Here is a 461,373-nt window from a genome sequence, read left to right as displayed (position 1 = left end):
CGGTGACCACGGCCCGGCAACCGCTGGCTTCCGGGTCGCTGGGGACGATACTGGCCAGTTGCAACTGTTCGGGGCGCAGCATGATCTGCGCGGACTTGTTGTTGCGGTGATTGTTGACCGGGATCCGCCCCAGGTCGCAGTGGGCCCAACCGGCCTCGATGCGTGCGGGCATGACCACGGCATCCCCCAGGAACAGGGCGGTCTGTTCGTCTTCGGGGTAGCGATACAGGTCCAGTGGATGGCCTGACTGGACCAGCCGGCCATGGCGCATCACCGCCAACTGGTCGGCGAACGACAGGGCTTCACTCTGGTCATGGGTGACCAGAATGGTGGTGACGCCCGCGTCTTCCAGCAGCCGCGCAACCATCTTGCGCATTGCGGCGCGCAAGCCGGTGTCGAGCGCCGAGAACGGCTCGTCGAGCAGCATCAGCCGTGGCTGTTGCGCCAACGCCCGGGCCAGGGCCACTCGCTGTTGCTGGCCGCCGGACAATTCGTGAGGCCAGCGCTCGGCCATCTTCGCGTCCAGCGCCACGCTGTCCATCAGCTCAGCGACCCGCTGTTGTTTTTCATTGCCCTTGATGGACAAACCGAAGCCGATGTTCGCCGCCACGGTCATGTGCGGGAACAGTGCGCCGTCCTGTGGCACGTAGCCGATCAGGCGTTGATGCGCCGGCACTTCGTGGGTGCCGTCGACCAGGGTCTGGCCATTGAGCGAAAGACGTCCGGAGTCGGGGAATTCGAAGCCGGCAATCATTCGCAGCAATGTGGTTTTACCGGAGCCGGACGGGCCGACGATGACCGTGCGGCTGCCGCTTGGTACCGACAGGCTGACGTTGTCCAGAGCGCAATGGGCGCCATAGGACTTGTAGAGGGCATTCAATTCAAGAGTGTTCATCGGCCAGCCGTTTTTTTCGATTGGTGATAAAGAAGTCCGGTCAATGGTAGCGACAGCACAACCATCAATAAGGCGTAGGGCGCAGCAGCGGCATAATCGATTTCGCTGGTCATGGCCCAGAATCCGGTTGCCAGCGTGCGCGTGCCGTTAGGGGCCAGGAGCAGGGTGGCGGTCAGTTCGTTGGTGATTGCCAGGAACACCAGCGCCGCGCCGGCGGCAGCCCCCGGTGCGGCCAGGCGCAAGGTGATCAGCCACAGGGCCCGCGCTGGCGAGCGGCCAAGGCTGCGGGCGATGTTTTCCAGTTCCACCGGGGCCTGGGCGATGCCTGCGCGCAGGCTTACCAGGGCGCGGGGCAAGAACATCAACAGGTACGCCAGCAGCACGGTGAAAGTGGTCTGGTAAATCGGTCGGGCAAAATGGATCGTGACAGTCACCAGCGCCAGCGCCACGATAATTCCGGGCAAGGAGCTGGTGATGTAGTTGCAGCTTTCCAGCACCCGCTGCATTCGGCCGGGGTAGCGGATCGATAGCCAGGCAATCGGGATCGCCGCGCAGGTGGTCAGTGCCGCGCCGGCAACGCCCAATAGCAGGGTTTGCTCCAGGGCGGGCAACAACTCGGCCATGTCCCAGACTTCCGCACCGCCGGCGATCAGCCATTTGCCCAGGGTGATCAGAGGAACACCCAGGGCCAGGGCGCAGGTCACGATTTGCAGGGCCAATGACAGCAGCATTGAAGTGGTTTTCAGGGTGACGACCCGTTGCTCCCGGGCGCTTCCCGAACCGACGCGCGCGTAACGTGCGGAACCCCGGGCGGCGGACTCGGCCGTCAACATTGCCAGGCAACACAGTGCCAGTACGCTGGCCAGCATGTGCGCCGCTGCGCCGTTGAAGGTCGACTTGAACTGATCGAAGATCGCGGTGGTAAAGGTGTCGAAGCGGATCATGGCGTACAGGCCATATTCGGCCAGCAGGTGCAGCCCGACCAGCAAAGCGCCGCCGCAGATGGCCAGGCGCAATTGCGGCAACACCACGCGGAAAAACACTTTCCAGGGTTTGAGCCCCATGGATTCGGCGACGTCTTCGATGGCCGGGTCAAGTCGGCGCAAGGTGGCCGCCACCGGCAAGTACAAGAACGGGAAGTAAGCGATGACCGAGACCAGGACACCGGCAAACAGGCCGTGAATAGGTGGCACCAGGCTGACCCAGGCGTAGCTGTGAACGAACGCAGGCACCGCCAGTGGCGCGGTGGCCAGCAACGACCACCAGCGCCGCCCCGGCAAATTCGTGCGTTCCGTGAGCCACGCCAGCGTCACCCCCAGCGCCACGCACAAGGGAATCGTCAGCAGCACCAGCAACACGGTGTTGACCAGCAGTTCACCGACACGAGGGCGGAACACCAGGGTCACCACGGTTGACCAGCCTGTCTGCAGGGACACGCCAATAACGTAAGCGATCGGTAGCAGTGCCAGTAAGGAAACCAGCACCGACAAACCAATCACCCATACACCGCCACGTCCCGCAAAGACTCCGCGGGATCGTCGGCGCAATGGTGTGGGTGTCGCCTCGGCGACACCCACAGGCAGGGTTTCAGGCATCAATTTAGAGCAGTCCGGCCTGTGTCATCAGCTCCACGGCTTTTTTGCTGTCGAGTTTTGAAGCATCGACAGTCGGCGCATCGAGTTGCTGCAAAGGCACCAGTTTAGGGTTGGATTCAGCGTTCTTGCCCACCGCGTACTCGAACGACTTGCCGTTTTTCAGCACGGCCTGGCCATCCTTGCCGGTAATGTATTTGAGAAACGCCTGGGCTTGTTCTTTGTGTTTGCTGGAAGCGAGGACGCCGCCGCCGGAGATGCTAACAAAAGCGCCCGGATCTTTGTGCTTGAAATAGTGCAGGGCGGTGTTCTTGCTGTTTTCGCCAGTCTTGGACTGATCCACCAGGCTGTAATAGTGGTAGATCACGCCGCTCTCGATCTGCCCGGCGTTCACCGCCTTGAGTACGGAGCTGTTGCCACGGTAGTTGCTGTAGTTGGTTTTCATCGCTTTGAGCCAGTCCAGGGTGGCGGCTTCGCCCTTTTGTTCGAGGATGGCGGCGACGATGGCCTGGAAGTCGGCACCGCCTGGCGATGCGGCCCAGCGACCTTTCCAGCTCGGATCGGCCAGGTCCATGATCGATTTCGGCAGATTGGCCGCAGGCAGTTTGCTCGGGTTGTACACGAATACCGTGGAGCGCGCGGCAATTCCGACCCATTTGCCGTGGGCTGGACGGTAGGCGGAGTCAATCTGCTCCAGCGTGGCTTTGTCGACAGGCGTAAACAGCCCGGCGTTGTCGACCAGGACCATGGCCGGGGAGTTTTCGGTCAGGAACACGTCCGCCGGAGAAGCCGCGCCTTCCTGCACGATCTGGTTACCCATCTCGGTGTCGTCGCCGTTGCGCAAGGTGACAGGAATACCGGTCTCCTGGGTAAAACCCTCGACCCAGGCCTTGGTCAGGCCTTCGTGTTGCGCGTTGTACACCACGATGCCGACGGAGTCAGCTGCGTAGACCTGGCCTGCGCTCAGCAAAGCGGTGGCCAGCAGGGCCTTTTTCAAGAACGAGGGGATGTTGGGAATCATTCTGCGGGCTGCTCCTGGTGCATTTTTTTGAAAAGTCATGGACAACGAAACGCTTGTAAACCAATGCGAATCATTTGCATATTTTGAGTTGCAGGGAATCTAGAGATCCAAATGAGAAAATAACGTCAAAAAAACCGTTAATACATGTAATTTTCATTCAGATTAGCAGCACTGGTCCCATTGTGGCTCGAATCATCGATCAAACGATGTCGCCGATCTGGATATGGCGCTGTCCCCGGCTGCATTTTGCCGTGCCCTCGGCGATGATCAATACCTGATCGGCAAAGCGTAGTGCCTGATTCAGGTCATGGATGGCGCTGTTCACGACTCTCGAGTCTTGCAGGGTGACCCGCTCCGGCCAGACCACTGTGCGCAACAGCCGGCCCCTGAAGATCGGCTCGAGGGCACCCGGCACAAATGAAAAAACCCGAGGGGCCGGTTTGGCCACTCGGGTTTTTTTTCGTCCCGGCTATCAGGGCTGGGTTTGCGCAAAGATCAGGACTTGCAGGTTGCCGCGCTGATAACGCTTGCCGTCGGTGGGCAACGCTTCGACTTCCTGGACTTCATCGACGCTGTTGACCCTCATCACCACCCCGACCGAGCCTTTTTTACGTGCCTCGGTCATCCATTGCCCGACATCTTCGCTGGTCACTTTGCGCGAGGCCGCGGCCGGATCCGAGAGGCCGTACTTGAGCTCGCCGACGACATTAAAGAGCGCCACCTCCGGTCGCCTGGTCAGCCACGACAGGGCCGAGGCCGCACCCAGGTCGTTGCTCAGCAGCGAGCTGGTCTGGCTCAGGCTGTCCAGGTGTTCGGCGATAAACCGGTCGGGCATCTTGCTGTCGACAATCCGGCCCGGCATGGCGGCGGGAAGCAGCGCCACCAGCAGCCAGATGCCGAGGGCCGGCATCGCCCATAAGGTCATTGGCCGCAGGATTTGCAGGGCGTTGGCGATGATCCAGCCCAGCAGCACGATGAACGCCAGGGACAGGCTGAACATCTCGGTATTTTCGAAAATCTCTTTTCTCAGTTGCAGGTACAACAAGGCAACCAGGGCCACCGTGGCAATGACGACGTTGAGCCAGCCGTTGACGCGAATCGTCCGTCCCCGAGCCTGTTGCAGCAGGCCGGTCAGCGCATTGCCCATCAACAGCGCCAGCGGCAACAGGCACGGCATGATGTAGGTCGGCAACTTGCCGCTGCTCATGCTGAAGATCGCCAATGGCAACAACAGCCAGAGCAGGAGAAAACCGCTGACAGGCTGACGCTTGTCATTCCAGGCCTGGATGAACGTTGTCGGCAACAACGCGGTCCAGGGCAGGACGGAAACGACCAGCATCGGCAGGTAGAACCACCACGGACGGGCGTGTTGTGCATTGTCGGCGGCGAAGCGGCGTACGTGCTCGTTCCAGAAGAAGAAGTTCCAGAAATCCGGTTCCTGATGGTGAATGGCCAATACCCAGGGCAAGCAGACGGCCGCGGCGATCACAACAGCCAGTGGCCCGTAACGCAACAGCTCGCCGATGCGGCGCTGCCAGAGCATGTAGGGCAGGGCGATCACCGCCGGCAGCAGCCAGGCCAGAAAACCCTTGGTCATGAAGCCCATGCCGCAGGCGATACCCAGGACCGTCCAGGATCCCAGGCGGGCGCGAGTGGACCGGCTGTCGATGGCAAACCACAGGGAAACCAGGCTCAGGTTGACCCAGAGGGTGAACTGCGGGTCGAGGTTGGCGTATCCGGCCTGGCCGGCAATCAGCCCGAAGCTCATGTACAGCAGTGCGCAGGCAAAGCTTTTGCGCGGATCGGCCCAGAAGCGGCGGGCAATCAGCCAGGTCAGCCACACGCTCAACCCGGTACTCAGTGCTGACGCGATGCGCACCCCGAACAGATTGTCGCCAAACACCGCCTGACCGATGGCAATCATCCAGTACCCGGCAATCGGCTTCTCGAAATAACGCAGGCCCATGAAGTGCGGCGAGATCCAGTTCCCGCCCTGGAGCATTTCCTGGCTGATCTGGGCGTAACGGGTTTCATCGGGAATCCACAGGCCGTGGCTCATCAGCGGCAGCAAGTAGAACGCGATGAACGCCAATAGCAACGCTAAGAGCATCCAGCGTTCATTGGCAGGTGCCGTTGGGGTGTGCAGGTGGGTAGTATGGCCAGCAAAATCTGGCAGTGGCTGATTTGACGTCATGTCTCGACCTTGGTGCTTAGATGGCTGGTTGAAATGTGATGTGCAACTTGCAAGAGAGAAAATCGGAATGATATTGAACGGCGAGAAGTTCAATCACACTTCTCGCTATTGTGTTCAGGTTTCATTCAGTCCGGCTTGAAACAACTTAGTGCCAAAATTTTCGATCTGTAATGAATTCAGTTTTTTTCTTGTAACAGAGTGTTCCAGTCTTCGGCATTCACAATGCCGAGCACTTGCAGCTGGCCAGTGCCATCGATGCGGACAAACAGCGAACTGGTGTACTCGGCGTCCTTGGCCGTGTGCCTCAGGCCGGTCTGCTTTTCAAAGTCAGCGATGCAACCGCTGTGCGTCACCAGCACCAGGTTGCGATGGGCCACCTTGTGCGCCACGACGTCGTTTCGCAGGGTCGTGCCACAGGTGGCCAGCCATTCCTGGGTTCGTGGGTCGTTATTGAACATGTAATGCGCGGTCTGCACCGTGCGCGTGACCGGGCTGGTCAGGATATCGGTCTGCGACAGACCCAGGCGCGCCAGGCCCTGGCCGACACCAGTGGCCGCTTCACTGCCGATGCGGGTAATGCCGTCAGCCGGGCCCAGGCAAGGGTTGCTGGAACGGTCGCAGCGCTCGGCATGACGCACCAGCACCGCGATCTCGCCGGCTTTCCATTGTTGCAGCAATTGGGCCCGGGCTTGCGCGCTCTCCTGGGCCAGGTTGGCCGGTGATTTGGGCCACAGGACAAAACCGGTGGCCAGCACGGCAACGATCAGTGCACCCATGGCCACGACCGGTCTAGACAGGCGCGAAGAAGTTTTACGCGATACGGAGTTGACCAAGTTTGTCCACCAATTGGAGCGCCGGGGAAGTGCTGTTAAACAAAACCTGAAACAGCGCGAAAAATGATCGCCGAGACCAGGTTCAGCGAATTAATTGCAGCCCACGTTAAATCTGCACAGCTGTCAAAACGGTGAAAGGAATGTGAAAAATTTGCAGAGAGGATTCCAGCCGCTAATTAATTTGTTACTGGGAATTGTTATCTATTGTTCTAGCGTGGAATGAAAGCGGGAAAAGAGAGGCGTATGGGATGGAACTAACGGCGAACCTGTCGCCGTTAGTCCGGGATGCGTGAAAAGGCTGTTCAGGGCGAAGGGCAGTTGGCCTGAGGTCGGCTGGCAGCCTGGCTGATCAGCGCGGCCAGGCGTTTGACGTTGTTTTGCTGGGCAAGCACCAGGTCGTCGATGCTTGCGCCTGATGGCGTTTGCAAGGTGCTGCGGCAAATCACCCGTTCAGTGTCGCCTGTGCCGGCACTGCGCAGACGCCATTTTACATCCATCAACGCGTATTGACCGGGGACCGAGTCAAAACGCTGCACATCGACCCGCACTGAATATTTGCCTTGTACCGGACTGTTGCTCAGTTGATCGGTCAGCGCACTGCGCAATTCGTCCACGAGGTTCGCGCCCCACCATTGGGTTTCCAGGATCGCCAGGCCACTGTTGCCCTGGCGGATGACGATCTGCGCACGATCGACCTGGGGCGGCACACTGATCGTTTCGATTTGAATCACCCCGACGGCGGTCCTCGAATGATCGCCGGCCTGGGCCGGGGTCAGGGTGTGGAATTGAATCGGGTCACTGCGGCAAGCGGCGAGCAGCAACATTGCGGTGACCAGGGTGAACTTCAGCGGAAAAGCCATGGGTGATGCTCCTGTGTTCAATTGCGCGGTGGCCCTTGCAGGTCCACGGGTGCGGCATTGTTCGGACGGCCGCGAACCAGCGATTCCGGATGCCGTCCCAGGTAATCCGAAAGATCACGCAAGGATCTCGACGTACGTCCCAGTTCTTCCAGGGTCTGCCCCAGTTTTTCCCGTTGCGGCGAGTCCTCGGCCAAGGTCGAACTGGCCGATTGCAGGGTCGAATTGGCTGTTTGCAGGGTCTTGCTGACATCCGACAAGGTGGATTGCACGCCAGGCAGGATCTTGCCGTTGAATTGCATCATGCCTTTGCGCAGTTCGACGAGATTGCCATCCAGGTTGCCGGCGATACGCTCGATCGGCAGTTTGTTGATCTTGTCGACCATGGACTCGAGTTTTTCCTGCAACTGTTCGAGGCTGCCCGGAATGGTCGGAATGACGACCGGGCGTGCGTTTGCATCGAAAGCGACTTTTTCTGCCTTGGGGTAGAAATCCAGGGAGATGTACAACTGGCCGGTCAGGAGGTTGCCGGTGCGGGCCTGGGCCCGCAGGCCGTTGTCGATGAAGGTGCCCATCAGACGCACACCCCCGGCTTCGTCATTGGGGTCATGATTGAGCGCCTTGATCATCTTGACGTGAGCCTGGCCCAGGCGTTGCGGGTAAATCACGATGCCGACGTTGACCGGAAAGGAACGTTTTTTCTCGTCGTAATCCAGATTGACCGCCACCACCTTGCCGATTTCCACACCGAGGAACTCCACCGGAGCATCGACCTTGAGCCCGCGCATTGCCTGGTCGAATCGCATGCTCAGGTACTGCGGCTTGCCGTTTGGCGGGGCGAGGGCGGTCTGTTGGTCGTCGAACAGCTCGTAGGCATACTCTGCCGCCGCAGGTTTATCGTTGGGGCTGTAGTCTGGCGCGCGGAAGGCAATGCCGCCGACCAGCAAGGAAGACAGCGATTCGGTCTTGACCGCAAAACCGTTGGCGCCGACGTTCACGTCAATACCGCTGGCATTCCAGAAACGAGTGTTTTCGGTGACGTACTTGTCATTGGGTGCGTGGATGAACAGTTCTATGTTCACACCCTTGCCGTCCGGATCCAGTGCATAGGCCACCACCTGACCCACCGGGATCTTGCGGTAGTAGACCGGAGAGCCGATATCCAGCGACCCCAGGTCCTGCGTGAACAGGGTGAAGCGCTTGCCTGGTTCGCCGTAAGTGATGGGTGGCGGGTTTTCCAGGCCCTTGAAGTTTTTTGCCCGGCCGTTGGCCTGGCCGATATCGGCACCGATGTAATCGCCCGACAGCAGCGTATCGATACCGGATACACCGCCAGCGCCGATGCGCGGGCGTACGACCCAGAACTGTGAGTCTTCGCGGGTAAAGCTTTCGGCCTGCTTGGACAGTTTGATGGTGGCGTTGACACTCTTCTGGTCATTGCTCAACTCCACATCGGAGACATGACCGATCACCACATTACGGTATTTGACCTCGGTTTTATTCGCGGTCAGGCCGTCCCCGGTCTTGAACGTGACAACGATGGTCGGGCCTTCCTGCAGCATGCTGTGAACCACCAGCGAAAGACCCACCAGCACCGCAACGATCGGGACGATCCAGACCAGCGAAACGCTGAAGCGGCGGGTCTTGATCGGCGCCTGCCCGGGGGCTTGCGGCCCGTCAGTGGCTTGTGACTTCATCCGTGACCTCCTCATTGTGTGGGTTTTCCCGTTCTTTATCCCAGATCATGCGTGGATCGAAACTCATCGCCGACAACATGGTGAACACCACAACCAGACCAAAAAACAGAATGCCCGGACGCGGTTCGATGTCGGCCAGGGCCTGGAATTTCACCAGCGAGGCCACCAGGGCGACCACGATCACATCGAGCATCGACCAGTAGCCGATGACCTCGACGAACCGGTACAGCTTCGATCGCTCTACGCGTGCCCACTCGCTGTCGCGGTGCACGGTGACCAGCAGCAAGGTGATGGCGACGAACTTGACGCCCGGCACCGCGATACTGGCAATGAAAATGATCAGGGCAATGTCCCAGGCCCCGGCTTCCCAGAACTCCAGCACGCCGCTCATGATCGTGCTGTCGGAACCGTTGCCGACCATTTCGGTGTTCATCACCGGCAGCAGATTGGCGGGGATGTAGAACACCAGGGCCGCGATCATGTAGGCCCAGGTCCGGGCCAGCGAGTTGGTTTTGCGTCGGTGCAAAGGTGCGCCGCAGCGTTCGCATTCGTGAGGGTCGCCAGTCATGTCACAGGCCAGTCCGCAGCTGTGGCACAGGCACAGGTTGAGCTCGTCGGCATACGGAGGCGTGCTCATAAAATGTCCCATAAGTCGCGGATATCGCGCCCGGCGATGCGGATCATCATCAGGCTCAGCACAGCCAGGGCAAACAACCCTATGCCGGGCAGTACATCAAGCAGTCCGGCGAGCTTGATCACGGCAACCATGGCGCCCAGCAGGCAGACTTCGAGCATGCTCCAGGGCCGCAAGGCTTCCAGCCAGCGCATGCAGAACCTGAATCCGGGGGAGCGTTGCCGGGCGAGGGCGAAGCCCAACACCCAGATCAGCAGCATCAACTGGAAGATCGGCGCGATGATCATGGAGATCGCCGCCACCATGGCAATGAACGTGATGGGCCCCAGGCTCAGGGCCAGCACCGAGTCCCACAGGGTCGCACTGTTTTTCATGCCTTTGAGGCTGATGCTCATCACCGGATAGAAGTTGGTGAACAGCCATAGCATCAACGCCGTGAAGGTCAACGCAAGACGCTGTTCGACCGTGAGGCCGTTATAGCGTTGAAGCACGCCGCCGCAGCGCGTACACAGGGTTTTCTGATGTTTTGCGAGCGTTACTTTCTGGTACACGCTGTCGCAGTGCTCGCAGATGATCAGTTGATCAGTAGTTGCCATGGGCCAGGCTCAACAGAAGGCGGGAAATTCAGAGCACCCCCTCAATATAGAAGTGCCTTGCAATTGAGCAAATCGAAAGTCGAAACGTAGACGCTGTCCGCAGCCTTGCGGGTGATTCGATCCACGGTACTTCATGCAGCGAAGCAAGCGACGAACGACTTTGAATTCCACGCCTGCGTTGTGCGCAATGAACATAACCGTACTAGGCTGTCTCGGGCGCCTTGAGTAGCAACGGGAGTCCTGTTGTCTGGTCGGTTGAACTCCTGGAACTAGGCAAGGGGCACGGTTTTGGGGGCAACTCACCAAGGTCCGGTCGTGGATTACTTTGCAATAAGTAGCCGGCCACTAGGACCTGTCCCGAAATAGGATGGTCGCCATGAAACGACTCTCGCCTCGCTCAAGGCTCTACGTTGCTTGTTCATTGCTGATAGCGCTTAACGGTATGGCCCAGGCTGCCCAATCAGAAAAGCCCAATATCCTGTTCATCGTTTCCGATGACACCGGCTACGGTGATCTGGGCCCGTATGGTGGCGGTGTCGGCCGTGGCATGCCGACACCCAGCATCGACCAACTGGCCGCTGAAGGTACAACCTTTTACTCGTTCTACGCACAACCAAGTTGCACACCCGGTCGCGCTGCCATGCAAACCGGGCGTATCCCGAATCGCAGCGGCATGACCACCGTGGCGTTCCAGGGCCAGGGCGGCGGTTTGCCAGCCGCGGAATGGACGCTGGCCTCAGTGCTCAAGACCGGCGGTTACGAGACCTACTTCACTGGCAAGTGGCATCTGGGTGAAGCCGACTATGCACTGCCCAATGCCCAGGGTTATGACGTGATGAAGTACGTTGGCCTCTATCACCTCAATGCCTACACCTACGCAGACCCCACCTGGTTCCCCGACATGGACCCGGAAACCCGTGCGATGTTTACCCAGGTCACCAAGGGGGCACTCTCGGGCAAGGCCGGGGAGAAGGCGGTCGAAGAATTCAAGATCAATGGCCAGTATGTCGATACGCCCGTTGTCGACGGCAAACCTGGCGTGGTCGGGGTTCCTTTCTTCGACAGCTATGTCGAAAAGGCCGCGCTGGAGTTCCTCGACACCGCCGCCAAATCCGACAAGCCGTTCTTCATCAACGTCAACTTCATGAAGGTGCACCAACCGAACATGCCGGCACCGGAGTTCGTGCACAAGTCGATATCCAAGTCCAAGTACGCCGACTCGGTGGTCGAACTGGATACGCGAATCGGTCATATCATGGACAAGCTCAAGGCGCTGGGCCTGGATAAGAACACACTGGTGGTCTACACCACCGACAACGGCGCCTGGCAGGACGTTTACCCGGATGCCGGCTACACGCCTTTCCGTGGCACCAAGGGCACCGTGCGCGAGGGCGGTAACCGGGTCCCGGCGATCATGGCCTGGCCCGGAAAGATCAAGCCGAACGCCAAGAACCACGACATTCTCGGCGGCCTTGATTTGATGGCGACATTCGCCTCGGTGGCCGGTATCAAGTTGCCGGAGAAGGATCGCGAAGGTCAGCCGATCCTCTTCGACAGCTACGACATGACCCCCGTAATCACCGGCACGGGTCCCGACCCACGAAAAGAGTGGTTCTACTTCACCGAAAACGAGTTGTCGCCGGGGGCGGCCCGTGTTGGCAACTACAAGGCCGTGTTCAACCTGCGCGGTGACGATGGTGCCCAGACCGGTGGTTTGGCCGTGGATGCGAACCTGGGCTGGAAAGGCGCGACAAAGTACGTAGCGACCGTGCCGCAGGTTTTTGACTTGCTGCAAGATCCACAGGAACGCTATGACATTTTCATGAGCAACTTTACTGAACATACCTGGACGATGGTGCCGATCAGTCAGGCAATCAACAAGCTCATGCAGACCTACATCAAATACCCGCCCCGCAAGATGCAAAGCATGACCTATGACGGGCCGATCGAATTGTCCAAGTATCAGAAGTTCCAGTCGGTACGGGAGGATTTGCAGAAAGAGGGCGTAACCATTCCGATGCCTCAATAGGTGTGCCACAGCGGTCTCTTGAAGTCGCTGCAACCCCATCTGGCGTGCCGGGATGCCTGAGGCGAGGGCCAACCCTCGCCTCAGGCGCTCGGTGGTCAGCCGAGCATTTCCCGCAGCCGATACCAGAGCATGCCCAGGGCCAACAGTGGCGAGCGCAGGGCGCGTCCGCCGGGGAAGGTCATGTGCGGTACGGCACAGAACACGTCGAAGCCTTTGCTGTGGCCGGCATGGATCGCTTCGCCCAATAGCCTGGCGCACCAGTGAGTGACGTTCAGGCCATGGCCGGAGTAACCCTGGGCGTAGTACACGTTCGGGTGCTGGCTCAAGCGCCCGACCTGCGGGAAGCGGTTGGCCGAGATGCCGATCATGCCGCCCCACTGAAAGTCGATGCGCGCACTGGCCAGTTGCGGGAACACCTTGAGCATCTGCGGGCGCATGTAGGCAGCGATGTCCGAAGGATCGCGCCCGGAGTAATGACAGGCACCGCCGAACAACAAACGCCGATCCGCCGAGAGCCGGTAGTAATCCAGGCCGACTTTCTGGTCACACAAAGCGACGTTGTGAGGGATCAGTTGCCTGGCGGCGTATTCTGACAGGGGTTCGGTGGCGATGATATAGCTGCCCGCAGGGAGCACTTTGCCACTGAGCCTTGGTTCAAGCTCTTCCAGATGGGCATTGCAAGCCAGCACCAACGTGCCTGCCCGTACAGTGCCACCGCCGCAGCGCACTTGCACGGTGCTGCCGTGGATCAACTCCAGTACCGGGCTCTGCTCGAAGATCCGCACGCCAAGGGACTCGGCGACTTGCGCTTCGCCGAGTGCCAGGTTCAGCGGATGCAGGTGGCCCGAGCCCATGTCGACCAGGCCGCCGGCGTAAACGCCGGAGTTCACCACGTGCTCGCGGATCTGGCCAGGTTCGATCAAGCGGGTTTCATGGGCGTAGCCGGACTCAAGCAGTTCGGCGTGCTCGGCCTTCAACCCGGCAAAGTGAGCCGGGGTGTTGGCCAGTTCGCAGAAGCCCCAGCGCAGGTCGCAATCAATGCCGTGCTCGCCGATGCGATTGGCCACCACTTGCACCGACTCGACTCCGGCATGTTCCAGGTACTGCACCCCTTCGGCGCCCACATGCCGGGCAAAGCCGCTGACGTCATGACCAATGCCGCGAATCAACTGGCCGCCGTTGCGCCCGCTGGCGCCCCAGCCAATCCGCCGGGCCTCCAGCAGGACCACCGAGAGCCCGCGCTGGGCCAGTTCGATGGCGGTGTTGATGCCGGTGAAACCCGCGCCGACCACGCAGACATCGGCCACAAGGTCCGAGGCCAGCGCTGGACGCTGCTTCATGCCCTTGGCGGACGCCGCGTAATAGGAGAGGGCGTGTTCCTTGGTGTACTGATTCATTTGTTGGACTTCACTTTGCTCCACGAGCGGGTCATCAGACGCATGATCGACTGCGGCGGCGTGGTGGAGATGTAGAGTTTGTCGAGGACTGCCTGGGACGGATAAACCTCGGGATTGCTGACCAGCTCAGGGTCCATGTACTGCTTGGCGGCCGGGTTCGGGTTGGCATAACCGACCGACGCGCTGACCTTGGCGATCACTTGCGGGTCCAGCAGGTAGTCGATGAAGGCGTGGGCTTGTTTCGGATTGCTGGCGTCGGCGGGGATGGCCAGCAGGTCGAACCACAGGTTGGCGCCCTCCTTGGGAATGGCGTAGGCGATGTTCACGCCATTCTTGGCTTCCTTGGCGCGGTTGGCGGCCTGGAACACGTCACCCGAGTAACCGAACGCCACGCAGATGTCGCCGTTGGCCAGGTCAGAGACGTATTTGGAAGAGTGGAAGTAAGTGATGTAGGGGCGGATCTGCAGCAGCTTGGCTTCAGCCTTTTTGAAATCCTCGGGGGTTTCGCTGCGCGGGTCCATGCCCATGTAATTGAGGATCGCCGGGAACACTTCGTCCGCCGAGTCCATCATCGACACGCCGCAGGCGCTCAGCTTCTTGATGTTTTCCGGTTCGAACAGCACGGCCCAGGAATCGATGTGATCGATGCCCAGCACCTGCTTGACCTTGTCGACGTTATAACCGATGCCGTTGGTACCCCACAGGTACGGCACCGAGTGCGCGTTGGCCGGATCGTTTTTCTCCAGCAGCGTCAGCAGCTTCGGGTCGAGATTCTTGAAATTCGGCAGTTGCTCGCGGTCCAGTTTGAGAAACGCACCGGCCTTGACCTGGCGGGCGAGGAAGTGGTTCGACGGTACCACCACGTCATACCCGGTACGGCCGGCAAGCAGTTTGCCTTCCAGGGTTTCGTTGGAATCGAAGACGTCGTAGATCACCTTGATCCCGGTTTTGGCCTGGAAGTCGGCGAGGGTGGTTTCGCCGATGTAGTCGGTCCAGTTGTAGTTTTCTAGACACCCACCCTCCGATGTCAAAACCCACAAGGTTTTAACTGCTCTTGCTCTTGCCGCTGCTTCGCTCTGAGTCAAAGCCCAAAAGGTTTTGATGCTTTTGATTGGAGGAGCAAAGCTCAGTGCGGTTTGAAGGGGAGTGAACCTGAACATATCTCAATCCTGACCGAATGGCTCAGAGCTGCCCGAGCCTAGCTGTCGCCGCTTATATCCTCAGCAATCGATTGTGCATTGCCAGGTTGAGACCAGAACCGTATCCAGCTTCTTCACGGCTCCAGCACCCAGGTAGGCTGATTGATCTTGAGTTGTCGTCTGGAGATGGGCATCCCAAGCTCCAACGAATCCTGCTCATCCAGAGGCGCCTGGAGGGCTTCCCTGCCTGATCGAAGCCAGCCATTTGCAGGTCGGAGAGATTGCGCATCTCAGCCCTTTATTTCGTTTGCCTGCGCACCCGGATAGCCCAGTCGTCACGATATCCCGCACCGTGTGAGTTACCTTAACTCGTAGCTTCCGGGTGAACAGGCATGAGCTTGTCAACAGCGACACCCCACGCCCATCCATATGCTGCGGGCTGGTCACTTTCACGCTAGATGCATCGCACCATAATGGTGCAGTAATCTTGTCGGAAACTGGATAGATCGGCGGGTGATGCACGGCGCAAGATGTACCTTAGCGTGAGGTTGGGAAATGACATCTCCTAGGTGCATTACAAAAAAACGACAGTTGAGGTATGTATGAACGCCCCCTTCGATCAGTTCTTTTTTTGGCTGAAAGATCATCACTTCAATGAATTGGAATGTGTCGTTAGCGACTTGACGGGTATCGCCCGCGTCAAGATTGCCCCAACCGCGAATTTTCTTAACGAGGGCGGTATGCGTCTGCCAGAGAGCGCGCTGCCTCAGATCGTCACCGGCGACATTGATTACGACGTTTACTACAGCCTCCTCGATCCTGCTGACACCGACATGATCTGCAATTCTGATTCCTCGGCTGTATGTCAGATTCCTTGGTCGATCGAACCGGCCGCTACTGTTATTTACGACAAATTCGATAAGCAGGGAAGCCCAGTTGCGCTTAGGTACGCAATTTGTTGACGGCTATATCGAATTCAAGCCTGGCGAACACAAATTATAAGAGAGTCATTAGCGCTAAGGGCGCGAATTCTTGCTGCTCTGCGTCTGAGAAATAAAAGCTGCTGAAAAGATAAAAAACTAAAAAGGGGTTGTTATGCGTAGATTCAGCTTTCTGATTTCATCCACGCTTGCGTTAGCATTCAGTGCCGGTGTACAGGCCAAACCTTCTGTGAGTATCTATAACTGGACTGACTATATCGGCGGAACGACACTTGCAGATTTCCAAGCCGCTACTGGTATTAAGCCTGTATACGATGTCTTTGACTCCAACGAAACGCTTGAGGGCAAACTGCTGGCTGGGCGCACAGGGTATGACGTTGTGGTTCCGTCTAATCATTTCTTGGCACGCCAGGCTCAAGCAGGCGCGTTTCTTGAGTTGGATAGAGGAAAAATTCCTAACTGGAAACACATTGATCCGAAGCTGTTAGCGCGGCTTGAGGAGAACGATCCAGGTAACAAATACGCCGTTCCTTATCTATGGGGTACCAACGGGATCGGCTACAATGTCGAAAAAGTAAAAGCCGTTTTGGGTGTGGATAAGATCGACTCATGGGCCGTAATTTTTGAGCCGAAAAACCTTGAGAAGCTTAAGCAATGCGGCGTAGCTTTCATGGATTCGCCAGATGAATTGTTTCCTGCGGTACTCAATTATTTAGGCATGAGTCCACGCAGCGAAAATGCAGCAGACTACGCGAAGGCTGAGGCGCGCTTGCTGGAGCTGCGCCCTAGCGTGACTTACTTCCATTCCTCTAAGTACATCTCCGACCTGGCTAACGGTAATATTTGCGTCGCATTCGGGTACTCTGGCGATGTCTTCCAAGCTGCTGCGAGGGCAAAGGAAGCAAAAAATGGTGTGAAGATTGCCTACTCAATTCCAAAGGAAGGGGCGAACATTTGGTTTGATTTGCTCGCAATTCCTAGGGATTCTACTAATGCTGATCAGGCCTACACTTTCATTAACTACCTGATGGATCCGCAAGTTATTTCGAAAGTTAGCGATGATGTTGGGTACGCCAACGGAAACATTGATGCCAAGCAGTACATGGACAAGTCTGTAGCTGACAATGAAGAGATCTATCCACCTCAGACCGTCCTCGACAAGCTTTATATCTCTTCCACTCCAAGCCCAAAAATCATGCGCGTCATGACTCGTTCGTGGACAAAAATCAAGTCTAATCGGTAGGCAGCAATATGTTTGAAAATAACGAACACGCACCATCGTACTATGCTGCCAGCGCGCGAAAGCAAGCCCGCTATCCGATATTGGATGGTAACCATTCGGTCAATGTCTGTGTAATCGGAGGCGGCTTAACGGGAGTGAACGCTGCTCTTGAGCTAGCTGAGCGTGGCCTTTCTGTCATCTTGATAGAGGGCAGACAAATTGGATGGGGGGCGAGCGGTCGAAACGGGGGGCAGCTGATTCGGGGTATCGGCCACGATGTTTCCGGATTCTCCCGCTACGTCGGGGAGGAGGGGGTTCGATACCTCAAGCACGCTGGGGTTGATTCTGTAGCGCTTGTGGCCGAGCGAATCAAAAAATACTCTATTGAATGTGATCTACGATGGGGCTTTTGCGACCTCGCCAATACCAAAGCACAGTTCGAAGCCTTCGAGGCTGAGCGTGAGGACTTACTGGCGCTCGGGTACACCCATGAAACTCGCATCGTCCCCCCGCATCTTATGCGCGATGAGGTAGTCGCGAGTGATATATACGCCGGTGGATTAGTGGATATGGGGTCGGGTCATCTTCATCCGCTAGATCTCGTCCAGGCCGAGGCGTGCGCTGCTAGTAGCCTTGGGGCTAGAATTTTTGAGCACAGCCCGGTGTTGAAGATTGAGCATGGGAGCACCATTACCATCAAGACCTCCCGGGGCCAGGTGAAGGCCAACTCACTTGTCTTGGGCTGTAATGCTCATCTCGACGAGCTTGAGCCGCAGCTAAGTGGGAAGGTGCTTCCAGCTGGTAGCTACGTGATCGCAACCGAACCTTTAGGCGGAAAGATGGCGCGAAGCCTCATTCCACAAAATATGTCGATGTGCGATCAAAAGGTTGGCTTGGACTACTACCGCCTGACTGCAGACAACCGTTTACTGTTCGGAGGGGCTTGTCATTACACTGGTCGCGATCCAAAAGATATCAAGAGCTATATGCGTCCAAAAATGTTGAAGGTCTTCCCGCAGTTGGAGCGTGTGCGTCTGGATTATGACTGGGGCGGCATGATTGGAATTACGTCAAATCGTTTTCCTCAGGTGGGTAGTCTCAAAAAACATCCTAATGTTTTTTATGCTCAGGGGTACTCTGGGCATGGGTTGAACGTGACGCATTGGACGGCCAAATTGCTTGCCGAAGTAATTTCAAATGACACTACAAAGGGTTTTGATATCTTCAGGGCTGTTCCGCATACCACCTTTCCAGGAGGGAAGGCTCTACGCTCGCCTTTGCTAGCGTTAGGTATGCTCTGGCACAGGCTCCGTGAGGTGATTAGCTAGAATAAACGGGTTGATGTGCTAGCTCTGGTTCAAGTTACGTCATGATTGATATGAGAGTGCCATGGCACTTTCAGCGTGATGATTACTAGGGATTTATTTTAATAAGTGTTTTAGTCTTGCAAGCCGAAATTGTTGCACAAGGGCGGTGAGGTGGTGCACTGTTGCTGAACGCACATCGTTTGCCTCCATCCGCAAGTTGATCGCCTCTAAGACGGAAGCGATCCGCAACCTAGTGACACCACCACTCTCCATTGCTTTCCTGTCTCGTAAATGTTTTTGTTCGGAGGTTTAATAAAATTATATCTAGCTATGTGTAATTAGAAGCGCAGTGATGTACGATCCCACTATTTGCTATCAAGGAAACCCTGTAGTAAATGGTGCGCTTAGACTTCCATAAATTATGCAGGCCTAAAATCCAATCTTTCGATTCCTGAAAGTCTAGGCTCTGCTCCCAACTTAATCGTTAAGGTTGTTCAGGTTCATCTAATCTTGATCCTTAAATCCGCCCTTTGGAGATAGAGGTGCTTAGAATTAACAGAAGTAGCAACGACAACCTCCTAAGCTAATTTGATAGTAAAGTCACATGCCGGGAGAATTTCACAGTAGCACAAGGTTTAAGATAAAATGGATGTGCACTAGAACTGCTAGTCGTCGAATTTGTCTTTATCAGAAAAGTCAAATGCTGACTGGCCATCATTCATTTCCGGCTCAGCCTGCTGGCTACTTGCGATGTCCTCCATGATCTGATTCCATTCCTCTCTGAATAGGAAGTGATCTAGGCTAATGTCCTTAATTCCTAGGTTTTCCGCTGCAAGGATACTTTGAGCGTATTCGCGAAGCTTACGGCCCTCTGTGAAGGGCTGAATATCCTGCTCGCACAGGATGCGTAACTCCCAGCTATCACAGATGACATTGGTCGCGATGCACCTCCAGAACTCCTCAAATTGCCCAGTGATTTGACAGAATGAAGGATCCACTAGAAGTGTCAGCAGGCCTTTTGAGTGATGAATCAATTGGACGGGAGCCAGCACGTCGCACGCTATGGCTTCTTCAATGACGTTGAATAGCCGCGTATCTGTGCCGTCAGATTCCCAAAGCACGGCAAAAGTCTGAATGCCCACGCTCAAGCGATAATGTGCGTTGGCATCCATGTGTTGATGGGTAGAGTAAATCGAGCACACCAAACGTCCGTCTTTGCGATCAAGCAGGTCATGCTCTGCAAAAAAGAATCGTGAGCACCGAGCAATCTGGGGTTCTCTGCGCTGCAGGGTGACCGATTCTATCTGTGACATGATTGATGCTCGCGAGTAGATGTTTTGTGCGAGGATAATAGGTCGCCCCATATTTGCAAGCGCTGCCCAAGCGTATCCTTAGGCAAGATAAGTAGGTGCGAAAGGGTCGAGTGAAAAACTTGATGTAGGGTGTGGGGTTACCAATTTTTTACTATTTAAGCGTATATTGATAGTTGTAAACGGATCGGACGAGTGGTTGTTGCAAGGTGTCAGCATCACTTGGGCGTCCGCTGTGCAGGGGGCAAGCGCTCAGTCAGTTTTAGTGATCTATAGACGGACTTCCAGGAAAGGACTAAAGACCCTGTCTCGGAGTAAGTCGTCATCCGTTTTCTGGTCATATCTCCGATTTTCCTAGCACTGCCAATGAAGGTGTAAGCATTGTAAATTTGGCAAGCCTTTAGCATAGTCGTGAGCTCTGGTAAAGCACATCAAAAAGTTCAACATGGCTCCTGTAAAAATATAGAATTTGTATTTGTTTCGGAATGCGGAATAATATGAATGGGATTGCGCTATGCCTGGTTTTAAAGTTGTCATCAAGGTTTTTATGGGCTTCCAACTTAATGGTCAGTCGATACTCTTGGGTATCCTATTTTCGATTCACCAGTCATACATCTAGTGATCCGAGCGGTTAATCAATTAACTTATTCTTGATCACACTCAGCTTTGCTTTATGCGCCGAACTGATGATGGCCTCAGCCGTTTTGTTCCATTTAAAGGGTTTGGCTGAGTGCTCGTTATGAGCTTCGATAAATTGACGGACAGCCTTTTTCAAATCGGCCACGCTGGTGAAGGCGCCCCCGTACAGGGCTCGCCACTCCAGTTGAGCGAAGCAGCCCTCCACGGCGTTCAGCCAAGATCCGCTGGTCGGGGTGAAGTGCAATTTGAAGCGTGGATGCTTTTCCAGCCTTGCTTGATGGCGGCAGTTTTGTGGGTTGAGCTGTTATCCAGAATTACATGCAAATCCAGTCCGGTTGGAGTGTTGCGATCGATTTGTTGTAGAAAGGCCAGAAACTCCTCGGCGCGATGGCGCTGAGTAATCCGCCCGATGACTTGGCCGGTCATTATGTCGAATGCCGCGTACAAGCTCGCTGTTCCATGGCGTTTATAGTCGTGCGTGCGGCGTTCGATCTGACCTGGGCGCAGTGGCAACATCGGTTGAGTTCGATCCAAAGCCTGGATCTGAGTTTTCTCGTCAACCGACAGCACCAGCGCGTTATCCGGCGGGTTCCGATAGAGCCCAACCACGTCGACCACCTTGTTGGCGAAATGGGGATCATTGCTGATCTTGAAGGTGTTCAGGCGATGGGGTTTGAGGTCGGAAGCCGCCCAGAGCTGTCGAACCTGCCACGTGGTGACCCGAGCATATTTGGCCATCAAGCGAACGCTCCAGTGAGTGGCCTCTTTGGGGACGCGCTGGGTCGTCAGCGTGAGAATTTCGTTGATTTTTTCCGGCCCAAGGGGCTGACCGCTGCGTGGCAGATCTTTCAGCACTTCAATTCCAGCTCCCAGATAGCGCTTTCGCCACTTGAATACCGTCGGTCGTGTGACCTGCAACTGGTCGCTGACGGCCTTGGGTGTCATTCCATCAGCCAACAGAAGCAGGATGCGAGCCCGCTCAACAAGGGTCTGTCCCAGCGTACTCATCCTCATCCAACCTTGCAGGGTAATGAGATCAGAAGGCGATAAAGCGAAGGGAGAAGCCGGCCGAGGCATGCGTATAACCGACCCATGACATTGGGCGCATAGCATATCGCCGCCTGTAGGAAAATGAATTAACCGCTCAGGCCACTAGCGCGCCTAAATCGGCTTGCCTGGAGTAGGGAAGGGAGGCCGCGTAGGAGTAACTGTGGGAATGCCGCTCTTGGCTCACACCAAGAAGATTTTCACGAAGACGCTTAACGGCGCCACCAAGCGTCAGTTTCCCCTGGGCGACCTCATCGGCCACTGCTTGAATGTAGGCCTTACGCTCTTCTAGGGTCATCTCTTTCATATCATCCCCATTCCTTCAGGCGAGTATCCAGATTGTTGAGCGGAATGCTCTTCGCGTTGCGAACGCTAGGCGTCTTGCCAGGTGCCATCAGCGAACACTTGGACGGTGAGTTCTTTGGTCAAAATAAAACCAGTTAACAGCGCATTATGATGCACTAATACATGCTGAATGAGGGATGACAGCGCATTAAAATGCGCTGATCGAGTGCGCATCATCTTCTCCGCGCTTTTTCAAAATCCAACGAAAAGCCCCGGCACTGATGACTGGGGTTTTCAACACCTCAAGCGAACGGCTTTTGCGAGACTGGTTTTATGCTTGAGTCAGGAAATACCTATGCGTTGCAGCGGCTGTCGATTCGTGTCCTTAAGCAGCTAGCCAGGCTCTTCTAGCTCTTCTAATGCTCCATTTCGTCTCTCGTTGCGACCTGCGACGAAAGGATGCGCCTAACCAAGCTATGCCTATGAATTTCAACCTGTGTGACGTGCGCCGATGGCTACCACAATCGACGTGTTTGTCTGGAGCAAAGCGTAGGGCAGGGCAGCTGACGAAATACTTAAGCAAGCCTAAGCCTAGGGAGCACGATTAACTCTGACGATGCCAATGACGCCTAACCGTAGATTCGGCCATGCCAAGTATTCGTGCAATTTCAGCTTGCGAATGACCTTCTTCTTTCAGTGCTTGGACTGACTCACGCGCTTGCGCCGCTGCAGCAACGCGAGGGTGCGGCTTTTCCTCCGATACCAGTGGAATGGCAACCTTGAGTAGCGAGATTGACTGAAGATCTTTTTTGGCAAGCTCGAGGACTTCGCTAGCCGTCAGATCATCCTGCGCCGCACACACGAGAGTCATCAGCGCGACAGGGTGCAGATTGAGTGCGCTACTTAGCTCGATGATGGCTTCGAGGCTGGGCGAGGTTTTTCCATTTTCGATTTGGCTCACGTGCGACTGGGTGACGTTTCCACTCAATGCATGCTGGGTGAGGCCTCGCTTTGTCCTTAAGGTCTTCAGCGCTGCGGCGAATGCTATGCGCACAGACATTTTTCCGTTCCGTTAAAACAGAGTTGTATGCCCGGTTTGCTATCCGCCATTCAAATCTATATATTAATAAATGTGGCGGTTATGGTTCGGTGTGCCCAATTGCATGGCTAGCGAAATCCACGCCTATCCCGTGTCCTCCCTATCAATTTAGCTGTAAATCGAGATCAGGCCGTTGATCAAGCTTCATGTGCTTTCAGATCTGCACAACGAATTTTCTCCGTTCGATCCTGTGCCCGGGGACTACGACTTGGTCGTGCTGGCGGGTGATATTGATGTCAAAGCGAGAGGGGTGAGGTGGGCTAATGAGGTCTTTGCGCGCCCGGTGATCTACATATGCGGTAACCACGAATTTTATGGTGGGCACATCGATTACACGCTGCGAAAAATGAAGGAGCAAGCTCTGCAGCACGTCCATGTTTTAGAGAACGAAACCTTTGTTGGGAATCAAACACGGTTTCTTTGCGCAACCGGCTGGACTGATTTTTCGTCCAGCGGGAACGTCGTTGCCGCCACCCAAACCGCATGGGATTGGATGAATGATTTTCGAGTCATTCGGACTGGAGAAAACTATCGCCGGCTGCGCCCGGCTGATGTCGTCAGTCGAAACTATGCGTCATTAGCCTGGTTGACCAAGGAGCTTGATGAGCCCTTCGATGGCAAAACCGTCGTCTTGACGCATCACGCGCCCGTTCCTGAAGTTATGGGTGACAAACATGATGGGCATTTGAGTGCTGCTTACTCAAATAGCTGGCAAGAACTTCTGGGTAAAGCGGATCTTTGGATCTTCGGGCATACCCACCGGGCAGTTGACGTGACGCTGGGGCGATGCCGATTGATCTCCAATCCTAGAGGTTATCCAGGTGAGCAGACGAGCTTCGATCCCGGGCTCGTTGTCAGCATTTCTTGAATGGGCTCTGTTGGATGCTGACAGAGAGTGGCTTCGTTCAGCGGCGAGTTTGGTGAGCGTCGACTTACGTTCATGCCCGTGCAGAAATTGGGCTTATCGGTGCTTGATTTAGGAGAGTGGAGAGACTGAGTGATGCATGAAGAAAACAATGTAGTCCATGCCTCGACTATGCCGACGCATCTGAAAGGCGCGATGCGGGATGACTGAGCAAAGCCATGCCATTCCGAAAGCGGTCGCGGTTGCTATGGGAGAGGATTTCGGTATGCCCATCACGGCGTTTTTGTTCTCTGCCGTCGACAGCCCTCCAATACTGATGGGGACGGTCTATGGCGATACAACGGGGCGTTTTCGCGAAGGCGCAAGCATACGGACGTCCAGGATTATGAACGTGCTCTTCGTCAATGGTTATTCCTTGTTTCAAACCGTGGCAGGTAGTCGGTACCTGGTGGTTAGTTGGGCTCCTGGCGGAAGCAATATTTACATGAACCGGATTTATCACTGAGCGATCCGCAAATGCGGATACGCGGTAAAAACTTCCGGGTTATCCAGGTGACGACGGGATCAAGAAAATGATTCTTAGCTTGGTGATCGCGGAGGAGAGCAGGTTAGCGGAATGACGAGAATGAGTGTTACAGACGACGAGTTGCTGGGAGATTTACTGTATGGGCCAGCACACCCCCTAGGGGGCTCAAAACTTGGCGATGATGCGTTGGTCGAGCTAGCCGCTGATACCTTTAAAGACAAACCGTTCTGCGTCGTCCGACACTGGCTGGTTTTGGATGTCATGCTTCCGGAATCTATTGAGCAGGCAATCAAAGCAGAGGGCCTTGATGCGAGTGTCTTGTATGCCCAAGCGGCAGTGTTCGACAGCCAGAACAGACATTCGCCTGGTGACAGCATCCTGAGCGGTTACCAAAGTGACTTCGACGGCTGCATTTTTGAAAGCAAAACCACGATTTTCATCTTGGCCGGCCGAGGCGCGCGCAAACACGTGAGCTTGCCCGCTGTTCAGATACTCGCACTGCAGAGCACTAAAATCCTTTGACTGACGATCTGTTTCCGACCTTGCGTGATCGCTATCCGGAATTCTTTTCCAATGCGCCGCTTCGCGAAATTGCGTGTTTGCCAGGGTGGTTGGATCTAATAGATGAGCTGTGTGGCACGCTGAAAACCTATCTAAAAGCTCACCCTGAAGTGCCTCAAGTGCGGGCGCGTCAGGTGAAGGAAAAATTCGGGGGGTTGCGGTTTTATTACTCAGGTGGTGATGCGACGTGCCGTGAGTTGGTCGCTCGCGCAGAAGAAAGGTCGTTGTCGATCTGCGAGGTCTGTGGCCGGGCCGGGATGCTAGGAGGGGAGGACTGGCTCCGCGTACGATGCCTCGATCATGTTAATGGGTCACCCTCAGGTGACTGCGCATGAACACGCGGACAACTCCCTGCTGTACCCATGAGTACCGACATTTGGGTCATTGTGAATAGGCCTTCTCCAGGCATTGAACTTCACGATGTCGTTCGGCGGCGTATGCCTTTTTCCTCATTCCAATCTCAAGTCGGGATGTTGGGTATGGATGAAGGGATGCTGGGTAAGCGCATGGGGATTTCATCCGAAATCTTGTCGAACGCTACGACTGTAGGTTTTTCTATGTGCGAGAGCAGGCGACTGTATGGATTGATTGTGGCTCTACAGGCGTCCTGCGAACTGTTCGAAGGCGATGTCCAGGGAGCCAAGGCGTTCTTACGCTCGCCACTGCGCTGTTTTAACTCGAAGACTCCTTTGGAAATGCTCATTACGGAGGAGGGGTCGAGCGCCGTGATTGATCTAATCGGTCGACTTGAGCACGGAATCCCCACGTGAATGGTTTCCTTTTTTCGGGGGAAGGAACACGGCATTGGAAGGGGGGAACCCTTGAAAGAAGATAGTGTGGTAGTCCAGATGCTGGATTTCTTGACGGCTGACATTTTGCACCGGCCCGAACGGTTGCAGCCGTTGAGCTGGGAGTTGATCCCCGCATCACCTCGCTCGTCGGTGATGTAGACGTTGATCTGAACGCACCGCTCGTACTCGATGACGAATGATGCATACGAGCCTTTGGTCTTCGCCAAACTAGAGCTAGCTGGCTCGTAGTGAAGTCGAGGTCGCAATGCAACTGGGCGCTCCAACCATCGCTTACAAGACTAAGCTTTAGTCAATTCCCGTGCCCACCGTCGCCCTTGTCTGCAAACAGCGTGTCTTGATGACCCATTAGGAAATTGACATGGGATCTGATGCCCACCATTTGTCCACAATTGAAGTAATCATGGCACAGCGACTCGATACTGATCAGCGCTTCAACGGGTGTCTTGATAGAAATATACCCAATTAAAACGGCTTTGCCTGGATCCGATGGGTGAGTGTTCAAATGATAAATCTTGTAGAAATCTTCATGTTCCTCATCATCGCAGAGCTCAACTTCCCAGTGGGTATCTTTGCCCAGCTCCTCATTGTATTGCTTGATATATTCTGCTGATTTGTAATTCATGATCATCTCCTTTTTTGTTATGAGATAATTGTAAAATTGGAGCAAGCAGGGTTGCAACTATCTTGTTCGTGGTTTTTTAGTAAATGTTGGCCGGCCGTGAAGAGCGAACAGTGCTAATTGCCCTTTTGACAATGTCAAGAAGTGGGGCGTACTAGAACTAATAAGAATGCAGTATTTTCAAACTATGGGCGGGAAACGTAGTAGTGTCTCACTGGTGTCCTCACACAAATGAAGAAGGCACCTGATTTTTCTTCATGAGCGCGGTAACTCTTTCTCAGTCAAAGCCTACGAGGGCATTGATGGACGTTCTCTCGTTGAATCTGCACCGAGCTGTAATTCAACTTTGTGGTTAGGCGCAGAACGCTAAAGCACGCAGGCGTGTAGCTAGGGTTGATTGGCCCACTCGACTTCACGTATCCGAAGTCGGATTGATGGATGCTCAGGCGAGCGGTTTGAACGGGCCTAATGAGACGTTTCCAGACTTATCTGATGGCCATGAGGCTTTCCCACGCAAGCCGGTGGCTAGCGCGCCTAAGTCGGCTTGCTTGGAGAAGGGAAGGGAGGCCGCGTTGTAGTAGCTGTGGCAATGCCAAAGCCAACCTTGCTTTTCCTGGCCGCTGCTTCGTTGAGTTCTACCGGATTAAGGTGAGTGAGGCTTATCTGAAGGCCGAATTTCTTGAATACAGCTTCCAGGGTCGCGAGAGTCGGATTGCCGCTATCGACCTCCAGCTGCGACAGAGCCCGCTTTGAAATTTTGCTGGCCAGCGCGAACCGCTCTTGGCTCACACCCAGAAGATTTTCACGAAGACGCTTAACGGCGCCACCAAGCGTCAGTTTCCCTTGGGCGACCTCATCGGCCACTGCTTGAATGTAGGCCTTACGCTCTTCTAAGGTCATCTCCTTCATATCCACCCTCATTCCTTCAAGCGAGTATCCAGATTGTTGATAGGATTGCTCTTCGCGTTGGGAACTATAAATATCTTGCCAAGTGCCATCAACGAACACTTGGACGGTACATAACAAATCAAAGCGCAGCGCATTATAATGCACTAATACATGATCAATGATTGGTGGCGGCGCATTAAAATGCGCTGACTGAGTGCACATCGCCTTCTCAGCGCTTTGTAAAAATACAACGAAAAGCCCCGGCACTGATGGCTGGGACACTTCAACACCTCAACCAAACGGCTTGTGCCAGGCTGGGGTTTTGGCTTGAGTCAGAAACTAACTATGCGCCACAGCGGCTGTTCATTCGTGCCTTTAAGCAACTAGCTCGGCTCTTCAAGCTCTTCAAATGTCCAATTTCGCCTATCGTTGCGATCAGCGAAGACAGGACTCGTCTCACGGCGCGATGCCTCCGAATTTCAACCTGTTTGGCGTGTACCGGTAGCTACCACAACCGACGCGTTTGCCTAGCGTAAAGCAATAGGGGCAGAGCATCTGACGAAATACTTAAGCAAGCATAGCCGCCATCGCGAACCAGGAGGATGGTCATGAGAGACGGTGAGCCTCCAGATGCTCCATGTCTCGAATCCAAACCCTCAAAAATCGGCGCCAATCATGCGCATAACTTCCTTCCGAAAAACGTTCGGAGAGTGCATTGGCTGCTTCGAATCTCGTTCGCCAAACTTCAGGTATGTGCTGGTCTAGAACGATCACGAAATGGTGGCCATCGCAGCTTTCGTACGGCGTTTCTGGCACAGAATCTCTCAACTCCTCAATCGTCATAAACTGAGCCGCCCCAAAAGGTTGTTCGAGATCTTGCCGATCGATTTCATCAAGAATGTTCAGGTGAGGTTTTGCGCGTTCATCACCAGGCCGCAAGCCCTCCAGACCCCACAAAGCCGCGCGCCTTGCGCGCTCGCGCTGCCACAGCCCTTTCAAGTCGACCGCCATCAGTGCTTCCTTAATACCTTCAGATTCCGCGCTAACGCTTATCGGCAGGATTGGACTCAAGTTCATCCACCAATTTCCTGGACGACCTAGGCGTTTCCAGCAGCGTACGCAATTGTACGTTGTTGGATGTTTACATCTGAATGCGCTCACTGCTCATTCTTCAAGAAAAACGAATAGGGGGTAGTCGTGAATTACAGTTGGACTGTGTCAAGAAAAATATTTTTCAGAAGGCCCCTTGAAAAATTTTTTCAGCAGCGGATCTTTATATTTGAGAGCAACAAAAAAGCATCGATCTCGGAACCCCACTTACCGCCGATCCTGCTGAGTAAACGGCGTTGGTTTCTGCTTTTTGCAGTGCTTCTGCTCTTGGCCTTTTCTTGTAATTTATCCTGCGGACGCCGAGGTATGACTGCCATATGGGCATAGCAAAATCGCCTCTGTGCGGCGTAAGCCGCTGCTTTCAGGTTTGATTTCAAACAACTAGCGTTTTTTTGAAAAAAATACCCATGCCGGACAACATCTGGATGGGCGCTCCTAGTGGGCGAAGAGGAGGTGTGAGGTGTGAATGCACAGCGAACTCGAATCTAAAGTGTGGCTATCGGTTCAGCAAACATGCGATGCCAAAACGTTTGAAGCATTAATTCTGCGAATCGTGAATAGCTTCAAGAGGCACCCGGGATTTGATCCTCTAGTGCGATTGCATGCTACCGACATTGGCCCGCTTGGTGTTCAGGTACTGCGTGCAGTGCTGCGGCAACGAGGGCTTCATCCTGAATCCAGTATCGATGTTCCTGGTTACCTTGAACTGAGGTCACGACTCAAAGACCACCTACGCTGTCAGCTACAGTGGTATCTGGTGAAGGGTGGGCATGCAACTGAGGAGATCCAAGAAGACCAGCTCCACAGAGATTTGGGGCTGTAAAACGATCTATTATGTGTCCCTACGCTATGCGTTATCAAAATTGAAGGAAATCACCGATGTCTCGTCTGGCTGAATACCGCAAACTTGAACAACAACTGGCCGCCCAGCTGGCGGAGCTTGAGTCGATGAAAACCGATTCTGGCCTGAAGAAGGAAATGGAGTTTGAAAGCAAGCTGCGTGCTCTGCTGGCTGAATACAGATTCAGCCTGAGAGACGTGATCAACCTGCTTGACCCGCAAACTGGCCTCCGTGCATCGGTGAACGAATCGAAAGCGACGTCCCGCAAGTCGCGCCAGGTGAAGGTTTACAAAAATCCAGAATCTGGCGAAGTCGTCGAAACCAAAGGTGGTAACCACAAAACTTTAAAAGAATGGAAAGCGAAGTATGGCTCCGACAAAGTCGAGTCTTGGCTGACCAAGTGATTTTGGTTTGAGTACAATGGCCCTCCGAGGGCCTCCTTGTATCTCATTTGAGAGAGGCGATTGTTCTTCACGGCGTGGTTGGCGTTCGCTTGAACCTGATGGGGAAAGCCTTGCCTGACTTTCGCGATGCTGCTTGGAAAGACTTCTTTGGCCACATCGCTGAACTGGACTGGCATGTCGAGTTGCATCGCCACGTGGAGGATTTGCCGGCACTGATTAATCAATTGATGCCGTTCGGCATCAAGCTGGTTATTGACCATTTCGGCCGCCCAGATGCCAGGTTGGGAGTCGACCAGCCGGGCTTTTCCGAGTTGCTGGAACTGGAGCTGAGTGGGCAGGTATGGATGAAGATTTCCGGTATCTATCGGCTTGCAAGTACGCCGCAACAGAACCTGAAGTTTGCTCGAGTGGCATTACCACTACTGGTACAGAGTTTCGGTCTTCGCCGTTTGGTGTGGGGCAGTGATTGGCCGCATACCCAGCATGAAGAGAGCATTAGCTTCAGTACAGTAGTAGAGCAGCTTGAAGAGTTGGAGTGTCCGACTCAGATTATGCGGTCGTTGCTAGTGGAAGCGCCTAGAGAGTTATTCGGATTTCATCTGGCTGTGAGCTGTTGATTCCAGTCGATAAAGTAAAGGGCTGCCAAGTTCCGCACAATGGCGAAGTCGTCGAAGCCAAAGGCGGCAATCACAAAACGCTGAAGGAATAGAGAGCTGAGTACAGCTCGTCGTTATCCTGCGACTAATCTAACCCTATGGGTTATGGCTCTGCTTAGGTCGACTTCGTATTTGTTTATGAAATCCCCAAAAAATTATAAGGTGTAGGATGGTCTCCAAGCTTTTGAAAGGCCAGCCAGCCATCATTAATTTGTTTTGATATGATTTTGGAGTCGTCAGGGGGTGTAGCAAAGTCTGCAAGGCGTTTGCTTATAAAAATTATTCTGTCCGTTAGATTGCTACATTCCACGAGGCTATTAAACTCCTCTTCAGAGAAATCGGAAACATAGAGCCTTATGGCGTTGAGAAGAATGTCTGTTTTTTTAAGTGAGTGTCCAGGCCTATTGGCGGTGGCGATTGATTTTCCTAAAGCTCCTAAAATCCAACCAATGCCTAGAGCCGGCTTCAGACTTAGCATTTGGTCAGTTGAGGAGTCTCTCAGTTGGCATGATATAAGAGCGAGGTTGTTATTTTTCACTTTGTTTATGTAAAGCATTTTGTCACCATTTTTTGTATGTGGAGTTCGGCTAATATTGAGGAAGCTATTGCTAGCTTAGCAAGAGTTTTTCGTATGAGTAAACATTTTTCAGTGTTTGATTTTTACTTTTTTTTAGAATGCGAATGTTGTCCGGCATCGACCTATCTTTTTTTTGAGTCTGTAGTGTTATTCGGAAGCTCGCCGGAAAATTTATCTAAGATGCCTTATATTTGTTGTAAGGAAATATAATTTTTGGAATTCGCCTTGTCGGTTGGGCATGAGCTTAATGGTGAGTTAACACTTTCGTGCCCATCTTGTCGTGTACTGGAAAGGTATACCTGCACACCACCATTCAGCGTTGTTCAGCACCATCCTAGCGAAGGTCCTCGATCAGGGCCTTTCCAAGAGCCTCCGTAGCCTCCAGTAAACGCTTCTTTTCACTCGCGTAGCTTCCTTGGGTCAAGCGTGTTGATAGCGCGGATGCGGCTTCAAACCTCATCCTTCATGGCTGCGGGATGTGCTGATCAAGTACGATCACGAAAGGCTAGCCATCGCTTCCTTCAAACTTCGTTTCTGGAGCAGCATCGCGCAGCTCGTCGATAGTTATTTCGTAAGCATCCCTGGGGAAACTCCGATCAACTCGCGCTGAGCGTGCTGTTAGTCGAAACGAAAACGACTTTCAGCGTTGCTTAGCGCAGAAAGCCCCGCCCGCACAGCGTCGTCGGGCTTTTCAGCCCCGTTCTCCGCGTTACACGCGCAGCTCGCCCATACCCATCAGCTGTTTTCGAGCCATCCAAAGGTTCGATAGAGCAAACAGGGTGGTCAGTTGTGCAGTATTTTTCATCAGCCCACGAAAGCGCACTTTCACATAACCAAACTGGCGCTTGATCACCCGAAATGGATGTTCGACCTTGGCTCGCGTCTGGGCTTTGCAGTACTCGATTTTGCGTTTGGCCTTGTAGAGCCGACTGCGTTTATTCAGTCGTGAATAAGTGCTACGTCGCGCCGCGATCTGCCAGATCACTTCACGATTTACGTGCTCATCACGCTTCTCGACGCCGGTGTAACCGGCGTCTGCATAGAACGCGTTTTCATCGCCATGCAACAGTTCGGCAACCTGCGTGACATCGGCCACATTCGCGGCTGTGCCGTGGACGTGGTGAACCAGCCCTGACTCCACATCGGCGCCGATATGGGCCTTCATTCCAAAGTAGTATTGTTTACCTTTTTTGGTCTGATGCATCTCAGGATCACGCTTGCCTTTCTCGTTCTTGGTTGAACTGGGAGCATGAATAATTGTCGCATCGACGATGGTGCCCTGGCGCAGGGACAGACCTTTTTCCTGCAAATAACCGTTGATGACAGCCAGGATCGCAGGCGCCAATTTATGCTTCTCCAGCAAGTGCAGGAAGTTCATGATCGTGGTGTCTTCAGGGATCGGCGCGCTTAATGTAAGACGGGCGAACTGACGCATGGGCGTGATTTCATAAAGCGCTTCTTCCATGGCCGGGTCGCTCAGCGAGAACCAGTTTTGCAGCAGATGGATGCGCAACATGGTCTCCAGCGGATACGGTTTACGGCCACCACCCGCCTTCGGGTAATACGGCTCGATCAACCCCAGCAAACCACTCCAGGGCACCACCTGATCCATTTCGGCAAGGAAGCGTTCACGACGGGTTTGCTTGCGCTTGCCGGCGTATTCAAAGTCGGAAAAGCTCATCTGGCTCATGCGTGGCTCGGGTCGGGTGATGAAGCTGTATTTCAGCACATCTGAGGACTTGTTCGGGGTTTCCCTAATTGTCGCTAGGGTAAAAATTTAGCCGTCAGGCAGAGCGTGGTAAGGCGCCAGCTAAGTCCGAGAAAAAACTTAATGTCGTGTCCGGGACTAGTTGACCACTATAGTTTTGCTCCATCACGGCAAACAATGGATGGATTTCAGAGAACTTTCTCCGCCGTTTTAGGGAAGCGCTTGGATGGATTGATAGGTGCCGTCGGTGCTGCTTGCACGTACCAAGGAATGGAGTATCGAGACGCAGCGTTCTGGAAGCTGTTCGACGACTATAGGGTGTTAGCAGTTTTTGATGAAATCCATCACTGCGCCGGCCATGACTTGCTGTTAAGCAATGCATGGGGTCAACAGATTGTTCAAAGGATTCAAGATCGCGCCACTTTCACTCTTGCCCTCTCGGGGACACCTTGGAGGTCTGACCAGAAAGCCATCGCGCTTGCTCGATATTCTCAGCCAGATGGGGTGTTGATCTGTGATTACCGATATGGCTTGCAGGAGGCAATCGCTGACGGCGTATGTCCGTCGCCGCGCATAGTCGTGTTGGATAACAACATGGTGAGGTTAACTGAAACGCTATCCACAGAAGGCACCGTCACGACGTATCCGAGTATTGCCAAGCTTCTTTCTGAGTCACCTGTGTCTTATGAAGATCTGCTGTTTCATGACGATATCTTGCGGCAGATTCTGTTGTTAGGGTGTACAAAACTCCGCGATATCCGTGAGCGACATCCGGAAGCCGGCGGCCTGGTGGTTGCGACAAACATTGAGCACGCTCATCGCATAGCTGGCCTTATGCGTGCCCAGGGAGAGGTTTGTCAGGTCGTGACCAATAAGACGCCAAACGCGCAGCATTCATCGATGATTTTCGACGTGGTGGCTGCACCTGGATTATTGCGGTTGGCATGATCAGCGAGGGGACGGACATACCCAGGCTGCAGGTTTGTTGTCATCTAAGTCGTATACGCACCGAACTGCACTATCGCCAGGTGTTGGGCAGAATCCTCAGGCGCTCAAGTGATGCGGATGAAAAAGCTTGGCTATATGTTCTCGCGGAACCAGCGCTCCAGCAGTACTCGGAGCGCTTGGCCGATGATCTGCCCGATGATCATGCCGTATTGAGTGTCGTGCGAGCTTCGGAGTTTGAGTGCGACGACGAGATTGACGACGGTCCTGAAGATCCTAGCGCCATTGAAATCGCCATTTTAGGAAGTTCAAAGGGCGGCGCCTTTTCTCGAATGGGGAGCGATCACGCAATATCGATTCTCGGCTCATCTGAGCCCGCATTGTATGAACTCAACTTATCGCAGCACTACCGAACTCAGCTTCTGAGTGTGTATTGAGCGCATGGGTGCATCAACGAAGCTGTGCTTGGAAAAGCTCGGCTTCGGCTTCCCTGTGAATTGACCAAGCGGGCGACAACGCCGGTCTCCAAAAGCTCGTTTATGAAATAGATGCGACACTTTGTAAACCGCTGCAACAAAAAAGCCTTCAACTATTCATCAGGTCCCAATCAAGGCCAGGGTGTGCGAGAGGCCAATCTGTTCTGCTTTTGGTTGGTTGCTGTAGCAGACTGTTCCACGCAAATTGCGTATTGCGAACCAGTCAATCGTTCAAAACTAGCCTTCCATTTTTGCGCAGCTTTCTCGCATTCCTCTTGGTTTGCGAAGCTAGGTATGTGGTCCACTGCGACCCCAACAGAATTCACTCCGATGAGCGTCAAAATCAGTACCCAAGTGTGCATGCAACTCTCACTAAGGTCGGCTGACGTTTTCGGCCAGAAGCGAATAGTAAACGTGCGCGGTGCCAAATGCTTTGGACAGAAACAACGAAAGCGTTTGCGCGATAACTATTGCTGGCCAAATGGTTTCGCCATATAAGAATTGGTAGGCTGATTTCCATTCGGTAAAGAAGTTTGCGAAAAAGATAGCCATGTGGAATATGAGAAGTGTCTGAGTTACGCGATAGGCTATGAGCCAATTTGTGTAGGCTTTCTCTAAATTTTCCCTCGGTGATCGCATTGGTTTTTTTCCTTGATTCTGTTGGTGATGGGACCAGGCTCTCGGGTGTCGACACATGGGGGGAGTGAAGCAACTTTGGCGCTGGGGACCCGGCATGAGGCCGAGTCAGTGGCCGTCAGAGAAGGTTTTGCCCAGAGAAACCGTGAGTCGTTGAGAGTTCCTGAGCCAATGATGTGCCAATCGCGCTTTGCGAATAGGTCGATGGGGGCGTCCATAGTCGAGAAGTCCACAACCTTATTTGTGTCTACGACCTCGCGTGCAGCATGATCGGTGCCTCCTCAGGGATGTATAAAGGATGAATACAGGGCGGCGAGCGGCACTAAGCACCCCACTGGTGAAGAAGGAATCGTTCACCAAGTACCGTTGAGCGCTAGCCTTTTTCCGTGCGCACCACTGATACAGCTTTCCAAGGTTGAGGGGGTATTTGCAGTCTTGGAATTTGTCTGTTTCAACCACGCGAGCAATTGTTCTCCTCCCAAAGGTCGAGAAAACAGGTAGCCTTGCCCACGCGTGCAGCCCATGCTACGCAACAGTTCCAGTTGCTCAACGGTTTCAATGCCTTCGGCCACGACACTCAAGTTGAGTGTGTCGGCGAAGGCCAGGGTGCTGGCTACTGCCGCGCGGTATTGCGGACTCTTAAGCATTGACCGAATGAAGCTGGCATCAAGCTTGAGTTCGGTGCAAGGCATCTCGCACAGACGCTTTAGTGAAGAGTATCCAGTACCGAAGTCATCCACCGAAACGCTGCAGCCCATCAAGCGCATCCGTATCAGGTTTTCCAGGCTGGTGGCTGGGACGCGCAAAATATTGCTTTCAGTGACTTCAATGGTCAGATCCGAGCCGGGTAGTTGATGGCGTTTGAGAAGCTTGGCTAACTTCGTGCAGAGTTTTGGGTCGCTGAGTTGTTCTGTATCCAGGTTAAAGGCCAAGGGCAAAGGCCGTCCGTTCGCGCGCAATCGACCGGCCAAGGTCAGGCCTTGGTCCAGCAACTGTTCGAATAGCTGGTCAAGCATTCCAAAGCCTTGTACTGCAGGCAAGAAATGCTGCGGTCCGAGCAAACCCCGCTGTGAGTGGCGCCAGCGGACGAGTACCTCGGCGCCAACCGGGAGTTCGCTAATCAGATCCAGTTTAGGTTGGTAGTGCGCCTCAAATTGCCCGTCTGCCAGTGCTTGTTGCACTGCTTGCTGTGTGGGTTGTTCGAACGGCTCGATTACAGCGTTGGCGGACTGCTGGTCGTGGCCGTTACACTTGTCTAGGAGGGCCGCCAGTTTGAAACGGTTAAGTGGCTTATCCAGGTCACCCAAAAGCTGCAGGTTGAGCAAGCCAACCATCTGCGCCACTGAGTGTCGTAGTTCAGGGGAAATATCACTGCAGATGATTACTGACCGGGCCAAGCGACGTTCACTGACGGCATGAAGAAAGCCTAGGCCGTCCATTCCAGGCATTCGAATATCGCACATCAGAACATCCACAGCACCGTGTACAGCGAGTTGCTCCAGCGCTTGTTTACCCTCTGAAGCTTGTAGAACGGGGCCGTTCACAATCCCCTGTAATAGTTGCGCAGCTAGCGTGCGCTGGACGGGATGATCTTCGAGTATCAAAACGCTAACAGGGTACATCGCGTTCTCCAAATGAGCGCTAAATGTTATGCGCTTTTAGTAAGGGCAGAAGAATTTGGCCACCGCTGCACGCAGTTCATGCCCTCCTAGGAACTTTCTTTCTGTTCAATGCCAATAACCGGATCAAATTTGACAGTTTCCGATTTCGGGGCCAGAAAGTGTCGAGATATCAGCTGCTTGAGCTTTCCTCCATCGATGGGTTTGCTCAAACATGCCAGTACTGACGGCACCCTGATTTTGGTTTCATTTCTGAGGGTTGCCAGTTCGGCCTCAGTAACGCCACTGAACAGTACGGCAGCTGATGCCTTGCCGTTGTTGCAGGCCCATTCGATTAGGTTTATTCCGGGCATATCGGGGAGATTTTGATTGCATAGCAGCAGATCGAATGCAGCGGGCGAGTCCATCATGGTTTGTAACGCAGTCTTGGCGTCCAGCGCCTCGGCTAGGTGGTAATAACCCAGCTGATTCAGCAATATCTGTATCGCAACCAGCTGGAAAGGGTGGTCTTCCACCACCAAGATTCGTACAGAGTTGAGCATATGACTGGTTTCCAAATATCCCCCTTACTCCTGCTGAAGCGCAGCACAATCCACCGGGCCGTTGTCGAGGTGATTGAGGCTGCACCTTTGGGAAAGGTCAATGCGACATAGTCTGAGCTCGGGGCAACAGGTTGGATGTAGGACGCTGCCTTTTTGCGCGTAGGAATGGTCTGTTTATAGAGGTGGCTCGCCACGCGTCATTGATGAGGCCAGTCAATAAAGCCATGGCGGTGCATACATTCGCGCGCTATCCAGGGGTAGCAGGCGCTGTTGCAGTTTAGATTCGAGTGCACTCCAGAATGGCCTGACGAATTCTTCTGAATCCTGTCAGCGGATGCCGATTAAAAGGCGTTTTTGTTGATTTATGATTGGAGTTTTTTTCTATTAATAGCGGATTAGTCTATTGACAGAGATTTCTTCGGTGCGTGCCGCCCAATGCACACTTTGTGAACGGAGGTCTAATATTGTGGCTTTGTAGGAACGGTCCTAATGTTATGTAGGAACGGTCTTATTCGTTTGATTGCTAGTCACGGAGAGTGTGTCGGAATTTTCTGACAGGTTATCTTCGATTTCCTTTAGCCGGAAGGAGAACCAACTGTGAGCAAGCGGCTGAACGAGAATGACACGATGCTGATGCAAAAAAGGGTGTGATCGCATGAAAAAGGTTTTGATCGTTGACGATCACCCGATGATACGCTTGGCCGTACGCATGATGTTGGAACGTGGGAATTATCAGGTAGTGGGCGAGACGGGCAATGGTGTGGACGCAATCGCGCTTGTCCGTGAGCAGCAGCCAGATCTGGTGATCTTGGATATAGGTATCCCTAGGCTCGATGGGCTGGAGGTGATCACGCGTCTGCATAGCCTACCCACTGCGCTCAAGGTACTGGTACTGACCGGTCAGAGCTCAGAGCGGTATGCTGTTCGCTGCATGCAAGCTGGAGCGGCCGGCTTTGTATGTAAGGAAGGCGATCTGTCCGAACTATTGGCGGCTGCGCATGCCGTACTCTCGGGGTATAACTATTTTCCCAACCAAGTGCTGCTTCATTCAACCCGGCGACCAACGGTCATCCCTGGCGAGGCTGAACTGATCGATACCTTGAGCGATCGCGAACTGGCGGTTTTGCAGGGTCTGGCGAACGGTTATACCAACATCGAGATTGCCGAGCAGTTGCTGATCAGCAACAAAACTGTAAGCACCTACAAAGCTCGCCTCCAACTCAAGCTCAATGTGCATTCATTGATGGAGCTTTGCGAACTCGCAAAGCGCAATGCACTGGTGTGAGGCGGATGATGCATGCGTTTGCTGCCTTGGTAGGTCTGATCCTGTTGCTTTTGCAGTTGGGCGCTACTGCTCAGGTCTCTCAAGAAACCCCCATGGAACTGCTCGCACGGTCAAATATCGAGCCCTTACCAGTGCACTTGTCCAGCGATGACAGGGATTGGCTGCGCGACAAGCATGAACTTAAAATCGGCACCTCGGAACCGGACTACCCGCCGTTCAATATCTCCGCCGGCGGCCGTGATTACGAAGGGTTGACCGCAGATTATTTGGGTATTATTGCCCGCACCTTGGGCCTAGGGGTCCGTGTTACTCGTTACACCGATCGTGAAAGTGCTTTGCAGGCTCTACGCAGTGGCAGCATCGATGTGTTGGGCAGTGGGTTCAATTATGATGCCAGCAAATCGGGCGTCACGTTATCCAAACCCTACGCACTTAATCAGCCTGTGTTGGTAACTCGCGTGACCCAGGGCCGCCCGCCCAGTGAGGACTTGAATGGCTTGCGCTTGGCCATGTCCGGGGGCTACCTCACAGAAGAGGACGTGCACCGACTCTTCCCTAACGCGCAATTGCACACCTTCAATTCAGTGCGACTGGCCTTGCAATCAGTGGCCTTCAGTCAAACCGATATGTTTATCGGTGATGCGATGAGTGCCCACTACCTCATCAATCAAGGTTATCTCGTCAATCTGCTTATGAGTAAATTCAGCCGCATCGAAGGGCTGGGGAGCAGTTTTGTCTTCCGCGCCGACGATCTGCGCCTGAAGCGAATCTTTGAAACTGTCCTGGAAGCTATTCCCGAAACTGAGCGTACTGGCATTCTGGTTCGTTGGAAGAGCGCAGACCGTCTTTCACTGGCAGACGTGCTTACCGAGCACGAGCAGAAGTGGCTGATGCATCACGGTCCGGCAAGGATGGTGGTGGATGAAACGTTAGCCCCTCTGACCTTCTTTGACTCTGAGAAGCATTTTCGTGGGGTAGTGGCGGACTTGCTGGAATTGGTGCGAATTAAGACCGGCCTTGAAGTCGAGGTAGTTCCGAGCCGTTCAGTGGCGGAAATGCTCGAGTGGTTACAGAGCGGCGAAGTGGATATGGCGGCGACCCTGGTTTCTACGCCTGAACGAGCCGAATTTCTGAGCTTTACCCGGCCCTTTTACAGCGGTAGCGATGTGGTGGTAACACGCAAAACAAACCATAAAATCTATGATCTCAAGGATTTGGCTGGACTCAGGCTGGCTATTCCCAAAGAGCATTCGCAGACCGATTTCTTGCGCGAGCAGTATCCGCAGATTCACCTGGTGTTCGTTGACAGTGGCATTGACGGGCTGTCCATGGTGGCGGATGGGCGGGTGGATGCTGCCGTGCATGCTATGGCTTCGGCCAGTTTTCTGATCAATCGTTACTACCAGAATAACCTGCGCATTGCAGCGACCGTAGGCCAGGATCCGACACTTTATGTGTTTTCGGTGCTGCGTGATCAGCCAGAACTCCGGAGTATTCTCGACAAGGCGCTATTGTCCATTTCCCCGAATGACATCGGCACTATAGTCGATCGCTGGCACACCAATTCCGAGGGGGCCGAGAGCACTTGGTCGGGCTATGAGAACCGTGATAGAAAACTGAAAATTGCAGGTCTGCTGTTACTTGGCATCTTCGTTGTCTGGATCTTGTACCTGCTGCAGAAGGAACATCGACGGCGACAGGCTGAACGAGCCTTGAATGATCAATTAAATTTCATGCGTACCCTGATTGACGGGATTCCCAATGCGATCAGCGTACGCGATCTGCAAGGTCGACTACTAACGTGCAACCGTAGCTATCTTGACGAGATACACCTTACCCGCGAGCAGGTTGTAGGCCAGCGACTCATCGACAGCGACTGGCTCGAACCGGAGCAGGCGAAGGCGCTTCATCAGGATTATCTGCGCATCGTTGAGGATGGCAAGCCGGTCTTTGTCGAGAGGCAGGTCCGTTTGGGTTTCAGAACGTTTGATATTTACCACTGGGCCGCTCCCTTCAAAAAACCAAAAGGGGAGCTTGACGGTCTAATTTGTGGCTGGATTGACATCACTGAGCATCGTCGATTGCTAGTCGCATTGCAGGAAGCCAAAGAACAGGCTGATCAAGCCAATCGGGCAAAAAGTGACTTCCTCGCCACCATGAGCCATGAAATTCGAACTCCAATGAACGCCGTCATTGGCATGTTGGAACTTGCGCTGAGGAAGGCTGATCGGGTGGAGTGGGATCGCAAACCGATCGAAGTGGCGTTCGAGTCGGCGCATGCGCTGTTAGCCTTGATTGGCGATATCCTTGACGTCGCCAAGATTGAGTCAGGAAAGCTATCACTGGTGCCGAAGCGGGCCAACTTGGGCGAACTGATGGATTCGGTGATACAGGTGTTCGACGGCCTTGCTCGGCAGAAGCAGCTATCGCTGGTACTTGAGATAGACAAGTGCGCAACGGTGGATGTGTTGATTGACCCGCTGCGCTTTAAGCAGATTCTTTTCAATCTGCTCGGCAATGCGATCAAGTTCACTGATCGAGGTCAGGTAACGGTGCGGCTGACGACAATGTCACGCAGTGATGGATGCCTGGCACTTCAACTGGTGATAGAGGACAGTGGCGTTGGCATTGCCGAGTCCGATCAGCTCACGCTATTTGAGCCCTTCACCCAAGTCCAGAGCATCACGCCTCAACAGCGGGGCGGGACCGGACTAGGGCTGACCATCTGCCGTCATTTGTCGGATTTGATGGGGGGAGAGTTGAGTCTACGCAGCCGACTTGGCGAGGGTACCACGGTCACATTGCGGTTCAGAGTACCGAGTTTGCCAGCGCTGGAGCAACACTCGATTGTTGAGCCACAGGTCGAAGCTCAGTTGTTGCAAGTACTGCGTGTCCTGGTGGTAGACGATCACCCAGCCAACCGATTGCTACTGTCGGAACAGCTAATCTTCCTTGGCCACCAGGTAGATGAGGCGGTAGATGGGCTGCAGGCATTGGAAAAGTGGCGCAGCGGCACTTTCGACCTAGTGATTACTGACTGCAACATGCCTGTAATGAATGGCTACGACCTAGCTGTTCGAATCCGCCAAGTCGAGCGGGACGAGGGCGCGCAGCCCAGTTTGATCCTCGGTGTAACCGCCAATGCTCAGGTAGAGGAGCGTGTACGTTGCCTCGACGTTGGCATGAACGGCTGTATGTTCAAGCCCGTTGGCTTGGAAGACTTGCGCCACTATTTGCAGGATTTATCTTTCGCTGAACGACAGTTGGAGCCCGTAGTGCCTGCCTTGGTAAAGGAGGTGGTATTCGATCTGGCAGCATTGGATGTTGTGACTGGTGGCATTCCTGAGCTGAACAAGCGACTTCTTGATGAGCTGTATCGGTCCAATGTAGCGGATGCCATGCAACTCGCCGAATTAACTGATGAAAAAGACTGGGCGGAGTTGGACAAGCTGGCCCACCGGCTCAATGGCGCCGGGCAGTTGATCGCGGCCCAACCGTTGCTCGCTGCTAGTCAGGCGTTCCGAGAGCAATATCAAAGCGCCGCGCCCAGTCAGGAATTGCAGGCACTGGCGCAGGCCTTGAGGTTGGCGCTTGATGATCTGCAGGTAATGCTTGCCACACAATTGGTTGACTGAGTTAGGAGAGTGGATGGTATGGCTAGCGTCACGGCACCGAGCAAGATCGCTCAATAGCAGCGTCTCAGTAACGCTAGACACCTGCGCTTTCGGTTCAGCGGGAATAGTCCAAACATTTCGCTCATTTTGTGATGCTTGCCTTGTTGATCCCTCTGTATAACGACTGCTTTGCCGAGATTCAGCATCAGATTGCTAGGCTGCAATACCCAAGTCGGCTTGCTTAAATAGAGGTGCGCGCATTTTCGGAGCTATCGCTGATCTTTTCGATCTTCACAACTCAGTGGTTGAGCGCCTCCGCCAAGCTCGGCCTCGGGAAGTCTTCTTTAGGGAGTCACCCTGACGACCTGTCTCCAATCCCCCCAGATCCTTATGCGTCGTTGTCGCTATGCCGATTGCTATCAGCAATGAGGTATCGCTCCAGAACAGGCAGAATCAGACTGTTCCTACGCAAGGAAAAGACGCGTCCTACATCCCGCTCACCAGTTTTGCTTCAAAGTATGGTTCGTAGATGCAGGGTGCGCCCCAAAAAATTAGGCTGGCATGCTAGGGCAAACCCATCGAAAGGGGCAAACCCAAGTAGATGATATCTCAAGACATTATCACCGCGAAAAGCGGTAACTTACTTTTGTAAGGTATTCTCATTTAGCACTTGGATTAAATTATGTTCAAAACTCTGCTTGCCGCTTCCTTCACCGCGGGGGGCATTGCAATATTCGCTCTACCTGCTCAGGCGTCAGATGGCACCATCAATTTCGTTGGCGCGATCAGCGACGTTACCTGTACGGTTACAGCCGCCGGTACCAGCGGTATTTCGACCGTCACTTTGCCGACCATTGACAAAAGCTCGCTGAACTCTGTCGGCGCAACCGCAGGCGACACCAACTTCAATATCGAGCTTACAAACTGTTCGGGTGGTGTTGGAGGTACCGGTGTTTCAGTTTACTTCGAGCCCGGCGCAAACGTGAACTCCAACGGTCGATTGACCAACACTGGCGCGGCCACCGGTGTAGATCTGGCCATATACCAAGAGAAGGATGTAAGCCCGTTGAATCTGGGTGTGGCACCAACTACCGCCTACAAACCATTAACCGGAAGCAGTCCGAACGCTTCTGCCACTATGCCTTACACTGTTAAGTATTACGCTACCAGCGCTACGCCGGGCGCAGGCACTGTAACTTCGAGTGTTGTTTATTCGGTCGTATACTTCTAAAAAATATGCTGGCGGGTCGTTTTGGTGAGCCGCGAGCCCATCGACAACTGCCATCCAGGACAGACACCATGAAACCTTTCTTCTTCCAGCGCCTGCTTTCTGCGTTGATCCTGGCTGGCAGTCTGTTCGTTTTGCCAGCACATGCTGCAATTGTGATCAATGGCACCCGGGTGATCTACCCATCAGATCAAAAAGAAATCAGCGTCAAGCTGGATAACAACGGCGAGGTACCCTTGCTCGTCCAGTCCTGGATCGACGAAGGTGATCCTCGTTCCACACCCGATAACTCTCGGGCTCCCTTTGTTCTGACACCACCGATTGCCCGAATTGATAAGCACGAGGGACAAACCTTAAGAGTGCGCTTCACCGGTCAGAAGAGTCTCCCGCAGGACAAAGAATCGATTTTCTGGCTGAACGTACTGGAAGTGCCACCCTCCACCGATGCTGGCGAGAATAAACTCAAGATAGCCTTCCGTAGCCGAGTCAAATTATTTTATCGCCCGACAGCATTAAAACTCGATACCTTGCAGGTCGCCAAGAAAATGCAATGGCGTCTGATTAAAAATGCAGGATCATGGGTGCTTGATGGCACTAATCCTACTCCGTATTACTTAAATTTGAGTGCGGTAAAAGTTGGCGACACCAGTGTAGAGTTGGATCTGATTAACAGTATGTTTGCACCTGGTGAACATAAGATGTTGCCACTGAAGGGTGTTACGGTTACGTCGGGATTCGAGCAGGTTGAGTTTTCTGCAATCAATGACTATGGTGGAGTCCAAACAGTAGTGCAGCCCCTGAAACCATAATCGGGAAGATCACTATTAGAAGTTTCTGCAGGGGGGGCAGAGTATATTGCGCATTTTTAAATTTAGATTTCCAATCTGGAAGTAATTCGAGGGTGTTTAGAGTAAAAAACGCTCATTGAGATTTTAATAATCTATCACAGCGATCAACATCGTTTCATACCGTTAAGAACAAGCACGTTGTTCTATCGAGCTACTCCATTCAGATCACGAACTTAGCCACTCTCGGGACGGGCTCCGACAGCCAAAAAACAGTACCGGAAACTCCGGCGCAGATATTTAGTCTTGTATGCAGAACTTAGAAACATGATCAAGCATCGTCAATACGCTTTCACTGTCATTAGCGCTATGTCTCATGCTTGCTTTTGCCTGAAGCCAATCTCCGTTGCCATCATGTTTTCCTGCGCTGGCCTGGCGACTACCGTAAATGCCGTGGAGAATCACAACTCCTCGAAGGAGCTCGCCAGTTTTGACAAAAGCATGCTTTGGGGCGTAGGCGCCCAGTCACTCGATGTCGATCGTTATAGCGAAGGTAACCCGGTTGAGCCCGGCACTTACAGCGTTGACGTCAGTGTTAATGGCACCCCTGCCGGTCGCTACGATGTCACCTTCGTTCCAAGTGCAGCTGTTGACCATGCCAAGCCGGAGCTGCCGATCGAAATGCTGGAAAAAATAGGTGTCGATACTGATAAATTGCAAGGCAGTGTCGACACCAGCGCACCGGCTCATGACTTGCTTAGCCTCATTCCAGATGCCACATACCGCTACGACAGTGCCGTTCAACTGCTAGAACTGAGTATCCCGCAGGTAGCGTTGCTCAATCGTCCGCGTGGCTATGTCAGTCCTACGCGTTGGGACCGAGGCGTCGACGCAGCGTTCGTCGACTACAACGTCAACGCCTACCAGAACATAAGCCAAGGCATTCGGAACAACACCGTCTACGCGAGTCTCAACGCAGGCGTAAACTTGGGTGACTGGCGCCTGCGCCAGCGTTCGACATTGAACTGGGATAATCAAGCCGGCAAGGCTTACCAAGCTGTCGACAGCTATGGCCAGCGGGACATTGATGCTTTGAGTTCACAGATGACCTTGGGTGATAGTTTTACGGATGGCGAGCTATTCGACACCGTAGCGATCCGAGGTGTGCGCATGGCAACTGATGATCGAATGCTACCAGATTCGCAACGCGGTTATGCTCCGGTCATACGAGGTGTAGCCTCGACTAACGCCCGCGTAACCGTCCGCCAGAACGGCTTCATCATTCAGGAAACTACTGTCGCACCGGGTGCATTCGCAATCACCGACCTCAACCCCGCAAGCACCAGTGGCGACCTAGAGGTAACAGTGACTGAGGCTGATGGCCAGGAAAAAAATTTTACCGTGCCGTTTTCGTCGGTAAGCCGCTCACTGCGCGAAGGCACCTCTCGCTATACCGCGACAGTCGGCCAAGCTCGCGAATTGCCTTATGGAAGCAGGCCAATGGTTGTACAAGGTACTTATCAGCATGGTCTGACCAACCTCGTCACCGGATACACGGGCTTTTCCGCCGCTGAAGGGTACAACTCGGCTATCCTCGGCGGTGTCCTGAACAGTGAATATGGTGCGTTCGGTGCCGACATCACTGCGTCGAAAACCGATTTAGAAGGCAGGACCTTCACCGGTCAATCAGCCCGTGTGACCTACAACAAGATTCTGCAGAGTACCGGCACCAACTTCACTGTGGCCGCTTACCGTTACTCCACCCAAGACTATTTCGGCATTAACGATGCGTTGAAAGCCCGTGATCAGTTGGACGCATTCGGCGACAGCAAGAGTGGTATAGATTCACTCCGACACGCCCGCAGCAAGGCGCAACTCAACGTCAGCCAGAACTTCGGCGGCCGTTCTTACCTGTACATCAACAGTTCTGTACAGAGTTACTGGAACAGTGGGGGCACCGACAAGCAGTATCAGGCCGGTATCAGCCGGAACTTCAGTTGGGGCAACGCCGGTGTCAGTGCTTCGCGCACCCAGAACTTGTCGGGTATCGACACCACCCAATACTTGGTCAATGTGTCTATTCCCTTGGGCTCCTCCAGTTCCCACAGTCGACCTTTCTTGAGTGCCAGCGCCACCTCCAGCAGCGATGGCAGCGCCAACCTGCAAACCACCCTCAGCGGCACCAGCGGTGACGACCAGTCACTCAGCTACGGGCTTACCGCCAGCCACAGTCGTCCAGGCAACGATGACACCGCCACTAGCGTTAGCGGAAACGGGCAATATCGTACGTCTAAGGCCAACCTCAGCGCCTCCATCAGTAAGGGTACTGATTTCCAGCAAGCATCCATGGGGGCGAGCGGTTCGCTGGTAGTCCATCCGGCCGGTATCACCTTTGGCCAGCCACTGGGTGACTCCATCGCTATTGTTGTTGCTCCTGATGCAGCTGGTGCAGCGCTTACCAATGCAACGGGTGTAAAACTCGACCGTGATGGTCAGGCTGTGGTGCCTTACCTGACCCCCTACCAGGTCAACACCCTGGAACTGGACCCTAAAGGTATTTCCGATGACGTCGAACTGCAGAGCACCAGCCAAGAAGTAGTACCGCGCAGTGGCTCGGTGATCATGGCTAGATTCAGCACCGTCTCTGGCCGGGCCCTGCTGATCAATGCCCATCAAATCGACGGCAAGCCGTTGCCTTTCGGTGCCAGTGTCTACGATGAACAGGGGAAGGAAGTTGGGGTGGTTGGCCAAGGTGGACAGATCTTTGCCCGGGTAAATGGTGATCAGGGTACGTTGCGCATAAGTGCTGGCAAGGACTTTGGCCAATGCAGCCTAGCCTACCAACTGGCTCCGAAAACGAAGGGCGAGGCTGCATCGACTCTGGAAACGATCGATCTGACTTGTAAGCAACACTACGGGTAACTTCTTTGACTACGCAGGCATGTTCTATCGCCAGCAGATGGAGCAACGGCGATACCGCCAATATTTAGAGGATCAACAATGGATGGCTACCTAAACCTGTTGCGCTGCCGTAGACGAGTGTTCCCACTTTTTGCGTTATTGTTGGGTTCCGTGCTCCCACTTGTGGCACAGGCAGCCTCGACCACCTGCAACTATCCGAGTAATGCAGTCACTACTACCTTTCAGTTCCCAGGTCCTGTCACCACTGCTGGCAGCAGGGCGCTTAATACCGTGTTGCAGTCTAGCTCTTTGAATCCGGGCTTGTTTACCACTTCAAGCGCGGACAACATCATACAAACGGTAACGGTCAATGGCACACCAGCTCCAGGGTTTACCAACGTCTACAAAACTAACCTAGATGGTATAGGCATCCAGTTCGAGGCCACTACAGGTTGGGCTGGGGGCTACAGCGTCGCTCCATTCACGACGACCTTCAGCAGTGGGAGCGGTGGTGGCAGTAACAATTATGTCAATGCTCGGTTGGTTGTCATTGGCCCCATCCAGTCGGGCATTTTGATGTCCTTGCCCTCGATGACCGTCAGTTACTCGGGAGATTGCAGCAATGCTCCCAGCGTTACTTGGACAGTGGCAGACGGTACCGTAATCAATGCATTGACCTGTGCCGTCAGCGCCGCCTCAAAAAACCTATCCGTTAGACTCGGCAGAGTCAGCCAAAACGATTTTGCCGGAGTAGGCTCGACTGCCGGCAACGCCCCTTTTACCATTGAACTGCAAAATTGCAGTGCTGGAGTAAATCTGTTCGTTACCTTCACCGATGGTATTGATCCCGGTAACACTTCAAACGTGCTTACGCTGGACGGCGGCAGTCAATCAGCCAACGGTATAGGAATAAGCATTCGTACAGGCAGCGGCGCTATTGTGAGTTATGGGCCTGACTCCTATCTGCCCGGCACCCTTAACCAAATAGCATTGGGGCAGTCGACATCGGGCACCGTAATCCTCCCCTTTACAGCAAGCTATGTACAAACGAGCAAGAACATCAAGAGTGGTATTGCCACTGGGATCGCCACCTTCACGCTTTCATATCAATGAGTGATGCTACTGCGCTCCAGAGATTCAGCCTGTGCAGAGGTGACACCATGCCGACCCAATGGAGCTTCGAGATGTCAAATTCCAATATGACCTACCACGAAATGAAACAGGCAAACCTGCAGGGACTGCTGCATTCCGGCTGGAGGGCCGTGGATGAGATCAGCATGAATCACACTTCTGCTGTGGCAAAGAAGTTGTTTCAAACTGCGGTGGGTGAGGAACTGCTTTGGCCTACTTTACAGACACGCCGAATGCTGGAAACTGAGCGAGGAATACGCGAGTGAGGGCAACAACGTCCTCAGTACAACAGGGTTATTTGTCTGGGACAGCCTCAATCCACGGAGCAAGGTGACGGCAGAATATCTCATCGCCGGCGCCATCGAGCTCTCAAAAAATGCTGAGGTACGCATCTCCGATACGATGCCGATGCGATTGTTGCGTCAGTGTCCAGCTGAATAGCTCCCAAGACCTGATTTTTGATTCATCCATGTGTCTAGGTTCTCAGTTTACATACCCGTTAAAATAGTGAGGAGGCAAGCAATATTAGATTATTGTGTCCGATCAGGAATCATGATTGGCGAATAAACCTATAAAATTGATTTTATGCACAATTATGTAAAAACTCATAATTTGCATCGATGCATATCTCGGGCGACGAAAGGCCAAGTGTGCAGGGCGCTGGGGAAACAAGGGTGGGTATGAATATCCCCATGGTATCTTGGTCCGTCAAAAGGGTTCTAGCCCGAGGATAGTAGCCTCTCTGCCGAAAGCACTGTTTCAGTTACAGGCTTCAGCAATTCGACACAACTCATAGGATTGTCTGAAGAGCGTCCTTGAACTGGTCAAGTAATTCTGGATACCAGTTAATAAGGGTTCACGCCGCCAGGTTCTCCATAGCTACCGGTGACCGGTACAAGCGTAGCAGCTCTAACCTCCGGCGCAGTGAGCCAACCCAGCCCGATCAATCCGCTGGCGATAGTCGGGGCAATAGCGGCGGCGAGACTTCGCGGCACCGCTGTTAGACTCGCGGCAGCCGCTCGCTCCGCCGGCGTTACGACGGCCATGACGTAGGCGCTGCGCGTGGGCTCGTCGAGCTGCGACAGCGCGCTGCGGAGCAACAGCATGAGCAATGCGAGCGGCAATGTCGGCATGAAGGCCGCTGCGATCAAGCACAAGCTTGATGGGATGTGCGTGAAGTCCATCGTGTTCAGCAGGCCAATCCTGCGCGCAAGTGGCGCCGCTGCCAGTTGAGATCCTGCGCTCAGCAAGTCCCGTGCAGAAAAAGTACTGTCCGGCAGCGCCGATTGAGAGGTCGAACCGCGCCATGAGCCAAAGCGTCAGCAACGCGTTGACGACCAGTCCGCCAGCGAATGCATCAATGCTGAAGAGCAGCGCGAGCCGAGCGACAATCCACCGCGACGGCCCGAGCGACGCGCGAGCCATGGTCGACGCGGGCTGATGCGTAGGCATTCTCCGGTATAGCGCCAAGATCACCAGCCCCGACAGTGCATACAGGGCGAACATGCCACGCATGGCCGCGACGCCGAGATGAGCAGCGATCCAATCGGGTGCTCCGGCCAGCAAAGCACCCAGAGCACCCGAGAGTGCTCCGACGAGGCTGTAGCGTGCAAAAAGTGACGTGCGTGCCTGCGCTTCAGACGCTTCGGCCAGGTACGCGTGTTCGATAGGGAGGAACATGCTGACATCGCCCGCACTGGGGGTCATCGTGCCGAGGAACGCCACTACGAGCAGGGGCCATAGTGTCGAGAAGCTGGAAAAACCAATGCCCGTTGCCGTCATCACCAAGGCAGCGATCAGCAGCAGTGACCGGCGTGAAAAGCGATTGCCCAGCATTCCGACCAGCATCGTGGCGATCGCGGAACCGAGCAGCGTTGACGTGCTGATCAGCCCGACGGATAGGGTCGACATGCCAAGTGCCAGAAGATAGGCCGGAAGCAGCACCGCAATGTAACCATCGCAAAAGCCTCGCAGGCTCCTCGCCACAAGCAGCCGCCACACGCCAGCCTCGACACCCACTAGAGCGAGTGCGGATGAGAGGCGTGTGGGGAAGGGAGTCATCGCCAAACCTCCAATGTGCATTCGTGACTTGAATACTGGTTACGGCCCGCCTGAATAGATATTATAGTAGAGCTAGCAACAAAATACGTTGAGAGCTCTACATGAATATATGGCTACTTCTGGTGCTCGGCCTCCCAACCGCCAACGCGACCGAGCGTATGCGCGCCTGGAGAGCACTCAAGTCTTGCGGGGCGGCAGTGCTACGCGACGGTATCTATCTGTTGCCCGAGCAGGTCGCTGGCCGGGAAGCCCTCGAAATGATCGAACGAGAGGTGCTCGCCATCAATGGCACGGCCTACCTGTTTTCGATCAGCGAGCCCGGCGAGCGATTCATTCCGCTATTCGACCGGAGCGAGGAATACGGCAAACTACGGGACGATATCGCCAGTTGCCTTGGCGAGCTGACTGGCGAGAACGCCCTGCAAACCGCACGTCAAGTCCGCAAGCTGCGCAAGGCATTCGCCCAGCTGAGCGCCATCGACTTTTTCCCAAACGAGCAGAAACGGCAGGCCGACTCAGCGCTGCAGACGCTGGAAACGGCCATCAGCAGCGCGCTCTCATCGGACGAACCCGGCAGCCATGCAGAGCCCATCGCGATGCTTGCCCCGGGGGATTTCCAGGGGCGCGTCTGGGCTACACGCAAACGTCCGTGGGTCGACCGTCTTGCCAGCGCCTGGTTGATCCACCGCTTCATCGATCCGGCGGCGCGCATCCTCTGGCTGGACACCCCACATGACTGCCCAACCGATGCACTGGGGTTCGACTTCGACGGGGCCACCTTCAGCCACGTCGGAAAGCGCGTCACCTTCGAAACCCTGCTGGCCAGTTTCCAGCTCGAAAGCCCGGCCCTGAATCGCATCGCCGCCGTCGTGCACTACCTGGACGTCGGTGGCAGTCAGCCCACGGAGGCATCGGGTATCGAACGCGTCCTCGCCGGGCTGCGAGAAAGCATCACGGATGACGACCAGCTTCTTCAGGCCGCCAGCAGCATCTTCAATGGCCTGCTGATCGCTTTCGCAAACGACGAGAAAAACCATGACTGAATCCATTGTGCGTGCCACCGAGAAGGTTACCTCCGCTAGAGCTCCCATCGGCCTGTTCGAGGCGTTCCTGTTCTGGCTGAAGCTGGGCTTCATCAGTTTCGGCGGCCCGGCGGGACAGATTTCGATCATGCATCAGGAACTGGTCGAACGCCGGCGGTGGATCAGCGAGCGGCGGTTCCTCCATGCCCTGAACTACTGCATGTTGCTGCCGGGGCCGGAAGCTCAGCAGCTGGCCACCTATATAGGCTGGCTGATGCATCGCACCTGGGGCGGTGTGATCGCCGGCGTCCTGTTCGTGCTGCCGTCGCTCTTTATCCTGATCGGCCTGTCGTGGATCTACATCGCCTTTGGCGAAGTGCCGGTAGTGGCTGGCATCTTCTACGGCATCAAGCCTGCGGTGACCGCCATCGTCGTCCATGCGGCCCACCGGATCGGCTCACGGGCCCTGAAGAATGCCTGGCTATGGGCCATGGCCGCGGCCTCCTTCGTTGCCATCTTCGCGCTCAACGTACCCTTCCCGATCATCGTGCTGGTGGCTGCGATCGTGGGCTATATCGGCGGACGGCTACTGCCGAGCAAGTTTGTCATTGGCGGTGGACATGGGGCAGTGAAGGCCAGCTACGGCCCGGCACTGATCGACGACGACACCCCAACTCCCGAGCATGCGCGCTTTCGCTGGGGGCATCTGCTGCGCCTGGCCGTGATCGGGGCCGCCCTCTGGCTGCTGCCGATGGGGCTGCTGACAGCCTCGTTCGGTTGGCACGGAACACTGACGCAAATGGGCTGGTTCTTCACCAAAGCAGCCTTGCTCACCTTCGGCGGCGCCTATGCAGTGCTGCCCTACGTCTATCAAGGGGCGGTCGGCCACTACGGCTGGTTGTCCCCCTCTCAGATGATTGATGGCCTGGCTCTGGGCGAAACCACGCCGGGGCCGTTGATCATGGTGGTGGCGTTCGTGGGGTTCGTCGGTGGCTACGTCCAGCCGATGTTTGGCGCCGACCACCCCTTCCTCGCCGGGGCGATAGCTGCGACCTTGGTCACCTGGTTCACCTTCCTACCGTCCTTCCTGTTCATCCTCGCCGGCGGCCCGCTGGTGGAGTCGACGCACAACGAACTGAAATTCACCGCGCCACTGACCGGCATCTCCGCTGCCGTTGTGGGTGTGATCCTGAACCTGGCCCTGTTCTTCGGCTATCACGTGCTCTGGCCGAACGGCTTCAGTGGTGCCTTCGATTGGCCGTCGGCGCTGATCGCCATCGCGGCGGCGGTGGCCCTGTTCCGCTTCAAGCGCGGCGTGATCCAGGTTCTGCTGGCCTGCGCCCTGGCAGGTCTGGCGGTACATTTGCTGCGCGGTTAACAGCAGCTGCCGGCCAGTCCGACTGGTCGGCTCACCCATGATCTATCGCTTCGTGCGGGAGCTGTGCAATGAAATGGGCTGGTCGCCCGCTACTCGGCGGCTCAGAGGTATTTGGTGATCTGCTTGAACTCATCCAGCGGCGCTCGCTCGCCGCTAGCAAGCATTCCAAGGGTGTCTTCGAGGCAATGGTCAATGTGATCCTGGATCAGCGTGCGCTTGGCCTGGCAGATGGCCTTCTCTACCGCGTGGAGTTGCTGGGCGATATCCACGCAGGCGCGCCCATCCTCGATCATGGTGATGATGCTGCGCAAGTGACCCTCGGCGCGCTTCAGTCGCTTGATAATGGCACTGTGCGATAGGTGTGTGCTCATGCGGGGGCTCGATCCTGGTCATGTTTGAATCCCATATGGCTAGACAAGGGGCACAATCCCCTCGAAGGGATACCCCTCATGTGATCACGAGTCGCGTTTTACTCAAAGCAGCTCAATACCGAATCGCCGCACGAACAGGGCGAACAGCCCGAAACTCATCATCGTGATGACGATGCAGCCGATCAAGGTCGGCCAGAACCCCAGCCGGGGAAGTAGCAGCGGAAACGCCAGGAACATGGGAAGTGTCGGCACCACGTACCAGAAGGTGTACCAGGCATGGTTCGCGATCTTTTCCTGGCTCTGATGTTCGACGTAGAGCCAGATCAGTGTCAGCACAGTGACCAGCGGAAGGGCCGCCACAAGGCCGCCCAACTTGTCGCTGCGTTTCGCCAGCTCGGACACCAGAACCACGATTCCAGCGGTAACGAAGTACTTGGTGATGACCCAAGCCATGTCAGCTCCCAATCGAAACTTGAGACGGTTAATTCGCTTCGAAGACTTCGAAAATCATATCCCCCCAGGGGGGATATGAACAAGCAACAATAGCTGTCCTGTCAGGCATTGCCAGTCTGCGCGTTTTCCTGTGTGCACGTGGCACACTCTGCCCCGGCAATTCACCAGAATGAGTACGGCACTTGGCGAGTGGCTCAAAGAGGCAAGGCGAAAGATTGAGCTAGGCCAAAAGATTGATATGGCAGCCCATCTGCCACCGAGCGTAATTCCAGCCCGACTATTCAAGCCCGTGCCTTAATAAGATCCCTGATGATCTCGTACGGCCAATTCCCCGTCCCGCTGGAAGTATCTATGATGGGTAAAGGCGAATAGCCACTTCCGCTGCGCTCCAGAGAGCGAATCGGAGCGCAATCAACGGATTTGTAACTAGTTCGTTAAAGCTACAACTCTAAGGCCAGCAAGTCCGACAATGGCTGCGGGCGTCTAATCAATCTTGCTTGTCCTTGCTCGATCAAAACTTCCGGCAGCAGGGGTCGGCTGTTGTAATTGGACGACATAGAGGCGCCATATGCGCCCGTATCGTGCATGATCAGAAAGTCGCCAACCTGCGCCTCGGGCAGCAAACGGGGCGTCACACCTTCTTCGTCCTGCGTAAAGATATCGCCAGACTCACACAGAGGGCCGCCCACCACGTAGTCGTGTTCAACGCGATTGACAGGGGTACCCTCGGCGTCCAGCAAGGTCATGTGGTGATAGGCGCCATACAGGGCTGGGCGCATCAAGTCATTGAAGCCGGCGTTCACCAAGATGAAATTTCGGCGGCCAACTTTTTTGACCATGCGAACTTCCGTCACCAGACAACCTGACTCGGCAACCAAAAACCGGCCGGGTTCGATTTCCATTCGTACCGGATGACCGAGAAACGCCTCGATGTCCTGCCTGGCTTGATGCCATGCATCTGCATAACGCTGGATGTCCACCGGCTCATCACCTTCGCGGTAGGGTGTGGAAAGCCCCCCACCGATGGAAAACGCTTCGAGATCGTGGTCGAGCGTTTTCACGGCCGAGACCATTGCACTGCCCACCTGCTCCAGATGTTGGTAATCCACGCCCGAACCAATGTGCATGTGCAATCCCACCAGCTTCAGCCCGAATTGCCGAATGACGTCGAGTGCTTCGTGAACCTGGTCATGCCAGATGCCATGCTTGCTGTTTTCACCACCAGTATTGGTCTTGCGACTGTGACCGTGGCCGAATCCCGGGTTGATCCGCAACCAGACGCGATGGCCTGCAGAGCGTTCGCCCAATTGACGGAGCATGTCGATCGAACCGGTATTGACCTCGATATTCAGCTCGACCACACGGCGCAATGTCACCTCGTCGAACAGATCACAGGTAAAGACGATGCCTGCTGGTGTGCCGGTCGGACTGAAGCCTGCCAGCAGTGCCCGTTCGATTTCACCCAGCGAGACGGCATCGACCCGAACGCCTTGCTCCCTTATCAAGCGCAGGATGTGCAGGTTGGAACAGGCTTTTTGTGCGAATCGAACGGTGTCGAAGCACGCCAGTTGGTCAATACGCGCCTTGATGGTCTGGGCGTCATAACACCAGAACGGGGTGCCATGTTCTGTGGCAATCGCGGCCAATTGCTGAAATGGGGGCTGGTTGGGCATGGATATAGTCGATCTGAGCTAAAGAGTGGAGGCCATCATGCCGATTGCTGGGTATTCAATAAAATATCTTCTTTTTGTTTATCAATTCGGTTTTGATATGGGCTTCAAGCGATCAACGAAGGTTGAGTATGAAAGTCTCGTTGCGACATATCGAAGTTTTCCGAGCGATCATGCAAGCAGGCAGCGTCACGGGAGCGGCGCGCTTATTGCTGACCTCCCAACCGACGCTCAGCCGGGAACTGGCACGGCTTGAAAGCCTTTCGGGTTTGCGTCTGTTTGATCGGGAGGGTGGAAGGCTGGTACCAACGGCTCAGGCAATGATGTTGCTCGAAGAGGTCGAACGCTCCTATATCGGGCTGGAACGAATCAATAGCGTTGCGCAATCGATCCGTCGTTTCGAACATGGGCAACTCAGCATCACGTGCCTGCCGCTGTTCTCGCAGACGCTATTGCCCAATGTTTGCAAGCAGTTTCACCAGCAGCATACGGGCATAGGCCTGAGTATCAGTGCGCAGGAATCGCCCCTGCTCGAGGAGTCACTCAGCGCCCAGCGTCACGACCTTGGTCTGACTGAAAGTGAGCATGTGCCACGGGGTACCCGAGGGGATTTGCTCTTTTGTGCCGACATGGTCTGCATACTGCCAGAAGTGCACCCTTTGTTAATCAAGCCGCTGTTGGCATTGGAGGACTTTCGCGGTGTTGATTTCATCAACCTCTCGGGCCTGGATATTTATCGTCAGAAACTCGATGAGCGCTTTCGTCACGCGGGTGTCGATCGACATACCGTGATTGAAACCACCAATGCTGCTTCGGTTTGTGCCATGGTCAGACAACAATTGGGCGTGGCGATTATCAATCCGTTGACCGCGGTGCAAGAGTCAGGCAAAGGATTGGCCATTCGGCCAATCAATGTGTCCATTCCCTATCGCGTCATGTTGATCCGGCCTGACTATCGACCGTCCTCGATTTTCGTCGACACCTTTTGCAAGGCGTTGGGCGATGAGGCATTGAGTCTTGCTAACGTCCTGGGCAAGACAGTGGAGAGGCCCATTTAGATAGATGTCAGGCTGTGTCGTAGGCCAATCTCCTGGTGATTCAGTTCGCAGTGTGTCGCCAATAGATCGCTCTATCAGAGACAGAAACTGTCGGTCTACGCCAAAGCTTTCTCTTGCATGCGTTCTACAGCCAGGTTTTGAGCATTAGGTAGCCAGCAACCACAATGCACACAGCGGAAAAGCCCATTTGTATCGATTTGGCGGTAATTTTGGGTGAGATGATTCTTCCCAACAGCATCCCGCTGACGCTCGCACCGATAAAAACCCCACCTGTGACTGTTATATGGGCGCCTGCATGAATAGCGCCTGTCACCGCGATAGCCGAAATCAGGGCGATGGTCATGAGTGAGGTCGCGACGATGCCATGCATGCGGATGTCTGAAAGTTGCTGAAATGCAGGCACGATCAAGAACCCGCCACCCACACCAAGCATCCCGGTCAGTAGCCCTGAAAGTGAGCCAACTACGGCAAGACTCACTGAACACTTCGGCGTCCACCGCAGTCGGCCGGTCTGAGGGTTGAGCATGCAATTTTTTTCTTGCCAGCACTTCTCGTTGTCTGTGGCTTTAGCCGAGCTGCCGCTAACCTGTCGAATCATGCGTATCGCCACAATGACCATGACCATGCTGAACAGGGAGGTCAGTACGGCGTTGGGCAGGAGATGGGCAAAATGCACACCCAAGCGCGAAAACACAGCCCCCAACAACGCCATCATCAGGGCTGCGCGATAACGTACCTGGCCTTTCCTCAGACCATCTACAGCCCCAACAGCGGCCGCAGCGCTGACAGCGAACAGCGCAACGGGGGCCGACTCAGTCATTGACCACCCTAGGCCGATCACTAGCGCTGGCACGGCCAGAATTCCACCCCCAGCACCGGTAAGGCCAAGAATGATGCCGATGGCGATCCCGAACATTCCACTGAGTAGCATGCTCGCCCCTTACTCGGCCTTGGAGAGGTTGGTCAGCCACTCACGCCCCTTGAGCATGCCGTTCCAGTAAAACCAGGGCAGCAGCCGGGCTTTCAGGAACCATGCGCTCTTTCGGGCGACTGTTGGGTCTAGGGGGAATGTGGGCAGCAGTTTGCCGCCGTAGCCGAACTCTGCCAGCACGACTTTTCCTTTTTCGACGGTCAACGGGCATGAGCCATAACCGTCGTATCGCAGCGGCATGGGCCGATCGCCGCGTAATGCCAGGAGATTCTCGGCCACGACGACGATTTGCTTGCGGGCGGCGGCAGCGGTTTTGGCGTTGCTGGTGGAGCAAACATCGCCTAGCGCAAAAACCTCAGGATAGCAGCTGTGTTGCAGCGTCCCCGGATCCACCTCACACCAACCGGCGGCGTCCGCCAGAGGGCTTGTGCGAATGAAGTCGGGGGCGACCTGTGCAGGGACTACGTGGAGCATGTCGAAGGTCTTGGAGTGCCGAACGACCGTGCCGTGTTCGTCCTTGCTTTCAAACCAGGCGGTCCGAGCCGGGCCGTCGACCTTGACCAGATTCGAGCCGAATACCAACTGTGCCCGATACTTCTCGATGTACTTCATCAGGGGCGGGACGAAGGCTGCCACGCCGAACAGGGCCGCGCCCGCGAGATTGAACTCGACACTGATGTCCTGCAGGGCACCGGACTTCTGCCAATGATCGCAGGAAAGGTACAGGGCCTTTTGCGGAGCACCAGCACATTTGATCGGCATGCCGGGCTGAGAGAAGAGAGCCTTGCCTTTGCGCAGTCCCTGCACGAGCTGCCAAGTGTAGGCGCAAAGGTCATAGCGGTAGTTGGACGTCACCCCATGCTTGCCCAGGGTTTCTTCCAGCCCTTCGATTTTCTCCCAGGCCAGCCGCAGCCCCGGACAAACGATGAGGTTTTGGTAAGCGACGCTTTTACCGTTGCTCAGCAACAGACGCTGTGTGTCCGGCAGGGCCTGGACCACCGCAGCCTTGATCCAGGTCGCCCCTCGCGGGACGACGTCCGACATGGGTTTGACGGTTTTGCGCACGTCATACGCGCCCCCGCCGACCAGGGTCCAGGCCGGTTGGTAGTAGTGCTGGTCATTGGGTTCGATGAGCGTGATCTGCAGATCGGGCGCACGCTTGAGCAAGCTTGCCACGACCCCGATGCCTGCCGATCCACCACCGATGACTACAACGTCTGCGGTGATGGTGAAATCGGGGAATCTTGTGACGATTTCGCTCCGAGCGGCACACTCCGACGCTTTTTGGTACAGCTTGGTAGCGCGATTACCTGTACGGCAAAAAGCCAATACCGGTGCAGGCAAGTTGTCGAGCAGGCAAACAAAATGCTGTATGTCAATGTCGCTGACGGTATCGGGCTGAACCGGGAAATAAGCAAACTCCAAGTCCAGCCGATTGGCTTCGGCTCGAATGGCTTCACTGGCAGGTTGATCCACCCCACCTTCACGATCCGGTCGGTTACAGATGATTGAGCGAAACCCTAGTTTGGCGGCTTCACCCACATCGTCTGGTGTCATTTGACCGGTTGTTGCAAAGTGATTGGTGTGGGTGGTGATTTGCATGCCATTTAAACTCGTAAAGAGGTTATCCATTTCGCTCTGCCTGAACTCGATCAAGATCTTCAGAACACATTGAGCGGTATCTTCAGATAGCTGATGCCATTGGCCTTCGCCGCGGGGGGCTCGCCGGCGCGCATGTTGATCTGCACTGACGGTAGTAGCAGCCTGGGTTGATTCAGGGTCTTGTCGCGCGCTGTGCGCAGCGCGACGAAATCAGCCTCGGAGCTGCCTTGGCCGATGTGGATGTTGTGCGTGCGCTCCTCGTCTACCGTTGTTTGGTGACGGTAAACGTCGCGACCGGGCGCTTTGTAGTCGTGACACATGAACAGGCGCGTGCTGCCTGGCAACTTGAATAACCGGCCTATCGAGTGGTAGAGCTGGTGGGCGTCACCGCCAGGAAAATCGCAGCGGGCAGTGCCGCAATCAGGCATGAACAACGTGTCACCGACGAACGCGGCATCTTCGATCAAGTACGTCACGCAGGCCGGCGTATGGCCGGGCGTATGCAGCACGTTGACGGGCAGGGCGCCGATATGGAAGGTTTCGTTGTCGGCGAACAAACGGTCGAACTGGCTGCCGTCCAGATACAAATCATCCTCGGCGTCGAACAGCGTGGCAAAAGTATTCTGTACATGAGGAATGCGGTCGCCAATGCCGATCTTTCCCCCCAGCTGGTGCTTGAGGTAGCGGGCAGCGGAGAGGTGATCGGCATGCACGTGGGTCTCCAGAATCCATTCCAGAGTTAATGATTTGGCGCGCACGTGTTCGATCAGGCGCTCGGCACTCGAATACGAGATACGCGCAGGGGCGGTATCGTAGTCGAGGACCGGATCGATGATCGCGCAGTGCCGGGTCATCGGGTCACTGACCAGGTAACTGTAAGTGCAGCTGTCAGCGTCGAAGAAAGCTTCGACATGAAATTGCATGGTTATTGCCTCCATTTTCAGGGGGACGGCGATCGAGCCGACCCCCTGCACGCCTTTCAACAAGCTTGCGGCATACCACTCTCGCCCCAGGGCGAGCGGATATCGGACAGGAATCGCTGTGCGCGAGGGTGTTCAGGGCGCAGGAAGAAAGACTCGGGTGTCGCCCGTTCAAGCACCTTGCCTTGATCCATGAAGATCACGCGATCGGCCACCTCGCGCGCGAAACCCATCTCGTGGGTGACGCACACCATGGTCATGCCTTCCTTGGCCAGGCTTTTCATCGCTTGAAGCACTTCACCGACCATCTCTGGGTCCAACGCCGAAGTGGGTTCATCGAACAGCATCACTGGTGGGTTCATTGCCAATGCCCGGGCGATGGCTACGCGCTGCTGCTGGCCACCCGATAACTCGCAAGGGTAGGCGCACGACTTGTGCGCAAGACCTACCCGATCCAGCAAGCTCATGGCCAAATCGTCTGCTTCCTTGGCGCCTAACTTGCGCAGGCGACGCGGTGCCAGCGTGCAATTCTCAAGGACAGTAAGGTGCGGAAACAGATTGAATTGCTGGAATACAAAGCCGATACGGCTGCGTAACGTGTTCACACTCACTGAGCGATCGTAGATATCCACGCCGTCGATGAAGATGTTGCCACCCTGGATGGCTTCCAACCGATTGAGGGTACGAATCATCGTCGACTTGCCTGAGCCCGACGGACCACAGACCACCACCACCTCTCCTTTGGCGACGGTTTCGTTGATGTCAGCCAGTGCATGGTAGCCGCCGTACCACTTGTTAACGTCTTTGAGTTGGATCATGGGATTAGACCTTTACAGTACGGACAGCGAGACGTCGTTCCAGCCAGAAGGCGAAGCGCGACAAGCTGAAACACATGACGAAGTAGGTAAGGCCAAGCATGGAATACACCTGGACTGGCTTGGTCAGCAGTTGAGCGCTGATCTGCGAGGCGACGAATGACACTTCCGAGAGGCTGATGATGTAACCCAGCGAGGTCTCCTTGATGGTGGAGACAAACTGATTCACCAGCGAGGGCAGCATGTTGCGAAAGGCCTGTGGCATTATCACCAGGCGCATCGTGGCCAAGTACGAGAAGCCGAGTGAACGGGAGCTTTCCATTTGCCCGCGAGGCAATCCGAGAATCCCGGCGCGAATGATTTCGGCGAGGTAGACCCCATCAAAAATCACCAGGGCGGCAAGCATGGTGCCGAATTGGTCAGTGCGTTGACCGGTAAGGGTCGGCAGAAGGAAATAGGCCCAGAAAATCACCATCAGCAATGGCGTTCCGCGCAGTACGTACACAAGTCCCGTGACCGGTAGACGCAATAGTCGGTAAGGGCTGATGCGGCAGAGTGCAAGCAGTACCCCGATAGGGAAGGCCATTACCAAGGCCAGTGCTGCCAGGATCAGCGTCATCACCAAGCCGCCCAAGGGGCCGTTCGGGTATTGGCCGATCAGGTAGAAAAGCCCGTAGTTTTGGATGATATCGAGCATCGTCAGGCACTCCGTAAGGGATAGCGTTGCTGGTACCAACTGGACAACAGCGTGATGACGATCGAGACGCCGACATAACCAGCCGTGGTGACGGCGTACGATTCGAACCCCCGGAATGTGGAGCTTTCCACCTGCTGGGCCTGATACATCATTTCAGCGACGCCGATCACCATGGCGATGCTGGTGTTCTTCCATAAGTTAAGGGTCTGACTAATCAGCGGTGGCACTGTCACCCGCAATGACTGCGGGAGGATGACCAGGCGCATGGTGCTGAGGAAGCCAAAGCCCAGGGTCCGGCCCGCCTCCATTTGCTCCCTGGGAATGGAGCGCAAGCCGCTGCGGATGTCTTCGGACATATAAGCGGCGGTGTACAACACCAGAGCGATAACCGCACTGACCGCTTCGATATTGTGTTCGTATATCCATGTCTTGATGGGGGCTGGCAGCAACTCCGGTGCCCCGAAATACCAGAACAGCATGTGTGCCAGCAGCGGGACGTTGCGTATCGCTTCCACATAGGTGATCGCGATTCCCCTAAGCGCAGCGTAAGGGGCCAAGCGCAATACAGCGATGACGATTGCCAGCGGCAGGGCGATGACCAGCGAGATCAACGCGAGTTGGATCGATAGCAGGAAGCCACTAATGAGCCAATCGTGATACTGCCCGGAGAGCACGACCGATAAATCAAACGTATTCATAACTAGGCCCGTGGCCCGACCCTAAGGTCGTGCCCTCAATGAAGTTAGTTGATTTGGTCGGTTTCGATCTTGAATGAGCGACTGGCAAATTTCATGTTGGTCTCGGGACCAAACCATTTGGTGAAGAGCGTCTCAGCCTTGCCAGACGACTCCAGATCGCGCAGCGTCTTGTTCACCTGCTCCTGGAAGGCGGGTTCTTCTTTTCTCAGGCCCAGCGCAATGTGCTCGGTGGACAGGGGGGTGGGGAGAATCACAAAATCTTTTGCCGCATCACCCAGCTTGGCGAAGTTGCCGGCCAATGAAGTCTCATCGTTGGCATAACCCAAGCCTTTGCCTTGTTGCAGGGCGAGCAGAGCTTGAGGGTTGCTGTCGAACGATACGATCTGGGCGTCAGCGATCTTCGCGCGGATGCTTTGCTCCATGGTGGAGCCTTTGATCGTCAAGATTTTCTTGCCGGTCAGTTGGTCGAGTTGATTGATGCCACTGTCAGCCTTGACCATGACTTTCTGACCCGTGATAAAGGTCGACAGGGAGAAGTTGATCAATGCTTCCCGTTCTTTGTTATGGGTCAAGGAGGCAGCCAGAAGATCGACACGGCCCTGTTGTAATTCAGGAATACGTGCGGCGACCGTCAATTGCTTGAGTACCGGTTTGACCCCAATGGTCGCGGCAATGGCATTGCACATGTCGACGTCGTAACCGACGATCTCGCGAGACGCTGGGTCCTTGATGTAGCTGAACGGTTCGTCGGTGCCGAGCACACCACAGACCAGTTCACCCTTGGCTTTGATATCGCTGAGTTGATCAGCTGCAGCAGAGAAGCTGGTTGCCAGCGTCAGTGCCAGTACTGCGGTTTTCCAGTGTTTTTTGAGCATGCGGTTCGTTTGCATTTTATAGACCTTATTGTTAGATAAACGGAACGCCAGTTTTTTGAATCGTCGGTGCAGTGGACTTCGAGAGCCTCTTGTAGGGGGAGTGGGATTTTTTTATTCGACGTTGGTCGTACGTAGCCGATCAAAGCCCGCATTCAAGTCGGTGATCAGATCGTCGACATGTTCCAGGCCGATGGAGAGTCGGATCAGGTTCTCGCCGATGCCCAGGCTGATTTTCTGTTCATGGCTCAACGAGTTGTGCGACATGCTGTAGGAGTGGTTGATCATGCTCTCCACCCCGCCCAGGGAATCGGCCAGCACAAAGATCGACAGTTGCTCTATGAACGCTGCCATCGCTTTGCGGTCGGCCTTGAGCTTCAGTGAAACCACCGCGCCACCAGAACGCATCTGGCGTTTGCACAGTTCGTGCTGCGGATGGCTTTCCAGCCCTGGGTAGTACACGGTCTCGACCTGGGGGTGCTGGCTGAGATAGCGGGCGATCTGTAGTGCATTGCTGCACTGGCGCTCCATGCGTACGTCAAGGGTCTTGAGCCCGCGCAGGGCGAGGTAGCAGTCGAACGGCCCCTGGACTGCTCCAATGGCCATGCTGATCCCGCGCAAGCGTGTGAACAGTTGCTCATCGGCGGCGACCACGACACCCCCGATCAGGTCGGAATGCCCGCCAATGTATTTACTCGCCGAGTGCATCACCAGGTCGACGCCGTGCTCGATCGGACGCTGGTTCCAGGGTGAGCAGAAGGTGTTGTCGACGCAGGTCAGGATGCCGTAGTCGCGGGCGAAGGCTGTCACACGCGGGATGTCCACCAGTTGCAGCAGCGGGTTGGTCGGTGTCTCGATCCAGATCAACCGGGTGTTGTCGCGGCGACTGGCGGCCAGTGCCTCAAGGTCATTGAGGTCGACGTAGGTGGTGGTGAGCCCGGACGTCTTGCTTCGGTAGTCTTCCATCAGGCGGAAGGTGCCCCCATAGACGCCCGCCATCACAATCACATGGGAGTCCTTGGGCAATAGCTCAAGCACGGTGGCGGTCGCAGCCAGGCCAGAGGCGCAGGCCACGGCTCCAAAGCCATGCTCCAATTGCGCGATGCAGCTCTCATAGGCATGTCGGGTTGGGTTGCCCACTCGCCCGTAGGCGTAGTCCGGGATGTCGTCAAGGCTGCGCTTGACGAACGAACTGGAGGTGACGATCGCCGGGAAAATTGTGTTGTCGGCATAGGTCGACTGTTCGCCAGCGTGGATCACTTGGGTGGAAAAATTGCTCTTGTTCTGGCTCATAGACAGTTGTGACTCGCGTGTATTAAAGGTAGCGATCGAGTTGGTTCGCATAGGGTGTGATGTCGCCGATGTGGCGAGCGACCCAGTCGCGGTCGTAATAGGTGTCCAGATAGCGGTCGCCGCTATCGCACATCAGAGTCACGATCGAACCCTGCAAGCCTTGCTCCTGCATCTTCGATGCGACTTTCAGGGCGCCCCACATGTTGGTACCGGTGGACCCCCCGGGTTTTTTACCGAGCACTTTCTCCAGCCAGTAAAGGGTGGCGATGCTGGCCCCGTCGGGGATCTTGAGCATGTCGTCGATGACGTCTGGCAGGAACGACGGCTCGACCTGGGGACGACCGATGCCTTCTATGCGACTGCCTTTGCTACCGGTAAGACTTGAGTCGCCTCTTCGATAGCTGTCATAGAAAACCGAGTGCTCTGGGTCCACGACAACCAACTGAGTAGCGTGACCCTTGTAGCGGATGTAGCGGCCGATGGTGGCGGTGGTGCCGCCAGTCCCAGCGCTCATGACAACCGCGTGGGGAATGGGGTGCGCCTCGCCGGTCATCTGCTGGAAGATACTGTCGGCAATATTGTTGTTGCCACGCCAATCCGTTGCCCGTTCGGCATAGGTAAATTGATCCATGTAGTGTCCTTCGCTTTCGCGTGCCAGGCGCTGCGCCTGGGCATAGACCTCTGACGAATGATCAACGAAGTAACAGTGCCCGCCGAGCATCTCGACCTGCTCAATTTTTTTGCTCGCGGTATTGCGCGGCATGACGGCTGTGAAGCGCAGTCCAAGCAGTTTGGCGAAGTAGGCTTCGGAAACGGCAGTGCTGCCCGAAGAGGCCTCGACCACGTGGGTTCCCTCATGGACCTTGCCACTGCAGATAGCGTGCAGAAAGAGCGAGCGCGCCAGTCGATGCTTGAGGCTGCCGGTTGGATGTGTGCTCTCGTCCTTGAGGTAAATGTCGATGCCCTTCAACCCTGGAATTTCCAGCTTGTGGATGTGGGTGTCGGCGGAGCGCAGCAGATCGCAAGAGATACGGCTGATGGCTGTACGGATCCATTCGTTCATAGAGTTCCCCTCGCCTTAGCAGGTAGCCACGGCGATCGCGCCCACTTTCACCAGCGCAGCATGCGGCAGGCTATTCACGCCTGTTGCTGCTCGCGCCAGATAGGGTGTTGGCGCGGTGGGGGTTGCGATGATTTTCTTCATTTTTGAGGGGCTCTGGGCACGTTTTGTATGGTGTAAATCCTACTGCCGCCCACTCGAAAATTAATTTCCATTTCTTCAGCTGTTAGGTTATTTATTAGAAAAATTTTCTACGTAAAACAAAAAAAGAATAAAAAAATGGATAGTTTTGATCGCCACATCCTTTCCATCCTGCAACGCGATGCTGACATGCCTCTAAAAGATCTGGCCGAGGCCGTCAACCTTTCAACGACTCCCTGCTGGAAGCGGATCAAGAAGCTCGAGAAAGAGGGCTATATCAAGGCCAAAGTAGCCCTGCTGGACCCGGTTCTGCTGGGCCTGGGGCTATCGGTGCTGGTGCAGGTCAAGACACAGCGTCATGACAAGGTCTGGCTGGATACATTCGCCAAGACCGTGTCTCAGTTTGAGGAAGTCATGGCGTTCTATCGAATGTCAGGGGATTGGGACTATATGTTGCGCGTTGTGGTCAGCGACATTGCCGCCTATGACACTTTCTACAAGAAGCTGATCACCAGTATCGACGGACTTTCCAACATCACATCAAGCTTTGCCATGGAGCAGATCAAGTACACAACGGCACTGCCTTTGCCTCGATAATCTGCGCTTCGTGGCAGGTGTATCTGCCACGAAGCGATCTCTGACGGGACTGAAATGCGCCTGTTGCAGGTTCGCGCTTTGCCCATCCATTCTGCTGTTACCGCTCAGGGAGCGGGTTGATTACTGAAAGAGCACACGCTCCGACAACTTTGTATTGTCAAGCGTCCATCGCCCAGAGGAATCCTTAATACCTTCGGAGCTATTCCATCCAAATACGCTTTCGCATATCGGAACTTAACGAAATCGACCGTTTTGGAGAATGATATTTCCCATTCCACGAAAAACCTGACGAATTTTGAAAAATTCATATTCTCCCTTCCGAATAAACTCTTTCCAACACAAACAGGCTCAGAAACGATGCCAGCGAGGTGGGTGCGTTTATGAGCGATGAGTCTTGATCGCAAACTCGGAAAGGTGCGGCTTATGTCTTATTCCAACTATCATAAAAAAACCATCGGAAGTCATGTGTTGCACCCTGAGACACTGATGATGTCTTATGGCTACGACCCATTCCTCTCGGAAGGCGCAGTCAAACCACCGGTTTTCCTGACCTCTACCTTTGCGTTTCGCACGGCGGAGGAGGGCGCAGAGTTCTTCGATGTCGTGTCGGGTCGTAAACCTATTCCGCAGGATTCATCAGCCGGCCTCGTCTACAGTCGCTTCAATCATCCCAACCTTGAAATCGTCGAAGACCGCCTTGCGCTGCTGGATGGCTCAGAAGCCGCCGCAATTACATCCAGTGGAATGTCCGCCATCAGTGCTGTTCTGTTTGCGTTCCTGCGCCCAGGCGATCAACTGGTGCAATCGGCGCCGCTGTATGGTGGTACTGAAACCCTGATCACCAAAATTCTCTCGGAATGGGGAATCGGCGCACATGGAATTGACGACGGCCTGTCCATGCAATCCATTGCCGACGCACTGGAAGCCGCTGCGGGCAAGGGACCGCTAAGAATCTGCTATATCGAGACGCCTGCTAACCCGACCAATGCACTGATCGACCTGAAAGGGTTACGTAAGGAAATCGACGCTTTCGAAATGCGCCATGGCTACCGGCCAATCATTGTCTGTGATAACACCCTGCTCGGGCCGATTTTCCAGAAGCCGGTTGAACACGGAGTTGACCTGTGCGTGTATTCACTGACCAAGTATGTGGGCGGGCACAGTGACCTGGTTGCCGGCGGCATCACGGGCAATAAGGCGCTGATCGGCAAAGTACGCAGTATTCGCAGCTTGTTCGGCTCGCAACTCGACCCACATTCCTCATGGATGATCTCTCGCTCGATGGAAACACTTGTCCTGCGTATGAAAGCGGCCGCAAGAACCGGCACGGTGATCGCTCGCTGGCTGGCCAGCAACCCCCACCAGAAAATCGTCGTTCTGCATCCAGAGCTTATTGAGGATGGAAGCTATCAGGAAGTCTACCGTCGGCAATGCACGGGTCCTGGCTCAACCTTCTCGTTCGTACTGGACGGCGGTCGCGAACGGGCTTTCCGCTTTATCAACGCCCTGCATCTTTTCAAGTCGGCTGTCAGTCTCGGCGGCACTGAGTCCCTGGTCTGCCATCCTGCGTCGACCACACAATCGGGTGTACCGCAGGCGCTGCGCAGTAAAGCAGGAGTGTCCGAGGGATTGATCCGGATCTCGATTGGCCTCGAACACGAGGAAGATCTGATCGCTGATCTGGATAATGCTCTGCGTCATTGCTGAGTAACTGAGGAGAATAATGAGAAGCTGAAACATTAGGCTGATGGGGACTGAGCCTGCACAGCAAATGGTAGATATCAGTCCCCTGAAGTGCTGAGAGCGCTTCAGGTGTGTGATATATGTACCGAAAACTCGCACAATTGAGCGAGGGGAAAATGTCGGTTATTGGCCGCTTTCTGCCTATCGCCACCGTCAGCTACGAGGCCTAGGACTGGTGATCAGTTAGGCAATGAGATTTTGAATGGAGTGATAGTGTTAGAGTCAGTCCGCGATACTACTACCGTACTCTGAGGTTTGAGGCCTCAATCGACACGACCGCTCAGTCGAGTGACCCACGGTAACCGAAGGTGGTTCAATGCCAAGTGAGAGTGCCAACTTACATCGACTTGACCGACACAACTTCCACAAACCTGAATTTTTTTCTGGCTTTCTTAGTAGCTTCTTGCTCCGCAACTAGGGAACTCAGCGTATCGGCCTCATGTACCAACTCGTGCGTCTCGCCTTCAAATTCATTACCCACACGCAACGTTACTCTCAGCCTAGGCGTGAAGCTTTTTGAGACTTTCTTTTTCTTCTCTGCCTTTACCGGTTGCACGATCACGACTTCCGGAGCGGTGTCTTGCACGTGTGAGTTAATTGCCGGCGCATGGGACTCAGAACCACCGAATAGTGCCCGGCGCATCTCTTCTTCCGTCAATTCTGCATTCATACCATTTCTCAGTAGGATGTTATGTATAACGTGAGCGATTCTATCAGCATGGCCGGACTCTGTAGTAACGCGTCGCAAAGTCAGACCTGACGAGATAGATGCCTGTTAGACAGCTGATGATAGTGATGCCGGCAGACAAGATGGGGAGCTTGAAAATTGTGGCTCCGCATGTACCAGTGTCCTATCACCAGCAAGCAGGGCGAGCTGGCTTGCCAGCGATAGGGCCCGCCAGAACACTGTAAAATATTCCTGCCCCCGCGGAGGAATCCCCCATGCCAACCCCCACCTACGAACTCCTGGATGTCCCCGGCGGCAAGCCGATCAAGCTCTGGACCCACGGCGTGCCTGTCGAACCCGAGGCCAGGGCCCAACTGATCGCCACCGCGAAGATGCCCTTCATCTTCAAGCACTTGGCCGTGATGCCCGACGTGCACCTTGGCAAGGGCTCGACCATCGGCAGCGTGGTCCCGACTGTCGGCGCCATCATCCCGGCCGCTGTGGGAGTGGACATCGGTTGCGGCATGATCGCCGCGTGCACCTCACTGACCGCCGCCGACCTGCCGGATAACCTGGGCCGCCTGCGCAGCGCCATCGAGAAAGCCGTACCCCACGGACGCAGCTTCGGCCGAAACAAGCGCGATACGGGAGCCTGGGACAACGTACCCGGCTCGGCGGAGCATGCCTGGAGAGCGCTGGCCGGGCGCTTCAAGGCGATCACCGACAAGTACCCGCGGCTGGAAAAGACCAACAATCGCCAGCATCTGGGTACCCTGGGTACCGGCAACCATTTCATCGAAGTCTGCCTGGATGAAGCCAACCGTGTCTGGTTCATGTTGCACAGCGGTTCACGCGGGGTCGGCAACGCCATCGGCTGCCTGTTCATCGAACTGGCCCAGGCCGACATGCGCCAGCACATCGCCAACCTGCCCCATCGCGACCTGGCCTATTTTGAGGAAGGCAGCCGGCACTTCGCCGATTATGTGGAAGCCGTAGGCTGGGCCCAGGATTTCGCCCGGCAGAACCGCGCCTTGATGATGCACGCGGTCATCGGCGCGGCGCGCCAGGTCATTGCCAAGCCCTTTGACGCAGAACTGGAGGCAGTGAACTGCCACCACAATTACGTGCAAAAGGAGTGGCACTTCGGCAGGGAGGTATTGGTCACCCGCAAGGGCGCGGTGTCGGCGCAAAAGGGTGAACTGGGGATCATCCCGGGCTCCATGGGCGTCAAGAGCTTCATCGTTCGCGGGCTGGGCAACGAGGAGTCGTTCTGCTCCTGCAGCCACGGCGCGGGCCGCGTCATGAGCCGGACCCAGGCGAAAAAGCTGTTCACCGTCGCCGACCAGATCCGTGCCACCGCGCATGTCGAGTGTCGCAAAGACGCTGACGTGATCGACGAAATCCCGATGGCTTACAAGGACATCGACCGCGTCATGGAAGCCCAGCGCGAGATGGTGGAAGTCGTGCACACCCTGCGCCAGGTGGTGTGTGTAAAGGGATAGTTGAGCGCTGTCTCAGGCGTCCTTCGCAGCAGACAACCGTTACACCTTCCGCACAGGCCCCGGGTACTGCGCGACCATCGCCTGCGCCACCAGGATGCGGTCAAACGGATCCTGGTGTATGGGCGGCAGACCATCAATGGCGACAGCATGCTCGCTGGCGATCGGCAATTCGCTATAGCCGTTATCCAGCAGACCCCGACGTAGAACACGTGGAGGGTAGGCCGGGATTCGCGCTAAATTCGCCAAAGTTAAGTTAACTTTTTGATTAATAGCTGAAATTTAGTTTTCGAGCCGACTCACATGTTCTCCTACGTCAACGCCTTAGTCTACGTTTATCACAGTTGGTACTAGAGGCCTGATGGAGTCATTCGGTAACTGATTGCGTCAATGTATTTGTCCGGGAGAGCATGCAATCGCGCCTTCTCGGGCAATGACCAATGGATATCCCTGTCAAAATGATGTCCATTTTGGGTCCAGGCTGTGTGAAAACGTTTTAGAGCAAGTTTTACAGTCAGAATAGGAACGAAAACCGCCTTCCTACGTAAATTTCAGGGCGGGCTGACTAACCAAACGCGGGCAGATTTTACATAGCAACGCAGACTACAAAACAGCGCATGGATTTTCACCCAGCCTGTGTCTGAAGCAGTCCTTAGGCGAACGCCCGCTTTTGGCTGTGCTGACTGTTGCGAAAGGCTTCAAACGACTGTGGATTCAACCGGTCGACGCAACACAACTAAATTCTGTGTAAGCAGAAGGAGTGTTTCCTCTCTTCGGCATAGTCATCATGATGCAGGTAGTGGCGTCTCGCCCGGGTGCCGGCCAGCACATGGTTTTGGCAGCGGTCAATGACGTCCAGGCTGACAGCCAAAGCCTGCATCATGTTCGCGCCCGTGCGGCGCAGGTCATGCGGCGTCCAGTCGCCGTTCTGGCCGTCGGCAAGGACCTGGGTGTCGTCGTGACGCCGTCTTGAGAGTGCCTTGCGGTTTTTGAATCGGGCCTGGCGATCACCGACCTGCGTGCTCGCCACTTTCATGTCCACATCCCACCAGTGCTGTGATGCCCATGGCCAGCGCACCCCAGAAGGTCACCTGATGCGCCAGATTAGGTGACACGCCGCGATGCATGTAGATGTTCTCTAGCTCAAGGTGTTCGGCATTTGGGGCGCTTGCCAATTCTGCCCGTTCCCGGGTCAGGTCGGCCCGCTCGGTATCGGCCAAGGAGTGAAAGGAAATGTACTCGCCTGCCGCCATGGACATCGCACCGGCCATCAGCCCTGCCATTCCCGTGACCAGCAAGGTGGCGTGGCTGGCGCGACGCCGATTAGCAGACTGGCGGTAGAGACAATCCCATCGTTGGCCTCAAGGACGGCGGCGCGCAGCCAGCCAATACGATCGCTTCGGTGTGTCTCGGTGTGCCTGTGCATGAATTTCATTGTTCAACGGGACTCACTGTCATTAGGCGGTTCAAATCGGACGGGGTCCGATCGGTCCGGCAATCGGCGTCAGCGGGTTTCAATCTGCGCCTGCAGCTGGCCGCCGACAATGCATATTTCGTTGAACTGGTCACCCTCGCGCAATATGAACAGCGCGTCCATCCCGCGCTCCTGAGCCAGGCGTGGGCCTTCGGTTTCGCCCAGCACCATCAGCGCCGTGGCCCAGGCATCGGCAAGCATGCACGTGGCGGCTACCACAGTGACGGCGGCCAGTCGGTTGCACAGCGGTGCGCCGGTGGCCGGGTTCATGGTATGAGCATAGGATCGACCAGCCACGTCGACCCAGTGTCGATAGTCCCCAGAGGTCGCGATAGCGGCATCGCTAAGTTCCATCACGCCCATGACTTCGCGCACGCCCCGGTTGGGCTTTTCCAGGGCCACGGCCCAGCACTGGTCGTCAGGTTTGACGCCCCGGGCGCGCATCTCGCCATCGATGCCGACCAGGTAGCGGGTGATGCCCAAACCCTCCAGGCAACGAGCCAGTTCATCCACGCCAAAGCCTTTGGCGATCCCACTCAAATCAAGGTTCAGCGGCACGCGCTTGCGCACCTGATTGCGTTGCGGGTCAACCACCAACGCGGAGCTGGCTAACAGCCGGACGCGCTGCGGCATCGTGCCGAACGCCTGCTCTGTGACCGTCTGTTCCCCGGGGCCGAACCCCCAGGCGTTAACCAGATCACCGACAGCGATGTCGAAGGCTCCGCCGGATTGCTGACTGACATGCAGTGCAGCAGACAGCACCGTGGCCAGTTCCTTGGGTACTGACACCCATTCTTGCTCGGGGGCGGTGTTGAGGCGGTTGAGGTCCGAGTCGGGTTTCCAGGTGGACATTTGCTGGTCCACCCGGGCCACCGCGCGCGCCAGGCGATGGCCAACATCGTCGGTATCGATCCCGGCCCCGGCATAAAACAGGGCGGTATAGCGAGTGCCCATGGTGTCGCCGTTCAGGCTGTAGCGCTGCAACTCAGTAGACGTCTTCACGGTAGCGTCCTTGTGCCTTGAGGGTCAGCACATTCAGGTTGAGAGGCGCCAACACTTCATCGAGGGCATGTATCACGCCCTTGGCCATCTCGCGACTGCCACACACCAGAACCTGGGCACCTTTTTCAATCAGTCGGCGCAAGGCCAGGGCATCGCTGATCAGCCGGTCTTGCACGTAGCTGCAGTCCTGAACCTGAGAGAAGGTGGCGCGCAATGCCGTGAGGCGTCGGTCTGACAAGTATTGGTTGAGCTCCGGTTCATAGAGAAAATCCGAGGCCGGGTTGCGCCCGCCCCAATACAAGTGCATCGGGTGTCGGGCCTTGTTGTTACGAATAAAACCGGCCAGAGGACCGATGCCGGTACCGGCGCCGATCAGAATTACCGGATGCGTGCCCGATGCCGGGCGAAATTGCGGGTTGGGCTGGATAAAGGCTTCGATCTGCGCGCCGATGTTCAGGCCATGAAGGAATTCCGAGCACATGCCACCGTTGTGTTTACGCACACAGATCTCCAGAACGCCGTCCTGCGAACCGCTGGCCAGCGAATAGAAGCGCGGGATCGGGCTGCCCGGGGGCAGAATTCCGACAAGATCACCGGCCAGAAAGCCCGGCAACTCGCCGGAGGCTTTGAAGCGCAGCACGTGGGTCGGCGCATTCACCTGTTCGCCATAGGCAATCCGCTCTGTCAGCTCCAATTGATGGGTACGCGGCTGCTGCGGGGTGTGAACCAGCGCCAGCTCCTGCCCCAACACGTCGCCTAACGCGTGGCCCCAGCGGGCAAACTCCTGAGGGGACTGACGGTTGACGGTTTCTAGCCCCAGCAATGGCGAGCCACCGGCCTGCAACATTGCGTCCTGCACTTGATGGGCGTACTGACAGAACTGCGCAAACTGGCGGTCGCCAAGGCCCAGCACCGCAAAGGGCAGGCCGGGCTTGAGGCCGGTTTTGGCCAGCCGCGTCAGGAACTGCGAAGCCGAGGCCGGCGCATCGCCGTCACCGTGGGTCGCGGTGAGGATGAACACCCGTTGGGCATTGCGGTAATCGCCGACCCATTCATTCATCGCCGCGCTGTGTACCTGATGGCCACTCTGGTGCAAGGCGTCGTGCAAGGTTTTGGCAAAACCCCAGGTGCTGTTGTTTTCGCTGCCCACCAGAATCACGCTGTCGGCGGAGTGGGCAGGGCTGTTGTGGCGGATGTTCGGGCGAGCCTTGCGGCGGCGCCACCACAGCAGGATGCCGGTCACGCTCATCAACGGCACGCAGAGGGCGCAGAGCCCAAGCGGCAGGCCCAGCCACCAGAGGCCTTCGCCAGTGTGCAGCTGATAGATCCATTCGTAGAGGTTGTGCATCGAGTCGTGGGCTTGATAGGACAAAAGGGCGCCGCTGGCCTGATCCACGTAGCCGTCGCCCTGGGCCGTGCGCAGGGAAAACACATCGCGCGGGTTGCCGGGGGTCGGGTAGACCAGGTCGCGCAGGTCGTTCAGGTCGGTGGTCTGCAAGGCTTGCAGGTTCGCCACCGGCAAGGCTGGGTCGGCGCTGACGTGGGCGGGGAAGGCGGGTTCACTCTGACTGCCGTCGGCGATGAAACCAAAGGTGGTGGCGCACATGTAGAGCCCACTCAATGCCGAGAGCAGCAGCCCGGGCAATACCAATCGCCCGACTTCGGCATGCCAGCGCTGGCTGAAGGTGCCCCGCAGTGGCCGCAGCAGGTTGCGCCAGCCACCCAGGCGCCGGGCCAGCAACAGCGCGCCGGACACCGACAGCATCAGAATGAACAGCGCGCCAACCCCCGACGCCCAATGGCCTGGCGAGCCAAGGAATAGCGAGCGGTGCAGCTCTTTCACCCAACGTGAGAACGCCGATGGCTCGTAGGGAGCCTGGCCTTGGCCGGTCAGTGGGTCGACCTTTTCAGCCTCGGCTTGGCCGTTGTGGTTGTAGTAGACGATAACCGTACCGGACGCAGTGCGCTGGATCTGCTCCACGCCCTGGAAGTGGCTGGCAACGCGTCCGGCCAGTTGGCCGACGTTGAGTTGTCCTGGTGTGGTGGGCGTACTGTACAGGCGTTCCAGGGCCGGGTCGACGGACAGCACCGCGCCGCTGATGGCCAACAGCATGACCAACAGGGCGGCGATCAAACCGGGCAGGGAATGGAGCTGGCGAAGCATGTTCAGCCTCCAGAAAGGGCAGGTGCTACAGATCGTAAGTAAAGGACTCGACGTAGGTGTTGCCGGCCACCGGCTTGCCTACGCCCTTGGATGTCAGGGGCACGCTGACATCGGCGCGGGCATCACGTTTATCCTCGACGGCGCTGTCGATGTGGATCTGATACCCGGCATCGATCAGCGTATCTGCCAGTTCGACGCTGACTTTGAGCGTACGCCCACTGCCGACACTGGCACCGCTGACCCCATCGAACTCGCTCGGGTTCATTCCGCTACCACGAGCCCAGTCGCCCAGGTGTTTGTAATATTTTGCCTTCTTGCCGGCCACCCAGAGGGTTTTATGGTATTGGCCAGAGGCGTCGGTGACGTAGATCGCCAGGTACGCATCATTACCGCTGTAATCCTTGAGCTGTGTGGTCAGAGTCACTTCACGGGCCTGGGCCAGCCCCGGCAGGGCAATGGCGCCGGCGAGGCAGGTTGCTGCTATGATCTTTTTCATGAATGTGTCCTTTTGATCGTTAGGTCGAGAGCCTGGACCTGCTTGCTGACAGCAACCTGTAGCGCAGGAAAAACTCATCGGCAGGTGAGTCGTCATTCGGTGAGCGGGCTGCCGAGGTAGTCCCTGGCATCGCCGTCGTCGCGGAAATGGATCTCGAGTGTGTGCAGGCGCAGCGAGGCCGGTGAGTAGCTGGCTTCGATGGCATTGCCTTTGCGGTCCAGGCCCTTGAGCTCGTAACAACCGTCGTCGACCTTGATGCGCTGCACGCTCCAGCCGTATTGCCGTTCTACCTGCTGACGCAAGGTTTCGCGCGGTTGCCAGTCGCTCACCGGGTCGCTGCAGTCGTCACCGGCCAGGGCGTAACCGCTGAGCAGCAGGCTCAACAGCGCGGCATTGGCAATAAAACCTGATTTCATGATCTGTCTCCTGCCGAGGTCGGCGTCTGTGGCATACCCTAAGGTGCATTCCTGACAACCAGCTGAATCTTCAGATTCACGTCAGGTAAGGCGATTAAGGTGCTGCACGACAACCATCACAGGAGGTGCCAGATGCGGGTTCTATTGGTCGAGGACGCTCCAGGCTTGGGGGAATCGGTGCGCGAGCAGATCGCCGATGACGGCCACGCAGTCGATTGGGTGCAGCGCCTGGACCACGCGCGCAACAGCGTACGCACCACGCCTTACGACCTGATCCTGCTCGACCTGATGCTCCCGGACGGTCGCGGGCTGGATTTTTTGCGTCAGCAACGTTCGGCAGGGGACGTGACCCCGGTGATTATCCTGACCGCCCAGGATCAGATTTCCGATCGTATCGCTGGCCTCAACGCGGGCGCCGACGACTACCTGGTCAAACCGTTCGACCTGTTCGAGCTCTCGGCCCGTGTGGCGGCGGTGGCCCGGCGCTATAGCGGCAACCCAAACCCACAGATCAGACTCGGCGACTTGCAGGTCGACATGAGTGCCCGCACGGTGTTGCGGGCCGGTGCGACGGTGGACCTGACAGCGCGGGAGTGGGCGCTGTTCGAAGCGTTTGTGCAGCGCCCCAGCGCGCTGCTGTCCAAGTCGCAGCTAGAAGAGCGGCTGTATGCCTTCGGTGCCGAAATCGAGAGCAACACCATCGAGGTCTACATCAGTCGGCTGCGTAAAAAACTCGGGCGCGACCTGATTGAAACCGTGCGGGGCATGGGTTACCGGTTGATGTCCGCATGAAGTCGTCGTCAAGCCTGCAAAAACGTCTCGGCCTGGGGCTGACGTTGGGCACGACCTTACTGTGGCTGGCGGCGACCGTCGGCACCTGGCTGGTGGTGCAGCACGAATTGAACGAGGCGTTCGACAGTGCGTTGGAAGAGACCGCGCAGCGCATCCTGCCTCTGGCTGTGCTGGAAATCAGCAATCGCGAGAGTCCTCATGAGGCCCAACACGTCGCCACCCTGAAAATGCACAAGGAATACCTGACGTATCTGGTGCGCGATGCCAAGGGCGAGATCCTGATGCAGTCCCACGACGCCAACCCGAAGATCTTTCGCCCACAACCTGTCGAAGGTTTTTCAACCACTGAAAAATACCGTTTGTATGGCGCCAGTGCGCTACGTGGGACGGTGTTCATTGACGTCGCCGAACCTCTGGAGCATCGTCGTGAAGCCGCGCGGGAAGCTTTGTTTGCCTTGCTGTTGCCGTTATTGGCACTGATCCCCATCAGTCTTTTCGGCACCTGGATGCTTGTGCGTGTCAGCCTGCGCAGCGTGTTGGCTTACCGCCGTGCTGTTGCGGCGCGTGGTGTGGGTGATCTGTCACCGATCAAGGTGGAGCGCCTGCCGGCAGAATTCGACCCGTTGGCCGAGGCGGTCAATCATCTGTTAGAGCGCTTGCGCAAGGCCTTGGAGGCCGAACGCAGCTTTACTGCCAACAGCGCCCATGAACTGCGCACGCCACTGGCCGCGACCCTGGCGCAAATCCAGCGTTTGCGTCAAGAAGCGCCCGAAGGTCCGTTGCGGTTACGTGCGACTAAAATCGAAAACTCGTTGCGCGAGCTGACGCGGCTCTCGGAAAAACTCATGCAGCTGGCCAAGGCCGAGGGCGGTGGGTTGTTGTCCGAAACGCCTCAGGACCTCATTCCGTTGCTGGCCCACGTGGTTGATGAGTGGAACAACAGCAGTGGGCACCGGATCAAGTTGCAGCTGCCAAACCAGGCCTGCGTGTACTCGACCATTGATCCGGACGCCTTTGGCATCCTGTTGCGCAACCTGATCGAAAATGCGCTGAAGTACGGCGCAGCGGATCAACCGATCGAAGTCAGCCTCACCGAACAGGCACAGCTACGGGTGGTCAATAGCGGCCCGGCGGTGCCGCAGTCGGTATTGCAGCACCTGACAGAGCGTTTTGTGCGCGGTCACAGTGAAATCAGTGGTTCAGGGCTGGGGTTGGCGATTACTAAAACCATCGTGCAGGGGGTCAACGCGAGAATGAAATTGCTTTCCCCTGCAACAGGTCGACAGGAGGGATTCGAAGTGTTCGTCTGGTTACCGCTTGCCTAGTTCCAACCAGGTCGCCAGGCCCCACTTGGCTCTTTCTCAGTGTCGAGAGTAACGAATGAAAGTTAAGTTCGGCGCGTCCATAGGCAGCAGATTAGTCACGGATTGCTGGAGCGTTGACGTCTGGCCTCCAGCGCAGCGAATGACAACATGCCAGCCAGCATGGCCAACATGAACACGATCGCTTGCCAGCGTCCTGTCAGCAGAATTGCCACTGCTGGGCCAGGACAGATGCCCGCTATTCCCCAGCCGATGCCGAACAATAGGCTCCCGCCAATCAAGCGAGGGTTCAACTCACGTTTGATCGGTAGCTGCATTGGCCTTCCCAGCAGCGAACTGGATTGTTGGCGCGCCCAGGTTAGCGGGCCAACGGCTATGCCAATAGCCCCGACCATGACCAACGCCAAGGAAGGGTCCCAAGCACCGGTTAAATCCAGGAAAGCCACTACTTTTCCCGGGTTGGCCATGCCTGCCAAAAGAAGGCCGAAGCCGAACAGCAAGCCTGCAATGAATGCACTCAGTTTGATCATGTTCACCCCCTCAGCAGATGACGCAAGACAAACACCGTGGCGAAACCACTGAACATGAAACACGCCGTGGCAACCATCGATCGCGGCGAAAAGCGCGATATGCCGCAAACTCCATGTCCACTTGTGCAACCCGAGCCGTAACGGGTGCCGATGCCCACCAATAAGCCGGCAGCAGTAAGTCCGAGCCAGCCACTCTGGAACTCAATTTGGGGCAGGGTGGCAAACAGTCCCCATAACAGCGGCGCGATGAGCAGGCCCAAAAGAAACAGCGCTTTTTCAATTGCTCCTTCGCTGCGGCGCTGTAAAAGACTGCCAATCAGACCGCTGATGCCTGCGATACGCCCGTTGGCGACGACGAATAGACTGGCAGCCAGGCCAATCAATGCGCCCCCCGCAAGGGATGACCAGGGAGTGAAGTTGAGCCAGTCGACATTCATGATGCTTCTCCGGAGCAAAATTGTTGATTCAACGTCTGGATTACCACCAATGCTGCGGGGCTGCTGATGCGATAGAAAACCTGCTTTCCGTCGCAGCGGGTTTCGACCAGTCCTTCGCGGCGCTAAACCAATCGTGCCATGCCGTGGTGGATGGCAATTACGTCGGTGTTGTTGTCACCCGCGTAGGCGGAAATCTGAAGCAAGCGGGTATTAATGAGGAAAACCGCGGCCGGCTTTTCGAGCGATGGTGCAGTCGAGGAAATGACCAAGGCGCGGAAATCGGGATTGACCATCGCTCAGAACATTGCAGCTTGTTTTGGCGCACAGATCAAACTGGAAAACCTAGCCCAGTAGGGTTGCGCGCCACATTGGACATCGGTCGTTCAGGGCGCTGCCATTTTCATGTTCAGGTGCCGATCGAACCGGATTGTTATCTATCGCGACGGACTGCAATCGATTCATCGGTCGATATGCGCTGAGACTCTTCTCAGCGCACACAGAAATGCTGGCTGCCACCATCAAGGCAGAGCATAGAGTTTGAACAGCATCCGCGATGAGTTGCTGACACCCTCTAAATGTTTGTCGTATGCCTGCTCAATCTCACCCGAGCGATACATTTCGCTGAGCGCAGTATCGACGACCAACCGGAAGTTTTCATCGTCTCGATCAACCATCAATGAGGTCGCTGAATACTCAAATATACGATCGAGCAGTACAAGGTTTCCGGTGGAAAATTTGTCGGCCAGGTCATGCTTGAGCATCGTGCGTTCGGCAAAGAAAACATCCGCCTTGCCATCGGCAACACGCTTGAGACCTGCACTGGCGTCTGCCACCGTGACGAGTGTGGCGACCACGTCCAGGGTGCGCATTTGTTCATTGATCCACTGCTCGGTGACCCCGCCAGCGATCGTGGCATAGGTCATGTTGGCCAGTGCGCGGTTGATATCTGTGCGCCAGGTCGGGCCGGTTTTAGCAACGTCACCTTTGAGAACCCTGAGTAACGCATTGGGTGCATTTTTGCTGACAACGGCTGATAGGCCGGCAGTGTAGACAGGAATCGAGTAGCTGACTGTTTTACGGCGTTCCAGTGTGACGGGCGTCGGTGTGCAGAGAATGTCGACTTTTCCCGTACTGACGGCGATGGTTTCTTCGCCCAATTGAACGGGTTGGTAGCGCACTTGCAATGAAGGCAGGTTCAGCTCGGCCTTTATTGTGTTGACGATGTTCAAGCAGAGATCAATCGCATAACCGTTGGCTTTGTCACCCTGCTGAATACTGAAAGGGGCGAAGTCAGGTACATACCCCAGAACGACTGACTGATTGTTCCGTACCCGTTCAAGGGTCTCGGCGCCGGCGATCGCTGGCACGAATGCCAGCAGGCACACAAGAAACCGATGGGTAGCTTTGGTCAATTGAGCGTTCATTCCTCATTCTCCCGTTACCTGTTTTGTTGAAACGCGCTTTATCCATCGTTCAGATTTTTTCTGGGGAAACCACCCACATGCTGCAAGGTAACTTGTACAGCAGATGTTCCACCGTACTGCCAACCAACCGCTCCATGCCGCGGTGTCCAACGCGTCCCATGACAATCACATCGGTGTCATAGGCCTCCGCGTAGCTGGAAAGCACCTTGGCCGGATTGCCCATGATCATGTGCTGGTGTTCCGGCGGGATGCCGTTGCGTTCAGAAAGGTCGCGAAATGCATCAGCCTGCGCATCGAATACTGTCTTGGCTTTTCCCGAGGAGAAAAATGCCGAGCCATTACTGAAACCGAATTCATCCGCACTGATACTGGAAAGGTCATGGGCGTAGATCACGTCCAGTTTTGCGTTACAGGTGCTCGCCAGTTTGGAGGCCTCACGCAGAATTCTGTCGTTGAAGCCTTCGTATCGGTCATCAGAATGAAAAGGGTCAACGGCGGCGACGATCTTGCGCGGCAAAGCGTTGTGCAAATGACTGACAAAATGCAGGGGCACCGGGCATTCACGTAGCAGGTGGATATCCAGTGGCGTAAACATCAGGCGTGACAGCAGCGATTCGTGTTCCAGCGCCTTGATCAGTACGGCCATCGGCTGTTCTTTGAGATGAATGAGGATCTCCTGCAAGGGCCTTTCGACCCAGATGACTTCCGTGGTGACGTGCACTCCGATCTTGCGCAAGGGGCGGGCCTGGTCTTCCAGCCACTGACGATGGCGCTCGACATAGCCCAGTCGCATCTGTTCCAGCGCCTGTTCGTTGACCATTCCGGCAGTCGCCAGCCCTTCAAGGTAGTCGAACGCCACGATGTGCAGGGCAGCACCTGAAGCCTTGGCCAACGCAGCGGCCCGGTCGAAGGCGGGGCTGTTTTCCATCAACGGCGAGACCACCAGCATGAAGCGTAATTGATCAGACATGACAGATCTCCGGTAGGTAATCGCGCAATCGCATTGCCCCAATGCTGCGACGTTATTGGGCAGTAAAGCCTTGCTCTTAGCCTGCCGCTGTTTAGGGCGCCGGGTTTGATCTTTGTCAAAGGGAAGGGAATGGATGGTGTTGCCCGACGTGCGGTTGTCCGGGCTTTGTCCAGTGACGAAATTGTTGACCATTATCAATCTTTCGCTTGGCTCCCCGGTGCAGTCTTTGGGCTCGTGCTGAACGTTGGCTTACGCACTTGAAGAAGGGATCATCGTGGCAACCATGAGAGCGGCTGTTTTCGTTGAAAAGAACCGGATCGTGCTGGAAGACAAACCCGTCCCTGAAGTCGGACCGCTGGATGCATTGATCCGTATCACCACCACGACCATTTGCGGCACCGACGTGCACATCCTGCGCGGCGAATATCCGGTGGCCAAAGGGCTGACCGTGGGCCACGAGCCAGTGGGCGTCATTGAGCGACTGGGGTCGCAGGTGCGCGGTTTTTTCGAAGGACAGCGGGTTATTGCCGGCGCCATCACGCCCAGCGGACAAAGTTACGCTTGCCTGTGCGGCTGCGGTTCCCAGGATGGACCAGATACCCGCCATGGCTTTCGTGCTACCGGCGGCTGGAAGTTCTGCAACAGCATTGACGGTTGCCAGGCCGAGTACGTGCTGGTACCGGACGCACTTGCCAATTTATGCCCGATTCCCGACGGACTCAGCGACGAGCAGGTATTGATGTGTCCGGACATCATGTCCACCGGTTTTTCCGGTGCAGAGCGGGGCGAGGTGAATATCGGCGATACCGTTGCCGTGTTTGCCCTGGGTCCCATCGGCCTGTGCGCGGTGGCGGGAGCACGGCTCAAAGGCGCGACGACCATCATTGGCGTGGATGCCGTGGCCGAGCGGATGAGCGTCGCGCGACGGTTGGGTGCGACCCATGTCGTCAACTTCAAGGACGGCAATGTGGTCGAGCAGATCATGGCGCTGACCGATGGCCGTGGTGTTGATGTATCCATCGAGGCATTGGGTACCCAGGGCACTTTCGAATCCGCGTTACGCGTGCTACGCCCGGGTGGTCGACTATCCAGCCTTGGCGTTTACTCCAGCGATCTTCGCATTCCCCAGGATGCCTTTGCCGCAGGATTGGGCGACTACAGCATTGTCACCACCCTGTGCCCGGGTGGGAAAGAGCGCATGCGCCGCTTGATGGCCGTGGTGCACAGTGGTGGTGTGGACCTGTCGCCGCTGGTGACCCACCGCTTCAAACTCGATGATATTGAAGCGGCCTATGAATTGTTTGCCCACCAACGGGACGGTGTGATGAAGGTCGCAATCACCCCTTGAGGATGTCCGCGCTTACTCGAAGCAGTACGGAGGTATCTATGATCATTGATATCACGCAGAAGCCGGCAAGCCATTGCAGGGTCGTGTGCATGGACGCCTTGAAAGTGAACTTCTACAGCCTGGGAGAAGCACAGGCGTTTGTTGGCCTGCTCAAGGCACGTATCGAGGCGCCCCATGTCTGGCCAGGTGGTGCTCGCCTGGCAGACGACACAAGACGGATGTCTGACTGTCAAATGGCTTTCCCCAATGGCAAACGGGTTTGCGCCGACCGCATGGAGTAACAACGTGGACCAGTGCGGGGCGCAGTTCAAGCAGATGACGATCCAATGAACGGAGCCATTGGGCTGACAGGAGCAGCCGCAGCGCTGGGGATCGGCATGCTCATCGGTCTTGAACGCGAACGGCATAAGGATCAGGGCGAGACCCGCGCTTGTGCCGGTTTACGGACGTTCGCCATTACGGCGTTGCTGGGTTATGTGGCGATACAGGTCGGTGGCGGTTTGCTGGTGGGCATCGTGGCCATCGCTCTGGGATTGCTCGTCACTGTGGCTTATTGGCGAAGCCTGAGCGACGACCCCGGGGTGACCAGCGAAGTAGCCTTATTTACGGTGCTGGTATTGGGGGCGTTGTGTGGCATGAACCCTGAGCTGGCGATTGCTATCGGCGTGGTGATGGCAGGGCTACTGACTTATCGAGAGAAGCTGCACCACTTTGCCCGCAGCCAATTGACTGATGCGGAATTAGGCGATGGCCTTATCCTTATAACGGCTGCTCTTGTCGTGCTGCCCTTGGCGCCGGACCGCTTTATCGGTCCCTACGCTGCCATCAATTTACGCACCATTTGCAGCCTGACCGTATTGCTGATGGCGGTGGGGGCGATTGGACATATTGCCGTTCGGACCCTGGGGACCCGGTACGGATATGCGATCAGCGCGATTGCCTCCGGTTTCGCTTCCAGCACCGTGACGATCGCTGCCATGGGCCATCTTGTTGCCCGGCAGCCCGACAATATCAAGGTCCTGAGTGCGGCAGCGATCCTGTCCAATATGGCCACCGTTACGCAGGTCGGCCTGATTCTGGGGGCGGTCGACCCCGGTTTGCTGCGCCATATGTGGGGGCCATTGATGTCCGGAGCAGCCGCCGCGGCGTTGTATGGGGTATGCCTGATGTTTCCCAAGTCAGCGACCGAGGTCAACCAGCCGATCAAAGTCGGTGGGGCGTTCAACCTCAAGCTGGCCCTGATCGTCACACTGACCATGACCGGCATTACCTTTGTTTCGTCTGTGATGCTCAGCCATTTCGGCCAGATGGGGGTGATGTTGACGGCCACATTCAGCGGTTTTGCTGATGCGCATGCTTCCACGGCGTCGATTGCCACGCTGGCCAAGTCCGGTCAGTTGCCCTTCGATGCCATTGTCGGGCCTGTGCTGATTGCGATCAGCAGCAACGCCGTCAGCAAATGCGTGGTGGCGTGGGTAAGCGGCGGGCGACGCTTCGCCGCTTACGTGATCCCGGGCCAGGTGTTGCTGACCCTGGCGTTGTGGGTGGGGATGGGGCTGCTCTGAAGGATATCGCGCGCGCAACTGATAAAAATCAAGTGGTCGGAACAAGGAGCAGTCAATCTGTGGTTCTACTCCTGGATTGAAATGGCCGTGTGCCGAGGTGCCCTATGTCGCAATCTCAGCGTTTACTCTTGATCGCGCCTTCAGCCATGACTCGGACACCGGCATTCGACCGGGCTGCTGCGCTTGCGCTTGCGATGCAATTGCCGTTACACATCGTGGCGTTCGACTATTCACAGGCCCTGGCGGTGGCCGGGCTGTTCGCCCCGGAACAATTCAGTCTAGCTCGGGACGGCTATCTGCAAACCCATCGCCAATGGCTCGTGGAGCAGGCCGGACTGATGAGCAAGCACGGCGTCGAGGTCACCAGCGAAGTGGTATGGGTACAGCATCCTTATGAGGAGATTCTGAACTTCATCGATGAGATGCCGCTGATGCTGATCATCAAGGACGCACAGGAAGAATCGGCGCTCAAGCGCGTGTTTTTTACACCGCTGGATTGGCAGCTGCTGCGCGATTGTCCTGTGCCGGTGCATCTGGTGACTACTCCGCTGAATGCCCGACCACGCAACGTGCTGGCCATCATTGATGTGTTGCGCGATGAGGATCAGGACCGTGTGTTCAACGACCAGATTATCGACGCTGCGGCGAAACTGGCCGCGGTCTGTGATGCCAGTCTTGACTTGCTGCATGTGTATGACTGGACGGCTGTATACGTCCAGGACATGGGCTTTGCCGCATTGCCGTTGGCCACCGGAATTTATGAAGTGTTGGGAGCGGTTCAGCGTGAAGCATTTGCGGCCATCGCTGAACGCCACGGCGTGTCACCGGAGCGTCGTCACTTCATAGAGGGGGCACCCGTGCCGAGTATTTGTGAGTTTGTCTGCGAGTACCGCAGCGATCTCATTGTCATGGGCACGGTGCAGCACAAGGGCTTGAGCAAACTACTCGGAACCACGGCCGAGCAACTCCTGCATCGGGCGCCGTGCAGTGTGCTGGCGATCAAGCCAGGAAGAATACTTCAATCCTGAGGGGTTGATCGCCCCGCGATGAGCCGTTGGCCGGAACATCGCGGAGGCGATTTTCTACAGGTAAAGACGATGAATCACCTGACGGCTGTCGTCGGGATCATTGTGCGTCTCCAATCCGAGCGCCTTGGCCAGGTCGCGCATGGGAGCATTGCTGGAGGCGTCCACCGAATACATCTGGCGAAATCCGTTTTTGCGGGCCGCCTTGATCAGATGTTCCATCAGCAATGTGCCCATACCCAGGTACTGCCATTCATCGGTGACCGTTACGGCTCATTCACACTCATGCTCGCGAGTGGCCGCGTAACGGCTGATGCCGATCTCGACCAGATGCCCGTTCTCATGGACCTGGGCGATATAGGCCACACGCTGGTTAGTATCCGTGTCCATAACTGATTGAGCATCGCAGCACCGGGTTCGTTGATCTGCGCGAGAAAACGCATGTGGCGGGTCTCGGGAGACAGCCGTTTGATGAATGCGTATTCACGGTCGCGATCCTTCTCTGCACCGCTGTCGATGCTTGAATCTGATCTGGAACAGACAGCTGTGCCGGCGGCACTGGTTTGCGTGTGCTTGATGTAAATCAAACCGCACGAGGTGATAGAGCGCAGTCTTGAAAGCATGCCGGCACTGTATGACCGGAGTCGAACGGAGGTGTGTGATGGGTCAATATCTACGTTTTCTGCTGATCGCTGACCAAACTCTGCATCAGTCTCCCGCCCAGTTGCGTGCTGTCGCATTGGCTAAGGCAGCCGGCGCCGTACTGGATGTGCGGGCCTTTGTCGAACCGGCGCCGGTGGTTCATTTATGGCAAGAAAAAGTCGACGACGCAGAGCAACAGCGGTACTTGCGTCACTACCGCCGCTGGGAGGCCGAAGAGCTCGATCGACTCAGCGACCTGGGGCTGGACGTGACGGTCAAAGCCGTCTTCACCACCCATCCGCTGCTGGATATTTTGAAGACGGTCGGAGATCTCAAGCCCGACCTGTTGATCAAGGATGTAACCTTTGAACCTGTGCTCAAGCGGGTGTTCATTACTCCGCTTGATTGTCACTTATTGCGTGAATGCCCAATCCCCGTGCATCTGGTCAACCACGTCCGGTACAGCTTGCCGCACCGAATCGTGGCGGCAGTGGATCCGTTCGATCCGTCGACACAAATCAGCGGATTGAACGACACCATCATTCAGACCGCCAACGCCCTGGCCCTGCAATGCGATGTGCCGTTACACCTGCTTTACGCCTATGATTTATCGCCCGCTTTCAACAGCGACGCACCATTGGCCGGGGGCGGTTGGGGCGTGGATCTCAGCGAAGAACTGCGTCAATCCTTGCACCAGGCGTTTGTTGCACTGGCGGAGCGCTACGGGGTGCCACCGGAGCGACGGCATTTCGTCATGGGACTGCCGGTGCCGGTGATCAGTGAGTTTGTCGAGCAATACCTGGCCGATGTAGTGGTGATGGGCACTGCGCATCGGGTGGGGCTCGACCGGTTGATCGGTAGCAACACAGAGCGAGCGCTGTACTCTGTGGTGGGCAGTATTTTGGTGGTCAGGTCGCGTGTCAGGGAATGAGCACTATTGCGCCGTTGAACTGACCTGTGCGCAACAGCGCCAGCCAGAGCCATGGCACGCATGAAGATTCTCCAGTCAGCAGGTGTCAGCGGAGGTTGCGATTGCAGCCCATGATCAGTTGCTTAAGCCCGTCCATGTTCAGGATGTTGACGTCGCGTCCGTTTATTTCCACCATTCCCTGGTCACGCAGGTGCGCAATGCCCCGACAGATGGTTTCAAGGCGCAGGCCCAGGTAAGAGCCAATTTCCTCCCGACGCATTTTCAGCACAAAGCAACTGGACGAATAACCGCGGGTATTCAAGCGCTGTGACCAATTCAGGAGAAAAGCGGCCAGGCGTTCATCCGAGTTCATGTTACCCAGCATCATCAGCATGTCGTGATCGCGAACGATTTCCCTGCTGAGGATTTTGTTCAGGTTGTGCTGCAATGACGGTAGTTCTCGAGCAAGTTTTTCCAGGTGAGAAAAATGGACTGGGCAGACCTCGCTATCTTCCAAGGCAACTGCATTACATGCATGCAGATCGGTGCTGATGGCATCTAGACCAAGCATTTCGCCGGAGATCTGGAACCCTGTGACTTGCTCGCGACCATCGACCGAAAGCACGCTGGTCTTGAACGAACCGATTCGCACCGCATACAGCGAACGCAAAGGGTCGCCTGCGCGGTAAAGCGCCGCGCCCTTTTTGACCTTCAATCGTTGCACGATCAGTGTGTCCAAGCGTTCGATTTCCAGACCGGTCAGGCCAAGCGGCAGGCACAGTTCCAGGACGCTGCAGTTGGAACATGCAGACTTGAGGTTTTGACTTTGAAACGGCCTAGCTTCAGACATGACCTAAATGCCCCAATATGGATGGGATAAGCATAGGTGCTACCTGCCCAAACCACCTTTTGTTCCAAACTATTGTGGGCGTAACAGACAAGCGGGTACAAAACCGTTCCGTCGGCTGGCTCCCATGCGCAATTCAGTTCATATGCAGTCTTTGAGACTTGATGCAAATCAAGTCATGAGCGCTTCAGACTCTCAGAATCGAGGAAAAACCTGCTGGTTCCCTGATCCTCTGGCGGAGAAGTTCATGAGCGATTATCTAAGTGCCGAGCAACTGTAGGGACATGAAGCCTAGGCTGAGCCGGCAATGGACATTGATGGCCAATCGCTGACGTCTACACAGAGTCGGCCTGCGTCGAATATCCACCCCACGGGAGATTTATCATGAGCCAGTATCAAAGCCTGTTACTGATCATCAACCCGGCCTTGCGCCATTCTCCAGCCATGAATCGTGCAGCGGCGCTGGCCAAGGCTAGCGGTGCAAGTTTGCATATCGCGGCGCTTATCCCCTCGTTCAAATGGTTATCGCTGCTTGAAGAGGGCGATCGAGAATCGGCTCGGGAGCGATACCTGCAGGACCATCGCGGCTGGCTTAAGGCTCAGGCCGAAAATTTGCGTGACAGGGGGATAGAGGTGACCTCCGAGGTGGCCTGGGTTGAAGACATGAAGCAAGACATCATTGATCACGTCACGGACATGCAGCCCGACTTGTTGATCAAGGAGGTTCAGCATGAGTCCGTGCTCAAGCGAGCCTTCTTCACCCCGTTGGATTGGCACTTGTTGCGTCACTGTTTGGTGCCGGTCTATCTGGTGGGCGGGAGCAGCTTCGTTTTGCCCCGCAAGGTTGTAGCAGCGGTCGAGGTATCGGATATCGAGTCAACTGACAATGAACTGAACGACCGAATCATCAAACAAGCTTGCAGCCTTGCGATGCAGTGCAGCGCCGAGCTGCATTTGCTGTACGCCTGCGATATCTCGGCCGCGTTTCTGGTGGACATGGGCGGCCTGACACTTGCTGACCTGACCAAAGCGCTTCGCAGAGACCTGGAAAAGTCTTTCCTGGGGTTGGCAGGTCGGTTCGGAGTGCCCTCCGATCGTCGACATTTGATTGAGGGAAATCCGGTCACGGTGTTGAGTGAGTTTGCTAATGAACACAACGTGGATGTGATCGTGATGGGCAGAGTCCAGTCCCATGGTGTGGACAAGCTTCTGGGGAGCACGACCGAGCATATTCTGTATCAGGTGCCATGCTGCGTTCTGGCGGTCTAGATCGAGTCTGTCCCAGGCTTTATGGCGCACCGTCAGTTCGACAGTTGAGTCTGATACGAGTCAGAAAGAGGATTATTTGCGCTTCCAGTACTTCTGCATTTCCAGAAACAGGAAGGATGCGGTCCATGTAATGAGCACCAGCCCGGTAAGGGCTTGCAGACCGGTCAAGTATTTGAGGTTACCCACAGGCGAAATATCGCCGAAGCCGATCGTCGTGTACGTCGTAAAGGAAAAGTAAACGCAGTCCATCAGCGAACCGTCGAAGTTGCCCGTCAGGCTGCCCCATTTCCCTGAGTGCACCATCAGGTAGTAGACCAGCGCAAAGCACCAGACCTCTATTGCGTGGGCCAGGAGGGCGCCGAATACTCCGACTACGATTCTGAAGCGGCTCCACAGCTTGAGCCGGGGTAGCCAATCATTCAGGCGTAACAGGCATTCATAGTGGATCACTACGGTGATGATGACCACCAGCGTATTGATCAGCATGACTGCCAGCATGGCAAATCTCCAGTGAAAGGGGAGGCGGTGAATCAGAGTATTTCTACGCCAAGAAGCCGGAAAATCGTTGAGCTGAATCAACAAGGGTTTTAGTAATCGAGAGCCAGTCGTTCCGTTAACGATAGCTGCTGATTAGTTGATAAAAATCAGGTCCCCCACGGCATAACGCCAAATAATCGAACTACCGCTTTCCACTCGCGACAAGTCGACGGGACAATTATGAAAACGTAATTGTTCGCTGTATTGCGGGATATTTTGCTGGCTGCAGTCACGAGTTCGCTCGAAGTAATAAGCGTTTGACTCGAGGCCCCGACAGCCAGGCGGTTTTACACTCAGGCAGGTTTCAGGGCGAGATATGTGATGCTCAAACTCAAACGCATTCTATTGATAGCCCCCAGCGAAATGACCCTGACCCCGGCTTTTGAGCGTGCACATGCCTTGGCTGGTGCAACCGGTGCCTTATTGCACATTGTCGCGTTCGATTATGTCCAGGCTCTGGCGGTAGCCGGTCTGCTTGACCATGACGCTATGGCTCAGGCTCGAGAAGGCTATCTGCAGGTGCACCGTCATTGGCTGGAGCAGCAGGCCCGGTTTCAACGATGTGGCGGCATACAGGTGACCACCGAAGTGGTCTGGGCCAAGTCGAGCCTGACAAACCTGCTTGAGTACGTGAACGACTTTCATCCGGACCTGGTAATCAAGGACACCCATTATGTGCCGGCACTTGACCGTGCCTTTCACCGGCCTGTCGACTGGCGACTGCTACGCGAGTGTCCGACTCACCTGCACCTGGTTACCAGCGCCAAAAATCCTAAACCCTTGAAAATTCTCGCGGCGATCGATTTATCCCATCTGGAAGAGCTGACTCGGGGATTAAATGATCGAATACTCGACCTGGCATCTACACTGGCGGCCAGTTGTGGTGCCCAGTTGCACTTACTTAATGTCAGTCGTTGGTCAGAGATAAGCGATGTGCCGATGAGTGTGCCGACAGGCAGTCTTGATAACAGTTTGAGGGACGCAATTGAAGATGCCCAACAAGAGGCTTTCGATGTGCTTGCCGAGCGCTATTGCATCAGCAATACACGCCGACACTCACTGACAGGCGTCCCCCACAAGATCATCGGACTTTTCGCTCAACAGAATGCCTTTGACATGGTGGTGCTGGGCACGGTTTATCACCGTGGGCGTGACCGGTTTATCGGCGATACTGCCGAGAGCGTGTTAAACCGGGCACCGTGCAGTTTGATGATCGTCAAGCCATTAGCCTTGCCCGATTGAAAGGAACGCCGTCGAGCTTGCAGTTGATAAAAATCAACTGTCCTTGAGCCAAAAGAAGCGATCAATAGCTTTCCCCTGAATGCGCAAGGAAAACGGCCATGCGAATCACATTTCTAGGTGCCGCGGGCACGGTAACGGGCAGCAAGTATTTGCTGGAGCATCGCAACCAACATGTGCTGATCGATTGCGGTCTGTTCCAGGGCTACAAACAACTGCGATTACACAATAGGGATCCGTTCCAGCTCCCGGTCAGCGATCTCGACGCCATTGTCCTCACCCATGCCCATCTTGACCACAGCGGCTATTTACCGGTACTGGTGCGCAATGGTTATCGCGGCCCGGTCTACGCCACGCCCGCTACCTGCGAGCTGGTGAAAATTCTGCTGCTGGACAGTGGTCGCCTACAGGAAGAAGAGGCTGAGTTTGCCAATCGGCATGGCTTCTCAAAGCACAGCCCTGCGTTGCCGCTTTACACTGAGCAAGATGCGGAGCAAGCACTAAAACTGCTGCGGCCGGTGGAGTTGCACCACAAGGTGGAAATTGCCACGGATATGACGATCCAGCTTCGTTGCGCCGGGCATATCCTGGGTGCAGCGACGGTGGAGGTGGTTGCTGGCAGCCAGGCCTTGGTGTTTTCAGGGGATTTGGGGCGGCCTGACGATCCTTTAATGATCGCACCGGAAACTGTCGAGCGGGCGGATTACCTGCTGGTGGAGTCTACCTACGGTGATCGTCAACATCCGGTCGAGTCGCCACAGGTGCAATTGGCCGAGGTCATCACCCGCACGGCGTTACGCCGAGGGATTACCCTCGTGCCATCGTTCGCGGTTGGGCGTGCTCAACTGCTGATGTATCACCTGTATCAGTTGAAGCGGAAACGGGCGGTTCCAGATATTCCAATCTACCTCAACAGTCCGATGGCCACCGATGTCACGCTTTTGTACCAGCGTTTTCGGAGCGAGCATAGATTATCTCTGGATGAGTGCGAAGGCATATGCCATGTGGCGCAATTCGTACGCACCGTCCAGGATTCGAGAGAACTGGATCAGCAAAGTACCCCGGCGGTGATTATTGCCGCCAGCGGCATGGCGACAGGAGGACGGGTTGTCCACCACCTCAAGGCACTCGCTCCCAATCCGATTAACACGCTGTTGATGCCTGGCTTCCAAGCTGGTGGCACCCGTGGCGCGCAAATTGTTGCGGGAGCGCCTTCGGTTCGTATCCACGGCAAAGACGTGCCGATCCGCGCCGAGGTGGTACCCATGCAAACATTGTCCGCACATGCTGACGCCGATGAAATCATGCAGTGGCTGCGTGGGTTCAAGCGACCTCCAAAACATACCTTTGTCGTCCATGGGGAGCTTAACGCTTCGGATATGCTGCGCCGGCGCATCAGCCTGGAGTTGGGGTGGTCGGTGTCAGTGCCGGAGTATCGCGATAGCATCGAACTCTCCAGTATCGATCTTTCTGCAAGTATATCAACGTGACAAAAAGAAGCCCCGGCCGTTTAACCGGCAGGGGGCAGGTTCGCCTGCGATCAGTCGGCCTTGATAGGTACGACCTTGCCCGCGTTCATTCATCGCGTTTTGCATCTGCTGGTGCGATCCTACGCTACAACCTCGACACTGGCGTCTTCCAGGGGGCATGGGTTCCGTCTACAGATAAGAATGCTCCATTTGCACCGTTTGGCATCGTCCGTGAGGCCTTCCCGCAAGAGGTGCTTTACGTCGGGAGCAGTGTGTCCAGCCACGGAGGCTCGCCGGGGAAGCTCTTGACCTACAGCTCAACTGGCGCATTTCTAGCCAGCTTTTGGAGTGCGTCATCACACGGTGACTTCCATCCTCGGGGCATTGTGTTTGGCCCTGACTGTCTGCTCTACGTTTCGGTGCAGAGCCTGAAGAATGATGGCTTGGGTGGGCAAGTCATGCGTTTTGCTGCTGACGGCAAGTTCCTCGGCATCTTCATCTCCGATAAAGGTGGGGTGGGCCAGCTGAATCGGCCGGAGGGCTTGGTCTTCGGCCCAGACGGTCGGCTGTATGTCACCAGCTTTAGGGCCAATTCTAACGATACGGACTCGATCCGCATCTACGATCAAGCCGGCAAATTCGTCGACAAGATCAATCTTTATGAGCCTGGTAAGGATCGCGCTTTCGCCCAGGCGCTGTTGTTTGGGCCGGGAGGCAAACTGTTCGTGCCCATCACCAACACTGGAGAGGTTCGTCGCTACGACGTGGCGAGCAAGCAGTACCTATTGTTTGTCTCCCCAGCCAAGAGCGGTGGCCAGCTGCGTGAGCCTTGGTATTTGACCTTTGGCGCTACCGACGCGAAAACGTTGAATTACCAAGAGGTTGTTGCGGGCGGGCCTAACCTGCTGCGGTGCTTCTGCCAGGATGGCACGATCGTTGAGGCTTGCGCAGCGTTGGACTGCTTTTCCAGTGCCGAACAAGATGCGATCTGTGCACCGGCCTGCGCAGCTCGGGGCGGTGAAGCGGCGACGGGGTGCTTTCAAAACGACCCCAATGCGCAACCCAACAGCAGACACCTGCGGGCGCCTTGGGAACAAGGCAACCCGTTGGCCCGCTCGGGCGTTAAGTTGGCGGATGGACGCAGAACCGGACATCAGTCGCGCCCCGAGCACAGTGGATCACGCAGTGCCTGCGCGACTGACCTTCGCACTCCGGGGCAAGGGATTTTTTCCGTAGTGTGAAGGGGGGGTGAACCTAGGAACCTGAGGTCGTCGTGCATTCGCTGAGGGCATTCCAGAGATACCCGTCGGCAAGAGGTGATTGCCGTTCGCTTACGTTAAAAACTTGGAAGTCGTTTGATTAGGCGAGCTAATGCTGCGAGTCGTGCGGTCGTATTCGCGGCAACCAATAACGGTGACAGTGATGCAAAAATGCAAAGCCCTGAAGGTTCGCGTCTTCGGGGCTTTTATTTTCGCCTTCATCCCTTAATGATTGGCGAGCGTGGCTGCGAGAATACCAGCGATGTATCGTTGATTCACTACTGCGATAGGGAGATTGTGTTCGGTCGGCAGGACGTCGTGGAGGGGGCTAAAAGTTGTGCGTAACTTTCTCACGCACTTATAAGCTTTTATGGGCAGTCGGTTGCAGCGAGCGCCAGTGTTAATGGCCAATACAAAGGGTCTTGTATGGGCACTGCGTGCATAGGGGGCTAGATAATTTTTGGTTACTTTCAATCAGTCACAAAAGGCTGCTAACGGTAAGCGTCCGGTAAACCCACATTGACGCCCACACGGCAGGCACGTAGTGCTGTGCTACGGTCGCAAAGACAAGTTACGGGACTTGGCTAATCGACAAAGGACTCGTTGACACATTGATGAAAGAGTTCCTCGCAGCATACGCCACACGATGTCTCTCTATTGCTGCAACCCAACCGGTTTAGTTGCGCAACACGGGATGCCCGGACGCATCCGAATATTTAGCAGGCGGTTACGTGGGGTTTCGCGTAGCGCTTGGCGCCCCCTCCCAGCGCGGATGACGCCACCGCTAGCTTTAACTGGGCGTGAATGGTAAGTCGCTCAATATGTTCCTTAGGTCTCCCCAAGGACTAGTACACTCTTTGGCATTAGAACATCCAGCGTTATGCTGGAAAGGCGTATCTGCATGCCGAATTGTCTGGATGGACTTGCACTTGCTACAAGCCACAAAGTCTTCCGATAACGTCCACGCGTTCGTCCAGTCGAGCAACCTTCCGCTGGGGGTGCTATTTTTATGTGAGTTCATTCTGAACATTATTTTCAAGCCTCGGCTGTGAGTTGTATCCATATGCTGTCCAGCTTTTACCTCTTTGAGCGCCGATTGTGTCCGATGGATGTCGGCGTCAGTTTCAATCGCTAGGCCTGCGTTATCACAAGAGTGGCCTACGTGATTAACTTTATAATTCCGGCCATTTTTAGCCGTCACCAGATAAAAATGGTGCCACGCAGGGTATGCCAATCCAATAATTACATTCGCCCCTGCGCGAATGAACAATCTGCGCAATTTCAAACTACTGAAAATAACGTCATTCTGCTTGGCCTATCCACTGCATTGCTCACCTGATAGCCACCCTGCCAGAGCCGCTGTGAAGAAACCGTTGTCGGGAGCTTTGGGGCGTTGAAGATGGTGTTAACGGGTTCTTGACGGTGCTAAATGCAGACTGAGTTCCTCGAGTTTTAGAGGACACCGATATGGCTTGTTCAATTGAAAAATGGCTTGTAGCAGGCGTTCTTGGACTGTTACTGGCACAACCCGTTTTCTCTGCGTCGGAGACTAAAATCCCGGCGAAGGTATTTGGATGGGTTGAGGAGGGAGTGTTGGAGCCTGAGAACATTTCGGTGAAGATCAAGCTCGACACGGGAGCGTTGACCTCCTCTCTGGATGCCAAGGATCTTGAGCTATTTGAGAAAGATGGTGAAAAGTGGGTTCGATTCAACGTCGAGGTTAAGGACTCCGAGACTGGAAAACAGGTCAGTACGCCGTTTGAACGTAAGGTTGAGCGCCGAATCAAGGTTCGAGGTGCGGGTGGGGCGGAGCACAGGCCGGTTGTGTTGATGAGTATCTGTATTGGCGATCATGTCTATAACGAGCAATTCTCACTCAAAAATCGAGGCAAGATGAATTGTCCCGTGCTGATTGGGCGGCGTACGCTGGAAAACCTAGGCGCTGTGGATGCTTCACGTACCTTTACGATGGAACCTAAATGTAGAAGCCAATCTGCTTCTAAGTGAGTGGTCGTAGCAGTATTTATCAGCTGTGACAGGGAACTGCTCCGCGTATGAAGCTGTACGAGACATTCAGTCTGAATTAGATAAAAAGGCCATGCCATGCGAATTTTGATTATTGAAGACAATCCAGACATCGTGGCCAACCTGTATGAGTATTTTGAACCTCTTGGGCATGAGCTAGATAACGCCCGCACTGGGCACGGCGGGCTGGCTCGCATAGCGGAGCAACGTTTTGATGTGATCGTGCTGGATGGCAGGCTTCCGGAGCTTGATGGCTTGGAAGTATGTCGACGTTTACGAGAAGATATTCGTTGTGACACTCCCGTGTTGATGCTCACCGCGCGCGATACGGTTCATGACAAAGTGGATGGGCTGCAGGCAGGGGCTGATGACTATCTGGTCAAGCCTTACTCTCTGATTGAACTGGAAGCACGTCTTCATGCCCTGGTCAGACGAGCTGGTACGTCATCTACCGGCCAGATACTGCGTTTTGGTGAATTGGAGTTCGACACGGGGCTCTTCGAAGCACGCCGTGCCGGTCAACGGTTGGAGCTGACACCCTTTGGTTACAAAATGCTGACGGCATTGCTTCGGGCCGCCCCAAACTTGGTCACTCGGGAAGAGTTGGAGCAGGAGCTTTGGAAGGACGATCCGCCGCTCAGTGATGCTTTACGAAGCCACATTCATGCTCTGAGGCAGGCCATCGATAAATCCTTCCCACTTTCTCCACCGATGCTTCTTACTGTGCCGGGAGTCGGCTATCGCCTGGTTGACCATCATGTTCCACAGTGACTCGTTACGTGGTCGAATGGTTGCCGCCTATGTACTGCTTGCAGTGATCATCGTGGGTTTTTTTACTGGTGCCGCATTTTTTGTCGTCGCGAATATTGAAAAGGAGCTCATTGATAAACGATTAGCCCATGCAGCGGAATTATGGGCGGCAGACTCCTATAGTGTCGTCCAGTCACAAACCCTGGATCTCAGCTTTTTCAAAGGGGCTCTTATCCCCGAGCCCCTCCAGAAAATGGCGAATGGGACTCATGAGCTGAAGTTGAACGGTAGAGCACTGCATGTTTTGTTGGGAGAGGCCAATGGTGAGCGTTATGCGGTGGTTGATGACCAGAGCGACTTCGAATCCATTGAGTCATCCTCCTACATCACTTTAGGTATCGCATTTCTGGGAGGGATCGGTTTAGCCATCCTGATTGGTAGGGTTAGCGCTAACCGAGTCATTTTGCCACTGACCAAGTTAGCCAGCGCAGTACAAAGCGCGCGCAGAGATGGATCATTGCCAGGTCTTGAGGCCACCGATGAAATTGGTGTGTTAGCGAGGGCCATTGACGACAGAACGACCCAGTTGAGTCTTGCGCTTCAACGCGAGCGCTGGTTTACCGCTGATGTCAGTCATGAGCTGCGCACGCCGCTGACGATCATGCTGGGGGCTGCTGAGATTCTCACCAGCCGTCTACAAGATCGTCCAGATCTTCTCGTCATGACTGAGCGTATTAGGCGTAATGCGGCAGATACGGCACAGCAAGTCGGGGCGTTGTTGCAGTTAGCTCGAGCTCCGGAAAACACAGACTGCGTTCCCATCGATTTGAGGCCGCTTGTTGAGCATGAGCTGGAGCGTTGTCAGCCCCTGCTGAGAGGCAAGAGTCTAGAGTTTAAACTTGTTGCGGTTGAGAAGGTGACGGTCAACGCCATCCCCGAACTGGTCACTATCGCACTCAGCAATCTACTGCGAAATGCTTGTCAGCATACGGAGCGGGGCATAATCACCCTTTACCTTAACTCATCGCATATTGTTGTGGAGGACAGCGGTGCGGGGTTACCTGATGCGGTACAAGCGCGCCTGTTTGATCGATTTGTCAGGGGGGATGATGATTTCACCGATGGTTCGGGCCTGGGCTTATCAATTGTCAAACGCGTTGCAGATCACCTTGGGTGGGGGGTTAAACATGAGCCCAATCCAAATGGCGGGAGCCGTTTTACATTGCGGTTTACCGATGTGTAGCGTTGTTCCAACGACCATAGAATTGAGGCGGCGCATGCACACGGGCTGATTCGTGAGATCGATTCGAGCGCCCCTCCATAAGCAAGAGCACCGAATGAAAGATATCCTCGAACACTTGCGTCGCTGGGCCAAGAATCTCAAGCGTCAAACCATGGTTCTCTGGTTTTGTTATCAGCATCCACAAATGCCATGGCTGCCCAAGTGGATTGCAGTTTTTGTCGTGGCCTATGCGTTGAGCCCAATCGACCTGATTCCCGATTTCATTCCGGTACTGGGGTATCTAGACGACGTCATCATATTGCCGCTTGGCATTCTGCTCGCAATCCGACTGATGCCACCGCATGTGCTTGAGGCGAGCCAACTAAAGGCAAGTGAGTGGGAAAAAAATCATGTCAAGCGTCCAGTGAATAAAGTGGCTGCTTTGGTCATTGTTCTGGTTTGGGGAGCAGTCCTGGCGGGTGCTTGGTTCGCCTACAAACGCTACTAAGTAGACGAGTTCTGCCTTTCACAGTCGTTCCTCGGTGCCGATGAGTAAAGGATGAAAAAATGAGTAGCGAAAGCCCACAAGCCAACGCTGAGCGTCTTCGTATTCCGCGCACGATATGGGCGTTGGGCTTTGTCAGCCTATTCATGGATCTATCGTCTGAGCTGGTACACAGCTTACTACCCGTATTTTTGGTCACGACATTGGGTGCGAGTGCATTGACCGTTGGGGTGATCGAGGGGGTTGCTGAGTCGACTGCCATGCTCGTCAAAATATTCTCAGGCGCCATCAGCGACTTTATCGGCCGACGCAAAGGACTGTTGCTGCTCGGATATGGTTTAGCCGCTCTGACCAGGCCACTTTTCCCCATGGCTCACTCGGTTGAAGTGGTCTTTACTGCACGCTTTCTGGATCGCATTGGCAAAGGTATTCGCGGAGCGCCACGAGATGCCCTGGTCGCCGATGTGTCGCCACCAGAGATCCGTGGCGCCTGCTTTGGAATGCGCCAATCGATGGATACCCTAGGGGCTGTTTTTGGCCCCGTTCTGGCCATCTTGTTGATGTTGTTGCTCGCCGATATACAGCTTGTGCTGTGGTTTGCAGTGATTCCAGCAACAATAGCGGTGGCTCTGATTGTCGCAGGAGTAAAAGAGCCCGTACACGCTGGCGGCGAACACAAATTTCGCTCTCCGATTCATTGGCGTGTCCTTCACGATTTCTCCTCCGGGTACTGGTGGGTTGTCGTCGTTGGTGGGGTGTTTACACTTGCCCGGTTCAGTGAAGCGTTTCTTGTTTTACGGGCGCAGCAGATGGGCTTGTCGGTCACCTGGATTCCCCTGGTGATGGTGGTAATGGCACTTTTTTATACGCTGTCCGCATACCCCGCAGGTTGGCTATCGGATCGTATCAGTCGCACCAGGCTGCTCTGTGTGGGCATGGGCTTACTCGTCCTTGCGGATCTGGTGCTTGCTCAGTCCAGCTCCGTTTTTACGATGATGCTGGGCGTTGCATTGTGGGGGCTTCATATGGGATTCAGCCAAGGCATTCTTGCCTCGCTGGTAGCCGATAAAGCGCCTGGAAAACTCAAGGGCACCGCCTTCGGTATCTTCAATCTGGTCAGTGGTGTTTGCATGCTGATCGCTAGCGTTCTTGCGGGCTGGCTATGGCAAAGCATTGGATCGGACAGCACGTTCCTCATGGGGGCATTGCTTGCCGCCACAGCTCTGCTCTTGCTGTTACTTAAGAAGCAATAATTTCTCAGGCAAAGAGCGGAAGAATTTCGATCTGATCGAGCAACTCACTGGTTGAACAGAGCGTGTCAGTAGTGGGTAGGCTCAGCATGGCGAGCTAACAGGACTTTGCCATCCCAATCCACATCTGCCGTTCCTTCGGTTCGAGTTAGCTGCCGCGCACCGTCAAAAGCGGATGCTAGCGTGCTCCGTGGTGCGTTCACATCTGGCTGTGTCGACGTCAACGTGATGAGGGATAGGGGATGATAGAAACGCTCCTCCACAACCGAGCCCGTCCACAGCGATGAAGTACGCCCGTTCGTGAGCTCGAAATCGACGACCCACATTCGAAGCACGAGGCGCGAGCTGGTAAGTGCGCCATCACTATTCGGTCGAACGAGGGGCAGGCTGGGGAGTACAGGGCGCAAATGGCCGACCACACTATTGGTAATAACCCCCGGCTTTTGTTGCCGGAAATAGCGATTTCCAGATTGATCGAGAGTCTTTTTAAACTATTCCTCGCGCCTCCCGCCTTCAACCTCAAAAGCTGGCTATACACTCCATTGAAAATGAGTATTGAGGTACTGCCCGGATGCGTACAGAGACGAAAGCCCAATCACATTCTGAGACCCTGGTCAAAGAAACGGATCAGACCTTGGTCGAATCAGAGGCTGGCCAAACGTTCAGTGACGCAGTGCCCGGGAGACAGGGAACCCTTGCGAAATTGCGCCATTTAAGCCGCTCAACCCAGTTCGTGATCTGCGCCACAATCATTCTGGGGTTGACCATGACGCTCGTTGGAAATCTCGTCAGCCAGAGTATCGAGGATGCAACGGTTCAAACGGCGGCAGAGACGGGCGCGCGTTATATGGAGAACTTTCTCGAACCTTTCGTCCAGGAATTAACCACTGCCAGGGAACTCCCCGATGGAACTATTCAGACCATTGATAACCTGCTGTCCAGCACCTCGTTGAGTACACATGTTATCTCGGTGAAGATCTGGCTCCCAGACGGCACGATTGTCTACAGCACCGACAAATCCGCGGTTCAAAAAAAATTTCCGACAGAGGAGATCTCACAGGCGCTCACCGGCATGATCTATACAGAACTGGACAATGATCTTGAGGATGATACTGCGGATGATGTTGAGGATGCTTTTGAGCGAAGCCTGAATATTCCGCTCTATGAAATTTTTGCTCCACTGCGCGAAGCGGGTACTGGAAAGATTATTGCGGTTGGTGAGTTCTACGAAACCGCGGAAGCGTTACAGCGAGAAATCAATAGCGTTCGCAAGAAAGTATGGGCGATTGTTGGTACAGCAACGATGGCCATGATTTTGCTTTTGTTTTTTATCGTTCGGCGTGGCGACAAGATAATCAAGCAGCAGGAAACAGCTCTTGAATGGCGAATGGATGAGCAAGCCAGGTTGCACTCGAATAATGCCGCCCTTCAGCACAAAGTCACTACCGCCAATCGCGAATTTTCCAGAATCAATGAACTCACTCTTCGCCGGATCGGGGCAGATCTTCATGATGGCCCTGCTCAGCTGTTGGCACTTATTCTCCTTCGCCTTGAAGAGCTCGAAAATTCGGAAGGCGCCTCAGATGGGGAAGCCGTCGAAATGATCAGGCGTGCCGGCGAGGATGCTTTAAACGAAGTGCGGGAAATATCACTCGGCCTGGCACTTCCGGAAGTCAATGATCTGACCCTGCACGATGCGCTGGTATTGCTGGTTCAGCGGCACGAAGAGCGAACCGAGACGCGAGTTAATCTGCAGCTTGATACGCTTCCAGACGACGTACCGATAGCACATAAAATCTGTATTTACCGCTTCGCCCAGGAAGCATTGAACAATGCCTATATTCACGCCGGTGGAAAAGGCCAAAAACTCAGCGCCTCTCACTCCGAAGGCCTGCTGGAAGTGCAGGTCGAGGATGCGGGAGTGGGTATTTCAACCGAGAAACCGAGTGTGCCAGGTCGAGGCAGAACTCATCTGGGTCTTGTCGGCATGCGCTATCGCGTCGAGTCCCTCGGCGGAATATTCACCATTGAATCGGCGCCCCATGCCGGAACCAAAGCCAGGGCGCAGTTCAAAATCTGATCACCCGTGCCAAAATCATCATTGCACTCAAGTCACCGCAAGCGCTTATGACTCGTTATCTGGCTACCCGTTGTCATTCAAGTCGCGGCGTTGAAGAGCGCCACACAAGCCAGGTATATGGTCACTCTCCCAATGCCGTCTCACTGCTGCGACTGCCTGCGTCCGGTTACGAACGCGTAGCTTGTACATGACATTTGTCATGTAGTGCTTGATGGTCTTCTCGCAGAGCTCAAGCTTGATCGCAACCTCGCGGTTGGTCAGGCCCTTCGATACCTCCCGGATAACTTGTTCTTCGCGATGAGTCAGCTCGACCTTTTGCTTGTCACCCGCGTGTTTTCTGAAATTGCTTAACAGCTTGCTGGCAAGTTTAGGTGTAATGAAGGTTTCACCAGCGGCAACGTTTCTGATGATCTGTACAAGCTCACGACCGCTTATGCCTTTCAATGCATACCCCTGTGCGCCTGCTTCGAGAGCGGAATAGGCGTCCTCGATGGACTCGGATACCGTCAGCATCAACACTTTAACGGTCGGCGAAGAAGCCGAGATCGCTCGCACGGCAGCAAAGCTGTCGCCCGGCATGTTTACATCCATCAGCAACACATTCGGCGCAAAACGAGCGGCAATTGCCAGGGCATCATCGGCAGACCCGCCCTGCTCGAGCACCTGAAAGTCAGCTATTTTCTTCAGCGCCATTGTGATCCCATCCCTTAACAGCGGGTGATCATCAACGATGCCAATCCTGATCATGGAACTCATAAGAAGCTCCTGATTGGAGGCGATGGAGCTGCATGCTGGTGTCGTGCTTTTCATTTTTCACCCCTCGCGTCATGCCGAACCTGGCAAGCCCCGTTGTCTTCATGATGTGCGGGACGACAGCTATTGCGGGTATTTGGGGGCTGCAACTAATGAGCCATTTCATCAGGGCGAAGAAAAAGCTCAAATCCATTAGCAGGATGTTCCGAGTGTTTCAGGCGAGAGGAAGGTGAGGCGGGGGAATATTCCTCACATCAGGTGGTAAACGCCCGGTGGGTGGGTGAAATGCCCCATTTATGGAAATAGTAGCGGCCCCGTTTCACCGACCGTTTTCGGTAGGGGCTGCTTGCCCTGAGGCGGCATGGATTTAACTAGTCGAGAAGGGCCGCTTCTGGCCGATTGTCACTGTGGCGGAAGGCGGCAGCTTGTAGTGTACTGTACAAAGCTCACGACTGAAGATGACCTATCAGGCCCGAGAAGAAGCCAAGGATGAGTGACGTCGACTTAACCGGGAGCGCCTTCAAAACGTACTTTCGGAGCGGGAATCCATGACTGCGCTGTAGGTATGAGCAGTCCTACAAATCATCCAACGCATGGTGTTCCGAAACAAGTGGATCAAAGGCTCAGGGACGTACGACCTATACCACATTGAGAGGATTGTCAGCCCTTGGTTGACCTTGGCTGCTCTGTATCTTCCATACCCGTCCCCTTTAGATCAGCTCCCGTACGCTGACACCTTTTGGCAGGGAATCTCTGTTGATAGTTACCTGGTAGTCACCGAAGCTGCGGGCGGGCGTATCGGTCTCACCAGGCACCCGAGCGACCTTCACTGTATCGAACAGCACATGGGCCGGCGCATTACCCATAGGATGTTCGTGCTTGAATACGATCAACTTGCGTGCCGCCATTTCACCACGGGTAGAGGATCGGTCATGTTCGAACATGTTGATCAGGCTGCGCCAGAGCAATTCGAGATCGTCTTCAGAGAAACCAGTCCGCTCGGCCAACTTGGCCGAGACAAAACCGTGGGCGCGGTACAGTCCATAGGGGATGATGTGTTTACGGCCCATTGTGCGATTGTCACCGCCTTGCTCCTCGGCTTCTTTCGCCGTGGTCACGGCCATGCGGGTGATGGCGATTTCAATGGGCACCACCGGATCGATGGAGGTGGCAAAGGCCATTTGAATCGGGCCTCGCACCTGACCGCAGTTAACGCCTGTGCTCATCACCGCGCCAAAAGTACGCACGTCGAAGAAGTTGACGCACATCCAGTCGGTCAGCTCCTTGGCCTTCGCCAAGTCCTTAGGCAACTTTTTGTAACCATCCTTGACATCAGGTGCGATATCCAAGGCCTTCCATGCCAATTCGTGCTGACTATTCAGTACAGATTTTTCCTGCATATAAATGGCGTAACCCGCACCGCTCTCTTTCTCCAGACTGACGTAGTTGCGGATCTTGCGCTTGAGGCAAACATCGGAGACTAACCCCCGGCTGGTCTCAGGGTCGAGGCGCGGAAGGTTGCCAGCATCCGGATCGCCATTCGGATTGCCATTAATGACATCGAACAAGAAGACAAACTCGTAACGGTTGGCGATGATACTCATTACTCTGTTCCTTGCTCTTTGTCGGGCGACTTATTGATGCTGGCTTCGCTGATAGGGCTAAAGCGTGCCTGGGATTGTTGGTAATAGCCGATGGCGAAACGCCCCTGATCCTCAAGTTTCAATCCGCGTGGGAATTGGGTACCGAAGCCATCGATGATTTCGCCTATCTCGCGCTCCAGATGATGGGCCAACCCCGGGCTTTCCTTACGCAGCTGGGCCAGCTGGTTTTGCATATTGCGCAACAGCATTGGAAAAATTGTGGCAGGGGTTGCTGACGCCACGCCGTAATAGCGATCACGGATGCTGATATTAGTGCCGAAGGCATAGCGCTCGGCGCTTTCCAATATTGCGAACAACCGTCCCAAGCGATAAGCGATGTTGCTGGCTTCCTTATCGAGGCTCACAGGCACCTCCTCGTTGATTCCCTTGATGCCAAGGCGCAGGTCGCGATTCAGGACTGCCTTACACAGCGCCACCCGCAGACCGGAGACATCTCCATCGGAACGCATACGCATGATCACGTTGGTTAGCAGGCTTCGCGGGTAGCGGCTACCGGTCAAAACGGCGCGGGTCACTTCACCGGCCAGTTGTGGCGCAACATCTTCGGCCTTAGCTTTGCCATCTCGGCTAGGGGCCGTAGCGTTGAGCACGCGCCAGATCGCCGGCTCGTTTTTCCAAGGCGCCGGCTCGATATGCAGATCCTGGTAATGCTCGGCCAGGCGTTGTGCAAAAAAACTCAAGCTGCCTGTCTGCCAGAAACGGACTGACAGGCGAGCAGCATTCGGTACCAGACCCAGCACGAACAACTGCGTGTTCTCTTCAAGTTGTAACCCCAGATCACGTAAGGAGCGGCCCTTACCTACAGCATCCAGTATGCAACGTAACTTGGCGGCTTCCCGGGCATCGTCGCTGGCTGGACTGAGCAGGTCAGCAATCATCAGTTCGGCATTACTAGCCTCCTCTGAGGTATCGGCTATGGCCCAGAACACGACGCTGGCATCACCAATTTGCATGCGCTGGCGGTTATGTACATCCCGTCGCAACAGATGGTTAAGCACCGTTGTGTAGGCGAAAGCCACGACCTCGGAGATAGGGGCGTTTGCGCCCTGACTTTTATCGTAGGAGCAAAAGGAGTCCAGGTTGAAGGAGACGATGGAAGCACCGGAACTCTGGGCACCATTAACCCCCTTTATAGCAGGGTGAAGACGCGCCAATGGCAGACACTGGCCAGTCACCAGGCATAAACCTTCATGACTTTTAGAATTCGTCAGCAGCTTGGCTCTGAGCAGTTGCGCGGCAGGTTGCTCGTGCAGGTAGCGTTGTTCACCCTCGATGCGGAACACAAAATTGGCATCGAGCATTTCTTCACTGAACGGTGGCGCTTGAAATCGATCAGGAGACCAGCTCTCAAGAAAAGCCAAAAGTGCTTGAAGGGAGGGATCAAGTTCATCAATTAGGCATTGCTGATGTAGAGTCTTGAAAGCCTGGTGTTCTTGGTTGGTGCGCCCGATTGCCTTAGCACTGACGCCCAATACATAACTGGACTTATCCCAAAGAAAATTGGGCTTGATTGCGAGCGTTCGTTTTTCTGATTGAGGAACAGTTAGGCGCTTAGGTTGCGGTTTCTTGCCGGAGTTGTCGCGCACATCCAGCACATCCACCAGATCGCCCTTGGCCGACAGTACTAACGCATAGCTGATGTTCTCCTTGCTGTAGCCAAACACAGGTATCTTGTCTTGCCCGGCCAGGCGCAGGTAATAGTCATTGAGCGCAGCGAGGATCATGCCTTGACCTTTGCCGTGATCAAGGGCGGCACTTCGATAAGGCCGTCAAGCATCTGCGCCCGGAAAAAATGTGGGGTTTTGCCATCAGCAAAATCGATGTCATGCAGCATCCAGCCCAGATCACGAGACCCGGCCAACGCTGCATCGGCAATCGGTTCGACTGTGCCGGGCTCAAGTAACTGGAAATTGGCGGGAAACTCGCGCACCCCCAAGCAGGGCGAATGGAAGTACTGCCCCTTGCGAACGCGACGATTAAAAATATCCAGGTGTTTTCCTATAGAATCGCTGTCATCGGCCTTTTCGGTCAGCACGAAGTGTGCCTCGATGACATAGGCGACATCCCTCAGGATGGTGGCCGCGCGCTGCTGGCGGTGTTCATTGACAAAGGTAATCAGACCGTCTGTGCGGTTGGCCTTCATGGCCTTATCAACACTGTCTGAGGATAGTTTTCCACCCACCTCGTTACGCCGCAGTGACTCGAATCGAATCGGTTTGAGAACCTGAATTCTATCCACCGACCAGCGAATTGCTGGTTTCCAATGTATGGCTTCGAGAATACCGCGCGCAGCAGAGGGCGTGATCACGTCATAAGAGACTCGCTCCACCTTCATTTCTGGCCGGGTAAAACAAGCGCGTTCGCCCCAGATCAGCAATCGAATTCCGTAGGCCATCTGGCCCTCCTTCTCGGTTTGCTTTCCACGCCAGCGAGACCGCGACCTCTGCTTACAAAACAACCTTTTGCTACTGATTAAGCTCGAATTAGGAGTCTCCCCCAGAAGGTATAGTCGCCTATAGGCTATCGCAGGTTGTCCTGGTGGAATTTAATCGCTGTTTCAGCGAAGAATAGGCTTTGATCGCGTGCCTGATGATTTTGGTTGAAGGCGAGCTTAAGCGTCACCTAGATGCGAAGCTCGGCCGCACTCCGATGGTCAAACGGGGCCGAAACTGCTTCAAGCGAGGTGCGGTAGCTGTTCAATGCGCGAAAACATGTCGGGTGCGACATCCGTCGGATAGTCGTCTTCCTCATGCCACGGGAAGCTTCACTCCACACGCCCGTGTGAGGAGTGACATAACAATCTGGGCATACAGGAGTGCCCTGGGAAGTTTCAATCCGCACGCCCATGTAGGGCGCGACACCACCTTTATCTTATAGTCCAATTATGGCTATAAAGAAAACTCTCCATTCTTCGCGCACTACAACGTATTACCACGATAGAGAAAGATAGGTGTGTTGAATCGGGACAAAGCTACCTGCTGCAAACGGCACCAAATGCGGATCGATTGATCGTCACCAATTGGATCAAAGCAACTCCAGGATAGCAATGGTAAACAACCAGCCGATGCTGAGGGTAATAGCCAGGTAGACAATCGCGAGCATCAGAGGGTGACTCCACATGGCACTAACCTCCCATAACCGTTGTTTTTAATTTGGTGCTTGGTAAATTGGGAGCTGTGAAAGTCATGAGCTCATATGAGCTGTAAGGCAATAATTAAGCCATTTGAGTGAAGGGCATTTGGATGCGCCTTTGGCCTGCAACGCTACGTTCAAGGCTACTTCTTTCAGATGGAAACTGTCCCTGAATCTACCCCCAAAAAGATGAGATTCCCCACATTTGGGGAACATTCGTCCGGATGCCAACCAGCGGGATTGAAGACCTAAGCTAACGCTTTGCTACAGGGAGGCACACGGCAAAACAAGGCAGATAGGAAACTGGGGACGACTTAGCAGACGGACAATGTTAAATGATGTTTTTGGCCGACTTCTGTCTGTTGCGAAGGGTAGAAAACGACCCATTGCAGCTACTCTCCCAACGACTGTGATTGGGATAAAGCTACCTGCTGCAAATGGTACCAAATGCGGACTGACCGAACGGCACCCATCGGATCAAAACCAATGCAGGAGCGCAATGGTATACAACCAGCCGATGCTGAGGGTGATAATCAGGTAGACCACCACGAGCATCAGAGCATGATTCCACATGACACTGACCTCCCATAAACACGGTTTGAGGCGCGTCAGGGGCGTCTGATAAACCGAATGAACTCAGGTCATTCCCGTACCACAGCATCCGTGCTGCTCCTGAATCGGCGGGCACTTCACCGTGCCAAACGAACAGAACACACAGCAGTCACCAGGATTCGGGCGTAGCAGGGTTTTGCAACTGCCACACTCGTAGAAGAACTGGCAGGCGTCCGTGGGCATGGCTTCCTGCTTGGCGAAACCGCAATGTGGACAGGTCAACACGGATTCGAGGATGACGGCGCTCATGGTTGCCTCGTTTGTGCACGGTGAAGGGATAATCCGCATTCGTCGTCGCCTTGGTTAACACCTCAGGATCCGCCGATCTGTTGGGCCATCGTTTTCTCCATTGAATCGATCTAACCTAGAGTCACTCTACACCCCGTACCCGGGTACAGAATCAAGGGGCGTGTGATGGCGACAGAGCTGAGTATCGGCAAGTTGGCGCAATCTGCCGGGGTGAACATCGAGACTATTCGCTATTACCAGCGACGCGGCTTGCTGGATGAGCCACCAAAGCCGCTCAGCGGTTGTCGGTGCTATCTACCGGAGCAGCTCAAACGGCTGCGCTTCATCAAGAGGGCGCAGGCGCTGGGATTCACGCTCGATGAGGTGGGCGCATTGCTGACGCTTGATACGGCGTGCACGTGTAGCCAGACTCGGGCGCTGGCCGTGCGCAAGCTGGCACTGATCGAGCAAAAGATCGCCGACCTTGACGCAATGCGGCAGGTGCTGGGCGCACTGGTGCAGAAATGCGACGCAGGCGTCGGTGGGGCCTCTTGCCCTATCATCGATGTGCTTAACAGGGAGTGATGTCTGGTTGCAGGGCATCATGCACAGGCATCAAGCCAGCACCGCGTACCGGGTAGACATAAGGCTGCTTGCTAGCGGTCAGAAATGACCGCCTCAGCCGACAGTTGTCCTTCGTGAGAGGCGCATCCAACCCTTAGCGGTCTTCCGAAAAAGCTATACGGGATAACGCGAGTCAGTGCTTTTTCCCCACAGGTCTGCGAGGGCGGCTGTGTGAAGACGAGGGTTAGGGCAATGCGCGGGCTCTTCTTTCCACAACCCTGAAACTCAAGCGCACTGATGTTCCCTGTTGTTCATGGTGGGTCAGGCTGGCTTCTCCGCCAAAACTTTCCATGATCTGCTTCACCATAATTAGCCCGATGCCCAGCTTGCCTTGCTTGGTGGTGTAGAAAGTTTTGGAAGCCATCATTTCTTCTTGCCGTGACGTTCCATTCCCGGTGTCATCAATGGTGAGATGCAGCCATTGATGGGTTTCATCAACATTGGCCTGGATGGTTAGTTTCCCCCCACCCTGCATTGCTTCTATCGCATTGGCGATGACACTATTCAGAATTTGAGAAAGCAACAGTGGATTACTGATGATCCGGGGGGTGGGTTCATTTTTGAACTCGACCTGGATTCTTGATTGAGCCAGTTGCGGGCTGAAACTGGCCAGCACGGCCTGTACCACCATCATCGGCTCCACCAGTTCCGCCTCTCCACGGATCGGTCGCAAGCACATCAACAACTCATGTACCCACTGCGACATGCGATCCACCTGGCTGACAATATCGTCGATGTTCTTCTTCGCGGGTTGGCCGTCCATGTCGTTTGCCAATTCTGCGCTGGAGCGGATGCAGGCCAAGGGATTACGCAGACTATGAGCGACTGCTGTAGACATCTCAACCAAGCCCACGTAGGTCTTGTTGGCGACGAGTTGCGCTTCCTGCGACGCCAGTTGAATCGATGCCCGTCGCACAAGCCAATACAGCCCGAAATAAAGCAGCAGACCGCCCATCGCAGTAGACAGCCAGATAATCCAGTGGCCACGATTGAGGCGTTCGCTTAGATCGGCTGGTTCCTTGTAAATTTCCACCACCGCCAGAGTATTCCCCAGATCATCTACCAGAGGGATGTAGCTCTCGATGAAAAACATTTTGGGAGCGAGCGAAAATTGCTGTTCGGGGCGGCGTTCATCAGCATTGCTGTATTTGGTGGAGACCCGGTCTTTCGAGCTGAATGCCGCTTCAAGTGACTCGTCGTTCAGAAATTTTTGCCCAATAAGCTGCGGATTAGTCGACCACATTACTGTCCGAAGAGGGGAGTAGATATTGATGAGGAGTGAATCCGGGAGATGCGAAAGGTGGTCGAGGAACTCGAAGCGCGCATGGTGCCTTTTCTTCGCCATTTCTTCCGACAGCATTCCATATTGGGTAGCTGCCAGAACGTCACCCATCCGCATCCCGGACAACCCGTGATGACGTAACTCACCCACGGCGATTGTCTGGATAAATTGTGCTGACAACAGGGCATCGCGTTCCAGACTTTCGTTGACCAAGAAACGCGTCGACACAAAACCCAGCCCAATAGCTATCGAACTGATGAGGATGAAGCTGATGATCGAAAACCAGCGCAGAAGGTGGGATGGTTTGGTCGGCGCAATTGAGTCGGCAGCTCCCCAGGGTTTGCGTCTGAATAAAGTTGATGATGGTTGCATGGGAGTGTCCTGTGCGTACTGCTTCGCCAGTTGTAGCCGCTTGAACCACTCAATGAATCGTATATGAATGCCCAGCATTCTTTATGCCAACAAATCAGGGCTTAGCCGCGTAGGCAACCCAACCAGTGTTTGACTGTATTGATGCTTGAGAGGAGGCAGATTGAATGTCTTGGCAGTGTCGTCAGCACCAAAGGCAAATGCAGACTTTGGGGAAATACAGCCAACTTTGGGTACATGGCCCCCGTGAAAGGTAGGGCTAGTGAGTCTAAAGAAACCGTTAGTGACTGTTGCGGAGTGGGAGGCTAGAGATTTGAAGCGCCAAGTGAATAAGCATGCTGCGGTGCTCATCGTACTGACGTGGTCAATTGCCGCTATTGGTGCGTGGCGAGCGTGGGTTGATTGACAAAGGATCGATGGAAGAGGGGGCTTTCGTCCAGCTCCATGAATGGTTGCAGCAGCACTTCTCTCGTCGGATCAAATCCAATGCAGGAGAGCACTGGGTATACAACCAGCCGATGCTGAGGGTGATAATCAGGTAGACCACCACGAGCATCAGAGCGCGATACCACATGACACTAACCTCCCATAAACACGGTTTGAGGCGCGTCAGGGGCGTCTGATAAACCGAATGAACTCAGGTCATTCCCGTACCACAGCATCCGTGCTGCTCCTGAATCGGCGGGCACTTCACCGTGCCAAACGAACAGAACACACAGCAGTCACCAGGATTGGGGCGTAGCAGGGTTTTGCAACTGCCACACTCGTAGAAGAACTGGCAGGCGTCCGTGGGCATGGCTTCCAGCTTGGCGAAACCGCAATGCGGGCAGGTCAATACGGATTCGAGGATGACGCCACTCATGGTTGCCTCACTTGTGCACGCTGGAGGGATAACCCGCCTGCGTCGTCGCCTTGATCAACGCTTCAGAGTTGGCTTTATCGGGGTCATAGGTGACGATGGCCATCTTCTCGGCGAGATCGACCTTGACGGCACTCACGCCGGGCAACTGCTCCAGCGATCTCTTGATCGTGATCGGACAGATCGGACAGGTCATGTTCTGAACGTCGAGCCTGATGGTTTGCGCTGGAGCCGCCAGTGCGACGAGGGCCTGGGTGGCGAGGACGGCAATTAGCAGTTGGCGCATGGCGAGACTCCCTCAATAGAACAACGGGGCCAGCCACGGAACGGCCAGCAGACCGAGTAGTAGCCCAGTGACGATCCAGAACACGATGCGCTGATGTGTAATCGTGCGCGGATTGGTGCAGTTCGTGTCCGCAGCGCAGACCTTTGGCGCCAGGTAAAGCTTGCGAAAGGCCAGCCCGAGAAACAGCAGCGTCAGGCCGATGAAGAATGGCCGGTATGCCTCCATCGCCGTCAGGCTACCGATCCATGTACCGCTGACGCCAAGCGCCAACAGTACCAGTGGCCCGACACAACATACCGACGCACTAATAGCGGCCAATGCGCCTGCGATCAGCGAGCCTTTGCCAATTTGCTGGGCCACCGTCTTCTCCATTGAACCGATCTAACCTAGGGTCACTTTACACTCCGTACCCGAGTACAGAATCAAGGGGGGGGGTGATGGCAACAGGGCTGAGTATCGGCAAGTTGGCGGCAGCTGCCGGGGTGAACATCGAGACTGTTCGTTATTACCGCGACGCGGCTTGCTAGATGAGGTGCCAAAGCCGCTCAGCGGTTATCGGCGCTATCTACCGGAGCAGGTCAAACGGCTGCGCTTCATCAAGAGGGCGCAGGCGCAGGGGTTCACGCTGGATGAGGTGGGCACACGGCTGACACTGGATGCGGCCTGCACTTGTCGCGAAACTCGGGCACTGGCCGTGCGCAAGCTGGCCCTGATCGAGCAAAAGATGGCCGACCTTGCCGCAATGCGGCAGGCACTGGGTGGACTGGTGCACAAATGCGATGCAGGCGACGGCGGGGCCGTTTGCCCGATCATCGATGTGCTGAACAGGGAGTGATGCCTGGTTGCCGGGCATCATTCATAGGCGTCAAGCCAGCACCGCGTGCTGTGTAGGCATAAGGCTGCTTGCTAGCGGTCAGAAATGACCGCTTCAGCCGACAGTTGCCCTTCGTAAGAGGCTGCATCCGACCCAGGCTGTGTGAAAACGCCTGCAATTGTCTAACCTTTTGATCGTCGAGATCGTGGCGGGGACGATCATGAAGCGATTCATCGAAGGTGAGGCTCGGGCGCAAGTCACCTTGCTGCCGGAGTGCCTGGACGATTACGTTGCCGAAGAAAATCCAGTGCGAGTGGTCGACGTTTTCGTCGATGAGCTCGATCTGGGTGCACTTGGGTTTGAAGGTGTTGACCCTGCTGCAACGGGGCGTCCGGCCTACCATCCCGCGATCTTGCTGAAGATCTATATCTACGGCTATCTCAATCGGATTCAGTCCAGTCGCCGGCTTCAACGTGAGGCCGAGCGCAACGTCGAGTTGATGTGGCTGACGGGGCGTTTGGCTCCTGACTTCAAAACCATCGCCGACTTTCGCAAAGACAACGGCAAAGCTATTCGCAGCGTCTGCCGGCAATTCGTGGTGCTTTGTCGCAACCTTAATCTCTTCTCTCAGTCGATCATCGCCATCGATGGCAGCAAGTTCAAAGCCGTCAACAATCGTGACCGTAACTTCACCCAAGGCAAAGTGAAGGCACGCATGCAGCAGATCGAACAGAGCATTGACCGTTATCTGTCGGCGATGGATTCGGCGGATCGGGCAACGCCCGAAGTGGCCGAGGCCAAGGCCGAGCGACTGAAAGAAAAAATCGAAACGCTGAAACAGCAGATGCAGAAACTCAAGGAAATCGAGGCGCAGCTCCACGACAGTCCAGACCAGCAGATTTCCCTTACCGACCCAGATGCGCGCTCAATGGCCACGAGCGGCCGAGGCACCGGAACGGTTGGCTATAACGTCCAAACAGCTGTCGACGACAAGCACCATTTGATCATTGCCCATGAGGTGACCAACGTTGGTAATGATCGTGGGCAACTGAGCAATATGGCGAACCAGGCGCGTGAAGAAATCGAGGCTGAATCGCTAACGGTGGTGGCCGACCGAGGCCATTACAAAAGTCTGGAAATCCTTGCCTGCGAGCAGGCTGGCATCACCACCTTCGTACCGAAACCCCTGACATCGGGCAGCAAAGCCGAAGGTCGATTTGGCAAGCAGGACTTCATCTACGTTGCTGCTTCGGACACGTATCGATGCCCTGCGGGACAGTTACTGACTCGGCGGCATTCTTCGGTAGAAGACGGCATGCTACTGCATTGTTACTACTTCTCCGGCTGCCAGTCCTGCGCGATGCACAAGCAATGTACGACGGGTAAGGAGCGCCGGGTAAAGCGCTGGGAACATGAAGCCGTAGTCGATGCGATGCAGGTACGACTGGAAAATGATCCAACGATGATGAGGCGTCGCCGACAGACCGTTGAGCATCCTTTTGGAACGCTCAAATACTGGATGGGAAGTACCCACTTCCTGACCAAAACCCTACCAAGGGTAACCAGGAGCGCCTTCAAGACGTACTTCGGAGCGGGAATCCACGACTGCGCTATAGACATGCAGCTGTCCTACAAAGTCATCCGGCGCTTGGAGTTCCGAAACGAATGGATCATAGGTTCAGGGACGTACGACTTACACCAATCTGACGTGGATGCTCGGTATTCAGATTCGAACAGACGGCGTCTGCTTCCCCCCTGATCTTGAACACACCGTGCTTGCTAGCAGAGCCTCCCTCGACGAGATCTACAACTCGATATTGCTTGATGCCATCATCCATTCTGGTTGTTTCGATGACCCTGAATCTTGAATGCATGGTGCGTTCCCTGCTGAAACTGGTGCCTTAGGAGTACCGGTATGACTCCATGATTTCAACGATTATGCAGAACTGAGCTGAGACAATTTATGACAGGGCGCAATGATTCTCTGCGTGAGGACAGAGACTTCGCGGGAGGTGGGAGGGGTAGGTTGTGTTCAAATCATTGTGTGTGTGCGAGTCATCGCTTGCCTATAGGCGGCGTTGCACAAGATCGTGTGCAACGGCCCATCAAAAACTCATGCATTTGCTGATTGAAGGTATTCGGCTTGCGGAAGCAGTTAGGGGAAGAGCTTGAATGCGCTACCATCATAGCGTTGCTCTGGAGTTAAGCTTCGGGTATCCAGCCCGTACGTACGTAGTAGCCAGCGCGAGTTGCCACCTGTTTCGCCGCCTACCATGCCACGGCCATGTAGACCGACGCGATTGTTTACGACCAGGAGATCCCCTGGCGAGATGACAACCGAGGTGGAGCATTCAGAGCAGGCCTGCTCGAACCGTGTGACGGCCTGGGTAGCCAATTCGGAATCATAATCAGTGTCCGCAGCGCTGTGGCTGTACCGGATCCAGTACCCATCGTCGCCTTCGAAAAGCAGCTGAATACCTGCCATCGCGTCCAGTAAGGGGCTGTCCTTGCCGAAGAGTTTGCGCAGTCCACGCTTGAAGGTTTTCTGCGGACGAATTACGTACTGAGGTTTTGTCAGCTCGTTGATCTCGTCATAGGTCAACTGCTGCAAAACAGCCGACAGGGGCATGACCGTTGTTGTGACCTCATCGGGATTGCGAAGGCCGCTCAGGCAAACGAAATCTGGCGACGGCGCAACGCGCTCGTCAAACTCATGCAATTGGCCGCGAATCGGGAATGTAACCCCGTCGGTATGGCCACGCATGTCGGCCTTGGACTTGTCCGCAAAATCATCATCGCCAGGCAGCACGACCAGATTTACAAACAGATGGCCCTCATTTTCGGAACCATAGGAGATGGTGTCCGAGTTAAGCGCAGCAAGGCAGGCCACTGCACAAGCCCGCGCTGTTACCGTGGTGGCTACGTCAGGTACAGGAATGAAGGCAGTTGGCGTTTCTGGCAGCTCATGGATATCGAACACTTCCTTCAAATGAATCAGGGGATTCATCCAGGCATGGCGTTGGATATCTGCCAGCGTCACGTCGACGTTGGCCAGCGCTGACTCGATCGCTGGCAACAGGCTTGCGCCAAGCTCCACAGGATTGTCGAGCGCAGAGAGGCAAAATTCGAGCGGATTATCGTGCATCCAACGGCTGACTGAGCCATGGATAGCCCTGGAAAAATGAGCGTCGATCAATTGTGTCCCTGCAAGCTCAAGTGATATAAAGATGATATACGAACGCCTAACGGCGTGTCATTGCTTCCTACACGATGGCCAAAGTCTACCATGAAACGTAATGTCAATTTGACGTCCTCCCCGCTCAGAGCATGGGCAGATTACCTTGCGTGGGTGTCTACAACGGGGGATTTTCAGGTAGTGGCAGGAGTTCATCAGTGCACGGTCGCATTGCCGGACGGCCATCTGCTTCAGGTGCAGGCGCCTTCCCCAGACCTGCTCGCCAGGAAGGTCATGGCGGAACTTTCGTCCAACCTCGTCGTTCCTCCACTCGTGGCTTCTGCGGCAGAACCATTGAGTGTTCCATCTGTCCAGGATGTGTCGCCAAAGGAGGTGTCTATGCGTAGTCATTACGAACCCGCTTTGCCTCGTGCATCGCAGGCTTCACGATCAGCGCCCGTGACCAGCATCAAGGGGGCTCTGCAGACGGTCGGCGTTTACGTACCTGTATCGATGCACGAAACGCTCAAGGAGCTCGCTGAGGGGCAGAACAAGAAGTTTTCGGTTCTCGTCCGCGAGTTGGTCGAAAGCGGCTATGACCGTTTTGAGGATGCCATCGAGGAACGTAGCGGGAGGAAGGTTCTCGACGGCTATGAGCAAAAAGTGGCGAGCTACAGCGGTGAGTTCTATCAATGGATGGCCAGGCTCGACCGTAAGCTCAGCCTTGAGCTCAAGTTGACCGCCAAAGAGTACGGGCGGTCGACTTCACAGATCGTTGGCGGCCTTTTAGCCGAGGAGCTCTCACATTGCTTGCAGGCCCAAGGTGCAGTTGTATGTGCAGAGGTGGAAGTTGAGCGCGCTCGCGTTGCAATTGCTGGGCTTGTAGGCCCGCAAGCTGGCGAGCTGGCCGACTATCTGGGGCTGCATGGCAAGCGTCGATTGGTCAACGAGGTGCTGGGAGGTCTTGTACTCGCGCCCGGCGCATTGCTTGGCAAGATCGCCGAGTACTTCGCGGTTTCAAGGGAGGCCGTGACCCAGGCGGTAGGCCTCAATTTCAGGCAGATGCCAAGGCCTTCGTATAAAGCACCAAACGGCCAGCCTCGTGTGCTCACGGAGCCTGTTCCATGGGAGGAGGCGGTAAAGGCTCTGAGGCTATCTCGTGATGAGGAAGCCAAGCTTTTGGCAATAGGGGACTGAGATGAATCCTTTCGACCGTGCACGAATCGAAGCAATGAATGCACGGGCGAAGCTCATCGCCGCGTGCGGCAATGACTACCCTACCAGCGAGCAGCTGCTTGCAGTAGCTGAAAGCACTCTGGGGCTGGCGATTGATTGGGTCGAGCCGGATGACTATGCGCTGGGAGGCGGGGACGCTCTCATCCAGCCATGGTTGAAGACGATCCTGATTCGTAACGATGTCCGGCTGGAGGAGCGGGCTTATCTGTTGGCCCATGAACTTGGCCATTGGTATCTCGATTCTCCAAAGCCACCGCCTGGATCCACCTCAACGTCATTTATCTCCAGCGACGCAGGACAGTCGCCCGGTTCTGCCGTGGTTGATGGGTATGGCGCGTGGGAGCGCCAAGAGCTTCAGGCCAATGTCTTTGCGCGGGAGCTGCTGTTGCCCAAGTCAGTGGCAAGGGCGTTGTGGTCAAACGGATGGCGTTCCCGGCAAATCGCCACGTACTTTCAGTTGCCTCTGGAGGTCGTGCGGCAGCAACTGGCTGATGCGTTGTTGCTCCCGGATGTTGCCCCGGTACTTCCCGCTCCGACGCACCCTCCCAGCGATGCTCAGCGCCTTGCCGCTCAGGCACCGGAAAAGTATGTCAATGTAGTAGCGGGGCCAGGCACGGGTAAGACCAGGACCCTGGTGCACCGCGTGGCCCACCTGATCGCTAGTGGCGTGCCTGCCAGCAAAATCCTGGTCATGACATTCACCAACCGTGCAGCGCAGGAGCTTGTCGAGCGACTGACAGCGGCCAATGTCCCGAATGCCTCTCATATCTGGGCTGGTACGTTCCACTCATTCGGATTAGAACTGCTTCGAAAGCATCATCTCTTCGAATTAACCCCTCAGATCAAGGTTGCGGATCTGCTCCAGCAGGTCAGGATGATGGTCGACGAGCTGCCCACTCTGGAGCTCAAATATTTCTTCAGGTTGCGCAATCCGTACGATTGGCTCCCTGACGTCCTGAAGATCATTCATCGGTTGAAGGAAGAGTTGGTCTTTCCTGAAGACTACGCAGCAATCCTTCAAACACTGCCAGCCGTCGACCCGGAGGTTGCGCTGGAGCGCGACGATATCGTCACCCTGTACAAGGCCTACGAGGCTGTCCTGCGCCGGGAGGGTTGGGTCGACTATCCAGACCTGTTGGTTCGCCCCACCCTCAGAGCGCGTGACGATCGCCCGTCTGTGGCCGCCTTCCTTGAGCAGTACGACCATGTCCTCGTGGACGAGTACCAGGACGTCAACCATGTCATGGTCGAATTCGTTAAAAAGATCGGGTCGCCCCAGCGCCATCTGTGGGTCGTCGGCGACATTCGCCAAGCTATTCACCACTGGCGCGGTGCGTCGATCCAGAGTCTGCTCAAGTTCGATGAAGCGTACGTCGCAAGGGGCCAGGCAGCGTCGATCAAACGGTACAGCCTGGACATCAACCGCCGTAGCTCGCCTGAAATTCTTCGCGCCGTCGAAAGGGCTGGCACCGACCACGTACTGCAGCCCCTCGTGCCCCTCGATCCTGTCTCACCTTCTCGCTCTGCGAGCGGGGTCATGCCGGCCTTGATCCACGCGGCGAAAGATGCTCAAAGCAGCACGATCGTTGCTCAGATCGAGCAATGCCGGGTGGCCGGCCACTCCTACGGCAGCCAAGGCATCATCAGCTCCACCAACGTCCAAGTGGACAAGTTGGCTCAAGACATCGAGCGGGCCGGGATCCCTGTACTGCACATCGGCGAGTTGAGCCAACGGGCTGAAGTCAAAGAGTTCATGTGCCTGATGCAACTCCTTACCCAGCGCACGCCTGGCGCGCTCCTGGGCTTGCTCCGGCACAGCGATCTCAGTATGCCGGCCTCGGACATCACCGTACTCACGAACCTCTCCAAGCTGGGCTTCGAGTACCAGCGTGGACGCTGGCTGAAGCAACCAGTGCCGGGGCTGTCGCCCAAGGGGCTGCAGGTCATCCAAGCGTTGAATGCGTTGCTGGACACGTCGACGCGCAGCTCCCGACCTTGGGCCTTCGTGTGCGATCTGATGTTTGAAAAGGGTTTCGGACTGGGCTCGCTGACTGACCAGTCTCCGGTTGCGCAGATTCAGCGCCTAGCCCTGTGGCAATTCCTCTACGGAGTGCGCAACAGTGATGGGGCCGGTAGCCAGGCAACGCTGTCCAAGTTTCTGGTCAGGGAAGATTTCCGACGCTATATCGGCCAACGTTCGGTAGAGCGCTCGTTGCCGCCCGAGGCCGCTGCGATTGACGCGGTCAGGCTCATGACGGTTCACGGGAGCAAGGGGCTCGAATTCGACGTGGTGCACATGGCCAACGTCGAGAAGTCCCGGTTTGGTGCCGATGCGCCGCCACGGTTTGATGATGATCACCAAGCCCTGTTGCTTCCCCCTGAGGCGCTCAACAGTACGCCCCAGATGCGGGCTGAGGGCGAGGCCATCGAGCGTAACAACCTGCTGTACGTAGGCGTTTCAAGGGCGAAAGACCGGCTCAATGTCTATTGCGGCATGGATGCATCGAAGATCCCCACCCCCCTGTGTGATCCATCGATCCTCATTCCGACTCGTGGAGCCGCCAATGTGTTGGTGGCCCCGCGGCCATTGGCTCGTGTTCCAATGGCCGCGCCCGCCACGATCAGTTTCTCGGCGCTCGACGGCTTCATGTCTTGCTCCCTCCAGTATCACTACGCGCACGAGCTGAGCCTTCCGGCAGAGCAGGAACTGGACGTCTCGATCCGGGCCCGGCGATCAGTGCTGGCAGGGCTTGAGTATGTCTACCGTGATGGAGTGAAGCCTCAGGATGCCTTCTTGCAGGCGTGGGGCGAGAAGCCGTTGCCGAGCCACGCGGAAGACAAGATGCTGTCGGAGCATGCTTGGATCGCCTTTGCTCGCGGCACCTCGTTGCAGCCCGGTATTGCACAGTACGTCCCCGAAACTACGGCCAGCGTGAATGGGCAGATCATTACCATGCCCTGGATGCTTCGCGACACTAGCGGAGATTTGGTCTGGCTGCGCACAGGCATTGGACTATCAGAGGTTTCCAGAAACGTACGCCCCATTCTGGAAAACCTCGGCGGCAGTCGCTGCAACAATATGTCCATCCACTCCCTCGTCACCGGGCGCTTTGAAAACGCGGTTCCCTCTGCCAGGGCGAGCGGTACGAGCGTGTTCAAAGCGATCACGGCGTTACGGGCGGGTGAGCGTGCCGCCAGTCGAGGGAAGCACTGCAATCGGTGCGCGTATTCGACCATTTGTGACCAGAGGCCATGAGGTCTTGGTCAATGGCTTCCAGTGGTTTTCTGCTTGCGTCGCAGTTATCTGAGTTTCCCGGGGCTTCCTCCTCGGGGGGGGGAGGGGGCATCTGGTGTTTACCTCGTTAAGGGTTAGTACAGGGAGTAAAGGCGGTAATGAAAGTCCTCGCTGAGATTCTTCGTAAGCTCTATGACCAGAAAATTGCGCTGCTGAACGGTCACCGATCAAAGCAATCAACGCTAACAGGTAGCATGTACGAAGGACTGACGATCGAGCTTTTGGAAAAGATCGACCTTTCCCGCTACGGGGTAAAAGTCGTTTCCGGCGTCATCACGTCGGGGGATGAGGAGTCGGAGCAGATTGACTGCATGGTGGTGGTCGGAGAGGGGACACCGTTTCCCTGCACCCCACATTTCTCCTATCCGAAGGAACAGGTGGTGGCCGTATTTGAAGTAAAGAAGACGCTATATAGCACGGCTTTTAACAAAGCATATGGGCAGCTTGAGGAAGTATTCCAGTTGTCCAAGCGGGATTATGAGCGTCGGGAGGCGCAAGGCACCTTGGAGTTCAGTACCCGCAGGCCTGCCCAGGAGTTTCTCTCCCTCTTCGGTAAATGGCCTTGTCACTATGAGGAAAATGCCAAGCTCCCGTACAATCAGCGCGTGGTTTACCACAGCCTGGTCAGGGACAGGCTGACCCCTTTAAGTATCGCCATTGGCTACAACGGCTACAAAACTGAGAAAGGTCTGCGCGACGCGCTATACAACCTGTATCGCGACAACGAAGAAGTCAAAGGCTATGGCGTCATCAATATGCCAAACCTGATGATCAGTGAAGGGTATTCTGTCATCAAGCTCAATGGCATGCCTTACAAAGGAATCTGGAACGAAGAGGCCGAGGAGTGGTGCTGGCTTGGCTCCAGCAGTATGGATCCGATGCTGCTCATTCTTGAGCTCCTGTACGACCGTGTGGAGCTGATGCTTGGCGTAAATCTGGACAGGGGGGACGATCAAGATGAAGAGCCCTATTTCCCGCTAATTACCAGTAAACCGGTGCCTCGTCTTGGGGCGTTGCCAGGCTGGATTCACTATTTCAACGATGCGCCCATTCCAAAACCAGACCCTCAGCAGCGTATTTGGGCACCGTTGATGCTCTCGGCAACCGAGAGAGAATTTCTCAAATTGCTCTGCCAGTCCGGGCCTCAATTCGCCGGTTCTCACACGCTCGCCGCCTTCATGGGTAAGCATGGGATTGAGGACATCCACGAATCGATGCGGGCACTATTTATGGCCCGTGTTGTTCTGGACGCCAATCACGTGCTCTCCATCTGCGCGGGCCGATGGGCTGTCGCGAAGGTAAGGGGTGAGTTTTTTTGTGGGGACAACGCCGGACAACGGTTTGAGAAATGGCTGAGCAAACACACCGTTCCCATGAGGTATCCATTGACGATGTGGAACATCAGTCCTGAAGAGGTCGGGCCTCCCGCCGCTGGCCCGTACTGCACACAGATGAAATGACACAAGGGCAGTTCCAAGTATGAGCTATATAAACTTACCTCGCGATCAGCAGCGCGCCATCAGCGCTGTCGACGTCAGATCTTTGAAGACAGCAGTAGACGAGTGCCTCAGGGAGGAGCAGGTCGCGCCGATTCACGCGCTTGGCCTCAGAGAGTGCGGTGACTACGTTCGGCAGCGAGCAAAGCATTCATGAGCAGATGCTTTCAACTCCTCGCGAGCACTTTCGGGCGTGCCCCCTACACTGACTGAGATGAGCCCTGCGAGATCCAGTCGATGATTCAGTCTCCCTACGAATTGAACAAAAATATTCTGCTCGACGATACCTACGGAACCGCGCGCAAGTTGCAGGATTTCGTTCTCCACCAATATGAGAGCGGTCGGTATCCGTTTGACATCAACGAGCATATCGGTGGTTTTGACCGTCGGCACCTTCAGATTTATTCCGACCTCAAACAATGGTTTTGGGACAATGGCCCGAATCCGGTTCTCAATGAGATTGCGGAGACCATCATTGCCAGGCGCCGTGCAGATGCTCAGGCGAATTTCAACGAGCTTATCCGTCTTCGAACCATGCAGCCCGAGGCATATCCTGTCGATCCAGGCGAGTCACCAACCGACGCCCATCAATGTGCTCTAGAAAATTGCGAGATGTTTCACCGGCGATATGTAGCCGGGGGATTTTGGGACGAGTAAGTACTCCGGCCACTCACATGCTAATCGCACTGAATGTTGTGCAGGAGACACCGATTGGAGAGCAGCGGGATTTATCAATGAATCAGTCTGATATGGACTCTTCAATCCAAGAATATGAACCAATCGAAATCGAAGCTGTTGAAGCGGGCATTTGGGCAACGATAGGGTTGCCATCGCGCGGCGCCAAGCTTCATGAGCTTGTTCACCAAGGACTCCCGTTCGTGTTTTACACGCGTGTCGCTGCCATTCTTGGCATGACGGCAAATGAGCTTCGGCAGCACTTGCGCATGTCGACCTCAACGCTTGCGAGGCGAGCTTCGGTGGGGCGGCTAAGCACGGCTGAGAGCGATCAGATTTGCGCGCTTGTTACCGTACTGAATGCGGTGATTGAGCTGTTCGAGGGTGATCTTTGTGCTGCTAGGCAATGGATGAAGTCACCTGTGAGAGGGTTTAATTCAAGGGCGCCGTTGGACATGATGGCGACTAGGGTAGAGACCCAGGCTGTCATGGATCTCATTGGGCGATTTGAACATGGGATAGGGGGTTGAATGGTCACAGGAAGACCCTGAGAGCACCGTGACTGACAACCTCACCCGAAGTGCAGGTTTTGCTGGAGCACTCTTTCGATCGACTGCAGAACCAATCAAGGAAAGATGGGGATGGTTTTAGGCATCCGATCCCTTGAGGTGCGACACCAGGGCTTCTCTCAATTCCAGCAATGCCTCCCGCAGTCGGTTGTCCTCGCGTGAGTCCCCCGAGTTCGGTTTGAATTCTACGACGTGCCTGAGCAAGGCCTCGGCATCGTTGCTATTGAGGTCAAATACAATCATGTTGAGTCTCGGATTTTGGAGTATGGGCTTGTGTCAGCAGGCGAACCCGTGACTGAGTTTTTCAAGCTCGGCCTTTACGACTTCGTATCCCTCTTCAGTGCGGGCGAGCTCTAGTGGCGTGCTGCCTCCGAAGGCGATTTTCGGTTGGGTCAACCAGATGTCGGCTTTTTCTTTGTTGCCAAAGACTTGCTCGGCTTGGCGTTGGATCAGCTCAACGTAATTCATTTTGTGGCCCTTGGGTGGCTCGTCGGCGTCCTTTCAGTTTTAGCTGACGGTCGAGGTTGATGCCGGGGTCTTGGCGCAATATTCGCGAAACGCCTTTATGCCGCGTTTGATGATCAATATTGGCTTAATCATGTAGCGATAACTGATGAGCAGATTGAGCGCGATCCAGCTCATCTGGTAGGTCGAGCCATGAAATCCTCCGTGGTGCGTGCTGTTTTGCCAGAAGCCATACGCAACAAAAATAGTAAAAATGGCGACCGCTAGAGGGAGGATGCTGAGCCTTCCCAGGGAGACGGCAATGAAGGGGATCGTGACAACTGAGCGGACAGGTTCGTTGTCGAGCTGAATGGCCCATATCCGGTTGACGTTGTCCTTTCCTGGCTGGTAGGTCGCTCGAATCCGGTCGCCGGCTTTTACGTGAGCGTCGAGAACGTCCGGGATTTCGAGTTTTTCGTGCTTCTTGCCATCAATTTTCCAGTAGTGATAGCTGACCATGTCACCACCAAACCCGCGCGATCTTTCGTCGAGTCGGCCGTCTACGATTTGCATTTCCTTCATTTTGTTCCCTGTCCTTGCGCTTTGAGTGATGTCAAAACGGCATGATTTTGGCCGAATACTAAGGAACTCTTAGTATGTTGTCCAAAGAAATCTAAGAATCTCTTAGCCTTTTGCGGCGAGAGAAATGACGACGTTCAGCAAGCGTTTGAAAGAAGCACGCAAGGCAAGAGGGTTTTCTCAAGAGCGATTGGGGATTGATGCTGGGATAGAACCAGCATCGGCTTCAGCTCGGATGAATCAATATGAGAAAGGTGTTCACCAGCCAGGGGAGGGCATTGTTCAGCAGATTGCGACGGTGCTGGGTCTACCCGTGGCGTATTTTTATTGCGCAAACGACGATGAGGCTCATTTGCTGCAATGCTTTCATTGCCTGAACCAAGATGATCGTAAACAAGTGGTCGACTTGGCCGAGAGCCTTGCTTTCAGTCATTGATGCCCACCAGCTAGATTGGCAAGCACTCCACAATGCTTCAGCTCTGCTGATAGCAGCGACGTTATTCAGCTGCATGTCTGCTCATCAATTGCTTTGGAAACGCCTGGCGTCAGGTGCCAACACTATCGCGCCTCAGTGAAAGAGCAGCGAGACCAGGATTTGATCTGCCATGAGGCTCAGGTCGACCAAATGCAGCAAGAGGTAACTGTCCTGCGGCAGACGCTCATGGTTAAGCAGGAGGAGATCTCCCGTCTGATTCGGGATAACGAGCGATTCATTGCCAAGAATCGCCAGCAGGCCAAGGAAGCCTCGCAGTATCGTGACGCTCTCGAGAGCCGGCGGGGTGACCTGGGCATTGCGATTGCGGCGACTACGCCCGCAGAAGCTTGAGAGAAAATCAAGAGAGGCTGCCGAGGCCCATTTGCTCGCAATGGCAGCACAACTGAGGGAAGGGGAATTGCAGGTGCAACTCGAAAGGTCTGAAGCAGAGCTGGGAGCACTACGCACCTCGATCGAAACCAGAGGCCATTGAAAGAGCAGTACCCCCCACGTGGGGGGTGGTGGCCATACGCCAGGAGTACAAATGCACTCCTGGCATGCTTCACGCAAATGAGCTTCTCTGCGCTTCAATGTAAGGATGGTCAACCGCGATCTTCTTCCCAAGGTGCATCGGGCCCGGCAATCGGATGTACCAGTCCCAGAGGGGAGCATGGCGACATAGAAGGCCGATGCCTTCCGCCACGACGGCGTCACTCCGGAAAGCGCCGGGCCGCAGGACTACCAGCTCAGTTACGCCGAGTTGATGCCACGGCTTATCCAGCCCTTCATCTGCGCTATACCGGTTGGCATTGCGATGGGATGGTTCCTTGTTGTAGTGCCTGGATGGGGAGACAAAATAGTGAACGCGACTGTCGTCCTCTGCGCTGTAGAGACCTATGTGATTTCCGATATGCGCTGGAGAAGCAGGCGATTTTGAATAGTTGCCAGTCACAAGCGCGCTGTTCTCATCGCAACGTACTCTGACGACGGCCGCGTCATTTGGTACCGGAGGAAGATCACCGGCTGGTGTGTCCTGCAGCGCTTTGTAGATTCGAGCAAGCCCCTTGTCGAGACAGACAATCAACGGCTGCTCCAAGACACGTCGTGGTGAAAGGAAGGCTTGATTGACCAAGCGCATGACCTCCTGTTCACTGAAAAGCTTCCTGGTGCTATGGATGAGGGCAATTGCTTCGCCATAGGGATACCAATGGCCTACCGCGCCGTCCTCACTGCTCCCCCAAAAAACCTCCGCTCTTTGGCTACCGGTTTCAATACGCGTGATAACCGGCAGATGAATATATCCACCATCGTCTGAGATGCGCTCCAGGTACACCGATAGGATCATGGTATTTGATGGCAACCGCGGTGCTTCCGGCAACGGCATCGGAATCAGCCCATGCAGCCGAATGCACTCGATCAATGCGTTGAGGGCCGGATGATCTGCACCGAGCTTCCCCCTGTGCACTCTCCGGGGCTTGATGGGCGGATGGAAGATGAACTGCGTACGCACACCATGGCGAGCGAACAGATCACGCAGCTTGTGTTTGGGATCGCCCAGATTTTTCTTAGCCAGTTCTGGCGTGGTTTCGACGATGACCACTCGTGCCGAAGTACGCTGGATTTCGGGAAGTACCTCCGATTTGAACCACGCCTCCATCTTGGCATCGCTCTCACAAGGCTGGAGCAGATGCGTTGCCGTGTCAGACGCCGAGAGGCGTTTCAGCTCAAAAGTTGGGGGCTTAACCTGCTTAAACAGCTTGGCCTGAGGCGCAAGATCTTTAGAGGCCTCATGAAGACGCATGACAAGATCAGCAGACGAAGCAAACACCATGACCGGCAGGGCTGGCAAAGTAGATTCACTGGCTATCCGTTTTTGCCGGAAGCTCGAAACTACCCGTTCTGCGAGCATTGGCTCGGTGCCCGGTACGCACTCGGTGAGGTGAAAGCTAGCTTCATCATAGAACAGTGGGCCGGCGCCGGCCCCAATCGCCGCGTTGGAGGGGGTAGTCGCAAAAATGGGACGGATGTTGCTATCTGTGGGGATGTCTCCCTCAACGATGGCGGGCAGGGGATCAAACCCAAGGTAGCCCAGGATGCGGCTAGTGGGGTGTACGTATTGAGTCTCCCACTTTCCATCAACAGCAGGGGGCGTCTTGACTCTGCAGCAGACGATCCCGTTATTCGAACTCACCCAAGCGTGTAGCTTTTTCCCCACCCAGTTAGGCATCACTCGATTGATGTGCACCCTCAGATCGAGGTAAGGCTTTTGGTGCCCGGGAAGCATGGACAGCTTCAGATCGAGCGTATGGTGGGCGATCTCTCCATGCTCGACCGCCAATATGGGGGTATCCCATGTCAGAAGCGTCATCCCGTCTCTGTTGTGCCGATAATCCGCCGTCTCAAACAATTTCACCGGCGCGCCTGGCTGGGTTTTCATGAGCTTGGCTGCCATGCGCTGCCCCACGAGCCATGGTATGACAGCATAGGCACCGCCCTTGGTGGCATTCGGTGTGAAGAGCGTCTTGGCTTCCAGAGGAATCAGCTCTTTGACCACGAGGCGTTTGGCAACACCAGGGAGGCTATGGCGGTAGGATTTCAGCACTTCTTCCCCCCACATCTCCAGCGCTTCGTTGAGTATGGAGAGGGGGATCTCATTGAGCATGAGAAACGCTGCAGCATCTGTCCGTGGCGATGGCCTGGGATCAGCTTTCACCGGCCCCCTGGATATCACGGCAAGCAGTTCTTGCAAGCCTCGAGTCGGGAGATTCCTATCCTTGAACGGGGCCACCGCTTCGATCGCTCGCCAGGCGTCGTAGAACTCTGGATCAACCACGGATTGGTAGACATGCCCCAGCTGAGCGGGATCGAACCGGAACAAGTTTGTACGAAGTTGCCTTGTGCTCATTGACGCATGCTCCCCTTATCGAATGTATTGCTCCATTGCCCCCGCCATGCCTGCGTGCTCCTGGCGGAAGTCGTCCCATTCCCTGTCTTTCTTCATATGCTGGATACTAGCTTTCAGCAAGTCAGCCCAGGATGTCTTGCCATCGACAAACGCCGCATCACCAAAATAGCAAGTGATCGGCGTTTCACCGCGGCGCCCCCTCCCTGCCAACTGCGCCAGGTCGACCAGGATGTTCATGATTGTGAAATGGCGGATGTTCTCGGGCTGGCTGGAGAAATTGGGCAAGGCATACCGAATCGCATTTAGATTGCGATAGGACAGCGACCTGGAGGCAGCCATGGCCTCGCCCGGCGTCTTGTAAAAACCTAGGCTTTTACTGTTGTCATACGCCACATGAGCCAAGGTGTCAGAGGGATTGTCGGAAGGCGGGAGAGGGCGCACGCAGACGATGATGGCGCCGATGGCGGAGCGGCCGTTTGGGTGAACAATGTTATGGCCACGTGCAATCGGTGATAGCGAGCTCACTAGGATGCGCTTTGCCTGATGCTCTCCGGTCAGCAGCTCTGGCAAGTCATGATGGTGCATCGCAAACCCTACCGGCATATCCGATGCCCGGGCAGCGGCACGCTTGCCCCGAACCCATAACACTTGTTCGCTTAGACGCCCCAGCTCCTCTGGCGGTTCTAGCTTGCTAAATTCGTGACGCAGAGCTATCGCCAGCACCTCGGCATCCGAATCGCTGTTAGTCACCAGGACAAAACGGCCCCGGGTAGCATCCTCCTTCAATTGAGCCTGCAACATTGGCGGCAGACACAAGGCAAGCTCTTTAGCCAGGAGCCTCAGCTGGCGCTTTCGCATCAGAGGGCGACTTCCGGATATCTGAGCTGTCGTTGGCAAGTTACAAAAGGAAATCTGTCCCGAGGCATCAGGCACATCGATAAGATCGCTTGCAGGCAGGTCGTAGCGGCTCGCTCCTGGGAAATGCGCGGTGGCCGAAAGCCCTATGAAAACGCGATGAACATTCGAAAATGCCAGGGAAGTGAGGTTCGGTAGGAATTGCAAAGTGGCGTGCGGGTCACCCTTCAGCGTTTCGACATGCAGGGTTGCTGGGCCATGATCTCCCACCTGGTATTTGAATCCGCAGATGGGATGCTGAAGCGGCCCGTTTCGAACAAGCGTTATCGGGGGCGTTCCCTCCAACGCATTTTCGACCTCGCGTGCGTTAGGAATGTCAGCCCAAAGCAAATCGCGCATGTGGCGGTGGAGTATGGCTATCTGCTCCTGGATAAGGCCCAGAACCCCGCGGAGGATCAACGCAGCCTTCAGATCTCCTGATTTGGTTCCCACTTTGCGAATGTGTCCCGCATCAGATAGCCGCTTGAGGATATTGGTGAGCTGATGGATCACATCCGCTGGTGCTCGGGCTTCCTTGATGCCCCAGTACGTCAGATTGTCATGTAAGTCATGGAGTTCTTCTGGCACGGATCGATCGTTCAGATGGTACAGAGCCTCGAGAATGGTCGGGTCGACCTGCAGCGTATGCTGCAACATGCGGTCTTCGGACTGAGGCCATCTCATGCCATGGCTAGGCCAACGAAAATGCCTTTCATCACACAAGTCGAGGATTTCATCTGGGGTTTGCGCAGTGAAAGTCAACGCCCACTTCAAGACGTTGAACTTGCTCTGTTTCATCCCTTGAACGCCGGAACGACTATCGATCTCTGTCCGCAGGCGAGCAAGAGGGGTGTCGTGGCGTTTGCCTCCCAGCTCCAGGTTTGTGGTGCAGTTCTGGATCGTACGACTGAGCAACCCATCGATCTCATCCACCAGAAAGATTGATTTCGTCCGAAGCAATAGCTCCAGATAGCTGCGCCTTGTACCCAGGCGGTCGCTGTCCTCAAGTGGGATGCTGGTCGCGGCCGCAAGCAGCGCATCGTGATTCACCACCACGATGTCGGCTTTCAGTGCGCCGGCGAGCATCGCGGTCTTGCCACATTTGAAGAGGAATGGGCAGTGCGTAATTTTCGAAATGCGCTCTTTGCCCAGACCTGTCGATTCCACCAATCGAAGGCGAAAACAAGGCTCGTCGGAGGAGGGGATCGGTACGCTGTCGCTGGCATACCCCTGCAGCAGACAGATGTGCTCATAGGGTTCGGACTGACCTCCGGCCTCGAACTGCCGTGCAGCGATTTCAGCCAGGCGACGCTCCCCATGCAGAGGAGCCACCGTCAGGTGCGGTGCGACAATACTTAGCGATTTTTTCAGCTCGGCGGTCAATCCCTCGACCTCTAGCAATCCAGGCACCGCGAGTACGACAGGTTCTCCTCGGCAAGCAGCATCGATGGCCATCATGACCACCAATACCGTCTTGCCTGAGCCGGTAGGTGCATTGACCCGATAAAAAGTTCCCGCAGCCGCCGCTATGTTCCGCTCGCGGCGCAGGATGTTCTGCAAGCTCTTCAGATGGCTCCCGTGTGAGAGCGGCGAAGCATCCAGTTGCTCAGCGATGTCTTTGAGCGCCGCGTAACTCCAGCGAGCCTCGTGAGCTTCCGGTCGACCAGAAATCGGAAGTGTTTGGCCGGAGGGCGGCAACGCTGAAAGATCGCTTTCCTCGAACGAATAGTACTGATAACGCTCCCCGAACTTAGCCTGCAGGTCGAATCCCCTGTCGTCAGGAATCTTCTTACGGGTGGGTGCTTGGTGCCGGCGAACAATTTGTAGGTAATCCTGGATCAGATCCCTGACGTCCAAAGCTTGAATCAGTTGGTAACGGTGGTCGAATTTGAGTTTGACCAAGTCTGGCTCGCCGACCAAAGAGAAGTAGCTGTGAGGCTGGAGCATCAGGCTTTGGGCGGTGTATAGAAACGCCCGCGGTTCCGTAATTTCCGGATGTACGAAGCGCAGCGCAATGGCTAGGGACGTCTGCTCCTCCCTCGTCAGGCCTTGAAGTTCTCCCCAGTGAGCCAATTGGCCTGAAGCCAACGCCGCTGCATCTCCAATGGTGGGTGTATTGCTCACACAGCGGCACGCCATGGCCAAAAAGAGGATGCAGCCGGCCTCGACACGATCACGCTCTGTGCTTGAGTTCATTGAGGCAACTACTGTAGGTATGGATGTACGGCCCCAAGCGCTCTCTCAGGGCGGACAGTGAGCGTGCCTGGTAGTCGGGAATGACAATCCAACGGTTTGGCCCACGACTGCCAGGCTGCAGGTGGGCTTCAAGGGCCTCGGGGTAGCGCCACACCTTGGCGTCCAGATCCAAGGGCATGCCACCGATGTCGATGCGCACATCCGCCTCATCGACATCCGGCCACAGCGTTGGAAGAAAGCCCATCGCGCGCAGACCTTTGGCGAGCTGGATCTCCAGCAAGCCAGGCAGCAAAGCGAACTTCCAGTAGGCATCTTGCAGCACCAAGGTCTCATCGTTGACAACCAAGCCCTCCAAGCTATTACCATCCAACCGGTTGATGACCCGGCGGCGATGTAGGTCGAAGATGCTTCCAGCGTGCTCGCACCACTGCGAGGGGCACGCTATGAGGGATTGCGTGATCGTCATCGGCCAATGGCAAGAAGGGCAAAGGTACATCTTGCCGGCGAGCACCTCATGGCGTTCCGGTTGCCTGTAGAGGTCTTCCACGGAAAGGTCTAGAGGCTGAAACAACACACGAAGTGGGTGGCGGGTCGTTTTGCCATTCAGCACCAGGAACTTCCGGAAGCTACGGTACAGCTCATCGCCTTCAGGGATTGCCCTACAAATATCCCTCACGCGACGAATCAACTGCTGGGTCTGATCGTACTGCTCCCGGGCATTAAACTCCAAAAGGAGCTCTGTGCACGTGCGGGTGGGGGCATTGGAGGGGGCGAGGAGCACACCGGTGAGTTCCCCACGGATCTCATCTGGCAGCCATGCCTCAAGGGGGCGCCGGAAATTGGCTTCCAGCTCTTGTGCCGTCATCACGACATGGTCTGGGTGCAATCGGTATAGGTGGGCGCTGACCTGCCTGAGTAGCTCGAATCCGTCAACACGATTGCGCGCGCACTTGGACGCTGCGTCAGCAAGCCGCCACAGGAGATTTCTCCGGTACGCTTCTCTATCCAAGTGATGATGCTCCTGTAATCCCAGGAGTCGCTAGCGCCCCGCTAATCGCTTGGACAGAAGCCCATGCACCCGCGACGATTGAGGCCTGTTGTTCAATACTGGCTCATTCATTCGATTTTGCCAGATATTGACTAAGCCATAGGGCGTGATGACTGCACAGCACGGTACCCCGCCAGAGCTCCCTTGCTGAAGGACAGAGGAGGGCGTCTGTGCTGGCCTATTGATTCAGCGTTCCGGGACTTCACTCCTGCCTCACGAGGAGGGCTTGCTCAAGCGTGACGGCTAGCGCCTCCAAGGCATCGGCCAGCCGGGCATCCTCGCGGGCGTCACCGCTAGTAGGAACAAACTCTTGGCAGTGGCGCAGCAGCGCGTCGCGGTCGTTATGGTTCAGATCCAGTTGAATGTGCATGTTTACCCTGCAGAGTCCTCAAAAAGGCTTATTGCCCAGGCCCTAGAGCTCGTGAATATCCACCTGGTACCGCTTCGCATTCTTGCGAGCTTGGAAAAATTTTGGCTTGAACCCATAGCTCTCAATTGCGTTGATGTGGTCTTTCACGTCGGATTGACTCATGCGCATGCCAAACACGACTTCCTTCAGAGCACTTTGGTTGAAAACCTTGGGCCCAGAGCCTTCAACCGTCACATTACCCACCAGGAATGTGTATTTTTCTTTGAGTTGCTCTTCGGAGTAGTAGGGTGACTGGCCTGGATTCGACCTAAGCACCTCTAGTTCTTGTTCGTAGTGTTCGTCAGGCGCAAAGCTGCTGGTGTACTCCATTTCGGGTTTAGCGACCGAACGCCACTCGCGCTCATATGCCCAGTCTACCGATTTCTGCAAAAGAGAAATCGCGGCGAGTTCCGCTTCAGTGTGTGAGTAGTATTCAAGCGTGCGATAGCGATTTTGGTAGATGACCTCTTCAGCAGGTGGTAGGCCTGTCTCGTCCCACTCGAATCCTAAGCACATTCCGTGGTGGTTGGATGCGTAGTGAGCCCAGAGCAGGAGAATGTCGCGATTTTCTGCCAACGACACTATCCCGAGTGAGTCGATCATGTCCTGGTAGTATCGGTCGTGATCAATATGGGTGCCGTTCTGCACTTTGTCGTAGATTCGGTCGACGTTAAATTTCGCATGCGTGTAAGTGCTTTGAACGCTGTCCACAAATCCGCCCCTTCCACGGGCTCGCTCGCGCAATATTAACCAGTGCCGGTCAATGGCCTCGGCGTGCGTGGAATTAACCTCGATATTCACTTGCGCGTCGAAGGGATCGTTGAAGGTTGAAGCCTAGGCGTAATACAAGCTAGACGACGAAAAAATTCGGCGTGTGTTGTCGTTATCAGCGCTCCCCATTGCGGATCGATATTTGTACAAAAGCATGCTTTTTCCTTGCGTAAATTTAACCGCGTTCCGGTCATTCAGTCCGTAAGTGCTATGGCTTCTCGCAACAACTGCTCACCTTCATAAGTGAGCCCACCGATGACGATGACCTGACTGCAAAGCAGATCACCACCCAACGACTCCATGTGCGGCAGCTGTTTCTTGATCAAGTCCTTTTTGCAGGCATAGTCGAGTGCCTTGGCCGTCCTCTGAAAGGCTTGCAGCGCTTCTCGGGTGTGATCAGCAGGTGAAAAATCATTTTTCCCCTGTTCGACCTGCCTGAGCATGTCCAGCAGTGTCCGATCCATGACCACATCCTCCCTAATGCTCTGCACCCTTGAGGGCCGTTGCCCGGCGGCGTTGTACCTGAGTCCGATGGCTCAGGCGTTGACCTGCCGATTTACTCAGGTTTGGAGGCAGGCGTCTAGCCGCAGGTGAGGTCGATGAAGTTCTTCTGGAGTTGCAGCGTCAGGGAGTGATCATTGGAGCCGGCGGAATGTGGCACCCAGGGCATGCGGAAGTTGTGGAGTGTTACAACCCTGAAATCGTGGAGCAGTTGCTCAACCCGGGGGAGTTCGTGGAGGTTGATGTTGACGAGCTGATCGCGGAGCTCGAAGCCATGCTCGTGAAGGCCCGATCGAAATAGGCAGTTTAAGGGGCTGCGGCCAGTTGTCCTCAGCAGCACAACTGGCCAGGCTTACCTACGCTAAGTCATCGTGTCGGTGGATCCAGTGGGCAGGGATGAGCCCGTCGTCCTTGCTCTGCCACGCCGCTACGGGCACGGTGTCGGCGACCTGTCCCCAGATGTCCGGGCCCGCATGTTCAAGGACAATGATCTGGATGAAATGGCCTGCACGCCTTAGGCCTTCAGCCAAGACTTCGAAGATTCGGCGAGTGGCAACGACATCCGCTGGCCGGGCTTGATTCACCGCTTCGAAACCTGCATCCAGTGCGTTCAGGCCACCGGTGTTGCTTGGGAAATAGACCTGGCTCGGCTGATCGATCACGATGAAGCTGAAAGGTGGGAGCTTGCGATTCTCGTCCTTCGACAGATATTCATGAATGCCGAGGAACGCCGCGATGTGATACCCCATCCAGTTCGCACCACTGCCGATTTCCCAGAGGTAATCCCGCTGGCCGTGAGAGTCGAAACGCAGCGTGAGCTCTTTCCTGTCGAGATAAATCTGAGCGCCAGGCGTTCCGTTTAAGCCGAACTGATCCGCATAGTCCTCGAACATCGGGGCCAGCTGGGCATCCACCTTCCGCTCTTGCTCAGCCATGTCGGTCAATGACATCTGGAAGTTGTAATGCCGAATCAGGCTTTCCAGCTCGGCCATGCGCTTTGTCAGACCCTCGTCTGCTTCAGAGCCATCCAGTTGTTTGATCAGCCGGCTGATCTCGCCTGCCACATAGTAGATCTGGCCGATGGATTTGCGGGTGCGCTCATCCTCCTGGATCAGGCGAGTCTGCTCTCGCATCAAACGCGACAGCTCACGCTCCTCCTTGGCGCGCTGCCGTTTCAGCGTTGCCAGTTGTTTGTCAACGACGGGGTTGTCCTTGAGCGCGTCCGAAATCCGGGTAACCTTGTTAACCTTCTCTTCTAGGTTCTCGATCACCATAGGCAGGGCGTTTGTGAACGAACCGCAGGCCACGCAGTGCCCACCGTCAGAGACGCTCTGCTTGAGCCAGTCGAGACCTATGACATGGGACTTCTCAGTATCAATTGCCGCGACGAACCGCTTGCTGTTACGCGCCAGGTGGTCGAAGCCATCGATCTGGGCATCAAATTCGTCAACGATACGTTGTTGCTTCCCGACTTCCTCGATGACCACCTTCAGCTTTTCTGAGATATGCAGTCGTTGAGGTTCCAGGAGTGTCTGCTCAAGCCGCCCTTCATGGGTGGCGATGACAACCTTCTTGAGGAGTTCGACTTTCTGCGCTCCCTGGGTGCTTTTGCGCTCAAGCAAGCCCAGCTGAATGCAGCGATCAAACAGTTGGTCGACGTCAGCGTAATGGCTCGCCTTGGCCGCATCGTGGACTGCTAGCTGCTTACGTAGCCGATCCTGCTCGCGCTGCGCCTCATCCCGACGCCGCTCATTCATGATGTAGTTTGCATCCACCATTCCGAGCGCATAGGGCATGGCTCGCGTCAGGCGCTCCTTGTGAGCAAATGAGTCAGTTTTGAAGAACAGGGTGTTGGGGTTTGCTACGATGTGCTGAGGCAGGAAGTTGAACGCCGCCATGTCACGATAGGAGCTGCGGCGATCGAAGCTGGACGGCTCTTCCTCATCGGAGTGGGGGAGATCACTGACCCGAACCATGCCGTCAAAGGCGGCTTTGTACTGCCCCAAGGAGTGGGTACGGTAAACGGAGTCCGGGATCTGTTCATCGTCGACTTCCAGCATGCAAAGCTCGTTGGAGCCTTGGGAGTTTCCTGGAGTGCGTCGCGCGACGATGTAGGTCGTATCGAGAAGGCGGATCTTCATCCCGAACCAGTCGACTGTGTCGCGGATGATGCCGATTGGAATCTGACACTTGGTAGCGCCCAGCACGTAGTCAATGATGTGAACAATTGACGACTTGCCGGTGCCGCTCAGCCCGTAAATGATGTTGATCTTCCCGTCTTGAAACGGAATGATTCGTGGCTCCAAGCCAGGGCAGCGAGGCCAGAGGATGACTGCGTCAATCGTGAATTTCATTTGGAATCCCAAACAAGAGCTTGTACAGGTTTTCTGTCGTGTCGGTGGCAAACCACTTCGCCAGTTTCTCAGTGGTCTGCAGCATGGCCACGGGCATGGTGTTCTTGATGCCTCTTGGCCAACGATCGACCAGGACTTGGAAGCTGCTCTCACTCCCCTTGGAGCCGATCTTTCCAACCAGACGCGAAGAGACGGCGAGATTGAGCCCTTGTAGGGTGGTAGCCGCATGGGCGGACACCCTTCGCTGCAGATCAATTTTCAACACCGGGGTCTCCCTGAGCACTGTACCCAGGGTGGAGCGGCTGGTGCGCTTACTCAACGCGTCGCGTGAGCGCTGATTCCACACCAGCGGCAGCACCAACATCAGTTTCGGTAGATCCGGGGTTTGCCCAAGCCCTGCCTCTTGGTATTCGCCTATAAAGTGCGTCAGGAGAAAGCAGGCCAATGACGAGTTGTGGATCAATTGATGATCCAGATACGCCTCACTCATGACTCATCCTCCGAGCCCGGCGCGTCACGGTGCCAATGGATGGGCGAATGTGTTCCATCGGCGTTGGCCATCCGGTGATAGGTGCCGCTGAACAGGTACTGAGCCGTGGAGTTTATCCGTCCCACCTTCATGGGAAAGGTTTCTGGAAACAAGGTTCTGGTCATCACAGCTCTGTAATCAGCGGTGCCGTAGTCATCCAACGATGTCATGTTGTCCAGCTGGTGGCGGTCGTTGATCGCCTCCCAGCGGTCACTGAGCACACGCTCAGCCAAATCAAAGTCCTTGGCCAGAACTCCACCTGATTCCAGAAGGCGGATGCGCTCAGAGTAGGCGGCACAGTAGAAGCCGAATTGCTTCATCAGAAGATTTTTCGGCATGTTGATTTTGTTGAGCTGCTCCACGAACAGCATGTCCGCGGGGTCGATCTTCTCGGCCCAGTGTGCGAACTCGGTTTTCTCGAAGGGCAGAGGTTCCCAAGGGCCATTCATGAACGCCTCAACGAGCGTTTGGCGCTTGTTGTAGTAAGGCTGAGCGGTCGTCCAGAAAGGATTTCGGGCGACCCAGGTCTCTTGGCAACGGTCGAACAAGAAACCGACCAGACCATGGTAGATGTCTTCAGCATTCGCCACCGCATCCTCGGGGAGGTGAAGGGATGCGATCACACGCTGCTTCATCTGGGCATTGAGTTGGCCGTCCTCAATGGACATGTGCTCGATCAGAAATGCCAAGTCGGCGTCCGAGTAGGCGATGACATCCCGAGCGATCTCGCCAGGCTTGCCTGTCATGCCGCCGGCATGCGTTCGAAGCGCAACGACCGCGTCTGCCACGTCTTGCTTTGAGAGGGCATCAGAAAGCCGCATAGCCAGCGTGCCTTTCTTAAGCACGCGGTTCGTGACGAGGAGAAACTGCAACTCCTCATGCTCTTTCCGAGCAGCCGCTAACCCGTTCAACCAGATGCGGAGTGTCTTCCACAGGTTTTTACTGCTGTCTTGCAGTGGGTTTTTGCGAGGTTGGACAGACAGCTTCGCTTGTTCTGACACACGCCGAGAACCTGTCGCTGTCTGGCTGATCTCTTCAACATCATCAGCCGTTTCAATGCCAAACCTGGTCTGCGCACTGGGTGCCGTGAAGATGCGGTACAGCGCGCGTTCATACTGGTAGCCATACCCCGCTGCGCTGGGGCTAGCATCTGGATCTTTCATCCTTCTATCTCTCAGTCCATACCCGTGTAACGGCGGGGCCGAGCCCCCCATTCCTCTTTCCATGGCGCAACGGGTAGAGGAATGTACCGGCGAAGATGTCATTTGGCCATAACTTTGAGGGCGTTAGTAACGCGGATCTGCTTGGTATGGTGGTTCCTGGTGATCACTTATCCATTCAGCCAGCGCCAGAAACGAGAGGCGGTCTGCATCACGCGTGATGCAACCTGATCTAAACCCCATCTTCGCGCTGTCGGATTCGAATGGCTCCATGCGTACAGGAAAAACCTGGTTCCAGCACGAGCTGGAGGGCAACCCAGGGGGGCGTTCTCATTGAATGAGTACTCCTCGAAACGGTTCGCTTTCATCCTAGAAAGCCCGTACAGCGAGCAGTGCCAATCACGGATTCGAGATGGTCATATGGCTACGATGGCCTTTCGCTCAGTTGATAGCCACTTGGAGGGGGGGCATATGAGCCATCTAAAAGGGTAGCTCTGGGCATCGTAGTGGCCGATATGGCGACGGCCCGCAGGCTTAGGTACGACGTCCTGACCTTGATCGATCAGGGATTGGTATCCGAAGCGCAGTTCGATCACATCCTCGTCTGCGGCCAGTTGCCGGCAAGCCTAGAGGGGCTGGACGAGCAAGCTTTGCAAGTGGCTTTCTCCAACGCATGCTTTGACTTCAAATCCTGTAGGACGATATCGACCATGGAGGCGGGCCTAACTGCAGTTGATTTCTCCACCCGCGTCATCAGGCTTGAGCGCTTGACCGCCAAGACAGTTAAACGAGAGGGGGGAAGCTGCTGGCTCTGGTTCGAGGACAACAGCCACCCGTATGTCAGGAAATTAGTGCAGGCTGGCCGAGTCAAGCCGAACAAGAAGGGGCGCTATCTCGCATCGTTGGATGAACTGGAAAAGGGGCGGGATCTGTGTGAGCGCAAAGAGGCCGTGTCAGCGCTATCCGAGCAGTTGCGTGAGAAATACGGCGTCAGGAGCAGTTATTTCGGTGTGAGGGGGGTCGTATTCTCCCGATGACGATCCAGCTTACGTTGGCAGGATGTGGGGCGGAGGATACTTCATCACGGCAACGATAGATGAAGATGACGAGTGAGCAGGGCGGGGGCTACCAATGCGGTTTCATCTAGCGATGTCGCAGGTCGGGATAGGGGCAGGAGATGGGTATCCACGATGGATATCCGAGACACCTCATCCCTTGCCTAGGAAGCGGCATAGATCGCCTCTTCGAAAAATGGTGTTCATTGGGCCCGGGCGGAATGGGCTGAGCTGGGTGAACAGGAAGTTTCGATCCTCGACCGGGACATCAGCATTCAATGCTGCCCCATGCATCACCTTAATGACAGCACCCTCACTGCTTGCGATACCGTTGTCAACAGTTGCATCAAACTAACTCGTCATCGTCAAGGGCTTCAACAATTTTACCGCCGTATAGCTCCTCGTACAGCGCATAGATGTCGTTTTGTATTTTATCCGCCAATGCTGCTGCTTTAGGGTTGTGACGCAGGCGCGCCAAGTGTTTTAGTTCATATACGCGATCCTGGTTGTCCGAAAGGTCGTTCAGGGTATTGAGGTGCGTGTCTCGTTCTAGGTCTTTAGTAAGCAGTCGGTATTCTTCATGGAAATACGTATACAAAGAGCTGGCTCGGCGATGTCCTGTCTTAAGCTTGACGATGCTGCATATGTCCTCTCGAAGTGCATCGCTGTACTGGATTTTGAATTCTTTGTTTTCTGAAAAACGCTCTAGAAGCAAGCCATGCATTTCCCGTGTAATGAAGCGATGGCGAAACATAGAGAGACAGCATCTGACATTTCCGAAAGCCGCGGATTGGCATAGCCTACTAAACTCTTTGGTTATGCTTTCTTTTCGAATCGGGTTGCCGCGCTCAGCTAGAAGAATACTCGCTGGTCTGATGGATACTATTTTTCGGTTTACCAAAACTTCGAGGTATCGTTCGCGGCTATCTAGGTATCTTTGGAAGTCAATTCCTGCTTTCGCATTGATATTGAATTTCCGAATAGGCGATGGGTACCCTTGTTTTTTCGTAGGTATAGAAATGTAGCGGGTTTTTTGAACGTCGGCATTCAGTTTGAGGGGGATTTCAAGAAGCTCTTCAGGTCGCAGTCCGGTTAGCTTCATCATCCTGATCACGAATAGCCTTCTCTCATAAAGGTAGTCATTAGTGGCGACAAATAACTCTGAATCGGCGATGAGCTTTGTGCGAGACTTCTGGGGTAGATTTTCTATATCATGAGCTATGAAGATGGCATTGAGGAGCTTTTCAATCATGATCTCCGTTATAATGCTCTTGTCGTCCCTGTCAGGTTCTCTAGGTTTAAGATATCGATGATATAGCTCTCTCTGGCCAGTGTGAGGGTTAACTCTATATTCAATCAGAACCTGGCAGGATTCGTCTGTGCCAATTAGCGGGCGGCGCGAGAGAAAGGGGTACCTGACTGCTATCCATGACAAAAAGTGAAGAGTTCGTTGCTGTATTGCTCTAACGTGATTCCCCCCAATGTACTCGGCACTGTGTAGGCTGTTGCTCTTTTTTACTGACTGTAATTTCTCCGAAAATTTATGAAAATGTTCGTCGGTGAAGTCGTGAAAATCGATTTTGCTGTCGAAGCAGTACCGTATAGTATGCGTTAACTGGCTCGCATAAACTTTTGTTGTGTCCTTGGCTGACGTACGAAGCGCTTTTTCTAATAGCCATTGATTGATGAGGTGGCAAGGACGCCCATCCGGCCATCTCATCAGTATTAAGTTCTCTACCGTCTGCGAGCAACCGGCATACTTATGCTCACCCTTCAAAACAACGCTGAGCGGCAAAGCTGCAATCTTATATTCTGTATATAATTCAGTTTTCATCTGCTTTTCCTGAGTCGACAACTCTCAAGATGTTTTTAGGTGGAGTGTGCTGGTTTGAATGCGAAATAATTAATCTAAATTTAGCGGCGGTTATCTCTAGCTTGTTTTCAATGGATTTTTTGATGCTGGCTGGGACTTCGTCTTGGCTTAGTTGCCTCAGAAAGTTGTACAGTTCAAGATAGGCCATGGAGCAAATATGCGCGTCCAGCAAGGTGCGCTCCAGAATTTCCTTAGGAGGTGGAAGCGATTCTTTAGGTGATGGGGTTGGAGCTGGTGCGCACACACGCCTTGCTTGTTCAAGCAGATCTCTGATTGTAGCCCAGCCATTATCATAAATGAGCAAATTGTCGTCAGGATTTAAAGCTGACGCTGCTTGCTTAAACGTGTTATAAGATATTACGCCAAAGCTGTTGTTGATAGACAGCTTGCAAAAATTCCTGAGGTTTGCCAAGGCGGAGGCGTCCTGTCGGGGAAATTTGATCTTGCCAGCAACCACGCCGGCCAACCAGCGTATGCGTTCTTCCACGTTAGTTCTTGTTGAATTTCGCATCTGATTTTTCGCCGTATTTGATTGCAAAATCCATTGTCTCGACTGATCCGTCAAAATCTTCAAGTGTGGCAGAGTAGGTAGTCACAGTATAGTCGCCGCGGGAACGCATGTGAGACAATATCCTTGTCACCTCAACAGGTGGAATTGATAATATGCTAGTGACGTTAAAGGACTTGCAGGCTGCATTGTAGAGCGTAACTAGTCCTTCGTTTTCCTCCTCCCGGAGCAATCCGGCTTCCAAGGCGATTATTTTGTCGTCGATACACTCCGATTCATATCGTACATAGTCCTCGTCAGATATCTCGGGCGCGGTATAGCTGGCAAGATAGCTTTCGTCTTTATGTCCTGCCTGGGATCGCAGAAGCTGATTAAGTTGTTCGCCGCCATGACGGTGAGATACTAGAATAAAAAATTTCCGCATTTCGTGAATTCGGATGTACCACCGGCGTCCGGCTTTATCTAGAGGGATCTCAATCATGTTGCAGAATTGGTCAAGGCAGGCGTTTATACGATCCCGAAGACCTTCCGCCGATTGAGGTGGCCTCAAACCTCTTAGCGGGAAATAAAAAAGAAGATCGCTGTGTTTGCCATCGTCTTGATAGATGTCTTTGAGGTTCGATCCCAATAATTGAAGGAGCTGGATAGCGCGAGCAGTTATACTCGGAATGGCACGTGTAATGTCTGGATTTATACCTAATATCCCTGCCTTCAATTGCTCGTGGGTCAATTCACTTCCGCCATTGGTCGCAACGCCGAAGCAATTGCGAGGAAGGTGCATGATCTCTTGATCCCTCATGGGTTTAAGGAGGCCGATCAATACCACACAAGCGCCTATGAAAGCCTGCAATGACAGGTGGAAGTCTGTTGTTATCGGATTGCAGATGTAACGGACTCTGGTGCTGAAGCGCTTGATATTCAATGCGTCAACTAAAGGTATGCTGCGATCACTCTCGTAGTCATAATATTCCCACGACCCAATAGTATCTTGAAATATATCATTTCTTAATTTCCACGGGTCTGGTCCCGTGTCGGGAATGCGACTAAACGCTTCTGCGTAGTAAATCGTAGCCTGTACGAGGGTGGGGCCAAATTCCAGCACCCATTTGCATGCCATGTTCAGGGCGTGCATGCCAATCGTTAACGGAATTAACCTTGTATGCTCCCCTCGGGATAGGGCGTGATTGAGAAGTAATAGTGCCTCTTTTCGGTGATACTCGATCGCAGGAACGATAGCGGACAAATGAGGTTGGCTTTTGAATAGATCACTGATAGCTGAATGAACTTCAGTGAAAGTTCGCCTACTAGTGCCGTTTTCAGTAGCACTGACTGAGGACAGGGGCTGCGCGCGATGAGATGGGAGACCTCGCTGCACCGATGGTGTCAACAATTCACCTTGGAGATGTGGCTCAAACTGGCGTAAGAAAACGGTGATTTGCTTGTTTCCTGCGGTGCCTGGCAGCCCTACATGCTCATATAAGTAACGCCTGGATATGCTGCCGAGTTTACTGCCATTTATATAGTACAGGTTGTTTTTAGCCAGCCAGTCACATACCCTCTGGATAAATTCTTGATCCAAATTTTGAAGATTTGATAAAGTTTCCTCAAGGGGTTTTGGATAATCGATATTTTTGTAGAAGTGAGCTATAATGCGCTCCTGGCATTTCAGCGCGACTGTCCAGCCGCCTTTAGAAAAATCGTTTAGAAATGCTTTATAGTCATCAAGGTTTACGCGAGAAAATCCATACAGCTCGGGCTGGAAACGCAAGCGATGCATAGCCACCCAACTTGCAAAATTTATCGTCGTGAGCAAATTGGAAGTCCAATGCTTCGAGGTCATATGGCCTTGGGTCGTGACTCCATTCCTGGATAAAATCGCTGACCTTTGAATAGCTTCCAGCAACAAATGGTTTTGATTATCCAAGAGATTCGATCCATCTGCCAAGCCACGATCGAAACTATGGATTAGTGTCTTATCACTATTAGGCACCTGTGATACCCACTCGCTACTTCCTATTTCGCCTTCTTTGAGCCACGGCGTGTGATACAGCGACCTGGTGCCTTTACGTAACTCAAGTTCCGATCTTGCCTGTTGAATGAGGATTTCAGCATGATCATCTGGATGATAGGTCTTTCTGGAACCTCGACCTTTAACCATCTCAGATATCTCCGCGCTGCTCAATTATTGGTAGCTTGTTTCGGAAAAGTGGCTTCAGTGCTTCGGCCCTACGTGTTGCTTCGATGTGCGTACGCTGAAATTGCATTCGGGAGTCGCCGGCTATGTTGGCTAATACAGCATAATCCGCATCACTTAATTTATCATCCTGGATTCGGTCGCATTGGCGCATAAGGTCAACAAGCGAGCGTATTTGCTCATCCGTCATGGCGTAATCGTTCGCTGCTGACGAAACAGTATTCCGAGGCTCAACAATGTCAGCATAAGCATAGAGAAACGCTAATTCCTTTATGCCCAGCGGGATCAGAAGGTCGGTTTCTGTATAGGGCTGTTGGAGAGGTTCAGTTGCATACTTGCCCAACCGCTCGCGAATCATCTCGCTAAATGCATCTCCGCGCTTGAGTTCCCGCAGAATTTTGGTGATAAATTTACGCAGTGCTTCAGCGCTGACAAAGTCACTTGCTTCAGTCTGCCATGGGCTACCTTCGGTCGCTACAATAATCAATTTCTGCTGGATTGAACGCAGTATCCTGTTGCCCCAGTAAATCATCATCCACAGCGGGATGTAGCTTTTTTTGACGACTTGAATAGAATTGTTCAGAAGGTTGGACACCATTTTGATGCTACCGTGACTCAGGAAGCATACAATGGCTTGGGTGGAGCGCATGGTGCTTAAATTAAAGCTTAATTTGTCAATTCCCGCGGATTCAAACTCTCTCTGAAAAAGAGAGTATAACGTGATGCCACTACCGGTGGAAATGATGGATGATGGCCGAGCTATTGAACTCATCTTTTTTCGGCTAGACATCAAAAATAGCTTACGCCAATTCCGTTGTTGGAAGAATTTTTGGCGCAATCTCATCTGCGACGTTGCGTGAACGACATCGTTGACCACCCCAGCACTTAGCGGTGAAAGCACTGAAACCTTTCGTTTCACTGCTCTTGGCTTGCTTACGCTAAAGATCAGCCGCTGATGAAGCGTCTGGGCTCTGAGATAGAGCTTTCCATTTTGAGTGTACAGGTCTGCATTCTCGATTGCATCTGGAGTGAATGACGGGTTTTCAGTGATCAAAATACAACACGCTGTAGCACAGTCCCGCTTTGACAGAAGACCAAGTAGGCGGGATGCTATTTCCGTAGGTTGCCTGTTGCCTGCGGCGACGGGCGGTGCTGAGTCACCGCAAACCTCAAGCAGTTTTTTTACGATCAAGCTTTCGATTTCATCAACTTCTAACAGCTCCTTGAAGAAAGGTAGCTTGATCATCTGGTTGAAGTTGATCATGCTGAGCTCGTAAGTACTGAATGCGTAGTGCTGCACCCCACGAAGAAACCATGCAATCCCGTCCAGAGACGCTGGATGAGCAATATGAAGGCCGTTTACAACAAATTCACCACGACCCAGCCGCTCTTCGAATAATGTGGCGGGTACTTTGGAAATTATGTGTTGCCCGATATCCCAGCAATCACGCATTTTGTTCCAGTAGTCCGTGAGGTGCGTCATGTAGGTATCGACTTGGTTTTGGAGTCGTTTTTTTAGCTTGTCAATGAACTCATCATCATCGAGCTCTAACCCCTCAGCAATCAATTCACTCTTTGGGAGCAAATCCGCCATTGTCAGAGGGATATTAACTTCCTTGCGCTCATGGCCTATCGGTGGGAGTGCGTCCTCGGTACAGCCGTTTCTAACGGTGCCAGAGGGGATATGGACGCCTGAAGGGATCGCTCCTAAGCGAACAAGCTCTTTGTAAATTTTCTCTATGTTTTGCCATCTCATGATACGGGAGCGTTGTTGAACTTTCTCGTTACGGAGCGTAGCAATTAGATGTAGATAAAGGGCATCATCCCAGCCGTAACCGCGATAACTAAATATCCCCTCGTAAGTGTGGAAATTCAGAATATCGCTCATGCTCGCGGCGATTTTAGGGATTGTCTCGCTTGAGAGGCGTGCGCCGACTCGCTCTACAGCTAGGATGATCGCTTTAAGAAAGCGCAGGGGCACGCCAGGGGGGACGTGGGCTGACGTATACCGGTAGCCGCATTCACTGTCGCGGTCAGGCGACTCAAATTGTACCTTACTGGGGCTTATGACCTTGTGTCGGAGCATAGATCACCGCCTTTAGGCAGAGATACATGTAGAATAGTAGACAGCCAGTAGGTGTCAAATGAGAGTTTCTAGAATTTCGGTATCTAATTGAAATTGCTGTTTAAAAAGCTATTCGAGATTTTGGGTGTCTAGAAAACCACATACACTGACCTGTGGCTGAGCCTGGGCACCGGCACTGAACAGCGCTGCCAGCGCGAGCGGGACCATGGATTTCAATAGACGCATATCGACACCTCTTCGAATTATTGGATTTTTCAGGTGATTCTCTGGTGTTCACACGGCCGCTTTCGCGAGCAGGCTCGCTCCCACATTTGAAATTCATACCCCTGTGGGAGCGAGCCTGCTCGCGAAGAGGCCCTTGTGAACTGCGTAATCCTTAGACGCTCAGCATCAGGAACTCACGCTCCCAGGAGCTGATCACCCGTTTGAAGTTCTCGTGCTCGGCGCGTTTGACCGCGACATAGCCCCGTACGAACTTGCTTCCCAGGTAGCGGCTGATGGTGTCGCACTCTTCCATCTGGGTCAGGGCATCCTCGATAGTGATCGGCAGGCGCAGGTTGCGACGCTCATAGGCGCGGCCCTGTACCGCTGCGCTCGGCTCGATGCGCTCGACCATGCCCAGGTAACCGCACAGCAGGCTGGCGGCGATGGCCAGGTACGGGTTGGCATCGGCGCCCGGCAGGCGGTTCTCGACGCGCATGGCGTCCGGGCTGGAGGTCGGCACGCGCAGGCCGACGGTGCGGTTTTCTTCGCCCCATTCGACGTTCACCGGCGCCGAGGTATCGGGCAGGAAGCGGCGGAAGGAGTTGACGTTCGGCGCGAACATCGGCAGCACTTTCGGGATGTACTTCTGCAGGCCACCGATGTGATGCAGGAACAGCTCGCTCATGTTGCCATTGGCGTCGGCGAAGATTGGCTGGCCGGTGGCAATGTCCACCACGCTCTGGTGAAGGTGCATGGCGCTGCCAGGCTCATCGCCGACCGGTTTGGCCATGAAGGTTGCCGCCACGTTGTGCTTGAGCGCCGCTTCACGCATGGTGCGCTTGAACACGGTGATCTGGTCGGCCAGGTCCAGTGCGTTGCCATGACGGAAGTTGATTTCCATCTGCGCCGGGCCGTCTTCGTGGATCAGCGTGTCGAGGTCCAGGCCTTGCAGTTCGCACCAGTCGTAGACGTCTTCGAACAGCGGATCGAATTCGTTGGCCGCATCAATGGAGAACGACTGACGACCGCTTTCGGCGCGTCCCGAACGGCCCATTGGCGCCTTGAGCGGCAGGTCCGGGTCTTCGCAGCGCTGGGTCAGGTAGAACTCCATTTCCGGTGCGACAATCGGGCGCCAGCCTTTGTCGGTGTACAACTGCAGGACTTTCTTCAGCACGTTGCGCGGAGACAGTTCGATCGGGTTGCCGAATTTGTCGAAGGTATCGTGGATCACGATGGCGGTCGGCTCGATGGCCCATGGCACCACGTAGACCGCGTCGGCGTCTGGCTTGCAGACCATGTCGATATCGGCCGGGTCGAGCAGGTCGTAGTAGATGTCGTCGTCGACGAAGTCCCCGGTTACCGTTTGCAACAGCACACTTTCCGGCAGGCGCATGCCTCGCTCATGCAGGAACTTGTTGGTGGGTGCGATTTTGCCGCGTGCAATGCCGGTCAGGTCGCTGACGACGCACTCGACTTCGGTAATCTTGTGATCTTTCAGCCAAGTGAACAGCTGATCGAAAGGGACATTCATAAAGACCTCGTTATTGGTTTTATTAACGCCAGGAGAGGCCGGTTTCATCCGCCGGACACTTCCCCTGTAGCGCGTTGACGTCTATCTTGGGCGAGCCTTGCAGTTCCATCTATCCACTTTAAGCAGCACAAAGCGCACCAAAAGAGTGCGTAAGGTCACTTATGTCGACGTGCAATTCACTCCAGGTCCAAGCGTTCAATACCGCCGATGTCGCCGAGCAGATCCGCGCCACGCCGGGTTGGGTCCAGCATTACCAACAGATGTCGCCGGGGCATTTCGCAGGCAGGGTGCGCTACCTGGATCTACAGGGCGTGGAGATTTACGAAGAGCACATGAACACCCGGGTCGAGCAGAATTTCAGCGCGCCCCAGGGGTCGCTGTCGTTCTGCTTCGATCGTGGCGACAACGCGCTGTACGTGTTGAATGGCGAAAGTCGCAACATCTGGATTACCCCGGAGAACTACCAGGAAATCGCCGTGGTGTTCGGTCCGGAGTTTGTAAAGCGTCATAGTCTCGACATCGCCCGGCTCGAAGGGCTATTCATGGCACCGCTCAACTCGCAGCAGAACGCGCTGTTCTGCCGGTGGCTCAGCGGGACCCTGACGCGGCTGTCGCAGACCTTCGACCCACCGAGCCGCGAAGCGCTGACCCAACAGCTGCTGGAAGACTGTCTGTTCATTCTCGACAACGCGTGCGTCGGCCTCGACCAGAGCGCATTGCAGCGCCGAGCGGCAGAGCGCGCGATCATGAAGCGGGTAGGGGAATGGGCGGCGGACACCCCGGAAGAACACCTCAACCTGCTGGAGCTGTCCCAGGTTGCCGGGGTTTCACTGCGCCAGTTGCAGCATGCGTTCAAGACCTACACCGGCATGGCACCGACCCAATGGCTGCGCTTGCGCCGACTCAACAGCGCCCGCCGCGAACTGCTGAGCCGCACGCCTACGCAAACCACCGTGGCCGAAGTGGCCATGCATTGGTCGTTCTGGCACCTGGGGCGGTTTTCCAGCAGCTATCGTGCGCTGTTCAAGGAATTGCCAAGCGACACCCTCAAGCGTACGAGTGTCGCGCAGCCGGTCGGGCGCGGCCGGCGTTAGAACGTCGGCGGCGTAATCACCCAGATCACTACCGCGTCCACCTCGCCGGGATTACCGTAACGGTGAGGTTCCTGGCTGGAAAAACTGAAGCTGTCGCCTTCATTGAGCTGGAAGTGACGCTCGCCAACCCACAGCTCGAAACTGCCGGACAGCAGGTAGCCGGCTTCTTCACCTTCGTGGCTGTAGCTTTGCTGGCTGTAGGTGCCGGGCGGGAAACGCGAGTGGAGCATTTCCAGTTGACGGTTGGCTTGCGGCGTCAGCAACTGGTCGACGATGCCGTCTTCGTAATGCACGTTCAGGCGGCTGCTCTTGCGCACCACGACGCCATCGTCCTCTGGCGCGGTGACCGCTTCACTGGCGAAGAACCACTGGATGGTGACACCGAGGCTGCGGGCAATGTTGAACAGCGCCGGAATCGACGGGTAGGCGAGGTTACGCTCCAGCTGGCTGATGTAGCCGGCGGTGAGTTCGCTCTGTTGCGCCAGTTCCGCCAGGGTCATGCCCCGACGTTTGCGCAGGCCGCGAATGCGCGTGCCGAGAAAATGCGGTTCGGCGTTGCCGGGTGCGGGCTGTGGGGTGGTGCTGTTGCTCATGGTCAAATCCGAACCGGGAGGAGTGGCGCAAATCCCTTGTCTCTTGTAGGAGCGAGCTTGCTCGCGATGGTCGTTAACGATGACGTGTGCAGTCTGGTTCAACGCGGCGTTTTCGAGTCCATCGCGAGCAAGCTCGCTCCTACAGGGTGGGTGTTAGCCATTAAAGCCCCGGAGTATAAACAGCCTTAAAGCTCCCACGCGACTTTCAGGCCTTCATAAATCGCTTCTTCGGCGGTGCGCGGCGCCAGGCAGTCGCCGATGCGGCGAAACTCCACCAGCCCTTGCAGCTCGGCACCCAGGGTATCCACCGGCTGGTGACCCTGGCACAGCACCAGGGTGTCGATGTTTTCCATCAGCATCGGTTCGCCGCTGGCGGTGTGTTGCAGGTAGACCGTGTTGTCATCGCAGCCATACAGCCGCGCGTACGGCGTGATCGGCACCCCCAGTTTATGCAGCTCGCCGGCCAGTTGATCGCGCACGTACAGCGGCAGGTTTTCCCCGCAATGGGTACCGTTGACCGCCAGTTGCACCTGATGCCCGGCGCGCACCAGACGTTCGGCGATGCCGGGGCCGATCCAGTCGCAGCGCCAGTCGACCACCACCACTGAACGGCCGATCTGAACTTCATCGCGCAGCACTTGCCAGGCGTCTACCACCTGTAGCTCACCACCGCGTTCAAAGGCTGGCCAGTATGGCTCGGCACCGGTCGCGACGATCACCATGTCGGGTTTTTCCTGTTCCACCAGTGCGCGGTTGACCCGTGTGTTGCGCACCACGCGCACCCCGGCCAGCTCCATTTCCCGCTGCAGGTTGGTGCTGGCACCGCCGAACTCGCTGCGTCGTGGCAGCAGCTGTGCGAGCAACACCTGGCCACCCAGTTGTGAACCGGCTTCGTACAGGGTCACGTCATGTCCGCGCTGGGCGGCGACGGTGGCGGCTTTCATGCCGGCCGGGCCACCGCCGGCGATCATGATGCGCTTGCGCTTGATCGTTGGTTTACGTTCGCTAAAAATCAGCTCGCGACCGGTTTCCGGGTGCTGGATGCAGGAAATCGGCAAGCCTTTGTGGAAGTGCCCGATGCATGCCTGATTGCAGGCGATACAGGCGCGCACGTCTTCGACGCGGCCGGTATCAGTCTTGTTGGGCATCTGCGGGTCGCAGATCAGCGCGCGGGTCATGCCGCAGACATCGGCCTGGCCGCGAGCCAGAATCAGCTCGGCTTCCTGGGGCTGGTTGATGCGCCCGGTGACGAACAAGGGAATGTCCAGGCTGGCCTTGAACGTCCCGGCTTCCCGGGCCAGGTACGCCGCTTCGATCGCCATGGGCGGCACAATGTGCACTGCGCCGCCAAGGGACGCCGAGGTGCCGGCGACGATGTGCACATAATCGAGCTGCGGTTGCAGCAACTGCACGGCGGCCAGGGATTCATCTTCGGTCAGGCCTTCCGGATCGCGCTCGTCGGCAGAAATGCGCAGGCCGACGATGAACTGCTCATCAGTCGCCCCGCGCACCGCGGCGATGACTTCGCGCAGAAAGCGCAAACGCTGTTCCAGATCACCGTTGTAGCCATCGGTGCGCCGGTTGACTCGCGGATTGATGAATTGCGCCGGCAGGTAACCGTGACTGGCTACCACTTCGACGCCATCGATCCCGGCCTGATGCAGGCGTCGGGCGGCAGCGGCGTAACCGGCGACGATCTCGTCGATCATTGCCTGATCCAGTGCCCGGGGCATCACCCGGAAACGTTCGTTGGGCACCGACGAGGCGGAGTAGGCCACCGCCAGCAAGCCATCGCTGGATTCCATGATCTCCCGTCCCGGATGGAACACCTGGGACAGCACCACGGTGCCGTGGGCATGGCAGGTTTGCGCCAGTTTGCGGTAACCCTCGATGCACGCATCGTCGGTGGCCATCAGCACGTGGGAGGTGTAGCGCGCACTGTCATGCACCCCGGCCACTTGCAGCACGATCAGCCCGGCCCCGCCTTCGGCCCGTGCCCGGTGATAGGCGATCAGCTGGTCATTGACCAGGTTGTCGGTGGGCATCGATGTGTCGTGACCACTGGACATGATGCGGTTTTTCAGGCGCTTGCCACGGATCTCCAGGGGTTCGAACAGGTGCGCGAAGGCGGGTGTCGAGGACGGCATGGTGCGGGTACTCCAGGCAGGCTGGCCTGTGTAGGAGCGAGCTTGCTCGCGATGGACTTGAGGGCGACGCGTTCATCCAGACAACACGCGCCATCGTTAACGTCCATCGCGAGCAAGCTCGCTCCTACAGAGGCAGCAGGTTTTCGGCGTTGTTATTATTGGCCTATAGAAATTTACCTTCAGTAAAAAATCAACTTGTTTTTTTACTGCGCCTTGCAGTAATTTCGCTTCGAGCCCGCTCCCGGGGCTTACCTCACAACAATAAAAAAGGGCCTGGGCGGTATTTGTCCGCAGGGCACCTGCCAGAGGAACCACTGATGAAATCGAATACGCTCAAGCACGGTTTTTATCCCTTGGTGTTGTCCGTGGCCATGGGCCTGGGCAGTGCCCAGGCAGCATCGGACATGGTGGTGGTCGGTTACGGCGGAGCCGGACAAAAAGCCCAGGACGTGGCGTTCTTTCAACCGTTCGCCGCCCTTGATCAAAGCAAAGTGATCCAGAGCGAATACAACGGCGAGATGGCCAAAATCAAAGTGATGGTCGACACCGGCAACGTCGATTGGGACGTGGTGCAGATCGAAGGCCCGGACCTGATGCGCGGCTGCGAAGAGGGCATGTACGAGCGCCTGGACTGGACGCGCCTGGGGCGCGCCGATCAGTTGATCCCCGAAGCGGCACAGGAATGCGGTTCCGCCGCGCTGGTGTGGAGCGTGGCGATTGCCTACGACACCGACAAACTGGCCCAGGCCCCGACCTCGTGGGCAGACTTTTGGGACGTGAAGAAAACCCCCGGCAAACGCGGGCTGCGTAAACGCGCGGTGTACAACCTGGAATTCGCCTTGCTGGCCGACGGCGTGAAAACCGAAGACGTCTACAAGGTGCTCGGCACCCCGCAAGGCGTGGACCGGGCCTTCGCCAAACTCACTGAACTCAAGCCTTACATCCAGTGGTGGGAAGCCGGCGCGCAACCGCCACAGTGGCTGACCGCCGGCGACGTGGTGATGACCTCGACCTACAGCGGGCGCATCGCCGACGCTGCGCAGAAAGGCAGCCACCTCGGCCTGGTCTGGCCCGGCAGCCTGTACGGCATGGATTACTGGGCGATCATCAAAGGCTCCAAACATGTAGATCAGGCCAAGCGCTTTATCGCTTTCGCCAATCAACCGGACGCCCAGGTCAACTATGTGCAGCAGATCCCTTACGGCCCGACCAACACCCAGGCCGCCGCACGGCTGGACGACAAACTGGCGCAATGGGTGCCGACCGCGCCGCAGAACCTCAAGGGCGCGCTGTCGATGAACGTCGGTTTCTGGGTCGATCACGGCGAAGAACTCGAAGAGCGCTTCAACGCCTGGGCCAGTAAATAACTGCCGATGGCTGGACGTGTCGAAGCGTCCAGCCTTACTGTCTGCCCCAGCCGATCAGCCTGGAGAACCAGAACAATGAATAAAATCGCCAGCCACCTGGCCCCAGAGCGCAGCGCAACCGAGCAGCGCCTGCGTGAGGAATTGGCGGCCTGTTACCGCCTGATTGCGCACTTTCGCATGACCGATTTGATCTTCACTCATATCTCGGTGCGCATTCCGGGGCCGGAGCATCACTTTCTGATCAACCCTTACGGGCTGATGTTCGACGAGATCACTGCGTCCAACCTGGTCAGGATCGACCTCGATGGCCGCGCCGTGGAGCCATCGCCGTACCCGGTGAATCCGGCCGGGTTCGTGATCCACAGCGCCATCCACGGTGCGCGGGAGGATGCGCAATGCGTGCTGCACACCCACACCAAGTCCGGGTGTGCGGTGGCGGCGTTGAAGTGCGGGTTGTTGCCGGTGAACCAGATTTCCATGGAGTTTTATGGTCGGGTCGCTTACCACGACTACGAAGGTGTCGCGCTGGACCTGAGCGAGCAGCAACGGCTGGTGGCGGACCTGGGCGACAAATCGGTCCTGATGCTGCGCAATCATGGATTGCTGACTGTCGGCGAGACGGTGAGCCAGGCGTTCCTGCGCATGTACTACCTGGAAAAAGCCTGTGAAATCCAGTTGGCGGCCATGGCGGCGGGGGAGGTCGTGCTGCCATCGGCTGAGGTGTGCGCGCACACCGAGCGTCAGTTCAATGATCCGGGGCGGCCGCTGGAAGAGGGCGAGCTGGCGGACCCGGATGCCATGCAACTGGCCTGGGCGGCAATGTTGCGCATGCTGGAGCGGGTGGCGCCGGGGTATCGGGACTGATCCGGGTTCTGTGTTGTTTGAGCTGGCCCCTTCGCGAGCAGGCTCGCTCCTACAGTTGATTCCCCCCTGTGGGAGCGAGCCTGCTCGCGAAGGGCGCGCCAAGTGACTGGAGACATCCCCCGCTCTTGCTGTACAGTCGTTCAGCCCGCCGCTCACCCGTGCGGGCTCGAACGATTGAACCCAAGGAGCGTGTCGCCCATGAATCAGGAAGCCCGTTTTTCCCGCATGGAACCGGAGTTGCGCAAAGCCAACCTGATCGAGGCGACGCTGGTGTGCCTCAAGCGGCATGGCTTCCAGGGCGCGTCGATCCGCAAGATTTCCGCCGAGGCCGGGGTCTCGGTGGGGCTGATCAGCCATCACTATTCCGGCAAGGATGAACTGGTGGCCGAGGCCTACATGGCGATCACCGGGCGGGTCATGACCCTGCTGCGCGACGCCATGGAACAAGCCGCGCCGAATGCCCGGGAGCGCTTGTCGGCGTTTTTCCGCGGTTCGTTTTCCGCCGAACTGCTCGATCCGCAACTGATCGATGCGTGGCTGGCGTTCTGGGGCGCGGTGAAAACCGCCGAGGCCATCAACCAGGCGCACGATCATTCCTATGGCGAGTATCGCGGCATCCTGCGCAAGGTGCTGGCGGAACTGGCCCAGGAGGAGGGCTGGGAAAGCTTCGACGCCGACCTTGCCGCCATCAGCCTCAGCGCATTGCTCGACGGTTTGTGGCTGGAGTCCGGATTGAACCCCGGCACCTTCACCCCGGAGCAGGGCATCCAGATTTGCGAGGCCTGGGTCGATGGTTTGCAGGCCGGCGGACGCCAGCGCTTTTGCCTGCAGACGAGCAACTGTTGATCAGTCGTTCAGCAATGGATACTCTCTGGCGCCGATGCGGGAAAACACTCTAATAAGAAACTGGCCTTCGGGCCTGAGCCGGACACCAAGCGATGACTCCTCGGGTATTGATCGTCGATGACGATCCGCTGATTCGCGATCTGCTGCACGCCTACCTGTCCCAGGAAGGCTACGACGTCCATTGCGCCGCCACGGCGGAACTGGCGGAAACCTTCCTGGCCAGCCAGGCCGTGGACCTGGTGATGCTCGACATCCGCCTGCCGGGCAAGGACGGCCTGACCCTGACCCGCGAGCTGCGGGTGCGCTCGGAAGTGGGGATCATCCTGATCACCGGGCGCAACGACGAAATCGACCGCATCGTCGGCCTCGAATGCGGCGCCGATGACTACGTGATCAAACCCCTCAATCCAAGGGAACTGGTGTCCCGGGCGAAAAACCTGATTCGCCGGGTACGTCATGCGCATACGCCACAACCGGCCGTCGCAGTGGCCAAGCCGGTCAAGCAATTCGCCGACTGGTCGCTGGACACCGACCGCCGTCGGCTGATCGATGCGTCCGGCAGTGAAACGCTGTTGACCCATGGCGAATACCAGTTGCTCAGCGTGTTCCTGCGCAACAGCGGCCACACCCTCAGCCGCGACCAGTTGATGGACCAGATCCGCAACCGCGAATGGGTGCCCAACGACCGCTCCATCGACGTGCTGGTCGGGCGCCTGCGCCGCAAGTTGCACGACGATCCTGCCGAACCCCAGTTGATCATCACCATTCACGGCGCCGGTTACCTGTTCACCGCCGGTGTGGCGGCCTGATCCCGATGACGCGTTGGCTTTGCCTGCTGGCGGTGTTGGTGGCCAGCCATGCCATTGCGGCGGACAAGGTGCGCTATTGCGATTACCCGGTGTACCCGCCGATCTCCTGGAGCGACGGCAAGCAGGTGCGCGGACTGGCACCCAGTGTGGTGAAGCACTTGTTCGGCCAGTTGGGGTATGAGGTCGAGACGGTCGTGCTGGGCAACTGGAAACGCTGCCTGCTGGACGCTGCCGAAGGCCGGGTCGATGTGGTGCTGGCCTACAGCACCGCACAACGGGAGCAGAGCATGCTGTTCTCGACGGTGCCGGTATTGCGTGAAGAAGTGGCGCTGTTCATCAACCGTCAGCACCCGGTGAAATTCGAACAACTGGACGACCTGGCCCATTACCGTGGCGGCCTGTTGTTCGGCGAGAGCTACGGCGTGGCGTTCGATCGCATGGTTGCGCGCAACAACAACATCGAATGGGTTTCCGACAGCCACCAGAACTTCGGCAAGCTGATTCGCGGGCGCATCGACTTCATCACTCAGGAACGGCGCACCGGTCAGTTGTACGTGGAAAACCTGCCCGGCGGCCAGGACATTGTTGCCTTGCCCAAGGCGTTGAGCGTGGACTACCTGCGGGTCGCGGTGTCACGGCACTCGCCATTGGCCAATCGCATGCCCGAGATCAATGCGCAGTTGCAGCGCATGGTCGATGCCGGTGACATCGAGCGCTGGCTCAACGAAAGCGAAGTGACCTACCGCGACATGATCAACCTGCCGGCGGATGCGCAATGATTCGCGCCCGTCCCGGTGGCCTGCTGCGACGGCTGCTGCTGTTCATTCTGTTGTTCAGCCTGTGCTTCACCGTGCTGGCCAGCAGCGTGCAACTGTACATCGAGTATCGACGGGAAATGCGTGACATCGATTCACGCATGGAGTTGATCCGTGCCGGTTACCTGGCCAGCCTGGAGCGCAGCCTCTGGGACTTGAACCAGGAACAGTTGAAGGTGCAGTTGCGCGGGCTGGTGGACTTTTCCGACGTCGCCCGGGTGCACCTGACCAGTGCCGATTTCGACCTGATGCAGGGCAATCCCGAGCCGGTCGGCCCGTTGCGCATCGAGCGGTTCGCCCTGGACTATCAGCCGCCGTCCGGCCCGTTGCGCAACCTTGGCCAACTGGAAGTGAGCACGGATCTGGGGGCGGTGTACCAGCGTCTCTACGCCACCGGTTTGACCAGCCTGTTATGGATGGCGGTGTTTCTCTGCGGCCTGGCCATTGCGCTGTCGGGTTTGTTTTATCGACTGGTGACCCGGCACCTGAAAGTCATGGCCGAGTTTGCCCGGCGCATCGCCGCCGGTGAATGGCAGGAACCCTTGCACCTGGACAAGCGTCGCGGCAGTGACGAAATCGATACCGTGGCCCACGCACTGGATGACATGCGCCGCTCGATCCTGCGGGACATCGAGCGCCGGGAAAGCGATCGCCTGGCCTTGCAGGACAACCGTGACGAACTGCTGAAAATGGTCGAGCGCCGCACCGCCAGCCTGATGCGGGCCAAGGATGAGGCGGAAGCGGCCAACCTCGCCAAATCGCGGTTTCTGGCGACCATGAGCCACGAACTGCGCACGCCCCTCAATGGCATCCTCGGCATGGCCGAGCTGTTGCGCGGCGCACCTCTGGATGCCCAGGACGGCAAACGTCTGGATGCCTTGCACAAGGCCGGCGAAGGCTTGCTGACGATCCTCAACGAGGTGCTGTATTTCGCCAAACTGGAGGAGGGCGTCAGCCATCCCGAACCAGTGGATTTCTCGCTGCGCCAGTTGCTCGATGAGGTGCTGACCCTGTTGGAACCGCGAGCGCTGAACAACGACACGATCCTGAGTTGCCGGGTCGACCAGCGGATTGCCGAGCACCACCACGGTGCCGAGCAGTTCCTGCGTCAAGTGCTGAGCAACCTGCTGGCCAACGCGATCAAGTTCACCGAAGGCGGCGAAGTCAGCGTCGAGGTGGCGCTTCTCACCGAAGCGGGCGAACAAACCGGGCAACGGCTGCGGGTCAGTGTCACGGATGATGGCATCGGCATTGCCCCGGCGATGCAGGCGAAGATCTTCGAGCGCTTCACCCAGGCCAGCGAAGAAGTCGCGCAGCGATTTGGCGGGACCGGGTTGGGATTGGCGATCTGCAAACACCTGGTGGAGCAGATGGGCGGCTGCATCGGCGTGGACAGTGAAGTGGGGCGCGGCAGTTGCTTCTGGTTCGAGCTTTGCCTGGAGCCGGCCAGTGCCGTGGTTGCAGTCGCGCCGGTTCGCACGGTGGGGCCGGCCCTGAATATCCTGGTGGTCGAAGACGTGGCGCTCAACCGCGAAGTGGCCATGGGTCTGCTGCAACGGGATGGCCACCGGGTGTGGCTGGCCGAAGAGGCGCAACAGGCGCTGGAACACTGTGCAACGCAGGTTTTCGATTTGCTGCTGCTGGACGTGCATCTGCCGGGCATCAGCGGCGTCGAGTTATGCCGGCAGATCCGCCACAGCGACGGGGCGAACCGCCATACCCGCATTTTCGCCCTGACCGCCAGCGTGCAGCCGGCGCTGGTGCGCGGTTATCTGGAAGCCGGGATGGACGGCATCCTCGCCAAACCCCTGAAGCTGGATAACCTGCGTCAGGTGCTGGAAGGGCACACACCCGTCGCCGAGTCGCTTGTGCATGACGAGGCGATGGACTGGTCGCTGTTGCAGACCCATCGCCACTTGCTCGGCGAGCAAAAGGTCCAGGGGCTGCTGGTGGTACTGCGCGACTCGATTGTTCAGCATCGCAATGCGCTGCAGGAAGCCATTGCCGCCGCCGACTGCACGGAGGTCGCGCAGCTGGCGCACCGGCTGGCCGGTAGCGGTGATTCGCTGGGCTTTCGCTCACTGGCCACGACACTGAGAGCGCTGGAGACGTCGGCCCTGGCCAACGATGAATCGGCGATCCACAGCATGACCACCACGCTGGATGAACAATTGCAGCAGGCGCTGACCACTCTGAAAGGCCTGTTGCAGAGCTGACGTACAAGTTTGTTACGACTTTCTACAACTTCGATCTTTACGGTCAACGCGAACTTACATGGCTTTCCAATAATCGACGCAACCGCCGCAGCGCGGTCTTCGAAGCTTATTGGAGATAATAATAATGAATTGCCGTAAAGCTGATCCCACCCTGCGCCGTGACGTCCTGTCGCGCGCTGTCCACCTCACTGACTGCTGAGGTGCCGACATGAACGAAAACACTGAGCGCAGCACCGATCAAAAAGGCATCCAGCTGACCCGTGCCCTGAAAAGCCGGCACATCTTCATGCTGTCCCTGGGCGGCGTCATTGGCACCGGGCTGTTCATGGGCTCCGGCGTGACCATCAACCAGGGCGGTCCGGTGGGGGCGATCCTGGCGTACCTGGTCGCGGGGTTCCTGATGTACCTGGTGATGGTCTGCCTGGGTGAACTGTCGGTACAGATGCCGGTGTCCGGTTCGTTCCAGACCCACGCCACCAAATACATCGGCCCGGCTACGGGATTCATGATCGGTTGGGTGTACTGGATGAGCTGGGCCACCACCGTCGGCCTGGAGTTCACCGCCGCCGGCATGCTGATGACGCGCTGGTTCCCGCATGTGCCGATCTGGTACTGGTCGGCGCTGTTCGTGGTGGTGCTGTTTGGCATCAACGCCATGGCGACCCGCGCCTTCGGCGAGGCCGAATACTGGTTTTCGGGGATCAAGGTCGCGGCGATTCTCGGTTTCATTGTGGTCGGCGTGCTGGTGATCTTCGGCGTGATGCCCCTGAGCAGCGGCGCCCCCGCGCCGATGGCGAGCAACCTGATCGGCGATTCGCTGTTCCCCAATGGCCTGTCAGCGGTGTTCGCGGTGATGATGACCGTGGTCTACGCGTTCCAGGGCTGCGAGATCATGGGCGTGGCCGCCGGTGAGACCGATCAGCCGGAAAAGAGCATTCCCCGCGCCGTGCGCAACGTGGTGTTTCGCGTGCTGATCTTCTACGTGCTGGCGATTGTCGTGCTGTCGGCCATCGTGCCATGGCAGCAGGCGGGCCTGATGGAAAGCCCGTTCGTGCAGGTGTTCGACATGGTCGGCATTCCCTACGCTGCCGACCTGATGAACTTCGTGATCCTCACGGCGATCCTGTCGGTGGGCAACTCCGGCCTGTATGCCTCGACGCGCATCCTGTGGGCGATGTCGAAAACCGGCATGGCGCCGAAAAGCCTGTCGCCATTGAGCAAGCGTGGCGTGCCGCTGCGTGCCTTGAGCATCACCTTGTGCTTTGCGCTGGTGTCGCTGATGACCAGCTTCGTCGCCGCCGATACCTTGTTCATGGTGCTGATGGCGGTGAGCGGCATGTCCGGCACCGTGACCTGGATTGTCATTGCCCTGGCGCAGTACAAGTTCCGCAAGGCGTACTTGCGTGACGGCGGCAAACTCAGCGACCTGAAATACCGCGCACCGTGGTTCCCGGTACTGCCGCTGATGTGCATCACGCTGTGCTGCTCGCTGTTCGTGTTCCTGGCCCTGGATGAAACCCAGCGTCCGTCACTGTATTGGGGCTTTGGATTCATTGCGCTGTGCTATGGCGCGTACTTCCTGGTTCATCGCAAGCGTCAGGCGGTGTTGGCGCCGAGTCTGCCGGCTGCGTAATACCTTTCAGTAAGCACTTCCCCCATGTGGGAGCGAGCCTGCTCGCGAAAGCGGTGTGTCAGTCAACAGAGATGTTGAATGTGACGCCGTCTTCGCGAGCAGGCTCGCTCCCACAGTGTTTTGTGGCGTACACGGCATTTGCGAACTGTAGGAGCGAGCTTGCTCGCGATGGACGTTAACGAAGACGTGCACTGTCTGATTGAACGCGGCGTGCTTGAAATTTTCGCGAGCAGGCTCGCTCCTACAGGTGTTTTGGGGCGAATGAGAGAACTGCGCCATGTCCTGTGTCGCCAGTTGTTCGAAGTTGTAACAACGGCATCGGTTCTTTTTCTGTAACCAATAAATAATCCAATAAAAACAATCATTTAACTGTCTGTTGAGCTTGTTACAGCCCAGCTGGCCACCGATTGCCGCCTTACTGAACACTCGTTTAGTATGGCCTCAAGTCGCATCACCTCAGACCAATCACAATAACTCGAGGATTCCCATGACCACTCAATCGTCGCTGCTCAGCCAGGTCGAAGCAGGCGTTGCCTGGATCACCCTCAATCGCACTGCCCAGCGCAATGCGCTGGACATTCCGACGCTGAAAAACCTGCACGCCTTGCTCGACGCTTTCAACGCCGATCCAGCGGTGCGTGTGGTGGTCTTGACCGGTAGCGGCCGCAGCTTCTGCGCCGGCGCCGACCTTGATGAATGGGCCGAAGCCGAAGCCCGGGGCGCACTGGAAACCTATGGCTGGACCGAAACCGCCCACGCCTTGATGACCCGCCTGCACAGCCTGGAAAAACCCACCATCGCCGCCATCAACGGCACCGCCGTCGGTGCCGGGATGGACCTGACCCTGTGCTGCGACCTGCGCATCGCCGGGCAATCGGCACGCTTCAAGGCCGGTTACACCAGCATGGCGTACTCGCCGGATGCGGGCGCCAGTTGGCACCTGCCACGGCTGATCGGTAGCGAACAGGCCAAGCGCCTGTTGTTTCTCGATGAATTGTGGGGCGCCGAGCGTGCCCTGGCCGCCGGCCTGGTCGGCGAGGTTTGCGCCGACGAGCAACTGCTGACCGTAGCCAGTGAACTGGCCGCACGCCTGGCCGCCGGCCCGACCTTTGCCTTCGCCCAGACCAAAAAACTCATGCGTGAAGGCGCCGAACGCAGCCTGGCCGAACAACTGCAAGCCGAACTCGCCGCGGGCCTGCTCTGCGGTCGCAGCGAGGACGGCAACGAAGCCCTGCGCGCCGCCATGGAAAAACGCCCGGCACGCTTCATCGGCCGTTGATTCCCCTCCATCTCCCAGAATACGAACAACAGGTAGCACCATGAATTTCCAACTGACCCAAGAACAAGAAATGTTGGTGGACTCGGTACGCAGCTTCGTCGAGAAGGAACTGCTGCCCTATGAAGAGCAAGTCGACCGCGCCGACGAGGTGTCCCCGGAACTGGCAGCGCAGATTCGCGGCAAGGCGATTGCCGCCGGGTTCTACGCCTTCAACATGCCGGAAGAAGTGGGCGGTGGTGGCCTGGACTACCTGTCCCAGGCGCTGATCGAGCGTGAGCTGTCCAAGGTCTCCTGGGCGCTGCACGTGTTCGTCGCGCGGCCGTCGAAAATCCTCATGGCCTGCAAGGGCGAACAGATCAACGACTACTTGTTGCCGTGCATCCAGGGCGAGAAGATCGACTGCTTCGCTTTGACCGAGCCGGGTGCCGGCTCCGATGCCAATGCGATCAAGACCCGCGCCGTGCGTGAGGGTGACGACTTCATCCTCAATGGCAGCAAGCATTTCATCAGCCACGCCGGCCATGCCGATTTCGCCATCGTCTTCGCCGTGACCGACACCTACGAGCACAACGGCAAGAAGCGCAACGCCGTGACCTCGTTCCTGGTCGACCGCAACACCCCGGGCATGACCATCCGCCGTGGGCCGAAGTGCGTGAGCAACCGTGGTTATCACACCTTCGAAATGTTCTTCGACGACTGCCGCGTACCGGCCAGCAAAGTGCTGGGCGAAGTCGGCAAGGGCTGGGATGTAGCCAACGCCTGGCTGACCGCCGGGCGCGTGATGGTCGCAGCCAACTGTGTCGGCCAGGCGCAACGCGCACTGGACGTGTCGCTGCAATGGGCGGCGGACCGCAAGCAATTCGGCCAGCCGATCGGCACCTATCAGGGCGTGTCGTTCAAATTGGCCGACATGGCCACGCAAATCCGCGCCGCCGAACTGCTGACCCTGCACACCGCCTGGAAAATGGACCAGGGCACCATGACCGATGGCGAGGCCGGGATGGCCAAGCTGTTCGCCAGCGAAGTGCTCGGCCGTACCGCCGACGAAGCGGTGCAGATCTTCGGCGGCATGGGCCTGATGGACGAAGGTCCGGTGGAGCGCATCTGGCGTAACGCGCGGATCGAGCGGATCTGGGAAGGCACCTCGGAAATCCAGCGCCACATCATTTCCCGTGAGCTGCTGCGGCCGCTGCTGCGCTGATCGGTCCGGAGAATTCCCATGTCCCAATCCATTCGTGACAACCTCAAACGCATGCTCGCGCCGCAACACGTGGCGTTTGTCGGCGGCCGCAGCATGGCGCGCGCCCTCAAGCGCTGTGCCGAAGGTGGCTACCAAGGGCAAATGTGGCTGGTCAACCCGCAACACGACAGCCTCGAAGGCGTACCCTGCGTGCGCACTATTGCCGAACTGCCTTGCGGGCCGGATGCAGTCTTCATCGCCACCAACCGCGAACTGACGTTGACCTGCGTGGCCGAACTGGCCGCCATCGGCTCAGGCGGTGCGATCTGCTACGCCTCCGGTTTTGCCGAGACCGGCGCCGAAGGCCAGGCCCTGCAACAGCAATTGCTCAAGGCCGCCGGCGACATGGCCTTGCTCGGCCCCAACTGCTACGGCCTGCTCGACTACCTGCACAGCTCCGCGCTGTGGCCGGTGGCCCATGGCGGCAAAGCGGTGGAGAAGGGCGTGGCCGTGCTGACCCAGAGCGGCAACTTCGCCTACAACCTGTCCATGAGCGACCGCTCGCTGCCGGTGGCCTACATGGCCTCGGTCGGCAATCAGGCGCAACTGGGTGTCGCTGAACTGATGGACGTGTTGCTGGATGAGCCTCGGGTCACCGCCATCGGCCTGCACCTAGAGGGCCTGAAGAACGTGCCGGGGTTTGCCCGCGCCGCGCACAAGGCGCTGGAGAAAGGCATCCCGATCATTGCCCTGAAAACCGGCGTGTCGCAGATCGGCGCCGAGCTGGCCTTGAGTCACACCAGTTCGCTGTCCGGCTCCGATGCACTGTACGACGCGCTGTTCGATCGCCTCGGAGTGATCCGCGTCAGCGGCCCGGTGAGTTTCGTCGAAACCCTCAAGGCCGCGGCCTGCGGCAACCTGCCAGGGGGCAACAGCCTGATCGCACTGGCCTGTTCCGGTGGTGACGCCGGGCTGATTGCCGACTATGCCGAGCGCAATGACCTGGGCTTGCCCAGGCTCGACGACGGTCAGGTGGGTGAACTGGCCCAGGTGCTGCCGAGCTACGCCAACCTGGTCAACCCGCTGGATTTCACCACGGCCATCTGGGGCGACGGCGAAGCCTTGAACCGCATGCTCGACAGCGCGCTGCGCACCGAAGCCGACGCGGCGATGCTGGTGCTCGATTATCCGGCGGAATTCACCGGCGAGCGCAAGGAGTGCGACCTGCTGCTGGAGCTGTACTGCGCGGCACTGGCACGTCACGGCAAGACCGGGTTCGTGACATCGGCCTTCCCCGAATTGTTGCCGGCCCATGCCCGAGAGCGTCTGCACGCCCAAGGCGTCGCGGCATTGCAGGGCGTTGAAGACGGGCTGGCCGCGTGGGGGCGTATCGCCGGTTATCAGCGCAAGCGCCAGGCCTTATTGGCGCTGGGCGAATCGGCGTTGGTTCCGCTGTGCCCGCAAGCGCTGGACGGGGAGGGGCGTTTGCTCAATGAATGGGATTCCAAACAGGCTTTGCGAGCCTTTGGCCTGCCGACGCCGAACGGCGTATTGAGCACCCCGCAGAGCGCCCTGAAGGACGCCGCGTCTCTGGGCTATCCGCTGGTATTGAAAGCCGTCAGCGCACAACTGCCGCACAAGACCGAGGCCGGTGCCGTGGCGCTGAATATCAAGGACGACGCGGCCTTGAGTGTCGCGCTGGACAAGATGCGCGCCAGCATCAAGGCCTACGCGCCGGACGTGGCCTTTGATCAACTGTTGCTGGAACCGATGGCCAGGCCGCCACTGGCGGAGCTGATCGTTGGCATCAAGCGCGAAAACGATTTCGGCCTCGCGCTGGTGATCGGTGCCGGCGGCATTCTGGTGGAGCTGCTCAAGGACAGTCGCAGCCTGTTGCTGCCGACCACCGACGGCGCGATCCGCAATGCCTTGCTGAGCCTGCGCAGCGCACCCTTGCTGCAAGGTTTCCGGGGGCGCGAGTCGGCTGACCTGGACGCCCTGGTAGCGGCGATCCGCGCGGTGGCCGACTACGCCTGCGAAAACGCCGCGCAATTGCTGGAGCTCGATGTGAACCCATTATTGGTCGGTGCCCACGGCACGACCGCGGTCGATGCGTTGATTCGCCTCGGCCATGAGTGAGGACATGAACATGCAAAGCAAAACCTTGACCGGTGGCCAGGCGCTGGTGCGCCTGTTGGCCAACTACGGCGTCGATACCGTGTTCGGCATCCCCGGCGTACATACCCTGGAGCTGTATCGCGGCTTGCCCGGCAGCGGCATTCGCCATGTCCTGACCCGCCATGAACAGGGTGCCAGTTTCATGGCCGACGGCTACGCCCGGGTCAGCGGCAAACCCGGCGTGTGCTTCATCATCACCGGCCCCGGCGTGACCAACGCCGCCACCGGCATCGGCCAGGCCTACGCCGACTCGATTCCGATGCTGGTGATTTCCAGCGTCAACCACAGCGCCAGCCTCGGCAAGGGCTGGGGCAGCCTGCACGAGTGTCAGGACCAGCGGGCCATGACCGCGCCGATCACTGCGTTCTCCGCGGTGGCACTGACCGCCGAAGACCTGCCGGAACTGATCGCCCGTGCCTACGCGGTGTTCGACAGCGAGCGGCCGCGCCCGGTGCACATCTCAGTGCCGCTGGATGTGCTGTCGGCGCCGATCGCCCGTGACTGGAGCAACGACGTGGTGCGTCGTCCGGGGCGTGGTCCGGCATCCGCCACTGCAATCGATCAAGCCGTGGCCAAACTCAACGGGGCGAAACGCCCGATGATCATCGCCGGGGGTGGTGCGCTCAATGCCACCTCTGAGCTGCAAGAGATCAGCAGCCGACTCGCTGCGCCGCTGTTCACCAGCGTCGCCGGCAAGGGTTTGCTGCCGCCTGGCGCGCCACTCAACGCCGGTTCCTCGCTGTGTGTGGAACCGGGCTGGAAGCTGATCGCCGAGGCCGACGTGGTGCTGGCGGTCGGCACCGAAATGGCTGACACCGACTTCTGGCGCGATCGCCTGCCCGTCAATGGCGAGGTGCTGCGCGTCGATATCGACCCACGCAAATTCAATGATTTCTACCCCTGTGCGGTGGCGTTGCATGGCGACGCGCAACAAACCCTCAGCGGTTTGCTCGAGCGCCTGCCGTCCGACGTGCGCGACGCCAGCGCAGCCATTGCCTCGGTTGCCGCACTGCGTGAAGCGGTCAAGGCCAGCCATGGCCCGTTGCAGTCCATCCATCAATCGATTCTCGACCGAATCGCTGCGGAGCTGCCGGACAACGCCTTCATCAGCACCGACATGACCCAGCTTGCGTATACGGGTAACTACGCCTTTGACAGTGCCGCCACCCGCAGCTGGTTGCACCCGACCGGCTACGGCACCCTGGGTTACGGCCTGCCGGCCGGGATCGGCGCCAAGTTCGGCGCACCGCAACGACCGGGGCTGGTGCTGGTGGGTGACGGTGGGTTCCTCTACACCGCGCAGGAACTGGCGACCGCCGTCGAGGAACTGGACAGCCCGCTGGTGGTGTTGCTGTGGAACAACGACGCGCTGGGGCAGATCCGCGACGACATGCTCGGCCTGAACATCGAGCCCATCGGCGTGTTGCCGCGCAACCCGGATTTCGCCGCCCTGGCGCGTGCGTTCGGCTGCACCGTGACCCAGCCGCAAAGCCTCGCCGAGTTGCAGACCGACTTGCGCCACGGCTTCACTCGTAACGGCGTCACCCTGATCGAGCTCAAGCATGCTTGCGTTCGCTGAGTTCACTGTAGGAGCGAGCACGCTCGTGATGGACGTCAACGATTACGCGCGCTGTCTGAATGACCGGGTTGCCCTAACGTTTTTCGCGAGCATGCTCGCTCCTGCAGGGATCATTTTTATAGGAGGAAGGCCATGCGCTTTTCCGATCTGACTCAACGCATTGCCGGTGACGGCGCCGCCGCGTGGGACATTCACTACCGCGCCCTGGCGCTGCGCGAACAGGGCGAAGACATTTTGCTGCTGTCCGTGGGCGACCCGGATTTCGACACGCCGCAGCCCATCGTGCAGGGTGCCATCGACAGCCTGCTCAATGGCAACACTCACTATGCCGAGGTGCGCGGCAAGCGTGCCCTGCGTGAAGCCATCGCCAGGCGCCACCAACAACGCAGCGGCCAGGCCGTTTCGGCCGACCAGGTCACCGTGCTGGCTGGGGCGCAATGTGCGCTGTTCAGCGTGGCCCAATGTGTACTGAATCCGGGTGACGAAGTGATCGTCGCCGAACCGATGTACGTCACCTACGAAGCGGTGTTCGGTGCTTGCGGTGCCGTGGTGGTGCCGGTGCCGGTACGCTCGGAAAACGGCTTTCGCGTACTGCCCGAAGATGTCGCCGCGCGCATCACGCCACGCACCCGGGCACTGGCGCTGAACAGCCCGCACAACCCGTCCGGCGCCAGCCTGCCGCGCAGCACGTGGGAGGCTTTGGCCGAGTTGTGCATCGCCCACGACCTGTGGCTGATTTCCGACGAGGTCTACAGCGAATTGCTGTTCGAAGGCGAGCACGTCAGCCCGGCGAGCCTGGCGGGCATGGCCGAACGCACCGCGACCCTCAACAGCCTGTCGAAATCCCACGCCATGACCGGTTGGCGCGTCGGCTGGGTGGTGGCGCCGCCATCGCTGGCCGCGCACCTGGAAAACCTCGCGCTGTGCATGCTCTACGGCTCGCCGGATTTCATTCAGGACGCCGCTGTCATTGCCCTGGAAAGCCACCTGCCGGAACTCGAAGCGATGCGCGAAGCCTATCGCCAGCGTCGCGACCTGGTGTGCGACAGCCTGGCCGATTGCCCCGGCGTGCGGCCGTTGAAACCCGATGGCGGCATGTTCGTGATGCTCGATATCCGCGCAACCGCGCTCAGCGCCCAGGCGTTTGCCGACCGCCTGCTGGATCGCCACGGCGTTTCGGTATTGGCTGGCGAGGCCTTTGGTCCAAGCGCGGCGGGGCACATTCGACTCGGTCTGGTGGTGGATACCGAACCGCTACGCGATGCCTGCCAGCGCATTGCCCGTTGTGCCCGAGAATTGATGGAGGCGAAGGTTCATGCTTAACCACAAGACATTGTTTATTGACGGTCGCTGGCAAACCCCGTCGGGGCAGGGCATCGCCGAGGTGATCAACCCGGCAACCGAAGAAGTGGCTGGCAGCGTGCCGCTGGGCGATGAGCGCGATGTCGACAATGCCGTGTCGGCGGCCCGCCGGGCATTCGAATCATGGTCGCGTACGCCCTCCAGTGTGCGCGCCGGTTATATCCGTGCACTGGCTGAACAACTGCGCAATCGTGCCGATGAGATGGCCTCGGTCATCACCACTGAACTGGGCATGCCGGTGCAATGGTGTCGCTCGGTGCAGGTCGACGGGCCGATCATCGGCCTTGAGCAGTACGTCGAGCTGGCCGGGTTGATGGACGAAGTGCGCGAAGTCGGCAACTCGCTGGTGATTCGCGAAGCGGTGGGCGTCTGCGCGTTCATCAATCCGTGGAATTACCCGCTTCACCAATTGCTCGGCAAGCTGGCCCCGGCTCTGGCCGCAGGCTGCACGGTGGTGGTCAAGCCGAGCCAGGACACGCCGCTGCACGCCTTCCTGCTGGCGCAGATGATCGAGGACATCGGGCTGCCGGCCGGGGTGTTCAACCTGGTCAGCGGGCCGGGTTCGAAAGTCGGCGAAGCGCTGGCCAAACACCCGGACGTGGACATGGTGTCGTTCACCGGTTCCACCGGCGCTGGCGTGCGGGTCGCGCAAGCGGCGGCGCCTTCGGTGAAACGGGTGTGCCTGGAGCTGGGGGGCAAGTCACCGTTGCTGATCGCCGAGGATGCGGACCTGGCAGCGGCCGTGCGCTACGGCGTGCAGGACGTGATGATCAACTCCGGCCAGACCTGCACCGCGCTGACCCGCATGCTGCTGCCGGCCAGCCGCTACGCCGAGGCCGTGGAACTGGCGCTGGCGGAAACCTTGAGCCTGCGCATGGGAGATCCCCTCGACCCGCAAAGCTTCCTCGGCCCGATGTGTTCGGCCGGGCAACGGCGCACCGTGCTCGACTACAACAAGGTCGGTCAACAGGAAGGCGCACGGTTGCTGTGCGGCGGTGACACACCGGCCGCGTTCGAGCGCGGCTTCTATGTCAGCCCGACGCTGTTCGCCGATGTCGACAACCGCATGCGCATCGCCCAGGAAGAAATCTTCGGCCCGGTGCTGTGCCTGATTCCCTACACCGATGAGGCGCAAGCGTTGCAGTTCGCCAATGACTCGCCGTTCGGCCTGTCCAGCGGCGTCTGGGCCGGCACTGCCGAGCGTGCCTTGCAACTGGGGCGGCAGATGCGCGCCGGCCAGTGCTTCCTCAATGGCGCGGCGTTCAATTATCAGGCGCCATTCGGTGGCTACAAACAATCGGGCAATGGTCGGGAGTGGGGGGAAGAGGGACTCAATGAGTTCGTCGAAGTGAAGGCGATCCAGGTGTGACGGCTGGCGATTCAAACTGTTCATCACCCACGATGTTGCCAGTCCACACCTTCAATCGATACGCTGGAACAAATCCAAGGAACCACCATGAAAGTACTGATCGTCCACGCTCACCCGGAGCCGCAATCCTTCACCGCCGCCCTGCGCGACCAGGCTGTCGCCACCCTTGAAGCCCAGGGCCACACAGTGCAGGTCAGCGACCTGTACAAAATGAACTGGAACCCGGTAGCCAGCGACGCCGACTTCTCGAACCGGGAAAATCCCGGGTACCTGGTCTATGCCCTGGAACAACGCCTGGGCGTGAAGAGCCAGTCGCTGGCGGCGGACATCCAGGCTGAGCTGGACAAACTGCTGTGGGCCGACCTGCTGATCCTCAATTTCCCGATCTTCTGGTTCTCCACCCCGGCCATGCTCAAGGGTTGGATCGACCGGGTGCTGGTGTCCGGCATCTGCTATGGCGGCAAGCGCTTCTACGACCAGGGTGGCCTGGCCGGCAAGAAAGCGCTGGTGAGCGTGACCCTGGGCGGCCGCGAGCACATGTTTGGCGAGGGCGCGATTCACGGCCCGCTCGAGGACATGCTGCGGCCGCTCCTGCGCGGTACGCTGGCTTACGTCGGGTTCGATGTGCTGGAACCGTTCGTGGCCTGGCATGTGCCGTACATCAGCGACGAAGCGCGCCAGCAATTTCTGGTTGATTACGGGCAGCGGCTGCAGCATCTGAGTGATGACCAGCCGCTGGTGTTTCCGAAGTTGGCGGAGTTTGATGACAGGCTCTATCCGCTGACCACAGAGGCCTGATCAGCAACATCAAACCTGTGGGAGCGGGCTTGCCCGCGATGAGGGCATCAGCTTCAACATCTATGTTGACTGAGCCACCGCCATCGCGGGCAAGCCCGCTCCCACAGGTTTTTGTATTGGCTGTCCAATTTGGGTGTGTTTAAGGGGCGTTTAGCGGCTGTCAGCGTTACTTCCCGCAAGCTACAACGGCTTGCGTCATTGCCTACAGCTACGCCAGAATCCGCCGGCTTGTGCGCCTTGGAGCCGGGTTCTATCGTTTGCCGGTCGCTGGAAAACAACAGCGATCGGGTTTGGTAGCCCGTCTCGAACAAGCGTAGCGCCGCCTTATTCAGTCGCTTTCATTGGACTTTATTTATGGTGGCCATGCGCAGGGCTCCTTCGGGAGCGCCGGGTTCTTGTGCGACCGGTCTACCAACCTTCGTATGGCCACCACCCCTCGTTTGGTAGCGATGGCGATGGCTCCTTTGTTCTTCGCATAAGGAGTTTCACTATGTTCAAAGTCACACCCAATCCCCCGGACACCGATCCGGCATCCCTATACGAAAGCCTCGATTCAAAAAAACTCCACGAAGCCGCCGAGCGCGCACTCGATCATTACCTCAACCCCGGCCCCGGCATCATGGCCACACCGCGCAAGCCAAGTTCCATGTTCATCGTCAATCCCGAGCTCAATGTCGAGACCTTGCTGGTGCATGCCTGTGAATCGCTGGCGTCGGCCAATGTCATGGCCACTGATCTGGTGGATCATCTGGAAGGAACCAGCCGCAATGCGCTGCTCGGCATTGCACAAGTGATCATGCTCGGCGAACTGGCAGTGAATCGGGCGCTGGATCAACTCGATCCGCCTGAATAACCGCAAGTCTCCAGACCTCCCACAGGTGATTGGGGCCATTTCCCGAATCAACGACGCCTGCATTGTTCTGAATACGCAAACACTGAAGTCGCCGAGAATGGAATTGTTGGCGTAGTGGCTGGCTTGTAGCCTCCATTACGCCGAACACCACGATCCGCCAACGATCGAGTGGAGCCCGGGCCAGGGTTCATCAAGACGTCATACCTTGCTTTCGGCCACATGCCCCTTCGGGGGATTGGCGCCTAATAAAAATAAGGAAGGCAGGTATGAGTATTCGTGCATGGGGCTGTGCAGCAGCCCTGCTCGCACCCGTTCTGGGTGCCAGCGTTTTGTTCCCCTCAATGGCTTGCGCCGCAGACGATCCGATGGGGTCGCTGGTGCGCAATGTCTTCGGCGACAGCCTTGAGCGCGAACATGGCATCAAGATCTACGGCTGGGCTCAGGCCGGTGTGATCTATAACAACAACGGCACGGACGACGTCAGCAAGCAAAGCTTCTTCAATACCGACGAAGGTGTGAACCTCAACCAGTTCGCCCTGGCCGTGGAGAAGAAACCCAGGAGCAATGTGATCGGCCGCGTCGGGCCGTTTCCCGGGGCCATGCCGCAAGAGGCTGACTGGGGCTTCAATGTCACGGCGCTGTACGGCAAGGATGCGCGCTTCTTCAAAACCTACGGCTGGGATGAAGACTTGAGCGTCAACCGCAACAACAAGGCCGAAGATCCGGCATTCACCATCGCCCAGGCGTACGCCGACTTCTACTTTCCGGTGCTCGGCGGTTCGGACCTGATGATCGGGATTTTCCACACGCCGCTGGAAAACGAAATCGGCTTCGCCTTGCCATCTCCAGCGCCGACTGACTTCTACTCGCACACCTATTCGTTCATGCACGGCCCGGCCAAACATGCCGGCGCGCTGTACTCGTTCAAACTGCCTTCGAAACCGGGCGAAAGCATGCTCGGCTTCGAGCTGGGCGTGGTCCAGGGCTGGAACAACCTGCAAGACCCCAATCACTCGCCGGACGTGATCGCCAACGTGCGCTGGCGCTCGGCGGATTTCGGCACCTGGATCGACTGGGAAAACATCTACGGCAATGGCGCCGGCGACAGCTTCGCTGAATGCAGTTGCGGTTCGCCGCTGCCGGCGGGTACCAAGGACGACGATCTCAAACGCCTGGCGTCTTACCTGACCCTCTCCCAGGTGCTCGACCCGAACAATCGTGTGGCGCTGGAACTGAACTACGGCAAGCAGGAGCAGGGCGCCTTCGCCGGGTTCGCCAACAAAAACGATGCCACCTGGTACGGCACCGACGTCAACTGGTACCACAAGCTAAGTGACAACCTGATGTGGAACAGTCGCGCCGAATGGTTCTACACCGATGCACCGGTGCACGTGATGATGGCCAACATTGACCCGCACACCGGCATCCCCGACCCGACCTGGGGCAGCTTCTACGGCGTTACCACTAACCTGGCCTGGACGCCGACCCCCAACGTGCGCCTGCGCCCGGAGCTGCGTTACGACATCCATTCCGGCCCCGGACGCGATGCCTACGCCGATGGGCAAAAGGACTCGCAACTGGTCGGCTCCTTCGACGTCAGCTTCTTCTTCTAGACCGGCTTCTTTCGTTTACCCCTGACCCTGCGTGCTGGCCCGGCCACACGCTGCGACCCTGTTCGTCCAGGCTTTTGGAGTATTTACATGACAGATAACAATGACAAGAACCTGTTTGGCCGCGATTTCTCGCGCCGTGATTTTCTGCGCAGCACCGCGGTTACCGCTGGCGGCGTGGCGTTGACCAGCCTGCCGTTCAACTTTGCAATCGGCGGCGAGCGGGTGATCAGGCTCGGCTATGTCAGCCCGCAGACCGGGCCGCTGGCACCGTTTGCCGCCGCCGACAACTACATCATCGAATCGCTCAGGCAAGTGTTGAAAAACACCATTAATGTGGCCGGCAAGGCCTATCGCCTGGAAGTCATCGTCAAGGACAGCCAGTCCAACCCCAACCGCGCGGCGGAAGTGGCGAGCGAGCTGATTCTCTCGGACCAGGTCGATCTGATGCTGGTGTCGTCGACCCCGGAAACCACCAACCCGGTCTCCGACCAGTGTGAAATCAACGAGATTCCGTGCATTTCCACGGTGGCGCCGTGGCAGCCGTGGTTCTTCACCCGTGGCGGTAAACCGGATCAGGGTTTCGAGTGGACGTACCACTTTTTCTGGGGGCTGGAAGATGTGATCGGCGCTTACAGTGCGATGTGGGGCGCCATGCCGTCCAACAAGGTGGTCGGTGGTCTGTTCCCCAACGATGGCGACGGCAACGCCTGGGGCGATCCGAAACTGGGCTTTCCACCGGTGCTGGCGCAAAAGGGGTTCCAGTTGGTCGACCCAGGTCGCTTTCACAGCCTGACCGACGATTTTTCCGCACAGATTGCCGCGTTCAAAAAGGCTGACGTCGAGATCGTCACCGGTGTAGTGATCCCGCCGGACCTGAGTACCTTCTGGACCCAGGCCCGCCAGCAGGGCTTCAAACCCAAGGCGGTGTCGGTGGGCAAAGCGCTGCTCTTCCCGACGGCGGTCGAAGCGCTGGGCAAGGCAGGCAACAACCTGTCGACCGAAATCTGGTGGAGCCCGACGCACCCGTTCAGTTCGTCATTGACCGGCGCCAGCGCCGGTCAACTGGCCCAGGGTTTCACCCAGGCCACCGGCAAGCAGTGGACACAACCGCTGGGCTTCGTGCACGCGCTGTTTGAACTGGCGGTGGACATCCTCAAGCGCACCGAAGAAGTCGGCAACGCCCATGCGGTTCGCGATGCCTTGCTCAAGACCAACCTCAACACCGTGGTCGGGCCGATCAACTGGAACGGCGGACCGGTGAAGAACGTCGCCAGGACCCCGCTGGTCAGCGGCCAATGGCGCTTGGGCAGAGACAATAAATACGACCTGATCGTGACCGGCAATGCCACCGCACCGGCGATTCCGCTGGGCGGCGAGATGCAGGCCATTACGTATTGATCGCGCAAAAAAGACACGGGTGCACCATGCAACAACCACTTCTGCAAATGAGCGATGTGCACAAAAGCTACGGCTCGGTGAAGGTCACGGATGCGATGAGCCTGACCCTGCAACCGGGAGAAGCCATGGGCATCATCGGCCCTAACGGCGCGGGTAAAAGCACATTGTTCAACCTGATCGCCGGCGGCGTCGCGGCGGACCAGGGCACAATCCATTTCGAAGGTCGCGACGTCACTCGCGAGCCGGTGTTCAAGCGTTGCCGGCAAGGCATTGGGCGCTCCCATCAGATTCCGCATCCGTTCGTGAAAATGACCGTGTTCGAGAATTTGCTGGTGGGTGCGACATTCGGCGCGAAGTTGCGGGACAAGGAGGCCAGCCAATGGTGCGCGCAGACGCTGGAGCTGACCGGTCTGATGCGCAAGGCCAACGTGCTGGCTGGCTCCCTGACCTTGCTCGACCGCAAACGCCTGGAAATGGCCCGCGCCCTGTCGACCCGGCCGCGTCTGTTGTTGCTGGACGAAATCGCTGGCGGCCTGACCGAACCCGAATGCCTGGCGCTGGTGGAAACCATTCAGGGCATCCACAAGTCCGGTGTCGCCATTATCTGGATCGAACACATCGTGCATGCCTTGCTGGCGGTGGTCAGCCGTCTGACGGTGATCAACTTCGGCGCCAGACTGGCCGAAGGCGAGCCGCGCAGCGTCATGGCCGACCCTCGGGTCCAGGACATCTACATGGGCATCGGGAGCTGACGCATGTTGACCATTGAAAAACTCTGTGCCGGTTACGGCGACTTTCAAGCGTTGTTCGACATCAGCCTGACCCTGGATGCCGGTGAAACCGTGGCGATCATCGGTTCCAACGGCGCGGGAAAATCAACGTTTCTGCGTTCATTGGCCGGGCTGATCAACAACCGGCCCGGCGCGATCACCTTCAAGGGCCAAGCCATCGGCGTCATGGCCGCCAACCAGGTATTGGAGCGAGGTATCGCCTTGGTGCCGGAGGGCAGAAAGCTGTTCCCCTCGCTGACGGTCGAGGAAAACCTGCTGATCGGCGCCTACAGCAAACGCCCAGGTCCCTGGACCCTGGCGCGGATCTACCAGCTGTTTCCGGTACTGGAAAAACTGCGCAAGCGCCCCGGTACTGCGCTGTCCGGCGGCCAGCAGCAAATGGTTGCGATTGGCCGGGGCCTGATGGCCAACCCGCACTTGTTGTTGTGCGACGAAATCAGCCTGGGCCTTGCGCCGACGACGATCAAGGACATCTACGCCGCGCTGCCCTCGATCAAGGCCGACGGCACCACGGTGATTCTCGTCGAGCAAGACATCAATCAGGCGCTGAGTGTCTGCGACCGTTTCTACTGCTTCCAGGAAGGGCGCGTGTCCCTGACCGGGCGCCCAGGGGATGCGGACAAAGCACAAATCAAAGCCGCGTATTTCGGGATCTAGTGATGGAATGGCTCAATACCTTGCTTCAAGGCGTATTGCTCGGCGGCCTGTACGCGATGTTCGCGGTAGGGCTGTCGCTGATGTTCGGCATCATGCGCCTGGTCAACATCGCTCATGGCGACTTCATCGTGCTGGCGTCGTACCTGGCGCTGATGGTGGTCAGTCATCTGGGGTTCAGCCCGTTGGCCAGTTTGCTGATCGTGGTGCCGCTGATGTTCTGTTTCGGCTATCTGCTGCAACGGTTGTTGCTCAACCGCACGCTGGGCACGGACATCCTGCCGCCGTTGCTGGTGACGTTCGGTCTGTCGATCATCGTGCAGAACGTCTTGCTGGCGTTTTTCAGCGCCGATAGCCAGAAGCTGTCCCAAGGCGATCTTGAGGTGGCCAGTGTCGGCATCGGCAGCTTGAGTGTGGGGGTGATGCCGCTGATCGTGTTCGCCAGTGCCTTGCTGATCATCGGTGGCCTGCAACTGCTGTTCTACAAGACCTCGCTGGGCCGGGCGTTTCGCGCCACGTCCGATGACCAGCACACCGCCCGGCTGATGGGCATCAATAATGCGCATATCTTCGGTCTGGCCATGGCACTGGCGATGGCGGTGGTGTCGATTGCCGGGATATTCCTGGCGATCCGCACCAGCTTCGACCCCACCGTGGGGCCGGCGCGCCTGCTGTACGGTTTCGAAGCGGTGATCATCGGCGGCCTGGGCAGTTTGTGGGGCACGCTGGCGGGCGGGGTGATTCTCGGTGTCGCGCAAGCCCTGGGCGCGAAGGTCGATCCCGGTTGGCAAATCCTCGCCGGTCACCTTGTGTTTCTGCTGATCCTGGTCGTGCGTCCGCGTGGCCTGTTTCCCCGGAGTGTCGACTGATGAATGCATTGAACAATCCCGCGCTCGCCTGGCGCGTACAACGCACCACCCTCAGCAGCACGATTGGCCTGTCCTTGCTCGGCCTCTGTGTACTGGTGTTGCTCAGCGCGCCGTTGTGGGCCGAACGCGCCAGCCTGCGACTGGTGGTGGAGTTCGCCTGTTACCTGGCCCTGGCACAGATGTGGAATCTGTTGGCAGGGTACGCCGGCATGGTCTCGGTGGGGCAGCAAGCCTTTGTCGGTCTGGGCGGCTATCTGCTGTTCATGCTGGCGAGCCAGTTCGGTGTGCCGCCATTGTTCGCGGTTCTGCTCTGCGGGGTAGTGGTGGCGTTGCTGGCGATTCCGACGGCGCTGATCGTCTTTCGCTTGCGCGGTGCTTATTTCGCCATTGGCACATGGGTGGTGGCGGAGGTCTTCCGTCTGGGTCTGGCGCAGATGAGCAGCCTCGGCGGCGGGTCCGGGCAAAGTCTGCCGGCGGCGATCGTGCGGCAAATCGGCACTGACCGGGACGGGCGCGAGACGCTGATCTACTTCACCGCGCTGGCCATCGCCATTGCCTCCGTGGCGGTGGTGTTCTTCCTATTGCGGTCGCGGCAGGGGCTGGCCCTGGCCTCGATTCGTGATTCGGAACCGGCATCCGGCAGCCTCGGGGTGGATACGTTTCGCACGAAATTGATGGTCTATGTGCTGGCAGCCGGGTGCACGGGGGTTGTCGGGGCGTTGATTTTCCTGCAAAAACTGCGGATTTCTCCGGACGCGGCGTTCAACCTGCAGGACTGGACAGCGGTGGTGATCTTCATCGTGATCATCGGCGGTATCGGCACCCTGGAAGGCCCATTGATCGGCACGCTGATTTACTTCGTGTTGCGCGGCTGCCTGGCGCAATACGGTGCGGTGTACATGATCATCCTCGGTGTAGTGGCGGTGGTGATGATGCTCAAGGCCCCGCAAGGGGTGTGGGGGCTGATCAGCGAACGTCTGGGCTGGCAGGTGTTCCCGATGCAGCGACGGTTATCCGTTCAGCCCCGACCATGACCTGTAGGCGCGAGCTCGCTCGCGATGGAGGTTGACGATGACGTGGGTAACCTGACTCAGCGCGGCGCCCTCTGGATTTTCGCGAGCAGGCTCGCTCCTACAGGAGGGTTTTCGCCCTGGATGTGGAGCGACAGGCTAACCTCGTTGTTCATATAAGAACAAAAGCCTCCAGAGAACCTGCCCATGGATCGTTTACTCAGTGTCGAAGCCTTTGTGCGGGTGGCCGAAACCGGTAACTTCGCCAAGGCCGCCCAGCAACTGGGCGTGACCCGCTCGGTGATCACCCACCGCATCCAGCAACTGGAACAGTTCATCAACGCGCCGCTGTTTCATCGCAGCACCCGTCATGTACGGCTCTCCGAAGTGGGTGAGACCTACTACAAGGAGTGCGCGGACATGGTTGCGGGCTTCAACTCGCTGACCGAGCACATGCGCGAACTACGGGCCAAACCCACTGGCAAGCTGCGGGTGCAGATGTTGCCGGGGTTCGCCATCGGTCACTTTGGCCGCATGCTGGCCGAGTTCACCCGACTGTATCCGGACATCGAGGTCGACGTGATCGTCAACGACCGCGTGGTGGACCCCATCGAAGAGGGCTTCGATGTTGCGTTCCAGATGTTCCCACCCATGGCCGAAACCCTGATCGAGCGCAAGCTGTTCAGCGTGCGCCGAATGTTCTGCATGTCGCCCGATTACGCTGACGAGTTCGGTGTGCCGACCCATCCCCAGGAGTTGCTGCAACACAAGATCGCCTTGTACGAAGGTTATCCGTCACGCAACCGCTGGATCTTCACCCGCGAAGACGAGCAAGTGGAGCTGAGCCTGCCGGGCCAGGTGCGTTCGAACTCGGTGCATTTGCTGCGTGATTATGCGCAGACCGGTGTGTGCATTGTCTGCCTGCCGACCCTGGTGGCCAGCGATGACTTGCTCAGCGGCCGGCTGATTCCGGTTTTGCCGGAATATGCCTTGTCCTCGTTCAACTTTTCCGCAGTGTATCCCGCCACGCAGCGCCGGGCCTTGAAAGTCCGTACGTTGATCGACTTTCTGGTGGACAACTTCGGCGATGAGCCATGCTGGGACAAGCCCTTGCTGGAGCGTGGCTGGGTGCGCTGAGCCAATACACGAAACCTGTGGGAGCGAGCCTGCTCGCGAATGCTTTGTGTCTGGCGACGTTGTTTTTGTGTACATATCCGTTGTTGTGGTCACGGCCACTAACGGTTCCGCTTTTACAGCGGGTTACTTTGAAAAGCCTGTAGGAGCGAGCTTGCTCGCTCCTACAGGGATTGAGGTGACGCCAGTGTTTGCATTTCGCGAACACTGTTGTCGCCAGCTCTCTAATTGTCCCCGCCAGGACTCGGACGTACTGTTGGCTCACTGTTACTACAACAACAAAACGGTGAAAACCATGAGTAGCGCTGCAATCGAAACGGTCTTCGGCTCGCTGGACAACTACACCAAAGGGTCGGTTGAAATCATCAGCGGCCAGGCCAGTCACTACGCCTTTTCCAACATTTTCGAAGTGGCCGATCTTTCCGGCCCTTACGAAAAGGTCGTGGTCGGTTACAACCTCGGCTACGTCGTCGAAACCCTGCGCGCCGAAGGTCAGTCGCCCTGGTACACCGCAGCACACGACGAGTTCGCAATCGTCATGGACGGTGAAGTGCGCGTGGACTTCCTCAAGCTCGATGCGCCATTGAAGGCCGGCGAGGGCACTCACCTGGCTGGTGAAATGCCGGCGGGCAAGCCGATGGGCTATGTCCTGCTCAAGCGCGGCCATCAATGCCTGTTGCCGGTCGGCAGTGCCTATCGCTTCGAAGCGAGCCGCCCGGGCGTGATCCTGCTGCAGACCATCAAAGGCCCGTTGTCGGTGGAGAAGTGGGCTGACATCTGCTTCAAGTGATCTGCCCGGCCCGACCGTCCAACCCACAACAACAAGAGGAATCCCGCCATGGCCATGCTTGAAACCGCTGCCGAAACCGCCCATTTTGCCGACGATGAAGTCCAGTCCAGCGCTCCCCACGCCATCACCGGCTACCGCTCATTCAAACTCGGCGCCTTCGAACTGTCGCGCGACGAGTATTTCGCCCGCATCACCTGGCCGGCCAAAGGCCAGACCCGCTCGCACCTGATCCCGGTCGACGCCTTCCTGCGCGCCATGATGCGTGACGTCGCCTGGGGCTTTTTCTATGGCTGGGTCAACTTTGACCACGTCATCGGCACCCGCAACTACTACGGCAAGGTCGACCTGTACGCCGGCACCTTCAACGGTACGCTCAAGGCGGCCGGGGTCAATTACACCGAAAACTTCGAAACGCCGCTGATCATGGCGACCTTCAAGGCCATCCTGCGGGACTGGACCAATGCCACCTTCGACCCCTTTGCCGCACCGGAAGAAACCGGTAGCGCATTCGGCCGCAAGAACGGCAACAACATCGAAGCCATCGAGCGCTCCCGCATCGCCACCAGACGCATGCCGGGCCTGAAGGATGACTCGCCGCTGCGTGACGACCTGCCGGTCAACCGCCAGTTCATCGACGTGCCGCAGGACGAACCGGAAGTGCATGCCGCCGAAGGCTTCGAGGGCGAACTGCATGCCTTCAACCTGTTCAAGTACCTGTCGCGCTCCGACGTGACCTGGAACCCGTCGGTGACCTCGGTGTGCAAGGCCAGCCTGTTCTGCCCGACTACCGAGGAATTCATCCTGCCGGTGTTCCACGGCAACGACCGCATCGAGTGGTTCCTGCAAATGTCCGACGAAATCATCTGGGACGTCGGCGACAAGGACGACGGCAATCCCCGTGCGCGCATCACCATGCGTGCCGGCGACATCTGCGCCATGCCCGCGGACATCCGTCACCAGGGCTACTCGACCAAACGCTCGTTGCTGATGGTCTGGGAAAACGCCACGCCGAATCTGCCGCAACGCTACGAAAGCGGTGAACTCAAGCCGTATCCGATCGAGTTCTAGGACCTCGTGTCCGGCCCGGCCCCGCGCCGGGCAGAGCCCTCAAGAACCACTTCAGCAAACACTGCGCCAGCCGCGCGGTGCGAGGAAACCATTATGCAAAATCAGCTTTATATCGATGGCTGCTTCGTGGATGCGGTCGCCGGCGGCACCATTGACGTAGTGTCGCCCCACGACGGTTCGTTGATCACCCGCATCGCCGCCGCCGAAGCCGCTGACATCGACCTGGCCGTTGCCGCCGCCAAGCGTGCCTTCCCAGCCTGGTCGGCCCTGGGGGCGGCCGAGCGCGGGCGCCTGTTGCTCAAACTGGCGGACAGGATCGAGGCGTGCAGTGAAGAGCTGGCCCAGCTCGAATCCCTCAATACCGGGCACCCGCTCCGTGACTCCCTTGGCCTCGATGTGCCGCGCACGGCGGCGTGCTTCCGTTATTTCGGCGGCATGGCCGACAAGATCGAAGGCTCGGTGATTCCGGTCGAAGCGGGGTTCCTCAACTATGTGCAACGCAAGCCGATTGGCGTGGTGGGGCAGATCGTGCCGTGGAACTTCCCGCTGATGTTCACCAGCTGGAAAATGGGCCCGGCGCTGGCGGCGGGCAACACCATCGTGATCAAGCCTTCGGAAATCACCCCGTTGTCGACCTTGCGCATTGTCGAGCTGATGACCGAAGTCGGCTTCCCCAAAGGCGTGGTCAACGTGGTGCCGGGTTACGGCCACACCGCCGGGCAAGCGTTGGCCGAGCACCCCGATGTGGGCAAGATTGCCTTTACCGGTTCGACCGCCACCGGGCGCCGGATCGTCGAAGCCTCCAAGAGCAACCTCAAGCGTATCCAGCTGGAACTGGGCGGCAAGGGCGCCAATATCGTGTTCGAGGATGCCAATCTCGACGCGGCGGTCAACGGCGCGGCCTGGGCGATCTTTCACAACCAGGGCCAGGCCTGCATCGCCGGCTCGCGACTGATCCTGCACAAAGACATCGCCGATCGGTTCCTGGAGCGTTTTATCGCCCTGGCCAAGTCCATCCGCCTGGGCGATCCGTTGGATCCGGCAACTGAAATGGGGCCGCTGACGTCGGCGCTGCACCGCGACCGGGTGCTGGCATACATCGACATAGCCATCGAGCAGGGCGGCAAGGTCCTTGCCGGCGGCAAGGCACCGGACGACAAGGCATTGGCCAATGGATTTTATGTCGAGCCGACGGTGGTTGAAGCCAGGCCCGGTGACCGCGTTTGCCAGGAGGAAGTCTTCGGCCCGTTCGTGACCGTGGTGCGTTTCAGCACCGATGAAGAAGCCCTGGCCATCGCCAACGACTCCGAATACGGACTGGGCAGCGGCCTGTGGACGCAGAACCTGAGCCGCGCGCACAAAATCGCCGACGCGATTCACGCCGGCATGTGCTGGATCAACTGCTACAAACGGGTCAACCCGGGCAGTCCGTTTGGTGGTGTCGGCCAATCCGGTTACGGACGGGAAATGGGTTTTGAAGCGATCCACGATTACACCGAAGCCCGTTCGGTCTGGGTCAATGTCGACGCCAGCATCCCGCCGTACTACAAACGCTGAGGCCAGCCATGAATCCATTCGTTTATCAAAGCCTGCCGACCCGCGTGGTGTTCGGCTGGGGCAAACTCTCGGCGCTGGCGGAAGAAATCGAGCGCTTGGGCGCCCGGCGCGCGCTGATTCTCACGACGCCGGAACAACACGGGCTCGGTGAGCAGGTCGCCGCGTTGCTCGGTGATCGTGCGGCCGGGGTCTATCCCAAAGCCGTGATGCACGTCCCGCTGGAAGTGGCACAAGCGGCGCGCGTGGAGGCGGCGCGGCTGGAGGCCGATTGCTGCGTGGCCATCGGTGGTGGCTCGACCATCGGCCTGGGCAAGGCGATCGCGATGGATTCCGGCCTGCCGATCGTGGCGGTGCCGACCACCTACGCCGGTTCCGAGATGACGCCGATCTATGGGCTGACCGAAAACCGCCTGAAGAAAACCGGGCGAGATCCCAAAGTCCTGCCCAGGACCGTGATCTACGACCCGCAATTGACCCTGACCCTGCCATCGCAGATATCGGCCTGCTCGGGCATGAACGCCATGGCCCACGCGGTCGAGGCCCTGTACGCCCAGGACGCCAACCCGATCATCGGTTTCATGGCTGAAGAGTCGATACGCTCACTGGCGCAGGCCTTGCCGGGCGTGGTCAGCAATCCCGATGACCCCGAGGCGCGCAGCCAGGCGCTGTACGGTGCGTGGCTGGCGGGCATTTGCCTAGGCTCGGTCGGCATGGCCTTGCACCACAAGCTCTGCCACACCTTGGGCGGCACGTTCAATTTGCCCCATGCCCAGGCGCACGCCATCGTCTTGCCCCACGCCGCGCAGTACAACCGCGAAGCGGCGGCGGGGCCCTTGCAACGGGCTGCACGCGCATTGGGCGGGAGTGAGGCGAGTGAGGTCGGTGCCTTGTTGTACGCACTGAACCAGAAGCTGGGTATTGCACTGGCCCTGGCAGACATCGGCTTCCCGGCAAACGGCCCGGCCGAAGCTGCACAAATCGCCTGCGCCAGTCCTTACTACAACCCACGGCCGTTTGAACAAGGTCCGATCGAGGCGTTGTTGAACCGCGCCCTGACAGGTCAGGCCCCCGCCTGATCTGCCAGCCACCCTGATCGTCGTCGGAATGACAATAATGACCGATAAAGACAAAGCCATAGAGTCACTGATCTCCCAACAGGCGGTGAACAGCTTCAACGATACGCCCAACGCGCGTTATAAACAGATCATGCAAAGCCTGGTGCACCACCTGCATGCGTTTGTCCGCGAAGTCGAATTGACCGAACAGGAGTGGTTCGAAGGCATTGGTTTTCTGACCGACACCGGGCACAAATGCGATGGCCTGGTGCGCCAGGAGTTCATTCTGCTGTCGGACACTCTGGGCATATCGATGCTGGTCGATGCGATCAACCATCGGCACAGCGCAACGGCCACCGAAACGACGGTGTTCGGGCCGTTCTACATCGACGGCATGCCCGAGCGCGAGTTCGGCGAAAACATGGCCTTCACGCCGGGTGAGCCGGCACTGGTGCGCGGGCGCGTGGTGGACACCCAGGGCAATCCGTTGGCCGATGCGGTACTCGATGTCTGGCAAACCGCCGAGAACGGCATGTATTCAGGGCAAGACGTCGAGCAGCCGTTCGGTAACTTGCGTGGGCGATATCGCACTGACGCCGATGGCTACTTTGCGATTCGCACGATTGTCCCGGTGGCCTACCCGATACCGACCGATGGCCCGGTGGGGCGCATGCTCGATGCCGCCAACCGTCATGCGTGGCGGCCCGCGCACCTGCACTTCATGATCGAGGTGCCGGGTTATCGCAAGCTGGTCACGCACCTGTTCAATCACGATGATCCGTACCTGGCGTCCGACGCGGTGTTTGGCGTCAAGCATTCGTTGCAGGTGATCTACGAGGCCCGGCACACCCATGACATGCTGTCCGCCCGCCTGGGTATGGACGTGCCGTTCAAGCGTGCGAGTTACGAGTTCGTCATGGAGAAAGCGTGAGTCATGGGCCAGTTCTTTGCGGTATTCGCCACTGACCATCCGGGCTCGCTGGCTTTGCGTCAGCGTCTGCGGCCCAGTCACCAGGCACATTTGCGTGCCACCGGGGAGCATCGGGTGGTTGTGCGGCTCGGTGGCCCCATCCTCGACGATGCCGGCACGGCTATGAATGGTACGTTGCTGGTCATCGAGGCGGGCAGCCTGCCGGAGGTGGAAGCGTTCATGCAGGACGATCCCTATGTGCAGGCGGGCCTGTTCGCCAGCATCCACATTCGCCCCTGGCACTGGAGCCTGGGCAACCCGGAATTGCGCGGTTTTCCATGACCACCATTACCTTGTGTCAACTCGATGATATTGCCGACGGCGGGGCGTTGGGGCTGCCGCAGCACCGGCAATTGCATCCCGCCGGGCTGGTGGCGGTGCGCCAGGGCGAACAGGTATGGGTGTACGTCAACCGTTGCCCGCACTTTTCGGTGCCGCTGGACTTCGATCCGCAGCGATTCTGTACCTACCGAGGCAACGTCCTGATGTGCGCCCATCACAGCGCAATGTTTCGTTTCGCCGACGGGCACTGCATCGACGGCCCGTGTAAAGGCGCGCAACTGGAGGCCGTGCCGGTGCGTTGGGTCGGCAGGCGACTGGTGATGGAGAGCGATTTCACCGTCGGTCAGTAACCGGGTGGCTGGCGAGGGCTGATCTAAACTCCTTTGGGTGTGAACCACGGTCATCCGGAGGACTTCATGAAAAGGTTGTCACCCATCACGCTGTGCCTTGCCTTGTCGGTTTTCAGTGCCCCGGGATGGGCGCAATCGGTGGTACCGATGAAAGGGCAGAGTTCGCAACAAACCCAGGCTGACATCAACGAATGCAACAGCATTGCCGCTAGCCAGAGTGCTTCGACGGCTTCCACGCCTTCCGGCGGGAGGGTCAAGGGCGCTGCTGTCGGGGCGGCTGCCGGCGCGACCGCGGCCCAGGTGCGCGGCAATCAGCACGACGAGGTTTATGATCGCGTCGACGATAGCAGGAAACAGGACTATCGCCAGAACCGTGCCAAGGAGACGGCGGCGGCTGGTGCTGTGGTTGGTGCTTCACGCCAGCGTCAGGAACGCCGGGAGCAATCGAAGACCACCCAGGCGAACACCGCGTCGGCCTACACCAGTTGTTTGCAGGGCAAGGGGTATCAGGTCAATCCTTGAGTCAGGTGCAGGTATCACTGTGTGAGCGGGCCTGGTTCGGGCGGCGTACCGACGAAGGGGACCTGACTGAGTACATATCCATTTTTTGGGTAACGGCGACTTGGGGTTTCGCCCTGACGGCGACTCACTTTTTTTACAAGCGCCTAAAAAAAGTAAGCAAAAAAACGCTCGCCCCGAACGTCCGGCCCCTCGCCTGGGCTCGGGGTTCCTTCGCTCCGGTGTCCATCCGGGGGCATTGCCCTCCGGTCGGCTGCGCGCGACCTACATGCAATGAGTTCGACTGCGTCGAACGGCGCTGCGCGCCATTCCCCGGATGAACACCTCCGCTCAGCCTGCCGAAGGGGCGGGTGGATCAAGATCAAAAGCGGCAGGCGAGCTAACGCTCGGCCTGTTGCGTGGTGAAAAGCTTGGGTGTATGCCGACCCATTGTAGGAGCGAGCCTGCTCGCGATGGACGTCAACGATGACGCGGGCGGCCTGAATGCCCGCGGTGTCCCGGCGTTTTTAGCGAGCAGGCTCGCTCCTACAGGGATCTGCAGTGTTTTGAGCAGGCGCCAAACCGGCAGGGCGAGGTTGTCTGCCCGGTAAGTCTGACAACCGTTCATCGGTGAACTACGCTGCGATACGTACCCTCGATTCGAATTATGTGAAGTAAGGATCCGACACATGCGGAGCAGGCTGCTCGCTGTAATGTTTACTGTTTTCGGGATGTTCTGGTCGTGGCAATTGTGGGCCGAAGACGCTCCGAAAGCGGTTGATGCTCCCGTTGAATTGAAAGTGGCCAACCGCAGCATCATGGTGTTTCGCGCGAGCGTCCTCGGCGAAGCACCGGCGTCGCGAGTCAAACGGGCGAAAGCGATCATCGGTGAGGCGCTGGATGAAGAGAGCGACCTCAATGTCACCCTCGACCCGATCTCGAAAAGCTACATGGTGCTGCTGGGCAGCCGGCGTGCCTTCATCGTGTCGCCCAAGGACTTCGACGAGACCGAATACGACTCGGTCCAGCAGGCCGCCGAAGCCGCGGCCGAGAAGCTGCGCCAGGTCGTGGCCGAAACCCGGGAAGCCCGCAGCCTGCGATTGATCCTGCGTTCCGCAGGCGCCGCGTTGCTGGCCACCGGCGTTTACATCGGTCTGCTGTTCGGCATGTCGCGTGTGCGGTGTAGAGTGCTGAAGAAACTACCCGAACTGATGCATCGGCACACCCAGGCTCTGAAAGTCGGAAGGGTTCCGCTGCTCGACGCCAATTACCTGTATCCGTTGGCCAGCCGCCTGCTGGAGCTGGTGCGCTGGGCCGTCGTGTTGCTGCTTACCTATGAATGGCTGGGCTTTGTCCTGTCACGTTTTCCCTATACCCGTCCCTGGGGCGAAAGCCTTAACAACTATCTGCTGGAGCTCGGCGGCTATCTGCTGCAAGGGATCGTCGGTGCCATTCCCGGCCTGGGCGTGGCGCTGGCGATCTTCTTTATCGCCCGCGGTGCGACCGCGTTCATGCGGCGGATACTGCGGCGCATGGCGGCACCGGGAACCCTCAGCTGGCTGAACCATGAAACCCTGCAACCGACCCAACGCCTGACGTCGCTGGCGATCTGGCTGTTTGCCCTGGCCATGGCCTATCCGTACCTGCCGGGTGCCGGCACCGATGCGTTCAAAGGCTTGTCGGTGTTGATCGGCCTGATGATTTCCCTCGGTGCCACCAGCGTGGTGGGCCAGGCGGCAGCGGGGTTGATCCTGACCTACACCCGGACCCTGCGCCCCGGCGAATTCGTGCGCATTGGCGACTACGAAGGCACGGTGACTGAACTGGGCATGTTTACCACCAGCATCCGCACCGGTCTGGGCGAGGTGCTGACGCTGCCCAACTCGATGATCACCGGCACCGTCACCAAGAACTACTCGCGGGTCGTACAAGGCCCCGGTTATGTGGTCGACACCGTCGTGACCATCGGCTACGACACGCCGTGGCGGCAGGTGGAAGCGATGTTGCTGGAGGCGGCAAAACGCACGCCGGGGATTCTCGAAGTGCCGCCGGCCCAGGTGTTTCAGACGGCGCTGTCGGACTTCTACCCGGAATACCGACTGGTGGCCCAGGCCATTCCCAGTCAGCCCCGGCCGCGAGCGGTGTTGCTGAGCATGCTGCACGCCAACATCCAGGATGTGTTCAACGAATACGGCGTGCAGATCATGTCGCCACACTACCTGGGCGATCCGCAACAAGAGAAATGGGTGCCCAGGGACAAGTGGTACCAGGCGCCCGCACAAGAGCACAAGGAATCCTGATTACGCCTGGAGGGGAGGCGGGGGCGAGCGTTGCGGCGAGTGCGTTGAGCGACCGGCACGGCCGCTCGGTTACAGCGTTGTTAAAACAGAATATAGGCGGATGCGGTGGTCTGATTCAGGTTGATCTCTCCGACTTCCAGAACTTCGTATTCAGCGCGCAGGCCGATGTTGCGAAAGACATCCATCTCCAGGCCGACTCCGTAGGTCAGATCAACCCCGGTATCGTCGTCGGTGGCATTGCCGTCGGCGTCCCAGGCGTGCGCACCGACGCTGCCGAACACACGCAACCGATCACCTATCGGAAAGCCGACATGGGCGGCAGCCTGGGCCGACTTGCCTTCGAAATCGACATTCTTGTCCTTGAATTGACCGAGATCGACGTAGGCACCCTCGAAGGCCAGGTAGCTATTGACGCGATACCCGGCATAAACCTTGTAGCTGGTGTCGTCGTCGTCCAGTCTGGATTCGTCGCTCTGGATGCTGCTTACGCCAGCTCCAAGATATAAACCTTTGTCATCAGCGATAGCCTGAAAAGACAGCAGCGATAGCAGTGAAGCGAAGCCAAGGTTTCGAAGTAGCATCTGTAGTGGAGTCCTTGTACAGGTTTTGGTGTTAGGGTTCGGCGTGCATTTGAGGGGCCTTGAGTGGCTAATGGAAATCATTGATTGATATTTTCGAGTCGTAGGGCGGGATGTTTGCCGGACATTGGAAGTAGCGTCTTGCCAACGCTTGAATCGGCAGCTCTTTGGAGAACAACCAGCCTTGTGCCAATAGAACTCCCTCCGAAACCAGGTGCGGCAATTGCTCCTGAGTCTCGACACCCTCGGCGACCACCTTCAGTCTTAGCGACCTGGCCAACTGGGCAATGTGTCGCCACATGGCATCCCTGGCCGCGATCTTGTCGTCGGCGATGAGTGAGCGATCTATTTTCAGAATGTCGAAAGGCACTGAATCCAGGCGCGAGAGGCTGGAATAGCCGATGCCGAAGTCGTCCACGGCAATGCGATGACCGCACGCACGAAGCCTTCGCAATTGCATCGCGGCAGGCTTCTGGTCGAGCAGGATCCTTTCGGTGATTTCAAACGTCATGGCGGACGCCGGCATGCGATAGGTCGCCAGCAGGCTGGCGACAAAGTCCGGAAAGGTCGGGTCCTGAATATCCCGGGCGGAAAGATTCACCGTTATGTAGAAGTCTTTGCACGCCCAAAGGTAAGTGCTGTAGTCCTCCGCCACTTGGCGAATCACCGAACGCGTAAGTTGGCGGATCAAGCCGGACTTCTCCGCCACCGCAATGAACACATCCGCGGGCACAGGGGTGCCGTTGACGTCCCAGCGCGAGATCGATTCGGCGCCAACCAGATAGCCCGTGGTCAAATTGACGATAGGCTGATAGTGAACACCCAGCTCATTGGCTTTTATGGCATTGCGCAGTTGCACGGCAGTAGAGGCGTAATGCCGCTGGGTACACCTTGCGAGCAAGAGCAGCGCTGCGAACAGACACACAAGGCCAATGAACAATTTGAATTTGAGACCTGACAGGTAGCTCAACGGAAGCGAAATGACGGCGATCAGTTCATTTCGGTTGCCGGCAAAGGCGATGAAGACCTTGTCTGCCGAGGTCACGAGTTCTTCAAGGTGGATTGGCTTCTGCGTCGTCAGAGCGTGGGGACTGGTAGAGGCAATGGGCACCGCGCCGCCGGGGCCGATGAGGTCCAGTTGCAGGTCCTCGGGAAGATTCAGATTGTCGAGCAGGATCTTCTTGTTTGCCCAGACGTAGGTTGACTGTTCCGACACAATGATAAAGTCGGTGTCTGCAGAAACCGCGTGGCCGGTATCGACCCAATAGGTTCGCTTTCCTACGGAGAACTTGCGCTTTGCGTTATCGGACAGTATCGACGGGAGTTCTTGTCCGTAGGAGGAACAGATCTTGCCATTCGATAACTGGATGGCCGCCTGATCAACAAATCGCAGGTTCTTGACCAGGTCGGCCAGTTGGGAATATTGCTCCTCGGAGCATTCCCGGCCCGAACGGTCAAGATCGCCGAGGCTTCCCAGTACCTTGTCGATCTGTGCATTAGGCTCGACTTGAGCCGCACGCAGATCGGCATAAACGTTATTCAACTTCCGTGCAATGAATGGCTCTGCCAGTAATCCGGCGCAGAACCATGCGGCCCAGCCCGCAGCGGCAATCAGACATACAGTGACTGCGTGCCTTCCAGGTAACGCTTTATATATGGCAACCATCGAAAACCCCGAGGTATCAATATTTCACTGTGCACCTTGTCATCACGTATTAAACGTTTTCAGTACCAGTCAATTGCCCAGGCCAACAAGATGCCGCTGGCGTAGGCGGTAATGCACAGGATGATCTTCTGCTTGAGCGCAAGTGTGTTTATTCGATGATGCATGCTTATCTCCTTGAGTGGGCAAATAAGCAATTGTGGGTACCTGTGCATGGTGAAGCGTAATTATTAATCGTTATTTGCAGGGTCTTGATAAAAGTGCGTCAGCGAGCAGGTTGTACGCGGCTGAGTTCGTATTCCTGGGCTTGGCCAGGCTGCGTCTGGCGGTTTCCGACGGTGTCTCTCCGTAAGCAAGCTGATAAGCCTTGGAAAACCGACCCAAATGATGAAAGTTCCAGAACATCGCGGTTTCTGTCACGGTGGGCCAGGTTTTATTAATCAGGTCGCGACGGGCACTGGCGAGTCTCAAGTTCCTGATATACGCGATTGGCGACATACCGAAGGTTTCAATAAAGCCAAAGTGCAGGGTGCGGGTTGTGGTTTCAAGCTGCCTTACGAGTGATTTTATGGTGAGCGTCTTTTTTGTATTTTCATGAATATATTTGATGGCTTCTATTGCCACCTTCCTTCTTGTCGGGACTTTACGGCTGAAGCCGCCAGCGGGCGTCAATGCCTGCAATAGAGAAGCAAGTACCGCATCAGCGTCGCTGATGTCGACACAGGAAGCGCTGATGGCTTGAGCGGCGGATCGTATGAATTGAAAGTTTTCAGCCTGGAAACTGTGTTCTGTTCTGATTGCAAGTATATCGATGGCCGAGTGACGTTGGCGGCACCGGTCATAGTGCTCCAGTGTTGTGGTCAGGGTGAACAGTGTTTCATTCGGTTCGCAGGTGTAATGCACCGATTCATTGCTGTGCAGTACGATGATTTCGTTGGGTCGCAGTTTGTGACTGTTGACCACCGGGCGACCGATCGGGGCCTGCGAGATGGCGAATGTCACGCATCCGGCAGGGACGGCGCTGACCAGCGTGACAGATGAGTCGAACTCTAGACGACTGCACTGGAGTTCGGGGCTGTGAAAGAGCTTATGTTGGCGAATGTGCGCCTCATGCTCAGTCGGGATAAGGCTCATTTCCCATTTGCCTATCGTTCTGTTCAGTTGGCATGGCAAGGCAGAAGACAAATGAAAGATTTCGTCGGGCGGTGCGATACTCATGAAGTTGAAAGCTCATCTGTTAAATGATTAGGGTCAGGCAATGACTGTCCGCGCAGCGGTGTCAGAGTCCCCGGATCAGTTCCAGTTCCGCCGAAAATGCGTACTTGCTGTCCATTGGAGTGTCGTCCATGTGTTGGACGTTGCGCGGGTCAACCTTGGCACTGAAGATTTTCGATTGGGGTCTCATCGGGTCAATGGCGGCAGCTGAAAATGAATGAAAGTCGTCAATGCGATAACCCGTTTTTATCTGGTAGCCAGTTTTCACAGCACTTGGGGCCTTCTTGTTGGTTTCTGCACACGTCAATTTTGCACTGTAGACTCCCTTGTCGTCGGCCATGGCCTTGAGAGAAAGCAATAAACCAAACGACACGGTGACGAGGTTTTTCAGCAGCATCGAGGCGATTTCCTTATTAACAGTTTATTCAGGCAGAACGTAGTATCAGCTGCAGCTCTGCCACGGATCGGTCTGCAAATAATCTCACCCGGATGGCACCTGCCAAAATCAAAAACTCATATTTGTCAGGTCGTCAGAAGGGGCCAGTCAGCGCCTGCATCGGCCTCATAGCCATATGCGCGAGTTGGCGTAACGCGTGCCGGTATCAACTTGTGGTGGGCCAGAGAGAGGGAAATCACTTTCCTGCTCGTCTGTTTGATACTCATTTTCGGTTTGAATTTTCAGATGCGACAGTTTCTGGCGGTCATCGGGGCTTGTTTCGATTTCAAAATATTCAATTGTCGTGCTTTCGACGGCGTGCTCGTCATGCGCTAGCGAATAAAGTGGCATGGCAGACAAAAGCAGTACCGCCAGGAACCCGAAAGTCGGCGATTTGCTGGTTTGCAGGAAGTGCATGGCTTTCACTTGATTCCCCTGTATAGGGCATTGTCCCGGACGGGAATCAAGCAGGCTCGATTCCAGAGATTATCGGCCGGTGATTTTTTGCTGGGGCGCCATCTGATTCAAATCAATAACTGTTATTTTTACCTCGAAGATTCTTTGACATGAACCTGTGCCAGGCCGGTGTCGAGTCGGTGCGCCAAGGCGACTAATGGTTCATGCAGCGCAAGCGGCCTAGTTCATGCAGGTAAAAACACACGGCGTTCTTGTTCGGTGTTGGAATCAACTCGTAGTTTAGTATCGCACCTTCTTGCAGGACGTATTGGCGCCTGAAGAACAGGTCGGGGGTCTTTTCAATGGCAAAGAGTTCATTGTCCTGACTGAGTTTGACGTTCCTGACTTGAATCTGCACGTGTGTTTTGTTTTCTCCGATGATATTCGCCGATATGGTCGCATTGCGGATTTGTCCATTCAGGCTTTCCAGCGTGGTTCCAGTCAGTCGACCATGTCCGATGGTCAGGTATTCTTCGGTGTTGAGCTGGTTGAGGTCTTCCAGCCATTGCCGGGTTTTGGTTTGATAGCTGGTGTTTTCCATGTAGTGCGAAGGAGAATAAAAAAAGGAAAAAATGCAGATCGCATTGATCAGGGCAATAATCGGCCAGTGAATGATCTGCGGAACTTCAAACTTCATAAGGTGACTTCCAGGCATTGGCGAATCATCAAGGCGAGGTCTCTTTCACTGCTGTTCAATTGCAGGTTCGCGGTGCTTAGATCCGGGCGAATGCACGAAACGGAATAGTTGGCTTTATACAGGTTGATCCAGACTTGACCTTTCAGGCTTGGCGGCAGCTGTTCAGATTGTTTGGCCGACAGTTCCATCAGCGCTTGTGCCTCGGCCAGGTCATTGCCTACGGCGTGGATGACCAATCCATTCCTGTCGACGCTGGATACTTCAATTTTTGGCGCATCGAAATCGAATTGAAAAACAGTAAAGGCAACGACTGCCAGCGTAACGATGTAGGCGATCAGTTGGGCCTTTGTAATGCCGATGGTTTTTCCGGTTTTACCTGAGGGTGTTGGTGGCCCATCACTAGCAGGTGGCGGTAGTTGTCCAGCGTCGGGAACAGGTAGCTGCGCAGTTTCCTCCGGGGGAGTTGGTACATCAGCTGCTGCATCGACTATACAGTTGCGGTTGAAGCAATATCCGCGTCGAGGAACAGTCATCAAGATCTCGTGATCCCGACTGTCATTAAGAATATTGCGCAGTGAGAAAACGGTTTGATTCAAGCTGCCGGAGGCAACCACGCGGTCATTCCAGGTGTAGTCGATGATTTCGTCGCGGCTTTTAGTGACACCTGGTTCCATCAGCAGCAGGTCCAACAGGCGTGACTCGGCTCTGCCTAGCGTGGAATTTTGTACATCTCCATGGGGTGTTGTAATGGAAAGCACGGCGCTGTCTGGATCGAATACTGCCACAGCGCCATTTTTCAACTTGAAGGTGTGGCTCATAGAAAACTTCCGTTCAGGCGATACAGGCCTGAGTATAGGGGCCGGAGTTGGCTCGGTACATTCTGGTCTTGGAGGAGAACGAAGATGAGGGCCAGGCGGAAGGTGCACTGTGTGTCGCATTTACAATGCTGGATTGGCTCGTTTCAGCGGCATGCAGTGCGGCCGGCAACCCTGGCTGTCAGTGGCAACAGTTGAATCAAACAAAGGAAAAGCATTGCTGGATGACCCATGGTTTTTGATTTGGACACCACGAATAATGCTTGGAATGGACTCTCTGCGCTATCCGAAAACTGCAAGCTCGGGCAGGTGGATTTGCACGCAGCCAAGGTCTGAGCGGACCACCTCCGCTGTCCGGACAAGGCACTAGTTGCTATTTGAACGGGTCGAGAGTTCTCACAATACAAGTCAATGATTGTTTTTTGTGCGCCTGGCTGACGACCAGGAATTTTTGATTCCAATTAGCTTTGAACCAGGCTGGTTACAGCTTTAAATGGATCTCGAGGAGCGTTGATACACATCGTGTTCAGGGTTTGCCTGTCGTGACGTCAACAATCCTCACCTCTCGTTCAACGGCCTTTGCCCCGCGTCCTTTCATGAAGGACGCGGGGCTTTTTTTGGACCGCTCAAACACTTGAACGGTCAATTCGCTGGCTGACGCTACAGGCATTCCTGTGCGGTACGCTCGAAACTCGATGGCTTGAAGGTCGAGGCCAGCAATTGGCGCTCGTATAGATACACCTTGCCTCCATCCTGTGCCCTATGGGTTTCCAGCACGGTGTCTACGGCAACTTTGCTCGAAACGACAACCCGGTAGCTGCGTTCGCTCCCTGACACCAAAGGGCTCAGCTCTTTGTCCTTTAATTTCGGTACGAGGCAATCGACATACTGCTCGGGTGATTTGTCCGTTTGCAGCGTTGAAGTGGGATTGTTCGGGGAGGTGGCGCAACCGGCCAGGAGCCAGGAGGCGAACATCACGACAGGAATACATACAAGGCGCATGGGTGGAGCCCTCAAGTTCAATTCGGTGTGGTTCGTTGAGTCATGGGCAGGAAGGTCGGTAAGCGTTTCGGGTCATCCTGGTTACCGATCAAGGCACAACATCGTAGCCACGTTGTTGCAGGCAGCTGCTATAGACCGAGTTGTTGGCGGTGATGCTTTGCTCGCTCGCATTCAGGTTCTGCCGGCGCTCCTGTCGCTGCCTGGAAGCCCCCACGACGGCGCCCGCAGCTGCGGCACTGCGTGCCTGGTTCTGGCGATAGTCTTGCCTGGTATCGTCGTCGATCTGGTCATAGACGTTTTCATGTTGGCGGCCCCGAACTTCTGCCGCGGTGGCCCCGGCTACCGCGGCGGTAGCGGCACCCTTTACCCGGCCACCGGAAGGCACGGTGCTTTGCACCGGAAACTGCGCGTTGGCCTGGGATTGGCAGGCACTGGTGTCCTGCTGGATGGTCTGGGAAGTCTGACCTTTGAGGGGGATCAGCGTCGCCGCCAGGGCGCTGGTGCTCAGCAACACCATAAGGACCGCTAAGGTATGGGCGAGTATTTTCATCATTGAACCTCACGTCAGGCGTCGGCACGGCTAACGGTTTGTCAGAGGAAAAAGCGGCGGGGCGCCGCTTTGAAACCCCATGCCGGTCTGCCTTCCAATGCCGGTGGCCGGCAGGCACTTCCACGATTGCGATGGGGTTTGCTTGAGCATCAATGCTTGAGGAGGAGGGCCTGCATATCGTCGGTCATGCCTTTGAGTGCAACCTTGAAGTCATTGGCGACAACCGGCTGCTCGGCATTGTCGAGAGTGGCGCCGAACACCTTGCGAACGACCTTCGCGACTGGCAAACCGGTCTTGGAGTCGATCAGGTTGGCTTCGATGTACATCTCGGCAGTCTGGTCCCGATGCCCGGTGGCTGCTTGTGTTGCCCCGACAATGGCGCCGATCGGAACGGCCTCGTACCAGTGCATGCCTTCGTTGTTGGCGCTGACGTGAGTGATCGCCGCCTGCAGGATCAGCGATCGCGAATTGGTTGGCGCCAGTTGCGGATACGGGACGATTGTATAGCGACGGGCATAGGCGGTCTTGATGCTGTCGCTGGCCATCAATTGCAAGTCTTGCAGGGTCTTCAGGCTGACACGTGCGGTCGGCTTGGGTGCCGGATACAGCTCCACCTGCCGGAACACTACTGTGGAGTACGCGCGAGGGTCGAACCCCGGCGATACCCAGCGCAATACTTTCTGCTCACTCGGTGTAGTTTGCTCCTCCAGGCCCTGGTAGTTGCCCAGGAAGCCCGAGTATTGCTCTTGCTGCGCGACTTTCGAGACGCAGCCGACCTGAAATACACAGCTCAAAGCAATACCCGCAATCCATTTATTCGACATGCCCATGTGTTCGGTTCTCAAGTGATGAAAATTGTCATTCGGGTTCCGGCCTGGCGCCAGGCATTGGTCTGGGTGCCTCGTATTCGGGCACGGATAATCGCCAGTCGGTTACGCAAAGCAGGTGCTTGCACGCCGGTCAATGCGGGCCGAATGCTGCCTGCAGCAGCGGGATAATCCGAATCAATAACTCTCAAAAACTGTCAGACACAGGGGCGGTGAGTGGTCGTGCCGGCCTGGACCGGCAGCCTGACGACTTTGGGGGTGTACGCCGAATCGACCTACAATTGGCAAGCGTGCGATTGATCGGAATCGATCAACCTGACGGTGTGGTTTCAGAGGAGACACGACATGGACCGATTCACCGGCGGTTGCTTGTGCGGCAAGGTGCGCCTGGTCGCGTCGGGGCGACCGTTGCGGGTTGGCGTCTGTCACTGCCTCGACTGCCGCAAGCATCATGGGGCGCTGTTTCACGCGTCCGCGATATTTCATCAGGATGCCGTGACGATCGAAGGCGAAACCCGTGACTACGCCGGGCGGCATTTCTGTCCGCACTGCGGTTCGTCCGTGTTCGCACGCAGCGCAGACGAAGTCGAAGTGAATCTCGGATCCCTGGATGCCCCTGACCAGCTGACGCCAACCTACGAAAGCTGGGTCGTGCGTCGCGAGGGCTGGTTGCCGCCGTTTCCGTTCGCACGACACTACGAACGTGACCGCGACTCCACGGGGCGATTTGAGGGTTGAGCCAGCGTGTTCGAGCGACCCTGCGATCGCTCGAACGCGCTGCGGTTACTTCAGGTTGCCGCTGAGGAACTGCTGCAGGCGCTCGCTCTTGGGGTTGCCCAATACATCCTCGGGCGCACCCTGTTCTTCGACCCGTCCCTGGTGCAGGAACAGCACCTGGTTCGACACTTTGCGCGCAAAGCTCATTTCGTGGGTGACCATGATCATGGTGCGGCCTTCTTCGGCCAGCCCCTGGATCACCTTGAGCACTTCGCCCACCAGTTCCGGGTCCAGGGCCGACGTCGGCTCGTCGAACAGCATGATCTCCGGCTCCATGCTCAGGGCCCGGGCAATGGCGACCCGTTGCTGCTGACCCCCGGAGAGAAACGCCGGGTACTGGTCGGCAACCCGTGCCGGCAAACCGACCTTGTCCAGGTAGCGCCGGGCACGATCCTCGGCGTCCTTCTTGCTCACGCCCAGCACCCGGCGCGGCGCCATGGTGATGTTTTCCAGCACGGTCATGTGGCTCCACAGGTTGAAGTGCTGGAACACCATCGCCAGGCGCGTGCGGATGCGTTGCAGTTCATTGGCGTCGGCCACGCGCATGCCGTGGCGGTCATGGACCATTTTGATCGGCTGGTTGTCCAGGCTCATGGCGCCGTCGTTGGGCGTTTCCAGGAAGTTGATGCAACGCAGAAAGGTGCTCTTGCCCGAACCACTGGCGCCAATCAGGCTGATTACATCGCCGGTCCTGGCGTTGAGCGACACGCCCTTGAGGACTTCATGGTTGCCGTAACTTTTGTGCAGGTTTTCAACGGTCAGTTTGTACATGAACAAGCATCCTGAATTAGTGAGCCGGGCCGAGGAAGGACAACCAGCGGCGTTCAGCCAGGCGGAACAGGCCGACCAGGGAGAAGGTGACTGCCAGGTAGATCAATGCGGCGATGCCGAACGACTGGAAGGTCAGGAAGGTCGCCGAGTTGGCGTCCCGCGCGACTTTCAGGATGTCCGGGATGGTGGCGGTGAAGGCCACGGTGGTCGAGTGCAGCATCAGGATCACTTCGTTGCTGTAGTACGGCAGCGAACGACGCAGGGCCGACGGCATGATCACGTAGGCGTACAGCTTCCAGCCGGTCAGCCCGTAGGCCTTGGCCGCTTCGACTTCACCATGGGCCATGCTGCGAATCGCCCCGGCGAAGATCTCCGTGGTGTAGGCGCAGGTGTTCAGGGCGAACGCCAGGATGGTGCAGTTCATCGCATCGCGAAAGAACGCATCCAGCACGGGTTGAGCACGCACCGCGGCCAGGCTGTAAATGCCGGTGTAGCAGATCAGCAGCTGGATATAGAGTGGCGTGCCCCGAAACAGGTAGGTGTAGAACTGCACCGGCCAGCGCACCCAGACATTGCTCGAGACCCGGGCAATCGACAGCGGGATCGACATCACGAAGCCGAAGAAGATCGAGGCACTGAGCAGCCAGAGGGTCATGGCCAGCCCGGTGATGTGAGTGCCGTCCTGGTACAGGAAAGGCTTCCAGTATTCCTGCAGTAGCTCGATCATCGCACGGCCTCCCGGGTGCCGGCGGCGTAGAAGATTTCCATCCGGCGCAAGACGTAGTTCGAAACGGTGGTGATCACCAGATAGATGAAGGCCGCCAGAATCAGGAAGAAGAACAGCTGATAGGAGCTCTTGCCCGCGTCCTGGGCCACCTTGACCAGATCGGCCAGGCCGATGATCGACACCAGCGCGGTGGCCTTGAGGATCACCATCCAGTTATTGCCGATGCCCGGCAGGGCAAAACGCATCATTTGCGGGAACACCACCAGGCGAAAGCGCTGGGCGCGGCTCAGGCCGTAGGCGGTAGCCGCTTCCATCTGCCCGCGTGGTACGGCAAGGATGGCGCCACGGAAGGTTTCGGTGAAATACGCGCCGTAGATGAAGCCCAGGGTAATGACCCCGGCGCTGAACGGGTTGATTTCAATATAGTCCCAGCCCAGGGCTTCGGTCAGGCTGGTCAGCCAGGTTTGCAGGCTGTAGAAGATCAACAGCATCAGCACCAGGTCCGGCACCCCGCGGATCAGCGTGGTGTAGGCCTGTGCGGGGACGCGCAGCAGTGCCGAGTTCGACAGCTTGGCGCTGGCGCCGAGCAGGCCCAGGCCAACGCTCACCAGCAGGCACAGAAAGGATAATTTGACGGTCATCCAGGAGCCTTGCAGCAACAGCGGGCCGAAACCCTTGAGGCTGAAGCCTGATAGCCCAAGAATCTGCAATAGGTTTTCTAGCATTGAGCAGCCCTACCTCAATCAAAAAAGTGCCCATCCGGGAATGGGCGCAGGGTCATTATTTGCCGCTGTAGAGATTCAGGTCGCCAAAGTGCTTCTGCTGGACGGCCGCATAGGTGCCATTGTCGTGCAGTGCCTTGATACCTTTGTTCAGCAAGGCCTGGAGTTCGGCATTGCCTTTGCTCAGGCCCACGGCGGTCTTGGCTGGCAGCAGGGGGCTTTCGACCGGCTCGCTGATCTGGAAGTCAGCGCCTGGTGGCGACTTCAGGAAGCCCAGTTCGGCTTGCAGCATGTCCTGGATCGAGGCATCGAGGCGCCCGGAGATCAGGTCGGCGTACACCTGGTCCTGGTTGGCGTAGGCCTGGGTCTCGACGCCGGCCTTGTCCAGCACGGCCTTGGCGTAGGCTTCCTGGATGGTGCCTTGCTCGTAGCCGACTTTCTTGCCCTTGAGGGAGGCCGGATCGGTGCCGATGGTCGCGCCTTTCTTGAAAACCAGCGCGGTCGGGCCAGAGAACAGCTCGCTCGAGAAGTCGATGACTTTCTCGCGCGCAGGCGTAGCGGTCATGGAAGAGATCACGCCATCGAACTTGTTGGCCTTGAGGCCGGGAATCATGCCGTCGAAGTCGCTTTCAACCCACTTGCACTTGACCTTCAGCTCAGCGCAGATCGCGTTGCCCAGGTCGATATCGAAACCCACCAGGCTGCCATCGGCGGCCTTGGATTCGAACGGCGCATAAGAGGGGTCGACGCCAAAGCGCAACTCCTTGTACTCCTTGGCCAGCGCAGTACCGGCAGCTACACACAAAGCCAATGCAGAAAGGGTGAGAAATGCTTTTTTCATTATTTTATTCCCAAGGACCATCGAAAGCGCCTGTGCCGCAAGAGCGCGAGTACTGCGTGACAAAAATGTCTTATGCACACGCAGATACTTGTACAGACAAGCATATGCAATCACCCGGCCAATTCGTCGACTGGGCGATTGAGAAAACGCTGTAAGCGCTCTGGAATGGGCTTTACAGGCAGGTGAGTGCAGGGGTGAGGTGGGCCTGTGAGGCTGTTACCAAGGCAGGTTTTTACACGCGGCTGGGGTATGCGGTAACAAAGTGTGAGATCAAGGGCGCCGATTTTCCTGGCTCAACTCTTGACGCTCCAACAGCAGCCGGTGACGAATCAAACACAACGATGTGTCTGGTCTGCCAAACACATTCGCCTCACGAGTTTTCACACAATTTGCAAAAGTCATGGGAATAGGGATAGATCGCTTCAAAAGCTCAATTGATCGCATGTCTCGTCGCCAGGTCTATTTATGCCGCTGATCTTTCATAAAATGCACGCCAATGGCGATGATTTCGTTGTCGTGGACTCGCGAAACTCACCCAATCCAATCACAAGCCAAATGGCTCGGCGAATGGGAGACCGGAACCGGGGTATCGGCTTCAATCAACTCGCGGTGGTGCTCGACTGCGATGATGCAGATGCGCGTTTGATGTTCTGGAATGCAGATGGCTCAACGCTGGACGCTTGCGGCAGCGCAACGCGGGGGGCTGCGGATTTGCTGATGCGCGAATCCGATTTGACTTTGGTAGCACTGCGGACCAACCGTGGCCTGCTGACTTGCGAACGAACTTCAACCGGCGCCATTTCGGTAAACATGGGAAAGCCGCTTTTGGGCTGGTCGGATATTCCCCTGGCTCTGGAAATGGATACTTCAATGTTGCCACTTGCCGGTGACCCAAGCGCTTGCAGCATGGGAAATCCGCACTGCACCTATTTTGTGGATGATCTGACAGCCGTCGAGATTGCGACGATTGGACCGACAATTGAAACCAACCCCCTGTTTCCTCTCAGGACGAACGTGCATTTCGTCCAGGTCATTGACCGACAGCACATCCGGTTGCGTATCTGGGAACGCGGGGCTGGTATTGCGCTGGGTTCAGGCTCCTGCTCTTGTGGCGCAGCGGTTAACGGCATTCGTCGTGGCTTGCTGGACAATCGCGTTGAGGTTGAATGTGACGGCGGAGTTGTAACGGTTCAATGGGATGGCGTGGGATCAGTCTTTCTCACCGGGCCGGTTGAAACGATTTTTTCAGGAAGAGTCGCGGATACTCTGTTGAAAGCCTGATTTTCAGGGGGGCCGCTATCGGCTATGGATTCAACCGGTTTCTTTAACTCAGTCTTGCAGGACACGGTCAACGTCTCTGTCAGCGACCAGTAGCTCAAGCGTGCGCCTCGACTCAGGGCGCTCGGCGATTATGTTCCGCTCCGAACCCGGGAGTTCATCGCCTTTCTTTCAGGGCGCCTGCTCTGTCATGACCTGCAATGAGTCAAGACGATCTGCACTGAACGCAATACGTTCAGAAGCCACGAGTGTGGAATCAACGGCGACACTGTCTCCACTCCCAACGCACACCGCGCCGGGTTGCTGATTAGCGTTCCTCACCACACTATCGGAAGCCTTGATCATGAAAACCTTGAGTATCGAGAACGACAGAACCAACAACGCACAAAACCATTCAACGCTCGGGATCAAAACCATGGCGCTTGGCACCTACGGTGCTTACTTTGCGCTCGCGGTCATTTACTTCTGGTTTGGCGGGATGAAGTTCACACACTACGAAGCCATGGGGCTGGTTCCATTGGTGAGCAACAGTCCTTTCCTGGGTTGGGTTTATGACATTTTCAGTGTCGATACCTTCTCCAGTCTGCTCGGCGTTCTGGAGGTCTCGATCGGTGTTCTGATTGCAGGTCGCTTGCTGTCACCCAAGCTTTCATTGATCGGTGGTGCACTGTCTGCCGGACTGTTCTTCACGACCTTGAGCTTTATGTTCTCGACTCCCGGCGTGATTGAGCCCGGCCTCGGTTTTCCAGCCATTACGGTTGCGCCGGGCCAGTTTCTTCTTAAAGACATCGGGTTGCTTGCCGCTTCGATATTCGTTGCAGGCCATTCTCTGACTGAGCTGGAAAACCGTTAAACCGTTGATCGATCTCCTGGGGTGGCCTGAAGCAGTTCGATAGTTTCAGGCCATTGCCCCATCATCTTCTCCTGCCAGATCTTTCATCCAGTCCCGAGGGCTGTAACCCGTCTTGCGTCGAAACGCGCGTGCAAGTGCCGAAGGACTTTCATAGCCGATCTCGGCGGCGATCAGCGTAATCGACCGTCCTTCACGCAGACGCTTCTGCGCCAGACTGATACGCCAACTCAACAGATAATCGGCAGGCGTCTGCCCGATAATAGTCCGGAAATGCACTGCGTAGGCCGCGCGAGACATGTTCGACTCGCTCGCAAGTTCTGCAATTGACCAGGCACGATGAGGTGCGTTGTGAAACTGCACCAGAGACCGCGCCAGCCGCGAATCAGCCAGTCCAGCCATCATTCCGGTACGCAACTGTTGATGATCGAGCAGATGCCGAAACAACAAAATGATCAGCAGTTCAAACAAGCGATCCAGGGCTGCATCCCTGCCACAATGCGCGCCCGCCGCCTCACCGAACATCCATTTCAGCGTATCGGCCAGCATTGGCAGCTCATCCAGTGACAACACCAGACAATCGGGTAACGAAGCCGACAACGGATTATCGACCCCGCCCCCGAACTCCATTGACGCGCACAACAGTTGAGCGCCCTCGGACTCACCGGCCAACAGTTGATGCCGGCTGGGGCGTGGCATGAAAATCAGGCTGGGCCTGGTCAGCAGCAAGCCCTTGCGATCGGGCCCCAGCAACGTGACGCTACCCACCTGCAGCAGGTGGATATAACCATGTCGTTCAGCGCCATCGTTGGACGCCAGGCCACACAGCTTGCCGTTGTAAAACAGGTTTGCGCGCACGCCGAACTGCGACAGCAACGTAGACAAGCGATCCATGGGCGATCTCTTGGCGAGATTCAGACGCCTGGATCATATCATCTACAGCTTGCGGCCCGACGTGGCTCAAATGCCGTACTTCTTGACTGGCTACTATCGGTGCATCTGCGCCTGAAGCGACGGGCTGCCATGGGTCGTTTACAACCCTTCGCGACAGGCTGCAATCGGCCAGAACCGGACTGTTGGATTCCTTCGACTTGCGCCGGTCGCGACAGGCCGCAGTCGACCCTGCTCGTTTACCCAGCTGCGCTGCTATGCTTAGGACTTCATTCGAATGGAGTGTGAGGCTGGCCGTCAGAAATTGAACGAATAACCGCGCGACTTAACTCATGCATTAGACATCACCAAGAGGCGTCGCAAGATGTTGGACGGCACCAGAAACCCAGAGCTATACAGCCAATGGCGGGACTACATCGTCGATCTCTCCGTAAAGGATGCGTTCAACTATTTCGTTGGCGTTGCCGCCGAAGCCACGCGGTATCGGTGCCACATACAATGGAAAGGTGATGTCAGAGATTTTCGATTCCATGACGCGGCGTCAGATGAACAGCCGCACTCCTTCATCACGAACAAACATTGGCTACTCTTCTACTTCCGCCCTCCAGCCGTTCGAGCCGGCGCTTACGATAGGGCGTTACTTAAAGCTGACTTCGACAGCTTTATCGAAACGCCTGCGGGAGAGTGGACGATCAAGCTCCGAAGCATCGATGATATTCATCGACTTTCTCGCCACGTACGATGGCGACTGTGACCCTTTAAGGTCATCTATGATGGGCGACTGGTGATGCTGCTAGATGATTTGGCTTGCTGAGACGAGGCCGGTATTGTGAAAAAAAACGAGGCTCTCCGCGCAGCCGATTTACTAAGAGCCCGATTTTGAACAGGGCAAGTCGCCTTCTCTCAAGGTCGACTCCTGACCGCGCTCTGCCCCCGCGACCGGCAAAGGTCGGCCAAAAGTAGACGACCATTCAAGGCGACTGCGAACCCATAGCTGGCTGTTGTAGTGGTCTATGAAGCTATAGCCGACTCACTTGCAGTTCGATGGACATAGTGGGCTCCTTGCAAACGCCGTAGTTTGGGTTCGACGCTAGCTGGTGGACGGAGTCACAATGAAGGGGTGGCGAGGCGGTTTCATCTTGAGTGGATTCTGCAGCCAAAATGGATTCCCAAGCAGGGACGTCCAGTCGATACCCCGCACTCGATTTCTGCAGGACTTAATTGCACTGGGCAGGCTGGAGCGCGCGATGTAAAGGCAACGAATGTGCGATGGCCAAGCGGGAAACCGTCTAATTCGAAAGACGCTTTCTTGGCCCAGCTGAAAATGGTGGCCTTGGGTCGTTAACAGCCAGCCTACAACGTCCTTAAGTGGCCGTTATTTACCCTCTGCGAAGGGCAATGGGTCGATTACGGCCCTTCGTGACTGGCAGAAATCGGCCAATTGCTGCCTCTCATCGCAAATCCATAACTTAATCAGTCGGCAACTTGATTGTCTCGTCCAGCGCATGCGCCGCTTGAATCGGGTCGAAGTACTCCCGGATAAACCTGAGCTTGCCGTTCTCGGCTTCCACGAACAAAACATAGTTCTGCCTGTAGATGCGACCTGTGGCCTTGATCCGGCCTTCGGCCTTTACTTGCGCGACGGCTTTCGAATGCTCGGCAAAGGCGTCGAGCTGAAGGTCGTAAAAGCGCAAGTCTTCCACCGCTGCGATAAACCAGCCGACGTGACTCAACACCTCATCACGCCCCGTCAATCGGGCCGGATGGCCAAGGCCCGGGGCGTAGGGGAGTTCCCAGACAATGTCGTCCGAGATCAGCGATTGCCATTTTTCAGGGTTGGCGACAAACGTATCGAAGTGCGCCTGAAGCAGTGCTTGAGCCTGGTTCATTCTTTCGCCTCCAAGGCTTTGATGGGCAGTGCGCAGCGACGGCTGCTCACAGCGTGGTCGAAAGAATGTCCCATGCAACGCCGTTCGGGAAAACCCGATTAATTTCGATGTTCAGGTTCTGGAAAATCGACAAGTGATCCCCTCAACCGGAGGTATCCAGCGCCGCACCTTGTTGTACGAAACGGTCGATCAACCACCTTGCCGCGGGACCCGGTGGCAGGTCCGTGCGGTAGATGACATCGAAGAAATACTGTCCGCTTTTGTATTCCGGAATGTTCAACTGCACGAGCCGGCCGCTCGCCAGATCCTCCTGGACCATCGGCGCCGGCATGTTCCCCCAACCGATGCCTTCACGCAGCAGCATGTGCTTGGCGCCCAGGTCCGCCAGGCGCCAGGTGCGGTTACTGAGCACGGCGAAATCCTTGTCCTTGGTCAGCAGCGAGCGATCGGACAGCACCAGTTGCGTGAACTCGCGCCCGGCGCCCGGCACATTCGAGTCGCTCGATGCCAGCGGATGATTGGGGGCAGCCACCGGAATCAGCTCGACACTGCCGACGCCAATTCTTTCGATACCGTTGATACCTTCGTTCATCGGCCCGCTGACGCCGACGATTGCGCCTCGGTTGATCACCAGTTCGGTGACGGCACCGAGGGCTTCCATGTGCAAGTGCAGGGCAACCGTAGGAAATGCTTCCCGAAAGGATTTGAGTGCGTCCACCACGCGCTCCGGAGGCAGCATCACATCGAGCACCACGTGAACTTCGGCTTCGAGCCCCTGCAGCAGCCCCCTCACTTTGGCGCGTAGGCCATGAACGCCGTTGGCGATGGTCCTGGCTTCGGCCAGCACGGTGCGGCCGGCGTCGGTGAGCTGCGGTTTGCGTGTGGTCTGACGGTCGAACAGCGACACGCCGAGCTGCATTTCCAGGTTGGCAATCGAGTAGCTGATGACCGAAGTGGCCCGATGCAGTTTTCTGGCAGCGGCTGCAAAACTGCCGACTTCAACAACGGTCAGGAACACCCGCAGTTGGTCGAGAGTGGGTGTACCGGGATCAGAGATCATGCCTGTTTCCTCGAGCGTAATGGTCAATACCCGCAGGCTCGAATACGGCCAGGCGTTGACCGCGAATGTGCGTGTCGCAGCCTGTTGCAGGGGGCCGTTCAGCGTATTTCACGATGGGACTCCCTTTCGATAAGGTGAGTAACTTGCCTATTTATTCGAATCTGATGATCTAAATTAGTCGGCTATTCAGATTAGATGTCAAGGCGCAAGATTTCTTCACAGCAGCGATTCATGGCGAGTCGCGCAAACTTTGAAGGAAATACCCCATGACGACTTCCGCAAACATCGCTTCTTCCACGTCCTCTGAACAGAACCGTTCCGACGTGACCAAAGCCTCGGCCTCGTTGATCGGCCGCGTACTGCTCAGCGCCATCTTCATTCTCTCCGGTTTTTCGAAACTGGCCGCTCCCGCGATGATGGTCGGCTACATCAGCTCGGTAGGCCTTCCGCTTCCGCAACTGGCGCTGGTGCTGGCGATCGTTGTCGAGATCGGTGGCGGCCTGGCGTTGATCGCCGGCTACCGCACCCGCACCGTTGCCGCGGTACTGGCCGTGTTCAGCGTGTTTACCGCACTGGCTTTCCATAACGCGCTGGGCGATCAGAACCAGTTCATCCACTTCTTCAAGAACATCGCGATGGCTGGTGGCCTGCTGCAAGTCGTGGCTTTTGGTGCCGGTCGCTTCAGCCTCGACGCTCGCCGTCGTTGATACCCCCGCGCTGCGAAGGCCGGCCCCTCGCAGCGCAATGTTCTCCTCCTTTATCAATAGTCGAGACCGCCATGAAAGCCATACGCGTGTACGAATACGGCAGCCCTGAAGTTTTACGTCTGGAAGACATTGCAGACCCGGTGGCAGGTGTTGGTGAAGTGCTGATTGAAGTCGCCGGAGCAGGGGTCAACCCGATTGACTGGAAGATCCTGTCAGGCGCCATGAAAGCGTTCATCCCGTTACCGCTGCCGTTTACCCCGGGCGTTGAAGTGGCCGGTACCGTGATCGCGCTGGGGCAGGGCGTCACTGAATTCAGCATTGGCGATGAAGTGTTCGGCTTCATCAACATCGTCGGCGGTTATGCGGCCAGGGCGGTTGCCCAGGTTTCAAAACTGGCGTTAAAACCAAAATCGCTGAGTGCCTTGCAGGCCAGCGCTGTCCCCGCAACTGCCCTGACGGCCTGGCAAGCCCTGACCGACCACGCTGGCGTGCAACGGCGGCAGAAGGTGTTGATCCATGCCGCAGCCGGTGGTGTGGGCAGCATGGCCGTGCAGATTGCCAAATACCTGGGCGCTGAAGTCTATGCAACGGCCTCTGCGCACAATCATGCTTACCTGAAGGACCTCGGCGCCGATTACACCATCGACTACAGCACCCAGGCATTCGACGAGCTGGTGGCCGGTGTCGATGTCGTACTGGATCTGGTCGGCGGCGAAACGCAAAACCGTTCGTTCAAGGTGCTGAAAAGAAACGGTGTGCTGGTCTCGCCGGTGAGCCTGCCGAACATGTCGCTGGCCAACGACCATGGCGTGACTCCTGCCAACTTTGCCACCCGTTCCGATGGTCGACAGCTGTCGCTGATTGCCGAACTGTTCGACAAGGGTCACCTCAGGGTCGATGTCGAGGCATACCCGTTGAGTGAGGCCAAAGTGGCGATCGAGAAAAGCATGGGCCGTCATCTGCGCGGCAGGCTTGTCCTCGACACAACCCGGTAAGTTGTCGGCAATGAGTGCGGTTACTGATACACCTGCGGTACATCTGCCGCATTCATTTTCCGAATCACCAAACCGATGAACGCCGACACAGCGGGCGGAAGCTGTCGGCGGCTTGGATACAGCACGTTCAGGCCGTAGCCGTTGGGCTGGTACTGAGGCAATACCGGGACCAGGACGCCGGCATCCACTTCAAGCTTGGCCATCAGCGGCGGCAGCAGCGCGATGCCGAGGCCCGCCACGGCGGCCTTGCGCTGCGACTGAGCGGTATTGCCGCTGAAGCGCCCGGTCACTTGTATCTCTTCCTCACCTTTCGGGCCGAGCAAATGCCATGTGGCGTGGCCACCGGGATGCGCGGAAATCACGCAGTCGTGGCTCGCCAGGTCCTGCAGCGTGCGGGGTGAGCCACGTGCTACGAGGTAGTCGGGGCTGGCAACCATCCCGACGCTGCGCGGGTCAAGGATCTGACGACCGACATAGCCTGAATCGCGCAAAGGGCCGCCACGAAAGGCGACATCGATCTGCTCGGCGATCAGGTCGGCCTTGGCATCGCTGAGCACGAAGTCGAGTCGCACCCGTGGATACGCGGTCAGAAACTCGCTCACCCACGCCATCTCGAAGAAGTCGAAAAAGTCTGCCGGAGCCGCCACGCGCACCCGGCCACTGGGCTCGCTACTGCCCGTGATCAAATCCTGTCCCGCTTCAAGCAGATCATCGACGGCACCCACGCAACGTTCATGAAAGCCCTGGCCTGCACTGGTGAGCGTGAGCTTGCGAGTGGAGCGTTGCAGCAGCCGGGTGCCGAGCTGCGCTTCAAGCTGCTGGATGCGCCGACTCACGGTATTGGGTGGCATGCCCAGCCGTCGCGCGGCTTCTGCAAAGCTGCCGCAATGGACGACCTGCACAAACATGGCGACGTCATTGAGATCGAGCATGGTGGGGCATTCCTGATTTTGGTGGACGAGTGCAATCCAATTGTACCGCCTTATCAAGTAATCGGACCTGGCCTATTGTCTGAAGCATCGGGCCCAAAGGCCGCCAACATCGAGTATTCACGATGCCTTTCAAGCAACAACCCCAGATCGATACACCAGACACCGTTACCGGGCGGGCCATCCGCTACCGCACCACCGGCAGTGGGCATGGCGCGATTGTCCGGTTGATGAGCCCTTCGGATCTTGGCCACCTGATCAAGCCTTTTGTGTTCCTTGACCTGTTTGAAGGCGAAAGCTCATTCATCAACGGCATGCCCATGCATCCGCATTCGGGCATCGCCACTGTCACCGTCATTACCGAAGGCAATTTGCGTTTTGAGGATGCTGATTCGGGTACGGGGATGATTGATTATGGCGGTGTTGAATGGATGCGCGCGGGTGGCGGGGTCTGGCATGGCAAGGAAATGTCGGTCGGTACTTCGAAGCGCATCCAGGGTTTTCAACTGTGGGTCGCACTGCCGCCAGCGTTGGAAAACTCCAGTGTCGACAGCCAATACCTGGAGTCTAGCGTGATGCCGCAAGCGGGACCGGCGCGGGTGATTCTGGGTTCGTACCAGGGAGTGCAAAGCCCGGTCCGCGCTCCCGCCGGGATGAACTATCTGTTGGTCACGCTACCGGCCGGAGAATCCTGGAGCTATGTTCCACCCAAGGGCCATGAGTCATTGTGGTTGAGTGTCAGCCGCGGATCCCTCTGCGCACCGGAGGTGGTCATGGCGGGAGAAATGGTCGTCTTCGAACCCGGTAGCGGCAGCGTTACGCTCAAGGCCATGCACGGCGATACGGTGTTCGTGATCGGCTCCGCGGAGCCTCATCCATACGACCTCGCGCTGGGGAACTACTCGGTGCATACCAACCCGCAAGCCCTGCGTGCCGGGGAGGCGAAAATTGCCGAAATTGGTGCCCGGCTGCGTGAATACCTGAAAAAGCCAAACGGGTCAGCCAGTGTGCCCGTTTTCAAATAACCCGAGCGTGCGGGCTGATCCGGTTATCGAGAGGCTCGAACGTTAAAGCATCGATTCAAGACCCTGGTATTGCTCGAGGTGGGTGCCGTGTTCATGAGAGATCCTGCGCCGAAAACGAGAAAAGCCCTGCAAGCGTGAACCTGCAGGGCTTCTCGGTCAGGCTGACCATCTCATTAAGCCTGGCAGTGTCGCAATACCGGGCTTTGCTCTCGGGACCGCACTCAGAATCGGTAGTTGGTGCTCAATTCCAGAGTCCGTGGTGCACCAGGTGTGATCAGATCCACGGAGCCATGCGCCGAGGCGTAATAGTCCTTGTCGAAGACGTTACGCAACCGCAGGGCCATGTCCCATTTCGGCAGGTTGTAGAGCAGGGCTGCGTCCACCGTGGTGTAGGCCGGCATGACCACCTGGTTATCCAGGGCGGTATATCGGTCATCGACATAGTTCGCCCCCATGCCAACACGCCACTCCTGAGTCAAAGAGCGTACCAGCCACACATTGGCACTGTGGCGCGGGGTCAGGGTCGGAGTCTGGCCTTCATTGGCGACACCGTTGGTTCGGCTGTTGGATTTGGTGATCTCGGCGTCCAGATAGGCGTAACCGGCATAGACCTGCCATTTGTCGCTCAACTGTCCGCTGGCGGTCAGTTCGAGACCATCGGTACGCTGCTCACCTGCCAGCACCAAGTTGCTCGGGTTCGCCGGGTCGCTCGTTTTCATGTTGGTGCGCTCCAGACGGAACAGCGCCGCCGTCAACGCCAGGCGATTGTCGAGCAGGTCCCACTTGCCGCCGATCTCGTAGTTGGTGGTCTCTTCTGGCTCCAGGTCCTGGTTCGTCGTACTCAGGGCGAACATTTCAGCGGAAGGCTGGTAGGAACGACTCACCGAGACGTAATAGGACTGAACCTGATCAGGCTGATAAACCAGGCCGACTCGCGGGCTCCAGGTGTTATCGGTTCGGGACAGGGAGCTGTGCGTCAGGCCGTCGGAATATTCCTGGTCGAACACGTCATAACGCACGCCCACCAGCGCCTTCCACTTGGGCGCCAACTCGATGAGATCCTGGACGTAGAAACCGGCCGTGTCCTGGGTATTGGTGCCCTTGGCGGTTTGCCGGTTGGCCTGGAACGGCACGTCGACCAGGCCATCGCGGAACACCGGAACCTGGGCTACGTTGTTCTGGCTGAACACGGACTGATCCTTGACCTGGCGCCCCAGTTCCACGCCATAGAGCAGGTTGTGGTTCATCCCGGCGAGCGTAGCCTGTTGCTTGAGTTCGGTCTGGTTGAACCAGCCATCCTCCGTGCGCTGCACATTGCCACGGTTGAGCTTGACCAGCAGTTCGCCGTTGGCGGCGGTGACGAAGCGTGTCGGGCTGGAATCGGCGAGTGTATTGTTGCGATCCAGGTCGTAGTGGTAGTAGCGGCTGGTGTTGCTCAGGCTGAAGTCGTCGTTGATCCGGTAGTCGATACCGGCTGTGAACGAAAACACCTCGCTGCGGGTGTAGTCGTCATCCGGGTCGGCAGCACCGAAGCGTTTGCCACGGTCCACATCGACCGGACGATCGCCTTGCGCCGGGATGCCGAAGTCGATCAGGCGTCTGTCATACAGATAGCTGGCACCCAGGTTCAATTCCAGGTCGTCGGAGAGCTTGAAGTACGCCGAAGGTGCAATGGCCTTGCGGTCGATATAGCCGTCATCGCGGAAGGTGTCGCTGTTTTCCAGCGCACCGGTCACCCGGAATGCCTTGTCGTACTGCTGTTGATCGGCCCAGCCTGCGTCGAACTGCGTGCGCTTTTTACCTTCGCTGTCGAAGCTGACACCCACTTCCTGTTTGGGGTCGAAGTTGGGTTTTTTGCTGATGCTGTTGATCAGGCCTCCGGATGAGCCACGGCCATAGAGCACCGCAGCGGGGCCCTTGATCACTTCCACGCGCTCGACATTGGACAGGTCGCGGAAGTACAGGGCGTCGTCACGGATACCGTCGATGTACATATCGCCGATGGCACTGAAGCCGCGGATGGTGACCTGATCGCGCTGGCCATCGCCATTGGACAGACCGATCCCCGGGACATTCTTCAGCACGTCTTCCATCGACTGCGCGCCCTGGTCCTTGATCACGCTCTGGGGAATCACGTTCACCGTTTGCGGAATATCACGTAGCGGGGCATCGATCTTCAGCGCGCTCCTGCTCTCGGTCGACATATAGCTCTGCTCGTTGTACTCACTGTTTACAGCGGTTGCCGGCAGGGTCAGAGCAGCTTCGGTTTCTGCCTGCAGATCAGGAACGACCAGAACGCCCAGCAACGACAGCGAGGCTGGGTAAATGCGCGATAGAGCCACCATGGACACCTTATGTATGAATTAAGGCGCGAATAATAACGATTATCTTTTGTAAGTAAATACATATCATTCCGATACAAATGGGTGATGGGCTTGAAAAACTGCAACCGGCAAGCATCGTCGGTGCACGATTGCCTGGCGTCGCTGCCGTGGCGCTGCTCGTCGACAAGTACACACACATTTTTTCTTGCCATGTGCGGGTCGCTTTTGCCGCACACCGCAACGTTCAGTGCGGGGATGATTGAAAAGAAGCCTGCCGAGGTACAGGGTCTACTCAGGCCAGTATTGAGCGGGGCTTACTTCGCTAATTCAGATTCAAATATCGGAAATTTCTGATGGTAGGTTTTTTTTGGCTGTTTCTATACTGGCCCCCCCCATTCAGAGGTTTAAGCGCCACAACTGGTCATGCACGTAGCTATGCCACGTAGCTATGCAGTTGAAGTGAATGCTGGCGGCTGAAAAAACATTCTTGGTTGCAAGGTTTTCCTGGAGGGCGATAAAAACAATAAAGCTGCAAGTAAACTCTGAATAAGCTATGGGTGTCCGGCTTGTTCGGGTTTTGAGTATCTGCATTTTGCTTAGTTGAATAATAAGAGCGGCGTTCAAATCAAGCCAGACGGTTTGACGCTACAACATCTTCTATAGCTATTAATCAGAGCCTGAAAAATGAACTTCTATGAAATCATCGGTTATGACCGTGACGGAACTGTTCGTGAACTTGATACGGCGCTAAACAAGGGTACTCTAACCACCAGGGATGTGACGTTTTCAGCGCTTGGTTTTAATGCGCCAGGCTGGATTGCTGCTTCTTCGATGTCGATTCTTTACTCCATATCGGGGCACCGTGCTCCGCTGGCCATTTTAATTGCGTACTTCTTTCCAATGTTGGTCATGGCGTTTTGCATGATCTCCCTCACTCGACAAGCTCCGTCTGCGGGTGGAGTGTTTACATTCACGTCGCGATTTCTGCATACCAGCGTAGGGACCATTCTCGGCTGGGCGTACTCCGTTGCCTGCATGGCGGTGATGGCGATGTGCGCAATCATCGGAACCGAGTACATACAGGCGCTGATTCCGGCCCTGGCGGGTCCGCTTGACGCCAAACTGATCGGGACAGGCATGGTTCTGGTCTTTCTGGCCATTTCCTGCAAAGGCGTCAATGCCACAGCCAAAGTCGCCAGCGTCTTTCTGATTTTCGAGATCGGTGTTGTTGCCGGGCTCGGATTGATGGGCATCATCAACCCTCAGGTTCCGGATTTGTCGGTCATCTCCATGTACACACTGGAGGGGGCGGGCGGTTGGTCCGCGATCGGACCGGGGGTGCTGTTCGGTGTATGGATGCTCGCCAACTTCGACTCTGCGATCAACTACATCGAGGAGTCGCGTGTTCCGGTTCGTACCGTACAACGCTCCATGTTGCTCGTTCTGACGTCCGCCTTTGTCATTTACACCCTCGCGGCCATTGGCTGGCAGTACGCGGTGCCGGTAGAGAAACTGGCGGCAATCATCGAGGACGGCAACGGTGGGCCCATCGCGGCTGTCGCCAATGTCTACCTGCCACCGGCCATGGCCTGGATTGCATTGTTCGTCGTGATTACTTCGGCATGCGCCGGCCTGCAGATCTCCTCGAGTGCGGCTGCGCGTACGCTCTATCGAATGAGCGAAGAAGGGCATCTGCCGGCAGCGCTTTGCGCCGTCAACAAAACGAAGTCGCCGTGGCTGGCCAGCGTTATCGTTTCGTCCGTCGCTATTGCACTGCTCTGGTGGAAACCGCTGGACAAGATTGTGTGGTACTACGATGTCGTGACCATCACGCTGGTGATGTCCTACATGGCCGCGATCGCCGCCTTTATTGTCATGACCTTCCGACGTCAGCGTTTCGGCATCGCACTGGCACTGTCGATCCCTGCTTCTCTTGCCATTCTCGTGCTGGGATACATCGGTTATACCGCCGGTGCGAATCCGGTTTCGCCGGAGGATCAATACACGGCCTGGTACCTCGGCGCGCTGACGATCATATCGGGCGCAATGATTCTGGTATGGCAGTCGCGTGTTTCCCGGCAGCCCGTACTGTCCAAAGTGCAATCGTCCTGATTTTCACGTTATCGCCTGTGATCAATGTTGCAGCCTGCACTGGCCCGGCATTGACGCATGCGTGCGGTGTTCATTTAAAAAAAACATGGGTGAACTTATGAAGCGTGTTGTCGTTATCACTGGAGCTGGAAAGGGCATTGGACTGGCAATTGCCAAGCGTTTTGCTGCAAGTGGCGATCATTTGGTACTCAATTACTTCGACACCAAGGATCAACTGGACGCCGTCATACGGATTGCCGAAGACAACGGTGGCGACGGGATCACCATTCAGGCGGATATCAGTAATCCCGAAGCCGCCGCCGGAATCATCCACGAGGCGCAGAGTCGCTTTGGGCGGGTCGATATTCTGGTCAACAATGCCGGGCGACTGGTTTCGGCGACAGTAGAGCAAACGACCTGGGCGCAGTGGGAACAGATGATCAGTACCAATCTCGGTGGGACGTGGGCCTGCATGCAAGCGGTGTTGCCGGGCATGCTGGCACGCCGTCAGGGGCGGATTATCAATATCAGCTCTGAACTGGGGCTGATTGGATTTGCGACTTACGCCGCGTACTGCGCCTCCAAGGGCGGGGTGATCGCGCTGACAAAAGCGGTTGCCAAGGAAGTTGCCCCCCAGGGTGTATTGGTCAACTCGGTGGCGCCGGGGCCGATTGAAACAGACATGCTGATCAACGACACCATCGAATACAACGATGAGACCCGCGCGACCCTTCCATTGAGGCGCTTCGGCAAGCCGGACGAAATTGCGGCCATGGTCGAAGCGCTGGCCGGGCCCGCGGGTGATTATATGGTTGGACAGATCATTAGCCCCAATGGCGGGGCTGCGATCTAGTCGGGTATCTCGAAATCCAACTTCAGCGAGTCATGAATTTACCCGTCAAATATGTGGCTCTTGTTCTGCTAATAAAAAGAAGGATACAAAATGAGCGCTGTAATGATTACCGGTGGTTTGGGCTATGTTGGCAGATACCTGACTAAGAAGCTCAGCGAGCAAGGCGTTAAAGTGGTGAGTTACAATCGTGACTACTCCGAAGCCAAGTCTGAATTCATGACCCCAGTACAAGGGGAGTTGTTCGATATACCCAGGATAGTCAGAACTATCCAGGAGTATGGAGTTGATCGTGTCATTCACACGGCGGCCATGTCACATCCTGACTTGTCCATAGATCTGCCCATTACGACGGTGACGGCGAATATCGACGGCACAATCCATTTGCTTGAAGCCATGCGATTGGCGGGCATCAAAAAGTTGGTGAATTTTTCTTCCGAAACGGTGTATGGGCATTTCGAGGGTGTGATTAATGAGCAGACACCGACTTACCCAACGACACCCTATGGTGTAACCAAGATTGCCACCGAGCACTTTGGCAGGGTTTACAATGATCTTTATGGTATGGAGGTGATTTCGCTGCGAATTGCCGAAGTGTATGGCCCGGAAAATAAAATGCCACAAGTTCTCAGGGATATTCTTAAAACCGTCCATCGTGGCGAGGCATTTAACTTGCCTTCCGGCGGAGATCATCGGTTCCATTATATTCATGTGGAAGACGTTGTGCGTGCGGTGCTGATAGCGGCTGAAACCAGAGATCTGAAAGGCGGTGTATTCAACATTGCCGGTGATCGCTCCTGGACGCTGCATCAAGCCGTTGAAATCATCAGAAAAATCATTCCGGATGCGCGCATTGAAGTTGGCGATGGTTATTGGCATCTCGATCGCCATGGGGAATGGGATCTGAGTGCCGCCGAGCGGGAGTTGGGCTATCGAGCGCAATGGTCACTTGAAAAAGGACTCACGCATTATTCCAACTGGTTGATTGATCACGAGTATTGATGGGGGGCTTGGTCGTTGTTGTTGGTGATTCGATAACTTTCAGTATCCACTGGTGATAAAGCATGATTGAAAATCCCATTGTCTGGCCAAACGGTGCTCGCTGCGCCGTAGCCTTTACCTTTGATATGGATGCGGACAGCATTCTGCATGTGGCGCATCCCAAGGATTCCGCGACACGGGTTGCCAGTATTTCAATGTTGCACTATGGACCCAAGGTGGCGATTCCAAGGATTCTGGAAACCTATCGACGCTTCGAGATTAAACAAACGTTTTTCATACCGGCCTGGTGCATCGAACAATACCCCGAGGCCATCGAGGCGATCGTCGAGGGAGGACACGAAATTGCCCATCACGGTTATATCCATGAGCATCCAAACGAGCTGACCCGGGAAGAAGAAGCCTACTGGCTCGATCGGGGTTGCGACACCATCAAGCGATTCACCGGCCAGTCACCGCGGGGCTGGCGGGCTCCCCTCTACAATATGTCAGAGCACTCGGCTGACTTGTTGATCGAGCGAGGCTTCAGTTATGACGCCTCCTTGATGGGGGATGATGTGCCTTATCTGTTGCGCACGGGGGCAGGAGAGCTGGTGGAGCTGCCATCGAGCTGGGCGCTGGATGATTGGCCTCAATACATGCACAGCATCGACCTTGATTTTCAGATGCCGATTCAGTCGCCACAACGCGCCATCGAGGTTTTCAAGGCAGAGTTCGATGCTGCCTGGGAGTATGGCGCGCTCTTCATACCCGTCTGGCATCCTTTTCTTTCCGGCCGTTTGTCACGATGGCATGAAGTTTCGAAGTTGATCGAATACATGATGGCAAAGGGTGATGTCTGGTTTGCACGGATGGATGAGATCGCCGCGCATGTCCAGCGCAGTGTGTCCACCGGCGCCTACAAACCACGGGTTGACAGGCTGCCTTATTACCAGGGACCGGTTAAAGCACATAAGTAGCCGTTCCGGTGGTGAATGTATCCGGTGTTTTGGGTTGTTGTTGTCATTGATGTGGGGGCGGCGACCATCGATGGATGGTCGCTACTCTGCCCCAGCGTAACTTTCGGCATAGAGCGGCAAAATGGCAGGTAACAACCAGCATCAGGCAAATGTCTCACGAACGCATGAATGGAATGTAGCGTAGGTCCCGGGTTTCAAAGCCCTCCGCCGAAGCGATACTGCCAGGCTATGCCAATAGCATCGTATTCGCTGCCGGTACGGGTATGCGCACCTTCACTGGCAAACAGCTTCAGCGAGTTATTTCGGTTCAACGGCAGCGAGAGAGTGCCCCCATAGCGTGTATTTTCCTGAAAGTCGTGGTTACCGACCCCATCGACCGAGGTACTCCCGCCAGCGAAGTAAGTCCCATCCAGCGAGGCCCAGACACCGTTACTGAAGGCATAGATCAGATGCGCCTGTATCTGGTAAGTCGGGTTCTGGGAAAATGTACGGTCGCCAAGGTACTGGTCATTGTCGGTGTAAAAGGTTCCAGCACCGGATAATTCCAGGGTCACGGGTCCCAGGCGCTTGGAAATCCCGAGTTCGGGCTTGAATGACCAGCGGTTGTTGCCCAGATTTACCAGCTTGCTGGAGTCGTATTGGCCAAGTGGCGCCGTAATTGCCAGGCTGGCGCCGATGATCACATCCTGCTGATAGCCGGGGAACTCAGCCAGGGACATCGCCGGGGCGCCATACAAGTTGACCGAGAAGCGGAATCTTGGATCTATCAACCCGGTAACATTTCGCTCCCTGGGTTCACCGGCGAACAGAGCCGAACCCGTCAATCTGGCTTCAGGCACGACGATATCGAACTTTCCGGAGCGGCCCCAGACGTCCAGGGACCTGGCAAAGGCAAACACGACCGTCTTGATGTTGAGCTTGGCATCCTGGAGTGGGACTGAGGGGTTGGCGGTCACGCTACCCTGGAGATCGCTGTAGCCCATGAGCAAAAAATTGATACCTACCGGCGTATTGGCGTAGGACCTGGGTTCGAGATCCTCTGCGACTGCAACGGGGGCTACCAGGATGAGCGAAGCGGATGCAAACCGAGCCATCCTGACGACACAGGGTTTGTGTTTCATCCACATTCGCTCGCTTCCTGTCAGGACCTCAAGGTTCTATGTATTGTTGTAGTGCATCTGCATTCGTTTAGCACTTGCAGATGCCGCGACCATTGTGTGACCGCACTTGCTTGCTGCACGAAATACTGGTCTTCCGGAGATTGGCCTGCCAGGCAAGTTGCCGATTCAATCGCAAAAAAAAGGGCCTCAGAAACCTGTGAGGCCCTCATTGCTAACGTCAGTTGTTACTCAGTGTGCAACTATCGGCACCGTCACGGTTTTGCCGAAGGCCGATTTGACGGTCACTGTCGCGCCAGGCGACGGGCCGCTGCCGGTGGTCGTCACTGCGATCTGCCAGCGCGCGCCTGCCGCCGTTGGCGTCAGGGTGGCGGTGCCAAGGTTTACCGGACCGGAGGTGGTCGTCGCAGTCGCCGTGATGGCATTGCCCGTGCCACGCGAGGTGGTGCCGGACAGGACCCAGTAGTAGCGGCTGTTGCTACGGGCGGTGACGGTAGCGCTGGTGACTATCAGGTTCTCGACGACCGCCGCCGAGACTGCCACGGACACCGTCGCCGGTGCCGACTCCGCGCCCTTGGCATCGGCGGCCTTATAGGTAAAGGTCGCGGTGAACGGCGCGGGGACCGTGGCCGGTGGTGTGTAGGTCACGCGCAGACCATCGGTGCTGACCGTGCCCTTGCCGGAGTCCGGCTGTTCCAGACCCACCACTTTAAGCGGCACGTTGCCGTCAGGGTCGGAGTCGTTGGCCAGGACGTTGATGGTCACCGGTTGGCCGTTGTTGCTGATGGCGCTGTCGGGGTTGGCAAGCGGATTTTTGTTATCGCCGTCGTTATTGTCGCGTTTATCGCCAGTGCGGAAGGTTGGCAGCGCGGCGGAATTGACGTAGTTGACGCCGTCCCAGCCGGGCAGGGGCGTTGGCATCAACTGGAACTGGCCCGGATTCTCGACATCCCAGCGCAGCAGCATGGAGGAGTCCTCGTGCTGGGTGTTGTGGCAGTGCTCCATGTAGGTCCCGGCGAATTCGCGGAAGCGGATGGCGATGTCCACGTCCACCGAACTGTCGATACCCTGGCCAATGAGGTAGACGTCCTTGCGCGCCCATTTTTCCCATTCCGGTGGCGCCTTGCCGTCTCGGTTGAGGACGATGCCTTCTTCGAAATGCACGTGCACCGGATGGCTCCAGCCGTTGCCGCCGTTCCTGATTTTCCACACTTCCAGGGTGCCGTCGCCGGAGAACCCGGCAGGGGTCGGGCCGTTGGCCAGTTGCGGAGCGGCGCTGATGATCCGGGGGTCCATCTGGAAGCCGAACCCGCCGTCGGTCTTGATGGTCCAGGGTTGTTCGTCGGTGCCGTCGGAGCGACCGAAGATGAACTCGCGATGGCGTGCCAGTTTCAGCTTGGCTTGCATCGCCGGATCGTCGCGGTTGATCGTCAGCGGGATCATGACCTTGCCGACCGCTTTGCCCGGTTTGGCGGGTTCGTAGTCGGCGGGGTTCATGCTCACGTCCTGGCCGGCATAAGGCTGGACCACCATCTGCAGGAACTTGCCCACCACCGGGTCGCCGGCGTCCCATTCCGGCCCTTTGCTGCCTTGTTTGAGCACCGCTTTGTACTTGCCGGACAGGACATCGGCCAGGCTCAGCGGATTATTCTCCGGACCCTTGCCGTTGCGGTGCTCCATCAGATTGACGAAGTACAGCTTGTCGCCGGTCCTGATCCCGTTTTTCGCGAAGTTGACGATGATGTCGAACCGCTCGGCGATGCCCTGGGTGGGCAGGATGGCGTTGTGGTCCTGCACATCGCCGTCACCGTCCAGGTCCATGCTGCCGTCGAACGGCACCGCGTGTTCCATGAGGTTGCCGTCGTTGCCGATCATGTGGAACGGCACGCGGGTATAAGACAGGCCGGAACCTGCCGGGCCGGGGTATTCGCCACCGCTGCCGGCGACTTCACGCACCAGCGCGATCCTGAAGAAACGCGACACCGAGCCATTGAGAATGCGGAAGCGATAGCTGCGCGCACGCACGTTCAGGCGCGGCTGGTACTGCCAGTTGACCAGGATCTGGTCGCCGAGGAAGCCGTCGGTGTTGAACGGGTTGAACCACAGCTGGCCGTTCTGATCCCAGGCCTTGTCGGCCACCAGCAGGTTGACGTCATAGTCGCGGTTGCCCCAGGGCAGGGCCGAACCGCTGGGCAGGCGTAGGTTGACGCCGTCTTCGAGCGCTTCGTTGCCGCGATCCAGGGCGCTGTAGTAATTCATCATCGTCGCGTTGCCCTTGTAGACGTTCTGCGCAGTGAAATCGAGCATGTGGTCATGGAACCAGTGGGTGCTCATGGTTTCACGCCAGTCGCCGCGAATCTTGATGCTGCCGTTGTTGCACGTCTTCAGGCCCGGAGTGGCATCGTTGACAAACAGGGTTTCGCCCGGGGCGCAGGGGAACGCCGCGCGCGGATCCTGGGCGTTGGTGTTGATGCTGTCGTAGCCGGCCAGTTGTATTGGCCAGCGATAGTCGTAGTACTGCCCCGGAAAGAAAAACGCATTGGCATAGCCATCGCTTTCCGCCGGGGAGTGGCCGTTGTGTTCATGGGTGCTGAGGGTGTGCAAGCCGAATCCCATGTTGGCCGACGGATCGATCGGCAGGGCGTTGTAGTGACGCATCAGTACCGGTTGGCCGTAGCGCACCATCAACAGTTTTGGCGGAAAGGTGCCGTCGAAGGTCCAGAGCGCCTTGTGGTTCTGGATCGGCATGTTGGGGTGAAACCGGGTGTCGATGCCTTTGGTGGTGCCCGCTATGACCGGAGTGTCCGAGGTCTGGTTGTAGAGCCCGCCAGGCCCGAACTCACCGACGGCGTAGTTGTGCAACTGGCGGCGGTCGCGCATGCCGCCATTGAGCTTGGCGCCCGCTTGAGCGGTCTTGAAGGCAACCTGCGGATAGAACTCGTTCCAGCGCTGGTGCGACCAGCCTTTTCCTGGCGGACGACCTTCGGCCGGCGAGCCCACCGGATGGCGGTTGAGGAAGGCTTCGATCTGCGCTTTCCACGGGTTGCGGTCCAGCACGTTGGAGTACTGCGACGGAAACGGGTAGAGCCCCGGCTGGCGCATGAAGGCTTCCAGCGCCGCGGCCGAAGGGCCGCTGCGGGCAATGCTGTTCGGGTCCTGCGTGGGTGCGGGGCCGATGATCGGAGCCGGGAAGGTCAGGGGCGGTGCCGGCAGTGTCGGGTCGAGTTTTTCCGTGCCGAATTCTTCGAACAGCAGCAGTTGCTGAGTGTACGGTTGCGCCCCGTACAATGGGCTGGGCTTGCCATTGGTGGGGATTTTGAAGGATGTCTGCAGGGCTGGCGGCAGCACGTTGTCGGCCGTTGGCGTGGTGCGGGTGCCAAAAACGCCATTGGGCAGGGCGAGGGAGCCCTGGTTGGCGGGAAGCATGGCACGTATCGCATCCAGCGCGGCGTTGGGGTCGGGCGGCGAGTTGGTAAACGCCGAGGGGTCTGTTGGCGGCGGCTGGCTGACATCGTCCAGCGGTGCGGCGTCTGCCGTGGCCAGGGACAGAAGCATCGCGCAAGGCAGGCTTGATTTGCGCAGCCGGCCGAAGGAATCGCATGATGGTATCGCGCTTTTCATTTTTTACCCCTCCTGTGATGCCCCGCCGCCTCCATGTCCGGAACGACAGCTGTGCGGGCACAAGGGCGCGGGTGCAACTAATGAGCCATCATCCGGGCGAAGAAAAATTTCAAATTAATTAGCAGGTTGTTCTGAGCGTTACAGGCGGGACGAGCGGGGTGGGGGGAATATTCCTCTAATCGAGGTGGTAAACACCCGGTTGAGTGGGTGAAGTACCCCATTTGTGGGGATAATAGCGGCGCTGTTTCACCGACCGCTTTTGGTGGATTTGCCTGTACCACTCACGCGGGGAATCGGGCTATCCAGTGCCTGGCAATTTCTTCGCGCCGGCAGATCCACACCGCGTCGTGGCCTTGCACGTAATCGAGAAAGCGCGCGAGCGCCATTGCCCGACCAGGATGGCCACTGATCCGCCCGTGCAGGCCGACGCTCATCATCTTCGGGTGTTGCGCGCCCTCCTGCCACAGCAGGTCGAACGCATCCTTGAGCAGGCGGAAGAAGTCTTCACCGCAGGCGAAACCATTGGGCAGCAGATAGCGGGCGTCGTTGTTGACCAGTGTGTAAGGGATCACCAGGTGGGCGGGCGAGCCGGGGAGCCAATAGGGCAGGTCATCGTTGTAGGCGTCCGAGCTATAGAGAAACCCACCTTCCTCACGCAACAGGCGGCGGGTGTTCTGGCTGACCCTGCCTGTGTACCAACCTACGGGGCGTTTACCGCAGATCTGCTCGATCACGTCGAGGGTGAGGCGGATGTGGCGCCGCTCCTGGTCTTCAGGCATGTCGCGATAGTCCAGCCAACGGTAGCCATGCCCGGCAATCTCATGCCCGGCAGCGCAGAGCGCATGGCCAATCGCCGGGGTGAGTTCCAATGCCCGGCCGACGGCGAAGGCGGTCAGCGGCAGGCCTCGGGCGCTGAACAGCTGCAGAATGCGCCACACACCCGCGCGCGATCCGTATTCGTACATGCCCTCGACGCTCAAGTCCGGCTCTCCCACACGCGGCGGGCGGCCCGGTAGCTCGTGAAGCCAGGCCTCCGACTGCGCATCGCCATTGAGGATGCAGGATTCCGCGCCCTCTTCGATGTTGAGTACGAACTGGACCGCGACACGCGCCTCACCAGGCCAGCGCGGGTGGGGTGGGCAGCCGCCATAACCGATGAGGTCGCGAGTGGACATCAGCCCAGCTCGAAGGTCGTGACGCCGAACACACGCTCGTGCGCGATCGCCGGAGGAGGGCCGAGGTACATCCGTGCGCAGCCGAAGACCTCGGTCATGCCCTGTTGGCGTACAAGCGCCATCGCGGCGGGATTATTCTCCGGGGCATCGAGAAACAGCGGGCCACCCTGCGCAAATTCCGCCAGGCGCGCGTAGAGGGCATTGGCTGCCAGGGCGTCATCGGCGAACAAGGGGCCGATCTTGCAGCCTTCGCGGCAGCGCCTTACTACGCCATAGCCGCTTAGCCTGCCCTCGCGCCGGCACCCCACGGCGAGTGCGTCGGCTTGGGCTATCCACCCGCTCAGGAAGGTTGCGCGCGCGGCGGGGAAGCAGGTGCGGTCGTAATCGACAACCTGATCGAACGGGAAGGCGGCCAACGGGACGATGTCCTGATCGTCTACCGGCGAGGTCATCGTGCGTTCGGTGATCTGCGCACGAAAACGCATATTGCGATGGGAGAAGACGAAACCACCCTTGGCGTAGTAGTCCTGCATCGCAAAGACGCCGTCCATGCCGATGCTCGCGTCTGGGCGCAGGCGGGCGAGGAGTCGCTCGCGGCGTGCGTGCCAGAGGGTATTGCCCAGCCCTAGACCGCGGTATTCAGGCCGGACGATGAAAAAACCCATGAAGCCGAATTCGCCAGTGTAGGAAGTGATGGCACCGCCGCCGATCAATTCGCCGCCCCGGCACGCCGCGATGAAGGCGCAAGGGTCCGTAGCCCAGAATAGCTCGGCATCGTGAAGGCCGGGATTCCAGCCCTCACGGGCAGCCCAGTCGACGAGCTCGTCCAGCTCGGGACGGGTCATGTTGCGTATGACCAGCTGATCCGACACCGCGAAGTTCTCCTCAGCCGCTGATCGAGCATGTGGTCGATCCCCACTCTGAACCCTTTCGGTATAGCTTCAACCCGGGTATTGATCCAGTGAGGCCAACACGGTACGACCCGGATCGGTGAGCTGGACTTGAGATGCTCGGGCATCGATTGCCGAGCGAGTCCTGTTGATCAATTCTTTTTTCGAATCCACCGATGACTCGGCTGAAGTAGCCAAACCGTGATCGCTACGATTACCCGGAAAACCCCGGCGTGCGAATTTTTCCAGATTCGCGGGCATGCACCCAGTCGATGTTGAGCTACTCTTTTTTTGCCAGTTCCGAATGAGGAGCTCGCCATTTGCGGCTAGCCGTGAATAAAACCTGTTGAGGGTTTTCCGTTTTTCTGGCTCGCTCGCGACTCGATGGGCACCCCCCCCTTTGGTCCTTTGGGGGCGAGTGCGCTGTTCAATAATTATGCAAAAGATGTGTGTGACGATATCGATCGAGATCCGGCTCCAATCCTCAGGTTGCCGGTTCGTGCAGGTTTCGCTCCACTTCAAGGTTGACTGTCCACGGACTGATGCCTGGTCAAGGTGTCCAATTCTCCTGGCGCGAAGGGAGGCATGCGATGCGGCAACCCAAGATCGTAATCGTCGGCGCGGGATTGGTTGGCGGATCAGCGGCCCTGTTTGCGGCCGTGGCCATTCCGAGCGCCGAGATCGTCATCGTCGATGTCGCGCGAGTACGCGCCGAAGGGCAGATGCTGGACCTCACCCACGCAGCGGCATTCTGGGGGCACAATCGCTTCTATGCCGGTGATTACGAAAACGCACGCGACGCGGACATCATCGTAATCACTGCGGGTGTCGGTCTGAAGCAAGGGCAGACTCGTCTGGACCTGGCCCGAACCAATGCGACCATAGCCGCGGAAATTGTGGACCGCACCGCACCGTTGGCCCCGGATGCGATCTACGTCATCGCGACCAACCCCTGCGATGTGTTGACCAGTGTGGTGTTTGACCGCCTGCGCTGCGCGCGCGAGCGTGTGATCAGCACCGGCACCTCCCTCGATACCGGGCGACTGCAATCGCTGCTCTCCGAGCGGCTGGGCGTCGTGGCGCCTGCGATTCACGCTTACGTTCTCGGCGAACACGGCGAATCCGCGTTGATCGACTGGTCCGGTGCGACGGTCAGCGGCATGCCCCTCGATATATTCCTGGCCAGGAGCGGTAAAGAGTTGGGGCCTGCCAGCCGCGATCTGATCCTGCGCTCCGTGCACGAGGCAGCCACGCTCATCAAGGAAGGGAAGGGCTCCACCCACTATGGAGTCGCCAGTGCGATCGGGCGAATTTGCCAGGCCATCGTGCATAACACCGACCTCATTCTGCCAGTCGCTGTCGTGCATGCCGAGGTCGAAGGCGTACCGGAGGTGTGTTTGTCGCTGCCGATGGTGGTCAATGGCCGAGGTGCGCAGTTACTGGCTTATCCGCACCTCGGCCCCATCGAGCGCGAGGCCCTGCAGCGCAGTGCGTGCATCGTCAAAGAGGCAACCGACAGCGTGCTGCTCGACCGTCAGGGAAATTGCGCACGCTCTGAATAATCCGAACAGCGCCGCCAAGAGGTTCAGATCATGGCTGTATTACCCGCAAAGGATTCGCAACCTGTAAGCCCGGCCACGGCGAAACCGACGCCATCGGAAGGGCATCTCAAAAATGCCTGGAAATTTCTCGTGCCGTTGGGCTTGGGTATCATCCTCTGGTTCCTGCCGACACCGGCTGGCCTCGAGGTGAAGGCCTGGCACATGTTCGCCGTGTTCGTCGCCACCATCGCCGGCATCATGACCGCCCCACTGCCGATGTCGGCGGTAGCCATCATCAGCGCCACGGTGGGCGTGCTGGTTGGCGTCGTGTCCTTTGCCGATGTCACCAAATCCACGGGGACGGACCTCGTCTGGCTGGTGATGCTCGCCTTCTTTATCTCCCGAGGCGTGATCAAGACAGGACTGGGGCACCGCATCGCACTCCTGTTCATGCGGCTGTTGGGCAAGCGAACCCTGGGGCTGGGTTATGGACTGGTCATGACCGAACTCCTTATCTCGCCCGCCATGCCGAGCATCACCGCTCGTGCCGGTGGGGTGATGCTGCCGATTACCCGAGCGATGTCGGAGGTCCTCGGCAGCCATGCCGATGACCCTGAGTCGCGCGGCAAGGTGGGGAACTATCTGATCCTCTGTGCCTTCCACGCCAACATCATCACCGCAGGCATGTTCATCACGGCGATGGCGGGCAATCCCCTGGCGGTCAAGATGGCCGCAGACCAAGGCGTCTCGATCAGTTGGCTCGAATGGGCGGTGGCCGCATCCGTTCCCGGTTTGCTGTGCCTTGCCCTCATTCCGGTCGCCTTGCTGTGGATTGTCCGGCCGCAGATTCGCCAGACACCCGATGCGAAGGCCCTGGCACAGAGAGAGCTCGTAGCGATGGGGCCCATCTCGGCCAAGGAAATCATCATGGCGGTGATCTTCGTTGGCTTGCTGGTGCTCTGGATTTTCGGTGAGGACCTGAAAATCGGAGCGACGCTGGCGGCGGCGCTCGGCGTCTCATTGCTGTTCATCACCGGCGTACTGACCTGGCAGGATGCCCTTAATGAAAAATCCGCCTGGGACACCATGATCTGGATCGGCCTGCTGATCATGCTGGCCTCCAAACTCAATGAGTACGGCATGGTTTCGTGGTTCGGCAAGGAGTTCGGGGCACACCTGGAGGGTTTCCCGAGGCTGGCTGTCTATATGCTGGTGGCGGCGATCTATTTGTACATCCATTACTTCTTCGCTAGCGCCACGGCACATATCAGCGCCCTGTTTCCCCTCTGCATGGCGCTTATGGTCGCTGCCGGCATCCCGCCATTCACTGCAGCGGTCGCCCTCGGCATCCTGAGCAGCGTCAACGGTTGCCTGACCCAATACGGCATCGGTTCCGGGCCGGTCATGTACGGCGCCGGTTACGTCACCCAGGGGGAATGGTGGAAGACCGGCTTCCTGATGAGCCTCATCTACCTGGTTATCTGGCTGGTCGTCGGCCCGCTTTGGTGGCAGATGCTTGGGCATGTGTGAGGCGGCACCGGAGAAGAAAAGTAGCCAGGCACCTGCGAAGTTATGGCGATTCAGTCTTGGTCCACGGGAAATCAGTGCTCGCCATTGATCTTTCGTGAACATATTCCTCGAATTGTTCGGCTGGCAGTGGCGGGGAAAACAGGAAGCCCTGGTAGGCCTGGCAGCCATGCTTGACCAGAAAGGTGCGCTGAGCTTCTGTCTCCACACCTTCTGCAATCACCGAAAGCCCCAATATCTGGCTCAGGCTCACAATCGCGCAGGCGATGGCGGCGTCGTTGGGATCAACCAGCACATCTCTGATGAAGGACTGGTCGATCTTGAGTTGATCCAGCGGGAGGCTCTTGAGGTATGACAGTGACGAGTAGCCGGTTCCGAAATCATCCAGCGAAAGGCCTATGCCGATTTCTTTCAACTCGATCATTTTGGCGATAGTATTTTCCATATCCTCTATCAGCAGGCCTTCGGTCAGCTCCAGTTTCAATTTCTTCGGATCGGCCCCCGTGTATCTCAGTACTTGCAGTACCTCCTCGACGAAGTCCGGATGGTGAAACTGGCGGGCGCTGACATTCACAGCCATACCCAGTCGGGCGGTTTCCGAATGCTTTGCCCAGGCAACCAGCTGAGTGCAGGCTGCCTGCAGTGCCCAACGGCCTAACGGCAGAATCAACCCCGTTTCCTCTGCCAATGGAATGAACTCGCCTGGAAACACGACTCCGCGCTCAGGATTGTGCCATCTCATCAGTGCCTCTGCGCCAATGATACGGCCCTCACTATTGACCTGCGGCTGGTAATGCAGAATGAATTCGTTGCATTGCAAGCCTTGGCGCAAATCTACTTCCAGTCTGGCGCGTGCCGTGGCAATCGCCTGCATTTGCGGATCGAAGAAGCGCATGGTATTGCGGCCCGCCGCCTTGGCGCGATACATCGCCAGGTCAGCGCGCTTCATAATATCGTCCACTGTGCTCAGCTGTCCCTGGAACAGCGCAATGCCGAGGCTGGGGGTGCTGTGGTGCTCATATCCATCCAACTGGTAGGAAATGTTCAGAGAGTCGAGAATCTTTTCGCCAATAGCCTTGGCCTGGATAGCGGCTACTGGAGGATTCTCATCAAGGCCATCCATCAGGACGACGAATTCGTCTCCGCCCAGGCGAGCCACGGTGTCGCTCTCGCGTATGCAGCCGCAAAGGCGCAGAGCAACTTGCTGCAGCAACATGTCGCCTCTGTCATGCCCCAGCGTGTCGTTCAGTGCCTTGAAGTTATCCAGGTCAATGAGAATTATCGCGCTCGTATGCAGGCTACGGGAGCTGCCCGCCAGCAGATGCTGTAACCGGTCCATCATGAGCCGCCTGTTGGCCAGACCGGTCAACTGATCGTAGAAGGCCAAACGCTGGACCTCTTGCTCAGCGGTCTTGCGGTGGGTGATGTCAGTATTGATCGACAGAACGGATTGCGGCTGGCCATCATCGTCTCGCACCAGGGTTCGATGACTTTCGAGCGTGATGGTGCAGCCATCCCGGCGTCGAAGTGTAACTTCGTCCGCCCAGTCACCCGTTTCTATCAGGCTGTTGGTGGCCGCATTGAAAGCGGCGCTACCCTGGTAGATCAACTCCTGTGCCGATTTGCCGAGTGCCTCTTCCTTTGACAGACCGTAGAGACGCTCGGCACTTTTGTTCCAGTACAGGATGCGGTTATCCATCCCGTGAACGACAATGGCGTCCTGGGCCTTGTCCAGCAGCGATGCTTGCTGGCGGGCCTGCTTCTCGCTTTCGCGCAGCACTGCCAGATAACCTTCCCTTTCGGCTGCTTGCGACTCCATTTCGCGCCTGATCTTGCCCCCGTAGATAACGGCTGCACTGACCATCAGTAGCACGAACACCATGATCGCGTATTCGACCCGGCGCAGTTCTTCGACCGACTCAAGCTCCTCCTCCAGGAGCTTGCTTTGAATCAGGCCAACGCGATCGCGCACGGTACTGAGTGAGGCGAGCAACAGGGCAAACTTCCTGTCCATCGTTGCCATGCGTTTGCCGGCATTATCCGACTGCCCCTCCCTGAAGTAGGAAAAGATCAGCAAGGCCTCGTTCACCATTTCGACCATCGCGGCATCAACTGCACCCACCTCATCCCTCAATGCAAGGGTAAAGGCTTGTATGTCTGCACTGTGTTCAGCCTCATTGGCGATCCGTACTTCCAACTGTTTTCTGGCTATTGCCAAATGCTCGTTGAAGGCGCGCAAGGTTTCATTCATGTTCCGCGATTCGGCTTCAACATTATGTGTGTCGAACACATTATTGCCCGGCGCATTGACTGTGGAAGCCAGGCTGCCCAGCTTTGAATAGCTCGACAGCTGTTGGACCCACGACTGGTTTGCCTTGATGGAGCGGTGATAGGTATCGACGATCAGGTGATTCAATAGCACGCTCAGCACAACAACCAGCACGTCGAATCCCGCAAGAAAAAAGTACATGCGGTGCCATTTGGTCGAGCGCGGCTTATTTGAGCTGGTGGGTATGGTTTGCTTTGCGGCGCCTTTATTCCTGAAAAAATCCATTTCACAATCTCCAAACATAATCCTTCTAAATCGACCAATAGAAGCGGTATTCGGAAACCAGTTAACCTTTTGTGCCGACACCTGAACCTGAGAACACACCGCACCTAGCATTAGCCAAATTTTTTCTCTGTTCCGGATTCACGCTGGTTTTCGTGAGCGAAGCTCCCGAGACAAGCAACAGCTACCGAAGCTTTACGTCCTGAGTGTCACGCCAACCAACTATTCGACGCTAAGCAATGCATTTGGCGATGCTGATTTCATGGTGAAATTTTTACTCTCGGATGCAGTTTCTTAAAATTTCGTCGATAAAACGAAATCATCTTCATTTGTTGTGTTTGACATCATCGTTTCAGGTAACGATTCTCCTCGCTCTCTATTGTAGAACTGAACGTCGGCAATCACTTTTGCCAGATGTTCTGTTCCTTTCAATTCCCTCAACCTCGTTCTGCGCCTCTGGCGAGCGTGCAGAGCTTGGCAAGCATGCCTGGGGTGAGCATATCCCCGTTCTGCCGGACTGCCTGATCAGTTTCGACAGCAGACCAAGCATAGCTTCTAATTTGCCATTATTCTGTTCGCCGACTGCTCCAGGTCGGTAGCAGCCCTTGATGGTCGGCAGCTTTCAACCTGTGGATTGAGCCGGTCGATGCAACAGACTGGCTAAATCGTTCAGCGCCACACGCTTACGCCCGAGAGGCTTTTTCAAGGCTGGGCAACAAGGGACTGCCCGTCCGGGTTGAAGGTCAAGCCGGTGGGAATGATCACCCCCGCGACGGGTTTGAACACGCAGGCCTTCTTCATCTTGGAAATCATCTGCGGCAGCACCGATTCCGAGGAGCTGGTGCCCAGCGCGGTGAACGGTTCTTCCTTGATGAATTTGAGGAACTTCCACAGGCTGAAACCGCTGTAGCGGCAGATCGGCCCGAGCACGAAGATCACGAATTCGGCGCAGGTCAGGTACACACAAACCATCAGTTTGCCAAGCGGGAGCAGCGAGCCAAAACCGTATTTGCCGAGGATGACCGCGATGAGCACTTGGACGTAGAGTTTGCCTTATATTCTTTTGATGACAGGGCCCTGATTTTTTATTGTTGTCAGGAAATGCCAAGGAGTCAGATCCAGTGATCTGCACCTTGGCGTTGTGCCGCAGTACTACTTTGAATCGCTGAAACACATCAGCGGTTGATCAACGCGATGAGCGCATCATGAAAGTTGGCGTGATATCCGATACCCACGGCTTGCTGCGTCCCGAAGCGATTGCCGCCCTGCAGGGGTGCGAGCGAATCATTCATGCCGGCGACATCGGTGCCCTGGAAGTCCTTGACCGACTGGCCTCGATTGCGCCGCTGCATGTCGTGCGCGGGAACAATGATCAAGACCTGGCATGGGCAGGGCATCTCCCTGATTTTCTGCGTTTCGACCTCAACGGTTGGCAGGCGTTGTTGGTGCACGACATTGCCGATGTCCCGGTCGAACTGGAGGCAGGCGTACGGCTGGTGATCACCGGCCACTCCCACAAGCCGCGCATCGAATGGCGCGGGGAACGATTGTTTGTCAATCCCGGCAGTGCAGGGCGACGACGCTTCAAGCTTGCGGTGACGCTGGCGTTGCTTGAGGTATCGGCGACTTCAATAGAACATCGGTTGATTGACCTGCTGGAGTGAGTCCCGCAACGAAGAGGATCACGGCAGGGAGCTGCCAGTTTAAAGGGCAGCTACCGACTGTGAGTTCACCGGTCGATGCAACACCCGTTCTGTGTGTGCAGGAGGAGGGGTGCAGGCGTGGCTTGGCAACTAGCGACGATAGTAGCGGCGATCGTCCTCGTAGCGGTACCGCATGGCCCGATCCTCGTGGCGTTCCCAATAACGATGGCGTTCGGCTTCGCGGCGGGCCTGTTCTCTACGCCACTGTTCTCTACGCCAGTCATCTCGGCGCCAATCGTCTCGGCGAGAGTGCCAGCGGCCGTCATGCCAGTATCCGTCGTCATGGGCCAGCAACGGCCCTGGCTGCTTGCCGGCCATGCTGGCCAAGGTCGGCCAAGGGTTGTCGGCAGCCTTGACCGGAGCCTGAGCGACTGCGACTTTCGGTGCGACAACAGGGGTTGTGGTCTTCATTTGTGTTGCTGATGCCGAGCCCACTGCCGCGAGCGCGAACAGGCCGAAGAGCACCATCCGTGGGTCATGGAATTTCATGAACGAAGACAACCTCTGATTGACAATTGGACGTGTGGCCATCCGGCTGCGGGTAGCGTGGGGGTTAGCGCTCGCCGGGCGGATGTGCCTATCCACATAGACCGATAAACAGGGAAAAGTTCTAGGGGGGCGCTGTTTAAATAGTCGATGGCCCTCCAGTGTTCGGCGCCATTGAGGAATTGGTTGCGACGGCCTTTACAGCGGGAACTTCAGGGCACGGGCCAGGTCAACAGAGGCCCTGTATCGATCGCAGAAGCCGAGCAGCGCTGTTGGCCTGTTTTCGGGCAGTGCCGTCCGAGATCAGTCGAGTCCGTCCCCTGATGCCAGCCAAGAGTTTTCTACCGGGTGTCCTTTTGGCGTTCTGCGCCGTCGCGTCGCAGTGTTCCGTTGCTGCCGAGCGAAGCGCGCCCACGCAAAGTAACCGCGCCTCTACCACCCTGATCGAAACCGCCTCGCGGCAGTATGAAAATGGCCAGCTGGACCAGGCTGCCGCGACGCTGGAGCGTGCCCTGCATATTCAGCCGAACAATCCCGCGACGCTGCATTACCTCGGTGTGTTGCGCCTTCAACAGGGGCAGTACCAACAGGCTGAAACATTGGCGCTGCGCTCGAACGTGCAGGTTGGAAGCAACGTCGAGTTACGCAACCGCAACTTCCAATTGATCCAGGCGGCCCGGCAGGCCCGGGCTTCGAATACCCCACCGCAAGCCAGTGAGGGCCTGGTTGCGGTACAGAAGGGGCAGGATGAGCAGGTCCAGGAGGCACAGATGGCGCCTGTTGAACAACCCGCTGCGGACACCGGGCAACAAGCTGGCATCTTTGATCGGGTAAAGGCTGCGTGGGCATCGATTTCGCCGACGGCGGACAGGCCACAGCCTGAAGGCGCAGCGCAAATGGCTTCCGTCGAGCCAGCGCCCGCGTACGACGACGTCGTGATTCCCCGAGGCCATTTGCCGCCTCCGGGGAAATGCCGGATCTGGTTTCCTGATCGCCCACCCGGGCATCAGCCGGCACCCGGCAGCTGCAAGAAACTGCGCCATCGGGTGCCGCCGGGAGCCTTTCTGTTGCACGGCTGAGGCTGCGGGTGAGCCGCTATTCAAGCAACTGATCGATCAACACTGCGTTGGTATAGACCAGGCTGCCATCGCTGGCACGGTGCCCGACCAGGTGAAACTGACCGCGTTCGTGGTGCAAGTAGACTCGCATCTGACAGTCGGACAAGGGCGCGTATCCCTCAGGCATGTTCAATTCCATGGTATCCATATCGACATCGACCATGGCTTCACGCTCGTGGGACTGCTGCAAGCGCTCTTCAGCCTCCTCCAGACGGACATGCAGAGGGCCGTCGACGTAAAAATGGATCTCACCGATCGGGATGGACTTCTGGTCGGGGCTGGGCTTGCACCAGCCTTCGATCGTCAGGGCACTCATGACGAAACCTCCCATGTGGATTGCTGGACTGTATTAACTATCGTCCCTGCTCATTGCGATTACTCATGTTTGACGACGGCACAAGGGCAGGGTTCGTTCTTTTTGGCTGCTTCAGGCCGATGGCTGCCGCCGGTCATCAGAACCCAAGTATAGCTGGCAAGCGGAAGGCCCTTGCCAACCTCACGTTACAAGCCGATGGCTCTATACTTCTTACTGACTTTGCCACCCCGACGGGTGGTATTTGTCGGGCCTGCTTGGATGTCAGTGGCGATGCTCTTGCATAACCAATGAACAACAGGAATAGGATGAAGAGCAAATGGCGATAGCAATTGTCCTGATACTAATCGTTATTGCATCCGTGCTATTCCACATACTTGCGCCCTGGCATGCGACACCGGCAGCGTCCAACTGGGGGTCCATAGACACCACCCTGTTCATCACCCTGATCATCAGCGGAATATTCTTCATTGCCATCGTCGTATTCATGGCCGTCGCGGTAATGCGGTATCGCCATAAGGAGGGTGCCCGGGCGGCCTACCAGCCAGAAAACAAAAAGCTGGAATTATGGTTGATCATCGTCACCTCGATAGGCATTGCCGGGATGTTGGCGCCAGGCCTGGTTGTTTATAACGATTTCATCCGGGTGCCGAAAAATGCCTACGAACTTGAAGTGGTCGCCCAGCAGTGGCAGTGGGCCTTTCGTTTTGCCGGTCAGGACGCAAAGTTGGGCAAATCGGATATCAAGTTCGTTGATTCGACCAATCCCCTGGGCCTTGACCCCAAGGACCCGGCAGGGCAGGACGATATACTTGTCATGAATAATGAAGTTCATCTTCCGCTCGACCGGCCGGTGAAAGTGTTACTGCGTTCCAAAGATGTTCTGCACGATTTCTATGTACCGCAAATTCGCAGCAAGATGGACATGGTGCCAGGGATGGTGTCGTACTTTTGGTTTACGCCGACTAAAACCGGAAACTATGAAACCCTGTGCGCCGAATTTTGTGGTGTAGGTCACTACAACATGCGCGGCCATATGATCGTGGAGGAGCAGGGTGTCTTCGATCAATGGCTCAAAGGCCAACCGACTTTTGCGCAGACGTTGACCGCAGCTGCCCGGCCCGGTCGGGACAACCTGCTGGAAAAAGGCCGCCTGCTGGTCGAGAAATACGGCTGTGGTGCCTGCCATAGCCAGGATGGCAGTACCAGTCTCGGTCCGGGATGGAAGGGGCTCTACGGCCGCACTGAAAAGATGGCCGATGGCTCCAGCGTGCAGGTCGACGAGGCCTACCTGAAAGAGTCGATCCTCGATCCGAAGGCCCGCCTGGTACAGGGCTACCCGCCGGTCATGGTGACCTATACTCTTTCTGACGATGAACTGGGTGCGATCGTCGCCCTGATCAAATCATTGGGTGCTGCGCCGCAGGGCAATGAAGCCACTACTGGCGAAGCATCGGCCCCGGGTGAAGACCTGGTGGCGCAGGGACAGCGGCTGGCCGGGTCGTTTGGCTGCCTGGCCTGCCACAGCGTCGATGGCACCAAGGGCGTCGGCCCCAGCTGGCAGGGCCTGTATGGCAAGACCGAAACCCTGGCCGACGGTACGAGCGTCAAGGTCGATGAGGGTTACTTGAAGGAATCGGTGCTTGATCCCTCTGCCAAGATCGTCAAGGGCTATGCAGCCGTCATGCCGGTCTTGAAACCGAGCGACAAGGAACTGGACGCGCTGATCGCCTTTATCAAGTCCAAAGCGAATGCCGACGCGGATGCAAGCAAGGCGGAGCCAGGGAAGTCACCGTAAAGCAGCCAGGAACACACTGAAACTTCGCCAGGAGGATGACGTGATGGCCTATGCGGAGCAAGCCGAAACAGAAGCACTGCACGAGCCCAAGAGCTTCCTGACCAAATACATCTGGAGTCAGGACCACAAGGTCATAGCCGTTCAATATTCCCTGACGGCTCTGTTCGTGGGCCTTATCGCCGTGGTGCTGTCCGACTTGATGCGCCTGCAGATAGGCTTCCCCGGCAGTCTGGCGTTCATGGATGCCAGTACTTACTACCAGGCCATGACCATGCACGGCATGATCATGGTGATTTACTTGCTCACGGCGCTGTTTCTGGGCGGCTTCGGCAACTATCTGATCCCGCTGATGGTGGGCGCCCGCGACATGGTCTTCCCCTACGTCAACATGCTCAGCTACTGGTTCTACCTGGTGGCGGTCGTGGTGTTGCTCGCCAGTTTTTTTGTCCCCGGCGGCCCCACCGGTTCGGGCTGGACGCTTTATCCGCCGCAGTCGATTGCCCGGGGAACACCGGGGGTCGAGTGGGGCATCGTGTTAATGCTCGTCTCGCTGGCGATATTTATTGTCGCTGCCACCATGGGCGGGCTGAACTACGTCACCACGGTGTTGCAGGCGCGCACCCATGGCATGACCTTGTTTCGCATGCCGCTCTCGGTATGGGGAATCTTCATGGCCTCGATCATGGCCTTGCTGGCCTTCCCGGCGTTGTTTGTCAGCGCGGTCATGATGTTGTTCGACAAGCTGCTGGGCACCAGCTTCTTCATGCCGGCGATGGTCTCGCTGGGGCAGACGCTCGATCACCAGGGTGGTAGCCCGATCTTGTTCCAGCACCTGTTCTGGTTCTTCGGCCACCCGGAGGTGTACATCGTTGCGCTCCCGGCGTTTGGCCTGGTCTCCGACTTGATCAGCACCCATGCGCGTAAAAATATCTTCGGTTACCGAATGATGGTGTGGGCCATCATTGCGATTGGCGTACTCAGTTTTGTGGTCTGGGCACACCATATGTACGTCAGTGGAATGAACCCGTACTTCGGCTTTTTCTTCGCCGTCACCACCCTGATCATCGCGGTGCCGACCGCGCTGAAAGTCTATAACTGGATACTGACCCTGTGGCGCGGCGACATCCATCTGACGGTGCCGATGCTGTTTGCCCTGGCGTTTATCGTGACCTTCCTGGTCGGCGGTCTGACCGGGTTGTTTCTCGGCAATGTGATCGTGGACATACCGCTCTCGGACACCTATTTCGTCGTGGCCCATTTCCATATGGTCATGGGCGTCGCGCCGGTACTGGTGGTGTTCGGCGGCATCTACCACTGGTTTCCGAAAATAACCGGGCGCATGACCAACGACATCCTGGGCAAGCTGCATTTCTGGATTACCTTCCTGGGCACTTACGCCATCTTCTTCCCCATGCACTACCTGGGATTCCAGGGCATGCCGCGCCGTTACTACGCCTATGAAAACTACGCATTCATCCCGCAGTCGGCGCAAGAGTTGAATGCCTTCATAACGGTGGTCGCCTTGATCGTCGGCGCCTCCCAATTGCTGTTTGTGTTCAACCTGGCCTGGAGCGTATTCAAAGGCAAACCCGCAGGCAGCAACCCCTGGGGCGCGGCCAGCCTGGAATGGCAAACGCCGGACACCCCGCCGGTACACGGTAACTGGGGCGCCAAGCTGCCGGTGGTACATCGCTGGGCCTATGACTACAGCGTGCCGGGGATAGAACAGGATTTCGTGCCGCAAACGGTCTCTGCCGAGGAACTGGAGCAGATGCGCCAACTCAGTGCCGGAACCAGTACCGCGGACGTCAAGCCATGAACAGGCTGCTATTGAGGAACGCCGACGGCGCGGACCCCGGCGGCAGCTGGAATCGCGATTCCGAGGGCATTCAGGCCGGCGAGGGCGGCGATAGAAACCACATTGCAAGGTTTGCCCTGCGCTTGTTTCTGGCGGTGGTGAGTTCGTTGTTCATGCTCTTCCTGCTCGCCTTTATCGCCCGCTCGCAAATGGCCGACTGGCTGCCCCTGACAGAACCCATGGCGCCGCTGGCCAATCCTTGGCAGCTATGGGTGAATTCGGCGTTCCTGGTGTTGAGCTGCATCGCACTGCAGTGGTCGCGCATGGCCGCCCGCCGGGCTCGAATGGACGCCACGGTCATCGGTTTTGTATTGGGAGGAGGGTTTGCCATTGCCTTTCTGGCGGGGCAGCTCTGGGTCTGGCAGCAGTTTGTCGCCTGGGGCTACTTTGTCGCGAGCAATCCGGCCAACAGTTTCTTCTACCTGTTGACCGGTGTGCACGGCCTGCACCTACTGGGCGGGTTGATCGCCTGGGCCAGGACCGTCACTAAATTCCTGCGCCATGTGCCGTTGCCGCAATTGAGCGCCAGCATAGAACTCTGTGCCATCTATTGGCATTACCTGTTGGGTCTCTGGTTCTTGCTGTTCGCGCTGCTGACCAGCACGCCACAAACCTATGAAGCCATCGCCAGATTCTGCGGCCTGAGGTGAAAAACCATGGCATCGCATCCGCACGTCCCAGTCGAGTCCAATCCACAAGGCTTGCCGCCTGCACCGGGATGGGCAGGCATCGCCAGCGATTGGTCCTCGGATAAAGAGGCCTTCAAGCAGGTCCACTGGGGCAAGGCGATGATGTGGATTTTCCTGCTCAGCGACACGTTCATATTCACCTGTTTTCTGACCGGCTACATGTCGGTCCGCATGACCATCACCAGCGCCTGGCCGAACCCCAGTGAAGTGTTTGCATTGACGATCGGCGGCAGGGAAATCCCGCTTATTCTGATCGCCATCATGACCTTTGTGCTGATCAGCAGCAGCGGCACCATGGCCATGGCCGTCAACTTCGCCTATCGCCGTGATCGCGCGAAAACCACGGCCCTGATGCTGGCGACCGCGGCCTTGGGCGTGACGTTCGTCAGCATGCAGGCGTTTGAATGGAGCAAGCTCATCGCAGAAGGCGTGCGTCCCTGGGGAAACCCCATGGGCGCCGCGCAATTTGGCGCCAGCTTCTTCATGATCACCGGATTTCACGGGCTGCATGTATCAATCGGCGCCATTTATCTCAGCATTGTCGCGCGCAAAGTATTGCGCGGAGATTATGACCGCTCCGGTAACTATCAGAACGTCGAGATAGCCGGGCTTTACTGGCACTTCGTGGATCTGGTGTGGGTGTTTATTTTTGCTTTCTTCTATTTGTGGTAGAGGAGCACGAGTGATGGCACATGCTCAGGGTCAGCAACATCCAATCAGTCTGTACCTCAAGATATGGGGGCTGTTATTCGTCCTCAGCACGATGTCGTACCTTGTCGACTATTTCCACTTCCATGGTTACCTACGGTGGTTCCTGATTATCACGTTCATGTTGTTGAAGGCGGGTTTGATTGTCTCCATCTTCATGCACATGGCCTGGGAACGGTTGGCCATGGTCTACGCGATATTGATACCACCCTTGTGTCTGCTGGTGCTCGTCGGACTCATGGCCACCGAGGCGGATTATGTGTTCCTCAGTCGGGTCATCTTTTTCGGTCAATAAGCCGCTTTCGGATGGCCTTGAGCCCGCGGGCGCTACCCCGAGATCACTCGTTTGAACTGATGCCATTTGTGCTGCCAGGCCACAGTCCAGTGGGGCGCTGCAGCTCCGGTGCCGGCGAGCATCAGCTTCGGATGATGGCCGATGACCTGGTCCAGTATCGACTCCTGGTTCGCTTCAACATCCACAAAGAAGATATGTTTGCCTTCTTTTACCACCTGGCTGAAATTACGGAAGTGAGTGTTCGGCACCTGGAACCCGAAAAAACCGCCCTCCCAGATGCAGAAACCCAAAATAACAATGGCAAGGAAGATGAAAGGCATCCAGCCTGCGGCGGATTCGGTCCAGCCCATCCAATAGGCGCCAAGCAGGACCAGCGCTGCGAGGGGTATACCGATCACCGCACCAATTTCACCGGAGTGAACAGCATCCTGTTCCATTAACGAGTTAACCTCGTGGAGGTGATGTTGTTCAACATCAGCAACTTTTTCACTGAGTACATGAATCTGTTCGGAATTGATGCCACTGGCTTCAAGTTCATATTCAACGCTTTCAAGATCGTTGAGATTGTCACTGATGTAATAGTGCCGATTCATGCCACACCTCCCGTCTAGAGTATGCTGTAGACCTCCTCTGTCAGGCAGCTGTTGACCAGTATTTGCAGTCTTTATCTGTACCAAGGGTAACGTTGCACACTTTGTGCAATCTGATCGAATTATAGCACTCGCCGGCAGGCGGACCGGTCGGTAACTTGCGACACTGCCAGTGTCGTGAGATCAAGCGGGCGCACGCTAGTTGATCTGCACAATGACCGGACCCTCGGTTACGATCGGCGGGTTCGCGCGGATAGCCGAGGTGTTTTTCTGAATCCACTCACGCGCGACTTTCGAACTCGCATCACTGCCGGCCTTGTCCGTGCAAACAGTCACTGACGTACCACCGTCACCGGTATTGAGCAGTGTGTAGCTCACCAGGCCGGGCACTGTGCGCAGGGTGGCCTCGATGTCGACGTTACGCTCTTCCAGAAGCTCGAAAAGCTGTTTTGCACCCGTTCCCAGGTAGGTTCGTATAACCGCATACATGGTCGTCTCCTTGGGGAGTAACGATCCGTTGATTGCCGCAATCACTCAAGTTTGAGTTCGTCCTGATTTAATAAGCTTAGCCAAACGCCGGCGACAATCGAAGTGCAACGACCACCGGCCACTCCTGGCCGTTATCTGCCGATCGCTGAAGGTGTCAGGCGCCGTAACAGGCGGCAATTGCAATGAGCGCGAGAAAACAGACCAACTGAATGCAAAAGAAGGTAAACCGAACCGCCACGAACCTGTTGGTTTGCACATGGGATACGTGAACCAGTGACTGGCACACGCGGGCGATCAGCACGAGTATGGACAGGTAGTTCACTGCCGGGCCGTTGACATCGAGTGCTGAAATCACGAACACGATGACGGCAAAGACAGGCAGGTTTTCCACGCAGTTGGCGTGTGCCCTGGTCCCGCGCTGGTACCAGTCCGCGCCTTCGAGCTGGTCGCTGCGGAATGAGGCGATCGGAGTACTCGAGAAGAGGATGGCGACCCAGCGGTAAACGCCGACGGTTGCCATCAACAGCAGCAAAGTCCAGGTCGCAAACCCAAGCAGCATCCACATCGGTATGGTCATGGCCGCCTTCCTCGATAGATCGTTATCCCACAGTGGGTCGCTCACTGCCGATCAATTGTTCATGATGGGGGCCAGTGCGGTCTGAATCCTGGACATCTGCGCAGGCGTTGTCATGTGCGTCAGCAGCCGCCCAAAGTGCGGATGCTGCACGCCCGAGATAATGTATTGCCAGCGGTAGGCGCCCAGCACACCGGCTTTGATTTGCGCTGTCTCATCTGCACTGAACGATCGTGAAACATGACCGATGAAGTAGTCGGCATCGGATACCGATTGGGCCTGCAGGATTGAGTCGACGGCCGCCACCAGCGCAATCAGGTCATTCACCCCCTGGTCGCGCTCGGCCGGTGACAGTTTCGCGTGCTCGGCCTGCCACTCCAGTTCATCGAGTACGACGTGTCGGCTTTCATCCATCCAGTGAAACTTGAAGACGTCCTTGAACAGCGGGCACAGCTCTTGGCGCGGTGCGATGCTCTGTACGTAGTGCGCCTGAACGAACAGCTCGATATGACAGGTCAGCGCCAGCACCGACCAGGTGCTGGCCGCCAGTACCGTGCGCGCCACGTCGTTTGGATCGGCCACTTGACGATAGCCTGCGGGCAATTGCGCACCCATCATTGTCTCCATGCGCCGGAACAACGCCTGGTGCTTGATCTCGTCGTTGGAAAAACGTACCAGCGCCTCGAGTGCGAGTTGATCGTCAAACACATGGGCCCGACCTTGATCGAGCATTTTGGCACTGATAAATCGCTCCACCAGGCCAAAGATATACGCGTAGGTCCGGCCCTGAATCTGACTGAGCAGACGTGCCTCGGGCTCGGCGAGAAAAGCCAGGCGGTCGACCTGCGACAGCCCGTCGGGCAGGAATTTGCGCGAGAAGTCGAAACACCGGCCCTGCAGCAAATCGCGATCGATCTGCCACTGGTTTTTTTCTGATGACCGGACAATCCGCGCATAACGGGCAGCGTTGCCTGACTCTGAGCCGGATAGGGTAGCGATGGTGTTCATACGGATCTCCTGTTGCCCTGGTTGAGTTGAAGTGGGGCAATTACGGTTGACGCCGGAGCCAATGACCTTGGGTGAAGCCTCTGGGAGCTGTCTCGATCTCTGAGTCCGCGCTGGTGCTAATCTAGGTCTCGCGGTTCAGGCGGCAAATGACCGGTGCGCCTGATTACATGCTCAGGGCTCCGGAAAGGAGGGCTGGCAAGTGCTGGATGCGCTTTCTGATGTATTGCGGGTGATTCGGCTGTCTGGAGGGGTGTTCCTCGAGGCGGAACTCACTGCGCCCTGGTGTATCAACGGAAGGCTCTCGGCGAATGATTGCAAACCGTTCCTGGCGGTACCCCGGCATATCATTGCGTCGCATTTTGTCGCGGCGGGGCACATGCAAATACGCATCGACGGGGATACCGCCATCGACGTTGGGGCGGGTGAACTCGTTCTGCTTCCGCGCAATGACGCTCACTCTTTTGGCAGCGACCTGAGCGTTGCGCCCATGCCGGCGAAAGAAGTCATTCAGCCGCCGCAAGTGGGTGGGATTTCACGGATCAAGTACGGCGGGGGCGGTGAGGTCACGCAGCTGTTGTGCGGATTCCTCGGCTCTGAAACACCCTTCAGCCCGTTGCTTTCGTCGTTGCCATCCATATTGAAACTGGACGTGCGCGCGACGGCTTCGGGCGCCTGGATCGAAAGTTCGTTCCGTTTTGCTGTCAGTGAAATTGCGGCGGGACGCGTCGGTTCGACTACGGTCATCGCCAAGCTGTCCGAACTGCTGTTCGTCGAAGCCGTCAGCCAGTATGTCGCCAGTCTTCCCGCCGAGCGGCGCGGGTGGCTGGCGGGTTTGCGGGATCGGCATATCGGCCGCGCACTGGCGCTGCTCCATGCGCGTCCGACCGAAAGCTGGACTGCCGAAGCCCTGGCGCTTGAGGTGGGCATGTCGCGCTCGGTATTCGCGGAGCGATTCACGGCGTTGGTCGGACAGCCACCGATGCAATACCTGACGCTCTGGCGCATGCATGTGGCGGCTCAACACCTGCGCGAAGGTCACGGCAACGTGGCGCAAGTCGGTTTTGCAGTTGGCTATGAATCCGAAGCCGCGTTCAGTCGCGCATTCAAACGCCAGTTCGGCACATCCCCCGGCACCTGGCGCAGACAATCGATATGAGAAGGTCCGGTGCCGGCGCAAAACCCGAAAAGCCCAGGCAGCCAATGCCCGACCATCAACCCAAAGCCGCCTGTGATGTCAGGCGGCTTTGGGCTCAAACGGTCACGCAGGTTTCGTGCGTTTGCTGACGACATGACCAGCCGTTTGATAAACGACGCTAGCCTTTTCCTCCGCTGCCTCCGCTGCCTCCGCTGCTGCCACTGCTGCCACTGCTGCCACTGCTGCCACTACCGCTGCTATCTCCCTGGATTACGTTGACCTTGACCTGTGGTCCGACGCCATCTCCCGTACGGAATGTCGGTAACGCAACCGAGTCCACGAATTTCACGCCGTCCCAGCTGGGCAACGGTGTGGGCATCAACTGGAACTGGCCCGGGTGCTCGGAGTCCCAACGCAGCAGCATCGAGGTGTCCTCATGCTGGGTGTTGTGGCAGTGCTCCATGTAGGTACCGGCAAACTCACGGATGCGTATGGCCATTTCGACATTGTCGAGGCTGTCGGGATCGGGGCCTATACGGTAGACATCCTTGCGCGCGCCTTTTTCCCATTCTGGTGGTGGTCTGCCGCCGCGACTGAGAATGACCCCTTCCTCGAAGTGCACATGCACCGGGTGGGTCCAGCCATTGCCGCCGTTCTGGATCTTCCAGATTTCCAGCGTGCCTTCGCCCTTGAACCCGGCCGGTGTCGGGCCAGTGGACAGTTGTGGCGCAGCGGAAATCCGCCGCGGGTCCATGTTGAACCCCGGGCCGCCATCGGTCTTGATCGTCCAGGGCGTCAAGTCCGTGCCGTCGGAGCGACCAAAGATAAAGGTTCGGTGCCGCGCCTGGGCAAGCCGGGCGATATCAGCAGGGTCATCACGGTGCAAGGGCAGCGGGATCAGGAACTTGCCCTCGGGCTTGCCAGGCTTGGCGGGCTCGAAGTCGATCGGGTTCATGCTGACATCCTGGCCGGTGTAAGGCTGGACGTTCAGTTGCATGAACTGGCCCACCCCCGGGTCACCGTTGACCCACTGTGGTCCGTGGCTGGTTGGCCTGACCACGGGCAGGTACTTCTCGGACAGTACATCCGCCAATGGAATATCACGCTTTGGAAGCTTGCCGTTTTCATGCTCCTCGATATTGACGAAGAAGATCTTGTCGCCCGGCTTGATGCCGTTATTCGCGAAATCGACGACGATGTCATAGCGTTCGGCAATGCCCAGCATTGGCAGAATGGCATTGTTGTCCTGTGTGTCGCCGTCGCCATCGAGGTCCAGGCTGCCATCGAACGGCACGGCGTGCTCCATGAGGTTGCCGTCGTTGGCAATCATGTGGAACGGCACCCGGTTATAGGAAACCCCGGAGTTTTTCGGGCCCGGAAACTCGCCACCATTACCATTGACCTGACGCACCACCGCCAGCTTGAAGAAGCGAGAAACCGATCCGTTGAGAATCCGGAAACGGTAGCGACGGGCACGTACGTCCAGGAAGGGCTTGAATTCCCAGTTGGTCAGCACCTGGTCACCGAGAAACCCGTCGGTGTTGAACGGGTTGAACCACAACTGGCCGGTCTGGTCCCAGGCCTTGTCGGCGATCGTCAGGTTGATGTCGTAGTCACGGTTCCCCCAGCTCAGCGCCGAACCGCTGGGCAAGCGCAGGTTGACGCCGTCGTTGACCGACTCGTTGCCACGGTCCACGGCGCTGTAGTAGTTCATCATCGTCGCATTGCCCTTGTAGACATTCTGCGCGGTGAAGTCGAGCATGTGGTCGTGGAACCAGTGGGTGCTCATGGTTTCGCGCCAGTCGCCACGGATCTTGATGGTGCCGTGGTCGCAGGTCTTGAAGCCGGGGCTGGTGTCGTTGACGAAAAGGGTCTCGCCGGGGTCGCAGGGGAACGCTGCCCGTGGGTCTTCGGCCTTGGTATTGATGGTGTCGTAACCGGCCAACTGGATCGGCCAGCGATAGTCGTAGTACTGGCCCGGGAAGAAGAACGCGTTGGTAAAACCGTCGCTTTCCGCAGGCGAGTGACCGTTATGCTCATGGGTGGTGAGGGTGTGCAGGCCAAAACCCCGGTTGGCCGCCGGGTCGATGGGCAACGCATCGTAATGACGCATCAGCATCGCCTGGCCATAGCGCACCTGGAGCAGTTTGGGTGGAAAGGTGCCGTCGAACGTCCATAAGGCATTGTGGTCCTGGATGGGCAGGTTGGGGTGAAACTGTACTTGAATGCCCTTGGTGGTGCCCTCGTTGGCCGGGTCGCCGTTGGTGTTGTGATAGAGCCCGCCTGGCCCAAATTCCCCCACAGCGTAGTTATGCCGTTGCATACGATCACGCAAGCCGCTGTTGACGTGCGCGCCGGCTTGCACGGTCTTGAAGGCGTCGCGCGGGAAAAACTCATTGAAGCGCTGGTGCGCCCAGCCTTTTCCCGGTGGCCGGCCTTCTGCAGGCGAACCGACCCGGCGATTGAGGAAGGCCTCTATCTGCGCCTTCCAGGGGTTGTAGTCCAGCACATTGGAGAACTCGGTCGGGAAGGGCGTCAATGCCGGCTGCCTGAGAAAGGCATCCAGCGCATCCGGCGACGGGCCGCTACGCGCCACAAACAATGGATCTTGCGCTGGTGCGGGGCCCACCGTCGGGACCGGAAACGGAACGGGTGATGGCGGGTCGGCTGCATTGAGCTTGTTCGAACCGAACTCCTCGAACAGTTCAAGCTTCTGCGTGAACGGTTGCGCCCCGAACAACGGGCTGGCATTTCCGTTAGTGGGGATATTGAAGCTGGGTTGCAGATTGGGTGGCAGCACATTGTCGACCAGGGGCGTCTTGCGGTTACCGACCACTCCATTGGGCAAGTCGAAGGCACCGACGTTTGCCGGAGGCTGCTTGAGCAAGTCCCTCAAGGCGGCGTTGGGGTCGGCAGGCGGATTGGTGAATGCCGATGGGTCGGTAGGAGGCGGTGGGTCGGTGTTGTCGAGGGGGGCTGCCTGGGTGTGGGACAAGCCCAATCCCAGCATGATCACGGCAGCAGAGATACTCAGCGCCAGCCTGGTTTTGAACAATGGACTAGGAGTCAACCTTCCGGTATCTAGTTTCATCGCAAACACCTCTGACGGGTTCTCCGGAGCGCGTGGCAATGCATGGGTAGCGAGCCACGGCATCCAGGCCGGCCGGCGAAACATATTGTTTCAAGTCGGGATGTCGACGACGCAATTTTTCTGCCAAAAGTGAAAGGAATTGATTAATGGCTCTACGCCACATTCCCCTTGCTTGCGGGCTTTGGGCGGGCGTATCAGAAGTTGGGTGAAGGCCCCCGATAATGGGGATTACCCCCCCAATACAGGGCCATGTTGTTCACTGTAGGAGCGAGCTTGCTCGCGATGGACTCAAGAACCCTGCGTTTAGTCAGTTAACACGCGGTATCGTTAACGACCATCGCGAGCGAGCTCGCTCCTACAGTGGGTTACCCAATTCAGGGTGCGATTGTGCGGGGTATTCGGGATAGGAGAAGTGGCCGTTTACGGCTTGTCCCATTGTGCCAGTCGTTATTATTGACTGGATCGAACGGCTCCTCCGTCGATCAACAGGTTCTGCCCCGTCAGGTAGCCCGCATGGCTGCTGCAAACGAAGGCGCAAAGTGCACCAAACTCCTCGGGTGAGCCAAAGCGCTTGGCAGGAATTTCGGCACGGCACTCATCAAGGAATGCCTCACTGTCTTGCCCCGACTCTTCGGCGGCAGCGACCAGGTTGTCACGCAGTCGATCGGTATCGAATGAGCCCGGTTGCAGGTTGTTGATCGTCACATTGCGACTGGCAATGTTGTCCTGTCGGGCAAGCCCTGCGATGAACCCCGTCAGGCCACTGCGTGCGCCATTGGACAGGCCCAGGCTTTCGATAGGGGACTTCACGGCACTCGAGGTGATGTTGATGATCCGGCCAAATCCGCGTGCCGCCATACCGTCTACCGTGGCCTTGATCAATTCGATAGGGGTCAGCATGTTGGCATCCAGCGCCTTGAGCCAGGTGTCGCGATTCCATTCGCGGAAATCCCCGGGGGGAGGGCCTCCGGCGTTATTGATCAGAATATCGAAATGCTCATGGGCCCCGAGCGCTGCCGCCCGACCCTCGGGCGTCGAAATGTCTCCGGCCACGGCGATGACCGTCACTTGAGGATTTATCGCCCTGAGCTCACGGGCCGTTTCATTCAGCGTGTGTTCGCCCCGTGCGGTGATAACCACGTTCACGCCTTCGCGCACGAGTGCCTGTGCGCAGGCTTTGCCCAGGCCTTTGCTGGCGGCGCAGACCAGCGCCCAGCGTCCTGCTATTCCAAGATTCATGCGGGTTTTCCAGAAAGAAGGTAGCTCAAAGAAAGTGGTTGCCTGCTCATGCATGATCCACCGTAGCAGACAGGCTTGGCGATCGGGCATCGATTCCCATGAAGCGCCGTACTCGCTCGCCCTTGGCGTCGCATCGTATGGTTTCAGGTGCGGCATCGAGTTGAATATTGCCGTTCTCCATGAAAATCACCCGGTCGGAGATCGACATGGCAAAGTCCATTTCGTGGGTCACGATCAGCATGGTCATGCCTTCCTTCGCCAGGTCGCGGATCACGTTGAGCACGTCGTTGACCAGTTCCGGGTCGAGGGCCGAGGTTGGCTCGTCGAACAGCATGATCTGCGGCTCCATGGCCAGGGCCCGGGCGATCGCCACACGCTGTTGCTGCCCACCGGAAAGCTGGTGCGGGTACTTGTGGGCATGGGCCAGCAGGCCGACCTTGTCCAGCAGCGCATACGCTCGATGTTCACTCAGCTCGCCCGCTTGGCCGTGGTAACGCGGTGCCAGCGTGACGTTGTCGAGAATGGTGCGGTGCGGGAACAGGTTGAAGTTCTGGAACACCATGCCGATGTGCCGCACGCCTTTGCGCAGGCGGGAGCTGTTGGGTTTGTCAGTTGCTTCGATGAACTTTTCGCCGAACAACTGAATGTCGCCGGTATCGATGCTTTCCAGGCCGTTGACCGTGCGGATCAGCGAAGTCTTGCCGGAACCGGATGGACCGATGATAGAGACCACCTGGCCGTAGTCGACATTCAGGTCGATACCCAGCAGCACCTTGTGCGTGCCGTAGCTTTTCTGGATGTTGTTCAGTTGCAGGATGGGCGTTGCGCTGTTGCCGGCGGCTTTGCGGGCTACGTCGGGCAACGCTTCGGCGCTGGCCTTGAATTTGGCAATGGTGGCCTCGTCGAGTGTATGCGGCTTGCGGAAGTTCAGGTCCAGGTAGCGCTCCAGGCGCTGCAGGAAGTAACCGAACACGGTGACGATCAACACGTAGTAGACGCCGACCGCCGCCAGGGTCTCCATGACCAGGAAGTTGGTGGCATAGAGGCGTTGGCCGACCGTGAGGATTTCGGTCAGGGAGATGACCGAGACCAGCGACGTCAGCTTGACCACCGTGATGTATTCATTGATCAGGGTGGGCAGGGAAATACGGAAAGCCTGGGGGATCACGATCAGGCGTTGCATGCCGAACAGGCCGACACCCAGCGCGCGCCCGGCTTCCTTCTGGCCCTTGGCCACGGAAATCAGGCCGCCACGATGGATTTCCGCCATGTACGCCGCCTCGGTGACCACCAGGGCCAGCAAGCCGGAGTAGAAGGGGTTGGACAGGATCGGTCCGCTGCCGGGAAACAATTGCGGCAGGTTGTAGACGAACACCACCAGCACCAGCAACGGGATGCTGCGGAAAAACCAGATGTAGACCGCTGCCGGAATGCGCAGCAAGGGCGATTGGGACAGCTTGGCCGTGGCCAGGACAAAACCCAGGAGCATGCCGATGAACCAGGCCAGGGCACTGAGCTGGATCACCGTGACGCAGGCTTTCCAGAAGTCCGGCAGGGAGAACAGGGAGAGAAAGTACGACCAATCGAATTGCATAGGGCACCTCGATCTGCCGCCCCCGTGCAGGGGCGGCAGATGACCAGACTACAGGACAGGTTCTTATTGGGCAGCCGGCTCTTCCAGGCCATATTTCTTAAGGATAGCGGCGTATTCACCGCTCTTTTTCGTTTCCTCGAAGGCCTTTTGCACCGCCTGGTAGGTTTCGTCGTTGCCTTTCTTGACGAAGATGCCCAGGGTTTGCTGATAGATCGGGTGCTCGGTGGTGATCACGACCCGGCCATTGGTTTTTTCCGCGATCATTTTGGCGGCGCCGGCAATTTCAACCTGGGCCTGGATGTTCCTGGATAACAGGGCCTGGGTCACTTCCGGCGCCGAGGGGTACTCGCTGACGGTGATGGCACCCTTGTTGTTCGGCACGCAGTAGTCGTCGGACAGCTTGCGGAATTCCTTGACCCAGGTAGTGCCCTGTTCCAGGCCCAGTTTCAAGCCGCACAGGTCTTCAGGTTTTTTCGCATTGATCTCGCTGCCCTGGGGCACCATGACCGCGGCGCCGGTGTTGGCATAAGCAATGGTCTGGGCTTGGGTCTGGCGCTCCGGCGTGATGTACATGCCGGAAATGACCGCGTCGTACTTGCCGGAGTTCAGGCCCAGGATCAGGCTCGGGAACTTGGTGTCGACGAACTCCACCTTGGCGTTCATGTGCTTGGCCAGTGCCGTTGCCAGTTCGGGGTCCGAACCCACCACGTTCTTGTCCTTGTCATAGGACTCGAAAGGCGGGTAGGTGATTTCCATGCCGACCTTGAACGTGTCTGAAGCGGCCATGCTCATCGAGGCACCGAGCATGCCGGCTGCCAATACAGCCAGGCTCAACAGGTTTTTCTTATTGTTTTTCATCTTTTACTGACTCCGGCGTAGGTAAGGGTGTAGCTGAAAACTTCAATCAGGACGGTTGCGCCTGATTTTTCAAATGTCCGAAACTGGCGGGCTTGCGTGCCTTGCCTGGCAGTTGAACTTCCCCATTGGCCACCCTCTGGCGCAGATACTGATAGGTCTGCAGCGCCTGGCCATACATGTGTTCGCCGATCGTGATTTCTTCGTAGTCGTTGCCGGCCTGGGCGAACCCGGGCAGCGGTTTGATCTGGGTGTGATAGTCGCAGGCATAAAACAGCGGGAAGGAATAGCGTTCCTCCTTCACGCTGCGCACCCGGTGCGCAGTGGCAACGAATGCGCCTGCGGTCATCACTTCCAGCATGTCGCCGATGTTGACCACAAAGGCATCGGCAATCGGTGGTGCGTCGATCCATTGGCCAAGGTTGTTCATCACCTCAAGGCCGGGTTTGTCGGCCAGGAGGATGGTGAAGCACTCGTAATCAGTATGGGCGCCAAGCCCCGGTGCGTCATGGGCCGCACCGTCGTAGGGGTAGTGGATCAGGCGCAGCTTGGACGGCGGACGGGTGACCAGGCTGTCGAAATAGTTTTCCTCCAGGCCCAGGGTCAGGGCGAAGCCGCCGAACAGGCGCCGGCCCAAGGCGAAGATCGCTTCATAGTAGGCCTGCACCGATGCCTTGAAACCTGCCAGCTGCGGCCAGTCGTTGGGCCCCAGCAATGGCGTATTGGCCAGCACCAGCGGATCATCGACCGGGACTTCGAAGCCGACGTCGAAGGCCTCCTTGTGGTCCGGCTTGCCTTTGGAATAGACCTCTTCGCCTTCGGGTACAAAGCCCTTGTGGGTTTGCGAGGTACCGATGTAGTGCCGCATCTTGGTGTCGAAGGGCTGGTCGAAAAAGTCCTTGGCTGCCTGGCGCAGGTTGGCGATCAGTTGCGGGTCGATGCCGTGATCGGTGATGTAGAGAAACCCGACTTCGCTGGCGGCGCGCCCCAGTTGTTCGGCCACGGCCAGGCGGTGTTCCAGTTCAAAGCTGAACAGACCGGCGATGTTGACCACCGGGATGCTGTTGAAGTTGGCTTTGTGTGTGTCAGTGCTGATGCTTTTATTTTTATTGTCAGGCATGACGCGTCGGCTCCCTAAGGATGGCTTGAGTGGTGGAATCGCTCGAAGTGTTCGCGCTCGGTCTGGCCCATCCACACGTTCAATGACCACAGGTCGGCGACGGGGACATTGGTGAAGGGCAAATGATGCAGGTAGCCGTCGGCGCCGAATTCCGGGGTCAGGGTGCTGACCTGGTATCCGCGGGCTTGCTGCGAGCGCCAGATGTTTTCCCAGTGCTGCTGATGGAACGCCAGTTCTTTGGCATATTCGGGCGCCGCCGGGTGTGGAACCTGCGGGCCCTGGTCGTACCCGACCCGGGCCTGGATATGGTGAACCCGCTCGACGAAAGCGCTCAGGTCATCGGCCGGGTCATTCAACAGACGTTCGCAGGTCACCACCCAATGGCTGATGTCACTGGTGAACAACAGATCGGGCAACTGCCGGATCAACTCCAGGGTCACCCAGGGGTTGAACAGCGAACGCGAGCGGTGAGTTTCGAAACTGCAGACCTGGCCGTGCTTGCGCGCCAGATCCAGCGCCTGGCCAAAAAAATCCACTTGTTGTGGCAAGGACCAGCGGTCGTTGCCCGCCAGTACGTTGACGAAGCGTGGGCCGAGTTCGGCGGCCCAGGCGAGTTTGCGGTCCAGGTCACTGAGGTGGACGGCAGGCGTTGCCGATTGGTCGGGCAGCACGTCGTACGCGGTGAAGACGGTGCTGATATAGCCCAGGCGATTGGCCTGGAGAAACGCGCCAAACTCGGCCCGTTCACCGGCGTCCAGTGGCAGGCGTGCTTCCATGCCGTCAAAGCCTGCCCGCAGCAACTCATCGAGCGCCTGAGCCTTGCTGGCGGTGTAACCCCACAGCGTGCGAAAAATTTCCAGCTTCATCGGTGATCCTCAAAAATCCCAGGGCCTGGTGCTAAAGCACTTCGACGGCACCAGACGGCTTGGCGATCAATGGTCAGCGGTAGCAGCGGCCTTTTGATCCGGCTCTCTGTGTCATCTGATCCCACTGAGCGATACCGAGACTGGTTCGCTGTGGAGCCGATGTTAGGCACAGGCCGCACGGCGAAAGAATCCGAAAACTCAAATGAATACTTCAGGTTTTCATTAACAATTAGCTGGCTACTTATCGCGCTTGTCAGGAGGGATTTGATGAGGGAATACGTGTCTACGCTGGCTATTAGCGAGGTGTGCCTCTATTACGGCATCATTTTGAAGAGTCCCAAGCGACAGCGGGCCGCTCAGGGGAGGGCTCCTGGCCGATTTCTGCCTGTCGTGCAGGGTAGGAATCGACCCATAGCAGTACGGCTGAATCCTCTCACATGCATTCGCGACTAGAATTCCCCTGCCGACTCTTCTAAAGCCAGGTCAGATTTCAACCGAGCAACGTCAAGTCTCGAGCGTTAACTCAATCTCTGGGAAACCGGTATGACAAATCCGCAAGATAAAACCGAATCCGACGAGGATTTAGGTCAGATGGTCATAGGGCGAGGGCCCTGCACCTATCTATTGCTGCTCTTGCTGGGTTTGATCCTCCTGTTTCCCTTACTTGAGGAAGGTCTGTTTGCCCGCACATTGCTCGGCATTCTGTTTTCAAGCGTGCTGCTCGTGGGCGCTTTCGCCACCAGGCAGACTCGGCGGGGGTTCATCCTCAAACTGGGTCTGGCGTTGCTTGGGGTTGGCCTTCAATGGGCGGCGTTGTGGGCTGAGAGCATCGCGATTCTTTTTCTTGCCGGGATATCTTATGCGGCGTCTCTTGCAGTCTCGTTCATCGGAGTGCTTGGCTATATTCTCAAACGCGGGCCGATTACCGCCGACAAGCTGCATGGCGCGCTTGCGGGGTACATCATGCTGGCCTTCGCCTGGTCCTTCGTCTATGCCCTGGTCGAGATATCCCGCGCTGGCTCATTCGGCCCTGGCCAACTCGACTTCGGACAGCCCGGCACTTTCTTCAAACTGATCTACTTCAGCTTCACAACGCTCACGACCACCGGTTACGGTGATGTTATCCCGCTGACCAACCACGCCCGCTCACTGGTGATGGTCGAAGAGTTTTCAGGCGTGTTTTATGTTGGTGTTGTGATAGCGCGGCTTGCCGGTCTTTATCCGTCGAATCAGACCAAGTGACTCTCGATTTTGGTTGACTGACTTCCATTCAGTCAGCGGAATCTCATCATGTCATGTCGATGGTATCGCTTCGGCGTGCCTGGGCAAGGCGATTGAAATCAGAGCGGCCAATAGTACAAACGCCGTGGAAACCCACAGACAGGCCCCCAGCCCATAGGACTGGTAAATCCAGCCGGACAGTACGGTGCCGAGCAGCCGCCCCAGAGCGTTCGACATGTAGTAGAAACCGACGTCCAGCGATACTCCATCCTCTTGGGCATAGGAGACGATCAGGTAGCTGTGCAAGGATGAGTTCACCGCAAACAGCGCACCGAAGATCATCAACCCACCCAGGAGTACAGTCTGGGGCGACCAGCCCGCCGAGAGGCCGAGGGCGATGGCCGCCGGCAGGCCGGCCAGCAACGCCGCCCAAACGAAGGCCGCTCGCCCATCCGGGACGTGGCCATGCTTCTTCCCGGTGATGTTCGGGGCGAGAGTCTGGACGATGCCATAGCCGATAACCCAAGCCGCCAGAAATCCACCCACCCACCAAAAGTCCCAGCCAAATACCTCACTCAGGTACACCGGCAAGGCGACGACAAACCACACATCGCGAGCACCGAAGAGAAACAGCCGCGCTGCCGAGAGGATGTTGATCGCTCGGCTCTTGGAAAGCATCTCGCGGAACTTCGGCTTGGCCTTGGCTTTGCCCAGGTCCTTTTTCAGCAGGAACAGGCTCGCCATCCAGATCAGCGCCAATACCGTTGCCATCAGTAGCACCGCGCCTCTGAAGGTCAGCCATGCCAGCAAGGCGCCGCCCAGGAAGAAGCCCACACCCTTGAGGGCGTTTTTTGAGCCGGTGAGGAGGGCGATCCACTGATAAAGCGTGCCCTGTTGCTGGTCGGGTACCAGGAGCTTGATCGAACTCTTGGCACTCATCTTGTTGAGGTCCTTGGCGATACCGGACAGCGCCTGAGCGCCCATCACCCAAGGGATGGTCAGCCAGGCGACCGGCACAGTGAGCATCAGCAGGGCAGCCACCTGGAGGCCCAGACCGATGTTCATCGTGCGATTCAAGCCCAGGCGGGCGCCGAGGTAGCCACCCACCAGGTTTGTGATGACGCCGAAGATCTCGTAAAACAGGAACAGCGCGGCAATTTGCAGCGGCGAGTAGCCCAAGGTGTGGAAATGGAGCACCACCAACATGCGCAGCGCACCGTCGGTGAGGGTAAAGGCCCAGTAGTTGCCGGTGACCAGCAGATACTGCCGCACTTGCGGGGAAAGGGCTGACAATGCCTTCATGATCGCCCCTGTCAACTGGCCAGACCGACCAGCCTGGCCAGTTCGACAACACGGTTGGCGTACCCCCATTCGTTGTCGTACCACGCGTAGATTTTCACTTGGGTGCCGTTCACCACCATGGTCGAGAGTGCATCAATGATCGAGGAGCGCGGATCGGTGCGGTAGTCGATTGAAACCAATGGACGCTCCTCGTAGCCAAGGATGTTTTTCAGCGGGCCAGCGGCCGCCGCCTTGAGCAGGGCATTGACCTCATCCACCGTGGTTTCGCGCGTCACCTCGAATACGCAGTCGGTAAGCGAGGCATTGGCCAGTGGTACGCGCACGGCGTGGCCGTTCAGGCGGCCACGCAGCTCTGGAAAAATCTCCGCAATTGCTGTCGCCGACCCCGTACTGGTCGGGATCAGGCTCATACCCGAAGCTCGGGCCCGACGCAGGTCCTTGTGCGGTTGATCGAGAATACTCTGGGTATTGGTCAGGTCGTGGATCGTGGTGATCGAACCATGGCGAATACCCAGGTTTTCGTGGATCACCTTGACCACTGGCGCCAGGCAATTGGTGGTGCAGGATGCGGCGGTAACAATACGGTGCTGCGCCGGATCGAACAGGTGCTGATTGACGCCCATGACGATGTTCAGCGCCCCCTGTTCCTTCACTGGCGCACAAACCACCACGCGCTTCACACCTTGTTCCAGGTACGCCTGAAGCACGTCAACGGTCTTCATTTTGCCACTGGCCTCGATGACCAGGTCGCAGCCGGACCAGTCCGTGTCAGCGATGGATTTGTTGGCCGTCACCCGCATGCGGCGACCGTCAATGACCACACAATCGCCATCGGCGCTGGCTTCGTTGTGCCAACGGCCATGCACCGAGTCGAAATTGATCAGGTGCGCATGAGTGATGGCGTCGCCAGCAGGGTCATTGATTTGCACGAATTCAAACTCGGGCCAGTGCCAGGCCGCGCGCAAGGCAAGACGACCGATTCGACCGAAACCGTTGATACCTACTCTGATGCTCATGGCGTTGTTCTCTTTCGTGTGCTGTCTACGGAAGGGCAGGGCTGGCCTGATTGATTTGGCTGTTACGTCAGCAGCAGGCTGCCTTGCGCTGAGGGCGGTCACCCATCTGATCAAGGCGCTGTTCGTCCCGGCTCAGCCAGTGGCGGTTGGCTTCGAGTGTCACCTGGAGAATGTCGACGACCCACTGTGGAAGTGCAGGGTGCACCCGGTAGTAAATCCATTGATCTTGACGGCGGGTTTCGAGCAGGCCGCAGGTGCGCAACTGCGCCAGGTGGCGTGAAATCTTCGATTGACTGTCATCCAGCGCCCAGATCAGTTCACACACGCAGAGTTCGCCTTGCGCACAGAGCATCAGCATGATTCTGGTGCGGGTTTCATCACCCAGGCATTTGAAGACAGTGGCAGGCAGGAGGCTCATGGCACAGCTCGTATATTCGATAATGCGAATATACAGATATTGTTGAAATGAGAAAGCCCCCAGCGAATGTGCAAACGCGGTGAACTCCGTCAGACTGTGAACTGATTTGCCGTAGTGATACTGAGTGTCTGCTTCTGGCCGTTTTCTGCCTGCCGCGAAGTCTGCTGCGCGTGGCCACCTTGGTCGGTCCTGACCGTAACCAGCCCTTTGGACGTGACGCTTAAAGAAAGCTGAAGATGGTGGCGGAGTAAAAAATTCACGGATAAGTGGTGTTGAAATAAATAATCCATTCATTTACTCTCGATCCCACGTTGTACGAGATCAACCGCTGTTAGCACCTAAAAAAACAAACAATCGGGAGCAAACATGAAAGCGAAAGTGATGTTGGGATTATTCATGACCGCCGCAGTTGCACTGCCAGCCTGGTCGGCTGACTGGACTGTAGGTGCCAACGTTGGCAACGTGCCCTGGGAGTTTCAGGACGCCAAAGGGGAGTTCGTCGGCTTCGAGGTCGATGTTGTAAAAGAAGTGGCCAAACGTGCCGGGAAAAGCGTCGAGTTCATCAACATTCCTTTCAACGGCCTGTTCAGTGCCGTGCAATCAAAACGTGTCGAGATCGCTATTTCGTCGATCACCATTACCCCTAAACGACTGGAGTCGGTCGCCTTCGCACAGCCTTACTTCGACAGCGACCAGTCGCTGACCGCGCTTACTACGTCCAAGGTCAAGAGCCTGGGCGATATGGCCGACAAGGTCGTTGGCGCCGACACGGGCTCGACCGGCGACATGTGGATTGGCCAACACAAGGACGAGTACAAATTCGCCGACGTCTCGCGTTATGAAGGGCTATCGCCAGCCATGCTTGATCTCGCCTCCGGGCGCATCGATGGCTACCTCAGCGACATTCCAGCAGTGCTCTACTACATCAAGGACAAGCCGCAATACACCATCGTGGCGCGTATTCCCACCGGTGAACGCTACTCGTTGATGCACGCCAAAGGCTGGGCGATGAGCGATCAGGTCAACGACATCATCAGCAAGATGAAAGAAGACGGCACACTCGGAAAGATCCACAAAGAATGGTTCGGTACCGAAGCTGATAAAGATTCGAGCACCCTGCAAGTGACCGCTGTCCTCAAGTAAGCCTTGCTGCTGTTGCATGTAAGTGGCGACAGCCGTTCGCCACTTGTATTGACCGAGGTATCCCATGGATCTTTTGCAGACATTTTTTAATTGGAATGTGCTCGTCGAGTCGCTTCCGCTGATGATACGTGGTCTGGGCGTCACCATTTTGCTTGGGGTGGTGAGTATTGCCCTGGGTCTGGTGGGGGGGCTGTTGCTGGCGCTGTTGAGGTTGTACTCCTACGCACCCGTTCGAGCGTTCGCACGTATCTACATCGATATCATGCGTTCCATTCCATTGCTGGTTTTGCTGGTACTCATCTATTACGCGCTACCTTTTGTGGGGATTCGACTGTCGTCTTTTGCGGCCGCCGCCAGTGCGCTGTCGCTTGTCTCCTGCGCCTACAGCGCGGAGATCTTTCGGTCAGGCATCGAGGCCATCCCCCGCGGACAGTTCGAAGCCTCGGCGTCTCAAGGCATGAGCTTTTTCAACACCATGCGCGACGTCGTTTTACCGCAGGCCATTCGCATCGTAATGCCTCCCATGACGAGCAATTGCATCAACGTCATGAAAGACACGGCGCTCGCCTCGGTAGTAGCCATGCCTGACTTGCTCAAGCAGGCAACCCAGGCGCAGGCACTGGCTGCCAACCCGACACCGCTGGTAGGGGCTGCCTTGCTGTACCTGTTGCTACTGTTGCCGTTGGTACAGATGGTCAGCTGGATTGAACGCCGCAACGCCTCGGGAGGAAAAACCGCATGAGCACGTTGATCGACATCGAAAAGCTCGACAAGTACTACGGCAACTTCAAAGCGTTGAGCGATATCAATCTGCAGGTTGAAGAAGGTGAAGTGGTGGTCATTCTTGGCCCGTCCGGTTCGGGGAAGTCGACCTTGATCCGCTGCATCAATCTGCTTGAAGACTACCAGCAAGGCCATATCCGTGTGGCGGGTGAGCGGGTTGAAAACGGCCCGCGACTCGCCGCCATTCGCAGCGAAGTAGGCATGGTGTTTCAAAGTTTCAACCTCTATCCGCACCTCAGTGTTCTCGACAATGTGTCGCTGGCACCGATCCGGGTGCGGGGCTTGAGTCGGCGTGATGCGCATGCCCGGGCCAAGGAATTATTGGTCAAGGTCGGCATGGCCGATCACGCGCACAAATACCCCAGCCAATTGTCTGGCGGCCAACAGCAGCGTGTTGCAATCGCCCGCACCATGGCTATGGAACCTCGCGCGATTCTGTTCGATGAACCGACTTCCGCGCTGGACCCGGAAATGGTTGGCGAAGTGCTCGATGTCATGCAAAACCTCGCTCGCTCCGGCGTCACGATGGTCGTGGTCACTCATGAAATGGGGTTTGCCCGTCGGGTCGCCGACCGGGTGATCTTCATGGAAAGCGGACGCATTGTTGAGCAGAACATCCCTGAACCGTTTTTTACCGCACCTAAGGAAACACGCACACAAGCGTTCCTGCAGGCCATCCTGCATCATTGAATCCGGCTGGAGAAAGTAGAGTGAATCCTCTCGATATCGATTATGTTCGCAATCAATTTCCAGGTCTGGCCGGTGGCTTTGCCTACATGGATAACGCCGGTGGTTCGATGGTGCTGAGTACCGTGGCGCAGCGGGTCAGCGATTACCTGCTCAATAGCAGTGTGCAACTGGGCGCGTCCTACCAGGCTTCCGTCGACGCTGGCGAGCGCGTGATGCAGGCACGTCATTCGGTCATGCAGTTGATCAACGCCGAGCATCCCGAAGAAGTGATCATGGGCGGCTCGACCACCCACTTGTTGCAAATCCTGTGTCGCGCCATCGCCCCGTCAATCGTCCCGGGCGATGAAATCATCGTCACCAATTGCGACCACGAGGCCAACATCGGTCCTTGGGTCAAATTGTGCGAAAACCGCGGCGCGACCTTGCGTGTGTGGCAGGTCAATCCCGTCAGTTGTGAACTCGAGTTGGATGACTTGCAGGTGTTGCTCAATAACAACACCCGCTATGTGGCGATGACCCACACCTCGAATATTCTCGGTTCAATCAATCCCGTTGCCGAAGTTGCGCGGCGTGTCCATGCGGTGGGCGCCAAGCTGTGCGTGGACGCCGTCGCTTATGCGCCACACCGTCTGGTGGATGTGCAGGCCAGCGGAGCCGATTTCTACGTCTACAGCTTCTACAAAACGTTTGGCCCGCACTTTGCCGTACTCTGGGGGCGTCGTTACCTGTTGCTTGAACTGCCGAGCCTGAACCACTTTTTCATCGGCCAGGACGTGGTGCCTTACAAATTGCAGCCGGGTAACGTCAACTACGAGTTGTCATTCGGTTGCATCGGTATTACCGACTACCTGCTCGACATCAGCACCCGTCTTGGCGCACAAGGCAGCGAGCGCAAGTGCATGCAGGCTGCGTTCGATGCCTTCGAGGTGCAGGAAGATTTGCTCGCCGAGCGTCTGCTGGCATTTTTGCGCCAGCGAGAGGGCGTTCGGATCATTGGCAAGGCACATACCCGCAATCGGGTGCCAACGATCAGTTTCGTTGTTGAGGGGGTTCAATCAGAGGCTGTTGTGCGCAGGGTCGATGAGCACCGGATCGGCATTCGCTTTGGTGACTTCTATGCACGACGACTTATCGAAGCCCTTGGGCTTGATCGGTTTGGCGGGGTAGTGCGGGTGTCGTTGGCGCATTACAACACGCTGGAAGAAGTCGACCGTCTCATCACTGCGCTGGATCAAGCAATCGATGCGTTGCGTTGACAGGCCTACACACTTCTAATTTGACGAGCCTTCATCATGGCCTTACCTGAAACCCTTGCAGAGCTGCGTGACTGTATAGCGGCCCAGCACGAACAACTGACCGGTCGTCTGCGCGATGCTGCCCGATTCCTGATCGACAACCCGCATGAGATCGCACTCAACACGGTAGCCGAACTGGGTAAGCGCTCGAGTATCGCGCCTGCCGCTTATATTCGATTGGCTCAGGCCCTTGGCTTTGCGGGTTTCAAGGATTTGCAGCGGCTGTTCCGCGCACCGCTGCAACAGGCTGCCGACACCCAAAGCGAGCGTATTCGGCACTACGGCGGTGAGACGTTGCTCGAAGATCCGAGCGACGTCGGCGCGATTCTGCGGGAATTCAGTCAGGCCAATATCGTTTCCCTGGAACACCTGGCCGAAGGGGGAGAGCAGGCCAATATCGAAGCGGCCATCGCCCATCTGCAAGTGGCGCGTACCACCTTCGTTATCGGCATGCGTCGAGCCTTTCCGGTGGCGGCGTATCTGAGCTACGCATTGAGTCGTGTGGGTCGGCGAACCGTGCACATCAGCGGTGCTGGCGGCACCTTGCCGGAGCAGGTCAGCGCCATTGCCGATGATGATTTATTGATAGCTGTCAGCTTTCCGCCGTACGCCAATGACACCGTTGAGGCTTGTCGCCAGGCGCGCCATGCAGGCGTGACGCTGGTGGCGATCACTGACAGCGTTCTGAGCCCTATCGGGCAGATGGCCGATACGGTGATTGAGGTCAACGACGCCGAACTGCTGGGCTTTCGTTCGCTTACCGCTTCGTTCTGTATTGCGCAAACCCTGGCCATGGGGGTGGCCTTCAGCGAGTGGCAATCGGATAGCACCTTCAGTCATGACCGACTGAAAGATATCGACTGCTAAGTCGCTACCTTCGCTACGTACTTATTTAACCAGTCACTTCAGGAGAAGATCCCGATGGTTTCACCTGCACGCGATTTAGTGGGTTACGGTAGAAAACGCCCGCAAGGCACCTGGCCCAATGGCGCACGATTGGCCATCAGCCTGGTGATCAACTACGAAGAAGGCTCCGAACGTTCACTCGCCATGGGTGACCCGGACCAGGAGTCAATGACCGAATGGGGTAGCTATTCGATACCCGACGGCACACGCAATCTGGCGATGGAGTCCATGTATGAGTACGGCTCGCGCGTGGGGATCTGGCGGATTCTGGATATTCTCGACCAGCAATCGGTAAGGGCAACCTTTCATGCTTGCGCTGTGGCCTTTGAGCAGAACCCCGATGTTGCACGCGCTGCCGTGGCCGGTGGACATGAAATTTGCAGTCACGGTTATCGCTGGGAGGAAGTGTTTCGCCTGACCGAAGAGCAGGAACGTGAACACATGCGTTTGGCCATCGAGTCATTCGAGCGCACCTGTGGCAAGCGTCCTGTTGGCTGGTATTGCCGCTATGGCGCCAGCGTCAACACCCGCCGTCTGGTCGCCGAGGAGGGCGGTTTTCTTTACGATTCCGATGCCTATAACGACGATGTTCCCTACTTCGTCGAGGTCGAGGGCAAGCGTCATCTCGTGGTGCCCTATACCGCTGACGTGAACGATTTCCGCTACTGGAACTCTCCGGGGCTGTCGCAGGCATCGGACTTTTTCGAATACATGAAAGAAAGCTTTGAGGTCCTTTATGAGGAGTCGGCTGAAGGACCACGCATGATGTCGATTGGACTGCACCCACGTATGGTGGGCCGTCCCGGGCGGGTAAGGGCGATCAAGCAATTCATCGAGTACGCCAGGCAATACGGTGGCGTCTGGTTTGCTACGCGCGAAGAAATCGCCCGTGCCTGGCTTGAACGAACTTGATTGCGTGGTAATCACGACAGAAGTCGCTCAATCCCGAGCCATCTTGTCATTTGCCAAGGCTTGGGGCAGGGTCAATACCACTGACATCTCTGCCAAAGGAGTCACCCCATGTCAAAGCTATATCCCAGTATCGATCCCGAGGGGCTGGTCGAGTACTCAGTGGTCTACACCGACCGCTCGCTCAACCACATGTCGCAGTCATTTCAAGGCGTGATGAAGAGCATTTCCAGGACCCTGAAACAGGTCTACAACGCCCAGGCTGTTGCGGTGGTCCCGGGCAGCGGAACATTCGGCATGGAAGCAGTGGCGCGACAGTTTGCCACCGACCAGCAGTGTCTGGTGATACGCAACGGCTGGTTCAGTTATCGCTGGAGCCAGATCCTTGAGATGGGCAACATCCCGGCGGCCACTACGGTGCTGAAAGCCCGACCGGTCGACACCGGTCGCCAGGCTGCCTACGCCCCACCCCCTCTGGACGAAGTGCTGGCAGCCATCGCGGCTTCGAGGCCGCAGATTGTCTTCGCCCCCCACGTTGAAACTTCATCAGGGATTATCCTGCCCGACGAGTACCTGCGGGCCGTCGGCGACGCCGTGCATGCGGTGGGTGGCCTTTTCGTACTGGACTGCATCGCCTCAGGCACGCTTTGGGTTGACATGCACAAATGCGCAGTCGACCTGCTGATCAGCGCACCACAGAAAGGCTGGAGCGCCTCCCCTTGCTGCGCCCTGGTGATGTTCAGTTCGCTGGCCCTCGAGCGCATCGAGCAGACGCAAAGCAGCAGCTTCGCCTGCGACCTGAAAAAGTGGCTGCAGATCATGCAGGCCTATGAACAGGGCGGACATGCCTACCATGCGACCATGCCCAGTGATTCCCTCGCGCGGTTTAACGAAGTGATGAAAGAGACGCAAGCCTACGGTTTCGACAAGGTCCGCGGCGAACAACAGGCTCTGGGCGATCGGGTGCGCGCAATGTTGACCGGCAAAGGCATCAAAAGCGTGGCCGCCGCCGGCTTTCAGGCCCCTGGCGTTGTGGTGAGCTACACCGATGATGCCGACATCAAGAGCGGCAGGAAATTTGCCGACCATGGCCTGCAGATCGCCGCCGGAGTGCCGTTGCAATGCGACGAGCCGGCCGACTTCCAGACCTTCCGCATCGGTCTGTTCGGACTCGAAAAGCTGCACAATATCGAGCGCACGGTCAGCACCCTTGAGCAGGCACTGGACGAGGTGATGGCTAACTAAGCCGGTATTCGACACCGTTACCACAGTGGTCCGGGTCATGTTGAAAACCACGGGCGCAGACACGCACCGCCTGACCGGCTGGGGCCGGTTACTACTGGAAGAGGCCTGATATGCAACCTTTTGATACGGTGATTCGCAACGCCCGCGTGGTAACCGCCGCGGACACGTTCACCAGCGATATCGGTATTCGTGATGGGCGCATCGTCTCCCTTGGCCTGGATCTGCCGCAAGGTCACCAGGAAATCGACGCGGCAGGCCGGCATGTCACCCCCGGTGGCATCGACAGCCACGTGCACCTCGACCAGCCGACTGGCGACGGCTCGGTGATGGCCGATGACTTCTTCAGCGGCACGGTCTCGGCGGCCTGCGGCGGCACCACCACCGTCATCCCGTTCGCCTGCCAGCAGAAGGGCGAAAGCCTGCGCTCCGCCGTCGATGACTACCATCGTCGGGCGGGCAGCAAGCCGGTGATCGATTATGCCTTCCACCTGATCGTCACCGACCCCACCCCGCAGGTGCTGCGTGAAGAACTGCCGGCCTTGATTGCTGAAGGCTATACATCGTTCAAGATCTACATGACCTACGATGCACTGAAGCTGGGCGACCGGGAGATTCTCGAGACGTTGTCGGTCGCGCGCCGTGAGGGCGCCATGGTGATGCTCCACGCCGAGAACAGCGATTGCATCGCCTGGCTTACCGAGCGACTACTGGCGGCCGGGCTGACTGCGCCGCGCTACCACAGCGCGGCGCGGCCGATGCTGGTGGAGCGCGAAGCGACCCATCGTGCCATCGCCCTTGCCGAGCTGGTGGACGTGCCGATCCTGATCGTGCACGTGTCGGGTCGCGAGGCTGTGGAGCAGATTCGCTGGGCCCAGAGCCAGGGGTTGAAGGTGTACGCCGAAACCTGCCCGCAGTACCTGTTCCTGACCGCCGACTCGCTGGGGTGTGACGACAGCTTCGAAGGCGCCAAGTGCATCTGCAGCCCGCCGCCGCGCGATGCCGCCAACCAGCGGGTGATCTGGGATGGCCTGGAGAACGGCTCGTTCGAGATTTTCTCGTCAGACCACGCACCTTTTCGCTTCGATGGCCCGGATGGCAAGAAGGCCCACGGTGAAGAGGTGTCGTTCGACCAGATCGCCAACGGCATTCCCGGTGTCGAAACCCGCATGGCACTGCTCTGGTCTGAAGGCGTGCGCAGTGGGCGCATCACCGCGCAAAGCTTTGTTGCGCTGACCTCCACCAATGCCGCCAGGATGTATGGGTTGTATCCGCGCAAGGGCAGCATCGCTATTGGTGCTGATGCCGACCTGGTGATCTGGAACGAAGGTGAGTCGGTGCACCTGTGCAACGAAATGCTGCACCACAACGTCGATTACACGCCTTACGCCGGCATGACGCTGAGCGCCTGGCCGGCCATGACCCTGTCTCGCGGTGAGGTGGTCTGGGACGGCGAGCCGCGCGGTGAGGCTGGTCGCGGCCGGTTTCTGCCGTGCGAGCGCCCGGCGCCTGCGCAACTGCGCCGACGTAAGACTGAGCTGGCATTGTGAGTGCGGTCGCGCAGGTGGCCGCCATCCTGATTCGTGGTTGGCGTGAGGGGCGCCAACAACCGTTGCCAACCCTGGAACTGGCTAGCGAAGCCGAAGCTTATGCCGTGCAGCACCAGGTAGCGGATGCCCTCGGCTGGCTCGCCTCCGGGCCGCCAGCGGCCTGGAAACTGGGCGGCGCTCCGGGAGGGCTGATCAGCGCCGCCAGGGTACCGGCAATGGCGGTACACCCGTCGGGTTGGCAGGTTCCGCCGGGCGATGCCTTCGGTTTCGGGATCGAGGGAGAACTGATCGTGCGCCTGTCGCGCGACCTCGACCAGCACACTGATCTGGCCATGGCCTGTGCGGCGGTCGATGTGTGGATGCCGGGCATCGAACTGTGTGGCACGCGCTGGCTGCAGGGCGATCAGGCCGCGCCACTGCTTCGGCTGGCCGACCGGCAACTCAGCCGCGCGCTTGTACTCGGTGCACCGCAAACGCTGAGGCAAATGCCGGATTGGTCAAGACAACAGGTGACGTTGCGGGTGGATGGGGAGCCTGAGTTCGTCAGCGTTGGCAGCCATCCATTCGGTGAGCCGCTGAGTTCGCTGCCGTGGCTGGCGCGTCACGCTGCGGCACTGGGCAGCCCCTTGCGAGCCGGTGACCTGGTGGCTTGTGGTAGCTGGACCGGTATCTACTGGGCGTCGGCCGGGGTGCAAGTGGAAGTTGAGTTTGCCGGGATAGGACGGGTTGCCTTGTCGACTTAATGCGTTTCAACGGCTTGCTGATTTTCAGTTTACGGAGCCAGCCGGCGCATTGCTCCTGCTTAAAAGGCGTTGGCTTTGAGGCTTGCCTCGCTCCTCCAACTGACGCATCGCCCGGCTCAAGTCCGGTTGAGACATGCCGAGCCTGGCGGCGGCGCGGGTGAAACTGCACTCTTGGGCCATGGCCGAGAAGATCGCGAGTTGGTCATGGCTTTCGACGGTCATTCATGCGCTCTTGTTATAAACAGTTCGCGATTATGCCATCTGCGCGATTGATCGTCCGGTTTCCTCAGGAGCGAAGATTAAAACATTCCAACCCTGGTTGGCCCGTCCGATGGGCCTGGGCCATGGCATTTCAATGCCACCCGAGTCAGTCGAGTGGCAGCGATATCGTCAGTCTCGTTCCTTTGTGCGGTGCGCTGTCGATAGTGAATTCCCCGCCGAGCATGCTGATGCGTTCCTTCATCCCCACCAGCCCGAACGAGTTCAGTTTTTTGCGATCGGTCATGCCTACGCCGTTGTCTTTGATCTGCAAGCAAAGCCGGTTACCGTCCCTGTAGAGTTCGATACGCACCTGTGTCGCTTGCGCGTGCCGGGCAATGTTCGACAGCGATTCCTGCACGATGCGAAACAGTGTCGTGGCGGATTTTTCATTCAGCTCGCAACGCATATCCTGGTCTTTCACCGACATCGTGCACTCGACCGTGCTGCGCTGGCGGAACTCTTCCAGTTGCCACTCGATCGCTGCCTGCAATCCCAGATCGAGTACGGGTGGCCGCAGTTCATTGATGATACTGCGGACACTGCGGATGGCCGTATCGAGGTGATTCAGCGCATCACTGGCCTTTTCGTTGAGCTTGGGGTGCAGGGTACTGGTGCGCGCCTGCAGCATGGAGACATCGATTCGCAACGCCAGCAGACTCTGTCCCAGCTCGTCATGGATGTCGCGCGCGATGCGCTTTCGCTCCTCTTCCTTGATGTGTTCCTGATAGGAGGCCAGTTCGCGCAGCTGCCGCTTCGATTGCAGCAATTCTTCGGCCTGCATCACCAGTTTGCGCTGCAGGTAGAACAGGTCGACAAACACCCGGATCTTGGCGCGAAGAACTTCGGCCACAATCGGCGAGAAGATGTAATCCACTGCACCGGACGTATAACCGCGGAAGCGCTCGGTATCCGTATCGGCCTCGGCTGTGACGAAGATGATGGGCGTGTGGGCCGACTTCGGGCGGCCGTGAATCAGTGCCGCGGTTTCAAAACCATCCATCACGGGCATTTTCACGTCGAGCAGAATGACTGCGAAGTCGCGCTGCAATAGCAGGCGCAGTGCCTCGCGCCCGGACGTTGCCGTGGCAATATCCAGGCCCATGTCGGAGATCACTGCGGCCAGCGCCGTCAGCTTGGCGGGATTGTCATCCACCAGCAACACGGATGCCGGCACGCCATCAGGCGGGAGCGGATGCCGCACCTGGGCTGTGTCTTTGAGTACCGGAGGTTCCTGCTGCATATTCATGCCACTCGGTTTGTGCTGGCGTCCGCAGCGTCATCGATAGAGCCATTTGCGTATCAGTGACAGCAACTGGTCGGTATCCACCGGCTTGCTGACATAGTCCGATGCGCCGGCCTCGATGCATTTTTCACGGTCACCCATCATCGCCTTGGCCGTCAGGGCAATCATGGGCAGGGTTTCAAATCTTTTGAATGTACGGATCTGGCGCATGGTTTCAAAGCCATCCATCCCGGGCATCATGATGTCCATCAGGACGATGTCGGTATCGGGCTGCTGCTGCAGCAGTTCTATGGCGGTCCGGCCGTTTTCGGCCGTGGTCACCAGCATTTTGTTGCACTCGAGCACGCTGGTCAGGGCAAAGATATTGCGCACGTCATCGTCGACCACCAGGGCCTTTTTACCCTCCAGGCTGTCCGAGCCCTCATAGAGTTTTTCCAGCATCCTGCGCTGGGCCTGCGACAGCCTGGCGACGACACGGTGTAGAAACAGCGCGGTTTCGTCGAGTATGCGTTCGGGGGATTGAACGGCCTTGATGACGCCTTTGCCGAGCAGTGTCCTGAATCGCTCGTGCTCCTGCTTGGTCAGTGTCTGCGCACCATAGACGACAATCGGCAATTCACGCATGGCGTGGTCTTCCTGCAACGCCTCGAGAAAGCTGATACCGGAGGCGTCGGGCAGCTTGAGGTTGATTGCCATGCAGTCGTAGCGTTTTTTTGCCAGTTTCTTCAAGGCTTCAGCGCTGCTGTCGGTCGTTGCGATCTTCACGTCGGTATTGCCGAGCAGATCGAGGATGCGGGCGCGGCTGCCTTCGTCGCCGTCGACGAGCAGCAGGCTCCTGGTCTTGCGCCGTGCGAATGCCACGATGCCGACCAGTGCATTTTGAATCTCGTCGGCCGTGACCGGCTTGAGCAGAAAATCGAAAGCGCCATAGCGCAGCCCGCGTGTGCGGTCGTCATCGACCGAAATGATCTGGACCGGGATGTGACGCGTGGCGAAATTGCGCTTCAACTGCTCGAGTAGCAACCAGCCATCGATGTCCGTCAGGCCTGGGTCCAGGGTGATCGCGGCGGGCTTGAAGCGCTCGACAAGCTCCAGTGCATCTATGCCTTGGGTCGTGACGATCGCCTTGAATCCCTTCTGGCGCGCGGCCTCGAGCAGAATACTGGCGAACCGGGCGTCGCCCTCGAGCATCAGCAGCACCTGGTCCCCGGGTTGGACGGACTCGCGGTCGTCCAGTATCTGTGCAGACGGGCCTGGCATGAGGTCGCGCCTGACCTGGTCAGTTACTGTCTCTGTCACTGATTCGTCTGGCGACTGGCGCTGGGCATCCCGTGTGCGCAGGGGCACGTACAGCGCGAAAATGCTGCCCTTGCCAATTTCGCCGGGGATCAGCCGCAGCTCACCGCCCAGGCGGTGTGCGAGCTCGCGGCTGATCGACAGGCCGAGGCCGGTGCCGCCGTATTTGCGTGAGGTTCCGGTGTCTGCTTGCTGGAACGCCTCGAAGATGAGTTTCTGCTTGCCGGCAGAGACGCCAATGCCGGTGTCGGTGACCACGAAGGCAACCACCGCATCGGCGTGATTCAGTTCGCTGTGATCCACGCTCCACCCCGACACAGCGGGTGCGATGCTGATCTTGACGCTGCCTTGCTCGGTGAACTTGAAGGCGTTGGACAGCAGGTTCTTGACCACCTGCAGCAGGCGCTTTTCGTCGGTCCAGATGGCGGGGGGCAGGGTAGGCGCCAGTTCAATCGTGAAGGTCAGGCCCCGGCTTTCGGCGACCGGCCGGAAGGTGCGTTCGATCTGGTCGTGCAGATTGGCGAACAGCGCTTCATTCAGATCGAGAGTGACCGTACCCGACTCGATCTTCGACAGATAGAGAATCTCGTCGATCAGCTCCAGCAGGTCTTTGCCCGCGCTACGGATGGTCCTGGCATATTCGACCTGCCTGGGCGTGAGATTGTGTTCCGCGTTGTCGCCGAGTTGCTGGGCCAGGATCAGCAAGCTGTTCAATGGCGTCCTGAGCTCGTGGGACATGCTGGAGAGAAACTCAGACTTGTACTTCGAGGTCAGCATCAGCTGCTCCGCCTTCTCCTCCAGCGACAGCTTGGTGATTTCGACTTCGCGGTTCTTGCTCTCGACTTCGGCTTTCTGCTCGGCGAGCATTCCAGCCTTGTCCTCCAGCTCCTCGTTGGTCTGGCGCAATTCTTCCTGTTGCCTTTGCAACTCCTGCGCCAGCGATTGCGACTGCTTGAGCAGTTCTTCGGTACGCATGTTGGCTTCGATCGTGTTCAGTACGATGCCGATCGATTCAGCCAGTTGATCAAGGAAGGTTTGATGAATGATGCTGTAGCGCGTGAACGAAGCCATCTCGACCACGGCCTTGACCTTGTTCTCGAACAGGATCGGCAACACGATGATACTCAGCGGGGCGGCCGCGCCCAGGCCCGATGAAATCGCGACGTAATTGCCGGGGACATCGGTCAACAGGATGCGCCGCTTCTCATAAGCGCATTGCCCGACCAGGCCCTCGCCGAGCCGCCACTCATCGTTGACATTGATGTTGCCCTTGTACGCATAAGCCGACAGCAGTTTGAGTTTCGCGGGATCGGGCGGGTTCTCGTTCATCATGTAGAACACACCGTGCTGGGCGTTGATCAGCGGAGCCAGTTCCGACAGCACCATCTTGGAGACAGCCGCCAGATCGCGCTGGCCCTGCAGCAGGCGGGTGAATTTCGCGAGGTTGGTCTTGAGCCAATCCTGTTCCGCGTTTTGCCGCGTGGTTTCCCGCAGGTTGCGGATCATCTCGTTGACGTTGTCCTTCAGTTCCGCCACTTCACCCTTTGCTTCCACCTCCACGTAACGGGTCAGATCGCCCTTGGTCACGGCAGTCGCCACGTCGGCAATGGCGCGCACCTGATTGGTCAGGTTGGCCGCCAGGCCGTTCACGTTGTCGGTCAGGTCGCGCCAGGTGCCGGCAGCACCCGGCACGTTGGCCTGGCCCCCCAGCTTGCCCTCGACGCCCACTTCACGCGCCACCGAGGTCACCTGGTCGGAGAACAGCGCCAGCGTATCGGTCATACCGTTGATGGTGTCGGCCAGTTCGGCGATCTCGCCCTTGGCTTCCAGTGTCAGCTTCTTCTTCATGTCGCCGTTGGCTACCGCGGTCACCACTTTGGCGATGCCGCGCACCTGGCTGGTCAGGTTGGCCGCCATGAAGTTCACGTTTTCGGTCAAGTCCTTCCAGGTACCGGACACGCCTTGCACCTGTGCCTGTCCGCCGAGCTTGCCTTCGGTGCCGACTTCACGCGCCACCCGCGTCACTTCGGCGGCAAAGCTGTTGAGCTGGTCCACCATCGTGTTGATGGTGTTCTTCAGCTCCATGATTTCGCCCTTGGCTTCCACGGTAATCGTGCGCCCCAGATCGCCCTTGGCCACCGCCGTCGTCACGTCGGCGATGTTGCGCACCTGATTGGTCAGGTTGGCCGCCATGCTGTTGACCGAGTCGGTCAGGTCTTTCCAGGTGCCACCGACACCCGCCACCTTGGCCTGGCCACCGAGCTTGCCGTCAGTCCCCACTTCGCGGGCCATGCGTGTCACTTCGTCGGCAAAGGTCGAGAGCTGGTCGACCATGGTGTTGATGGTTTCCTTGAGCTGGAGAATTTCACCTTTCGCTTCGGCGGTGATCTTGCGCGACAGGTCACCGTTGGCCACCGCCGTCGTCACGTCGGCAATGTTGCGCACCTGGGTGGTCAGGTTGGCCGCCATGCCATTGACCGAATTGGTCAGGTCCTTCCAGGTACCGGATACGCCGGTCACTTCGGCCTGTCCGCCCAACTTGCCTTCGGTACCGACTTCCAGCGCCACGCGGGTCACCTCCGCGGCGAAGCTGGAGAGCTGGTCGACCATGGTGTTGATGGTGTTTTTCAGCTCGAGAATCTCACCCTTGGCTTCAACGGTGATTTTCTTGCCGAGGTCGCCACGCGCCACCGCCGTCGTCACCTGGGCGAGGTTGCGCACCTGGGTGGTCAGGTTGGCCGCCATGCCGTTGACCGATTCGGTCAAGTCGCGCCAGGTGCCCGATACGTCGCGCACTTCGGCCTGACCGCCCAACTTGCCTTCGGTACCGACTTCCAGCGCCACGCGGGTCACCTCCGCTGCGAAGCTCGAGAGCTGGCCGACCATGGTGTTGATGGTGTTTTTCAGTTCGAGAATCTCACCCCTGGCTTCGACGGTAATCGTCTTGCCCAGATCGCCTTTGGCCACCGCGGTCGTCACGTAGGCGATGTTGCGCATCTGGGTGGTCAGGTTGGCGGCCATGTCGTTGACGGAGTCGGTCAGGTCTTTCCAGGTGCCGGACACCCCTTTGACATTGGCCTGCCCGCCGAGAATGCCTTCGGTGCCGACTTCGCGGGCCACGCGGGTCACTTCGGAGGCGAAGGAGCCCAGTCGCGTCACCATGGTGTTCACGATCCCGGCGGATTTGAGGAACTGGCCCCGCAGTTTCAGGCCGTTGAGTACCGGCGGTACCTGCTGGCTCAGATTGCCCTCGGCCACCGAACCGACAACGCGAATGATCTCGTTCATCGGGCTGATGAGGTCGCTGGTGAGCGCATTGCTCGAATTGACGATCTTTTGCCATGAGCCTTTCATCATCGGCAATTCGATACGCTCATCGACCTTGCCCTGCTTGCCGATCAGTCGCGCCACGCGTTCGAATTCGGTGGTGGTGTCGGCCGCCATGTCGATGATTTCATTGAGCGTGTCGGCGATCTTGCCCGGCATGCCGGTCCAGTCTTCCGGCATGCGCGTAGTGAAGTCACCTTTGCGCAAAGCCTTCAGCGCCGCCAGCAACGTCTTCATGTCGAAATCTTCAATCGGTGTCGTTACTGTGACCATGTCTGTGTCCAGTCAAAGTTGATGCCACGCAGTGTTTCCCATGTTGAGAACCGAGCGTCAGCTTAGGGAATACTAGCAAGGTTGGCGCAATGCCCCGGATCCTGGGGCAATTGTCATCTTGCAATGCAATCGCGGCCTGCTAACGTCAAACTTTGCGGCCGATTCCGTGGCTTGCCGGTCACTGACCTCAGGGCCTTGCGGGTACGAATGGAAAATACAGATGCCTGACCAGAAAATCAGAGTCTTGCTGGTGGATGATCACAGCATCGTGCGTAACGGCGTGCGCCGCATGCTGGAGACCGCTGGCGAGATCGAAGTAACGGGTGAAGCAGAGACGGCACAGGACGCCATGCTCCTGGTCCGGGAGCAGGATTTCGACGTGGCGCTGGTCGATATCCAGCTGCCCGACAAGACCGGCCTACAGCTCCTCAAGCTCATGCGTGCAGAGAAGCCCAGGCTCGCCGTGCTGATGTTGAGCATGCATTCGGTCGAGGCCTATGCGTTACGCGCCATCAAGCACGGCGCTGCGGGATACCTCACCAAGGATATTTCCGCCGCCACCCTGGTTGCGGCAGTGCGCAAGGTGGCGTCGGGCGGCAAACACGTCAGTCCCGAGCTGGCAGAGAAACTGGTCAACGCTATCGGCAGAGGCGACGCGGCACCCCACGAAGCGCTGTCCGACCGGGAGCTTGAAGTACTCAAGCTGCTCGCAGCAGGTGAGAGAATTGTCCGCATCGCCCAGATCTTGCACTTGAGCCCGAGTACCGTCACGACGTACCGGGCACGCATCCTGGAAAAAACCGGGATGGACAGCAATGCCAAACTGGCCCGCTATGCACTGGAAAACGGCCTGTTGACCTAGAACGCCTTGCCATCCGCCGTCGTCGATCCAGCCTGCCTGTAGTGGAAACACTACAAACTCTTGGCTGATATCTCCACAAGGATGTCCCGCTAACGTCGATAGTGGGATCCGTTCAACTCGAGCATATTAACCTCTCTGCAAAATTTGTAGGTTGAGCGCGGAGTACGCGCTGCATTCATGTTGAATCAAAGTTCCAACTGGAGGACTACATGATGATTGGCTACTGGTTATGCGCGTTGCTGTGGGGTCTGGTACTGCTGGAAGAGATCCAGTGCATGCCCCGGCAAGAGTGGAAAGACGAGGGTCTGAAAAAGGTTCTGTTGCTGCGCCGGACGAGAACCCGGACCAACTACTTTATGGCGTTGATCGCGGGCGCCTTGTGCCTTTACAGCGAAATCCGGGTGGCGCCGGTCGATCAGAACATTTTCAATCCGGAGTTGATACTTACCGTGTGCGGCCTGCTTTGGGGTGCCTATCTTTCCGTAGTCGCCATCAAGGGCAAACGATAGAAGCCTGGCGCCATATCGACTGCGAGTCATTGATATTTCGCTATCGTCGGCCGGCAGGGACATTCCCCCCGGTCAGAAGCAAAACCCGGCATTTGAAGAGCCGCGGCCTCCCTGGTTGCGGCTTGTGCCGTGTGGTTTGCTTGCCGGGCTTGATGGCCCTGCCTGAGAGGCCGCTTCTGGCCAATTACTACCGAAGACAAAAAAGCCAGCTCAATGGCGTAATGGTGCTCAGCTAAGCGAGAATGATCCACTCACGATGGCATCTTGGACCTGAGAGGTGTTGGGGGAGGCATCTCAGTTTTCCGCTAAAAAACCGATATTGAATGAGTGCTTTTGGCCGGGTGCTACCCGTCACGAAGGGCTGCCATCCAATACAGCCGCACACACCCTCTGAACAGGGCGCTAACGTCAGCATCGGCCTATTCAATTCCCCCCTGGCTGTTGAGGGAAGCCATTGCGCGCTGCTCTGAAATCGGTATAAGCGATGGATTTGTGTCCTCGACATGGAGGTAGACGAACCAGCGATCCGGCGGGCAGTGAAGAATCCTGTGAACATCGAACGGCCTTTTCCCGACTTTGCCACGGGCCCCCGGGTTTGTGTGATCCTGTCGGATTTCCACATTTTCAATGCCATGTTGCGCCATGGTTGTGTGAAACGCTTTCTCGATTCGTTCTTTGTTGCGGCGCTGATAGGTCACGTGCGTGTGGTACATCGCATAGCAAAAACATACGCTGAACGTCATCAATGTCAGTTCGGGGCCGAACCTGCTCCAGAAAGAATCGCCCATGCCAGGTAGCCTTGTCATTTGCTTGCTGCGTCGGCAGACACGTGAGCACGTCCTGCAAATAAGCATACAGCGGTGACGGAATTCGACTCAGCATAGCAGCGGCTTGCTGGTCGCGACCTGGCAACGCTTGCTTCTGCTCGAAAGCAGCTTTGGATCGGACGTTCGTTTCTGGCTGTGGATTCAACCGGTGGACGCTACAGATTGGCTAAGTCGTAAAGCAGGCGTTCCTCGGCTGTCTTGAGGATGCACGCCAATGAAAAACTGCAAACAGGCTCAACAACCACTTCCACTACCTCGGATTTCCCCAAGAATCCGGGCCGCATCTCTCGAAGGCGGAAGTCCAAACACGCGTGCGTAGTCGCGGCTGAATTGGGTCGCGCTTTCATAACCGACTTCGAATGCCGCGCCAGTGACACTTCTGGCATTGGCCACCATCAGTGTCCGGGCCTGTAGCAGGCGAACGCGCTTTTGATACTGCAATGGACTCAGCGCCGTGACGGCTTTGAAGTGGCGGTGGAAGGCTGACACGCTCATTGACGCGAGCTGTGCCAATGCGTCCACCCGGATGGGTTCGGCAAAGTCCTGGCGAATGTGCGCAATGGCCAGGTTGACGCGCGCCATGGCACTGTCGGGTGCCGCGATATCGCGCAGCATCCAGCCATGGGGGCCTTGCAGGACACGGTACAGAATCTCTCGCTCATAGACCGGCGCAAGGGCAGCGATTTCCTCGGGCTTGTTCATCAAGCGCAGCAGGCGCACCCAGGCATCCATCAGGTCTGGCGTGACAGCAGCCACCGAAAAGCCGGTTTCCTGTTCATGCTGTCCGAGCGGTTTGGGCAAGTCGGCGAGTAGCGTCGTCAAGACAACCGGATCGAGTGTCAGGCTGACCGCCAGATAAGGTTCGCCGCTTGCAGAGGGATGAACCTGACCGACCGCTGGCAGGTCGATGGACATGACGAAGTAAGTCGCCGGGTCATATCGAAGCGTACGGTCGGCGATGGTCATGGATTTACTGCCTTGCAGTATCAGGTTGATCATCGGTTCGTAAACGGCGGCCAGCAGGTGTTCAGGGATTTCACCCTGAATCATGGCGACGCGCGGGATACCCGTGTCCGTGCGGCGGTTTTCGGCTCGGCGCGCCAGGGCGCGCAGTTCTGTCAGTCGGGTTTTCATGACATTCATCTGAACTCACGCGGATACGGGCACGCAAGCAAAAAGCAGAAACAGGCAGGTTTCGAGCAGGAACGGCTGCGCTCGCCGCGAGGCAGATGGCTACTGTGGTGACTCTGGATCAACGCCCAATCCATCGAAGTGGCGGGCGGCTATTTCATTTGAATCGGTATCCGAGCGCGAGGCACCTCCATGCTTGATCATGTTTTTCTGTCGGTCAGTGACATCGATCGTTCCATTCGTTTCTACACAGCGGCATTGACCCCGCTGGGCATCACCGCAAGGCTTGATTACGACGGCAAGGACGGCCCGCCCGGGCATCCTGACCTGAAAGGTTTCGGGGCCAACGGACGCATGTTTTTCTGGCTGCGCGAAGGCGTGGTGGAGGGGCGAGCGGTGCACGTCGGCTTTGTCGCGGGCAGCAAGGCCGAGGTAGACGCGGCCTATGCGGCTGCCCTGCAAAGCGGCGCTGTCGACAACGGCGCCCCGGGGGCACGTCTGCATTACGACCCCGATTATTACGCCGCCAATGTCCTCGACCCGGACGGCTACAGTCTCGAATTCGTCTACAAGAACTGGCAGCACACCCCATGAGTACATTAATGATCTACGGGGCGACGGGGTACACCGGTCGCATGGCCGCCGAACATGCCAAAGGGCAGGGCCTGGACGTTGTAATCGCCGGGCGCAATGGCGAAAAACTGCAATCGCTCGCCGCGCAGCTGGATGTTCCTTATCGAGTGTTCAACGCTGATGCCCAGGCAACGAAGTCTTTGGAGGGCATCGCGGTGCTGGTGAACTTCGCAGGGCCGTTCGCACAGACGGCGGCTGTGTTGATGCGGGCTTGTATCCAGGCTGGGGTCGACTATCTGGACATCACGGCGGAGATCAACGTCTATCGGCAGGCGGAGCAACTTGGCGCTCAGGCCATCGCAGCGGGCGTCATGTTACTGCCCGGTGTCGGTTGGGATGTGGTGCCGACCGATTGCCTGGCGATGCATGTCGCCCGCCGTGTGCAGAATCCGCATTCACTGAGGATCGCACTGCAGATTGCAGGTTCCATGTCACGGGGATCAGCCCTGAGTGTCAGCGAAATCATTGGTGCAGGCCTTCTGGCGCGGGTCGATGGACTGCTGGTGACTACACCCGAAGCGCAGCCGCGGCACTTCGATTTTGGTGATGGCCCGGTGTTGTGCGCGCCGCTGTCGTTCGGTGACCTGGTGACCGGCTGGCACTCCACCGGCATTCCCGACATTGCCATGTTCGTGCACGTCAGTGGCGATGCGTTCCCGCAGGGCGATCTGTCGAAGCTGCCTGACGGCCCAAGCGTTGAACAGCGCGAAGCTCATCGTGCCCGAGCGGTAGTAGAAGTCACGGGCGCCAATCGCAGCGTGGCACGCTCGATGATTGAAACCGTCAACGGCTACTCCTACACACCGTTGGTGGCAGTTGAAGCCGCTCGGCGAGTGTTGGACGGCGATCGACGGCCGGGGTTTGAAACACCTGCCCGGGTGTTCGGAAGTGGATTCGCCGAGAGCATCGACGGGACAACCATCACCGACTTTTAAAGCGCAACAGTGCTTCGGTTTCGCGAGCATCGAATGCTCATCCAGGGTTCCGAGCGGCCCTGTACCCACTGGCGATCAGTAGTCCCAAAAGGCCGCAATCCAATGGAACGCATCACCGCCGACCGCCCCGGGCGCCCAGGCCCAGGCAGGTCACGTACTTGGGCTGGCGGCAGAGGGGCGGGGCGCGCGCGATCAGATTGCTGTCGAGATCAAATCTCCAGCGCAGGGGCCCTCACATGGTGCACGGGCTGTACATCGGCTGGTGCCGAAGGCTGCAGCAACGAGAACAGGTTCTTCGGATCCTGCAGCTCTGGCACCAGCTGGATGTCGCTGCCAATGGCGAGCGTTCTTGCTACATCCAGCACATAGCGCAAGGCGGAATAGTCCTCGAGGGCGAAGCCGACCGAGTCGAACAAGGTGACTTCCTCGGCATGTTGGCGACCTTGAGTCTGGCCATCGATGACTTTCCAGAACTCGATAACCGGGGAGTCGACGGGCATCTGCTGAATTTCACCTTCAATGCGGCTTTGCGGTTCGTACTCGACCATGACCCGCGCACGCTCCACGATGTCCCGGTGCAGTTCGGTCTTGCCGGGACAGTCGCCGCCCACGGCGTTGAGGTGCATCCCGGGCTCGATCATCTCAGGCGTCAGAATGGTTGCGTAGGCCTTGTCGGCCGTGACCGTGGTCACGATATCGGCACCCCGTACCGCTTCGGCGACGTTTTTGGCAACGGTCACCGCAATGGCGGGGTAGGCCCGCAAGTTGGCTACCAGCTTCGCTGTCGCGGCAGGATCGATGTCGTAGAGACTGATTTCAGTAATGCCCAATAACGTATGAAATGCCAGGGCCTGGAATTCGCTCTGCGAGCCATTGCCGATGAGTGCCATTCGGCGGCTGTCCGGTCGGGCGAGGTAACGGGCCGCGAGCGCAGAGGTGGCAGCGGTGCGAATGGCGGTCGTCAGGGTCATTTCACTCAGCAGCACAGGCTTGCCGGTATCGACGTCTCCCAATGCACCAAACGCCATGACCGTCAGCATGCCATTGTGCGTGTTCTTCGGATGTCCATTGACATACTTGAAGGCGTAGAGCGCTGCATCGGACACGGGCATCAGCTCGATCACGCCCTCGGGTGAGTGGTTCGCCAGGCGCGCGCATTTTTCGAAATCCGGCCAGCGTACGTAGTCCTGACGGATGTACTCGGCCATTTCGGTCAGGCATCGAGGCAAGCCTTTTTCCTGGACGAGACGGCTCAGATCATTGACGTCGATGTAACGGGTCATATCGGGTTCCTTTGGGCTTTTTTTTGTGTGCCGGCCTGGACTGCCTTGCGCTTTGGCGGCTGCGACTCGGGAGGTGGTCCATGTATTTGCGACGGACCCATTGTCGAGGCAATGGCGAGAAGGTTTCGGCCAATACCGACCCAGGAGACAGCGAGAGAAGTCGAAAAACACAGCACGCACAGCAGAATCGGCTGGGTGCTTCACGATGCATCTTCATGCAGATAAAGAAGGCCACAACCGCCATCACATGTCCTGTGCCGCTCCCGTTAAGTAGAGAAACAGTGATTTGCAGCAGACGACAGAATCGGCTGTGAAAGCCCTTCGTTCAGCACAGTCACGCTGTTTCAACCCGGGGTTACGACACCAGCACCTTTCTCGCAATTGGCATTCTGGCGGTCCGTTTAAAGCGCTTGTCGATCGCCGCTTGAGATGGAATGCAACTCCGGCGACTGGCTGTTTGCAGTCGAAAACAACAACAAAAACGGCTGCGGTAAAGACCGCATCGACTCTCTGCCCCTGTAAAAAAGTGTGGTCCGACGCAGGCGCCGGATCGCGATAAATCCAAATAATCCGGGACTCAAGAAGATGAACATCAAATGGCTGACTTTGCCGGCACTCGCGTTGCTGTGCTGCACCACAGGCGCCAGCGCCAAGGAATGGAAGGAGCTGCGATTTGGCGTCAACCCAAGCTATCCGCCCTTTGAATCCACCACGGCCGATGGTGGGGTGCAGGGCTTCGGCGTGGATCTGGGCAATGCGATATGTGCCGAGCTGAAGCTGACTTGCGTGTGGGTCAGCAATGACTTCGACGGACTGATTCCGGGACTTAAGGCCGGTAAGTTCGATGCCATCGAATCTTCGATGACCGTGACCGACGCGCGCAAAAGACAGATCGACTTTACCGATCGCCTGTACGCCGGACCAACCGCCATCGTTACCCGCAAAGACTCCGGACTGCTGCCCACGGCCGAGTCGCTGCGCGGTAAAACCATCGGTTACATGCAGGGCACGATTCAGGAAACCTACGCCAAGGCCAAACTGGGGCCGGGCGGGGTGAAACTGCGGGCTTATCAGAATCAGGATCAGGTCTATGCCGACCTGGTGTATGGCCGTCTCGATGCGTCGATCCAGGACAAGCTGCAAGCGCAGATGAGTTTCCTGACCTCGCCGCAAGGCGCGGACTTCCAGAACAGCGAAGGCATCAGCGACCCGTTGGTGCCATCGGAAATCGCCATCGGGGTGCGCAAGGACAACGAAGAACTCAAAGGCATGCTCAATACCGCCATCAAGGCCCTGCATGACAAGGGCATCTACGCGCAGATCCAGCAGAAACACTTCGGTGATCTGGACCTCTACAACAACTGATCCTCGCGTCCCGGTCGCTGTGTCGCAGCGACCGGGGCGCATCAAGACAGGTGACTGGCGTGAATTCCTTCCTGAATATCCTGGGGCTCGACCTTTCGGCCCTGCAAGGCTATGGCCCTTTGTTGCTGCATGGCACCTGGGTCACCCTCAAACTGTCGGCGCTCGCGCTCTTGGTGAGCATGGCGCTGGGGCTGCTCGGCGCTGCGGCAAAGCTGTCGCCACTGAAGCTGTTCAATCTGCCGGCGACCTTTTACACGACACTGATCCGTGGCGTGCCTGACCTGGTGTTGATGCTGCTGATTTTCTACAGCCTGCAAGGCTGGCTCAGCGCCCTGACCGAGGCCATGGGCTGGGCCTACATGGAAATCGATCCGTTCGTGGCCGGCATCGTCACCCTGGGTTTCATCTACGGTGCGTATTTCACCGAGACCTTTCGCGGGGCGATTCTGAGTGTGCCACGCGGGCAACAGGAAGCCGCGGCGTGCTTTGGCCTGAATCGCTGGCAGCGCTTTCGCTTCGTGGTGTTCCCGCAAATGATGCGTTTCGCCTTGCCGAGCCTTGGCAACAACTGGCTGGTGCTGCTCAAGGCCACGGCGCTGGTATCGATCATCGGTTTGTCGGACCTGGTCAAGGTCGCGCAGGAGGCGGGTAAAAGTACGTTCAATATGCTCGATTTCCTGTTGCTGGCCGCAGCGCTTTACCTGCTGATCACCAGCGCTTCGAACTACGTATTGCGCGTGCTGGAACGGCGCTATAACCAGGGTGTGCGGGGGATGGCGCGATGATCGAATTGATTGCCGAATACTGGCGGCCCTTCCTGTTCAGCGACGGCGAAAGCTTCACCGGACTGGCGATGACCCTGTGGTTGCTGGTGGCGAGCATTGCCATGGGCTTCGTGCTGTCGCTGCCCCTGGCGATCTTGCGCGTGTCGCGCTGGGGCGTTTTGCGTTGGCCGGCCCAGCTGTTTACCTACGTGTTTCGCGGCACGCCGCTGTATATCCAGTTGCTGATTTGCTACAGCGGGATCTACGGCATCGCCGTGGTCCGTTCGCAGCCATTGCTCGAAGCGTTTTTCCGCGACGCCATGAATTGCACCTTGCTGGCGTTCACCCTCAATACCTGCGCCTATACCGTGGAGATTTTCGCCGGGGCGATCCGCAGTATTCCCTACGGTGAAATCGAAGCGGCCCATGCCTACGGCCTGAGTGGCTGGCGCCTGTATCTGCAACTGATCCTGCCTTCGGCGCTGCGCCGCGCGCTGCCGTACTACAGCAACGAAGTGATCCTGATGCTGCACGCGACTTCGGTGGCATTTACCGCAACGATTCCGGACATCCTGAAAATCGCCCGGGACGCCAATGCGGCGACCTTCATGACGTTCCAGGCATTCGGCATCGCCGGTCTGCTGTACCTCGCGCTGTCGTTCGGGCTCGTCGGGGCTTTCAGGCTGGCGGAGAAACGCTGGCTGAGCTTTCTCGGCCCGACTCACTGACTTCCATCTTTAATCCAGAGCGGCGCCGATCAACGTGCCGCTCCAGGAGTATTCGCATGTACAAACTCACGGTTGAAAATCTGTATAAACGGTTTGGTGACAACGAAGTGCTCAAGGGCGTCTCGTTGAACGCACGGGCAGGGGACGTGGTGAGCATGATCGGCGCCAGCGGTTCGGGTAAGAGCACCATGCTGCGCTGCATCAACTTTCTGGAGCGGGCGGACGAAGGTGCCATTGCCCTGGATGGCGAGCGGGTCCTCACCCGTCAGGGCGTTGGTGGCATGCGCGTGGCCAACCCGAAGCAGTTGCAGCGTTTGCGCACGCGGCTGGCGATGGTGTTCCAGCATTTCAACCTGTGGAGTCACCTGACCGTGCTGGAGAACATCGTGCTGGCGCCGTGTCGAGTCCTGGGCATAAGCCGCAAGGCCGCTGAAGAAAGCGCGCGGGCGTATCTGGACAAGGTCGGCCTGCCGCAGCGGGTGGCCGATCAGTACCCGGCGTTTCTGTCGGGCGGACAGCAACAGAGAGTGGCGATTGCCCGAGCCCTGGCGGTGGAACCGGAAATCCTGTTGTTCGACGAGCCCACCTCGGCGCTCGACCCGGAACTGGTGGGTGAAGTCCTGAAGGTGATTCAGGCACTGGCCGAAGAAGGCCGGACCATGTTGATGGTGACCCACGAAATGGGCTTTGCCCGACAGGTCTCCAGCCAGGTGTTGTTCCTGCATCAGGGCCGGGTCGAGGAGCAGGGTGATGCTAGGATACTCGACCGGCCAAACAGCGAACGTTTGCAGCAATTTCTATCGGGTCGTTTGAAGTGAGGCAAGGCGTACATGGCGGATATCCGCGATCTGTCGATCGTGCTTGATCGTATCGATCAGGCAATCATTGAAGTGTTGCGCCACGAAGGGCGCATCACTTATCAAAAGCTGTCCGAGCGCGTACACCTGACCCCCAGGCCTTGTCTGGAACGGGTACGCAAGCTGGAACAGCTCGGGGTCATTCGCGGCTATGGCGCGATACTCGACGAGAAGAAACTGACACCGGGTTTGTCGTTGCTGGTGCTGGTGGCGTTGTCGAACCAGAGCGGGCGTGCAGCGCAAAAGGCCTTCGAGGCCAAGGTCCGCGCCTGCCCGCAGGTGCTGGAATGCCGCCTGATCAGTGGCGCATTCGACTACAGCCTGCGCATGCGCTGCCGTGACATGGAGCATTACCGGGTGTTGACCGAAGTCTGGTTTGACGACCCGGATCTGCACATCGACAAACTGGTCAGCCACCCGGAGCTGGCGATGGTCAAGACCACGATGGAATAAGATCAAAAGCTTGCTCGCGAAGGCGGTCTGATAGCCAGGCTGTCTTTTGTTGTCGGTGTGAATATCCGTTGCTGCGGTAACGGCGGCTTAGGGTTTCGCCCTTACGTACGGCCCCTCGCTCCGGTGTCCATCCGGGGGCATTGCCCTACAGTTTGCTTCGCTGCACCTCCCTGCAATGTGTGCGGCTTCGCCGCACGGCGCTGCGCGCCATTCCCCCGGATGAACACCTCCACTCAGCCTGTCGAGGGGGCGGGTGGATCAAGATCAAGAGCGGCAGGCGAGCTAACGCTCGGCCTGCTCTTCTCTTCTGTAGGAGCAAGCTCGCTCCTACAGGCCTTTCCAAGTAACCCGCTGTAAAAGCGGAACCGTTAGCGGCCGTTACCGCAGTAATGGATATGTACTCAGTCAACAATATCCAGTTCGGCTGGCCAACCCAAAATCTTCAGCCGTTTTCATCACCCCGACAGCCGTTATCAACCGGGTTTTTCCCGCTTCGAAACAGACAATGAGCCCCTCTCGACCCTCATTGAGTCTGCGCCCATGCAAACCACCAATACGGTATTAATGATTCGCCCGACACGTTTCTCCTTCAATCAGGACACGGCAGCGAACAACCGTTTCCAGCGTCCGGCAGCAATCACCGAAGACGTACAACTCAAGGCCCTTGCCGAGTTCGATGGCTATGTCGATGCATTGCGTCGGCACGGTGTCGAGGTCCTGGTACATAACGATCGCGAAGCCCCGCATACCCCGGACTCGATCTTCCCCAACAACTGGTGGAGCACCCATCCGGACGGCACCCTGGTGCTGTACCCGATGCAAGGTCACAACCGACGCCTGGAGCGGGACAAAGGCGTACTCGACGGGCTGCTGGACGAATACCGGGTCGAGCAGGTGCTGGACCTTTCCAGCCTCGAAGAGCAGGAGCTTTTCCTGGAAGGCACCGGCAGCATGGTGCTGGATCGGCAACAACGGATCTGCTACGCCGGGTATTCCACACGCACCCACGCCCAGGCCCTGGATCAGTTGGTCAGCCATTTGGGCTATGAGCTGTGTGCGTTCAACGCGGTGGACCGCCAGGGCGTGGCGATTTATCACACCAATGTGATGATGAGTGTCGGCACCTGCCTGGCGGTGGCGTGCCTGGCGTCCGTGCCTCAACCAGGTGAACGTGCGGCGCTGCGTGAACGGCTCGAAACCAGCGGCAAACAGCTTGTCGCCCTGAACTGGACACAGCTGGAGTCCTTTGCCGGCAACATGCTGCAAGTGCACAACGCAGCGGGCGAGCCTCTGCTGGTGATGTCGCGCACCGCCTGGCAATCGCTGGACGCCGGACAGCGCCGCGTGATCGAAACCCACACCACGCCGTTGCCGGTGAACATCGACACCATCGAGCGCATCGGCGGCGGCAGTGCACGCTGCATGCTGGCCGAGGTATTCCTGCCCAGACGCTCCCCGGCTAGGAGCCGCTGCGATGACGCAGTTGCGCCGGACTCACACCAAGGCGTTGCCTGAAAGTGGTCGCCATGTGCGCCTGGGAATTGAAACCGCAGGCGTAGGCGATTTCTGTCAGCGTGGACGTTGAATCGAGCATCAGGGCGCGGGCCTTGGCCAGGCGCCGGTCGATCAGGTAGCCATGCGGGCTTTTGCCCGTGGCGTTTTTGAATGCCCGCATGAAATAGCCTTCGGACAACCCAAGCAGGCCCGCCATTGCCGGTACGCTCAACGGGCCATCGAGGCCGGCATCGATGAACTCATCGAGCAAGCGCATCCGCTGGCCGGTGATCGAGCCATGGGGCGTTGTCGACACGGCTTCGCTACCCGTCGCCCGCTCGGACAAGGCGAGTGCCCAGGCCTCCCAATCGTCGTCCACGCCAGCCTGCAACAGCGCGGCGCGCATTCGCCGTGCGAGGACAGTGGCTTGCTGATCGATGCGATTGTTGAAGGCACGATCCCCCATCAATGCAATGTCGTCGGTGCGTATCACCCGCAGGTATTCACCGCCCTTGGCTGATTCGGACAACACGTCACACCCGGCGGGGATGAACGCCAGGCCGTTGGGCAGGGCGTCGAAAGGTTGTACCCGGTCGCTGCCGATCGCGTGCAGGCCGCGCTGGCTGTCGAAGGCAAAGCCGATTCCCGCCTGGGTCGCGACATACCGGGCCGCATAGGCGCGCCCGGGGAGCAATTCGATCGCCCAGGGCCCGGCCTCGATACGGCGGATCGGTTCGGACAGGAGCGGTGGCGGCACACGGTTTCGATGATTCATGAACACCATAGTAGTGAAGGTGAGGCGTAAAAGTCAGGTCAGTTTTCTGAAAGCCGCAAGACGGCGCACGTGTTCAGATTGGGCAAAATCTCAGGGGATAACTCATGCACAAACTGACTCGCGACGATATCGAACAGGCGGCCCGCACCGTCTACCAGGTAATGCCTGCCACCGCCCAGTACCCTTGGCCCTTGCTGGGCCGGCGGCTGGGTTGCACGGTGTGGGTCAAGCACGAAAATCACACGCCTACCGGTGCATTCAAAGTGCGCGGCGGCATCACGTTCATGCACTGGCTCAAACGCGAGCACCCCAGCGTGAAGGGCATTGTCAGCGCTACTCGCGGCAACCACGGCCAGAGCCTGGCGCTGGCGGCGGGCGCCCTGGGCTTGCAGGCGTTGATCGTGGTGCCGGAAGGTAATTCGCTGGAAAAAAACAACGCCATGCGCGGCTTTGGCGCTGAAGTGGTCGAATACGGCCGCGATTTCGATGAGGCCCGTGAAGAGGCAGCCCGCCTTGCGCACGCGCATGGCCTGTTCCTGGTTCCGCCGTTTCACCCTGAGTTGGTCAAAGGCGTCGCCACTTATGCGCTGGAGTTGTTCAACGCTGCGCCAGACCTGGATACCGTGTATGTGCCGATTGGCTGTGGGTCGGGGATCTGTGGGGTGATCGCCGCCCGCGATGCGCTGGGTCTGAATACCCGGGTAGTGGGCGTGGTTTCCACAGAGGCGGCGGCCGCACAGTTGTCCTTTGATGCCGGGGTGATATGCGAAACCGCCTCGGCAACCACCTTTGCCGACGGTCTGGCTGTTCGCAAGCCAGTGCCCGAAGCTTTTGCCGTGTACGCGGCAGGTGCGGAGCGGATTGTAGCGGTCAGTGATGCGCAGATTGCCGAGGCCATGCGCGTGTATTACACCGATACCCACAACCTGGCCGAAGGGGCCGGAGCGGCGGCACTGGCAGCACTCATTGCCGAGCGTGACGACATGGCGGGGAGAAGGGTGGGGGTGATTCTGTCCGGCGGAAACGTCGACAGACCAGTGTATGCGGCAGTGATTGCGTGACAGAATCACGCCCCGATCCGGCCAGAGGCGCCGGACGTTGCTGGTGAAGAGGGGCCGCAGTTGAACGAACAGACATTGTCCATGCGCCTGGAGCGCGTGGCGGCACATGTGCCAGCCGGTGCGCGACTGGCCGATATCGGCTCCGATCACGCCTACCTGCCGGTGGCGTTGATGCGTCGGGGCGCTATCGCCGCGGCGGTGGCCGGCGAGGTGGCGTTGACGCCGTTCCTCTCGGCCGAACGCACCGTGCGCGAGAACGACCTGGAGCTGCAGGTCACCGTACGCCTGGCCAACGGACTGGCGGCAATCGAGCCGGCAGACGGGATTACGGCGATCAGCATCTGCGGCATGGGCGGCGAAACGATCCGCGACATCCTCGACAGCGGCAAGGCCTGCCTGAGTGGTCAGGAGCGCCTGATCCTGCAACCCAACGGCGGCGAGCAGCCACTGCGCCTATGGCTGATGGAAAACGGCTATCGCATCCTCTGCGAAGAAGTGCTGCGGGAAAATCGTTTCGATTACGAAATCATCGTCGCCGAGCGCGCCGGACCTGTGACGTACACCGCCGAGGAGCTGTACTTCGGCCCGTTGCAGATGCAGGCTCGCAGCCCGGCGTTCCTGGTCAAGTGGCAGCGCAAGCTGCGCCAGAAGCAGAAGACCCTGGCTCACTTTTCTCGGGCGGGGCAGGCCGTGCCCGACGACAAGGTGCAGGACATCGAGCGCCAGGCCCGGTGGATCACCCGGTTGCTGGCTTGAGCCCGTGCCTGGCGGTCGACAATGTTCGCCATCGGTCGGGGCAGGTGGTGTAAATGTGACTCGACGGCGGTTTTTTTCATGAGATATTTCGGAAACGATTCAGCCGCGTAGCTACGCAGGTTTCAGCGAAGCAGACCGGTTCATCCGGGTGCCGGATTCACTACCGCCTGTCGAGCTTTGTGCTCAAAAACTGAACGATCGGGAGATGCAGCGCTCCTATGCTCCAGCAGGCGGAACCTTCGAGATTTCGCGTTGCACTCACTAGAAAAACAATGGACGAATACCTCATCTGCATTGAATGGAATGCACATGGGGATTTTTTTTACCTGAGACCTGGAGTGATATTATGCCGTCATCACTGACTCGCTGGGCGAGTCGCTCTCTCTTGTAATCCAAAATTATTCAATTGATTTAATCAATGCAAACTTGAACTTGTCGGCGCGATTAATTAATTCGCATGCCTGGACTATAGCCAATTTGCACTGGCGCAATAAGTGGAGATGTAATCGTGGATATTAATACAATGATCGGCCTGTTAGGCCAGAAAGAATCCATGGAGTTTTTGCGTTTAGGAGTAGTTTACGTTCACCTGTTGGCTTGCTGCGTAGCCATCGGTCTGGTGTTTGCCAGCGATGCCGCAATGGTCAAGGACTTATTGAAAGGTCGCGTGTCGTCAGGGCACGACAATGATCATATGGCCAGTCTTCAGAAGTCTGTTTCCAATGCGCTGATATTCTTGTGGGTGACCGGCGCTGCAATTATAGGCATTGATTACCTTGATAAAGGCATGACCTATTTCGCCAACCCGAAACTTCAAGCCAAAGTCATTATTGTTTTGCTGCTGACATTCAACGGCATGTTGTTGCACCGCTATGTATTGCCGGCAATGATGAAGGCCGGATCGTTGCTTGATCTGCAGATCAATGTACGGATGTTTGCCCTGTTCTCTGGCGCACTGTCGGGCGTGTCCTGGTTGTATGCCGCCATGCTCGGTGTCGGTCGACCGCTGGCCTGGAAATATTCGCTCACCCAACTGCTGATGGCCTATCCGGTGTTGATCGTACTCGGCTTTGCGATGATGGTGGCATTGACTCAGTGGGCCCGTAAACGCAACGCAGCAGCGCCTGTTGAAGAGACCACCTGGATGTTCGCGGGAATTCCTGCGCGGTGAGCTGAGGCAACACCAGGCAAAGACGGATAAAACCCTTTGCACGGTTCAAACATCAGACCCCCTCCTGGCGAGGGGGTTTTTTGTGCCTGTGGCTTTTGTGACATCAAGGAAAACCGGGTCGGTTGATTGATGCTGACCCGTCAAGCCGAGACACTGAACCTGTGGCGAAGGGGAGGGTAGCAAGGTCGGCCACGAGCGTACCGCTCATCGCCAAGCCATAAAATAAGCTTTGACATCATTGGGGCTTTGGTTGAGTATTCAACCATCGCATGCGATCTAATCGAATACGATAACAAACAACAACCCTTGCCGCTTGGAGATTCAGCCATGAACACCGGAAGCAGCCGCAAAATGATCAGCTCTACCGCTCAAGCTTCCCATGGCCACAACGGCAACAACTGGATCATTGCACACGCCAATTGATGGACGTTGTGTTTTTTAATCTCATATGCATCGTACACGATAAAATCGCACGAAACATTAAACCCTGAGGAAATCCCCATGAGCAAAATCGAAAAAGTACTGGTTACCGGCAAAACCCACACCACTCACAGCAGTGTCGGTGGTCACAATGGCAACCTCGATATCGAACTGTCGTCGCCCGGTTCCGCCCAGCCGGCCCACGTCTTTACCGGCGTCCAGCCACACCCGAAAGCCGAGCAACTGTTCGCCGGGGCCTGGTCGGCCTGCTACACCGCGGCAGTGGGGCTGGTGGCCCAGGAACGCAACATCGTGTTGCCGGCGGACATGGCCGTCGACATTGAAGTGGACCTGGGCCAGACTGGTCCGGCGTATTTCCTTCAGGCCCGACTGACACTGCGCGTACCAGGGCTGGCACAGGATGTCGCGACCGAACTGGCGCACATCGCCGACTCCATCTGCCCTTACTCCAAAGCCACTCGCGGCAATATCGACGTCGCCCTGAACGTTATTACTGCGTGATGTCTGGATGCATTAATAAAATCGCATGCGATACAAGCGCATGCGTATGTAGTTGACTTTAACCCTGAGGAAATCATCATGAGCAAGATCGAAAAAGTACTGGCCAGCGGCAAAACCCACACCACCCACAACGCCGCAGGCAACACGTCGCGCGGCCATAACGGCAACCTCGACATCGTGCTGTCGTCCCCTGGCAGCGATACACCGGCACACGTGCTCACCGCCGTCCAGCCACACCCGAAAGCCGAGCAACTGTTCGCCGGAGCCTGGTCGGCCTGCTACATCGCAGCGGTGGGGCTGGCTGCCCAGCAATTGAAGGTAACACTGCCGGCCGACACGGCCGTCGACATTGAAGTCGATCTGGGCCAGACCGGCGCGGCGTACTTCCTCCAGGCGCGACTGACGTTGCGCGTACCGGGGCTGGATCATGGGGTGGCGACTGAATTGGCCCACAAAGCCGATGCAATCTGCCCGTACTCCAAGGCCACTCGCGGCAACATTGATGTCGACATCAATGTCCTGACGGCATGACCCATTTGAAGGCTGGCTTACCGGAGATTTTCCCGGTGGGCCAGCCTTCAGTGTTTATGCGCATTTCCGATACCATCGCGTACGATGTATAGTCTCGGTCTTGCAAGATTGCCCCCAAGGGAACAGCCATGAAAAACACCGGCAAGCTATCCGCCCTGGATCTCAAACTCTCCGACTTCCTGTGTTTCGCGGTCTATTCCACCAACCTGGCGTTCGGCAAGGCCTACAAGCCGATGCTTGAGCGGCTCGGCCTGACCTATACGCAATACATCACCCTGGTTGCGCTGTGGGAGGAAGATAACCAGACCGTTGGCAGCCTCGGCGAAAAGCTGTTTCTCGAATCCAATACCCTCACGCCGATTCTGAAGAAGCTGGAAGCGATGGGGTACCTGTTACGCCAGCGCGACCCGGAAGATGAACGCCAGGTACGGATCAATCTCACAAAAGAGGGGCGAAAGCTGCGTGAAGACCTCCGCGAAGACGGCTTCCCGCAAACCGGTCTTGATCCCGAAGACTTCGTGCAAATGCAGAAGGCAATTGTGAAGTTGCGAGGTAATCTCATCCGCTCGACGAAAGACAGAGAGTAATTCGTATCAAATGAAGTGAGTGGCCCCGGGATTGCGCAGTTTCCCCGATTTCGGAGTAAACACCCCCCACTAATGGGTGTACTGCTCAGTAGCATTCATATCTTCAATCGCACAGTAATTGATTATCCGGCCAATGTTTGCGGGACACTCAGGTCGTAAACATATTTTGTTACAGCGGTGGCAGGGTAATTGCTCAGAGAGCGTATCCCATTCATCAAAGGTGCAAAGTCGGGAAGCTGTGGAACTGTCAGTACCCCCATTTGAGTGATCGCCTGTACCCATCGGTCTGCATCTCGAAATACCCCTGGTTACTCAATAGAAGTGCTGCAGTGATCCTCTGCAACCGTCCAGGGGAAATGCTGATGAGTCACTCCAAGGTAGCGTTGCACCGGTTATCGGCCTTGATCACTCTATGGACGATGTGCACCAGCATTTATATGGCCTTATTCAATGTTCCGGCAGAATTGAAACTGGCCATTGTCGACTTGAATATTTCTCTGATTGCATTGTTCATACCCTTTCTCCTGGTCATCAGACCTATCGCTCGTCGTCTTTTGTGTTTTCTGGTTTGCCTGCTGACGGTAACGCTGGTGGCCGCCGACGAACCTCAGGGCAATGACAATCAAAACAATGAGAAGTGGCTGGAGCCGGCACGCTCCAGGCTCATGCATATCAATGGCGGGATGCCGTTCTTTCCGCATCGGGCCAATACCACCGGCAACCTGGTGTTGAATGTGAAGGATTTCGACAATGCCCAGGTCTGTGGCGCTTGTCATACGGAGATCTACAAGCAATGGCGCTCGTCGATGATGTCCCAGGCCTGGGATGAACCCGTTTATCGGGCCTTGCTCAAGCGCGCGAGTTCTGCAACCGATGGGAAAGTCGATAATTTCTGTACCGGCTGCCATACCCCGATCGGTCTCACGACCGGGCAGATCAATTCGGAAATCAACCGCTCCTCGATTGAAGACAGCGCGAAGAATCATCCGATGCCCGGGGTCGATTGCGAGACCTGCCACAACATCAGCGCCCGTACGGGCCTCGATAACGGCGCCTATGTGCTGAGCCCGCGAGCACACGGTAAACCGACCAAGTTCGGCCCGCGCAAGGATGCCGTTTCGCCTTACCATGACACTGTGTATTCCGCTCTGCACACGCGCTCGGACTTTTGCGGCACCTGCCACAACGTTACACACCCGTTCAGCAGCGTGGCGGTCGAACGCACCTATGACGAATGGCAGGAAAGCACCTACAGCCTCAACGATATCACCTGCCAGAGCTGTCACATGCCAGGTTTTGCGGGCAAGGCTGCGATCATGGGGCCGGACCGCGAGAAGGTGGCCTCGCATTGGTTCAGCGGCGCCAACGCGATGATGCTCCAGCATCTCGGTCAGGAAGAGGGTGCACAACGTGCGCGCGACATGCTCGCCAGCGCCGGGGAAATAACCTTCCAGCAACTGCCGGAAGCCATCACTCCCGGGCAATACACCTCGGTAGCGGTCAAGGTGACCAATGTCGGCGCCGGGCACAAGCTGCCGACCGGCTTTCCGGAGGGTCGGGAGATCTGGATCGATTTCCGGGTGCTGGATGCCAGTGGTCGCGAACTCTATCGACTGGGTGCGATCAAGGATGGCAAGACCGAGGCCGACACGCGAAATTTCAAAGTGCACATTGGCGACAAGGACGGTAATCCGTTGGACGTCGAGGTCTGGAACGCCACGCAAATTCTCTCGGACAACCGTATTCTGCCCAAGGGCTACGATATCCGGGACTTCTCCTTCCTGGTGCCGGCTGACGCCGTCGGGCCGCTGACCCTGACTGCCGAACTGAACTACTGGCCGTTTTCGCAGAAGCTGGCCGACTACCTGCTCGGCAAGGACAAGTTACAAGTGGAAATCACCCAGATGTCCAAAGTCACGCAGAGCGTTCCCCTGTCCCCGATGACTGCGTCCAGCCGATAGCGGCATATCCGTGTGATCCGTAGCCGGACCCTTGGCTGGATTACCCTGCCTGGATTCGCAAAAACGGAAAAGGCGAGGGATTTATTTTCGGCGCTGTACCGGGTGCAGTTGGTAGCGCCTGCAGGCTTGCTCCCGAAACATCAGCACCACGACGGTGGACGAGTTCCTGCGACAGGAGCGAGTCGGGGTTCAGACCTGTGCCGCGCTGGCGAGGGCCAGAACCCATTCGACGAGCGGATCAGGCCACGGTCGTGGGACTGGCCGGGCTTGCACCCCATTCGAGGAAACGGATCTTGTGGACCTCACCCTCGCTGTCTTCGTAGACCAGGGTCACCGGTACCATACCGGTCTTGTCGGATGTATCGGTGCGCTGCAGTACGCGCTTCACATCGATTTCCATCCCGTAGTGGTATTCGACGGCCGAGACATGCGCGCCGGGTTCTTGCAGGCCGTTCTGGTCAAAGACACTGGGTGCGAGACTGGAAATCACTGCACTGACAATTGTGGCCATGTTCATAAGGCTGTACCTCTGTTGTTGTTCGCTTGACAAGGACTTCATGTGACACGCCTTGAAAGTGAAGTTCACTTAACCGCGACGAACGCACCGGCCCGCATCGCCTGTAGTGGCTTCAGGCTCCCGGCTATCCCCCGCGCTTGACGCCTTACGACCATTCGTCCTTTAAACGCCGTATTTGTTGGGCGAAACGCCTTTTTTGGATGAGGTCATAACATGTCATGATGGATTTTTGCGCAAGGATTCACGCGGTGGCTGTGACGTTTCATGGGGCGAAAACGGGGGGCAAATGCTCAGTGCCCTGGCGCTAAGTACCCGGGCGCAGGAGAGTGACTGTTGGTCGGACGAAAGGCGGATCCGGGTTTCATGGACCTGTCCGTTTCTTGAAGTATTCAAAGGCGTTTTAAAACAATGGGTTGGAGTATGAAAATCAGCGTCTTGTGATGATGAATGCTTGTCGAAGCGCGAATTTTCATCCGACCTAAGTCCTATTTCCCAACGCCTGGAGCCCGGGACATACAACGGTTCACCGGCGTTATCCCGAGTTCCCTGCTATTAATCAATGAGTATTCGAGTGTTGATCCTTTCGGGAGCGCGTCATGAATCCAGTCATTCGCATCGGCATTGCCGACGATCATCCGATGTTGCGTGAGGGTGTTGCCAATACATTGAAGAAACGGGCGGATCTTCAGGTCGTGGAGCAGGGCGCCAATGCAGACGATGCCTGGGATATTGCCCAGAGGGTGCAGCCGGACGTGATGCTGATGGACGTCAATATGCCGGGTGATGTTTTCGCCACGGTGCGCTTCATTTCCACTCGGCTGTCAAATGTGAAGGTGCTGATGCTGACGGTTTCGGAATCCGAAGATGACGCCTTTATGGCACTGGAGGCCGGCGCTAGCGGGTATGTGTTGAAAGGTGTCAGCGGACCGGAACTGGTCCTGGCGATCAGATCGGTTGCCAAGGGTGAGACGTATATCACCCCCGAGTTTGCCAACAAACTGCGCAGTAACAGCAAGCAGCACGAAGCGGAAATTCACAAGGGTGATCTGACCCATCGCGAGGAGCAGGTCATTCGTGAAGTTTCAAAAGGGCTGACCAACCGGGAAGTCGCGTCAAAGCTGTTGATCAGCGAAAAAACCGTCAAGCACCACATGGGTTGCGTGATGCAGAAACTGCATGCCCGCAATCGTGTCGAAGCGGTCGCGGCTCTGCGGCGTTATACCGAACACGAAGCTGTCGGGCGGCTTCACATCGGCGCAGGGGAAACACCAATGGATACCCGGAGCGGCTCCTGACTAGAGTTTGAACTGTGCATTGACCGATGTACCCGTGGCGCCGGAGTCGATGCTGAACAACCCGCCCAGAGACTCGACGCGATAACGCAAACCGGCGAGACCCAATCGGGTTCTGCCGGATTTCTCGACCAGCATGGCGTCCTCTGCCATGCCTGGGCCACTGTCCCTGACACTGATGTTCAATACTTCATCAAGGTATTGCGCCTGGATGACCTGACCCTCGCCATCGGCATGCCGGTAAGCGTTGTTGAGGGCTTCTTGCACAAACCGGTACAAGCAGAGTTTGAGCGGCAGTGGCGCGGCCTTCGGTAGCGGCCCCAGGGTTAATGTGACTTTGGTGCCAGTGCGTTGCTCATGCCGTTGCGCCACCAGTTGCAACTCTTCCACCAGGCTCACGTCGTTGATTTCCGGAAATGCCAGGCCCCGTGATAAATCGCGGACCTCACGCAACGCGTCGGTGGCGGCGCCACGAATGGTTTCCAGAGATTCCTGATCGACTGCGGAGCAGTTTTCGGCGAGGTCGTCGAGGCGGATCAGTATCAGGGTCAACAGCTGCGCCGGCCCATCGTGCAGGTCTGCACCAATGCGCCGCAAGGTGAGTTCGTTGACACGGGAGAACTCCTGGGTAGCCGTCGCTATCTTGCGTTGGAGTTCGGCATTGCTGATGTGCAAACGGGTTTGCTCCTGCAGCCGCAACTGCAGTGCCACTTGTTGCTGCTGGATAATCTTGTCACCGCGTCGCACGATGAAGAAAAGCAGCGACAGCATGGCCAATGTCGCGGCGCCAACGACCTCCCATACCTGCTGGCGGACCCGATTGACCTCGCGCTTGAGGCTATCGGCCTTTTCATAGAACTCGCCCACCGCAATGATATTCCCGGAGCTGGAATCGCGCAGGGGCGCGTAGATCTCATAGAGCGGCACGTTGAGGTCGCGCTCGAACTCGTTCTCGTCCTCGTCCAGGTCTTTAAGGTCGGTAACCACTTTGCCCTTGAGTGCCTCGGCGATCTCATCCAATGGAAATTTGCGGTTGGTGATGGCTTTATTTGTGCCATAGATCACCGTGCCATCCGCTCGCCAGATCTTGACCGAGACAATGTGATGTTTCAGCGAACGGCTTTGCGTGAGGCGGTCCAGAGACTGGGCACTTGCAGCCGAGAGGCCGTTGTCCCGGCTCATCTCCTGCACATAGGGCTCCAGAAAGGTATCCATGTACTGGGCGCCTGCTTCTGCTGCACTTTGTACCGCGGCATTTTCTATTCGTTCGGTGACCAGATTGCCGACGAAAAACATGGTCAGCCCCAGGATCACCGCAGCGGCAATCACAAACTGGGTCGAATGACTCAGCTTGCGCGCCCGGCCCCAGATCCGTATGTGCCAGACGCCATTGCGAACAACGTCGGAAACCGGGGCAGGTTCGACCAGCGCGTCAGTTTCCCGCGCGATCAAAGTCTCGTTTTCCGATTCGGCTTTTGCATCTTTTGCCATCGCCCTGGTTCCCTGATCATCGTGACAAGTCGGTTGCAACCCCAGCAACCCGACGAATATCCGGAGATCGGCTGTCGGCGCCATGCCCATGACTGACAGTAGTTCACTGCATAGCGATCCGACAGCTTCACTGATGGACTACACACCACGAATGATAGTCAGGTTCATTGCCCTGGCGAGGTTCAAGCGTGCGCTGTGCCGACCTTGCCGGTGGCCAGGGAATTTTTCCGGACCGCCTGATACAGCAGGCTGGATACCATGAACCCGAGAATGGCCAGCAGGCTCATCAGCGAGAACACGTAGTTGTAGCCCTGTTGACCCGGGAAGTGGTCGAGTATTGCGCCATAGATGACGTAGGCAAACATGCCCGGCGCATAGCCGATCAGGCAACCAATGCCAAAGGCTGAGCCGGTGATGTGCGGGGCAATGCCCACTTCACCCATGGGGGCCCAGAACACGCCGCGCATGGAAAAAACGATCAGTGCGAAGGAGAGGGTGGCGGCCATGCCTGCGTAGATGAAACCCGGGCTTTTCGGGATGAGCATGATGGCGCCCATCAGCGGCAACAGCGCCAGGAATGCCCATTTCAGATAGCGGCTGGAACTCTTGAACTGTTTGTCGGCAATGAAGCCGCCAGCGGGGCCGCCGAGGATCTTGAGGAAGTACTGGTTGATGATGCCATAGGCGCCCACCAGGGCTACGGGTAGCTCGTACATGTCCTTGAGGTAGGGAATGAAATAGGTCAGGCCGCAGTACACGATGTAGACCATGAACACGTTGAGGCTGACCAGCCAGATACCCGGCACCTTGATGGCTTCGAGCAGGTTCGACAGCCCGTTCTTCGGCTTGGCGGTCGACTGGGCACCGCCACCCTTGAGCAGCAGCCAGGTCAGGGCGCCGGCAAGAATGTCGATGACCGAGTAGAAGAGAATCGCCGATTTCAGACCGTTTTCACCGGATCCCATGGCGACGAACACGCCCAGCGCAGAGAACGCGATCAAGGTATCGATGACTCCACGTCCACCTTCGAGCAGGCCGAACAGGCGCCCCTGTTCCTGATCGTCGCCCAGATTGCGGATCGCCTTGAGCAGCGAAGGCCAGAAAATGCAGTCGGCACATACGGCCAGCAGGCAGAACACGATCAGCAGATTATTGAAAGGCGGAAAGGTCGCCAGGTAAAGCCCGAGGCTGCCGGTGCCGATCAGGCCGATGGGGATCAGCCTGCGCGTGTCGTACCGGTCGGCGAGCATGCCGCCGACCACAAACAGCGCGGTGGCGATGATCGCGTTGGCGCTCAGCAGCAGGCCGATTTCAGTGTGGGTCAAGCCCATGAATTCCTGCATGGGGATATAGAAGGCGTCTTTGAGATTCGCCAGCTTGTAGATGGTGCCGCCACCGAGGATGAGAATCAGGAATCTGAGCCATTTGGCCTTGTCATGGGATGTCATTATTGTTCTCCAGGCGTAATTGGTTAGGCAGTGCCGCTCGGCACATCAGGTTCAGGCGTCGGGGCAATGGGCCAGGGACAACTCGGCCAGTGTGCGGAACTCGGCCAACAGGCTTCGTACGTAGGCGACCTGGTTGTTTGCCCAACGGTGTTCATCGGCCAGCATGTGCTCCAGCGAGTAGCCTTGCGGCAGCGCTGTTTCACTCATTTCGCGGTACGCGATGAACGGGTCGGCGGCTTCGTCGAGCTGGCGGAACGCCGGGGCGACATAGTGGTTTTCCTGCTCGAGAATGAAGGCGATCACTTGCGGGGTTGATTCGCCGAGCATCAGCAGTTCGAACAACATGCGCGCGTTGGGCAGGTCGTCTTCGTCGCTACCCTGCAGCACGCCGTAATGCCCGAAGCCGTTTTGCTCGGGGACGATGCGCACACCCTTGAGGTGGGTCTGGCGTATGTGCGGCGCCAGGTTGCGCAGTGCCGCAAGGGGCTGCTCGCAGGCATTGATCATGTTGCCGAAGTCGAACAGGGCATGCAGCCGCGGGTGGTTCAGCCGGTTCAGCAGCTGCGCGATTTCAGCGCTCTTGAGTTCCTCGTGCTGCTCGAAGTCGAAGAACAGGTCGTGCTCGTCCGCTTGTTGCGCGAGGTATTCGAGGTCGGTCTCGATCAGGTCCATGACCCGCGACAGCGACCCTTCGTAGCGTGAGTAGACACGGATGTTGCGGGTGCCCAGCGCCTTGGCGATGGCGATCACTTGATCGACATCCCTTTTCCTGGTGCTGCTGATTTCCAGATGCACATCCAGCCCCCGTGCATTGGCCTTGGCCGCGAACGCCTGAAGCTGCGCGGGTGTCATTTGGCTGAGGCTGTTTTCTTCACCGTCGAGCAAGTGCAGGCTCAGACCCTGCAGTTCGTGGCGATAGGCGAAGTCCAGCAGGTCGCCAGGGGTGACACGGCCGTGGGTCAGGTTGGTCAGCAGGGGGTAGGCATGTGCAAACAGGCGCAGTTGCCCAAGCCGGTCGAGCAACTGGCGGGCCAAGGCCTCGGTCAGTACGGGAGGAGCCCCGGCCTCGACAGCCTTGTGGCTGAGCAAGGCGTTGAAGCGTTCCTGGATCTTATTGTTCATTCGAGTCGTTCCTGGTTCAGACGCCGGGTCTGCCGGCGCAGCCTTTATCGCGCCAGTCAGGAACTCTCGATAGATCCATTATCAGTTAAATCATAAGACCACTTGCCTTGGGTCAAGTGGCCTGTTGCAGGTAGCCCAGTTTGCCCAAGGCCTGGGCAAGTGCTTCGACGCGCGCCTGGGCCTGGTCCTCGGGGGTGCTGGCAAAACCGATCAGTAGCGCTGGCGGCAAGACATGCTCGAGGCAGTAGTCGCTCAGGGCATAGGTATGAATGTCATGCTGGCCGAGTTCCTTGGCCAGCATGTCGTCATCAAGATGCGCGGGTAACCAGGCGATCAGGTGCATGCCGGCTTCCACGGGCGTGATCCTGAAGAACGTGCCCAGGCGTTGCTGCAGCTGTTCGACCAGTGCTTGCTGGCGAGCCTGGTACAGCGCGCGCATGCGCCGAATATGCCCGAGAAAGTGGCCTTCGCGCATGAAGTCTGCCGTGACGGCCTGTAGCAGTGTGGGCGGGCTGCGATCCATGACCGCCCGCAGGGTACAGAAGGGTTCGATCAAGGCGTTCGGCAGTATCACGTAACCCAGTCGCAGCGAGGGGAAGAGCACTTTGCTGAACGTTCCGGCGTAGATGACCCGGGCCCATTGGTCCATGGCATAAAGTGCCGGCAAGGGGCGGCCGTTGTAGCGAAACTCACTGTCGCAGTCGTCCTCGATGATCCAGCTTTGATTGCGCGCGGCCCAGTCGATGAGTTCCTGGCGCCGGGCGTAGCTCATGGTGATGCCCAGAGGATGCTGACGGGAAGGGGTGGTAAACGCCAGGCGGGCGTCAGGACACAGTGCCAGGCCTTGCCGGATATCGATGCCCTGTTCGTCGATGCGCAACGGCACGACCAGCCCGCCTTGGGCCTGGAGTGCAATGCGCGCCGCGATATGCCCGGGATCCTCCATCCAGAAGCTGTCCTGCGGATTGAGCAACAGCATGCCCAGCAGGTTGAAGGCTTGCTGGGCGCCGGAAACGATGACTACCTGCTCGGCACTGCAATCGATGCCCCGGGCATCAAAGACGTATTCGGCAATCGCCTCGCGCAGGGCCAGCAATCCTTGCAGTTCGCCATAGCCGAGCATGGCCTTGGTCGGTTTGTGCAGGTGGCGGTTCAGCAGCCGCTTCCAGACAGTTTGCGGGAACGCATCGTAAGCGCTGTGACTGGGCAGGAACGAGGCCGGGCTCCCGGTCGCCCAGTCAGCATAGGAAACGCCGCGGAAATGATCGCTGCGCAACGACAGCATGGACTGGCTCAGATCGGACAGGCGAGGAGGCTGGCGCTGGTGCTGATCGTCATCAATCCCGCGACCTTCCCATTCATGGCCGACATAGGTTCCGGCCCCGGTCCGCGACGTCAGAAAACCTTCGGCAATCAGTTGATCGAACGCATTGAGAATGCTGATTCGAGAAAGCTGCAATTCTTTGCTCAAGGTCCGGGTGGACGGCAGGCGTACGCCGCCCTGAATCCTGCCACTGAGAATCTGTTTGCGAATCTGCAAGTAGAGTTGACGGTACAAGGGGATGGAACTGGCACGGTCCAGCTCGATACCTGACAACAGCAAACCGGCGGAGGATTTCATTGTTTGTTCGTCTGGATAGTGTGTGAATTGCCGTCAGGCACCTGGATGCGAAAGGGTATCGAGCGGTACTGGATAAGTCATCCACCACAGACATTGGTACAGCGCAAAAGACCCAATAGAATTTCAGCACTGCTGCGCACTAACATGGGCTGGCATGGTCAATAAACCGCGCTCGACCCACAGTGGTCGAACTGCCCGGAACCGACCGGCCCCGCATCGGCCATTTGATCAAGGACAGTGAAAGCATGCTCGCCGCCACATAACCAGCAACAGACTCCCCCTGGTTCCGTGAATCGGGACTCGCCCTACGGTTACCCCCTCAATCCCTTTCGAAGATTTAACCCATGTACCTACGCAAAATTGCAGTTGGGCTGTCGGCCCTTGTTTTGCTCTCGACCGGGGCAGAAGCCCGCAGCCTGCTGGATCTGCTCAAACCGCCCGCAGCGCATCATGAACAAACGTCCCGCTCGGGTTCGATCAGCCAGAGCGCGGCCCTGGACCTCTACTCGAACAAACAGAAGCAGGCATCGTTTGACGGCTGCGCAGAGCTGTTCCCGGCAGCGAAACCGATCAACACCGCTACGGTGCCGGCAACCATGAAACCCCTGGCATTGTGTTCCGATAACTTCGCGGTGCTGTACTCGCAAACCAGCAAGACCCCGCTGGTGGTGGTCGAACGCCTGAATGCAGCCCAGTTGCTGGATGCCAAAGGGGAGGAACGCACCAATCAGTTCTATCCGGACCCCCGTATTCCCAAAAGTGGACGGTCAGAATTGAGCGATTACCGAGGACAACACCCTGCAGCGGACAGAGGCCATCAGGCCGCTGCAGCAGACGCACCCAATAAAAAAGCTATGGCCCAGTCCTTTGCGCTTTCGAACATTGTGCCGCAGGAACCTACCAATAACCGCAAAATCTGGAGCAAGGTCGAGTCTGACGTCAGGAAGTTTGCCAAGCGAGCCAATGGCGATGTCTTTGTGTTTACTGGCCCGCTGTTTGACAGTGATCATAGAACCATTGGTGATAATCACGTCTGGGTGCCGGCTCGCTTGTTTAAGCTAGTCTATGATTACTCCTCTAAGAGGGCTTGGGCGTACGTGCTACCCAACGCCGATACCCATATCGAGAAGCCAATGGACTATGCAGCTTTTGTAAAGATCACAGGGCTTGATTTATTGGACAATCTACCCGTAACCGGTTCGGTTAATCGCTCTTGAATTCAGAGAGGACATTGCCTGAATGATCTATACGGAGACGGTTATCGTTCAAGATAAAATACGTGCTTGTAGGCCCACGGTACTGCTTATCGTGGGTACCTCTCCTTTTCAGCCGTTGCTGGAGTTCTTTCGGGAAAAATGTCCAACGATGATGAGGCGTCGCCGACAGACCGTTGAACATCCTTTTGGAACGCTCAAATACTGGATGGGAAGCACCCACTTCCTGACCAAAACCCTACCAAGGGTAAGCACCGAGATGAGCCTTCATGTGCTCGCCTGCAACTTCAAACGAATGATGAGCATCTTCGGCATCACAGGGCTGCTGGAAGCGATCAGGGCGTGAATCCGGTCGCTTGATCGTCCGTGTACAACTTTGGGCCGCTGGCGCGGCCCAAACAGCACTTACGAACGCCTATGTAGCTGACTAGGGCAATTCGCGCTTCCATCTGCTGGTTTCGCAGGCAACGCCCGTAGCTCTCAGCTTTCGATGTATTTAGTGCGTTTTCACACAGCCTGGACCCAAAGCCGCCTGTGGCAGGCATCTACGAAACTTGGAACGACTCATTGTGCCGGAACCATTCGTTTTCTATCTGGCGCTATTTCGATTCGAGATGGAGGAGTCGCTTACATGCAATTCTTCAAGGATCTCTAGAAAAAGCTCTGCGCTTCGTGACAGAGGGCGAGAGGCCTCGGTTATTGCACAAATGGTGTTATGGAACACGGGGCTGTCCGGTAACTCCCACAAGTCGAAACGCGGGGCGATGAGCTCGACATAATGCTCCGGTAGTAACCCGGCGTATCCTCCACCTTCAACGAGCATTGCGATAGCTTCCAGTCCTGCGGCTTCGGGTCCTCGTTCAAAACCATGAGTAGCCAGCGCTTCTTCGACGAAGGGATGCGGCCGATAAACCAGTTGAGGACGAAGCCGTCTCTCGCCCGGCGCTTGTTTCGCTACATATACGCGATGCTCTTCGACGAATAGCTTTTGGTAATGGAAGGCTCGCTCTTTCTTGTACATCCCGCGAATGGCCACCTGTACCCGGCGCTCGCGCAGCGCCTGGTTTAAATTGGCAAAGGTCATCACGGCTACTTCTGCCTGAACGTTCGGTGCCCTTCGTCTCAGTTCTTTCAGCGCTTCGGTCAGCCGGCAATTTGGATCAGCGAGCATATGCTCGACAGTTCCAATCGAGACGGTGCCGGATATCACGGCACGTACCGCATCAATTTCAGGCTTGATTCGTTCAAGAGAATTGAGTGCATTAGTCGTCAATTCCAGCGCCACTCTCCCGGCCGCGCTCAGCTTGAAACCTGCCGGACCTCGCTCGCACAGTCGTACACCCAGACGTTCCTCTACTTCCTTGATATGCCTGCTGATGGAAGCTTTGGTCATATTTAGCCGGCGTTCAGCCGCAGCAAACCCCCCGGCTTCAGCGGCAGCACAGAAAATACGCAGAGAGCGTAAGTCACGCTCGGTAAGGTCGAATCGGTTCATGGGAAAAAGGTATCAGATTCCAAGACCATATTGCCAATAAAGTGATTTTACTTGCGCTTTCGCACTGGCTAATTTGGTTTCAGCAACCTTCACAAATACAACACTCCAAGAAATGGGGGACCGCATCATGACAACACCCAGTCGCCGAAGCATCGTCAAAGCCGTGCTCTTGACCTCGCTGGTTATCTGTACTTCCACCTTCGCATTAGCTCAGGCAGGCACGCTTGCCGACATCAAGCAGCGTGGCAAGCTGACAGTGGGAACCGAAGCCGCTTACGAACCTTATGAATTCGTTGAAAACGGTAAGGTTGTGGGTTACGGCCACGATATTCTGGAGCAAATGGCCGCAAAACTCGGCGTTGAGCTGGAGCAGTTGAACTTGCCGTTCAACGGTTTGCTTCCCGGTTTGATGAGTAACAAATTTGATTTCGTGGCCACTTCCGTCGGGATCACACCTGAGCGTGCCAAACGGTTCGCTTTCAGTCAGCCCATTGGTATCGTCCGCTCATTGTTCGTCGTCAAGGCGGACAACACCACTGTCGGCAGCCCCGAGGATGTAGCAGGCAAAGTGGTGGGGACCCAGATGGGTTCTTCAGCCCAACAAGCACTGCAGGAATACGAGCGAGAACTCAAAGCCAGCAAAGGGCAGGGCTACGCTGAGCTTAAGCTATTCCAGGGCTATCCCGATGTCGGTCTGGCGATCGCCAATGGCTCCATCGATGTGGGTGTTCTACCCAGTAACGTATTTGCTGTGCAAATGCGCCGTCAGCCGGACATTTATAAAACGGTTGGCGAGGTTGGCGATGCCAAGCTGTTGGCTTGGGTAGTCAATGCCAAAAATCCGGAAGTGCGCACCTTTATCAACGAAACGCTTGATGAGATGCGTGCTACCGGAAAGTTGGCCGAGCTGCAGAAAAAATGGTTCGGCGAAACACTGACATTACCGACTTCAGGGTACCTGCCTGAAGCGGCCCTCTAAGTGGAGGGTCCGATAATGACGAGTTGGATAAGTACCCACACCGCGTTGGGACCGTTTTTCGATGGGCTGTTACAAGGTGCGGCAACGACACTTATCGCAAGTAGCCTGGCTTTTCTCATTGGGCTCGGGTTGGGTGTGTTTTTACTTCTCCTGAGAGTCGCAGCAGGACCGATTGGTCGATACACAGTGATGGTCTACGTCAGTGCCATCCGTGGCACTCCGTTGCTGATTCAGTTGCTTATCACGTATTTCGTTTTGCCAAGCCTGATTGGTATTTCGCTGACACCACTACAGGCGGGGATCCTGGCCCTGTCTTTCAACACGGCGGCCTACATCAGTGAAATCCTGCGGGGCGCTTTGACTTCGATTCCTCAAGGGCAGGTTTCAGCCGCCCAGGCATTAGGGATGCGCGCTCATCAGAAGTGGCGTTACGTGCTGTTGCCGCAGATGTTCCATCGCTCCATTCCTCCGCTGACCAACGAGTACACCGTACTGCTCAAAGCCTCATCACTACTGTCGATCATTGCCGTCAGTGAGCTCGCTACCGTGGCTCGCAATGCGACGCTGCAAAGCGATCTGCCGCTGCAAGTATTCAGCGCAACAGCGGTCGTTTACTTCCTTATTCTGCTGTGCGCTTCGTCGATCTCGCGACTTATCGAGCGCCGCATTGCCAAGGTGATGCCAAATGCCCATTGATATTGATGTGATCAGCCACGTAATCCCGGCGTTGTTGCAGGGGCTGAAAATCACCGCGACGGTCAGTGCCATAGGTATTCCGCTGGGGATGTTGATCGGTGCTCTGTTCGCTTACATGGCCGATTCCCAGCATCGGTTGCCAAGGCTGTTTGCCCGTTGTTATGTCGAACTTGTCCGAAATGTACCGTTCCTGATCGTGGTGTATCTGCTGTTTTTTGGCCTGCCGCAACTGGGAGTGCAAGCCTCATCCTTTGCGATCGCCATTGGTGCCACTGCGTTCTATACGGCCGGGTATTTCAGCGAAATTCTACGCGCCGCCTTGAAGAGCGTGCCGGCCGGTCAGGCGCGCGCAGCGCGGTCACTGGGGTTTTCCGTCTGGCAGGTTCAGCGCTACGTGGTCGTGCCGCAGAGCTTTGGTTACCTGATCCCGCCTACTACCAGCCTGATCATCATGATGTTCAAGGACACCGCGATCTTCTCGGTAACCAGTCTTCCTGAACTGACCTATCAGAGCAATCTGATGACCGCTGACACCTTCGCATATCTCGAAGTGCTCGGCACCGCTGCATTGCTCTATTGGCTGTCGAGCATTGTCCTCGATGCACTTGGCCAGGCTTTGGAAGCCCGTGAAAGACACTGGCGGCATCGCTAGAAAATCCCATCATTTAGGAGTTTTTTTATGAAGAATCTGACTGTCGCTCCACGTACCAACCATCAGACCCTGCTTTATTCAGAACTGATGACCGATCTGGAAAACCTTCAACAGGCGGATATTGCGGTACTTGGCATGCCTTTTGGTTCGCCCTACGGCCCACGCTCATACACCAATGACCAGACCAATGCGCCGCAAGCAATACGTCAGCTCACTGATCGCATGGTGCGTGATCCGCGGCATTACGATTTCGATATCGATGGCCCGCTGCTGCAAGGTCGTAGCGATATCCGGTTCATTGACTGTGGCGATGTATTGCCCGATGTCGCCAAACCGGGTGAGCACTATGAGCGTGCCGAGCAGGCCGTACGCCAGCTTCTCAAAGCAGGAGCGTTGCCAGTCATTCTTGGCGGTGATCACGGAATTACCACCCCCGTTTTGCGGGCCTACGACAGTCTCGACCCGATCACCATCATCCATATCGATGCGCACCTTGACTGGCGCGACGACGTGAACGGGATCAAGGAGGGGTTGTCCAGTCCAATACGTCGAGCCTCCGAAATGGCCCATGTCGGCCGTATCTTCCAGATCGGATTGCGTGCTCAAGGTAGCGCACGCCCCGAAGATCTCGAGGTGGCGCGCGAGTATGGTGCGGAGTTGATCAGTGCCTATGAATTGCATGAGATTGGCATGGATGCGGTGCTTTCGCGTATTCCCGATGGTGGAAACTACTACTTGACCATTGATGCCGACGGTCTCGATCCGACCATCATGCCCGCTGTCGATGGTCCGGCACCAGGTGGCGTGACTTTCTTACAGGCACGCAAGCTCATTCACGGATTGGTGAAAAAAGGACGGGTCGTTGGTATGGATATCGTTGAAATCCAGCCGGGCAAAGACAACGCAAGCAACCTCACCTGCGTGACAGCGGGACGCTTGATTGTCAATCTGATCGGCGCCTCTATTCGCGCGGGGTATTTCGACAAATGATTCAGACTAAAGCCGCTGTTTCATCGGTTTCCCGCTTCGCTGCAGATGTTCAGCCCCACTGCATCAGAATGCGCGGAATAAATAAATGGTACGGAAATTTGCAAGTCCTGAAAGACTGCTCGACGCACGTTAGTAAAGGCGAAATTGTGGTGGTGTGCGGGCCTTCAGGTTCAGGCAAGTCGACATTGATCAAGACGGTCAACGGTCTGGAGTCTTTTCAGAAAGGCGAAATCCTGGTGAATGGGCAGTCGATCGGCAGCGCAAAAACTGACCTGCCAAGGTTGCGCCAGCAAGTGGGTATGGTGTTTCAGCATTTCGAACTGTTCCCCCATATGTCGATCATTGAGAACCTCACGTTGCCACAAACGAAGGTACTCCATCGCCCGACAAACGATGCGAAAGCCAAAGGTATGGCATTGCTTGAGCGTGTGGGCCTCAGCGCACATGCCCACAAGTATCCGGCGCAGCTCTCAGGTGGTCAGCAGCAGCGTGTTGCCATCGCCCGGGCATTATCAATGGATCCGGTCATCATGCTCTTCGATGAGCCAACCTCGGCGCTGGATCCTGAGATGATCAACGAGGTGTTGGACGTGATGGTGTCGCTAGCCAAGGATGGCATGACGATGATGGTGGTCACCCATGAGATGGGCTTTGCTCGACGCGTGGCAGATCGGGTGGTATTCATGGAGGAGGGGATGATCATTGATGACACATCCTCTGAAGCATTCTTTAACGGGACGTCTTCGGAGCGGGCGAAGCTCTTTCTGTCGAAAATACTGGGGCACTAAGACCCACAATGTATTCAGCGTTGAACACGGAGTCAGTCAATTAAAGCTCAGTCAGCAGGTATCGATAATGGATTACTCTGCTGGCTGACGCATTTCGTATCAGATCTGCTTCGCATCGTGTAACAAGATCTACTACAGACAGTTAAACAACCTTAATGCGGATATCCACTTCAGATGGAAGTCTGTTGCAAGGGCAGCTATTGGCCGACTGTTGCCTGTCGCCAAGGGTAGTCAACGACCCAGACTGTGTGAAAACTCCCGCAATTGTCTCATCTTCTGATCGTCGAGATCGTAGCGGGGGCGATCATGAAGCGATTTATTGAAGGTGAGGCCCGGACGCAAGTGACTCTGCTGCCGGAGTGCCTGGACGATTACGTAACCGAAAAAAATCCAGTGCGAGTGGTCGACGTTTTCGACGATGAACTCGACTTGGGGGCACTTGGGTTTGAAGGTGTTGATCCTGCTGCAACCGCAAGATCTGGAGCAAGGTCGAGTCGGATGTCAGGAAGTTTGCCAAGCGCGCCGATGGCAACGTGTTTGTCTTTACCGGTCCGCTGTTTGACCCTGGCCACTCGACCATCGGCGACAACCAGGTCTGGGTGCCAACGCGCCTGTTCAAGCTGGTGTACGACGCATCCTCCAAACGTGCCTGGGCCTACGTGCTGCCTAACGGTGAAACCCGTATCGAGAGGCCGATGGACTATGAGGCTTTCGTGAAAAGCACCGGGCTCAAGCTGCTGGGGGATTTACCGGTCACGGGTACCGCAGGGCGCACTTGATGACTGAATGAGCAGCACCCCCAAAGGTTGAAGGCAACCGATGGGGTGTTGCATCGCCATGAACCAGACAAAAAAGGTCCGGAAAAAATCCGGCAAGAAGTAACAGTTTGTAAATTTGAACTATACCCAATAGGGCAATCGCTCCTGACCTCGGGACATGATGCCTCCACAGGACTTGTCCCAGGAACTTCAACGTCAAACAGACCGAGAGATTCTGGTTATGAACGCTTTGAAAATCGCGGCCAGCGATACGGCCCGGGATTGCTTTCGAGATACCGGTGCCATTGTCCTGTTTGGCGCAGCGCTTCTTCGTCCTGATCGTGACCATGACTCAGGAACACGACGACAGCATCATCCTGCGCAGCACCCGTCCCGCAAGGTTTACCTAGTCAAGCAGTGAGCATTAGCCCCTGTCCGGCTGCGTGCTGCACGTCGCCAGGCCAGGTTCAAGACTCTGAACAAGGCAAGGAGTTTGCGATGGCTGATTCAAGCAAGAAAATGGGCCTGATGGGGCTTACGACGCTGGTCACGGTCAACATGATGGGTTCGGGCATCATCATGTTGCCCACCAACATGGCGCAATTGGGCGCCGTCTCGCTGCTGTCATGGGTTTTCACCGCGATCGGCTCGATGGCCATCGCCTACTGCTTTGCCCAATGCGGGGTCTTCTGTCCGCGTTCTGGCGGCTTGTCTGCCTATACCGAAGAAGCCCATGCGAAGTCGGGGTTTTTCCTCTGCTCGTACCTGTACTTCCTGTCACTGGCCATCGCCAACGTGGCCGTGGCCATTTCGGCGGTGGGCTACATGACGGCCTTCGTGCCGTGGCTGGGCACGGGGGCGATTCCGCTGTGCATCGGCACGATCGCGCTGATCTGGCTGACCACCTTCGCCAACTTCGGTGGCCCCGGTATCACCGGCAAGATCGGCGCATTCACGGTGTGGGGCGTGATCATTCCGGTCGCGGGCCTGAGCATCATCGGCTGGTTCTGGTTCAAGCCCGATGTGCTGGCCGCGGCCTGGAACCCGAACAGCCTGCCGATTTCCGAAGCCGTCGCCAAAGCCATACCCTTGACCCTGTGGGCCTTCCTGGGCATGGAGTCGGCGGCCCAGGCCACCGATGCCGTGGAAAACCCCAAGCGCAACGTGCCGCTGGCCTGCCTGTTCGGCACCCTGGGTGCCGCCGTGGTCTATGTACTGTCGACCACCGTCATCCAGGGCATCATCCCCAATGCTGACCTGGCCAAATCCTCGGCGCCCTTCGCGTTGGTCTACGCCACGATATTCAGCCCGATGGTCGGCAATATCGTCATGGCCCTGGCGGTCATGGCCTGTGTCGGTTCGCTGCTGGGCTGGCAATTCACCCTGGCGCAAACCGCGAAGATGACGGCTGACCAGAACCTGTTCCTCAAGCTGTTCAGCAAGGTCAACTCGATGAATGCGCCCGTCGTCGGCATGATCGTCTGCGGCGTGCTGCAGACCCTCATGGCCCTGTCGACCATCTCGCCCGACGCCGCCGCCCAGTTCAGCAAGCTGGTCAGCCTGGCAGCGGTCACCAACCTGATCCCCTATATCACTGCGCTCACGGGCCTGCTGGTGATCATGTACAAGGCCGGGGTCTCGCAAGCAATCTACTCGCGCAATGTGGTGGTACTGCTCATTGCGATAACTTACTCCTTGTACGCCCTGTATGCCTGCGGCAAGGACGCAGTGATGGGCGGCACCCTGGTGCTCGCTGTCGGCTACCTGCTCTATGGATTCCTCGCCAAGCGCTTCACCGAAGCGCCATCGGCCAATCAGGCCAGGGCCGGCAATCCTTAGGCGTGGCCATCAGGACTGCACAGACATCTGCATACGGGGAAACCGGACATGAACGTACCATTTGCCACAACCACCAGACTGCTGCTGGCCTTCGCACTCTCGACGCTGCCGCTAGTGGCCGGGGCCAATACCCTTGAACGCGTGCGCAGCAACCACACCTTTACCCTGGGCTACTTGCCTGACCTGGCCCCCTTCAGCCAGCAGGAAGGCGACAAGGCCAGCGGTTATGCCATCGACCTGTGCCTGAAAGTCGCCGACAAGCTCAAGAGCGAGCTGGGCCTGCCCGACCTGCAAGTGCGCTACCAGCCTGTCCAGATTTCGGACGAGGTCGGTGCCGTGAGCCAGGGCAAGGTCGATATCCTCTGCACACCGACGCCGCCCACCCTGGAGCGGCGCAAAATGATCAGCTACTCCATACCGATCTACACCGCCGGCCTTTCGGTGGTGGTGCGCAACGATGCTGCCGAACCGCTGCTCAATGTGCTCAATGGCAAGGTCGCCATTACCGGCCCGACCTGGCGTGCCAGCATCAACAATGGCCTGGCCAACCAGACCTATGCGACCCTCGAGGGCGGGGTGACCGAAGACTGGATTCGCGAGAAGATGCGCCTGCTCAACGTGATCGCCTCACTGGTGACCGTGGCCAACATCGACGAAGGCATCAAGCTGGTGGCACAAGGCAAGGCCGATGCCTTCTTCTCCGAACGCATGCTGCTGCGCAACGCAGTGGCGAAGGAAGGCGCGGCCGGCAACCTGATGATCCTGGATCGCATCTTCGAGTACTCGCCGGTGGCGATGATCGTGGATCGCAACGACGAAGACTTCCGCTTGCTGGTCGATATGGCCCTGAGTGAAGCCTATCAATCGGGCTTCGTGGAAAAGGCCTACGACCAGTATCTGGGTGGGACCAACCTGACCGTGAAAAACCTGTTCAGGGTGTATGCATTACCCTGACGGATTCTCTGTAGGAGCGAGCTTGCTCGCGATGGTCGGCAACGAAAACGCGTGTTCATTGAATGAACGCAGCGTTCTTGAGTCCATCGCGAGCGAGCTCGCTCCTACAGGTGTGCAGCGTCAATTGGCGAGGACCATGGCGAAGTAGCCAAGGACCGTCAGCAGGATTCCCGAGACGGCAAAGGCTACGGGAAAACCGACCCACGGCACGTTGCTGCCAATCTCCGCCGCGGCCTCCATGCACGGCCCGGAATGACTGCGGGCACCGGCCATCCCGCCCATCAGTACCGCCGGATTGATTTTCATCAAGTGATAGCCAACCACCCAGACGGCGAACGGCGGCAGCATGCAGGCGACGAACCCCACCAGGAATATCTGCAAGGCGAGCGTTCCCGTCAGCTGAGCGAGCAGGGTGGCGCCGGCATTGATCCCGACAATGGCAACGAACACCAGCAGGCCCATGTCCTCAAGGATGTTACGCGCAGCGCTTGGCGTATTGCCGAAGAAACGCAGGCGCGAGGACAGTGACGAGACGATGATGCCCGACACCATCAGGCCACCAGCGCTACCCAGGCCGACAGAAGCGCCAAAGGCGGGGAACTGGATCAAACCGATCAGCAGCCCCAGGGTCATTCCGGCAAACAGCGTCAACAAATCGGTCATGCTGCTGGGCCGGGCGATGACGCCGAACAACTCGCCCGCGCGCTGCACCGCGCCGGACAGGCCGGTGACGAAAAGCACGTCGCGGCGCTGCAACGTGGTCTCCGGCCCCGCGGGCAGTGGTACTCCGCCGCGCTGGATGCGAGTCAGCTGGACCTGCCCGGCCAGGTCCAATCCACGGAACTCCTTGAGCTTCTTGCCGATGACGGCTTTCTCGGTCACCAGGATCTCCGCATGATCCAGTGTTACGGCAAGTGCCTTGGCGTGATCGACCTCCGGGCCGATCAGACCGATGTTGGCGGTGAGGCCCGTCCGTGTGCCGCCAAGGGTAATCACATCGCCCAACTGCAACTGGATATCAGGACCTGCCCCTACCGACTCATTGCCACGATGCACATTGACGACACGATATTCAGGGAATCGAGCGAGCAATTGGCGGATGGTGAGACCGGCCGTCGTGCCGTTATCCAGGCGATACGCACGCAATCCGAAGGCCTTGTCAGCGGTGAGGCCATCATCTTCGAGATCATGCATCCCGTGCTGTTCTTCATAACGACGCGCTGCCGCCTTGGCATCGACACCCCACCAGCGCGGCATGTATTTGCACATCAGTACAATGCCGACGGTGCCCCAGATGTAAGTAATGCCATAGGACAGGGTAATCATCGCGGACACCCCCTCGACCGTGTCGCCCGGTGCGAGGTGAACGGCACCTGAGGTCACCGCTTGTTCGGCCGAACCGATGGCCGAGGACATGGTCGTGGCCCCGGCGAGGATTCCGCCGGCCGCGCCTGTCGGCAAGTTCAACAGACGGGTGCCCACGACCACCACGGCCAGACTGAACGCACTGCAAATGACCGCCAGGAGGGTGAACTTCAGCCCGTCATCCTTCAGGCTATTGAAGAAGGAGGGACCGACGCGCAAGCCGACCCCGTACATGAACAGGTAGTAGAAGAGGTTCATGGTGAACGTGTCGAGCTTGAACGTGACGCCATAGAGGGATGCGGCAATGGCTATGCCACAGCCAACCACGATGGCGCCGCCGACTGTGCCCAACCCATAACCCTTGATGGTGAAGCGGCCAATCAGCACCGCCAGGCTCACCACAAGGAACAGCAGCATGTAGGGGTTGGCATTGAGAAACGCAAAGAGTGCCTGCACGGGTTGATTCCCCTTTTTCGCTACGTTGATGCCTGATGTCCGGAAAACCTCAGGCAGTAGCGTAGCGTGTGAATCCGGGGTGGTTGGCCCGCAACACCTGAATCGTCCTGTCGATGCTAGCGGTTGAAGCGCTCGGCCAGGCTGTGCAAGTACTCGGCCATGGCTTCAAGATCCTGGCTGATCGCGGCGCCTTGCTTGGCCTGCCCGGCGCTGTGATCACACAATTGGGCAATGCGCGTGATCTGTTGATTGATGTCTTCAGCCACGTGACTTTGCTCTTCAGACGCCGAGGCCATCTGCTGGCTCATACCGGTAATCCGGGTGACGGCCTCGCTGATTCCGACCAGAGCCGACTGCACCGCCTCGACACGCTGCATGCTATCGCGGGAAATCTGCTCGCCACGGTTGGCCGTCGATACGGCGCGATCGGCACCGATATACAGTGAATCGATGATGCCGTGAATCTGTTCGGTGGATGTGCGAGTGCGTTGCGCAAGGGAGCGCACCTCATCGGCAACCACTGCAAAACCGCGACCTTGCTCGCCCGCCCGGGCCGCCTCGATCGCCGCATTGAGCGCCAGCAGGTTGGTCTGTTCGGCAATGGACGTGATGACATCGACGACACTGCCGATCGATTGCGTTTGGCTCGCCAATGCATTGACCGCCTGGCCAATCTCGTTGACCGCCTCATGCATGGTTGCCATGGCGCTCAGGCTTTGCTGAGCCAGCTCACTGCCCTCACGCGTCAACTGGTCGGCCTCGGACGCGGCCTGTGCGGTGCTGATGACGTTTTGGGTGACTTGCGAAATGGTCGCGGCCATCTGTGAAATGGCGGCGGCGGACTGGTCGGTTTCACTGCGCTGACGGTCAAGGGACTGCGCCTGCGCGCCGGCAAGCCCGGATGACTGCGCCGCCTTGGCCTTGACGTTGACCCCGGCATCGACGAGCCGGCTCAGGGCGGTCTGCAAGCGCGCTTCCTCACTGATCATGGCCATGTCCAGCCGACCCTGGGGACCGTGGTTGTCGCTATAGGTGAGCGCAACCAACGGATCGGAAAATGCCTTCGGATGTTCGGCCAGGGTGCGCGAGATGGCGCTGCGATGCCGGGACTCGATCAGGTACCAGGCAATACTCAGGCTCGCCACCAACAGCCCCTGTGCCGCCACTTGTGGCAGCCACTGATCACCGAGTAGCGAAACCCCGCCAGCGATCAGCAATGGCCACCCGTGTTGCAGCGGCCGGAAAATCCGTGCACTGCGTGAAACGATCGGCTTGCCGGCCCGCATCCTTGCATAGAGTGCGGATGCCCGACGGACCTGGTCACGGCTGGGCAGCGAACGAACGGATTCGTAACCACTCAGGCGTCCGTTTTCATACATGGGCGTGACGTAGGCACTGACCCAATAGAAATCACCATTTTTCGAGCGGTTTTTCACAATGCCCATCCAGGGCTTGCCCTGCTTGATGGTGTGCCACATATGGATGAATACCCCGGGTGGCATATCGGGGTGTCGGACCAGGTTATGGGGCTGACCGACCAGTTCGTCGTAAGTGAAACCGCTGATGGCAACAAAGGCTTCATTGCAGTAAGTGATTCGGCTATCCAGATCGGTCGTGGAGATCAACCGTTGTTCGGCGGGGAATACTCTTTCATGCTCGGTTACGGGTAAATTCACACGCATACACTGCGACCCCTCGGATTATTATTATGATGTTGAGCATATGAATCAGACAGGCACCCAGGCATTGCGCCGGCCGGGCCCGCCGTCAGATCGTGGCGTTCATCGTGCGGGCCCGAGGAGGAATTTATGGACGGGGGAGGCTGGCGACCATTCATTCGACGACAATTTCTTTTCATTTCATGACAAGTCCGCGCTGGCGCAGAGGAATCCTGTGCAACGTCGAATCAAGTCAGTCCTGGATCCTGGTGTTTCAGGCCGCAGCGCTCACGCTTGCGCCTTTCTCCTGCGACGGAACGTCATGCAGGGAAATCCTTGAAGTCTCCGGTAATGCCAGCCCACCGGCCAGCGCAAGCAATGCAACCGCGATCAGGTAGAACGCCGGCGACAGGTTGCTGCCGGTGGTGCTGATCAGCCATGTCGCCACCAGCGGAGCGGTGCCGCCGAAAATGGTATACGCCATGTTGTAGGTGATCGCCGAAGCGGTGTAGCGGGTACGGGTAGGGAAGGTTTCCGAGAGCAGGGCCGCCGTCACCACGCCGCACAACACCGCGCCAATCGCCAGGAGCATGACGCCGACGATGGAGGCTGCGAACGAGCCGGAACTGGCCATCAGGAATGATGGATACACGACCACGATCAACAGTGCGCAAGCCGTCACCACGGTCATTCGACGCCCGACCCGGTCCGAATACAGCCCGGCCAACGGGCAGATTGCCGCGGCGAACAGCAATGCAACCAGTGACACCAGCAACGCCGTGGCGCGACTCAGGCCACCGGCGACTTGCAGGTAGGTCGCGAAATAGGTGGTGAACATATAAAACGACAGTGCCGTCAGTGACACAAAGGCGCCCAGGCAGCAGATGGCCGCACCATGGTTGCGCAAGGTTTCCTTGAGTGGCGAGTGTGCGACTGCGTGTTCCTGGGTCACCGCCTGGAAGGCCGGTGTCTCATCGAGCTTCCAGCGCAAGTAAAGTCCGACCAGGCCCAGGGGCGCGGCAATCAGGAACGGCAGACGCCACCCCCAACTGCCCATTGCCTCGGCCGACAGTGACGCCTCGAGTGCGTAGGCCACCACGGCTGCCGCGGCAAAGGCGGAAAACGTCGACACCGGAATGAAGCTGCCGTACCAGGCACGCTTGTCATTCGGTGCGTGTTCCATCAGGTAGGCACAGGCACCGGCGTATTCCCCACCGGCGGAAAAACCCTGGGCGCAACGGATCAGGGACAGAAGAATCGGCGCCATGACCCCGATCGCCGCATAAGCGGGCAGCAGACCGATCAGGGTCGTCGCACTGGCCATCAGCAGAATGGTTATCGCAAGGGTCCGCTTGCGACCGATACGGTCACCGAGCATGCCGAAGAAAATCCCGCCAAGGGGCCGAAACGCAAAGGCTACGGCGAATACCGCAAAGGTCTTGAGCAGCGCGGCACTGGCATCGCCGCTGGGGAAAAATTGCTGGGCAATGGTCGTGGCCAGAAAGCCATAAACGGCAAAGTCGAACCACTCGACAAAATTGCCGATGCCAGCGGCCACTATCACTCTTCTCAGCGTTTGCGGGCTGACTTGTTCCATCGTTGCGTTCGTCATTCTTGACCTCGACAATTCGTCAGTAAGCTATCGATTATCGGGGTAGACTCCGGGGCGACTCGCTTCAAAAGTGTCATCCGCATAGTCAGCACCGACTTCATGCCGTTGAATCACGCATGATTCGCGCCAGATTGGCCGAGGGAGAGCAAGGGCAATGTCTTCTCGAATTTGCAAAGCACCGAGGGTATTGTCGATCGCCGGGACCCGTTCGATTTTTAAGGAATGAAAATGACATTGACTGTCGAAAGCCTCGTCAGGATCGCAATGACCAACCCGGTAAACGCAGAAATTTCCGCTCGCTTGCCTGAGCTCGGTTTGAGCCAATGCATGCTCACTGCCGGTTGTCTGTTCCAGGCCGTGTGGAATCATCAGTCCCGGCGACCACCAGCGTGGGGCGTGAAAGACTACGATGTCTTTTACTTCGATGATGACCTGTCGTGGGACGCCGAAAATGAGGTCATCCAGTCAGGTCAGCGTCTGTTCCGGGACCTCGACGTGAACATTGAGATCAAGAATCAGGCTCGCGTCCACCTGTGGTACCGCCAGCGGTTCGGCGGGGATTACCCTCGACTTCAGTCGTCCAGAGACGGGATTGATCGCTACCTGATTGCCGGCACCTGCATCGGTCTGGATGTTGAAACGGGCGAGGTCCATGCCCCCAACGGCCTGGCCGACACCGAGCACGGGCTGCTTCGAATCAATCCGAAGAATCCCCGGCCGGACTTGTTCGATCAGAAGGCGAAAAGTTATCAGGCTCGCTGGCCCTGGCTCAGGATCATGGCGCCGCAAAGTTGAATCGGTTGAATGTCTCAAGCTGATATCATTGAAGAATTACTGGCTGAGTAGAACAACATGAACCGTCAAAAGAAACTGAAGCAGCTGTTCAAGGAGAAGGCCAAAAAGGCCAGTGCCAAACTGGCACCGAAGAACAAGCCTAAATACATTTGTAAAGCCGACCGATTGAAGCTGGCGGCTGAAGCCAGTCAGGAACCAGTCTCTTCCTCTGAGAGCTGATCCTTGTAGCTCGCGCACCACTCGACAACTCAAGCCCCTGGTCCTTTCGAGCCGGGGGCTTTGTCATGTATCGGTCATGCATCACCGCAGACCTAGCGAATACCGGTACCCGCCATCGACTCTGGCACCCACTGCGCCGTCGACAGCGGCTCGATGTAGCGGATGCCGCCATGGGGGCCGACCACGCCATTGATGTTGTAGGTGCCACGCGACAGGTCGTAGGTCATGAACGGGGTGGCATCCGGGACTTGCTGGTCATAGCTCTGGCTGAAGAACGCGAAGGAACCACGATACAGCTGGCCGCTGGTGTCGTATTGGTCGGAGGCCAACGCGGCCCAGGTATCTTCATCCAGGTAAAAGCGGCGCTTCTGGTAGATGTGCGTGGCACCGGGCTTGAGGTTGCCCTCCACGACGTAGACCCGGTGTTTTTCCCAGCGGACGAAATCCGGGGAAACGAAATTGGGGGTGGTCAGCGATTTGGCATCGCGAGCGTAGGTGAGTTTGTAGGTGTTGTACGGCACGATCATTTCCTGCTTGCCGACCAGCGTCCAGTCATACAGCTCGAGCGCACGGGCGGTGCCGGGGTTGGGGGTGTCGTAGGCCAGGATCGAAATCTGTTTGACCCGGCGCTGGGCAGGCATGTACTGCCAGGCGCGGCCAGGAAACTCTGTGGCATTGGTGGCGTTCTTGAGCATGATCGACTCGCCAGCTCGGCGCGCAGGCCCGGTATAGGACAGTTTCAACTGATAATAAATGTCCGAGCTGCTGAACGGCTTTGACAGGTTCTCGTAAATCGGGAAGGAGACGAATGCCTCGCCGGTGACAGCCAGGCTCGGTACGCCCGCCGTGTCGACGCTCCATGAGTCGTACTTGGAATGGATGTTGACTCCCTGATAGCGCAGCAGGAAGTTCCACATCGCTTCGGCGCCTGATTGCGGGATCGGGAATGGCACCCCGGGCATCACATTGTCGATGGCAATCCCGCCGTTCAGGGACCTGGCATTGGTGGCGTTTTTGCGGCTGTTGTCCAGTATCGCCTGTGGGAGCGATGCGGTGCGGTGGGTCGGATACACGTCGATGCGAAAGCCGGGGTAGCGCTTGGCCAACGCCACGGTGGTGGCGGTCAGCAGGCCTTTGTACGAATCGACGTTCTTGCCGTTGATCACCAGCAGCGGTTTTTCGCCCGCAAAGGGGTCCGGGCGCATGCTGTCGCCGGTCTTGAAACTGGAAGGGGCCGTGGTCAGGCCACCGTTGTAGGGCGGAATGGAACCATCGGCATTGCCGGCCTTTTCGGCACCCACCCACGTCAGGCTGGTGCCCAGCCGCTCGGCTTCATGACCCGATACATTAGCTTGAGCATCAATGGCCAGTGCCATGAAGGGTACGGCAGCCAGAAGACTTTTCACGAATTTCATATTGTTATTCTCCTGCCTGGCGTACCAGTCAACTCGTGACTGAGGCGCCGCGGACAGGTCCGTCGGCTCGATCGCCAGAGGTTTTTAGAGCCTCCATTAAAAAGCCGCTGATTCGGTGGCGCTTTTCATTTGACGACAGTCCCTTGGCTATTCATGACAGACCGGACGTTGTCGAGCATGTGGCGGGCAGAAACGGTTGTGCCGGGCAACCAGTTGCGAATAACTTGTTGTCCGTCTCAAAGTTGGCTTTAAAGTGAACAAAATCATAAAAAAAACCTTTATAAGTTATTGACGGGAAACTCATGGCACATTGCTATCTATCGGCAAGTGAGTTTCAGCAGTTTTTGGCTCAGGGAGCGCTGATGAGTTTTCGTACATTGACCGATTCCCCGCGACAAACGAGCCATTGCAAAGTTGCCGCAGTGCAGCCACCAGGGAACCCGGATACTGTCGGCATGGCTTGTGCCGGCAACGACGACACGATCGAGCAATTGCTGGACTCAGCGCGCAACTGGGCCCATACCACCGCTTGGGTGTTTTACCGCGCAGGTGAACAAATGCATTGGGTCGGGCAGGGCGACCCAGGGGTGCAATGGCCTTCAAGCGTTGCCAATGAAGAGTTTGAAGCCTTTTGCCTGACCTCGAACTTGCACCGTTGGCCGACCGGTAGAGGCGAAAGTGTGCTGGGGTGGCTGCTCGCGCCAGCCAATGAGGCTGCGGAGCCGGTGTTCGCCGAGTTTGCCCAGCGCTTGGGCATCGAACTGCAGACCAATACCCTTGCCCGTGCGCAATTCACTCAGCGTGTGCTGTATGAAATTACCTATCTGGCCAGCTCGACCCGTGACCGCTCAGTGTTCCTGGTAGGGGTTCACCGGCTGCTGGCCAGCCTGATCGACGCCGAAAACTTCTATCTCGCGCTGTATAACCCGCACACCGGCAAGATCGACTACCCGTATTACGTCGACATCATCGACGTTGATGCCCTGGAATCGGAAAACTACGAGTACCTTGACCGTTCGCGCCTGTCGCTGACCGGGCAGGTATTGACCACTGGCCAGCCGCTGCTGATCGACGCCGCCGGCATTCTCGCGGCCCAGGCCGAAAAGCGTTTCTACTGCGTGGGCGATCGTCCCGAGTTCTGGATGGGCGCGCCGTTGAAAAATGCCTCGGATGAGGTGTTTGGCATGCTGGCGATGCAGGTCTACGACGTTTCCCGTATCTACAGCGCTGAAGACCGCGCGCTGTTCCTGGTGGTTGCCCGTCACGTGGCCATGGCGCTGGACCGGATTCTGCACCGGGAGGACCTGGAAGAAACGGTGATACGTCGCACCCTGGAGCTTTCGGCACTCAACGACGCATTGCGCCAGGAAGTGGCCGACCGGGAGCGCGCCGAACATCTGCAGGGCGCGCTGTTCCAGATTGCAGAACTGTCCAGCCAGCCTGGTGACATGGCCGAGTTGTTTCAAACCTTGCATGGCATCGTCGGTGATCTGCTGTTCGCCCAGAACTTCTACATAGCGCTGTTCGACGACGCGACCGGTGAAGTCACCTTTCCCTATTACGTGGATGAACGGCAGACGACCACCCCGGCGGCACGGCGAGGGCGTCGGGGCTTGACCGAGTACGTGATCCGCCAGCGCCGGCCTTGCCTGATTGATGCCCCCGAGGCCGAAAGGCTGTCTGCGCAGGGTGAAATCGAAGTGGCCGATGAGAACGTACGCTCCTACTCCTGGCTGGGCATCCCGTTGTTCGAAGACGACGTGGTGCGGGGCGTACTGGCGGTGCAAAGCTATACCTCGCAGGAGAGCTATACCTTGCGTGATCAGGAGCTGCTGACGTTCGTGTCGCGGCACATTGACACTGCGTTGTCGCGGCGCACGGCCGCCGAAGCGATCCATGCCGCCAACCTCAAGCTGGAAGCCCGGGTGCAAAGCCGCACCCGCGAGCTCGATCACGCCAATGCCAAGTTGCAGCACGAAAACGCCCACGATGCGCTGACCGGGTTGCCGAATCGCACCTACCTGCAACAGCGCCTCAATCTGGCCTGGTCACGGTTCGGCAGCGAAGGCGGGCACCTGGCGGTGATGTTCATCGATCTCGACCGCTTCAAGATGGTCAACGACAGCCTCGGCCACCATTTTGGCGACCTCCTGTTAATGCAGGCGGCCCAGCGCTTGCGCGGCTGCCTGCGTGACACCGACATGCTGGCGCGCCTGGGAGGCGACGAGTTTTCGGTGCTGGCTCCCGAGGCCCCGCTGGAGGTGATGATCGAAATCGCCGAACGGATCCTGGTGGCGTTCGACCGGCCGTTTTTCATCAATGGCCATGAAGTTTTTTCGTCTTGCAGTATCGGCATCGTCAGCGCCGACAGCCAGTTCCACCACGAGCCCGCCGACTTGCTGCGCGATGCCGATGCGGCAATGTACCGGGTCAAGAGCGCCGGGCGCGACAGCTACGCGGTGTTCAACCAGGAAGTGCGTCGTGAAGTCTCGGACCAGGTCGAGCGAGAAGGGGCCTTGCGCAACGCGCTCAAGCGCACTGACGAACTGCTGCCGTATTTCCAGCCGATCGTCAGCGTCGAAACCGGCGAGTTGATGGCCCTCGAAGCGTTGATCCGCTGGCATCAGCCGGGCGGCCGGGTGATCGCGCCGGGCGAATTCCTGCCGGATGTCGAGGGTTTGCGCCTGATCGGCCGACTGGACCTGTACATGCTGAACAGCATTGCCGCGATCCTCGCACAGCCCGAACATGCCAATTGGCCCGCGGTGCACGTCAATTGCTCCAGCTACAGCATGACGCGCCCCGACTTCGCCAGTGAGGTGCTGGCACTGTTGGCACAGCACGGGGTCTCGCCGTCGCGGATCTGCCTGGAGTTGACCGAAGGGGCGCTGGTCGCCGAACCGGCGATTGCCCGCCAGACCATGCAGCAGCTGGCTGACAACGGCATGTCGGTGGTGCTCGATGACTTCGGTGCAGGGTTTTCATCCCTGAGTTATGTGCATCAATACCGTTTCAGCGGTTTGAAAATCGACAAGTCGTTCATTTTCGAGCTGACCACCAGTGCCCGCAGTCGCGCGATCGTCCGGGCGATTGTGCGGATGGCCGAATCACTGGACCTGAGTGTGGTGGCCGAAGGTGTCGAGGATGAAGCGACGCTGGACCTGCTGCGTGAAATGGGGGCAGGGCAGGCCCAGGGTTATCATTTCGCCAGGCCGATGGCGTTGAAAGCGCTGTTGGCGAGTTCACTGCTCGGTCGCCAGGATTGTTGATTTTCCTGGCAGTGGCATAGACGCGATGCCATGGAATGAACAACGCTCGGAAAAATCTGGAGCGCCCAATGCCGCCCATCATCACGCGCCTGCTGGCGTTGTCTGTTCTTTGCCTGGCACTTGAAGTGCCAGCCCAGAGCAACGTCTGCCCGGCCGGCGAGAAACAAGTGTGCCTGGACGGCTGCATCTGCCTGCCAGACCTGGTGCCTGACGACGTCTACCAGCTCGCGGCTCCTGCCCTGGCCCTGTGGCTGACCCAGGCCCGCACCGAAGCCGCCAGCGCCGATCTCCAACCCATGCCAGCGCACATCCGCGAGCAACTGCTGCGCTGGTACGACCCCGGCGTCCTCGATACCGCGCGCTACAAAATCAGCGACAACGGCCAACTCACTGCCGCCAATGCCATGCTGCAAAACCCCGACGTCGGTGCCGTGACACTGATCGATATCATCCTCTTCCGGGACACTCAGTCCGCCGAACAGGACATCGCGCTCTGGGCTCACGAGCTAAAACATGTGCAGCAATATCAGGAGTGGGGAGTGCAGGGATTTGCCCAACGCTATACCCAGGACTTCAATGCGGTGGAGGCGCCGGCTTACGCCATACAGGCTGAGGTCAGGCGCTCGCTGCGCAAAGAGAGTTACTGAGGAGCAGGGAAGCCGCGGTCCGGAAAGAAACCGCGGCAACCGATCAATCAGGCGGCTGGGAGCAGGCCTTTCTGTCTGGCGACATGGGTTGCCAGTGCGTCCATCAAGTCCGGAGACAGGCAGTCATAGGGTTCCAGGCCAATCGAACGCAGGCGTTCGCGGATGGCCTTCATTTGCGCTGGCGGTGTGCCGGTTTCGATGATGGAGGACACGAACGCGGCGAATCCCGGTGCAGCCCACCCGCTCTGTGGCGAAAGCTCGGTGTGGACGAAGTCCAGGCCATAAAACGCATGGTTCCTGTTCTCGATGCGTCCAAAGAGATGGGCGTGACATTGCTTGCAGGCGTGGCGCTGGACAGTCGCGCTTTCGTCGACAATCGCCAGCTTTTCGCCGTGGGCAATGACGCTGACCTTATCCCGTGGCACTACGGCGATGACGGCGAATATCGCGTTTTTCGGTTTCCAGCATTTGCTGCAACCGCACGCGTGGTTATGCAGGGTTTGTGCGTCGATCCTGACCTCGACCTTATCGGTCGCACACAGGCATTGCAGGGTGCCGCCGGTGAAATTGGCGGCGGCGGGCTGGATACCATTGTCCAGTGCAGGGTGAAGTTGCAGGGTGCTCATGCTGGCTTCTCCATTACAAGGTGTCAGACAAAAGTGCCTGGGGCTGTGCCCCGGACCGTTGGTTCATCGGGTTTCAAAAAAAGGACACAGTGCATAAATGGTTGACCTCCTTAGGGGCGACCGGGCGGTTCTCAATGCTCATGGGCATGTGAATGGATGGTCAGGGCACCCGGTACCTTGGTGCGTTCCAGCCCCCCACGTTCCAGCCACCTGAGGGTCTGCTCATAGGCGCGCTGCAGCAAGGATTCGGTCTGGTCGAAGTTGAACACCGAGACATCCACAGGGCACAAGGGCGGGACGATGTGCAGGCGGGTGAGCGTGCGGAAGTGTTCGATGTCGTTCACCAGTTGGCGCATGCTCATCAGGTTGACGGTGTGCAGGGCCAAGGCGACCAGGCCTCGGGGTGGTTGTGTCAGGGCGCAACTTATGCCGGTGGGGATGACCACGACGTTGGTGGCGCCGAGGGCGACGGCAGTCGAAATGGGTGTATTGCTTGCGACCCCGCCGTCAACCAGGAACCGGTCGGCGATTTGTACGCAGGGGAATACCAGCGGGATGGCAGCGCTGGCGAGTAACGCCTGCTCGAGTTCGCCACTGGACAGAACGGTCTCGGCACCACTGAGCAGGTCGGTGGTGACGATGTGCAGGGGCAGCGCCGCCTCCTCGATGCGATGAATGGGCAGTGCCTGACCCAGCAATCGGTTCAAGGCCGCCGGCTGCAACAGAAAGCCGCGCCGTTTGATCAGTCCTCGACAGGTATCGAGCCAGGAGAGGGGAAAGATGTCGGTTTTACTCAACCCGCGCCAGAAACCGGCGAGTGCCTCGACGCCGTCGGAATCGGGCCTGGCGGCAAAGTACGCACCGTTGATAGCGCCTACCGAAGCGCCAACCACCATGTCGAATCGAACATTGGCCTCGACCAGGGCCCGTAACATACCCACCTGCACCGCACCCAGACTGCCGCCGCCAGCGAATACGATTGCGGTATTGGTCGCCATGGTCGAAGTCTCGGTGCAGACATGTGTCGAATTAGTGTAGTTGACCGATCAGCGTTATTTTCGGGGGCTCGCTACAGAATCCAGACGTCGCGAGCTTGAAGTTCCTGACGTTTTCGGCTGCACCCATTGCGTTGCAAGTAGGCTGAATTGCCAGGCAACCGCTCTGGATCAGTGTTTACGTTATATGCTGTCGTAATACTGAAATATTTCGGTCATAGAATTGACACGAGCCCTTACATTTTCCTTCAGTCGGCCTTTGGCCTTTTTCATGGATGAGCAAGCCTTATGCGTCGTGTGGTGTTCAATCAGAAAGGCGGTGTTGGAAAATCCAGTATTGCCTGCAATCTTGCCGCAGCGAGTGCTGCCGAAGGCTACCGGACGCTGCTGGTGGATCTCGACCCTCAGGCAAACTCGACTCACTACCTGACAGGGCTGCTCAACGAAAGCATCCCGGCGGGCATCGCCGATTTTTTCAAACAAACACTGTCCGGCGGCTTCGAAGGCAGGAGGAATCGAGTGGTCATCACCGAGACCTCCTACGACAACCTGCACCTGGTGACTGCCAGCTCCGAACTGGCTGACCTGCAGTCGAAACTCGAGTCCAGATACAAGATCAACAAGCTGCGCAAGCTACTGGTTGAACTGTCCGAGGATTATGAGCGCATCTATATCGATACACCTCCGTCACTCAATTTCTACACCTTCAGTGCGCTGGTGGCGGCGGACAGTCTGCTGATCCCGTTCGACTGCGACAGTTTTTCCCGCCAGGCGCTGTATCGCGTGATCGCGCAGGTAGAAGAGCTACGCCTGGATCACAATGAATCGCTGAGGGTGGAAGGGGTGGTGGTCAACCAGTTCATCGGGTATACCGGCTTGCACCAAAACCTCGTTGATGAACTGTTGGCAGAAGGTTTGCCTGTGCTGCCGGTTTATCTGAGCAGCTCCGTGAAGATGCGTGAGTCTCACGAAGTTTCAGTGCCCATCATCCATTTGGCCCCTCGGCATAAACTATCGCGGGAGTTTTTTGGTTTGCTCGATGCCCTGGAGCGAGCGGCTTAGGTCGTCGAGAAACTTTTGCCGGGATTGGCCGATTAAAAGCATGGCTGAAGAGGATTAACCAGTGCTCAGAAACGTGACGGACATGGATTTGCGCCTGCTGCGCATTTTTTCCATTGTCGTGAAGTGTGGTGGATTCACGGCTGCGCAGGCCGAGTTGAACATGAGCCAATCGAACATCAGCACGCACATCTCCGGACTGGAAAAACGCCTCGGGTATCGCATCTGCGAACGCGGTAAAGGCGGGTTTCGCTTGACCGAAAAAGGCCAGCGGATCCTCAAGGCTTCATCAGCAATGTTTGGTGCGGTGGATGCTTTTCGCGACGAAGCACAGAGTCTGGCCGGACGGCTGGTGGGGGATCTGTACCTCGGTTTGGCCGATAACATCGCGACCTTGCCGACTGCCCGGATCGATGCGGCCATCGCGCGCTTCTATCAGCGTGAACATGACATGCATGTGCACATCTTCGTCAATTCACCGACCGAGCTGGAGTTGGCAGTCATCGATGGGCAACTCGACCTGGCGATTTCCTATTTCAGCCGGCCATTGCCGACGCTGGCCTATCAGCCGTTGTACAAGGAAGAGATCGGTATTTTCTGCGGAAATAAACACCCCTTGTTCGAAGTACCTGCGCCGAGTGTCGAACAACTGCAAGCCAGTGACTGGATCAAGCATGGTTTCCTGCCGGCCGATCAGGTCTTGCCGGTGACACCCGAGCGTGCCTCAGCCACGGCCCATCATATGGAAGCCGTGGCCCATGGCGTTCTGGCCGGGACACACCTGGGGTATCTCCCGGCCCATTACGCCAGGCCCTGGCTTGCGAACGGGCAGATGCGTGCCCTCCAGCCGCAGACGCTGCGCTATGAGGTGCAGCACAGCATGATCACCCATGTGGGACACCCGCAAAGCGAAGCAGTCCGGGCCTTTATCGAAGACTTGCTGTTCGAGCACAATCTGTAGGTCAATCAGCCAAGGCAGCGCGTGACGTGCTTGACCGACTGGTACGCGGCCAGGCCCCACGGCCCGAGTTCACGGCCAATCCCGCTGCCCTTGGTGCCGCCCCAGGACGTCTCGACGAACACGGCCTGGATCGAGTTGATCCAGACGTGGCCGACCTCCAGGGCATGGGCGATACGTTCAGCGCGAACCAGGTCGGCGCTGATGACCGTGGCCACCAGGCCAAAGCGACTGTCGTTGGCCAGTGCCAACGCTTCTTGCTCCGTAGAGAAACGATGAGCACACAACACCGGGCCGAAAATCTCCTCGGTCCACAAGCGACTGACAACGGGCACGTCCGCATAAATCGTCGGGTTGACGAACCAGCCCGGGTCGCGCTGCACGTCGCCGCCGGTCATGCAGTGCAAGCCTTCACTGCGGGCGATGGCGAAATACTCCGAAACCTTGGACCACTGCGCCTGACTGGTGAGCGGACCCATATCAACTTCGTCGATCACAGGGTTGCCCACGCGCAGTTTTTCGAATGCGTTCTTCAGACGCAGCAACAACGCATCGGCGATGCTGTCCTGTACCAGCAAACGCGAGGTCGCCGAGCACATTTGTCCGGCATTCCAGCAGATACCGGCGACGATCCATTCAACGGCCTGGTCCAGGTCGCAATCGTCGAACACGAGGATGGCGGACTTGCCTCCCAGCTCCAGGGTGACAGGCCGGCAATGGGCGGCCGAACTGCGCATTACCTGACTGCCGACGGCGTTGCTGCCGGTGAACGACAGCTTGTCGATGCCTGCATGGTTGCTCAGCGCCGCGCCCACTTCGGCTTTACCGCCAACGATATTCAGCACGCCTGCGGGCAGGCCCAGCGCATCCGCGATCTGGCCGTAGGTCTGCTCGATCAACGGGGTGATTTCCGACGGTTTGAGCACCAGGGTACAACCGGCAGCCAGAGCGGGTGCGATCTTCCAGGCGCTGGTGACCAGCGGGAAGTTCCACGGCACGATCAGGCCGACCACGCCCACCGGCTCCAGGCGTGTGTGGGCGTTGAAACCCGGTACGGCTAACGCTACGTCCAGGTTCTGCCGATCGTCCAGCCCTTCGGTCAGGCTGGCGTAGTAGTTGAAAGTGGCGACGGCATCATCGACATCCACCACGGCTTCATGGCGGGGTTTGCCGTTGTTTTGCATTTGCAGGGCGATCAGTGTTTCGCGGCGTGCTTCGATCTGCTCGGCAAACCCTTTCAAATAGGCGGCTCGTTGCACTGCACCGAGGCTGCGCCATTCAGGGAACGCCTGGCGCGCGGCGGCAATGGCCTGATCGACCTGCGCAGCACTGGCTGCGATCAGCTCGGCAAAGGGTTGACCCAGTGCCGGGTCGAACACGGTGAGGCAGTCGACGCCTTCGCCTTCTACCCAACGTCCATCGATGTAATGGGCGGCAGTCATGGTCGTACTCCCTGAAGAACGCCGTGTACGGCATTGCGGAAAATCTGGCTGTAGTCGTCAGCGCTGAGGACACAGGCATTGGTGTCCGACGAGGAAATATCGGCCAGCGCCTGTTCGCCCACCCAGGACGCCGCGTCGGCATCCAGACCGATCTCACCCAGCGAGTGAGGAATGCCCAGGCGTTTGCGCAGGTCCAGCACCCAATCGAGAAAACCGTCGAAATCGGGTTGTGGCAGTTCCAGATAACGCGCCAGGCGGGCGATGTCCGGGGCAATCGTGTCGCGGTTGGCGATCAGGACGTAGGGCAGCAGGATCGCGTTCAACAAACCATGGTGCTTGTGATACCGGGCACCCAGTGGATGGGCGAGGGCGTGTACACCGCCCAGGCCTTTCTGAAAGGCGACGGCGGCCATGGCGGAGGCAACGATCATGCCTTCGCGGGCGACCATGTCCTGGCCATCGGCATGCGCATCGACCAGATGCTGCTGGATCAGGCGAATGCCCTCCACGGCAATGCCCGAGGACATCGGGTGATACAAGGGCGAGCAAAAGGCTTCAATGTGATGGGTCAGGGCATCCATTCCGGTGGCCGCCGTCAGGGCAGGGGGCAGACCTCGGGTAAGGACCGGATCGAGGATCACGGTGACCGGAAGCAGTTCCGGGTGACTGATCACCCGCTTGATGTTTGCCTCGCTCTGGGTCAAAACGGCTTCGCGACCCAGCTCAGAGCCGGTGCCGGCAGTGGTCGGCAATGCAATCAGGGGTGGCAGGCCCAGGCGCGGAAAGTCCGCCAGGGTAGGGTAGTTGGCAATGACCTGCGACCATTCGAACCGCTCCAGGCCTTGGGCATCGATGGCCGCCAGGCTGATGCCCTTGGCGGCATCCATCGCGCTGCCGCCGCCCAGGGCGATCAGCGAATCATGCTTGCCGGCCTTGAACGCGGCGACACCTTGCGCCACGTCGTCCATGCTCGGGTTGCTGGCGACCTCGCTGAACACGCCGAACGGAATGTCAGCCTGCATCAGGTGCGCCTTCAGCAACGCCAAGGGTTCCAGGGACAGCATGCCGGGATCGGTGACCACCAAGGGGTTGCGCATGCCCAGCAATGTGCAGCGTTCTGCCAATGCGTCGAGCGCACTCGGTCCGCAGAAAATATCCGTGGGGTAATTCCAATAATGAAGGGACATCTGAAACTCCAGATCGGCGAGGCGCAGGGTGGAGGCGCCTCGCACGGCAAGACAGGGGCGTTATTGCACGCGCAGTTGGGGGCTGACGGCACGTTGATAGGGTTTGGCGTAGACCATGTAGATCAAGCCCAGTACCGCCAGGATCGAGAACACCAGGATGACCGCCCATACCTGGAACCACGGTGCACCGGGTGGTGCGAGGGATTCCCGGGGCCAGGCCACGTTGATGCTTTCGAACACCAGCCAAAGGAACGCGGCGAAGTTGATCGGCACACCCCAGCGGCCAAGGCTGAATACGCCGGGCTCGGCTTTCCATTTGCCGCTCAGGCGGGCGAGCAGGGCGCAGGTCACCACAATCAGGAACACCACGAAGAAACCGCCGCTGCCAAACGCGATCAGGGTGCCGACCGCGGTTGCATTCAAGCCCAAGGCCAGGCCGAAGCTGGCGAACAGCGTGCTGAACACCATGGCGGCAAATGGCACTTTGCGCTTGTCCACCCGACGCAGCAGCGCCGAGGCGGGCAGGATCGAGTCCCGAGCCATGCCGAAAACGGCGCGGCCGATGTAGGTCTGGACAGATACGACACAGGCAATGAACGCCACCAGCACGATGCCCACGAACGGCCGTTCCGACCAGGCGCCAAAGGCGTCGACGACGGCGGGAGTGACCGGGTCGATGACCTGGCCGGACACCATGGCGGCGGTGTCGGTGTAGGACAGGGTGACGGCGAACGCCGTGAGCATCACCGTCAGCCCGACCAGGATCATCGAGCGCAAGATCGCTCGCGGAGTTGAAGTGCGGGCGTCGGCGGTTTCTTCGGACACTTGCGAGCAGGCATCAAAACCAAGGAACGCCCAACCGCCAACGGCCATGGCCGTCAGGAACCCGGTCAGGTAGGAACCATCGGAACCTTGGGTAGAAGTCAGGCCTTCAAATACCAGCGACAACGAGTGGTTGCGGAAAAACAGCAGCAACAACACACCGATGCCGATGGAGGCGATCGCTTCGGCGATGATGCCGGCATTGACGAAATACTTCAGCGGGTTGATCCCGAACAGGTTCACACCCAGGCCCAGCAGGAGCAGCACCGCGCCACTGAACACCTGGGCATTCGCGGCAGGTGGCTCGCCGGTGAAAAACAGCCATAACCAGAAACCACCCAAATAGGCCACAGTGGTTAACGAAGCCAATGCCGAGGCCAGGTACATGAACCCGGTAAACCAGGCCCAGCGATCTCCCGCCAGACGCTTGACCCACTGGTAGCAACCACCGGCGAGCGGGTATTGCGAGGCCAGCTCGGCATAGACCAACGCCACCAACAGCTGCAACGCCAGGCACAGCGGCACGATCCAGACCCACGAAGGGCCGACACTCATTGCCCCCAGCGACATCACCGAATAGATACCGACCACGGGTGACACCGTCGCGAAACCCACCGAGAACGACGACCACAGGGACAGGCCTCGGTGCAATTCCTGGGCGTAACCCTGGCTGTGCAGCAGATGTTCATCGGCGCTTTGCCGTGTAGATGACATAGAAATTCCTTGAGTCGGCAGACACATTTATTTTTAGGATCGCCTTGTTGGTTCAGGCGTACCGACGAAACGGGCTCCTTCGAGAAAGGAGTCGAGAGGAGCTTAAGGGCGCCAAACATCAAAGAAAATCTATATGTTCTGAGGCTGGCATCTGGATTTATTGATGTATGCGAGATCGGTTCCGAATCGAAATGACGAAGAAACAAACTCTCGACATGATCTTCAGAGGGCGTTGGTCAAAGAGGAAGGAGGAAGGAGGAAGGTGCAGGTTGGGAGTGATTTGAATGAATGGAGAGTGGATTCAGACAAGTACGACCAGTCGGTCCAGACTATAACTCAACTAAAGAGACATTTAGTTTAGTTATTCTTTTTGGTCATATCGTAACAGGCAGCTGAAGGGCCAGTTCATCTCAACATTAAATGCACTAGATTTGTTCGAGTTAAGCTCTGGTTGAAAATTTCAATCTGGAGTAAGCCTAATGCAGCAGCACCTGTCGCCATGGATGGTTGAGAGTGCTTACCGTTATTTGAAGGCTGCAATGCATCTTAGACGTGGCCATGACATGCTGGACATTGCGCAGATTAATGCTGCGATCGGCATGGAAATCCTCCTGAAAAGCTTCGTATCAAAGCCCGATGACAAGCTTGGCCAGGCCAATGAAACCTACAAACCGGACGACGATGCGCTTGAGGCTGCACACGAGTATTTGAAAACAGCAGAGAGAGTTCCAGCTAACCGCAGATACCCGAATAAGCACGATCTGCTGACGCTGTTTTATGCGATACCTGAACCGATCCGGCAGCGTGTTCGGCTTGATCGTCGAGAGCATTGGATCGAGAAATATCGCGACGTTTTCACCAGGGCGCGTTATCGATACGAGAAAAGTGCCGCGAAAGGTTCCGACGACATCTTGATCGGGATCCTGGACGAGCTGATTAATGACGTGGTGGACTGGTATCGCGAACTGGGCTGCAAAGACCTGTTCATCGTGTGTTACTCAATGCCGCCGCTGCAGCAGCTGTTGGATTCTGATCTGGAGTCGGGGAGCCTGTGAGCCTGGCTTCAAATCTGACCACCAGACGCTCCCACGTCCGTATAGGACGATACGCATAATGTATATTATGTTAAATTACGTATCAGTAAAGGACTGCCTCCAGCCTCTGTCTGTATCCACTTACGCGTTGTATGGTTCCTGGCGATGGTTTTTGAGGCAGTCGCGAAATGACGAGATTTCTGCTCGATAAGCCATTAACTAATTGATTTATATGAATTTTGCAAAAAATGTAGTGCTGATCTCACCATCGATTTCTACGTAATCATGAGACTGCCATGTATCCTAGATTTTGCCTGTAAACCTTTGTTTGCGTGGGGTTCAGCAGATTTCATCATTTTTGTTGCTAGCTTAGAGTTTATCAATTAATCGTGAGACAGCTTCGCTTAACCCTGATTGCGGATTCGAGATAAAAACCAATAAATACAATGAGTTATCTGTTATTAACGAAATCGTGAGACATAGCCTGTCGTGTTTTTTGTGAAGATTTAACGAGATAAATCTAGGCTCCGACCGCTCTGATTGCGTAGGAAGATTTTTGCGCAATCCCAGCGCTTGGATTGCCGAAGATCAAGCCTGACTTAGCCTAGTAGCTCTACCCTATAATGCTTTTTTAAAAAAACTGGGCTGAGAACTGCTCTGCACTAGACCTCATGTAGTGCTGCGGATCTTACTTTCCGGACACAAAATCGTGAGATTTCACCAGTGGATTTAAACCATCTGACTACCCGCCGCCCAGAAATTCCAGTCATTAGCGAGGATGTGACGTTTTTACGAGATTTTACCGTGACTACAGCATGTAACGAAATCACGAGACTAAAAAGTATGCATTCACAGGTGCTTCCTTTCTTAAGAGGTATTCGGATGGATGTCTGTAAAGTAAACGGGAGGTTAGTGCGGGCATTTAACGAAATATTGAGATAAGTTCGGGTATTCGGTGCGGCGAGGATCTAGAGTTGCGCGATAGTAACGAGCGCGATACCATCGGGCTTTCTTAAATCCCAGTTTCATGGGAAGTGAGGCCGATTATGCAAAATAGGCTTATTACTTCCGATTACTGCTATAACTGGAAGTTCCTCAATAGCACTAACTAACGTCTATGGTAGTCATGAATGTCTCGCTCGCCGAAGCCCTTATTTGATACGTACGAGTCCTTCCTTGATCAGGACTTCAGTTATAGTGAGGCCCTCACCCCGTGTGTTAAAGCCTACCTTGCCACATTTCCCGCGGCGCTAGAGGCTCCGCGCGGCTACCTAGCCGTGCGCTCGTTCCTGCGGGCCTTTTCCGACAATGCTCAGACCTTCAGCTCGTATCGCATCAATATTGAGCGGTTGCTGCTGTGCTCATTGTTGATTAACGAGAAGCCGCTGAATCAACTTAAGCGCCAGGACGCCCAGGATTATTTGAATTTTTGTCGTAATCCACCTCGAGACTGGATTGGGCCTGTGACGCGTAGTCGTTTCGTGAAAAATAATAATCCGCTGACTGGGCTCGGAGATCCTGTTATCCCTAATCCTAACTGGCGCCCATTCAACATTAAATCCTCGAAGCCCCGGATTGGTTCCGACCATCAAGAGCAAGGAATAAGCGAGAACCTATATAGCGCCGCTAACGGCACGATAAATCAAGTTTTCTCGATTTGCAGTCGCTTCTTCGAATTTATGGTTGAAGATGGTTATTCAGCGGCAAATCCTTTCCGAATGATCAAGAAGTCTGGCCGTTATAGCAATGATATTCAAGATGAAGGCATTACGCGTGCATTGACGCCGCTACAATGGAACTACGTGCTTGAAACGGCTGAAAAGCTGGCTGTTTGCGAACCTGCTAGGCATGAACGAACACTGTTTATACTTTCAACATTGTTTTCCATGTATCTACGCGTGTCTGATGTTGTCGGGCGACAAAACTGGAGGCCCTCTATGGGTGACTTCCGCCAGGATCCTGAGGGCAACTGGTGGTATCACACCGTGGGCAAAGGTAACAAGGTCGGAAAGGTTGCCGTCAGGGATGAATATATCAATCTATATTTGAAGCGCTATCGTCGATTCTTGGGTCTGCCCGAGCTTCCTGAGATCGGCGAAACCACACCTTTGATCAAGACCCTCAGAGGACGTTCTGGTTTGTCAGATCGACAGGTACGCGCCCTCCTCCAAGTTGTCTTCGACAAAGCTCTTGAAAGTATGCGAAACGAGGGTCGTGCGGTTCACGAGATGGAAAGCTTGAAGGTCGCTTCTTTGCACTGGCTGCGTCATACCTCTGCGACCTTCGACGCGCCCTTGCGGAACGCCAAAGACCTGCAGGTCGATTTGCGGCATAGCAATCTCAGCACTACCCAAAACACGTATTACCATTCACACGACCAGGAACGTGCCCACTCGATCAAGCGCCTAGGCTTACGCGATCGTGGTTAGGCGAGCTCATGCCCGTGGAGATCGAAGGCTGGCAACTCCGGCTCCGCTCCTCAATGACGGTGTCACCTTCGACTACTACTGCGAGTACTGCAGGTCGCCTGATGGCCGAGTCGGACACTTGAACTCCGACAACGCGACGGAGCTGATACTGTCGACCTATTGAATGCATAGGAGCGTGAACAGCTCGAAGGTTCGCTCGCCGCGCTCTAAGCAGTTACGCAAAAGCACGTTACTATTGCCGCCTCAAAGCAATGGAGACCTACAAGTGAGAAAGCTGATAGAAGAATTTGTCGGCAACACCTGCCGCCTTGTCCTCTCAAAAACTCTTCAAATCGCGGATCGAATAGACAAACTCACGGATACTTGGAACAGCGGAAAATAAAGATGACTGACGCGAATCGTCTTTGGCAGCGCGAACGCAAACGGCGCTACGCTCTGTGGGATTTGGAAAGGCTGCAGCCTGGATCTGATCGAGCGACTCAGTACCTTGCGATTCTTGATGAAATTGAGCGACAAGATCGCGATGACCCCATTGGTGATGCAGTCGCCATGTCGGTTGAGGAGCTACGAGAATCTGTTCCAGAAACCGAGATCGAGGGAGTCAGCGGATCTCACTTTGTAGTCGTGCTTGACGAGCACATACCAGAACCGTGGAAGACTCGTTTCGAAGAAGCGAGTACCGGGTCTACTCGATTGCGGCAAGGCTGTTATGCGAGAGATTGGCGCCGTTTTTTACGACTATGGACGGCCGAGATGCAACATCTCGCAGCGCATAGGGAAATGCATTAAAGCCTACTCTTGAGTCTCAGGTCGTCAGAGAGTTTCAGGGTGCTGGAGCAGATCAAATAAGGCGCCTGACGGATCTCACACCAGAACTCCCTTCTCCAGCTGGCCGATAAGATCGAAGACAGCTTTCGTTTCCACCCTCGTCCCTAGCATGTCGAGTGGACACTTCGATCCGAGTCCTCGAACCGGTGAGCTCATCCATTCCGTTGCAGCGGCGACATCGTTTTCGAACAGGGAAAGGGCTTCCTCAAAGACAGCTACCAATGCGACGAGGCGGTCGCTTTCTACGGCGTTGAACCGCCCTGCTTTCGCTCTACGCGCTAACGTCGAGGGTGCTATGCAAATAGCCTTGAAGATAACCCCTCGCTGCGCCTGCAGAAGGCGAGCTATCCGTTCAAGGTATTCGAATGGCAGTCCTTCGTGAACCAGGTCATGAAGCATGGTGCCGCGTGATGGCAGCCCTAGGGTCATCCAAACGCTCTGTGGGATCTGAGGCCCTGGTTGGTATTCCTTGATCGATGACAGCACTTTCACCTCCATCTGAAAAACTCCAGGCTAGCCGGGCCAAGGGCCCGAATCAGCGACATACCCTCTCGGCGACAAGTGTCGCTTTGCGACTTACAAAAGCAGAGCATGACAAGAGCTTCAAGCGCAGATAATGTCAGTGCCATGAACGATTCAAATCCTACTCCATCCATTTTCACGATCCACTCTCGCAATGCGTCGGAGCACGCAGGCGCCTCAGAGAATGACCAGGGGCTTTGCGGGTTTCTGAAATGGCTGGAGGACGACATTTTGTGCAACCCTGAGAGTCTGATCGCCCTCGATTCAACTCTCCTGGCTCGCCTCGACTCGTTGATCGGCGGTATGGATATTGACATCAACTCTCCGCTTTCAGCAGATGATGAGTGAAGCAATGCCCTTTTACAGATACTCACGCAGATGACTGAGCACTGGCTCCACCCCATCATTCCCACATCGATTCCTACATCGACTCTGGCCCGAGCAGATGAGCTTGTAAGGAAGACTGCCTTCCTCGCTGGCTTGGTCGCACCAGAGACCGCTGCATGCTTGAGCGAACTGCTTAGAGTCACCGACGCTCATTTCTCAACCGTGATTGATGGGAACCCCTCTGATCCAGAAACGCTAGAGCGTGCATTCATACTTGAGCACCATCAGAGCGCCTTTGGCGAAATCCCAGAGCATCGTCGACGCATCGTTGCGGTCTTGTGTCTGCACTACCAGCTTCTTCATAGGCGAACACCCCGTAATGGCATCGGGGCTTTTGCGCGGGCGCTTACGTTCGAGCATTTCGCATTGTTTGGACTTCACCCATACCTGTGGTCGCTTTCGCGAGGCCTGGGTCGACGGCTCGACGAGTATCAGTCTGCTACAGGCATGAATGATCCCATGCAGACAAATGGGCTTGAGGGTGGTCACCCTCTAAAAGGCGAGGGTGTGCTCGTCTTCATCGAGCTCCTGCTTGATGTCTGTCAGGAGGAGGTGGACTACATGACTGCAGCCCTGAGTCGTCGCAGGCTTCGTGAGTCCGTCACTCGTGCGTACAGAACAAACTCGCGTTTGAAGGAGTCAGGCGTTCGACCAGAAACGATGCCGGCGTTGTTAGCGCTGCTGATCCAAGGCGCATTGCCTCATAGCGAGTTCGTAACCTTTACCGGTCTTCCACCTGAAGCAGCAAGCGAGCAGCTCAACCGGTTGATCAACCTCGGTATCGTAGTCAACCCGCCATTTAACCTCCAAAGGCTGGAGGTAGGCTTACCAAACTGGTTTGCCCAGGATCTGCTTCCTGATTTCCATTTAGCATGAGCTTGACGTTAAGCCGGGCTTATAACCCAGAGGGCCGATAGCAGTGAGGCTGTTGTTCGAGGTTCACTCACTCTCAAGCTCAGGAGACATCTTCAACCTTTCCGGCCTTCCCAAACACCTCAGTTGCAGAATCAGCAACTTGTCCGAGCCGCGCGGACAGCGATACCTGCTAACCAGGAATCCAGACGATGCCTTCTGGAAAGTAACGTAGCTTAGGCTCCCAAGGCGTTCTGATTGCTGTGAGCACGTGATAGCAGTTGGTCAACCCGATAATGGCTTTTGGCCTCAATGCAAGCTAGGATTTGGAGCACTTCAACATCAAGGACAGATATGAAAAGTCTCATCGCAGTTATGGCAGTTTGTTTGGCACTTGGCGGTTGCGCTACATCGCACTTCACCGCAGGCAGAGACTTTCCGTCGGCCAGTGTGGCGAGTATCACCAAGGGTAAAACCACGACTACTGAGTTGAAGTCGCTATTCGGTGAGCCCTATGCCAAGAGCGCAGTCAGCGAGACTGACGAAAAGTGGGTATACACCTACTCTAATGGCTCAGCCCATGCTCAAAGCTACGTGGTTACCATGAAGGTGACGACTACTGGCACGCAAAAAACACTCGACGTCCTGATCCGCAATGACGTGGTCATCAACTACACATTCAGTGAAGGCCCTGCGCCCGGCGCAACCACTGCAACGAACTGAGACCGCCACCTTGCCACTGGGCGTTCCAACGCGCTCAGTCAGATGTTGAAGGAGCATGCCCATGGACAGAACGTATGCCTTCGTGGATGAGTCCGGGAATTCAGACCTGGATACGTCAAAGGGAGGGAGCTCGGGCTTCTTCATAGTGTGCTCCATCCTAGTTGCGGAGAAAGACTTAGACGTTGCTTACGCCCAATCAGAAGCCCTACGAAAGCGCCATTTCCAAACTGGCGAGATCAAGTCCAGCAAGCTGAAGGCCAAGGACTCAGATCGACGCGCTCGGATTCTGAACGAGTTGGCCGAGCTGCCATTCAAGCTCTACTTCACTGTCGTGGATAAGTCCCGCATCCATAAAGATGGTGGCCTTCGTTTCAAGACCTCATTCATCAAATACGTCAACGGCTTGCTTTACGAACGGCTGTTCAGCACCTGCCGCAACCTTCAGATGACCGTTGACGAGCATGGTGGCCTTGAGTTCCAGCAGAGCCTCAAAAGCTATGTCGTAGATCGATTTGGCGACGACCTATTTGGGGATGAGAATGCTTTCCGGACTATATCCAGTAAGGAAGATGTCCTGATTCAAGTTGCAGATTTTTTTGCCGGCTCGGTCGCCCAGATCTATGAAGAAAAAGCTTCGGAAGATGCGGTGCGGGCCTACAAGAAAATCCTCCACAACCTGACTCTTGGACTGCTGGAATGGCCACCCAAGTACCAGTCCTTCCTACCGCCTCCGACGGATGAATCTGGGTATGCGGACTACGAGGTTCACCAGGAGGCTCTCCGCCAGGCTAACCGTTTTAGCGAACGAGTTGGTGAGCACCCTGATGAAGATGAGCGCCTGCAGCTAAGCATCTTGAGATTCTTGAGATTTCAGAGCGAATTCATCACTAAGGACTACGTGCTGACTAAGGAAATCATTGCCCACCTAAAAGACAGAGGGTTCGGAGACATCAACGGTCAGAGAATTCGCTCCAGTGGCGTTGCCAAACTCCGAGATGCGGACGTCATCATCACAAGCGCGGCAAAGGGCTACAAGATTCCCCAGACGCGTGCGGACATCAACGAGTTTCTTGAAAGGGCGTCAGGGATTGTCGTTCCTCTGCTGGAACGGGTCAAAAAGGCTCGAGAGGTGTACCGGCTGAGTAGTCGCGGAGAATATGACATCGTGACGGCAGCGAACCTTACCGAGCTAGCCAAACTCCTCGCATCGCTAGAAGCACTTGCGGATGACTGAGCTACGCAGCTGTCCCACTGAGTCGCCGGACACAGAAATGATCCACAAAGAAGTCCTGGAGGTGTTAAGTGAGGCCAAGGTGCTCGCGCGGAAATTCTATCGCCTGACCGGCAAGCCGCTGGGAGTTACTGGCGAGTTTGCTGAATATGAAGCTGCTATGAAACTTAGCCTTTAACTCCACCCTGCCAAGCGGACTGGCTGGCTATGATGCAACTGAAGTCAAAGAAGATGACCCAGTAAACCACGCTGTCGGAGCCAGTCACGTGAGCCCGCTGAGAGGCTATATGTTGATTGCCTACGTGGTTGCCGGGTAGAAAAAACGAAGCCCTGGAGGTTCGCGGCTCCAGGGCTTCTATTTTCGCCTCCATCCCTTAATGGTTTGACGAACGTGGCCAGGACACTACCAGCGTCGTTTTGATACTTCACTACGACTTTGGATAAATGTGTTCGATCAGCGAGCCGGGCCCATTGGCCCGAAGAAGCGACCTCTCCATTTACGTCACCCCGCAGCTTAGTTATGGGCATGCGATGGCTCGGACACAGATTGATTCGAACACTACCTCCCCCTCCCCGCCCGCAAGGTCTACTAAGTACTGAAGGTTGCCACCCTCGGCACGCGCACCATTAAGCGTGTGTGCCGTCAGTCGTGGAGTAAATCTTTCACGTCTTAGTGAGCACAAGCATTAATCAATCGGACTAATCTTTATGCGATCAATCAACCACCGCCCGGCCGGCCCGGGCAACGTGCTGTTTGCGTGAACCGCAGAAACATCGATCTTCACCCCCTCCCTGGGAATGCCCTCGACATCCAGCATGACCAAGGTGCCCGCCGCCAAATCCTGCTCAACCATATGCAAGGGCATACTGCCCCACCCCACTGCGTCTTTCAGGAAAGCATACTTGGTCGATAGATCGGCCAAGCGCCAGGTCAATGGCGACATCACCCCATAATCCTGACCCGCCATCATTTCCGAGCGATCGGTCAGCACCAGTTGAATGTGTCTGGATAGTTCGCGCTTGGGAATCTTGCCACTCACGCGCGACAGTGGATGATCGATGGCGGCCACCATCACCAGTGAAAATTCGCCGATGCGTTCGCTGGTTAAGGTCGGAAAGTTGATGGGCAATGCTGCAAGGATTCCCAGACTGCAACGACCATCCATTATCGGCTGATAGCCGGCGCCGAGGCCTTCGACGAACATCTTGAGACGGGTCAGCGGGAAGCGCTCGGCAAATTCTTTGACGACGGCCGTAATCGCCGAGGTTGGAAAGAACACATCTACAACCACCGACAGTTCAGGCTCTAGCCCCGAAGCCATTAACTTCGCGCGCGCCTTTAGTGTGTCTACTCCCGAGACAATGTTGCGTGCATCCGTGAGCAACAGCGCGCCCTGCGGCGTCAGCTTGGGGAACCGTCCCGAGCGATCGAACAGCACGACGCCGATCTGATCCTCCAGAGCGCCGACCCAACCACTCACCGCCGACTGCACTCTGTTGAGTTTTCTGGCCGCCGCCGAAAAACTCCCTTCATCCACCGCCGCGATAAAGGTTCTGAGTTGATCAAGTGATACGCCGTCGAGCATGCCGCCTCCAGTCCATCCCAAAAACAGATACATACCATCTCAATATACTGTCTTTTCAGATTCAATTAAGAAAGTCATCTTGTTCGTGACGCTTTTTATCCACACGACAAGGTGATTTCGACATGCAAATCCTCCATCTCGATTCCAGCATTCTGGGCGCAGCTTCAATAAGCCGCAGCCTCTCTTCCAATATCGTCGCGCGCATAGTGGCTCTGCACCCGGGTAGCAATGTGATTTACCGCGATCTCGCCCGTGATCCCGCGTTGCACCTTTCCGGTGAACATCTAGCTGCCTGGCAAGGCTCCGGAGCCAAGGATAGTTTGCTGACAGAAGACCTCTTCAAAGGCACTGCTTACCTGCAGGAATTGTTGGAGTCGCAGATCGTTGTCATCGGCACGCCTATGTACAACCTGACTATCCCTACCCCGCTTAAGGCTTGGATCGATCGCATCGCGTTAGCGGGTAAAACATTCCACTACACAGCCAACGGCCCCGAGGGCTTGCTGAAAAACAAGCGCGCCTACATCGCTTCGTCTCGTGGTGGCATTTATTCATTAGGCAGTCCTGCTGCTCCTTTGGAGCACCAAGAAAGCTACCTGACTGGGCTGCTGGCCTTTTTAGGCATTAGCGACGCCACGGTTTTCCGTGCCGAAGGCCTGGCTATAAGTGCCCAAGCCAAGGATGCAGCGATCGCTCAAGCACTTAAAGATATTGCTGCCATCAGCGAGTGATCACCGACGGTCACCACACTTTCATCGCTATCGAGGTGCTCAACATGACTTATTCCATTATCGGTTCCGGCAAATTGGGCAGCGCCCTCGCCCGCCAATTCGCTCGAAACGGCATTCCCGTGGGGATTGCCAACACCCGTGGCCCGCTCAGCCTCGCGGCGCTCATCAAGGAACTGGACGCTAGCGTCGTCGCGCAGACCCTGGAGGAGGCTTTGAGCGCGGACGTTGTGATTCTGGCCATCCCTTTCAGCGCGCATCGGGACATCGGTCGCAAGATCCCTGACTGGGGCAACAAGACCGTCATCGATGCCATGAACACCTATGGTGTGTCACCTGAGGAATTGGGCGACCGTGCCTCGACCGACGTCGTCGCCAGCGCTTTCCTTGGCGCCAAAGTCGTGAAAACCTTTAATCAGTTACCCGCTGCACTGCTGGCCAAAGATCCGGCGCAAGAAGGAGGAAAGAGAGTGATGTTTGTCTGGAGCCGAGATCTCAAGGCTGCAACCAGCGTTAGCGAGCTGGTGGAGCAATTGGGCTTCGCCCCGATATCTCTGGGCAATGCTGCCGAGGGTGGCAAACTGCTTGGACTTGGTGGGCCGCTCATCCTGCAAAACATCATCCAGTTTCAATAATCGTGTGGTTAGTTTCCCGGCACAGACATTTGAACTGTGGACATATCAGCGTGGATTGCACCCTCATCCATCGCCGCTTTGTGCAACGCTTTGTGCAACGATCAAAGGCTGAAGCTGCTCGCTGGTTTGCCCGAACCTATTAAGAGATTGGCGATGGCTTCGAACGTTTACTGTGCGTTACCCAAACGCGGTTTGGGCATCATGGGGTGACTCTGACGCAAAAGGGCTAAAGCGCGATGCTGGATTTGCTGGGTGTCCCTCGATGCTCGAAGACGTGCCGCATTTCAATGCCAGGAAATGGCATGCCGGCTTATATGACAATCGACCGAAAGGAATTAAGCAGACAATAAAGTCGATGAGGTTGGCTTGGCAGGGTACCTATCACCGAGGGATCGACGATGCCAGGAACGTTGCATCCATCATTAAGGAGATGCTCGGCTGATTACGTGAGCCGGGGCCATTGGCCCGAAGGAGCGACTTCTCCATTTACGGCACCCCGCAGCTTAGCTATGGGCATGCGATGACTCGCACACAATGATTTGAACACAACCTACCCCTCCCACCTCCCGCGAAGTCTCTGTCCTCATGCAGAGAATCATTGCGCCCTGTCATAAATTGTCTCAGCTCAGTCCTGCATAATTGTTGAAATCATGGAGTGATACCGGTACTCCTAAAGCACCAGTTTCAGCAGGGAACGCACCATGCATTCAAGATTCAGGGTCATCGAAACAACCAGACTGGACGATGGCATCAAGCAATATCGGGTTGTAGATCTTGTCGAGGGAGGCTCTGCTAGCAAGCACGGTGTATTCAAGGCCAGGTTCGAGGCAGAGGCTGTTTGTTCACTTCTGAATGCCGAGCATCCACGTCAGAGTGGTGTAGGTCGTGCGTCCGTGAGTCTTTGATCCACTCGTTCAGAATGCCTAGTGCGGATGACTTTTTGCGAATACGTATTTCGCAGTCATGAACTGGCCAGCCTTCAACATCACCTCCTGCTACGCTTTTCTTTTCCACGGAGGAATCGCGATGTCCAACGCAGATCTGCTCCCTTCCCTACTCTTCAAGATCAATCAAAACCAACTCGCCCTAGAAGCCGCGATCATGGAGCTCACGCTATGGGTCGAACAGCGCGGTTCTGCGGAGGTTGCCGGCAACGTTCGGGGCGCTTTGGACACAATCAGTAAGAACGAAGAGTTCATCAATATGACGCTCTCGGTGCTAATGACGCCAGAGTGACGATTCCCCATCTTGGCAAAGGAGAACAGCAGACATTCAATAAGTGAAACTATGACCCAGCTCACTCTCCATCCACTCTAGAAAGCGTCTTACTCTAGGAAAGCTGGAATGCGCCTTTGGAAACACCAAATGGTGAGCCGCCACCGGGGCGCTAAGTGATTCCCTCCCCACTTCGATCAACGTTCCTGACTCAAGATACTTTTGCGCTAGCAGCGTACTTTCCAAGGCGAATCCCAGGCCGTGGCTGGCAGCTTCCAAACTCATGTATGACCGATCGAAGCTCAACGCGTAAGGTTTTTCGGGGCGAGCCAAACCGTGCTGGGCAAACCACTGTGGCCATTTAAGCATCGTGGCTTCGGAGAGAATGAGATCACGGTCTAACAAATCGCCCGCGTGCCTAATCGGACGTTGCGAAAGTAATTTCGGAGAGGCCAAGACAGCGAAGGTTTCGTTGCGCACAGTGCGAACCTCATAGCTCGGCCAGTTGGGCGTACCGTGGCGAATATCGACGTCAATCTTGTCCCGGCTAAAGTGCAACGATTCATACGAACATGACAGGTTGATCTGGATATCCGGATGGCTCGAGCGAAACGCCTCCAATCGAGGCATCAACCACAACAATCCGAAGCTTGGTGACGAATGCAGTCGAAGGCAGTCAAGACTCACATCGCTGGCTGCCCGCTCGGTAGCTATGGCCAGGCTGTGAAGTAACCCAGAAACCTCTTTTAAATACTGCTCCCCTACTGGCGTTAGCGTTACCCCGCGTGCAGCTCGTACAAACAGCTGCCGGCCGATCATCCCTTCAAGCTTGGCGAGCTGGTGACTGACAGCAGACGGCGTCAGATCCAAAACCTCGGCAGCCCTAGCAACATTTCCAAATCTAGCCGTTTGCTCAAAGGCCTGAATTGCTCTCAGCGGTGGAAGTGTGGCTGGCGCAACGGTATCAGGACGCATGACGAAAGACCCCACTGTAATTCTTATGATCGTTGAGTTTTTCCATTCAATCATCTGCCCCCTTTCTTGACGAGTGCTGAATTTTTTTCAGCACCGAGTGACATTCGCGTTATTGCTCAGGGTTGTCCTGAAGAACAAGCTGAGTCATCGGTTCATTGCGGATCGACCAATAAAAACAATCAGAGGTACTCTCCATGCTTCTTCAAGGCAAAGTCGCGATCATTACCGGTGCAGCCTCCGCACGTGGCATTGGCCGCGCTACAGCGACCACCTTCGCGCAACAAGGTGCTCACGTCGTGATCCTCGATCTGGACGAATCCGCCGCACGCGATGCCGCTGCATCTCTGGGTGAAGGCCATCTCGGTCTCGCTGCCAACGTGGCTGACGAATCGCAAGTTCAACAGGCCGTAGCAAAAATCATCGAACGTTTCGGCCGTATCGACATTCTGGTCAATAACGCCGGTATTACTCAGCCTCTCAAGACCCTGGACATACGCCCTTCTGACTACGACAAGGTGCTTGACGTCAGCCTGCGTGGCACGTTGCTCATGTCGCAAGCAGTCATCCCGACCATGCGTCAGCAATCTTCCGGCAGCATAGTGTGCATGTCGTCAGTCTCTGCTCAACGGGGTGGCGGCATTTTCGGTGGCCCACATTACAGCGCGGCCAAAGCCGGCGTGTTGGGCCTGGCCAAAGCTATGGCACGCGAACTAGGGCCGGACAAGGTACGCGTCAACTCCATCGCCCCCGGCTTGATTCATACCGACATCACCGGCGGCTTGATGCAGGACGAGCGTCGCCACGCGATCATCGACGGAATCCCGTTGGGTCGTCTAGGTGAAGCGCAGGATGTCGCGAATGCGGCCTTGTTCCTGGCCAGCGACCTATCTTCCTATTTGACAGGTATCACGCTGGATGTGAACGGCGGCATGCTGATTCACTGATTACATCTGTCGGGCCTCAAGGCCTGTGCGGTTCTGGATCGATGACGCAGCCGGGTCTCATGGCCTGGCGGTCAATAAAAACAAGAGATCAGACCATCATGACAACTATGTCGCTTGAAGCGGTTTCGACCGTGCGCTCTAACGCCTATCGCAAAACTGCATGGCGTCTAATGCCTTTTCTCATGCTGTGCTACCTGTGCGCCTATCTTGATCGCGTCAATGTCGGCTTTGCCAAGCTGCAAATGATGAACGATCTGGCGCTCAGCGAAACGGTTTACGGACTGGGCGCCGGCATGTTCTTCATCGGCTACTTCCTCTGTGAAGTACCCAGCAACATCATCCTGCATAAGGTCGGGGCGCGGGTTTGGATCGCGCGCATCATGATCACATGGGGCATCGTCTCCGCCTTGTTCGCCTTCGTCGAAACCGCGTGGCAGTTCTATGCACTGCGCTTTCTGCTCGGCATCGCCGAAGCCGGTCTAGCACCGGGTCTGCTGCTTTATCTGACCTACTGGTTTCCCTCCTACCGGCGTGCTCGCATGACCGTGCTGTGGTTTATCGCCATTCCGCTGTCAGGGATGGTCGGTGGCCCCATCTCCGGCTGGATCATGAATCACTTTGCCGGGATGCATGGCTGGGCTGGCTGGCAGTGGATGTTTGTCCTGGAAGCCGTGCCGACCGTACTTATCGGCCTATTGGTACTGAGCTACCTCAAGGACGGCGTTCATCAGGCCAACTGGCTGGATGAAGACGAGAAAGCGCTGATCAGCCGCGAACTGGCCGAAGACGACCAGCAGAAAGTCACCCATGCCTCGGTGGGAGAATTTATTCGCGACCGTCGCTTGTGGTTGCTGGCCGGTATCTACTTTTGCGTGGTGATGGGTCAGTACGCTATCACCTTCTGGCTGCCGACCCTGGTGCGTAACGCGGGGGTTTCCAATCCGTTGCACATCGGCTTCCTGACCAGTCTGCCCTACCTCTGCGCAATTGTGGCCATGCTGTATGCCGGACGCAGTGGCGACAAACATCGTGAGCGTCGCTGGCACCTCATTGTACCGATGATCGCCGGCGCTATCGGGCTGAGCCTGGCTGCTCTGATGGGTGGAAATGTACTGCTCTCTATTCTCAGTCTTTGCCTGGCCGCTTCCGGAATTCTGTCCGCGACGTCGATGTTCTGGATGCTGCCCACCACGCTGCTGGGCGGGGTGTCCGCCGCCGCAGGCATCGCGGCGGTCAACAGCTTCGCCAACCTCGCCGGCTTCTGCTCGCCCTATCTGATCGGCTGGGTCACCACACAGACTGGCTCCAGCGCCATCGGCATGTACCTGATCACCGGCGTACTGCTGTTCGGTGCCACGTTGGTGCTGCGCATCCCCGCCGCCTCGGTCAATCGTTGATTCATTGGAGTTCCACAATGACTGCTCATCCTGCATTCACGTCATCTACGACGCTGGCGCAACGCGCTCACAACATTCGCCGCCACGCCTTGCGCATGGGTCAGGTTCAGGGGCAAGGCTACGTTGGCCAGGCCCTCGGCGCCGCCGACCTGCTGGCCGTGTCCTACTTCCATGCCCTGAGCTATCGGCCCGAATTCCCTGAATGGGAAGGACGCGACCGCTTCTACCTGTCGATCGGGCACTACGCGATTGCGCTGTACGCGGCCCTGATCGAAGCCGAAATTATCCCACTCGATGAACTGGAAACTTACGGCGCCGATGACAGCCGCCTACCGATGTCAGGCATGGCCGCCTACACCCCAGGCATGGAGATCACCGGTGGTTCGCTCGGCCAGGGCCTGGGCATTGCGGTCGGTGCCTGCCTGGGCCTCAAGCGCAAAGGCTCGCCCGCCTTTGTCTACAACCTGCTGTCGGACGGCGAATTGAATGAAGGCTCGACCTGGGAAGCGGTGATGTCGGCGTCGCACTGGAAGCTCGACAACCTGATCGCCATCGTCGACGTCAACAACCAGCAGGCAGATGGTTACTCAAGTGAAATCCTCTCGTTCGAACCGATTGTCGACCGTTGGCAGGCCTTCGGCTGGTTCACCCAGCGTGTAGATGGCAATGATCTGGAGGCCCTGGTCTCTGCGTTCGACGCCGCGCGCAACCATGCCGGCACCCAGCCACGGGTGATCATCTGCGACACAAAAATGGGCAAAGGCGTGCCCTTCCTCGAAACCCGGGAGAAGACCCACTTCATCCGCGTGGAAGAACACGAATGGGATCTGGCACTGAGCAATCTTGAAGAAGGAAAAAACCAATGAGCAACGCAGCCAACACTCCGACTTCCACGGTTGAACCGGCCAAAAAACGCCTGACTACATCGGCGATGATCGCCTCGATTGCCTCCGAAGGTCAGGCCACCAAATCCGCGCCGTTCGGCCATGCCCTGGCTGCGTTGGCGGATCAACGTCCGGACATCGTCGGCCTGTCCGCCGACCTGTCCAAGTACACCGACCTGCACATCTTCGCCAAGGCCCATCCCGACCGTTTCTATCAAATGGGCATGGCCGAGCAACTGCTGATGAGCGCGGCCGCCGGCATGGCCCGCGAAGGCTTCGTGCCGTTCGCCACCACCTACGCGGTGTTCGCGTCGCGTCGCGCCTATGACTTCATCTGCATGGCGATTGCCGAGGAAAACCTCAACGTCAAGATCGTCTGCGGCCTGCCTGGCCTCACCACCGGCTACGGCCCGAGCCACCAGGCCACGGACGACCTGGCGATCTTCCGTGCCATGCCTAACCTGATGATCGTCGACCCGTGCGATGCGCTGGAAATCGAACAGGCGGTACCTGCCATTGCGGCGCACCAAGGGCCTGTCTACATGCGCTTGTTGCGCGGGAATGTGCCGCTGGTGCTGGATGAATACGGCTACAAATTCGAGATCGGCAAGGCCAAGACCTTGCGTACCGGCAACGATGTTCTGATCATCTCCACCGGTTTGATGACCATGCGCGCACTGGAGACAGCCAAAGAGCTGCAAGCGGATGGCGTTGATGTCGCCGTGCTGCACGTGCCGACGATCAAGCCACTGGATGAGCAAACCATTCTGGCTGAAGCCCGCAAACCCGGTCGCCTTGTGGTGACCGCAGAAAACAGCTCCATTATCGGTGGGCTGGGTGAGGCGGTTGCCGGGGTACTCCTGCGCAACGGGGTGACGCCAACCTTCAGGCAGATCGCCTTGCCCGACGCGTTCCTCGATGCCGGTGCTCTTCCCACACTCCATGACCGTTACGGAATTTCAACTCAAGCCATTTGTACTCAAATCAAAACCTGGCTGTGACTGCAAGGACAAGGCATCTGGAAACAGGTGCCATTGAGTTCGATGCGAAGGGAGGGGAATCGTTGAAACCACATGAACTACTTGATCCCGAATACCACAGCTTTCTAATTTCTGGCGCAGATCAATGGTCGATCGATACGCTGCCGACCATACCTGCCTTTGGCAACGGTTATACGGGAAGACGGGGTTGAAGCTTCAAGTTCAAGCGAGCGGCTATTGCGGCATGTTGGGCACCTATGGGCACGAGGCTCTCCTAGCATCCATGCGGGAAACCGTTCACTAAAAGAATCTGCCTCAATGATCGAATGTGGCAGTTTCTCTATATTTCATTGAAAAAAGGGCCCTCGAAGGGCCCTTTCTTGTACTCAAACCAAGATCACTTGGTCAGCCAAGACTCAACGGCCGCGGGGCCGTGCCAGGCCTTCCAGGACTTTTGCTACGCTGACCTCTTTCATGGAGGAATCGCGATGACAAATTCAGACCTGCTCCCTTCCCTACTTTTCAAGATCAACCAAAATCAACTCGCCCTTGAGGCCGCCATCATGGAGCTCACGCTTTGGGTCGAACAGCGTGGATCAGGTGACGTAGCCGAGAACGTATGGGGTGCACTGGAGGCCATCACTAGGAACGAAGAGTTCATCAATATGACGCTTGCCGTGCTCATGACACCTGAGTGAGTAGGTCTCGAGTTTGATAGGCTAGCCGGGCCTCGTTGGCCCGAAGGAGCGACCTCTCCATTTTGGTCACCCCGCAGCTTAGCTATGGGCAAGCGATGGCTCGAACGCAGAATGATTTGAACACAACCTCCCCTCTCATCTCCCGCGAGGTTTACCTGGTGCAGATTGGCGTTGCGCTCGGCACACGCAGCCGCTGCACCCGCGCCGCTCGCGCATCCGCTAGGAGAACGAAGGCCTCGACAGTGAGGGGCATGCCGCCGAACAGGAGAACGGATAGCTGATACGTGGTGTGGGAGGTTTGAATCAACTGCGCCAGGCTGTGCCCGGACAGCAAGTCATCGTGCCGATGGTTTTTCACCAGTCTCTTCATGTAGAAACAGAGGCTCTCGTCGCGCAGGGTTCCTGTAATCTTGAGGAAGTCATCGTCGATGCCGATGACCGCGCTGATGAAGAACGGTTGCCAGCCCTCGCGCTGCCAAGTGTAGGTCATTGGCGGCGGGGCTGCGTTGAGCTGACTGGCGTCCACGCTCAGCCGGGGAACCGGACGGCTGGAATGATCCGTACAGGGGTGCTTCGGCCAGGGCGGCCCCAGTTCATCAAAGAATACGCGGCCGCCGCTAGGGGACTGGTAGAAGAACACCGGCGCCCCACAGACCGGGCAGCTGGCATTGGGGTTGACGTAGCTCGTGTAGGTGCTGGTTAAGGGTGGCACCGACCAGTGGGGGGCCCGCGCGGTGTAGGCAGTCTTCTGCGCGTTCAGCCGCGGCACCCGCGCCGCTTGCGCATCCGCTAGGAGAACGAAGGCCTCGACAGTGAGGGGCATGCCGCCGAACAGGAGAACGGATAGCTGATACGTGGTGTGGGAGGTTTGAATCAACTGCGCCAGGCTGTGCCCGGACAGCAAGTCATCGTGCCGATGGTTTTTCACCAGTCTCTTCATGTAGAAACAGAGGCTCTCGTCGCGCAGGGTTCCTGTAATCTTGAGGAAGTCATCGTCGATGCCGATGACCGCGCTGATGAAGAACGGTTGCCAGCCCTCGCGCTGCCAAGTGTAGGTCATTGGCGGCGGGGCTGCGCTGAGCTGACTGGCGTCCACGCTCAGCCGGGGAACCGGACGGCTGGAATGATCCGTACAGGGGTGTTTCGGCCAGGGCGGCCCCAGTTCATCAAAGAATACGCGGCCGCCGCTGGGGGACTGGTAGAAGAACACCGGCGCCCCACAGACCGGGCAGCTGGCATTGGGATTGATGTAGCTCGTGTAGGTGCTGGTTAAGGGTGGCACCGACCAGTGGGGGGCTCGCGCAGTGTAGGCAGAATTATTGTAGGTGCCAAAACTGGAAAAGCTCGACAGCCCGGCATGGCCTTCGCCGCCCCAGCCGCACCGACAGCCCGGTCGATGATTCCATGCGTTGCACATAAACACCTCGTTATGGCCATGGTGGCTAAACGCCTTGTCTTTCAGTACGTCTCAGCGTAGCAGCCCGTTGCGCGTTATTTGGTGCTCAGATCCGATAAGTGATGGGGGTGAGTTGACGATAACTCAGGAAAGTCCGGAACTCTGTGGTTCACCTGACTCGATCCGTGAGCACCAAGCCTATAGCTCGAAGGCCTACCCTCCTCTGCTGCATGTTTTGAAACTTTGGTACAAAAAAGCTTTTCTGCACGGAGTGCATTTTTAGGCTGGCGTCTCCAACCACCCAAAGGAGCTTCACCATGAGCCAGCAAGACCATCACGCCAACCAGTCAAACCCGAACAACCCAGCCCACCAGGCTGCTCTGAACAATCGCGCCAACCAACTGAATCCGAACAACCCGGCGTATCACAGCAGTCGCCAGGGTGGGGAAAAAAGGCAAGTAACCTGCGTGTCGTGGCCGGGGATCGGATCTCCGGCCTTCAAGGAGTGAGAGTGATGGCGAGAACGGTTTAATCGAATGGCGTGAAAGAGACTCTGCTACACCTGTTTGGGCATGACGATGATCGCAGCTTGCTTGCCAAGCTCGCTCGCATGGAACCGCTCAAGAAGCATCGGGTCGACCCGGATAAGAACTCGAATGTTTTCAAACGCTCGCTGGCGTGTGACAACCTAATCAAGAACCTGCTGGCGCTGGATGCGGTGTTCGACAGTCAGGATCTGGACTGTGAGCTTATCGAGACCACCAGACTGGACGATGTCATTAAGCAATATCGGCTCATTGATCTCGTAGAAGGAGGCTCAGCTAGCAAGCATGGTGTGTTCAAGGCCAGGGCCGAGGCAGAGGCTGTTTGTTCGCTTCTGAATGCCGAGCATCCGCGTCAGAGTGGTATAGGTCGTACGTCCCTGAGCCTTTGATCCATTCGTTTCGGAACGCCAAGCGCCGGATGGTTTGTAGGACTGCTCATAACTACAGCGCAGTTATGGATTCCTTCTTTGAAAGTACGTTTTGAACGCGCTCCTGGTTAAGTCGATGTCACTTATCCTTGGCTTCTTCTCAGGCCTGATAGGTCGTCCTCAGTCGTGAACTTCGTACAGAACGCTACGAGCTGCTGCCCTCCGCCACAAGCGGCAACTGGCCACTAGCAGGCAGTCATGGGCGACAAGTGTCCACTTTGGCTACTCTTGACTGACCGAATATAGAGATAGGATTACTAAATGTCGTATCGGCGAGCAGTTACGTAGGTATCAACTCTTTTGCATACCCCCAATCTAGGGATTTCGCTGAGTTCCCACTGCAAGGATCAAGGATGAGCGCCCCGGCCATACAGCCCACTCCGAGTAAAACTCTTCGCCATATAATTACGGCTTCTGGATATCGTCCGCTTTTTACCCAGAAAGGACTGGACAAAGACCTGGATGATCAAGCCGATGAAAAGCGCCCGGGTAGCAACTTCGATCTGCTCCAAGATTGCCTAGCGCAGTGGCTACGCGCTATACGCGACGACTGTGGTGCCGACTGGAGCAATCTGATCGAATCTGCCTGGCATCGGCACAGTTACCTACTGCGGTCATTGGCACGTAACACCGATACTTCTGGAATGATCGCAGAGCCTGCTCAACATGCTCTTTTCAGACTGTTTGTAGTTCCTGAGCTTTCAGGGATGATCCGCCGCGCTAGCCACGAAGTACCCCTGCTCGATTTAAATCAATGGTGGGGAGCTCCCTTTGACACCTGGCTACAGGCTGCCGCTCAACAGACCATGCTCCCTGTAAGGCGGTTACTGGAGCGGCTTGCCAATCATCTGAATATCGATGAACGCACATTGGAGCGCTGGCAGCACGGTGGCCCGATAAAAAAGCCGCTTTGGCCCTACCGATCCACGACACAAGCCATGTTTCACGGTAGCGAACTTGTCGCTAAAAAGTCCGAACATCTCACCGGCTGGCTGGCCATGGTTGTAGCGCTGCAGTCGCTGCCTGCCGACCTGCGTGACGTCATCAAGCGAGACTTCCATCTGCATGGCCAGCGCCCCCTTCAAAACGAGCAGCAGTTTATTTCCCAGTTGAAACGCGAGGCCGCTGACCGTAATAGCCTGCCTGTACGTGCTCAGGCGGCTCGCGTACTAGCTGACCTTGATCGACTGTTTGCCGATGCACGAGGCAACGAACAGCCGATTCGTGATCGACTCAACTGGCTTCGCGCCCTTTGTGAACGGAGCAGCCCGTCTCTAAGGGCCACTCATGAGTACCTCTGGTTGTGGCTCTGCGCAAGGCTAGATGCCAATCTCGGAGAAAAGGACAACGCACTCAAACTCTATAGAGCTGCCTGCCACGGCGCGTGGTGGAGAGCGGGCCCAAACCAGCATGGGATCCTGCATGAGGCCCTATGCTACGCAGTTGGTGTAGGCGACAAGGTTCAGGCCAATCACTATTGGGATAAATGCTTTCTGCTGGGATTGAACAAGCCGCCGAAACGGGAACTGGACGAGCAGAAAATGCAGCATCTCTCAACTGAGTTCGAGCGACTGTTTCCGCAGCAAAAGGCCAAAAAACGCGTTCTACCTGCAATGCGAGTTGTGGTACTGAACAAACCTTTCTCGCTATCAGCCAAAGAGCTTGCCAACCCCAACCGTATCAGTGTCCAGTCCGATGGACAGGTTCGCTATACACCGCTGATGAATGCTGTGTTGTTGGGCACGCTCGACGTTGTGAAGCAAGCTGTACAAGCGGGGGCTGACCCAAACTTAATTATTCCGGAATCGGGCGAAAACGCACTGATCATGGCGCTGCGTCGAGCTTATGACAGAAAAGACCCAGACATTCTGAGGTATCTGCTGACACTGCGCATCAGCCCTAAAACGGCCAACTACCCTGCCTCAAGCAACCGGGAAACGCCCCTACAGATTGCCATGAATATGGGCGATGCCGAGGTCGTCGATAAGCTGATCACCCTCGGTGCGGATGTCGAGCAGTCTTGCTTCAACTCGCCCAGTGCACTTGTTTATGCCATGGCGCTGCTGCACGACAGTATTCATGTGAGTGACCCCTCACAGCGGGACGCCTATGTTGAGGGGCGCGTCCCGGCAGACGCCGCCGATGTCAAGGCAGGCGCGGTTCTGGACTGTGAACTGCCAGACAGACGGCAGGCCTGGTTGTCGAGTCTGGAGGAGCCGCGAAAGCAGTTGATCTTTGAGGAAGTGACCTCGTACTACAGGCGCCCCGTCGATGCGAGATGCCAAGTGATCATGACATTGCTGGAAAATAAAGCCGATCCAAATCGGTGCTACGAGGACTTCAACGGGTATCAGGCTCATTGGACGCCTACTCTGTTTGCCGCTCAGATAGGGAACCTGGATGTTCTCAAGGCCATGATCAAGGCTGATGGCAATCCTTGGCTTTCGCTGGACAATGAATCTCCTCTGAACGTGAAGGACGCGCTGTGGGTTGCCGTCGCCTACAAGCGGCATACCGTTGTCGAATACCTGCAGACGCAGCTCCCTCGGCCCCCCGCCTGCTGATCGGTCATTTTTGATTTTTTCTTTCGGTCGCCTGTCGGGCTTGCCCCGAGCTTCTGCTGCATCGTTCGCGTAACGCAATACAGCAGAGGAAAAATCATGTACTTCAGCAAGAATAAAAACATTAATGAGCTCGTACTGGAGCTACTTCAACGAGGTTGGACGTATACCAAAGGCCGGCACTTTAAGCTTTTCCCACCCAACGGCTGCGGCCTGGTCATCGTGCCCACAACACCCGGTGACCGACGTGCCTTCCAGAACTTTCGCCGTGATGTCCGACAACGGTTACGTGGCCATGCCGAGCGATACCTGCATGCCTGGCAGAGGGTGATGCCATGAAGCGGGTCATTCTGGTGTCACTGGATTGGCGCAGGCCACAAGATGGTAAAACAGGCTTGGGTATCGCCTCGATTGCCGCGGCCCTACAAGTCGCGGATGTTCCGTGGCGGATCATCGACGCACAGGTGAACAGCCCGATGTTCTCCCAAGAGCGGGTATTGAGTGAGTTGCTCCTGGCAATTGCCGAGGCTGGCCCGGGGTGCCTAGTCGGCTTCGGCACCTACGTGTGGAACGACCCCGAGGTTCGCAGTTTGATTCGCCTGATCAAGGGTACAGGAGCGAGCATCGCTCTTGGCGGCCCACAGGTTTCCTACATGACCAAAGGGCAATTGGAAAGTACTTACCCCGAAGCCGACTATTTCGTTCGCGGGCAGGGGGAATTGGCCATGGTTGCGCTGGCTCGCGATGAGTTTCCTAGCGAATGTGGAATTCATGTTGCTGGCAGTCCTGACCTAGGCCTCAAGGCAGATCATGACCTGCTGGATTTACCCTCGCCGTACCTGCTGGGAACCGCCAAAATTCGGGACAACATTCGTTGGGAAACCCAGCGTGGCTGCCCCTTCAAGTGTTCATTCTGCCAGCACCGTGAACCGGGAAAGCGGCTCAAGCATCACTCGTTCGATGGCCTGCGCCTAGAAAGGGAGCTAGCGCTATTTGCCGCAACAGGCGTAAAGCGTATTTCAGTACTGGATCCGATCTTCCACACCAATCAGGCACGTGCCATTGAGGTTTTGAACAGCATCAAGGCAGCCGGCATAAATGCCCAGATCTCGCTGCAGTGCCGTTTCGAAACCTGCAGCACAGATTTTCTGGATGCACTCGAGGGGCTGAACGTCACCTTGGAGTTTGGCCTGCAGACGACCGTGGAAGCGGAGTATCGGGCGATCAAAAGACCCAACCATATGGAGATCGTTTGCAACAGTATCCGCCAGCTACAACAGCGACAGATCGACTTCGAAGTTTCCCTGATCTACGGCCTGCCAAACCAGACGCTGGACAGCTTCAATGCCAGTGTTGACTGGTGCTTGCAGCGGCACGTCCCTCGATTAAGAGCCTGGCCACTGATGCTGTTGCGGGGAACACCTCTGTATGAGCAGAAGCAACTGTATGGATTCAGGGAAAGCAGCGACCAGCGCATTCCCATCGTAGTTGCCAGCAACAGTTTTTCCGAGGCAGAACATGCCGAGATGGCATGCATTGCCAAATTGCTCGAGGAGAAGTGAGATGGGGGGCTTTGTTGTCATTGAAGGGCTGGATGGCGTTGGGAAATCCACAGTGGTTAAAAGACTGGCCGAGATCTTTTCAGGTCACGCCATGAGCACACCCGGGCCTGCGCTACGCGGAAGTCGCCCTGCTGTACTCGAAGCATTTGCCCATGATGAGCTGGCCAAAGCGCTCTTCTATGCGGCCAGTGTATCGAGCGAGGGAAGGCAGGCAATCCGCCTGGCTGAGAGCGGAAAATGGGTATTCATGGATCGCTACTGGGCCTCGACACTGGCCTATGCGAAAGCTCGTGGCGTCATGGCTGACCTGGACGCGCTTAGCAAGAGCCTAATCTCGCCAGACATAACCATATTGCTATGGCTTGACGAACCGGAGCGACAACATCGCCTGTATACCCGAGGTGTTACTGTCGAAGATATGGAAACCCTGAATCCATACTTTCGTAAGCGTGTCCTCGACGAGCTTCAGGCCCATGCCAACCTTGTGATCAACATCAGCGGACTTTCTGAAATGGATGTCTCGGCAAAGTTAGCCCGCGCCATTAGGGATAATCTACCCGTGAACTGAATTACTCCGAGCCGTCTGAGCACTATGAACGACCGTTATGGGTTGCAACCCTTCGCGAGAGGCAACAATCGGCCACATATCGTCATTCCCGGGTTCAATCGAAAGTTGAGGACGGGTAGCCGGGCCTCGTTGGCCCGAAGGAGCGATCCCTCCATTTACGTCACACCACAGCTTAGCTATGAGCATGTGATGACTCGCACACAGAATGATTTGAACACAACCTACCCCTCCCACCTCCCGCGAAGTCTCTGTCCTCACGCAGAGAATCATTGCGCCCTGTCATAAATTGTCTCAGCTCAGTCCTGCATAATTGTTGAAATCATGGAGTCATACCGGTACTCCTAAAGCACCAGTTTCAGCAAGGAACGCACCAAGCATTCAAGATTCAGGGTCATCGAAACAACCAGGCTGCACGATGGCATCAAGCAATATCGGGTTGTAGATCTCGTCGAGGGAGGCTCTGCAAGCAAGCACGGTGTGTTCAAGGCCAGGGTCGAGGCAAAGGCTGTTGGATGTCGGGACTGGCCTTGTCCAAGCCCCATAAAAGCCGACTCGAATAGGTCGCCATTCGTCGACCTGTTTTAGCACCAGTTTGAAAAATCTAGTTCCGCTTACGGCGGTTGCGGGCCTTTTCACCCTTGCTTCGCAGGGCCGGCGTAAACGGATCCCGCTTACACTTCTCTAATCAGCTTTCCTCGCCGTAGTCGTCGAACAATGGAATGGAGCCTATCCTTCCATCCATTTCCCGGAAGTGCGCACCGTCGTTACCTCCGAGATAGTCCGAATTGGAAATCCTGGAGTTTTCAGAAGCGTGTTGATCAGGTCTGTAGACCACGTCTCGCTCCATTTCTTTTGGTACCCATCCCGTCCCGTCACATTTTCGGCAGCCACCTCTTACACCTCCATCACCGCCACACCGAGGACATAGTGATTCGGGCACCCCGGACTTATTGGCGAGTTCGCAGTTTGGTACGGACTGCAATGGCAGATCTGGGCAGGTGCTTTTCTTGATGGGGGCTTTTGGCTGGGGAGGCAGATGCATATTTTTCTTTGGCTTCGGCCCAGGCGGGTGGTACTCACTCTGATGCTTCTTAAGGATGTGTGATGCAATCTTAACCCCGCAAATCGGGCATGGCGTGACCTTAACCTTTGGCGTCTCAGTCTCCTGCGCGTTTTGAGGGAACAAAGCTTTCCGCGCTTGAACCTGCTTTTTAAAGTCGACATTAAGGCTGTTTGGATCAATGGTTTTGCACAGATCTGGCGACGCTGGCTTTACCCCACTGACGAGCAGGTGACGAAGCTTTTCCTGGGCCTTGAGATGCCCTTGATCAGCCGCCTTGCTGTACCAAGCTGCGGCTGCCCCAAGGTGCTTTTTTACACCTCTTCCGGCAGTGTAGAGGGATCCTAGGTTGTATTGAGCTGTGACCTCCCCTTGCATTGCCGCCTTGTGAAACCAGTCCGCTGCGACATGAGCCGACATCGGCACTCCTTTGCCGAACACGTAGCAGACTCCAAGGTTGCATTGGGCTACGGCAAGGCCCTGTTCAGCAGCTTTGCGGTACCAGATAGCAGCAAGCATATCGTCCTGAGGAACATTTTCGCCATTGTCATAGCTGTGCCCAAGGTTGTATTGATCGATGGCGTCCGTCGGGCCGGCTGGCGAATGAAGTGAGCTCATTAATTACCTGTCCATAGCGGTTAAAGGTGGTCAACTGTAGTGGTCAACTACTCCCGGACACGACGTTAAGTTTTTCTTCGGCCCGAGCTGGCGCCAGAACGAGGAATTCATCAACATGACGCTCGCTGTACTGTTTGCCCCCGAATAAACAGACTTCGGCAATTTGGCTAGGAGCTCACACACGCGGTCTCCGCGAGGACGTTTTCTATTTAGCTGCGCGGGACTAAGCCGTGTCCTAAACCTAGCACTCAAGCGTCGCCTCAAGCCTGAATAGCAAGCCGTCATTACGACTCATGACCGCTTCCAATTCCACATCCAAATGCTTGTGCAGAGCTTTCAGCTCGTGACTGCGATTAACGCCCAGAGGATCCAGCCGGTCGATCATGTACACAACAAAGACGCTCGTGATGCCAGTCAGTGCGCCGATGATGACTGCAGAAACGACAGAGCCGATAAGTCCCAGACCAGGGATGGTCAATATGAACTTCTCAATGAACTCCTCCAGTGCGACGCCACCAATGACCACTGCGCCGGCACATATAACCTTCAACGCTTCATGAGCACCTTCTCTAAAGGTCATCCCTTTCGGCGGCATCGCGAGTGTTTTCAGTGCACGCAGCAAAGACATGAAACCCTCACGGAACATGCGAATGACCCGTTTACTGGTGGTCATGAGGGTATTCAGAAAAACGGTGATCAGGTTCGATAGTACGCCGGCGACGAAGCCTGCTCCTCCAGCTGCTAGGGCTTCCTTCCATTTGCTACCTACTCGCGACGCCACACGCTCCATACGAGAGCGCAGCTCTGGCCACCAGCAATCATGGGCGGCACCGTTGCGATAGAAATCCTGAAGCTCGTCAAAAGTGGCTGCGAAAAACTCGACTAACATGAGACCGAACGCTTGCTGGAAGGCCATTTTTCCGCCTTCCTTCACGCTGGTATCAATCACGTTCTTTTTGAATTTTTCACTCTTGTAATAGGCGTCGTGAAGCTTCGCTTCATAGTCGGCGCGAGCGGCCTTGTCCTTGGCCAGGATCAGCTCTGGATTGTCAGCAATGGTTTGCTTCTGCAGACTGAGTTTGAGCTCGTTCCGCTCTTTGATAGTCAGCTCTGATTCGGATTTGGATTGCAGTTCGGCTATCCGCTCTCGCCGAACAGGGCTTTCTTTCTGCAGGCGCTTAACCAGATCCTCAACTTTCTGGTCGCCTTTGGATTGGTTAAAGCGCTCCTTCGTAGGATTCAAATTAGAGGTGCTATTCGCCAGGGGTATGGCCTCAAGGCCTGCAAGATCTCGACCACGATCCCGGTGGATCTCAGCCGCTGAAATCGTATGATCAAGGTTGCGTTTGTCGACTTGTTTTGGCCCAAAGATCTCACCTGTGTAGGTGTCTTTCAGAATCCCCGCTGCCTGATCGGTAGTGTCCGCACTGTTCTTGCCGATGTAGCGCGAGTCGCGATCAAATGTTTTACGAAGAGCCTTGTCCATCGGAGGAACCTTCGCGTATTTGTCACGTGCTTCGTCGGTTGCATAAACCTCTTTGCGGGCATTGTGGATGGTATCTACGTTGCCACCCACCTTGTCATAGGCAGACAAAACCTTACCTAAGCCAAACGGAACTACTACCGCCTGGAGCACCTCGCGGCGACTGTCCCGCATCAATTGATCAAAGCGTTCTCCGTTGAACGCCTTAGTGAAATCCTGCAGTGCTGCATCAACCTGCGCGTCACTAACCTTCGTATCCAAGTCTACTGACAGGGCACTGAATGCCAAGTCGACTCGCTGGGTGTCGATTGGTTGTTGCAGCATTGCTAAAGCGTCAGCAGGCGTTGGAAGAGCAACGAGCACTGGCTGGTCACGTAGCTGTGCCTGCAACTGGCGGCGGGCCTTGAAACGATCAATTCGATCCGTCATGTCACTCTCCTTAGGCGCTGGCGCGAAGTTGAACCCAGTGGGACAAAAATTGCGTCTCCGCATCCGTGACTTCATCATCCAGGTGAATCACAAAACGAATGATCTCCTGAAACAAATCTTGAGCGTCGGCGCCGATCGCCTGAGCAATAGCAAACGCTTCCTTCAGGGAGGGAGGTTGGGCAATCTGGGCATCCAGTGCACTACGAACTTGAGGAGGAAGCCATTTAGCCCCCATGCCTAGCAATAGCTCGTCGATCTGTTCCTGCTCGTCCCGGCTAACCTGGCCATCGCAGACTGCACACGCTTGTGCCACAGCTTGCATGGCAATGAGCATCCGGAAGTAGCTGTCGTTGTCCGTGATACGGGAGGTGGCCTTTTCAAGTGCCGACTCAAATCTGTTTTCACGCTCCAAATACAACGCCTTCGCCTTAGCCTCACCCCGGGACTCCGCATCCTTGACCTTTGCATCTTCGCGATTTTTGCGGGATGCCCAGAATTCAGTCATGGATTGTCCAAAGTTACTGACGTAATCCTTGGATGCGTCGAAGCGGCTGCTCAATGCGTCCCGCGCCGACCCATAGGTGTCAGCGATCGCGTCTGCCACGACATCTGCTGCGCTGGAAACGGTATTGTGGGTGGCGTCGTAAGCATTCGATGCAACGGTCACAGCTTTTTCTGAAGTCTCGGACACAGTGGTGACAGTGGCGTCGTAAGCATCGGAGACAACGTCGAAGACCCTGTCGGACGCACTTGATACAGCATCTTTAGTCGCACCATATGCATCCGATGCAACTGTCGCAGCTTTTTCCGAAGTCTCGGACACGGTGGTGACCGTGGCGTCGTAAGCATCGGAAACAACATCGACGACCCTGTCGGTCGCATTTGATACAGCTTCTTTAGTGGAATCGAAGGCGTCGGATACGCTTTCCTTCACTTGATCGGCAGTCTGGGCAACCGAGTCGAAGAGTCGTTTGAACATTTGGGGGCGAATCCCTGCGGGCCAAATAAAGGCCCCATTTTGGGAAGCTTAATCACATGATGTCAATATGATTCCACTGTCGTGATGATGCTTCTACTTTCGCGGGTTAGTCCCTAGGACTGAGTGTGGGTGACTCGCGTCCGCTTAAAATCGCGGACATCTTCGCTCTTAAGACCGGAGTGCAAAAGGTGAGTTGGCCGGACACTTACATTTGTCGGCAACACGCGCTGCCTTGTCCTATCAAAAAAACTTCAAATCGCGGATCGAATAGACGAGCTCACTGAAGCGTGGAATAGCGAACTACAGCGCCGAAGGCAAATTAGCTAGCGGGAGAAACTCTGCCGTCATCGTTCGCCACGCTTACCTAGCAACGGCTTCAGTTTATCCCACAAGCCATCCTCTATGAGTTGAACAACCCGGTCACCAAGGTCGCTAAACCGGTAGAGATGAAAATCCACCGTAGCATCCAGCTCCGTAGCCCACGTGGCGAAATGGATCGCGTAGGTACCCGAGGTGCTATCTCTTAAGTGCTGCTTGAACCTTTCACGTGGCTTGTAGGATCGGCCAACATACAGAGCCTGGCTACTCTCACATATCGCGTTGGAACGGCAGAGATTTTTCTTTCCCTTGTACTCAGTTGAGCATTGGAGATCGCGAGCGGCTCTAAAAGCAGCGTGTAGTTCTTCGGTTTTGACCTGGCTTTTTATGGATAGGCGGAATACATAGAGAAATTCGGAGAGCTCGTCTTCCTTTTTTCCGCCCGTAGGTAGCGTGTCTGCCAATTTCTTGATGCCGTTCTCTGTCACTTGTGAAGTACAAAAACTAAGTGAAATAGGTTCAGGAAGAATAGCTTCTCTCGCTGCACGGAGTGTTGTATGTGAATTGAGCTCATAGAGGCTGATTGACTCTGCAAGAATGGACTGGGTCAGCATGGTTCATCCAAAATGAAAGGTAAAATGTTTAGGTTGGCTCTGAGCTACAAAATCCGAATCTCAGGGATCCAGATATCTCTTCGGGCAAATGTCAATCGAATAGACGTTCCAGTAATCGCTCGATCTGTGTACCGGCGTAACGCACCTTCAGCTCAGCTTTTCGTTCGCCCACCAGCAAGCTGAGTCATCACGCGATATTACGCGTGATCGTGCACATTACTCGGTCTGCCTTGGAGGTAGAACTTGCAAACCTAGCAATAGATTTGCTGGGCATCCCCTAGCTTGTAGCCGTATCCATAATCGTCCGTAAGCCTCATATTATATTTCTAGAATTGACCAGCCCGCCTGCTCTAACGCTGCCCTTCTCTTCACTTCAATGTTCCCCTCCCCCAATGAGCTTTTGCGCATGGCTAAACACAGCATGTGTGTTGGCCGGGTCATCCCAACGTACATGAGCATCATGTTCTTTTTCGCGCTCTCGTTGGGACGCTTCGCAGCTGAAGCCTTACCCTCAAGCCATGGCAAAAGTTTATTGACGAAGTGAGTGCGATTGTAGGTTTCGAGAATGAGCGTGGCAGCATGGGTTTTGCCCTTCTCTGCATGGATGGAAGACAATCGAATGTGAACGCTGTCCATCCCCTCTTCGAATCTGTACGTGTTGAGGAGCGCGCCTCCGTTGTCCCCAGGATCTACTGCAACGGGAGTAGGTGCCCATTCAAGGTAGGGATGAGCGTCAGCTGCAGCCAGCGCCGAATCTGATCCAGTCATCTCCGCTGCCAGCTCCAAGAGTGCGGGCGCCGCAGTCGAATCCCATACGGTTTTTGTTAGCTCAACCGAGTCGAAGAGAAGTCGATGGAGGCATTCGCGATAGATAGCCACCAGCTCTGCCCGTCCCATCATCAGTTGCTCGAGCCACTGGTGATTGCGCGACCTGGCAGGGATCAATTCTCTTGGAAATGCCAGTCGTACCAATGTGAGCAGACAGGACGCAACCAACTCCACACCTGACGCCGCCGTCGCATCGCGCTCCAGGTATCGGCGAGCAATATGCGCCCCCTCTGCGAACGTACGCGGCTTGAAGGAAGCCTTGTTCACTTCCGACTTATATGAGGGCCAGTAATGCTCCACCGCCTTGGGGTAGTGTTTTGGCTTGTCATCCACTAGCCGATGAACCGCACCCAGCGCGAAGACGTTAGTCTTGCGGGCATCTGCTGGAAGATGCTCAATCAGTAGACGCCCATACGCATTGAGCACTTGGCTGACGTCGTTATCTGGAAACACGATGATTGTATTGGGGACGGGTTGGCTGTCGACGTCCCGACGCAGGCCAACCAACCCTCCTGTAATGGGCAAATAGGCGAAGGGGTTGGCAATCGACGCAATCGCCTGGCTGAACCTGAAGCTACTCGCAATTTCTATGAAGCATGTCAGATCAGGGAAGGGCTCCGGAAGTACGATCTTTTCCTCAAAGATCTCTTGGTTTGGATCTCCCGCACGGATGACGCAGACATCTGGATCCGAGCGGGGAAACACTCTGCTGAGAATGCTGGCCTGGTCATGCCTTGTGTCCTGCATCTCATCGACCAGAATGCAGGGAAAGCGCACGCGCAACGCGTCAACCACCACTGGCTCCTCATCAAGCAGCGCGTTGGCTAAGACAAAGACCTCATCGAAGCAAAAATGCCCCGTCTTTGCTGCATGGCTTAAAGCCTTAGACGCGCTTTTGTAGGTTGCCGTGTGAGGTGCAAAGTGGAACTCTCGGCCAGCAAGGGGATTGTCAAAGTCGACAGTTTCGATGCGCAGCTTCTCTACGTTGAGATACGCAGATTCAAAGGCCTTCTTCATACCCCCGTATTCCCTAGAAGTTAGCGCTTTCCTGCGAGCAGTATGCGTGAGTTCATCATCAATCGCAGCCAGAGTAATGCCCTTCGACCGTAGCCATGGCGAAGCGAGGTATCGCCCTGTGAAACCGTGGATCGTGTCGATGTAGTGCGGATAACGAAGCAGGCGTTGCCCAATGTCTGAACCACCAAGGCGATGCTCAATTTCCTCCCTCGCTGCGTTGGTGTGCGATAGAACGCAGATCCCCTGCGTTCGGCTTTTCCAGTGGCGGGCGAGTATCGCAAGCTTGGCGACAACGAGTGTGGTCTTCCCGCTACCAGGGCAGGCAGAAACGTCCACCGTGCTCATGGACTTGAGGAAGTTGCGACGCGGCTCGTCCAGCGCTTCCAAATCCATGAGGTCAACGACCCATTCCACGTCATCATCAGTTATCGGATCGATGAGCTGGTTGAGATTCATTCCTTGCTCCCCTCGACAGCAGCCGGAGAGTCAGGATCGGCAACAACACTGGCAATGATTGCAGGCGCGCCGCTTGCCACAGCAGGTATCGCTGATCCACGAGTTGCGTACTCGATGGCATGGATAACGTACTTGGGTAAAAGGCCACGCAAGCCAGTGACATCCAAGGTGCCGGCGACGAATCGCTCGTCAATGAGGTCGATAAGATGCTGAGCAGCAATGGATTTAGAGGCTCTTTTGAACAGCTTGTAAATTGCAGAGCAACGGGCTTCCTTGGAAGAGTGCGCGGCCTCAATCGCTTTGAAAGCGCCATCCGCAGCGCCCAGGAGAGTGACTTTGGTCGCTTTGCCTTGGTCGATCTTCTCCTCGTTAATTGCGAGATACGCAGCAGCATGTACTTCACGAGCGAGGCCGGCAAAGGCCAGGTCATATTCAAGAGTCCAATGATCCGCGACGTAGGTTCGGACACATTGGCCATCGCTTTCTATTCGCTTCTTCCGATGCTCTTCCAGTCCGGTTTCTTGATCAGCTAGCGTGGCTCCAAAATCACGAATAGATTTCCAACGTCGATCCGTTTTCGCCCATTTGGGGTCTGCCGCCCCCGTCACTAATCCAAGTATTTCTGGAGCGCAATCTGGCATGACATCCATATCGGTGATGCACGCTGTGGGGATCTCTATCTCCCCTTTCGAAGTATCTCGGCGCTGCATGATTTTTGAGTAGCGCCTAAGCCCTACTCCGCCGACATTAATAACGGACACGCCGTGCTTAGTGAGGTCTTTTCCGAGCCTTCGGGCGAGCGCTGGCAGAAGTATCGCTTCGGCATCGCCCTCTACCACCAGAAGTCCTTTCGCAAAGAACAAGCCGGCTTTTGTGACGTCCAGGAAACGGCTCAAGAATCTGTAGTCATCGGCACCGAGGCAGGTCTGATCCTCCGCAAGCGAGAACGCCTGCCCTCGATGCATCATCACCAGATTTTGAATCGGAATCTTGGAGCTCAAGTTGGGGCTATGGGTGGTCAAGATCACCTGAACTGGCCTAAGCCCTTCGCCAGGCTTCGCTGCTTTCTCAAGGAACTCCATCAACTGCAGTTGTCGCTGCGGATGCAGATGAGCCTCCGGCTCCTCAACCAGAAGCAGAGGCAAACCGTCCGGTTCCTTTCCGAGAAGCAGCAGCTCACAGGCCATGAACAACACGTTGTTGGAGCCCAGGCCGTAAACACCACGAGACTCTCCCGACGCATGGTCGAGCAAACCAAGCTCAAGGCGCTCAAGTATCTGCTTGAGTCGCGCCGACTCAGTGCCACCCTCACCGAAACTGATACGACTTGTCAGCGGCTGGCCAGCGAGAGACAGAGGTGCAAGGTAGTTAACGTTGATCGCCTGCTCGGCAGTGATAATAGCGCCGTGCTTATTCACCAGGTGGCGCATGTAATCCCCCATGCCCGCGATGCTCAGCGCTTCTGCATCCAACGTAGTGGCTGGCGGAGCTGCTGTGTCGAAGTCATTGCCGGCATCGATATTCGGGAAACTGCTCAACACTTGGGACAAACGGGAGTTGCGCCCTGGTGACATCTCACGTTCAGCGTCCCGCAATGGCTTCAGGTAGGCAGTGGCGAGCAATTGGCGAACGCCGGCATCCAGAGATGGGCCTTCTCCTTTTTCGCCCGAACGGACACTGATGTCCACCCACCTACGAGTGAGGCTAGAGCCGAGCACGCGCTTGGCTGACCAGTGAATATGCAAACTTCCGACTTTGTTCTTGTAGGTCACATACTCTGCGAAGGCACCTAGCTCAGCTTTACTCAAGCCATCCAGCGTGCAGACCAAGGTGATAGCGCCAGCCTGGGCACCGGCGTCATCGATATGGAAATCCTCGAGCTGCAGCTTAAGATACTCGGCATCACGGGTTTGAAGTACAAAGCGGATTGCGTCGATGACGGCTGTCTTGCCAGCATCGTTTTCCCCTACCAGCGCTGTCACTCCTTCGTTGAAGCTGATTTCCAAGCCATGCCCAGCCTGGCCAAACTGTCGGAAATTCTCGATTTTTAAAGTAGATAGGTACACAGCGTCGCTCCCTGATACATATGTCGAGACAGGGATTGGCATCTTGGCTGTTCAGGCCACTACGAGACTCATCCCTGAAGGCTGATAGCTATATGGCATGATATTGCTCGGGAAACCAGTGCCACGAAGAGAACGGTATGGGCGCTAGGATCACTACTTTTGAGCAAGTCCTCTCCGTAGATGACGCTCCCTGCAAATGAACCACGCTGTCGGAGCCAGTCACGTCAGCCCGGTGTGAAACTATATGTTGATCGCCTACGCGGTTGCCGAGCAGAAAAAACAAAGCCCCGGAGGTTCGCGGCTCCAGGGCTTCTATTTTCGCCTCCATCCCTTAATGGTTTGACGAACGTAGCCAAGACATTACCAGCGTCGCTTTGGTATTTCACTACGACTTTGGATAAACGTGTTCGATCAGCGAAGCATCGAGGAAAACGTTATGTCGTGTTTACCATGGACGCCGTTTCAACAGGAGGACTGCAAATGGATCTGAAATTCAGTCACGTAGATGTACTGGTCAAGAATCTCGACGAAGCCTGCACTTACTACGCGCAGATACTTAACGCCAGGATCTCCAAAACGCTCGTCTGGGAACGAGGTGGTCTGCATGTGCGCTACGCGATTGCGCTGATGGGCCAAGAGCGTTTCATGTTGGTACAGCCGTTGGCGGGGAACCTGAAAGATCTATTGGATACGTCGGGTGAAGGGATGATTTACCGCCACTGCTACTCGACACCGGACATCGAGAAAGCCTATGACGAATTGATGGCCGCAGGTGTTCAGCCAGAAGACGAAAATGGAAAGCCATTGGCTCGTGCGAACCTGCAATCCCCATCTGGGGCACGCATCATTTGGTTGCCCAAACGCTTCGGGCACTTCTCTATCGAGATACTGGAAGACAAGGCGCTGGAGGCATTTGTCGAGGCTGCGTTTAACTGAGAAATGCTGCGATGGGCGTGGGCAACGTGCGTACAATGCGCCCCCCCCTAATTTGCTAATGTTTTTCCAATGAAAAAACTGCTGTCCGTAGTAACGCTAACCATCGCAGTAATTACCCCCGCCTTCTCAAGTCCTCCATCGACCTTTTCCGAAGCCAAGGTCATAGCAAAGCAGAAAATCTACCTCGACCAGAGTAACAGTGCCCTTGGCGAGCTGTACTGCGGTTGCAAATGGACATGGGTAGGTAAATCGGGCGGCCGGATTGACGCTGAATCTTGTGGCTATCAAACCAGGAAACAACAGAACCGTGCTGAACGGACTGAGTGGGAGCACATCGTTCCTGCCTGGACATTCGGTAACCAACGCCAATGCTGGAAAAATGGTGGTCGCGAGAACTGCGTGAACGATGACCCCGTTTTTCGCGCAATGGAGGCAGACCTATTCAACCTCTACCCATCTGTTGGGGAGGTGAATGGCGACCGTAGCAATTTCAACTACGGAATGGCCTCCGGGATAGAACCTCAGTATGGGCAATGCAAGACGCGGGTTGATTTCGATCAACGCGCCGCGGAACCGCGTGACGAGGTCAAAGGGCTGGTTGCGAGGACAACCTTTTACATGTTCGACAGATACAAGCTGAGCATGTCTCGTCAGCAGCAACAGCTACTGATGGCCTGGGACAAGCAGCACCCGGTTTCGGCTTGGGAGAAAGAACGGGATAGACGCATTGCGGCAATCATGGGGTACTCCAACCCCTTCGTGACCGGTGACCGACACTGGACGCAGGGCTATAAGACGGTTGGTGACAGTTTAGTCAGCACCATTCCTACGAGCTCTCCGCGAGCAGTTGCGCAGCCAACCCTCGCAAGCGCGGCTGGGGCAGGTTCGATCATTGGTAACCGGAAAAGTCAGGTGTATCACCTCTCAACGGGATGCCCTGGCTATGGGCAGGTATCACTGAAAAACCAAATAGCTTTTGATTCTGAATCTGTAGCTCAGGCGGCGGGATATCGTAAAGCCGGCAATTGCAAGTAGCTGCAGTCGTGTAGTGGCTGAATGTTATGGCGTTTCCGGCTCGATAAAGCATTACGCTGAGCCGGGCCGTACGGGCGCGAAGCAGCGCTAGCTCCTCCGCCAGCTTTAACTGGAGCTCTATGCGTCCGGGTATCCCGTCTTGCGTAACTAAATCGGTTGTAACCGTCCCGCCAAGTCACCTTGCGTGATTCAGGCAGGCACCCACTGATGCGGCAGCAGTTGCCCGACCTCACTCGCCCGCTGCTTCGGCAACCGCGTCAGCACATCTTTGAGATATCCAACTCAAAACTCGAAGTCCTCGAATGCAGCCGCGATGATCGCATCACTTACCTCGCTACGGACAGAGTCAAAACTCGCGATAGAGGATGTAGTGAATCTTGAACGGTGTCGTTCGTACAACTGATACGTTTCAACGCGAGAGCTTTCAGTCACGTTTTGGCGGAGAGCCATATGGTGTCGGTCGTGGTCGCCGTTCCTCACCATCTGTGGAAGCATATCGATCATGTGAAGTGGCGAGAGCTCTTCATCAGCGTATAGATATGCACCAATCTGACCGAGTACTCCGCACAGGAAGCCCAGGTCTGGAGTAATCCGGATCGCGAACCGCCTCGCATGATGAGCCGTCGACGATTTCGCTGTTTGCCGTTTAACGTCGACCTCGTTGTCACGGATAAACTGTAATAACCATGCTTCAATTTCGACTAGGGTGATACCTCCGCACCACATTTCAACGAGCTTCTTGAGGGCAGACAGAATCAGGCATGCTGAAGCATTGCCATCTTGATATGCACGCCCAAAGACTGCGTCAAGCGCTGCGGGGCGAGCAAACAGTGTCAGATCAGACGGGTGCGCTGCCACGATGTCGAGGATCCAGCCTATCCATTCAGCCGTTGCATGAAGGTTACTTGGTACCTTGGCCAAGGCATCAGCCAATCTAGTGATCAATCGAGGACTAATGCCGTTGCGTACCGCAATCTCCTCTTGCCAGTCGAGAGTTTCTGGATCTTCGAGTGCCTCTGCCGCTTTCGCCAGGGCCGATCGACGGCTTTCCAACCACCGGTTCGCCTTCGCTATGTTTGAGTTACGTTGTTGGAAAAAGCCGAAGGAGCGTCGAACGATATCGTCAAAACCACTTTGACCCTCATGGGTGACTGCAGAGAGTCTTCGGATCATCGCTTGAACTTTTGCGTCGGGTTGAGCAGATGCCTCAATCTGATCCAGGAGGCGCTCTATGGGATCCCGGATGTCCTCGCATGCATCTTGCTCCGAAAAGATTGTATGGAGATCAGGATGGCGGCGAGGAAAGACCTGATTGTTTAGATTGATCAAGATAGGTAGAGCAGGAATGACGATGGACAACCCTGTCGCTGCATAAGCCGCTCGACCTGCACGGCCAAGCGCATTGAGAATTTCATGTGGACGCAGACTGGTACGAGGATTACCGGTAGGGTCGTCGATAGCACTGCGATCCGTGCCGGCCAGAATCACCACATCGCAGGGTAAGTTCAAACCTTGAGCGATCGTCGAGGTCGCCGCAATGACATCAAGCCCGGTATCGATTTCATCCCGCTTCATGCGGAATACACTCTCGACCAGGCGTCTCTCAAGAGGCAGCAGGTCACCATGGTGCACAGCGGCGCGACACGAGCTAGGGTCAAACGCAGCAGAAGCCAACCCCACATCCTCGATGATCGCCTCACGCATCAAACTTTGCTTCTCGTTAAGCTTCACCGTTGGCTCTTCAAGAATGCGGTTGATCGCGTTGGCGACGCTACTACAAGCCCTACTGTCGCTGCAAAACACGATCACACGCTTTCCGACTGCTGCGAAATCAGCGGCAAGTTGAGCAGCCACCTCATTACGATTGGCTGTAACCTCTTCTTTATTGTTCAGCGTGAGCGCGGGCGAGCTCTCTGTCAGTGGCCTTATTACCAGCTTCTCTGGCTTACTAGGATGCCAACCGGATATAAGAGAGAAAAGTCCCAGAGGTTGAACCTCGACCCTTCCGCGCGCTTTCTTTGTCATGGCTGTAGACGCCACTTCAATCGCATCCATGACAGCGTCGTGTTCGTAGATAACGCAGGAACGGAGCTGGCGGGTCGGCTTCCAGGGATCATCGAATACATGAACCTGACGCGTTGTAATTTCGCTTAACCAGTCAGCTACCTCCTTTGCATTTTTCACCATAGCGGACATCAAGAGAAAGTCAGCCTCCGGACAAAATCGGATGAAGGTAAGAAGCGCCAGCATAGCGTCAATGGCTCTTGGGCTGACCTTCTGACTATCTGGATCCGTATCGGCGCCGATGAGGTGAAACTCATCGAACACCAGTAGTCCAACATTGCTAAACAGCTCCGGTGCAAAACCCAGCAGCGCAAGGCAGCGCTCCGGAGTCATTACGGCGAAGGGTGGAAGCGTCTCATCAAAATCCTGGAGCGCAGTGTCCTCCACGCTGACAGCGGCGATATCTGCAAGCTGAAGTGAAAAGTCATCTTCGATCTGATCGACCAATGCATGTGTCGGGGCCAGGTAGATGACTGATTTACCCGCGCAGCGAGTTGCTGCGATTTTGAGCATCGACAAGGTAGTCTTACCCGAACCGGTAGGTGACGTCATGACCATAGAGGCATTCTGGCTCAAGTATCCTGTCTTTATGGCTTCTTGATGATTGATCCACAGGAATGGACGCGCTTGGGCTTGAGAAGTAGTCCAAGTGTTCCATGCAATTGCCTCGGCGCCGCCTGGCGTTGGCAACCGGACAAGCATCGATGCCCTTGCTCCGCTCACCATCCGTATCAATAGGCTGGCAAAGTGATGAGGGCCTGCGAATTGGTGGTGTACAAATCCTTCGAAGTTCTGTTGCAACAGTTCCGAGACAGGTTCAGACAGCTTGATAACACTCTTGAGTCGCTTACGGACATTGCTTCCAACTGGTATAACGCCCCTTGCTTCCCGCGCAAGGTTCCGTATTGCTATTGCGCATTGGCGGAATAGCAAGTCAGTCGCCTGATCCCGGCTGTCTCCTACGGTCGCAGAGCTCAATGGCAGCTTTCTCTCACTTAAGTCTCCCAATCGACCTGTGGCGAAATCTCTTATGGAAAGAATCACGGCCCGCCGCATCTCCCGGGGTTCTCCTTTCGCACTAAGACGTGACGCGACTTCGGCGGCATCGGCGGCACGATCAGCAATCAAAAAAAGCAAAGTGGCCGAAATGGTTGAGTCGACCGCGTCACTTGAAAGCAACGTTGGCTGATCAGTCCGGGGATTGCGTCGTAGCGCAAGGATTTGATGCGCCGTGCCCGCAACGAATGCGGCGGCGCGCATTTGCTCTGGCCGAAGGTCGAGGGCGACGTACGCCTCAAATGTTGAAGCTAAACGCCGTACTTTTATGAAGATCTCTGCTTGGGATTCAATATCTTCTTGGGTAGCGAGGCGCGCAGTGGCGAGTTCGACGTGGGCAGCCGTCAGTAGCTCATCAAGCGTTTCGGGGTCAAGATCTGTCAGTCTCGGTGCATCACGCAATAAAAGACGGGAGCGGTAGTCAAACATCGGTGAGCTCCTTGACCTTTGCGATTACCTCCTCAGCCAACTCTGCAAGCCCTTCACGCACATCATCGAAGACAAGCACCCCTCCTACGCGTTTTTTTGAGGCACCACTCACCTTCTCATCAAACCCTTTCATGAGCTTGGTATAGCACCCGGATTTCTTATCCCGATTTTTCTCGCTCGTTGCCACACAGACCCGAAAGTGACGCGCCTCTTCCCAGAACATGGTTCCAATAGCATCTTCGGCATCGATCGATGGCACGATCTTGAGTAAAGTGACCAACTCAGCGAGCACTTCATCATCTCTTTGGCCGTCCACGATGGCTTCAATTTCAGGCCAGACGCTCTGAGTAATGAGTTTACGCGGATCCTCAGAGGCCTTGTCTTCGCATAGAATGATGGTTTCGATACCCTCTTGAAGCTCATCCAACTCCATCACGAATCCATCAAAGCCCTTATCTGCTTTCCGGACATGTGGCGATGTCATGATTCCATTAGGTAATGCTTTTTTCGCCACGATCCAGGAGATGTGCTGAAAAAGGAGACCATCTCGATGGATGATCGATGTGCGTATCTTATCCTCGGCTTTTTTCCGGACAGTCGGCTCAGGGGATTTGAGTTGTTCCAAATCCTGGGTGTAAGGTGCCGTGAGTTTTCTGATCACGTTAGCCGCAACCTTGCCTGGCGACGCCCGCTTTATCGGGGAAAGAGCAGTGATTATTCGTAATGCGTTCTCCTCCTGTCTCAAGTACAGGTAGGCAATGATTTCAACCAGTCGATTGCGCTTAGATGCCTTGATAGACCACTCTGTGAACTTACAAGCTTTGGAGGCAAAAGGCTCAAGTCTAATGGGCATTGACAAATACTACCTGCTCAGGATGTTGCTCAGTGGATAACGCCGTCGCTAAGGGCTGTGCGCTCAGGTCGGGGCCTTTCAAAATATTTTGATGAGTCTTCGACGACGTTCGCGACGTGGCACTGACACAAGATGAAAGCTGCAAGATTGGTCATCTCGGCAGCGAAACTCTGATCGGGAAAATATTGAAAGTCTTGTCGGTGCGTGAGTGGGCCTTACGAGGGACGATGTAGGCAAGGATGTCAGAATCGCCATCAATTCATCGATCAGGATGACAACTCCCTTCAACATCTAGCAACCCTCTTCCGTGTCGTAAGCTGTGCGATGGCCTGACTTTTCGAGTTTGTCAGATCAGTTCTATCCTAGCGGCAATCTGATCTTATCGCGATCGGATACCTGTAATCACATGATCAAAATGTTCGAGGGAGGTGAAATATCTGCCCACGTCATAGAGCCAAGCCGAATCCGGAGTTATTTGTAGGCCAAATATTGGGGCATGGCCTCAGGTCGGTCAGGCTGCTAATAGTGAGTCACCAACCGCGATTTCACTGCCGATCATAAGTGGGTCAAACAGGCCGTGCGGTTTGTGCATGCTACCCAGCTGATGGACGACAGCCCGGAAAGGAAATGCTCTCCAAGTGGGTAGGCATCGGCGCAACTCAGTCTCTATGCCAGCTGCATTAACGCTTCTTCCACTTCAGTCACCATCCTGTTGCCCTTGGCGCCTGGCAGCTTCCAGGCCGCGATGACCATGCCGAGTGGAATGGATTGATCAATCGGCGCAACCAGCTCGCCACTGTCCAGATACCTCTGGATGAGGCTGCGGCGGCCAATCAGTACCCCTGCCGCCAGCAAGGCTTGCTGTACGGCGATGGAGTACAAGGAAAACCCCGGCCCACGGGCCACGAACTTCTGACCGGGCATGACTGAGCGAGTCCATATCTCCCAGTCACTCCATCCCACATCCGCAATACACCGGACATTGGCAAGGTCATCAGGTTGGGTGATCCGTGACGCCAGCGCAGGTACGCAGACCGGTAGCACTTCCTCGACGGCAAGCATGCGCTGTCCGCGTTTCAGTTGCTCGGTGTAGAACAGGCACAGGTCGAACGGGCTGCGTTTAAGGTTGGGAGGCTCATCGACTGCAGTGACCGATATTTCAATTGGTGCCAGAATTTCGGTGAGCCGGGGAAGTCGCGGCCCAATCCACAATTCCGCCAGCGCGGGGGAAGTGACGATATGTACCCGTTGTGGTGCAGATAGTCGCCGAAGGGTTCGGGCGGCTTCCTCTACCGCATCGAATGCCTCGATGAATTGCTCTTTCATACTCTCGCCCAGCGCCGTCAGCCTGACACCCTTTGCATGGCGCTCGAACAAGGCTGCGCCGTATTCATTTTCCAGGGCCTTGACCTGTGCTGCGATAGCGCCTGGCGTCACCTTCAACTCACTGGCTGCCCGGGCGAAGCCGCCAAGACGGGCAGACGCCTCGAATGCGCGTAGAGCATTCAGTTGCAATGTGTGCCTGATGGGCGAGTCCAGATACATGTCGTGAGCCTCATTTTTTCTAGGCCTAATATTTCAGAAATCTGCCGTTGTTCCCAGCTGGCCCGAGCTTTATTTTGATCAGGCCTTCCTTGCTGACGCGAGTCGCAACGCGCAGCCATCAGTCTGATCACAATCAAGGAATTCAAATGAGCTATCGAAGTGGGGCACATGCGTTCATGCACGGTGCTCACACCGCCTCCCCGTTCACCACCGGGGTCATTCCTTTCGGCTTGATCGCTGGTGTCAGCGCTGCCGGGATGGGGATGTCACTCACCACCACCATGGGCATGACGCTGCTTTTCTATTCCGGATCGGCGCAGATAGCGGTACTGCAGTTACTGCAAAATGGCGCCTTGCCAGTGACCATGGTGATCACCGCACTGGTGATCAATCTTCGCTTTCTGATGTACAGCGCATCCCTGGCACCTCACCTGCACCACTTGCCCCGGCACAAGACCTGGCCTGTGTCCTATCTGCTCGCCGACCAGGTTTTCGCGCTGTTCAGCCTGAGATCAGCCTCTGGCGAACTGGGGCGGTACGCTTTTCACTACTACGTCGGGGCGGCGATCACGATGTGGCTCGGTTGGACGCTTGCGGTGCTGGCGGGAGTCATCCTGGGCGCGCGCATCCCCGAGGCCTGGTCATTGGGCTTTGCGATTCCGCTGTCATTTCTGGCGCTGCTGATCCCCAGCATTCGTAGTGCTGCAACGCTCTGCGCCGCCGTGGTGGGAGGTGCGCTGGCGGTGCTGGCAGTCGATTTACCCTACAACCTGGGCATGCTGACGGCGTCCCTTGGCGGGGTCATCACCGGGCTTACCGTCGAGCACCTGCGAAAAGACCTGGATACCGCACGCGGCAATGACGCCGAACAGGAGGCATCATGAGTGAGTTATCCCAGTGGGGCCTATTCCTGTTGATCGGCGCCGGCACCTTCGCCATTCGTTTGTCGTTTATCGAGTTTTATGGAAGCTTGCGCATTCCACCGCTGCTGCGCCGTGCGTTGCTGTACGTGCCGGCGAGTGTGTTGGCCGCGCTGGTATTGCCGGCGGTGGTGTACCCGGATCGACAGGCGGCGTTCGACTGGAGCAACCCGCAAATTCCCGCCGCCATCCTGGCAGGCCTGGTTGCCTGGCGAACCAAAAGCACCTTGCTCACGCTGGTGGTCGGTTTGGGAGCATTGTGGGCACTGAAAAACTTGGGTGCCTAGCAATCCATTGATTGTTCCGTCGCATAACTGTGTTTACTCAACAGAAACAAATCCATAAACGCCTGTCAGGCGTGAGCCCAGCCGTTGCCAGGGCTGCACTCGGTCACTGGTTAGCTAAGCGCGCAGCACCGACCAGCCCGTCCAGCCAATCCTGATGACCGTTGATCATCGGGTTTGGCTTGGCCCTGGCCAGCTCTTCAGCAGGTTTACCCTTCTGGGTTTCTTGCGTGAGGATGCGCACACGCCCGTTCGGCAAGTCTTCAATCAGCCAGGCATGGTGAACGTCCAGTCACAGGCATCTTCATATGCCAGCGCTTTTCTCTACCAAGCAGGGATAATTGATGGCTGATTTCGTGAACAGGCTTGAGTCCTTTTGCGGCTTTCTTCCTACAAACGGTGCAAAGTGCCTCCCATTTTTTCCTCTCCAAAGGAGCCCGCTATGTCCTTGGGCAAACGTGAACTTGCGCGGATCGAGCGCCGTTTAATTACAACGCTGACCGATGCCTGCGAGACCGCAAAAGGTGAAATCAAAGGCTTTACCTGGCTCACCCACACAGCTGACTTGAACGCCTTTGCCCAAACACTGAAGGTGACTTGGGTGTTCGAAACGTTGACCGACAAAAAGCTTGCCCAAGCTAGCGCGAAAGAGCGGGTTTTCGAGCTGACAGCTATCGCGTTGATCGAGGCAAACATCGATGTGAAGCCTTCAGATCACACTGTCCGATTCGACTCTGAGGATGAGTGCCAACGCACTCATGGTGGCGATTGGCAGAAGCGCCTTGCGCAGTCACGCGTGACCCAGGGTTATTGACGATGGCTAAAGAAATCGAAAATCCATGCATTTCGGTTTGCCAGTTGAGCGGCGATCTGTGTGTGAGTTGCGGGCGCAGCAAGGAAGACATCAGGAAGTGGAAACGCATGAAGCGGCCTGAAAAAATGGCCGCTGTGCAAAGGGCGAATGTGCGCTTGAAGGGACTGAAGAAAACACACTGATAGTCATCTGTCCTAGATAACCGCTTTGGCCCGGTAACTGCCTTTCCGATAACCAAGCGCGGAGCTATCGACCCTGAAGTTCTCGATCCGAGGGGATGACTAAACTGGATAACGCTCGGTACTCAGGTGATCGGTATCAAATTCAGCTCACTATCTCTGTAAGCTGGATTGGCGCCTTGTTGCTTGCATGGCGTAGACGCTGGATCGTGGGTCGCCCAGAAGCAATTCACTCATCAGGTATCCCACTCACATCACCGACTTTCACTTGGGCCAGATCCTTCCGGAGCGAAGCCACGCTTTCAGTGCCATTCAATTGCTCAAACTGACGCTGGGCTTCTTGCCACAGAGGAGCCGTTCTTTTGAACAAGCTCATGCCCTCCTCGGTTAATGCTGCGAGGCGACTTCTACCGTCGGAGGGTGAGGGACTGATTGAGATCAATCCCCCTTTCTCCAGGAAACCCGCCATTTTCCCCATCGCCGTGCGCTCGATGTCGAGACGCTCAGCAAGTGTATTGATCGCGGCAGTCTCCATTTCATAGAGCGCTGCCAATGTGAGGTATTGGGTGATTCGAAGACCCGATGGCTCAAGCTGCGCATCGTAAAAGCGAGTGATCTGCCGGCTCGCCTTCCTGATTGCGGAACAATTGCATTGGTCGATCCCTAACGGTTGGCTAACCGGCAACATCTGCATATTTCCTCGTACTACTGATGATTATTTCAAGTACCCAACGGGCTGCTTATGCATAGACATCCCGGTACTTTTCGATGAATGCCTGCACGGTCAGCGCAGCCGTACCGGTGATCTTCTCCACGATGTCATTCACACCAGCAAAGACTCCCTGCTGGTAATCCTGCGCGACTTCAACCAGATGTTGTGTCAAGGCGGCCGGGAACCTGTACTCCTGCGTCATCTTACGCTCGAACTCTTCGATCGTTGTTGGGGCGTACTCGATTTTCGCACCCAGCACCTTGCTCATGGCTGCCGCGATTTCGGTGTGATTCATTTCGACAGGGCCGTGAAGGCTGTAAATTTTACCTCCGTGCCCCGCCGGGTTGGCCAGGATATGGGCGATCACGCGTCCTTGGTCGTCGGTAGCGATGGGAGCGTGACGACCATTCTCAAAGGGAAAATCGATCTTTTTCTTGGCCCAGATCTCCTTGGCGAAGTGAGGGTAAGCGAGCCAGTCCGCGAAGAACGTGGGGCGCAGGTGCGTTGTCGGTACGCCCGACCAGTCGAAGACACGCTCAGAGATCCAGTGATCCTGTGCCAGATGACTCTTGGACTCACGCCGCGCAGAAATCTGCGACATGTTCACGATGGCCTCTACCCCGGCCTCTTTTGCGGCCTGGGCAAAATACGCTGCACCTTCGATGATTCCCGATGCCAGCGGATACAGGAAATAGGCTGAACGGATGCCTTCCATCGCCGCACGAATGTCATCGATGTTGGTGAAGTCGCCGATGGCAATTTCAACGCCACGCGCCCTTAGGGCTGCGGCTCGCTCATCGTCCGTGCGCACATAAGCGCGGACACGTTTACCCAATTTCAGCAGCTCATCGATGGTAGCCCCACCGGTACGCCCCGTTGCACCACTTACAAGAATTTCAGCTGCGCTCATGATCTTGGCTCTCTCGATTAGCGGGAGCAAATGTCCCTGGAAGATTCAAATAGGAGCATATGCCCCTATGTGATTTAATTTACGAGCACATGCTCCTACTGTCAACGTGTGTGGACGACCGCTCAGCGGATGGAGGGATGTTCATTTGCCAAGCAAGGGTGACTTCTGCCGAGATTTTTTCCTGTCTCCGGATACGCGGACACGCTTCCATGGCAAAGCTCACGAAACCAGTCGCCCCGCCTGCAGATGCCAGGCAGAAGCGGGTTGTCATATTGGGCCTGCCACCGGTGGACGCACTCGACGTGATCGGGCCGGCAGAAGTATTCGCGTGGGCGAATCAAATGGCTGACGGAGGAATGGCCCCATAAGTACTTGAACTGGTCTGCTCATCTCCTGACGCGTACCTGGAGAGCGAAACAGGTTTTGGATTCAATGGGCACAGCACCCTTGAGCAGAAGTGTCGTTCGAACAAACCCATCGATACCCTGCTGGTAGCCGCATCGCTGTATTTACCTGTGCGCTGGTTCGCCGCACTGAAGGCTCGTCGCCACGATATCGGCTGGCTCAATATTTCTGATCGGCAGCGCCACGCTGGTAACCGCCGTGATGATGTCCATCCTCGGCTCCATCGGTTCTGTCGGATTGGTTGGCCGCCCTACTCTTACGCAGCCTGTCGACGCATGGTCAGAATGGCTGCTCCGAAGCAGATGAAGGTCGATCCCACCACACGGCTGACCCATCGTGGTAGCTCTGGCCGGCTCAACACGCCTTAGGCCCGAGAAGGGACTGGCGAACTCGTCACATGTCACTCGGCTCCGTGCTCATTTCACTCCCTCAATACCGTGACGGTGGAAAGCCGCAAGCCGGAACTGTTGATCTGGTGGGGTTGAACTCGGCTGCAAGGTGCCGGTTTTCAAGTCTTCGATTTGATCGCGTAGATGCCCCCGATAATCACTAAGGCCGCTCCAATTACCGTCCAGGTATCAGGCAGCTCACCGAAAATGATCAGGCCTATCAACGTGGCGAAAACTAAAAGCGTGTAGTTGAAGGGCTGCAGGGTTGCAGCAGTGGCGTACTTCAGCGCTTGAATAAGGAAAAGTTGCGCTATTACCCCGGTCAATGACAGCACGCCCATTAATATCCCCTGCATGGGAGTGGGTGTGTCCCATCCAGGCAATCCCACAATCGTGACTGCTATTGCTCCAAAGCCCGCCATGTAAAACATGTTTGTCGCGAAGGTGTCGTTCTGGCTGATTTTGCGCGTTAGCACATTGAATACCGCGAACCCCAATGCGGACAGCAGTGGAATCAAGGCTGCAAGCTCGAAGACGCCGGCACCAGGGCGCAGGATTATCAGCGTGCCGGAGAAACCAATAGCGGCAGCAATCCAACGACGAAGTCCTATGAATTCCCCAAGGAAGGCCCCCGCCAATCCCAGGGTCATCAGGGGAAATACGGCGTAGAGCGCATGCATCTCTGCTAGCCCTAAATATCGCAGGCCAATCCCGAATAACGCTATTTCACCCACGCCTATCAGCGCGCGCATGATTTGAAGCCAAGGGTGCCTGCTGTGCAAAGACTCCTTGATGCTCCCTTGGTAAGCCGCATATCCGAGTGCGAAAATGACGAACACCCAGTACCGCACCATGACCAGTTGCGCTACCGGAAGGTCTTTGACAAGTACCTTGGTGACCCCGTCCTGGCTGGCGAAAATCAGCATTGAAAGGAGGCATAAAATAATGCCGAACTGAGGTCTAGTGGCTTGCGATGCAATTACTGCACTTGGCATGGCGAACGGCTTAGCATTCCTTTCTTGATCACCCTTCAACTGCATCTTCGTCATGCCTGTCTCCCTTTGCCCTTGTTCATGCAAAAAATGCATCGCCTACTAGCCACAGCAGGTTTCAGCCGATTTCATCCGCGTCGACGCAAATCGAATTGCGGTGACATGCGACCAACGTCATCCAGCCGAAAACTGCGGAACCCATGGAGCACGCCGACTCTCGAATACTTGGGGCGCCTCAATTAAGCAACTTTTGTCGGCTTCCCGCGGCATCGAAAAAGCATTTGACCATTCCCTAACCTACGAAAATCTGAAAAAGGAAAAAAGTCTGATCGTCTGCGTTAGTGTTCTTTGGCTTTCTTAATTCTGGTCACAATCAACAGCAGTATTCCAAAAGCGATCGGAGCCATGGTCAACATGGCTTTGCGCTCTGAAATTTCTATACCCAGTACGTGCAGCGCGGAGTAGCAAAGCTTAAGTAGGCTCAACAGGTAGTAGGTTATGGCAATAATTGAAAGCCCTTCGACGGCTCTCTGGATTTTTACTTGCGCATCGGCGCGTGAGTTGAGGCTCTTAAGAATTTCCGAGTTTTGCTCTTCCATCTCAACTTGCACACGCGCCTGCAGCAGATCGCCCAGGTTGACCACACTCTTTGCCAATTGATCCAAACGTTGCTCGGTGACAGCGCAGTACCTGACCGTAGGTTTGAAGCGCCTTTCAATGAAGACACCAAGCCTCTGACAACCACCAACATGACTCTCTCTCAGTTCTCCCAGTCGCTCAAAAACTAGCTGTGCATATGCTTGGGTCGCGCTGAAACGGTGACGGGTTTTGGCCTTGAGACTAACAACCTGAGCTGATAACGAAGCAATGTCAGCAAGCAGATTTTTTGCACTCGTTGCATCTAGACTCGTATTGAGCTCTGAAAGACGTACCAGTGTTCTTTCAAATGTGGTGAGCTGATTGCCGAGTTCTTTAGCGGTTGGCAACGCGAGAGAAGCCATCATGCGATAAGTCTCAATTTCGAGCAGTCGTCGAACCATTCTCCCTTGACGGTAATCATTTAATCCTTTGTTAATAAAAAGAAATCTATTTGTACCTTCGGGGCACAGTTTAAAATCGCTCCAAACAATTGCATCTGAACCACCGATGCACGATCCGCTAGGGTCTTTGAAACCGTAACTGGAAATATCGCCTTTCCAAGACTCCTCAGATCGCACAATTATCTGAACTGAGTTGATGAGTAGTGATAAGTGGGGCTGGGCTAGGTCTTCAAGCTCTTTGGGTAATGAAGCCCAAAAAAGCTCGTTGGTGGCTGAGGTAACGACCTGCGTGAGAGTGAAAAACTCAGCGTGGCGCTCCCATTTCAGCGGATGGCCATTGACGACAACGATGCCCTGAGCGGCACCCGCATCAATAGCCACAGGTGAAAGTCTCTCCAATAGCGAATTGCACTCTTTTTCTTCTCCCAAAAAGGCTAGATGAAAAACATGAGCGGGCTCATCGAAGTACAATGATGGTCGTGCATGTAACTCATTGTGCAAGTATTGTCTTTGAGAATGCATGATGTTTAGACCTGATCAACACGAATATTAAACGGCACTCTTATCTTCTCGAACGACAAGTCAAACACCAAATACTGATTTAGCCATACCATCAGATATAAGCCAAGGCTGCCGTCCATGAAACGTCGATGGCAACCAAACTAAACTCTCAGAAGCACCTGTCTTGCCTAAGTCGTAGCGCGATGCTATGACGCAACGAATCCTTTTCCAGAAGATCTATATCTACTATATCTTCAATTCCTGCCCCAGCCTCGACCTTCTCAATCAACTCTAAAATGGCTTTCTTCATGAACCAATGGGATGAGCGATCCAGACTTGTGGATACTGTTTTTAGTCTCGCCCTAGTTCCTGCATCCAATTTTATTCCAAGAGTTGTAGTCGACATATTTGTGCTCTCCAAACATACTTCACTGCGCCACTCGCTCAATGCTACTGTACGGTAAAGCTATATGGCTTACCGTGCAGCTAATGAATCAACCCCCACAGAGCAAGAAGTGGAGTATCTGTTGATCTCATTGCATGGAGGGATGATGGAGGGTTAAATACCAACCCACCTGCCCCTGGGCTCCACCAACCGAAATCTTCTCTAAACCACTCGCCCTGCGATAGGACAAGATAGAACTCAGCTGGCGGGTGATGATGAAATGGATAACTGGTAAAAGGCGCCATTAGCGCCATACCTAATGTTAAAGTTTCGCACTCAAACATCCCTCCTGCACCAGTGATAATCGCATGGCGATGCATCTCTACAAACGTGTTCTCCTGGCCAGGCTTGGCTTCACGTTTCATCCAATTAGCATGAGGCAAAATAATGCCTAACGAATCTAACACACACCCAAAATGTTCATTTATCCTTGGCGCAAGGTTAAGGGCCTGAGCTAAGTGAGGTGTCAGAGACTCAGGTAGCTTTTCTGAAGCCTTCAATGTCTTTAAGGTTCTCCACTGCGCCGAAATCAGGGACTTAGCACATACATCTGCCGAGGCCAGCGCCATGTCAGAAACAGCTATACCATTTAATAAAATCTCATGAAGAGCTTGTAGAAGTAGCTGCCCACTCAAGGATACATCATGATGCGCAGATAACACTTCAGCATTGTGAGTCATTGCTTTCTACCTATTCCAAATCATGTCGTTATGACCGTTGGCAGGAGTTCTAAAGCAGATTACATACCGCTTAACTGTTCTAGCAAATCCAAAGGAAGTCTGATCCCATCGCTTTCAGAATCAATCGCTGAGTGTTGGCGCTCCAATCCTGGCCTATGGACTCCCATTTCAGTCAATCGAGCCAATTGACTTGCTAGTCGGCTCTCGAATCCTGATGAAAAGAAATTCGGTGCGATAGCTAGAATCAGTAGACCGCAACCTGGTGTCTGAGAGCCTTGGTGGAAAGCCGGTGAATCAATAGACCAGTTAGCGCCTGTTAGACCTGCGGCCAAGACCTCAACCATGAGTATCAAATTAGCTCCGCGGTAACCACCAAAGGGAAGAAGTGCACCGCCTAAAGCCTCCAAAGCGTTGCGTGTTGCATTCCCATGCTGATCTACAGCCCATCCGTCGGGGATGTCGCTACCCATCGACGCGGCATGGGCGATATTTACAAATGCGGTAGCGCTGCTCGCTTGGTCAAATATTAGGGGAATGCCGTCCGAAGTCGGCGCTGCAAATGATAGCGGATTGGTAGAGTAGGTCTTGCCCTTAGCTTCGGGAACAGCAACGAGCGCTGGGCCATTCGCGACTGCCATCGCAATCAGCCCGGCCTTGGCTAGGCGAATGGTGTAATCGCCTAACTCACCACTCGTAAAGCTATTGAACTGACTCAACGTAGCCATTCCATTTTCGTGTGCGGAGTGACATAACGAGTCAAAACACCGATCTACGCCTAGTTGCGCGATCCCCCCTCTTGCATCTGATCTGAAGATTATTGAGCTAGAGGAAGAAATTCTTGGTTCAGCTCGCGGATCAATTCGACCAGACAAGAATCCGGACAAATAATCAGCTAAGTGACGAAAACCCACAGCTTCGTTACCGCGGCCTTGTGCAGCGACCACTGCTCTGGCTAGCGAAGCGGCTACTGCATGCGAGCAACCTTTCGACTCGCAAAGTTGCTTCACCCAGGAAACAGCTCCCTCGATTGAAAAGCTATGATAGGTTTCTGTTTTCACAGGATATCGCCTATACGGTTTATTCCATGCTGCCTGGGCCCTTTGTTTTCCTTCAAGGACACCAGGCTGCAGAGTAGTTACCGAACAGCTAAGCTACTACTGACCTGTTGTTGTGGCTGCTGTATTGGCGCCAAACATTGCCTCAAAGCGAGGCTTGTTAGCTGCATAATAATCCGCAACTACCTTGTCCGACGAACTGTCACGCGCATTAGCCATCAGTTTCTCAAGGTCAGCCTGAGGAATTTTGAAGTTGGCGAAGAATCGGGCAACGTCGGGATGCTCTGCGCTAAAGCCCTTGCGAGCAACCGCATGGATTTGCTCAGCGCCACCGAAAATTTGCTTCGGATCATCCAAATAGCGAAGCGACCACTTGGAAAACATCCAGTGTGGGCTCCATGCGTTGATCAAAGACCATTTGTCACGCTTCAGGTTGCGATCCAACTCGCTCAACATTCCAGATTCTGAAGAGGCGACCATCTTATAGCCATCGAGTTTGTATTCTTTAATGGCCTTTTCCGTAAGCTTATATTGACCGTTACCCACTTCGGAAGTCAGGATTTTTCCGCCGAGTTTTTCCCTCACCTCTGGTTTATTAAGATCTTCGACACTGGCGATCTCACTGGTAGGGATGGAAGTAGGCACCGCCATGCCGATCCGACCTTCATACAGCACACCGAGGTCTTCAAGTTTATCTTTGTATTTATCATAGAAGGACTTGTGAGTGCTCGGCAGCCAGACCATCGGGATCAGGTCAATATTGCCATTAGCCAACGCCTGGAACTGAATACCAATATCGGCCAAAACCAATTTGACCGGTTGCTTCAGGTGGTCTCGCAGTGCTGTGTCTGCCAGCTTTACAGCGATTTCCGTATCCGACCAATTTACCCACCCAATACGGATAGGCGCGGGTTCTTCGGCTTGAGCAATTAAACTGCAGGAGGCCATCGCCAAACCTGCAAGCCAACCGACAAGAGGTTTACTGGAAAACGAACGACTAATCATGGTGCATCTCCGCGTACTGTATTAATGGTTATTGGCAGGGCAGCAGAAGAATCAACCTTCCTCAACATGAGAGCAAATTACCATTACTATCACAAGGGAATTAATATTATACATGCATGAGTTTTAGTTATGTGAAAAATAAAATTTTCACATATTCGGATAATTCGGCCCTCCCCCGCCTTCTGGCGGAACCCACGTAATATTTTGAGTAGGATCCTTAATATCGCAAGTTTTACAATGAATACAGTTTTGCGCATTAACCTGCAATGCCTTGCCGCCCCCTTCAGCCTCTATAATTTCATACACTCCGGCGGGACAGTACCGTTGTGCGGGCTCATCATAAATTGGTAAGTTTATAGATATAGGAACACTGGCAACAGCCAACTTCAGATGAGGCGGCTGATTTTCCTCATGATATGTATTAGATAGGAATACCGATGACAAGCGGTCGAAACTTATCACGCCATCAGGTTTAGGATACAACCGTGATGGAGAATCGGTAACAGTTTTCATTTTCTCATGATCACGAACTTTATCTCGTAGCGTAAATGGCAAACGCCCTTTGAACATGTTCTGATCAATAAAATTGAAAGCCCCTCCGAGCACCGATCCGAATTTGTGCATAGCTGGGCCAAAATTTCTACTTCGCTCCAGCTCTTCTCCGAGCCAACTACTGGAAAACAGCGAGTCGTAGTTACTTAGCGGTTGTTCAGACGTAGGATCTGAGTCCACTGCTTCGAATATCGCTTGCGCGGCTAGCATCCCGGACTTCATTGCGGCATGAGTGCCCTTGATTTTGGCAAAATTGAGCGTGCCAGCATCGCACCCCACCAACACCCCTCCAGGAAATGCCATTTTAGGGAGTGAGTTGTGCCCACCTTTGGCTATTGCTCGTGCGCCGTAACTGACTCTTTTTCCATCCTTGAGGTAACGCTGGATGATGGGATGATGCTTGTAGCGTTGAAACTCCTCGAAGGGAGATAGATGTGGATTCTCGTAGCAAAGATCTACAATCAGCCCAACAACAACCTGATTATTTGCTGTGTGATACAGGAATGAGCCTCCTGGGTTGTTGTCGTCCAATGGCCATCCTGTCGTATGCACAACCAGGCCTTCTTCATGAATCGAAGGATCCACATCCCATATTTCCTTGAGACCAATCGCATAATGCTGAGGATCGGAATCCTTATCTAAGGCGAAATGCTCGATCGCGCGCTTGCCCAGATGACCACGACATCCCTCCGCCAGTACCGTGTAACGCGCACGTAGCTCCATACCTGGCGTGAAGCATCCTGCGCGCTCCTCACCGTTTCGACCTACACCCATGTCACCAGTAATGATTCCTTTGACAACGCCTTGTTCCAGGATCAAATCGCTGGCCGCGAAGCCTGGATAGATTTCCACACCCAAAGCCTCAGCTTGCTCCCCAAGCCACCGGCATAAGTTGCCTAACGAGATGATGTAGTTGCCTTCATTATGGAGCGTCTTAGGTGCCATCCAACCAGGGACTTTTCGAGAGCTTTCTGGCCCGGTGAGCCAGTAGATATCATCCCGAAGAACTTTGGTGTGTACGGGCGCTCCTTTAGCCTCCCAATCAGGGAATAGCTCGTCGAGTGCTCGGGTCTCGAATATTGCGCCCGACAGGATATGGGCTCCGATCTCCGAGCCTTTCTCGACTACGCACACGCTAAGGTCACGACTGGATGCGGCGGCCAGTTGTTTGAGATGGCAAGCGGTTGCCAGACCTGCCGGCCCACCACCCACAATCACTACATCGAACTCCATTTGGTCGCGCTGCACGGGATCACCTAGCTATCATCAGGCTGTTAAAATAAGTATTGATGCTCGTCACTCCAGGCGCCATTCACAGCGCTTTTTCGAGCGCCGGCAATGCCTCAAAGAGATCCGCAACCAACATGTAGTCTGCCACTTGGGCGATTGGGGCCTCTGCGTCCTGGTTAATCGCAACGATTACCTTTGAACCACTCATACCTGCTAAGTGTTGAATGGCTCCGCTTATGCCAACGGCGATATACAACTCCGGCGCGACGATTTTCCCCGTCTGTCCGACTTGCAGGTCGTTGGGTGCAAACCCAGAATCCACTGCTGCACGCGATGCACCTACGGCACCGCCAAGCTTGTCTGCTACACGCTCAACCAATGCAAAATTTTCTTTGCTTTGCATTCCGCGTCCACCAGAAACCACTACACGAGCGCTCGATAATTCAGGCCTTTCGCTAATCGTTAGCTTTTCGCCTACAAAGCGAACATTCGTAGCGATTTTTCCGCCATCGACAGCGGTGACATCACCACGATTCTGCTTTGACGTTGCCTGAGCGAAAGCCGATGAGCGAATAGTGAGTAATTTGACGGGGTCAAGCGATTGAAATGTGGCGATAGCATTGCCTGCATAAATGGGTCGCTGGAAGGTATCCACGGATACAATTTTGCTGACATCCGAAAGCATTCCTACATCCAAGCTCGCCGCGACCCGTGGCAATACACTACGGCCCAAGCTGCTTGCATCAGCGAGTACGTGCGTATAACCCTCAGCCACCACTGAGGAAATCAGTGGCTGAACATTTTCAGGCAATATCTTCTCGAACATTGCCCCCTGGGCTAGCAGTGTCCGATGCACTCCTTGGATAAACGCAGCTTGTTCCGCCACTGCGACAGCGCCCTGCCCGCCAATAACAAGCAGATCAGTTTCTAGGCCCAACTCCACAGCAGCAGTGATCGCACTTAATGTACCTGCCGTAAGCTGTCCGGCTGCGTGCTCGGCTATAACCAGTGTGCGCATCAAATCACCCCCGAAACGTTTTTCAGTTTTTCCACGAGTTCGGATACCGAGCCGACTTTGATGCCTGCTTTACGAACTGGTGGTGGTGCAACCTCTACCAATCGAGTGTGCTCTTTCACACTTGCACCCAGGCTGTCAGCGGCAAGAATTTCAAGCGGCTTCTTCTTGGCTTTCATAATGTTCGGCAATGATGCGTAGCGCGGTTCGTTAAGACGTAAATCGCAGGTAACGACTGCTGGCACTGAAAGCTCCACAGTCTGGCTGCCACCATCGACCTCCCGTTCGACTAACCAGTTGCCATCGGCATAGCTGATCGCAGAGGCAAAGGTGGCCTGACCACTACCAATCAGCTGCGCAACCATTTGCCCGGTCTGATTGTTCTCCTGGTCAATGGCCTGCTTTCCAAAAAGGATCAGTTGCGGTTTCTCTTGATCGATAACCTTGCTCAGGTACTTGGCAACATTTAGCGGCTCAAGAAGCGTGCTCGTCTCGACTAGGAGAGCTCGATCTGCACCAAGTGCCAATGCCGTACGCAGCTGCTCTTGAGCAGCAGAAGTACCCACGGAAACCACCACCACCTCTGACACAACTCCTTTTTCCTTGAGGCGAATCGCCTCCTCCACTGCGATTTCGCAGAACGGATTCAAGGACATCTTTACGCCGTTCAGATCTACGTCCGAACCATCAGTTTTCACGCGAACCTTCACGTTCGGGTCGATGGCGCGTTTTACAGCTACGAGCACTTTCATAGTCCTCCCGGGTACTCCTGGATCAATGCACAACTGACGCGAACGAGCCAAACCATTCGCTGTTTCGTCTCGATGTTATCCCTGCTTTTTTGGTCACGCAAGAAAAATGTACACCAGTGTCCTAATCGTTGACACAGGTGAACATTCGACATACCGTTATGTCACACCAAGCCTGATGTTCTGTTCCAGGAGCGCAATACATGTCCAGCGATCCCTTGCTGCAACCCTTTAAGATCAAGAACCTGACACTACGTAATCGCATCATGACCACCTCGCACGAACCGGCATATCCGGTCGACGGCATGCCCAAAGAGCTGTATCGGGCTTACCACGTCGAACGTGCCAAGGCTGGCGTGGCATTGACCATGACCGCCGGTTCCGCCTCGGTATCGCGCGACAGTCCGCCGGTGTTCAACAACGTGCTGGCTTACAAGGACGAAGTGGTTGGATGGATGAAGGATCTGACCGACGAGTGTCATGAACACGGCGCTGCCGTGATGATTCAGCTGACTCACTTGGGTCGCCGTACCCGTTGGGATAAAGCCGACTGGCTGCCAGTGGTATCGCCATCTCACCGCCGCGAAGCATCGCACCGCGCCTTCCCTAAGAAGATGGAAGAATGGGACGTCGAGCGCATCATCAAAGATTACGTTGATGCCGCCGAGCGCATGAAAGCTGCAGGCCTCGATGGTTTGGAACTTCAGGCCTACGGACATTTGATGGATCAGTTCTGGTCACCGTTGACCAACGAACTGGAAGGCCCGTACGGCGGCTCCCTGGAAAATCGTTTGCGTTTTACGTTCGATATCTTGAGAGGCATCCGCAAGCAATGCGGTGAGGATTTCCTTCTAGGAGTGCGATACACGGGAGACGAAGATCTGCCCGGGGGATTTGGGGCGCAGGAAGGCATTGCTATTTCGCACATGCTCAAAGATAGCGGCTTGGTTGACTTTCTTAACGTGGTGCGCGGGCACATCGACACCGATGCGGGCCTGACTGACGTGATCCCAATTCAAGGGATGCGCAACTCACCCCATTTGGATTTCGCTGGCGAAATTCGCGCAGCGACAGGTTTCCCAACGTTCCATGCGGCAAAGATTCCCGACGTCGCAACCGCGCGCCATGCCATCGCCTCCGGCAAGATCGACATGGTCGGTATGACTCGTGCTCACATGACCGATCCGCACATTGTGCGCAAGATCATAGAAAAACGTGAGGAAGAGATCCGTCCGTGCGTAGGGGCAAACTACTGTCTGGATCGCATATATCAGGGTGGTGCCGCTTATTGCATCCATAACGCTGCGACCGGGCGTGAAACCACCATGCCCCACGAAATACCTAAAGCGCTAACCAAACGTAAGGTGGTAGTGATCGGAACCGGCCCGGCGGGCCTGGAGGCGGCACGCGTCGCCGGTGAGCGCGGCCACGACGTAACAGTGTTCGAAGCTGCTGACCAACCTGGTGGGCAGATCCGGTTGACGTCTCTTAGTGAGCGTCGTCGTGAAATGATCAGCATCATCGATTGGCGTATGGTGCAATGCGAACGCCTAGGTGTGAAGTTCAATTTCAACACTTGGGCTGAGGCTGAAACGGTACTGGCTGAAGATCCGGATGTTGTGATTGTTGCCACTGGTGGCTTGCCTCACACCGAGGTGCTCAAACAGGGCAATGAACTGGTGGTATCGACTTGGGACATCATCTCCGGCGACGTCAAGCCTGGAAAGAATGTGCTGATCTTTGATGACGCTGGCGACCACGCGGCATTGCAGGCTGCAGAAGTCATCGCCAACAGTGGAGCAAAGGTCGAGATCGTTACACCTGATCGGTCGTTTTCGCCGGAGGTGATGGCGATGAACCTGGTTCCTTACATGCGCAGCCTGCAAGACTTGGACGTTACCTTTACTGTCACGTATCGAGTGGAGTCCGTAGAAAAGCGCGACGGTAAGTTGATTGCCAGCTTCGGCAGTGATTACGGCGCTGTACACAAGCAGAGAACGGTTGATCAGGTCGTTATCAACCACGGCACCATTCCTTTGGACGATTTGTACTTCGATCTGCGACCCCATTCGAGCAATGGCGGCGCGGTTGAGCAGCACAACCTTATCGCTGGAAAAGTCCAAAATATTGTCACTAACCCTGAAGGCCGTTTTCAGCTATTCCGAATCGGGGATGCCGTCTCAGCGCGCAACACTCATGCCGCCATCTACGATGCTTTGCGACTACTGAAAGATATCTAAAACCATGCCCCTGAATTCATAGCTCAGGGGCATTTTTCACACTTAGCATGAGGCTCTTCCATGTCAGCACAGACCTTGAAGTCAAGGGCTGCTGTCGCGTTCGCCCCAAATGAACCGTTGCAGTTAGTCACCATCGACGTAGCCCCTCCTAAGGCTGGGGAAGTACGAGTTCGCATCGTCGCCACTGGCGTCTGTCATACAGATGCTTTCACACTTTCGGGAAGTGATCCTGAGGGTATTTTCCCCAGCGTGTTGGGGCACGAAGGTGGTGGTGTAGTAGAAGCAATTGGCGAGGGCGTGACCTCCCTGCAAGTCGGAGATCACGTGATTCCGCTCTATACCGCGGAATGCCGGCAATGCAAGTTCTGCCTTTCCGGAAAGACCAATCTTTGCCAAGCAGTTAGGGCAACCCAGGGCAAAGGCTTGATGCCGGACGGCACCTCACGTTTTTCCTATGAGGGCAAACCGCTTTTCCATTACATGGGTTGCTCGACCTTCTCCGAATACACCGTACTGCCTGAAATTTCTCTGGCGAAGATTCCTAAGGATGCGCCTCTGGATCAGGTTTGCCTGCTCGGTTGCGGAGTGACCACCGGTATTGGTGCCGTACTCAATACCGCCAAGGTAGAAGCTGGTGCTAGCGTCGCGATCTTTGGGCTAGGGGGTATTGGTCTGGCCGCCATCATTGGCGCAAAGATGGCCAATGCAGGCCGCATTATCGCAGTCGATATCAATCCCGCTAAACGCGACGTTGCTATGTCGTTGGGCGCGACGGACTTCATCAATCCGAAAGAGCATGACAAGCCTATCCAGGACGTCATCGTCGATCTCACCGAGGGCGGTGTGGATTACTCCTTCGAGTGCGTCGGCAACGTACAGCTGATGCGTGCGGCACTGGAGTGCTGCCACAAGGGTTGGGGGGAGTCGATCATCATTGGCGTTGCCGGCGCGGGACAAGAAATCAGCACTCGCCCTTTCCAACTGGTCACGGGCCGTGTGTGGCGCGGCAGCGCCTTTGGCGGCGTGAAGGGCCGCACGGAACTTCCTAGCTATGTCGATAAAGCCAGCCGCGGAGAGATCCCACTGGAAACATTTATCACCCACAACATGCCTCTGGAAGAAATCAACGAAGCATTCGATCTGATGCATTCCGGGCAAAGCATTCGCACCGTCATCCATTTCTGAGATCCATCAGTTCTCAGACCTGAGCAAACAATCACCACCAACAGAAAGGAAACAACGATGTCCGTTTTTACTCATGTAACTGTCGGCACCAATGATCTACAAAAAGCACGTGCGTTCTATGACGTTGTTTTGAAGGAGATCGGCCTTAATCGTGTTGCTGACCTCGGCGAAGCCGGATCCATCTGGGGCGTTGATAAGCCTTCGTTCTTTGTACTTAAACCTGCTAATGGCAATCCGGCCACTGTCGGTAACGGTGTCACCGTTAGCTTCGAAGCGCCTAATCGAGCTGCAGTTCAAGCTTTCCACGAAGTAGCGCTGGCGAATGGCGGCGTTTGTGAAGGCCAACCAGGCCCTCGTGGCTGGGCAGAAAATGCCTATGCTGCTTACGCTCGTGATGCGGACGGAAACAAGCTGGCCGTTTACTGCTTTAAAGCGGAGTAAATAGGCTCACCGAAGCCCTCTTAAGGGAGGGGGCTTCGGTCTATTAAGATTGAAGCCCTTTCCGTGCAACAGAAGCTCCCTTCTGCAGCGCTCTACCAATCTGCTCCTCAAAATGACCATGAGTCATCGACTGCAAAGCGGCTGCCGTCACACCCCGGTATGCAACCAGGGCATCAATCATTTCCTGAGCGTCGCGGGTGGCCAGAAGCTGGCTGCTATGAACAACGACGTTTTTCGCGGCAAGTTGCGCTATATCGGCAGGTATGCCGGCAATAATCGCCTGGTGCGCGAGTGCGGTCATCAGCAAAGCCGGAAAGGCAGGGCCGGTACCGGAGAGCGCTGATAGATAATCAATGAAGCCTTCTTCCTGAACCTCAGCAGCTGTGCCCACACACTCGAACAAACGCTGTACGAGACTCTTCCGGGTTGCATCTAGCTCTCCAAAACAATACCAAGGCGTAAAAGACTGTTCGATTTCTACCGCGGCGTTTGGCATCGCCCGCACGACAGCCGAAGCTGACGTCTGCGCAGCAATAGTCTGCGCCGAAATCCCGGCCATCAGGGATACGATTGTTTTGCCAGTAGCATTGATATTGAGGCTGGCGAAGTGCTCAGGTCGAACCGCAATTATCACCAGATCGCTGCGATCCACTAATTCCTGGTTATCCGTGACCAAGCAAGCGCCATGTTGTGCCAAGGGATGGTCACCCGATCGGTTCGAAATGACCAAACTCTCAGCTGGTAACAATGCATTCGTTAACACCGCCTTTGCGATCGATCCACCTAACCAACCCGTTCCGCCAATGATGCCTATCGTTTCACTGATCATTGGCAGCCGCCTCCTCGAAGGTGTCAGTCAAAGGGACGAAAGTCCCGGGCTCCGTTTCGGCATAACCAAATTTCCCGTAGAAACGATCCAGCTCGCGCTGTTTAGGCACCTTCCCAGTAAAAATACTCACATAGTGAGGGATACGCTGGAAACGCACCGTGATCTCCTCACTCGTATTCATAGTGATGTAGCCGATTTGAGTAAGATAAATAGTTCGGGCCCTCGCATCAGCGCCATTGCTGTCATAGCCGAAGCGCTTGAACATGCTAGCTAAAGCACTCATTCGTTGCTCGTCAACGATAGAGACGTCTGCAGCGACCTCATCTGACTGAAGCGCCCAGCTACGGATTGCGAACTCGAATTGCGAGTCGAATAGTTGTGGATTGAGCCAACATTCGAAGACATTTAGGATCGCCTCGGAAATACTCTCCGCATAGCTTTCGCACTGTCTAATCAACCCACCAGTATTTGTGTCACGCCAGCGTGAAAGTAAGGCAGCAAGCAACTGCTCGCGATCCTCGAAGAACCAGTAGAAACTGGTTCGTGATAAACCAAGACGCTTGGCTAGCGGCATAACCCGAACGGCATCAATGCCCGATTCCTTTAAAGCGTCGTAAGCGGCTTCTAGCCACCCCTCAGGCGACCCACGCCATCCTGTATCCTGGGCCTTACTACGCCCCTTCCCGATCTGGGACATGTCGCTTCACCTTCTTCAAATTTTTGTAGTTTTACTGTACTCTCATGTCCTATAAATGTACACCTGAGTACATTTGATTGACTTCCCGCCTCGGCGCCTTGAGATCAAGCATCATGAAAATCCAGCCGTTGCCACCTCTCAATAGCTTGGTCGTTTTCGAGGCTGTAGCTCGCCATTTGAGCTTCACTGGCGCCGCAAAAGAACTGAACGTAACCCAGGGGGCCATTAGCCGGCAGATAAGGCTGCTAGAGGATTACCTTGGCGAAAGCTTGTTCGAAAGAAGTACCCGTGAAGTCAGCCTGAATCCAGTGGGTCGGCGGTATTACGGGACTGTACATTTAATGCTGCAGGAGATTGCTAAAGGCACCGAAGAAATTCGACGCTGGCAATCTGGGCGTCAAATCACAGTCATGACCAGTTCAGCCATGGCCTCATTCTGGCTGCTTCCAAAGGTTGCAGATTTTCAACGTATGAACGAAGACGTCGACCTTCGAATAGTGGCCTATGATCGCGTCAAAGACTATTCCCGCCTCGATTGCGATATTGCACTGTATTACTGCCGCACCGCGCCGTCGGATATGATCGTTACACCATTGTTTTCGGAGGAGGTCTTTCCAGTTTGCAGCAGAGAGTACCTAGAAAGACACCCTCAAATACGGAACATTGATCAACTCGATACTGCGACATGGCTATGGTTGGATGATCCTCAAACCGACTGGATCGGTTGGCCAGAATGGTTTGACCGACTGGGCTATGAAACTCGAGCACCGCGGCACCGAGTGAACATCAATAACTATTCGATGCTGATTCAATCGGCTCTGATAGGACAGGGTATAGCCTTAGCGTGGTCGCATCTGGTTGGAGATCATCTAGAAACTGGTGCCTTGGTCAAACCGATCGACAATGTTCTGCAAACGGATGCAAAGTTTTGTCTTTTGGAACACCCCGGACGGGACGGCAATCAGTACGTTGTCAGACGGTTTCGGGAGTGGCTCATGGAACAAGCAAAGGCAATTAATGAATAAATCTCATATAGTAATGAGATAAAATGACTTGCCATAAAAAAATAAGTCATATAAATACTTTCGTTGAGGTGAAAATAAATAACTTATAAAAGTGGATCACCACCATGGAACATAAGTCCGACGTCCTTTCTAAAGGTTTTCACTACTCTGAAGAAAACGGGATAATTTTCACCTTAATTCCTTATTATCGCGAGAGCTACGTGCAGATTTCCTTGCGCCCGGATTATTGGCACACAACCACTCTCAAAAATAAGCAACATAACCACACTCCAACCACAAGCGAATCCATTGACTCGCCCAGTGCTATCGTAGCGAAAACAGAGCCTTCTTTGTATCAGAGTGAGAAAAACACTCCACCATCACCCTTAACACCATTAGAAAACACATCAAACACACCGCCATACTGTAAGAGTTTGGTGCATGCGCGCAACACCTTCTAAATTACGCTAACGCCAAGATTCAAACAGTGGCATTTTTCTGTATGCCGATAATTTATAGAACCCACTACAAACAAGCGACCAATCAAACTTCCAACGAGTAAAAATCGGCTGCTAGCCATAATTAAAAAGGACTACATTAATGATAATGTCACCTTATTCGATCCCTTCCAACACACGTCGCATTGACCCCGCTAGGCGGCGAGCTTCCCAGCTAAAGGCCGATGGATCCATCGAGAATAATGACCGCGTAGAGATAGGCCCCACGCCCCTAGCTTTCGCTGAATGGGAGCAAATAGGATTACAGCCGCCTCACTTACCCTCCATGCGCGAATATCGTCTGCAGCGCATTTGCGCACAACTGATCTCGCGCGATTTGGCCGGCATCCTTCTATTCGACCCACTGAATATTCGCTACGCCACCGACTCTACAAATATGCAGCTATGGACTTCCCACAATCCGGCAAGGGCGTGTTTCATTGCAGCCAGCGGATACATGGTGCTGTGGGATTTCCATGGTTGTGATCACCTATCCGCGCATTTACCGCTGGTCAGCGAGCTACGCAGCGGTGCGTCTTTCTTTTATTTCGAAACCGGTGAGCGCACAGATGAACACGCTCGACATTTCGCTGCCCAGATTGATGATCTCTTGCGCCAACATGCCGGAACCAATCGTCGCCTTGCGATTGACCGCATCGAAGTCGCGGGAGTCCGTGCTCTCGATGCCCTGGATGTAAATATCTGCAGCGGCCAGGAGATCACTGAATTGGCGCGAGTGATCAAAGGCCCCGAAGAGATCAAGGCTATGCGCTGCGCAGTGGCATCGTGCGAGGCATCTGTGACCGAAATGCATCAAGCTCTGCGAGCCGGCGCCACTGAAAATGACATTTGGTCTGTTCTGCACTCTGGCAACATTCGCCGTGGCGGGGAATGGATCGAGACGCGCATTCTCAGCTCCGGCCCGCGCACCAACCCTTGGTATCAGGAGTCCGGCCCACGGGTATTGAGCGACGGCGACCTGTTGTCGTTCGACACTGACCTGATCGGCACTTATGGGATGTGCGTAGACATGTCACGCAGTTGGATCTGTGGGGGCGTTGAGCCAACCGCCGAGCAGAAGCGCCTTTATCGAATTGCTCACGAGCATGTCACCCGAAATACCGACCTTATCAAACCAGGTGTGCGCTTCACTGAGCTGACCGCCAAGGCTCATCGACTGCCCGAATCGTGCCGCGCCCAGCGTTACGGGGTAATGTTCCATGGCGTCGGATTGTGTGATGAGTACCCCTGTATCCGCTACCCGGAAGACGTCAAATCTTATGGATACGAAGGCGAGCTGCAAGCAGGCATGGCTTTGTGTGTGGAGGCCTATATTGGTGAAGTGGGTGGGCGCGATGGAATCAAGCTGGAGAACCAGTTGCTGGTGACCAATGACGGCTATGAATTGCTAACGAGATACCCTTTCGATGACAGCTTCCTGCGCGATTGACCTTTTCAGCCAGGAAGGTTTCTCCTGTAATACGTAGGCCGAAGCGGATGTGTGGAGGCTCAACGAAACCCAAATCGGTAAGCCGAGCCAACTTATTACAATTTATCATAAGCTATTGAGATTAAATAGTTTGTCGGCTCGGCAATTTTATATAAATATCCACCTCAGGCAAGGACTCCAAACTAAAACAAGAGCGAGCCGCCATAATGAACAAGATCAGACCTCTCCAGAAGTCGCTTAACATCCGGTCAAAGAATGCCGGGACTATTAGCTTTGTTAAGCCTTCCACCTGCTATTCATCGACTGCCCAAACATTGATAACTGCTATCGCGAATCCATCGCGGGGCCGCCTTGTGCTGCCTGCTACCAAAGCGAATTAATATCAACCGTTTGAATAGAGGCAGAAAATGAACATTTCAAATCAAAGACGAATTACCGCCAGATAGCCAGGCGTCCCATAGCGACAACTGAATTCTCGAACAAACCGATCAATAGGAGCGGCTGTATTTTCCTAGCCACCGGACGATCGTGTTCGCGAGTCATTTCTTCCATTAAGCGGATTAGTGATATGTGGATTACACAAGAAAAGCTTCCTTTGGGTGAACACATCGCCCAGTTTGTCGATATGTTAACTCAGCATGGTGCTGGAGTATTTGACTTCATATCTTCGTCGCTGTCTGGAATCATAACTGCTTTCACTCAAGGCCTTCTATGGTTCAACCCCTTAGCCTTGATAGTTATTTTTGCTTCACTGGCTTACTACATCCAACGCAAGATCAGCCTCACAATCTTTGTTGCCGCCTCATTTTTATTGATATTTAATCTTGGCTATTGGCAAGAAACGATGGAGACTCTTGCTCAAGTCTCATTCGCCACTCTTGTATGCGTAATCATCGGTGTACCTTTAGGCATCGTCGCGGCACATCGCCCCTGGTTCTATGCGGCCCTAAGACCGATACTCGATCTAATGCAAACAGTGCCCACCTTTGTTTATCTAATTCCAACCCTAACCCTTTTCGGGCTGGGGGTAGTTCCGGGATTGATTTCCACAGTGGTATTTGCAATTGCCGCACCAATCCGTCTGACCTACCTGGGGATCTGTGATGTTCCAGAAGAGTTGATGGATGCTGGAAAGGCCTTTGGCTGCTCACGTCGCCAACTGTTGTCCCGTATTGAACTGCCTCACGCCATGCCTAGCATCGCCGCGGGCATCACTCAGTGCATCATGTTGTCACTGTCGATGGTAGTAATTGCTGCTCTGGTTGGTGCAGACGGCCTCGGCAAACCTGTAGTAAACGCGTTGAACACTGCCGACATAGCACTGGGCTTCGAAGCAGGCCTATCCATCGTGCTCTTAGCTATCACGCTCGATCGTATCTGCAAGCAACGAGTAACCATGAAAAGAGGTGACGTATGAGCATCATCCGTTTTGAAGATGTCGACGTCATCTTCTCCAATCGCCCGAAACACGCTCTTGAATTGCTGGATCAAGGCCTTTCGCGCCCTGAGATCCTTAAAAAAACAGGCCTGGTTGTGGGCGTGGAAAAGGCAAACCTGGAAATCAATAAAGGTGAAATCTGCGTGCTTATGGGCCTATCGGGCTCAGGAAAATCAAGTTTGTTGCGCTGTATTAACGGCCTCAACACCGTAAGCCGCGGCAAGCTGTTCGTCGAGCATGAAGGTTCGCAAATCAACATTGCGTCTTGCACCCCGGCAGAGCTGAAAATGATGCGCACCAAGCGTATCGCCATGGTGTTCCAAAAATTCGCCCTGATGCCTTGGCTCACAGTGCGCGAAAACATCAGCTTCGGCCTGGAAATGCAAAATCGCCCGGAGGCTGAACGACGCAAGCTGGTCGATGAAAAGCTTGAACTGGTGGGCTTGACCCAATGGCGCAACAAGAGGCCGGATGAGCTATCGGGGGGTATGCAACAACGCGTAGGTCTAGCTCGCGCATTAGCGATGGATGCAGATATTCTGTTGATGGATGAGCCCTTCTCTGCCCTCGATCCGCTAATTCGACAAGGTCTTCAAGACGAGTTGCTTGATCTGCAACGCAAGTTGCATAAGACAATCGTGTTCGTTAGTCATGACCTGGACGAAGCACTTAAACTGGGCACGCGAATTGCCATCATGAAAGACGGCAAAATTATTCAATACAGCAAGCCCGAAGAGATTGTGCTAAATCCGGCCGATGACTACGTACGCAATTTCGTCGCTCATACCAATCCATTGAATGTGCTGTGTGCAAAGAGCTTGATGACCGAACTGGGCCAATGCGTTTTCGCTCGTGATGAATATTGCTTGGATACCATTCAAAACCTCTGGATGGTGGTAGGACAATCCCGTCGCTTAGAAAGTATTCGACGCGGTGCTATAGCTGTGGAGCCGCAAACATGGAATCCAACAAAAGGTATCGAGACCTTGCGTCGGCAAGTAACTTTGATATCGCCAGACACCAGCATGAGAGATGCACTTCAGATCCGCTACGAAACTGGACACCCACTGATTGTACAAGATGAGAGCCACGCTGTTCTTGGCGTCTTGGGTGATGGCGAACTGTATCGAGCATTACTCGGACATAACGTATCACCACCTGTTCCACTCGGAACATTGGAAGAGTCCTCGGTTGCATAATTAGGCCAGCGATGCCGAAGTCGGCATCGCAACGCAAACTTACTGCTGCAAATTCGACATGAGCCCTGGAGCGTGCATATGCAACCCAGCGAAATAAATAAAACAGTCAAAGGCTATCGACGGCTAATACCTTCCATGAACGCTTTGCTTGAGTTCGAAGCGGTGGCGAGGCTCAGCAGCTTTACTTTGGCGGCTCAAGAATTGGGAGTGACGCAAGCGGCGGTGAGTAAACAAGTTAAGTTACTAGAGGACACCCTAGAGACGAAACTGTTTCATCGCCTTCATCGCGCAATCAAGTTGACTAACGAGGGTTGTATCCTTCATTCGGCGGTAGCAGCATCTATCCATCGAATGGCAAGCGTATACGACAAAATCGCTGAGGGAATTTATGACCAAGAACAAGAAATCGTTCTTGCATGCACTTCAGCATTCTCTCAGTTTAGAATTCTTCCAAGATTGAGCATGTTGCGTGCAATTCAACCTAAATTAAAATTGCGATTATTTACGCAGATGCTGACCCCGGACTTCCATCGCGATGACGTCGATTTAGTAATTCGGTATGGCAACGGAAAATGGGACGATGGAAACTCAATTTTTTTATTCGATGAGGAGGTATTCCCTGTCTGCTCACCCTGCTGGTTAGCAGCAAACCCAGCCCCGACATCGATAGTTGATTTTTCGCGCATGGAGCTCATTGACTCAGACGCAACTCTTGACGGTTGGCTAACCTGGAATAGCTGGTGCCGAGAACTAGGAGATACGCGCCCAAAACTGACTAATATGCTTCGCTGCAGCTCTTATAACGATACGATTCAAGCTGCAACTTTAGGACATGGAGTTGCATTAGGTTGGGGCCGAATGGTCTCACACCTTCTCAACAGTGGTGACCTTGTAAGAATAACCCCATACGCTGTTAAGCCAAAAGAGGCTTATTACATGGTAATCCCAAATGGTCGAGAACCAAAACCTTTGACGTATACGCTTATCGATTGGCTGCGAGAAGACAGCCAGCTAAAGCATTGAGATGTTGATACGAATTCAATACCGCTTGTTCGCACTTCGCCAAGCAATGCGATCGCGAGCGGATTGAAAAACTGACGAGCTACTTTGATACAGAATCTGCCGCCACTTATAGACTATTAGTTTGAGCGAGACCGATGATGACTATTACAGCTGTGAAAACGCATCGCGAACTTCTTGCCGATCGCACCCCTGGACATGGTATGCCGGGCGAATTGTTTGGTCGGCAGGATATTTTTGAGACCGACGTAGATATTTTTTTCACCAAACACTGGATCCTAGTCGGAGTTACATCCGACATTCCCGAGCCTGGTGACGTATCTACAATCGATATCGGAAAGTCTTCAATCCTCTTAGTGCGTGATGAAGACGAGCAAGTGCAGGCCTTTCGTAATGTATGCCGTCATCGCGGGGCTCGTTTGAAACAGGCAGGCAAATCGACGGTAGGCATGTTGGTTTGCCCGTATCATCAATGGACTTATGATTTAGATGGAAGCCTTAAACATGCGGCGCACATGGGACAGAACTTTGACCCTAAGTGCAAAAGCTTGATCCCGGTACATGCAAAGGTTGTTGGCACACATGTTTTTGTATGTTTAGGCGAAGTGCCACCACAAGACATTTCATATCTTGATCAGATTATGACACCACGCTTTGCTCAATACGATATCTGCAATTCGAAAATTGCCCACGAATCGGAGATTGTCGAGAACGGCAATTGGAAATTGGTAATGGAGAACAACCGCGAATGTTATCATTGCGCCGGGACTCATCCTGAACTGACCGCGTCTTTCTTACCTGAGGATTTCGGATTTTGCACGGATGGCCTCGGTGAAGACTCCCTTCAGGCACTTAAGGAATATCATCTCCGCAATGACGAAACCAAAAAAAACTGGGAGAGTGAAGGCTATATCTGTGACGCAATCGAGCATTTGAGCGAAGATGCAGTTACTCAATTTCGCTCTCAGAGATTGGTAATTGCGGGAAATGGCGAATCTCAAACACTAGATACTCGTGTCGCTTGCTCACGTCTGTTTGGCAACCTCTCGCGCCGTGATTTGGGTGATATGCACCTTTGGACGCATAACTCGTGGACACACATCATGAGTGACCATGCTGTAGTGTCATACATCATCCCGTTGGCTCCCGATAAAACATTGGTTCGTACTAAGTGGCTCGTACACGCAGACGCGATCGAGGGCGTCGACTATCAAGTTGATAAACTGACCGAGGTATGGGCCGCAACAAATATGCAAGACGCCAACTTGGTTGGAATCACCTATAGCGGTACTCAAGACCCTGGTTATACGCCTGGGCCATTTTCAGAGTTCACTGAATCCTATGTCGACCAGTTCTCTCGCTGGTATGCCGCGCGCTTGGCCGCGCATGGCGTGTGAGGCATGAACATGACTACTTATGAAAAAATAACGCTCCCCGTTACCGCTGGTGCAGTTGAGCGATTTACAGATGCAGAGACTTGGGGCGCGTTTGGCTCACAGTGGAATAGCGGAGAACAGAAAACATTGCAATGTTGCGCGGTGCGACAGGAGACGCATGACGTAAAGACGTTCATCTTTAGGTGCGCTGACTTCAGCGCGCTCAGTTTCGAGCCAGGTCAGTTCATAACCATTTCACCAATCATTGCGGAGCAGACCGTAGCTCGGTGTTACACCGTGTCGTCATCCCCTACCCGGCCTTTCGCGTTCTCCATTACGGTAAAACGCGTACCCGGTGGGGCTGTGTCAAACTGGCTGCATGACAATCTTAATCCCGGAGATACCCTACGGGCTTCTGGCCCCACCGGAAGCTTTACTCCTGTAGGCCACCCTGCAAAAAAATTGTTGTATCTGTCCGCAGGCTCTGGTGTAACACCTTTGATGTCAATGACCCGAGCTATCTACGACATGGCAGCAAACCTCGACATTGTCTTCATACATAGTGCACGGACTCCTGTAGATATTATCTTCCATGAGGAACTGCTGGGCATGCAAGCTAGCATGCCTGGTTTACGAGTCATCAGCATTTGCGAAGGACGCGGTGATACCACGGGATGGCGGCAACCGATCGGAAGACTAAATTTACCACTGTTACATCAACAGGTTCCCGACTTTAAGGAACGAGAAATTTTTACATGTGGCCCGCAAGGCTACATGGAGGCAGTGAAGTCGCTGCTTAAGGAAGCAGAATTTGATTTCGAGCATTATCATCAGGAAAGCTTCGATATTTCGGTATTGAATGAAGAACCACTGATCGAGCAAATACCTTCGCTAGAGCAGCAGGACATATTTACTGTCACGCTAGCGCGCTCGGGAAAGACTTTCAGCATGTCCGGTAGTCAGACGGTGCTAGCAGCTGCGAAAAAAGCGGGCGCAATCGTCCCCTCTTCCTGCAGCCAAGGGGTTTGCGGAACATGCAAAACAGCTCTGTTGAAAGGTACAGTTGAGATGAATCATAACGGGGGAATTAGGCAGCGCGAAATAGACAAGGGCCTTCGCTTGCTCTGTTGTAGCAAACCAACTTCAGACTTGGTCGTTGATCTATAAAAGCTTTGTGGTTGTGGGGAGAACCGCCATCTCCCCACACTTTATTTTCCGCGATGTCTTCCAAGCCGCCTTTACACACCGACCTAAAAATTTCAATAGTGGATATTGAGGTCATAAGTGCAAAACGGAAAATACGCTCTTTATATAGAGCTAAAACAGAAAATCCTCACCATGGAATTCGACCAAACCCATTCCTTGGATGAACTCTCACTCAGTGATCAATACCATATTTCACGTACGCCGACTCGAGAAGTTCTCAGACTACTCGCTGGAGAAGGTTACATTGAGATTGAGGAAAGACGTGGCGCTCGCGTAAAGCCTCTGAAATCCTCGACAATAATTGAGCTGATCTCGGTTGCTCCAATGATTTATTCTGCGATAGGTCGGCTAGCTGTTCGGAATGTATTGCCTGCACAAATTCAAGACTTGAAACAAGCACAGCAACGGTTCCGAAAAGCCTTATCAACAAAGGACGTGCACGGATTAATTATCGAAGAACATCGTTTCCATTCCATCATCGGTCAAATGTCAAGCAACCATTATTTAAAACCTAGCTATGAACGCTTGCTGATTGATGATGTTCGGATGAGCCATAATCTTTATCGTCTTGAGACTTCAGAAATGGATGCTCGACGCAAACTGGCAGCAGAACACCATGATATTTTTATAGAATCAATAGAAATGCACGACGAGGACTCAATCGTAAAATTGATACCGAAGCACTTCGAGCTATCCCGCCAGGCATGGTAAAAACTGTCAACCTGACAACTCTGTTAAATTTTAATTCGTGCCTAACAAAAAAGTTGCTACACGACATTTTCAACGTCGTGTCGCCCACCAGCAAAAAAGTGATCCGAACGTTACCAAGGATGCTCCCTGCCAAAAATACATTTGCAATGCGGTGCTTAGAATTATTGTGCTCATCAATGAAGAAAAAACGGGGGCCAGGTAAGAGACCGCTGCTAGAAAAAGCAAATTGCCAGTCGATAGTCCTTTATTCCACCCCATATAGCCTAGCGCCATTATCGCAGCAGCACTCACCAACTCCACTAATGCCAGTGGCTTCATGCTTACGACGCTGTAATCGCTGAGTAAATATTTTACCCACAGAGCTAGACTTGTAGCGATAAAAAATAATGCTGTCGCATCCGTTCCTTTGGAAATGCGCTTTACCACACAGCAGTACACTGCCCATATAACCGCCCCCACTAATGCCAAGCCATAACTCAATGGGTTAACTGCTGCATTGGCCATTATTAACTCAATAGAAAATCCGCGTCCCTCACTCAATATCCAGCCAACCCCGAACAGCGAGATCAGCAGACCGGGAACAAGCAGAAAAAAATTAGCATTACGCTGCCCTAACAAGACCGCCAGAAGCAGGGTAAAACATGGCCATAAATAATTGACCAACCCTACCTCGATGGCTTGTTTCCGATCTTGTGCGAAACCTAGCGCCAAAGCGAGACCCACCTCATAGCTGACAAACAGGATTCCACCCACAATTAGATACGACCAAGGGAATTTCTTTAGCGGCGTCCATCCGTTTAGCAAAATCATCAGTACGCTTGCGGCCGAAAACATTAAAGCTGCACCGATCAATGGGCCGATATCTTCGCTAACTATACGAATAAGCGGAGGCATTGCACTCCAAAGGAGAATGGCGCCAAAACCGTACATATTTCCTTTTGCATGTTCCCCACTCATCGTCACCGGCATTACCCCTTAAACCCAATACTGAATCCGACCAAAAAAAATTTCTGCAGGCTAGAGTTATAACCACACGCTTCATTATGAAATTTTGCTGCGGATTGGCAGCCTATCGCTTGCCTCCCACGCTCATTCAAAAGGCAGAAAAAAATGCGCCTTATTGATTGCTACCAGAATCAATGTCGCAGCATACGTCTGTCCGAACGCATTGAGGCAAGTCAAATGAATACGAGTCACGAAAGCGTATAAAAAACGTCAAAATGTGAATACGCAATGAGCGCGAGTGGTCAGATGCTATGAATTGCGTGACCAGTGCCTGCCCTTAAGCCCGTACCTGTGACGAAGATCTATACCGAGCGTCGAAGAACTAGCACTAGACCTCTAAAAAAGTAGCTACTGCTCACTGCCTTCTGCACAATCTCTGAACGCTACATAAAACATATAATACAGTGACCGAACCTGATGAAACTGCAACCCCTGCCGCCACTGAACAGTCTCGTGGCGTTCGAGGCCGCTGCTCGCCACTTGAGCTTTACCCTGGCAGCACGCGAACTGAACGTCACTCAAGGTGCGATCAGCCGCCAGATACGCGTACTTGAAGACTACTTGGGCACCCCGCTTTTTGTGCGTTCGACCCGGGAAATCAATCTGACCGCCACTGGCAGTCAGTACTACGAAAGCGTTCGTGCCACTTTGCAGCAAATCGTCCACGCTACCGCAGGTGTTCGCCACTGGCGAGGAGCTCAGCAAGTAACCGTTATCACCACTACGGCAATGGCATCGTTGTGGCTACTTCCTCTTGTATCCGAATTCCAGCGCCAGAACGAGGAAATCGATCTACGTATCATTACTAACGACAAAGTCGATGACTTTTCGCGACTAGACTGCGATCTCGCACTTTACTATTGCAGTACCCCGCCGCAGAACATGAAGGTAACTCCGCTGTTCAGCGGGGAAATTTTTCCGGTTTGCAGCCCCGCCTTCCTAGCTCAACACCCGCAGATTAGTGACCTTGATCAACTCGGCTCTTGCACTTGGCTATGGCTAGAGGATCCGCGACGCGATTGGATCGGTTGGAAGGAATGGTTCGAGCGCCTGGGGCATGTGGCACCGGAACCTAGACGGCGCATTGATATAAACAGCTACTCCATGCTGATCCAATCAGCGCTAGCAGGCCAAGGCATTGCGTTGGCCTGGTCTAGCCTGCTCGGTAATTATCTGCAGACCGGCGAACTTGTGCGGCCTACACAGGCCACGTTGATGACTGATGCTCAGTTTTTCCTAATTGAACCCCAAGGCAGAGCCCCGAATAGACAAAGCGTTAGCCGTTTCCGCGAATGGTTGATGGCCCATTTAGCGGAAACGGTTAACGCATGATGAGGATGAGGCTAAGGACAGTCACTAAATACCATTGAGTCTTCCATCGATGGCGTGTCGTAGTCGATGATTGTCGTGAGCCGCCGGCACGGCTCATCTCACTCGAGTGATTTATGCGAGTTCGCGGGAAGACATCATTGTTGAAAAACTACCTTGTTTGACCCCGTAAGGATCGACGATCGGATCATTTGCGGTCGGGCCCATGACTTGCCCTTTAGCGGTGGTCATCGTCTCGGCACGCAGGCTTCGCACAAGGCTGTAACCAGTAATGAGCAGGAAAAAGGCAATGGGGAGACCTATGATGATGCTCGCCATCTGTATCGCGATCAGTCCGCCGGCTAGCAATAGTCCCGCAGCGATCGCTCCCTCCAGGAAACACCAAAGCACGCGAATCCAATTAGGCGGATTGGTGCAACCAACGGAATTGAGCATGCATAACACCTGAGTTCCGGCATCCGCAGCAGTAATGAAATGCACCGAAAGCAACAAGCAAACAATGACACACAGTATCCCACCTACAACCGGCCCATCGAGACGCTCAAGCAAGGTGAACATGGCCGAAGTGGTTTCTTTCTGAGTAGACTGGAGCACGACTCCGCCTTTGAAAGGTGCTGCTTCTGCTTGCTCTGCCACCGGCAGTTGAGCGTGTGCCTGGCGGGCTTGTTGCTCATCCTTCAGCGCCGACCCGCCAAATACTGACATCCACAGTATCGTCACCAGAGTAGGTACTACCAGAGCGCCAACAATAAGTTCGCGAACGGTACGACCGCGGGAGATACGAGCGATGAATAGACCAACGAAAGGCCCCCAAGTCATCCACCATGGCCAATAAAAGGCAGTCCAGCTGTTCTGCCATTGTGTATCGGCCTGCGTATCCGTCCAAAAGCTTAAGCCAACGATGTGCTGGGCATAGTCACCTGTGGCTTCAAAAAAGAAATTGAGGATGTAACGGGTCGGCCCTAGCCAGAGCACCACCAGCATCAGCCCAAAGGATATCCACATGTTCAGCGTGGACAGTCGCTTCATACCCTTTGAAAGTCCGGCTACTAACGAGACGGCAGCGATCATCGTCACCAAAGCGATAATGCTCAACTGAAGACCGATATTTACCGGTACTTGGAATACTTGGTTTAGACCAGTATTGATTTGCACAACCCCCAGACCCAACGATTGGGAGACTCCGAACGCAGTGATTGCCACGCCCAGGATATCGACAGTGTGGCCAATTGGCCCATAGATGCGGTTGCCTATCATCGGGTAAAGAACGGAACGCAGTGCCAGCGGTAAGCCTTTGCAATAGGCAAAATAAGCGAGGCTAAGACCAATTGTGGTGAATATGGCCCAAGGGTGAAGACCCCAATGGAAAAGCGTCAGGCGCATAGCCACGGTTGCAGCTTCGTTGGTTAGCCCTGGGCTGAACGGGTTGTTCGCATAGTGAAGTACTGGTTCGGCGACCGACCAAAAAATGAGTCCGATGCCCATGCCTGCACTGAAAAGCATGGATATCCAGGCACCAAAACTGAATTCAGGCTTATCGTTCTCACGGCCCAATTTAAGGGTGCCGAATCGGCTGAACGCAAGTATCAACAGCACACCGAGCAAACCGCTCACCACGGCAAGATAAAACCATTTGAAATTTTCGAGGATGGCATCGGAGGCCGTCTTGAACACCGCGGCAGCTTGATCACCTTTCAAGGCACAAAGCAAAACGAAGGCCATGACTATTGCAACCGAAACGACGGTTACGGTTGGATTTAGGCCTTTAAATAGGCCACTTGTAGCACGCATCGGCTATCTCCCTTGTTTTTGTAGTGCAGCGCCGTACGGGATTTGATTGTCCGCAACCCAAGGATTGCGCAACAAACAATGAGTGACCGCACCCAAACTCAACAAACCATTTAATCTCATTAATTAATGAGAAAAACGCATGCATAAATTCTCTCGTAAGTGCTTAGCACTTTGGAGTGTTCACGCAGACTCATGAGTGACTTTTTCTCATTAATGCAGAAGGAAAAATGGTTTGTCGAGATCAGTCCCGCCCTAAACAATCACTCCAGCCAAAGGCCATTAAAGGCCGATCAACCGTGCGATCTGGAGACAACAATAATGGGCATCGCCAACCTCATCCCTGTACAAAGCCTGGAAGCTGTCCTTGCTCCCATCGAACAGGCCCATGGCCTGACGAACGACTTCTACACCAAGCAGCCTTTCTTCGAACTGGACAGAGACCAAGTTCTGGGCCGCAACTGGGCATGCATCGGTTTTGCTACTGATCTACCAACCAACGCATACGTAAAACCTGTGGATTTCATGGGGCTGCCGCTCTTGATAATGCGCAACCGCGAAGGCCAAGTTCAGGTGTTCCATAACGTCTGCAGCCACCGCGGAGTCAAACTGGTACAAGAAGCCGGCACTATCCAAGGCATGATTCGTTGCCCGTACCATTCTTGGACTTACGACCTTAATGGTGCTCTGCGTGGTACTCCCCATGTTGGGGGCATTAACCAACACAAGGACGAGCGCTTTGCGTGCGAAAAACACGGCCTCAAGCCGCTGCGCAGTGCAATTTGGATGGACATGGTGTTCATCAACCTTTCCGGAGATGCCCTACCTCTTGAAGAGGCTCTGGCCCCACTGACCGAACGCTGGGTTCAATTCCTCGGACACGACGGTATGGATCTGATGCGCCGCGAGACCGACGGCGGCAAGATGTCGATCGAGGTTAATTGCAACTGGAAGCTGGCCGTTGAGAACTATTGCGAGGCTTACCATCTGCCTTGGGTACACCCTAGCCTGAACACCTACTCCAAACTGGAAGATCACTACAACATCATTTTTGACCAGTTCGCCGGTCAAGGCAGCTATGCCTACAACCTTTCTGACGTAGCTGGCACCCACCTGCCGACCTTCCCATCATGGCCGGCAGATCGTATGCGCAACGCCGAGTATGTGTCGTTCTTCCCTAACGTACTGCTGGGCATCCAGGCCGACCACGCCTTCGCGATGATGCTTGAACCGGTTGCCCCGGGTAAGACGATTGAACATCTGCGCTTGTTCTTCGTAGGCGACGAGGCTCTCAGCCCGCATTACGAAGCCGCTCGAAAAGCTGTCATGGAATCCTGGCGAGTGGTGTTCGCCGAGGACATTGCTTCCGTAGAAGGAATGCAAAAAGGCCGCAGCTCGCCAGGTTACAACGGCGGAGCCTTCTCACCAGAAATGGATTTACCGACTCACTACTTCCACAAGTGGGCCGCACGCCAGTTGCTCAACAGCGACGAGAAGGCTTAAGCCGAGGATATCCCGATGAGCATTCAACACTGGCTTAACTATATCGATGGGCAGTGGGTCGATAATGACCAACACCTGACTATCCTCAATCCCGCTAATAATCAGCCGGTAGCGACCATGGCTCAAGCCAGTGTCGCCGACGCCGAACGTGCCCTTCAGTCAGCGCGACGTTGCGCTGACAGTGCTGAGCTGACCCGGGTGCGTCCTGCCCAGCGTGTAACTTGGCTACTAGAGATCGCCCGGCAGATTCGTTTGGTCGCCGATGAAGGAGCTCAAATTCTTTGCGCGGAGAACGGTAAAACCCTTCGCGATGCACGGGACGAGTTCACCGAAGCCGCACGCTACTTCGAATACTACGCCGGCATGGCCGACAAGATTGAAGGTATCTCAGTACCGCTAGGTAATGGCTACATGGACTTCACAATCTATGAGCCGATGGGCGTCTCTTTACAGATCGTGCCATGGAACTTCCCGGTGTCGATCTGCGCTCGTTCTTTGGCACCTGCATTAGCCGCTGGTAACTCGGTTGTAATCAAGTCGCCAGAACTTTCGCCTTTAGGTCTCTGTGTCCTGATGCAAGCAATCGAACGCGCCGACTTACCAAAGGGCGCGGTCAATCTGCTGTGTGGACGTGGTCGCGAGGTTGGCGCTTTTCTGGCTGCGAATAAGAGCGTTGATCAGATTGTCTTCACCGGCTCCGTACCGACCGGCCAGAGTATTCTGCGCGCAGCAGCAGAGAATGCGGTTCCAAGCGTTATGGAACTGGGCGGTAAGTCAGCGGCGCTAGTATTCGCCGATGCCGACCGTGAGCAACTTCTAGCTAGCGTGCGTAACGGTATCTTCTTCAATGCTGGACAAGTCTGTTCCGCAATGTCCCGCCTGCTGGTAGAGCGCTCGATCTACAACGAAGTGGTTGATCAAGTCGGCGCCCTAGCGCGCAGCCTGCAAATTGGCCCTGGTTCGGAGAATGCTGAGCTGACCCCGGTAATTTCAGCGGCTCAACTTCAAGGCATTCAGGCTATGTGCCAACGCGCACAACAGGAAGGCGCGCGAGTAGTTGCTGGGGGAGAAGCGGTTTCGAGTTTGGCTGGTAATTTCATGCAGCCAACTGTGTTCTGCGATGTTACTGCGGACATGGACATCGCTCAGAGTGAGGTATTCGGCCCGGTGTTGGCGATCCTCCCATTCGATACCGAGGAAGAGGCCATTAACCTGGCTAACGGAACCGACTTCGGCCTAGTAGCGGGCGTCTTCACCCAAAATCTGAATCGCGCCCTGCGCTGCTCTCGACGACTGCGTGCGGGTCAAGTGTTCGTAAATGAGTGGTATGCCGGTGGCATTGAGACGCCTTTCGGCGGGGTTGGTCTATCCGGTTACGGTCGCGAGAAAGGTCAGGAAGCGCTGTACAGCTATGTGCGCACCAAGAACCTTGCATTGCGGATCCAGGGCGAGTGAGGGTCGAAATCATGAAGAAGTGGCTATGCATCATTTGCGGGCTGATCTATGACGAAGCACTAGGTTGGCCTGACGACGGAATCGCTGCTGGTACTCGCTGGGAAGATGTACCAGGAGACTGGTTGTGCCCCGAATGTAAGGTTGGCAAAAGTGATTTCGAGATGATCGAGATTACTGAGCCAGTGACCGCCGCCGCAGTTGCTGCAGTAGCCACCGTCGCCCCTCTAGCAGCCGCAGTTGCTACCGTCGCACCTGTTTCAGTGCCAGCGCAAGCAACCCGTCCTGCTGGCCCTGTAGTAATCATCGGCAGCGGCCATGCAGGCTATGGCCTGGCTCAGGCTTTGCGCAAGCAAGACCCGAATCTGGAGATCCGTGTACTGACTCGCGAATCTGGACATGTCTACTCCAAGCCAGCGCTCTCTATCGCATTGGCTCAAGGTCGAAGCGCAACTGCTCTGGCAAGCGAGAGCCCATTAGCAGTGGAACAACGACTAGGCATACGGGTGTACCCGCATTGCCAAGTTGAACGCATCGATTCCCAAGCCCGACGGTTGCATACCAATCTTGGTGAAATGACCTATGGCCAGTTAGTCCTAGCCAGCGGCGCGGCACCAATTCGCGTACCGATCGAAGGCTGTGCGGAAGCATTGGTAAGTGTCAATAACTTGTCTGACTATCAAGCCTTCCGCACGCAGCTGGATGGTATGCGTCGTATCGCTATTCTCGGCGATGGTCTTATTGGTTGCGAATTTGCCAATGACTTAGCCAGCAGCGGTTTCGAGGTGCAAGTCATTGGCTTGGGTGCTTGGCCCATGGAGCGCTTGTTACCCGAACCTGCAGGGCTTCATCTGCAGCGGGCACTCAGTGAGCTGGGAGTTCGTTGGAACCTGCAAACAACCTTGCAGCGAATAGAGCGGAACACCGATGGATTCGAGCTCACATTGGCCAACGGTGAACAACATCAAGCCGACCTGGTGTTATCAGCTATAGGTTTGCGACCTAACCAAGAATTGGCGCTCGCCTGCGGCCTGGAATGTGGCCGCGGTATCAAGGTCGATGAGTATTTAGAGACTTCAACACCAGGCATTTATGCACTAGGAGACTGCATAGAAATCGACGGCCAATTGATGCCTTATCTCGCGCCGATCAACCAAGGCATCGAAGCCTTAGCACGCACACTGTTGGGACAACCGACAATTGTGCGGTATCCGCTGATGCCAGTTACCGTGAAAACGCCGGCAGCGCCATTGTGCTTGCTCGCGGCACCCGCTGACTGCACAGGTCAATGGCGAATTGAATCAACGGCCGACGGTCTCAGCGCAGCGTTTCACGACGACGCTGGCACCTTGCGCGGTTTCGCGCTCCTCGGACGCCAAGCGCAACAACAGCGCAGTGCCTGGCTTCAGAACTGTCAGCCCTATCAATCAAACGTGGCCTGAGAAAAACAATATGAACACTCGTGCAATTCACCTGCCACACGATGATCATGACTGCGGCTGGTATGCCGCCCTGCCTCCACCCGCTGCTGCAAAACGCCTAAGTGGTAAACAGCAAGCAGACTACGCCGTAATTGGCGCTGGCTTTGCTGGACTTGCAGCAGCCAGACGTTTGGCCGAACAAAAGCCCGATGCGCGCATCGTACTGGTCGATGCCCAGCGTGTGGGCTACGGTGCCTCGGGGCGCAATTCTGGTTTCGTTATCGACCTGCCACATAAGATGGCATTGGAGCATCCGGATCCGGCTCACAAGCAGCGTCTGTTAGGGCTGAACCGTGCCGCCATCGCTCAATTACAGCGATTGGTCACGCAACATCAGATCGACTGCCAGTGGTCTCATGCCGGCAAATTCCAAGGTGCCGTCGGCCCACGTGGATTAGCTTATCTGGAGCATTTTGAACGCCTGATGACTGAGTTGGGTGAGCCATTTCGAAGTGTTGATCGCGATGAGCTCGCAAAGGTAATCGGCACGCGCCACTACAGCCGCGCGGTTTTTACGCCAGGCTGCTACCTGATGCAACCGGCGGCATTGGTGCGCGGTCTGGCCGACTCACTGCCCAACAATGTCGAACTGCTCGAGCAGTCACCTATCCAGGGACTGCAGCGTGATAGCAAAGGCCAATGGGTGCTGCAAGGTGCCGATGGGCAGATACGTACCCCAAGCTTATTGTTGGGTACTAGCATCTTCACCCAAGAGTTTGGTTATTTGCGCAGTCGCCTGCTGCCGGTGATGACGTTCGCCAGCTGGACTCGCCCGTTAACTCAGGCTGAGATGGATGCTATCGGTATTCAAGCAGACTGGGGATTGACCCCAGCAGACCATGCTGGCACCACCGTGCGCATGACCCAAGACCGCCGTCTTATCATCCGCAATACCTACAAACACGTCCCGCGTTATGGCAAAAGCGTCAGCGACTCAACACGCCAGGAGATTCGCGAAGGACATCGCACTGCCCTGCTTGCTCGTTATCCCCAACTTGCTAACGTTCCGTTCACTCACACTTGGGGTGGCGTATACGCGATCTCGCGCAACTTCACTAACTTCTTTGGCGAGCTCGAAACGGGCGTTTACGCCACAGCTTGTGATAATGGTGTGGGGGCTGCCTGGGGCACAATCTCAGGAACCCTGCTAGCGGAAATGGCTGTCGGCTCGGACTCTAAGCACCTCCAGGACATCAAATCGGTAACTGGCATGCCGTCCCGTAACCCGCCTGAACCATTTCTGGGTTTGGGAGTGCGCACGCGTATCCGTATGGCCGCGTGGAACAGCAGGAGCGAACTGTGAAGCGTGTCTCCGGGAATGGGCCAGTACGGCTTGTCGATCACCGAGATCTTGAGTTTGTTGACCGCGGCGGCCCACCTGGTAAAGCGTCTGTCGCTCGTGCGCTTAGCAATGAAGTTTCGCCAAATATGGGTGTTGGCTTCGCACGCTGGGAAGGTGCCGAGGTCGCATGGACGCTTCTGTATGACGAGGTGATCTTCGTGATCGAGGGATGCTTCGAACTCAAGGCCAATGACGAGCTCTATCGGGTTGAACCAGGGCAGGTGCTGTGGATTCCCGAAGGTACAGAGTTGGTTTACGGAGGGCACGCCTTGTTTGGATATGTTGTATATCCGGGTGACTGGAAGCGACAGCATGGATTGGAGTGACATTTGTGGCAGCTAATGGCTACCAGAGAGATCCCAGTATCACCCGACTATTACCTAAGTTGGCTATCGAATTTCTATTCGAAAACCTTCTAATACAAGTTCATTAACAACGCTTCACCGGTAGAGCTCAAAAGGATCTACCGTACTTTCCTAGGGTCGCTCCATGTGCAAGGTGTTGAGGTAGAAATATCACCTTACCAAGCCACCGGTACAGAGCGTGCGACCACCCTCTAGTTTTACCAGCGCCTGCCACAAGCGGCGCTGCTCTAATAACCATGAAATCCAATATCGGGTGCGTATGGCACGCCGAAGGTGAACGGCTTCTGCAACGTTATGTTTTTAAGTGCTGAAAATGCTGGTACTCCACACGCGCGAAGGAGTTTTAAATGCTTATAAACGCTTATGGCGCCCACGCGGGCGACAAACCTCTAGAGCCGCTGCAGATCACCCGCCGCGCTCCAGGTGCCCATGATATTCAAATCGATATCGCTTTCTGCGGTATCTGTCACACAGATCTCCATAAGGTGCGCGCCGAGTGGAAAGGAACCCACTTTCCGTGTGTTCCAGGTCACGAGATTGTCGGGTATGTATCGGCGGTAGGCCCAAATGTCAAAGGGTTTAAGTCAGGCGATATCGTCGGCGTTGGGTGCATTGTTGATAGCTGTAAGCATTGCGACGAATGCGATGAAGGCATGGAGAACTACTGCGACAGCCTCGTTGGTACATACAACTTTCCAACCTCGGATGCGCCGGGTTGGACGTTGGGAGGCTACTCGCAAATGATCGTAGTACACGAGCGCTACGTGTTTCGTATCCGTCACCCAGTGGAACAGCTCGCCGCTGTAGCGCCCCTTTTGTGTGCGGGTATTTCCACCTACTCCCCTCTGCGCCACTGGCAGGCAGGGCCAGGAAAAAAGGTCGGTGTCGTTGGCATCGGTGGCTTAGGACATATGGGCATAAAGTTGGCTCATGCGATGGGCGCCCACGTCGTAGCATTCACCACGTCGGAATCAAAGGTCGACGCCGCAAAGCAGTTAGGAGCCGACGAGGTAGTTGTGTCGCGTAATGCTGAAGCAATGGCAGCGCATGCCAAAAGCTTCGATCTCATCCTGAATACGGTGGCAGCGCCCCACGACCTTGACGCCTTACTGATCTTACTTAAACGCGACGGGACGATGGCCTTGATTGGAGCTCCGGCGATTCCACATCCCTCGCCCAATATCTTCAACCTGATCACGAAGCGGCGATCCCTTGCCGGATCGTTGATAGGCGGAATGCCCGAAACGCAGGAGATGCTGGATTTTTGTGCGGAGCATGGCATCGTCGCCGACATCGAGCTGGTTCGAGCAGACCAGATAAATGAATCCTATGAGCGAATGCTGAACGGTGATGTCAAGTATCGCTTCGTGATAGACAACGCCACCTTGGTTGGTTGACGTTTAGTTCATTACATAAACATGATCTGCATCAGCGATGAGTGGCATCCGTTTAAGGACAAGGTTGGCGTTGAGGTTGTGAATCAACTCGACATTGACAATCGAGGTGTCAGGCTGCGCGCATTCAACAATGACTTGGGCTTTGAAGGACTTGGAAGATGCGGCGTTTTTGAGGCATGGCTTCCGCTTAAAAAGGGCTGAAAATGGTGTCCACTTAAATTTGTGTGGACATCCATACCCCCTACATCGCTGCTTCCCGGAACCGGACATCACAGGTCGTCCTCAGTTAGCGAATTTTACTTCTTGTTTCAACGATACAAACTATCTTTGATACAGAAGGTTAAAAGGCTGCCTAAACGTACCGGCCCAATGACTTCAGCTCGTCCTTCGCCGGTTTGATGTCACGCTTCCCGTCTTTTGACTGGTCTTCTTGAACGACTGCAAAAGGGAAGAGATCGTATGCGCTGCGCAAACTGCGGATTCGAGAGTCCCTCCGAGGCCAGCTTCTGTGAAGCCTGCGGCGTAAGGTTGTCTCGCAACTGTCCGCGCTGTGGTCACGAGGCGGGCCTGTCAGCCAAATTTTGCAGTGAATGTGGCGCGCCGCTGACCGATATGCCTGCTGCGCAAGCACCGCGCCCCGAGACAGTTTCAGAGCCCTCCCCAGCTCCAATTCATTACACGCCCCACCACCTTGCCGAGCGCATCCGCGCCGAACAGGCGGCCATGGAAGCTCGAGGCGAGACCGCCGGTGAACGTAAGACCGTCACGGCACTGTTTGCCGACATGGCCGGTTCCACGGCATTGATCCACGACCTTGATCCGGAGGAGGCCCACCGCCTAATCGAGCCCGTTGTCGCGCTGATGATGGAAGCCGTCCATCACTACGAAGGCTATGTGGCCAAGACCCTGGGCGATGGCATACTCGCGCTATTCGGAGCCCCCATCGCCCATGAGGATCATCCGCAGCGAGCGCTGTATGCGGCACTGCGCATGCAGCAGGCAATACGCCGACATGGCGACCGCATTCGCCTGGAGAAAGGTATTCCGCTGCAAATCCGCGTCGGCATCCATACCGGAGAGGTGGTCGTGCGTTCGATCCGCACGGACAATTTGCATACAGATTACGATCCGGTCGGGAACACAATCCACATTGCATCCCGGATGGAGGGAATCGCCGCCCCCTCGTCGATCCTAGTGAGCGAACCGACCTACAAGCTGGCGGAAGGTTATTTCGAATTCAAAGCCCTGGGAGCCGCCCAGGTCAAAGGCATTCCCGAGCCCCTTGTTGTCTACGAGGTGCAGGGTCTCGGCGCTCTGCGCACACGCCTACAACTATCGGCACATCGCGGGCTGGCCGGGTTCGTCGGCCGCCAGGTCGAGCTCGACCACCTGCATCAGGCGCTCGAGCAGTCCAAAGCGGGCCACAGTAAGGTCGTCGCGGTGGTAGGCGAGGCCGGAGTCGGGAAGTCACGGCTGTTTCATGAGTTCAAGGAGCGCTCGCGGTGCGGCTGTCTGGTGCTGGAGACTTTCTCGGTGTCGCACGGCAAGGCCTTTGCCTATTTCCCGCTCATCGAGCTTCTGAACAACTATTTTCAGATCACCGTCCAGGATGACGAGCGGCGATGCCGGGAAAAGGTCATGGGCAAGACCCTTACGCTCGAGCGAAACTTCGAGGATCTCGTGCCTTACCTGCTCTACCTGCTGGGTATCGGCGAACGCAGTTCAGCACTCGCGGAAATGGATCCTCAGATCCGGCGCGTTCGCACCTTCGACGCGATCACTCAACTACTGACGTGTGAGAGCCGCAATCAACCGATCGAGCTGCTGTTCGAAGATTTGCAATGGCTGGACTGCGAGACCGAAGCATTCCTCGTGTACTTGATCGGTCACTTGGCGAGCGCCCCAATCCTGCTCCTCGTGAACTACCGGCCCGAGTATCAGCCTGTGTGGATACGTGCGGGTCATTGCAGCCAACTGCGGCTCGAACCGCTGGGCCCGGTCGAAGCACAGGCAATGCTCGCGACCCAGCTTGGGGACGATTCTACCCTCATCCCCCTCAAACAGCTCATCCTGGATAAGACGGAGGGCAACCCGTTCTTCATGGAGGAGGTGGTGCAAACTCTGATCGAGGAGAAATTGCTGTTGGGTGAAGCCGGTCAGTATCGGATCGAGCAAACTCCAGCTGCGCTGCATATCCCCACTACTGTGCAGGGTGTACTCGCTGCCCGTATCGACCGGCTCCCCGTTGCGGAGAAGGAATTGCTGCAGACCCTCGCCGTTATCGGCAAAGAGTTTCCGTTCAGTCTGATTCAGTGCATCTGTGTTGGGCAGGATGCTCGGACGGACGACAATTTGTGTAATCTGCTCGCCCGACTGGAGGCTGCGGAGTTCATTTACCAGCGGCCCGCATTTCCGGAGGTGGAGTATTCGTTCAAGCATGCGCTGACCCAGGAGGTCGCGGGTCACTCGCTTCTCACGGAGCGGCGTAGCGCGCTGCATGAGCGCACAGCGCAGGCCATCGAGGCACTGTTCCCCACTCGCATCACAGATTACTGCAGCGAACTGGCGCATCACTACAAGCTGAGCGGCAATGTCCCGAAGGCCGTGGAATACCTGCACCGTACCGGGCAACAGGCCCTCCAGCATTCCGCCCATCTCGATGCGACGCGTCATCTCGGCACGGCACTGGAATTACTCGAGCATTTGCCCGACACACCCACGCGTGCACATCAGGAACTGACCTTGCTACTCGCCTTGGGGCCGGCCTTGATGGCCGTGCGCGGCTATGGTGCGCCCGAGGTGGCGGCCACCTACACCCGTGCACTGGCGCTATGCGCGCAAGTAGGCGACGACTCGCTTTTCCCTGCGCTGCTGGGGCTGTGGAGTTACTACACGTTGCGTGCGCAATACTCAACCGCATGCGAACTGGCTGAACGATTACTCAGTATTGCGCAAACCGCGCAGGATCCGGACTTGCTCGTGGAAGCCCATGCGGCACTTGGGCAGACATTGCTTTTCCAGGGTGATCTCAAAAACGCCCATAACCATCAAGAGCGGGCGCGTGCCCTCTACGACCCTGATCGCCATCGCGCACATTCAATTACGTACGGCATGGATCCGGGCTACTCCCTGTCATTTTCGGCCTGGAGCCTTTGGTATTTGGGTTTTCCCAATCAGGCAAGCATGCGCAGCCAGGATGCCCTTGCTCTGGCCAAGAAGATTGCCCACCCATTCAGCCTGGCCTTCACTCTGTCCGCAACGTCGATACTGGGACAGTTTCGGTACGACGTACAACTCGCCGAAGAGTGTGCAGATGCCGCCATCAAGCTTTCTCTAGAGCAAGGATTTCCGTTGTATTTGGCAAGGGGGAATATTCTTCAAGGTTGGGCTCGCGCCGAGCAGGGAAGCATTGACGAGGGAATTGCTCAGATAACCAACGGTATTGCCGCTTACCGCGCAGCCGGAGCAGAGCTTGGATGTTCTTATTTTCTGGCCCTGCTAGCCGCAGCGCATAGGCTCGCCGGGCAACCGCAGGCAGGATTGGATGCCGTGACCGACGCTCTAACTATGGTGAACAGAACAGGCGAGCACTTTTACGAAGCAGAGCTGTACCGCCTCAAGGGCGCTCTTACCCTGCAATGTCCGGGAGAAGACCGACAGGATTCTTCCGTGCAGCAGGAAGCGGAAGCATGCTTTCACAAGGCAATCTCAATCGCTCGACAACAAGGGGCAAAGTCATTCGAGCTACGCGCCACAGTCAGCCTTGCTCAGCTATGGGAAACACGAGACAAAGAGGTGGCCAGGCAAATGCTGGCCGACATTCACAGCTTTTTCACCGAAGGCTTCGACAGCGTCGATTTGCTACAAGCCAAGGCGCTGCTCGATGCATGGGCATCAAGCGAGGGGCGAGCAATTGATGACTCGGGGCAGTGAAGAGCGCAAGCCCGTCGTGCTGGCTTTACAGGGCGGCGGGATGCACGGTGCGTTCACCTGGGGCGTGCTCGATCGGTTGCTCGAGGACGGCAGGCTTGCCATTGAAGGGGTGAGCGCAACCAGTGCCGGCGCGATGAATGCCGTCGTACTTGCCTCCGGCATGCTGCAAGGTGGCGAGGTCGGCGCACGCCAGGCGCTGCACGATTTCTGGTACGCCGTGGCGCAGTCCGCCGAGCGTTATAACCCGTTGCGTTGGATGCCTTGGTTGAAAGGGAAGCATAGCTTCGGGTTGGACTATTCACCCATGTATACGTTCGCGGACATGACGCTTCGTATCTTCTCGCCTTACCAGTTCAATCGCCGCAATTTGAGTCCGCTACGGGAGGTGCTGGAGAGGCAGGTAGATTTTGCCGCCTTGCGAAGCCAATGCCCGTTCCACCTCTATCTGTGCGCGACCAATGTCGAGACGGGGAAGATACGCATCTTCACGGGCGAGGACATCTGCGCCGAAGCGGTGCTTGCTTCGGCCTGTGTGCCGACATTGTTCCAGGCAGTCACGATTGACGGGCAGAACTACTGGGATGGCGGCTATATGGGGAACCCGGCTATTTTCCCGTTGATCTACAACTGCAATACACGCGATGTGGTGATCGTCCACATTAACCCGCTCGTCCGCCCAGGCGTGCCGATTACCGCTGCCGACATCCTCAATCGCATCAGTGAAATCAGCTTTAACTCGTCGCTGATGCGTGAACTGCGCACCATCGCTTTTGTCACCGACCTCATCCAGCAAGGCAAGCTCGATAGCAATGAGATGAAGGAGATGTTGATCCACTCCATTAAGTCCGATGAGGCGATGTGCGCGCTCAGCGTGTCCAGCAAGTACAACGCAGACTGGGACTTCCTTTGCGGACTGCGCGACAACGGACGCCGCGAGGCCGAGGCGTGGCTCACGGAGAACTACCGGAATATTGGCGAACGGTCGACTATCGACATCCGAAAAGAATTCCTTTGAATGCCGCCATCACACTGGGAAAGTTGGTTGGCAATCTTGACTGGGGCATAGCGCTGACGACGCTTGCCGGGCGGTGGTAAACATTTCCGAACGAATCCTGAGCTGCGCCTAGGCACCTGCAGCCTGGAAGGTGCGGACACCTCTCAATGTGTCGCTAGGCACCTCAATATCCCCCGCCTCCTGTTGACCGAAAAACTGGCGAGCACTGATATACTTTGGCGATGTTCTCTTCCCATCAGGGAAACAGGGAGACCATAGAACCCCCGGCAGGGCCAACCTCCGGTTTTTTGCTTTTCTTCCACCCGCGTCATTGTCTTAACTGCGGTTCAGCTCTTCGACCAACACCTTGTTGAAACCGACCGAGACGTCTACCTGCGGCCCATGGCCTTTGCCTGCAAACTCGATCAACCTCGCTACCGGAATCAACTTGGCTGACCAAGCCTCGACTTTGGTAGCCTTCGAGTATGCCGAGGAAATTAGAGAGAAGTACTTCAAGTGCCTGGCCCGCCGTGCAACGCTGAGTTGGAGAACCAATAAATTTTATCTCCTCAGAATCATTCCAGCCACGAGTCGGACTATGCGGCTTACGCATTCGCCCCGTAATACCCCATCAATAAGCGCCCCCGAAATCCTCAAATCCGCCCCTTCAAACTGTGACGAGCGTTCACACTTAGTGTGATGTTTGACGTCTTTTTCCGCCTGTCTTGCTGCCTTACTCTTTGGTTCAAGCCCTCATGACACCACTAGGGCCCCACTAACCTAGCTGTGGAAACCATAAAAATGAGCACTGCACCGAAGCCTGATGAACTCGCGATCCCCTATCAACTGCCTCAGGTTCCATTCATGTCGCCAGACATGGTGCACCCAGGCGTCCTGACGAACTGGCTGGAAGACGACAAGCTGTGGGTACCTGTCACCGGCTCGGTCTCCTTCAAGCCATTGCTGCTGAGCGTCACTGGCGGTTACTACATCAACCTGCTCCGCGTACGCCAGGCCGGCGTGCTGTCCCGCCATCGCCACACCGGCGGCGTTCATGCCATCGTGCTCAAGGGCCGCTGGTATTACCTGGAGCATGATTGGGTCGCATCCGAAGGCTCCTTTGCGTATGAGCCTCCAGGCGAAACCCATACCCTTTTCGTTCCAGAAGACGTTGAAGAAATGATCACCTGGTTCCACGTCCAGGGCGGATACACCTACGTCGATCCACAAGGCGTGGCGGTCGGCTACGAAGACGTTTTCACCAAGCTTGAAGCAGCCCGCAAGCACTACAAAGAGCTGGGTCTACCTGATGACTACATCGAGCAATTTATTCGCTGATCAGTGATTTGAAGATCAAAAGCGCGCCTATGGCGCGCTTGTTGTTTCAGCCCCAGAAAAGTGGCACGCTGATTTTCAAAAAGCCCGCCGACAAGGTAGATCAATGGACAATTACTCGCAGATGTTGGCCTTCATTTGGGCTACCGAGCACGGAAATTTTTCTGCAGCAGCGCGCTCAAATGGACTGACACCCTCGGCCATCAGCAAGCTCATCACTCGCCTTGAGGATCGGCTGCAAACTCGCCTGTTCCAGCGAGGTACTCGCAATCTCACACTCACTGAAGAAGGTGCTGCTTACCTGGTGAGCGCGCGGGAAGTGGTCAACGCCATGGCAGAGGCAGATTCCCTGGCTGAAGCGTTCCCTACGCGCGTTAGCGGAACTCTGCGCATCCATACGATGACCACCTTCGCCAAGCATCAAATTTTGCCCTGGCTTCCAGAGTTCCTTGCCACATACCCTGCCCTGAGCGTCGACATTCAAGTTGGCCCCCAATACATCGACCAATTTGAACAGGGTCTTGATATAGCCATCCACAGCGGTGTCTTACCCGACTCATCACGGATTGCCAGAAAGGTGGGTGAAAGTGCTTGGGTCATCTGCGCCTCGCCGGAATATATCGAGCGTTGCGGCAGACCCAATCACCCACAAGACCTTGTGAACCATGACTGCTTTAACTTCAGTTTCAAAAGCGCATGGAATAACTGGGAGTTCGAAATCGACCACCACAAGACCTTGATCCCTGTCAGCGCTAAAGCGTCTTTTGCCCAGGGTGATCTGCTGCGTCAGATGGCACTTTCGGGTGCAGGTATCGTGAAGCTTGCGCAATTCCATATCGGGGCGGATATCAGGAAAGGGCGCCTGATCCCATTGCTTGAGGAGTACGCCCTGGATGAAAAAGAACCCATCTACATGGTGTACTCAAACCGCAAGCACCTCAGTCCAAGGATCAGGGTTTTTCGAGATTTCCTTGAGAGCAAAATTGCTGAGCAACCTTGGGCCATATAGGCATCGCCCGGAAACAGCGCGCCCCGTCTACCATGCTGCCTCACGCGAAAAAAGCGAGGCGGTTAAACCGCCCCAAGCAACGGGGTAGATCGGCGACCTAACGACTACCCGGCGACATCCCTTACGACCGCAAGCAAAGCCTGTAGCGGATGCAGAATCATCGCCCCATCCTTGCGTTTAACCTGGCTTCGACATGAATACCCATCCGCCAACAAGCGACCTGAACGGTTGAACTTCTCCACAAGCGGCCCCCAAGACTGGCTGTAGATAACGTCTGAAGTCTTAGCGTTTTGTGTCTCATGTCCATATGTGCCAGACATCCCGCAGCAACCACTCGCTTGAACCTGCAGCTTCAACCCCATCCGCGCATAAATTTGCTGCCAAAGGCCGATACTGCCGGGCTCATTAGTTTTCTCGGTGCAGTGAGGAAGGAAGTAGTAGGTATCTGTCTCCTTGATCGCACTCGATGACGGGAGCACATCCGCAAGCCACTCCTGCGGCAACAAGACGGTTGGGGTCTGATCGCTGCCAAGCGTCTTGGCGTACTCTTGTCGATACACCAAGGTCATAGCGGGATCCAAGCCAACCAACGGAACCTGGTATTGGTTAAGCTTACTCAGCGATTCGGCGTTGAAATGCGCGGCTTTTTCAAATGCCTTTAGGAAACCCTGAACCTGCAGGGGTTTACCGTTCGGAGAGAACGGTGCGATGTACACCTGAAACCCGAGCCTTGATATCAGCTCAACCCAGTCGGCAAGCACATGGGTTTCGAAGTAACGCGTAAAGGCATCCTGCACGAGAATCACACTGCGCTTACGCTCCCCCTCCCCCAATGCTGCAATACGCTCGGGCGTCGCCATCTGCACGTTCCAGCGACGGCATACGTCGTTAAAGTCCATCAAGCTGAGCAATGGGCTATCGACCATTCCGGCGACGTGTTCAAGAAAGACGCGAACCGGACGGGCGCCCATGATGAAGTTGTATAAACGCGGCACGCGCGCAATGTAGGGAATGGTGTACTCAAGCGAGCCGATGAGATAGTCCTTCAAGGGGCGCAGATACCGGCTGTGGTACAGCTCCAGGAATCGCGATCGGAACTCCGGCACATTGACCTTCACCGGACACTGACCAGCACAAGATTTACAGGCGAGGCACCCCGCCATGGCCTCATAAACCTCATGGGAAAAATCCTGTTGTCCCAACTTTTGCGCGACTGTATTCGCAGCTCGTTTGGCAATACTGAATACGTTGGAAGTCGAGCGCAGCCGATCGCTGGTGGCCAATACATCGATGTCTTGTTGGCCCTGCAATCTCAACCATTCCCGGATGAGCGAAGCGCGACCTTTGGGTGAATGGACTCGGCTACGAGTGCCTTTCCAGGAAGGACACATAGCGTCATCAGGATCGAAGTTGTAGCAGGCACCATTGCCGTTGCAGTGGACGGCAGTGTCATAGCTTTTCCAAACCCGCTCATCGATTGTCCGATCAAGCTCGCCCCGCAACGTGACCTCGTCAACGCGCGTCAATAGAGCGCTAGGCACTGTCTTCGGCGTGGCGATCTTGCCGGGGTTGAGCTGGTTGTGTGGATCAAAAACAGCCTTGAGCTCCTGTAATGCCGGATAAAGTTCGCCGAAATAATCGGGCACATACTGGGATCTCAACCCCTTTCCATGCTCCCCCCACAACAAGCCGCCATGCTTTTGCGTCAACACGGCGACGGCATCGGAAATCGGCTGAATCAGAGCAGCCTGAATTGGGTCTTTCATGTCCAGGATCGGGCGCACATGGAGGACTCCCGCATCGACGTGCCCGAACATTCCGTACTCCAAGTCATAGCTGTCCAGAAGCGCTCGAAACTCCAGGATGAAGTCAGCCAAATTCTCAGGCGGAACGGCGGTGTCTTCGACAAAGGGTTGTGGCCTGGCCTCTCCTTTGACGTTGCCGAGCAGCCCTACTGCTCGCTTACGCATCGCATAAACGCGTTTGAGGGCGTCAGCACCTATTGCAAGCGTGTGACCCAATCGCACGACACTGGTATCGCGCTGCAGGTGCAAAACAAACTCATGAACACTCTGCTGAACTGCCTCTTCATCGTCGCCGCTAAATTCAACAAGATTGATTCCAAGTGTCGGTACGTCTGGGTCTTCCGGGAAGTATTCTGCGACGCCGTGCCAGACTATGTCCTTCATGGCCAGCATGAGCACTTTGGAATCGACTGTCTCGATAGACAAAGGCTTCAACAGCATCAACGCCTTGGCGTCCCTCAGAGCATCCATGAACCCCGCATAACGCACGTTCACCAGGATCGAATACTTGGGGATCGGTAACACGTTGAGCCTGGCTTCAACGATGAACCCAAGGGAGCCTTCGGAGCCACACAAAACGCTGTTGAGATTGAATCGATCATTTGACTCTTGCAGGTGAGCCAGGTCATAGCCAGTCAAGCAACGATTGAGTTTCGGAAACGTACTCTGGATCAGATCAGCATGATTGCGCGCGATGTCTGTAGCACATCGATAGACCTCTCCTACCCGATCTGTGCGACCTGTTTCCGCCCGCCAACAGTCGCGTTCCAAAACCAAACTGTTGAGTCGATCGCCACCCAGCAAAACGGTAGAAAGTTCCAAGACATGGTCGCGGGTTTTGCCATACGTACAGCTTCCCTGACCACTCGCGTCGGTATTAATCATTCCGCCGATGGTGGCGCGGTTTGATGTGGATAGTTCAGGCGCGAAAAATAATCCATGTGGTTTCAATGCAGCGTTGAGCTGATCCTTAACCACACCGCTCTGCACGCGAACCCAACGCTCCTCGACATTGATCTCAAGAATGCTGTTCATATGGCGAGACAGATCTACAACAACCCCGTCTGTTAGTGATTGGCCGTTAGTACCGGTTCCACCTCCACGGGGTGTGAGCACAACAGATCTAAACTCGGGACGTGCCACCAGGCGTGCCAAGGTCTCGACATCCCGAGCATGCCGTGGAAACACAGCCGCTTGTGGTAGGCGCTGATAGATCGAGTTGTCGGTTGCTAACACCGTCCTATCGCCATAACTACGCGCGATTTCTCCCTGAAAACCCTCTTCCTCAAGCCGACTTAAAAATCCTTCGTAGGATACGTTTTGGACATCAGGGGGAGATAGCCGAGCAATCATGGTGGAGTTCCTACGGGTAATGCAGCTAATCTAAACATTCTCGTTATGTATGCTCAGCACCAAGGTGCTAGCAAACCATAAGGGGTTTTACCTTCGATTTTGTCGGGACACGATGACTCGGACAAACGTAAAACCTGCAGAATTTGCATGAGCTTTATGAATGAACCCAAGAAGACTGACGCCCTCCATGTCCCTGCTGATTGCTTTCGAAGCAGCCGCTCGCCATTGCAGCTTTACCAAAGCTGCAGACGAACTGGCATTGACTCAAAGCGCCGTCAGCCGGCAAGTGCAATCCCTGGAAGCCCAGCTTGAGATCGAGCTCTTTCGCCGTGATGGACGAAAGATCGAATTAACTGCAGCCGGTGCCCTCTACCAACATGAGCTTGCCGCTGCACTGGGTCGAATTCGAAGCGCAACGCTGCAGACAATCGCTTACAAGGCTGAGGGTGGGCCGCTAAACCTCGCTGTACTTCCGACATTGGGATCAAAGTGGCTCCTCCCCAAAATGCATGAGTTTTATGCACTCCACCCAGGGAACCTGGTGCACATCCATTCGAGGATCATTCACGCCGATATCCAGTCCAGCGCGAGCGACATGCAGGCAATCATCTGCGCCGGCAAGGGAGACTGGCCAGGCTACATTTCGCATCTATTACTCAAAGAAAAACTGGTCGTTATAGCGAGCCCTACAGCGCTTGCGGGTTTTCGCGCCATGTCACCACCGGACGTCGCTGATCAAGTGTTGTTGAATGTCGTCTCTCGACCCAATGCGTGGTCTGATTGGTTTGACCGCAACAACCTCGGCCATAGAAGCATGCGTACCGGCCCAAGTTTCGAGCTCACAGCTCACCTCATTCAGGCCGTATCAGCGGGCATTGGTATCGGGCTGGTTCCCGACATTCTGGTGCAGGACGAACTCAAATCCGGAACGCTGGTAGCACTGTTCGACCCGATGGAAAGCGGTCGCAATTACTACCTTGCGTATGCCACACGCTATCAACATCTGCCTGCGCTAAAGACCTTCAGTGCTTGGCTGCTGTCCCTACCTTTCCCGGATTAAAGATCCATGGAACACAGCACCACAGCAATGCTTAGTGGTACTTCAAGCATTGCTGTGGCGAGGCCGCTCTCAGTAATGAACTGACGCGGAGCCAAGTATCAAGTCAGCCCCACGCTCAGCAACAGCCATTACCGCACCTTGGATGTTGCCGGAGATCATTGATGGAATGACCGAGGCATCGACGACACGAAGACCACTTAGGCCATGGACTCGCAACTGTGAGTCGACCACGGCGCCCTCGTCCTCACCCATCCTGCAGGTGCCGATGGGGTGATAAATCGTCTGGCCATTGTCTCGTGCAAATTCGAGCCAATCTTCATCGCTCTTCGTATGGGAGCCCGGACTGGTTTCTGCATCGACGAATGCACTCATCGCCGGCTGTTCCATAATTCTTCGCGCGATTTTCATGCCCTCAATCAGACTCGTGCAGTCTTCATCCTCGGTCAGAAAATTCGGACGAATCGCCGGCATAACATCAGGATCCTTTGATTGGATGTGAATGCTGCCCTGAGACTTAGGACGTAACTGACTGACTCCAATCGTGAAGCCTGGGTGCTTGTCCAAAATTCGCTCGGCGGCATTGGCATAGCTTGCATGTACGACGAAATATTGCACATCCGGCGTAGGCATTTCAGGCTTGGTCTTCACAAAACCATGAACCAAGCCGGTACCCAGTGTCAGAATTCCCGTGCGCTTGGTGAAGTACTCAGCCACGGCAAGACCAAGTCTCCATCCGCGTGCCAGCTCGTTGAGAGTCACCGTGTTCTTCAGCCGCCAGTTCATACGGGTGGCAAAGTGATCGATGTAATTTTCCCCTACACCATCAAGACGGTGCTTGAGCGGGACACCAGCCTTGTCGAGCACATCAGGTCGCCCGATTCCCGACAGCTCCAGGATTTGCGGCGATTGAATGGCGCCGGCACACAGGATGACATCCTGTCGGGCACTGACAGTGACCTCGCGACCGCCTTGACGGTAAGTGATACCAGTGCAACGTGAGCCTTCAAGTTCGAGGCGCAACACATGTGCATTGGTCTCGATATGCAGGTTAGCGCGTGCTCTTGCCGGCTCGAGATAGCCATCCACAACGCTCCAGCGCCGCCCCTTGTGCTGGGCAACCTGGTAGTAACCAAATCCAGTCTGATCATCGCCGTTGTAATCTTTATTGTGCCGGTGCCCATCTTGAATGCTTGCCTCCAAGAAGGCGTCCGACACGGGATAGCGCTCTGTGACCTGTTGAATATGCATCGGGCCTTCATGCCCACGGGAGTCATCACCTTGAGCATAAGACTCGAATTTTTTGAAGTAGGGCTTGAGCGTGGCGAAGTTCCACTGCTTCGCCCCTGTGGACTCCCAAGCGTCATAATCCCCAGGCTGCCCACGCACATAGATCATCCCGTTAATGAGGGTAGATCCGCCGAGGCCTTTTCCACGGGGTACGGAAATTTCCCGTCCGCGCGTGTTTGCCTCGGCCTGAGTCTTAAATCGCCAGTTGTAGCGCTTGTCCACTAGCAGCTTGGTAAAGCCAGCAGGAATAGGAATCCAAAAACCGTTCGGTTCGCCCCCCGCTTCCAGCACCAAAACTTTATATTTGCCGGAAGCAGTAAGCCGATTGGCGAGGATACAGCCAGCGGTGCCGCCGCCAACAATGACGTAATCAAATGTACTCATGATTTTGCTCGTTCTTATTAGTCGCCATCGCCTCAGCCATCAACTCAATCTGGCAAAGCAGCATTGGCATTCCATCAAGCACTCGACAACCCTTTTCAGTTGCGGCTGCCAACAGGGGAGTGATCGCAGGTTTCATAATGATTTCTGCGACAATTTGCGATGAGGTAAGCAACGCCACATTCAAGGGCAGAATGTCATCCACAGAGAGCCCAAGGGATGTACTGTTTACTACCAAATCATGGCCAGATGGATCATCTGAGCCGACACACAACTCCACAGCGGGGAAGACAGTGGCGAGTCGTTGGATAAGCGCCTCTGCCTTGCATGTGGTGCGATTGAAGATGGTGATTTTTCTGACGCCTGCAGCGGCGAGAGCGAACGCGATTGCCTTTGCCGCGCCCCCTGCACCAGCCAAGTAGACCGACATGCCGGTCGGCTCTACGTCACGTTGACGCAGACCTGCCAAGAAACCCGCACCGTCCAGAATGTCGCCATGCAGGCTTCCATCTTCGTTGCGTCTCACTACGTTGACCGCACCTACGAGTCGTGCAGCATCTGACACAGAATCGCATAGCTCAACGATTGCAGATTTGTGCGGCACCGTAACGATGAATCCATCCAGGCTGTGTATTCCGCGCAGTCCTGCAACAACGCCGTGGAGACTTTCTGTGCTGACATGAAATGGCACCATTACCCGATCGTCACCGCGCTCAGTGAATAGGCGGTTCATCGCACCTGGTGTCTGCACATGATGGATGGGGTCAGCGATGATCGCGTATACCCGTGTGGTGCCACTGATCTTGTTTTTATTTTCCATGAGTTCAGGCCAATGTGTAGGTGGTTTTGACGGAGGTATAAAATTCCTTTGCGTACCCACCTTGCTCGCGAGACCCATAGCTTGAGTTTTTGCGACCGCCGAAAGGTGCGTGGTAATCCACTCCTGCCGTCGGGACGTTGACCATCACCATGCCGGCGGTAGATCGTTGCTTAAAGTCCGAGCTGTGCTTGAGAGAAGTGGTGCAAATCCCAGATGACAAACCGAATTCGGTGTCGTTAGCCAGCGTGACTGCCTCCTCGTAATCCTTAACGCGGATGACACTCGCCACCGGGCCGAAAACTTCCTCTCGGTTGATACGCATCTGGTTAGTGGTTTCAGTGATCAGCGCCGGAGAAAGGTAGAAACCTGGCGTGCCCCTTGTCAGCAGCTCGCCGCCGTAAGCGAGTTTCCCACCCTCTTCCTGGGCGCTCTTGATGTAATCGCAGTCTTGCTTGAGCTGCGCCTGAGACACGACAGGGCCCATATCACAACCTTCAGACAGTGCGTGATCAACGTTGAGCGAAGAGAGACGCTTGATCACGGCCTCAACAAATTGATCGTGAATGCCATCCTGGACAATCAATCGGCTGGAGGCGGTGCATCGCTGGCCTGTAGAGAAGAAGGAGCCGGAGACCGCGACCTCAACTGCCTGATTGAGATCTGCGTCATCCAAAATAATGAGCGGGTTTTTGCCGCCCATTTCCAGCTGGACTTTGGCACCGCGTTCCATGCAGGTCATACCAATACTGCGGCCTGTGCCAGTGGAACCCGTGAACGTCAAAGCCCGTACTTTTTTAGACTTCGCAAAGACATCACCCACTTTTGAGCCGGGCCCCATGACCAGATTGAACACTCCGGAGGGAAGCGCACCTGCTCGAACAATAATTTCCGCCAACGCCCACGCACTGCCAGGCACCAGATCAGCTGGTTTAAAAACGACTGCGTTACCGAACGCCAGTGCAGGGGCGATCTTCCAGGCAGGAATTGCGATAGGGAAGTTCCAGGGAGTGATGATGCCGATCACGCCCTCTGGCTCGCGCCGTACATCTGTATCAACGCCAGGGCGAATGGATGCCAGGCGTTCGCCCGAAAGGCGCAATGCTTCACCTGCAAAAAACTTAAAAACCCTGCCGGCGCGAACCACTTCACCAATCCCCTCAGGCAGGGTTTTCCCTTCCTCGCGCGCGAGCAACTTACCCAACTCTTCACGACGCGCCAGAATCTCAGTGCCAATACGGTCGAGCGCGTCACTTCGCACCTCGGCGGTAGATCGAGCCCAGTTCGGAGCCGCTTCAAAAGCCGCATCAACAGCCATCGCAGCTTGAGAAGCATCTGCGCGCGCGTACTCACCGACCACATCATTAGTATCGGAAGGATTGATATTCAGGTTGATATCGGCGCCTTCGAGCCACTCTCCGGCAATAAAATTCTTATTCATGCATTCTCCCAGACACTAATATTTATGTAGGTGAACTGAAGGGTAAATATGACTTTTCGTCAGCGCAGATTAATCAACAAGCACTTAACAAGCTGAGCCAGCCACGCTTCGCAATAAAACCAATCTATGTTTTAGCTCTAATAAAATGATGCCAATGAACTACAGTCGAGCCAGTGAGCTCTCACAAACTATTCAGACTGCCGTGATGATGGCCTTGCATGCCTCTCAGGCACTGAATAAAACCTTACCCCCCGCCCCCATTACTGTCTACGGCCTAGCTGTGCCTGCAGTTCACACCCGGTATGAAGAACAAGAACGAAAGGGTGCAGCCATCGGGTCTAGACAACGAACGAGAGAACTCGCACTTAAAAAAAGCGGATTCAATATAACTACTTAGATGAAGCTCAAAACGCTTACTCAGATCTAAACGACGAAGTCCCTCCGCGCACGACATTGATAAACCATTAATAGAGCAAAAATTTAATCCTACGACGACTCGAATTCATGCCATCTAACATCCGTACCGATGTGCCTCTGCATCACAGATACCTCAAAGTCATCATCCATATGAATCGCTTTGAATGGCCTCTTCAAGCTCGTTCGCCCTCCCATCTGTGACGAGCATTCACACCGAATATGAATCGGGGCGACCTAATCTCCATGCACCATACGAAGTACCGTAGGCGGTCATGATCGTCTTGAATCGATCAATACAAGAAAAATTAGTCTTTGTGCCGAGGTACCAGCCGATGCGTCAAAACAAACAGTTAGCTAACGACAAGCTAGGGAGCGGCTTAAAAAGCAAACAGGTCACGATGATCTCTATCGGTGGTGTTATTGGAGCTGGCCTATTCGTAGGCTCATCCAATGCTATCGCCGCAGCAGGGCCTGCTGTTCTGGTTTCATACCTGATCGCAGCCGTCATTGTTGTTCTCGTCATGCAAATGCTCGGAGAAATGGCAACGGCGCGTCCTGATACCGGGTCTTTTTCTTCTTACGCAGATCAGGCAATTGGACGCTGGGCGGGGTTCTCTATCGGCTGGCTGTATTGGTGGTTTTATGTACTTGTTATCAGCATCGAAGCCATCGTTGCTGGCAATGTTCTGGGCGACTGGCTGGCAATCCCTCACTGGATGGCTGCGTTCGGAGTGACATTTGCACTAATTGCCTGCAACAGTCTCAGCGTCGGAAATTTCGGCGCGATGGAGTACTGGCTTTCACTCTTCAAAGTGTTCGCAATTGTCAGCTTCATCATTTTGGGTGTGCTGGCGATTCTGGGTTTTCTACCAGGTTCATCTACGAGCGGTATCGAAAACCTGTATGTGAACGGCGGGTTCGCCCCCAACGGTGGCGTAGCGATTATCGCTGCCTTGCTGACCGCGATGTTCAGCTTCCAGGGAAGTGAAGTCGTCACCATCGCGGCGGCAGAGTCCAAAGAACCGAAGGCCAATATCAAGAAAGCAATTCGTGCAGTGGTATGGCGACTGGGTCTGTTCTACCTCGGCTCCATGTTCGTGGTGGTCTGCCTGATTCCGTGGAACTCCCCTGGTCTAGCCTCCGGGTCGTACCAAGCCGTACTGGTAGCCATGAACATCCCTTGGGCGCCTGGCATTATGAGCATCGTAGTACTCGTCGCGGTAACCAGCTGCTTGAACTCCGCTCTCTACACGGCATCACGAATGGCCTACTCGTTGGCCCATCGGGGTGATGCACCCAAAATACTGTCTCGTACGACTCAAAGCGGCGTTCCCGTTAACGCAATAGCCTTGACTGCAGTGGTCTCCCTGATTGCGCTGGGAGCCAACTATTTGCTACCGAAACAGGTCTTCGAATTCCTCTTGGCCAGCAGCGGCGCCATCGCACTGCTGATGTACTTGGTCATCGCTGTCACCCAACTTTGCATGAGAAAGAAGTTGGTGGCGCAGGGGCAGAAACTCGAAGTGAAAATGTGGCTGTTCCCCTATCTTACAGTGCTCACCATCGCCTTCATTCTGGTCGTTTTTGGGATCATGGCAGCCTTCCCTGGCCAGCGCATTGAGCTTCTTTCGACACTAGCCCTCACCGTAGCGTTGGTTTGCATTGGCGTGTACCTACAGAGGTCGCAACCGGAGCTGTCCGCGAAGCGAAGCACCATGTCCCAAAAGGGACAAGCGCAGATAAACCGCGCCTTCGCTTAACTGAGCGATATCACCGTCTCACCCTCAGCTGCTGCCAGATCGACACTTTTACTGGCAGCGGCTTTTTTTAAGCACGAACAGCTCACCGCTATGGGCTAGGACGGAAGATTGTCTTCAGTGAGAACTCGGCATCCGAGCAAGAGTTTATCGAGTCGAAAGCTCCGAGCGGAGTAAGAACTCAGGGAAGGATGCTTATGGGATTAAGTCTGGTGTCTGCACGCGCAGCCAATTGGCGTGCGTGCAGCCAAACACCCGATAACTCAAGGAAGTAGATCGGTCAGAACGTTGGGGGAGAAACCGCGCTCACCACGATACAAACCTCGTCAAAAGGATTGCGCATGCGATGCGGGAGTCTGCTGTCGAAGTAGTAAGCATCACCCACCGAAAGGATTCGCACCTCATCCCCAACGGTCATTTCAAGCTTGCCCTCGATGATGATTCCGCCCTCCTCGGCCTCGTGGGAATAAAGTTCCTCTCCCTCTTGCCCAGTGTCAGCTCCAGGCTCGTACCGCTCGTGCAGGATCATCATGGAGCTGTTCGCCAGGTTCGCTCCCACCTGTCGATAGGAGAGTTTCTTGCCATCAGCAAGCTCCACCAATTCATCGGCCTTGTAGAAAACTGCCCGATCTACAACTGCTGAATCGGAAAAAAACACACTAAGGGTGACATTCAGAGGGCGTAGCAACCGCTTCAAAATACTTACGGACGGGCTGGATTTGTCTCGTTCGATGATCGAAAGCGTGGCATGAGGAACTCCGGCCTGCTCAGCCAACCCTCGAATTGTAAGCCCGCGACTCTGTCGCAATGCTTTCAGTCTCGCACCCACCGAAGCAGTCTCCTGGACTTCTGAAGGGGCTTCAGACGGCTCTTCTGGAGCATGGGGGTTTCGACTAATCGCCGATGTTTCTATCACGGTTAAATCCTCAGATAAACGGCACCCGAGGGGGCCTAACTTCAATTCGATGACTTGAACTGCCCACTCTCTTTGAAGCCAACACGAATCATACGCACCAATTTGGGTTGTTTCGCACCATGCAATGCACCCCAAGGGAAGCAAAGTAACACGATTTTAAGATCGCTCGTCCATGACAAAAACTCTTAGCCAGCTAACAAAAACCACCAATATCTGGCCATTTAATGCTCAAAATCACAAATTTTAGGCGTTAAGAAACAATCGCTTACCGTTTATCCGGGCGATTTAAGATTTTTTCGACGTGACAAAAATAAAACTTGCCTAGGTTATTTTCGAGTGGTAAAAATTTTTACCAACACCACACAACAACCTGCGTCGAGGTTTAAAATGCACAAGCCATGCCACGCTGTAGCAGCACTTGGATTTGCCCTCGTTGGGATTGCAGCTTCACAAGCTGCCAACGCCCGTGACCTCACGATCGTTTCCTGGGGAGGAAATTTTCAGGATGCACAACGTGAGATATTTTTCGCGCCATTCGGGAAACAGATCGGAAAGAACGTCCTCGACCAGAGTTGGGACGGCGGCGTCGGTGTCCTCGACGCAAAAGTAAAAGCAGGAACACCGAACTGGGACGTCGTTGAAGTCGAAGCCGAGGATCTGGCTCTCGGATGCGACTCCGGCCTCTACGAAAAAATTGATTGGGCAAAGGTCGGTAACAAATCCGATTTCATCCCCGAAGCCGTGAACGACTGCGGCGTGGGCGCCATCGTTTGGAACACCGGTTTGGCCTGGGACGGCGACAAACTGAAGGCCACTCCAACTTCTTGGGCCGACTTCTTCGATACCAAGAAATTCCCAGGGAAACGTGGTCTGCGTAAGGGCCCAAAATATTCTCTTGAATTTGCGTTGATTGCAGACGGTGTAAAACCAGCCGAAGTCTACAACGTGCTGCGCACTCCAGAAGGTGTCGACCGAGCCTTCAACAAACTCAACGAGATCAAGTCGAGCATTGTCTGGTGGGAAGCCGGCGCACAGCCGCTGCAAATGCTTTCTGCGGGTGACGTTGTCATGAGCTCTGCCTACAACGGTCGCATCACCGGCTTCAATCGCAACGAGGGCAAGCACTTCAAGTTCCTGTGGAATGGCAGCGTTTCGGCCATCGACTCGTGGACTGTCCTCAAAGGCAGCGAGAACAAAGCAGCCGCCATGGATTTCATTGGCTATGCCAGCAAACCTGAAAACCAGGCAAAGCTGCCTAAGTTCATCGCTTACGGCCTGACCAACAAAAACGCCAACCAACATGTACCGGCGGAGTTGAAGGCTGACCTGCCAACAACCCCAGAAAACCTTGCTCAATCGGTGCCTCTGGATGTCGAGTTCTGGGTCGAAAACACTGAACCACTGACCGAGCGCTTCAACGCTTGGATCGCCCAGAAGTAACCGATCCACCGAGGTTGCTCCTGCCACCTGTTACCAGGTGGCAGGTCAACTACCAGCAAGACCTAGTCCCAATCTGCGACTTGAACAAATAACGATTGCTTCTCTTTTTTTGAATGAATAGGCGGATGAGTAGCGAAGATTATTTCTGCCTACTCCCGAATGAGGGTTGCCACATGAATCACTTGGTCAGCTTCAAAAACATCCAGAAAACCTACGATGGTTTTCGGCCCGTCGTTAAGGATCTGAACCTTGATATCAAAGAGGGCGAATTCGTGACGCTGCTCGGCCCATCGGGCTCCGGTAAGACCACGAGCCTCATGATGTTGGCTGGTTTCGAAACACCAACACACGGCGAAATTTTTCTGAAGGACAAGCCGCTTCACAACCTACCGCCGCACAAGCGCGATATCGGCATGGTGTTTCAGAATTACGCACTGTTCCCTCACATGACGATCGAGCAAAACCTCGCCTTCCCGCTCTCCGTCCGCAAAATGAACAGCGTCGACAGAAAGGAAAAAGTTCGCCGTGCATTGGACATGGTGAAACTCACCGACTTCGCAAAACGCTACCCCGCTCAAATGTCGGGTGGTCAACAACAGCGGGTCGCGTTGGCTCGCGCCCTGGTGTTTGAACCCAAACTTGTATTGATGGATGAGCCACTGGGTGCCTTGGACAAACAGTTGCGCGAACACATGCAACTGGAAATCAAACACCTCCACAAGCAGCTCGGACTGACCGTCGTTTATGTGACACACGACCAAAGCGAAGCGCTGACCATGTCCGACCGTGTCGCGGTCTTCAATGACGGCGTGATCCAACAGATCGACAGTCCTGCAGCAATTTATGAAGCCCCGACCAAAAGTTTCGTGGCTCAGTTCATCGGTGAAAACAACACCCTGATCGCAACGTTTGTTTCCAGAGACGAAAGTCACACCATCGCACGCCTGGCTGACGGTAGCTTGATTCGGGCGATTTCGGTAGTTGGGGCTAAGCCTGGAGATCAGGTCGCGCTTTGCATTCGACCAGAGCGTGTTGTGGTTGGGCCGGCTGGCAGTACGCCTTTGACCGCTCGCATTCAGGATTACATCTACCTGGGCGACCACGTTCGAATGATTACTGAAATTGCAGGGCAACCGAACTTCATGATCAAGCTTCCTGCCTCGCAAATGGATAGCAGCTGGACTGTAGGTAGCTCGATTTCCATTTCTTGGGCGCCAGAGCACATTCGTGCCCTGGACGTGACCACACACTGAGTCGCCGATCATGAGTCAGTCAGCAGCAATTCTTTCAGGCAAGGCGGAAGCGGTAGATCTTAGAGCCAAGCTTAGAAAAGCCGAACGTTCATACAAACTGAAATCGCTAGCGCTCATCGCGCCACTGTTTCTGTTCGTACTCGTATGCTTTGCCTTCCCTATCGGCACCATGCTTACTCGAAGCGTGGACAACCCCGACGTGAATAGCGCCATGCCTGCAACAACACTGGCGCTCGAATCCTGGGACGGTACCTCGCTGCCAAGCGAGGGCACTTTCGACGCTTTGGTAAAAGACCTGGCTAGTGCAAAAGAGAGCGGTCAGATCGGGGCTATTTCCAAACGCTTGAGTTACGAAATCCCTGCTTACCGAACTGTTATCACCAAGACACTGCGCAAACTCCCGGACAGCACCGCAACGTCTAAGCGTGAGGCGCTGATCGCTGTGGACGGCGCTTGGGGAGACGTGAACTATTGGAAAGCTCTGAAGCAAGCGTCGTCGAAGCTGACGCCTTATTTCTTGCTGGCCGCCTTGGATCATCGTGTTGATTCCGCCACTGGCAGCATCGTCAAAGCAGAGCCGAACCAATCGATTTACTTGGATATTTTCACACGCACCTTCTACATCGGCGGCGTTGTCACCATCCTCTGCCTGTTACTCGGCTTTCCAGTCGCTTACTGGCTGGCCACTTTGCCAGAGGGCAAAAGCAATCTGTTGATGATCTGCGTTTTGCTGCCCTTCTGGACGTCTCTGATTGTTCGCACAGCGGCGTGGATCGTACTGTTGCAGTCAGATGGTCTGATCAACCGCTCGCTCATGTTCCTAGGGATTGTGGACGCACCTGTCCAGCTTGTTTTCAACAGGACTGGCGTAATCATCGCGATGACTCATGTCCTTCTGCCGTTCATGATTTTGCCGCTCTACAGCGTGATGAAAAGCATTCCTTCGAACTATGTTCGCGCCGCCATTTCTCTTGGGGCACACCCTTTCGTTGCCTTCTGGCGGGTGTATGTCCCCCAGACCTTTGCGGGTCTGGCAGCCGGCGGTTTGCTCACCTTTATTCTGGCGATTGGTTACTACGTGACTCCAGCGTTGGTAGGTGGTGCAGCGGATCAAATGGTCAGTTACTTCGTCGCGTTCTACACCAACAAAACCGTCAACTGGGGCATGGCATCGGCGCTTGGTAGCCTGCTGCTGATCGCAACACTGCTGCTCTATGTGGTGTACGGAAAGCTCACCAACCAAACCCAGGCGAGGTAATCGACATGTTGCAGCCTTACGCTTCCTCAGCAGAGAAACTGGCCAGGTTTGGATTGGTGTCTACCTCAATCCTTGTACTGCTGTTTTTGATTGTTCCGATACTGGTGATCATTCCTTTATCGTTCAATTCGTCGTCTTTTCTCACATACCCAATGGATGGATTCTCCTTCCGTTGGTATGAAGAGCTGATGTCGTCTCAAGAATGGCGCCAAGCATTCAAGAACAGCTTCATCATTGCTCCAGGCGCCACCTTGCTGGCGATGGTGTTCGGGACGATGGCGTCCGTTGGCTTGTGTCGGGGCAACTTCCCGTTCAAAAACGTGGTTATGGCCTTTCTCATCTCGCCAATGATCGTGCCTCTGATCATTGTCGCAGTAGGTCTGTACTTCTTCTTCGCCAAACTGCAGTTGCTCAATAGCTACATTGGATTGGTACTTGCACACGCGATGCTGGGTGTCCCTTTCGTAGTTATCACGGTTAACGCGACCTTGCAGGGCTTCAACACCAATCTGAGCAGAGCAGCTGCCAGTCTGGGCGCCCCGCCGCTCACGGTCTTTTTTAAGGTCGTATTGCCTTTGATTGCCCCAGGTGTGATCTCGGGAGGACTGTTCGCGTTTGCCACGTCTTTCGATGAAGTGGTGGTCACCCTCTTCCTGGCCAGCCCGTCGCAAAGAACGCTTCCGCTTCAGATGTTCTCGGGTATCCGAGAGAACATCAGTCCAAACATCGCGGCTGTCGCCACCATCATGGTCATCCTGTCCGTACTGATGTTGCTGACGCTGGAGTTACTCCGCCGTCGCAACGAAAAAATGAAGATAAAACAAGAATAAGAAGGCACGCGCAGCCTATTAAGGCTCGTTAAAAGCTACGTAAAACCCCTCTCGGGCCCAATACCCGGGACGGCTAACTACTGTCAAAATTCAGAGGTTTTTATGCCTAACTTAGTTGGTGATGTTTCCAGTGCTGCCCGTATCCTGCCTGATCTGAATGGTGAAAAGCTGTTCATCAGCAAAGGCAAAGGCGCGTACCTTTGGGATGACAAAGGTCGCAAATACATCGATACCGCGCTGGGCTTTGGTGCGGTATTGCTTGGCCACTCGAACGACTCGGTAAATGCTGCAGTTACTGAAGCATTAGGCGACAGTGCCGCGCCATCTTGGGCTCATGTCCGTGAGCATGGAGCGGCAACTGAACTGGCCAAACATACCGGCGAGCTCTCGAAGGTGATCTTCACTAACTCCGGTAGCGAAGCTGTGCACCTCGCCTGCCGTGCAGCTCGGGCTTATACCAGCCGTGGAAAAATTGCCAAGATGGCTGCCGGTTTCGATGGCTGGTTCGATGATGTCAGCTACGGCAACGTCACCTCCAAGGAAGCGAGCTTCCAGGACGGAAAGCGTCCGTCTACCGAACGTACCACGCTGATCCGCTACAACGATTTCGCAGATGTAGAGCGGCTATTCGAAGAAGACAATGACATCGCGGCGGTCATCCTTGAGCCGATGCTGGCCAACGCTGGCTGCATCATGCCATTGCCTGGTTACCTCAAACATGTGCAGGACATTGCTCATAAACACGGTGCACTCGTGATTTGTGACGAGGTTCTGATGGGTTTCCGGTTGTATGCCGGCCTGGCAGGGCTGCGTGAAGGTTTGAGCCCTGATATCGCGAGCGTCGGTAAAGCGATTGGTAACGGTGTTCCAGTTTCTGCGATCGTCGGCAAACCTCACATCCTGGCAGGCTTTGAAGAAGGACGTGTCCTTCGCGGGGGCACATTCAGCGGTAATCCGCTGGCATGTGCAGCCATGACGAGCACCCTGACTCAACTGGACAACAGCGACTACGAGCAGCTCATCCAACGCGGCAACGATCTGCGCGTTGCGGTTGAGGCCATTTTCGAATCGCATGGCGTGATCATTTCAACCAGCGGCTACGGGAATGTGTTTGGTGTTTGGCTGGGAGCAAAAACTCCGGTCACGTACGAGCAGGCAGTCGAAATAGCGAACCCTGCTTTCACCAAGGCATTGCACCTTGCGCTGCGCGAAGCGGGAGTGTTGATCATGCCGTCTCCGTATGGCCGCATCTACATTTCATTTGAGCACAACAGCATCGTGATCGAAGAAATGAAGGTCGCCTTTGAGAAGGCCGCTGCCAAGTTAAGCGCTGAATTCGCGAACGCTTGATCGAGAAAGGAGGCCTTCAGGCCTCCTTTTTTTTACCTGAAAATAGACCAGCTTCTGAGGGCTATCTCTTCGGCCATCCTGGATGTCTGGCGCTACCGATAATGTCGTTCGGACAAGGGATACCGATGAAGTCCAACCTTAGGTTTAGCCATAAAATTTTGCTTGCTGCGTCGCTGGTTGTCGGAACAGCCTTCGCATTGTTTACCCTTTATAACGATTACCTCCAGCGGGTCTCGATCAAATCGACCATTGAAGGAAACTTACGGGACATCGGAGAGGTAAGCGCAAACAACATTCAGAGCTGGATGGCGGGCCGCGTTCTTTCCATTGAAACCATGCTCCAGGCCATCGAACTCAATCCGCAAGAATCCAACGTCACTGCAGTGCTCTCTGGTGCGGCAGTGAGTCGTACTTTCAGTCTCACGTCACTAGGCACCCAGCAAGGTGCTTTTCTGACTTATCCGCCCTCAAAAATGCCTGATGGATATGATCCTAGAGCTCGCCCCTGGTACAAAAATGCGGTAGCCGCAGCGAATACAACTATCACCGAACCATACATGGACATGGTCACGAACACTTTGGTCGTCTCGATCATGGCACCGGTTTACCGAGACAAGGTTTTGATCGGTGTAGGAGGTGGCGACCTGAGCCTCGACGCTCTCGTCAAAATTGTTAACTCGCTCAATCTTGGAGGATTGGGGTACGCATTTCTGGTAAGCGGAGATGGCAAAATCCTCGTCAGTCCAGATAAGGATCAGGTCACCAAAAACCTTTCCGACGTTTATCCAAATCAGACGCCTGTCATCAATGACCGATTCAACGAAACCAAGCTTGACGGTAGTGACAGAATTATCAGGTTTATCAAGATCCAGGGGCTTCCCTCAGTAGACTGGTATATCGGCCTATCTATAGACAAGGACAAGGCGTACCAACCTCTCCGAGACTTTCGATACTCCGCATTGATCGCGATTGCTGTCTCGATAGTCTTGATCGTTTGTCTTCTGGGACTGCTCATCCGCCTGCTCCTCCAGCCACTGAGAGAGATCAGCAGCACCATGGAGGATATCGCTGCTGGCGAAGGAGATTTGACCAAGCGGTTGGCGGTAAAGTCGAAAGACGAATTTGGAGTCTTGGCCCTCGCCTTCAACCGCTTCGTGGAAAGGGTGCACGGCTCAATTACTCAGGTCTCCGCCGCTACTCAGGACGTAGCGCGGGTCATCCGCGAAGTCCTTAGCGCTTCGAACGACTCGATGGCAAACACCGACGAGCAAGCCAATCGTACCCATAGCGTGGCGGCTGCCATCAACGAACTCGGCGCAGCCGCTCATGAGATCGCCGGCAATGCAGCACAGGCATCCAAACACGCGTCTTCAGCACGTGTGCAATCGCAAGAAGGTCGAGAGGTCGTCGAGGAGACGATGAAAGCCATGACCGATCTCTCTGCAACGATTCGTACCTCGTGCACAGCGATTGAATCGCTGAATACCAAAACCGTCGGTATTGGCCAGATCCTGGCAGTCATCAAAGGCATCTCCGAGCAAACCAATTTGTTAGCCCTGAACGCCGCAATCGAAGCGGCCAGAGCCGGTGAAGCGGGACGAGGCTTTGCAGTGGTCGCTGACGAAGTGAGGGGATTGGCCCATCGCACTCAAGAGTCGACTCAAGAAATCCAGCGCATGATCCAGGAGCTGCAAGTCGAGGCCAAAGGTGCAGTAGAGACAATGACGGACAGCCAACGCCAAAGCGAAGGTAGTGTCGAAATCGCGAACCAAGCCGGGATTCACTTGGGAAGCGTGACACAGAGGATCGGTGAGATCGACGGCATGAATCAATCAGTCGCCAGTGCAACAGAAGAGCAGACAGCGGTTGTTGAATCTTTGAATTTCGACATCAGCCAGATCAACGACCTGAACCAGGCTGGCGTACAGAACCTTCAGGCCACGTTGCAAGCCTGCACAGCTCTCGACGAGCAAGCCCAGAAGCTGCAACGTTTGGTCAGTGGCTTCAAGATTTAAGCGTTCAGAGTCAGTAGAAAACTATCAAAAAACGGCCTGCCTCAAAGCATCTTGATGGCAGGTCAAAGCTGGGCAACTGTTCCTCGCACGCGTTGCGGGGCACTGTCTTCGCAATTTTCAATTAAGCGAGTCGGTAGGGAATTTGGGCCGTCCTTAGCCCAACCACAGCTTTAACGTTGGAAGAATATAGGCCTATCCGACTTTCCTTCGTCGCGCCCAAAGCCTTGAAAATTTGGTGACATACCGTTCAGGCGTGACTGTTTAGGAAGCTGGCAAAAAGCTCTGACTGGGTTTTGATGTTCAGCTTGCTGTAAATGTGACGCCGGTGTGTTTTCACTGTATCGACCGAGATTAAAAGTTTGTCGGCAATTCCTTTGCTGGAGTGCCCGCTCAGCATGAGCTGGCAAATGTCGAACTCTCGCGAAGTCAGAGCAGCCCTCAACCCATCAAGCCCATCATTCGGTTCAACACCTGCAAGATCTTGCCGCTCGTAAGCCATACGTTGCCTCATCAAGGCTAACAACCAAGGCTGCATCAGAGTCAGCCAAGCAACCTCTTCATCAGCAATCCTGCGATGAGATCCGAACGACAGGCAAACTAAACGCCGCTCATCCAAGCGGCAGTTGAACTGGATCTCGTCGGCTACCACATTCAGATGAAAGTAGCGTTGGTAGTAATCCGTGTCCTCAAAACAATCCGGCGCAACGTCCCGAAGCTGAAACAACCCACTGCGCGCATCTTCACAGTTCACACGGTAAAACGGGTCTATCAGATAGATACCGCCCAAGTAGTCTTGGAACAGTGGATCTGGGCCACCACCGGGTGCAGTAGATTCCGCCAACAAATAGGGACGGCCATCCTGAAAAAGAAGTGCGACCCAGTTATCGAAGTGAAGGACATCACCCACTCGCCTCACCACAGCCTGCCAGAAACCTGGCTGGTCGATGGATTCGATGAGAATGCCAAAAGCTCGGTGCCAGGCGATCTCTTGCAAAGTAGGGGTCATTGTCACTCCTTAGGATTACCTATCTCGTGCGATTACCGCGCGAGCGGCGGCTAGCCATAATACCGCAGCATCACAGGCTGAGGCCTGATCAATGTCTAGTGGAGATCATGAATGAATGTTGAGTTAGCCCAAATTACTGGGCGCGACGGTGATACCGCATACAACCTCGCTCGGGCGCTGAAAATCATCGAAACGTGCGCCAGCGAAACGGAATTATTGGTTCTACCAGAAACGTATCTGACGGGATTTCCCACCAAAGCCAACGTTGCCCAAATCGCTGAACCTCTCGACGGCCCAAGCGTAAAAGCTATCCATCAAGCGGCGAAGAAAAAGGGCATATCAGTGGCCGTGGGTTTAGCCGAAATTGACGATGGCCGGTTCTATAACACCACCGTATTGATTACCCCCAATGAAGGGGTCTCTCTCCACTATCGCAAGACACATCTTTGGTCGGGTGAGCGGGATGTGTTTGAGCCAGGAGACCGTATGGTCACTGGGATGTGGAACGGGATCCGGGTCGGCCTCTTGATTTGCTACGACATCGAGTTTCCCGAAACAGCCCGGGCGCTTGGGCAATTAGGTGCTGAGTTGCTGATAGTAACCAATGGCAACTTCGATCCGTATGGGCCAACGCACCGTACCTGCATCATGGCCCGAGCTTTAGAGAATCAAGCGTTTGCAGTCATGGTTAACCGGGTCGGCGGTAGCGATGACGGGTTGGTGTTTGCCGGTGGCTCTGCTGTGGTGAATCCTTTTGGTGACCTATTGGTTGAAGCAGGTAGAGAGGAAGCACGTATTCACATGTCCTTGGACACATCTTTGCTTGCTAAGGCACGGATTCCCTACATCTACGACAACGATCAACGAATGCGCTTGGACGGCCAATTCTGGGAAGAAGGTGAGCGCCGCGAGTTAATTATCCCCAAGCATAAATAGGCACTCCAACAACAAATAATAAAGTCCACTTCTTAGCAATATCTGCCGTATATCCGGCCGCTCCTGGCGGACGATAAAAACATAATCGGAGACGTCAATGGCTAACTTAAAACGCACCTTGTCGCTGAGCACCCTAGTGATTTTCGGGGTCGGGCTCATGACCCCTATCATCGTGCTTGGCACGTTTGGAATCTTGGCGCAGTCGAGTGGAGGACATGTTCCGACGGCTTATCTTGCTGCCCTTGTAGCCATGTTGCTGACGGCACTGAGCTATGCCCACATGGCCCGAGCTTTCCCCGTTTCTGGATCATCGTATACCTACGTACGCAAGGCGATCGATGCACGCCTTGGCTTCATGACGGGTTGGGCCATCCTCTTGGACTATCTATTCCTACCAATGGCGATATGGTTGATCGGGACAGCGTATCTCAGCTCTGCTTTTCCTGGGGTACCTGGGTTCGTGTGGCTGCTATCGTTTATTGGGCTGACAACGCTGATCAACATCGTGGGCCTTAAATTGGCCACGGCTGTGAACATTCTACTGCTGCTATTGCAGGTACTAATTTTGGGGGCGTTTGTGGTTATGTGCATCCACTACACCCTTGGAGACCCTACAAAACCACTTTTCAGCTTGGCGCCGTTTGTAAGCGGAGGCATTCAATGGCCACTGATCATGAGTGGCGCAGCCATCGCATGCTATTCGTATCTTGGCTTCGACGCTGTCAGTACCCTGACTGAGGAAACTCATAATCCAGAGCGCAATATGCCAAGGGCAATTCTTTGGGTAACCTTGATCGGTGGATTGATTTTTGTAGGCACCTCATATGTTGTGCAACTGGCTCAGCCATCGCTTGAGTTTGAAAACGTAGATTCTGCTGCCTACGAAATCGCGCGCAACATCGGAGGTGACCTGTTCGTCTCGATCTTCCTGATTGGATTAGTACTTGGACAGTTCACATCCGGCATTGCTGCTCAGGCGAGCGGATCGCGACTGCTGTACGTGCTGGGACGAGACTCGGTGCTGCCGAAAGCTTTCTTCGGCTACCTTTCTCCACGCTTTGGCACCCCAGTCTGGTGCTTGATACTAAGCTCAGTAGTAGCCTTGCTTGCTCTCAACATGGATGTGACAACCTCGACCTCGTTCATCAACTTCGGCGCATTTCTGACCTTCATCCTGGTCAACCTGTCTGTAGTTTTCCACTACTGGCGCACCGAAAAGCGCCGAGGGTTTCAGGCTTTTGTTCTGTACCTGATGCTTCCAGTCGCAGGAATGGTTGCTGATCTTTGGCTGATGTTCAGCTTGGATCACAAAGCTGTGGTGCTGGGCTTATCGTGGCTGGCGATCGGCTTTGTTTACTTGATCTTCCTAACAGGCGGGCTTCGTAACCAGCCGCCAGAATTGGTTTTGGAGGAGGCAATTTAGCCAGTCTGCTAAGCCGCCATTTCAACATCTATTCAACAACAAAGGGCCCTAAAAGGGCCCTTTTGTACTCAAACCAAGATCACTTGGTCAGCCAGGACTCAACGGTCGCGGAGCCGTGTTCAGCTTTCCATTCCTTCAGCGTTTTGTGATTGCCGCCTTTGGTTTCGACGACTTCGCCGGTGTGCGGATTTTTGTAAACTTTTACCTGGCGAGGCTTACGGCTGCCGGCTTTGGACTCAACGGCTGGAGCGCGACGGCGGCCAGCTTGTGGATCAAGTAGGTTGATGACGTTCGGCAGGCTGTAGCCGTATTCAGCCAGCAACGCGCGCAGCTTGGACTCAAATTCAATTTCTTTTTTAAGGCCAGCATCGTCTTTCAAGGCTTCGAGAGCTTGGAGCTGCTCGGCCAGATGTTTTTCGAGCTGACGGAATTCTGCAAGCTTAGACATGATAGATCTCTATGTAGTTAGTCTCCTAACAATACACCAAAAACAGCAATTTGAAATTAGGATAAGTGTCCTGCGTCATCTTTTGCCCAATAGTTTGAATCATGGAGGTGGCACGTACTCACCTACTTAGGAGCAGCAAGACGAGAAGCAGAACCTAGTTAACTTAAACGCTAACATTGTCAGGAAGCGAACGTCGTATGAAGCTCCCAACACCCAGCGCTCATACTGAATCACTTCGCTGTCGAGTAGCTTGCCAACAGATAAGCGATCCCGCTGTAACTAGCACCGCCCCCTTGCCAAAACTGTTTATTCAACACAGCGCCCAACCATACTGAAGCAAATGCCGATGACAGCACGGGTGCGACGTAGGAGGCCGTCGCCAGCAAGGTGAGATTTCCGCGCAAGATGCCTATGTTCCAGAGCGCGTAGCCACCCGCCATTCCTATAGCTGCGGCAACAAGCTATAGACTGCTACCCAAAGTGAGCGCTGGAATCACCTCGCTGCTGAACAGCGCTACATTTTGAAAAGTGGATCACAGGCAACGAGGAGGCCCGCCAATTCCAAGCCTCCTCAGCAGGAATGGGTTAACTGCTGACCGTAGCGATTTGCTTCGCACGACGGTTCTGTTTGCCAATTAGAAACACCAACAGTGAACCGATCGCGGTCAATGCACAGAGCGGCATCAGTGCGATAGGAAAACTCCCGGTCTGATCACGCAGTACTCCGATCACTGAACTCATGGCGCCCGTACCCAAGTGGGCAAAGGTATTGATCGCGGCAATCCCGGTGGCCAAAGTCGCCGGCGGCAGGGATTCGGAACAAAGTGCCCAGAACGGCCCCTTGATCGCATAGTTACCCATCAATACGAGCGTCAGCAATATCAGCGTGATGGTCAGGGAGTCCGTGAACAGCGTAGCCGCGAAGCTCACTGCAGTAATGGCCAGCGGTATAGCAGTGCTCTTAATCCGCTCCCCGCTCTTGTCCGCACGCAGCCCCCAGAAAATCATGAAAGCGGCGGCCATGCCGAACGGAATCATGTTCAGCAGACCTGTTTGCATGTTGGACAGATGGAAGGATTTCAGGATCTGCGGCATCCACAGCGACAGCGTATTGCTGGTTGCCGAACTGCCCATGTAGATAATCGAAAGTACCCATACATATTTGTTGGTAAACACGGCCTTGAGGGTGCTGGCTACGCTATGAACGGGCTGAGTAATTGTGCTTGCGCGCGTGGCCTTATCGTTGCTCAGTTGCTCGCTCAGCCAATCCTGTTCCTGCTGAGTCAACCATTTCGCTTCGCTTGGTCGATTTGGCAATACCTTCAGCGCGAGCAATCCCAGAGTGATGGCGGGAATTGCTTCAAGCATAAGCAACCACTGCCATCCCTTGAGGCCTGCCAGGCCGTCCATTTGCAACAGCAGTGCCGACACAGGTGAGCCGAGAAAGTTGGAGAGTGGTATCGCCACCATGAACAGTGCAACTATTCGAGCCATGTACGCTTTAGGGATGCACTGCGTGAGGTAAAGAATGACGCCGGGGAAGAAACCGGCTTCGGCTGCACCCAAGAGAAAGCGGGAAATCGAATAGGATATCGGCCCGACCGCAAATGCCGAACAGAACCCGACGATCCCCCAAGTGATCATGATGCGCGCGATCCACCGCCGGGCACCGAAACGCTCCATGGCCATGTTGCTGGGCATTTCGCAAAGTACATAAGCAACGAAAAACAGCGTGGCGCCGAATCCGAACGCACTGGCCGTCAGGCCGATGTCCTGGTTCATGGTCAGGGCAGCGAAGCCTATATTGACTCGGTCGATGTAGGCGATGAAATAACAGAGTACGAGAAAGGGAATCAGGCGAAACCCCAACTTGCGCATCGTCGAACTTTCAATTTCATCATTGAATGGCTTGTTCATGGAAACAACTCTCTTGTAATTGGAATAGGCTGACCCTGTGCAGAACTTCTCGATGCGGCACGAGAGGTTTGACTGCAACGTCACACTTCAAACTTTTTGTATGTTTTCGTTATAAACGGGTGAGATGAATGGTTATCTGCTAATGCACGCGTAAGTTTCAGCTTTCGCCTTTTGCAAAACCGAATAACCTTCGAGGTGCTTGCACCAGCAACGAATAACTAAGCTGCGTCGAACACTCCAGGGCTTGCAGCTGATCGATTACTGTGCCGAAGCCGATGCTTTGCTCATGCTGCGTGTGCGGCCAGTCGCTGCCCCATACAAGCTGGCGAAGGCCGAAACTTTGTTCCAACAGCGGTAATGCCATTCGAGCGAAATTGATGTTCTGTTGCGGCGTACCTCCCAAACGATAGATTCCTGATACCTTCATCCAGATCGACCCTTTCGAGCCCAATTCCAGTAACTCGCAAAACCCGGGCTGATCGACGCCCGAACGGGCATCCGGCCGGCCGAAATGATCAATCACCAACTTCAAGCCGAACGGCATCAATTGATGGATCAGTCCCGGTAGATCCTTTACCTCCCGATGCAATTCGACATGCCAGTCAAGATCAGCGATGTGGCTGAAAAACTCTCTCCAGGCACTGTTACGAAAATCAGGTAACGCCTTGCCCATCAGGTTCAAGCGAACGCCGACCACGCCCAGGTGATCCATCTCATCCAACATCGCGCGACTGACGCCTGGCTCCAGCACCACGACGCCTCGCAACTGCTCCGGCGCTTGCCTCAACGCCGCCAGCAGGTAGCTATTGTCGGTACCGAGAAAGCTCGGCTGCACCAATACGCCATGACTCAAACCATGGTTACCCAGGTGGTTCAGATACTCGGCAAGCGGAGCATCGTAGTCAGGAGCGTAGCGCCGTGTAGCGGCTAGGCTTAGTCCCCGACTAAAGACATGCGCATGGGAATCGATGCCAGTGATCGATGTTGAACAGGTATCAGACATGGGTTTCATCTATCGCAAGTAAGGATCATCACGCTCGGGCGCTCTCGCCGTTAACCGGGACGGATGAGGTTGTGGCTTCGAGACTGCGACCACGGGTTTCCGGCAGGCAGAGGGCCGCGACTACCGCCACGCCATAGGCGATCCCGGCGTCGATGCCAATGGCCGAGCCCAGCGACATGGAGTCACTCATATGGCCGACCAGAAACGGGAACACCGCAGAGAGCACTCGGCCGAAGTTGTAGCAAAACCCCACGCCAGCACCGCGCACATCCGCCGGGTACAGCTCATTGAACAGTGCACCGAGGCTGGCCGGAATGCCCGCCGCGAAAAAGCCAAGCGGAAAACCGAGGAACAGCATTTGGGTATTGGTCAGAGGCAGGAACACGTAGCACTGCACGGTAACCACACAGCACAGGGCGAACAGCACGATGTTTTTGCGGCGGCCAATGCGGTCGATCAACAATCCGCTGACGACGCAGCCACACCAGAAGGCAAAGATGATCACGGCCAGGTAGCCGCCGGAATTCAGCACCGACAGGTTGCGTTCGGTCTTGAGGAATGTCGGCAGCCACGTCATCACGGCGTGGTATCCGCCGTGTGCGCCCAGGCCCAACAACCCGCCGAACAGCGTTACGCGGATCAGCTCAGGACGGAAAATACCGGCAAGGGATTTGAAGAAACTCTGAGGAATGGCGTGTTCTTTCTGCAAACGCTGGAAGCTGTCGGGCTCCTCGACATTGCGGCGTACCCAGAGGATCAGGAATGACGGCAGCAGGCCTACGATAAACATCACACGCCAGGCCATGTCTTGCGGTACGAACGTATAAATCAGTGCAAATACCCCGACCGCCAGGCCCCAACCGACGGCCCAGGCACTTTGCACGGTGCCCATCACTTTGCCGCGATATTTCGGGTTGATGGTTTCGGCCATCAGTACCGCGCCGGCGGCCCACTCACCGCCAATACCGAAGCCTTGCAGTGCCTTGACCATCAGCAACTGATGGAACCCGGTGACGAAGGCGGACAGAAAGGTGAAGAAAGAGAACCACAAAATCATCCACTGCAACGTACGCACCCGGCCGTAGCGGTCGGACAACGTCCCCCCTACCCATCCGCCGATGGCCGAAGTGACTAGCGTGACGCCGCTGATCAGCCCGGCATCGCCCTTGGTCAGTGCGAACGCAGCGATCAACGCCGGAATGGCCAGGCCGAACATTTGTACTTCCAGAGCATCCAGCGACCATCCGCCGAAGCAGGCCCAAAACGTTTTGCGCTCCCGAGGAGTGACTTGGCGATACCAGCTGAACATGATTTCTTATCCTTATAAGTGAAACGTGAGGCAGCCGAAAGCGAACCGCGCCGCTAAGAGGCCAGGCATGGCAAGCAAGACGATGAAGACGGCGCAGATCAGGCGCCGATGAGCGATCCGCTATTGAGGCAAGGCGCTAGCGAATATCCACGCTGTAACGGAAATGCTCGGCATGCCCACGGGAGCGACGCCATTCCAGAGGCGTCCCGGCGTAGTCACGCGCCAGACGCTCGATCACGACCACGGGACTGTTGACCGGTACTTGCAGCAATCGCGCATGCACGTCGTTTACAGACTCGGCAGTGAGTGTTTCTTCGGCAGAGGCGACGACCTGACCGCAGACCTCTTCGTAAATCGGGTAAAGCAATGGCCCTTTTCGGCTTAGGTCAATTTCCAGCAGCGGCTGAAACCGGCTGCGAGGAAGCCAGATTTCTTCGGCAAGTACCGGCTGAACATCGAGAAGACGTACGCGAACAATGCGAATAACCGGTGCGTCAATTGGCAGGCCTAACGTTTGGGCCACCGCCGAGGGTGCGGCCACCGGCTCAATCGACAAGATGCGACTCTCCGGCACCTGGCGTTCGCCCGCGGCAGTCTGGAAGCGGAAAAATCGGAACAGCGAAGATTGAAACTGAGGTCGGCGAACGAAAGTGCCTCGACCTTGCTGACGCTCCAGAACGCCCTCACTGACCAGCGCGTCAACCGCTTTGCGTACGGTGCCAGTGGACAGTTGGTACTCCGCTGAAAGTGCAGCCTCGGTGGGAATGGCCTCCCCGGGACGCCAACGATTGTTGGCAATCTGTTCAGCCAACTGATCTCGCAGGCGCTGATAAAGCGGTAGCCGGACATCACTGGATAAGGAGTTCATCGACTTTATTCACCTTGTTATCTAGTCATATATATGAATCTTGAGGCGAGTATTCTCCTGATGCATTTTTCTGTCAACAAGGGTTGCTGATCTCGCTGACGAAAGGTGGGTGAGCCCAGGTCAACTGGAATGACCCACTGCCTCAATCCGAGTGAGCCCTAACCGCTCAACCGGTTCTAGAATCTCCTCTGGCGTCGCGTCCTTAGCGGGCATGATCAGGCTGTGTTCTCCATCCCCGAAATGCAGCTGCAGCATCGCGTCGCCGCCTCATACGATGTGCGTTCAGCCGCAATGCATTCGCCCTTTCGCGCCAGCGCCTACCAGCGCCACGGGACATCTTTCCAACCTGTCTAATTTTCAGCTGATTGGTCGCCCTCTCATGACAGACGGCTACGCCTTTACTTTACAGTTCGTCTAGTTCTGGATAATGTGTCTGAACGAATTGTCGTACCAGGCGCGCATAATGTTCAAGATTGAAACGCTAAAACTGCTGGATAGGGACTGTGTCAACGCCCTAGTGCTACCCGAGCAGATCCTCTTCGCCGTTCGCGAAGCCTTCTACCTGCACAGCGCAGGAGATGGCCAAGTCTTCCCGGTTGTTCGCGAAGCGCTGAGTACGGGTGGCGTCTTTGGAATCAAATCCGGTGGTATCGCCAACGAGGGCGTGCTTGGATTCAAAGCAGCCGGTTTCTGGCCCGCCAACCGTGCCCAGCAAGGTGAGCCTCATCAAGCGACCATCCTACTGATTGATCCTGCGACCGGACGGCCACTGTGTGTCATTGATGGCAATGCCATTACGACACTCCGTACAGGTGCTGCCGGGGCCTTGGGTCTGGAGATGTTTGCTCGTCGGGACAGCTCGCAACTCTGCGTTTTCGGCACCGGCGTACAGGCCAGTATTCAAGTGGATTACGCACTTCGCGTGATGTCCGGCATCAAGCATGTCACCTATCTGACGGCAGATGGCGTACCGAGTGCCCAATTTGAATCGCAGTTTTCAGAGCGCGTCTCTGTGCGCCACAGCGCATCGGCCAACGATGCCGTATCCCAAAGTGATGTAGTCATCACAGCAACGCCCGGAGGACAGGTACTGTTTGACATGGAAGCCGTCCAACCCGGTACGCACTTCAACTGCGTGGGTGCAGACACCAAGGGCAAACGGGAAGCGCCGGAAGGGCTTCTGCCCAAGGCCAAAGTCTTTGTCGACGATCAAGCTCAAGCTCGCCAGCTCGGCGAAACGCAATGGGCAGCGGCTTCACCAGTAACTGAAATCGGTGACCTGCTGACAGGGCAAGTCGAATTCATCCGTAGTGCCAATGACATCACCCTCTTCGACATGACGGGATTGGCGCTGCAAGACCTGACAGTTGCTCAGCTTCTGTTCAAGCAAGCCAATATCGAAGGTATTGGCCACGATATTTCTTGGCCGTGGTAAATCTTTGAGGACATTTTGCTATGCAAATCACTCTGCCAACTTATCAAGACGTAGTCGACGCGGCTACGCGACTTGAGGGAGCAGCCAACGTCACGCCTGTTCTGACCTCTCGTACGATCGATGAGGAAGTCGGTGCACAGGTATTTTTCAAATGCGAAAACTACCAACGTACCGGCTCCTTCAAGTTCCGAGGGGCATACAACTCGCTCGCTAAATTCAGCGAAGAGCAACGTCGAGGCGGTGTTGTAGCGTTCTCTTCGGGGAACCACGCACAAGGCATCGCTTTGGCGGCCAAGCTGTTGAAGATCCCGGCCACCATTGTCATGCCACCTGACGCTCCGGCAGCCAAGGTCGCGGCTACGAAAGGCTATGGCGCCGAGGTTGTGTTCTACGACCGTTATACCGAAGACCGCGAGGCTATCGGTCGGGCGCTGGCCGCCAAGCATGGTATGACGCTGATCCCGTCCTACGATCATCCAGACGTTCTGTCCGGCCAGGGTACTGCCGCCAAGGAACTGTTCGAAAGCGTCGGTCAACTGGACGCCTTATTTGTGGGTCTGGGTGGCGGCGGCATGCTGTCTGGAACCACCTTGGCGACGCGCGCACTGGCACCAGAGTGCACTCTGATCGGCGTTGAGCCTGAAGCAGGTAACGACGGACAGCAATCTTTCAATTCAGGTGAGATTGTTCACATCGACACCCCTGACACCATCGCTGATGGCGCTCAAACACAGCATCTGGGCAATTACACCTTCCCAATTATTCTGAATGGTGTGAACCGGATTGTAACCGTCACTGACGAAGAACTGATTTCTGCAATGAAGTTCTTTGTTCAGCGCATGAAAATTGTGGTCGAACCCACCGGATGTCTGGGTCTTGCCGCAGTAAGAAAGTTCAAGGATGAGCTCCAAGGCAAACGGGTCGGCGTCATCATTACTGGCGGTAATATTGATATCGACAAGCTTGGAAAGTTTCTCCAGTCCTAAGGATAAATAGCTTTATCTGCTGAATAACCAGGCGCTCAACAGCGCCTGACGGCATCGCCTTGCCTAAATTTAATGAACATACATTTAGCCCAGACAATATGGCCATAAATTTGGCCACTATAAAAAGAGGTGCACATGAAAAGCCGCCTTCTCGTTAAAGCGATTGTTATCGCGATGATTTTCGGCGTAGTCCTAGGAGGCACGCTTCACAGTCAGCTGGATGCTGCGGCCGCGAAAGAAATTTCCGGATACCTGAACCTGGTCACTGACGTGTTTTTACGTCTGATAAAAATGGTTATCGCACCGCTGGTACTTGCCACCCTTGTGACCGGAGTTGCCAGCATGTCAGGGAACGGTTCGATGGGCCGTGTCGGCTTTAAAGCCATCACTTGGTTCCTGATCGCCTCCCTGATATCCCTGTCCATCGGTTTGCTCTTCGCCAATATTTTCCAGCCAGGTGTCGGGCTGAACCTGACAGTGAGCGGTGAAGCTGTAAACACGGGCTTGAACACCTCCGGCTTTAGCCTGCCGATCTTCCTCACCCATGTATTCCCTCGAAGCATTATTGAGGCAATGGGGACGAACGAAGTACTGCAGATCGTCGTGTTCTCCCTGTTCTTCGGCTCAGCATTGGCGTTCGTCAAGGGCAAAGGCAAGTCCATCATCGTGGATATGCTTGAAGAGTTGGCCAATGTCATGTTCAAAGTTACCGACTACGTGATGTATGTGGCTCCATTGGCTGTATTTGCAGCCATCGCCGCCACCATCACCGTGCATGGTCTGGAAATGGTCGTTACCTTTGGCAAGATGGTTGGGCAGTATTTCCTGGGCCTAACACTACTTTGGTCGTTGATTACGCTCGCCGGTTATCTGGCACTCGGCTCCCGCATCAAAGACCTGTTTAGGCACATGCGTGAGCCATTGCTGATCGCTTTCTCTACCGCGAGCAGTGAGGCTGCTTACCCGAAAACCATTGCTGCCATGGACAAATTCGGTGCCAACAAGCGCGTGAGCAGCTTCGTCCTACCGTTGGGTTACTCATTCAACCTGGACGGCTCGATGATGTACCAAGCCTTCATCGTGATGTTCATCGCCCAGGCCTACAACATTGAAATGACCTTCTCCCACCAGATCATGGTGCTGCTGACGCTGCTGGTTGTCAGCAAAGGCACGGCAGGTGTAGCTCGGGGCTCACTGGTCGTCCTGGCTGCGGGCCTGCCAATGATCGGCCTTCCAGAAGCAGGCCTGCTTCTCATACTCGCCGTTGACCCAATCCTGGACATGGGGCGCACCGCCACCAACGTTTTTGGCTGCGGCGTCGCGACAGCTGTTATCGGACGGCACGGTGATGAGGAAGAAGTCGAAACAGCAATCGATGCTGAGAAAACGCCTCAAACCGTTTAATCAAAACATTGCTCTAAAAAGAGCCCCAACTGCTGATCGCCAGCGGCGTCACCGAGCCTGGCAAGGTTCAAGCAGCCTTCACAAACGCTCATTGATACATCCAAGAGCTGACGCCGTGAGCATCGCCTGCTGCGTCGGCTCCACCCTATACAAGGTCACTTATGAAAATTGTTAGCACCGATGCGGCTTCCCAACCTGCCGGTCACTACTCGCAAGCGGTTATTCACCAAGGCTCGCTGTACATTTCTGGCCAGCTTCCCGTGAGTCCGGATGGCTCTCACAACATTGAGGCGTCGTTCACCGAACAGGCACAAGTTGCACTGAACAACCTGCTGGCCATTCTGCATGCCGCAGACTGCAATGCCTCCGACTTGGTCAAAGTCACCGTGTACGTCGCAGGCGTGAAGCACTGGCCAGCCTTCGACCGGATTTATTCCGAAATGTTGGGCAGCCATCGCCCTGTTCGCGCCGTAGTACCGGTGCCAGAGCTGCACCATGGCTATCTGATTGAGATCGAGGCTGTCGCACGTATTGAGACCAACGCTGATTAGAGCGCTGAAGGTACGTCCATTTCTGGCATTTCAGAGGAGATCGATGATGCTCAATGTCGCGTCGAATGAAGCTTGGCCTACGGGCTTTCAAATCAACTCATCACCAGTCGCTGTAGGCGAAGAGTGGCTCGCTGCATTCAGCCAAGTTCCCAGCGCTATCATCAGTGACTGTTTGGGCCGCAACGTAGGCGGGTTAGGTCTTCGCCCGTTTCACGGCCGTGGCCATATGTGCGGAACAGCGATTACCGTGCGAGTTCGCCCCGGCGATAACTTGATGACACTCAAAGCCATTCAGATGGCGCGCCCTGGCGATATTCTGGTGGTGGACGGAAGTGGAGATCAGACCAGAGCCATCATTGGTGGAATCATGCGTGCGATGGCCCTCAAAGCAGGGATCGCTGGCATCGTTGTGAACGGTGTACTTCGTGACCGAGACGATTGGCTGGACGGCAAGATGCCGATTTTTGCGCTTGGTTGTGTTCACCGCGGCCCAAGCACGGACGGTGCCGGCGAGATCAATGTTCCAGTGTCGTGCGCCGGCTTGGTGGTAAATCCAGGTGACTTGGTGGTTGGCGATTCCGATGGTGTTGTGGCGATAGGACAGGAGCAACTCGCGACAGTTTACGAACGCTGCCAACAACTCCTAGAACGTGAGGCCGCTATCCTCAAAGGGATTGAGGAAGATGCCCTTGATCCAGATCGCTTCAATGCGTTGCTAAGAGCCAAAGGCTGCCCTGTTTGATCGAAAGCGTAACGAGGTGTTGATCACCTCGTGTCGCTATAAACCGTTGCGCGAGATACACCCAGGTGAGAAGCCACCGTCTCCATGGCCTTTCGAATTTCAAGCAACCCAGACTCTTTCAGCTCTTGAAGCAGGACTCTCCGGTCAGCGGCCTTCAGGGCACGAGGGGTGGTGGCTAAGCGCGCAGCAAAGTGATCTATCTTCGCCCGTATCGTGTCCGCGCCGCTTGACTCAAGCGACTCATGTGGACGGTCGCTGCTGAATGAACCGAACTGATCAAGCATACCCTGCAAACCTCTGAACAAGGTGAGGTCAACGTTCATGCAGAGCGCTGCTACATACCGCCCGGTGGAGTCCTTGATGCCAATGGACGTGCTTTTGGCTTGACGCCCATCTTTGAATTGGTTTGGGTAATTGGCAATGATTTGTGGGTAAGCAGGATCTGCGATCCTAGCAAGTCCGAGCTCAGTGGCAGGTTGCCCTACTTCCCTTCCTGAAAGATTGTTGTGAAGGGCCAAAATTGCGTGCTCTGGATCTCGTAGATCGTGTAATACAACCTCACAGAACGGACTGAAGGTTTGACTTAAGCCTTCTGCAATTTGCTCCAGCTGACTGATCAGCGCTTGTTGCTCGGGGGTCGTTTTCTTCATAGTGAAGATATCCAGCAAAAGTAGAAGGTTTCAATGAGAGGACGATAACAGCCTACGAACGGCTTTTTTCGGTGCCTTTCGTTTTGATTGATTCACTCAAGAAAGAAGCAAGAGCCTGTATTTTACGGGATCTGTTTTTTCTGGTTGGTATCAGCAAAAGAATCGGAGCGGTCTCGAACTCCCAGTCCGCCAATACGCGGATCAGGGTTCCCTGGGCAATCGAGTCAACCACGTCCCATTGCGAACGCAGAACCAAACCAAGATCCTGCTCGGCCCATCTGCGCGCCACTCCGCCATCATTGCTGACCATGCTCGGAAAAATTCGCAGAGACTTGCTCTCATTATCCTTGCGCAGGTGCCAGTACGTCGCGTGTTCGTCATTCTCACGAATACAAATACACCGGTGAGCCGCCAGGTCTTCAGGAGCTTTCGGGGTTCCATTCTCTTTCAGATACGACGGGCTGGCACACAACCATCGTTCATTGGATGCCAACACTTGGGCAGTCCATGAGCTGTCGCTGATGGAGCCAATGTGGATTACCGCATCGCAATTGCTCCGATCCGGCCAAGGGGTTTCTCGCAGGTCGAGCTCAATTCTTAGTTTAGGGTGGAGCTTTGCAAACCTTGCCAGCAAGGGGGCTAAACGCAACCGCCCAAAGCCAAACGGTGCAGATAGGCGGATCACTCCTTGAAGGCGCTCGTCGTCTGCCACCATTGAATCCGACAGCTCCTCCAACGCCTGCAGCAACCGTCGGCCTTCCTCGGCCATGCGTTCTCCATCCTCGGTCAACGCCAAGCGTCTGGAGTCTCGGCTGGCGAGCTTCATGCCCAACTCCGCTTCGAGCTTTCGCAGTCTCATCGAGAGGGCTGCCGTGGTGACTCTTAGCTTGCGAGCGGCCTCGCTCAATGAGCCGGAAACAGAAATTGCCGTCACCAGTTCGAGATCGGAGAACGTAATCATTAAGTAGTTCTTAACATTTGTTTAAGTAACCGTTAACCAAAAATATACCGTACTGCGTAGAGTTGCAAACACACAGGCACCCGCGAGATCTAGCTAATGACTACCTCCATTGATTCCCTCGATACCCCCGTAGCCGTGGTAGATGTAAGCCGCATGCAGCACAACATCCAACGCATGCAGAACCAGGCAAATAGTCTGGGCGTACGGCTACGGCCGCATGTAAAAACCACCAAATGTGAGCAGGTGGTAGCAGCCCAGGTGAAGGCTGGAGCCCAAGGCATAACGGTTTCCACACTCAAGGAAGCTCAGGCCTTTTTTGCCCAAGGCATCACCGACGTTCTCTACGCCGTAGCAATGGCCCCCACCAAGCTCAACCACGCGCTGGAACTGCGCCGCGCTGGTTGTTCCCTGACGATTGTCACTGACAGCATTACAGGCGCGAGAGCAATCACCGACTTTTGCCACGCCCATGGCGAGCAGTTTGAGGTTTTCATCGAGATTGACAGTGACCATCACCGCTCGGGTGTTCGTAGTGACGATCCTGTGCTGATCGAGATCGCCAGAATCCTTCACGACGGTGGCGCTGTGCTCAAAGGCGTGATGACTCACGCCGGCGAAAGCTACAAGCTGAACACCCTTGAGGCGCTTCAGGAAATTGCGGAGATTGAGCGTTCTGAATGCGTGAAGGCTGCTGAGGCCATTCGGTCTGCGGGCTTGCCGTGCCAGGAGGTGAGTGTCGGCTCAACGCCCACCGCATTGTCCGCCGCTCACCTCGATGGCGTCACCGAACTCCGTGCCGGCGTGTACGTTTTCTTCGATCTGGTCATGCACAATGTCGGCGTATGCCAGTTGGACGAACTGGCCTTGAGCGTCCTCACCACCGTGATCGGCCATCAGCCAGATAAGGGCTGGATAATCACCGACTCCGGCTGGATGGCGATGAGTCGCGACCGGGGCACGCAGTCCCAACAATGCGATTTCGGCTACGGCCTGGTATGCAATGCAGAGGGCAAGCTGATCGATGGGCTTCAGTTGCGCTCAGCCAACCAGGAACACGGTGTGGCGTCTTTCGAGGAAGGCCAAAAGTTAGACATCGAGCAGCAGTTTCCTATTGGAACCCGACTGCGCATTCTGCCCAACCATGCCTGCGCCACGGGAGCTCAATACCAAGCCTACGAGGCTTTAGAGGAAAATGGAGAAATCAGCCATTGGTCTCGTCTGAACGGATGGTGAGGATCTGTCTCACCGAATGGATGCCGCTCCGAACCGAATAATAGGCTCGTGAATCGTGAAAGGAAGCAATGACCGTTTGGTGTCACGCACACCAAACGGTCAACCTCAATTCAAGCGCTCCAGCTCAATACCCTGCCTTCTGAAACTTTCATTGCCGCTCTTACGTCGGCAATTGCACTCCAGTTGACCACCCGCTTGCATTGATCTGACCAGCTCTTTGCACTGCACCTGACATCCTATCGTATTGGTTTTTACTAGCACGTTTCAGAACCATGCACTTGAGAGCCCCCCAAACATTGTCGATGGCGCAGAAAACGGTCAGAAGCGGCAATTCACGACTGACGGCTTCCCGATAGTTTCGTGTTGCTGCTGGGAAGGCTGACTCTCACCAGCTCGGCAAAGTACTTCGCACCGGTAGCCAATATCTCATCGTTGAAGTCGTAGCCGGCATTATGCAGTGGTGTCGCTCCGTCCAACCCTTCCGCACCATTGCCGATGAACACAAAGCTCCCTGGCACTTTCTGAATGAACGCGCCGAAGTCCTCCGAGATCATCATTGGTGACACCTCAGGGTTGACCGCTTTTTCGCCCACAACATTGCGTGCAGCAGCAACGGCAATTTCCGTGTTCTTCGCCCAGTTCACCGTAGGTGCGAACTCGTGGGTGTACTCGAACTCGCACGTCGCGCCATGCATGTGGCAGATGCCTTCACTGATTTCCCGCATGCGTTTCTCGAGCAGACGCTGGACATCAGGGCTGTAGCTCCTGGTGTCCCCCTTAATCGTGACATGCGTGGGAATAGCGTTGCGAATACCGTCGGTGATGAACTCGGTGCAGGAAATCACAGCAGACAAGCTAGGATCGACGTTCCGCGAAACGATGGTCTGCAAGGCCAACACGATCTCGGCACCGATCACCATGGGGTCGATGCCCATGTGAGGCCTGGCAGCATGCGTGCCTCGCCCCTGGATCTGGATGACGAAATTATCCTCGCTAGCCATGATCCCGCCGACACGCGTCGCGATGTGACCTGCTGGCATGCCCGGCATGTTGTGAGCACCGTAGATAGCATCAACCGGAAAGCGATCGAACAAACCATCCGCCATCATCGCCTTCGCACCGCGACCATGTTCCTCCGCTGGTTGGAAGACAAACCTGACGGTACCGTTGAAGTCTCGCTCACGGCAGAGAAGCTCTGCCGCCCCCAGAACCATGGCCATGTGACCGTCGTGGCCACAGGCATGCATTTTTCCATGGTTGCAGGAAGCATGATCGCGCCCTGCCACTTGTTCAGTGATGTTCAGGGCATCCATGTCGGCGCGAAGCCCAATAACCCCAGCACCATTTCCGACGGTGAGGCTTGCGACCAAGCCTGTTCCGCCTATTCCCCTATGCACTTCCAACCCTAAATCGGTGAGGATTTTGGCGACCTCGTCCGAAGTGGTGAACTCTTCGAATCCGGTTTCAGGGTGGCGATGAAAGGTATGCCGCCACTGCTTGAGGCGCTGCTCAAACTCTTGGTCATTGCTCATGCTTGAAATCTCCTATTACTTGGCCAACGAAGGGCTTTGATCAGACGGCTGAGCAGGAAGTGCTGCATCCGCAGGCTCGTTGTTCTGCCAGATGACGCTTTCGCTTAGATAAGGAGTGCGATAGCCACTGCTGACTCCCAGCCGGTAGAAAGCCAACGCGACAGCTGCTACCACTGCCATATCCACGCCCTCAGGCAAGATGCCAATTCCTCCAAATGCTTCGCTTCCGATGTAGGACACCAGCGCCATCGCCGGCAGATAGCCGATCAACCAGATCGCGGCTCGAAGCTCACGAGCAAACCCCGACCAGCCGCTTTTGGCTTGGTAGTAGAAATAAATGGGCAGAGCACCGATCACCAGCAGGATGACCTGGCCTGTCAATGGCCAGCGAGCCCAGTACAGCACCAGGGACGCACAGATGAAGGCGAATGGAGCAATGATGCCCATGCCTTTCAATCGCAGGGGACGTTTGACCTCGGGTGCATGGACTCGCAATGACATCAGGCTGATCGGGCCGGTCAGGAACGAAATGATCACCGCGACTGAGATCACGGCAGCCAGCGTGCCCCACCCCCGGAAGAAGAACAGGAAGATGAAGCTCACTGCCAGGTTCAGCCACATCGCTTGGCGCGGGACACCATAGAGTGGATGGAGGTTGCCGAAAATTTTGGGGAGCGTGTTGTTCTTTTCCATCGCGTAGATCATTCGAGCGGTAGTCGCGGTATAGATCGACCCCGTACCCGATGGACTCACGAACGCGTCCAGATAGAGCAGCATCGCCAGCCAGTTGAGGTTCAATGCCAGTGCAAGTTGCGCCAATGGCGAATCAAAGTTCAGGTTGTGCCAGCCCGATGCAATGCTCTCTGGGCTTACCGCGCCGATGAAGGCAATCTGCAGCGCCACGTAGATGATCAACGCGATCACCACCGAACCGATCAAAGCAAACGGGATGCTACGCCCAGGATTGCGGGCTTCACCCGCGAGGCTCACAGGGCTCTGAAATCCGTTGAAGCTGAAAACGATGCCGCTGGCTGCCACGGCCGTAAAGACGGCTGACCAGCCATAGGGAGCAAAGCTCGATATTGAACCGTCACCAAAGTTCTCGGTGTTAAAGCTCGTCGCCATCAGGGCCACAGCGGTTAATGCAGGCACCACCAGTTTGAATACCGTGATCGCCGTGTTGGTCTTCACGAAAAGCTTCACCCCCCAATAATTGAGGCCGAAGTACACCATCACTAATGCTGCACTGCCGACCAGTCCACTGGTGGTCAGTTCGCCCTGGTGCACCAACTCTCTTGCCCAGGGAAATGACCAGGAGGCCATGTACTGGATCGAGGCAATCGCCTCGATGGGAATGACGGCAACGATGGAAATCCAGTTTGCCCATGCGGCCAGGAAGCCGACCAGCGATCCATGGGAATACCGTGCATATCGCACCATTCCACCGGACTCCGGAAACATGGCGCCCATTTCTGCGTATGTCAGGGCGATCGCCAGCACGACCGCGGCACCGATGATCCAAGCCAGGATCGCAGCCGGCCCGGCAATGGCCGAAGCATGCCAGGCCCCAAAGAGCCATCCTGAGCCGATGATGGAGCCGAGACCGGTCAACATCAGCGACCAAGGGCTGATGTCACGTTTTATTGTGTTCATGAAATCTCCGATTATTTTTTTTGTGTGGAGCCGCCAAGGGCTGAAGGCTCAGCCCTTGGGTGAATGTACAAATATGATCAGACGCCAGGCGCCCAAGCTTTCTGGCGCCCAAGGACGGATGCATCGGTCTCGCCCAGCAGGTCGGCGTAAACGCCTGGGGCAGTAGCACCCTCTGTGCTGATGAACAGGACACGGGAGCTGGAGTTGATACCCATGTCTGCCGCCGCACTGTCTCCGTTGACCAACCGGATAAGGCCGGCCAGTCCAGCGACACTGGATTCACCGGCAACCAGCGGTATATCCCGAGCGCTGCCAGCAGCGAGGCGACGCATGGCCGCTACGGCTTCGTCGTCCTGGATGGTCATGAAGAAATCGACACTGGACTCAAGGAAGCGCCAGGCCAGAGGAGAGGTTTCGCCACAGGCCAGACCGGCCATGACCGAGTCCACCGAGCCTGTTGCCTTGGCTGGTTTTCCCTGAAGCGCGCTCTGGTACAGGCAGTCAGCCTGAGCTGGCTCAACCATGATGAAGGTCGGTCGGGCTGCGTCGTATTGCTCCCACAGGTAGCTCACAATTCCCGCTGCCAGACCACCTACCCCGCCCTGCAGGAAGACATGGGTGAATGCAGGTTTTGCCGCATCACCTGCCGACGCCTCAATGATCTCGGCCGCAATGGTTCCGTAACCCTGCATGACATCGCGCGGGATCACTTCATAACCTTCGTAGGAGGTATCGGAGACGACAGTCCAATCGTTGGTTGCGGCCAGCGAGGCCGCCTCTTCGACCGACTCGTCATAGTTGCCTTTGATACGGATAATCTGCGCGCCGTAGGCCGCGATGGCATCCTCGCGCTCGATACTGACATTGGCATGCAGCACGATGACGCAACGGCAACCAATGCTCTGAGCGGCGGCTGCCAACCCTTTACCGTGGTTCCCATCGGTGGCGCTGATCACGGTGAAGTCCGCCAATGCATCAGCGTATTGACCCTCCAGAAGCCCACGGGGGTCGAAGTGCTGCTCAGGGAAACTGCGAAGGATCAAACGAACCAATGCAATGGGGGCACCCAACGCTTTGAAGCTTCCCAACACCGAACGCACGGACTCGTCTTTGATAAGAACTTCAGAGACTCCAAGCTCTTCGGCCAGGTCAGGCAGAGAGTACAACGGGGTTGCTCCAGCATTAAGTCGAGACCACTGAGACAACCACTGACGGCTCTCGTTGGCCTTGGCGATGCTCATGACCGACTTCAGTGATTCTGGATACGGCAGGCGGCTGGCCTTGGGATTAGCAATAAACATTCAGCGCTCCTTTCTAAAGGCAACAGGAAGCCCGTACCGCTGAAGCAGGCCTCAGCGGGCTGGGATAAATAGGGGGAATCAGGACGCGGTGAGGCGACGACTCACAACGTCGAGCAGCACCTGTGCGCCCTGAATCAACTGGTCATCGTCGGTATGCTCGCGAGGGTTGTGACTGATACCACCGCGACTAGGCACGAAGATCATCGCCGCCGGCGCCATGCGGGCGATCATTTGCGCATCATGACCTGCGCCCGATGTCATTCGGCGATGACTGAAGCCAAACCGCTTGGCGGAAGCCTCAATCTCATCAGCAAGCTCAGCGTCAAAAATCACAGGCTCGAAACGCACAAGGCGTTCAGTGGTGATGGTCACACCTTCCTGATCAGCGAGGCCAGCGAGATACGTGCTCAGCCGGTTTTCTGCACTGACCAGCATGTCCTCGTCGGGGTCGCGCAGGTCGACCGTAAAGGTCGCCTTACGAGGGATGACGTTGATCACATTGGGTTCGAACTTCATGCAACCCACCGTCGCGAGCGTAGTGCCCGCCTCCACGGCAATGGCTCGCAGTTCTGCCACGATGGAACTGGCGACAAAGCCCGCGTCATGACGCAGACGCGTCGGGGTGGTACCCGCATGATTGGCATTGCCCTTGACTTCAACTTGCTGCCAGGAAATCCCTTGTAGGTTTTCGACAACGCCAATCAAGGTATTTTCGGCTTCGAGGATGGGCCCCTGCTCAATGTGAAGCTCGATGTACTCATGTGGAACGATGGCACCCGGCTCTAGCGATCCCGCATAACCGATACGCTGCAGTTCGTCGCCAAGTCGCGTTCCGTCGGTACCGATCGTGTCCAGCGCTGCTTCCACTGATAGACCGCCTGCGTACACAAGCGAGCCCATCATATCGGGCTGATATCGAACACCTTCCTCATTGGTGAACGCTCCGACCGTGATGGATCGTTCGGGCAGAACGCCGGCATCACGGTAGGCGCGAATGACCGCCAGCCCGGCCAACACCCCGTAGCAACCATCCAGCGCACCTGCGTTGGTCACGGTATCGATGTGCGAACCCATCATCAGCGGATGTTGATCACCATCGTCGCTTGGCGAGCGCAGAGTGCCGAACACGTTGCCAATACGGTCGACCTGAATGTCGAGATCAAGGTTACGCATCCAACCGACCACCAGGTCGCGCCCACTTTTTTCAGCATCCGTCAGAGCGATCCTGGTTCTGCCGCCCTGTTCGGCGTCCGCGCCAATTTGCCCAAGCGCATGGATCTGCTCCAGTAGCAGCGAGCCGTTCATCTGCAGTTTTGTACCCGTGATCATCCGACTTTCCTCCAGTGACGCGGAACCATGGCTGTCATGCCACATTCGTGCTCATGGAGAAATTTTATTCGCTTAGAGCGTACGAAAAGCTTGATTTTTAGCCTATTTATGAATTTTCATTGCGTTTTCCCGGTATTTCCCGCCACTCGATTACGGACAGCGCTCAATGACACTTGATCACTTCGATTTGGCTTTACTCGATGCAGTACAGCGAGACGCGGGTACCTCGCAGCAGGATCTTGGAGCCAAGGTCAATCTGTCCTCCGCTGCAGTAAACAGACGCCTGAAGAAGATGTCCGCCGATGGCGTCATACGAGGCACGGTCGCCCAGGTCAGCGCGGAAATGTTGGGCTATACGCTTACTGTCATTACTGAAGTGGAGGTGGAGAACGAGAGGCTGGATTTGTTGGACGACATGAAGAGATCGTTCCTTGCCTGTCCCCAGGTTCAGCAGTGCTTTTACGTCGCCGGAGAATGCGACTTCGTGCTGATCATGCTCGTGAAAAACATGGAGCAATACACCCAGCTCACCCGAGAATTATTTTTTGAAAGCAACAACGTTAAGCGCTTCAAAACCTTGGTCTCGATGAGTAACGTTAAGACAGGGATGTTTGTCCCTACCTTCGACTGAAGTTCCTGCTGGAACTGATTGAGCAGATTGGGCTTTCCGTCCAGTTAGGCCCAAGGAGGAATCCGCGATGACCGTAGTCGAACGCCTCAGGTATTTGCGTGTCGTTCTAGTTTTGGCTGGCCTCGCGTGCCTTGCTCTCTATCCACTCATGTTGTTCTGGCCGTCCGGTTGGGCCTGGCACGTCGGCCACTCGGACTACCCGATGATGATCGTTGGCATCTACGCCACACTTGGCGTGTTCTTGATCCTGGCCGCACGTGATCCATTAGCCAATCTGAGCATAATCTGGTTCACCGTGTGGTCTAGCGCCGTACACGGAGGAATCATGGCCGTCCAGGCGGTCACCCAGCCGGGGCAAATGGGGCACTTGGCAGGTGACGTGCCGGCGCTCTTCATCGTGGCGGTTGCCTTGGCCATCTTGACGCCCCGCTCGCAATTGGCCGCTCGGCCCCGGACACACAATGGGGCCTAGGAGCAAGTTTGACTGTCAGGATCGAAACGAAAATCGCGTTTCTGCGCAAATTTTTGGTCTGCTGATCAACCAACGCCGACAGATTTTACGTAGCAACGCAGTCTTCAAGACTGTGCCCGCGTTTTTTCACAGCCTGGGGCGTTTTCTGCCTATCACGACTGACCGGTTTGGGAAGCAGTCATTCCTACAGAACGCTCCTCCCCCACTACACTGACGCTCGATGACTCAACGCAGACAACATTGCCCAATGGATTGTGTGATTCGAAGCGAAAAGAGCACTGATATCACAGCAACAGCCGATAGGTTCATGACCTCGCGACACCATCGTTCGTCAACGATCCGCAATCGCTGTCCTGATTTCATCTAGTGCCATATGGCTTAGATGGAAAACAGGAGGTGTGCCCTGAATAGTTCGATGACTCACTGAGGGAGATTGTGAGGCGGAATATTTTCGACTCCGCCTCTCCATGCATCAAATGCTCAGACACAAGTACTTGATTTCCAGGTAATCCTCAATTCCGTATTTCGAGCCTTCACGGCCTAGGCCAGAAGACTTCACGCCACCAAACGGCGCGACTTCGTTTGAGATCAACCCGGTGTTGATGCCGACCATGCCATACTCCAATGCCTCGGCAACACGGAACACACGGCTCATGTTCTGCGCATAGAAGTACGACGCTAGACCGAACTCTGTGTCGTTCGACATGGCGATGACTTCGGCTTCATCTTTGAAGCGGAACAGAGCCGCCAGTGGGCCGAAGGTCTCCTCCTTGGCGACTGCGGCAGTCTTTGGTACGTCGACTAGGATGGTCGGTTCGAAGAAATTTCCTTCGATCAACTTGCCACCGGACAGCACCTTGGCACCTTTAGAGACAGCGTCTTCGATGTGTTCCTGGACTTTCGTCACAGCCTTGCCATCGATCAGCGGGCCGGTGGTGGTGCCTTCGATCAGACCGTCGCCTACCTTCAGTTTGGCCACGGCGTCCTTCAGCTTCTCAGCGAAGGCGTCGTAAACCGCGTCCTGCACGTAGATGCGGTTGGCGCAGACGCAGGTCTGACCGTTGTTGCGGAACTTGGAGATGATCGCCCCTTCGACCGCCTTATCCAGGTCTGCGTCGTCGAACACGATGAACGGCGCGTTGCCGCCCAGCTCCAGCGAGACTTTCTTGATGTCGTGGGCACACTCCGCCATCAGCTGACGACCAATTTCGGTCGAGCCGGTGAACGACAGTTTGCGCACAATCGGGTTGCTGGTCAGTTCGGTGCCGATGTCGCCAGCACTGCCCGTCACCACGCTGAACACGCCCGCAGGAATGCCGGCGCGCTCGGCCAGTTCAGCCAGCGCCAGTGCGGAATACGGGGTTTGCGATGCCGGCTTGAGCACCATGGTGCAGCCGGCGGCCAGTGCCGGGCCAGCCTTGCGCGTGATCATTGCCGCCGGGAAATTCCACGGGGTGATGGCAGCGGTGACGCCTATTGGCTGCTTAAGCACGATCAGGCGCTTGTCTGGCTGGTGGCCAGGAATCACGTCGCCGTAGATGCGCTTGGCTTCTTCGGAGAACCACTCGATGAACGAGGCAGCGTAGGCGATTTCGCCTTTGGCTTCAGCCAGCGGCTTGCCTTGTTCCAAGGTCATCAGGCGACCGAGGTCATCCTGGTTTTCGATCATCAGCTCGAACCAGCGACGCAACTTGGCGCCACGTTCTTTGGCGGTCAGTGCGCGCCAGGCTGGCAGGGCTTTCTCGGCGGCTTCGACGGCACGGCGGGTTTCAACGGCCCCCATTTTTGGGACGGTGCCCAAGATCTCGTTTGTGGACGGGTTGCTGACCTTGATGGTCTGGCCGCTGTCGGCATCAGCCCAGGCGCCATTGATGTATGCCTGTTGACGGAACAGGGTTGAGTCTTTCAGTTGCATGGAAAAATCCTGTGCTCACGAATGAAGAAACGGCGGGCACTTGCCCGCCGTGATTCAGATGGCCGCGCTGCGCTCGCGCAGTTCCGTATTAAGGATGCGGTCGTTCTCGGAGTAGTCGACCGGGCAGTCGATCACGTGCACGCCCGGAGTCTTGATGCAGTACTCCAGGAGCGGCAACAGACCTTCGGCACTTTCCACACGATGGCCGTTGGCACCGTAGGCTTCGGCGTATTTCACGAAGTCCGGGTTGCCGTAGTCCAGGCCGAAATCGGTGAAGCCCATGTTCGCCTGCTTCCAGCGAATCATGCCGTAGCCGTCGTCACGCAGGATTACTACGGTGATGTGCATGCCCAGACGTACAGCAGTCTCCAGTTCCTGGCTGTTCATCATGAAGCCGCCGTCGCCGCACACCGAAATCACTGGACGATCGGGGTGCACCAAGTGCGCCGCCATGCCCGATGGCAGACCGGCCCCCATGGTCGCAAGGGCGTTGTCCAGAAGAACGGTGTTGGGTTTGTGCGCCTTGTAGTTACGCGCGAACCAGATCTTATAGATGCCGTTGTCCAGCGCGACGATGCCTTCTGAAGGCAGCACACGGCGAACGTCAGCGACCAGACGCTGCGGGTAGATCGGGAAGCGATCGTCGTCCGCGCCTTCGGCGATCTGCGTTTCATTGGCTTCGCGGATATCCAGCAAACGGGTGAAATCCCAATGCGAGGTGTCGCTCAGCGCTTCACCGATCTGCCACACGGCATTGGCGATATCACCGATCACTTCAATCTGTGGGAAGTAGACCGCATCGACTTCAGCGGAGCGGAAATTGATGTGAACGACCTCGGTGCCGCCACGCACCATAAGGAACGGCGGTTTCTCGATCACATCGTGGCCGATGTTGATGATCAGGTCAGCGGCTTCCACAGCGCGGTGAACGAAATCACCAGACGACAGCGCAGCGTTCCCGAGGAAGCGTGGATGGCGCTCATCGACCACGCCTTTGCCCAGCTGGGTGGTAATGAACGGAATGCCGGTCTTGTCGATCAGCTGCTGCAGGACTTTGGCGGTCATCTTGCGGTTGGCGCCGGCGCCGATCACCAGGATCGGACTGCGGGCCTTCTGCAGCTTCTCGACAGCGGCCTCGACTGACTTGTGCTCGGCAAGCGGACGGCGGTGCAAGCTCGGAGGGATCGGCATGCTGTCGGTCTGCTCGGCAGCGATGTCTTCCGGCAGTTCCAAGTGCACAGCACCTGGCTTCTCTTCTTCGGCGAGACGGAAGGCTTCACGCATGCGCGCCGGGATATTGTCCGCTGAAGCGAACTGATGGGTGTACTTGGTGATCGGGGCCATCATGTCGCAGACGTCGATGATCTGAAACCGTCCCTGCTTGGACTTCTTGATCGGCTTCTGGCCGGTGATCATCAGCATCGGCATACCGCCCAGATAAGCGTAGGCGCCGGCGGTTACGAGGTTGGTCGCGCCAGGGCCCAGGGTCGACAGGCTGACGCCGGTCTTGCCGGTCAGACGACCATAAGTCGCCGCCATAAAGCCTGCGGATTGCTCGTGGCGAGTCAGCACCAGTTTGATCTGTGATTTGCGCAGGGACTCGAGTAGATCGAGATTTTCTTCGCCGGGAATGCCGAAAACGTATTTCACGCCTTCGTTTTCCAGACATTGCACGACGACATCTGCGGCCTTGGCCATTTTCTTACCTCAGTTTCAATTAAGCGCTTGCACGCATTTGCAATTCAGAATGGCGGGATGAAACCCTGCTTCTCTTACGCCAAAGGCGCGACAGTCACGTCGGTCTTACCGTTATCGTTCAAAACAGCACGCACGAAACCCTCTGCCTTTTTGCGCTCGACGAAATCCCGGACATAGGCTGCCCCTGCTTCACGAGCTCGCGGAACGGCCATTGCCTGTCTGATGGAAGTAAAGGCGCCATCAAGAACGCGGTATGCAGAGTTGCTGGCAGCAACTTCCTCCAGCGGCTGCCTCACACCTGCAGCCGCATCCAGGGACTGTTCGATGTACAGATCCACGGCACCAGCAGATGT

At 56.1% G+C, this 461,373-nt stretch carries 394 protein-coding genes and 22 pseudogenes (2 of these 416 cut by a window edge); 222 read left to right on the top strand and 194 right to left on the bottom strand.

Going from position 1 to position 461,373, the window contains the following annotated elements; genetic code table 11:
- The 10 genes and pseudogenes from ACEN8E_RS15805 to ACEN8E_RS15760 form a co-directional block, all read right to left on the bottom strand.
- Positions 1-895, bottom strand: partial view of an ABC transporter ATP-binding protein gene (locus tag ACEN8E_RS15805; RefSeq protein ID WP_495588888.1) — the 5' portion only. It extends 176 nt beyond the left edge of the window; the window shows 895 of its 1,071 coding nt (coding positions 1-895); the start codon lies at positions 893-895; the stop codon falls past the left edge of the window.
- Positions 892-2,490, bottom strand: a complete 1,599-nt coding sequence (locus ACEN8E_RS15800) for an ABC transporter permease (RefSeq protein WP_495588887.1) — start codon at positions 2,488-2,490, stop codon at positions 892-894. Before ACEN8E_RS15800 ends, ACEN8E_RS15805 begins: the two co-directional genes overlap by 4 nt.
- 4 nt (positions 2,491-2,494) lie before the next feature.
- Positions 2,495-3,508, bottom strand: coding sequence for an iron ABC transporter substrate-binding protein (locus ACEN8E_RS15795; RefSeq protein WP_495588886.1), 1,014 nt, complete (start codon positions 3,506-3,508; stop codon positions 2,495-2,497).
- 199 nt (positions 3,509-3,707) lie between these two features.
- Positions 3,708-3,836: pseudogene (locus ACEN8E_RS15790) on the bottom strand (ABC transporter ATP-binding protein); the annotation flags it as partial.
- A gap of 144 nt (positions 3,837-3,980) precedes the next feature.
- On the bottom strand, positions 3,981-5,702 hold the full coding sequence (gene arnT / locus ACEN8E_RS15785; protein WP_495588885.1) for a lipid IV(A) 4-amino-4-deoxy-L-arabinosyltransferase: 1,722 nt from the start codon (positions 5,700-5,702) through the stop codon (positions 3,981-3,983).
- Between the two features lie 176 nt (positions 5,703-5,878).
- Complete coding sequence (gene pmrG, locus ACEN8E_RS15780) at positions 5,879-6,535, bottom strand: lipopolysaccharide core heptose(II)-phosphate phosphatase PmrG (protein ID WP_495588884.1); 657 nt, start codon at positions 6,533-6,535, stop codon at positions 5,879-5,881.
- Between the two features lie 302 nt (positions 6,536-6,837).
- Positions 6,838-7,395: a PqiC family protein gene (locus ACEN8E_RS15775; protein ID WP_495588883.1), complete on the bottom strand. Its 558-nt coding sequence runs from the start codon at positions 7,393-7,395 to the stop codon at positions 6,838-6,840.
- Between the two features lie 17 nt (positions 7,396-7,412).
- Complete coding sequence (locus ACEN8E_RS15770; RefSeq protein ID WP_495588882.1) at positions 7,413-9,089, bottom strand: PqiB family protein; 1,677 nt, start codon at positions 9,087-9,089, stop codon at positions 7,413-7,415.
- Positions 9,070-9,726 carry a paraquat-inducible protein A gene (locus tag ACEN8E_RS15765; RefSeq protein WP_495588881.1) on the bottom strand — a complete coding sequence of 219 codons (657 nt, stop codon included), beginning with the start codon at positions 9,724-9,726 and terminating at the stop codon, positions 9,070-9,072. Before ACEN8E_RS15765 ends, ACEN8E_RS15770 begins: the two co-directional genes overlap by 20 nt.
- On the bottom strand, positions 9,723-10,319 hold the full coding sequence (locus tag ACEN8E_RS15760) for a paraquat-inducible protein A (RefSeq protein ID WP_495588880.1): 597 nt from the start codon (positions 10,317-10,319) through the stop codon (positions 9,723-9,725). Before ACEN8E_RS15760 ends, ACEN8E_RS15765 begins: the two co-directional genes overlap by 4 nt.
- A gap of 376 nt (positions 10,320-10,695) precedes the next feature.
- On the opposite strand from ACEN8E_RS15760, the gene ACEN8E_RS15755 reads away from it, so the two are divergent.
- A complete protein-coding gene (locus ACEN8E_RS15755) occupies positions 10,696-12,348 on the top strand; it encodes an arylsulfatase (protein ID WP_495588879.1) in 1,653 nt (550 codons plus the stop codon).
- A 95-nt stretch (positions 12,349-12,443) separates the two neighbouring features.
- On the opposite strand, the gene ACEN8E_RS15750 is transcribed toward ACEN8E_RS15755, so the two are convergent.
- Both ACEN8E_RS15750 and ACEN8E_RS15745 read right to left on the bottom strand, forming a co-directional pair.
- Positions 12,444-13,745 (bottom strand): NAD(P)/FAD-dependent oxidoreductase, encoded by a 1,302-nt coding sequence (locus ACEN8E_RS15750; protein ID WP_495588878.1) that lies wholly within the window; start codon positions 13,743-13,745, stop codon positions 12,444-12,446.
- Positions 13,742-14,785, bottom strand: a complete 1,044-nt coding sequence (locus tag ACEN8E_RS15745; RefSeq protein ID WP_495588877.1) for a polyamine ABC transporter substrate-binding protein — start codon at positions 14,783-14,785, stop codon at positions 13,742-13,744. Before ACEN8E_RS15745 ends, ACEN8E_RS15750 begins: the two co-directional genes overlap by 4 nt.
- A gap of 701 nt (positions 14,786-15,486) precedes the next feature.
- Between ACEN8E_RS15745 and ACEN8E_RS15740 the strand changes: the two are divergent.
- The 3 genes and pseudogenes from ACEN8E_RS15740 to ACEN8E_RS15730 all read left to right on the top strand — a co-directional run.
- A pseudogene (locus tag ACEN8E_RS15740) lies at positions 15,487-15,828 on the top strand (glutamine synthetase); the annotation flags it as partial.
- 151 nt (positions 15,829-15,979) lie between these two features.
- A complete protein-coding gene (locus ACEN8E_RS15735) occupies positions 15,980-17,068 on the top strand; it encodes a polyamine ABC transporter substrate-binding protein (protein WP_495588876.1) in 1,089 nt (362 codons plus the stop codon).
- A gap of 8 nt (positions 17,069-17,076) precedes the next feature.
- Positions 17,077-18,375, top strand: coding sequence for an NAD(P)/FAD-dependent oxidoreductase (locus tag ACEN8E_RS15730; RefSeq protein ID WP_495588875.1), 1,299 nt, complete (start codon positions 17,077-17,079; stop codon positions 18,373-18,375).
- Positions 18,376-19,019: 644 nt separating this feature from the next.
- Here ACEN8E_RS15730 and ACEN8E_RS15725 read toward each other — a convergent pair.
- The 4 genes and pseudogenes from ACEN8E_RS15725 to ACEN8E_RS15710 all read right to left on the bottom strand — a co-directional run bounded on the left by ACEN8E_RS15725 (position 19,020) and on the right by ACEN8E_RS15710 (position 22,695).
- Entirely contained in the window at positions 19,020-19,667 is a 648-nt protein-coding gene (locus ACEN8E_RS15725; RefSeq protein ID WP_495588874.1) for a hypothetical protein, read from the bottom strand.
- Positions 19,668-20,295: 628 nt separating this feature from the next.
- A pseudogene (locus ACEN8E_RS15720) lies at positions 20,296-21,380 on the bottom strand (IS630 family transposase).
- A 67-nt stretch (positions 21,381-21,447) separates the two neighbouring features.
- On the bottom strand, positions 21,448-21,657 hold the full coding sequence (locus ACEN8E_RS15715; protein WP_495588873.1) for a hypothetical protein: 210 nt from the start codon (positions 21,655-21,657) through the stop codon (positions 21,448-21,450).
- Between the two features lie 582 nt (positions 21,658-22,239).
- On the bottom strand, positions 22,240-22,695 hold the full coding sequence (locus ACEN8E_RS15710) for a helix-turn-helix domain-containing protein (protein WP_495588872.1): 456 nt from the start codon (positions 22,693-22,695) through the stop codon (positions 22,240-22,242).
- 175 nt (positions 22,696-22,870) lie between these two features.
- On the opposite strand from ACEN8E_RS15710, the gene ACEN8E_RS15705 reads away from it, so the two are divergent.
- The 4 genes from ACEN8E_RS15705 to ACEN8E_RS15690 all read left to right on the top strand — a co-directional run bounded on the left by ACEN8E_RS15705 (position 22,871) and on the right by ACEN8E_RS15690 (position 25,456).
- Positions 22,871-23,602, top strand: a complete 732-nt coding sequence (locus ACEN8E_RS15705) for a metallophosphoesterase (RefSeq protein ID WP_495593333.1) — start codon at positions 22,871-22,873, stop codon at positions 23,600-23,602.
- A 199-nt stretch (positions 23,603-23,801) separates the two neighbouring features.
- A complete protein-coding gene (locus ACEN8E_RS15700; protein ID WP_495588871.1) occupies positions 23,802-24,104 on the top strand; it encodes a hypothetical protein in 303 nt (100 codons plus the stop codon).
- A 120-nt stretch (positions 24,105-24,224) separates the two neighbouring features.
- Positions 24,225-24,647, top strand: a complete 423-nt coding sequence (locus tag ACEN8E_RS15695) for a DUF6957 family protein (RefSeq protein WP_495588870.1) — start codon at positions 24,225-24,227, stop codon at positions 24,645-24,647.
- Between the two features lie 401 nt (positions 24,648-25,048).
- A complete protein-coding gene (locus ACEN8E_RS15690) occupies positions 25,049-25,456 on the top strand; it encodes an antitoxin Xre/MbcA/ParS toxin-binding domain-containing protein (protein ID WP_495588869.1) in 408 nt (135 codons plus the stop codon).
- Between the two features lie 331 nt (positions 25,457-25,787).
- Here the strand turns inward: ACEN8E_RS15690 and ACEN8E_RS15685 are convergent, their stop codons facing one another.
- From ACEN8E_RS15685 to ACEN8E_RS15675, 3 genes are all read right to left on the bottom strand, one after another.
- Positions 25,788-26,120 (bottom strand): hypothetical protein, encoded by a 333-nt coding sequence (locus tag ACEN8E_RS15685; protein WP_495588868.1) that lies wholly within the window; start codon positions 26,118-26,120, stop codon positions 25,788-25,790.
- A 531-nt stretch (positions 26,121-26,651) separates the two neighbouring features.
- Complete coding sequence (locus ACEN8E_RS15680) at positions 26,652-27,287, bottom strand: helix-turn-helix domain-containing protein (protein WP_495588867.1); 636 nt, start codon at positions 27,285-27,287, stop codon at positions 26,652-26,654.
- Between the two features lie 324 nt (positions 27,288-27,611).
- Positions 27,612-28,082 carry a hypothetical protein gene (locus ACEN8E_RS15675; protein WP_495588866.1) on the bottom strand — a complete coding sequence of 157 codons (471 nt, stop codon included), beginning with the start codon at positions 28,080-28,082 and terminating at the stop codon, positions 27,612-27,614.
- Positions 28,083-28,994: 912 nt separating this feature from the next.
- Between ACEN8E_RS15675 and ACEN8E_RS15670 the strand changes: the two genes are divergently transcribed.
- The 3 genes and pseudogenes from ACEN8E_RS15670 to ACEN8E_RS15660 form a co-directional block, all read left to right on the top strand.
- On the top strand, positions 28,995-29,360 hold the full coding sequence (locus ACEN8E_RS15670) for a histone-like nucleoid-structuring protein, MvaT/MvaU family (protein WP_495588865.1): 366 nt from the start codon (positions 28,995-28,997) through the stop codon (positions 29,358-29,360).
- Between the two features lie 56 nt (positions 29,361-29,416).
- Positions 29,417-29,977 (top strand): annotated as a pseudogene (locus tag ACEN8E_RS15665) (amidohydrolase family protein); the annotation flags it as partial.
- Between the two features lie 11 nt (positions 29,978-29,988).
- Positions 29,989-30,069: pseudogene (locus ACEN8E_RS15660) on the top strand (hypothetical protein); the annotation flags it as partial.
- Positions 30,070-30,152: 83 nt separating this feature from the next.
- Here the strand turns inward: ACEN8E_RS15660 and ACEN8E_RS15655 are convergent.
- Complete coding sequence (locus ACEN8E_RS15655) at positions 30,153-30,572, bottom strand: hypothetical protein (RefSeq protein WP_495588864.1); 420 nt, start codon at positions 30,570-30,572, stop codon at positions 30,153-30,155.
- 730 nt (positions 30,573-31,302) lie between these two features.
- Positions 31,303-32,283 carry an IS5 family transposase gene (locus ACEN8E_RS15650; protein WP_495588863.1) on the bottom strand — a complete coding sequence of 327 codons (981 nt, stop codon included), beginning with the start codon at positions 32,281-32,283 and terminating at the stop codon, positions 31,303-31,305.
- A 174-nt stretch (positions 32,284-32,457) separates the two neighbouring features.
- On the opposite strand from ACEN8E_RS15650, the pseudogene ACEN8E_RS15645 reads away from it, so the two are divergent.
- Positions 32,458-33,683 (top strand): annotated as a pseudogene (locus tag ACEN8E_RS15645) (DEAD/DEAH box helicase); the annotation flags it as partial.
- Between the two features lie 1,028 nt (positions 33,684-34,711).
- On the opposite strand, the gene ACEN8E_RS15640 reads toward ACEN8E_RS15645, so the two are convergent.
- Positions 34,712-35,980, bottom strand: a complete 1,269-nt coding sequence (locus ACEN8E_RS15640; protein WP_495588862.1) for an EAL domain-containing response regulator — start codon at positions 35,978-35,980, stop codon at positions 34,712-34,714.
- 86 nt (positions 35,981-36,066) lie between these two features.
- Entirely contained in the window at positions 36,067-36,519 is a 453-nt protein-coding gene (locus ACEN8E_RS15635; protein WP_495588861.1) for a response regulator, read from the bottom strand.
- A gap of 655 nt (positions 36,520-37,174) precedes the next feature.
- Between ACEN8E_RS15635 and ACEN8E_RS15630 the strand changes: the two genes are divergently transcribed.
- From ACEN8E_RS15630 to ACEN8E_RS15600, 7 genes are all read left to right on the top strand, one after another.
- Entirely contained in the window at positions 37,175-37,804 is a 630-nt protein-coding gene (locus ACEN8E_RS15630; protein ID WP_495588860.1) for a response regulator, read from the top strand.
- Positions 37,805-37,809: 5 nt separating this feature from the next.
- Positions 37,810-41,439, top strand: a complete 3,630-nt coding sequence (locus tag ACEN8E_RS15625; protein ID WP_495588859.1) for a transporter substrate-binding domain-containing protein — start codon at positions 37,810-37,812, stop codon at positions 41,437-41,439.
- A gap of 661 nt (positions 41,440-42,100) precedes the next feature.
- Entirely contained in the window at positions 42,101-42,649 is a 549-nt protein-coding gene (locus ACEN8E_RS15620; RefSeq protein ID WP_495588858.1) for a fimbrial protein, read from the top strand.
- A gap of 68 nt (positions 42,650-42,717) precedes the next feature.
- Positions 42,718-43,455, top strand: coding sequence for a fimbria/pilus periplasmic chaperone (locus tag ACEN8E_RS15615; protein WP_495588857.1), 738 nt, complete (start codon positions 42,718-42,720; stop codon positions 43,453-43,455).
- A gap of 303 nt (positions 43,456-43,758) precedes the next feature.
- Positions 43,759-46,353: a fimbria/pilus outer membrane usher protein gene (locus ACEN8E_RS15610; protein ID WP_495588856.1), complete on the top strand. Its 2,595-nt coding sequence runs from the start codon at positions 43,759-43,761 to the stop codon at positions 46,351-46,353.
- Between the two features lie 78 nt (positions 46,354-46,431).
- Positions 46,432-47,445, top strand: a complete 1,014-nt coding sequence (locus tag ACEN8E_RS15605) for a fimbrial protein (protein WP_495588855.1) — start codon at positions 46,432-46,434, stop codon at positions 47,443-47,445.
- A gap of 47 nt (positions 47,446-47,492) precedes the next feature.
- Positions 47,493-47,729, top strand: a complete 237-nt coding sequence (locus ACEN8E_RS15600; protein ID WP_495588854.1) for a hypothetical protein — start codon at positions 47,493-47,495, stop codon at positions 47,727-47,729.
- Between the two features lie 643 nt (positions 47,730-48,372).
- Here the strand turns inward: ACEN8E_RS15600 and ACEN8E_RS15595 are convergent.
- Positions 48,373-49,524 (bottom strand): MFS transporter, encoded by a 1,152-nt coding sequence (locus ACEN8E_RS15595; RefSeq protein WP_495588853.1) that lies wholly within the window; start codon positions 49,522-49,524, stop codon positions 48,373-48,375.
- A gap of 101 nt (positions 49,525-49,625) precedes the next feature.
- On the opposite strand from ACEN8E_RS15595, the gene ACEN8E_RS15590 reads away from it, so the two are divergent.
- Both ACEN8E_RS15590 and chrA read left to right on the top strand, forming a co-directional pair.
- Entirely contained in the window at positions 49,626-50,567 is a 942-nt protein-coding gene (locus ACEN8E_RS15590) for a chromate resistance protein ChrB domain-containing protein (protein ID WP_495588852.1), read from the top strand.
- Complete coding sequence (chrA, locus tag ACEN8E_RS15585) at positions 50,560-51,924, top strand: chromate efflux transporter (protein ID WP_495588851.1); 1,365 nt, start codon at positions 50,560-50,562, stop codon at positions 51,922-51,924. Before ACEN8E_RS15590 ends, chrA begins: the two co-directional genes overlap by 8 nt.
- Positions 51,925-52,025: 101 nt before the next feature.
- Here the strand turns inward: chrA and ACEN8E_RS15580 are convergent, their stop codons facing one another.
- The 3 genes from ACEN8E_RS15580 to lysA all read right to left on the bottom strand — a co-directional run bounded on the left by ACEN8E_RS15580 (position 52,026) and on the right by lysA (position 54,421).
- Positions 52,026-52,295: a metal-sensing transcriptional repressor gene (locus ACEN8E_RS15580; protein WP_495588850.1), complete on the bottom strand. Its 270-nt coding sequence runs from the start codon at positions 52,293-52,295 to the stop codon at positions 52,026-52,028.
- A 102-nt stretch (positions 52,296-52,397) separates the two neighbouring features.
- Positions 52,398-52,748 (bottom strand): DUF3147 family protein, encoded by a 351-nt coding sequence (locus ACEN8E_RS15575; RefSeq protein ID WP_495588849.1) that lies wholly within the window; start codon positions 52,746-52,748, stop codon positions 52,398-52,400.
- Positions 52,749-53,188: 440 nt separating this feature from the next.
- On the bottom strand, positions 53,189-54,421 hold the full coding sequence (gene lysA / locus ACEN8E_RS15570) for a diaminopimelate decarboxylase (RefSeq protein ID WP_495588848.1): 1,233 nt from the start codon (positions 54,419-54,421) through the stop codon (positions 53,189-53,191).
- Between the two features lie 128 nt (positions 54,422-54,549).
- On the opposite strand from lysA, the gene ACEN8E_RS15565 reads away from it, so the two are divergent.
- Complete coding sequence (locus ACEN8E_RS15565; RefSeq protein ID WP_495588847.1) at positions 54,550-55,476, top strand: LysR family transcriptional regulator; 927 nt, start codon at positions 54,550-54,552, stop codon at positions 55,474-55,476.
- A 124-nt stretch (positions 55,477-55,600) separates the two neighbouring features.
- On the opposite strand, the gene ACEN8E_RS15560 is transcribed toward ACEN8E_RS15565, so the two are convergent.
- The 11 genes and pseudogenes from ACEN8E_RS15560 to ACEN8E_RS15510 form a co-directional block, all read right to left on the bottom strand.
- On the bottom strand, positions 55,601-56,407 hold the full coding sequence (locus tag ACEN8E_RS15560) for a sulfite exporter TauE/SafE family protein (protein ID WP_495588846.1): 807 nt from the start codon (positions 56,405-56,407) through the stop codon (positions 55,601-55,603).
- A 9-nt stretch (positions 56,408-56,416) separates the two neighbouring features.
- Complete coding sequence (locus tag ACEN8E_RS15555) at positions 56,417-57,661, bottom strand: NAD(P)/FAD-dependent oxidoreductase (RefSeq protein WP_495593332.1); 1,245 nt, start codon at positions 57,659-57,661, stop codon at positions 56,417-56,419.
- A 45-nt stretch (positions 57,662-57,706) separates the two neighbouring features.
- A pseudogene (locus tag ACEN8E_RS15550) lies at positions 57,707-58,009 on the bottom strand (protein tyrosine phosphatase family protein); the annotation flags it as partial.
- A gap of 59 nt (positions 58,010-58,068) precedes the next feature.
- On the bottom strand, positions 58,069-58,932 hold the full coding sequence (locus ACEN8E_RS15545) for an MBL fold metallo-hydrolase (RefSeq protein WP_495593331.1): 864 nt from the start codon (positions 58,930-58,932) through the stop codon (positions 58,069-58,071).
- A gap of 56 nt (positions 58,933-58,988) precedes the next feature.
- The gene (locus ACEN8E_RS15540; protein ID WP_495588845.1) at positions 58,989-59,747 is read right to left on the bottom strand and encodes an amino acid ABC transporter ATP-binding protein; all 759 of its coding nucleotides are present in this window, start codon (positions 59,745-59,747) and stop codon (positions 58,989-58,991) included.
- A 4-nt stretch (positions 59,748-59,751) separates the two neighbouring features.
- A complete protein-coding gene (locus ACEN8E_RS15535) occupies positions 59,752-60,441 on the bottom strand; it encodes an amino acid ABC transporter permease (RefSeq protein ID WP_495588844.1) in 690 nt (229 codons plus the stop codon).
- 2 nt (positions 60,442-60,443) lie between these two features.
- The gene (locus ACEN8E_RS15530; RefSeq protein ID WP_495588843.1) at positions 60,444-61,139 is read right to left on the bottom strand and encodes an amino acid ABC transporter permease; all 696 of its coding nucleotides are present in this window, start codon (positions 61,137-61,139) and stop codon (positions 60,444-60,446) included.
- Between the two features lie 44 nt (positions 61,140-61,183).
- Positions 61,184-62,029, bottom strand: coding sequence for an ABC transporter substrate-binding protein (locus ACEN8E_RS15525; protein WP_495588842.1), 846 nt, complete (start codon positions 62,027-62,029; stop codon positions 61,184-61,186).
- Positions 62,030-62,125: 96 nt separating this feature from the next.
- A complete protein-coding gene (locus ACEN8E_RS15520; RefSeq protein ID WP_495588841.1) occupies positions 62,126-63,304 on the bottom strand; it encodes a trans-sulfuration enzyme family protein in 1,179 nt (392 codons plus the stop codon).
- Between the two features lie 22 nt (positions 63,305-63,326).
- Positions 63,327-64,367: a PLP-dependent cysteine synthase family protein gene (locus tag ACEN8E_RS15515; protein ID WP_495588840.1), complete on the bottom strand. Its 1,041-nt coding sequence runs from the start codon at positions 64,365-64,367 to the stop codon at positions 63,327-63,329.
- Between the two features lie 15 nt (positions 64,368-64,382).
- Positions 64,383-64,508 (bottom strand): hypothetical protein, encoded by a 126-nt coding sequence (locus tag ACEN8E_RS15510; protein WP_495588839.1) that lies wholly within the window; start codon positions 64,506-64,508, stop codon positions 64,383-64,385.
- A gap of 135 nt (positions 64,509-64,643) precedes the next feature.
- Here ACEN8E_RS15510 and ACEN8E_RS15505 point away from each other — a divergent pair, with 135 nt between their 5' ends.
- Together ACEN8E_RS15505 and ACEN8E_RS15500 are read left to right on the top strand one after the other, a co-directional pair.
- The gene (locus ACEN8E_RS15505; protein WP_495588838.1) at positions 64,644-65,102 is read left to right on the top strand and encodes an Lrp/AsnC family transcriptional regulator; all 459 of its coding nucleotides are present in this window, start codon (positions 64,644-64,646) and stop codon (positions 65,100-65,102) included.
- A gap of 423 nt (positions 65,103-65,525) precedes the next feature.
- Complete coding sequence (locus ACEN8E_RS15500) at positions 65,526-66,809, top strand: cystathionine gamma-synthase family protein (RefSeq protein ID WP_495588837.1); 1,284 nt, start codon at positions 65,526-65,528, stop codon at positions 66,807-66,809.
- Between the two features lie 373 nt (positions 66,810-67,182).
- Here ACEN8E_RS15500 and ACEN8E_RS15495 read toward each other — a convergent pair whose 3' ends face one another.
- Positions 67,183-67,515, bottom strand: coding sequence for a hypothetical protein (locus ACEN8E_RS15495; RefSeq protein ID WP_495588836.1), 333 nt, complete (start codon positions 67,513-67,515; stop codon positions 67,183-67,185).
- A 272-nt stretch (positions 67,516-67,787) separates the two neighbouring features.
- Between ACEN8E_RS15495 and ACEN8E_RS15490 the strand changes: the two genes are divergently transcribed.
- Positions 67,788-69,014: an RtcB family protein gene (locus ACEN8E_RS15490; RefSeq protein WP_495588835.1), complete on the top strand. Its 1,227-nt coding sequence runs from the start codon at positions 67,788-67,790 to the stop codon at positions 69,012-69,014.
- A gap of 760 nt (positions 69,015-69,774) precedes the next feature.
- On the opposite strand, the pseudogene ACEN8E_RS15485 reads toward ACEN8E_RS15490, so the two are convergent.
- The 6 genes and pseudogenes from ACEN8E_RS15485 to ACEN8E_RS15460 all read right to left on the bottom strand — a co-directional run.
- A pseudogene (locus ACEN8E_RS15485) lies at positions 69,775-70,053 on the bottom strand (site-specific integrase); the annotation flags it as partial.
- 46 nt (positions 70,054-70,099) lie between these two features.
- Positions 70,100-70,446, bottom strand: a pseudogene (locus ACEN8E_RS15480) (VIT1/CCC1 transporter family protein); the annotation flags it as partial.
- 69 nt (positions 70,447-70,515) lie between these two features.
- The gene (locus ACEN8E_RS15475) at positions 70,516-71,487 is read right to left on the bottom strand and encodes an FAD:protein FMN transferase (protein ID WP_495588834.1); all 972 of its coding nucleotides are present in this window, start codon (positions 71,485-71,487) and stop codon (positions 70,516-70,518) included.
- Positions 71,471-73,651 carry a PepSY domain-containing protein gene (locus tag ACEN8E_RS15470; RefSeq protein ID WP_495588833.1) on the bottom strand — a complete coding sequence of 727 codons (2,181 nt, stop codon included), beginning with the start codon at positions 73,649-73,651 and terminating at the stop codon, positions 71,471-71,473. The genes ACEN8E_RS15475 and ACEN8E_RS15470 overlap by 17 nt, the downstream gene beginning before the upstream one ends.
- 25 nt (positions 73,652-73,676) lie before the next feature.
- Complete coding sequence (locus ACEN8E_RS15465) at positions 73,677-74,147, bottom strand: DUF2271 domain-containing protein (protein WP_495588832.1); 471 nt, start codon at positions 74,145-74,147, stop codon at positions 73,677-73,679.
- Positions 74,148-74,239: 92 nt separating this feature from the next.
- Positions 74,240-74,563 (bottom strand): PepSY domain-containing protein, encoded by a 324-nt coding sequence (locus ACEN8E_RS15460; protein WP_495588831.1) that lies wholly within the window; start codon positions 74,561-74,563, stop codon positions 74,240-74,242.
- A 132-nt stretch (positions 74,564-74,695) separates the two neighbouring features.
- Between ACEN8E_RS15460 and ACEN8E_RS15455 the strand changes: the two genes are divergently transcribed.
- Positions 74,696-75,355: a response regulator transcription factor gene (locus ACEN8E_RS15455; RefSeq protein ID WP_495588830.1), complete on the top strand. Its 660-nt coding sequence runs from the start codon at positions 74,696-74,698 to the stop codon at positions 75,353-75,355.
- On the top strand, positions 75,352-76,680 hold the full coding sequence (locus tag ACEN8E_RS15450) for a sensor histidine kinase (protein WP_495588829.1): 1,329 nt from the start codon (positions 75,352-75,354) through the stop codon (positions 76,678-76,680). Before ACEN8E_RS15455 ends, ACEN8E_RS15450 begins: the two co-directional genes overlap by 4 nt.
- 95 nt (positions 76,681-76,775) lie before the next feature.
- On the opposite strand, the gene ACEN8E_RS15445 is transcribed toward ACEN8E_RS15450, so the two are convergent.
- The 5 genes and pseudogenes from ACEN8E_RS15445 to ACEN8E_RS15425 all read right to left on the bottom strand — a co-directional run bounded on the left by ACEN8E_RS15445 (position 76,776) and on the right by ACEN8E_RS15425 (position 80,038).
- Positions 76,776-77,207, bottom strand: a complete 432-nt coding sequence (locus ACEN8E_RS15445; RefSeq protein ID WP_495588828.1) for a DUF6691 family protein — start codon at positions 77,205-77,207, stop codon at positions 76,776-76,778.
- A gap of 2 nt (positions 77,208-77,209) precedes the next feature.
- Positions 77,210-77,644 (bottom strand): YeeE/YedE family protein, encoded by a 435-nt coding sequence (locus tag ACEN8E_RS15440; RefSeq protein WP_495588827.1) that lies wholly within the window; start codon positions 77,642-77,644, stop codon positions 77,210-77,212.
- Positions 77,641-77,766, bottom strand: a pseudogene (locus ACEN8E_RS15435) (transcriptional regulator); the annotation flags it as partial. The gene ACEN8E_RS15440 and the pseudogene ACEN8E_RS15435, both read right to left, overlap by 4 nt.
- A gap of 396 nt (positions 77,767-78,162) precedes the next feature.
- Positions 78,163-79,068: an amino acid ABC transporter substrate-binding protein gene (locus tag ACEN8E_RS15430; protein WP_495588826.1), complete on the bottom strand. Its 906-nt coding sequence runs from the start codon at positions 79,066-79,068 to the stop codon at positions 78,163-78,165.
- Positions 79,069-79,117: 49 nt separating this feature from the next.
- Positions 79,118-80,038 carry a universal stress protein gene (locus ACEN8E_RS15425; protein WP_495593330.1) on the bottom strand — a complete coding sequence of 307 codons (921 nt, stop codon included), beginning with the start codon at positions 80,036-80,038 and terminating at the stop codon, positions 79,118-79,120.
- A gap of 274 nt (positions 80,039-80,312) precedes the next feature.
- Between ACEN8E_RS15425 and ACEN8E_RS15420 the strand changes: the two genes are divergently transcribed.
- The 4 genes from ACEN8E_RS15420 (at position 80,313) to ACEN8E_RS15405 (ending at position 83,979) form a co-directional block, all read left to right on the top strand.
- Positions 80,313-81,386, top strand: coding sequence for an NAD(P)-dependent alcohol dehydrogenase (locus tag ACEN8E_RS15420; protein WP_495588825.1), 1,074 nt, complete (start codon positions 80,313-80,315; stop codon positions 81,384-81,386).
- Positions 81,387-81,424: 38 nt separating this feature from the next.
- A complete protein-coding gene (locus ACEN8E_RS15415; RefSeq protein ID WP_495588824.1) occupies positions 81,425-81,667 on the top strand; it encodes a hypothetical protein in 243 nt (80 codons plus the stop codon).
- A gap of 45 nt (positions 81,668-81,712) precedes the next feature.
- The gene (locus tag ACEN8E_RS15410) at positions 81,713-82,951 is read left to right on the top strand and encodes an MgtC/SapB family protein (protein WP_495588823.1); all 1,239 of its coding nucleotides are present in this window, start codon (positions 81,713-81,715) and stop codon (positions 82,949-82,951) included.
- 104 nt (positions 82,952-83,055) lie between these two features.
- The gene (locus ACEN8E_RS15405; protein WP_495588822.1) at positions 83,056-83,979 is read left to right on the top strand and encodes a universal stress protein; all 924 of its coding nucleotides are present in this window, start codon (positions 83,056-83,058) and stop codon (positions 83,977-83,979) included.
- Between the two features lie 54 nt (positions 83,980-84,033).
- On the opposite strand, the pseudogene ACEN8E_RS15400 reads toward ACEN8E_RS15405, so the two are convergent.
- Positions 84,034-84,479, bottom strand: a pseudogene (locus ACEN8E_RS15400) (GNAT family N-acetyltransferase); the annotation flags it as partial.
- A 158-nt stretch (positions 84,480-84,637) separates the two neighbouring features.
- Here ACEN8E_RS15400 and ACEN8E_RS15395 point away from each other — a divergent pair.
- Positions 84,638-85,549, top strand: coding sequence for a universal stress protein (locus ACEN8E_RS15395; protein ID WP_495588821.1), 912 nt, complete (start codon positions 84,638-84,640; stop codon positions 85,547-85,549).
- Between the two features lie 85 nt (positions 85,550-85,634).
- Here ACEN8E_RS15395 and fnr read toward each other — a convergent pair whose 3' ends face one another.
- Positions 85,635-86,378: a fumarate/nitrate reduction transcriptional regulator Fnr gene (gene fnr, locus ACEN8E_RS15390; RefSeq protein WP_495588820.1), complete on the bottom strand. Its 744-nt coding sequence runs from the start codon at positions 86,376-86,378 to the stop codon at positions 85,635-85,637.
- Between the two features lie 381 nt (positions 86,379-86,759).
- Between fnr and ACEN8E_RS15385 the strand changes: the two genes are divergently transcribed.
- Positions 86,760-87,644 carry a universal stress protein gene (locus ACEN8E_RS15385; RefSeq protein ID WP_495588819.1) on the top strand — a complete coding sequence of 295 codons (885 nt, stop codon included), beginning with the start codon at positions 86,760-86,762 and terminating at the stop codon, positions 87,642-87,644.
- A 72-nt stretch (positions 87,645-87,716) separates the two neighbouring features.
- Here ACEN8E_RS15385 and ACEN8E_RS15380 read toward each other — a convergent pair whose 3' ends face one another.
- The gene (locus ACEN8E_RS15380) at positions 87,717-88,142 is read right to left on the bottom strand and encodes a potassium channel family protein (RefSeq protein WP_495588818.1); all 426 of its coding nucleotides are present in this window, start codon (positions 88,140-88,142) and stop codon (positions 87,717-87,719) included.
- Positions 88,143-88,502: 360 nt separating this feature from the next.
- On the opposite strand from ACEN8E_RS15380, the gene ACEN8E_RS15375 reads away from it, so the two are divergent.
- The 9 genes from ACEN8E_RS15375 (at position 88,503) to ACEN8E_RS15335 (ending at position 99,980) form a co-directional block, all read left to right on the top strand.
- A complete protein-coding gene (locus ACEN8E_RS15375) occupies positions 88,503-89,423 on the top strand; it encodes a universal stress protein (protein ID WP_495588817.1) in 921 nt (306 codons plus the stop codon).
- Positions 89,424-89,521: 98 nt separating this feature from the next.
- A complete protein-coding gene (locus ACEN8E_RS15370) occupies positions 89,522-90,910 on the top strand; it encodes an MBL fold metallo-hydrolase RNA specificity domain-containing protein (protein WP_495588816.1) in 1,389 nt (462 codons plus the stop codon).
- Between the two features lie 284 nt (positions 90,911-91,194).
- Positions 91,195-92,130 carry an NHL repeat-containing protein gene (locus tag ACEN8E_RS15365; protein WP_495588815.1) on the top strand — a complete coding sequence of 312 codons (936 nt, stop codon included), beginning with the start codon at positions 91,195-91,197 and terminating at the stop codon, positions 92,128-92,130.
- Between the two features lie 1,485 nt (positions 92,131-93,615).
- On the top strand, positions 93,616-94,155 hold the full coding sequence (gene rloA3 / locus ACEN8E_RS15360; protein ID WP_495588814.1) for a retropepsin-like aspartic peptidase RloA3: 540 nt from the start codon (positions 93,616-93,618) through the stop codon (positions 94,153-94,155).
- Positions 94,156-94,251: 96 nt separating this feature from the next.
- The gene (locus tag ACEN8E_RS15355) at positions 94,252-94,944 is read left to right on the top strand and encodes a response regulator transcription factor (RefSeq protein ID WP_495588813.1); all 693 of its coding nucleotides are present in this window, start codon (positions 94,252-94,254) and stop codon (positions 94,942-94,944) included.
- On the top strand, positions 94,931-96,166 hold the full coding sequence (locus tag ACEN8E_RS15350) for a sensor histidine kinase (protein ID WP_495588812.1): 1,236 nt from the start codon (positions 94,931-94,933) through the stop codon (positions 96,164-96,166). The genes ACEN8E_RS15355 and ACEN8E_RS15350 overlap by 14 nt, the downstream gene beginning before the upstream one ends.
- Before the next feature lie 94 nt (positions 96,167-96,260).
- Entirely contained in the window at positions 96,261-96,653 is a 393-nt protein-coding gene (locus ACEN8E_RS15345; protein ID WP_495588811.1) for a YkvA family protein, read from the top strand.
- Positions 96,654-96,712: 59 nt separating this feature from the next.
- On the top strand, positions 96,713-97,903 hold the full coding sequence (locus tag ACEN8E_RS15340) for an MFS transporter (protein WP_495588810.1): 1,191 nt from the start codon (positions 96,713-96,715) through the stop codon (positions 97,901-97,903).
- 568 nt (positions 97,904-98,471) lie between these two features.
- Positions 98,472-99,980 carry a sensor histidine kinase gene (locus tag ACEN8E_RS15335; protein ID WP_495588809.1) on the top strand — a complete coding sequence of 503 codons (1,509 nt, stop codon included), beginning with the start codon at positions 98,472-98,474 and terminating at the stop codon, positions 99,978-99,980.
- Positions 99,981-100,043: 63 nt separating this feature from the next.
- Here the strand turns inward: ACEN8E_RS15335 and ACEN8E_RS15330 are convergent, their stop codons facing one another.
- The 5 genes from ACEN8E_RS15330 to ACEN8E_RS15310 form a co-directional block, all read right to left on the bottom strand.
- Positions 100,044-100,736 carry a response regulator gene (locus ACEN8E_RS15330; protein WP_495588808.1) on the bottom strand — a complete coding sequence of 231 codons (693 nt, stop codon included), beginning with the start codon at positions 100,734-100,736 and terminating at the stop codon, positions 100,044-100,046.
- Positions 100,737-101,443: 707 nt separating this feature from the next.
- On the bottom strand, positions 101,444-102,337 hold the full coding sequence (gene cas7c / locus ACEN8E_RS15325; RefSeq protein ID WP_495588807.1) for a type I-C CRISPR-associated protein Cas7/Csd2: 894 nt from the start codon (positions 102,335-102,337) through the stop codon (positions 101,444-101,446).
- Positions 102,337-104,121, bottom strand: a complete 1,785-nt coding sequence (cas8c, locus tag ACEN8E_RS15320) for a type I-C CRISPR-associated protein Cas8c/Csd1 (RefSeq protein ID WP_495588806.1) — start codon at positions 104,119-104,121, stop codon at positions 102,337-102,339. Before cas8c ends, cas7c begins: the two co-directional genes overlap by 1 nt.
- Positions 104,118-104,792 (bottom strand): type I-C CRISPR-associated protein Cas5c, encoded by a 675-nt coding sequence (gene cas5c / locus ACEN8E_RS15315; RefSeq protein ID WP_495588805.1) that lies wholly within the window; start codon positions 104,790-104,792, stop codon positions 104,118-104,120. The genes cas8c and cas5c overlap by 4 nt, the downstream gene beginning before the upstream one ends.
- Positions 104,793-106,165: 1,373 nt before the next feature.
- On the bottom strand, positions 106,166-106,390 hold the full coding sequence (locus ACEN8E_RS15310) for a GDCCVxC domain-containing (seleno)protein (RefSeq protein ID WP_495588804.1): 225 nt from the start codon (positions 106,388-106,390) through the stop codon (positions 106,166-106,168).
- A gap of 165 nt (positions 106,391-106,555) precedes the next feature.
- Between ACEN8E_RS15310 and merR the strand changes: the two genes are divergently transcribed.
- Positions 106,556-106,954, top strand: coding sequence for a mercury resistance transcriptional regulator MerR (merR, locus tag ACEN8E_RS15305; RefSeq protein WP_495588803.1), 399 nt, complete (start codon positions 106,556-106,558; stop codon positions 106,952-106,954).
- Between the two features lie 223 nt (positions 106,955-107,177).
- On the opposite strand, the gene ACEN8E_RS15300 is transcribed toward merR, so the two are convergent.
- The 4 genes from ACEN8E_RS15300 to ACEN8E_RS15285 all read right to left on the bottom strand — a co-directional run bounded on the left by ACEN8E_RS15300 (position 107,178) and on the right by ACEN8E_RS15285 (position 110,149).
- Positions 107,178-108,647 (bottom strand): sensor histidine kinase, encoded by a 1,470-nt coding sequence (locus tag ACEN8E_RS15300; protein WP_495588802.1) that lies wholly within the window; start codon positions 108,645-108,647, stop codon positions 107,178-107,180.
- Positions 108,648-109,281: 634 nt separating this feature from the next.
- The gene (locus ACEN8E_RS15295) at positions 109,282-109,506 is read right to left on the bottom strand and encodes a GDCCVxC domain-containing (seleno)protein (RefSeq protein WP_495588801.1); all 225 of its coding nucleotides are present in this window, start codon (positions 109,504-109,506) and stop codon (positions 109,282-109,284) included.
- A gap of 7 nt (positions 109,507-109,513) precedes the next feature.
- A complete protein-coding gene (gene merP, locus ACEN8E_RS15290) occupies positions 109,514-109,789 on the bottom strand; it encodes a mercury resistance system periplasmic binding protein MerP (RefSeq protein ID WP_495588800.1) in 276 nt (91 codons plus the stop codon).
- A 12-nt stretch (positions 109,790-109,801) separates the two neighbouring features.
- Positions 109,802-110,149: a mercuric transporter MerT family protein gene (locus ACEN8E_RS15285; protein ID WP_495588799.1), complete on the bottom strand. Its 348-nt coding sequence runs from the start codon at positions 110,147-110,149 to the stop codon at positions 109,802-109,804.
- Positions 110,150-110,226: 77 nt separating this feature from the next.
- Here ACEN8E_RS15285 and ACEN8E_RS15280 point away from each other — a divergent pair.
- Both ACEN8E_RS15280 and ACEN8E_RS15275 read left to right on the top strand, forming a co-directional pair.
- Positions 110,227-110,624 (top strand): annotated as a pseudogene (locus ACEN8E_RS15280) (MerR family transcriptional regulator).
- Between the two features lie 199 nt (positions 110,625-110,823).
- Positions 110,824-112,167 (top strand): annotated as a pseudogene (locus tag ACEN8E_RS15275) (IS1182 family transposase); the annotation flags it as partial.
- 591 nt (positions 112,168-112,758) lie between these two features.
- Here the strand turns inward: ACEN8E_RS15275 and ACEN8E_RS15270 are convergent.
- A complete protein-coding gene (locus ACEN8E_RS15270) occupies positions 112,759-113,799 on the bottom strand; it encodes a TauD/TfdA family dioxygenase (protein ID WP_495588798.1) in 1,041 nt (346 codons plus the stop codon).
- A gap of 90 nt (positions 113,800-113,889) precedes the next feature.
- On the opposite strand from ACEN8E_RS15270, the gene ACEN8E_RS15265 reads away from it, so the two are divergent.
- The 5 genes from ACEN8E_RS15265 to ACEN8E_RS15245 all read left to right on the top strand — a co-directional run bounded on the left by ACEN8E_RS15265 (position 113,890) and on the right by ACEN8E_RS15245 (position 121,010).
- Positions 113,890-114,975, top strand: coding sequence for a hypothetical protein (locus tag ACEN8E_RS15265; RefSeq protein ID WP_495588797.1), 1,086 nt, complete (start codon positions 113,890-113,892; stop codon positions 114,973-114,975).
- A gap of 1 nt (position 114,976) precedes the next feature.
- Positions 114,977-118,270, top strand: a complete 3,294-nt coding sequence (locus ACEN8E_RS15260; protein ID WP_495588796.1) for a UvrD-helicase domain-containing protein — start codon at positions 114,977-114,979, stop codon at positions 118,268-118,270.
- Positions 118,271-118,407: 137 nt separating this feature from the next.
- Complete coding sequence (locus ACEN8E_RS15255; RefSeq protein WP_495588795.1) at positions 118,408-119,769, top strand: DUF6602 domain-containing protein; 1,362 nt, start codon at positions 118,408-118,410, stop codon at positions 119,767-119,769.
- 273 nt (positions 119,770-120,042) lie between these two features.
- Positions 120,043-120,462: a hypothetical protein gene (locus tag ACEN8E_RS15250; protein WP_495588794.1), complete on the top strand. Its 420-nt coding sequence runs from the start codon at positions 120,043-120,045 to the stop codon at positions 120,460-120,462.
- Between the two features lie 77 nt (positions 120,463-120,539).
- Positions 120,540-121,010 carry an Xre family toxin-antitoxin system antitoxin gene (locus ACEN8E_RS15245; RefSeq protein WP_495588793.1) on the top strand — a complete coding sequence of 157 codons (471 nt, stop codon included), beginning with the start codon at positions 120,540-120,542 and terminating at the stop codon, positions 121,008-121,010.
- A gap of 117 nt (positions 121,011-121,127) precedes the next feature.
- Here ACEN8E_RS15245 and ACEN8E_RS15240 read toward each other — a convergent pair whose 3' ends face one another.
- Genes ACEN8E_RS15240 through ACEN8E_RS15230 form a run of 3 tightly spaced genes read right to left on the bottom strand, consistent with a single transcriptional unit; the run spans position 121,128 to position 122,075 of the window.
- Positions 121,128-121,292, bottom strand: coding sequence for a hypothetical protein (locus tag ACEN8E_RS15240; RefSeq protein ID WP_495588792.1), 165 nt, complete (start codon positions 121,290-121,292; stop codon positions 121,128-121,130).
- A gap of 33 nt (positions 121,293-121,325) precedes the next feature.
- A complete protein-coding gene (locus ACEN8E_RS15235) occupies positions 121,326-121,517 on the bottom strand; it encodes an antitoxin Xre/MbcA/ParS toxin-binding domain-containing protein (protein WP_495588791.1) in 192 nt (63 codons plus the stop codon).
- Positions 121,518-121,556: 39 nt separating this feature from the next.
- Entirely contained in the window at positions 121,557-122,075 is a 519-nt protein-coding gene (locus tag ACEN8E_RS15230; protein WP_495588790.1) for a hypothetical protein, read from the bottom strand.
- 124 nt (positions 122,076-122,199) lie between these two features.
- On the opposite strand from ACEN8E_RS15230, the gene ACEN8E_RS15225 reads away from it, so the two are divergent.
- Both ACEN8E_RS15225 and ACEN8E_RS15220 read left to right on the top strand, forming a co-directional pair.
- Positions 122,200-122,508, top strand: a complete 309-nt coding sequence (locus ACEN8E_RS15225; protein ID WP_495588789.1) for a helix-turn-helix domain-containing protein — start codon at positions 122,200-122,202, stop codon at positions 122,506-122,508.
- A gap of 189 nt (positions 122,509-122,697) precedes the next feature.
- Complete coding sequence (locus ACEN8E_RS15220; protein ID WP_495588788.1) at positions 122,698-122,898, top strand: hypothetical protein; 201 nt, start codon at positions 122,698-122,700, stop codon at positions 122,896-122,898.
- Positions 122,899-123,109: 211 nt separating this feature from the next.
- Here the strand turns inward: ACEN8E_RS15220 and ACEN8E_RS15215 are convergent, their stop codons facing one another.
- The 9 genes from ACEN8E_RS15215 to ACEN8E_RS15175 form a co-directional block, all read right to left on the bottom strand.
- Entirely contained in the window at positions 123,110-125,452 is a 2,343-nt protein-coding gene (locus ACEN8E_RS15215; RefSeq protein WP_495588787.1) for an RNaseH domain-containing protein, read from the bottom strand.
- Between the two features lie 15 nt (positions 125,453-125,467).
- Positions 125,468-128,542, bottom strand: coding sequence for a hypothetical protein (locus ACEN8E_RS15210; RefSeq protein WP_495588786.1), 3,075 nt, complete (start codon positions 128,540-128,542; stop codon positions 125,468-125,470).
- The gene (locus ACEN8E_RS15205; protein ID WP_495588785.1) at positions 128,520-129,407 is read right to left on the bottom strand and encodes a restriction endonuclease-related protein; all 888 of its coding nucleotides are present in this window, start codon (positions 129,405-129,407) and stop codon (positions 128,520-128,522) included. Before ACEN8E_RS15205 ends, ACEN8E_RS15210 begins: the two co-directional genes overlap by 23 nt.
- 385 nt (positions 129,408-129,792) lie before the next feature.
- Complete coding sequence (locus ACEN8E_RS15200) at positions 129,793-129,960, bottom strand: hypothetical protein (RefSeq protein WP_495588784.1); 168 nt, start codon at positions 129,958-129,960, stop codon at positions 129,793-129,795.
- Positions 129,961-130,002: 42 nt separating this feature from the next.
- A complete protein-coding gene (locus ACEN8E_RS15195; RefSeq protein WP_495588783.1) occupies positions 130,003-130,710 on the bottom strand; it encodes a DUF2971 domain-containing protein in 708 nt (235 codons plus the stop codon).
- A gap of 254 nt (positions 130,711-130,964) precedes the next feature.
- The gene (locus ACEN8E_RS15190) at positions 130,965-131,234 is read right to left on the bottom strand and encodes a hypothetical protein (protein WP_495588782.1); all 270 of its coding nucleotides are present in this window, start codon (positions 131,232-131,234) and stop codon (positions 130,965-130,967) included.
- A 393-nt stretch (positions 131,235-131,627) separates the two neighbouring features.
- Positions 131,628-133,625 carry a DUF3732 domain-containing protein gene (locus ACEN8E_RS15185; RefSeq protein WP_495588781.1) on the bottom strand — a complete coding sequence of 666 codons (1,998 nt, stop codon included), beginning with the start codon at positions 133,623-133,625 and terminating at the stop codon, positions 131,628-131,630.
- Positions 133,609-134,115 (bottom strand): three component ABC system middle component, encoded by a 507-nt coding sequence (locus ACEN8E_RS15180; RefSeq protein ID WP_495588780.1) that lies wholly within the window; start codon positions 134,113-134,115, stop codon positions 133,609-133,611. Before ACEN8E_RS15180 ends, ACEN8E_RS15185 begins: the two co-directional genes overlap by 17 nt.
- Entirely contained in the window at positions 134,112-135,317 is a 1,206-nt protein-coding gene (locus ACEN8E_RS15175; protein ID WP_495588779.1) for an ABC-three component system protein, read from the bottom strand. Before ACEN8E_RS15175 ends, ACEN8E_RS15180 begins: the two co-directional genes overlap by 4 nt.
- A gap of 512 nt (positions 135,318-135,829) precedes the next feature.
- On the opposite strand from ACEN8E_RS15175, the gene ACEN8E_RS15170 reads away from it, so the two are divergent.
- Positions 135,830-136,351, top strand: a complete 522-nt coding sequence (locus ACEN8E_RS15170) for a DUF4427 domain-containing protein (protein WP_495588778.1) — start codon at positions 135,830-135,832, stop codon at positions 136,349-136,351.
- A 364-nt stretch (positions 136,352-136,715) separates the two neighbouring features.
- Here ACEN8E_RS15170 and ACEN8E_RS15165 read toward each other — a convergent pair whose 3' ends face one another.
- The 5 genes from ACEN8E_RS15165 to ACEN8E_RS15145 form a co-directional block, all read right to left on the bottom strand.
- Positions 136,716-138,203: a hypothetical protein gene (locus ACEN8E_RS15165; RefSeq protein WP_495588777.1), complete on the bottom strand. Its 1,488-nt coding sequence runs from the start codon at positions 138,201-138,203 to the stop codon at positions 136,716-136,718.
- Positions 138,193-138,729 (bottom strand): hypothetical protein, encoded by a 537-nt coding sequence (locus ACEN8E_RS15160; protein WP_495588776.1) that lies wholly within the window; start codon positions 138,727-138,729, stop codon positions 138,193-138,195. Before ACEN8E_RS15160 ends, ACEN8E_RS15165 begins: the two co-directional genes overlap by 11 nt.
- A gap of 1 nt (position 138,730) precedes the next feature.
- Positions 138,731-140,908, bottom strand: coding sequence for a hypothetical protein (locus ACEN8E_RS15155; protein WP_495588775.1), 2,178 nt, complete (start codon positions 140,906-140,908; stop codon positions 138,731-138,733).
- 1 nt (position 140,909) lies between these two features.
- Positions 140,910-142,832: a hypothetical protein gene (locus tag ACEN8E_RS15150; protein WP_495588774.1), complete on the bottom strand. Its 1,923-nt coding sequence runs from the start codon at positions 142,830-142,832 to the stop codon at positions 140,910-140,912.
- Positions 142,833-143,406: 574 nt separating this feature from the next.
- Entirely contained in the window at positions 143,407-144,765 is a 1,359-nt protein-coding gene (locus ACEN8E_RS15145) for a glutamine synthetase family protein (RefSeq protein ID WP_111287332.1), read from the bottom strand.
- Between the two features lie 161 nt (positions 144,766-144,926).
- Between ACEN8E_RS15145 and ACEN8E_RS15140 the strand changes: the two genes are divergently transcribed.
- Positions 144,927-145,859 (top strand): helix-turn-helix domain-containing protein, encoded by a 933-nt coding sequence (locus ACEN8E_RS15140; RefSeq protein ID WP_495588773.1) that lies wholly within the window; start codon positions 144,927-144,929, stop codon positions 145,857-145,859.
- Here ACEN8E_RS15140 and ACEN8E_RS15135 read toward each other — a convergent pair.
- Both ACEN8E_RS15135 and ACEN8E_RS15130 read right to left on the bottom strand, forming a co-directional pair.
- Complete coding sequence (locus ACEN8E_RS15135) at positions 145,856-146,452, bottom strand: cupin domain-containing protein (protein ID WP_495588772.1); 597 nt, start codon at positions 146,450-146,452, stop codon at positions 145,856-145,858. The two genes, ACEN8E_RS15140 and ACEN8E_RS15135, sit on opposite strands and share 4 nt — an antisense overlap.
- A gap of 185 nt (positions 146,453-146,637) precedes the next feature.
- Complete coding sequence (locus tag ACEN8E_RS15130; protein ID WP_495588771.1) at positions 146,638-148,599, bottom strand: oxidoreductase; 1,962 nt, start codon at positions 148,597-148,599, stop codon at positions 146,638-146,640.
- Between the two features lie 317 nt (positions 148,600-148,916).
- Here ACEN8E_RS15130 and ACEN8E_RS15125 point away from each other — a divergent pair, with 317 nt between their 5' ends.
- The 31 genes from ACEN8E_RS15125 to ACEN8E_RS14975 all read left to right on the top strand — a co-directional run bounded on the left by ACEN8E_RS15125 (position 148,917) and on the right by ACEN8E_RS14975 (position 184,086).
- Complete coding sequence (locus ACEN8E_RS15125) at positions 148,917-149,966, top strand: ABC transporter substrate-binding protein (protein WP_495588770.1); 1,050 nt, start codon at positions 148,917-148,919, stop codon at positions 149,964-149,966.
- A gap of 75 nt (positions 149,967-150,041) precedes the next feature.
- On the top strand, positions 150,042-150,830 hold the full coding sequence (locus ACEN8E_RS15120) for a class II aldolase/adducin family protein (RefSeq protein WP_495588769.1): 789 nt from the start codon (positions 150,042-150,044) through the stop codon (positions 150,828-150,830).
- A gap of 198 nt (positions 150,831-151,028) precedes the next feature.
- Complete coding sequence (locus tag ACEN8E_RS15115) at positions 151,029-151,676, top strand: TetR family transcriptional regulator C-terminal domain-containing protein (protein WP_495588768.1); 648 nt, start codon at positions 151,029-151,031, stop codon at positions 151,674-151,676.
- A gap of 92 nt (positions 151,677-151,768) precedes the next feature.
- Positions 151,769-152,485 carry a response regulator gene (locus tag ACEN8E_RS15110; protein WP_495588767.1) on the top strand — a complete coding sequence of 239 codons (717 nt, stop codon included), beginning with the start codon at positions 151,769-151,771 and terminating at the stop codon, positions 152,483-152,485.
- A gap of 5 nt (positions 152,486-152,490) precedes the next feature.
- The gene (locus tag ACEN8E_RS15105) at positions 152,491-153,264 is read left to right on the top strand and encodes a substrate-binding periplasmic protein (RefSeq protein ID WP_495588766.1); all 774 of its coding nucleotides are present in this window, start codon (positions 152,491-152,493) and stop codon (positions 153,262-153,264) included.
- Positions 153,261-155,516, top strand: coding sequence for an ATP-binding protein (locus ACEN8E_RS15100; protein WP_495588765.1), 2,256 nt, complete (start codon positions 153,261-153,263; stop codon positions 155,514-155,516). Before ACEN8E_RS15105 ends, ACEN8E_RS15100 begins: the two co-directional genes overlap by 4 nt.
- A gap of 208 nt (positions 155,517-155,724) precedes the next feature.
- Complete coding sequence (locus tag ACEN8E_RS15095; RefSeq protein WP_495588764.1) at positions 155,725-157,149, top strand: amino acid permease; 1,425 nt, start codon at positions 155,725-155,727, stop codon at positions 157,147-157,149.
- Positions 157,150-157,636: 487 nt separating this feature from the next.
- A complete protein-coding gene (locus ACEN8E_RS15090; RefSeq protein WP_495588763.1) occupies positions 157,637-158,428 on the top strand; it encodes an enoyl-CoA hydratase/isomerase family protein in 792 nt (263 codons plus the stop codon).
- Positions 158,429-158,468: 40 nt separating this feature from the next.
- Positions 158,469-159,629, top strand: a complete 1,161-nt coding sequence (locus ACEN8E_RS15085) for an acyl-CoA dehydrogenase family protein (RefSeq protein ID WP_008021395.1) — start codon at positions 158,469-158,471, stop codon at positions 159,627-159,629.
- A gap of 18 nt (positions 159,630-159,647) precedes the next feature.
- Positions 159,648-161,747, top strand: coding sequence for an acetate--CoA ligase family protein (locus ACEN8E_RS15080; protein ID WP_495588762.1), 2,100 nt, complete (start codon positions 159,648-159,650; stop codon positions 161,745-161,747).
- 10 nt (positions 161,748-161,757) lie between these two features.
- A complete protein-coding gene (locus ACEN8E_RS15075; RefSeq protein WP_495593329.1) occupies positions 161,758-163,365 on the top strand; it encodes a 5-guanidino-2-oxopentanoate decarboxylase in 1,608 nt (535 codons plus the stop codon).
- Between the two features lie 132 nt (positions 163,366-163,497).
- Positions 163,498-164,688 (top strand): pyridoxal phosphate-dependent aminotransferase, encoded by a 1,191-nt coding sequence (locus ACEN8E_RS15070; protein ID WP_495588761.1) that lies wholly within the window; start codon positions 163,498-163,500, stop codon positions 164,686-164,688.
- A complete protein-coding gene (locus tag ACEN8E_RS15065; protein ID WP_495588760.1) occupies positions 164,681-166,096 on the top strand; it encodes an aldehyde dehydrogenase family protein in 1,416 nt (471 codons plus the stop codon). The genes ACEN8E_RS15070 and ACEN8E_RS15065 overlap by 8 nt, the downstream gene beginning before the upstream one ends.
- Positions 166,097-166,183: 87 nt before the next feature.
- Entirely contained in the window at positions 166,184-166,894 is a 711-nt protein-coding gene (locus ACEN8E_RS15060) for an NAD(P)H-dependent oxidoreductase (RefSeq protein WP_495588759.1), read from the top strand.
- 490 nt (positions 166,895-167,384) lie between these two features.
- Positions 167,385-167,747: a DUF6124 family protein gene (locus ACEN8E_RS15055; protein ID WP_495588758.1), complete on the top strand. Its 363-nt coding sequence runs from the start codon at positions 167,385-167,387 to the stop codon at positions 167,745-167,747.
- Between the two features lie 266 nt (positions 167,748-168,013).
- Positions 168,014-169,360 (top strand): outer membrane beta-barrel protein, encoded by a 1,347-nt coding sequence (locus tag ACEN8E_RS15050; protein ID WP_495588757.1) that lies wholly within the window; start codon positions 168,014-168,016, stop codon positions 169,358-169,360.
- An 87-nt stretch (positions 169,361-169,447) separates the two neighbouring features.
- On the top strand, positions 169,448-170,758 hold the full coding sequence (locus tag ACEN8E_RS15045; RefSeq protein WP_495588756.1) for an ABC transporter substrate-binding protein: 1,311 nt from the start codon (positions 169,448-169,450) through the stop codon (positions 170,756-170,758).
- 26 nt (positions 170,759-170,784) lie between these two features.
- Complete coding sequence (locus ACEN8E_RS15040) at positions 170,785-171,510, top strand: ABC transporter ATP-binding protein (protein WP_495588755.1); 726 nt, start codon at positions 170,785-170,787, stop codon at positions 171,508-171,510.
- A gap of 3 nt (positions 171,511-171,513) precedes the next feature.
- Positions 171,514-172,206: an ABC transporter ATP-binding protein gene (locus ACEN8E_RS15035; RefSeq protein WP_495588754.1), complete on the top strand. Its 693-nt coding sequence runs from the start codon at positions 171,514-171,516 to the stop codon at positions 172,204-172,206.
- A 2-nt stretch (positions 172,207-172,208) separates the two neighbouring features.
- The gene (locus tag ACEN8E_RS15030) at positions 172,209-173,072 is read left to right on the top strand and encodes a branched-chain amino acid ABC transporter permease (RefSeq protein ID WP_495588753.1); all 864 of its coding nucleotides are present in this window, start codon (positions 172,209-172,211) and stop codon (positions 173,070-173,072) included.
- Positions 173,072-174,106 (top strand): branched-chain amino acid ABC transporter permease, encoded by a 1,035-nt coding sequence (locus ACEN8E_RS15025; RefSeq protein ID WP_495588752.1) that lies wholly within the window; start codon positions 173,072-173,074, stop codon positions 174,104-174,106. The genes ACEN8E_RS15030 and ACEN8E_RS15025 overlap by 1 nt, the downstream gene beginning before the upstream one ends.
- A gap of 183 nt (positions 174,107-174,289) precedes the next feature.
- Entirely contained in the window at positions 174,290-175,219 is a 930-nt protein-coding gene (locus tag ACEN8E_RS15020) for a LysR family transcriptional regulator (protein ID WP_057397708.1), read from the top strand.
- Positions 175,220-175,511: 292 nt separating this feature from the next.
- Positions 175,512-176,006, top strand: coding sequence for a cupin domain-containing protein (locus ACEN8E_RS15015; protein WP_495588751.1), 495 nt, complete (start codon positions 175,512-175,514; stop codon positions 176,004-176,006).
- 48 nt (positions 176,007-176,054) lie between these two features.
- Positions 176,055-177,074 carry a hydroxyquinol 1,2-dioxygenase gene (locus tag ACEN8E_RS15010; RefSeq protein ID WP_495588750.1) on the top strand — a complete coding sequence of 340 codons (1,020 nt, stop codon included), beginning with the start codon at positions 176,055-176,057 and terminating at the stop codon, positions 177,072-177,074.
- A 93-nt stretch (positions 177,075-177,167) separates the two neighbouring features.
- Complete coding sequence (locus ACEN8E_RS15005) at positions 177,168-178,631, top strand: aldehyde dehydrogenase family protein (protein ID WP_495588749.1); 1,464 nt, start codon at positions 177,168-177,170, stop codon at positions 178,629-178,631.
- An 8-nt stretch (positions 178,632-178,639) separates the two neighbouring features.
- Positions 178,640-179,707: a maleylacetate reductase gene (locus tag ACEN8E_RS15000; protein WP_495588748.1), complete on the top strand. Its 1,068-nt coding sequence runs from the start codon at positions 178,640-178,642 to the stop codon at positions 179,705-179,707.
- 37 nt (positions 179,708-179,744) lie between these two features.
- Positions 179,745-180,617, top strand: a complete 873-nt coding sequence (locus ACEN8E_RS14995) for a dioxygenase family protein (protein WP_495588747.1) — start codon at positions 179,745-179,747, stop codon at positions 180,615-180,617.
- Positions 180,618-180,620: 3 nt separating this feature from the next.
- Positions 180,621-180,938, top strand: coding sequence for a YciI family protein (locus tag ACEN8E_RS14990; protein ID WP_495588746.1), 318 nt, complete (start codon positions 180,621-180,623; stop codon positions 180,936-180,938).
- Positions 180,935-181,288, top strand: a complete 354-nt coding sequence (locus ACEN8E_RS14985) for a Rieske (2Fe-2S) protein (protein ID WP_495588745.1) — start codon at positions 180,935-180,937, stop codon at positions 181,286-181,288. Before ACEN8E_RS14990 ends, ACEN8E_RS14985 begins: the two co-directional genes overlap by 4 nt.
- 66 nt (positions 181,289-181,354) lie before the next feature.
- The gene (locus ACEN8E_RS14980) at positions 181,355-181,810 is read left to right on the top strand and encodes a hypothetical protein (protein ID WP_495588744.1); all 456 of its coding nucleotides are present in this window, start codon (positions 181,355-181,357) and stop codon (positions 181,808-181,810) included.
- A gap of 665 nt (positions 181,811-182,475) precedes the next feature.
- On the top strand, positions 182,476-184,086 hold the full coding sequence (locus tag ACEN8E_RS14975; RefSeq protein WP_495588743.1) for a mechanosensitive ion channel family protein: 1,611 nt from the start codon (positions 182,476-182,478) through the stop codon (positions 184,084-184,086).
- Positions 184,087-184,166: 80 nt separating this feature from the next.
- Here the strand turns inward: ACEN8E_RS14975 and ACEN8E_RS14970 are convergent, their stop codons facing one another.
- From ACEN8E_RS14970 to ACEN8E_RS14925, 10 genes are all read right to left on the bottom strand, one after another.
- Entirely contained in the window at positions 184,167-184,667 is a 501-nt protein-coding gene (locus ACEN8E_RS14970; protein WP_495588742.1) for an outer membrane beta-barrel protein, read from the bottom strand.
- Positions 184,668-184,734: 67 nt separating this feature from the next.
- Positions 184,735-186,330 carry an EAL domain-containing protein gene (locus ACEN8E_RS14965; protein ID WP_495588741.1) on the bottom strand — a complete coding sequence of 532 codons (1,596 nt, stop codon included), beginning with the start codon at positions 186,328-186,330 and terminating at the stop codon, positions 184,735-184,737.
- 234 nt (positions 186,331-186,564) lie between these two features.
- On the bottom strand, positions 186,565-187,545 hold the full coding sequence (locus ACEN8E_RS14960; RefSeq protein WP_495588740.1) for an AraC family transcriptional regulator: 981 nt from the start codon (positions 187,543-187,545) through the stop codon (positions 186,565-186,567).
- Positions 187,546-187,606: 61 nt separating this feature from the next.
- Complete coding sequence (locus ACEN8E_RS14955) at positions 187,607-187,939, bottom strand: hypothetical protein (RefSeq protein WP_495588739.1); 333 nt, start codon at positions 187,937-187,939, stop codon at positions 187,607-187,609.
- Between the two features lie 165 nt (positions 187,940-188,104).
- A complete protein-coding gene (locus ACEN8E_RS14950) occupies positions 188,105-188,395 on the bottom strand; it encodes a hypothetical protein (RefSeq protein WP_495593328.1) in 291 nt (96 codons plus the stop codon).
- A gap of 193 nt (positions 188,396-188,588) precedes the next feature.
- Positions 188,589-189,071, bottom strand: coding sequence for a hypothetical protein (locus ACEN8E_RS14945; protein ID WP_495588738.1), 483 nt, complete (start codon positions 189,069-189,071; stop codon positions 188,589-188,591).
- A complete protein-coding gene (locus tag ACEN8E_RS14940) occupies positions 189,068-189,889 on the bottom strand; it encodes a winged helix-turn-helix domain-containing protein (protein ID WP_495588737.1) in 822 nt (273 codons plus the stop codon). The genes ACEN8E_RS14945 and ACEN8E_RS14940 overlap by 4 nt, the downstream gene beginning before the upstream one ends.
- Before the next feature lie 657 nt (positions 189,890-190,546).
- Positions 190,547-190,888, bottom strand: a complete 342-nt coding sequence (locus ACEN8E_RS14935; protein ID WP_495588736.1) for a hypothetical protein — start codon at positions 190,886-190,888, stop codon at positions 190,547-190,549.
- Between the two features lie 88 nt (positions 190,889-190,976).
- Complete coding sequence (locus tag ACEN8E_RS14930) at positions 190,977-191,438, bottom strand: hypothetical protein (protein ID WP_495593327.1); 462 nt, start codon at positions 191,436-191,438, stop codon at positions 190,977-190,979.
- Positions 191,439-191,587: 149 nt separating this feature from the next.
- Positions 191,588-192,268 (bottom strand): DUF3313 domain-containing protein, encoded by a 681-nt coding sequence (locus ACEN8E_RS14925; protein WP_495588735.1) that lies wholly within the window; start codon positions 192,266-192,268, stop codon positions 191,588-191,590.
- 342 nt (positions 192,269-192,610) lie between these two features.
- On the opposite strand from ACEN8E_RS14925, the gene ACEN8E_RS14920 reads away from it, so the two are divergent.
- On the top strand, positions 192,611-193,003 hold the full coding sequence (locus ACEN8E_RS14920) for a GFA family protein (protein ID WP_495588734.1): 393 nt from the start codon (positions 192,611-192,613) through the stop codon (positions 193,001-193,003).
- Positions 193,004-193,048: 45 nt separating this feature from the next.
- Here the strand turns inward: ACEN8E_RS14920 and ACEN8E_RS14915 are convergent, their stop codons facing one another.
- From ACEN8E_RS14915 to ACEN8E_RS14900, 4 genes are read right to left on the bottom strand one after another with little or no spacing between them, the layout of a single operon-like run.
- On the bottom strand, positions 193,049-193,813 hold the full coding sequence (locus ACEN8E_RS14915; RefSeq protein WP_322617920.1) for an ABC transporter ATP-binding protein: 765 nt from the start codon (positions 193,811-193,813) through the stop codon (positions 193,049-193,051).
- Positions 193,814-193,829: 16 nt separating this feature from the next.
- Entirely contained in the window at positions 193,830-194,540 is a 711-nt protein-coding gene (locus tag ACEN8E_RS14910) for an ABC transporter permease (RefSeq protein ID WP_429371962.1), read from the bottom strand.
- Entirely contained in the window at positions 194,537-195,265 is a 729-nt protein-coding gene (locus ACEN8E_RS14905; protein ID WP_495588733.1) for an ABC transporter permease, read from the bottom strand. Before ACEN8E_RS14905 ends, ACEN8E_RS14910 begins: the two co-directional genes overlap by 4 nt.
- Positions 195,266-195,320: 55 nt before the next feature.
- On the bottom strand, positions 195,321-196,103 hold the full coding sequence (locus ACEN8E_RS14900; RefSeq protein ID WP_495588732.1) for a transporter substrate-binding domain-containing protein: 783 nt from the start codon (positions 196,101-196,103) through the stop codon (positions 195,321-195,323).
- A gap of 465 nt (positions 196,104-196,568) precedes the next feature.
- Here ACEN8E_RS14900 and dapF point away from each other — a divergent pair, with 465 nt between their 5' ends.
- The gene (gene dapF, locus ACEN8E_RS14895; RefSeq protein ID WP_495588731.1) at positions 196,569-197,384 is read left to right on the top strand and encodes a diaminopimelate epimerase; all 816 of its coding nucleotides are present in this window, start codon (positions 196,569-196,571) and stop codon (positions 197,382-197,384) included.
- A gap of 340 nt (positions 197,385-197,724) precedes the next feature.
- Positions 197,725-198,234, top strand: coding sequence for a YkgB family protein (locus ACEN8E_RS14890; protein ID WP_495588730.1), 510 nt, complete (start codon positions 197,725-197,727; stop codon positions 198,232-198,234).
- Positions 198,235-198,279: 45 nt separating this feature from the next.
- On the opposite strand, the gene ACEN8E_RS14885 is transcribed toward ACEN8E_RS14890, so the two are convergent.
- Positions 198,280-199,125: a helix-turn-helix transcriptional regulator gene (locus ACEN8E_RS14885; protein WP_495588729.1), complete on the bottom strand. Its 846-nt coding sequence runs from the start codon at positions 199,123-199,125 to the stop codon at positions 198,280-198,282.
- Positions 199,126-199,486: 361 nt separating this feature from the next.
- Here ACEN8E_RS14885 and ACEN8E_RS14880 point away from each other — a divergent pair, with 361 nt between their 5' ends.
- Positions 199,487-199,876, top strand: a complete 390-nt coding sequence (locus ACEN8E_RS14880) for a hypothetical protein (RefSeq protein WP_495588728.1) — start codon at positions 199,487-199,489, stop codon at positions 199,874-199,876.
- Between the two features lie 715 nt (positions 199,877-200,591).
- On the opposite strand, the gene ACEN8E_RS14875 is transcribed toward ACEN8E_RS14880, so the two are convergent.
- Together ACEN8E_RS14875 and ACEN8E_RS14870 are read right to left on the bottom strand one after the other, a co-directional pair.
- On the bottom strand, positions 200,592-201,011 hold the full coding sequence (locus ACEN8E_RS14875) for a nuclear transport factor 2 family protein (RefSeq protein WP_495588727.1): 420 nt from the start codon (positions 201,009-201,011) through the stop codon (positions 200,592-200,594).
- Between the two features lie 142 nt (positions 201,012-201,153).
- Complete coding sequence (locus tag ACEN8E_RS14870; protein ID WP_495588726.1) at positions 201,154-202,071, bottom strand: LysR family transcriptional regulator; 918 nt, start codon at positions 202,069-202,071, stop codon at positions 201,154-201,156.
- 266 nt (positions 202,072-202,337) lie between these two features.
- On the opposite strand from ACEN8E_RS14870, the gene ACEN8E_RS14865 reads away from it, so the two are divergent.
- The gene (locus ACEN8E_RS14865) at positions 202,338-202,778 is read left to right on the top strand and encodes a DoxX family protein (RefSeq protein WP_495588725.1); all 441 of its coding nucleotides are present in this window, start codon (positions 202,338-202,340) and stop codon (positions 202,776-202,778) included.
- Between the two features lie 71 nt (positions 202,779-202,849).
- Complete coding sequence (locus ACEN8E_RS14860; RefSeq protein ID WP_495588724.1) at positions 202,850-203,773, top strand: NADP-dependent oxidoreductase; 924 nt, start codon at positions 202,850-202,852, stop codon at positions 203,771-203,773.
- 20 nt (positions 203,774-203,793) lie between these two features.
- Here ACEN8E_RS14860 and ACEN8E_RS14855 read toward each other — a convergent pair whose 3' ends face one another.
- Complete coding sequence (locus ACEN8E_RS14855; protein WP_495588723.1) at positions 203,794-204,705, bottom strand: LysR family transcriptional regulator; 912 nt, start codon at positions 204,703-204,705, stop codon at positions 203,794-203,796.
- 122 nt (positions 204,706-204,827) lie between these two features.
- On the opposite strand from ACEN8E_RS14855, the gene ACEN8E_RS14850 reads away from it, so the two are divergent.
- On the top strand, positions 204,828-205,727 hold the full coding sequence (locus ACEN8E_RS14850; protein ID WP_495588722.1) for a pirin family protein: 900 nt from the start codon (positions 204,828-204,830) through the stop codon (positions 205,725-205,727).
- Positions 205,728-205,948: 221 nt separating this feature from the next.
- On the opposite strand, the gene ACEN8E_RS14845 is transcribed toward ACEN8E_RS14850, so the two are convergent.
- Complete coding sequence (locus ACEN8E_RS14845; RefSeq protein WP_495588721.1) at positions 205,949-208,072, bottom strand: TonB-dependent receptor; 2,124 nt, start codon at positions 208,070-208,072, stop codon at positions 205,949-205,951.
- A gap of 663 nt (positions 208,073-208,735) precedes the next feature.
- Between ACEN8E_RS14845 and ACEN8E_RS14840 the strand changes: the two genes are divergently transcribed.
- From ACEN8E_RS14840 to ACEN8E_RS14825, 4 genes are all read left to right on the top strand, one after another.
- Positions 208,736-210,163 (top strand): APC family permease, encoded by a 1,428-nt coding sequence (locus ACEN8E_RS14840; protein WP_495588720.1) that lies wholly within the window; start codon positions 208,736-208,738, stop codon positions 210,161-210,163.
- Between the two features lie 97 nt (positions 210,164-210,260).
- On the top strand, positions 210,261-210,995 hold the full coding sequence (locus ACEN8E_RS14835; protein ID WP_495588719.1) for an SDR family NAD(P)-dependent oxidoreductase: 735 nt from the start codon (positions 210,261-210,263) through the stop codon (positions 210,993-210,995).
- Between the two features lie 90 nt (positions 210,996-211,085).
- Positions 211,086-211,994 carry an NAD-dependent epimerase/dehydratase family protein gene (locus ACEN8E_RS14830; protein WP_495588718.1) on the top strand — a complete coding sequence of 303 codons (909 nt, stop codon included), beginning with the start codon at positions 211,086-211,088 and terminating at the stop codon, positions 211,992-211,994.
- Between the two features lie 62 nt (positions 211,995-212,056).
- The gene (locus ACEN8E_RS14825; protein WP_495588717.1) at positions 212,057-212,950 is read left to right on the top strand and encodes a polysaccharide deacetylase family protein; all 894 of its coding nucleotides are present in this window, start codon (positions 212,057-212,059) and stop codon (positions 212,948-212,950) included.
- 194 nt (positions 212,951-213,144) lie between these two features.
- Here the strand turns inward: ACEN8E_RS14825 and ACEN8E_RS14820 are convergent, their stop codons facing one another.
- The 4 genes from ACEN8E_RS14820 to ACEN8E_RS14805 all read right to left on the bottom strand — a co-directional run bounded on the left by ACEN8E_RS14820 (position 213,145) and on the right by ACEN8E_RS14805 (position 219,736).
- Positions 213,145-214,077, bottom strand: coding sequence for a transporter (locus ACEN8E_RS14820; protein ID WP_495588716.1), 933 nt, complete (start codon positions 214,075-214,077; stop codon positions 213,145-213,147).
- Positions 214,078-214,299: 222 nt separating this feature from the next.
- Positions 214,300-217,689: an Ig-like domain-containing protein gene (locus ACEN8E_RS14815; protein WP_495588715.1), complete on the bottom strand. Its 3,390-nt coding sequence runs from the start codon at positions 217,687-217,689 to the stop codon at positions 214,300-214,302.
- A 281-nt stretch (positions 217,690-217,970) separates the two neighbouring features.
- Positions 217,971-218,864 (bottom strand): allantoinase PuuE, encoded by an 894-nt coding sequence (gene puuE / locus ACEN8E_RS14810; RefSeq protein WP_495588714.1) that lies wholly within the window; start codon positions 218,862-218,864, stop codon positions 217,971-217,973.
- A complete protein-coding gene (locus ACEN8E_RS14805) occupies positions 218,864-219,736 on the bottom strand; it encodes a GNAT family N-acetyltransferase (RefSeq protein ID WP_495588713.1) in 873 nt (290 codons plus the stop codon). Before ACEN8E_RS14805 ends, puuE begins: the two co-directional genes overlap by 1 nt.
- Positions 219,737-220,344: 608 nt before the next feature.
- Between ACEN8E_RS14805 and ACEN8E_RS14800 the strand changes: the two genes are divergently transcribed.
- Positions 220,345-221,316 (top strand): lactate/malate family dehydrogenase, encoded by a 972-nt coding sequence (locus ACEN8E_RS14800; RefSeq protein ID WP_495588712.1) that lies wholly within the window; start codon positions 220,345-220,347, stop codon positions 221,314-221,316.
- 30 nt (positions 221,317-221,346) lie between these two features.
- Positions 221,347-222,825: a DASS family sodium-coupled anion symporter gene (locus tag ACEN8E_RS14795; protein WP_495588711.1), complete on the top strand. Its 1,479-nt coding sequence runs from the start codon at positions 221,347-221,349 to the stop codon at positions 222,823-222,825.
- Positions 222,826-222,865: 40 nt separating this feature from the next.
- On the opposite strand, the gene ACEN8E_RS14790 is transcribed toward ACEN8E_RS14795, so the two are convergent.
- Together ACEN8E_RS14790 and ACEN8E_RS14785 are read right to left on the bottom strand one after the other, a co-directional pair.
- Entirely contained in the window at positions 222,866-225,376 is a 2,511-nt protein-coding gene (locus tag ACEN8E_RS14790) for a putative bifunctional diguanylate cyclase/phosphodiesterase (RefSeq protein ID WP_495588710.1), read from the bottom strand.
- Positions 225,377-226,090: 714 nt separating this feature from the next.
- Positions 226,091-226,408, bottom strand: a pseudogene (locus ACEN8E_RS14785) (cation:dicarboxylate symporter family transporter); the annotation flags it as partial.
- 170 nt (positions 226,409-226,578) lie between these two features.
- On the opposite strand from ACEN8E_RS14785, the gene ACEN8E_RS14780 reads away from it, so the two are divergent.
- Positions 226,579-227,037: a metallophosphoesterase family protein gene (locus ACEN8E_RS14780; RefSeq protein WP_495588709.1), complete on the top strand. Its 459-nt coding sequence runs from the start codon at positions 226,579-226,581 to the stop codon at positions 227,035-227,037.
- 129 nt (positions 227,038-227,166) lie between these two features.
- On the opposite strand, the gene ACEN8E_RS14775 is transcribed toward ACEN8E_RS14780, so the two are convergent.
- Positions 227,167-227,565: a hypothetical protein gene (locus ACEN8E_RS14775; RefSeq protein WP_495588708.1), complete on the bottom strand. Its 399-nt coding sequence runs from the start codon at positions 227,563-227,565 to the stop codon at positions 227,167-227,169.
- A 320-nt stretch (positions 227,566-227,885) separates the two neighbouring features.
- Between ACEN8E_RS14775 and ACEN8E_RS14770 the strand changes: the two genes are divergently transcribed.
- Positions 227,886-228,641 carry a tetratricopeptide repeat protein gene (locus ACEN8E_RS14770; RefSeq protein ID WP_495588707.1) on the top strand — a complete coding sequence of 252 codons (756 nt, stop codon included), beginning with the start codon at positions 227,886-227,888 and terminating at the stop codon, positions 228,639-228,641.
- Positions 228,642-228,657: 16 nt separating this feature from the next.
- Here ACEN8E_RS14770 and ACEN8E_RS14765 read toward each other — a convergent pair whose 3' ends face one another.
- A complete protein-coding gene (locus ACEN8E_RS14765; RefSeq protein ID WP_495588706.1) occupies positions 228,658-228,996 on the bottom strand; it encodes a hypothetical protein in 339 nt (112 codons plus the stop codon).
- A 316-nt stretch (positions 228,997-229,312) separates the two neighbouring features.
- Between ACEN8E_RS14765 and ACEN8E_RS14760 the strand changes: the two genes are divergently transcribed.
- Genes ACEN8E_RS14760 through ACEN8E_RS14740 form a run of 5 tightly spaced genes read left to right on the top strand, consistent with a single transcriptional unit; the run spans position 229,313 to position 234,341 of the window.
- Complete coding sequence (locus tag ACEN8E_RS14760; RefSeq protein WP_495588705.1) at positions 229,313-230,791, top strand: cytochrome c oxidase subunit II; 1,479 nt, start codon at positions 229,313-229,315, stop codon at positions 230,789-230,791.
- Positions 230,792-230,834: 43 nt separating this feature from the next.
- Entirely contained in the window at positions 230,835-232,610 is a 1,776-nt protein-coding gene (ctaD, locus tag ACEN8E_RS14755) for a cytochrome c oxidase subunit I (RefSeq protein WP_495593326.1), read from the top strand.
- Positions 232,607-233,299, top strand: coding sequence for a cytochrome c oxidase subunit 3 (locus tag ACEN8E_RS14750; RefSeq protein WP_495588704.1), 693 nt, complete (start codon positions 232,607-232,609; stop codon positions 233,297-233,299). The genes ctaD and ACEN8E_RS14750 overlap by 4 nt, the downstream gene beginning before the upstream one ends.
- Positions 233,300-233,305: 6 nt before the next feature.
- On the top strand, positions 233,306-234,010 hold the full coding sequence (locus tag ACEN8E_RS14745; RefSeq protein WP_495588703.1) for a heme-copper oxidase subunit III family protein: 705 nt from the start codon (positions 233,306-233,308) through the stop codon (positions 234,008-234,010).
- 13 nt (positions 234,011-234,023) lie between these two features.
- Complete coding sequence (locus tag ACEN8E_RS14740; RefSeq protein ID WP_495588702.1) at positions 234,024-234,341, top strand: cytochrome C oxidase subunit IV family protein; 318 nt, start codon at positions 234,024-234,026, stop codon at positions 234,339-234,341.
- A 32-nt stretch (positions 234,342-234,373) separates the two neighbouring features.
- On the opposite strand, the gene ACEN8E_RS14735 is transcribed toward ACEN8E_RS14740, so the two are convergent.
- The 4 genes from ACEN8E_RS14735 to ACEN8E_RS14720 form a co-directional block, all read right to left on the bottom strand.
- A complete protein-coding gene (locus ACEN8E_RS14735) occupies positions 234,374-234,934 on the bottom strand; it encodes a magnesium transporter (RefSeq protein ID WP_495588701.1) in 561 nt (186 codons plus the stop codon).
- Positions 234,935-235,129: 195 nt separating this feature from the next.
- Entirely contained in the window at positions 235,130-235,420 is a 291-nt protein-coding gene (locus tag ACEN8E_RS14730; RefSeq protein ID WP_495588700.1) for a hypothetical protein, read from the bottom strand.
- A 154-nt stretch (positions 235,421-235,574) separates the two neighbouring features.
- Positions 235,575-235,997, bottom strand: a complete 423-nt coding sequence (locus tag ACEN8E_RS14725; RefSeq protein WP_495588699.1) for an MAPEG family protein — start codon at positions 235,995-235,997, stop codon at positions 235,575-235,577.
- 51 nt (positions 235,998-236,048) lie between these two features.
- Positions 236,049-237,002 carry a diiron oxygenase gene (locus tag ACEN8E_RS14720; protein ID WP_495588698.1) on the bottom strand — a complete coding sequence of 318 codons (954 nt, stop codon included), beginning with the start codon at positions 237,000-237,002 and terminating at the stop codon, positions 236,049-236,051.
- 199 nt (positions 237,003-237,201) lie between these two features.
- On the opposite strand from ACEN8E_RS14720, the gene ACEN8E_RS14715 reads away from it, so the two are divergent.
- On the top strand, positions 237,202-238,158 hold the full coding sequence (locus ACEN8E_RS14715; RefSeq protein ID WP_495588697.1) for an AraC family transcriptional regulator: 957 nt from the start codon (positions 237,202-237,204) through the stop codon (positions 238,156-238,158).
- A 157-nt stretch (positions 238,159-238,315) separates the two neighbouring features.
- Here the strand turns inward: ACEN8E_RS14715 and ACEN8E_RS14710 are convergent, their stop codons facing one another.
- The 6 genes from ACEN8E_RS14710 to ACEN8E_RS14685 form a co-directional block, all read right to left on the bottom strand.
- A complete protein-coding gene (locus ACEN8E_RS14710; protein WP_495593256.1) occupies positions 238,316-241,228 on the bottom strand; it encodes a multicopper oxidase domain-containing protein in 2,913 nt (970 codons plus the stop codon).
- Positions 241,229-241,678: 450 nt separating this feature from the next.
- Positions 241,679-242,467 (bottom strand): SDR family oxidoreductase, encoded by a 789-nt coding sequence (locus ACEN8E_RS14705; protein ID WP_495593255.1) that lies wholly within the window; start codon positions 242,465-242,467, stop codon positions 241,679-241,681.
- Positions 242,468-242,513: 46 nt separating this feature from the next.
- On the bottom strand, positions 242,514-244,061 hold the full coding sequence (locus ACEN8E_RS14700) for an amino acid ABC transporter permease/ATP-binding protein (protein ID WP_495593254.1): 1,548 nt from the start codon (positions 244,059-244,061) through the stop codon (positions 242,514-242,516).
- A 63-nt stretch (positions 244,062-244,124) separates the two neighbouring features.
- Positions 244,125-244,919, bottom strand: coding sequence for an ABC transporter substrate-binding protein (locus ACEN8E_RS14695; protein ID WP_495593253.1), 795 nt, complete (start codon positions 244,917-244,919; stop codon positions 244,125-244,127).
- A 46-nt stretch (positions 244,920-244,965) separates the two neighbouring features.
- On the bottom strand, positions 244,966-246,036 hold the full coding sequence (locus ACEN8E_RS14690) for an isopenicillin N synthase family dioxygenase (RefSeq protein WP_495593252.1): 1,071 nt from the start codon (positions 246,034-246,036) through the stop codon (positions 244,966-244,968).
- Positions 246,037-246,050: 14 nt separating this feature from the next.
- The gene (locus ACEN8E_RS14685) at positions 246,051-246,902 is read right to left on the bottom strand and encodes a sugar phosphate isomerase/epimerase family protein (protein ID WP_495593251.1); all 852 of its coding nucleotides are present in this window, start codon (positions 246,900-246,902) and stop codon (positions 246,051-246,053) included.
- 543 nt (positions 246,903-247,445) lie between these two features.
- On the opposite strand from ACEN8E_RS14685, the gene ACEN8E_RS14680 reads away from it, so the two are divergent.
- Positions 247,446-248,144 (top strand): potassium channel family protein, encoded by a 699-nt coding sequence (locus ACEN8E_RS14680; RefSeq protein ID WP_495593250.1) that lies wholly within the window; start codon positions 247,446-247,448, stop codon positions 248,142-248,144.
- Positions 248,145-248,195: 51 nt separating this feature from the next.
- On the opposite strand, the gene arsJ is transcribed toward ACEN8E_RS14680, so the two are convergent.
- From arsJ to ACEN8E_RS14665, 3 genes are all read right to left on the bottom strand, one after another.
- A complete protein-coding gene (gene arsJ, locus ACEN8E_RS14675; RefSeq protein WP_495593249.1) occupies positions 248,196-249,425 on the bottom strand; it encodes an organoarsenical effux MFS transporter ArsJ in 1,230 nt (409 codons plus the stop codon).
- An 11-nt stretch (positions 249,426-249,436) separates the two neighbouring features.
- Positions 249,437-250,441, bottom strand: a complete 1,005-nt coding sequence (locus tag ACEN8E_RS14670) for an ArsJ-associated glyceraldehyde-3-phosphate dehydrogenase (RefSeq protein WP_495593248.1) — start codon at positions 250,439-250,441, stop codon at positions 249,437-249,439.
- 67 nt (positions 250,442-250,508) lie between these two features.
- The gene (locus ACEN8E_RS14665) at positions 250,509-250,859 is read right to left on the bottom strand and encodes an ArsR/SmtB family transcription factor (protein WP_495593247.1); all 351 of its coding nucleotides are present in this window, start codon (positions 250,857-250,859) and stop codon (positions 250,509-250,511) included.
- A 366-nt stretch (positions 250,860-251,225) separates the two neighbouring features.
- Between ACEN8E_RS14665 and ACEN8E_RS14660 the strand changes: the two genes are divergently transcribed.
- The 9 genes from ACEN8E_RS14660 to ACEN8E_RS14620 all read left to right on the top strand — a co-directional run bounded on the left by ACEN8E_RS14660 (position 251,226) and on the right by ACEN8E_RS14620 (position 260,120).
- Positions 251,226-252,002 carry a transporter substrate-binding domain-containing protein gene (locus ACEN8E_RS14660; RefSeq protein ID WP_495593246.1) on the top strand — a complete coding sequence of 259 codons (777 nt, stop codon included), beginning with the start codon at positions 251,226-251,228 and terminating at the stop codon, positions 252,000-252,002.
- A 64-nt stretch (positions 252,003-252,066) separates the two neighbouring features.
- On the top strand, positions 252,067-252,744 hold the full coding sequence (locus ACEN8E_RS14655; RefSeq protein ID WP_495593245.1) for an amino acid ABC transporter permease: 678 nt from the start codon (positions 252,067-252,069) through the stop codon (positions 252,742-252,744).
- Positions 252,741-253,475 (top strand): amino acid ABC transporter ATP-binding protein, encoded by a 735-nt coding sequence (locus tag ACEN8E_RS14650; protein ID WP_495593244.1) that lies wholly within the window; start codon positions 252,741-252,743, stop codon positions 253,473-253,475. The genes ACEN8E_RS14655 and ACEN8E_RS14650 overlap by 4 nt, the downstream gene beginning before the upstream one ends.
- A gap of 20 nt (positions 253,476-253,495) precedes the next feature.
- Positions 253,496-254,731, top strand: a complete 1,236-nt coding sequence (locus tag ACEN8E_RS14645) for a cysteine desulfurase-like protein (RefSeq protein WP_495593243.1) — start codon at positions 253,496-253,498, stop codon at positions 254,729-254,731.
- A gap of 36 nt (positions 254,732-254,767) precedes the next feature.
- On the top strand, positions 254,768-255,637 hold the full coding sequence (locus tag ACEN8E_RS14640) for a MurR/RpiR family transcriptional regulator (protein ID WP_495593242.1): 870 nt from the start codon (positions 254,768-254,770) through the stop codon (positions 255,635-255,637).
- 54 nt (positions 255,638-255,691) lie between these two features.
- On the top strand, positions 255,692-256,588 hold the full coding sequence (locus ACEN8E_RS14635; RefSeq protein ID WP_495593241.1) for an allantoinase PuuE: 897 nt from the start codon (positions 255,692-255,694) through the stop codon (positions 256,586-256,588).
- A gap of 108 nt (positions 256,589-256,696) precedes the next feature.
- A complete protein-coding gene (locus ACEN8E_RS14630; RefSeq protein WP_495593240.1) occupies positions 256,697-257,830 on the top strand; it encodes a pyridoxal-phosphate-dependent aminotransferase family protein in 1,134 nt (377 codons plus the stop codon).
- Positions 257,831-257,940: 110 nt separating this feature from the next.
- On the top strand, positions 257,941-259,377 hold the full coding sequence (gene hydA / locus ACEN8E_RS14625; protein WP_495593239.1) for a dihydropyrimidinase: 1,437 nt from the start codon (positions 257,941-257,943) through the stop codon (positions 259,375-259,377).
- On the top strand, positions 259,374-260,120 hold the full coding sequence (locus tag ACEN8E_RS14620) for a 2-keto-4-pentenoate hydratase (protein WP_495593238.1): 747 nt from the start codon (positions 259,374-259,376) through the stop codon (positions 260,118-260,120). The genes hydA and ACEN8E_RS14620 overlap by 4 nt, the downstream gene beginning before the upstream one ends.
- Before the next feature lie 51 nt (positions 260,121-260,171).
- Here ACEN8E_RS14620 and ACEN8E_RS14615 read toward each other — a convergent pair.
- The 3 genes and pseudogenes from ACEN8E_RS14615 to ACEN8E_RS14605 all read right to left on the bottom strand — a co-directional run.
- Positions 260,172-260,342 (bottom strand): annotated as a pseudogene (locus tag ACEN8E_RS14615) (helix-turn-helix domain-containing protein); the annotation flags it as partial.
- Positions 260,343-260,487: 145 nt separating this feature from the next.
- The gene (locus tag ACEN8E_RS14610) at positions 260,488-261,627 is read right to left on the bottom strand and encodes an ATP-binding response regulator (protein WP_495593237.1); all 1,140 of its coding nucleotides are present in this window, start codon (positions 261,625-261,627) and stop codon (positions 260,488-260,490) included.
- Positions 261,628-261,657: 30 nt separating this feature from the next.
- Positions 261,658-266,520: a HAMP domain-containing protein gene (locus ACEN8E_RS14605; RefSeq protein ID WP_495593236.1), complete on the bottom strand. Its 4,863-nt coding sequence runs from the start codon at positions 266,518-266,520 to the stop codon at positions 261,658-261,660.
- A gap of 220 nt (positions 266,521-266,740) precedes the next feature.
- Between ACEN8E_RS14605 and ACEN8E_RS14600 the strand changes: the two genes are divergently transcribed.
- Both ACEN8E_RS14600 and ACEN8E_RS14595 read left to right on the top strand, forming a co-directional pair.
- Positions 266,741-267,382 carry a response regulator gene (locus ACEN8E_RS14600; RefSeq protein ID WP_495593235.1) on the top strand — a complete coding sequence of 214 codons (642 nt, stop codon included), beginning with the start codon at positions 266,741-266,743 and terminating at the stop codon, positions 267,380-267,382.
- Positions 267,383-267,591: 209 nt separating this feature from the next.
- Positions 267,592-267,891, top strand: a complete 300-nt coding sequence (locus ACEN8E_RS14595) for a hypothetical protein (protein ID WP_495593234.1) — start codon at positions 267,592-267,594, stop codon at positions 267,889-267,891.
- 419 nt (positions 267,892-268,310) lie between these two features.
- Here the strand turns inward: ACEN8E_RS14595 and ACEN8E_RS14590 are convergent, their stop codons facing one another.
- Both ACEN8E_RS14590 and ACEN8E_RS14585 read right to left on the bottom strand, forming a co-directional pair.
- A complete protein-coding gene (locus ACEN8E_RS14590) occupies positions 268,311-268,679 on the bottom strand; it encodes a hypothetical protein (protein WP_495593233.1) in 369 nt (122 codons plus the stop codon).
- A 273-nt stretch (positions 268,680-268,952) separates the two neighbouring features.
- Positions 268,953-269,852, bottom strand: a complete 900-nt coding sequence (locus ACEN8E_RS14585; protein ID WP_495593232.1) for an AraC family transcriptional regulator — start codon at positions 269,850-269,852, stop codon at positions 268,953-268,955.
- A 189-nt stretch (positions 269,853-270,041) separates the two neighbouring features.
- Here ACEN8E_RS14585 and ACEN8E_RS14580 point away from each other — a divergent pair, with 189 nt between their 5' ends.
- Both ACEN8E_RS14580 and ACEN8E_RS14575 read left to right on the top strand, forming a co-directional pair.
- Complete coding sequence (locus ACEN8E_RS14580) at positions 270,042-270,443, top strand: VOC family protein (protein WP_495593231.1); 402 nt, start codon at positions 270,042-270,044, stop codon at positions 270,441-270,443.
- Complete coding sequence (locus ACEN8E_RS14575) at positions 270,440-271,417, top strand: saccharopine dehydrogenase family protein (protein WP_495593230.1); 978 nt, start codon at positions 270,440-270,442, stop codon at positions 271,415-271,417. The genes ACEN8E_RS14580 and ACEN8E_RS14575 overlap by 4 nt, the downstream gene beginning before the upstream one ends.
- A 209-nt stretch (positions 271,418-271,626) precedes the next feature.
- On the opposite strand, the gene ocd is transcribed toward ACEN8E_RS14575, so the two are convergent.
- Positions 271,627-272,700 carry an ornithine cyclodeaminase gene (gene ocd, locus ACEN8E_RS14570; protein ID WP_495593229.1) on the bottom strand — a complete coding sequence of 358 codons (1,074 nt, stop codon included), beginning with the start codon at positions 272,698-272,700 and terminating at the stop codon, positions 271,627-271,629.
- Positions 272,701-273,285: 585 nt separating this feature from the next.
- Here ocd and ACEN8E_RS14565 point away from each other — a divergent pair.
- The 6 genes from ACEN8E_RS14565 to ctlX all read left to right on the top strand — a co-directional run bounded on the left by ACEN8E_RS14565 (position 273,286) and on the right by ctlX (position 278,382).
- Positions 273,286-274,065: a transporter substrate-binding domain-containing protein gene (locus tag ACEN8E_RS14565; protein WP_495593228.1), complete on the top strand. Its 780-nt coding sequence runs from the start codon at positions 273,286-273,288 to the stop codon at positions 274,063-274,065.
- Positions 274,066-274,124: 59 nt separating this feature from the next.
- Entirely contained in the window at positions 274,125-274,850 is a 726-nt protein-coding gene (locus ACEN8E_RS14560; RefSeq protein WP_008015641.1) for an ABC transporter permease, read from the top strand.
- Complete coding sequence (locus tag ACEN8E_RS14555; protein WP_495593227.1) at positions 274,847-275,557, top strand: ABC transporter permease; 711 nt, start codon at positions 274,847-274,849, stop codon at positions 275,555-275,557. The genes ACEN8E_RS14560 and ACEN8E_RS14555 overlap by 4 nt, the downstream gene beginning before the upstream one ends.
- A gap of 56 nt (positions 275,558-275,613) precedes the next feature.
- Entirely contained in the window at positions 275,614-276,375 is a 762-nt protein-coding gene (locus tag ACEN8E_RS14550) for an ABC transporter ATP-binding protein (protein WP_495593226.1), read from the top strand.
- Positions 276,376-276,387: 12 nt separating this feature from the next.
- Positions 276,388-276,867: an Lrp/AsnC family transcriptional regulator gene (locus ACEN8E_RS14545; RefSeq protein ID WP_007974731.1), complete on the top strand. Its 480-nt coding sequence runs from the start codon at positions 276,388-276,390 to the stop codon at positions 276,865-276,867.
- Between the two features lie 540 nt (positions 276,868-277,407).
- Positions 277,408-278,382, top strand: coding sequence for a citrulline utilization hydrolase CtlX (gene ctlX / locus ACEN8E_RS14540; protein ID WP_495593225.1), 975 nt, complete (start codon positions 277,408-277,410; stop codon positions 278,380-278,382).
- Here the strand turns inward: ctlX and ACEN8E_RS14535 are convergent.
- Positions 278,327-279,145 carry a helix-turn-helix transcriptional regulator gene (locus ACEN8E_RS14535; protein WP_495593224.1) on the bottom strand — a complete coding sequence of 273 codons (819 nt, stop codon included), beginning with the start codon at positions 279,143-279,145 and terminating at the stop codon, positions 278,327-278,329. The genes ctlX and ACEN8E_RS14535 overlap by 56 nt on opposite strands.
- A gap of 95 nt (positions 279,146-279,240) precedes the next feature.
- On the opposite strand from ACEN8E_RS14535, the gene ACEN8E_RS14530 reads away from it, so the two are divergent.
- From ACEN8E_RS14530 to ACEN8E_RS14500, 7 genes are all read left to right on the top strand, one after another.
- On the top strand, positions 279,241-280,197 hold the full coding sequence (locus tag ACEN8E_RS14530; protein WP_495593223.1) for a threonine dehydratase: 957 nt from the start codon (positions 279,241-279,243) through the stop codon (positions 280,195-280,197).
- Between the two features lie 60 nt (positions 280,198-280,257).
- The gene (locus ACEN8E_RS14525; RefSeq protein ID WP_495593222.1) at positions 280,258-280,953 is read left to right on the top strand and encodes a tRNA (adenine(22)-N(1))-methyltransferase; all 696 of its coding nucleotides are present in this window, start codon (positions 280,258-280,260) and stop codon (positions 280,951-280,953) included.
- Between the two features lie 523 nt (positions 280,954-281,476).
- Positions 281,477-282,124, top strand: a complete 648-nt coding sequence (locus tag ACEN8E_RS14520) for a hypothetical protein (RefSeq protein WP_495593325.1) — start codon at positions 281,477-281,479, stop codon at positions 282,122-282,124.
- Positions 282,125-282,625: 501 nt separating this feature from the next.
- Positions 282,626-283,066 carry an Ohr family peroxiredoxin gene (locus ACEN8E_RS14515; RefSeq protein ID WP_495593221.1) on the top strand — a complete coding sequence of 147 codons (441 nt, stop codon included), beginning with the start codon at positions 282,626-282,628 and terminating at the stop codon, positions 283,064-283,066.
- Positions 283,067-283,144: 78 nt separating this feature from the next.
- Complete coding sequence (locus ACEN8E_RS14510; RefSeq protein ID WP_495593220.1) at positions 283,145-283,597, top strand: Ohr family peroxiredoxin; 453 nt, start codon at positions 283,145-283,147, stop codon at positions 283,595-283,597.
- Positions 283,598-283,725: 128 nt separating this feature from the next.
- A complete protein-coding gene (locus ACEN8E_RS14505; RefSeq protein WP_495593219.1) occupies positions 283,726-284,184 on the top strand; it encodes a MarR family winged helix-turn-helix transcriptional regulator in 459 nt (152 codons plus the stop codon).
- Positions 284,185-284,546: 362 nt separating this feature from the next.
- Positions 284,547-286,145, top strand: a complete 1,599-nt coding sequence (locus tag ACEN8E_RS14500; protein WP_495593218.1) for a multiheme c-type cytochrome — start codon at positions 284,547-284,549, stop codon at positions 286,143-286,145.
- A 238-nt stretch (positions 286,146-286,383) separates the two neighbouring features.
- Here ACEN8E_RS14500 and ACEN8E_RS14495 read toward each other — a convergent pair whose 3' ends face one another.
- Complete coding sequence (locus tag ACEN8E_RS14495; RefSeq protein ID WP_495593217.1) at positions 286,384-286,662, bottom strand: DUF2790 domain-containing protein; 279 nt, start codon at positions 286,660-286,662, stop codon at positions 286,384-286,386.
- A 596-nt stretch (positions 286,663-287,258) separates the two neighbouring features.
- Between ACEN8E_RS14495 and ACEN8E_RS14490 the strand changes: the two genes are divergently transcribed.
- On the top strand, positions 287,259-287,957 hold the full coding sequence (locus tag ACEN8E_RS14490) for a response regulator (RefSeq protein ID WP_495593216.1): 699 nt from the start codon (positions 287,259-287,261) through the stop codon (positions 287,955-287,957).
- Here ACEN8E_RS14490 and ACEN8E_RS14485 read toward each other — a convergent pair whose 3' ends face one another.
- From ACEN8E_RS14485 to pdxR, 4 genes are all read right to left on the bottom strand, one after another.
- A complete protein-coding gene (locus ACEN8E_RS14485; RefSeq protein ID WP_495593215.1) occupies positions 287,958-289,445 on the bottom strand; it encodes a sensor histidine kinase in 1,488 nt (495 codons plus the stop codon). It abuts the gene before it with no gap.
- A gap of 182 nt (positions 289,446-289,627) precedes the next feature.
- Positions 289,628-290,893 carry an MFS transporter gene (locus tag ACEN8E_RS14480; protein ID WP_495593214.1) on the bottom strand — a complete coding sequence of 422 codons (1,266 nt, stop codon included), beginning with the start codon at positions 290,891-290,893 and terminating at the stop codon, positions 289,628-289,630.
- Positions 290,894-290,944: 51 nt separating this feature from the next.
- Positions 290,945-292,015: a sugar phosphate isomerase/epimerase family protein gene (locus tag ACEN8E_RS14475; protein WP_495593213.1), complete on the bottom strand. Its 1,071-nt coding sequence runs from the start codon at positions 292,013-292,015 to the stop codon at positions 290,945-290,947.
- Between the two features lie 112 nt (positions 292,016-292,127).
- Complete coding sequence (gene pdxR, locus ACEN8E_RS14470; RefSeq protein ID WP_495593212.1) at positions 292,128-293,636, bottom strand: MocR-like pyridoxine biosynthesis transcription factor PdxR; 1,509 nt, start codon at positions 293,634-293,636, stop codon at positions 292,128-292,130.
- 344 nt (positions 293,637-293,980) lie between these two features.
- Here pdxR and ACEN8E_RS14465 point away from each other — a divergent pair, with 344 nt between their 5' ends.
- Positions 293,981-294,853, top strand: a complete 873-nt coding sequence (locus ACEN8E_RS14465) for a DNA/RNA non-specific endonuclease (protein WP_495593211.1) — start codon at positions 293,981-293,983, stop codon at positions 294,851-294,853.
- Between the two features lie 142 nt (positions 294,854-294,995).
- Positions 294,996-295,196, top strand: a pseudogene (locus ACEN8E_RS14460) (transposase); the annotation flags it as partial.
- A 243-nt stretch (positions 295,197-295,439) separates the two neighbouring features.
- On the opposite strand, the gene ACEN8E_RS14455 reads toward ACEN8E_RS14460, so the two are convergent.
- Entirely contained in the window at positions 295,440-296,345 is a 906-nt protein-coding gene (locus tag ACEN8E_RS14455; protein ID WP_429372132.1) for a LysR family transcriptional regulator, read from the bottom strand.
- Positions 296,346-296,472: 127 nt separating this feature from the next.
- Between ACEN8E_RS14455 and ACEN8E_RS14450 the strand changes: the two genes are divergently transcribed.
- From ACEN8E_RS14450 to ACEN8E_RS14410, 9 genes and pseudogenes are all read left to right on the top strand, one after another.
- Positions 296,473-297,324 carry a transporter substrate-binding domain-containing protein gene (locus tag ACEN8E_RS14450; RefSeq protein WP_495593210.1) on the top strand — a complete coding sequence of 284 codons (852 nt, stop codon included), beginning with the start codon at positions 296,473-296,475 and terminating at the stop codon, positions 297,322-297,324.
- 15 nt (positions 297,325-297,339) lie between these two features.
- Positions 297,340-298,020, top strand: a complete 681-nt coding sequence (locus ACEN8E_RS14445; RefSeq protein WP_495593209.1) for an amino acid ABC transporter permease — start codon at positions 297,340-297,342, stop codon at positions 298,018-298,020.
- Positions 298,010-298,672, top strand: coding sequence for an amino acid ABC transporter permease (locus ACEN8E_RS14440; RefSeq protein ID WP_495593208.1), 663 nt, complete (start codon positions 298,010-298,012; stop codon positions 298,670-298,672). The genes ACEN8E_RS14445 and ACEN8E_RS14440 overlap by 11 nt, the downstream gene beginning before the upstream one ends.
- A gap of 27 nt (positions 298,673-298,699) precedes the next feature.
- On the top strand, positions 298,700-299,662 hold the full coding sequence (locus ACEN8E_RS14435; protein WP_495593207.1) for an agmatinase: 963 nt from the start codon (positions 298,700-298,702) through the stop codon (positions 299,660-299,662).
- A 68-nt stretch (positions 299,663-299,730) separates the two neighbouring features.
- Positions 299,731-300,450 carry an amino acid ABC transporter ATP-binding protein gene (locus tag ACEN8E_RS14430; RefSeq protein WP_495593324.1) on the top strand — a complete coding sequence of 240 codons (720 nt, stop codon included), beginning with the start codon at positions 299,731-299,733 and terminating at the stop codon, positions 300,448-300,450.
- A 306-nt stretch (positions 300,451-300,756) separates the two neighbouring features.
- Positions 300,757-300,927, top strand: a pseudogene (locus ACEN8E_RS14425) (IS5/IS1182 family transposase); the annotation flags it as partial.
- A pseudogene (locus ACEN8E_RS14420) lies at positions 300,918-301,229 on the top strand (DNA/RNA non-specific endonuclease); the annotation flags it as partial. The pseudogenes ACEN8E_RS14425 and ACEN8E_RS14420, both read left to right, overlap by 10 nt.
- Positions 301,230-301,706: 477 nt before the next feature.
- On the top strand, positions 301,707-303,047 hold the full coding sequence (gene potE / locus ACEN8E_RS14415) for a putrescine-ornithine antiporter (RefSeq protein ID WP_495593206.1): 1,341 nt from the start codon (positions 301,707-301,709) through the stop codon (positions 303,045-303,047).
- A gap of 48 nt (positions 303,048-303,095) precedes the next feature.
- Positions 303,096-304,001 (top strand): amino acid ABC transporter substrate-binding protein, encoded by a 906-nt coding sequence (locus tag ACEN8E_RS14410; RefSeq protein ID WP_495593205.1) that lies wholly within the window; start codon positions 303,096-303,098, stop codon positions 303,999-304,001.
- A 120-nt stretch (positions 304,002-304,121) separates the two neighbouring features.
- Here the strand turns inward: ACEN8E_RS14410 and ACEN8E_RS14405 are convergent, their stop codons facing one another.
- From ACEN8E_RS14405 to ACEN8E_RS14395, 3 genes are all read right to left on the bottom strand, one after another.
- On the bottom strand, positions 304,122-305,822 hold the full coding sequence (locus ACEN8E_RS14405) for an aspartate:alanine exchanger family transporter (RefSeq protein ID WP_495593204.1): 1,701 nt from the start codon (positions 305,820-305,822) through the stop codon (positions 304,122-304,124).
- A 116-nt stretch (positions 305,823-305,938) separates the two neighbouring features.
- On the bottom strand, positions 305,939-307,504 hold the full coding sequence (locus ACEN8E_RS14400; protein WP_495593203.1) for a methyl-accepting chemotaxis protein: 1,566 nt from the start codon (positions 307,502-307,504) through the stop codon (positions 305,939-305,941).
- Positions 307,505-307,754: 250 nt separating this feature from the next.
- Positions 307,755-309,092, bottom strand: coding sequence for an MFS transporter (locus tag ACEN8E_RS14395; RefSeq protein WP_495593202.1), 1,338 nt, complete (start codon positions 309,090-309,092; stop codon positions 307,755-307,757).
- Between the two features lie 228 nt (positions 309,093-309,320).
- On the opposite strand from ACEN8E_RS14395, the gene ACEN8E_RS14390 reads away from it, so the two are divergent.
- Together ACEN8E_RS14390 and ACEN8E_RS14385 are read left to right on the top strand one after the other, a co-directional pair.
- Positions 309,321-309,887, top strand: coding sequence for a nucleotidyltransferase family protein (locus ACEN8E_RS14390; protein ID WP_495593201.1), 567 nt, complete (start codon positions 309,321-309,323; stop codon positions 309,885-309,887).
- Positions 309,888-309,944: 57 nt separating this feature from the next.
- Complete coding sequence (locus ACEN8E_RS14385) at positions 309,945-310,106, top strand: DUF2986 domain-containing protein (protein ID WP_495593200.1); 162 nt, start codon at positions 309,945-309,947, stop codon at positions 310,104-310,106.
- Positions 310,107-310,198: 92 nt separating this feature from the next.
- Here the strand turns inward: ACEN8E_RS14385 and ACEN8E_RS14380 are convergent, their stop codons facing one another.
- Positions 310,199-311,521 (bottom strand): DUF1329 domain-containing protein, encoded by a 1,323-nt coding sequence (locus ACEN8E_RS14380; RefSeq protein ID WP_495593199.1) that lies wholly within the window; start codon positions 311,519-311,521, stop codon positions 310,199-310,201.
- 362 nt (positions 311,522-311,883) lie between these two features.
- Here ACEN8E_RS14380 and ACEN8E_RS14375 point away from each other — a divergent pair, with 362 nt between their 5' ends.
- The gene (locus ACEN8E_RS14375; RefSeq protein ID WP_495593198.1) at positions 311,884-314,790 is read left to right on the top strand and encodes a sensor domain-containing phosphodiesterase; all 2,907 of its coding nucleotides are present in this window, start codon (positions 311,884-311,886) and stop codon (positions 314,788-314,790) included.
- Between the two features lie 68 nt (positions 314,791-314,858).
- A complete protein-coding gene (locus tag ACEN8E_RS14370; protein WP_495593197.1) occupies positions 314,859-315,437 on the top strand; it encodes an eCIS core domain-containing protein in 579 nt (192 codons plus the stop codon).
- A 47-nt stretch (positions 315,438-315,484) separates the two neighbouring features.
- Here the strand turns inward: ACEN8E_RS14370 and gfa are convergent, their stop codons facing one another.
- Together gfa and ACEN8E_RS14360 are read right to left on the bottom strand one after the other, a co-directional pair.
- Entirely contained in the window at positions 315,485-316,063 is a 579-nt protein-coding gene (gene gfa / locus ACEN8E_RS14365) for an S-(hydroxymethyl)glutathione synthase (protein ID WP_495593196.1), read from the bottom strand.
- 131 nt (positions 316,064-316,194) lie between these two features.
- Positions 316,195-317,061, bottom strand: coding sequence for a patatin-like phospholipase family protein (locus ACEN8E_RS14360; protein WP_495593195.1), 867 nt, complete (start codon positions 317,059-317,061; stop codon positions 316,195-316,197).
- 285 nt (positions 317,062-317,346) lie between these two features.
- Here ACEN8E_RS14360 and ACEN8E_RS14355 point away from each other — a divergent pair, with 285 nt between their 5' ends.
- Together ACEN8E_RS14355 and ACEN8E_RS14350 are read left to right on the top strand one after the other, a co-directional pair.
- Entirely contained in the window at positions 317,347-318,120 is a 774-nt protein-coding gene (locus ACEN8E_RS14355) for a ParA family protein (protein WP_495593194.1), read from the top strand.
- 61 nt (positions 318,121-318,181) lie between these two features.
- Positions 318,182-319,078 (top strand): LysR family transcriptional regulator, encoded by an 897-nt coding sequence (locus ACEN8E_RS14350; protein ID WP_495593193.1) that lies wholly within the window; start codon positions 318,182-318,184, stop codon positions 319,076-319,078.
- 5 nt (positions 319,079-319,083) lie between these two features.
- Here the strand turns inward: ACEN8E_RS14350 and ACEN8E_RS14345 are convergent, their stop codons facing one another.
- The 3 genes from ACEN8E_RS14345 to ACEN8E_RS14335 are packed head-to-tail and all read right to left on the bottom strand — an operon-like array spanning position 319,084 to position 323,240.
- The gene (locus tag ACEN8E_RS14345) at positions 319,084-320,517 is read right to left on the bottom strand and encodes an aldehyde dehydrogenase family protein (protein WP_495593192.1); all 1,434 of its coding nucleotides are present in this window, start codon (positions 320,515-320,517) and stop codon (positions 319,084-319,086) included.
- Positions 320,514-321,704 carry an iron-containing alcohol dehydrogenase gene (locus ACEN8E_RS14340; protein WP_495593191.1) on the bottom strand — a complete coding sequence of 397 codons (1,191 nt, stop codon included), beginning with the start codon at positions 321,702-321,704 and terminating at the stop codon, positions 320,514-320,516. The genes ACEN8E_RS14345 and ACEN8E_RS14340 overlap by 4 nt, the downstream gene beginning before the upstream one ends.
- Before the next feature lie 60 nt (positions 321,705-321,764).
- Positions 321,765-323,240 carry an APC family permease gene (locus tag ACEN8E_RS14335; RefSeq protein ID WP_495593190.1) on the bottom strand — a complete coding sequence of 492 codons (1,476 nt, stop codon included), beginning with the start codon at positions 323,238-323,240 and terminating at the stop codon, positions 321,765-321,767.
- Between the two features lie 479 nt (positions 323,241-323,719).
- Here ACEN8E_RS14335 and ACEN8E_RS14330 point away from each other — a divergent pair, with 479 nt between their 5' ends.
- The 4 genes and pseudogenes from ACEN8E_RS14330 (at position 323,720) to ACEN8E_RS14315 (ending at position 327,492) form a co-directional block, all read left to right on the top strand.
- Entirely contained in the window at positions 323,720-324,295 is a 576-nt protein-coding gene (locus ACEN8E_RS14330) for a hypothetical protein (protein ID WP_495593189.1), read from the top strand.
- A gap of 1,109 nt (positions 324,296-325,404) precedes the next feature.
- Complete coding sequence (locus ACEN8E_RS14325) at positions 325,405-326,703, top strand: tyrosine-type recombinase/integrase (protein ID WP_495593188.1); 1,299 nt, start codon at positions 325,405-325,407, stop codon at positions 326,701-326,703.
- A gap of 274 nt (positions 326,704-326,977) precedes the next feature.
- A pseudogene (locus ACEN8E_RS14320) lies at positions 326,978-327,085 on the top strand (AbrB/MazE/SpoVT family DNA-binding domain-containing protein); the annotation flags it as partial.
- Between the two features lie 2 nt (positions 327,086-327,087).
- Positions 327,088-327,492, top strand: coding sequence for a hypothetical protein (locus ACEN8E_RS14315; RefSeq protein ID WP_495593187.1), 405 nt, complete (start codon positions 327,088-327,090; stop codon positions 327,490-327,492).
- Positions 327,493-327,567: 75 nt separating this feature from the next.
- On the opposite strand, the gene ACEN8E_RS14310 is transcribed toward ACEN8E_RS14315, so the two are convergent.
- Positions 327,568-328,029, bottom strand: coding sequence for an antitoxin Xre-like helix-turn-helix domain-containing protein (locus ACEN8E_RS14310; RefSeq protein ID WP_495593186.1), 462 nt, complete (start codon positions 328,027-328,029; stop codon positions 327,568-327,570).
- Between the two features lie 129 nt (positions 328,030-328,158).
- Here ACEN8E_RS14310 and ACEN8E_RS14305 point away from each other — a divergent pair, with 129 nt between their 5' ends.
- From ACEN8E_RS14305 to ACEN8E_RS14285, 5 genes are all read left to right on the top strand, one after another.
- The gene (locus ACEN8E_RS14305) at positions 328,159-328,401 is read left to right on the top strand and encodes a type II toxin-antitoxin system PrlF family antitoxin (RefSeq protein WP_495593185.1); all 243 of its coding nucleotides are present in this window, start codon (positions 328,159-328,161) and stop codon (positions 328,399-328,401) included.
- A gap of 159 nt (positions 328,402-328,560) precedes the next feature.
- Entirely contained in the window at positions 328,561-329,316 is a 756-nt protein-coding gene (locus ACEN8E_RS14300; RefSeq protein WP_495593184.1) for a hypothetical protein, read from the top strand.
- 330 nt (positions 329,317-329,646) lie between these two features.
- A complete protein-coding gene (locus ACEN8E_RS14295) occupies positions 329,647-330,015 on the top strand; it encodes a hypothetical protein (protein ID WP_495593183.1) in 369 nt (122 codons plus the stop codon).
- A gap of 61 nt (positions 330,016-330,076) precedes the next feature.
- A complete protein-coding gene (locus ACEN8E_RS14290) occupies positions 330,077-331,249 on the top strand; it encodes a DUF3800 domain-containing protein (protein WP_495593182.1) in 1,173 nt (390 codons plus the stop codon).
- Positions 331,250-331,286: 37 nt separating this feature from the next.
- The gene (locus ACEN8E_RS14285; RefSeq protein ID WP_495593181.1) at positions 331,287-331,424 is read left to right on the top strand and encodes a hypothetical protein; all 138 of its coding nucleotides are present in this window, start codon (positions 331,287-331,289) and stop codon (positions 331,422-331,424) included.
- A 508-nt stretch (positions 331,425-331,932) separates the two neighbouring features.
- On the opposite strand, the gene ACEN8E_RS14280 is transcribed toward ACEN8E_RS14285, so the two are convergent.
- Positions 331,933-332,832: a LysR family transcriptional regulator gene (locus ACEN8E_RS14280; protein WP_495593180.1), complete on the bottom strand. Its 900-nt coding sequence runs from the start codon at positions 332,830-332,832 to the stop codon at positions 331,933-331,935.
- Positions 332,833-332,954: 122 nt separating this feature from the next.
- Here ACEN8E_RS14280 and ACEN8E_RS14275 point away from each other — a divergent pair, with 122 nt between their 5' ends.
- The 3 genes from ACEN8E_RS14275 (at position 332,955) to ACEN8E_RS14265 (ending at position 335,431) form a co-directional block, all read left to right on the top strand.
- Positions 332,955-333,563: an FMN-dependent NADH-azoreductase gene (locus ACEN8E_RS14275; RefSeq protein WP_495593179.1), complete on the top strand. Its 609-nt coding sequence runs from the start codon at positions 332,955-332,957 to the stop codon at positions 333,561-333,563.
- Positions 333,560-334,195: an NADPH-dependent F420 reductase gene (locus ACEN8E_RS14270; RefSeq protein ID WP_495593178.1), complete on the top strand. Its 636-nt coding sequence runs from the start codon at positions 333,560-333,562 to the stop codon at positions 334,193-334,195. Before ACEN8E_RS14275 ends, ACEN8E_RS14270 begins: the two co-directional genes overlap by 4 nt.
- A gap of 1,026 nt (positions 334,196-335,221) precedes the next feature.
- Positions 335,222-335,431, top strand: coding sequence for a hypothetical protein (locus tag ACEN8E_RS14265; RefSeq protein ID WP_495593177.1), 210 nt, complete (start codon positions 335,222-335,224; stop codon positions 335,429-335,431).
- A gap of 36 nt (positions 335,432-335,467) precedes the next feature.
- Here ACEN8E_RS14265 and ACEN8E_RS14260 read toward each other — a convergent pair whose 3' ends face one another.
- Positions 335,468-336,385: a LysR substrate-binding domain-containing protein gene (locus ACEN8E_RS14260; protein ID WP_495593323.1), complete on the bottom strand. Its 918-nt coding sequence runs from the start codon at positions 336,383-336,385 to the stop codon at positions 335,468-335,470.
- Between the two features lie 194 nt (positions 336,386-336,579).
- Between ACEN8E_RS14260 and ACEN8E_RS14255 the strand changes: the two genes are divergently transcribed.
- The 5 genes from ACEN8E_RS14255 (at position 336,580) to ACEN8E_RS14235 (ending at position 341,288) form a co-directional block, all read left to right on the top strand.
- A complete protein-coding gene (locus ACEN8E_RS14255; RefSeq protein WP_495593176.1) occupies positions 336,580-337,329 on the top strand; it encodes an SDR family NAD(P)-dependent oxidoreductase in 750 nt (249 codons plus the stop codon).
- A 98-nt stretch (positions 337,330-337,427) separates the two neighbouring features.
- Positions 337,428-338,726 carry an MFS transporter gene (locus ACEN8E_RS14250; RefSeq protein WP_495593175.1) on the top strand — a complete coding sequence of 433 codons (1,299 nt, stop codon included), beginning with the start codon at positions 337,428-337,430 and terminating at the stop codon, positions 338,724-338,726.
- Positions 338,727-338,743: 17 nt separating this feature from the next.
- Positions 338,744-339,592: a transketolase gene (locus ACEN8E_RS14245; protein WP_495593174.1), complete on the top strand. Its 849-nt coding sequence runs from the start codon at positions 338,744-338,746 to the stop codon at positions 339,590-339,592.
- Positions 339,589-340,611 (top strand): transketolase family protein, encoded by a 1,023-nt coding sequence (locus ACEN8E_RS14240; protein ID WP_495593173.1) that lies wholly within the window; start codon positions 339,589-339,591, stop codon positions 340,609-340,611. Before ACEN8E_RS14245 ends, ACEN8E_RS14240 begins: the two co-directional genes overlap by 4 nt.
- Positions 340,612-341,078: 467 nt before the next feature.
- Positions 341,079-341,288, top strand: coding sequence for a hypothetical protein (locus ACEN8E_RS14235; RefSeq protein ID WP_495593172.1), 210 nt, complete (start codon positions 341,079-341,081; stop codon positions 341,286-341,288).
- A 151-nt stretch (positions 341,289-341,439) separates the two neighbouring features.
- Here the strand turns inward: ACEN8E_RS14235 and ACEN8E_RS14230 are convergent, their stop codons facing one another.
- Positions 341,440-342,705, bottom strand: coding sequence for a hypothetical protein (locus ACEN8E_RS14230; protein WP_495593171.1), 1,266 nt, complete (start codon positions 342,703-342,705; stop codon positions 341,440-341,442).
- A gap of 296 nt (positions 342,706-343,001) precedes the next feature.
- Between ACEN8E_RS14230 and ACEN8E_RS14225 the strand changes: the two genes are divergently transcribed.
- The 5 genes from ACEN8E_RS14225 (at position 343,002) to ACEN8E_RS14205 (ending at position 348,348) form a co-directional block, all read left to right on the top strand.
- The gene (locus ACEN8E_RS14225) at positions 343,002-343,193 is read left to right on the top strand and encodes a hypothetical protein (protein ID WP_495593170.1); all 192 of its coding nucleotides are present in this window, start codon (positions 343,002-343,004) and stop codon (positions 343,191-343,193) included.
- A gap of 32 nt (positions 343,194-343,225) precedes the next feature.
- The gene (locus ACEN8E_RS14220) at positions 343,226-343,618 is read left to right on the top strand and encodes a hypothetical protein (RefSeq protein ID WP_495593169.1); all 393 of its coding nucleotides are present in this window, start codon (positions 343,226-343,228) and stop codon (positions 343,616-343,618) included.
- A gap of 392 nt (positions 343,619-344,010) precedes the next feature.
- A complete protein-coding gene (locus ACEN8E_RS14215) occupies positions 344,011-346,221 on the top strand; it encodes an ankyrin repeat domain-containing protein (RefSeq protein WP_495593168.1) in 2,211 nt (736 codons plus the stop codon).
- Positions 346,222-346,553: 332 nt separating this feature from the next.
- Positions 346,554-347,780: a B12-binding domain-containing radical SAM protein gene (locus ACEN8E_RS14210; protein ID WP_495593167.1), complete on the top strand. Its 1,227-nt coding sequence runs from the start codon at positions 346,554-346,556 to the stop codon at positions 347,778-347,780.
- Between the two features lies 1 nt (position 347,781).
- Complete coding sequence (locus tag ACEN8E_RS14205) at positions 347,782-348,348, top strand: dTMP kinase (protein ID WP_495593166.1); 567 nt, start codon at positions 347,782-347,784, stop codon at positions 348,346-348,348.
- 685 nt (positions 348,349-349,033) lie between these two features.
- Here ACEN8E_RS14205 and ACEN8E_RS14200 read toward each other — a convergent pair.
- From ACEN8E_RS14200 to ACEN8E_RS14175, 6 genes are all read right to left on the bottom strand, one after another.
- Positions 349,034-350,026 (bottom strand): tetratricopeptide repeat protein, encoded by a 993-nt coding sequence (locus tag ACEN8E_RS14200; RefSeq protein ID WP_495593165.1) that lies wholly within the window; start codon positions 350,024-350,026, stop codon positions 349,034-349,036.
- Between the two features lie 241 nt (positions 350,027-350,267).
- Positions 350,268-351,938, bottom strand: coding sequence for a hypothetical protein (locus ACEN8E_RS14195; RefSeq protein ID WP_495593164.1), 1,671 nt, complete (start codon positions 351,936-351,938; stop codon positions 350,268-350,270).
- Between the two features lie 10 nt (positions 351,939-351,948).
- Positions 351,949-352,917, bottom strand: a complete 969-nt coding sequence (locus ACEN8E_RS14190) for a hypothetical protein (protein WP_495593163.1) — start codon at positions 352,915-352,917, stop codon at positions 351,949-351,951.
- A 344-nt stretch (positions 352,918-353,261) separates the two neighbouring features.
- Positions 353,262-353,849 carry a hypothetical protein gene (locus ACEN8E_RS14185; RefSeq protein WP_495593162.1) on the bottom strand — a complete coding sequence of 196 codons (588 nt, stop codon included), beginning with the start codon at positions 353,847-353,849 and terminating at the stop codon, positions 353,262-353,264.
- A gap of 318 nt (positions 353,850-354,167) precedes the next feature.
- Entirely contained in the window at positions 354,168-356,150 is a 1,983-nt protein-coding gene (locus ACEN8E_RS14180; protein ID WP_495593161.1) for a UvrD-helicase domain-containing protein, read from the bottom strand.
- Positions 356,147-358,216, bottom strand: coding sequence for an ATP-dependent nuclease (locus tag ACEN8E_RS14175; RefSeq protein WP_495593160.1), 2,070 nt, complete (start codon positions 358,214-358,216; stop codon positions 356,147-356,149). Before ACEN8E_RS14175 ends, ACEN8E_RS14180 begins: the two co-directional genes overlap by 4 nt.
- 480 nt (positions 358,217-358,696) lie before the next feature.
- Between ACEN8E_RS14175 and ACEN8E_RS14170 the strand changes: the two genes are divergently transcribed.
- Both ACEN8E_RS14170 and ACEN8E_RS14165 read left to right on the top strand, forming a co-directional pair.
- The gene (locus ACEN8E_RS14170; protein ID WP_495593159.1) at positions 358,697-359,152 is read left to right on the top strand and encodes a VOC family protein; all 456 of its coding nucleotides are present in this window, start codon (positions 358,697-358,699) and stop codon (positions 359,150-359,152) included.
- A gap of 69 nt (positions 359,153-359,221) precedes the next feature.
- Complete coding sequence (locus tag ACEN8E_RS14165; RefSeq protein WP_495593158.1) at positions 359,222-360,187, top strand: endonuclease; 966 nt, start codon at positions 359,222-359,224, stop codon at positions 360,185-360,187.
- Between the two features lie 282 nt (positions 360,188-360,469).
- On the opposite strand, the gene ACEN8E_RS14160 is transcribed toward ACEN8E_RS14165, so the two are convergent.
- The 3 genes from ACEN8E_RS14160 to ACEN8E_RS14150 all read right to left on the bottom strand — a co-directional run bounded on the left by ACEN8E_RS14160 (position 360,470) and on the right by ACEN8E_RS14150 (position 366,134).
- Complete coding sequence (locus tag ACEN8E_RS14160) at positions 360,470-363,736, bottom strand: DEAD/DEAH box helicase (RefSeq protein WP_495593157.1); 3,267 nt, start codon at positions 363,734-363,736, stop codon at positions 360,470-360,472.
- Entirely contained in the window at positions 363,729-364,589 is an 861-nt protein-coding gene (locus ACEN8E_RS14155) for a hypothetical protein (protein ID WP_495593156.1), read from the bottom strand. Before ACEN8E_RS14155 ends, ACEN8E_RS14160 begins: the two co-directional genes overlap by 8 nt.
- 666 nt (positions 364,590-365,255) lie before the next feature.
- Positions 365,256-366,134, bottom strand: a complete 879-nt coding sequence (locus ACEN8E_RS14150) for a LysR family transcriptional regulator (RefSeq protein WP_495593155.1) — start codon at positions 366,132-366,134, stop codon at positions 365,256-365,258.
- Between the two features lie 146 nt (positions 366,135-366,280).
- On the opposite strand from ACEN8E_RS14150, the gene ACEN8E_RS14145 reads away from it, so the two are divergent.
- Both ACEN8E_RS14145 and ACEN8E_RS14140 read left to right on the top strand, forming a co-directional pair.
- Positions 366,281-367,018 carry an AzlC family ABC transporter permease gene (locus ACEN8E_RS14145; RefSeq protein WP_495593154.1) on the top strand — a complete coding sequence of 246 codons (738 nt, stop codon included), beginning with the start codon at positions 366,281-366,283 and terminating at the stop codon, positions 367,016-367,018.
- On the top strand, positions 367,015-367,341 hold the full coding sequence (locus ACEN8E_RS14140; RefSeq protein ID WP_111289267.1) for an AzlD domain-containing protein: 327 nt from the start codon (positions 367,015-367,017) through the stop codon (positions 367,339-367,341). Before ACEN8E_RS14145 ends, ACEN8E_RS14140 begins: the two co-directional genes overlap by 4 nt.
- A 103-nt stretch (positions 367,342-367,444) precedes the next feature.
- On the opposite strand, the gene ACEN8E_RS14135 is transcribed toward ACEN8E_RS14140, so the two are convergent.
- Positions 367,445-367,582, bottom strand: coding sequence for an SRPBCC family protein (locus ACEN8E_RS14135; protein ID WP_258394933.1), 138 nt, complete (start codon positions 367,580-367,582; stop codon positions 367,445-367,447).
- A gap of 198 nt (positions 367,583-367,780) precedes the next feature.
- Between ACEN8E_RS14135 and ACEN8E_RS14130 the strand changes: the two genes are divergently transcribed.
- Positions 367,781-368,152, top strand: coding sequence for a hypothetical protein (locus ACEN8E_RS14130; RefSeq protein ID WP_495593153.1), 372 nt, complete (start codon positions 367,781-367,783; stop codon positions 368,150-368,152).
- Positions 368,153-368,154: 2 nt separating this feature from the next.
- Positions 368,155-368,334 carry a DUF1289 domain-containing protein gene (locus ACEN8E_RS14125; RefSeq protein WP_495593152.1) on the top strand — a complete coding sequence of 60 codons (180 nt, stop codon included), beginning with the start codon at positions 368,155-368,157 and terminating at the stop codon, positions 368,332-368,334.
- Between the two features lie 226 nt (positions 368,335-368,560).
- Here ACEN8E_RS14125 and ACEN8E_RS14120 read toward each other — a convergent pair whose 3' ends face one another.
- The 11 genes and pseudogenes from ACEN8E_RS14120 to ACEN8E_RS14070 all read right to left on the bottom strand — a co-directional run bounded on the left by ACEN8E_RS14120 (position 368,561) and on the right by ACEN8E_RS14070 (position 380,014).
- On the bottom strand, positions 368,561-369,025 hold the full coding sequence (locus tag ACEN8E_RS14120; protein ID WP_495593151.1) for a MarR family winged helix-turn-helix transcriptional regulator: 465 nt from the start codon (positions 369,023-369,025) through the stop codon (positions 368,561-368,563).
- 46 nt (positions 369,026-369,071) lie between these two features.
- The gene (locus ACEN8E_RS14115) at positions 369,072-369,953 is read right to left on the bottom strand and encodes an NmrA family NAD(P)-binding protein (RefSeq protein WP_495593150.1); all 882 of its coding nucleotides are present in this window, start codon (positions 369,951-369,953) and stop codon (positions 369,072-369,074) included.
- A gap of 661 nt (positions 369,954-370,614) precedes the next feature.
- A pseudogene (locus ACEN8E_RS14110) lies at positions 370,615-370,722 on the bottom strand (LysE family translocator); the annotation flags it as partial.
- A gap of 144 nt (positions 370,723-370,866) precedes the next feature.
- The gene (locus ACEN8E_RS14105; RefSeq protein ID WP_495593149.1) at positions 370,867-371,796 is read right to left on the bottom strand and encodes a DMT family transporter; all 930 of its coding nucleotides are present in this window, start codon (positions 371,794-371,796) and stop codon (positions 370,867-370,869) included.
- 281 nt (positions 371,797-372,077) lie between these two features.
- Entirely contained in the window at positions 372,078-373,301 is a 1,224-nt protein-coding gene (locus tag ACEN8E_RS14100) for a DUF3422 domain-containing protein (protein WP_495593148.1), read from the bottom strand.
- A 465-nt stretch (positions 373,302-373,766) separates the two neighbouring features.
- A complete protein-coding gene (locus ACEN8E_RS14095; RefSeq protein WP_495593147.1) occupies positions 373,767-374,405 on the bottom strand; it encodes a dimethylsulfonioproprionate lyase family protein in 639 nt (212 codons plus the stop codon).
- 59 nt (positions 374,406-374,464) lie between these two features.
- Positions 374,465-375,463 carry an Ldh family oxidoreductase gene (locus ACEN8E_RS14090; RefSeq protein ID WP_495593146.1) on the bottom strand — a complete coding sequence of 333 codons (999 nt, stop codon included), beginning with the start codon at positions 375,461-375,463 and terminating at the stop codon, positions 374,465-374,467.
- A gap of 96 nt (positions 375,464-375,559) precedes the next feature.
- Positions 375,560-376,465, bottom strand: coding sequence for a glycine betaine ABC transporter substrate-binding protein (locus ACEN8E_RS14085; RefSeq protein WP_495593145.1), 906 nt, complete (start codon positions 376,463-376,465; stop codon positions 375,560-375,562).
- A 147-nt stretch (positions 376,466-376,612) separates the two neighbouring features.
- Positions 376,613-378,265 carry an electron transfer flavoprotein-ubiquinone oxidoreductase gene (locus ACEN8E_RS14080; protein WP_495593144.1) on the bottom strand — a complete coding sequence of 551 codons (1,653 nt, stop codon included), beginning with the start codon at positions 378,263-378,265 and terminating at the stop codon, positions 376,613-376,615.
- Between the two features lie 64 nt (positions 378,266-378,329).
- Positions 378,330-379,265 carry an electron transfer flavoprotein subunit alpha/FixB family protein gene (locus ACEN8E_RS14075; protein ID WP_495593143.1) on the bottom strand — a complete coding sequence of 312 codons (936 nt, stop codon included), beginning with the start codon at positions 379,263-379,265 and terminating at the stop codon, positions 378,330-378,332.
- On the bottom strand, positions 379,265-380,014 hold the full coding sequence (locus tag ACEN8E_RS14070) for an electron transfer flavoprotein subunit beta/FixA family protein (RefSeq protein ID WP_495593142.1): 750 nt from the start codon (positions 380,012-380,014) through the stop codon (positions 379,265-379,267). Before ACEN8E_RS14070 ends, ACEN8E_RS14075 begins: the two co-directional genes overlap by 1 nt.
- A gap of 200 nt (positions 380,015-380,214) precedes the next feature.
- On the opposite strand from ACEN8E_RS14070, the gene ACEN8E_RS14065 reads away from it, so the two are divergent.
- From ACEN8E_RS14065 to ACEN8E_RS14055, 3 genes are read left to right on the top strand one after another with little or no spacing between them, the layout of a single operon-like run.
- Positions 380,215-382,251, top strand: a complete 2,037-nt coding sequence (locus ACEN8E_RS14065; protein WP_495593141.1) for an oxidoreductase — start codon at positions 380,215-380,217, stop codon at positions 382,249-382,251.
- 60 nt (positions 382,252-382,311) lie between these two features.
- Positions 382,312-383,436: an S-(hydroxymethyl)glutathione dehydrogenase/class III alcohol dehydrogenase gene (locus ACEN8E_RS14060; protein WP_495593140.1), complete on the top strand. Its 1,125-nt coding sequence runs from the start codon at positions 382,312-382,314 to the stop codon at positions 383,434-383,436.
- A gap of 57 nt (positions 383,437-383,493) precedes the next feature.
- On the top strand, positions 383,494-383,877 hold the full coding sequence (locus tag ACEN8E_RS14055) for a VOC family protein (protein WP_495593139.1): 384 nt from the start codon (positions 383,494-383,496) through the stop codon (positions 383,875-383,877).
- A gap of 43 nt (positions 383,878-383,920) precedes the next feature.
- Here the strand turns inward: ACEN8E_RS14055 and ACEN8E_RS14050 are convergent, their stop codons facing one another.
- Positions 383,921-384,706, bottom strand: a complete 786-nt coding sequence (locus ACEN8E_RS14050; RefSeq protein ID WP_495593138.1) for a pyrroline-5-carboxylate reductase family protein — start codon at positions 384,704-384,706, stop codon at positions 383,921-383,923.
- The gene (locus ACEN8E_RS14045; RefSeq protein ID WP_414877344.1) at positions 384,696-385,403 is read right to left on the bottom strand and encodes a TetR/AcrR family transcriptional regulator; all 708 of its coding nucleotides are present in this window, start codon (positions 385,401-385,403) and stop codon (positions 384,696-384,698) included. Before ACEN8E_RS14045 ends, ACEN8E_RS14050 begins: the two co-directional genes overlap by 11 nt.
- A gap of 113 nt (positions 385,404-385,516) precedes the next feature.
- Here ACEN8E_RS14045 and ACEN8E_RS14040 point away from each other — a divergent pair, with 113 nt between their 5' ends.
- The 9 genes from ACEN8E_RS14040 to ACEN8E_RS14000 all read left to right on the top strand — a co-directional run bounded on the left by ACEN8E_RS14040 (position 385,517) and on the right by ACEN8E_RS14000 (position 395,304).
- A complete protein-coding gene (locus tag ACEN8E_RS14040) occupies positions 385,517-386,428 on the top strand; it encodes a LysR substrate-binding domain-containing protein (RefSeq protein WP_495593137.1) in 912 nt (303 codons plus the stop codon).
- A 104-nt stretch (positions 386,429-386,532) separates the two neighbouring features.
- Positions 386,533-386,868, top strand: a complete 336-nt coding sequence (locus ACEN8E_RS14035; RefSeq protein ID WP_495593136.1) for a hypothetical protein — start codon at positions 386,533-386,535, stop codon at positions 386,866-386,868.
- 139 nt (positions 386,869-387,007) lie between these two features.
- Positions 387,008-388,354, top strand: coding sequence for a dimethylsulfonioproprionate lyase DddP (gene dddP / locus ACEN8E_RS14030; protein ID WP_495593135.1), 1,347 nt, complete (start codon positions 387,008-387,010; stop codon positions 388,352-388,354).
- A 568-nt stretch (positions 388,355-388,922) separates the two neighbouring features.
- Positions 388,923-389,771: a choline ABC transporter permease subunit gene (gene choW, locus ACEN8E_RS14025; protein ID WP_413704851.1), complete on the top strand. Its 849-nt coding sequence runs from the start codon at positions 388,923-388,925 to the stop codon at positions 389,769-389,771.
- Positions 389,768-390,991 (top strand): choline ABC transporter ATP-binding protein, encoded by a 1,224-nt coding sequence (gene choV / locus ACEN8E_RS14020; protein ID WP_495593134.1) that lies wholly within the window; start codon positions 389,768-389,770, stop codon positions 390,989-390,991. The genes choW and choV overlap by 4 nt, the downstream gene beginning before the upstream one ends.
- Before the next feature lie 78 nt (positions 390,992-391,069).
- On the top strand, positions 391,070-392,014 hold the full coding sequence (locus tag ACEN8E_RS14015; protein WP_495593133.1) for a LysR substrate-binding domain-containing protein: 945 nt from the start codon (positions 391,070-391,072) through the stop codon (positions 392,012-392,014).
- Positions 392,015-392,151: 137 nt separating this feature from the next.
- Positions 392,152-393,408: an aromatic ring-hydroxylating oxygenase subunit alpha gene (locus ACEN8E_RS14010; protein ID WP_495593132.1), complete on the top strand. Its 1,257-nt coding sequence runs from the start codon at positions 392,152-392,154 to the stop codon at positions 393,406-393,408.
- Positions 393,409-393,417: 9 nt separating this feature from the next.
- A complete protein-coding gene (locus ACEN8E_RS14005; protein ID WP_495593322.1) occupies positions 393,418-394,554 on the top strand; it encodes an FAD-binding oxidoreductase in 1,137 nt (378 codons plus the stop codon).
- Positions 394,555-394,671: 117 nt separating this feature from the next.
- A complete protein-coding gene (locus tag ACEN8E_RS14000) occupies positions 394,672-395,304 on the top strand; it encodes a GntR family transcriptional regulator (protein ID WP_495593131.1) in 633 nt (210 codons plus the stop codon).
- A gap of 69 nt (positions 395,305-395,373) precedes the next feature.
- Here the strand turns inward: ACEN8E_RS14000 and yddG are convergent, their stop codons facing one another.
- A complete protein-coding gene (yddG, locus tag ACEN8E_RS13995; RefSeq protein WP_495593130.1) occupies positions 395,374-396,273 on the bottom strand; it encodes an aromatic amino acid DMT transporter YddG in 900 nt (299 codons plus the stop codon).
- Between the two features lie 453 nt (positions 396,274-396,726).
- Here yddG and ACEN8E_RS13990 point away from each other — a divergent pair, with 453 nt between their 5' ends.
- Complete coding sequence (locus ACEN8E_RS13990) at positions 396,727-397,641, top strand: LysR substrate-binding domain-containing protein (protein WP_495593129.1); 915 nt, start codon at positions 396,727-396,729, stop codon at positions 397,639-397,641.
- 111 nt (positions 397,642-397,752) lie between these two features.
- On the opposite strand, the gene ACEN8E_RS13985 is transcribed toward ACEN8E_RS13990, so the two are convergent.
- Positions 397,753-399,429: a BCCT family transporter gene (locus ACEN8E_RS13985; protein ID WP_495593128.1), complete on the bottom strand. Its 1,677-nt coding sequence runs from the start codon at positions 399,427-399,429 to the stop codon at positions 397,753-397,755.
- A 318-nt stretch (positions 399,430-399,747) separates the two neighbouring features.
- Here ACEN8E_RS13985 and ACEN8E_RS13980 point away from each other — a divergent pair, with 318 nt between their 5' ends.
- The 11 genes and pseudogenes from ACEN8E_RS13980 to ACEN8E_RS13930 all read left to right on the top strand — a co-directional run bounded on the left by ACEN8E_RS13980 (position 399,748) and on the right by ACEN8E_RS13930 (position 414,237).
- Positions 399,748-400,929 (top strand): aromatic ring-hydroxylating oxygenase subunit alpha, encoded by a 1,182-nt coding sequence (locus tag ACEN8E_RS13980; protein WP_495593321.1) that lies wholly within the window; start codon positions 399,748-399,750, stop codon positions 400,927-400,929.
- Positions 400,930-400,944: 15 nt separating this feature from the next.
- Entirely contained in the window at positions 400,945-402,384 is a 1,440-nt protein-coding gene (locus ACEN8E_RS13975; protein WP_495593127.1) for an aldehyde dehydrogenase family protein, read from the top strand.
- Positions 402,385-402,395: 11 nt separating this feature from the next.
- A pseudogene (locus tag ACEN8E_RS13970) lies at positions 402,396-402,557 on the top strand (rubredoxin); the annotation flags it as partial.
- Positions 402,546-403,823 carry an FAD-dependent oxidoreductase gene (locus ACEN8E_RS13965; RefSeq protein ID WP_495593320.1) on the top strand — a complete coding sequence of 426 codons (1,278 nt, stop codon included), beginning with the start codon at positions 402,546-402,548 and terminating at the stop codon, positions 403,821-403,823. The pseudogene ACEN8E_RS13970 and the gene ACEN8E_RS13965, both read left to right, overlap by 12 nt.
- Positions 403,824-403,833: 10 nt before the next feature.
- Entirely contained in the window at positions 403,834-405,165 is a 1,332-nt protein-coding gene (locus ACEN8E_RS13960) for an NAD(P)/FAD-dependent oxidoreductase (RefSeq protein WP_495593126.1), read from the top strand.
- Positions 405,162-405,530, top strand: a complete 369-nt coding sequence (locus ACEN8E_RS13955; protein ID WP_495593125.1) for an ethanolamine utilization protein EutQ — start codon at positions 405,162-405,164, stop codon at positions 405,528-405,530. Before ACEN8E_RS13960 ends, ACEN8E_RS13955 begins: the two co-directional genes overlap by 4 nt.
- Positions 405,531-405,916: 386 nt before the next feature.
- Positions 405,917-406,966 (top strand): NAD(P)-dependent alcohol dehydrogenase, encoded by a 1,050-nt coding sequence (locus ACEN8E_RS13950; protein WP_495593124.1) that lies wholly within the window; start codon positions 405,917-405,919, stop codon positions 406,964-406,966.
- A 459-nt stretch (positions 406,967-407,425) separates the two neighbouring features.
- On the top strand, positions 407,426-410,899 hold the full coding sequence (locus ACEN8E_RS13945) for an adenylate/guanylate cyclase domain-containing protein (RefSeq protein ID WP_495593123.1): 3,474 nt from the start codon (positions 407,426-407,428) through the stop codon (positions 410,897-410,899).
- Positions 410,883-411,914, top strand: coding sequence for a patatin-like phospholipase family protein (locus ACEN8E_RS13940; protein WP_495593122.1), 1,032 nt, complete (start codon positions 410,883-410,885; stop codon positions 411,912-411,914). Before ACEN8E_RS13945 ends, ACEN8E_RS13940 begins: the two co-directional genes overlap by 17 nt.
- A gap of 780 nt (positions 411,915-412,694) precedes the next feature.
- Positions 412,695-413,231, top strand: coding sequence for a 2,4'-dihydroxyacetophenone dioxygenase family protein (locus ACEN8E_RS13935; protein WP_017340009.1), 537 nt, complete (start codon positions 412,695-412,697; stop codon positions 413,229-413,231).
- Between the two features lie 103 nt (positions 413,232-413,334).
- On the top strand, positions 413,335-414,237 hold the full coding sequence (locus ACEN8E_RS13930) for a LysR family transcriptional regulator (RefSeq protein WP_495593121.1): 903 nt from the start codon (positions 413,335-413,337) through the stop codon (positions 414,235-414,237).
- Between the two features lie 104 nt (positions 414,238-414,341).
- On the opposite strand, the gene ydiJ is transcribed toward ACEN8E_RS13930, so the two are convergent.
- A complete protein-coding gene (ydiJ, locus tag ACEN8E_RS13925) occupies positions 414,342-417,395 on the bottom strand; it encodes a D-2-hydroxyglutarate dehydrogenase YdiJ (protein ID WP_495593120.1) in 3,054 nt (1,017 codons plus the stop codon).
- Positions 417,396-417,555: 160 nt separating this feature from the next.
- On the opposite strand from ydiJ, the gene ACEN8E_RS13920 reads away from it, so the two are divergent.
- Complete coding sequence (locus ACEN8E_RS13920; protein WP_495593119.1) at positions 417,556-418,455, top strand: LysR substrate-binding domain-containing protein; 900 nt, start codon at positions 417,556-417,558, stop codon at positions 418,453-418,455.
- A gap of 69 nt (positions 418,456-418,524) precedes the next feature.
- On the opposite strand, the gene ACEN8E_RS13915 is transcribed toward ACEN8E_RS13920, so the two are convergent.
- From ACEN8E_RS13915 to ACEN8E_RS13905, 3 genes are read right to left on the bottom strand one after another with little or no spacing between them, the layout of a single operon-like run.
- The gene (locus ACEN8E_RS13915; RefSeq protein WP_495593118.1) at positions 418,525-420,126 is read right to left on the bottom strand and encodes a GMC family oxidoreductase; all 1,602 of its coding nucleotides are present in this window, start codon (positions 420,124-420,126) and stop codon (positions 418,525-418,527) included.
- Positions 420,113-420,943: a shikimate dehydrogenase family protein gene (locus ACEN8E_RS13910; protein ID WP_495593117.1), complete on the bottom strand. Its 831-nt coding sequence runs from the start codon at positions 420,941-420,943 to the stop codon at positions 420,113-420,115. The genes ACEN8E_RS13915 and ACEN8E_RS13910 overlap by 14 nt, the downstream gene beginning before the upstream one ends.
- Positions 420,944-420,947: 4 nt before the next feature.
- Positions 420,948-422,381: an aldehyde dehydrogenase family protein gene (locus ACEN8E_RS13905; protein ID WP_495593116.1), complete on the bottom strand. Its 1,434-nt coding sequence runs from the start codon at positions 422,379-422,381 to the stop codon at positions 420,948-420,950.
- Positions 422,382-423,130: 749 nt separating this feature from the next.
- Here ACEN8E_RS13905 and ACEN8E_RS13900 point away from each other — a divergent pair.
- Positions 423,131-424,558 carry an amino acid permease gene (locus tag ACEN8E_RS13900; protein WP_495593115.1) on the top strand — a complete coding sequence of 476 codons (1,428 nt, stop codon included), beginning with the start codon at positions 423,131-423,133 and terminating at the stop codon, positions 424,556-424,558.
- A gap of 277 nt (positions 424,559-424,835) precedes the next feature.
- Here the strand turns inward: ACEN8E_RS13900 and ACEN8E_RS13895 are convergent, their stop codons facing one another.
- Positions 424,836-425,471, bottom strand: a complete 636-nt coding sequence (locus ACEN8E_RS13895) for a cupin domain-containing protein (protein WP_495593114.1) — start codon at positions 425,469-425,471, stop codon at positions 424,836-424,838.
- Positions 425,472-425,858: 387 nt separating this feature from the next.
- Here ACEN8E_RS13895 and ACEN8E_RS13890 point away from each other — a divergent pair, with 387 nt between their 5' ends.
- From ACEN8E_RS13890 to ACEN8E_RS13860, 7 genes and pseudogenes are all read left to right on the top strand, one after another.
- Positions 425,859-426,911 carry an ABC transporter substrate-binding protein gene (locus ACEN8E_RS13890; RefSeq protein ID WP_493182280.1) on the top strand — a complete coding sequence of 351 codons (1,053 nt, stop codon included), beginning with the start codon at positions 425,859-425,861 and terminating at the stop codon, positions 426,909-426,911.
- 173 nt (positions 426,912-427,084) lie between these two features.
- Complete coding sequence (locus tag ACEN8E_RS13885) at positions 427,085-428,164, top strand: ABC transporter ATP-binding protein (RefSeq protein ID WP_495593113.1); 1,080 nt, start codon at positions 427,085-427,087, stop codon at positions 428,162-428,164.
- Positions 428,165-428,174: 10 nt separating this feature from the next.
- Positions 428,175-429,422 (top strand): ABC transporter permease, encoded by a 1,248-nt coding sequence (locus tag ACEN8E_RS13880; RefSeq protein WP_495593112.1) that lies wholly within the window; start codon positions 428,175-428,177, stop codon positions 429,420-429,422.
- 5 nt (positions 429,423-429,427) lie between these two features.
- Complete coding sequence (locus ACEN8E_RS13875) at positions 429,428-430,252, top strand: ABC transporter permease (protein ID WP_493182156.1); 825 nt, start codon at positions 429,428-429,430, stop codon at positions 430,250-430,252.
- Positions 430,253-430,354: 102 nt separating this feature from the next.
- Positions 430,355-431,602: an aspartate aminotransferase family protein gene (locus ACEN8E_RS13870; RefSeq protein ID WP_495593111.1), complete on the top strand. Its 1,248-nt coding sequence runs from the start codon at positions 430,355-430,357 to the stop codon at positions 431,600-431,602.
- A 101-nt stretch (positions 431,603-431,703) separates the two neighbouring features.
- Positions 431,704-432,759, top strand: a pseudogene (locus ACEN8E_RS13865) (HAMP domain-containing protein); the annotation flags it as partial.
- 93 nt (positions 432,760-432,852) lie between these two features.
- Entirely contained in the window at positions 432,853-433,617 is a 765-nt protein-coding gene (locus ACEN8E_RS13860; RefSeq protein ID WP_495593319.1) for a methyl-accepting chemotaxis protein, read from the top strand.
- A 247-nt stretch (positions 433,618-433,864) separates the two neighbouring features.
- On the opposite strand, the gene ACEN8E_RS13855 is transcribed toward ACEN8E_RS13860, so the two are convergent.
- Positions 433,865-434,623, bottom strand: coding sequence for a response regulator transcription factor (locus ACEN8E_RS13855; RefSeq protein WP_495593110.1), 759 nt, complete (start codon positions 434,621-434,623; stop codon positions 433,865-433,867).
- Between the two features lie 111 nt (positions 434,624-434,734).
- Here ACEN8E_RS13855 and ACEN8E_RS13850 point away from each other — a divergent pair, with 111 nt between their 5' ends.
- Together ACEN8E_RS13850 and ACEN8E_RS13845 are read left to right on the top strand one after the other, a co-directional pair.
- Positions 434,735-435,559 (top strand): carbon-nitrogen hydrolase family protein, encoded by an 825-nt coding sequence (locus ACEN8E_RS13850; protein ID WP_495593109.1) that lies wholly within the window; start codon positions 434,735-434,737, stop codon positions 435,557-435,559.
- A gap of 97 nt (positions 435,560-435,656) precedes the next feature.
- Complete coding sequence (locus tag ACEN8E_RS13845) at positions 435,657-436,982, top strand: APC family permease (protein ID WP_495593108.1); 1,326 nt, start codon at positions 435,657-435,659, stop codon at positions 436,980-436,982.
- Between the two features lie 79 nt (positions 436,983-437,061).
- On the opposite strand, the gene ACEN8E_RS13840 is transcribed toward ACEN8E_RS13845, so the two are convergent.
- The 6 genes from ACEN8E_RS13840 to ACEN8E_RS13815 all read right to left on the bottom strand — a co-directional run bounded on the left by ACEN8E_RS13840 (position 437,062) and on the right by ACEN8E_RS13815 (position 442,527).
- On the bottom strand, positions 437,062-437,430 hold the full coding sequence (locus ACEN8E_RS13840) for a histone-like nucleoid-structuring protein, MvaT/MvaU family (protein WP_495593107.1): 369 nt from the start codon (positions 437,428-437,430) through the stop codon (positions 437,062-437,064).
- A gap of 230 nt (positions 437,431-437,660) precedes the next feature.
- Positions 437,661-437,870: a hypothetical protein gene (locus ACEN8E_RS13835; protein ID WP_495593106.1), complete on the bottom strand. Its 210-nt coding sequence runs from the start codon at positions 437,868-437,870 to the stop codon at positions 437,661-437,663.
- A 145-nt stretch (positions 437,871-438,015) separates the two neighbouring features.
- The gene (locus ACEN8E_RS13830; RefSeq protein ID WP_495593105.1) at positions 438,016-439,347 is read right to left on the bottom strand and encodes an MFS transporter; all 1,332 of its coding nucleotides are present in this window, start codon (positions 439,345-439,347) and stop codon (positions 438,016-438,018) included.
- Between the two features lie 157 nt (positions 439,348-439,504).
- Complete coding sequence (locus tag ACEN8E_RS13825) at positions 439,505-440,350, bottom strand: amidohydrolase family protein (protein WP_495593104.1); 846 nt, start codon at positions 440,348-440,350, stop codon at positions 439,505-439,507.
- A gap of 28 nt (positions 440,351-440,378) precedes the next feature.
- A complete protein-coding gene (locus ACEN8E_RS13820; RefSeq protein ID WP_495593103.1) occupies positions 440,379-441,659 on the bottom strand; it encodes an MFS transporter in 1,281 nt (426 codons plus the stop codon).
- A gap of 136 nt (positions 441,660-441,795) precedes the next feature.
- Entirely contained in the window at positions 441,796-442,527 is a 732-nt protein-coding gene (locus tag ACEN8E_RS13815) for a GntR family transcriptional regulator (RefSeq protein WP_111453331.1), read from the bottom strand.
- Between the two features lie 463 nt (positions 442,528-442,990).
- Here ACEN8E_RS13815 and ACEN8E_RS13810 point away from each other — a divergent pair, with 463 nt between their 5' ends.
- From ACEN8E_RS13810 to ACEN8E_RS13790, 5 genes are all read left to right on the top strand, one after another.
- Complete coding sequence (locus ACEN8E_RS13810; protein ID WP_495593102.1) at positions 442,991-443,962, top strand: ornithine cyclodeaminase family protein; 972 nt, start codon at positions 442,991-442,993, stop codon at positions 443,960-443,962.
- Between the two features lie 20 nt (positions 443,963-443,982).
- Positions 443,983-444,948: a threo-3-hydroxy-L-aspartate ammonia-lyase gene (locus ACEN8E_RS13805; RefSeq protein WP_495593100.1), complete on the top strand. Its 966-nt coding sequence runs from the start codon at positions 443,983-443,985 to the stop codon at positions 444,946-444,948.
- 135 nt (positions 444,949-445,083) lie between these two features.
- Entirely contained in the window at positions 445,084-446,352 is a 1,269-nt protein-coding gene (locus tag ACEN8E_RS13800; RefSeq protein ID WP_495593099.1) for a dicarboxylate/amino acid:cation symporter, read from the top strand.
- Positions 446,353-446,513: 161 nt separating this feature from the next.
- Positions 446,514-446,903 carry a RidA family protein gene (locus ACEN8E_RS13795; RefSeq protein ID WP_495593098.1) on the top strand — a complete coding sequence of 130 codons (390 nt, stop codon included), beginning with the start codon at positions 446,514-446,516 and terminating at the stop codon, positions 446,901-446,903.
- Between the two features lie 43 nt (positions 446,904-446,946).
- The gene (locus ACEN8E_RS13790; protein WP_495593097.1) at positions 446,947-447,645 is read left to right on the top strand and encodes an RraA family protein; all 699 of its coding nucleotides are present in this window, start codon (positions 446,947-446,949) and stop codon (positions 447,643-447,645) included.
- A 23-nt stretch (positions 447,646-447,668) separates the two neighbouring features.
- Here ACEN8E_RS13790 and ACEN8E_RS13785 read toward each other — a convergent pair whose 3' ends face one another.
- Both ACEN8E_RS13785 and ACEN8E_RS13780 read right to left on the bottom strand, forming a co-directional pair.
- Positions 447,669-448,295 carry a helix-turn-helix transcriptional regulator gene (locus ACEN8E_RS13785; protein WP_495593096.1) on the bottom strand — a complete coding sequence of 209 codons (627 nt, stop codon included), beginning with the start codon at positions 448,293-448,295 and terminating at the stop codon, positions 447,669-447,671.
- A 52-nt stretch (positions 448,296-448,347) separates the two neighbouring features.
- Positions 448,348-449,256, bottom strand: a complete 909-nt coding sequence (locus tag ACEN8E_RS13780; RefSeq protein ID WP_495593095.1) for a LysR family transcriptional regulator — start codon at positions 449,254-449,256, stop codon at positions 448,348-448,350.
- Between the two features lie 96 nt (positions 449,257-449,352).
- Between ACEN8E_RS13780 and ACEN8E_RS13775 the strand changes: the two genes are divergently transcribed.
- Positions 449,353-450,489: a DSD1 family PLP-dependent enzyme gene (locus tag ACEN8E_RS13775; protein WP_495593094.1), complete on the top strand. Its 1,137-nt coding sequence runs from the start codon at positions 449,353-449,355 to the stop codon at positions 450,487-450,489.
- A 332-nt stretch (positions 450,490-450,821) separates the two neighbouring features.
- Here the strand turns inward: ACEN8E_RS13775 and ACEN8E_RS13770 are convergent, their stop codons facing one another.
- From ACEN8E_RS13770 to ACEN8E_RS13755, 4 genes are all read right to left on the bottom strand, one after another.
- On the bottom strand, positions 450,822-452,021 hold the full coding sequence (locus tag ACEN8E_RS13770) for a M20 aminoacylase family protein (protein ID WP_495593093.1): 1,200 nt from the start codon (positions 452,019-452,021) through the stop codon (positions 450,822-450,824).
- Between the two features lie 15 nt (positions 452,022-452,036).
- A complete protein-coding gene (locus ACEN8E_RS13765) occupies positions 452,037-453,674 on the bottom strand; it encodes an APC family permease (RefSeq protein WP_495593092.1) in 1,638 nt (545 codons plus the stop codon).
- Positions 453,675-453,751: 77 nt separating this feature from the next.
- Positions 453,752-454,975, bottom strand: a complete 1,224-nt coding sequence (locus tag ACEN8E_RS13760; RefSeq protein WP_495593091.1) for a diaminopropionate ammonia-lyase — start codon at positions 454,973-454,975, stop codon at positions 453,752-453,754.
- A 78-nt stretch (positions 454,976-455,053) separates the two neighbouring features.
- A complete protein-coding gene (locus tag ACEN8E_RS13755) occupies positions 455,054-456,304 on the bottom strand; it encodes a Zn-dependent hydrolase (protein ID WP_495593090.1) in 1,251 nt (416 codons plus the stop codon).
- A gap of 166 nt (positions 456,305-456,470) precedes the next feature.
- Here ACEN8E_RS13755 and ACEN8E_RS13750 point away from each other — a divergent pair, with 166 nt between their 5' ends.
- Together ACEN8E_RS13750 and ACEN8E_RS13745 are read left to right on the top strand one after the other, a co-directional pair.
- Positions 456,471-456,935 carry an Lrp/AsnC family transcriptional regulator gene (locus ACEN8E_RS13750; protein WP_494373015.1) on the top strand — a complete coding sequence of 155 codons (465 nt, stop codon included), beginning with the start codon at positions 456,471-456,473 and terminating at the stop codon, positions 456,933-456,935.
- A 67-nt stretch (positions 456,936-457,002) separates the two neighbouring features.
- Positions 457,003-457,407: a DUF6632 domain-containing protein gene (locus tag ACEN8E_RS13745; protein WP_495593089.1), complete on the top strand. Its 405-nt coding sequence runs from the start codon at positions 457,003-457,005 to the stop codon at positions 457,405-457,407.
- Between the two features lie 472 nt (positions 457,408-457,879).
- Here the strand turns inward: ACEN8E_RS13745 and gabD are convergent, their stop codons facing one another.
- The 3 genes from gabD to ACEN8E_RS13730 all read right to left on the bottom strand — a co-directional run.
- Complete coding sequence (gene gabD / locus ACEN8E_RS13740) at positions 457,880-459,322, bottom strand: NADP-dependent succinate-semialdehyde dehydrogenase (RefSeq protein ID WP_495593088.1); 1,443 nt, start codon at positions 459,320-459,322, stop codon at positions 457,880-457,882.
- Between the two features lie 54 nt (positions 459,323-459,376).
- Complete coding sequence (locus ACEN8E_RS13735) at positions 459,377-461,020, bottom strand: acetolactate synthase large subunit (protein WP_495593087.1); 1,644 nt, start codon at positions 461,018-461,020, stop codon at positions 459,377-459,379.
- Positions 461,021-461,094: 74 nt separating this feature from the next.
- On the bottom strand, positions 461,095-461,373 hold the end of the coding sequence (locus ACEN8E_RS13730; protein WP_495593086.1) for a transporter substrate-binding domain-containing protein. It continues 453 nt past the right edge of the window; the window shows 279 of its 732 coding nt (coding positions 454-732); its start codon lies off the right edge, out of view; the stop codon is at positions 461,095-461,097.

Source organism: Pseudomonas sp. Pseusp9 (assembly GCF_059491265.1).
This window is presented reverse-complemented; position numbering and strand designations above follow the sequence as displayed.

Coding starts and splice junctions, on each gene's coding strand:
- ACEN8E_RS15335 (WP_495588809.1), top strand. CDS start 98,472: ATGCGTACAGAGACGAAAGCCCAATCACATTCTGAGACCCTGGTCAAA.
- ACEN8E_RS14335 (WP_495593190.1), bottom strand. CDS start 323,240: ATGTCATCTACACGGCAAAGCGCCGATGAACATCTGCTGCACAGCCAG.
- ACEN8E_RS15380 (WP_495588818.1), bottom strand. CDS start 88,142: ATGCTGGCAGTCATGCTGATCAATACGCTGGTGGTCATCATCACCGTA.
- ocd (WP_495593229.1), bottom strand. CDS start 272,700: ATGACCCGTTACATCGACGTCAATGATCTGAGCCGTCTCGTCCAGGAA.
- ACEN8E_RS15165 (WP_495588777.1), bottom strand. CDS start 138,203: ATGAAAACTGAATTATATACAGAATATAAGATTGCAGCTTTGCCGCTC.
- ACEN8E_RS15055 (WP_495588758.1), top strand. CDS start 167,385: ATGTTCAAAGTCACACCCAATCCCCCGGACACCGATCCGGCATCCCTA.
- ACEN8E_RS14130 (WP_495593153.1), top strand. CDS start 367,781: ATGTCCTTGGGCAAACGTGAACTTGCGCGGATCGAGCGCCGTTTAATT.
- ACEN8E_RS13775 (WP_495593094.1), top strand. CDS start 449,353: ATGACTACCTCCATTGATTCCCTCGATACCCCCGTAGCCGTGGTAGAT.
- ACEN8E_RS14050 (WP_495593138.1), bottom strand. CDS start 384,706: ATGATCAGTGAAACGATAGGCATCATTGGCGGAACGGGTTGGTTAGGT.
- ACEN8E_RS13935 (WP_017340009.1), top strand. CDS start 412,695: ATGAGCACTGCACCGAAGCCTGATGAACTCGCGATCCCCTATCAACTG.
- ACEN8E_RS15455 (WP_495588830.1), top strand. CDS start 74,696: ATGCGGGTTCTATTGGTCGAGGACGCTCCAGGCTTGGGGGAATCGGTG.
- ACEN8E_RS14280 (WP_495593180.1), bottom strand. CDS start 332,832: ATGCTCGACGGCGTATCACTTGATCAACTCAGAACCTTTATCGCGGCG.
- ACEN8E_RS14190 (WP_495593163.1), bottom strand. CDS start 352,917: ATGTTCAAACGACTCTTCGACTCGGTTGCCCAGACTGCCGATCAAGTG.
- ACEN8E_RS15800 (WP_495588887.1), bottom strand. CDS start 2,490: ATGCCTGAAACCCTGCCTGTGGGTGTCGCCGAGGCGACACCCACACCA.
- ACEN8E_RS14115 (WP_495593150.1), bottom strand. CDS start 369,953: ATGAGCGCAGCTGAAATTCTTGTAAGTGGTGCAACGGGGCGTACCGGT.
- ACEN8E_RS15685 (WP_495588868.1), bottom strand. CDS start 26,120: ATGAATTACAAATCAGCAGAATATATCAAGCAATACAATGAGGAGCTG.
- ACEN8E_RS14435 (WP_495593207.1), top strand. CDS start 298,700: ATGAAGAATCTGACTGTCGCTCCACGTACCAACCATCAGACCCTGCTT.
- ACEN8E_RS15395 (WP_495588821.1), top strand. CDS start 84,638: ATGGGTCAATATCTACGTTTTCTGCTGATCGCTGACCAAACTCTGCAT.
- ACEN8E_RS14160 (WP_495593157.1), bottom strand. CDS start 363,736: ATGTTTGACTACCGCTCCCGTCTTTTATTGCGTGATGCACCGAGACTG.
- ACEN8E_RS14945 (WP_495588738.1), bottom strand. CDS start 189,071: ATGAAGTTTGAAGTTCCGCAGATCATTCACTGGCCGATTATTGCCCTG.
- ACEN8E_RS14345 (WP_495593192.1), bottom strand. CDS start 320,517: ATGACTGCCGCCCATTACATCGATGGACGTTGGGTAGAAGGCGAAGGC.
- ACEN8E_RS14695 (WP_495593253.1), bottom strand. CDS start 244,919: ATGAAAAACAATAAGAAAAACCTGTTGAGCCTGGCTGTATTGGCAGCC.
- ACEN8E_RS14815 (WP_495588715.1), bottom strand. CDS start 217,689: ATGAAAAGCGCGATACCATCATGCGATTCCTTCGGCCGGCTGCGCAAA.
- ACEN8E_RS15440 (WP_495588827.1), bottom strand. CDS start 77,644: ATGAATGTCGACTGGCTCAACTTCACTCCCTGGTCATCCCTTGCGGGG.
- ACEN8E_RS13825 (WP_495593104.1), bottom strand. CDS start 440,350: ATGTCTGATACCTGTTCAACATCGATCACTGGCATCGATTCCCATGCG.
- ACEN8E_RS13905 (WP_495593116.1), bottom strand. CDS start 422,381: ATGAATAAGAATTTTATTGCCGGAGAGTGGCTCGAAGGCGCCGATATC.
- ACEN8E_RS13920 (WP_495593119.1), top strand. CDS start 417,556: ATGAACCCAAGAAGACTGACGCCCTCCATGTCCCTGCTGATTGCTTTC.
- ACEN8E_RS13840 (WP_495593107.1), bottom strand. CDS start 437,430: ATGTCTAAGCTTGCAGAATTCCGTCAGCTCGAAAAACATCTGGCCGAG.
- ACEN8E_RS14930 (WP_495593327.1), bottom strand. CDS start 191,438: ATGAAAATACTCGCCCATACCTTAGCGGTCCTTATGGTGTTGCTGAGC.
- ACEN8E_RS14400 (WP_495593203.1), bottom strand. CDS start 307,504: ATGCGTGTGAATTTACCCGTAACCGAGCATGAAAGAGTATTCCCCGCC.
- ACEN8E_RS14445 (WP_495593209.1), top strand. CDS start 297,340: ATGACGAGTTGGATAAGTACCCACACCGCGTTGGGACCGTTTTTCGAT.
- ACEN8E_RS14835 (WP_495588719.1), top strand. CDS start 210,261: ATGAAGCGTGTTGTCGTTATCACTGGAGCTGGAAAGGGCATTGGACTG.
- ACEN8E_RS13780 (WP_495593095.1), bottom strand. CDS start 449,256: ATGATTACGTTCTCCGATCTCGAACTGGTGACGGCAATTTCTGTTTCC.
- ACEN8E_RS14230 (WP_495593171.1), bottom strand. CDS start 342,705: ATGTGCAACGCATGGAATCATCGACCGGGCTGTCGGTGCGGCTGGGGC.
- ACEN8E_RS15725 (WP_495588874.1), bottom strand. CDS start 19,667: ATGTCACAGATAGAATCGGTCACCCTGCAGCGCAGAGAACCCCAGATT.
- ACEN8E_RS15500 (WP_495588837.1), top strand. CDS start 65,526: ATGTCTTATTCCAACTATCATAAAAAAACCATCGGAAGTCATGTGTTG.
- ACEN8E_RS15295 (WP_495588801.1), bottom strand. CDS start 109,506: ATGAGTGGCGTCATCCTCGAATCCGTATTGACCTGCCCGCATTGCGGT.
- ACEN8E_RS14870 (WP_495588726.1), bottom strand. CDS start 202,071: ATGATCTCTGATCCCGGTACACCCACTCTCGACCAACTGCGGGTGTTC.
- ACEN8E_RS15545 (WP_495593331.1), bottom strand. CDS start 58,932: ATGCAATTTCATGTCGAAGCTTTCTTCGACGCTGACAGCTGCACTTAC.
- ACEN8E_RS15560 (WP_495588846.1), bottom strand. CDS start 56,407: ATGCTACTCAGTGGAATGTTCGGGATCGCCATCGGCATCATTCTTGGC.
- ACEN8E_RS13850 (WP_495593109.1), top strand. CDS start 434,735: ATGAATGTTGAGTTAGCCCAAATTACTGGGCGCGACGGTGATACCGCA.
- ACEN8E_RS14750 (WP_495588704.1), top strand. CDS start 232,607: ATGAACAGGCTGCTATTGAGGAACGCCGACGGCGCGGACCCCGGCGGC.
- ACEN8E_RS15755 (WP_495588879.1), top strand. CDS start 10,696: ATGAAACGACTCTCGCCTCGCTCAAGGCTCTACGTTGCTTGTTCATTG.
- ACEN8E_RS15615 (WP_495588857.1), top strand. CDS start 42,718: ATGAAACCTTTCTTCTTCCAGCGCCTGCTTTCTGCGTTGATCCTGGCT.
- ACEN8E_RS14940 (WP_495588737.1), bottom strand. CDS start 189,889: ATGAGCCACACCTTCAAGTTGAAAAATGGCGCTGTGGCAGTATTCGAT.
- ACEN8E_RS13930 (WP_495593121.1), top strand. CDS start 413,335: ATGGACAATTACTCGCAGATGTTGGCCTTCATTTGGGCTACCGAGCAC.
- ACEN8E_RS13750 (WP_494373015.1), top strand. CDS start 456,471: ATGACACTTGATCACTTCGATTTGGCTTTACTCGATGCAGTACAGCGA.
- ACEN8E_RS14900 (WP_495588732.1), bottom strand. CDS start 196,103: ATGAAAAAAGCATTTCTCACCCTTTCTGCATTGGCTTTGTGTGTAGCT.
- ACEN8E_RS14325 (WP_495593188.1), top strand. CDS start 325,405: ATGTCTCGCTCGCCGAAGCCCTTATTTGATACGTACGAGTCCTTCCTT.
- ACEN8E_RS14935 (WP_495588736.1), bottom strand. CDS start 190,888: ATGCGCCTTGTATGTATTCCTGTCGTGATGTTCGCCTCCTGGCTCCTG.
- ACEN8E_RS14660 (WP_495593246.1), top strand. CDS start 251,226: ATGAAAGCGAAAGTGATGTTGGGATTATTCATGACCGCCGCAGTTGCA.
- ACEN8E_RS15540 (WP_495588845.1), bottom strand. CDS start 59,747: ATGATCCAACTCAAAGACGTTAACAAGTGGTACGGCGGCTACCATGCA.
- ACEN8E_RS14955 (WP_495588739.1), bottom strand. CDS start 187,939: ATGCTGCTGAAAAACCTCGTCACCGTGTCGTTTGGTTTATTGCTTTCT.
- ACEN8E_RS14775 (WP_495588708.1), bottom strand. CDS start 227,565: ATGAAATTCCATGACCCACGGATGGTGCTCTTCGGCCTGTTCGCGCTC.
- ACEN8E_RS15355 (WP_495588813.1), top strand. CDS start 94,252: ATGCGAATTTTGATTATTGAAGACAATCCAGACATCGTGGCCAACCTG.
- ACEN8E_RS14725 (WP_495588699.1), bottom strand. CDS start 235,997: ATGACCATACCGATGTGGATGCTGCTTGGGTTTGCGACCTGGACTTTG.
- ACEN8E_RS14140 (WP_111289267.1), top strand. CDS start 367,015: ATGAGTGAGTTATCCCAGTGGGGCCTATTCCTGTTGATCGGCGCCGGC.
- ACEN8E_RS14585 (WP_495593232.1), bottom strand. CDS start 269,852: ATGAAAACCCGACTGACAGAACTGCGCGCCCTGGCGCGCCGAGCCGAA.
- ACEN8E_RS15505 (WP_495588838.1), top strand. CDS start 64,644: ATGGATAGTTTTGATCGCCACATCCTTTCCATCCTGCAACGCGATGCT.
- cas7c (WP_495588807.1), bottom strand. CDS start 102,337: ATGAGTATCATCGCCAACCGTTACGAGTTTGTCTTCTTGTTCGATGTC.
- ACEN8E_RS15085 (WP_008021395.1), top strand. CDS start 158,469: ATGAATTTCCAACTGACCCAAGAACAAGAAATGTTGGTGGACTCGGTA.
- potE (WP_495593206.1), top strand. CDS start 301,707: ATGGCTGATTCAAGCAAGAAAATGGGCCTGATGGGGCTTACGACGCTG.
- ACEN8E_RS14865 (WP_495588725.1), top strand. CDS start 202,338: ATGACGACTTCCGCAAACATCGCTTCTTCCACGTCCTCTGAACAGAAC.
- ACEN8E_RS13875 (WP_493182156.1), top strand. CDS start 429,428: ATGTTGCAGCCTTACGCTTCCTCAGCAGAGAAACTGGCCAGGTTTGGA.
- ACEN8E_RS15070 (WP_495588761.1), top strand. CDS start 163,498: ATGCGCTTTTCCGATCTGACTCAACGCATTGCCGGTGACGGCGCCGCC.
- ACEN8E_RS15575 (WP_495588849.1), bottom strand. CDS start 52,748: ATGGCTTGGGTCATCACCAAGTACTTCGTTACCGCTGGAATCGTGGTT.
- ACEN8E_RS14920 (WP_495588734.1), top strand. CDS start 192,611: ATGGACCGATTCACCGGCGGTTGCTTGTGCGGCAAGGTGCGCCTGGTC.
- ACEN8E_RS14650 (WP_495593244.1), top strand. CDS start 252,741: ATGAGCACGTTGATCGACATCGAAAAGCTCGACAAGTACTACGGCAAC.
- ACEN8E_RS15770 (WP_495588882.1), bottom strand. CDS start 9,089: ATGAAGTCACAAGCCACTGACGGGCCGCAAGCCCCCGGGCAGGCGCCG.
- ACEN8E_RS14070 (WP_495593142.1), bottom strand. CDS start 380,014: ATGAAAGTGCTCGTAGCTGTAAAACGCGCCATCGACCCGAACGTGAAG.
- ACEN8E_RS15140 (WP_495588773.1), top strand. CDS start 144,927: ATGTCGACGTGCAATTCACTCCAGGTCCAAGCGTTCAATACCGCCGAT.
- ACEN8E_RS14600 (WP_495593235.1), top strand. CDS start 266,741: ATGCCTGACCAGAAAATCAGAGTCTTGCTGGTGGATGATCACAGCATC.
- ACEN8E_RS14635 (WP_495593241.1), top strand. CDS start 255,692: ATGGTTTCACCTGCACGCGATTTAGTGGGTTACGGTAGAAAACGCCCG.
- ACEN8E_RS14260 (WP_495593323.1), bottom strand. CDS start 336,385: ATGCGTCCTGATACCGTTGCGCCAGCCACACTTCCACCGCTGAGAGCA.
- ACEN8E_RS15590 (WP_495588852.1), top strand. CDS start 49,626: ATGAATATATGGCTACTTCTGGTGCTCGGCCTCCCAACCGCCAACGCG.
- ACEN8E_RS15730 (WP_495588875.1), top strand. CDS start 17,077: ATGTTTGAAAATAACGAACACGCACCATCGTACTATGCTGCCAGCGCG.
- ACEN8E_RS14735 (WP_495588701.1), bottom strand. CDS start 234,934: ATGAATCGGCACTATTACATCAGTGACAATCTCAACGATCTTGAAAGC.
- ACEN8E_RS14410 (WP_495593205.1), top strand. CDS start 303,096: ATGAACGTACCATTTGCCACAACCACCAGACTGCTGCTGGCCTTCGCA.
- ACEN8E_RS15080 (WP_495588762.1), top strand. CDS start 159,648: ATGTCCCAATCCATTCGTGACAACCTCAAACGCATGCTCGCGCCGCAA.
- ACEN8E_RS15135 (WP_495588772.1), bottom strand. CDS start 146,452: ATGAGCAACAGCACCACCCCACAGCCCGCACCCGGCAACGCCGAACCG.
- ACEN8E_RS14745 (WP_495588703.1), top strand. CDS start 233,306: ATGGCATCGCATCCGCACGTCCCAGTCGAGTCCAATCCACAAGGCTTG.
- ACEN8E_RS14700 (WP_495593254.1), bottom strand. CDS start 244,061: ATGCAATTCGATTGGTCGTACTTTCTCTCCCTGTTCTCCCTGCCGGAC.
- ACEN8E_RS14205 (WP_495593166.1), top strand. CDS start 347,782: ATGGGGGGCTTTGTTGTCATTGAAGGGCTGGATGGCGTTGGGAAATCC.
- ACEN8E_RS15215 (WP_495588787.1), bottom strand. CDS start 125,452: ATGAGCACAAGGCAACTTCGTACAAACTTGTTCCGGTTCGATCCCGCT.
- ACEN8E_RS15600 (WP_495588854.1), top strand. CDS start 47,493: ATGCCGACCCAATGGAGCTTCGAGATGTCAAATTCCAATATGACCTAC.
- ACEN8E_RS14465 (WP_495593211.1), top strand. CDS start 293,981: ATGTACCTACGCAAAATTGCAGTTGGGCTGTCGGCCCTTGTTTTGCTC.
- ACEN8E_RS13755 (WP_495593090.1), bottom strand. CDS start 456,304: ATGATCACGGGTACAAAACTGCAGATGAACGGCTCGCTGCTACTGGAG.
- dapF (WP_495588731.1), top strand. CDS start 196,569: ATGCCGCTGATCTTTCATAAAATGCACGCCAATGGCGATGATTTCGTT.
- ACEN8E_RS14535 (WP_495593224.1), bottom strand. CDS start 279,145: ATGGTGTTCATGAATCATCGAAACCGTGTGCCGCCACCGCTCCTGTCC.
- ACEN8E_RS14475 (WP_495593213.1), bottom strand. CDS start 292,015: ATGAACAATAAGATCCAGGAACGCTTCAACGCCTTGCTCAGCCACAAG.
- choW (WP_413704851.1), top strand. CDS start 388,923: ATGTGGATTACACAAGAAAAGCTTCCTTTGGGTGAACACATCGCCCAG.
- ACEN8E_RS14880 (WP_495588728.1), top strand. CDS start 199,487: ATGTTGGACGGCACCAGAAACCCAGAGCTATACAGCCAATGGCGGGAC.
- ACEN8E_RS14555 (WP_495593227.1), top strand. CDS start 274,847: ATGATCGAATTGATTGCCGAATACTGGCGGCCCTTCCTGTTCAGCGAC.
- ACEN8E_RS15115 (WP_495588768.1), top strand. CDS start 151,029: ATGAATCAGGAAGCCCGTTTTTCCCGCATGGAACCGGAGTTGCGCAAA.
- ACEN8E_RS14950 (WP_495593328.1), bottom strand. CDS start 188,395: ATGCACTTCCTGCAAACCAGCAAATCGCCGACTTTCGGGTTCCTGGCG.
- ACEN8E_RS15265 (WP_495588797.1), top strand. CDS start 113,890: ATGAAACGTAATGTCAATTTGACGTCCTCCCCGCTCAGAGCATGGGCA.
- ACEN8E_RS15375 (WP_495588817.1), top strand. CDS start 88,503: ATGCTCAAACTCAAACGCATTCTATTGATAGCCCCCAGCGAAATGACC.
- ACEN8E_RS14385 (WP_495593200.1), top strand. CDS start 309,945: ATGAACCGTCAAAAGAAACTGAAGCAGCTGTTCAAGGAGAAGGCCAAA.
- ACEN8E_RS14295 (WP_495593183.1), top strand. CDS start 329,647: ATGAAAAGTCTCATCGCAGTTATGGCAGTTTGTTTGGCACTTGGCGGT.
- ACEN8E_RS14085 (WP_495593145.1), bottom strand. CDS start 376,465: ATGATTAGTCGTTCGTTTTCCAGTAAACCTCTTGTCGGTTGGCTTGCA.
- ACEN8E_RS14595 (WP_495593234.1), top strand. CDS start 267,592: ATGATGATTGGCTACTGGTTATGCGCGTTGCTGTGGGGTCTGGTACTG.
- ACEN8E_RS14665 (WP_495593247.1), bottom strand. CDS start 250,859: ATGAGCCTCCTGCCTGCCACTGTCTTCAAATGCCTGGGTGATGAAACC.
- ACEN8E_RS14860 (WP_495588724.1), top strand. CDS start 202,850: ATGAAAGCCATACGCGTGTACGAATACGGCAGCCCTGAAGTTTTACGT.
- ACEN8E_RS13960 (WP_495593126.1), top strand. CDS start 403,834: ATGAACACTCGTGCAATTCACCTGCCACACGATGATCATGACTGCGGC.
- ACEN8E_RS14215 (WP_495593168.1), top strand. CDS start 344,011: ATGAGCGCCCCGGCCATACAGCCCACTCCGAGTAAAACTCTTCGCCAT.
- ACEN8E_RS15035 (WP_495588754.1), top strand. CDS start 171,514: ATGTTGACCATTGAAAAACTCTGTGCCGGTTACGGCGACTTTCAAGCG.
- ACEN8E_RS13845 (WP_495593108.1), top strand. CDS start 435,657: ATGGCTAACTTAAAACGCACCTTGTCGCTGAGCACCCTAGTGATTTTC.
- ACEN8E_RS14045 (WP_414877344.1), bottom strand. CDS start 385,403: ATGTCCCAGATCGGGAAGGGGCGTAGTAAGGCCCAGGATACAGGATGG.
- ACEN8E_RS15655 (WP_495588864.1), bottom strand. CDS start 30,572: ATGCTTTACATAAACAAAGTGAAAAATAACAACCTCGCTCTTATATCA.
- ACEN8E_RS14035 (WP_495593136.1), top strand. CDS start 386,533: ATGGAACATAAGTCCGACGTCCTTTCTAAAGGTTTTCACTACTCTGAA.
- ACEN8E_RS15495 (WP_495588836.1), bottom strand. CDS start 67,515: ATGAATGCAGAATTGACGGAAGAAGAGATGCGCCGGGCACTATTCGGT.
- ACEN8E_RS13820 (WP_495593103.1), bottom strand. CDS start 441,659: ATGTTCAGCTGGTATCGCCAAGTCACTCCTCGGGAGCGCAAAACGTTT.
- ACEN8E_RS15060 (WP_495588759.1), top strand. CDS start 166,184: ATGAAAGTACTGATCGTCCACGCTCACCCGGAGCCGCAATCCTTCACC.
- ACEN8E_RS14515 (WP_495593221.1), top strand. CDS start 282,626: ATGAGCAAAATCGAAAAAGTACTGGTTACCGGCAAAACCCACACCACT.
- ACEN8E_RS14185 (WP_495593162.1), bottom strand. CDS start 353,849: ATGCTGACCCAGTCCATTCTTGCAGAGTCAATCAGCCTCTATGAGCTC.
- ACEN8E_RS13830 (WP_495593105.1), bottom strand. CDS start 439,347: ATGAACAAGCCATTCAATGATGAAATTGAAAGTTCGACGATGCGCAAG.
- ACEN8E_RS15250 (WP_495588794.1), top strand. CDS start 120,043: ATGATTCAGTCTCCCTACGAATTGAACAAAAATATTCTGCTCGACGAT.
- ACEN8E_RS13760 (WP_495593091.1), bottom strand. CDS start 454,975: ATGTTTATTGCTAATCCCAAGGCCAGCCGCCTGCCGTATCCAGAATCA.
- ACEN8E_RS15580 (WP_495588850.1), bottom strand. CDS start 52,295: ATGAGCACACACCTATCGCACAGTGCCATTATCAAGCGACTGAAGCGC.
- ACEN8E_RS14720 (WP_495588698.1), bottom strand. CDS start 237,002: ATGAACACCATCGCTACCCTATCCGGCTCAGAGTCAGGCAACGCTGCC.
- ACEN8E_RS14830 (WP_495588718.1), top strand. CDS start 211,086: ATGAGCGCTGTAATGATTACCGGTGGTTTGGGCTATGTTGGCAGATAC.
- ACEN8E_RS13975 (WP_495593127.1), top strand. CDS start 400,945: ATGAGCATTCAACACTGGCTTAACTATATCGATGGGCAGTGGGTCGAT.
- ACEN8E_RS14915 (WP_322617920.1), bottom strand. CDS start 193,813: ATGTACAAACTGACCGTTGAAAACCTGCACAAAAGTTACGGCAACCAT.
- ACEN8E_RS14970 (WP_495588742.1), bottom strand. CDS start 184,667: ATGCTACTTCGAAACCTTGGCTTCGCTTCACTGCTATCGCTGCTGTCT.
- ACEN8E_RS14995 (WP_495588747.1), top strand. CDS start 179,745: ATGACCGATAAAGACAAAGCCATAGAGTCACTGATCTCCCAACAGGCG.
- ACEN8E_RS14455 (WP_429372132.1), bottom strand. CDS start 296,345: ATGAACCGATTCGACCTTACCGAGCGTGACTTACGCTCTCTGCGTATT.
- ACEN8E_RS14885 (WP_495588729.1), bottom strand. CDS start 199,125: ATGGATCGCTTGTCTACGTTGCTGTCGCAGTTCGGCGTGCGCGCAAAC.
- gfa (WP_495593196.1), bottom strand. CDS start 316,063: ATGAGCACCCTGCAACTTCACCCTGCACTGGACAATGGTATCCAGCCC.
- ACEN8E_RS13870 (WP_495593111.1), top strand. CDS start 430,355: ATGCCTAACTTAGTTGGTGATGTTTCCAGTGCTGCCCGTATCCTGCCT.
- ACEN8E_RS14630 (WP_495593240.1), top strand. CDS start 256,697: ATGTCAAAGCTATATCCCAGTATCGATCCCGAGGGGCTGGTCGAGTAC.
- ACEN8E_RS14060 (WP_495593140.1), top strand. CDS start 382,312: ATGTCAGCACAGACCTTGAAGTCAAGGGCTGCTGTCGCGTTCGCCCCA.
- ACEN8E_RS14670 (WP_495593248.1), bottom strand. CDS start 250,441: ATGAGCATCAGAGTAGGTATCAACGGTTTCGGTCGAATCGGTCGTCTT.
- ACEN8E_RS15100 (WP_495588765.1), top strand. CDS start 153,261: ATGATTCGCGCCCGTCCCGGTGGCCTGCTGCGACGGCTGCTGCTGTTC.
- ACEN8E_RS15465 (WP_495588832.1), bottom strand. CDS start 74,147: ATGAAAAAGATCATAGCAGCAACCTGCCTCGCCGGCGCCATTGCCCTG.
- ACEN8E_RS15735 (WP_495588876.1), top strand. CDS start 15,980: ATGCGTAGATTCAGCTTTCTGATTTCATCCACGCTTGCGTTAGCATTC.
- ACEN8E_RS13765 (WP_495593092.1), bottom strand. CDS start 453,674: ATGAACACAATAAAACGTGACATCAGCCCTTGGTCGCTGATGTTGACC.
- ACEN8E_RS14875 (WP_495588727.1), bottom strand. CDS start 201,011: ATGAACCAGGCTCAAGCACTGCTTCAGGCGCACTTCGATACGTTTGTC.
- ACEN8E_RS15690 (WP_495588869.1), top strand. CDS start 25,049: ATGAGTACCGACATTTGGGTCATTGTGAATAGGCCTTCTCCAGGCATT.
- ACEN8E_RS15260 (WP_495588796.1), top strand. CDS start 114,977: ATGAATCCTTTCGACCGTGCACGAATCGAAGCAATGAATGCACGGGCG.
- ACEN8E_RS15045 (WP_495588756.1), top strand. CDS start 169,448: ATGACAGATAACAATGACAAGAACCTGTTTGGCCGCGATTTCTCGCGC.
- ACEN8E_RS14800 (WP_495588712.1), top strand. CDS start 220,345: ATGCGGCAACCCAAGATCGTAATCGTCGGCGCGGGATTGGTTGGCGGA.
- ACEN8E_RS15345 (WP_495588811.1), top strand. CDS start 96,261: ATGAAAGATATCCTCGAACACTTGCGTCGCTGGGCCAAGAATCTCAAG.
- ACEN8E_RS14255 (WP_495593176.1), top strand. CDS start 336,580: ATGCTTCTTCAAGGCAAAGTCGCGATCATTACCGGTGCAGCCTCCGCA.
- yddG (WP_495593130.1), bottom strand. CDS start 396,273: ATGCCGGTGACGATGAGTGGGGAACATGCAAAAGGAAATATGTACGGT.
- ACEN8E_RS15180 (WP_495588780.1), bottom strand. CDS start 134,115: ATGAGTGAGGCGTATCTGGATCATCAATTGATCCACAACTCGTCATTG.
- ACEN8E_RS14520 (WP_495593325.1), top strand. CDS start 281,477: ATGATCGGCCTGTTAGGCCAGAAAGAATCCATGGAGTTTTTGCGTTTA.
- ACEN8E_RS14740 (WP_495588702.1), top strand. CDS start 234,024: ATGGCACATGCTCAGGGTCAGCAACATCCAATCAGTCTGTACCTCAAG.
- ACEN8E_RS14505 (WP_495593219.1), top strand. CDS start 283,726: ATGAAAAACACCGGCAAGCTATCCGCCCTGGATCTCAAACTCTCCGAC.
- ACEN8E_RS14210 (WP_495593167.1), top strand. CDS start 346,554: ATGAAGCGGGTCATTCTGGTGTCACTGGATTGGCGCAGGCCACAAGAT.
- ctlX (WP_495593225.1), top strand. CDS start 277,408: ATGCAAACCACCAATACGGTATTAATGATTCGCCCGACACGTTTCTCC.
- ACEN8E_RS14155 (WP_495593156.1), bottom strand. CDS start 364,589: ATGCCCATTAGACTTGAGCCTTTTGCCTCCAAAGCTTGTAAGTTCACA.
- ACEN8E_RS15630 (WP_495588860.1), top strand. CDS start 37,175: ATGAAAAAGGTTTTGATCGTTGACGATCACCCGATGATACGCTTGGCC.
- ACEN8E_RS14680 (WP_495593250.1), top strand. CDS start 247,446: ATGACAAATCCGCAAGATAAAACCGAATCCGACGAGGATTTAGGTCAG.
- ACEN8E_RS15795 (WP_495588886.1), bottom strand. CDS start 3,508: ATGATTCCCAACATCCCCTCGTTCTTGAAAAAGGCCCTGCTGGCCACC.
- ACEN8E_RS13880 (WP_495593112.1), top strand. CDS start 428,175: ATGAGTCAGTCAGCAGCAATTCTTTCAGGCAAGGCGGAAGCGGTAGAT.
- ACEN8E_RS15150 (WP_495588774.1), bottom strand. CDS start 142,832: ATGAGCGATATTCTGAATTTCCACACTTACGAGGGGATATTTAGTTAT.
- ctaD (WP_495593326.1), top strand. CDS start 230,835: ATGGCCTATGCGGAGCAAGCCGAAACAGAAGCACTGCACGAGCCCAAG.
- ACEN8E_RS14845 (WP_495588721.1), bottom strand. CDS start 208,072: ATGGTGGCTCTATCGCGCATTTACCCAGCCTCGCTGTCGTTGCTGGGC.
- ACEN8E_RS14575 (WP_495593230.1), top strand. CDS start 270,440: ATGAGTACATTAATGATCTACGGGGCGACGGGGTACACCGGTCGCATG.
- ACEN8E_RS14790 (WP_495588710.1), bottom strand. CDS start 225,376: ATGGATTTTTTCAGGAATAAAGGCGCCGCAAAGCAAACCATACCCACC.
- gabD (WP_495593088.1), bottom strand. CDS start 459,322: ATGCAACTGAAAGACTCAACCCTGTTCCGTCAACAGGCATACATCAAT.
- ACEN8E_RS15650 (WP_495588863.1), bottom strand. CDS start 32,283: ATGAGCCAGATGAGCTTTTCCGACTTTGAATACGCCGGCAAGCGCAAG.
- ACEN8E_RS15205 (WP_495588785.1), bottom strand. CDS start 129,407: ATGACGGCACAAGAGCTGGAAGCCAATTTCCGGCGCCCCCTTGAGGCA.
- ACEN8E_RS15525 (WP_495588842.1), bottom strand. CDS start 62,029: ATGCAAACGAACCGCATGCTCAAAAAACACTGGAAAACCGCAGTACTG.
- ACEN8E_RS13735 (WP_495593087.1), bottom strand. CDS start 461,020: ATGGCCAAGGCCGCAGATGTCGTCGTGCAATGTCTGGAAAACGAAGGC.
- ACEN8E_RS15385 (WP_495588819.1), top strand. CDS start 86,760: ATGAGCCAGTATCAAAGCCTGTTACTGATCATCAACCCGGCCTTGCGC.
- ACEN8E_RS14265 (WP_495593177.1), top strand. CDS start 335,222: ATGTCCAACGCAGATCTGCTCCCTTCCCTACTCTTCAAGATCAATCAA.
- ACEN8E_RS13810 (WP_495593102.1), top strand. CDS start 442,991: ATGTTCAAGATTGAAACGCTAAAACTGCTGGATAGGGACTGTGTCAAC.
- ACEN8E_RS14655 (WP_495593245.1), top strand. CDS start 252,067: ATGGATCTTTTGCAGACATTTTTTAATTGGAATGTGCTCGTCGAGTCG.
- ACEN8E_RS13915 (WP_495593118.1), bottom strand. CDS start 420,126: ATGAGTACATTTGATTACGTCATTGTTGGCGGCGGCACCGCTGGCTGT.
- ACEN8E_RS14225 (WP_495593170.1), top strand. CDS start 343,002: ATGAGCCAGCAAGACCATCACGCCAACCAGTCAAACCCGAACAACCCA.
- ACEN8E_RS15105 (WP_495588766.1), top strand. CDS start 152,491: ATGACGCGTTGGCTTTGCCTGCTGGCGGTGTTGGTGGCCAGCCATGCC.
- ACEN8E_RS14150 (WP_495593155.1), bottom strand. CDS start 366,134: ATGTATCTGGACTCGCCCATCAGGCACACATTGCAACTGAATGCTCTA.
- rloA3 (WP_495588814.1), top strand. CDS start 93,616: ATGGCTTGTTCAATTGAAAAATGGCTTGTAGCAGGCGTTCTTGGACTG.
- ACEN8E_RS14780 (WP_495588709.1), top strand. CDS start 226,579: ATGAAAGTTGGCGTGATATCCGATACCCACGGCTTGCTGCGTCCCGAA.
- ACEN8E_RS13945 (WP_495593123.1), top strand. CDS start 407,426: ATGCGCTGCGCAAACTGCGGATTCGAGAGTCCCTCCGAGGCCAGCTTC.
- ACEN8E_RS14285 (WP_495593181.1), top strand. CDS start 331,287: ATGATCCACAAAGAAGTCCTGGAGGTGTTAAGTGAGGCCAAGGTGCTC.
- ACEN8E_RS15415 (WP_495588824.1), top strand. CDS start 81,425: ATGATCATTGATATCACGCAGAAGCCGGCAAGCCATTGCAGGGTCGTG.
- ACEN8E_RS14975 (WP_495588743.1), top strand. CDS start 182,476: ATGCGGAGCAGGCTGCTCGCTGTAATGTTTACTGTTTTCGGGATGTTC.
- ACEN8E_RS14450 (WP_495593210.1), top strand. CDS start 296,473: ATGACAACACCCAGTCGCCGAAGCATCGTCAAAGCCGTGCTCTTGACC.
- ACEN8E_RS14510 (WP_495593220.1), top strand. CDS start 283,145: ATGAGCAAGATCGAAAAAGTACTGGCCAGCGGCAAAACCCACACCACC.
- ACEN8E_RS14195 (WP_495593164.1), bottom strand. CDS start 351,938: ATGACGGATCGAATTGATCGTTTCAAGGCCCGCCGCCAGTTGCAGGCA.
- ACEN8E_RS14005 (WP_495593322.1), top strand. CDS start 393,418: ATGACTACTTATGAAAAAATAACGCTCCCCGTTACCGCTGGTGCAGTT.
- ACEN8E_RS15640 (WP_495588862.1), bottom strand. CDS start 35,980: ATGTACCCTGTTAGCGTTTTGATACTCGAAGATCATCCCGTCCAGCGC.
- ACEN8E_RS14980 (WP_495588744.1), top strand. CDS start 181,355: ATGAAAAGGTTGTCACCCATCACGCTGTGCCTTGCCTTGTCGGTTTTC.
- ACEN8E_RS13795 (WP_495593098.1), top strand. CDS start 446,514: ATGAAAATTGTTAGCACCGATGCGGCTTCCCAACCTGCCGGTCACTAC.
- ACEN8E_RS15515 (WP_495588840.1), bottom strand. CDS start 64,367: ATGAACGAATGGATCCGTACAGCCATCAGCCGTATCTCTTGCGATCTG.
- ACEN8E_RS14565 (WP_495593228.1), top strand. CDS start 273,286: ATGAACATCAAATGGCTGACTTTGCCGGCACTCGCGTTGCTGTGCTGC.
- ACEN8E_RS14095 (WP_495593147.1), bottom strand. CDS start 374,405: ATGACTCACAATGCTGAAGTGTTATCTGCGCATCATGATGTATCCTTG.
- ACEN8E_RS15040 (WP_495588755.1), top strand. CDS start 170,785: ATGCAACAACCACTTCTGCAAATGAGCGATGTGCACAAAAGCTACGGC.
- ACEN8E_RS15410 (WP_495588823.1), top strand. CDS start 81,713: ATGAACGGAGCCATTGGGCTGACAGGAGCAGCCGCAGCGCTGGGGATC.
- ACEN8E_RS14685 (WP_495593251.1), bottom strand. CDS start 246,902: ATGAAGCTGGAAATTTTTCGCACGCTGTGGGGTTACACCGCCAGCAAG.
- ACEN8E_RS13985 (WP_495593128.1), bottom strand. CDS start 399,429: ATGCGTGCTACAAGTGGCCTATTTAAAGGCCTAAATCCAACCGTAACC.
- ACEN8E_RS13790 (WP_495593097.1), top strand. CDS start 446,947: ATGATGCTCAATGTCGCGTCGAATGAAGCTTGGCCTACGGGCTTTCAA.
- ACEN8E_RS13855 (WP_495593110.1), bottom strand. CDS start 434,623: ATGACCCCTACTTTGCAAGAGATCGCCTGGCACCGAGCTTTTGGCATT.
- ACEN8E_RS14485 (WP_495593215.1), bottom strand. CDS start 289,445: ATGGCAAAAGATGCAAAAGCCGAATCGGAAAACGAGACTTTGATCGCG.
- ACEN8E_RS15695 (WP_495588870.1), top strand. CDS start 24,225: ATGAGTGTTACAGACGACGAGTTGCTGGGAGATTTACTGTATGGGCCA.
- ACEN8E_RS14370 (WP_495593197.1), top strand. CDS start 314,859: ATGCCGCCCATCATCACGCGCCTGCTGGCGTTGTCTGTTCTTTGCCTG.
- ACEN8E_RS14855 (WP_495588723.1), bottom strand. CDS start 204,705: ATGCTCGATCTCAATGACGTCGCCATGTTTGTGCAGGTCGTCCATTGC.
- ACEN8E_RS15300 (WP_495588802.1), bottom strand. CDS start 108,647: ATGCAACCATCATCAACTTTATTCAGACGCAAACCCTGGGGAGCTGCC.
- ACEN8E_RS15175 (WP_495588779.1), bottom strand. CDS start 135,317: ATGAAAGATCCAGATGCTAGCCCCAGCGCAGCGGGGTATGGCTACCAG.
- merP (WP_495588800.1), bottom strand. CDS start 109,789: ATGCGCCAACTGCTAATTGCCGTCCTCGCCACCCAGGCCCTCGTCGCA.
- ACEN8E_RS15675 (WP_495588866.1), bottom strand. CDS start 28,082: ATGAACTTGAGTCCAATCCTGCCGATAAGCGTTAGCGCGGAATCTGAA.
- arsJ (WP_495593249.1), bottom strand. CDS start 249,425: ATGAAGGCATTGTCAGCCCTTTCCCCGCAAGTGCGGCAGTATCTGCTG.
- ACEN8E_RS15625 (WP_495588859.1), top strand. CDS start 37,810: ATGATGCATGCGTTTGCTGCCTTGGTAGGTCTGATCCTGTTGCTTTTG.
- ACEN8E_RS13770 (WP_495593093.1), bottom strand. CDS start 452,021: ATGAGCAATGACCAAGAGTTTGAGCAGCGCCTCAAGCAGTGGCGGCAT.
- ACEN8E_RS14360 (WP_495593195.1), bottom strand. CDS start 317,061: ATGGCGACCAATACCGCAATCGTATTCGCTGGCGGCGGCAGTCTGGGT.
- ACEN8E_RS15230 (WP_495588790.1), bottom strand. CDS start 122,075: ATGAAGGAAATGCAAATCGTAGACGGCCGACTCGACGAAAGATCGCGC.
- ACEN8E_RS15605 (WP_495588855.1), top strand. CDS start 46,432: ATGGATGGCTACCTAAACCTGTTGCGCTGCCGTAGACGAGTGTTCCCA.
- ACEN8E_RS15490 (WP_495588835.1), top strand. CDS start 67,788: ATGCCAACCCCCACCTACGAACTCCTGGATGTCCCCGGCGGCAAGCCG.
- ACEN8E_RS15425 (WP_495593330.1), bottom strand. CDS start 80,038: ATGTCTGATCAATTACGCTTCATGCTGGTGGTCTCGCCGTTGATGGAA.
- ACEN8E_RS14440 (WP_495593208.1), top strand. CDS start 298,010: ATGCCCATTGATATTGATGTGATCAGCCACGTAATCCCGGCGTTGTTG.
- ACEN8E_RS14605 (WP_495593236.1), bottom strand. CDS start 266,520: ATGGTCACAGTAACGACACCGATTGAAGATTTCGACATGAAGACGTTG.
- ACEN8E_RS15710 (WP_495588872.1), bottom strand. CDS start 22,695: ATGTCTGTGCGCATAGCATTCGCCGCAGCGCTGAAGACCTTAAGGACA.
- ACEN8E_RS13890 (WP_493182280.1), top strand. CDS start 425,859: ATGCACAAGCCATGCCACGCTGTAGCAGCACTTGGATTTGCCCTCGTT.
- ACEN8E_RS13860 (WP_495593319.1), top strand. CDS start 432,853: ATGGCAAACACCGACGAGCAAGCCAATCGTACCCATAGCGTGGCGGCT.
- ACEN8E_RS15715 (WP_495588873.1), bottom strand. CDS start 21,657: ATGAAAGAGATGACCCTAGAAGAGCGTAAGGCCTACATTCAAGCAGTG.
- ACEN8E_RS14200 (WP_495593165.1), bottom strand. CDS start 350,026: ATGAGCTCACTTCATTCGCCAGCCGGCCCGACGGACGCCATCGATCAA.
- ACEN8E_RS14310 (WP_495593186.1), bottom strand. CDS start 328,029: ATGGAGGTGAAAGTGCTGTCATCGATCAAGGAATACCAACCAGGGCCT.
- ACEN8E_RS15170 (WP_495588778.1), top strand. CDS start 135,830: ATGGCGACGGCCCGCAGGCTTAGGTACGACGTCCTGACCTTGATCGAT.
- ACEN8E_RS15090 (WP_495588763.1), top strand. CDS start 157,637: ATGACCACTCAATCGTCGCTGCTCAGCCAGGTCGAAGCAGGCGTTGCC.
- ACEN8E_RS14055 (WP_495593139.1), top strand. CDS start 383,494: ATGTCCGTTTTTACTCATGTAACTGTCGGCACCAATGATCTACAAAAA.
- ACEN8E_RS15200 (WP_495588784.1), bottom strand. CDS start 129,960: ATGCACATTCAACTGGATCTGAACCATAACGACCGCGACGCGCTGCTG.
- ACEN8E_RS15565 (WP_495588847.1), top strand. CDS start 54,550: ATGAAAGTCTCGTTGCGACATATCGAAGTTTTCCGAGCGATCATGCAA.
- ACEN8E_RS14075 (WP_495593143.1), bottom strand. CDS start 379,265: ATGCGCACACTGGTTATAGCCGAGCACGCAGCCGGACAGCTTACGGCA.
- ACEN8E_RS14250 (WP_495593175.1), top strand. CDS start 337,428: ATGACAACTATGTCGCTTGAAGCGGTTTCGACCGTGCGCTCTAACGCC.
- ACEN8E_RS15620 (WP_495588858.1), top strand. CDS start 42,101: ATGTTCAAAACTCTGCTTGCCGCTTCCTTCACCGCGGGGGGCATTGCA.
- ACEN8E_RS15075 (WP_495593329.1), top strand. CDS start 161,758: ATGCAAAGCAAAACCTTGACCGGTGGCCAGGCGCTGGTGCGCCTGTTG.
- ACEN8E_RS14170 (WP_495593159.1), top strand. CDS start 358,697: ATGGATCTGAAATTCAGTCACGTAGATGTACTGGTCAAGAATCTCGAC.
- ACEN8E_RS13815 (WP_111453331.1), bottom strand. CDS start 442,527: ATGAACTCCTTATCCAGTGATGTCCGGCTACCGCTTTATCAGCGCCTG.
- ACEN8E_RS15225 (WP_495588789.1), top strand. CDS start 122,200: ATGACGACGTTCAGCAAGCGTTTGAAAGAAGCACGCAAGGCAAGAGGG.
- arnT (WP_495588885.1), bottom strand. CDS start 5,702: ATGACGTCAAATCAGCCACTGCCAGATTTTGCTGGCCATACTACCCAC.
- ACEN8E_RS15065 (WP_495588760.1), top strand. CDS start 164,681: ATGCTTAACCACAAGACATTGTTTATTGACGGTCGCTGGCAAACCCCG.
- ACEN8E_RS15030 (WP_495588753.1), top strand. CDS start 172,209: ATGGAATGGCTCAATACCTTGCTTCAAGGCGTATTGCTCGGCGGCCTG.
- ACEN8E_RS15760 (WP_495588880.1), bottom strand. CDS start 10,319: ATGGCAACTACTGATCAACTGATCATCTGCGAGCACTGCGACAGCGTG.
- ACEN8E_RS13950 (WP_495593124.1), top strand. CDS start 405,917: ATGCTTATAAACGCTTATGGCGCCCACGCGGGCGACAAACCTCTAGAG.
- ACEN8E_RS15340 (WP_495588810.1), top strand. CDS start 96,713: ATGAGTAGCGAAAGCCCACAAGCCAACGCTGAGCGTCTTCGTATTCCG.
- ACEN8E_RS14765 (WP_495588706.1), bottom strand. CDS start 228,996: ATGAGTGCCCTGACGATCGAAGGCTGGTGCAAGCCCAGCCCCGACCAG.
- ACEN8E_RS15155 (WP_495588775.1), bottom strand. CDS start 140,908: ATGGTTAAAGGTCGAGGTTCCAGAAAGACCTATCATCCAGATGATCAT.
- ACEN8E_RS14125 (WP_495593152.1), top strand. CDS start 368,155: ATGGCTAAAGAAATCGAAAATCCATGCATTTCGGTTTGCCAGTTGAGC.
- ACEN8E_RS14710 (WP_495593256.1), bottom strand. CDS start 241,228: ATGAAACTAGATACCGGAAGGTTGACTCCTAGTCCATTGTTCAAAACC.
- ACEN8E_RS15025 (WP_495588752.1), top strand. CDS start 173,072: ATGAATGCATTGAACAATCCCGCGCTCGCCTGGCGCGTACAACGCACC.
- ACEN8E_RS14640 (WP_495593242.1), top strand. CDS start 254,768: ATGGCCTTACCTGAAACCCTTGCAGAGCTGCGTGACTGTATAGCGGCC.
- ACEN8E_RS15520 (WP_495588841.1), bottom strand. CDS start 63,304: ATGAGCCAGAACAAGAGCAATTTTTCCACCCAAGTGATCCACGCTGGC.
- cas5c (WP_495588805.1), bottom strand. CDS start 104,792: ATGGCCTACGGAATTCGATTGCTGATCTGGGGCGAACGCGCTTGTTTT.
- ACEN8E_RS14395 (WP_495593202.1), bottom strand. CDS start 309,092: ATGACGAACGCAACGATGGAACAAGTCAGCCCGCAAACGCTGAGAAGA.
- ACEN8E_RS13900 (WP_495593115.1), top strand. CDS start 423,131: ATGCGTCAAAACAAACAGTTAGCTAACGACAAGCTAGGGAGCGGCTTA.
- ACEN8E_RS14840 (WP_495588720.1), top strand. CDS start 208,736: ATGAACTTCTATGAAATCATCGGTTATGACCGTGACGGAACTGTTCGT.
- ACEN8E_RS14015 (WP_495593133.1), top strand. CDS start 391,070: ATGCAACCCAGCGAAATAAATAAAACAGTCAAAGGCTATCGACGGCTA.
- ACEN8E_RS14770 (WP_495588707.1), top strand. CDS start 227,886: ATGCCAGCCAAGAGTTTTCTACCGGGTGTCCTTTTGGCGTTCTGCGCC.
- ACEN8E_RS15635 (WP_495588861.1), bottom strand. CDS start 36,519: ATGCTCAACTCTGTACGAATCTTGGTGGTGGAAGACCACCCTTTCCAG.
- ACEN8E_RS14100 (WP_495593148.1), bottom strand. CDS start 373,301: ATGCATTCTCAAAGACAATACTTGCACAATGAGTTACATGCACGACCA.
- pdxR (WP_495593212.1), bottom strand. CDS start 293,636: ATGAAATCCTCCGCCGGTTTGCTGTTGTCAGGTATCGAGCTGGACCGT.
- ACEN8E_RS14480 (WP_495593214.1), bottom strand. CDS start 290,893: ATGACATCCCATGACAAGGCCAAATGGCTCAGATTCCTGATTCTCATC.
- ACEN8E_RS15595 (WP_495588853.1), bottom strand. CDS start 49,524: ATGACTCCCTTCCCCACACGCCTCTCATCCGCACTCGCTCTAGTGGGT.
- ACEN8E_RS13805 (WP_495593100.1), top strand. CDS start 443,983: ATGCAAATCACTCTGCCAACTTATCAAGACGTAGTCGACGCGGCTACG.
- ACEN8E_RS15235 (WP_495588791.1), bottom strand. CDS start 121,517: ATGAATTACGTTGAGCTGATCCAACGCCAAGCCGAGCAAGTCTTTGGC.
- ACEN8E_RS14040 (WP_495593137.1), top strand. CDS start 385,517: ATGAAAATCCAGCCGTTGCCACCTCTCAATAGCTTGGTCGTTTTCGAG.
- ACEN8E_RS14985 (WP_495588745.1), top strand. CDS start 180,935: ATGACCACCATTACCTTGTGTCAACTCGATGATATTGCCGACGGCGGG.
- ACEN8E_RS14305 (WP_495593185.1), top strand. CDS start 328,159: ATGAACGATTCAAATCCTACTCCATCCATTTTCACGATCCACTCTCGC.
- ACEN8E_RS14905 (WP_495588733.1), bottom strand. CDS start 195,265: ATGCTAGAAAACCTATTGCAGATTCTTGGGCTATCAGGCTTCAGCCTC.
- ACEN8E_RS14010 (WP_495593132.1), top strand. CDS start 392,152: ATGACTATTACAGCTGTGAAAACGCATCGCGAACTTCTTGCCGATCGC.
- ACEN8E_RS14730 (WP_495588700.1), bottom strand. CDS start 235,420: ATGTATGCGGTTATACGAACCTACCTGGGAACGGGTGCAAAACAGCTT.
- ACEN8E_RS15530 (WP_495588843.1), bottom strand. CDS start 61,139: ATGAATACGTTTGATTTATCGGTCGTGCTCTCCGGGCAGTATCACGAT.
- ACEN8E_RS14850 (WP_495588722.1), top strand. CDS start 204,828: ATGCCTTTCAAGCAACAACCCCAGATCGATACACCAGACACCGTTACC.
- ACEN8E_RS14275 (WP_495593179.1), top strand. CDS start 332,955: ATGCAAATCCTCCATCTCGATTCCAGCATTCTGGGCGCAGCTTCAATA.
- ACEN8E_RS15610 (WP_495588856.1), top strand. CDS start 43,759: ATGATCAAGCATCGTCAATACGCTTTCACTGTCATTAGCGCTATGTCT.
- ACEN8E_RS13965 (WP_495593320.1), top strand. CDS start 402,546: ATGATCGAGATTACTGAGCCAGTGACCGCCGCCGCAGTTGCTGCAGTA.
- ACEN8E_RS14825 (WP_495588717.1), top strand. CDS start 212,057: ATGATTGAAAATCCCATTGTCTGGCCAAACGGTGCTCGCTGCGCCGTA.
- ACEN8E_RS13980 (WP_495593321.1), top strand. CDS start 399,748: ATGGGCATCGCCAACCTCATCCCTGTACAAAGCCTGGAAGCTGTCCTT.
- ACEN8E_RS15255 (WP_495588795.1), top strand. CDS start 118,408: ATGAAAGTCCTCGCTGAGATTCTTCGTAAGCTCTATGACCAGAAAATT.
- ACEN8E_RS15700 (WP_495588871.1), top strand. CDS start 23,802: ATGACTGAGCAAAGCCATGCCATTCCGAAAGCGGTCGCGGTTGCTATG.
- ACEN8E_RS14240 (WP_495593173.1), top strand. CDS start 339,589: ATGAGCAACGCAGCCAACACTCCGACTTCCACGGTTGAACCGGCCAAA.
- ACEN8E_RS13990 (WP_495593129.1), top strand. CDS start 396,727: ATGAAACTGCAACCCCTGCCGCCACTGAACAGTCTCGTGGCGTTCGAG.
- ACEN8E_RS15020 (WP_057397708.1), top strand. CDS start 174,290: ATGGATCGTTTACTCAGTGTCGAAGCCTTTGTGCGGGTGGCCGAAACC.
- ACEN8E_RS14545 (WP_007974731.1), top strand. CDS start 276,388: ATGGCGGATATCCGCGATCTGTCGATCGTGCTTGATCGTATCGATCAG.
- ACEN8E_RS14690 (WP_495593252.1), bottom strand. CDS start 246,036: ATGCCTGACAATAAAAATAAAAGCATCAGCACTGACACACACAAAGCC.
- ACEN8E_RS13745 (WP_495593089.1), top strand. CDS start 457,003: ATGACCGTAGTCGAACGCCTCAGGTATTTGCGTGTCGTTCTAGTTTTG.
- ACEN8E_RS14965 (WP_495588741.1), bottom strand. CDS start 186,330: ATGGTTGCCATATATAAAGCGTTACCTGGAAGGCACGCAGTCACTGTA.
- ACEN8E_RS14910 (WP_429371962.1), bottom strand. CDS start 194,540: ATGATCGAGCTACTGCAGGAATACTGGAAGCCTTTCCTGTACCAGGAC.
- fnr (WP_495588820.1), bottom strand. CDS start 86,378: ATGTCTGAAGCTAGGCCGTTTCAAAGTCAAAACCTCAAGTCTGCATGT.
- ACEN8E_RS15095 (WP_495588764.1), top strand. CDS start 155,725: ATGAACGAAAACACTGAGCGCAGCACCGATCAAAAAGGCATCCAGCTG.
- ACEN8E_RS14495 (WP_495593217.1), bottom strand. CDS start 286,662: ATGAACATGGCCACAATTGTCAGTGCAGTGATTTCCAGTCTCGCACCC.
- merR (WP_495588803.1), top strand. CDS start 106,556: ATGGCGACAGAGCTGAGTATCGGCAAGTTGGCGCAATCTGCCGGGGTG.
- ACEN8E_RS15310 (WP_495588804.1), bottom strand. CDS start 106,390: ATGAGCGCCGTCATCCTCGAATCCGTGTTGACCTGTCCACATTGCGGT.
- ACEN8E_RS15120 (WP_495588769.1), top strand. CDS start 150,042: ATGAATAAAATCGCCAGCCACCTGGCCCCAGAGCGCAGCGCAACCGAG.
- ACEN8E_RS14490 (WP_495593216.1), top strand. CDS start 287,259: ATGAATCCAGTCATTCGCATCGGCATTGCCGACGATCATCCGATGTTG.
- ACEN8E_RS14820 (WP_495588716.1), bottom strand. CDS start 214,077: ATGTGGATGAAACACAAACCCTGTGTCGTCAGGATGGCTCGGTTTGCA.
- ACEN8E_RS14145 (WP_495593154.1), top strand. CDS start 366,281: ATGAGCTATCGAAGTGGGGCACATGCGTTCATGCACGGTGCTCACACC.
- ACEN8E_RS14925 (WP_495588735.1), bottom strand. CDS start 192,268: ATGGGCATGTCGAATAAATGGATTGCGGGTATTGCTTTGAGCTGTGTA.
- cas8c (WP_495588806.1), bottom strand. CDS start 104,121: ATGATCCTCGCTGCGCTCAATGACTATTACCTGCGCCTGGCCGGGCAA.
- ACEN8E_RS15510 (WP_495588839.1), bottom strand. CDS start 64,508: ATGAAGAAAATCATCGCAACCCCCACCGCGCCAACACCCTATCTGGCG.
- ACEN8E_RS15765 (WP_495588881.1), bottom strand. CDS start 9,726: ATGAGCACGCCTCCGTATGCCGACGAGCTCAACCTGTGCCTGTGCCAC.
- ACEN8E_RS15130 (WP_495588771.1), bottom strand. CDS start 148,599: ATGCCGTCCTCGACACCCGCCTTCGCGCACCTGTTCGAACCCCTGGAG.
- ACEN8E_RS14530 (WP_495593223.1), top strand. CDS start 279,241: ATGCACAAACTGACTCGCGACGATATCGAACAGGCGGCCCGCACCGTC.
- ACEN8E_RS15005 (WP_495588749.1), top strand. CDS start 177,168: ATGCAAAATCAGCTTTATATCGATGGCTGCTTCGTGGATGCGGTCGCC.
- ACEN8E_RS15460 (WP_495588831.1), bottom strand. CDS start 74,563: ATGAAATCAGGTTTTATTGCCAATGCCGCGCTGTTGAGCCTGCTGCTC.
- ACEN8E_RS14065 (WP_495593141.1), top strand. CDS start 380,215: ATGTCCAGCGATCCCTTGCTGCAACCCTTTAAGATCAAGAACCTGACA.
- ACEN8E_RS14960 (WP_495588740.1), bottom strand. CDS start 187,545: ATGAGTATCGCACCGCCCGACGAAATCTTTCATTTGTCTTCTGCCTTG.
- ACEN8E_RS14990 (WP_495588746.1), top strand. CDS start 180,621: ATGGGCCAGTTCTTTGCGGTATTCGCCACTGACCATCCGGGCTCGCTG.
- ACEN8E_RS14375 (WP_495593198.1), top strand. CDS start 311,884: ATGAGTTTTCGTACATTGACCGATTCCCCGCGACAAACGAGCCATTGC.
- ACEN8E_RS15050 (WP_495588757.1), top strand. CDS start 168,014: ATGAGTATTCGTGCATGGGGCTGTGCAGCAGCCCTGCTCGCACCCGTT.
- ACEN8E_RS15670 (WP_495588865.1), top strand. CDS start 28,995: ATGTCTCGTCTGGCTGAATACCGCAAACTTGAACAACAACTGGCCGCC.
- ACEN8E_RS13835 (WP_495593106.1), bottom strand. CDS start 437,870: ATGGCGGGTGGCTACGCGCTCTGGAACATAGGCATCTTGCGCGGAAAT.
- ACEN8E_RS15370 (WP_495588816.1), top strand. CDS start 89,522: ATGCGAATCACATTTCTAGGTGCCGCGGGCACGGTAACGGGCAGCAAG.
- ACEN8E_RS14760 (WP_495588705.1), top strand. CDS start 229,313: ATGGCGATAGCAATTGTCCTGATACTAATCGTTATTGCATCCGTGCTA.
- ACEN8E_RS15350 (WP_495588812.1), top strand. CDS start 94,931: ATGTTCCACAGTGACTCGTTACGTGGTCGAATGGTTGCCGCCTATGTA.
- ACEN8E_RS14550 (WP_495593226.1), top strand. CDS start 275,614: ATGTACAAACTCACGGTTGAAAATCTGTATAAACGGTTTGGTGACAAC.
- ACEN8E_RS15145 (WP_111287332.1), bottom strand. CDS start 144,765: ATGAATGTCCCTTTCGATCAGCTGTTCACTTGGCTGAAAGATCACAAG.
- hydA (WP_495593239.1), top strand. CDS start 257,941: ATGCAACCTTTTGATACGGTGATTCGCAACGCCCGCGTGGTAACCGCC.
- ACEN8E_RS14330 (WP_495593189.1), top strand. CDS start 323,720: ATGCAGCAGCACCTGTCGCCATGGATGGTTGAGAGTGCTTACCGTTAT.
- chrA (WP_495588851.1), top strand. CDS start 50,560: ATGACTGAATCCATTGTGCGTGCCACCGAGAAGGTTACCTCCGCTAGA.
- ACEN8E_RS14890 (WP_495588730.1), top strand. CDS start 197,725: ATGAAAACCTTGAGTATCGAGAACGACAGAACCAACAACGCACAAAAC.
- ACEN8E_RS15450 (WP_495588829.1), top strand. CDS start 75,352: ATGAAGTCGTCGTCAAGCCTGCAAAAACGTCTCGGCCTGGGGCTGACG.
- ACEN8E_RS14290 (WP_495593182.1), top strand. CDS start 330,077: ATGGACAGAACGTATGCCTTCGTGGATGAGTCCGGGAATTCAGACCTG.
- ACEN8E_RS15190 (WP_495588782.1), bottom strand. CDS start 131,234: ATGGATCGGACACTGCTGGACATGCTCAGGCAGGTCGAACAGGGGAAA.
- ACEN8E_RS15245 (WP_495588793.1), top strand. CDS start 120,540: ATGAATCAGTCTGATATGGACTCTTCAATCCAAGAATATGAACCAATC.
- ACEN8E_RS14315 (WP_495593187.1), top strand. CDS start 327,088: ATGACTGACGCGAATCGTCTTTGGCAGCGCGAACGCAAACGGCGCTAC.
- ACEN8E_RS15210 (WP_495588786.1), bottom strand. CDS start 128,542: ATGAACTCAAGCACAGAGCGTGATCGTGTCGAGGCCGGCTGCATCCTC.
- ACEN8E_RS14580 (WP_495593231.1), top strand. CDS start 270,042: ATGCTTGATCATGTTTTTCTGTCGGTCAGTGACATCGATCGTTCCATT.
- ACEN8E_RS15750 (WP_495588878.1), bottom strand. CDS start 13,745: ATGAATCAGTACACCAAGGAACACGCCCTCTCCTATTACGCGGCGTCC.
- ACEN8E_RS14245 (WP_495593174.1), top strand. CDS start 338,744: ATGACTGCTCATCCTGCATTCACGTCATCTACGACGCTGGCGCAACGC.
- ACEN8E_RS15775 (WP_495588883.1), bottom strand. CDS start 7,395: ATGGCTTTTCCGCTGAAGTTCACCCTGGTCACCGCAATGTTGCTGCTC.
- ACEN8E_RS14380 (WP_495593199.1), bottom strand. CDS start 311,521: ATGAAATTCGTGAAAAGTCTTCTGGCTGCCGTACCCTTCATGGCACTG.
- ACEN8E_RS14105 (WP_495593149.1), bottom strand. CDS start 371,796: ATGACGAAGATGCAGTTGAAGGGTGATCAAGAAAGGAATGCTAAGCCG.
- ydiJ (WP_495593120.1), bottom strand. CDS start 417,395: ATGATTGCTCGGCTATCTCCCCCTGATGTCCAAAACGTATCCTACGAA.
- ACEN8E_RS15185 (WP_495588781.1), bottom strand. CDS start 133,625: ATGAAATTCACGATTGACGCAGTCATCCTCTGGCCTCGCTGCCCTGGC.
- ACEN8E_RS15445 (WP_495588828.1), bottom strand. CDS start 77,207: ATGATCAAACTGAGTGCATTCATTGCAGGCTTGCTGTTCGGCTTCGGC.
- ACEN8E_RS14120 (WP_495593151.1), bottom strand. CDS start 369,025: ATGCAGATGTTGCCGGTTAGCCAACCGTTAGGGATCGACCAATGCAAT.
- ACEN8E_RS15405 (WP_495588822.1), top strand. CDS start 83,056: ATGTCGCAATCTCAGCGTTTACTCTTGATCGCGCCTTCAGCCATGACT.
- ACEN8E_RS14500 (WP_495593218.1), top strand. CDS start 284,547: ATGAGTCACTCCAAGGTAGCGTTGCACCGGTTATCGGCCTTGATCACT.
- ACEN8E_RS14180 (WP_495593161.1), bottom strand. CDS start 356,150: ATGAATCTCAACCAGCTCATCGATCCGATAACTGATGATGACGTGGAA.
- ACEN8E_RS14390 (WP_495593201.1), top strand. CDS start 309,321: ATGACATTGACTGTCGAAAGCCTCGTCAGGATCGCAATGACCAACCCG.
- ACEN8E_RS15000 (WP_495588748.1), top strand. CDS start 178,640: ATGAATCCATTCGTTTATCAAAGCCTGCCGACCCGCGTGGTGTTCGGC.
- ACEN8E_RS13785 (WP_495593096.1), bottom strand. CDS start 448,295: ATGAAGAAAACGACCCCCGAGCAACAAGCGCTGATCAGTCAGCTGGAG.
- ACEN8E_RS15240 (WP_495588792.1), bottom strand. CDS start 121,292: ATGATTGTATTTGACCTCAATAGCAACGATGCCGAGGCCTTGCTCAGG.
- ACEN8E_RS15110 (WP_495588767.1), top strand. CDS start 151,769: ATGACTCCTCGGGTATTGATCGTCGATGACGATCCGCTGATTCGCGAT.
- dddP (WP_495593135.1), top strand. CDS start 387,008: ATGATAATGTCACCTTATTCGATCCCTTCCAACACACGTCGCATTGAC.
- ACEN8E_RS15220 (WP_495588788.1), top strand. CDS start 122,698: ATGCAGCAAGAGGTAACTGTCCTGCGGCAGACGCTCATGGTTAAGCAG.
- ACEN8E_RS13800 (WP_495593099.1), top strand. CDS start 445,084: ATGAAAAGCCGCCTTCTCGTTAAAGCGATTGTTATCGCGATGATTTTC.
- ACEN8E_RS13910 (WP_495593117.1), bottom strand. CDS start 420,943: ATGGAAAATAAAAACAAGATCAGTGGCACCACACGGGTATACGCGATC.
- ACEN8E_RS14235 (WP_495593172.1), top strand. CDS start 341,079: ATGACAAATTCAGACCTGCTCCCTTCCCTACTTTTCAAGATCAACCAA.
- ACEN8E_RS13885 (WP_495593113.1), top strand. CDS start 427,085: ATGAATCACTTGGTCAGCTTCAAAAACATCCAGAAAACCTACGATGGT.
- ACEN8E_RS14340 (WP_495593191.1), bottom strand. CDS start 321,704: ATGTCCCTTCATTATTGGAATTACCCCACGGATATTTTCTGCGGACCG.
- choV (WP_495593134.1), top strand. CDS start 389,768: ATGAGCATCATCCGTTTTGAAGATGTCGACGTCATCTTCTCCAATCGC.
- ACEN8E_RS14590 (WP_495593233.1), bottom strand. CDS start 268,679: ATGGGCGATTCTTTCTGGAGCAGGTTCGGCCCCGAACTGACATTGATG.
- ACEN8E_RS15430 (WP_495588826.1), bottom strand. CDS start 79,068: ATGAACGCTCAATTGACCAAAGCTACCCATCGGTTTCTTGTGTGCCTG.
- ACEN8E_RS14610 (WP_495593237.1), bottom strand. CDS start 261,627: ATGAATATGCAGCAGGAACCTCCGGTACTCAAAGACACAGCCCAGGTG.
- ACEN8E_RS15330 (WP_495588808.1), bottom strand. CDS start 100,736: ATGAGTTCCATGATCAGGATTGGCATCGTTGATGATCACCCGCTGTTA.
- ACEN8E_RS15125 (WP_495588770.1), top strand. CDS start 148,917: ATGAAATCGAATACGCTCAAGCACGGTTTTTATCCCTTGGTGTTGTCC.
- ACEN8E_RS15015 (WP_495588751.1), top strand. CDS start 175,512: ATGAGTAGCGCTGCAATCGAAACGGTCTTCGGCTCGCTGGACAACTAC.
- puuE (WP_495588714.1), bottom strand. CDS start 218,864: ATGTCCACTCGCGACCTCATCGGTTATGGCGGCTGCCCACCCCACCCG.
- ACEN8E_RS15470 (WP_495588833.1), bottom strand. CDS start 73,651: ATGCTTCGCCAGCTCCATTCCCTGCCCGGTTTGATCGCCGCCCTGTTG.
- ACEN8E_RS14430 (WP_495593324.1), top strand. CDS start 299,731: ATGCGCGGAATAAATAAATGGTACGGAAATTTGCAAGTCCTGAAAGAC.
- ACEN8E_RS14705 (WP_495593255.1), bottom strand. CDS start 242,467: ATGAATCTTGGAATAGCAGGACGCTGGGCGCTGGTCTGCGCCGCCAGC.
- ACEN8E_RS14165 (WP_495593158.1), top strand. CDS start 359,222: ATGAAAAAACTGCTGTCCGTAGTAACGCTAACCATCGCAGTAATTACC.
- ACEN8E_RS14355 (WP_495593194.1), top strand. CDS start 317,347: ATGCGTCGTGTGGTGTTCAATCAGAAAGGCGGTGTTGGAAAATCCAGT.
- lysA (WP_495588848.1), bottom strand. CDS start 54,421: ATGCCCAACCAGCCCCCATTTCAGCAATTGGCCGCGATTGCCACAGAA.
- ACEN8E_RS14795 (WP_495588711.1), top strand. CDS start 221,347: ATGGCTGTATTACCCGCAAAGGATTCGCAACCTGTAAGCCCGGCCACG.
- ACEN8E_RS15010 (WP_495588750.1), top strand. CDS start 176,055: ATGGCCATGCTTGAAACCGCTGCCGAAACCGCCCATTTTGCCGACGAT.
- ACEN8E_RS13940 (WP_495593122.1), top strand. CDS start 410,883: ATGACTCGGGGCAGTGAAGAGCGCAAGCCCGTCGTGCTGGCTTTACAG.
- ACEN8E_RS15535 (WP_495588844.1), bottom strand. CDS start 60,441: ATGCTCGATATCATCCAAAACTACGGGCTTTTCTACCTGATCGGCCAA.